This is a genomic window from Streptomyces sp. NPDC002076, from assembly GCF_053593835.1.
In genome coordinates this window covers 1-341,992 of the sequence record NZ_JBSFDI010000010.1, presented here as the reverse complement: position 1 = coordinate 341,992, position 341,992 = coordinate 1, and the positions used below count along the sequence as shown (strand labels likewise).

General features: G+C 71.9%; 296 protein-coding genes, 16 pseudogenes and 1 riboswitch. Of the genes and pseudogenes, 157 read left to right on the top strand and 155 right to left on the bottom strand.

The features are described 5' to 3' along the window. Positions 1-394: 394 nt before the first annotated feature. Both ACWCQS_RS23180 and ACWCQS_RS23175 read left to right on the top strand, forming a co-directional pair. Positions 395-1,117 carry an ABC transporter ATP-binding protein gene (locus tag ACWCQS_RS23180; RefSeq protein WP_451006192.1) on the top strand — a complete coding sequence of 241 codons (723 nt, stop codon included), beginning with the start codon at positions 395-397 and terminating at the stop codon, positions 1,115-1,117. A 423-nt stretch (positions 1,118-1,540) separates the two neighbouring features. Next, positions 1,541-1,879, top strand: a pseudogene (locus ACWCQS_RS23175) (FtsX-like permease family protein); the annotation flags it as partial. Positions 1,880-2,222: 343 nt separating this feature from the next. Here ACWCQS_RS23175 and katG read toward each other — a convergent pair. Continuing rightward, positions 2,223-4,415 carry a catalase/peroxidase HPI gene (gene katG, locus ACWCQS_RS23170; RefSeq protein ID WP_451006202.1) on the bottom strand — a complete coding sequence of 731 codons (2,193 nt, stop codon included), beginning with the start codon at positions 4,413-4,415 and terminating at the stop codon, positions 2,223-2,225. Positions 4,416-4,910: 495 nt separating this feature from the next. Then, on the bottom strand, positions 4,911-5,396 hold the full coding sequence (locus ACWCQS_RS23165) for a hypothetical protein (protein WP_451006191.1): 486 nt from the start codon (positions 5,394-5,396) through the stop codon (positions 4,911-4,913). A 1,566-nt stretch (positions 5,397-6,962) separates the two neighbouring features. On the opposite strand from ACWCQS_RS23165, the gene ACWCQS_RS23160 reads away from it, so the two are divergent. Further along, the gene (locus ACWCQS_RS23160; protein WP_451006190.1) at positions 6,963-7,676 is read left to right on the top strand and encodes a FadR/GntR family transcriptional regulator; all 714 of its coding nucleotides are present in this window, start codon (positions 6,963-6,965) and stop codon (positions 7,674-7,676) included. Between the two features lie 13 nt (positions 7,677-7,689). Beyond that, positions 7,690-8,511, top strand: a complete 822-nt coding sequence (locus ACWCQS_RS23155; RefSeq protein WP_451006189.1) for a sterol desaturase family protein — start codon at positions 7,690-7,692, stop codon at positions 8,509-8,511. A 282-nt stretch (positions 8,512-8,793) separates the two neighbouring features. Here ACWCQS_RS23155 and ACWCQS_RS23150 read toward each other — a convergent pair whose 3' ends face one another. Together ACWCQS_RS23150 and ACWCQS_RS23145 are read right to left on the bottom strand one after the other, a co-directional pair. Next, positions 8,794-10,500, bottom strand: coding sequence for an alpha-keto acid decarboxylase family protein (locus ACWCQS_RS23150; RefSeq protein WP_451006188.1), 1,707 nt, complete (start codon positions 10,498-10,500; stop codon positions 8,794-8,796). A 507-nt stretch (positions 10,501-11,007) separates the two neighbouring features. Further along, positions 11,008-12,135, bottom strand: coding sequence for a YeiH family protein (locus ACWCQS_RS23145; protein ID WP_451006187.1), 1,128 nt, complete (start codon positions 12,133-12,135; stop codon positions 11,008-11,010). 71 nt (positions 12,136-12,206) lie between these two features. Between ACWCQS_RS23145 and ACWCQS_RS23140 the strand changes: the two genes are divergently transcribed. Then, positions 12,207-13,196, top strand: coding sequence for a LysR substrate-binding domain-containing protein (locus ACWCQS_RS23140; RefSeq protein ID WP_451006186.1), 990 nt, complete (start codon positions 12,207-12,209; stop codon positions 13,194-13,196). Positions 13,197-13,452: 256 nt separating this feature from the next. On the opposite strand, the pseudogene ACWCQS_RS23135 reads toward ACWCQS_RS23140, so the two are convergent. The 4 genes and pseudogenes from ACWCQS_RS23135 to ACWCQS_RS23120 form a co-directional block, all read right to left on the bottom strand. Next, positions 13,453-13,725, bottom strand: a pseudogene (locus ACWCQS_RS23135) (ATP-binding protein); the annotation flags it as partial. A gap of 160 nt (positions 13,726-13,885) precedes the next feature. Then, positions 13,886-14,875, bottom strand: a pseudogene (locus tag ACWCQS_RS23130) (AMP-binding protein); the annotation flags it as partial. Further along, positions 14,872-15,153, bottom strand: coding sequence for an AMP-binding protein (locus tag ACWCQS_RS23125; RefSeq protein WP_451006185.1), 282 nt, complete (start codon positions 15,151-15,153; stop codon positions 14,872-14,874). The gene ACWCQS_RS23125 and the pseudogene ACWCQS_RS23130, both read right to left, overlap by 4 nt. Before the next feature lie 46 nt (positions 15,154-15,199). Beyond that, a complete protein-coding gene (locus tag ACWCQS_RS23120; protein ID WP_451006184.1) occupies positions 15,200-16,309 on the bottom strand; it encodes a TauD/TfdA family dioxygenase in 1,110 nt (369 codons plus the stop codon). A 187-nt stretch (positions 16,310-16,496) separates the two neighbouring features. Between ACWCQS_RS23120 and ACWCQS_RS23115 the strand changes: the two genes are divergently transcribed. The 7 genes from ACWCQS_RS23115 (at position 16,497) to ACWCQS_RS23085 (ending at position 24,934) form a co-directional block, all read left to right on the top strand. Continuing rightward, on the top strand, positions 16,497-17,519 hold the full coding sequence (locus tag ACWCQS_RS23115; protein ID WP_451006183.1) for an AraC family transcriptional regulator: 1,023 nt from the start codon (positions 16,497-16,499) through the stop codon (positions 17,517-17,519). A 301-nt stretch (positions 17,520-17,820) separates the two neighbouring features. Further along, positions 17,821-18,879, top strand: a complete 1,059-nt coding sequence (locus ACWCQS_RS23110; RefSeq protein ID WP_451006182.1) for a 3-keto-5-aminohexanoate cleavage protein — start codon at positions 17,821-17,823, stop codon at positions 18,877-18,879. A 72-nt stretch (positions 18,880-18,951) separates the two neighbouring features. Next, on the top strand, positions 18,952-19,926 hold the full coding sequence (locus ACWCQS_RS23105; protein WP_451006181.1) for a quinone oxidoreductase family protein: 975 nt from the start codon (positions 18,952-18,954) through the stop codon (positions 19,924-19,926). A gap of 38 nt (positions 19,927-19,964) precedes the next feature. Further along, entirely contained in the window at positions 19,965-20,882 is a 918-nt protein-coding gene (locus ACWCQS_RS23100; RefSeq protein WP_451006180.1) for a TauD/TfdA dioxygenase family protein, read from the top strand. A 31-nt stretch (positions 20,883-20,913) separates the two neighbouring features. Beyond that, a complete protein-coding gene (locus ACWCQS_RS23095; protein WP_451006179.1) occupies positions 20,914-22,260 on the top strand; it encodes an MFS transporter in 1,347 nt (448 codons plus the stop codon). Further along, a complete protein-coding gene (locus tag ACWCQS_RS23090; protein ID WP_451006178.1) occupies positions 22,257-22,880 on the top strand; it encodes an RBBP9/YdeN family alpha/beta hydrolase in 624 nt (207 codons plus the stop codon). The genes ACWCQS_RS23095 and ACWCQS_RS23090 overlap by 4 nt, the downstream gene beginning before the upstream one ends. Next, positions 22,877-24,934: an acetoacetate--CoA ligase gene (locus ACWCQS_RS23085; RefSeq protein WP_451006177.1), complete on the top strand. Its 2,058-nt coding sequence runs from the start codon at positions 22,877-22,879 to the stop codon at positions 24,932-24,934. The genes ACWCQS_RS23090 and ACWCQS_RS23085 overlap by 4 nt, the downstream gene beginning before the upstream one ends. Before the next feature lie 256 nt (positions 24,935-25,190). Here the strand turns inward: ACWCQS_RS23085 and ACWCQS_RS23080 are convergent. Together ACWCQS_RS23080 and ACWCQS_RS23075 are read right to left on the bottom strand one after the other, a co-directional pair. Continuing rightward, positions 25,191-25,301: pseudogene (locus ACWCQS_RS23080) on the bottom strand (IS5/IS1182 family transposase); the annotation flags it as partial. A gap of 115 nt (positions 25,302-25,416) precedes the next feature. Next, entirely contained in the window at positions 25,417-27,108 is a 1,692-nt protein-coding gene (locus ACWCQS_RS23075; protein ID WP_451006176.1) for an acetolactate synthase large subunit, read from the bottom strand. Between the two features lie 176 nt (positions 27,109-27,284). Between ACWCQS_RS23075 and ACWCQS_RS23070 the strand changes: the two genes are divergently transcribed. Both ACWCQS_RS23070 and putP read left to right on the top strand, forming a co-directional pair. Continuing rightward, positions 27,285-28,022 (top strand): flavodoxin family protein, encoded by a 738-nt coding sequence (locus ACWCQS_RS23070; RefSeq protein ID WP_451006175.1) that lies wholly within the window; start codon positions 27,285-27,287, stop codon positions 28,020-28,022. A gap of 517 nt (positions 28,023-28,539) precedes the next feature. Beyond that, positions 28,540-32,124 (top strand): sodium/proline symporter PutP, encoded by a 3,585-nt coding sequence (gene putP / locus ACWCQS_RS23065; RefSeq protein WP_451006174.1) that lies wholly within the window; start codon positions 28,540-28,542, stop codon positions 32,122-32,124. Positions 32,125-32,251: 127 nt separating this feature from the next. On the opposite strand, the gene ACWCQS_RS23060 is transcribed toward putP, so the two are convergent. Both ACWCQS_RS23060 and ACWCQS_RS23055 read right to left on the bottom strand, forming a co-directional pair. Next, positions 32,252-32,524: a DUF5994 family protein gene (locus tag ACWCQS_RS23060; protein WP_451006173.1), complete on the bottom strand. Its 273-nt coding sequence runs from the start codon at positions 32,522-32,524 to the stop codon at positions 32,252-32,254. A gap of 193 nt (positions 32,525-32,717) precedes the next feature. Next, complete coding sequence (locus ACWCQS_RS23055) at positions 32,718-33,032, bottom strand: hypothetical protein (RefSeq protein WP_451006172.1); 315 nt, start codon at positions 33,030-33,032, stop codon at positions 32,718-32,720. A 772-nt stretch (positions 33,033-33,804) separates the two neighbouring features. On the opposite strand from ACWCQS_RS23055, the gene ACWCQS_RS23050 reads away from it, so the two are divergent. After that, positions 33,805-34,392, top strand: a complete 588-nt coding sequence (locus ACWCQS_RS23050; RefSeq protein ID WP_451006171.1) for a hypothetical protein — start codon at positions 33,805-33,807, stop codon at positions 34,390-34,392. Positions 34,393-34,498: 106 nt separating this feature from the next. Here ACWCQS_RS23050 and ACWCQS_RS23045 read toward each other — a convergent pair. Continuing rightward, positions 34,499-34,759 (bottom strand): annotated as a pseudogene (locus ACWCQS_RS23045) (SpoIIE family protein phosphatase); the annotation flags it as partial. Then, positions 34,689-35,207 (bottom strand): PP2C family protein-serine/threonine phosphatase, encoded by a 519-nt coding sequence (locus tag ACWCQS_RS23040; RefSeq protein WP_451006170.1) that lies wholly within the window; start codon positions 35,205-35,207, stop codon positions 34,689-34,691. The gene ACWCQS_RS23040 and the pseudogene ACWCQS_RS23045, both read right to left, overlap by 71 nt. Before the next feature lie 428 nt (positions 35,208-35,635). On the opposite strand from ACWCQS_RS23040, the gene ACWCQS_RS23035 reads away from it, so the two are divergent. Next, the gene (locus tag ACWCQS_RS23035; protein WP_451006169.1) at positions 35,636-36,124 is read left to right on the top strand and encodes a GNAT family N-acetyltransferase; all 489 of its coding nucleotides are present in this window, start codon (positions 35,636-35,638) and stop codon (positions 36,122-36,124) included. A 107-nt stretch (positions 36,125-36,231) separates the two neighbouring features. On the opposite strand, the gene ACWCQS_RS23030 is transcribed toward ACWCQS_RS23035, so the two are convergent. Continuing rightward, a complete protein-coding gene (locus tag ACWCQS_RS23030) occupies positions 36,232-36,456 on the bottom strand; it encodes an STAS domain-containing protein (RefSeq protein WP_451006201.1) in 225 nt (74 codons plus the stop codon). Between ACWCQS_RS23030 and ACWCQS_RS23025 the strand changes: the two genes are divergently transcribed. Both ACWCQS_RS23025 and ACWCQS_RS23020 read left to right on the top strand, forming a co-directional pair. Beyond that, the gene (locus tag ACWCQS_RS23025; RefSeq protein WP_451006168.1) at positions 36,409-36,645 is read left to right on the top strand and encodes a hypothetical protein; all 237 of its coding nucleotides are present in this window, start codon (positions 36,409-36,411) and stop codon (positions 36,643-36,645) included. The two genes, ACWCQS_RS23030 and ACWCQS_RS23025, sit on opposite strands and share 48 nt — an antisense overlap. A gap of 1,050 nt (positions 36,646-37,695) precedes the next feature. Next, positions 37,696-38,040: a MerR family transcriptional regulator gene (locus ACWCQS_RS23020; RefSeq protein ID WP_392192541.1), complete on the top strand. Its 345-nt coding sequence runs from the start codon at positions 37,696-37,698 to the stop codon at positions 38,038-38,040. Between the two features lie 199 nt (positions 38,041-38,239). Here ACWCQS_RS23020 and ACWCQS_RS23015 read toward each other — a convergent pair whose 3' ends face one another. Further along, positions 38,240-39,925 (bottom strand): ribonuclease J, encoded by a 1,686-nt coding sequence (locus tag ACWCQS_RS23015; protein WP_450982022.1) that lies wholly within the window; start codon positions 39,923-39,925, stop codon positions 38,240-38,242. A 346-nt stretch (positions 39,926-40,271) separates the two neighbouring features. Beyond that, positions 40,272-41,047 (bottom strand): annotated as a pseudogene (locus ACWCQS_RS23010) (IS701 family transposase); the annotation flags it as partial. Here ACWCQS_RS23010 and ACWCQS_RS23005 point away from each other — a divergent pair. Further along, positions 41,048-41,467 (top strand): annotated as a pseudogene (locus tag ACWCQS_RS23005) (IS701 family transposase); the annotation flags it as partial. 341 nt (positions 41,468-41,808) lie between these two features. Next, positions 41,809-42,228: an aspartate 1-decarboxylase gene (gene panD, locus ACWCQS_RS23000; RefSeq protein ID WP_451006167.1), complete on the top strand. Its 420-nt coding sequence runs from the start codon at positions 41,809-41,811 to the stop codon at positions 42,226-42,228. Between the two features lie 499 nt (positions 42,229-42,727). On the opposite strand, the gene gndA is transcribed toward panD, so the two are convergent. Further along, entirely contained in the window at positions 42,728-44,167 is a 1,440-nt protein-coding gene (gene gndA, locus ACWCQS_RS22995; protein ID WP_451006166.1) for an NADP-dependent phosphogluconate dehydrogenase, read from the bottom strand. A gap of 272 nt (positions 44,168-44,439) precedes the next feature. On the opposite strand from gndA, the gene ACWCQS_RS22990 reads away from it, so the two are divergent. Beyond that, positions 44,440-45,573, top strand: coding sequence for a transglycosylase family protein (locus ACWCQS_RS22990; protein WP_451006165.1), 1,134 nt, complete (start codon positions 44,440-44,442; stop codon positions 45,571-45,573). Here ACWCQS_RS22990 and ACWCQS_RS22985 read toward each other — a convergent pair. After that, positions 45,563-46,723 (bottom strand): DMT family transporter, encoded by a 1,161-nt coding sequence (locus tag ACWCQS_RS22985; RefSeq protein ID WP_451006164.1) that lies wholly within the window; start codon positions 46,721-46,723, stop codon positions 45,563-45,565. The two genes, ACWCQS_RS22990 and ACWCQS_RS22985, sit on opposite strands and share 11 nt — an antisense overlap. Positions 46,724-46,951: 228 nt before the next feature. On the opposite strand from ACWCQS_RS22985, the gene ACWCQS_RS22980 reads away from it, so the two are divergent. The 6 genes from ACWCQS_RS22980 (at position 46,952) to ACWCQS_RS22955 (ending at position 56,241) form a co-directional block, all read left to right on the top strand. Further along, on the top strand, positions 46,952-47,701 hold the full coding sequence (locus ACWCQS_RS22980) for a (2Fe-2S)-binding protein (RefSeq protein WP_451006163.1): 750 nt from the start codon (positions 46,952-46,954) through the stop codon (positions 47,699-47,701). A 40-nt stretch (positions 47,702-47,741) separates the two neighbouring features. Beyond that, a complete protein-coding gene (gene glgA / locus ACWCQS_RS22975; protein ID WP_451006162.1) occupies positions 47,742-48,893 on the top strand; it encodes a glycogen synthase in 1,152 nt (383 codons plus the stop codon). A gap of 50 nt (positions 48,894-48,943) precedes the next feature. Further along, a complete protein-coding gene (gene glgC, locus ACWCQS_RS22970; protein WP_451006161.1) occupies positions 48,944-50,164 on the top strand; it encodes a glucose-1-phosphate adenylyltransferase in 1,221 nt (406 codons plus the stop codon). A gap of 307 nt (positions 50,165-50,471) precedes the next feature. Continuing rightward, positions 50,472-52,793 carry a GH92 family glycosyl hydrolase gene (locus tag ACWCQS_RS22965; protein ID WP_451006160.1) on the top strand — a complete coding sequence of 774 codons (2,322 nt, stop codon included), beginning with the start codon at positions 50,472-50,474 and terminating at the stop codon, positions 52,791-52,793. Positions 52,794-52,948: 155 nt separating this feature from the next. Continuing rightward, positions 52,949-54,280, top strand: a complete 1,332-nt coding sequence (locus ACWCQS_RS22960; protein WP_451006159.1) for a wax ester/triacylglycerol synthase family O-acyltransferase — start codon at positions 52,949-52,951, stop codon at positions 54,278-54,280. A gap of 458 nt (positions 54,281-54,738) precedes the next feature. Then, entirely contained in the window at positions 54,739-56,241 is a 1,503-nt protein-coding gene (locus ACWCQS_RS22955; RefSeq protein ID WP_450981885.1) for an SDR family NAD(P)-dependent oxidoreductase, read from the top strand. Between the two features lie 228 nt (positions 56,242-56,469). On the opposite strand, the gene ACWCQS_RS22950 is transcribed toward ACWCQS_RS22955, so the two are convergent. Then, positions 56,470-56,865 (bottom strand): hypothetical protein, encoded by a 396-nt coding sequence (locus tag ACWCQS_RS22950; RefSeq protein ID WP_451006158.1) that lies wholly within the window; start codon positions 56,863-56,865, stop codon positions 56,470-56,472. Positions 56,866-57,274: 409 nt separating this feature from the next. Between ACWCQS_RS22950 and ACWCQS_RS22945 the strand changes: the two genes are divergently transcribed. Both ACWCQS_RS22945 and ACWCQS_RS22940 read left to right on the top strand, forming a co-directional pair. After that, complete coding sequence (locus ACWCQS_RS22945; protein WP_323375219.1) at positions 57,275-57,448, top strand: hypothetical protein; 174 nt, start codon at positions 57,275-57,277, stop codon at positions 57,446-57,448. Positions 57,449-57,510: 62 nt separating this feature from the next. Next, positions 57,511-57,996, top strand: coding sequence for an N-acetyltransferase family protein (locus ACWCQS_RS22940; RefSeq protein WP_451006157.1), 486 nt, complete (start codon positions 57,511-57,513; stop codon positions 57,994-57,996). 6 nt (positions 57,997-58,002) lie between these two features. On the opposite strand, the gene ACWCQS_RS22935 is transcribed toward ACWCQS_RS22940, so the two are convergent. The 3 genes from ACWCQS_RS22935 to ACWCQS_RS22925 form a co-directional block, all read right to left on the bottom strand. Further along, a complete protein-coding gene (locus tag ACWCQS_RS22935; protein ID WP_451006156.1) occupies positions 58,003-59,352 on the bottom strand; it encodes an amidase in 1,350 nt (449 codons plus the stop codon). 24 nt (positions 59,353-59,376) lie between these two features. Continuing rightward, positions 59,377-60,093, bottom strand: a complete 717-nt coding sequence (locus ACWCQS_RS22930) for a hypothetical protein (RefSeq protein ID WP_451006155.1) — start codon at positions 60,091-60,093, stop codon at positions 59,377-59,379. Between the two features lie 67 nt (positions 60,094-60,160). Next, positions 60,161-61,210 carry a LacI family DNA-binding transcriptional regulator gene (locus tag ACWCQS_RS22925; RefSeq protein ID WP_451006154.1) on the bottom strand — a complete coding sequence of 350 codons (1,050 nt, stop codon included), beginning with the start codon at positions 61,208-61,210 and terminating at the stop codon, positions 60,161-60,163. Between the two features lie 220 nt (positions 61,211-61,430). Here ACWCQS_RS22925 and ACWCQS_RS22920 point away from each other — a divergent pair, with 220 nt between their 5' ends. From ACWCQS_RS22920 to ACWCQS_RS22895, 6 genes are read left to right on the top strand one after another with little or no spacing between them, the layout of a single operon-like run. Next, complete coding sequence (locus ACWCQS_RS22920) at positions 61,431-62,717, top strand: ABC transporter substrate-binding protein (RefSeq protein ID WP_451006153.1); 1,287 nt, start codon at positions 61,431-61,433, stop codon at positions 62,715-62,717. A gap of 5 nt (positions 62,718-62,722) precedes the next feature. Beyond that, complete coding sequence (locus ACWCQS_RS22915) at positions 62,723-63,610, top strand: carbohydrate ABC transporter permease (RefSeq protein WP_451006152.1); 888 nt, start codon at positions 62,723-62,725, stop codon at positions 63,608-63,610. Next, the gene (locus ACWCQS_RS22910) at positions 63,607-64,512 is read left to right on the top strand and encodes a carbohydrate ABC transporter permease (RefSeq protein ID WP_451006151.1); all 906 of its coding nucleotides are present in this window, start codon (positions 63,607-63,609) and stop codon (positions 64,510-64,512) included. Before ACWCQS_RS22915 ends, ACWCQS_RS22910 begins: the two co-directional genes overlap by 4 nt. Positions 64,513-64,538: 26 nt before the next feature. Beyond that, entirely contained in the window at positions 64,539-65,795 is a 1,257-nt protein-coding gene (locus ACWCQS_RS22905) for a glycoside hydrolase 5 family protein (protein WP_451006150.1), read from the top strand. Then, positions 65,792-67,819: an endo-beta-N-acetylglucosaminidase gene (locus ACWCQS_RS22900; protein ID WP_451006149.1), complete on the top strand. Its 2,028-nt coding sequence runs from the start codon at positions 65,792-65,794 to the stop codon at positions 67,817-67,819. Before ACWCQS_RS22905 ends, ACWCQS_RS22900 begins: the two co-directional genes overlap by 4 nt. Positions 67,820-67,857: 38 nt before the next feature. Beyond that, complete coding sequence (locus ACWCQS_RS22895) at positions 67,858-70,875, top strand: alpha-mannosidase (RefSeq protein ID WP_451006148.1); 3,018 nt, start codon at positions 67,858-67,860, stop codon at positions 70,873-70,875. Positions 70,876-70,898: 23 nt separating this feature from the next. Here ACWCQS_RS22895 and ACWCQS_RS22890 read toward each other — a convergent pair whose 3' ends face one another. Next, entirely contained in the window at positions 70,899-71,267 is a 369-nt protein-coding gene (locus tag ACWCQS_RS22890) for a hypothetical protein (RefSeq protein WP_451006147.1), read from the bottom strand. Between the two features lie 264 nt (positions 71,268-71,531). Next, positions 71,532-72,248 (bottom strand): FadR/GntR family transcriptional regulator, encoded by a 717-nt coding sequence (locus ACWCQS_RS22885; RefSeq protein WP_451006146.1) that lies wholly within the window; start codon positions 72,246-72,248, stop codon positions 71,532-71,534. A 163-nt stretch (positions 72,249-72,411) separates the two neighbouring features. On the opposite strand from ACWCQS_RS22885, the gene ACWCQS_RS22880 reads away from it, so the two are divergent. Genes ACWCQS_RS22880 through ACWCQS_RS22840 form a run of 9 tightly spaced genes read left to right on the top strand, consistent with a single transcriptional unit; the run spans position 72,412 to position 80,815 of the window. Beyond that, positions 72,412-73,476, top strand: a complete 1,065-nt coding sequence (locus tag ACWCQS_RS22880; RefSeq protein ID WP_451006145.1) for a sugar ABC transporter substrate-binding protein — start codon at positions 72,412-72,414, stop codon at positions 73,474-73,476. Then, positions 73,473-74,963, top strand: coding sequence for a sugar ABC transporter ATP-binding protein (locus tag ACWCQS_RS22875; protein WP_451006144.1), 1,491 nt, complete (start codon positions 73,473-73,475; stop codon positions 74,961-74,963). The genes ACWCQS_RS22880 and ACWCQS_RS22875 overlap by 4 nt, the downstream gene beginning before the upstream one ends. Continuing rightward, positions 74,956-75,984, top strand: coding sequence for an ABC transporter permease (locus ACWCQS_RS22870; RefSeq protein WP_451006143.1), 1,029 nt, complete (start codon positions 74,956-74,958; stop codon positions 75,982-75,984). Before ACWCQS_RS22875 ends, ACWCQS_RS22870 begins: the two co-directional genes overlap by 8 nt. A 37-nt stretch (positions 75,985-76,021) precedes the next feature. After that, complete coding sequence (locus ACWCQS_RS22865; protein ID WP_451006142.1) at positions 76,022-77,362, top strand: L-fuconate dehydratase; 1,341 nt, start codon at positions 76,022-76,024, stop codon at positions 77,360-77,362. After that, on the top strand, positions 77,359-78,114 hold the full coding sequence (locus ACWCQS_RS22860; protein ID WP_451006141.1) for an SDR family NAD(P)-dependent oxidoreductase: 756 nt from the start codon (positions 77,359-77,361) through the stop codon (positions 78,112-78,114). The genes ACWCQS_RS22865 and ACWCQS_RS22860 overlap by 4 nt, the downstream gene beginning before the upstream one ends. Next, on the top strand, positions 78,111-79,082 hold the full coding sequence (locus ACWCQS_RS22855) for an aldo/keto reductase (protein WP_451006140.1): 972 nt from the start codon (positions 78,111-78,113) through the stop codon (positions 79,080-79,082). The genes ACWCQS_RS22860 and ACWCQS_RS22855 overlap by 4 nt, the downstream gene beginning before the upstream one ends. Further along, positions 79,079-79,429 (top strand): L-rhamnose mutarotase, encoded by a 351-nt coding sequence (locus tag ACWCQS_RS22850; RefSeq protein WP_451006139.1) that lies wholly within the window; start codon positions 79,079-79,081, stop codon positions 79,427-79,429. The genes ACWCQS_RS22855 and ACWCQS_RS22850 overlap by 4 nt, the downstream gene beginning before the upstream one ends. Continuing rightward, positions 79,426-80,259: an amidohydrolase family protein gene (locus ACWCQS_RS22845; protein WP_451006138.1), complete on the top strand. Its 834-nt coding sequence runs from the start codon at positions 79,426-79,428 to the stop codon at positions 80,257-80,259. The genes ACWCQS_RS22850 and ACWCQS_RS22845 overlap by 4 nt, the downstream gene beginning before the upstream one ends. A gap of 52 nt (positions 80,260-80,311) precedes the next feature. Next, positions 80,312-80,815, top strand: coding sequence for a cupin domain-containing protein (locus ACWCQS_RS22840; protein WP_451006137.1), 504 nt, complete (start codon positions 80,312-80,314; stop codon positions 80,813-80,815). Positions 80,816-80,896: 81 nt separating this feature from the next. Here ACWCQS_RS22840 and ACWCQS_RS22835 read toward each other — a convergent pair whose 3' ends face one another. Continuing rightward, the gene (locus ACWCQS_RS22835; RefSeq protein ID WP_451006136.1) at positions 80,897-82,318 is read right to left on the bottom strand and encodes a lipase maturation factor family protein; all 1,422 of its coding nucleotides are present in this window, start codon (positions 82,316-82,318) and stop codon (positions 80,897-80,899) included. Positions 82,319-82,448: 130 nt separating this feature from the next. Between ACWCQS_RS22835 and ACWCQS_RS22830 the strand changes: the two genes are divergently transcribed. The 3 genes from ACWCQS_RS22830 (at position 82,449) to ACWCQS_RS22820 (ending at position 86,826) form a co-directional block, all read left to right on the top strand. Continuing rightward, a complete protein-coding gene (locus tag ACWCQS_RS22830) occupies positions 82,449-83,762 on the top strand; it encodes a DUF6777 domain-containing protein (RefSeq protein ID WP_451006135.1) in 1,314 nt (437 codons plus the stop codon). A gap of 85 nt (positions 83,763-83,847) precedes the next feature. Beyond that, entirely contained in the window at positions 83,848-85,926 is a 2,079-nt protein-coding gene (locus ACWCQS_RS22825; protein ID WP_451006134.1) for a SpoIIE family protein phosphatase, read from the top strand. Between the two features lie 36 nt (positions 85,927-85,962). Continuing rightward, positions 85,963-86,826, top strand: a complete 864-nt coding sequence (locus ACWCQS_RS22820) for an Fpg/Nei family DNA glycosylase (protein WP_451006133.1) — start codon at positions 85,963-85,965, stop codon at positions 86,824-86,826. Between the two features lie 3 nt (positions 86,827-86,829). Here ACWCQS_RS22820 and ACWCQS_RS22815 read toward each other — a convergent pair whose 3' ends face one another. The 5 genes from ACWCQS_RS22815 to ACWCQS_RS22795 all read right to left on the bottom strand — a co-directional run bounded on the left by ACWCQS_RS22815 (position 86,830) and on the right by ACWCQS_RS22795 (position 91,506). Next, on the bottom strand, positions 86,830-87,483 hold the full coding sequence (locus ACWCQS_RS22815) for a zf-HC2 domain-containing protein (RefSeq protein WP_451006132.1): 654 nt from the start codon (positions 87,481-87,483) through the stop codon (positions 86,830-86,832). Positions 87,484-87,671: 188 nt separating this feature from the next. Next, positions 87,672-88,187, bottom strand: coding sequence for a hypothetical protein (locus ACWCQS_RS22810; protein ID WP_451006131.1), 516 nt, complete (start codon positions 88,185-88,187; stop codon positions 87,672-87,674). 153 nt (positions 88,188-88,340) lie between these two features. After that, positions 88,341-88,910: a sigma-70 family RNA polymerase sigma factor gene (locus ACWCQS_RS22805; protein WP_451006130.1), complete on the bottom strand. Its 570-nt coding sequence runs from the start codon at positions 88,908-88,910 to the stop codon at positions 88,341-88,343. A 173-nt stretch (positions 88,911-89,083) separates the two neighbouring features. Further along, the gene (locus ACWCQS_RS22800) at positions 89,084-90,508 is read right to left on the bottom strand and encodes an amino acid permease (protein WP_451006129.1); all 1,425 of its coding nucleotides are present in this window, start codon (positions 90,506-90,508) and stop codon (positions 89,084-89,086) included. 50 nt (positions 90,509-90,558) lie between these two features. Then, positions 90,559-91,506 carry a LysR family transcriptional regulator gene (locus ACWCQS_RS22795; protein ID WP_451006128.1) on the bottom strand — a complete coding sequence of 316 codons (948 nt, stop codon included), beginning with the start codon at positions 91,504-91,506 and terminating at the stop codon, positions 90,559-90,561. A gap of 82 nt (positions 91,507-91,588) precedes the next feature. Here ACWCQS_RS22795 and ACWCQS_RS22790 point away from each other — a divergent pair, with 82 nt between their 5' ends. Next, positions 91,589-92,875 (top strand): MFS transporter, encoded by a 1,287-nt coding sequence (locus ACWCQS_RS22790; RefSeq protein ID WP_451006127.1) that lies wholly within the window; start codon positions 91,589-91,591, stop codon positions 92,873-92,875. On the opposite strand, the gene ACWCQS_RS22785 is transcribed toward ACWCQS_RS22790, so the two are convergent. After that, on the bottom strand, positions 92,811-93,290 hold the full coding sequence (locus tag ACWCQS_RS22785; protein WP_388633320.1) for a universal stress protein: 480 nt from the start codon (positions 93,288-93,290) through the stop codon (positions 92,811-92,813). The two genes, ACWCQS_RS22790 and ACWCQS_RS22785, sit on opposite strands and share 65 nt — an antisense overlap. Positions 93,291-93,412: 122 nt before the next feature. On the opposite strand from ACWCQS_RS22785, the gene lysX reads away from it, so the two are divergent. Further along, a complete protein-coding gene (lysX, locus tag ACWCQS_RS22780) occupies positions 93,413-96,691 on the top strand; it encodes a bifunctional lysylphosphatidylglycerol synthetase/lysine--tRNA ligase LysX (RefSeq protein WP_451006126.1) in 3,279 nt (1,092 codons plus the stop codon). Here lysX and ACWCQS_RS22775 read toward each other — a convergent pair. Next, positions 96,636-98,069: an MFS transporter gene (locus tag ACWCQS_RS22775; RefSeq protein WP_451006125.1), complete on the bottom strand. Its 1,434-nt coding sequence runs from the start codon at positions 98,067-98,069 to the stop codon at positions 96,636-96,638. The genes lysX and ACWCQS_RS22775 overlap by 56 nt on opposite strands. 216 nt (positions 98,070-98,285) lie before the next feature. Here ACWCQS_RS22775 and ACWCQS_RS22770 point away from each other — a divergent pair, with 216 nt between their 5' ends. After that, complete coding sequence (locus ACWCQS_RS22770) at positions 98,286-99,122, top strand: polysaccharide deacetylase family protein (RefSeq protein ID WP_451006124.1); 837 nt, start codon at positions 98,286-98,288, stop codon at positions 99,120-99,122. A 38-nt stretch (positions 99,123-99,160) separates the two neighbouring features. Here the strand turns inward: ACWCQS_RS22770 and ACWCQS_RS22765 are convergent, their stop codons facing one another. Continuing rightward, the gene (locus tag ACWCQS_RS22765; protein WP_451006123.1) at positions 99,161-99,856 is read right to left on the bottom strand and encodes a class F sortase; all 696 of its coding nucleotides are present in this window, start codon (positions 99,854-99,856) and stop codon (positions 99,161-99,163) included. A 332-nt stretch (positions 99,857-100,188) separates the two neighbouring features. Here ACWCQS_RS22765 and ACWCQS_RS22760 point away from each other — a divergent pair, with 332 nt between their 5' ends. Further along, a complete protein-coding gene (locus ACWCQS_RS22760; protein WP_451006122.1) occupies positions 100,189-101,040 on the top strand; it encodes a hypothetical protein in 852 nt (283 codons plus the stop codon). A 133-nt stretch (positions 101,041-101,173) separates the two neighbouring features. Here the strand turns inward: ACWCQS_RS22760 and ACWCQS_RS22755 are convergent, their stop codons facing one another. After that, complete coding sequence (locus tag ACWCQS_RS22755; protein ID WP_451006121.1) at positions 101,174-101,935, bottom strand: bestrophin-like domain; 762 nt, start codon at positions 101,933-101,935, stop codon at positions 101,174-101,176. A 93-nt stretch (positions 101,936-102,028) separates the two neighbouring features. On the opposite strand from ACWCQS_RS22755, the gene ACWCQS_RS22750 reads away from it, so the two are divergent. The 4 genes from ACWCQS_RS22750 (at position 102,029) to ACWCQS_RS22735 (ending at position 107,044) form a co-directional block, all read left to right on the top strand. Continuing rightward, a complete protein-coding gene (locus tag ACWCQS_RS22750; protein ID WP_451006120.1) occupies positions 102,029-102,385 on the top strand; it encodes a hypothetical protein in 357 nt (118 codons plus the stop codon). Positions 102,386-102,841: 456 nt separating this feature from the next. Continuing rightward, positions 102,842-103,798: an SCO0930 family lipoprotein gene (locus ACWCQS_RS22745; RefSeq protein ID WP_451006119.1), complete on the top strand. Its 957-nt coding sequence runs from the start codon at positions 102,842-102,844 to the stop codon at positions 103,796-103,798. A gap of 292 nt (positions 103,799-104,090) precedes the next feature. Beyond that, complete coding sequence (locus ACWCQS_RS22740) at positions 104,091-104,903, top strand: SAM-dependent methyltransferase (RefSeq protein WP_451006118.1); 813 nt, start codon at positions 104,091-104,093, stop codon at positions 104,901-104,903. Beyond that, the gene (locus ACWCQS_RS22735) at positions 104,900-107,044 is read left to right on the top strand and encodes a putative bifunctional diguanylate cyclase/phosphodiesterase (protein WP_451006117.1); all 2,145 of its coding nucleotides are present in this window, start codon (positions 104,900-104,902) and stop codon (positions 107,042-107,044) included. Before ACWCQS_RS22740 ends, ACWCQS_RS22735 begins: the two co-directional genes overlap by 4 nt. A gap of 40 nt (positions 107,045-107,084) precedes the next feature. Here the strand turns inward: ACWCQS_RS22735 and ACWCQS_RS22730 are convergent, their stop codons facing one another. Continuing rightward, the gene (locus tag ACWCQS_RS22730) at positions 107,085-107,969 is read right to left on the bottom strand and encodes a LysR family transcriptional regulator (protein ID WP_451006116.1); all 885 of its coding nucleotides are present in this window, start codon (positions 107,967-107,969) and stop codon (positions 107,085-107,087) included. Positions 107,970-108,088: 119 nt separating this feature from the next. Here ACWCQS_RS22730 and ACWCQS_RS22725 point away from each other — a divergent pair, with 119 nt between their 5' ends. The 5 genes from ACWCQS_RS22725 (at position 108,089) to ACWCQS_RS22705 (ending at position 113,308) form a co-directional block, all read left to right on the top strand. Then, complete coding sequence (locus ACWCQS_RS22725) at positions 108,089-108,760, top strand: succinate dehydrogenase (RefSeq protein ID WP_451006200.1); 672 nt, start codon at positions 108,089-108,091, stop codon at positions 108,758-108,760. A 1-nt stretch (position 108,761) separates the two neighbouring features. After that, entirely contained in the window at positions 108,762-110,711 is a 1,950-nt protein-coding gene (locus tag ACWCQS_RS22720; protein ID WP_451006115.1) for a fumarate reductase/succinate dehydrogenase flavoprotein subunit, read from the top strand. After that, complete coding sequence (locus ACWCQS_RS22715) at positions 110,708-111,457, top strand: succinate dehydrogenase/fumarate reductase iron-sulfur subunit (protein WP_450981930.1); 750 nt, start codon at positions 110,708-110,710, stop codon at positions 111,455-111,457. The genes ACWCQS_RS22720 and ACWCQS_RS22715 overlap by 4 nt, the downstream gene beginning before the upstream one ends. A 235-nt stretch (positions 111,458-111,692) precedes the next feature. Next, positions 111,693-112,463, top strand: a complete 771-nt coding sequence (locus ACWCQS_RS22710) for a GNAT family N-acetyltransferase (protein WP_451006114.1) — start codon at positions 111,693-111,695, stop codon at positions 112,461-112,463. Continuing rightward, entirely contained in the window at positions 112,463-113,308 is an 846-nt protein-coding gene (locus tag ACWCQS_RS22705; protein WP_451006113.1) for a lysophospholipid acyltransferase family protein, read from the top strand. The genes ACWCQS_RS22710 and ACWCQS_RS22705 overlap by 1 nt, the downstream gene beginning before the upstream one ends. 4 nt (positions 113,309-113,312) lie before the next feature. Here the strand turns inward: ACWCQS_RS22705 and ACWCQS_RS22700 are convergent, their stop codons facing one another. The 7 genes from ACWCQS_RS22700 to ACWCQS_RS22670 all read right to left on the bottom strand — a co-directional run bounded on the left by ACWCQS_RS22700 (position 113,313) and on the right by ACWCQS_RS22670 (position 123,889). After that, positions 113,313-116,648 carry an SAV_2336 N-terminal domain-related protein gene (locus ACWCQS_RS22700; RefSeq protein ID WP_451006112.1) on the bottom strand — a complete coding sequence of 1,112 codons (3,336 nt, stop codon included), beginning with the start codon at positions 116,646-116,648 and terminating at the stop codon, positions 113,313-113,315. 2 nt (positions 116,649-116,650) lie between these two features. After that, positions 116,651-117,601, bottom strand: coding sequence for an AAA family ATPase (locus ACWCQS_RS22695; protein WP_451006111.1), 951 nt, complete (start codon positions 117,599-117,601; stop codon positions 116,651-116,653). Then, positions 117,598-119,742: a VMAP-C domain-containing protein gene (locus tag ACWCQS_RS22690; RefSeq protein ID WP_451006110.1), complete on the bottom strand. Its 2,145-nt coding sequence runs from the start codon at positions 119,740-119,742 to the stop codon at positions 117,598-117,600. The genes ACWCQS_RS22695 and ACWCQS_RS22690 overlap by 4 nt, the downstream gene beginning before the upstream one ends. A gap of 3 nt (positions 119,743-119,745) precedes the next feature. After that, positions 119,746-120,138, bottom strand: coding sequence for a CU044_2847 family protein (locus tag ACWCQS_RS22685; RefSeq protein WP_451006109.1), 393 nt, complete (start codon positions 120,136-120,138; stop codon positions 119,746-119,748). Between the two features lie 96 nt (positions 120,139-120,234). After that, complete coding sequence (locus tag ACWCQS_RS22680; RefSeq protein ID WP_451006108.1) at positions 120,235-122,565, bottom strand: ATP-binding cassette domain-containing protein; 2,331 nt, start codon at positions 122,563-122,565, stop codon at positions 120,235-120,237. A 32-nt stretch (positions 122,566-122,597) separates the two neighbouring features. Further along, positions 122,598-122,786 (bottom strand): antitoxin, encoded by a 189-nt coding sequence (locus tag ACWCQS_RS22675; RefSeq protein WP_451006107.1) that lies wholly within the window; start codon positions 122,784-122,786, stop codon positions 122,598-122,600. Positions 122,787-122,881: 95 nt separating this feature from the next. Next, complete coding sequence (locus tag ACWCQS_RS22670; protein ID WP_451006106.1) at positions 122,882-123,889, bottom strand: LLM class flavin-dependent oxidoreductase; 1,008 nt, start codon at positions 123,887-123,889, stop codon at positions 122,882-122,884. Positions 123,890-123,954: 65 nt separating this feature from the next. On the opposite strand from ACWCQS_RS22670, the gene ACWCQS_RS22665 reads away from it, so the two are divergent. Next, on the top strand, positions 123,955-124,446 hold the full coding sequence (locus ACWCQS_RS22665; protein WP_451006105.1) for a phosphatase domain-containing protein: 492 nt from the start codon (positions 123,955-123,957) through the stop codon (positions 124,444-124,446). A gap of 13 nt (positions 124,447-124,459) precedes the next feature. Here ACWCQS_RS22665 and ACWCQS_RS22660 read toward each other — a convergent pair whose 3' ends face one another. After that, the gene (locus ACWCQS_RS22660) at positions 124,460-124,675 is read right to left on the bottom strand and encodes a dodecin (protein WP_388633379.1); all 216 of its coding nucleotides are present in this window, start codon (positions 124,673-124,675) and stop codon (positions 124,460-124,462) included. 216 nt (positions 124,676-124,891) lie between these two features. Between ACWCQS_RS22660 and ACWCQS_RS22655 the strand changes: the two genes are divergently transcribed. Both ACWCQS_RS22655 and ACWCQS_RS22650 read left to right on the top strand, forming a co-directional pair. Beyond that, the gene (locus ACWCQS_RS22655) at positions 124,892-126,145 is read left to right on the top strand and encodes an extracellular solute-binding protein (RefSeq protein WP_451006104.1); all 1,254 of its coding nucleotides are present in this window, start codon (positions 124,892-124,894) and stop codon (positions 126,143-126,145) included. 140 nt (positions 126,146-126,285) lie between these two features. Further along, entirely contained in the window at positions 126,286-127,338 is a 1,053-nt protein-coding gene (locus ACWCQS_RS22650) for an alpha/beta fold hydrolase (RefSeq protein WP_451006103.1), read from the top strand. A 44-nt stretch (positions 127,339-127,382) separates the two neighbouring features. Here the strand turns inward: ACWCQS_RS22650 and ACWCQS_RS22645 are convergent, their stop codons facing one another. Both ACWCQS_RS22645 and ACWCQS_RS22640 read right to left on the bottom strand, forming a co-directional pair. Further along, complete coding sequence (locus ACWCQS_RS22645; protein ID WP_451006102.1) at positions 127,383-128,147, bottom strand: SDR family NAD(P)-dependent oxidoreductase; 765 nt, start codon at positions 128,145-128,147, stop codon at positions 127,383-127,385. Between the two features lie 122 nt (positions 128,148-128,269). After that, positions 128,270-129,229 carry an SDR family NAD(P)-dependent oxidoreductase gene (locus ACWCQS_RS22640; protein WP_451006101.1) on the bottom strand — a complete coding sequence of 320 codons (960 nt, stop codon included), beginning with the start codon at positions 129,227-129,229 and terminating at the stop codon, positions 128,270-128,272. A gap of 162 nt (positions 129,230-129,391) precedes the next feature. On the opposite strand from ACWCQS_RS22640, the gene ACWCQS_RS22635 reads away from it, so the two are divergent. The 3 genes from ACWCQS_RS22635 to fumC all read left to right on the top strand — a co-directional run bounded on the left by ACWCQS_RS22635 (position 129,392) and on the right by fumC (position 133,728). After that, positions 129,392-129,976, top strand: a complete 585-nt coding sequence (locus ACWCQS_RS22635) for a TetR/AcrR family transcriptional regulator (RefSeq protein WP_450981943.1) — start codon at positions 129,392-129,394, stop codon at positions 129,974-129,976. 600 nt (positions 129,977-130,576) lie between these two features. After that, on the top strand, positions 130,577-132,250 hold the full coding sequence (locus ACWCQS_RS22630; RefSeq protein WP_451006100.1) for an NAD-dependent malic enzyme: 1,674 nt from the start codon (positions 130,577-130,579) through the stop codon (positions 132,248-132,250). Further along, entirely contained in the window at positions 132,247-133,728 is a 1,482-nt protein-coding gene (fumC, locus tag ACWCQS_RS22625) for a class II fumarate hydratase (protein WP_451006099.1), read from the top strand. The genes ACWCQS_RS22630 and fumC overlap by 4 nt, the downstream gene beginning before the upstream one ends. 77 nt (positions 133,729-133,805) lie before the next feature. Here fumC and egtD read toward each other — a convergent pair whose 3' ends face one another. The 4 genes from egtD to egtA are packed head-to-tail and all read right to left on the bottom strand — an operon-like array spanning position 133,806 to position 138,245. Then, positions 133,806-134,765, bottom strand: coding sequence for an L-histidine N(alpha)-methyltransferase (gene egtD, locus ACWCQS_RS22620; RefSeq protein ID WP_451006098.1), 960 nt, complete (start codon positions 134,763-134,765; stop codon positions 133,806-133,808). Beyond that, positions 134,762-135,577 (bottom strand): ergothioneine biosynthesis protein EgtC, encoded by an 816-nt coding sequence (gene egtC, locus ACWCQS_RS22615; RefSeq protein WP_451006097.1) that lies wholly within the window; start codon positions 135,575-135,577, stop codon positions 134,762-134,764. The genes egtD and egtC overlap by 4 nt, the downstream gene beginning before the upstream one ends. Next, a complete protein-coding gene (gene egtB, locus ACWCQS_RS22610; protein ID WP_451006096.1) occupies positions 135,577-136,914 on the bottom strand; it encodes an ergothioneine biosynthesis protein EgtB in 1,338 nt (445 codons plus the stop codon). The genes egtC and egtB overlap by 1 nt, the downstream gene beginning before the upstream one ends. After that, the gene (gene egtA, locus ACWCQS_RS22605; protein ID WP_451006095.1) at positions 136,911-138,245 is read right to left on the bottom strand and encodes an ergothioneine biosynthesis glutamate--cysteine ligase EgtA; all 1,335 of its coding nucleotides are present in this window, start codon (positions 138,243-138,245) and stop codon (positions 136,911-136,913) included. The genes egtB and egtA overlap by 4 nt, the downstream gene beginning before the upstream one ends. A gap of 278 nt (positions 138,246-138,523) precedes the next feature. Here egtA and ACWCQS_RS22600 point away from each other — a divergent pair, with 278 nt between their 5' ends. Further along, positions 138,524-139,399 (top strand): TIGR02452 family protein, encoded by an 876-nt coding sequence (locus ACWCQS_RS22600; RefSeq protein WP_451006094.1) that lies wholly within the window; start codon positions 138,524-138,526, stop codon positions 139,397-139,399. Here the strand turns inward: ACWCQS_RS22600 and ACWCQS_RS22595 are convergent. The 3 genes from ACWCQS_RS22595 to ACWCQS_RS22585 form a co-directional block, all read right to left on the bottom strand. Beyond that, positions 139,384-139,830, bottom strand: coding sequence for a type II toxin-antitoxin system PemK/MazF family toxin (locus tag ACWCQS_RS22595; protein ID WP_450981951.1), 447 nt, complete (start codon positions 139,828-139,830; stop codon positions 139,384-139,386). The two genes, ACWCQS_RS22600 and ACWCQS_RS22595, sit on opposite strands and share 16 nt — an antisense overlap. Positions 139,831-140,348: 518 nt before the next feature. Continuing rightward, positions 140,349-141,770, bottom strand: coding sequence for an amidase (locus ACWCQS_RS22590; RefSeq protein WP_451006093.1), 1,422 nt, complete (start codon positions 141,768-141,770; stop codon positions 140,349-140,351). Positions 141,771-141,820: 50 nt separating this feature from the next. Further along, positions 141,821-143,092, bottom strand: coding sequence for an MFS transporter (locus ACWCQS_RS22585; RefSeq protein WP_451006092.1), 1,272 nt, complete (start codon positions 143,090-143,092; stop codon positions 141,821-141,823). A gap of 56 nt (positions 143,093-143,148) precedes the next feature. On the opposite strand from ACWCQS_RS22585, the gene ACWCQS_RS22580 reads away from it, so the two are divergent. Continuing rightward, positions 143,149-144,144 carry a MarR family transcriptional regulator gene (locus tag ACWCQS_RS22580; RefSeq protein ID WP_451006091.1) on the top strand — a complete coding sequence of 332 codons (996 nt, stop codon included), beginning with the start codon at positions 143,149-143,151 and terminating at the stop codon, positions 144,142-144,144. Positions 144,145-144,295: 151 nt separating this feature from the next. Here ACWCQS_RS22580 and ACWCQS_RS22575 read toward each other — a convergent pair whose 3' ends face one another. After that, a complete protein-coding gene (locus ACWCQS_RS22575; protein ID WP_451006090.1) occupies positions 144,296-144,859 on the bottom strand; it encodes an NADPH-dependent FMN reductase in 564 nt (187 codons plus the stop codon). 103 nt (positions 144,860-144,962) lie between these two features. Between ACWCQS_RS22575 and ACWCQS_RS22570 the strand changes: the two genes are divergently transcribed. The 3 genes from ACWCQS_RS22570 to ACWCQS_RS22560 all read left to right on the top strand — a co-directional run bounded on the left by ACWCQS_RS22570 (position 144,963) and on the right by ACWCQS_RS22560 (position 148,358). Continuing rightward, positions 144,963-145,643, top strand: a complete 681-nt coding sequence (locus tag ACWCQS_RS22570; RefSeq protein WP_451006089.1) for a TetR/AcrR family transcriptional regulator — start codon at positions 144,963-144,965, stop codon at positions 145,641-145,643. Between the two features lie 158 nt (positions 145,644-145,801). Next, positions 145,802-146,803: a LacI family DNA-binding transcriptional regulator gene (locus tag ACWCQS_RS22565; protein WP_451006088.1), complete on the top strand. Its 1,002-nt coding sequence runs from the start codon at positions 145,802-145,804 to the stop codon at positions 146,801-146,803. A 118-nt stretch (positions 146,804-146,921) separates the two neighbouring features. Then, complete coding sequence (locus ACWCQS_RS22560) at positions 146,922-148,358, top strand: aldehyde dehydrogenase family protein (RefSeq protein WP_451006087.1); 1,437 nt, start codon at positions 146,922-146,924, stop codon at positions 148,356-148,358. A gap of 24 nt (positions 148,359-148,382) precedes the next feature. On the opposite strand, the gene trxA is transcribed toward ACWCQS_RS22560, so the two are convergent. Beyond that, entirely contained in the window at positions 148,383-148,766 is a 384-nt protein-coding gene (gene trxA / locus ACWCQS_RS22555; protein ID WP_451006086.1) for a thioredoxin, read from the bottom strand. Between the two features lie 142 nt (positions 148,767-148,908). On the opposite strand from trxA, the gene ACWCQS_RS22550 reads away from it, so the two are divergent. Further along, the gene (locus ACWCQS_RS22550) at positions 148,909-150,339 is read left to right on the top strand and encodes a dihydrolipoyl dehydrogenase family protein (RefSeq protein ID WP_451006085.1); all 1,431 of its coding nucleotides are present in this window, start codon (positions 148,909-148,911) and stop codon (positions 150,337-150,339) included. Between the two features lie 8 nt (positions 150,340-150,347). Here the strand turns inward: ACWCQS_RS22550 and ACWCQS_RS22545 are convergent, their stop codons facing one another. After that, positions 150,348-150,992: a peptide deformylase gene (locus tag ACWCQS_RS22545; protein ID WP_451006084.1), complete on the bottom strand. Its 645-nt coding sequence runs from the start codon at positions 150,990-150,992 to the stop codon at positions 150,348-150,350. Between the two features lie 138 nt (positions 150,993-151,130). Between ACWCQS_RS22545 and ACWCQS_RS22540 the strand changes: the two genes are divergently transcribed. The 3 genes from ACWCQS_RS22540 to ACWCQS_RS22530 are packed head-to-tail and all read left to right on the top strand — an operon-like array spanning position 151,131 to position 153,058. Further along, the gene (locus tag ACWCQS_RS22540) at positions 151,131-151,553 is read left to right on the top strand and encodes a BlaI/MecI/CopY family transcriptional regulator (RefSeq protein ID WP_451006083.1); all 423 of its coding nucleotides are present in this window, start codon (positions 151,131-151,133) and stop codon (positions 151,551-151,553) included. 6 nt (positions 151,554-151,559) lie between these two features. Then, a complete protein-coding gene (locus ACWCQS_RS22535) occupies positions 151,560-152,468 on the top strand; it encodes a M48 family metalloprotease (protein ID WP_451006082.1) in 909 nt (302 codons plus the stop codon). A 14-nt stretch (positions 152,469-152,482) separates the two neighbouring features. Continuing rightward, the gene (locus tag ACWCQS_RS22530; RefSeq protein WP_451006081.1) at positions 152,483-153,058 is read left to right on the top strand and encodes a GNAT family N-acetyltransferase; all 576 of its coding nucleotides are present in this window, start codon (positions 152,483-152,485) and stop codon (positions 153,056-153,058) included. Positions 153,059-153,123: 65 nt separating this feature from the next. Here ACWCQS_RS22530 and ACWCQS_RS22525 read toward each other — a convergent pair whose 3' ends face one another. The 3 genes from ACWCQS_RS22525 to ACWCQS_RS22515 form a co-directional block, all read right to left on the bottom strand. Next, positions 153,124-153,471, bottom strand: coding sequence for a tetratricopeptide repeat protein (locus ACWCQS_RS22525; RefSeq protein WP_388633565.1), 348 nt, complete (start codon positions 153,469-153,471; stop codon positions 153,124-153,126). 62 nt (positions 153,472-153,533) lie between these two features. Further along, the gene (locus ACWCQS_RS22520) at positions 153,534-153,989 is read right to left on the bottom strand and encodes a MarR family transcriptional regulator (protein ID WP_451006080.1); all 456 of its coding nucleotides are present in this window, start codon (positions 153,987-153,989) and stop codon (positions 153,534-153,536) included. Beyond that, positions 153,986-154,474, bottom strand: a complete 489-nt coding sequence (locus ACWCQS_RS22515) for a MarR family winged helix-turn-helix transcriptional regulator (RefSeq protein ID WP_451006079.1) — start codon at positions 154,472-154,474, stop codon at positions 153,986-153,988. Before ACWCQS_RS22515 ends, ACWCQS_RS22520 begins: the two co-directional genes overlap by 4 nt. 162 nt (positions 154,475-154,636) lie before the next feature. On the opposite strand from ACWCQS_RS22515, the gene ACWCQS_RS22510 reads away from it, so the two are divergent. Beyond that, the gene (locus ACWCQS_RS22510; RefSeq protein WP_451006078.1) at positions 154,637-155,071 is read left to right on the top strand and encodes a hypothetical protein; all 435 of its coding nucleotides are present in this window, start codon (positions 154,637-154,639) and stop codon (positions 155,069-155,071) included. Here the strand turns inward: ACWCQS_RS22510 and ACWCQS_RS22505 are convergent. Further along, positions 155,050-155,691 carry a GNAT family N-acetyltransferase gene (locus tag ACWCQS_RS22505; RefSeq protein ID WP_451006077.1) on the bottom strand — a complete coding sequence of 214 codons (642 nt, stop codon included), beginning with the start codon at positions 155,689-155,691 and terminating at the stop codon, positions 155,050-155,052. The genes ACWCQS_RS22510 and ACWCQS_RS22505 overlap by 22 nt on opposite strands. Positions 155,692-155,802: 111 nt before the next feature. Then, positions 155,803-156,618 carry an alpha/beta fold hydrolase gene (locus tag ACWCQS_RS22500; protein WP_451006076.1) on the bottom strand — a complete coding sequence of 272 codons (816 nt, stop codon included), beginning with the start codon at positions 156,616-156,618 and terminating at the stop codon, positions 155,803-155,805. A 172-nt stretch (positions 156,619-156,790) separates the two neighbouring features. Here ACWCQS_RS22500 and ACWCQS_RS22495 point away from each other — a divergent pair, with 172 nt between their 5' ends. The 3 genes from ACWCQS_RS22495 (at position 156,791) to ACWCQS_RS22485 (ending at position 159,790) form a co-directional block, all read left to right on the top strand. Then, the gene (locus ACWCQS_RS22495; protein WP_451006075.1) at positions 156,791-158,044 is read left to right on the top strand and encodes an MFS transporter; all 1,254 of its coding nucleotides are present in this window, start codon (positions 156,791-156,793) and stop codon (positions 158,042-158,044) included. Between the two features lie 62 nt (positions 158,045-158,106). Next, a riboswitch (Fluoride riboswitch) is annotated at positions 158,107-158,172 on the top strand. Between the two features lie 30 nt (positions 158,173-158,202). Next, positions 158,203-158,682 carry an inorganic diphosphatase gene (locus tag ACWCQS_RS22490; RefSeq protein ID WP_451006074.1) on the top strand — a complete coding sequence of 160 codons (480 nt, stop codon included), beginning with the start codon at positions 158,203-158,205 and terminating at the stop codon, positions 158,680-158,682. Positions 158,683-158,962: 280 nt separating this feature from the next. Beyond that, positions 158,963-159,790: a ZIP family metal transporter gene (locus ACWCQS_RS22485; RefSeq protein WP_451006073.1), complete on the top strand. Its 828-nt coding sequence runs from the start codon at positions 158,963-158,965 to the stop codon at positions 159,788-159,790. Between the two features lie 78 nt (positions 159,791-159,868). Here the strand turns inward: ACWCQS_RS22485 and ACWCQS_RS22480 are convergent, their stop codons facing one another. Then, positions 159,869-160,225 (bottom strand): metalloregulator ArsR/SmtB family transcription factor, encoded by a 357-nt coding sequence (locus tag ACWCQS_RS22480; protein WP_451006072.1) that lies wholly within the window; start codon positions 160,223-160,225, stop codon positions 159,869-159,871. A 70-nt stretch (positions 160,226-160,295) separates the two neighbouring features. Between ACWCQS_RS22480 and ACWCQS_RS22475 the strand changes: the two genes are divergently transcribed. Next, positions 160,296-161,426 carry a cation diffusion facilitator family transporter gene (locus ACWCQS_RS22475; RefSeq protein ID WP_451006071.1) on the top strand — a complete coding sequence of 377 codons (1,131 nt, stop codon included), beginning with the start codon at positions 160,296-160,298 and terminating at the stop codon, positions 161,424-161,426. 93 nt (positions 161,427-161,519) lie between these two features. On the opposite strand, the gene ACWCQS_RS22470 is transcribed toward ACWCQS_RS22475, so the two are convergent. Beyond that, entirely contained in the window at positions 161,520-161,738 is a 219-nt protein-coding gene (locus ACWCQS_RS22470) for a protoglobin domain-containing protein (RefSeq protein WP_451006070.1), read from the bottom strand. Positions 161,739-162,187: 449 nt separating this feature from the next. Here ACWCQS_RS22470 and ACWCQS_RS22465 point away from each other — a divergent pair, with 449 nt between their 5' ends. The 4 genes from ACWCQS_RS22465 to ACWCQS_RS22450 all read left to right on the top strand — a co-directional run bounded on the left by ACWCQS_RS22465 (position 162,188) and on the right by ACWCQS_RS22450 (position 165,021). Next, positions 162,188-162,523 carry a hypothetical protein gene (locus ACWCQS_RS22465; RefSeq protein WP_451006069.1) on the top strand — a complete coding sequence of 112 codons (336 nt, stop codon included), beginning with the start codon at positions 162,188-162,190 and terminating at the stop codon, positions 162,521-162,523. Between the two features lie 47 nt (positions 162,524-162,570). After that, positions 162,571-163,146 carry an AAA family ATPase gene (locus ACWCQS_RS22460; RefSeq protein WP_451006068.1) on the top strand — a complete coding sequence of 192 codons (576 nt, stop codon included), beginning with the start codon at positions 162,571-162,573 and terminating at the stop codon, positions 163,144-163,146. Between the two features lie 69 nt (positions 163,147-163,215). Next, a complete protein-coding gene (locus tag ACWCQS_RS22455) occupies positions 163,216-164,022 on the top strand; it encodes an esterase/lipase family protein (protein ID WP_451006067.1) in 807 nt (268 codons plus the stop codon). 144 nt (positions 164,023-164,166) lie between these two features. After that, a complete protein-coding gene (locus tag ACWCQS_RS22450; RefSeq protein WP_451006066.1) occupies positions 164,167-165,021 on the top strand; it encodes a GNAT family N-acetyltransferase in 855 nt (284 codons plus the stop codon). 53 nt (positions 165,022-165,074) lie between these two features. On the opposite strand, the gene ACWCQS_RS22445 is transcribed toward ACWCQS_RS22450, so the two are convergent. Both ACWCQS_RS22445 and ACWCQS_RS22440 read right to left on the bottom strand, forming a co-directional pair. Continuing rightward, complete coding sequence (locus ACWCQS_RS22445) at positions 165,075-166,070, bottom strand: hypothetical protein (protein WP_451006065.1); 996 nt, start codon at positions 166,068-166,070, stop codon at positions 165,075-165,077. Positions 166,071-166,314: 244 nt separating this feature from the next. Further along, positions 166,315-167,487 (bottom strand): site-2 protease family protein, encoded by a 1,173-nt coding sequence (locus ACWCQS_RS22440; RefSeq protein WP_451006064.1) that lies wholly within the window; start codon positions 167,485-167,487, stop codon positions 166,315-166,317. Between the two features lie 541 nt (positions 167,488-168,028). Between ACWCQS_RS22440 and ACWCQS_RS22435 the strand changes: the two genes are divergently transcribed. The 4 genes from ACWCQS_RS22435 (at position 168,029) to ACWCQS_RS22420 (ending at position 172,392) form a co-directional block, all read left to right on the top strand. After that, positions 168,029-168,712, top strand: coding sequence for a response regulator (locus tag ACWCQS_RS22435; protein ID WP_451006063.1), 684 nt, complete (start codon positions 168,029-168,031; stop codon positions 168,710-168,712). An 881-nt stretch (positions 168,713-169,593) separates the two neighbouring features. Then, positions 169,594-170,499, top strand: a complete 906-nt coding sequence (locus ACWCQS_RS22430) for a universal stress protein (protein WP_451006062.1) — start codon at positions 169,594-169,596, stop codon at positions 170,497-170,499. Positions 170,500-170,521: 22 nt separating this feature from the next. Continuing rightward, positions 170,522-171,544 (top strand): zinc-dependent alcohol dehydrogenase, encoded by a 1,023-nt coding sequence (locus ACWCQS_RS22425; RefSeq protein WP_451006061.1) that lies wholly within the window; start codon positions 170,522-170,524, stop codon positions 171,542-171,544. A gap of 5 nt (positions 171,545-171,549) precedes the next feature. Next, positions 171,550-172,392 (top strand): universal stress protein, encoded by an 843-nt coding sequence (locus tag ACWCQS_RS22420; RefSeq protein ID WP_451006060.1) that lies wholly within the window; start codon positions 171,550-171,552, stop codon positions 172,390-172,392. Positions 172,393-172,529: 137 nt separating this feature from the next. Here the strand turns inward: ACWCQS_RS22420 and ACWCQS_RS22415 are convergent, their stop codons facing one another. The 4 genes from ACWCQS_RS22415 to ACWCQS_RS22400 form a co-directional block, all read right to left on the bottom strand. Then, positions 172,530-173,357, bottom strand: a complete 828-nt coding sequence (locus tag ACWCQS_RS22415) for an alpha/beta fold hydrolase (RefSeq protein WP_451006199.1) — start codon at positions 173,355-173,357, stop codon at positions 172,530-172,532. Between the two features lie 220 nt (positions 173,358-173,577). Beyond that, positions 173,578-175,341 carry an MOSC domain-containing protein gene (locus tag ACWCQS_RS22410; protein ID WP_451006059.1) on the bottom strand — a complete coding sequence of 588 codons (1,764 nt, stop codon included), beginning with the start codon at positions 175,339-175,341 and terminating at the stop codon, positions 173,578-173,580. A 210-nt stretch (positions 175,342-175,551) separates the two neighbouring features. Then, positions 175,552-175,878 carry a hypothetical protein gene (locus ACWCQS_RS22405; protein WP_451006058.1) on the bottom strand — a complete coding sequence of 109 codons (327 nt, stop codon included), beginning with the start codon at positions 175,876-175,878 and terminating at the stop codon, positions 175,552-175,554. Positions 175,879-176,022: 144 nt separating this feature from the next. Continuing rightward, positions 176,023-176,805 carry a class I SAM-dependent methyltransferase gene (locus ACWCQS_RS22400; protein ID WP_451006057.1) on the bottom strand — a complete coding sequence of 261 codons (783 nt, stop codon included), beginning with the start codon at positions 176,803-176,805 and terminating at the stop codon, positions 176,023-176,025. A 403-nt stretch (positions 176,806-177,208) separates the two neighbouring features. Here ACWCQS_RS22400 and ACWCQS_RS22395 point away from each other — a divergent pair, with 403 nt between their 5' ends. Continuing rightward, positions 177,209-177,640: a hypothetical protein gene (locus ACWCQS_RS22395; protein WP_451006056.1), complete on the top strand. Its 432-nt coding sequence runs from the start codon at positions 177,209-177,211 to the stop codon at positions 177,638-177,640. Here ACWCQS_RS22395 and ACWCQS_RS22390 read toward each other — a convergent pair. From ACWCQS_RS22390 to ACWCQS_RS22365, 6 genes and pseudogenes are all read right to left on the bottom strand, one after another. Beyond that, positions 177,613-178,176: an aldo/keto reductase gene (locus tag ACWCQS_RS22390; protein WP_451006055.1), complete on the bottom strand. Its 564-nt coding sequence runs from the start codon at positions 178,174-178,176 to the stop codon at positions 177,613-177,615. The two genes, ACWCQS_RS22395 and ACWCQS_RS22390, sit on opposite strands and share 28 nt — an antisense overlap. A gap of 4 nt (positions 178,177-178,180) precedes the next feature. Then, the gene (locus tag ACWCQS_RS22385; RefSeq protein WP_451006054.1) at positions 178,181-178,996 is read right to left on the bottom strand and encodes a helix-turn-helix domain-containing protein; all 816 of its coding nucleotides are present in this window, start codon (positions 178,994-178,996) and stop codon (positions 178,181-178,183) included. A gap of 10 nt (positions 178,997-179,006) precedes the next feature. Next, on the bottom strand, positions 179,007-179,609 hold the full coding sequence (locus ACWCQS_RS22380) for an NAD-dependent epimerase/dehydratase family protein (RefSeq protein WP_451006053.1): 603 nt from the start codon (positions 179,607-179,609) through the stop codon (positions 179,007-179,009). Positions 179,610-180,033: 424 nt separating this feature from the next. Next, positions 180,034-180,687: a class I SAM-dependent methyltransferase gene (locus ACWCQS_RS22375; protein WP_451006198.1), complete on the bottom strand. Its 654-nt coding sequence runs from the start codon at positions 180,685-180,687 to the stop codon at positions 180,034-180,036. Positions 180,688-180,866: 179 nt separating this feature from the next. Then, positions 180,867-181,229, bottom strand: a complete 363-nt coding sequence (locus tag ACWCQS_RS22370; RefSeq protein ID WP_451006052.1) for a DUF4345 family protein — start codon at positions 181,227-181,229, stop codon at positions 180,867-180,869. 164 nt (positions 181,230-181,393) lie between these two features. Then, positions 181,394-181,612: pseudogene (locus ACWCQS_RS22365) on the bottom strand (hypothetical protein); the annotation flags it as partial. A gap of 442 nt (positions 181,613-182,054) precedes the next feature. Here ACWCQS_RS22365 and ACWCQS_RS22360 point away from each other — a divergent pair. Beyond that, entirely contained in the window at positions 182,055-183,311 is a 1,257-nt protein-coding gene (locus ACWCQS_RS22360) for an SLC13 family permease (RefSeq protein WP_451006051.1), read from the top strand. A gap of 5 nt (positions 183,312-183,316) precedes the next feature. Further along, a complete protein-coding gene (locus tag ACWCQS_RS22355) occupies positions 183,317-183,817 on the top strand; it encodes a universal stress protein (protein WP_451006050.1) in 501 nt (166 codons plus the stop codon). Positions 183,818-184,049: 232 nt separating this feature from the next. On the opposite strand, the gene ACWCQS_RS22350 is transcribed toward ACWCQS_RS22355, so the two are convergent. The 12 genes from ACWCQS_RS22350 to ACWCQS_RS22295 form a co-directional block, all read right to left on the bottom strand. Next, positions 184,050-184,808 carry a FadR/GntR family transcriptional regulator gene (locus ACWCQS_RS22350; RefSeq protein WP_451006049.1) on the bottom strand — a complete coding sequence of 253 codons (759 nt, stop codon included), beginning with the start codon at positions 184,806-184,808 and terminating at the stop codon, positions 184,050-184,052. Further along, positions 184,799-185,827 (bottom strand): aldo/keto reductase, encoded by a 1,029-nt coding sequence (locus ACWCQS_RS22345; protein WP_451006048.1) that lies wholly within the window; start codon positions 185,825-185,827, stop codon positions 184,799-184,801. Before ACWCQS_RS22345 ends, ACWCQS_RS22350 begins: the two co-directional genes overlap by 10 nt. Before the next feature lie 74 nt (positions 185,828-185,901). Continuing rightward, entirely contained in the window at positions 185,902-186,999 is a 1,098-nt protein-coding gene (locus ACWCQS_RS22340) for a PfkB family carbohydrate kinase (protein ID WP_451006047.1), read from the bottom strand. Continuing rightward, positions 186,996-187,625 (bottom strand): bifunctional 4-hydroxy-2-oxoglutarate aldolase/2-dehydro-3-deoxy-phosphogluconate aldolase, encoded by a 630-nt coding sequence (locus tag ACWCQS_RS22335; RefSeq protein WP_451006046.1) that lies wholly within the window; start codon positions 187,623-187,625, stop codon positions 186,996-186,998. The genes ACWCQS_RS22340 and ACWCQS_RS22335 overlap by 4 nt, the downstream gene beginning before the upstream one ends. Further along, complete coding sequence (locus ACWCQS_RS22330) at positions 187,622-188,383, bottom strand: SDR family oxidoreductase (RefSeq protein ID WP_451006045.1); 762 nt, start codon at positions 188,381-188,383, stop codon at positions 187,622-187,624. Before ACWCQS_RS22330 ends, ACWCQS_RS22335 begins: the two co-directional genes overlap by 4 nt. 1 nt (position 188,384) lies before the next feature. Further along, positions 188,385-189,422, bottom strand: coding sequence for a zinc-dependent alcohol dehydrogenase (locus ACWCQS_RS22325; protein ID WP_451006044.1), 1,038 nt, complete (start codon positions 189,420-189,422; stop codon positions 188,385-188,387). Beyond that, positions 189,419-189,856, bottom strand: a complete 438-nt coding sequence (locus ACWCQS_RS22320; protein WP_451006043.1) for an RbsD/FucU family protein — start codon at positions 189,854-189,856, stop codon at positions 189,419-189,421. The genes ACWCQS_RS22325 and ACWCQS_RS22320 overlap by 4 nt, the downstream gene beginning before the upstream one ends. Next, the gene (locus ACWCQS_RS22315; protein WP_451006042.1) at positions 189,847-190,749 is read right to left on the bottom strand and encodes an amidohydrolase family protein; all 903 of its coding nucleotides are present in this window, start codon (positions 190,747-190,749) and stop codon (positions 189,847-189,849) included. The genes ACWCQS_RS22320 and ACWCQS_RS22315 overlap by 10 nt, the downstream gene beginning before the upstream one ends. After that, positions 190,742-192,067: an L-fuconate dehydratase gene (locus tag ACWCQS_RS22310; protein WP_451006041.1), complete on the bottom strand. Its 1,326-nt coding sequence runs from the start codon at positions 192,065-192,067 to the stop codon at positions 190,742-190,744. Before ACWCQS_RS22310 ends, ACWCQS_RS22315 begins: the two co-directional genes overlap by 8 nt. A gap of 87 nt (positions 192,068-192,154) precedes the next feature. Further along, entirely contained in the window at positions 192,155-193,198 is a 1,044-nt protein-coding gene (locus ACWCQS_RS22305) for an ABC transporter permease (protein WP_451006040.1), read from the bottom strand. Further along, entirely contained in the window at positions 193,191-194,720 is a 1,530-nt protein-coding gene (locus ACWCQS_RS22300) for a sugar ABC transporter ATP-binding protein (RefSeq protein WP_451006039.1), read from the bottom strand. The genes ACWCQS_RS22305 and ACWCQS_RS22300 overlap by 8 nt, the downstream gene beginning before the upstream one ends. Positions 194,721-194,749: 29 nt before the next feature. After that, the gene (locus ACWCQS_RS22295; protein WP_451006038.1) at positions 194,750-195,808 is read right to left on the bottom strand and encodes a sugar ABC transporter substrate-binding protein; all 1,059 of its coding nucleotides are present in this window, start codon (positions 195,806-195,808) and stop codon (positions 194,750-194,752) included. 274 nt (positions 195,809-196,082) lie between these two features. Between ACWCQS_RS22295 and ACWCQS_RS22290 the strand changes: the two genes are divergently transcribed. Then, on the top strand, positions 196,083-198,314 hold the full coding sequence (locus tag ACWCQS_RS22290; RefSeq protein WP_451006037.1) for an alpha-L-fucosidase: 2,232 nt from the start codon (positions 196,083-196,085) through the stop codon (positions 198,312-198,314). 85 nt (positions 198,315-198,399) lie between these two features. Here the strand turns inward: ACWCQS_RS22290 and ACWCQS_RS22285 are convergent, their stop codons facing one another. Beyond that, a complete protein-coding gene (locus tag ACWCQS_RS22285) occupies positions 198,400-199,353 on the bottom strand; it encodes an expansin EXLX1 family cellulose-binding protein (protein WP_451006036.1) in 954 nt (317 codons plus the stop codon). A gap of 168 nt (positions 199,354-199,521) precedes the next feature. On the opposite strand from ACWCQS_RS22285, the pseudogene ACWCQS_RS22280 reads away from it, so the two are divergent. The 3 genes and pseudogenes from ACWCQS_RS22280 to ACWCQS_RS22270 all read left to right on the top strand — a co-directional run. Then, positions 199,522-200,317 (top strand): annotated as a pseudogene (locus ACWCQS_RS22280) (LacI family DNA-binding transcriptional regulator). A 79-nt stretch (positions 200,318-200,396) separates the two neighbouring features. Then, complete coding sequence (locus ACWCQS_RS22275; RefSeq protein WP_451006035.1) at positions 200,397-202,133, top strand: amylo-alpha-1,6-glucosidase; 1,737 nt, start codon at positions 200,397-200,399, stop codon at positions 202,131-202,133. A 249-nt stretch (positions 202,134-202,382) separates the two neighbouring features. Beyond that, positions 202,383-202,868 (top strand): annotated as a pseudogene (locus ACWCQS_RS22270) (glycoside hydrolase family 5 protein); the annotation flags it as partial. Positions 202,869-202,925: 57 nt separating this feature from the next. On the opposite strand, the pseudogene ACWCQS_RS22265 reads toward ACWCQS_RS22270, so the two are convergent. Further along, a pseudogene (locus tag ACWCQS_RS22265) lies at positions 202,926-203,072 on the bottom strand (expansin EXLX1 family cellulose-binding protein); the annotation flags it as partial. A 145-nt stretch (positions 203,073-203,217) separates the two neighbouring features. Continuing rightward, entirely contained in the window at positions 203,218-204,183 is a 966-nt protein-coding gene (locus ACWCQS_RS22260) for a pirin family protein (protein WP_451006034.1), read from the bottom strand. Positions 204,184-204,296: 113 nt separating this feature from the next. On the opposite strand from ACWCQS_RS22260, the gene ACWCQS_RS22255 reads away from it, so the two are divergent. Next, positions 204,297-204,953, top strand: coding sequence for an MFS transporter (locus ACWCQS_RS22255; RefSeq protein ID WP_451006033.1), 657 nt, complete (start codon positions 204,297-204,299; stop codon positions 204,951-204,953). A gap of 483 nt (positions 204,954-205,436) precedes the next feature. Here ACWCQS_RS22255 and ACWCQS_RS22250 read toward each other — a convergent pair whose 3' ends face one another. Beyond that, positions 205,437-206,117 carry a hypothetical protein gene (locus ACWCQS_RS22250; protein WP_451006032.1) on the bottom strand — a complete coding sequence of 227 codons (681 nt, stop codon included), beginning with the start codon at positions 206,115-206,117 and terminating at the stop codon, positions 205,437-205,439. Positions 206,118-206,261: 144 nt separating this feature from the next. On the opposite strand from ACWCQS_RS22250, the gene ACWCQS_RS22245 reads away from it, so the two are divergent. Continuing rightward, positions 206,262-206,963 (top strand): TetR/AcrR family transcriptional regulator C-terminal domain-containing protein, encoded by a 702-nt coding sequence (locus ACWCQS_RS22245; RefSeq protein WP_451006031.1) that lies wholly within the window; start codon positions 206,262-206,264, stop codon positions 206,961-206,963. A gap of 451 nt (positions 206,964-207,414) precedes the next feature. Here the strand turns inward: ACWCQS_RS22245 and ACWCQS_RS22240 are convergent, their stop codons facing one another. The 5 genes from ACWCQS_RS22240 to ACWCQS_RS22220 all read right to left on the bottom strand — a co-directional run bounded on the left by ACWCQS_RS22240 (position 207,415) and on the right by ACWCQS_RS22220 (position 212,044). Further along, positions 207,415-207,795, bottom strand: coding sequence for an oxidoreductase (locus ACWCQS_RS22240; protein ID WP_451006030.1), 381 nt, complete (start codon positions 207,793-207,795; stop codon positions 207,415-207,417). Between the two features lie 333 nt (positions 207,796-208,128). Next, entirely contained in the window at positions 208,129-208,695 is a 567-nt protein-coding gene (locus ACWCQS_RS22235) for a GNAT family N-acetyltransferase (protein WP_451006197.1), read from the bottom strand. A 121-nt stretch (positions 208,696-208,816) separates the two neighbouring features. Next, the gene (locus ACWCQS_RS22230) at positions 208,817-209,791 is read right to left on the bottom strand and encodes a pyridoxal-phosphate dependent enzyme (RefSeq protein ID WP_451006029.1); all 975 of its coding nucleotides are present in this window, start codon (positions 209,789-209,791) and stop codon (positions 208,817-208,819) included. A 46-nt stretch (positions 209,792-209,837) separates the two neighbouring features. Next, complete coding sequence (locus ACWCQS_RS22225; protein ID WP_451006028.1) at positions 209,838-211,190, bottom strand: vWA domain-containing protein; 1,353 nt, start codon at positions 211,188-211,190, stop codon at positions 209,838-209,840. Then, positions 211,187-212,044, bottom strand: a complete 858-nt coding sequence (locus ACWCQS_RS22220) for an AAA family ATPase (protein ID WP_450982025.1) — start codon at positions 212,042-212,044, stop codon at positions 211,187-211,189. The genes ACWCQS_RS22225 and ACWCQS_RS22220 overlap by 4 nt, the downstream gene beginning before the upstream one ends. A gap of 215 nt (positions 212,045-212,259) precedes the next feature. On the opposite strand from ACWCQS_RS22220, the gene ACWCQS_RS22215 reads away from it, so the two are divergent. Genes ACWCQS_RS22215 through ACWCQS_RS22205 form a run of 3 tightly spaced genes read left to right on the top strand, consistent with a single transcriptional unit; the run spans position 212,260 to position 214,606 of the window. Further along, on the top strand, positions 212,260-213,003 hold the full coding sequence (locus ACWCQS_RS22215) for an ABC transporter permease (RefSeq protein WP_451006027.1): 744 nt from the start codon (positions 212,260-212,262) through the stop codon (positions 213,001-213,003). Next, on the top strand, positions 213,000-213,671 hold the full coding sequence (locus tag ACWCQS_RS22210; protein ID WP_451006026.1) for an ABC transporter permease: 672 nt from the start codon (positions 213,000-213,002) through the stop codon (positions 213,669-213,671). The genes ACWCQS_RS22215 and ACWCQS_RS22210 overlap by 4 nt, the downstream gene beginning before the upstream one ends. Beyond that, entirely contained in the window at positions 213,668-214,606 is a 939-nt protein-coding gene (locus tag ACWCQS_RS22205) for an ABC transporter substrate-binding protein (RefSeq protein ID WP_451006025.1), read from the top strand. Before ACWCQS_RS22210 ends, ACWCQS_RS22205 begins: the two co-directional genes overlap by 4 nt. Before the next feature lie 6 nt (positions 214,607-214,612). On the opposite strand, the gene ACWCQS_RS22200 is transcribed toward ACWCQS_RS22205, so the two are convergent. From ACWCQS_RS22200 to ACWCQS_RS22170, 7 genes are all read right to left on the bottom strand, one after another. Then, on the bottom strand, positions 214,613-215,767 hold the full coding sequence (locus tag ACWCQS_RS22200; RefSeq protein WP_451006024.1) for a betaine/proline/choline family ABC transporter ATP-binding protein: 1,155 nt from the start codon (positions 215,765-215,767) through the stop codon (positions 214,613-214,615). Between the two features lie 368 nt (positions 215,768-216,135). Further along, positions 216,136-216,777 carry a LutC/YkgG family protein gene (locus ACWCQS_RS22195; protein ID WP_451006023.1) on the bottom strand — a complete coding sequence of 214 codons (642 nt, stop codon included), beginning with the start codon at positions 216,775-216,777 and terminating at the stop codon, positions 216,136-216,138. Further along, on the bottom strand, positions 216,774-218,252 hold the full coding sequence (locus tag ACWCQS_RS22190) for a LutB/LldF family L-lactate oxidation iron-sulfur protein (RefSeq protein ID WP_451006022.1): 1,479 nt from the start codon (positions 218,250-218,252) through the stop codon (positions 216,774-216,776). Before ACWCQS_RS22190 ends, ACWCQS_RS22195 begins: the two co-directional genes overlap by 4 nt. Next, positions 218,249-219,004: a (Fe-S)-binding protein gene (locus tag ACWCQS_RS22185; RefSeq protein WP_451006021.1), complete on the bottom strand. Its 756-nt coding sequence runs from the start codon at positions 219,002-219,004 to the stop codon at positions 218,249-218,251. The genes ACWCQS_RS22190 and ACWCQS_RS22185 overlap by 4 nt, the downstream gene beginning before the upstream one ends. 72 nt (positions 219,005-219,076) lie before the next feature. After that, the gene (locus tag ACWCQS_RS22180; RefSeq protein ID WP_451006020.1) at positions 219,077-220,525 is read right to left on the bottom strand and encodes a rhamnulokinase; all 1,449 of its coding nucleotides are present in this window, start codon (positions 220,523-220,525) and stop codon (positions 219,077-219,079) included. Beyond that, a complete protein-coding gene (locus tag ACWCQS_RS22175) occupies positions 220,522-222,561 on the bottom strand; it encodes a bifunctional aldolase/short-chain dehydrogenase (RefSeq protein WP_451006019.1) in 2,040 nt (679 codons plus the stop codon). The genes ACWCQS_RS22180 and ACWCQS_RS22175 overlap by 4 nt, the downstream gene beginning before the upstream one ends. A gap of 406 nt (positions 222,562-222,967) precedes the next feature. Next, a complete protein-coding gene (locus tag ACWCQS_RS22170) occupies positions 222,968-223,843 on the bottom strand; it encodes an NmrA family NAD(P)-binding protein (RefSeq protein ID WP_451006018.1) in 876 nt (291 codons plus the stop codon). A gap of 169 nt (positions 223,844-224,012) precedes the next feature. On the opposite strand from ACWCQS_RS22170, the gene ACWCQS_RS22165 reads away from it, so the two are divergent. Further along, entirely contained in the window at positions 224,013-224,873 is an 861-nt protein-coding gene (locus ACWCQS_RS22165) for a LysR family transcriptional regulator (protein ID WP_451006017.1), read from the top strand. Positions 224,874-225,257: 384 nt separating this feature from the next. Here the strand turns inward: ACWCQS_RS22165 and rhaI are convergent, their stop codons facing one another. Next, the gene (gene rhaI / locus ACWCQS_RS22160) at positions 225,258-226,418 is read right to left on the bottom strand and encodes an L-rhamnose isomerase (RefSeq protein WP_451006016.1); all 1,161 of its coding nucleotides are present in this window, start codon (positions 226,416-226,418) and stop codon (positions 225,258-225,260) included. A gap of 273 nt (positions 226,419-226,691) precedes the next feature. Here rhaI and ACWCQS_RS22155 point away from each other — a divergent pair, with 273 nt between their 5' ends. The 10 genes from ACWCQS_RS22155 to ACWCQS_RS22110 all read left to right on the top strand — a co-directional run bounded on the left by ACWCQS_RS22155 (position 226,692) and on the right by ACWCQS_RS22110 (position 237,435). Then, on the top strand, positions 226,692-228,209 hold the full coding sequence (locus ACWCQS_RS22155; protein WP_451006015.1) for a sugar ABC transporter ATP-binding protein: 1,518 nt from the start codon (positions 226,692-226,694) through the stop codon (positions 228,207-228,209). Continuing rightward, entirely contained in the window at positions 228,206-229,276 is a 1,071-nt protein-coding gene (locus tag ACWCQS_RS22150) for an ABC transporter permease (protein ID WP_451006014.1), read from the top strand. The genes ACWCQS_RS22155 and ACWCQS_RS22150 overlap by 4 nt, the downstream gene beginning before the upstream one ends. Next, a complete protein-coding gene (locus tag ACWCQS_RS22145) occupies positions 229,269-230,243 on the top strand; it encodes an ABC transporter permease (protein ID WP_451006013.1) in 975 nt (324 codons plus the stop codon). Before ACWCQS_RS22150 ends, ACWCQS_RS22145 begins: the two co-directional genes overlap by 8 nt. Before the next feature lie 163 nt (positions 230,244-230,406). Further along, on the top strand, positions 230,407-231,486 hold the full coding sequence (gene rhaS, locus ACWCQS_RS22140; protein ID WP_451006012.1) for a rhamnose ABC transporter substrate-binding protein: 1,080 nt from the start codon (positions 230,407-230,409) through the stop codon (positions 231,484-231,486). Positions 231,487-231,504: 18 nt separating this feature from the next. After that, positions 231,505-231,825: an L-rhamnose mutarotase gene (locus ACWCQS_RS22135; protein ID WP_451006011.1), complete on the top strand. Its 321-nt coding sequence runs from the start codon at positions 231,505-231,507 to the stop codon at positions 231,823-231,825. After that, positions 231,822-233,177, top strand: coding sequence for a BNR repeat-containing protein (locus ACWCQS_RS22130; protein WP_451006010.1), 1,356 nt, complete (start codon positions 231,822-231,824; stop codon positions 233,175-233,177). Before ACWCQS_RS22135 ends, ACWCQS_RS22130 begins: the two co-directional genes overlap by 4 nt. A 55-nt stretch (positions 233,178-233,232) precedes the next feature. Continuing rightward, a complete protein-coding gene (locus ACWCQS_RS22125; protein WP_451006009.1) occupies positions 233,233-234,258 on the top strand; it encodes a LacI family DNA-binding transcriptional regulator in 1,026 nt (341 codons plus the stop codon). A 110-nt stretch (positions 234,259-234,368) separates the two neighbouring features. Then, positions 234,369-235,670: an alpha/beta fold hydrolase gene (locus ACWCQS_RS22120; protein WP_451006008.1), complete on the top strand. Its 1,302-nt coding sequence runs from the start codon at positions 234,369-234,371 to the stop codon at positions 235,668-235,670. 117 nt (positions 235,671-235,787) lie between these two features. Continuing rightward, positions 235,788-236,531, top strand: coding sequence for a PIG-L deacetylase family protein (locus ACWCQS_RS22115; RefSeq protein ID WP_451006007.1), 744 nt, complete (start codon positions 235,788-235,790; stop codon positions 236,529-236,531). A gap of 46 nt (positions 236,532-236,577) precedes the next feature. Then, positions 236,578-237,435 (top strand): pentapeptide repeat-containing protein, encoded by an 858-nt coding sequence (locus ACWCQS_RS22110; RefSeq protein ID WP_451006006.1) that lies wholly within the window; start codon positions 236,578-236,580, stop codon positions 237,433-237,435. A 679-nt stretch (positions 237,436-238,114) separates the two neighbouring features. Here ACWCQS_RS22110 and ACWCQS_RS22105 read toward each other — a convergent pair. Continuing rightward, on the bottom strand, positions 238,115-239,794 hold the full coding sequence (locus tag ACWCQS_RS22105) for a cytochrome P450 (protein WP_451006005.1): 1,680 nt from the start codon (positions 239,792-239,794) through the stop codon (positions 238,115-238,117). A gap of 134 nt (positions 239,795-239,928) precedes the next feature. Between ACWCQS_RS22105 and ACWCQS_RS22100 the strand changes: the two genes are divergently transcribed. Together ACWCQS_RS22100 and ACWCQS_RS22095 are read left to right on the top strand one after the other, a co-directional pair. Beyond that, positions 239,929-240,534 carry a TetR/AcrR family transcriptional regulator gene (locus ACWCQS_RS22100; RefSeq protein ID WP_388625208.1) on the top strand — a complete coding sequence of 202 codons (606 nt, stop codon included), beginning with the start codon at positions 239,929-239,931 and terminating at the stop codon, positions 240,532-240,534. A gap of 112 nt (positions 240,535-240,646) precedes the next feature. Next, complete coding sequence (locus ACWCQS_RS22095) at positions 240,647-241,372, top strand: DUF2470 domain-containing protein (protein WP_451006004.1); 726 nt, start codon at positions 240,647-240,649, stop codon at positions 241,370-241,372. On the opposite strand, the gene ACWCQS_RS22090 is transcribed toward ACWCQS_RS22095, so the two are convergent. The 4 genes from ACWCQS_RS22090 to ACWCQS_RS22075 form a co-directional block, all read right to left on the bottom strand. After that, complete coding sequence (locus ACWCQS_RS22090) at positions 241,340-242,539, bottom strand: lactonase family protein (RefSeq protein WP_451006196.1); 1,200 nt, start codon at positions 242,537-242,539, stop codon at positions 241,340-241,342. The genes ACWCQS_RS22095 and ACWCQS_RS22090 overlap by 33 nt on opposite strands. 106 nt (positions 242,540-242,645) lie before the next feature. Further along, positions 242,646-243,701, bottom strand: coding sequence for a hypothetical protein (locus ACWCQS_RS22085; protein ID WP_451006003.1), 1,056 nt, complete (start codon positions 243,699-243,701; stop codon positions 242,646-242,648). 101 nt (positions 243,702-243,802) lie between these two features. After that, complete coding sequence (locus tag ACWCQS_RS22080; RefSeq protein WP_451006002.1) at positions 243,803-245,056, bottom strand: FUSC family protein; 1,254 nt, start codon at positions 245,054-245,056, stop codon at positions 243,803-243,805. Between the two features lie 276 nt (positions 245,057-245,332). After that, a complete protein-coding gene (locus ACWCQS_RS22075) occupies positions 245,333-245,827 on the bottom strand; it encodes an FBP domain-containing protein (protein ID WP_451006001.1) in 495 nt (164 codons plus the stop codon). Positions 245,828-245,929: 102 nt separating this feature from the next. Here ACWCQS_RS22075 and ACWCQS_RS22070 point away from each other — a divergent pair. The 3 genes and pseudogenes from ACWCQS_RS22070 to ACWCQS_RS22060 form a co-directional block, all read left to right on the top strand. Then, positions 245,930-246,646, top strand: a pseudogene (locus tag ACWCQS_RS22070) (DUF3626 domain-containing protein); the annotation flags it as partial. A 136-nt stretch (positions 246,647-246,782) separates the two neighbouring features. Beyond that, a pseudogene (locus ACWCQS_RS22065) lies at positions 246,783-247,061 on the top strand (hypothetical protein); the annotation flags it as partial. A 133-nt stretch (positions 247,062-247,194) separates the two neighbouring features. Then, positions 247,195-248,484 (top strand): ROK family protein, encoded by a 1,290-nt coding sequence (locus ACWCQS_RS22060; protein ID WP_451006000.1) that lies wholly within the window; start codon positions 247,195-247,197, stop codon positions 248,482-248,484. A gap of 117 nt (positions 248,485-248,601) precedes the next feature. Here the strand turns inward: ACWCQS_RS22060 and ACWCQS_RS22055 are convergent, their stop codons facing one another. Together ACWCQS_RS22055 and ACWCQS_RS22050 are read right to left on the bottom strand one after the other, a co-directional pair. After that, complete coding sequence (locus ACWCQS_RS22055) at positions 248,602-248,778, bottom strand: hypothetical protein (protein WP_451005999.1); 177 nt, start codon at positions 248,776-248,778, stop codon at positions 248,602-248,604. Between the two features lie 33 nt (positions 248,779-248,811). Further along, positions 248,812-249,843, bottom strand: a pseudogene (locus ACWCQS_RS22050) (SDR family oxidoreductase). 179 nt (positions 249,844-250,022) lie between these two features. On the opposite strand from ACWCQS_RS22050, the gene ACWCQS_RS22045 reads away from it, so the two are divergent. After that, positions 250,023-250,874, top strand: coding sequence for an alpha/beta fold hydrolase (locus ACWCQS_RS22045; protein ID WP_451005998.1), 852 nt, complete (start codon positions 250,023-250,025; stop codon positions 250,872-250,874). A 244-nt stretch (positions 250,875-251,118) separates the two neighbouring features. Here the strand turns inward: ACWCQS_RS22045 and ACWCQS_RS22040 are convergent, their stop codons facing one another. Both ACWCQS_RS22040 and ACWCQS_RS22035 read right to left on the bottom strand, forming a co-directional pair. Continuing rightward, positions 251,119-251,775 carry an HAD family hydrolase gene (locus tag ACWCQS_RS22040; protein ID WP_451005997.1) on the bottom strand — a complete coding sequence of 219 codons (657 nt, stop codon included), beginning with the start codon at positions 251,773-251,775 and terminating at the stop codon, positions 251,119-251,121. Between the two features lie 59 nt (positions 251,776-251,834). Further along, on the bottom strand, positions 251,835-252,878 hold the full coding sequence (locus ACWCQS_RS22035) for a PHP domain-containing protein (protein ID WP_451005996.1): 1,044 nt from the start codon (positions 252,876-252,878) through the stop codon (positions 251,835-251,837). A 161-nt stretch (positions 252,879-253,039) separates the two neighbouring features. Here ACWCQS_RS22035 and ACWCQS_RS22030 point away from each other — a divergent pair, with 161 nt between their 5' ends. The 3 genes from ACWCQS_RS22030 (at position 253,040) to ACWCQS_RS22020 (ending at position 254,981) form a co-directional block, all read left to right on the top strand. Next, on the top strand, positions 253,040-253,828 hold the full coding sequence (locus ACWCQS_RS22030) for an SDR family oxidoreductase (RefSeq protein ID WP_451005995.1): 789 nt from the start codon (positions 253,040-253,042) through the stop codon (positions 253,826-253,828). 89 nt (positions 253,829-253,917) lie between these two features. Then, complete coding sequence (locus ACWCQS_RS22025; RefSeq protein ID WP_451005994.1) at positions 253,918-254,586, top strand: hypothetical protein; 669 nt, start codon at positions 253,918-253,920, stop codon at positions 254,584-254,586. Positions 254,587-254,735: 149 nt separating this feature from the next. Next, positions 254,736-254,981 (top strand): hypothetical protein, encoded by a 246-nt coding sequence (locus ACWCQS_RS22020; RefSeq protein ID WP_388625243.1) that lies wholly within the window; start codon positions 254,736-254,738, stop codon positions 254,979-254,981. 12 nt (positions 254,982-254,993) lie between these two features. Here ACWCQS_RS22020 and ACWCQS_RS22015 read toward each other — a convergent pair whose 3' ends face one another. Continuing rightward, positions 254,994-256,229: an RICIN domain-containing protein gene (locus ACWCQS_RS22015; RefSeq protein ID WP_451005993.1), complete on the bottom strand. Its 1,236-nt coding sequence runs from the start codon at positions 256,227-256,229 to the stop codon at positions 254,994-254,996. A gap of 266 nt (positions 256,230-256,495) precedes the next feature. Here ACWCQS_RS22015 and ACWCQS_RS22010 point away from each other — a divergent pair, with 266 nt between their 5' ends. The 8 genes from ACWCQS_RS22010 (at position 256,496) to ACWCQS_RS21975 (ending at position 263,966) form a co-directional block, all read left to right on the top strand. Beyond that, positions 256,496-256,690 carry a hypothetical protein gene (locus ACWCQS_RS22010; protein WP_451005992.1) on the top strand — a complete coding sequence of 65 codons (195 nt, stop codon included), beginning with the start codon at positions 256,496-256,498 and terminating at the stop codon, positions 256,688-256,690. Further along, positions 256,687-257,139 carry an MrpF/PhaF family protein gene (locus ACWCQS_RS22005; RefSeq protein ID WP_451005991.1) on the top strand — a complete coding sequence of 151 codons (453 nt, stop codon included), beginning with the start codon at positions 256,687-256,689 and terminating at the stop codon, positions 257,137-257,139. Before ACWCQS_RS22010 ends, ACWCQS_RS22005 begins: the two co-directional genes overlap by 4 nt. A 302-nt stretch (positions 257,140-257,441) precedes the next feature. Then, positions 257,442-257,705 carry a Na(+)/H(+) antiporter subunit B gene (locus tag ACWCQS_RS22000; protein ID WP_388625254.1) on the top strand — a complete coding sequence of 88 codons (264 nt, stop codon included), beginning with the start codon at positions 257,442-257,444 and terminating at the stop codon, positions 257,703-257,705. Beyond that, positions 257,702-258,439: an MnhB domain-containing protein gene (locus tag ACWCQS_RS21995; RefSeq protein WP_451005990.1), complete on the top strand. Its 738-nt coding sequence runs from the start codon at positions 257,702-257,704 to the stop codon at positions 258,437-258,439. The genes ACWCQS_RS22000 and ACWCQS_RS21995 overlap by 4 nt, the downstream gene beginning before the upstream one ends. Positions 258,440-258,447: 8 nt before the next feature. Next, the gene (locus ACWCQS_RS21990; RefSeq protein ID WP_388625950.1) at positions 258,448-258,795 is read left to right on the top strand and encodes a sodium:proton antiporter; all 348 of its coding nucleotides are present in this window, start codon (positions 258,448-258,450) and stop codon (positions 258,793-258,795) included. Then, positions 258,795-260,567 (top strand): complex I subunit 5 family protein, encoded by a 1,773-nt coding sequence (locus tag ACWCQS_RS21985; RefSeq protein WP_451005989.1) that lies wholly within the window; start codon positions 258,795-258,797, stop codon positions 260,565-260,567. Before ACWCQS_RS21990 ends, ACWCQS_RS21985 begins: the two co-directional genes overlap by 1 nt. A 188-nt stretch (positions 260,568-260,755) precedes the next feature. Beyond that, positions 260,756-262,978 (top strand): ArnT family glycosyltransferase, encoded by a 2,223-nt coding sequence (locus tag ACWCQS_RS21980; RefSeq protein WP_451005988.1) that lies wholly within the window; start codon positions 260,756-260,758, stop codon positions 262,976-262,978. 40 nt (positions 262,979-263,018) lie between these two features. Next, positions 263,019-263,966 carry a ribose-phosphate diphosphokinase gene (locus tag ACWCQS_RS21975; protein WP_451005987.1) on the top strand — a complete coding sequence of 316 codons (948 nt, stop codon included), beginning with the start codon at positions 263,019-263,021 and terminating at the stop codon, positions 263,964-263,966. Here the strand turns inward: ACWCQS_RS21975 and ACWCQS_RS21970 are convergent. Both ACWCQS_RS21970 and ACWCQS_RS21965 read right to left on the bottom strand, forming a co-directional pair. Continuing rightward, positions 263,941-264,315, bottom strand: a complete 375-nt coding sequence (locus ACWCQS_RS21970) for an anti-sigma factor antagonist (RefSeq protein ID WP_451005986.1) — start codon at positions 264,313-264,315, stop codon at positions 263,941-263,943. The genes ACWCQS_RS21975 and ACWCQS_RS21970 overlap by 26 nt on opposite strands. A 153-nt stretch (positions 264,316-264,468) precedes the next feature. Then, a complete protein-coding gene (locus ACWCQS_RS21965; RefSeq protein ID WP_451005985.1) occupies positions 264,469-265,419 on the bottom strand; it encodes an NADP-dependent oxidoreductase in 951 nt (316 codons plus the stop codon). Positions 265,420-265,491: 72 nt separating this feature from the next. On the opposite strand from ACWCQS_RS21965, the gene ACWCQS_RS21960 reads away from it, so the two are divergent. Both ACWCQS_RS21960 and ACWCQS_RS21955 read left to right on the top strand, forming a co-directional pair. Then, a complete protein-coding gene (locus ACWCQS_RS21960; RefSeq protein WP_451005984.1) occupies positions 265,492-266,460 on the top strand; it encodes a GlxA family transcriptional regulator in 969 nt (322 codons plus the stop codon). Between the two features lie 61 nt (positions 266,461-266,521). After that, positions 266,522-267,358, top strand: coding sequence for a hypothetical protein (locus ACWCQS_RS21955; protein ID WP_451005983.1), 837 nt, complete (start codon positions 266,522-266,524; stop codon positions 267,356-267,358). 4 nt (positions 267,359-267,362) lie between these two features. Here the strand turns inward: ACWCQS_RS21955 and ACWCQS_RS21950 are convergent, their stop codons facing one another. Continuing rightward, positions 267,363-268,988 (bottom strand): amidohydrolase, encoded by a 1,626-nt coding sequence (locus ACWCQS_RS21950; RefSeq protein WP_451005982.1) that lies wholly within the window; start codon positions 268,986-268,988, stop codon positions 267,363-267,365. An 18-nt stretch (positions 268,989-269,006) separates the two neighbouring features. After that, positions 269,007-270,509: an APC family permease gene (locus ACWCQS_RS21945; protein WP_451005981.1), complete on the bottom strand. Its 1,503-nt coding sequence runs from the start codon at positions 270,507-270,509 to the stop codon at positions 269,007-269,009. Between the two features lie 123 nt (positions 270,510-270,632). On the opposite strand from ACWCQS_RS21945, the gene ACWCQS_RS21940 reads away from it, so the two are divergent. After that, positions 270,633-271,352: a TetR/AcrR family transcriptional regulator gene (locus tag ACWCQS_RS21940; RefSeq protein ID WP_451005980.1), complete on the top strand. Its 720-nt coding sequence runs from the start codon at positions 270,633-270,635 to the stop codon at positions 271,350-271,352. 44 nt (positions 271,353-271,396) lie between these two features. Then, on the top strand, positions 271,397-271,858 hold the full coding sequence (locus tag ACWCQS_RS21935; RefSeq protein WP_451005979.1) for a pyridoxamine 5'-phosphate oxidase family protein: 462 nt from the start codon (positions 271,397-271,399) through the stop codon (positions 271,856-271,858). Positions 271,859-271,887: 29 nt separating this feature from the next. Here the strand turns inward: ACWCQS_RS21935 and ACWCQS_RS21930 are convergent, their stop codons facing one another. Both ACWCQS_RS21930 and ACWCQS_RS21925 read right to left on the bottom strand, forming a co-directional pair. Continuing rightward, a complete protein-coding gene (locus ACWCQS_RS21930; protein ID WP_451005978.1) occupies positions 271,888-272,193 on the bottom strand; it encodes a DUF4235 domain-containing protein in 306 nt (101 codons plus the stop codon). Between the two features lie 28 nt (positions 272,194-272,221). Beyond that, positions 272,222-273,244, bottom strand: coding sequence for a glutathione S-transferase family protein (locus tag ACWCQS_RS21925; protein WP_451005977.1), 1,023 nt, complete (start codon positions 273,242-273,244; stop codon positions 272,222-272,224). 98 nt (positions 273,245-273,342) lie between these two features. Here ACWCQS_RS21925 and ACWCQS_RS21920 point away from each other — a divergent pair, with 98 nt between their 5' ends. Next, a complete protein-coding gene (locus ACWCQS_RS21920) occupies positions 273,343-274,362 on the top strand; it encodes a cation diffusion facilitator family transporter (RefSeq protein ID WP_451005976.1) in 1,020 nt (339 codons plus the stop codon). Positions 274,363-274,451: 89 nt separating this feature from the next. Here the strand turns inward: ACWCQS_RS21920 and ACWCQS_RS21915 are convergent, their stop codons facing one another. Further along, the gene (locus ACWCQS_RS21915; protein WP_451005975.1) at positions 274,452-274,901 is read right to left on the bottom strand and encodes a nitroreductase family deazaflavin-dependent oxidoreductase; all 450 of its coding nucleotides are present in this window, start codon (positions 274,899-274,901) and stop codon (positions 274,452-274,454) included. A gap of 553 nt (positions 274,902-275,454) precedes the next feature. Here ACWCQS_RS21915 and ACWCQS_RS21910 point away from each other — a divergent pair. The 3 genes from ACWCQS_RS21910 to ACWCQS_RS21900 all read left to right on the top strand — a co-directional run bounded on the left by ACWCQS_RS21910 (position 275,455) and on the right by ACWCQS_RS21900 (position 277,323). Beyond that, a complete protein-coding gene (locus ACWCQS_RS21910) occupies positions 275,455-275,733 on the top strand; it encodes a hypothetical protein (protein WP_451005974.1) in 279 nt (92 codons plus the stop codon). 159 nt (positions 275,734-275,892) lie between these two features. Next, positions 275,893-277,122 carry a cytochrome P450 gene (locus ACWCQS_RS21905; RefSeq protein WP_451005973.1) on the top strand — a complete coding sequence of 410 codons (1,230 nt, stop codon included), beginning with the start codon at positions 275,893-275,895 and terminating at the stop codon, positions 277,120-277,122. A gap of 12 nt (positions 277,123-277,134) precedes the next feature. Beyond that, positions 277,135-277,323, top strand: coding sequence for a ferredoxin (locus ACWCQS_RS21900; protein ID WP_451005972.1), 189 nt, complete (start codon positions 277,135-277,137; stop codon positions 277,321-277,323). Here ACWCQS_RS21900 and ACWCQS_RS21895 read toward each other — a convergent pair. Continuing rightward, the gene (locus ACWCQS_RS21895) at positions 277,320-277,898 is read right to left on the bottom strand and encodes a TetR/AcrR family transcriptional regulator (RefSeq protein ID WP_451005971.1); all 579 of its coding nucleotides are present in this window, start codon (positions 277,896-277,898) and stop codon (positions 277,320-277,322) included. The genes ACWCQS_RS21900 and ACWCQS_RS21895 overlap by 4 nt on opposite strands. Positions 277,899-278,028: 130 nt before the next feature. Between ACWCQS_RS21895 and ACWCQS_RS21890 the strand changes: the two genes are divergently transcribed. Continuing rightward, a complete protein-coding gene (locus ACWCQS_RS21890; protein ID WP_451005970.1) occupies positions 278,029-278,490 on the top strand; it encodes a nuclear transport factor 2 family protein in 462 nt (153 codons plus the stop codon). Between the two features lie 64 nt (positions 278,491-278,554). Here ACWCQS_RS21890 and tnpA read toward each other — a convergent pair. Further along, positions 278,555-278,785, bottom strand: a pseudogene (tnpA, locus tag ACWCQS_RS21885) (IS200/IS605 family transposase); the annotation flags it as partial. Positions 278,786-278,807: 22 nt separating this feature from the next. On the opposite strand from tnpA, the gene ACWCQS_RS21880 reads away from it, so the two are divergent. Together ACWCQS_RS21880 and ACWCQS_RS21875 are read left to right on the top strand one after the other, a co-directional pair. Next, positions 278,808-280,061, top strand: a complete 1,254-nt coding sequence (locus tag ACWCQS_RS21880; RefSeq protein WP_451005969.1) for an RNA-guided endonuclease InsQ/TnpB family protein — start codon at positions 278,808-278,810, stop codon at positions 280,059-280,061. 13 nt (positions 280,062-280,074) lie between these two features. Continuing rightward, complete coding sequence (locus ACWCQS_RS21875; protein ID WP_451005968.1) at positions 280,075-280,599, top strand: flavoprotein; 525 nt, start codon at positions 280,075-280,077, stop codon at positions 280,597-280,599. On the opposite strand, the gene ACWCQS_RS21870 is transcribed toward ACWCQS_RS21875, so the two are convergent. Both ACWCQS_RS21870 and ACWCQS_RS21865 read right to left on the bottom strand, forming a co-directional pair. After that, positions 280,596-281,465, bottom strand: coding sequence for a hypothetical protein (locus ACWCQS_RS21870; RefSeq protein ID WP_451005967.1), 870 nt, complete (start codon positions 281,463-281,465; stop codon positions 280,596-280,598). The genes ACWCQS_RS21875 and ACWCQS_RS21870 overlap by 4 nt on opposite strands. Before the next feature lie 277 nt (positions 281,466-281,742). Beyond that, a complete protein-coding gene (locus ACWCQS_RS21865) occupies positions 281,743-282,567 on the bottom strand; it encodes an endo alpha-1,4 polygalactosaminidase (RefSeq protein ID WP_451005966.1) in 825 nt (274 codons plus the stop codon). 192 nt (positions 282,568-282,759) lie between these two features. Here ACWCQS_RS21865 and ACWCQS_RS21860 point away from each other — a divergent pair, with 192 nt between their 5' ends. Further along, on the top strand, positions 282,760-283,728 hold the full coding sequence (locus ACWCQS_RS21860; RefSeq protein WP_451005965.1) for an aldo/keto reductase: 969 nt from the start codon (positions 282,760-282,762) through the stop codon (positions 283,726-283,728). A gap of 12 nt (positions 283,729-283,740) precedes the next feature. Here the strand turns inward: ACWCQS_RS21860 and ACWCQS_RS21855 are convergent, their stop codons facing one another. Then, entirely contained in the window at positions 283,741-284,550 is an 810-nt protein-coding gene (locus tag ACWCQS_RS21855; protein WP_451005964.1) for a phytanoyl-CoA dioxygenase family protein, read from the bottom strand. A gap of 74 nt (positions 284,551-284,624) precedes the next feature. Here ACWCQS_RS21855 and ACWCQS_RS21850 point away from each other — a divergent pair, with 74 nt between their 5' ends. Together ACWCQS_RS21850 and ACWCQS_RS21845 are read left to right on the top strand one after the other, a co-directional pair. After that, positions 284,625-285,539, top strand: a complete 915-nt coding sequence (locus tag ACWCQS_RS21850) for a helix-turn-helix domain-containing protein (protein WP_451005963.1) — start codon at positions 284,625-284,627, stop codon at positions 285,537-285,539. A gap of 284 nt (positions 285,540-285,823) precedes the next feature. After that, complete coding sequence (locus tag ACWCQS_RS21845; RefSeq protein WP_451005962.1) at positions 285,824-287,818, top strand: RICIN domain-containing protein; 1,995 nt, start codon at positions 285,824-285,826, stop codon at positions 287,816-287,818. Between the two features lie 6 nt (positions 287,819-287,824). Here ACWCQS_RS21845 and ACWCQS_RS21840 read toward each other — a convergent pair. The 4 genes and pseudogenes from ACWCQS_RS21840 to ACWCQS_RS21825 all read right to left on the bottom strand — a co-directional run. Next, positions 287,825-288,311 (bottom strand): annotated as a pseudogene (locus tag ACWCQS_RS21840) (universal stress protein); the annotation flags it as partial. Positions 288,312-288,357: 46 nt separating this feature from the next. Next, positions 288,358-289,596 carry a hypothetical protein gene (locus ACWCQS_RS21835; protein ID WP_451005961.1) on the bottom strand — a complete coding sequence of 413 codons (1,239 nt, stop codon included), beginning with the start codon at positions 289,594-289,596 and terminating at the stop codon, positions 288,358-288,360. Positions 289,597-289,794: 198 nt separating this feature from the next. Continuing rightward, complete coding sequence (locus ACWCQS_RS21830) at positions 289,795-290,487, bottom strand: DUF4232 domain-containing protein (protein WP_451005960.1); 693 nt, start codon at positions 290,485-290,487, stop codon at positions 289,795-289,797. Positions 290,488-290,640: 153 nt separating this feature from the next. Next, positions 290,641-292,032, bottom strand: coding sequence for a serine/threonine-protein kinase (locus tag ACWCQS_RS21825; protein WP_451005959.1), 1,392 nt, complete (start codon positions 292,030-292,032; stop codon positions 290,641-290,643). A 47-nt stretch (positions 292,033-292,079) separates the two neighbouring features. Here ACWCQS_RS21825 and ACWCQS_RS21820 point away from each other — a divergent pair, with 47 nt between their 5' ends. Beyond that, positions 292,080-292,628, top strand: a complete 549-nt coding sequence (locus ACWCQS_RS21820) for an RNA polymerase sigma factor (protein WP_451005958.1) — start codon at positions 292,080-292,082, stop codon at positions 292,626-292,628. Positions 292,629-292,986: 358 nt separating this feature from the next. On the opposite strand, the gene ACWCQS_RS21815 is transcribed toward ACWCQS_RS21820, so the two are convergent. Beyond that, positions 292,987-295,386 carry a SpoIIE family protein phosphatase gene (locus ACWCQS_RS21815; RefSeq protein WP_451005957.1) on the bottom strand — a complete coding sequence of 800 codons (2,400 nt, stop codon included), beginning with the start codon at positions 295,384-295,386 and terminating at the stop codon, positions 292,987-292,989. A gap of 265 nt (positions 295,387-295,651) precedes the next feature. Here ACWCQS_RS21815 and ACWCQS_RS21810 point away from each other — a divergent pair, with 265 nt between their 5' ends. Beyond that, on the top strand, positions 295,652-298,744 hold the full coding sequence (locus ACWCQS_RS21810) for a glycoside hydrolase family 2 TIM barrel-domain containing protein (RefSeq protein WP_451005956.1): 3,093 nt from the start codon (positions 295,652-295,654) through the stop codon (positions 298,742-298,744). Between the two features lie 222 nt (positions 298,745-298,966). On the opposite strand, the gene ACWCQS_RS21805 is transcribed toward ACWCQS_RS21810, so the two are convergent. Together ACWCQS_RS21805 and ACWCQS_RS21800 are read right to left on the bottom strand one after the other, a co-directional pair. Beyond that, positions 298,967-299,689 carry a 2OG-Fe(II) oxygenase gene (locus ACWCQS_RS21805; RefSeq protein ID WP_451005955.1) on the bottom strand — a complete coding sequence of 241 codons (723 nt, stop codon included), beginning with the start codon at positions 299,687-299,689 and terminating at the stop codon, positions 298,967-298,969. 11 nt (positions 299,690-299,700) lie between these two features. Beyond that, positions 299,701-300,210: a methylated-DNA--[protein]-cysteine S-methyltransferase gene (locus ACWCQS_RS21800; protein WP_451005954.1), complete on the bottom strand. Its 510-nt coding sequence runs from the start codon at positions 300,208-300,210 to the stop codon at positions 299,701-299,703. 176 nt (positions 300,211-300,386) lie between these two features. Between ACWCQS_RS21800 and ACWCQS_RS21795 the strand changes: the two genes are divergently transcribed. The 3 genes from ACWCQS_RS21795 to ACWCQS_RS21785 all read left to right on the top strand — a co-directional run bounded on the left by ACWCQS_RS21795 (position 300,387) and on the right by ACWCQS_RS21785 (position 303,256). Then, positions 300,387-300,626 carry a hypothetical protein gene (locus tag ACWCQS_RS21795; protein ID WP_388625325.1) on the top strand — a complete coding sequence of 80 codons (240 nt, stop codon included), beginning with the start codon at positions 300,387-300,389 and terminating at the stop codon, positions 300,624-300,626. Positions 300,627-300,629: 3 nt separating this feature from the next. Continuing rightward, positions 300,630-301,007, top strand: a complete 378-nt coding sequence (locus ACWCQS_RS21790; RefSeq protein WP_030739759.1) for a hypothetical protein — start codon at positions 300,630-300,632, stop codon at positions 301,005-301,007. 503 nt (positions 301,008-301,510) lie between these two features. Then, positions 301,511-303,256 (top strand): RICIN domain-containing protein, encoded by a 1,746-nt coding sequence (locus ACWCQS_RS21785; RefSeq protein WP_451005953.1) that lies wholly within the window; start codon positions 301,511-301,513, stop codon positions 303,254-303,256. A 64-nt stretch (positions 303,257-303,320) separates the two neighbouring features. Here the strand turns inward: ACWCQS_RS21785 and ACWCQS_RS21780 are convergent, their stop codons facing one another. From ACWCQS_RS21780 to ACWCQS_RS21760, 5 genes are all read right to left on the bottom strand, one after another. Then, a complete protein-coding gene (locus ACWCQS_RS21780; protein WP_451005952.1) occupies positions 303,321-304,490 on the bottom strand; it encodes a lactate 2-monooxygenase in 1,170 nt (389 codons plus the stop codon). 108 nt (positions 304,491-304,598) lie between these two features. Further along, positions 304,599-305,255, bottom strand: coding sequence for an alpha/beta fold hydrolase (locus ACWCQS_RS21775; protein WP_451005951.1), 657 nt, complete (start codon positions 305,253-305,255; stop codon positions 304,599-304,601). A gap of 126 nt (positions 305,256-305,381) precedes the next feature. After that, positions 305,382-306,053: a cyclase family protein gene (locus ACWCQS_RS21770; protein ID WP_451005950.1), complete on the bottom strand. Its 672-nt coding sequence runs from the start codon at positions 306,051-306,053 to the stop codon at positions 305,382-305,384. Continuing rightward, complete coding sequence (locus tag ACWCQS_RS21765) at positions 306,050-307,645, bottom strand: purine-cytosine permease family protein (protein ID WP_451005949.1); 1,596 nt, start codon at positions 307,643-307,645, stop codon at positions 306,050-306,052. Before ACWCQS_RS21765 ends, ACWCQS_RS21770 begins: the two co-directional genes overlap by 4 nt. 155 nt (positions 307,646-307,800) lie before the next feature. Further along, on the bottom strand, positions 307,801-308,364 hold the full coding sequence (locus ACWCQS_RS21760; RefSeq protein WP_451005948.1) for a hypothetical protein: 564 nt from the start codon (positions 308,362-308,364) through the stop codon (positions 307,801-307,803). Positions 308,365-308,699: 335 nt separating this feature from the next. Here ACWCQS_RS21760 and ACWCQS_RS21755 point away from each other — a divergent pair, with 335 nt between their 5' ends. Next, a complete protein-coding gene (locus ACWCQS_RS21755; protein ID WP_451005947.1) occupies positions 308,700-309,134 on the top strand; it encodes a protease inhibitor in 435 nt (144 codons plus the stop codon). 198 nt (positions 309,135-309,332) lie between these two features. On the opposite strand, the gene ACWCQS_RS21750 is transcribed toward ACWCQS_RS21755, so the two are convergent. The 6 genes from ACWCQS_RS21750 to ACWCQS_RS21725 form a co-directional block, all read right to left on the bottom strand. Then, positions 309,333-309,542, bottom strand: a complete 210-nt coding sequence (locus ACWCQS_RS21750) for a CDGSH iron-sulfur domain-containing protein (RefSeq protein WP_451005946.1) — start codon at positions 309,540-309,542, stop codon at positions 309,333-309,335. Next, complete coding sequence (locus ACWCQS_RS21745) at positions 309,523-310,197, bottom strand: HemK2/MTQ2 family protein methyltransferase (protein WP_451005945.1); 675 nt, start codon at positions 310,195-310,197, stop codon at positions 309,523-309,525. Before ACWCQS_RS21745 ends, ACWCQS_RS21750 begins: the two co-directional genes overlap by 20 nt. Continuing rightward, positions 310,198-311,211, bottom strand: a complete 1,014-nt coding sequence (locus ACWCQS_RS21740) for an iron-containing redox enzyme family protein (protein ID WP_451005944.1) — start codon at positions 311,209-311,211, stop codon at positions 310,198-310,200. A 243-nt stretch (positions 311,212-311,454) separates the two neighbouring features. Then, positions 311,455-311,631 carry a hypothetical protein gene (locus ACWCQS_RS21735; RefSeq protein ID WP_451005943.1) on the bottom strand — a complete coding sequence of 59 codons (177 nt, stop codon included), beginning with the start codon at positions 311,629-311,631 and terminating at the stop codon, positions 311,455-311,457. Positions 311,632-311,686: 55 nt separating this feature from the next. Then, entirely contained in the window at positions 311,687-312,184 is a 498-nt protein-coding gene (locus tag ACWCQS_RS21730) for a methyltransferase family protein (RefSeq protein ID WP_451005942.1), read from the bottom strand. 76 nt (positions 312,185-312,260) lie between these two features. Then, positions 312,261-313,769 (bottom strand): MFS transporter, encoded by a 1,509-nt coding sequence (locus ACWCQS_RS21725; RefSeq protein ID WP_451005941.1) that lies wholly within the window; start codon positions 313,767-313,769, stop codon positions 312,261-312,263. 165 nt (positions 313,770-313,934) lie between these two features. Here ACWCQS_RS21725 and ACWCQS_RS21720 point away from each other — a divergent pair, with 165 nt between their 5' ends. From ACWCQS_RS21720 to ACWCQS_RS21700, 5 genes are all read left to right on the top strand, one after another. Then, positions 313,935-314,255, top strand: a complete 321-nt coding sequence (locus ACWCQS_RS21720) for an ArsR/SmtB family transcription factor (RefSeq protein ID WP_450983613.1) — start codon at positions 313,935-313,937, stop codon at positions 314,253-314,255. Between the two features lie 30 nt (positions 314,256-314,285). Continuing rightward, positions 314,286-314,813, top strand: coding sequence for an SRPBCC family protein (locus ACWCQS_RS21715; protein ID WP_451005940.1), 528 nt, complete (start codon positions 314,286-314,288; stop codon positions 314,811-314,813). A 540-nt stretch (positions 314,814-315,353) separates the two neighbouring features. Beyond that, positions 315,354-316,208 carry an SDR family NAD(P)-dependent oxidoreductase gene (locus ACWCQS_RS21710; RefSeq protein ID WP_451005939.1) on the top strand — a complete coding sequence of 285 codons (855 nt, stop codon included), beginning with the start codon at positions 315,354-315,356 and terminating at the stop codon, positions 316,206-316,208. A 6-nt stretch (positions 316,209-316,214) separates the two neighbouring features. Then, the gene (locus ACWCQS_RS21705; RefSeq protein WP_451005938.1) at positions 316,215-317,150 is read left to right on the top strand and encodes a DMT family transporter; all 936 of its coding nucleotides are present in this window, start codon (positions 316,215-316,217) and stop codon (positions 317,148-317,150) included. Positions 317,151-317,177: 27 nt separating this feature from the next. Continuing rightward, complete coding sequence (locus ACWCQS_RS21700) at positions 317,178-317,915, top strand: polysaccharide deacetylase family protein (protein WP_451005937.1); 738 nt, start codon at positions 317,178-317,180, stop codon at positions 317,913-317,915. A 361-nt stretch (positions 317,916-318,276) separates the two neighbouring features. Here ACWCQS_RS21700 and ACWCQS_RS21695 read toward each other — a convergent pair whose 3' ends face one another. Continuing rightward, complete coding sequence (locus ACWCQS_RS21695; protein ID WP_451006195.1) at positions 318,277-319,323, bottom strand: MGDG synthase family glycosyltransferase; 1,047 nt, start codon at positions 319,321-319,323, stop codon at positions 318,277-318,279. 244 nt (positions 319,324-319,567) lie between these two features. Here ACWCQS_RS21695 and ACWCQS_RS21690 point away from each other — a divergent pair, with 244 nt between their 5' ends. Further along, positions 319,568-320,398 (top strand): ribonuclease BN, encoded by an 831-nt coding sequence (locus ACWCQS_RS21690; protein WP_451005936.1) that lies wholly within the window; start codon positions 319,568-319,570, stop codon positions 320,396-320,398. A 26-nt stretch (positions 320,399-320,424) separates the two neighbouring features. Here the strand turns inward: ACWCQS_RS21690 and ACWCQS_RS21685 are convergent, their stop codons facing one another. The 5 genes from ACWCQS_RS21685 to ACWCQS_RS21665 form a co-directional block, all read right to left on the bottom strand. After that, positions 320,425-323,241 carry an NHLP bacteriocin export ABC transporter permease/ATPase subunit gene (locus ACWCQS_RS21685; RefSeq protein WP_451005935.1) on the bottom strand — a complete coding sequence of 939 codons (2,817 nt, stop codon included), beginning with the start codon at positions 323,239-323,241 and terminating at the stop codon, positions 320,425-320,427. Between the two features lies 1 nt (position 323,242). Beyond that, on the bottom strand, positions 323,243-325,462 hold the full coding sequence (locus tag ACWCQS_RS21680; protein WP_450983620.1) for an NHLP family bacteriocin export ABC transporter peptidase/permease/ATPase subunit: 2,220 nt from the start codon (positions 325,460-325,462) through the stop codon (positions 323,243-323,245). Next, positions 325,459-326,265 carry an HlyD family efflux transporter periplasmic adaptor subunit gene (locus ACWCQS_RS21675; RefSeq protein WP_451005934.1) on the bottom strand — a complete coding sequence of 269 codons (807 nt, stop codon included), beginning with the start codon at positions 326,263-326,265 and terminating at the stop codon, positions 325,459-325,461. The genes ACWCQS_RS21680 and ACWCQS_RS21675 overlap by 4 nt, the downstream gene beginning before the upstream one ends. A gap of 101 nt (positions 326,266-326,366) precedes the next feature. Beyond that, complete coding sequence (locus tag ACWCQS_RS21670; protein ID WP_450983622.1) at positions 326,367-326,582, bottom strand: type A2 lantipeptide; 216 nt, start codon at positions 326,580-326,582, stop codon at positions 326,367-326,369. 452 nt (positions 326,583-327,034) lie between these two features. Then, on the bottom strand, positions 327,035-327,448 hold the full coding sequence (locus ACWCQS_RS21665) for a PaaI family thioesterase (RefSeq protein WP_451005933.1): 414 nt from the start codon (positions 327,446-327,448) through the stop codon (positions 327,035-327,037). Positions 327,449-327,646: 198 nt separating this feature from the next. Here ACWCQS_RS21665 and ACWCQS_RS21660 point away from each other — a divergent pair, with 198 nt between their 5' ends. Continuing rightward, positions 327,647-329,053 carry a S1 family peptidase gene (locus ACWCQS_RS21660; protein WP_451006194.1) on the top strand — a complete coding sequence of 469 codons (1,407 nt, stop codon included), beginning with the start codon at positions 327,647-327,649 and terminating at the stop codon, positions 329,051-329,053. 108 nt (positions 329,054-329,161) lie between these two features. Here the strand turns inward: ACWCQS_RS21660 and ACWCQS_RS21655 are convergent, their stop codons facing one another. After that, positions 329,162-331,306: a SpoIIE family protein phosphatase gene (locus ACWCQS_RS21655; protein ID WP_451005932.1), complete on the bottom strand. Its 2,145-nt coding sequence runs from the start codon at positions 331,304-331,306 to the stop codon at positions 329,162-329,164. Positions 331,307-331,682: 376 nt separating this feature from the next. Between ACWCQS_RS21655 and ACWCQS_RS21650 the strand changes: the two genes are divergently transcribed. Further along, the gene (locus ACWCQS_RS21650; protein ID WP_451005931.1) at positions 331,683-332,291 is read left to right on the top strand and encodes a LuxR C-terminal-related transcriptional regulator; all 609 of its coding nucleotides are present in this window, start codon (positions 331,683-331,685) and stop codon (positions 332,289-332,291) included. Here ACWCQS_RS21650 and ACWCQS_RS21645 read toward each other — a convergent pair. The 4 genes from ACWCQS_RS21645 to lanKC form a co-directional block, all read right to left on the bottom strand. Then, positions 332,221-334,053, bottom strand: coding sequence for an ATP-binding cassette domain-containing protein (locus tag ACWCQS_RS21645; RefSeq protein WP_451006193.1), 1,833 nt, complete (start codon positions 334,051-334,053; stop codon positions 332,221-332,223). The genes ACWCQS_RS21650 and ACWCQS_RS21645 overlap by 71 nt on opposite strands. 118 nt (positions 334,054-334,171) lie before the next feature. Further along, the gene (locus tag ACWCQS_RS21640) at positions 334,172-335,920 is read right to left on the bottom strand and encodes an ABC transporter ATP-binding protein (RefSeq protein WP_451005930.1); all 1,749 of its coding nucleotides are present in this window, start codon (positions 335,918-335,920) and stop codon (positions 334,172-334,174) included. A 115-nt stretch (positions 335,921-336,035) separates the two neighbouring features. Next, complete coding sequence (locus ACWCQS_RS21635; protein WP_055704589.1) at positions 336,036-336,149, bottom strand: SapB/AmfS family lanthipeptide; 114 nt, start codon at positions 336,147-336,149, stop codon at positions 336,036-336,038. 37 nt (positions 336,150-336,186) lie between these two features. After that, positions 336,187-338,790 (bottom strand): class III lanthionine synthetase LanKC, encoded by a 2,604-nt coding sequence (lanKC, locus tag ACWCQS_RS21630; RefSeq protein WP_451005929.1) that lies wholly within the window; start codon positions 338,788-338,790, stop codon positions 336,187-336,189. 194 nt (positions 338,791-338,984) lie between these two features. Here lanKC and ACWCQS_RS21625 point away from each other — a divergent pair, with 194 nt between their 5' ends. After that, positions 338,985-341,444 carry a SpoIIE family protein phosphatase gene (locus tag ACWCQS_RS21625; protein ID WP_451005928.1) on the top strand — a complete coding sequence of 820 codons (2,460 nt, stop codon included), beginning with the start codon at positions 338,985-338,987 and terminating at the stop codon, positions 341,442-341,444. The last annotated feature ends 548 nt before the right edge of the window (positions 341,445-341,992 follow it).

Here is a 341,992-nt window from a genome sequence, read left to right as displayed (position 1 = left end):
TGGCCATCACAGTCATTTCCTACGACCGGGTGCGGGCATCTGGCCAACTACCAGTCGACGTCCCAAGAGGCGAACGTTGCTTGATGCGGCACTAGCCAGGCAGGCGCGAAGCGCGCCTGGGGCGCAGGACCTACTCCCAGCGACCGATGAACGCCTCAGCTCTTGGCTCCGGGGCAGCCCGCTGCCAACTCGGGTCAGGGGTTCCTCAGGGGCGAGATCAGGGACAGTCCGGAGGCGTGGATGCCACGAACGGCCCTAGCGTCGGTGCAGCGGGTGACCGATGCCCCTATGGAAAGGCGAGCGAGTGTTCCGGAGCAAGGCTTTACCGGCACAGGCTTCGAGTCCGGCCTTCGTCGGTGCTGAGAGGCTGGGCCACATTGCCTGCCTGACCGCCGTGCACAAGACGTACGGCCGCGGCGACAACCGGGTGCGGGCGCTCGATGGGGTGGACGTCGACTTCGCGGCGGGTACCTTCACGGCCATCATGGGACCCTCGGGCTCGGGCAGGTCGACGCTGCTGCAGTGCGCGGCGGGCCTGGACCGGGTCGACACGGGCGAGATCCTGTTGGATGGTGCGCCGTTGCACCGGCTCTCCGAGCGGGCGCTGACCGAGTTGCGCCGCGAGGACATGGGCTTCATCTTCCAGTCCTTCAACCTGATGCGGGCACTGACGGCCCGGCAGAACGTCGAACTGCCACTCCGGTTGGCCGGGCGCCCCATCGATCCGGCGGCGATCGACAAGGGGCTGGCCGAGGTCGGCCTCGCCGAGCGGGGCGAGCACCGGCCTGCCGAACCGTCGGGTGGTCAGCAGCAGCGCGTCGCGATCGCGCGGGCGCTGGTGACCAGGCCCAAGGTGGTTTTCGCGGACGATCCGACCGGTGCGCTGGACTCGCGTACCGCGCGTGAAGTCCTGGCGCTGCTGCGTGGCGTCGTCGAGCAGCACGGACAGACGGTGATCATGGTCACGCACGACCCGGTGCCCGCCTCGTACTCGCAGCGCGTGGTCTTCCTCGCCGACGGCCGGGTGACCGGCGAGCCGGCCGAGCCGACGGCCGAGTCCGTGGCCCTGCGGATGGCCGCGCTGGAGCCCGGCGCGAGCGGGACGAAGCCGTGCTGAGTATCGCCGCAGCCACCCTCCGGCACCGTCCGATGGGCTTCGTGGGCGCCTTCCTCGCCCTCGCCCTCGGCACGACGATGATCGGCATGATGACGCTGACCCTGGCGGCCACCTTCGGCACGCCGCATCCGGGGCCGCAACGGTTCAGGGAAGCCTCGACCGTCATCGCGCCCCAGGCCTTCGAGGGGCGACCGATGAAGGCCCCCGCGGGGCTGCCCGCCGACGTCGTGACCAAGGTGACCGAGGCCGGGAAGGCCACGGCCGACCGCAGCTTCCCGGTACGGCTGAATCCCGGCCTTGGGAAGACGACCGGCCACCCCTGGACCTCGGCCGGCTTCGCGGGTTACCACCTGGTGGCCGGGCGTGCGCCGAAGGCCCCGGACGAGATCGTCGTTGCCGGTGGCGCCAAGTCGCTCATCGGGCATGAAGCCGAGGCCGTCACCTCCGACGGCGCCGGCCGCTACCGGGTGGTGGGCGCCGGAGCCGGCCGGCCAGCGCCGCACGCTGATCGCGGTCGCCAACACGCTGATCATGGCAATGGCCGGGCGGCGGCAGGAGTTCGCCCTGCTTGGCCTGGTCGGCGCGGTGCGCAGTCAGATCGTGAAGGTCGCCGCCGCCGAGGCCGCCGTGGCGGTGGTCGTCGGCACCGCGCTCGCCGCCGTGGCGACCGGACTCGCCGCGGTGACCCAGCACGTCTCGCTGAGCAAACTGGTGACCGGCACGCCGACGGTGGTCCCGTGGGCGCAGGTCCTGGGGACCGTCGCGCTCTGCGCCCTCGTCACCGTGGTCACCGCGTCGGGAGCGACCTGGCATGCGACCCGCCGACGCGCGATAGAAGCCGCGGGCATCCGCGAGGAGAGCCTGGCCGGGACCACGCGCGGGGCGCTGCAGGTGCTGGAGGTCCATCGACAGCGTCGCTGCTCTCCCCGACGGTCGCCTGGAGGTCGGCATCGTTCGCGCTCGCGGCCACTCCCGGCCCCCAGGGCACAGGAGCAGACAGCGACGTGGAGCCGACCCGCTCGCGCAGGCATATGGCTGAGGACCGCAGAGTGCCGCACTTCGCCACGTCCCGGTCGGCCGATGAGGGCCGCCCGGAACGTCGGGCTCAGGCGAGGTCGAATCGGTCGAGATTCATCACCTTGTTCCACGCTGCCACGAAGTCACGTACGAACTTCTCTCCCGCATCCTGGGACGCATAGACCTCCGAGAGGGCTCGGAGCTGGGAGTGCGCACCGAAGATCAGGTCGACGGCGGTGGCGGTCCACTTGACCTCGCCGGTGGCGCGATCCCGGCCTTCGAACACGTTCTCGTCCGTAGCCGACGCCTTCCACTCCGTGCCCATGTCGAGCAGGTTGACGAAGAAGTCGTTGGTCAAGATTCCTGGCCGGTGGGTGAAGACACCGTGGGTGGCCCCCTTGAAGCCGGTGTTCAGGGCCCGCATGCCGCCGATCAGCACCGTCATCTCGGGAGCGGTCAGCGTCAGCAGGTTGGCGCGGTCCAGCATGAGGGTCTCCGGCGACAGCTTCTCGCCCGCCGGAAGGTAGTTGCGGAAGGCATCCGCCTTGGGCTCCAGCACGGCGAACGACGCCGCGTCGGTCTGCTCCTGCGAGGCGTCCGTACGCCCCGGTGCGAACGGAACCGTGACGTCGTACCCGGCGTTCCTCGCGGCCTGCTCGACGGCCGCGCACCCGCCGAGGACGATCAGGTCGGCGAGGGAGACCCGCATTCCGCCGGTCTGCGAGAGGTTGAAGTCCTGCTGGATCCTCTCGAGCGTGCCCAGTACCTCGGTCACCTCGGGGAGGTTGTTGAGTTCCCAGTCCTTCTGTGGCGCGAGCCGGATGCGCGCTCCGTTCGCCCCGCCGCGCTTGTCGGTGCCGCGGAAGCTCGCTGCCGACGCCCAGGCGGTGGTGACCAGCTGGGAGACGGAAAGGCCCGAGGCGAGGATCCTGCCCTTGAGGGCAGCGATGTCCTCGTCCCCGACCAGTTCGTGATCGACGTCGGGAACGGGGTCCTGCCACAGCTGCGGCTCGGGAATCCACGGGCCGAGGTAACGCGAGACGGGTCCCATGTCGCGGTGCAGCAGCTTGTACCAGGCCTTGGCGAAGGCCACCGCGAGTTCGTCCGGGTTCTCGTGAAACCTCTTCGTGATCGGGCCGTAGATCGGGTCCACCTTCAGCGCGAGGTCCGTCGTCAGCATCATGGGGGCGTGCCGCTTCGACGGATCATGGGCGTCGCGTACGGTGTTCCTGGCCGAGGGGTCCGAGGGAGTCCACTGGTGAGCGCCGGCGGGGCTGCTCGTCAGCTCCCACTCGTACCCGTAAAGATTGTCCAGGTAGCCGTTGTCCCACTTGGTCGGCTCGGTGGTCCAAGCGCCCTCCAGACCACTGGTGAGCGTGTGGGGGCCCGTGCCGCTGTTGTATGTGTTCCGCCAGCCGAGGCCCTGCTGCTCAATGGGGGCCGCCTCGGGCTCCGGGCCGATATAGCTGGCCTCGACCGCGCCATGACACTTGCCGAAGGTGTGGCCGCCGACAATGAGTGCGACCGTCTCCTCGTCATTCATCGCCATGCGCCCGAACGTCTCCCGAACGTCCCGGGCGGCAGCCATCGGGTCCGGGTTTCCGTTGGGTCCCTCCGGATTGACGTAGATCAGTCCCATCTGTACGGCGGCGAAAGGACCGGCGAGTTCCCTGTCGCCGCTGTAGCGCTCATCTCCGAGCCATGTGTCCTCGGGCCCCCAGAAGATCTCCTCGGGTTCCCAAATGTCCTCTCGTCCGAAACCGAACCCGAACGTCTTGAATCCCATGGATTCCATGGCACAGTTTCCGGCGAAGATCAGAAGATCGGCCCAGGAGATTTTCCGGCCGTACTTCTGTTTGACCGGCCAAAGCAGACGGCGCGCCTTGTCCAGGCTCGCGTTGTCGGGCCAGCTGTTGAGGGGGGCGAAGCGCTGTGCGCCGCTGCCGCCACCGCCGCGGCCGTCCTCGATGCGGTACGTTCCCGCGGCATGCCAGCTCATCCGGATGAAGAGCGGCCCATAGTGACCGTAGTCGGCAGGCCACCAGTCCTGGGATGCCGTCATCACATCGAAGACGTCACGCTTCAGTGCGTCGACGTCGAGGGTCGCGAACTCTTTCGCGTAGTCGAAGTCCTCGTCCATCGGGTTGGCTCGGGGAGAGTGCTGGTGGAGAACCTGAAGGTCCAGCTGATTCGGCCACCAGTCCCGGTTCGTCCTGGGCCGCCGAGTCGGTGTGGGCGTCGGCGAAGGGATTGCCGGGTTCTCGCTTTCACTGCCGGACATGCCCGTCCTTCTTTCTGTCTCGGTGTTCCTTCTGCCGGCTGCCGCTCTTGACGTCGTCGGCTTTGCTGGTGTCGAGCGTCCGTATGGTCGCGCATCGCAGACCACATCTCTATGAAACACGCAGAACACCCCGCATAACAGACGTGAGAGAAGGGGCGACCTTTCTGCTCCCGTGCCGACTTCCGACGCAAGCCGAATCGAATACGAAAGCCCCCGGACGCGTCGGAGGGGCCCGTCCTGTGGCGGCCGTAAGGCGTGGCGCCGCGATCGGTAGGCGAGCGATCAGGAATGATGAACGGCCTGAGTGACCAGTCGTCCGTCTTGATCGTCATCTGTCGGACGACGCGTTGGACGCCCGCTGGACCTGAATCCGCGCCTCCTCGGGACTCAGCCCCGGGGTCGTGTCGCCACGTGAAGCAGCGGCAGTCCCGGCGGCGCCGGATGACGTGCAACAGCCATCGGCAGAGCGCGGGGTTCACTGCGGTGGTTGAGCCGTTATGCGCCCGTCGTCGAGCCGGGCCGGACGATCATCAGGACCACCACGATCAGCCAGGTGAGGGCGAACAGGCCGGTGATCATCGACAGGTGGGGCAGCCGGGCGATCAGGGACTCCGCGGCGGTCGACGTCCGGTCGGGCTTGTCGAGCTCGCTGACCACGTCGTCCTGGGTGCCGAGCACCGCGATGCCCAGCAGGACGGCGGCCACCGCCGTCAGAGCCATGGAGGCGATGAGCCGGGCGCTGCCCATCACGCCCATCACCTCAGCAGTGCCGATACCGAAGGCCGGGACGGAGGTGCCGGCCACGGCGTAGACCCGGCAGATCCGGTGCAGCGGCCGGACCGATCCCGTGGCCGACTGCTGGTCGGTCCCGTCGGCCAGTGCCTGGCGTGCAAAACGCGGGAACAAGCTCGCCGCAACGGTGACCGGTCCGATCAGCAGGATCGCCGCCAGCACGTGGATGCTGAGCAGGAATTTGGCCATGCCGGTGTCTTCCCTTCGCGCGCACGCTGACGCGGGGCGTGAGGCGCGCGCTATGGGTCTGGCTTGGAGTCGCCCGACGATTGATCAGGGTGTTGCCCGGGGCGTGGCCCTCTGTTTGACCGGTCTCGGTTCGCGGGCGGTGCCGGTGTTGCTGGTGTGCTCAGCGATCAACACCGGCTGTTCGGGGGGACGTTGTCCGGCCGAAGGTCCTGTGGCCGCCTCACACCGCCCCGTTGACGTGCCGTTTACTCTCCAGCGGATGTCCGGGGACTGTGAACCTTGTGGCGGACGAACAGCGCCGTAGGCACGGCCATGACGATCAGTACAACTCCGCCTATGACGTTGACCAAGCGCACGGCGTCGGTGAGCCCTCGGTACCGCGGTCCCCACCACGCGAGCGAGGGATACGGGAAGGTCTGTCGCGCTGCCGCCGTGTGACGCACCCTCCACGATCCTGTCCGCCTGCGCCGCGGGGATGCCTGCCTCGACGAGACGGTCGTGGAGGTTCCGGGGGAAGCGACTGGTGACGACAGTTCCGAGCACACTGGGGCCGAGCACCGTTCCCAACCGACGAGCCATGTTCACCGCTGCTGCCGCCATGCGCTCGTGGCGGGACGCTGTTGACCGCGGCAGCCGTCGAAGGCGCCGTCAGCAGGCCCGCGCCGACGCCCGCCACGAGCAGCCCGGGCCACATGGACGCTTCCTGAGCGCTGCTTGCTCGAGGGTCCCGCACTCCGCAGTACGGTCAGCGTTCTGCGGCGAATGACTAGACCTAGGCCAGGGCCCCGTACAGCGCGTCACGCAGGGGTATGGACTCGCCGGCCGCCTGGTCCAGCAGTGCTCCGCCCTGGAACGCAGCGGTGAGCAGGTGGGGGAGCGCGGCCTCCGCTTGACCGCTGCGCGGGACGCGGTCACAGTGCCGAAGGGCGGGATCTGTTGCGCGGCGAGCTCGTCGCGCGGCCGCAGGAAGCGGACAGGATGACGGTACCTAGCCTCGTCGACGGCGGTGTCGGCCTGGAACTCCGCCACCAGGTGCGGGCGGATGGGGTGGTACTCCAGCTCACCGCGGGTGCCCCAACTGTGCTGAACCGGCGCCCGTGCCAGGGATGGTCGGGGTCGGCCGGATGCAGTCGCTGTGCGAGGTTGCGAGGTTGCGTCGTTGGGCGGTGGTCAGGCGCCGATCGTCGTCGTACGCACCTCCTCCGGCCGACTGGTGATGTTGGCGTGCACCCCGGATTCGATGGCCTTTGCGTGGCCCGGTAGAGGTCGCCGCGGGTGTGGGAATGCGCGTCCGGCGATCGCCGGCGGGCGTCCGGCGCTGATCGCAGTGCGTTCGCCGGAGAGGTACGGCAGCATCAGCAGCTCGCCCGCGCCCGGTCCCGGCTCCCTCGCCAGACGCGTCGGTGCGGCGTGGCCGCCACCGGCGAACAGGTCGCACAGCCAGTTGGTGCCGTACCCGAGGGGCCACGGGCCGGTCCGCCGGTGGCGACCGGTGCGCGCGGAACGCCGCAGAAATACTGGTCCAACCAGTTGACCAGAGACCCGGTCGCGTTCACCCTGATCGCCATGAACCAGGGACTCATCCGGCGCGAGGCGGTCTCCGACCAGCTCTTCGCCCTGTTGCGTGACAGGATCCTCGGTGGGGAACTGCCGGCCGGTTCCGCGCTCACCGCCGAACGGGATTTGGCAGCCGAGTTCGGGGTGAACCGGCATGCCGTCCGAGAGGCCGTCAAGCGGCTTCAGCAGGCACGGCTGGTCGAGGTCAGCCACGGCGGCCGCACGCTCGTCCTGGACTGGCGGCATACCGCCGGCCTCGACCTCGCCATGGGCATCGCGGCGGCCGACGCCGGGCCCTCGGTGGAGGACCTCGCCCGCGACGCCCTGGAGATGCGGGCATGCATCGGCGCCGACGCGGCCCGGCTGTGCGCGATCCGGTGCTCCGAGGACACCGCCGGGCAGATCGTCGAGGCCGCGGGCCGGTACGCGCGCACCGGGCCCGATCTGACCGAGCTCGGCGATGCGGACGTCGCCTGGTGGCGGCTGATCGTGGAGGGTTCCGGGAACGTCGCCTACCTGCTGGCCTTCAACAGCCTGGTGGGCGGCACACTCCCGGTGGCCGACGTGCCGGACGACCTGCGGACCGCTGAACTCCTCGACGTCGCAGCACATCAGCGGCTGGCAGCGCACATCGCGGCACGCGAGGCCGAGGCGGCCGAACGGCTGGCGCGCGATCTGCTGTCGCGCAGTGTGCCCGCGACGCCGCGGAAGGCGGTGCGCTGACATGATCCCGGCCGTGGTCTATGCAATACCGGCGTTCGTGCTGCTGGTCGTCGTCGAGGCACTGTCCTACCGCTTCCTCCCGGACGACGACGAACGCGGCTACGAGCTGCGGGACACCGTCACCAGCATGTCCATGGGCGCCGGCAGCCAGGTCGTCGCGATGCCGTGGAAGGCAGTGACGATCGTGCTGTACGCGGCTGTCTTCGCCGTCGCCCCCTGGCACCTGTCGCCGTCCTCCGCGTGGACGTGGGTGCTGCTGTTCTTCGGCGACGACCTCGCGTACTACGCGTTCCACCGCGCCCACCACCGGGTGCGGGTGCTGTGGGCGAGCCATGTGGTCCACCACTCCAGCGTCCGTTTCAACCTCTCGACCGCACTGCGCCAGAGCTGGACGCCGATGACGGGGCTGCCCTTCTGGCTGCCGCTGGCACTGCTCGGCATTCCGCCGTGGATGATCCTGCTCCAGCAGGCCTTCAGCCTCGTCTACCAGTTCTTCCTGCACACCGAGCGGGTGGACAAGCTGTGGCGGCCGGTGGAGTGGTTCTTCAACACGCCCTCCCACCACCGCGTCCACCACGGTTCCAACAGGGAGTACCTGGACCGCAACTACGGCGGCATCCTGATCGTCTGGGACCGGCTCTTCGGTACGTTCGAGCCGGAAGGCGTGCGGGTGGTGTACGGCCTGACGAAGAACATCGACACCTACAACCCGGTGCGGGTGGCCTTCCACGAGTTCGCGGCCGCCTGGCGCGACGTCCGCGCGGCGCACCGCTGGCGCGACCGGGTCGGGTATCTGTTCGGGCCGCCCGGCTGGGCACCCAGGGCGGACGGATGACACGCCACCGCTGATCTTCGCATCAGCGTGCTCAGGCGCGTCCCGTGGGTTTCGTAACGCTGTGGCTTCGCGTGTCGTCCGTGCGATCCCGCGGGTCGTCACCGGTCAACGGACGGGCTGCTCGAGGACCCGCCGCCGTACCGCGCCAACGCCGTACTGCGCGGCCCCAGCCACCTTCCCGTGGCGATCGAGGGCTTCACGGCCTGAGCACCGCCGCAGGGGCTGGGGGAACCAGTCCAGCTGCGTCTCCTGGCCGCGCCGCTGTTTCGCGTTGGCGGGGAGTCAGGCCGGCCTGAGCTGTACGTTGTCGCGGTGCTGCGGGCCGCGAGGCCCGTAGTCGATGTCCGCGCCGGTGTTGCTGCTGGTCATGACCGCGGCGGGAGCATCGTAGGGATCCATGACCGCGTCGATGAAGATCAGCGTGTCGTTGGGGGCGCTGAGGGCCTCCGTCAGGTCCGCAGTGGTCTTGACGACGAACGATCGCGCCGTGGTGTCCGGGCGGAGCACCTTCGGTAGATCCGCGTAGGCCCAGGTCGCGATGTCGTTGTACTGCTCGGTCTTGCCGAGGTAACCGCGTTCGATGGTGTATCCGCCGTTGTTGATCAGGAAGATCACGGGTTTGTGGTCGTGCCGCAGGATGGTCGACAGCTCCTGCGCGGTCAGCTGGAACGAGCCGTCGCCCAGGAACAGCAGGTGGCGACGGTGTGGTGCTGCGGTCAGCGTGCCGAGCAGGGCTGCGACCGAGTAGCCGATCGAGCCCCAGTTGATCGATCCGACGAAGGTGCAGTCCGGTGGCAGTCGCAGGCCGAGGAGGGCGTACGACGTGCCGTTGTCGAGGAGGAGCACGTCCCCGGCCCGGAGGTAGCCCTGGATCGCCTGCCAGTACGCGGCCTGCGTCAGGTTGGTGGAGCCGACTGCGTGGGTCTCCGCCGCCGTAGCCCCCCGCTGTGGTGCAGCGCGGCTCGTGACGTGCGGGACGGCGTCCAGTACGCCGCGGATGACTTCCTTGAGCGTCACCGCCTGGTAGTTGTCATCGCCGATGTCCACCGAGTGGCTGCGGGCGCGGATCGTGTCGGCGGGCAGCGAAGCGGTGAAGTCGCCCGTGGTCACCTCGATCGGCCGGTAGCCGATGGAGAGCAGGCAGTCGCTCGTCTCGATCGCCGCGCGCACGTGCGGCTCGCTCGCCCGGCCGTTGTAGATGCCGACGTAATAGGGGAACGTCTCGTCGATGACCGCCTTGGCCGTGCTGATCACTGCCACGGGGAGTTGCATCTTCTCGGCCAGCCCCATGAGGTCGGCTGCCACGCCGAACCGGTCCGCGTCCAGATCCACCAGGACCGCCGGTGACGTGGCGGCAGACAGGTGGGCTGCGATCGCGGTGACGCACGACCGCAGCCGTTCCGGGTCGCTGGGCGGTTGCGCGAGCACCAGCGGGGCCTCGGGAACCTCGATGTCGAGATAGGCGATGTCGGAAGGCAACTCCATGTACACCGGGAGCTTTTCCCGCCACGCGGTGAGGATCAGCCGGTCGATCTCGGTGACCGCGTTGTGCGGGGTCAGTCGCGCCTGCGCGGCGGTCACCTGCGCGTAGGCGCCGAGGAAGCGGTCCCAGGTGCCGTCGGCCATCGTGTGGTGCATCCCCAGGCCGCGATCGATGGACTTGAGCGGTATCGACCCGCAGATACAGACCACCGGCACGTGCTCGCTGTAGGAGCCGGCGACCCCGTTGATCGCGCTCAGGGCGCCCACAGCGTTCGTCACGAGCAGCGCGCCCATGCCGTTCAGCCGGGCATAGCCGTCCGCTGCATAGGACGCGTTCAGCTCACTGCAGTTGCCGACCCATTTCAGAGTGCCCGCGTCCTGCAACTGCTGCAGCAGTTCGAGGTTGAAGTCACCAGGGACGCCGAAGAGGTGGCCGACGCCGGCCTCCTCCAGACGCCGAAGCAGGAAGTCGCCGATCGTCATCCATCGGCTCGGGCTGGTGGACATCGCCTGTGCCTCCGAATCGCCGGTATCGTCTCCGTGGGGAGCGGGAGCGGCTCATATCCATTCTGCGGTGAGAGATGGTTGCGCGCCTACGTGGGCATTCGTGCTCCCAACGTCCGCGAAAGGGTGGTCATCCCGTCCCTTACCTGGTGCACGAGCAGATCCACTCCAACATGCATAGGTGGGCGAAGCCGAAGCATCGCAGGGCGGGGGAGTTCCGGGAGGTTCCGCGGTCCGAGCGGCTCCTGCACGGAGCCGATGGAACGCCGCCGTGTGCAGAGGCTCTTCAGGGACCTGCCAGCGGAGGACGGTGTTGGCATGTACAGCTTCCGGCACTACGTCGCCTCGAACGCACTCGGGAACGCGATACCGATCACTCGGACCGACGCGGAAGCCTGCGGAGAGAAGCCGTCCGCAACAGACGCCGGCATGCCGATGCTGCTGCCCTGGCCGGGAACGGCGGTGTACGGCGGTGGTCGGGCGAGCTCCTCTGCTCGCTCGGTCCGACGGTCACAGGTACCGGGTCAGGAACTGGACGCCGAGGCTGGTGGCGGACACCACGAGCCACAGGCAGCCGCCGAGCAGCAGGGGTGCGGGGCCGGTTCGGCGCAGCCGGGAGGGTTCGGTGGACAGGCCGATCGCGGACAGGGCGACCGTGATCAGAAAGACGGCGAGTGCGCTGAGGGGGCCGTGGGCGGCGGCTGGGACGAGGCCGACGGTGTTCATGGCCGCCAGCGCGAGGAAGCCGGTGAGGAACCACGGCACCAGCCGGCCGATGCGCACCGGGTCGGGAACGTTTCGTCCGGAACCTGCCTCGGTGGCGTCGGCCGGCGCGTCCGCCGTCCGTGCGCGGCGGCGGGCGAGGGCGGCGAGGCCCAGGCAGATCGGGATGATGAGCAGTGTGCGGGCGAGCTTGACCACCACCGCGTAGTCGGCCGCGGGGCCGCCGTAGGTGGTGGCGGCGGCGACCACGGACGACATGTCGTTGACCGCGGTGCCGGCGAACAGGCCGAAGGTGTGCTGGCCCATGCCCAGCAGATGGCCGAGGGCGGGGAAGGTCAGTACCGCGGCGATGTTGAAGACGAAGATCGTGGAGACCGCGTAGGCCACCTCCGCCTCCGCCGCGCCGATGACGGGCGTGACCGCGGCGATCGCGGAGGCGCCGCAGATGCCGGTGCCCACACCGATCAGGGTGCGCAGGTCGCGGACGACACCCAGGCGGCGGCCGATCCCGTATGCCGCCGCCAGGCAGACGGTGAGGGTCACGATCATCACCGGCAGCGAGCCGACACCGACCCGCAGCACCTGGCCCAGTGACAGTTGGGCGCCCAGTACGACCACCGCTGCCTGGAGCACTCCGCGCCCGGCGAAGGCGATGCCGTGTCGCAACCGCTCCCCAGGCCGCACCGCGACCGCCACCAGCACGCCGAGCACGATTCCGCTCACCGGGGCGCCGACGACGGGGACCAGCCGGCCGAGCAGGGTCGCGACCAGGGCGACACCGACGGCGACGGCGAGCCCTGGCAGTCGGGAGGCGACGCCGGGAAACCGGGCTGCGAGAGCGGCGCCGGGCCTTCGGGCGGTGTCGAGGCGGGTCTGGTGGGTGGTCCCTGGCCGGGAGAGGCTGGCGTCCTTCATGATCACCACTTTGGTCAGCCCCGCGCTCGCCCTGTAGCCCCTGATCGAGCAGGAGGTCATAGCCCAGGCGTATGACGACCTCATACGCTGACGCTGTGACAGAGCCCTCCGTGCCGGATCCCCGAACCGTTTCCCTCCCCTTGCGCACGCCCGACCTGGAGTCGCTGCGGCTCCTCGTCCTCGTGGCCGACCTGGGCAGCCTGGGCCGGGCGGCCGAGCGGCTGGGTATCTCCCAGCCGTCCGCCAGCCGCCGGCTGTCCACGCTGGAACGCGGGCTGGGACTGGTGCTCGTTGACCGGACCCGCCGCGGCTCCCGGCTGACGGCGTCCGGGCAGGCCGTCGCCCAACACGCCCGGCGGGTCCTGGACGAGCTGGACGAACTCCTTGCCGGTGCCGGCCGGCTGCGCGACCGGCGAGAGGCCGAGCTGCGCGTTGCGGCGAGTCTGACCATCGCGGAGTACCTGTTGCCGGCCTGGATCAGCGAGCTGCGCGGCCGCCGGCCGGAGCTGTACATCGGGCTGCAGGTGACCAACAGCGAGCATGTACCCGAGCTGGTCGAGGCGGGCGAGGCCGACATCGGGTTCATCGAGGGCCCACGCCTGTCCCGTGTGATGTCCACGCGGCAGGTGGCCGAGGACCGGCTCGTCGTCGTGGTCGACCCCGCCCACCCGTGGGCGCGGCGACGGGAGCCGCTGTCGGCGCGGGAACTGTCCCGTGCGCCGCTGGTTCTGCGGGAGAGCGGTTCGGGTACGCGGCAGACCCTGGACCGCGCCCTGCACCTGGCCGGCTGTGAACGCGTCCGGCCCCTGGTGGAGCTCGGCTCGACGGCCGCCGTGCGCGGCGCGGTGATCGCAGGCACCGGGCCGTCCGTCCTGAGCGAGCTGGCCGTCCGCGGGGACATCGCCGAGGGCCGACTGATCGGCGTCGACGTCGCGGGAGTCGACCTGACGCGCGACCTGCGCGCGGTCTGGCCGACAGGGCGACGTCTGGTGGGACCGGCGTCGGAACTGGTCACGGTGGCCCGCCGGGCGGTCGCCGGCGAGAGGCCCGCCCACCCATAGGGCCCGACCGGACGGCGGTGCCTGCCTCGCCCGTGCCCGCCGCAGCGGGTGCGGGTGCCCGGGAGGTTAAGATCAACTGCTCAGTCACCGTTGGTGGCAGGACGACGAACGGGCACGTCTCCGATGGGCTCCGACATGTGTGACGCACAGTTGACTTACGGACTGTTGGGCAGATGGGCTGACGAAGCCGGCCGGACTTCGCCGGCATCAGCTCGACCCCGGCACTCACGGCACGGGGTCTCGGCTGGGCGAGGTGTCAGCGAGGCGCTCCTTCGAGCGTTTGCTCGGTCCAGATGGTCTTGCCGTCGCCCGAACAGCGGGCTCCTCAGGTCTGCGCCAACTGCGCGACGATGAAGAGTCCGCGCCCCCTCTCGTCGGTGGCGCGGGCATGCTGGAGGTGCGGTGCCGTGGCGCTCGAGTCGCTCACTTCGCACGTCAGCACGCGATCCAGAATCTGGCGCAACTCCAGTGGGGGGCTGCCGTGGCGGACCGCGTTGGTGACCGGTTCGGTGACGATGAGTTCGGTGTTGGAGGTGACCTCTTCCCCCACGTTCCAGTCGGAGTGCGGGTGACGACGCGCGGATACTTGTAGGCCGCAACGCGTTCCCTGACGTAGTCGCGGATCCCTTCGGCGTCGCCTCCTCGCCGGCCCTCAGCACTACGACCGCAGCGACTTCCTCGCCGTGCACCGGGTCCGGAACTCCCACGACCGCGGCCTCGGCGATCGCGGGGTGCAGGACCTCCTCGATCTCCCGCGGGTACACGTTGTAGCCGCCCCGGATGATCAGGTCGTTCTTCCGGTCGACGATGCAGTAGCAGCCGTCCGCGTCGACGCGTGCCAGGTCGCCGGTGTGGAACCAGCCGCCCCGGAGGGCGTGGGCGCCGGCGTCGGGGTTGTTGAAGTACCCCTTCATCACGTTCTCACCGCGGACGGCGCTCTCGCCGACCGTGCCGGGCTCCACGGTGGTCCCGTCGTCCGCCACGAGTTTCATCTCGACTCCCCGCACGGGTGTGCCGATCGAGCCGGCCTTACGCGGGCGGTCAGGATGGTTGAAGGCGGTCACCGGAGAGGTCTCCGACAGACCGTAGCCTTCCAGGACGGTCGCTCCGAAGGTCCGCTCGAAGCCGTGCAGCACCTCGACCGGCAGGGCGGCACCACCCGAGACCGCGAGCCGGAGCCGGGGCGTCTTGCATCCGTCCGGCCGCTCGGCGTGCAGGAGCGCGGAGTACATCGTCGGCACGCCGAGGAAGACGGTGACTCGGTCCCGGTGCATGACCTCCAGGGCCCTCCCCGCATCGAACCGGGGCAGCAGGGTCAGTGTCGCGCCTGCGGCCACGGAGGCATTCATGGCGCAGGTCTGCCCGAAGGCGTGGAACAGCGGCAGTCCGCCGAACAGGACGTCCTCCGGGCCGAGCAGAAGCAGGGTCTCCGCGGTGGTGGCCGTGTTGGTCAGCAGGTTGCGGTGGGTCAGCTCGGCCCCCCTGGGAGTGCCGGTGGTGCCCGAGGTGTAAAGGATCAGGGCGGTGTCGTCGTCGGCTCGCTCGACGACGCCTGCCATGGGCCTGGCATCGAGGAGCAGCGTCTGGACGGCGTCGGGATCCGTGACCAGACACTCCGCTCCGGTCTCGGCGGCCGCCTTCGCGACCTCGCCCGCGCACACCGGATGGACCAGCGTCATCCGGGCCCCGAGTCGCGCAGCACGAAGGCCGCCTCTCCGGCCTTGAGCAGCGGATTCACCGGCACCACCACGCCGCCGGCCCGCAGGATGCCGTAGTACACGACAGGGAAGAGCGGCACGTTGGGCATGATCATGGTGACCGTGTCGCCCGGCCGGACACCCCGGTCGCGAAGGACGGCGGCGAGAGGGGCACTCGCCTCGTCGAGCTGCTCGTACGTCAGGGTGGTGTCGTCGTGGCGTACGGCAACGTGCTGTCCGCGCACGGCGGCGGAGTTCACCAGCGCGTGGCGAGAATGGTCATGACCGTGGTGTCCTCGAATCGTCTCAGTGGGTGCGCAACGGCGTACAGTCGCAGCCGCGGTATGCCCTGCGCAGGGTGCGGGGACGGATGACGTCGCGTGGGGTGACCCCGGTGCGTGTATCGGGGCGGGAGTGCCGGCCGGCAGCACGTCCGGCCAGGTCGGTGTCGTCATGGCGGGCCAGCCACAGGCGCAGCAGGTGGCGTTTGCGCTCCGGGGCTTCGAAGTCCTCGTACGCGGAGCGAGCGTGCAGCACCACGTGGTTGTCGATGAGCAGCAGGTCACCGGGTTGGAGATCCAGTTCGAGGCGGACGGCGGGCGAAGCGGCCGTCGTCTCGACGAGGTCGTACAGCTCCCTGTCAGCAGCCGGGGTACCGTCCGGATCACCGTCGCGGGCCGTGCGTGCGGCGTTGTCCAGGCGGGCGCGGTCGTAGCGCATGCTGGGCCGGTCGCCGTGCCGGGTGACGAGCGGGGAGGTCAGGTAAGCCCCCTCGTCGGATGTCCGTTCCTCCTGACGGTCGAAGAGGTGGTTGCGGTACAGGCGCCCGGCGAGATCCGGGCGGGTGCCGAGCACGGCGTTGTGTACGGCAGCTGCACTGGCGAGCAGCGTACGGCCACCCGAGCGAGCCGGCCGCAGGCACAGCAGGCCGAGCACGTCCGCCTCGGCAGTGTGGAACGGCAACGCTGCCCGGGTCAGGTACGCGGGCGGCGCCGGGCCGTCCGGCGTCGGGCAGGCGTCCCCGATGTGGCAGAGCGTACGGCCGTCGGCGGTCTGTGGGACGGGCCTGCCCAGGTACTGGCCGATGCCGCGCAGCACGGTGCTCGCCTCCGCCTCCCCGAGCAGATCCGCCGGGATGCCCTTGACCAGAAGGAAGCCCCGCCCCTCGGACAGCGTTCTCGCGGCCCGCTCCAACTCGGCGGCGAGCGTGGACAGCGGGAAGTCGGCGACGGTCATCCGCAGCAGGGTGGCGGCGCGAGCGCGGGCGGTGTCCAGCGCTGTACGCAGTTCCTCACGGGTCTCGGCGGACAGAGTCAGGACCCAGTCGTCGCTGCCCGCCAGATCGGGTCCGTACCACAGGGCGGGGCCCATGAACGGTTCGGCCGGCGCCGTCGCCGCATCCGGGGTTTCGGCCATGGTCGCCTCCGCAAGGTCCTGGTGAGTCGGGCGGTCTTTTCCGGCGGTCCCGTGGCTGGGCGACGGCCGTCACGCCGCCGGATGGGCCGCGTTGCACGGGGATGCTACGAATCACACGCTCACCATGCTTGACGTGTGGGGACGGGAAACTTAACTTCTGGGGACCCGCTGCCCCTGGAGCGTGCCCATGAGGCCCCTTGCCCGCACCGCCGCGCTGAACGGCTACGTCGAGCTGAGCCGATCCCTGGGCCTCGACCCCCGTGCGCTGATGAAGGGCGTCGGCCTGGACACCGCGGACCTGGCCGTGCAGGACCGGTGGATCTCCGGCACGGCGGTGGTGGGACTGCTGGAGCTGTCGGCCGCCGCGTCCGGGCGCGAGGACTTCGGTCTGCTGCTGACCGAGCGGCGACGCTTCTCCAACCTCGGACCCATCAGCCTGCTCGTTCGTGAAGAGCCCGACGTCCGCAGTGCGTTGGCTCTGCTGATCCGCCACCAGCACACCTACAACGAGGTTCTGCACGCCCGGCTCACGGAAGGCAACGGGGTGGCCACGCTGAAGGTGGATCTCCGGCTCGGCGAGCCGCGGCCGGCCCGGCAGGGCACGGAACTCGCCGTGGGCGCCTTCCACCGCGTGCTGAGCGGCTTCCTCGGCCCGCACTGGCGCCCCTCGTCGGTCTGCTTCTCCCACCCGGCGCCGCGCGACACCGCAAGCCATCGTCGTCTGTTCGGGCCCTCGGTGGAGTTCGACCGCGACTTCAACGGCATCGTCTTCTACGCCGAGGACCTGAACGCCCCCAACGCCATGGCCGACGCCCAGTTGCGCAGCTACACCCGGCAGTACTTCGAGCCCATCGCGGTCCCCAGGGAAGCAACCGAGGCGGACCGGGTGCGCGACCTCATCGAGGCGCTGCTGCCGACCGGGCGCTGCTCCATCGAGCAGATTGCCCGCAGCCTCGGCGTCGACCGGCGCACTGTTCACCGTCATCTGGCCCGCTCCGGCGAGACGTTCTCCTCGCTGGTCCATTCGACCCGCACGGCACTCGCGGAGCAGTTCGTCGCCAACCCCAACCGTTCCCTGACCGAGGTCTCCACGCTGCTGGGGTTCTCGTCGCTGAGTGCGTTCTCCCGCTGGTTCCACGAGCACTTCGGCACCGGTCCGCGGGAGTGGCGCAAGAGCCGGGGCGGTCCGGCATTGCCCGGCGGAAGCTGAGCCCGCGGGGCGCACGCGGTCAGTGGCACGGGGTGGTCCCGGCCGTGTGTCCCCGATTGGCAAGTCACCTGTCACCACAGGCAAAGCGGCTGTGTGCCGCCCGCCCTACCTTGGCACCACCGCGCAGACGGTCGGCCTCCGGAGGGAGCGCTCTGCAGCTCCCCTGAGGGCACTCCCTCCGGACCGGCCCGCAACCACTGGGTGAGTTGTGGCCGGCCCGGACGTCCGCTGCCACTGGCCCTGTTGTCGCGTCCACTGTCTGCTCCGCAACGCGATCTTCCCTACGCCAAGGAGAAGCCCCGTGCATTTCCACGACGACTCACTCTTCCCGGAGAACCAGGAGAAGCTGGTGATCCAGGCAGCGCCGTACGGCCCCGAGTGGCTTCCCGGGGACGCGGACGACCTGCCCCTGACCATGGACGAGCACGTCCAGGCGGCCGTCGACTGCTACAACGCCGGCGCGACGGTGCTCCACATCCACGTCCGCGAGCTCGACGGCAAGGGCTCCAAGCGGATGTCCATGTTCAACGAACTGCTCGGGCGGCTGCGTGAGGCCGTGCCGGACATGGTGCTCCAGATCGGCGGGTCGATCTCCTTCGCCCCCGAGGGCGAGGGCGGCGACGCCAAGTGGCTCGCCTACGACACCCGCCACCTGCTGGCCGAACTCACCCCGGCGCCGGACCAGGTGACGATCGCGATCAACACCAGCCAGATGAACATCGTCGAGATCATGAACGACGACGACCTCCAGGGCACGTCGATCGCGAAGCCGGACTACTACCGGGCCTACCGCGACATGGTCGTCGAGGCCGGTCCGGAGTTCTACCTCGAGCACCTCAAGCGCCTGCACGCGAACGGCATTCAGCCCCACTTCCAGCTCGCTCACCTGGCCCAGTTGGAGACCGTTGAGCGGCTGATCCGCGCGGGCGTCTACACCGGACCGCTGATCCTCAACTACGTGGCCATCGGTGGTGGCTTCGCCGGCCGGCACCCCGCCGACCTGATCGAGTTCATCCGCCGCGTGCCGGACGGCGCCGTCCTGACCATCGAGAGCTCCATGCGCGCCGTGGCCCCCATGAACGCCGTCGCCATCGCCCTCGGCCAGCACGTGCGCGTCGGCAACGAGGACAACCTCTGGCGCGCCAAGGGCGAGCCGATGTCCTCCGTGGCCCAGGTCGAGCAGATGGTGAAGATCTCCGAGGCGCTCGGCCGCGAGATCGCCACCGGCATGGACGCCAAGCGGATCTACCAGCTCGGCGAGTACTACGCGGACGCCGACGAGACCCTCGCCCGGCTCGGCATGGTGCCCAACCGCCGCCCGGGACAGCGCGGCTTCATGCTGCGCGACGCCCCGGCCTGATCCACGTCCGGCGTGCAGGGCCGGTCCCGCACGCAGGCCACACCCACCCGCGCGAATCCTTCGGAGCACTCTGTGGCACACGCCGTCCGCTTCTACGAAACCGGTGGCCCCGACGTCCTGAAGTGGGAGGAGGTCACCGTCGGCGACCCCGGCCCCGGCGAGGTACGCATCCGGCACGAAGCCGTCGGACTCAACTTCGCCGACACCTACTTCCGCAGCGGGCTCTACCCGGTCCGGCTGCCCGACGGCATCGGCGTCGAGGCCGCCGGCGTGGTGGAGGCGCTGGGCGAAGGCGTCACCGACATCGCCGAGGGCGACCGGGTCACTTACACCGGAAGTCCGCTCGGTGCCTACAGCACGGAGCGGGTCATGCCCGCCTCCCACCTGATCAAGCTGCCCCCCGAGATCAGCTGCGAGACGGCGGCCGCGATGACCATGCGCGGCCTGACCGCGGCCTATCTGCTGCGCAGGATCCACCCCCTGAAGCGCGGCGACACCGTGCTGCTGCACGCCGCGGCGGGCGGGGTCGGCCTGATCGTGTGCCAGTGGGCCGCGCTGCTCGGCATCCGTGTGATCGGAACGGTGTCCAGTGAGGCGAAGGCTGACATCGCCCGGGCACACGGATGCGGGCACGTCATCCGCTACCGCAACGAGGACGTGTCCGACCGGGTCCGCGAGCTGACCGACGGCGCGGGCGTCCCGGTCGTGTTCGACAGCGTCGGCAAGGACACCTTCGCGGGCTCTCTGGCCTCACTGGCCCGCCGGGGGCTGCTCGTGTGCTTCGGCACCGCCTCGGGCCCCGTGCCGCCGATCGACGCGATGCAACTCGCCTTGCGGGGCTCGGTGTTCGTTACCCGTCCTGCCCTGGCCGACTACATCGCGGACCCCGCCGAGCGCGCCGCGCTGGCCGGCGAGCTGTTCGAGCACGTCGCCGCCGGGCGCATCGAGATCGAAATCAATCAGCGCTACGCCCTCGAGGACGCGGAGCAGGCACACCGCGACCTGGAAGCCGGCCGGACCACCGGGTCCTCCGTCTTCGTCCTGTGACAAGGCGCACCCCGTTCCACCCCAGGGAGTGAGCACTCATGCCAGACACCTTCTCGTCCTCGCGGCGGGCCCCGGCCCTGGTCCGCCCGAGCGCACGCCGCACCTCCGTCACGGCCGAGCCGCTGACCTGCACCATCGGAGCCGAGCTCCGTGGCGTGAGCCTCGCCGACGCGGCCCGTGACGACGATCTGTTCGCCGAGATCAAGAGCCTGCTGCTGGAGTACAAGGTCTTGTTCCTGCGGGACCAGGACCTCTCCCGTGCCGACCACGTCGCGTTCGCCTCGCGCTTCGGCCCGTTGGAGGATCACCCGGTCGCCGGCAGCGACCCCGACCACCCCGGACTGGTCCGGATCTACAAGGACCTGGACAGCCCCCCGGAGCACTACGAGAACGCCCTGCACACGGACGGCACCTGGCGGGTGAACCCTTCGATGGGCGCCGTGCTGCGCTGCGTCGAATCGCCCCCGGTCGGCGGCGACACCATCTGGGTCAACATGGTCGAGGCTTACCGTCGGCTGCCCGACCACATCAAGACGCGGATCCCGGGGTTGCGCGCCCGGCACAGCATCGAGGCCACCTTCGGTGCCGTCATGCCCGAGGAACAGCGTCACGCGCTGAAGGAGCGGTTCCCGGACGCCGAGCACCCGGTCGTGCGCACCCACCCCGAGACGGGCGAGCAGATCCTCTTCGTCAACGCGTTCACGACGCACTTCGTCAACTACCACACGCCCGAGAACGTGCGTTTCGGCCAGGACTTCGCTCCGGGCGCGAGTCAGCTGCTCACCTACCTGATCAGCCAGGCCGCGATCCCCGAGTACCAGGTGCGCTGGCGCTGGAGCCCGGGCAGCGTGGCCATCTGGGACAACCGCTCCACCCAGCACTACGCCGTCCAGGACTACTGGCCCGCCGTCCGCAAGATGGAGCGCGCCGGAATCGTCGGCGACAGACCGTTCTGACCTTCCCTTCCAAGCAGTCGAGGTGATGACAATGGAGTTTCACACCACTGCGCAGTCCACGGCCGGGGCCGCGTCCGCGTCGGCCTGGCCGGTGTCCAAAGGCTATGCCTGGACGGTCTTCGCACTTGGCTTCGGCCTGCTGCTGTCCGACTACATGTCCCGCCAGGTCCTCAACGCCGTCTTCCCGATGCTGAAGGCCGAATGGCTGCTGTCCGACGCCGCCCTGGGCTCGCTCAGCGGCATCGTCGCCCTGGCGGTCGGCGTGCTCACCTTCCCCATGTCCCTCATGGCCGACCGGTGGGGAAGGGTCCGCAGTCTGCTGGTCGCCGCCACCCTGTGGAGCCTGGCCACCCTGGGCTGCGCCGTATCGGCGAGCTACGGCGAGATGTTCGTCGGCCGTCTCTTCGTCGGCATCGGCGAGGCGGCGTACGGCAGTGTGGGCATCGCCGTGGTCCTCAGCATCTTCCCGGTCACCCTGCGGGCCACCCTCTCCGGCGCATTCATCGCCGGCGGCGCCTTCGGCTCGGTGCTCGGCGTCGCCGTCGGCGGCGCCGTGGCCCAGGCGGCCGGCTGGCGCTGGGCGTTCGCCGCGATGGGGATCTTCGGCCTGGCGCTCGCCACCGTGTACGCGGTCGTGGTCAAGGAGAGCAGACTGGCGCCACATGGACGCCCCTCCGGCGGCGAGAACGGCGCCGAAGCACGCGGGCGGCTGCGCACTCACCTGCCCCGCCTCTTCTCGTCCGTCTCCGTCATCAGCGCCTATGTCGGCAGTGGCCTGCAACTGTTCATCGCCGGCGCGCTGTTGTCCTGGCTGCCGAGCTTCTTCAACCGCTATTACCACATGGCACCGGCCAAGGCGGGCGGCGCTGCCGGCGCCTTCGCCATGATCATCGGAGTGGGGATGATTTTCGGGGGTGTGGCCTCCGACCGCATCAGCTCCACCGCCCCCATCCGCAAATGGGCCGTCGCGGCCGGCTGCAGCGTCGGCGCGCTCCTCCTGCTCACCCTCGCCTTCCAACTTGCCACCGGCCCGGCCCAGTTGCTTGCTCTGGCCATCGGCTGCCTGCTGTCGGCCGGCTCCGCCGGGCCCGCGGCGGCCATGGTGGCCAACCTGACCCCTGCCTCCATCGCGGCCACCGCGTTCGCCACCCTCACCCTGGCCAACAGCCTGCTCGGACTGGCCCCCGGCCCCGCGGTCACGGGCGCGCTCGCGGACCGCTTCGGCCTGCTGGGCGCCCTGCGCATCGTGCCCCTCGTCGCGGTCGCGGCCACGCTGGCCTTCCTGGTCGGCAGGCACTGGTACGAACGCGACCTGATCCGCCTCGCCGACCTCACCACGAAGGCCGAACCCAAGCAGCCCTCGGAGATTCCCTCATGACCGCCACCGCGGAACCCACCGTGGTCATCGTCCCCGGACTGCGCGACCACGTCACGGACCACTGGCAGACCGTGCTCGCCGGACGCCTCGCCGAGGCCGGCCGCGCCGTCCGCGCCGTTCCCCCGGTGGAGGGGAACCGACTCAGTCTGGACGCCCAAGTCGGCAACCTGGCCGCGACGCTGACGAGCCTGGACGGACCGGTCCTGCTGGTCGCCCACAGCGCCGGAGTCATCACCACGGTGCACTGGGCCCGCCGCCACCGAGCCGACGTACGCGGCGCGCTGCTCGCCACGCCGGCGGACCTCGAAACACCGCTGCCGGACGGCTACCCCACCCCCGCCGAACTGGCGGACCACGGCTGGACCCCGGTGCCCCGCGCGCCGCTGCCCTTCCCCAGCATCGTCGCCGCCAGCGCCGACGACCCGCTCGGTGCTCCGGAGCGCGTCGCCGAACTGGCCCGCAGCTGGGGCAGCCGCCTCCTGGAGCTGGGCGCGGTCGGCCACCTCAACCCGGCCTCGGGATACGGCGAGTGGCCGCAGGCGGAGGACCTGATCCGCACGCTGGAGTCCGGCACCGGAAGCGCACCGGTCGCGGCGACACCCACCGGAGGACACCCATGAGCCCGGACGCCGAACTGCTGTGGACACCGGGACGCCGGGAGCTGGACGACTCCAATGTCGCGGTGTTCATGGAATGGCTGGAGGAGACCCGCGGTCTGAGCTTCGCCGACTACGCCGAGCTGTGGCGGTGGAGCTCCACCGATCTGACCGGCTTCTGGTCGGCGGTGTGGGAGTACTACGGACTGGACGCCGTCACCGGGTACGACGAGGTGCTGGGTGATGCCACCATGCCGGGTGCCCGCTGGTTCACCGGCGCCCGGCTGAACTTCGCCGAACGGTGCCTGGCCCAGGCCACCGACGCGCGTCCGGCTCTGGTGAGCGTGACCGAGGGCGGGGAACCCGTCGAGACGTCGTGGGCCGAGCTGCGGCGGCAGGTCGCCGACGTGTCGGCCGCCCTCCGGCGCATGGGCGTGAAGCCCGGCGACTGCGTAGCCGGGTACCTCACCAACCTGCCGCAGGCGGTGGTGGCACTCCTGGCCTCCGCGGCGATCGGCGCCGTGTGGACGGCCTGCTCACCCGACTTCGGCACCCCCAGCGTGCTCGCCCGGCTGAGGCAGGCCCGGCCGACGGTCCTCGTCGCCGCGGACGGCTACCGCCACGGAGGCCGGGGACATGACCGACGCTCCACGGTCACCGAACTCCTGGACGGGCTGCCGACCGTCCGCCACGTCCTGGCCGTCTCCAACCTCTTCCCACCGCAGACGGACACATGGTTCGTACGGTCAGGCGTCACCGTGCACGCCTGGTCCGCACTGCCGCCCACCGACCGGGCACCGGAATTCGCCGACGTACCTTTCGACCACCCGCTGTGGATTCTCTGGTCGTCGGGCACCACCGGTGTCCCCAAAGGGATCGTGCAGGGCCATGGCGGCATCGTCGTGGAACTGCTGAAGGCTCTGGGGCTCGGTGCGGACCTGCGCCCTGAGGACCGGTACATGTTCGTCACCTCCACGAGCTGGATGGTGTGGAACTTCCTGGTCGCCGGCCTGTTGCACGGCAGCACGATCGTCCTCTACGACGGCAGCCCCACGTTTCCCGACGCCGCCGGCGCCTGGCGTGTCGCCGAACGGACCGGGGCGACGATGGTCGGGGTGGGTGCGGCCTATCTCGCGGCCGTGGAGAAGTCGGGTCTGCATCCGGCCGCCGAGCTTGAGCTCGGCGCCGTGCGCTCGGTGCTGCAGACAGGGTCGGCCATGGCGCCGAGCACCTGGCGGTGGGTCCACGACCGGCTCACCCCCGGTGTATGGCTGCAGTCGATCTGCGGTGGAACCGACCTCTGCTCCGTGCTCGCGGGCGGTTCCCCTCTACTCCCAGTGCGGGCAGACCGCATTCAGTGCCCTGCGCTGGGCGTGGCGCTGGCCGCGTGGGACGAGACGGGACGGCCTCTGACCAGCGAGCAGGGAGAGCTGGTCGTGACCGCTCCGCTGCCGTCCATGCCACTGCGCTTCGTCGACGACCCAGGTGAGGTGCGCTACCACGCCACCTACTTCGACACCTATCCGGGCGTGTGGCGGCACGGCGACTGGGTGACCATGGAGACGGACCTGTCGGTCGTCGTGTCCGGCCGCTCCGACTCCACGCTCAATCGCCTGGGGGTGCGGATGGGTTCGGCCGACATCTATGCGGTGGTGGAGCAACTGCCCGGTATCCGGGACAGCCTGGTCGTGGGTGTGGAACAGGCCGACGGCGGCTACTTCATGCCCATGTTCGTCGTGACGGAGGATGGCGAGGAAACCGACGTCCGTCTGATGGAGCGGATCACGGCGGCCATCAAACAGCAGTTGTCCCCGCGCCATGTGCCCGACGTGATCGTACGGGTGCCCGTGCTGCCCCGCACGCTGACCGGGAAGAAGCTCGAGGTGCCGGTCAAACGGATTCTGCAGGGCGCGCGCGTGTGCGACGTCACCGGTTCCGGCGCCGTTACCGATGGCCACATGCTGAACTGGTTCGCAGAATTCGGAGGCCGGACGAATGGGACCGGTAACGGCATGACCGCGGAAGGGCAGAGCGGCCATCCCCGTGAGGAAGCAGCACCGCTGCGACGAGCGCGCTGAGCTGCGTTCCGGCAGGGGATGGCTTGGGCGGGTGGAGGAGGGGCCTGTGGATCTCCGTTTGAGTCAGCAACGGGTCAGTGTGAGTCCTCGAACACCGATCTAGCGGTTGGGTGTTTCCGCAGGTCAGGGTTCTGATCGCCGCCTATGGGTCAGCAAAGGGTCAGCACCGGGTCGGACGGTGTCCGGCTTGCTGACCTGCACCCGTGGCAGGGGCCTGCTGCGCCGCCCGGCGCCCTGTTACGAAGGTCGTGTTCGAGTAGCGAAAGCGCCGCTCACGCTGCGCCAGCAGCGGCTCGAGGCTGTCCCACGGCTCATGACGCATCCACGGCGACGACGCATCAAACCGGATGCTCAACTCCCGCCTCAGACACGGCGATCAGCGTTCATCCGCCTCATTGCGCCAGCCGTTGTCACCTGCCTGCTGTGGCCTCTCGTGCTTCCAGCAGGTGGACGGCTCCAGTGCCGAGGACCTGGGTCGTGGGTCAGAACGGTCCGCTGAGGCTGCCGAGTCGGTCGGTCAGGCGCAGGTTCTCGGTGTAGTCGACGGGGCAGGCGATCACGGAGACGCCTTCGTCGTCGAGGGCGCGGCGCAGGGCGGGCAGCAGCTGGTCGGCGGACTCGACCTGGTAGCCGTGTGCGCCGAAGCTTTCGGCGTAGGCGACCAGGTCCGGGTTGGTGAAGCGGGTGTGGCTGTGGCGGCCGAGTTCGAGTTCCATCTTCCAGGTGATCAGCCCGTATTCCTCGTCCACCAGGACGAGGACGATCAGGGGGATGTGTTCGCGGACGGCGGTCTCGAGTTCCTGGGAGTTCATCAGGAAGGAGCCGTCGCCCATCATGGCCAGGACGCGCCGGTCGGGTCGGGCCAGTTTGGCGGCGATGGCGCCCGGCAGTGCGAAGCCCATGGTGGACAAGCCGTTGGAGACCAGGCAGGTGTCCGGTTCGTAGGTGGGGTAGAGGCGGGACATCCACATCTTCCCGGCGCCGGTGTCGGCGAGCACGATGTCGTGGCGGTCCAGGGCGGTCCGGACATCGCTCACCACACGCTGGGGCACCAGCGGGAACGCATCGTTGTCACGCCCGTACGCGAGTTCGTCGTCGAGCAGCGTACGGATCTTCACGCTGCTTTCCGAGTCGTAGGTGAACCGTTCGGGCAGTGCCGAAGCGAGTGCGTCCAGCGCCTGCGACAGGTCGCCCTCGATGCCCACTGCGACCGGGTAATGTGCGTCCACCTCGGAGGGGAAGCGGTGTACGTGCACGATGCGCTTGTCGCCGTTCGGGTTGATCTTGGTGGGGTCGAATTCCTGGATCTCGTAGCCGACGCAGATCACCACGTCGGCGGCGTCGAAGCCGAAGTTGCTGTAGTCGTGGCGCATGAAGCCGACCGCGCCGAGGGCGTTCGGATGGTCGTCGGGGAAGACGCCTTTGCCGTGGAAGGTGGTCGCGACCGGGATGTTCAGTCGTTCGGCGAACCGCACGAGAGCGTCCGAGGCCCGAGCTCTCGCGGCGCCGTGGCCTGCCAGCACGACAGGACGCCGTGCCGTGGTGAGCACCTCGACCGCCCGCGCGATCTGCGTGAGTGACGGCGCGTCGGCGTGCACTGTGTCGATCTGCAGGGGCGCCACATGCTCGGCGGGCCGCTCCGCCTCGATGTCCTCGGGCACGGCCAGGAACACGGCACCGGGGCGCTCGCTCTGCGCGATCTTGAAAGCCTTGCGTGTCATCTCCGGCACCGCGTCAGGGCAGTCCACGCGGGCTGCCCACTGAGTGACGGGGGCGAACATCGATACCAGATCGATGACTTGATGCGACTCCTTGTGGGTGCGGCGCAGCGAGCCCTGGGCGGCAAGGGCCACCATCGGTGCGCTGTTGGTCATGGCATCGGCGGTGCCGAGCAGCAGGTTGATCGCGCCGGGGCCCAGAGTCGCCGAACACACCCCGGCCCGGCCGGTCAGCCGTCCGTAGATCTCGGCCATGAACGAGGCGGCCTGCTCGTGGCGCACAAGGATGTACCGGATCCCGGAGCCACTCAGGGCGTCGACGAAGCGGATGTTCTCCTCGCCGGGGATCCCGAAGACGTACTCGACGCCTTCGGCTCGCAGACAGCGAACCAGCAGGTGTGCGACGTCGTCCGCTGCTGCCGTGGTCCGCGACTTGGTCGCGCCTTCGGTGCTCATGAGGCGAACGTAGGTACACCTGGCTGCCCGGGCCACTCGTCCGCCGCCGACCGGGCGCGGACCGCTGTGGCTATTTGGAGGCGTTGTGGTGGCGGCTGCCGCGGTCGGACCGCACGCTGGCGAAGTGACAACGAACCGCCATGCACAGAGCGGCGGCGGAACTCCGGGAGGACCGTGTGACCCCTTCGTCGCCCGACACCGACGCACCGCCGGCCCGGTACGACGACCTGCGTGCGCTGGTGATCAACTGCACCCTCAAACGCTCACCGGAGAAGAGCAACACCCAGGGACTGATCGACCGCAGCACCGCCATCATGGACGCGCAGGGAGTGCGCGTCGATGTCGTGCGGGCAGTGGACCACGACATCGCCACCGGGGTGTGGCCCGACATGCGGGAGCACGGCTGGAAGACGGACGCCTGGCCGGATATCTACCAGCAGGTCCTGGCGGCCGACATCCTCGTCCTGGCCGGACCCATCTGGCTCGGCGACAACAGCTCCGTGACGAAGCAGGTGATCGAACGCCTATACGCCTGCTCCAGCCTGCTCAACGAAGCAGGCCAGTACGCCTACTACGGCCGCGTCGGCGGCTGCCTGATCACCGGCAACGAGGACGGCGTCAAGCACTGCGCCATGAACGTCCTCTACAGCCTCCAGCACCTGGGCTACACCATCCCGCCCCAGGCGGACGCCGGCTGGATCGGCGAAGCGGGCCCGGGCCCCTCGTACCTCGATCCGGGCTCGGGCGGACCGGAGAACGACTTCACCAACCGCAACACCACCTTCATGACCTGGAACCTGCTGCACCTGGCCCGGGCGCTGAAGGACCTCGGCGGCATCCCCGCCTACGGCAACCAGCGCACCGCCTGGGACGCCGGCTGCCGCCGCGACTACGAGAACCCCGAGCACCGGTAACGTGATGCCGAGGGAAACTGGCGGGCGGGCGTCGGGGACGGCTGCGGCGGCGTGGGCGACCGTTCATGGCCGAGGGCTGTGCACCGCCTCGGGCTGCTGCCCCTGTCCCGGGCCGTTCCGGGCGGTGAGGGGGATCCTCGTAGCCTGCTGCACCGCAGATCGACACCCTCGCCCGCACGCTCGACTTGGCGCTGAAAGGAGTACCCCGCGGATCAGGAGAGCCTCGACAAGACCGCCGACCTGCTGATCATGACCCTCCTGCCAGACACGGCCACACATGACGATGACGTGACACTGCTCCTGATCGGGCTGCCCATGCCTGAGGGAGAAGACTTTCGTACCTGATCGCTGTGATGGCGGTCCTCTTCGACCTCGGCGTGACGGAGTCCCCGTGCCCGCACCGGCGCGGGCGCCACCGGCCGCCGACGGCGACCGGAATCTGTACATTTGCAGTAGGGATCACGACTGTAAGTCGTGCGGTTGTAGGCCCGTGCATGAACCTCGCAGGCGAGGCAGTATGTCCGACTTGAGTGCACCGATCGTGGCCACGTTCCTCGTGTATGTGGCCGTCATGATCGGAACAGGTGTCTGGGCCTACCGCCGTACGCACACCTTCGCCGACTTCGCCCTGGGCGGCCGCAGGCTCCCCGCGTTCGTCGCCGCCCTGTCCGCAGGGGCCAGCGACATGTCCGGCTGGCTGTTCCTCGCCTTCCCCGGAGCGGTGTACGCGGCCGGTGTCGGCGCCAGCTGGATCGCGGTCGGCCTGGTGCTCGGTACGTACCTCAACTGGTTGTTCGTCGCGCCGAGGCTGCGCACCTACACCGAGCGCGCAGGGAACGCGGTGAGCCTTTCGGCCTACCTGGAGGAACGGTTCGAGGACCGCACACGGATGCTCCGGATGGTCTCGGCGGCGGTGACCCTTGTGTTCTTCACCGTGTACGTGGCCAGTGGACTGGTGGCCGGCGGGCTGCTGTTCGGGCACATCTTCGGCGCCGGTTTCCGGCTCGGGGTGGCCCTGACCGCCCTGGTGATCGTCGTCTACTCATGCCTTGGCGGCTTCCTGGCCGTGAGCCTGACCCACGTCATGCAGGCCACGCTGATGTTCCTCGCCCTGCTCGTCCTCCCCGTCGTAGGTATCGCGACGCTCGGCGGCTTCGGTGCGCTTCGTGACTCCCTCGACAGCAAGACGCCCAGCCTGCTGGACATGGGTGCCAAAGTCGGCTTCACGGACGGCCGGTGGTCGGGAGGCGGCGGGTCGCTCGGCGCCGTCTCGATCATCTCGTTGCTCTCGTGGGGCCTCGGCTATTTCGGGCAGCCGCACATCCTGGCCCGCTTCATGGGCATCCGCAGCACCAGTGCCGTACCCGCGGCCCGTCGTATCGAGACCGGGTGGGTGGTCGTGGTGCTGGCCGGTGCCACAGTGGTCGGCCTGCTGGGCATCGCGCAGTTCGGCACACCGCTCCATGACCCGCAGACGGTGTACATCGCTCTGAGCCGGACCCTGTTCAGTCCGTGGGGCGCCGGTGTGATGCTGATCGCGGTGCTCGCCGCGATCATCTCGACCGCGGACAGCCAGCTCCTCGTGTCGTCCGTCGCACTCACGGAGGACTTCTACCACGCGTTCCTCAAGCGGCGCGTCTCGGACGAGGTACTGGTGTGGGTGGGTCGCTCCGCCGTCGTCGCCGTGACCCTCGTGGCCTCCGTGATCGCGCTGAGAGGCGGCGAGCTGCTGGGGATCGTGGGCTACGCCTGGGCGGGCTTCGGGGCCGCTTTCGGCCCGGTGGTCCTGCTCTCGCTGTACTGGCCGCGCATGACCTGGGCGGGGGCCATGGCCGGGATCGTGTCCGGCGCAGTCACGGTGCTCCTGTGGCGTGTGGTCAAGCCGCTGCACGGCCCCTTCTGGTCGGGTATCTACGAGATCATTCCGGGCGTCGTGGTCGCCACGGTCGCGGCCCTGATCTTCGGCAGGTTCGTCGGCCGGCCTCCGAAACGGGCCTTCTGGCGGATGCCAGGCGGCGGGGTGAGCCAGCTGATGCTCACCCCCTTCCTCAGCCACGCGCCGGTCGGCATCGCCGTTCTCGACACGGATCTGCGGTACGTCTGGGTGAACGAGCCGCTGGACCGCCAGATCTCGCTGAAGCGGCGGCTGGGGCGGCGGATGGCGGAGGTGTTGCCGCAGGCCGAGGCCGACGCCTTCGAGGAGAAGATGCGCGAGGTTCTTCGGACAGGTGCGCCGGTGATGGACTTCGAGTACCGCGGCGCCGGCCACACGGTGCACGACCGAGGCCGCGCGATCTCTGCCTCCTTCTTCGCGATGAAGGACCGTCACGACCGGAATGTCGGTGTCTGGTACATGATCATCGATGTCACTGAGCGGTGGCGGGCGCAGGAGCGCCTGGCCCTGCTCAATGACGCCGCTGCGCGCATCGGGAGCACCCTGGACGTGACGCGGACTGCGCAGGAACTGGCCGACGACGCGGTGCCGGCCGTCGCGGACTTCGTCGCCGTCGACCTGCTGGACTCGGTCACGAGGGGTGAGGAGCCGGCCCCCGGGCCGGTCGGTATGTCACCCGTCATCCGCCGTGCGGCCCAGCGGTCGGTCCGTGCGGGATGCCCGGAGGCGTCCCTTGCCGTGGGGGAAACAGTCCGACGTGCGCCCGCGTCGCCCGTGACCCGCTGTCTGCTGGAGAGCAGGACCCTGGTCGAACGGGTCCTTGACCGCACCAACAGTCCGTGGGTGACCGTGGACGAGACGCTGGGCGCCTCGTTCCTGGACTACGACTTCCGCTCGGTGATGGTGGTCCCCGTGCGGGCGCGCGGCGTCACCCTGGGGGTGGCGACGTTCGCCCGGTCCGGGCGGCTGGGCCCCTTCGAGGACGACGACGTCCGCCTCGCCGAGGAACTCGTCTCCCGTGCGGCGGTGTGCATCGACAACGCACGCCGTTTCACCCGTGAGCGCACGGCGGCCCGGTCCATGCAGCGCTACCTGTTGCCGCAGGACCTGACGGGAGGGTCCGCTCTCGCCGTGGCCTCGTGGTATCTCCCGGCGGATGCCCCCAGCGGTGTGGGCGGCGACTGGTTCGACGTGATCCCGCTCTCCGGAGCACGGGTCGCCCTGGTCGTCGGGGACGTGGCCGGGCACGGCATCAACGCGGCGGCGACCATGGGGCGCCTGCGCGTCGCGGTGCGCACGCTCGCCAACCTCGACCTGTCTCCGGACGAACTGCTGGCCCATCTGGACGATCTGGTCATCGGCCTCATGGGGGCGCACGACATCGATGTTCCGTTGGCGGCCGAGGGCGAGGCGACGGGCACCGCGTTCCTGGGCGCCACCTGCCTGTACGCCGTCTACGACCCGGTCAGCAGGCTGTGCACCATGGCCCGGGCCGGTCACCTCCCGCCGATGATCGTCGCTCCCGACGGCGCCGCCAGCATTCTGGACCTGCCCGCCGGACCGCCACTCGGCCTCGGCTACCTCCCGTTCGAGTCCATCGAGACCGAGCTGGAAGACGGCAGCCTCATCGCCCTCTACACCGACGGCCTCATCGAGTCCGTCGACCGGGACATCGACGTCGGGCTCTCCCGGCTGGGCGATGCCCTCGCGGCCCCCCTGCCGACCCTGGCGGAGACCGGCCGACGAGTGATCGACAGCCTGCTGACGGGTCCGCCTGCCGACGACGCGGCCCTGCTCCTCGCCCGTACCCGTGTCCTGGCTCCGGACCGCGTCGCCTCCTGGGACCTGCCCAGCGATCCGGCTGCCGTCGCGCATGCCCGCGACCTCGCGGCTCAGAAGCTGACGGAGTGGGGCATCCCCGATCTCACGTTCACCACGGAACTCATCGTCAGCGAACTGGTGACCAACGCGATCCGCCATGCGGCCGGACCGGTCTGCCTGCGCTTGATCCGGGATCGCGGCCTGATCTGCGAGGTCTCCGACGCCAGCAGCACCGCGCCACGGCTGCGTCACGCGCGGACCACCGACGAGGGGGGACGGGGCCTGCTGATCGTCGCCCAGATGGCCCGCCGGTGGGGCACTCGTTACACGAAGACCGGCAAGATCATCTGGACGGAGCAGGGCATTGCGGCTGACGTGATCGGCTAGGTCGGCGGGCGGATCCGCCATCGCCGCACAACGTGGATGGCTCCCGCAGACGGGGCAGCGGGGCGCTGACTGTCGCTGACGACGAGCTTCACACGTCTGCCCATGGACTGGCGCGCCGTCAGGCAAGTCAGCCGAACATCGCCCTTGACCTGCAGAAAGCAGGCAGGGAGGGGCTGGACGACTCCACGGCGATCACCCGGCCGGGCGCCATGACGGTGCGCGGGGTGTCGGACCATTCGGCGGGGTCCACGGTGACCCGAACCGTCGTGTCCGGGTCCGGCCCCAACGAGCCGACGAGCGAGGGAAGTTCGAGCTCCAGCGCATCGCAGTGCGGCCACCAGGCCCCGTCCAGCGGGCCGTGGCTGACGTCCGGGGTGAGGGCCAGGCGAGGCGTGGGCATGCGGTACGTGTGCGCGTCGGCCGAGGACGCGCCTTCGGCCGGCGTTCCGCCGGGTTCCATCGTGCGGTCCCGTCCCGGGAGCCATCGGACGACTGCCCGTTTCGTCACTCGCCGGGAACGGCACCGCCGGTCGCGCTGCGCGAAAAGCTCTCGGTGCGGTCAGGCTACCTCTGGACCAGGAGAAGAGGGCGGGTCAGTCGTCCGGCTGTGCCTCCTCTGGCTTCACCCGGTCCTCCTGTTCCTCCTCTTCCTCCTCCAGTTCCTCCATCAGACGGATGCCCTCGTGCGTCAGCGAGACGGTGGCGGGGGTGTGGTGTGATGTCCAGTCCACGCTGATCAGACCCTCGTCGGTCAGATAGGCGCAGGCGGCGGAGAGGTCCTCGTCGGGTATGGCCAGCTCGGCGCGCAGCGCCGATCCATTGACCTCGGGGCGGTTGCGCTCGACGGCCCCGTACAGGGATCGCAGGACCGCCTTCCGGTTGTTCTTGCGTTCGCGGAGTTTCGTCATGGCTGTCGTTCTCCGGTTTGACGGCCGCGCGGGGACGAGGCGACGGCGGATCCTCGGGCCGCTCGGATCCGCGCCACACCTCGTCGGCGTGTGTCTGTGTCTGCTCTGTCGAGGTGCTGGTCGTGAGCCAGGACTGTGCGGGTTCCGCCGCTTGTGCGGTGTCGAGGGTGATGTGGAGCCGGGTCCCTCCTGCGCGGCCCGCGGGATAGCTGCGCTGCTCGGGCGAGGCGAAGCAGCGCCGGAGCGCTTCGGCGACGCGCCGGGCGGCTTCCGGCGTCGCGGCCACGATGCGGACCTCGGCCTGACATTCGGAGGGAAAGGGCTCGTGCTTCATACGGACCTCCTGGCAGGTGAGGGTGCAACCTCGACCGAGGTCGCTGCCCGACGCCCGTCGTCGGTGCGGGCTGCGGCCCGTCACCACGGCCACCCCCCTTTTTTTGAAGGGTATGCCGGGAAAGGGAGCGTGCGTGCCAGGACCGACCCCTCGCGGAAGACCGGTGCTCTCCCGGAACGGGCTGTCGCAGTCGTCGGCCGCCGCCGCGCCACCATGGCGGGCCCGGCCGGGAGTACGGTGGACACACCCCGAGGGCATGCCGCGCACCGGCTCCGGCACCGGTGCCGCTCTCGGTGATCGGCGACGCCGGGTGGGCCTGGTCCGCGCCCGGGGCAGGGTTCGACCCATGAGCGCGCACATGCTCCTCCCGACGACCTCGAACCTTCCCGCGCCCAGCCGGCATCGGGCAGGTCGCACACGCGCAGGCCGGGCCGACCGATGCGGGAGCAGGGATCCTCGCCCGACGAGGGAGAACGCCTCCGCCCGCTGACGCGCGGCCAGGTCGAGGACCGCCTGCAGGAGCTGGGTGACCTGTACGCGGAGGTCTCCGGCGGCGGCCCCTGGGCGTGGAACGAGGCGCGTGCCACCTTTCTGCGACACCTCGCAGGCGACGCACGACGACCGGGGTTCTCCCTGCTGATCGCGGAGACCACGGTCCTGACCGGATGCGCCTACGGCTTTCCCGTGGGCGGCGCCGGTCCGTGGTGGGCGGGCTTCGACGGAGACGTTCGGGAGAGCCTGCTCCGCCGCGTCGCCCCCGGGCGGCTCTTCGTCGTCTCCGGGATCGTCGTCCCGTCCCGCGTGCGCCGGGAGAACCAGGGCCGTGCCTGGAACCTCGCCCGGCGCTTGCAGCGGCGACTGCTCGCCGACCACGGCGCCGCGCTCGGAGTCACGTTGGTGGAAGCCTGGGACGTCGGGATGGTTGAGACGTTGAGGTCGTGGGGGTGGCGGAGCGCCGGAGACGACACCCGCACGGCCGGACCGCCCGGCTCGTGCCGCGTGCTGGTGCTGACTGCGGGGGAGTGAGCAGCGCCGTCATCGATCGGGGCCCGCCCCGGTAGCGCTCGGGCAGGCGCCGGGCGAGGAGGGCGATGTCGTCGGTGTTGCCGGGTGGCATCCGGGCGGACAGCTGGTCGCACAGGGTGTGCAGCGGTTCGTGCGCGAGGGCGAGGGCATGGCGGCGCAGTCGGCCGAGCCCGCTGTCCAGGTCACTGCCCGGAGCCTCGATCAGGCCGTCGGTGTACAGCAGGAGCGCGGACCCCGGCGGCAGGGCGCGAGCGGCACTCGGACGATGACTGCCGACGCCCAGGTGGTTCCGAGAATCAGTCCCTCCCCGGCTTCGAGGTACTGCGTGTTCCCGCCGGGGCCAGCAGCAGGGGCCGGTGCCCGGCACTGGTCCAGCGAAGCGTCCAGGGCCCCGAGTCCCGACCTTCCCGCCGGGCGAGGACGAGGGTGGCCATCGGCATGGTCGTGATGGCGTGCATGGCGTCGTCGAGGCGGTCCACGACGGCACCGGTCGGCCCGGTGTGGTCCCAGGCGGGGGAGCGCAGGATGCCCTGCAGCTGAGCCATGCCGGCCGCGGCGGTCAGATCGTGGCCCACGACGTCGCCGATGACGAGGGCGAGCGTGCCGTCCCTCAGCGCGAACGCGTCGTACCAGTCGCCACCGACCTGCGATCCGGACGGAGCGGGCTGGTACCGGGCGGCCAGCTGGACCCGGCCGTGCTCGGGCAGCGGGGGAAGAAGATTGCGCTGCATGGCCTCGGCGACCTCGCGCTGGCGGCCGAACCGGCGGGCGTTGTCGACGACCGGACCGACCCGGCGGCCGATATCGCTCGCCACGTCGGATGAAAGGGCACTCGGTCAAGCGTAGAGCCATACGATGCGCTGCAGCGGGCGTTCGGGTGGGTGCGGCCGCCGGTGTCCTCGAAGGTGTCCAGCAGGGTCACGGGTAGCGCGCTGTTGTCGGCCATGAGTTGGGCCAGGTCCCAGGCGAGAAGCTGCGGGTAGAAGCTGAGGGTTTCCAGATCTGGCTCTGCCTCCAGGGGGTCGGCCGGACGGGAGCAGCCGGCGAGGGCACGGACGGACTGGCGCCGCTCGCGCAACGCCTTGATGAGCGCTCCGGCTCCCTGTCTGAGCGCGCTGCCGACGGTACCGGACAGGAGCAGGGCGGGGCCTGGACGAGTGGTTCCCGGAGCGGTGCAGGAACGCCTGCCCGCGCGGCAGACCCCTCCGAACGAAGGTACCCCCCGGTGCGAAATACTCTCCCGATGAGTTCACGCACTTCCCCGATCAGTCAGCCGATCACCATACGGAGGGCCGTCGCGCGGGATGCCAAAAGGCTCACACGGCTCGTGCGTGGCTCAGGCGCCTACGAGGGTAAGTACGCAGCCGCAGTCGCGGGCTACCGGGTCGGTCCTGATTACATCGAGGCCCACCGCGCCTACGTAGCCGTCGGCTCCGACGAGCATGGAGGCCGGATCCTCGGGTTCTACTCGCTCGTCCTCGCGCCACCGGAGCTCGACCTGCTGTTCGTCGCCGACGAAGCGCAAGGACGGGGTATTGGACGACTGCTCATCGCGCACATGCAATCCGAGGCCCGTGCCGCCGGGCTCGACCGTGTCATGGTCGTGTCGCACCTTCCCGCCGAGGACTTCTACCACCGCGTCGGTGCAGTACGGATCGGGACCGCCCTCGCGAACCCGCCCGCTGTCCTGTGGGACCGTCCCGAATTCGAGTTTCGCATTCCTTCGGAATGACGCGGTGTGCCGGTTCGCAGGGCACCGGCTTCGCCTGCATGGCGCGCTCCGTGTGTGCCGTCGTCTCTGCCCTGGCGAGGGGATCGCCTGCACCGGCGGCCTCTCCCTCACCCGAGGCCGACGATCTGGAAGAGGCGTGCGACGGAGGCACTGGGTGCTGCCAGTCGTAGTCGGCCCCCGGCGCTTCGCGCGGTTCGGTGGGTGGTGAGGAGAGTGTTGACGCCGCTGGAGTCCATGATCGTGACGCCGTCGAGGTCCAGCACCGTCCGGTACGAGGCGGCGCCGTGAGCAGCTGCGGCATCGAGAAGCTGAGGAGCACGGTCCCGGTCGATTTCGCCGCAGACCTCGCTACGCTGAGGCCCTCGAAGCAGGCGCGCGTGATCGACAAGCGGTTGCCTTCTGGCGGCCCGTCGATGCCTTCCACGTTCTCCTCAACAACCGTCACCGACGTCGGCATCCTTGCGCTTCCGGACGGAAAGCCGCCTGCGCGTGGTGCTGGTGATGCACCGCAATGGAGATGACGATCGCCTTGGCTGATGACGGAGCCAGCATCGCCGAAGCCCGCCACCGAGCCGCAGCTTTCCCCACCCGCGGCCACCCGGCTGGGGTCTCTGAGCTGATCGTGGGCCTGACCCAGCTGGTGATCAGCGAGCTGGTCACCAATCAAGTACGTGCCCGGCCCCGTCCTTGTGCAGCTGTGCTTGGTCGGCGGGGAGGCAAGGGGCACGCTCTGGGACGTTGATCCCCTGCTGCTGGCAGCCTGGCGAGCAGACCCGCAACGGGTGGGTCGGCACTGTCTGGAGATCGTGAGGCCATCGCACAGGAACTCACGGTCGATCGGGAAGCGGTCGGCAAACGCATCACGGCCCGGATCCTCCTGGATGTCTGAGCCCGTCCCCGGTGCCAGCCGAAGGACACTCTGAACGTGGCTCGTGCGCGGCCACGTCTCGCAGGATCTCCAGTCGGAGACCGGTCCTGATCTGGACCTCGGCGCGGGGTTGTGGCGGTGGGCGTACGCGGCTTGGCACGCCGTTCAGCGTGGGCGAGCACCGGGCCGGTCTCACCGAGGACTGCTGTACGGGAAGCGGGGACCGCCATTCGAGTGAGCACTCTTCCTGATGTACCTGCGGTAGAAGCAGCCGCACCTTCCATGGAGAAAAACTCTCATGGCGACAGTAGACATTCCGTCGCAGCAGGGTTAGCGTTGTCTCCGTACCCAAAAGTCGAAGTGGGCACAGCAGGCACGAACTGCTGTGCAGGTAGACCAGAAGGACACGGCCCCAGCGGGGCTGTGAGCAGCACCCGCGGTATCCGCGTAATCGAAAGGTAAGGAGCAGAACGCCATCAGGATCGCCCGGGCGAGGAAGCAGTCCGCCCGGGTACCGCAAGGCCCCGGATTGGAAGGTGGTCCCCGGTCACGCATTCGCGATCCCCGCAATCCCGCCCTCCCAGGCGGCACCTGCGGAAAACGAAGGCCGGCGCAGCGCGCCGGTAGATGGTGTTGAAAGCTCGGGGCCCGGGTGCCGTACTGGCACCCGGGCCCCCCGACGCGTCCCCGAAAGAAGAGGTCTATGCCGCCTGCCGGTTCCCGTCCTGTTGGCCCTCTCGACGATGACGACTACCCCGCCTACACCATGGGCCGGGCCGCCGAGATGCTCGGCACCACCCCTGCCTTCCTCCGTGCCCTCGGTGAACACCGCCTGATCACCCCGCTGCGCTCCGACGGCGGCCATCGCCGCTACTCCCGGTACCAGCTGCGCATCGCAGCCCGCGCCCGCGAACTCGTCGACCAAGGCACCGCCATAGAGGCCGCCTGCCGCATTGTCATCCTCGAAGACCAGCTCGAAGAGGCGCAGCGCATCAACGAGCAACTGCGCGCCGAGGGCGGCAAACCGCAGCCGAAGACATCAACCTGATCAGAACGCCCGAACCCGAGGCAACCGATGCACTGCCGGCGGATGAGGCCGCCGAGGGACCGCACCGCCGTTCCGTAGCTCAGGCGGGCTCACCGCGTCAACCGGACTCCACGGAAGAGAGAACCGCGAGCGGGCGTGATGCATGTAGTGGGTGACGAGGGCCGCGGCCGGAACGGGGACCGTGCTGCCGGGCTATGGCTCAGGCGTCGATGATGACGGGGATGATGAGGGGCTTGCGGCGATAGGTGCGGAACGCCCAGTTCGCCACGGCGCGGGCGATGAGTTGTTCGAGTTGGCGCGCGTCCCCGACGCCTTCCTCGGCCGCAGTGGCCAGGGTCTTCTCGATGACGGGGATGACCGGCTCGAAGGTGGCGTCGTCGTGGACGAAGCCCCGGGCCAGGAAGTCGGGGGCCTCGGCGAGGGCGCCGGTGTCCGCGTCGACGATCGCCACCACCGTGACCACGCCTTCGGCGGCGAGGGTGAGGCGGTCCTTGAGGGACGCTTCGGTGGCGCCGCCGACTTCCATGCCGTCCACGTAGACGTTGCCGGCGGGGACCTTGCCGGTGATGGACGCGCGCCCGTCGACCAGGTCGACGACGACGCCGTCCTCGGCGATGACGACCCGGTCGGGGTCGACACCGGTACGGACGGCGAGGTCGGCGTTGGCCCGCAGGTGGCGCCATTCGCCGTGCACGGGCATGACGTTGCGGGGCTTGACGATGTTGTAGCAGTAGACGAGTTCGCCGGCGCTGGCGTGCCCGGAGACGTGCACCTTGGCGTTGCCCTTGTGGACCACGTGGGCGCCCCACCGGGTGAGTCCGTTGATCACCCGGTAGATGGCGTTCTCGTTGCCAGGGATGAGGGAGCTGGCGAGCAGGACGGTGTCGCCCTCGCCGATGCGGATCATGTGGTCGCGGTTGGCCATCCGTGACAGCGCGGCCATCGGTTCGCCCTGGGAGCCGGTGCACACCAGAGTGATCTTGTGGTCGGGGAGCTTCTCCAGCTCCTTCGTGGTCACGACCAGACCGGAGGGGACCTTCAGATAGCCCAGGTCACGGGCGATGCCCATGTTGCGGACCATCGACCGGCCGACGAAGGCGACCTTGCGGCCGTGCTGGTGGGCGGCGTCCAGGACCTGCTGGATGCGGTGCACGTGGCTGGCGAAGCTGGAGACGATGACCCGGCGCGGCGCGGTGCGCATCACCTGCTCGATCGCCGGGTTCAGCTCTCGCTCGGAGGTGGTGAAGCCGGGTACTTCGGCGTTGGTGGAGTCGGTGAGGAACAGGTCCACGCCCTCCTCGCCGAGGCGGGCGAAGGCGCGCAGATCCGTGATGCGGTCGTCGAGAGGGAACTGGTCCATCTTGAAGTCGCCGGTGTGCAGCACCATCCCGGCCCGGGTGCGGATCGCGACCGCGAGGCTGTCGGGGATGGAGTGGTTGACCGCCACGAACTCGCAGTCGAAGGGCCCGAAGCCACGCCGGTCGCCCTCCCGCACCCGCACCGTGCGCGGCCGGATGCCGTGTTCCTTGAGCTTGGCCTCCAGGAACGCCAGCGTCAGCTTGGAGCCGACGACGGGAATGTCGGACCGCTCGCGCAGCAGGTACGGCACGCCGCCGATGTGGTCCTCGTGGCCGTGGGTGAGGACCACGGCCACGATGTCGTCCAGCCGGTCCCGGATCGAGGTGAAGTCCGGCAGGATCACGTCCACACCGGGCTGGGTCTCCTCGGGGAACAGCACGCCGCAGTCGACGATGAGCAGCTTGCCCGCGTGCTCGAAGACGGTCATGTTGCGGCCGATCTCACCCAGGCCGCCCAGGGCGATGACCCGCAGCCCTCCTTCGGGAAGGGGCGGTGCGGCCTTCAGTTCGGGGTGCGGATGACTCATACCCTGACGGTACCCGGAGAGTGGGACAGGGTGATCCACTGCCTGTGTGATCCAACGAGCGCTCGACACGGCCCGACGCCGGAAACGTACTGGCGCTCACGTCGGTAACCGTCTCATCTGCCTCCTGCCCCGGCCCCAGGACAGGAGGGCATCCGCAGCCACAGCGACCGCCGCGGGTCCATGCGCTCACGGCCGCTGAAGTATCGAGGTCGAACGTGATGTCGAGCTTCGCGGTCCGTTGCGGTCGGCCCGAGTCGACTTCAGGGTGTTCCAGAGCTGGGATTGAGCATGTTGTGCGGGCTCGGGTCGGGGAGCTCTGAGTCTGGGAAAAATCGGCAGGTGCTGTCCTGCGGCGGGGTCTGACTCTTGAGATCACCGGGGTGCCTTGCTCACGCTGTGTCGACCGCCGGCCGGGGATGGTGCGTTTCCATTTCTGCCGGGCAAGACCGTTGAACAGGTCGTGGACGGGATGGTCGATCGCCCAGCGGGTGACCACGGTGTCGTGCCGGGTGGTGGCCATGACGTGGAAAACGTCCGCCCGTTCCAGCTCGGACCGCCCGCCCCTGGAGAAGCCGTAGGCGGCATCCGCAGTCACTCACCGAAACGGGATCTTGTCCGCGATGGCACGGCGGACCATCGCCTTCGACATGGCCACCTTGGTCTCGAAGCCGACCTCGTCGTCGATACCGGCCCGGCGGCACCTTTCGCGGTCATCGGTCCAGGAGGTGGGCAGATACAGGCGCCGGTCGATCAGTGTCCGCCCACGGCCGGTTGCATCGGCGAGGAACACGCCGACCTGGCAGTTCTCCGTCGACCCAGCGGTGCCGGAGTACTGCCGCTACACCCCTGCTGACCGCGTCCCCTTCTTCAGGAAGCCCGTGTCGTGCACGACCAGGACGGCGTCCCGGTCACCGAGGTTGTCGACCACGTACTGACGCACGTCGTCGAGCACCTCATCGGCGTCCACTCGATCCGGTTCAGCATCCGCTGGATGCGGTCCGGTCCCGCATGGCCGGCTTCCTCCGCCCGGGTCCAGCCGTTCTTCCTCTGCAGCGGAGCGATCAGGCCCCGCATATAGGCAAGTGCCGACTCCCGCGGCTCCGACCTGCTGAAACGGTGCACTGGAAGCGCCGTTCCTGCGTCAACGGGGCTCACGGCCTGCGGATCTACGACTGGGCCCGCGTCGAGGTGCGGCCCTGCCACCAACCCGACCGCCGACACTGGGTGATCGCCCGCCGCAGCGTCGCCCGCCCGAAAGAGATCTCCTACTACATCGCCTACTGCCCCGCCGAGACCACGCCGGATGACCCGATCCGCATCGCGGGCAGGCGATGAGCCATCGGGGAATGCTTCCAGAGCGCGAAACAGGAATGCGGCCTGGACGACTACCAGGTCCGCCGCTACCCCGGCCGGCATCGACACATGACCCTCGCCATGGCCGCCCACGCCTGCCTGACCGTGCTGCGAGCCCGCGAGTTGGATGCCGGGAACGCAGATCCTCCCAGCTCATCCACCTCAGCCTCGCCGAAATACGACGGTTGATCACCTGCCTCACCAACCGCCGACCCACGCCCGCCGACCACATCCTGAACTGGTCCACCTGGCGCCGACGACGACAACACCAAGCCCGCACCAGCCACTACAAATGCCGCGGACGCAGTCCCTGACCTGGCCATCAATCACAGCAAGCACTGTCCTCGCGCGTGCGCCTGGTCGGCGGCTTCACGACAGCTCACTGGCGCAGAAATGCGCGGGTGAGAAGGCTGGTCACAGTAACGCGCGATTTTCCTCAAGGTCTTCGAGCCGAAGGCATGCCGATGTACAGTGAAGACCGCCCTTGACCTGCACAAAGCAGGCAGGGAGCCGTCTTCCAGGAGTCCGAAGTGCTGCGCACCATGTTCAAGTCCAAGATCCACCGCGCCACCGTCACCCAGGCCGACCTGCACTACGTGGGATCGGTGACCATCGACGCCGAGCTGCTCGACGCCGCCGATCTGTTGCCGGGCGAGCTGGTGCACATCGTCGACATCACCAACGGCGCCCGGCTGGAGACCTACGTCATCGAGGGCGAGCGCGGGTCCGGGGTGATCGGGATCAACGGGGCGGCCGCCCATCTCGTGCATCCCGGAGACCTGGTGATCATCATCAGCTACGCACAGGTCCCCGACGCCGAGGCGCGGGAGCTGAAGCCTCGGGTCGTGCATGTCGACGCGGGCAACCGGATCGTCTCCCTCGGCGGCGACCCGTCCGAGCCGGTACCCGGCTCCGACCAGCAGCGCAGCCCGCAGGCCGTGCGGGCCTGACCCCGGGCCCTGAGCGGGCGGCGGCTCGGCCTGTCGGGTGAGTGGCCGCACGGGGGTCGGGTAGGCGGGGGAGTAGTCCAGAGGCGACGTTCAGCGACTGCCCGGAGGACGCCATGACGAACCCACTTCTCGAGCCGGTCCCCCCGTGGCCGGCACCGGGTCCGGGTCCCACCACACCGGACCCCTACCCGAGCCCCGTCCCGCCACCCGAGCCGGGCCCCCAGCCGACACCACCCCCACCGGGCCCCGAGCCCACACCACCTCCGCCGGGCCCCGCCCCGACGCCGCCCCCGGGCCCCCCGGCCCCCGGTCCCCCGGAGCCCTCACCGTCCCCCATCCCGCCGGGCCCGGAGCCGGTACCGAACCCCGAACCCGGTCCACCACTGACCTGAAGAACCAGGCGTGCAGCGCCGGTTCCTCAGGGGCGCGGGGAACTGCGCGACCAGCCACGGCGCACCCGCACATGCCGCAGGCCGCGCGTTCCCCGCCCGAGCAGACCTCAGGCCGAAACCTCCGACCGATCCCCGCCCCACAACGTGTGGAACGAACCCTCCCGGTCCACCCGCCGATACGTGTGCGCCCCGAAGAAGTCCCGCTGCCCCTGCGTCAGAGCCGCCGGCAGGCGCCGCGCCCGCAGCGCGTCGTAGTACGCCAGCGCCGCCGCGAACCCCGGCGTCGGCACGCCCTGCCGAGTCGCCGCGATCAGCACCTCACGCCAGTCGTCCTGCGCGTCGGCGATCTCGCGCGCGAAGGTCTCGTCCGACAGCAGGCTCGGCAGGTCGGCGCGGGCGTCGTACGCGGCGCGGATCCGGTCCAGGAACGCGGCCCGGATGATGCAGCCGCCCCGCCAGATCGAGGCCACCGCGCCGAGGTCGATGTCCCAGCCGTACTCCTCGCTGCCCGCGGTGATCTCGTGGAAACCCTGCGTGTACGACACGATCTTGGACGCGTACAGCGCCTGCTCCACCCGGTCCGCGAAGGCGGCCGCCTCCGCCTTGCTCAGCGGCGCCGCCTGCGGGCCCGCCAGCCCCTGCGAGGCCTCGCGGAGCTTCGCGTGACCGGACAGCGAGCGGGCGAAGACGGCCTCGGCGATGCCGGACACCGGAACGCCCAGGTCCAGCGCGATCTGGACGGTCCAGCGGCCGGTGCCCTTCTGCTCGGCCTGGTCCACCACCACGTCCACGAACGGCTTGCCCGTCGCCGCGTCCACGTGCGACAGCACCTCCGCCGTGATCTCGATCAGGTACGAGTCGAGACGGCCGGTGTTCCACGTGCGGAAGATCTCCGCGATCTCGGCCGGGGAGTACCCGGCGACATCGCGCAGCAGCTGGTACGCCTCGCCGATCAGCTGCATGTCGGCGTACTCGATGCCGTTGTGGACCATCTTCACGAAGTGCCCGGCGCCGTCGGGGCCGCAGTGCGTCACGCAGGGCGCGCCGTCCTTCGCCTTCGCGGAGATCTTCTCCAGCATCGGGCCCAGCGACGCGTACGACTCCACCGAACCGCCCGGCATGATGCTCGGCCCGTGCAGCGCGCCCTCCTCGCCGCCGGAGATGCCCGTGCCGACGAAGTGAATGCCGCGCTCGCGCAGCTCCCGCTCCCGGCGCCGGGTGTCCGCGAAGTGCGCGTTGCCGCCGTCGATGATCATGTCGCCGGGTTCCAGGAGCGGCGCGAACTCCTGGATCACCGCGTCCGTCGGCTCGCCCGCCTTCACCATGATCATCAGGCGGCGCGGGCGCTCCAGCGCCGCCACGAACTCCTCGGCGGTCTCGGCCCCGATGAAGTCGCCCTCCTGCCCGAACTCCTCCACCAGCGCCTTCATCCGCGACGCCGTACGGTTGTGCACCGCGACCGTGTAGCCGTTGCGGGCGAAGTTACGGGCGAGATTGCGGCCCATGACCGCGAGGCCCGTGACACCGATCTGCGCTGAAGTGCTCATACCGCCTGCTCCCTAGCTGCCTCGTGACTACGGCTCCGTCAGTACGGGTCCTCGCCCATCCTTACGTGCCGCCACGGCGAGCGCACATCCGACCCGCCATGCCTGTGTACGCACGCACGCCGCCCTCGGCCTCAGTCTCCGGTGATCCGGACCAAGCGGGGGCCGTTCCCGGCCACTTGGGCGGTGCGGGAGGCCGGTTTTCCGTCTTGTCATGGCCTGTTCGCGGCGCTTACTTTTGCCCCCTCCTGACGCATGCCGAGGGGAATTCGGACATGGCCGTACGCGGCCGGCATCGCCGGTACCAGCCGAACAGGATCAACCGCGCCTCACTCACCGTCACGGCGGGCGGCGCCGGCCTCGCGATCCCGCTGGTCGCCGCCGGCACGGCCGACGCGGCCGACGCCTCCACCTGGAACAAGGTCGCCGCCTGCGAGTCCAGTGGGAACTGGAGCATCAACACGGGCAACGGCTACTACGGCGGGCTGCAGTTCACCCAGTCCACCTGGGAGGCCTACGGCGGCGCCCGGTACGCCCCGCGCGCCGACCTCGCCACCAGGGACCAGCAGATCGCCGTCGCCGAGAAGGTACTCGACGGGCAGGGCCCGGGCGCCTGGCCGGTCTGCTCGGTGCGGGCCGGGCTGACCCGCGGGGACGCCGAGCCCGGAGTGCACACCGACAGCACCACCAGGCACCCCGCGAAGAGCGCCGCGCTGAAGGACGTACAGGCGCACACCACCCCGCAGTCGCGCGCGGGCCGGGCCGAGATGTACACGGTGGTGCACGGCGACACCCTGTCCGGCATCGCCGACGAGCACCACGTCCGCGGCGGCTGGCACGCGCTCTACGCCGGCAACCGGGGGACGATCGGCGCCGATCCCGACCTGATCCTGCCGGGCCAGCGGCTCAGCCTGCGCGGCGGGGCCGCCACCGACACCAAGTCCCCGAAGAAGAAGGATCCTTCGGAGCACCGGACCGCACCGCACCGGACCAAGAGCACCGGCCGGACCCTCGTCGCCCCGGTCGACGCGCCCATCGGCACCGGTTACCGCGTGTCCGGCTCGCACTGGTCGAAGGGCTACCACACCGGCGTCGACTTCCTGGTGCCGACCGGCACCTCCGTGCGGGCCGCCGAGGCCGGGCAGGTGGTGGCCGCGGGGTGGGGCGGCTCCTACGGCTACCAGGTGGTGATCCGGCACGCCGACGGCCGCTACACCCAGTACGGCCACCTGTCGGCCATCTCGGTGCGGATCGGGCAGAACGTGACCACGGGCCAGCGCATCGGCCGTTCCGGAGCCACCGGGAACGTCACCGGCCCGCATCTGCACTTCGAGGTGCGGACCGGACCGGACTTCGGTACGGACATCGACCCGCTCGCCTATCTGCGGGCCGGCGGCGTCAGGGTCTGACGCACGTACCCCGCCCGTCCAGGACCGGCAGCGGTACCCCGACGCCCGCGGGCAGCGCGAGGTACGACGCGGGGAGCGGCCGGACGTCCGGCGGTCCGCCGCCGTCGGTGCCCTCCCCGCGGGCGCCCGGAACACGGCTGCCGCCCGGGCCGGGCACGAGCAGGTCCCGCAGCACCGGCGCGTCGGGCGTGCCGTCGGCCTCGGGAAGCCCTCCCCGCCCCGGCTCGGCCCCCGCGGCCCCTCGCTGCGGGGGCACGGTGGGGAACGCCTCCGCGGCGGCGACCGGCTCCGGGCCGCCGTCCGGCAGGGCCGGCGTCCCGGCGCGCTCGATCCGCTCGGTCGTCAGCATGATCAGGCCGCCCGCCGCCACCACCCCGCAGGTCACGGCCAGCGCGCTGCCCGCGCCGCCATGGCGGAACGTCTCGCCGAACATCAGGATGCCGACGGCGGCCGCCAGCACCGGATTGACCACGGTGAGCGTGGCCAGCGGCGCGGCGAGGCCGCCGCCCCGGTAGGACGCCTGGGACACCAGGACACCGGCGACGGCGAACAGGGCGATCACGGCGAGGGACGGCAGGTCGTCCAGGTCGATGCCGTGCGTCCAGTCGACGGCCACGGTCTTGGTGAACACCGACGACATGCCGAATGCTATGCCGGAGGCGGTGGCGAGCAGCACGCTGCGCACCGCCGGGTGCCGGTGCGCGGCCCGGCCGGCGCACATCAGCGCCACGACCGCGCCGCCGCTGACCAGCGCGACCGCCACCCGCTGGGCAGTGTCCAGGGAGTGGCCGTCGGAGGAACCGACCAGGGCCAGCAGACCGGCGAGGCCCACGGTGGCCATGACCGCGCCGCGCCAGGCGGTCGCACCGGCCCGGCGGCCGACGAAGAGCGCCGCCATGGGCAGGGCGAAGACGATGGTCAGCGCGCCGAGCGGCTGGACCAGGCTGAGCGGGCCGTAGGCCAACGCCACCACATGGAGCACGCCGCCGAGGCCGTTGAGGGCCAGCGACCCCCACCAGCCGGGCCGCCGCAGCGGAAGGTACGCGCTGCCGGGGGAGGAGACCGCCACCTGCTCCTGCACGATCGCGCCGGCCGCGTAGGCGAGGGCGGACGCGAACGACAGGAGCACGGACAGCGCGAGGGCGCTCATCTGCGTCTCCTCTGCGGGCGGTGGGGGCTCTGGGCCCGGCACGACGTACGGTCGGCTTCCATGGCCAACACTCTGCCCGGCCGTGCTCTTCCCGTCGTCGTCCCTGAGCACGCAATGCCTCCTACTGCCGATGGAGTACACCGACCGCGCGATCATCCTCGCGACGGGTGACGCGAGGCGGAGACCCCGTGCGAGGACCGGGGAACTCACCTGGTAGCAGTACTCGTCGTGGACCTCGACCCCGATCTCGCCGCCCTCCGCCCGCTCGGCGGCTTCTTCGTCCTGCGTACGGTCCCGGTTCCGGACGCGGCCACCGGCGGACCGGATCCCCGGCAACTGCCGACCCTCGCCGAGACCTACGCACGGGTGGCGCCCGACGCGTTGGCGGTGCGGGTGGCCGTGGTCGGGGACCGGCTCCGCACCCCCGAGCCACGCGTGGCCGCCTCCATCGCCCAGCAGGGGCTGGCCGCCCGGCTGTGGTCGGCGGCCCTCGGCTGTGCCGTCCGGTACGGCCGGCTGCCCGACCTCGACCCGCGGCTGCTGCGCTGGGACCCGCTCGCCGCCGCCCCCGACGACCTGTACCTGACCGAGCTGCGCCCGCGGCCCGGCGACGCCGCCGGCCTCGCCGCAGCCGTCCTCCACGGACACCTGCAACCCCTGGCGGACGCCCTGAGCGTCGGCTACGGCAGCGCATCCGGACTGCTGTGGGGCAACGCGGGCTCCGCGCTCGCCGGAGCGGCCCGCGAACTGGACCGCTGGGCCCGCGCGCACGGCCGTACCGATCTGACCGACCGGACCCGCGCCCTGACGGACGAACTCTTCGCCCACCCCCTGCTCCGTGCCACCGGAATCCGCACCGGCACCGCCTTCCGCCGCCGCAGCTGCTGCCTCTACTACCGGGTGCCCGGCGGCGGGGTATGCGGCGACTGCTGCTTCACCCGGCCGCCGCGCTCTTCCCCAGGGGCCGCTTCTGGGTGACCATGAAAGGAACCTGCCGCCGATGCCAGGGGGTTGTCCGGTGCGAGTGGGACTGCTGACCCGGGAGTATCCCCCGGACGTGTACGGCGGCGCGGGCGTCCATGTGGAGTTCCTGTCCCGGGAGTTGAGCTCCCTGGTGGACCTGGAGGTGCACTGCTGGGGCGAGGGACGCGGCGTCGGTGTCGTACGCCACCGCCCCTGGTCCGTGCTGGACGGGGCCAACGACGCGCTGCGCACCTTCTCCGTGGACCTGTCCATCGCCGCCGCCCTCGAAGGCCGCGAACTCGTCCACTCCCACACCTGGTACGCGAACCTGGCCGGCCACTTCGCCAAGCTCCTGTACGGCGTCCCGCACGTGGTCACCGCGCATTCGCTGGAGCCGCTGCGGCCCTGGAAGGCCGAGCAACTGGGTGGCGGATACGCCCTGTCGAGCTGGGCCGAGCGCACCGCGGTCGAGGCCGCCGACGCGGTGATCGCCGTCTCCGGCGCCATGCGCGAGGACATCCTCGCCTGCTACCCGGCGCTCGACCCGGCCACCGTGCACATCGTGCACAACGGCATCGACACCCACCTCTACCGGCCCGACCACGGCACCGACGCCCTCACCCGCCACGGCATCGACCCCGCCCGCCCCTACGTCCTGTTCGTCGGCCGGATCACCCGCCAGAAGGGCGTGCCCCATCTGCTGCGCGCCGTACGGGACATCGACCCGGGCGTCCAGGTCGTGCTGTGCGCGGGTGCCCCCGACACCCCGGAGATAGACCGGGAGTTCCGGGAGCTGTTCGAGGAGCTGAGCCGGGTCCGCGCGGGTGTGTTCTGGATCCCGCAGATGCTGCCGCGTCCGGAAGTGATCCAACTCCTCACGCGCGCGGCCGTGTTCGCGTGCCCCTCGGTGTACGAACCCCTCGGCATCGTCAACCTGGAGGCGATGGCCTGCGGCACCCCGGTCGTGGCCTCCCGGGTCGGCGGGATCCCGGAGGTCGTGGACGACGGCCGTACGGGCCTCCTGGTCGATGTGGACGACGAGTTCGAGGCGGGTCTCGCCCGGGCGCTGGACACCGTCCTCGGCGACCCGGAGGCGGCCCGGCGGATGGGGGAGGCCGGACGGGCGCGCGCGGTCGGCGAGTTCGGCTGGGACGCGGTGGCCCGGCGCACGGCCGCGCTGTACGAGGAGATCCTCAAGCAGGCTTAGTCCCGTCTGCTCGGGGCAGCCATGGTTCAACCAGGGTGAGGGGAGCGGCCATGCGTCGTGGAGGGCCTTCCGTACTCGGGATCGTACTGGCGGGCGGTGAGGGAAAGCGTCTGATGCCGCTGACCGCCGACCGCGCCAAACCAGCCGTCACCTTCGGCGGCACCTATCGTCTCGTCGACTTCGTCCTGTCCAACCTCGTCAACGCCGACGTGCTGCGGATCTGTGTGCTGACCCAGTACAAGTCGCACTCGCTGGACCGGCACATCACCACCACCTGGCGGATGTCCAGCCTGCTCGGCAACTACGTCACACCGGTCCCGGCGCAGCAGCGGCTCGGTCCGCGCTGGTACCTGGGCAGCGCCGACGCGATCCTGCAGTCGCTGAACCTGATCCACGACGAACAGCCGGAGTACGTGGCCGTGTTCGGCGCGGACCACGTCTACCGCATGGACCCCCGGCAGATGCTCGCCCAGCACATCGAGGGCGGGGCCGGCGTGACGGTGGCCGGCATCCGGGTGCCGCGCGCGGAGTCCTCCTCCTTCGGGGTGATCACGCCGGGGCGGGACGGCCAGGTCGTCGAGCGCTTCCTGGAGAAGCCCGCTGATCCACCGGGCCTGCGGGACGACCCGGAGACCGTCTTCGCCTCGATGGGCAACTACATCTTCACCACCAAGGCCCTGATCGAGGCGCTGCAGCGGGACGCCGAGGACGAGCAGTCGGTGCACGACATGGGCGGCTCGATCCTGCCCCAGCTCACCGGGCGCGGCGATGCCCAGCTGTACGACTTCGCCGAGAACCACGTGCCCGGCGAGACCACCCGCGACCAGGGCTACTGGCGGGACGTGGGCACCCTGGACGCCTACTACGAGGCGCACATGGACCTCATCGCCGAGCGGCCGGCGTTCAACCTCTACAACCGCCAGTGGCCCATCTACACCCACTCGGGCCAGCTCTCCCCGGCCCGCTTCAACGCGGGCGGCATCGCAAGCGAGTCCATCATCAGCGCGGGCTGCCTGATCCGCGGTCAGGTCACCCGGTCGGTGCTCTCCCCGGGCGTACGGGTCGACCCGGGCGCGGTGGTGCAGGGCTCGGTGCTGCACGACAACGTCCGCATCGGCCGGGGTGCGGTGGTGCGCGGCGCCGTCCTGGACAAGAACGTCGAGGTCCCGCCGGGCGCGACGATCGGCGTCAACCCGGAGCGGGACGCGGAGCTGTACACGGTGTCCAAGGGCGGGGTGATCGCTCTGGGCAAGGGGCAGCGGGTGCCCTGAACCGTGTCAGCGCGTCGCAGGAAGTCCGGTGCCGGGTCGTCTCTCGTTCGCGGGTCCGTTGCGGCTGATCGCGCCGTTCCCCGCGCCCCTTCGGGACGCTCCCCGGCCGGGGGCAGGCGCGCGAGGCCGCGCACTCGTCCGGCTCACCGCAGTCACGAGGGCTTCGGCCCGGCGCTCTGACGTTCCGTCACCGTCCGGGCCCTGCCTGGCGCGACGCGTTCGCCCGATAACCGTACCTTGCCCGGATCTGAGTCGTTCGACCTTCAGGATTCAGACATCGATGTCGAACCTGCGGAGGTCATGCGACATGAGAGGGACCCGGCGCACACGGCTGTGCCTGGCCGGGGTGATGGCAGCGTCGGCGCTGATCGCCACCCCCGCCGCACGGGCCGCCGAGCGGACCGACGGCCACCTCGCCGATCTGGTCAACCCGTTCATCGGGAGCCAGGACGAGGGCAACACCTTCCCCGGCGCGGCCGTGCCCTTCGGCATGGTGCAGCTCTCCCCGGACACCGGGCACAGCACGGGCTACGACTACACGCAGAGCCGTATCCGCGGTTTCTCCCTGATCCATCTCTCGGGCGTCGGCTGCCGCATCGGCGGCGACCTGCCCGTGCTGCCCACCACCGGCGACGTCACGCAGACGGACTACACCCGGTACGCGGCCGGCTTCTCGCACCAGGACGAGACGGCGAGCCCCGGCTACTACCGGGTCGGCCTCTCCTCCGGCATCCGGGCCGAGCTGACCGCGACCGAGCGCACCGGCGTGCAGCGCTACACCTTCCCCGCCACCGGGAAGGCCAACGTCCTGCTGAACGCGGCCCAGTCGCTGCACAGGGCGGTCTCCAGCAGCGTCCAGATCCTCGACGACCACACCGTGCGCACCGAGATCACCGGGCACGGCTTCTGCCGGGACACCGGCCCCTACACCGTCTACACGATCACCCGGTTCAGCCGGCCGTTCACCGCGTACGGCACCTGGGACGGCGAGACGCTCGCCCCGGGCTCCCGCAGCGGAACCGGCGGCGCCTACGTCCGCTTCGACACCACCAAGAACCGGACGGTCGAGGCGACCACCGCCCTGTCATACGTCGACGCGGGCGGCGCGGCCGGCAACCTGGCCACCGAGGGCGGCCGGTCCTTCGACGCCGTGCGCGAACGGGCCCGCGAGGCGTGGGAGAGGCGGCTCGCTGCCGTCCGCGTCCAGGGCGGTACCGGCACGCTGCGCCGGACCTTCTACTCCTCGCTGTACCGGTCCTTCCTCGCGCCGAACGTCGGCAGCGACACCGACGGCCGCTACTTCGGCTGGGACCGCCGTGTCCACCGCGCCCAGGGCTTCACGTACTACCAGAACTGGTCGCTGTGGGACACCTACCGCACCCAGGCCCAGCTCCTCGCGCTCCTCGCGCCGCGCGAGACACGGGACATGGCCCGCTCGCTCGTCGCGGTCGACGAGGACGGCGGCTGGCTGCCCAAGTGGGGGTACGGCCCGGTCGAGACGAACGTCATGAGCGGCGACCCCGTCACCCCGTTCCTGACGACGGCCTATCAGACCGGCCTGCTCAAGGGCTTCGAGGAACGGGTCTACCGCGCGCTGAGGAAGAACGCCGACGGCGTCCCCCCGGCCGAGTACCCGGGCATCGGCCGGGAGGCCAACGCCGAGTACCTCGCGCACGGCTTCGCCCCGTACGTCAAGGACCGGCCGTACGCCAAGATGGGCGACTCCGACTACCACCACGGCGCCTCCGTCACCCTGGAGTACGCGCTCGCCGACGCCATGCTGGCCCAGATGGCGCGGGGCCTCGGCCACCAGGCCGACGCCGCCCGCTACGCGGCACGGGCGCGGAACTACCGGAACATCTTCGACCCCGCGACCCGCTTCTTCCGCGCCCGCGACGCCTCCGGCGCCTTCACCGGCTCGGCCGACCCGGCCCGCGGCACCGGCTTCCACGAGGGGACCGCCTGGCAGTACCAGTGGCTCGTGCCGCAGGACGTGCCCGGCATGGTGCGGCTCATCGGCGGCGAGCGCGCGGCCAACGGCCGGCTGGACTCCTTCTTCGCCTACGACCGGTTGCTGGCCGACCCCGCGAGCACGGCCCGCCAGGTGTGGGTGCACGGCGACGCGTACGCGTACTACAACGCCGACAAGTACAACCCGATGAACGAGCCCGACCTCATCGCGCCGTACACCTACCTGGCCACGGGTCAGCCGTGGAAGACCACCGACGTGGTGCACGCCGCCCTGACCCTCTTCACCGACGGTCCCGGCGGCATCACCGGCAACGACGACCTGGGCACGATGTCCGCCTGGAACGTGCTGTCGTCCATCGGGCTGTTCCCGATCCAGCCCGGCTACGGAACGTGGGGCCTGTCCACACCGGTCTTCGACCGGATCGACCTCACTCTGGACCGTCGGTACTGGCCGGGGGGCCGGCTCACGATCGCCGCGCCGGGTACCTCGGCCACCGACCGCTACATCCAGACCGTCCGCACCGACGGGACACCGCACGGGAAGACCTATCTGACGACGGGTGCGCTGCGCTCCCTGCGCACGCTCGCGTTCACGGTCGGCCCGCGCCCGTCTGAGTGGGGTACGTCACCCGGGGCGGCGCAACCGGTCCTGAAGTGATCTCGCGTATCCCTAGGTCCCGCCCCTGTTGGAGGGGCGGGACTTAATCTTCTGTTAACTGAGCGTAGCCTGATCGTACTTGACCGTAATCGGTTGACAGAGATTGACTGCGAGTGACTACAGATCCACCCGTCGTCGACGCGTGAGGCAAGCCCTTGACTTCCGACCTGCTCGCTCCACTCGACCTGGCGTTCTGGAACATCGAGTCCGACCGGCATCCGATGCACCTCGGCGCCCTCGGCGTCTTCGGCGCGCACTCGCCCACCGCGGGCGCCCATGCCGCCGACCTGCTCGCCGCCCGCGCCGCCGCCGTACCGGGGCTGCGCCTGCGCATCCGCGACGTGTGGCAGCCGCTGGCCTTCGGCGGCGCGGCCCGGGAACCCGACCCGGACTTCGACCCGCTGAACCATGTCCGGCTGCACGCTCCGACCTCCGACTTCCACGAGGTCGCCGGCCGGCTCATGGAGCGGCCGCTGGAGCGCGGCCGGCCGCCGTGGGAGGCGCATGTGCTGCCCGGCGAGGACGGGATGTCCTTCGCCGTGCTGTTCAAGTTCCACCATGCCCTCGCCGACGGGCTGCGCGCGCTGAAGCTCGCCGCCGGCGTCCTCGACCCGGTGGACCTGCCCGAGCGGGCGCCCCGGGCCATCGAGCCACCGCGCGGGCTGCTGCCGGACGTGCGCAAGCTGCCGGGGCTCGTCCCGGGGCTGGTCAAGGGCGCGCTGTCCGACGTGGGCCGGGCGCTGGACATCGGCGCCTCCCTCGCCCGGTCCACCCTCGGCATGCGGCCCGTCTCCGCGCTCACCTCCGCCCCGAGCGGCACCCGCCGTACCGCCGGGGTGGTCTTCGACATCGACGACGTGCACCGCGTGCGCAAGACCGCCGGCGGCACCGTCAACGACGTGCTGATCGCCGTCGTCGCCGGGGCCCTGCGCAGCTGGCTGGACGAGCGCGGCGACGGCAGCAAGGGGGTGGCGCCCCGTGCCCTCATCCCCGTCTCCCGGCGCCGTCCGCGCACCGCGCACCCACAGGGCAACCGGCTCTCCGGCTATCTGATACGGCTCCCCGTGTACGAGCCGGATCCGCTCGGCCGGCTGGACACCGTGCGCACCGCGATGGTCCGCAACAAGGACGCGGGGCCGAACCGGGGCGCGGGTGCCGTGGCGCTGCTCGCCGATCATGTCCCGGCCCTCGGCCACCGGCTCGGTGGGCCGCTCGTCGGGCAGGCGGCCCGGCTGTGGTTCGACATCCTGGTGACCAGTGTGCCGCTGCCGGGTCTGGGGCTGCGGCTCGGCGGTCACGAGCTGAGCGAGGTGTATCCGCTGGCCCCGCTCGCGCCGGGGCAGTCGCTGGCGGTGGCCATCTCGACGTATCGCGGCCGTGTGCACTACGGGCTGGTCGCCGACGCGCAGGCCGTGCCGGACCTGGACCGGTTCGCCCACGCGGTGTCGACCGAGGTGTCCACGCTGCTGGCGGCCTGCGACGCCTGACGCCCCAGGGCTCCCACCCGCCCCGCCGCGCGTCTTCCGCCGCCGGGTGCGGGTGGCCCCCGGTGGGGCGGGTTCGCCGTCGGCGGGTGCGGGGCCGTGGGGGGCGTCAGGCCTTCGGCCTGGTCCCGGGGTTCCCACCCGTGGCGGCCGTGCGGTTTTGGTCGTCGGGTGCGGGTGGCTCCACGTGGGGCGGGTGGTCCGGCGTTCGGTCTGGTCGGGGGTTCTCACGTCGCAGCGCCCGTGATGGTTTTGTCGTCGGGGGCGGATGGCCCCCCTGGGCCGGATTTGCCGTCAGTGGGCGCGGGTCGGCCGGGTTCGGGTGCCGGCGCCGGCGCTTCGTGGTTTCGGTGCTGGTGCGGGCGGGTTTGGCGGGAGGCCCGTGCGCTCCGTAAAATTCCCCGTTCGAAAGCGGGCGCGAGTCGGAGCGCTGCGCGGGTGATCAGGGAAGCGGCAGCGCGATGACGGTGACAGAGGACGGCTCCATGGCCTGCATGGCCACGGAGGAAGTGGTCTACGGCCCCGGTATCGACCCGGAGCGGCTGGCCGTCTGCCTCAGCGTGCTGGAGGAACTCGACCAGCTGGAGGTCGACCACCCGGACGCGATCAAGGTCCGCCGGGCCACCTCGCAGATCTACCGTACGGTCAAGCAGCGCCGCCGCCAGGAGCGCCGCGCCGCCAAGACCGCGCACGACCGCGCCGTCACCGAGGCCACCGCCACCGGCTCCGCCGAGCGCATCGACGACGAGACCGAGGGCATCCTGCCCACCTCCAAGGTCGAGGAGGGCAAGATCGCGGGCATACTCCAGCGCCCGCGTTCCTGCTACACCTGCAAGACCCGTTACGTCGAGGTCGACTACTTCTACCACCAGCTGTGTCCGGACTGCGCCCGCACGAACCGGACGAAGCGGGACGCGCGCGCCGACCTCACCGGCAAGCGCGCCCTGCTCACCGGCGGTCGCGCCAAGATCGGCATGTACATCGCGCTGCGGCTGCTGCGCGACGGCGCGCACACCACCATCACCACGCGCTTCCCCAAGGACGCCATCCGCCGCTTCAAGGCGATGGAGGACTCGGCGGACTGGATCCATCGGCTCGAGGTCGTCGGCATCGATCTGCGCGACCCCGCGCAGGCCGTCGCCCTGGCCGAGCAGCTCGCCGAGGCGGGTCCGCTCGACATCCTGATCAACAACGCGACGCAGACCGTGCGCCGCCTGCCCTCCGCGTACGCGGCCCTGGTCGAGGGCGAGACCGCCCCGCTGCCCGCCGGTGAACTCCCCGCCCACCACGTCATCGGCGCCTTCAACTCCGGCGCTGTCGACGGCATCGCCGCGCTCCCCGTCGGCACCAGCGGCCTGGACGCCCAGAAGGTCGCCGACCTCGCCCTCGTCGCGGGCAACGCCAGCGTCGCCCGGCACCTGGAGGGCACCGCCATCGACGCCGGCGGCCTGGTCCCGGACGTCGTCGACACCAACACCTGGGTGCAGACCATCGAGCAGATCTCCCCGGTGGAGCTGCTGGAGACCCAGCTGTGCAACTACACGGCGCCGTTCATCCTCATCAGCAAGCTGCGCCCGGCCATGGCCGACGCCGCGAAGAAGGCGGCCAGCGGACGCGCGTACGTCGTCAACGTCTCCGCGATGGAAGGCGTCTTCGGCCGCGGCTACAAGGGCGCCGGGCACCCCAACACCAACGCCGCGAAGGCCGCCATGAACATGGTCACGCGGACCAGCGCCCAGGAGATGTTCGACACCGACGGCATCCTCATGACCTCCGTCGACACCGGCTGGATCACCGACGAGCGCCCGCACTACGACAAGCTGCGCCTCGCCGAGGCCGGCTTCCACGCGCCCCTCGACCTGGTCGACGGCGCCGCCCGGGTCTACGACCCGATCGTGCGTGGCGAGGCGGGCGAGGACCTGTACGGCGTCTTCATGAAGGACTACGCGCCCGGCAAGTGGTGACCGGCACGCAATCCGGTGGCCGGCGCGACCGCCCCTGCCCTACGCTGACGGTCGTGCCGGGGTGCCCGGTGAACAGGTGACGCGTTCTTCATGGTTGTGATCCATCAGCAGACCCCAGCGGGGCTGCGGGCCCTTCGGGGCCGACGCGTGGCCGTCCGGATCTCGGGGACTCGGCGCGACCGCTTGTGTGACGGCCCGTCAGTCGGCTGAGATCCCGCGCCTGCGGCGTCAGTCGACGGCGCCGAGCCGGGAATGCCGCGCCGCCACCAGCTCCAGCACCGTCCGCCAGTCCTCCAGGACCCCCGCGTCGAACCCCGCCGTACGGCTCTCCTCGTCGGCCTGGCGCAGCCGCAGCACATCGTCGTCGGCCGGCCCCGCGTCCCCGCGCACCAGCCGGAACACTCGCTCCCCGAGCAGGGAGCGCACCGCCTCGGCCGCGCTGAGCGCCCCGCCCATGTCGTCGCCCGGGCACAGCACCGGCCCGATGCCGTGCACCAGCCCCGCCACCTGGAGCTCCTTGTCGGCGGGGCGGCGGCGGCGCAGCAGCGCGGCGGTTCTCAGTGCGTGCTGGTGCCGGCCGGCGTACAGCAGATCCATCAGCTCCTCGACGCTGCGCAGCTCCATGCGTCAGTCCTTCCGCGAGACAGCCGTGCCGTTCATCAGCAGATCATGGCGAGCTTGCGCCTCGGCCAACGGCACTTGAACTGCGCCACATGGCGGCCGAGGGGGTGATTCGCTCCGACAGCCGGAGGATGCGCTCCACGTTAAATAGCCGCATATTGAGAGACATTGAGGGGTGAAACGACTTCTGATAGTTACACCTTGTTTGCACTCCCGATCGAGCGCGAGCCCGCTCATTTGGGTACTCTGGTGGGGACGGACAGCAGGACCGGGTCCCACCCAGACCCAGACGTCCGTACCGGCGCCACCGCGTCCGAGCTGGCCTTCCATCCAGACCCGAGCGGGCGCCGAGAGCCGGAGCGCAGGCTGTCCGGCAGGACCCCGAGGGTGACCGACACATAAGGAGTGCGCGGTGACACCGGAGAAGACGAATCGCGATCAGCGCCCCAAGGAACGCACGGAGCGCACGGGCCGGCAGCCCGGAGAACTCGGCAGCCTCGACGTGTGGGCCCGGTCCGCCCCGATCCGCCTGGCGGGTTACGAGGACGACCTGGCCGAACCACATATCCTGCCCAGCGTGGACTGACCCCCGGGTCGTACTCTTCGCGATCGCCGTACGCATGGGCGTGACCTGACAGACTCACGCCCATGCTGATCAGAGAAGCCGTGGCCGACGACTGGCCGCGGATCTGGCCTTTCTGGCACCGGATCGTCGCCGCCGCCGAAACCTACGCCTGGGATCCGGAGACCTCCGAGGACGACGCCCGTGCGCTCTGGATGAGCGCCGCCAAGCGTGTCTACGTCGCCGAGGACGCGACCGGGACCGTGGTCGGCTCGGCCTACCTCACCCCCAATTACGGCGGGCCCGCGGCCCGCGTCGCCAACGCCGGCTTCATGGTCGACCCGCAGCGCACCGGCGAGGGCATCGGCCGCGCCCTCGCCGAACACGTCCTCGGCGAGGCCAGGGCGCACGGCTACCAGGCGATGGTCTTCAACGCCGTGGTCGAGACCAATCCCGCCGTCGCCCTGTGGACCTCCCTCGGCTTCACCGTCCTCGGCACGGTCCCGGGAGCCTTCGACCACCCCCGGCACGGCAGGGTCGGGCTGCACATCATGTACCGGGCGCTGGACTAGCCGGGCTCAGGAGCCGGCCACCGGTGCCGTCCGCCGCCACGGACGCAGCGTCTCCAGTTCCTCCGCCAGCTCCAGCAGCACGGACTCCGAGCCAGGGCGGCCCACGAGCTGTACGGCGCAGGGGGCGCCCGAGGGAAGGCTGCCGAACGGGACCGACATCGCGGGCCAGCCGGTCAGGTTCCAGGGCGGCGTGAACGGGGAGTACGCGGTGTTGACCAGCACATTGCGCAGCCAGCCGCGTTCGTGCCACGGGCCCGCCTCGGGGGAGCGCCGGGCCAGGGCCGGGGTGAGCAGGACGTCGTACTCGGTGAAGAAGGGGGTCAGCCGGGCGCGCAGGCGCTCGCGTTCGTCCCCGGTGCGCACCGAGCGGACGAAGCGCCGTCCGACCGCCGCGTGCACCCGGGTCCGCCGGGCCAGCAGCGCCCGGTCCAGGCCCTCGGCGTCCACCGCGGTCCCGGCCGTCCAGTGCCGCAGCGCGGTCACGCCCAGCGAGAGGGGATACGGCGGCTCGGCCCGCCGCACGCGGTGTCCGGCCCGCGCGAGCACTCCGGACGCCTCCCGGACCGCGGTCGTATACGGTCTGCTCACGCTCACCCCGGCGAGCGGGCTGCGTACGGCCGCGGCGATCCGCCGGCGCTCGGGCTCCTCCGCGCGGGGAACGCCGGTGCCCGCCAGCACGCCCAGCATCAGCCGCAGATCCTCGACCGTCGTGGCCAGCGGACCGTTTTCCGCCATGCCGAACCAGTCGCCGTCGCCGATCCCCGCCGGCACCACCCCGTGGCCCGGCTTCAGCGTGACCAGGCCGCAGTTCGCGGCCGGGATGCGCAGCGAGCCCATCCCGTCGTTGCCGAGCGCGATCGGGACCAGGCCCGCCGCGACCGCCGCCGCACTGCCGCCGGAGGAACCGCCCGCCGTGCGGGAGGTGTCCCATGGATTGCGGGCGGTGCCGAACACGCCCTCCGTGGTGCCGAAGACACACAGCTCCGGCACGTTCGTCAGGCCCACGACCACCGCGCCGGCCGCCCGCAGCCGGGCCACCGTCACATGATCCTCGGCGGCCGGAGTGTCGGAGGTGGCGGCGGAGCCGTCCCGGTGGGACTCGCCGCGCACCGCCAGGTTGTCCTTCACGGCCACGGGCACGCCCGCGAGCGGCAGTTCGGCCAGATCGGTGCGCGAGGCCACCTCGTCGGCCTCGGCGAGCGCCGCCTCGGTCCGCACCTTCCGGAACGCCCCGATCCGGCCGTCGAGCCGCTCGATCCGCGCGAGGTGCTCGGCCGCCACCTCCCGGGGTGTCACCCGCTTCTCGCGCACGGCGGCGGCAATGTCGGCGGCACTCCGCCCGGCCCAGTCACCCACGGGCACTCCTCGCTCGGTGGTCGGCTACTCGCTGGTACGCATCACGGCGCAGGCAGAACTGTGCCTGGTCCGGCGCGGTACGTCGAGAGGGCGGTACTCACAGCGGACGGACACTGATCGACCACGGCCCGTCCGCGCGGGCGCAGAGCACACAGGGCTCGGACAGCGGCACCTGTTCCTGCCAGGGGCCCACCTGTTGGCCAGTTCGTCCAGGAAGCGGGTGCCGTCGGGGGAGAACGTGTCCACGAGGAAGTAGCCGCCGTCGTCGCTGCCGGCATCGCCCTCGTACCGCAGAAGGGCCGTGGCTGGGCCGCCGGTGTGGTGGAGCACGTCGGAGGCGGGACGGTGTTCCTCGGCCGTGAGCACGGGGGCCGCGGCCAGCGGTGCCGTCTCGGCGGTCCAGGGGCCGTCCGCCCGGACGCGCAGCGCGCGAGCCCGGGCGTCGGGGCTGCCGAGGAGGAAACGGCCGGCGAATGGGACGTCGGCGTACACGAGGTGGCTGACGGTGTGCAGACGGTCCTCCAGCGCGTCCACCACGAAGTGCCCGGGCGCCTGATGGGTGAGCGTGAGGACGACCGGCTCGGGCTGCGCGGGCAGGTGTACCACCTTGGTGCCGCGGCCTGCCGCGCGGTGCAGGACGGGGGTGAGCGAGGGGAGTACGGGCGGGGTGAACGGCGTCGGCGGCTCAGGGGACTTGGCGACAGCCGTGTGTCCGTCCTGGTTCCTGCGCAGCCACTTCATCGCGAATCCCCCTCGGCCCGGCGCACGGATGCGCGGTCATCGTAGGCGGACGCGAACCTCCAAGGACTCATCGCGCGTCGGCCGCCGCCCCCGTACTGCCCCTCCCCGTCAGCCGGGGCACCGGCACCCCCACCGAGCGGGCCGGGTTCCCGTCCAGCAGGGCCAGCAGCTCGCGGGCGGCCGTGCGGCCGAACTCCGCGCTGTCCCGGGAGAGTGCGGACAGCCGGGGGGTGACCATGCGGCACAGGGCCGAGTCCTCCCAGGAGACCACCGACACGTCCTGCGGAACGCGGAAGCCCAGTTCGGCGGTGGTGGCCAGGCCGGCCACGGCCATCACGTCGTTGTCGTAGACGATCGCCGTCGGGACGGGCGAGTCGCCGAGGACGCGGCGGGTGACGGCGGCGCCCTGGGCGTCGGAGTAGTCGGTGGTGACCGAGCGGACCTCGGTGAGCCCGCGCCGCTCCGCCTCCGCGCGCAGCGTGGCGATACGGCGCTGGGTGTGGGCCAGTTCGGGCAGCCCGGCGATGTGCACGATCCGGCGATGGCCGAGCGCTGTCAGCTCGTCCACCACGGAGGCCATCGCCCCCGCGTCGTCCGCCCAGACCGTGGACAGGCCGGGGTGCCGCACGTCGGGCGCGCCGCCGATCACCACGGCGGGCAGCCCGAGTTCGTCCAGCAGGCCGGGGCGCGGGTCGTCGGCGCGCGGGTCGGCCACCAGGACGCCGTCGACCCGGTGCTCGGCCCACCAGCGCCGGTACACCGCGCACTCCTCGGTGACATCCTCCGCGACCTGGAAGAGCAGGCCCAAGTGCCGCTCGGCCAGCACCTCCTGGATGCCGGAGACGAGCTGGAGGAAGAAGGAGTCGACGCCCAGGGTGTGCGCGGGGCGGGCCAGGACGAAACCGACCGTGGCCACGCCCTCGCCGGACAGGGCGCGGGCGGCCGTGCTGGGACGCCAGCCGAGCTGCTCGGCGACCCGGCGGACCCGCGCCCGGGTGGCCTCGGAGACACCGGGGCGGTCGTTGAGCGCGAAGGAGACGGCGCTCTCGGAGACCCCGGCCCGCCGGGCGATGTCCTTCATCGTGGGCCGGCGTGCGGGTGACCGTTTGGTCGGCACGCTTCTCCCCCTTTCTGACAGTGCTCGCTAATGCGCTTGAGTGTCAAGACCCTAAAGCGCATTAGCAATTGACCGCAAGATCTCGGCCAAACGTCTCTGACCTGCACTAATGAACGACCTGTTTCTTTAGTCGGGTGGAATGCATTGACTTTCTCCGAACGGCGCGGGCAAGGTCTCTGGCGCCCCCCGACCCCCGCCGCAGCAAGGGAGCCGTGTCATCGTGCCCATGCCCCGCAGAGCCCTCGCCGCCACTGCCGTCGCCCTCGTCCTGCCGCTGAGCGCCTGCGGCTCGGGCGGCGACGCCGGCGGCTCGACCGACGCCTCCGGCAAGGTCGAGGGCGACATCACCTTCCAGACCTGGAACCTGCGCGCGAACTTCAAGTCGTACTTCGAGGGCCTCATAGCCGACTTCGAGAGGAAGTACCCCGGTACGCATGTGAAGTGGATCGACCAGCCCGCCGAGGGCTACCCCGACAAGCTCAGCGCCGACGCCGGCGGCGGCACCCTGCCCGACGTCGTCAACGTCTCCCCGGACCTGGTCGCCCCGCTCGCCAAGGCGGGCCTCGCGCTCGACCTCGACAAGGCGGCCGGAAAGTACAGGCCCGAGTATCTGGACGGTGCCTGGGCCAGTCACCAGGTGCCGGGCATGAGCGGCACGTACGCCTTCCCCTGGTATCTGAACACCGGCCCGCTCTTCTACAACAAGGCCCTGTTCACCCAGGCCGGACTCAACCCCGGCCAGCCGCCCAAGACGTACGACGAGCTCTTCGCCGACGCCCTCCAGATGGCGAAGGAGAGCGACGGCAAGGTCGCCACCCTGGCCAACGTGCCCACCATCGAGGACTTCGGCCGCTACGGCGTCACCCTGATGAACAAGCAGGGCACCGCGTTCGCCTTCAACGACGCCAAGGGAGTCGAACTCCTCACCAAGTACAAGGAGTTGTACGACGCCAAGGCCCTCGACCCGCAGGCCCTGACCGCGACCCCGGAGTCCTCCGGCAAGAAGTTCCTCACCGGCGCCGTCGCCATGAACCCCGGCAGCGCCCTCGACCTCGACAACTTCAAGAAGAACGCGCCCAGCCTCTACAGGAACATCGGCATCACCGACCAGATCACCAGCACCGGGCACGTCAACATGTACGTGATGGGCGTGATGGTCAACTCCCGCACCAGGCACACCCCGGCCGCCGTCGCCTTCGCCCACTTCGTCACCGACGCCCAGAACCAGATGTCCTTCGCCGAGAAGGTCGCCATCTTCCCCAGCACCGCGGGCTCCCTCAACGACCCCTACTTCAACAAGGAGGACGGCACCGACGAGACCCGGGTGCGCATCGCCGCCGCCAAGTCCCTGAAGAGCGCGGTCAATTACACACCCGTGTTGTTCAGCGACCAGATGAAGACCGCGCTGCGCAACGAGGTCGCCAAGGCTCTGCAGGGCAAGGAGAGCCCCAAGCAGGCTCTTGACAACGCTGTCAACGCCGCCAACCGGCTGCTCCAGCAGGGCTGACGGCCATGGCGACCCCGGTCCGCATCAGGCGCCAACTTCCTGTCAGCCCCTGGCTGTTCGCCGCACCGGGGCTGCTTGTCACCGGCGCCTTCGTGCTCTACCCGTTCGTCTCCACCCTGGTGAACTCCTTCACCGACCGCCGGACCCTGCTGCCGGGCCACTTCGTGGGCCTCGCCAACTTCCGTGAGCTGCTCCACGACGACATGTTCTGGACCGGCCTGCGCAACAGCACCCTGTACATCCTCGGGGTCGTACCCGCCCTGGTCGTCCTGCCGTTGCTGCTCGCGCTGCTGGTGCAGAAGAACATCCCCGGCATCACCTTCTTCCGCTCCGCCTTCTACACCCCGGTCGTCGCCTCGATCGTGGTGGTCGGGCTGATCTGGGTGTGGCTGCTGGACGAACGCGGCCTGGTCAACTCGCTGCTGGAGACGGTCGGGATCGGCCGGGTCGGCTTCCTCAGCGACCAGTGGCTGCTCCTGCTGAGCGCGATGGCCGTCACGGTGTGGAAGGGCCTCGGCTACTACATGATCATCTATCTGGCGGCGCTGGCCAACGTGCCGCGCGAGCTGCACGAGGCCGCCGCCGTGGACGGCGCGGGCCCGGTGCGCCGCTTCCTCTCGGTCACCGTCCCCGCCGTCCGCTCCACCATGGTGCTGGTCGCCGCGCTCTCCTCGGTCGCCGCCTTCAAGGTGTTCTCCGAGGTGTATCTGATGGCGGGCCCGAGCGGCGGCCCGGCCGGCGAGGACACCACCCTCGTCATGCTCGTCCAGCGCACCGGCACCGGCCTGACCGGCCGCGTCGGCTACGCCTCCGCGCTCTCGGTCGTCGTGTTCGTCGTCACCGTCGCGCTCATGCTGCTGGTGCTGCGCGCCGACCGGAGGGAGGAGCCATGAGCGTCCTGGAGAAGGTGCGGCCCGAGCCGCCGGTCACCGTGGGCAAGGAGCCGCGGGTCACCGACGAACACGGCTGCCGCATCCGCGTCGGCGAGCTGGTCTGGCGGTATCTGCTGCTGCTCGCCGTCCTCGCCCTGACCGTCGGCCCGTTCCTCTGGCAGCTGTCCACCTCCCTCAAGGGTCCCACAGAGGACATCTACAGCTCACCGCCGAGCTTCCTGCCCGCGCATCCCACCCTGCACAACTACACGCGGGTCGCCGACACCATCCCCGTCTGGGACTACGCACTGAACTCCCTGAAGGTCGCCACCGCCAACGTCGTCACCAACTGCGTCGGCTCGGCGCTCGCCGGGTACGCCCTGGCCCGGCTGCGCTTCCGCGGCCGGAAGGTGACCACGCTGGTGTTCGTGCTGGCGATGCTCGTGCCCGTCGAGGGAATCGTCATCGCCCAGTTCACCACCATGCGCGAACTCGGCCTGAACAACACGCTCATCGGGGTCGTGCTGCCCGGCGCGATCGGCGCGATGAACGTGCTGCTGATGCGGGGCGCCTTCCACAACCTGCCCTACGAGATCGAGGAGGCGGCCTACGTCGACGGCGCCGATGTCTGGCAGCGGTTCCTGCGCGTCGCACTGCCCTCGGTGAAGGGGACGGTCGCCGTCGTCGCGATCTTCGCCTTCATGGGCGCCTGGGACGACTTCCTGTGGCCCCTGATCGTGCTCAGCGACCCGTCCAAGTTCACCCTCACCATCGGCCTGAACTATCTGCACGGCACCTTCGCCAACGACGAACGCCTCGTCGCCGCCGGCACCGTGATCGCCGTGGCCCCGCTCATCGCGCTGTTCGCCTGCCTGCAGCGGTACTTCTTCCGCGGGGTCGGCGAGGGCGCAGTCAAGGGCTGAACACCCGTACGTCACAAGGACATTCCATGCCCCCTGCCGTGCGCTTCGGCGTCAACTACACCCCGAGCGAAGGGTGGTTCCACCACTGGCTCGACTTCGACCTCGACTCCGTGCGCGCCGACCTCGACGCGATCGCCGCGCTCGGCCTCGACCACGTCCGCGTCTTCCCGCTGTGGCCCTACTTCCAGCCCAACCGCACCCTGATCCGTCCCCACGCCGTCGAGCAGCTCGTGGTCCTCGCCGACGCCGCCGCGGAACGCGGCCTGGACGTCAACGTAGATGGGCTGCAAGGGCACTTGAGCAGCTTCGACTTCCTGCCCGCGTGGACGCGCACCTGGCACCGGCGCAACATCTTCACCGATCCGGACGTGGTCGAGGGCCAGGCAGCCTATCTGCGCACCCTGGCCGCCGCCCTCGCCGACCGGCCGAACTTCCTCGGCATGACCGTCGGCAACGAGGTCAACCAGTTCGCCGCCGGCCCCCATCCCGATCCCGACCGCGTCACGGTGGACGAGGCCGAGCGATGGATCGTACGGATGCTGGCCGCCTGCGCCGAGGGCGCCCCCGACCGGCTCCATCTGCACGCCTCCTACGACGCCGCCTGGTACCAGGACGACCAGCCCTTCACCCCCGGCCACTCCGCCCGGCTCGGCGACCTCACGGCCGTGCACTCCTGGGTGTTCAACGGCACCGCCCAGCGCCACGGCCGTACCTCCGTGCCGGCCGAGCACCACGCCGCCTATCTGGTGGAGCTGAGCAAGGCCTGGGCCGAGGAGCCGCACCGGCCCGTCTGGCTCCAGGAGGTCGGCGCGCCCGCGCCGCTCGTGCCCGCCGAGCACGCCGCCGCGTTCGCCGAGGCGACCATCGAGAACGCCCTGGACTGCCCGGACCTGTGGGGCATCACCTGGTGGTGCTCCTACGACGTCTCACGCGACCTCGCCGACTTCCCCGAACTCGAATACGGACTGGGCCTGTTCACCGACGACCGCGAGCCCAAGGACATCGCCCGCGTACTGGCCGAGGCGGCGCGCCGACCGCACCCGGCTCCCGCACCGCGCACCACGGCCCTCGTCGCACCCGGCGATCCGGGCCGCCGCTCCCGCTGTGCCCCCGGCGGGCCCGTCTTCGACGCCTTCTTCCGGCTCATCGCCGACGGCGCCCGCCCCACCACCGTCCTCGACACCCGCCGGGACGACAAGGACCACCTCGCCGCGCGCGGCATCACCGAGGTCGTCACTCCCGATCAGGTACTCCCCACCCCACACGGAGGCACCCGCTCGTGAACCCCAGCAGACGTACCGTCCTGATCGCCGGCGCCGCCGCCGGTCTGTTCCCGCTGCCCGCCTTCGCGGCCGCCCGTCCCAAAGCCGGGGCGACCCCGCCGTACGCGTCCTACTGGTACCCCGACTCGCTCCCCGCGGGCAGCCCGGCCCCCGGCGTCACCTGGCGCAGCCTGAAGGGCTGGCGTCCGGCCGACGACGCCGACCTCGCCTTCAACGCCGCGTCGGTGCCGCTCGCCGCCCGCTTCACCCCGACCCCGGCGAACACCACCGCCCGCTCCGGCCAGGCCCGCATCCAGGCCCTGGTCTCCTTCGGGCCGACGTCGAGCAACCCCTCCCAGGGCTCGGCCAGCGCCGACTACTACGCCCTCACCCACTGGGCCTACCTTGACGAGCTGGTCTTCTGGGGCGGCTCGGCCGGCGAGGGCCTGATCCTCGCGCCCAACGCGCCGATCGTGGACGCGGCCCACCGGCACGGCGTCCCGGTGCTCGGGAACATCTTCCTGCCGCCGGTGGCGTACGGCGGACAGCTCCAATGGACCCGGGACCTCGTACAGAAGGACGCCACCGGGCACTGTCCGCTCGCCGCGCAGCTCGTCGCGGTCGCGGCGGCCTACGGCTTCGACGGCTGGTTCGTGAACGCCGAGACGGGCGGCGGAAACACCGCGCTCGGCCGGGCCATGCTCGGTTTCGTCAAGGAGCTGAAGGGACTCGCGGCCGCACGCGGACAGCGGGTGACCTGGTACGACGCGATGACCGTGAACGGCACCGTCAGCTGGCAGGGCGCGCTGAACAGCCAGAACCAGGCCTTCTTCCAGGCCGCCGACGACATGTTCGTGGACTTCCGGTGGAGCGCGGCCACGCTCGCCTCCTCGGGTACGAAGGCGGAAGAACTGGGGCGCAGCCGCTACGAGTTGTGGGCCGGGATCGACGTCGAGTCGAACGGGTCCGACACATCGGCGGACTGGGACGCGATCGTGCCGACCGGCAGGCCGCACATCACCTCGATCGGCTTCTACCGGCCGGAGTGGACCCGCAACCACCTGCCCGGCGACCAGCGCGCCCCGGAGGACTTCCACGCCGCCGACGACCGGTTCTGGACCGGGCGGTCGCTGGACCCGTCCCGGCCGGACCCGAGCGATCCGTGGCGGGCACCGGCGGTGTCGGTCGCCGACCGGTCGACCGTGACCTCGCTGCCGTTCGCGACCGTGTTCAACACGGGGCACGGGCTGCGCTGGTACGAGGACGGGGCCGTCACCTCGGACGCCGCCTGGAACCACCTCGGGCTCCAGGACCGGCTGCCGGCGCGGCGGTGGGTGGTGCGCACGGCGGGGGAGCGGCCGGCGGTCTCCTTCGACTTCGCCGATGCCTGGCGGGGCGGGAGCAGTGTGCTGGTGGAGGGTGAACTCGATCAACCGGTCGTGGTGGATCTGTACGCGACCCGGCTGCCGGTCGGTGTGAACACCGTTGTCGAGCTCACGCATCGGACCGACGCCGGCGCCGTGAACGTCGAGCTGGCCGTGGCGACGGCCGAGCCGAGTGAGGCGGGGACGACCCCGCCGTACACCTATCTGGCTGTGAGCCCGGTCAACAGCAGCATGCGCGTGGACTCGGGAAACGGCTGGCAGACCGTGGCCTTGCCGCTCACCGGGTTTTCCGGCACCCTCCACGCCCTCGGCATCCGGCTCACCGCCGCCGAGGGCCCGGTGCGCTGGCGCCTCGGCGGCCTCGCCGTCCGGGACACCGGCACCGCCCCCGCGGCCCCCACGGGCGCCCGTGTCACCGCCGCGACCGGCGGCGACCTCCGGCTCGCCTGGAACGCCGCCCCCGGCGCCGTCCGCCACTACGAACTCCACCGCCTCCTGCCCGACGGCACCCGCCGTTTCCTCGGCGGCACCTGCCAGCGCGCCTACTTCCCCACCGGACTGCGACCCGAGCAGGGGGAGACCGCCGCACGATTCGAACTGCGTGCCGTGGGGGAGCTCTACAACGCCTCGACCCCCGTCACCGTCACCCACCCCTGGTAACCACCGCCATCACCCGGAACCCGCAGGGAGCACCCCGCATGCATGACGACCGCACTCTGGTGGAAGCCCGCCTCAGGCGCGTCCTCGACGAACGCATCCGCCCCGCCGTGTACCCCGAGTCCGTGCCGCTGCGGGTCGCGGTGTGGCACACGCCCGGCGAGCCCGTGCCCGTCGAGGAGGGACTCGCGGCCCAGGCCCAGCCGATCGAGGTCGGCGCACGCTGGGGTGCTCCCTGGGGCACCAGCTGGTTCCGGGTGACCGGGACCGTGCCCGAGGCGTGGGCCGGGAGGACCGTCGAGGCCCTGCTCGACCTGGGCTTCGACGAGAACATGCCCGGCTTCCAGTGCGAGGGCCTGGTCTACCGGCCCGACGGCACCCCGGTGAAGGGCCTCAACCCGCGCAACCAGTGGGTGCGCGTCGGCGCCCCGGTGGCGGGCGGCGAGGAGGTGGTTCTGCACATCGAGGCCGCCTCCAACCCCGTCATCCTCGACTACCACCCCTTCCGGCCGACCCGGCTCGGCGACAAGGACACCGCCGGGCACGAGCCGCAGTACACCCTCACCCGCATGGACCTCGCCGTCTTCGACGAGCCGGTGTGGCAGCTGGTCATGGACCTGGAGGTGCTGGGCGAGCTGATGGCCGAGCTGCCCGTGGACTCCGCGCGTCGGCACGACATCCTGCGCGCGGTCGAGCGGGCCCTGGACGCCGTCGACCTCCAGGACGTGAACGGCACCGCCGAGCGGGCCCGCGCCGAGCTCACCGGTGTGCTGGCGGCCCCGGCCGTACCGTCCGCGCACCGGATCAGCGCGGTCGGGCACGCGCACATCGACTCGGCCTGGCTGTGGCCGCTGCGCGAGACGGTACGCAAGGTGGCCCGTACGACCGCGAACATGACCGCGCTGATCGAGGACGAGCCGGAGTTCGTCTTCGCCATGTCCCAGGCCCAGCAGTGGGCCTGGGTGAAGGAGCACCGGCCCGAGGTGTGGGCGCGGGTGAAGAAGGCCGTGGCGGAGGGGCGGTTCGTGCCGGCCGGCGGGATGTGGGTGGAGTCGGACACCAACATGCCCGGTTCGGAGGCGATGGCCCGTCAGTTCGTGCACGGCAAGCGGTTCTTCCTCGACGAGTTCGGCATCGAGAACGAGGAGGCCTGGCTGCCCGACACCTTCGGGTTCGCCGCCGGACTCCCGCAGATCATCAAGGCGGCCGGGTCCAAGTGGCTGCTGACCCAGAAGATCTCCTGGTCCCAGACGAACAAGTTCCCGCACCACACCTTCCAGTGGGAGGGCATCGACGGCACCCGGATCTTCACCCACTTCCCGCCCGTCGACACCTACAACTGCTCCATGAAGGGCAGCGAGATCGCCCATGCCGCCCGGAACTTCAAGGACAAGGGCCGGGCCCGGCACTCCCTCGCGCCCACCGGCTGGGGCGACGGAGGCGGCGGCACCACCCGCGAGATGGTCGCCAAGGCGGCCCGGCTGCGCGACCTCGAAGGCTCGGCCACCGTCGTCTGGGAGACACCCCGCGCCTTCTTCGAGAAGGCCGAGGCCGAGTACCCCGAACCGCCCGTCTGGGTCGGCGAGCTGTACCTGGAACTGCACCGCGCCACCCTCACCAGCCAGGCGAGGACCAAGCAGGGCAACCGGCGCAGCGAGCACCTGCTGCGGGAGGCCGAGCTGTGGGCGGCCACCGCGGCCGTACGCAGCGGATTCGCCTACCCCTACGAGGAGTTGGACCGGATCTGGAAGACGGTGCTGCTGCACCAGTTCCACGACATCCTGCCCGGCTCGTCCATCGCCTGGGTGCACCGGGAGGCCCGGGCGACGTACGAGCGGATCGCCGGGGAGCTGGAGGGGATCATCGGGGCGGCGCAGCGGGCCCTGGCGGGGGAGGGGACCCGGCACCTGGTCTTCAACCCGGCACCGCACAGCCGTCACGGCGTTCCCGCCGGAGGAGCCGGGGCGCCGCGGTCGGCGCAGGGAACGCAGGTGTCACCCCGCCCCGCGGGCGGTCACGTCCTGGACAACGGCCTGCTCCGCATCGGGATCGATGCCCAAGGCCTCGTCGTCTCCGCGTACGACCTCGATGCCGACCGCGAGACCATCGCCCCCGGCCGGGCCGCCAACCTGTTGCAACTCCACCCGGACTTCCCGAACATGTGGGACGCCTGGGACGTCGACTCCTTCTACCGCAACACCGTCACCGACCTCACGGACGCAGAGTCGGTGGAGGCCGGCGGGGACGGCGCTTCGGTGCGGATCGTACGGAGCTTCGGCGCCTCCCGGGTCACCCAGGTGCTGACGCTGCCGCCCGGCGAGCGGAGGCTGCTCATCGACACCGAGGTCGACTGGCACGAGACGGAGAAGTTCCTCAAGCTGGCCTTCCCGCTCGACCTGCACGCCGAACGGTACGCGTCCGAGACCCAGTTCGGGCATGTCTTCCGCCCCACGCACACCAACACCTCCTGGGAGGCCGCCAAGTTCGAGGCGTGCAATCATCGCTTCGTCCATCTGGAGGAGCCCGGCTGGGGCGTGGCGGTCGTCAACGACTCGACGTACGGACACGACGTGACCCGCGCGGTGCGCACCGGCGCCGACCGCGGTTCGACGACCACGGTGCGCGTCTCCCTCCTGCGCGCCCCGCGCTTCCCCGACCCCGAGACCGACCAGGGCGTCCACCGCTTCCGGCACGCCCTGATCCCGGGCGCCTCGATCGCCGACGCGGTCCGCGAGGGCTGGCGGATCAACCTGCCGGAACGGCACCTGACCGGGGCCCACGAGGTCGCGCCGCTGGTCACGGTGGACAACGACGCGGTCGTGATCACCGCGGTCAAACTCGCCGACGACGGCAGCGGTGACGTCGTGGTCCGCTTCCACGAGGCCCACGGCGGCCGGGCCCGGGCGACGCTCACGGCGGGCTTCGAGATCGCGGACGTCACGGCGACGGACCTGCTGGAACGGCCGGGCGGCGACATCGAGCCGCCGATGCGCGACGGTGAGCGGATCACCGTACGGCTGAGGCCGTTCGAGCTGGTGACCTTGCGGCTGCGGCGTTGATCCGGGGACGGGTGCCGCCCGCGTCAGTCCCCCGGGGCTGACGCGGGCGCCACCGGCTCGCCGGACGGATGCTCGTAGCGCAGCGGTGGTCTCCCTGGCAGCCCCTGCCGCCACAGCATTCCGAGCGACTCGTTCGCCCGCTGCTCCTGCTCCCGGTCGGTGGGAAGCGGCAGGTGCAGCGCGCCGAGCAGATCGAAGCGGTGCAGGTCGAAGGCCGCCTCGACATACTGGCCGTAGCCGACGGCCGCGTGGACGGCGGCGAGGTAGGCAAGCCGGGAGACGAGCGCGAGCAGCACGGCGAGCAGCAGCCGCCAGCCGGACCGCCACAGCAGCCAGACCGTCGCCGGAACGCACAGCGCGGCGGTGACGCTCAGCCGTGCCGCCGCGTCCATCGCATCCCGCTGCTCGCCGACCGTCGTGGCGAGCTGCCCGGGTGCGCTCGTCCCGCAGGACCTCCGAGCGCTGTGCGGTGGTGCCGGCGTGGGCGAACAGCAGCAGACGGTCGAGCAAGTCCTGTTCGGCCGAAGGAAGCTCGGTCCAGGAGGGCGGCTCGAAGAGCAGCTCTTCGAGCCTTTTCCGTAAGCACGTGCCAGTCACGTCACATCATGTGACAAGGGCCGGGCGGGGGCGGCCGAAAGGACCGACGGAAGAAGGGACTACTCCCCGTCCTGCCCCCCGAGCTGTGCCCGCAGCCACTCCTCGACCTCGCCGACATGGGCCGCGGCAGCGGCTCTCGCCGCCTCCGGGTCGCGGGCGGTGAGGGCGCGGTGGATGGCGGCGTGTTCGCGGCGGGTGCGGGCGAAGGCGCCCTCCTCCTGGTAGCCGCGCCAGACGCGGGCGCGGAAGGTGCGGGAGGACAGGCCCTCCAGGATGGCGGCCATGGTCTCGTTCCCGGCGGCCGCGGCGATCTCGCGGTGGAAGGCGAGGTCGTGGGCGAGGATCTCCTCGGGGTCGTCGGTGGCGTTCATCGCCGCCAAGTGCTTTCCGACTGCGGCCAGTTGGTCGTCCGTGATGCGTGCCGCGGCCAGCGCGGTCGCCGTCGACTCCAGGATCCGGCGGACTTCGAGGAGTTCCACCAGGCGCGGGCCCCGGGACAGGTCCGCGACCACCCCGAAGGTCTCCAGCAGGTCGCCGGCCTCCAGCGCGGTGACGTAGATCCCGGAACCGTGCCGGGCCTCCAGGACGCCCATCACGGTCAGGGCGCGGATCGCCTCCCGCATCGAACTGCGGGAGATGCCCAGCCGGGCCGCAAGATCCCGCTCGGTGGGCAGCCGCTGGCCGGGCTCCAGCCGGCCCTCGGCGATCATCGCCTTGATCTCCTCGATGGCGCGCTGGGTCACCGTGCCCTTCTGCGGCACCTCTTCCTCGTCCACGCCGCTCCTCCTTCCCCCCGGTGCGCCGCAGTCTAACCAGCCGAGTGGTCCGACCACTACGCCCTGAATCCGTGAATTTTCCGTGCACGAGGGTGTTGACTCGGCTTATTGGTCTGATAAGTATGCGGCGTCTGCTCGAACACCCTCGACGAGGAGCCGCGAGATGCCCGCCAGCACTGTCAGGAAGCGCAGCAGGTCCCGGATCATCGGCGCGGTGGCTCTGGCCGCCGGTGCCTCACTCATGCTCGCCGCCTGCGGCAGCACCAAGGACACCGCGAGCGCGGGCAGCGGCGGCACCGGCAAGGTCGGCGTGATCCTGCCGCTGCTCACCTCGCCGTTCTGGCAGTCGTACAACGACTACGTGCCCAAGATGGCCAAGTCCGAGGGCGTCCAGGTGCTGAAGACGGTCAACTCCAACAGTGACCCCTCGCAGCAGATCACCGACATCGACAACGAACTCACCCAGGGCGTCAAGGGACTGGTGGTCGCCCCGCTGGACAGCGCCGCCATCCAGGCCGGACTCGACCAGGCCGAGCGCAAGGGCGTGCCCGTGGTCGCCGTGGACGTCGCGCCCGACAAGGGCAAGGTCGCCATGGTGGTGCGCGCCGACAACGTGGCCTACGGCGAGAAGGCCTGCGACTACCTCGGACAGCACGTGAGCAGCGGCAAGGTCGTGCAGATCATGGGCGACCTGGCCTCGGTCAACGGCCGCGACCGCTCAGCGGCGTTCCGGTCCTGCGTGAAGAAGAAGTACCCGAAGCTCACTGTGCTGGAGATCCCCGCCAAGTGGGAGTCCGACACCGCCGCCGCCAAGCTGGACACGCTGCTGGGCGCCAACCCGGACATCAAGGGCATCTACCTGCAGGCGGGGGGTGTCTACCTCGCGCCGACCCTGCAGACCCTGAAGTCCAAGGGCATGCTGAAACCGGCCGGGCAGCAGGGCCACATCGCGATCGTCTCCAACGACGGCATCCCCCAGGAGTACGACGCCATCCGCAAGGGCCAGATCGACGCCACGGTCTCCCAGCCCGCCGACGCCTACGCCAAGTACGGCCTGTACTACATCAAGGCGGCGATGGCCGGGAAGACGTTCAAGCCCGGGCCCACCGACCACGGCTCCATGATCGTCGAACTGCCCAGCGGGATCCTGGAGGACCAGCTGCCCGCACCGCTGGTCACCAAGGCCAACGTCGACGACCCCAAGCTGTGGGGCAACACGGTCAAATGAGCACACCGCTTGTTGAAGCCGAGGGGATCGTCAAACGGTACGGCCCCACCCTCGCCCTCGCCGACGGCCGGCTCACCGTCCTGCCCGGCGAGTCCCACGCCCTGGTCGGCCGCAACGGCGCCGGCAAGTCCACCCTGGTCAACGTCCTCACCGGCCTCCAGGCCCCGGACGCGGGCACCGTCCGCTTCGACGGCGAGCCCGCGCCCCCGCTCGCCGACCGGGACGCCTGGCGCCGCAAGGTCGCCTGCGTCTACCAGAAGCCCACGGTCGTCCCGGAGCTGACGGTCGCCGAGAACCTGTTCCTCAACCGGCAGCCGACCGGCCGCGGTGTCATCAGCTGGCGCCGGCTGCGCCGGCAGGCCGCCGAACTCCTCGACACCTGGGACGTGCGCGTCGACCCCGAGGCGCGCACCGCCGACCTCAGGGTCGAGGACCGCCAAATGATGGAGATCGCCCGGGCGTTGAGCTTCGGCGCCCGGTTCATCGTGCTGGACGAACCCACCGCCCAGCTCGACAACCGCGAGATCGAGCGGCTCTTCACCCGCATGCGCTCCCTGCAGGACTCCGGCGTCACCTTCCTGTTCATCTCGCACCACCTCCAGGAGGTGTACGAGGTCTGCCAGACGGTCACCGTGCTGCGTGACGCCCGCTGGATCACCACCGCACGCGTCGCCGACCTGCCCAAGGCGGCGCTGGTGGAGGCCATGGCGGGGGAGTCGGTCGCCGAACGGGCCGTACCGGGCAGGGGAGTGGAGGACGGCGCTCCCGTCCTGCTGGAGGCACAAGGGCTCACCTCACCGGCGTACGAGAACGTCGACCTCACCGTCCGCCGCGGCGAGGTCGTCGGACTCGCCGGCTCCAGCGGCAGCGGCAAGACGGAACTCGCCGAGTCCTTCGCCGGACTGCACACGCCGACCGGCGGCGCCGCCGAACTCGACGGCGAGCGGCTGCCGTTCGGGGACGTACGCGCCGCCCTGCGGGCCGGGGTCGGCTGTGTGCCGCGCGACCGGCACGAGCAGGGACTGGTGTCCGGCCTGAGCATCGGCGACAACGCCACGCTGAGCGTGCTGGACCGGCTGGGCCGGGCCGGATTCGTCGCCACCGACGCACGGCGCCGTTTCGCGGCCGAACTGATCGACCGCCTCGACATCCACGCCGAGGGACCCGACCAGCCGGTGTCCGACCTGTCCGGCGGCAACGCCCAGAAGGTCGTCATGGCCCGGGCCCTCGCCTCCGACCCGCGCCTGCTGGTGCTGATCAACCCCACCGCCGGCGTCGACGTGAAGTCCAAGGAGTCGCTGCTCGCCCGCATGGACAGCGCACGCGAGGACGGCACCGCGGTCCTCGTCGTCTCCGACGAACTCGACGACCTGCGCCGCTGCGACCGCGTCCTCGTCCTCTTCCACGGCCGTGTCGTCGCCGAGCACCCGGCCGGCTGGCGCGACCACGAGCTGATCGCCTCCATCGAAGGAGTTGACCATGGCTGACACCCGGGCCGCCCCACCGCTCGCGCCCCCGAAGTCCCCGGACGCCCGGTCGGCCAGGACCGTCCTGCTCCGCCGGGCCCGCGAACTCGCCCTCGTCCCCGCCCTGTTGCTGCTCATGGTGCTCGGCGCGATGGTCAACGACTCGTTCCTGACCGAGCGGAACCTGATCTCGATCCTCGGTGCCTCCGCCGCGCTCGCGATGGTCGTGCTCGCCGAGTCGCTCGTGCTGATCACCGGCAAGTTCGACCTGTCCCTGGAGTCGGTGGTCGGCATCGCGCCGGCCGTCGGGGCCCTGCTGGTGCTGCCCGCGAGCCAGTCCGGCTGGGGCACGGAATTCCCGGCCGGGCTCGCCCTGCTCGCGATCCCCGTGGTCGGTGCGGTGATCGGCGCCTTCAACGGCGTCCTCGTCGTGAAGTTCCGGCTCAACGCGTTCATCGTCACGCTCGCGATGCTCATCGTGCTGCGCGGACTGCTGGTCGGCGCCACCAAGGGCAAGACCCTGTTCGGCATGCCCGACAGCTTCTACTCCCTGGCCACCACCACCTTCCTCAACGTGCCGCTGTCGGTGTGGCTCGCCGCGGTCGCCTTCGCTGTCGCCGGGTTCGTGCTGAAGTACCACCGCGCCGGTCGCGCCCTGTACGCGATCGGCGGCAACGCGGACGCCGCCCGCGCGGCCGGTGTGCGCGTGGACCGGGTCATGCTCGGGGTGTACGTCGTCGCGGGCGTGCTCGCCTCGCTCGGTGGGCTGCTGCAGACGGGGTACGTCGGCGCGATCAGCGCCAACCAGGGCCAGAACATGATCTTCACGGTGTTCGCGGCCGCGGTGATCGGCGGCATCAGCCTGGACGGCGGCAAGGGCACCATGTTCGGCGCCCTGACCGGCGTCCTCCTCCTCGGCGTCGTACAGAACCTGCTCACCCTCGCCCAGGTCCCGTCGTTCTGGATCCAGGCCATCTACGGCGGGATCATCCTCGTCGCCCTCGTGATCGCGCGTGTGACGACGGGCCGGGCCCAGGACTGATCCAGCCGTCAAGTGTCCGACGACCGAAAGGACTTCAGTGTCCCAGGCCCCCGCCCGCGTCATCGCGGTCGACACCCACGACATCCGTTTCCCCACCTCGCGCGAGCTCGACGGCTCCGACGCGATGAACCCGGATCCCGACTACTCGGCGGCCTATGTCGTGCTGCGTACCGACGCCGCCGACGGGCACGAGGGGCAGGGGTTCGTCTTCACCATCGGGCGGGGCAACGACGTCCAGGTCGCCGCGATCGACGCGCTGCGGGACCATGTGCTCGGCCGTGACGTGGCCGAGCTGTGCGGCGACCCGGGCTCGCTCTTCCGGGACCTGATCGGCGACAGCCAGCTGCGCTGGCTCGGCCCCGAGAAGGGGGTGATGCACATGGCGGTCGGGGCCGTCGTCAACGCCGTCTGGGACCTCGCCGCCCGCAGGGCCGGCAAGCCGCTGTGGCAACTGCTCGTCGACGCCGAACCCGAGTGGCTGGTCGGGCAGATCGACTTCCGGTACATCGCGGACGCGCTCACCCCCGCCGAGGCCCTCGACCTTCTGAGGCGGGGCAGGGAGGGAGCGGGGGAGCGCCGGGCACGGCTGCTGGAGCGCGGCTACCCCGCCTACACCACCTCCCCGGGCTGGCTCGGCTACGACGACGACAAGCTCGGCCGGCTCGCCGCGCAGGCCGTCGCCGACGGCTTCACACAGATCAAGCTCAAGGTCGGCGCCGACCTCGACGACGACATCCGGCGCTGCCGGGTCGCCCGCGCGGTCGTCGGACCGGCCATCCGGCTCGCCGTCGACGCCAACCAGCGCTGGAACGTGGACGAGGCGATCCGCTGGACCAAGGCGCTCGCCGAGTTCGACCCGTACTGGATCGAGGAGCCCACCAGCCCCGACGACGTCCTCGGCCACGCCGCGATCCGCCGGGCGGTGGCCCCGGTGAAGGTCGCCACCGGCGAGCACGTGCACAACCGGATCATGTTCAAGCAGCTCCTCCAGGCGGGCGCCCTCGACATCGTCCAGATCGACGCGGCCCGCGTCGCGGGCGTCAACGAGAACCTCGCCGTCCTGCTGCTCGCCGCCAAGTTCGGCGTCCCGGTCTGCCCGCACGCGGGCGGCGTCGGCCTGTGCGAACTCGTCCAGCACCTCTCGATGTTCGACTACCTGGCCCTCTCCGGCACCACCGAGGACCGGGTCATCGAGTACGTCGACCACCTCCACGAACACTTCGTCACCCCCGTCGTCATCCGCGACGGCCACTACACCGCACCCACCGCGCCCGGCTTCTCCGCCGCCCTGCACCCGGAGTCCATCGCGCGGTACACCTTCCCCGGTGGCATCTACTGGGCCGCCGACCCCGAGACCCAGAAGGGAGCGGCCGCATGAGCGACTTCGAGGGCCTGAAGGCCCTGGTCACCGGTGGCGCCTCCGGCATCGGCCGGGCCACCGCCGACCTCCTCGCCGCCCGTGGCGCCCGGGTCGCCGTCCTCGACCGGGACCCGGCGGACGTCGACAAGCCGCTCCTCGCCTACCGCGCCGACGTCACCGACGACGCCTCCGTCCGCACGGCCGTCGAGCGGGCCGCCGAGGACCTCGGCGGGCTTGACGTCCTGGTCAACAACGCCGGGATCGGCGCCCAGGGCACGGTCGAGGACAACGACGACGCCGAGTGGCAACGCGTCTTCGACGTCAACGTCCTCGGCATGGTCCGCACCGCCCGCGCCGCCCTCCCGCACCTGCGCCGCTCGGACCGCGCCGCGATCGTCAACACCTGCTCCATCGCCGCCACCGCCGGACTGCCCCAGCGCGCTCTGTACAGCGCCACCAAGGGGGCCGTGTACTCCCTGACCCTCGCCATGGCCGCCGACCACGTCCGCGAGGGCATCCGGGTCAACTGCGTCAACCCCGGTACGGCCGACACCCCGTGGATCGGCCGGCTGCTGGACGCCGCCCCCGACCCGGCCGCCGAACGCGCCGCCCTGGAGGCCCGCCAGCCCACCGGTCGGCTGGTCTCCGCCGCCGAAGTCGCGGGCGCCATCGCCTACTTGGCCAGTCCGCTGTCCGGCGCCACCACCGGCACCGCCCTCGCCGTCGACGGCGGCATGCAGGGTCTCAGGCTGCGCCCGGTGGGCCGGTGACGAGGCTCGGCCGCAGCCGCGTCGAGGTCACCCCGCTCGGCTTCGGCGCCGCGACGCTCGGCAACCTCTACCGCCCGGTGGACGACGAGCAGGCGCGGGAGGCCGTACGGGCCGCCTGGCAGCGCGGCATCCGGTACTTCGACACCGCGCCGCACTACGGCCTCGGCCTGTCCGAACGCCGGCTCGGCGCCGTCCTGCGCGCCTACGACCGTGCGCACTTCACCGTCTCCACCAAGGTCGGCCGCCGCCTCGAACCCATCGACGGTACCGGCGACGACCTGGCCCACGGCTTCGCCGTACCCGCCACCCACCGCCGGGTGTGGGACTTCAGCGCCGACGGCGTCCGCCGCACTCTGGAGGCGAGCCTGGAGCGCCTCGGCCTGGACCGCGTCGACGTCGTCTATCTGCACGACCCCGACGACCACGCCGAGCAGGCCTTCCACGAGGGCTACCCGGCCCTGGAGAAGCTGCGCTCCGAGGGCGTCGTCGGCGCGATCGGCGCCGGTATGAACCAGTCCGCGATGCTCACCCGGTTCGTCCGCGACACCGACGTGGACGTGGTCCTGTGTGCCGGCCGCTACACCCTGCTCGACCAGAGCGCCGGCGCCGAACTGCTGCCCGCGGCGGCCGAGCACGGTGTGTCGGTCGTCCTCGGCGGCGTGTTCAACTCGGGTCTGCTGGCCGACCCGACGCCCGAGTCGACGTACGACTACAGCCGTGTGCCACCGGAGTTGCTGGACCGGGTCCTGCGCATGAAGGCGGTCGCGGAGCGGCACGGCACCACCCTGCGCGCCGCCGCGCTGGCCTTCGCCCTCGCCCACCCGGCCGTCGCCAGTGTCCTGCCCGGGCCCCGCTCGGCGTCCGAAGTCCATGACTGCGCCGACCAGTTCGCCTCCGTGGTTCCGGCGGAGTTCTGGCAGGAGCTGCGGGAGTCCGGTCTGCTGCCCCGAGAGGAAGGCCCGTCATGAGAGTGGCCCTGCACACCGAGGTCCGCGCCGACCGGATCGCCGAGTACGAGGCGGCCCACCGGGAGGTCCCGGAGGAACTGACCCGGGCCATCCGCGCCGCCGGTGCCACCTCCTGGACCATCTGGCGGTGGGGGTCCCCCCGCGCGAGCGAAGCCGAGCGTGGGGGAGGCACCGACCTGTTCCACCTGCTGGAGTGCGCGGACTACACCCGCCTGCTCGCCGAACTGGAGCAGCTGCCGGTCAATGTGGCCTGGCAGGCCCGCATGGCCGAGCTGCTCGACGTGGTGCACGACTACTCCCGCGAGGGTGCCGACGCCGGGCTGCCCGTCGTCCGGGAGCTGCCATGACCGTCGACGCCCACCACCACGTCTGGGACCTGTCCGTCCGCGACCAGGACTGGATCCCCGAAGGCAGCCCGCTCAGGCGTGACTTCACCCTGGCCGACCTCGAACCCGAGGCGAGGGCGGCCGGAGTCACCCGCACCGTCCTCGTCCAGACGGTCACCGTCGCGCAGGAGACGCCCGAGTTCCTGGCCCTGGCGGCCGAGCACGACCTGATCGCGGGCGTCGTGGGCTGGACCGACCTCACCCGTCCCGACATCGCGGAGGAACTGTCCCGGCTGCGCGAACTCCCCGGCGGTTGCTTCCTGAAGGGCGTCCGGCACCAGGTCCAGGGTGAGCCGGACCCGCAGTGGCTGCTGCGGAAGGACGTACGGCGCGGACTCGCGGCCGTGGCCGGGGCGGGCCTCGTCTACGACCTGGTCGTGCTGCCCCACCAGCTTCCGGCCTGCGCCGAGGCCGCCGCGAACCTGCCCCAACTCACCTTCGTACTCGACCACTTGGGCAAACCGCCGATCGCAACCGGAGAACGCGAGCCCTGGGCCTCCGCGCTGCGTGCGCTCGCCGCCCTCCCCAACACGGTCGCCAAACTCTCCGGCCTGGTCACCGAGGCCGACCCCGGCTCCTGGACGACGGCCGACCTGCGGCCGTACACGGACGTGGCCCTGGAGGCCTTCGGCCCCGGCCGGCTGATGTTCGGCTCCGACTGGCCGGTGTGCACGACGGCGGCCTCCTACACCGACGTGCACACCGTCATCACCGAGTTGACCGCAGACCTCGACGAGGCCGGCCGCCGGGCCCTCTTCGAGGGCACCGCCACAGCCGTCTACGGCCTGTGACCCACGGCGTGGCCGGCGTGCACCTCCCCACCCCGTATCGCACAATGCCGACATGACTGATCATCATCAGCCGCGCACTCCCTCCGCTCCGTTGCTGCGGGCTCCCGGGCACGGAGAACTCATCGACGTCGCCGGCGTCGCCCACTTCTTCCGGCTCACCGGAGAGCACACGGACGGGCGTTTCACCTTCGAGGAGTTCAGCCTCGCCCCCGGCACCATCGGGGCCAGGCCGCATGTGCACGACGGACACGACGAGTACTTCTACGTCCTCGAGGGGGAGCTGACGCTCCACACCGGCGACGGCGAGGTGACGGCCGGCCCCGGACACCTGCTCGCCGCCCCCCGTGGCACCCCGCACGGTTTCCGCAACGGCGGCCAGGTCCTGGCACGCGCGCTGTGCCTCTACACCCCGGCCGGCTACGAGAACTACTTCCGCGATGTGCACGCAGCCGTGAGCGCCGGGGCCGAGGCGACCGACGAGCTGCTGGCCGAGTTCCGCAGCCGTTACCGGACCTGGTCGTACCAGGTGCCCTCGGACAGTCGACAGGAGCCGTAGGCCGGCCCGCAGGCCGATCCCGTGGGCCGATGCCGCATGTCGGCCCGTGGGCCGGTGTCGCAGGCCGGAGGGGCCGGCCGCTCACGACCGCCCGGACACCGCCGCCAGCCGGGTCGGTGGCATGTACTCCCGGACGTACGTCCGCTCCCAGCACGCCCCGCTGTCCCGCAGCTCCCGCCAGGTGGTGTAGCGGTAACGGAAGAGGCGGGCGCGGACATACCTGGGCGGGGTGTCCGGTGGGAAGGGGGAGCGGCGCAGCAGGCGCAGGGTGTCGCGGTCGTTCTCCAGCAGGCGTTCCACCAGACCGCCGAACCATTCCCCCGCATAGCCCGGGGACAGCGCCGCGAACCACATCAACCAGTCCAGGCGCAGATGGTAGGGGGCGAACTGGCGCGGCCAGTGCCGGGTGTCACCGGGCTTGCCGCGGAACTCGTACTCGCGCCAGTCCGAGTCCTCGCGCGGCACGTCGTCCAGCGTGCCCTCGACCACCACCTCGTAGCGGACCCGGCTGATGCTGCCGAACGCGCCGTAGGTGTTCACCAGGTGCAGCGGGTCGAAGGAGCGGTTCATGATCTGCCGGCGGGAGATCATGTTGGCCACCGGGTGGTAGCTCAGGAAGAGCAGCAGCGCGGCCACCGCGAGCACCAGGACCTCGTACCACAGCGGCGCCGCCGGCACGGACGGCGCGGACCCGGGAATCCGCAGCGCGGACAGAGCCAGCACGATGGTGATCCAGTTCAGCCAGGAGAAGTTGCCGGACAGCACCAGCCACAGCTGGGTGACGATCATCAGGGCGGCGGCGGCCGAGGCGATCGGCTGCGGGGTGAACAGCAGCACCGGCACGACCAGTTGGGTGACATGGTTGGCGGCCACCTCCACCCGGTGCAGCGGCTTCGGCAGATGGTGGAAGAACCAGCTCAGCGGGCCCGGCATGGGCTGAGTCTCGTGGTGGTAGTCGAGGCAGGTCAGCTTCCGCCAGCACGCGTCGCCCCGCATCTTGATCAGCCCGGCGCCGAACTCCACCCGGAACAGGATCCAGCGCAGCAGGAACAGCACGACGATGGGCGGCGCCACCTTCTCGTTGCCGAGGAACGCGGCCAGGAAGCCCGTCTCCAGCAGCAGCGACTCCCAGCCGAACGCGTACCACGTCTGGCCCACGTTGACGACCGACAGATACAGCGCCCACGGCACCAGCCACAGCAGGATCCCGGCCCACAGCGGCAGCAGGGAGTCCGCGCCGGCGAGCAGCGCCGCCGACACCGCGCAGCCGGCCCACGCGCAGCCCGCGAAGAAGCGGTCGGAGTAGTGCAGATGGAACAGGCTCGGCGCCCGTTTGAAGGGGACCAGTGCCACGAACCGGGGGATCGGCAGCATGCCGCGCTCGCCCAGCAGCGCCCGGAACTGCATTGCCGCCGTCAGGAACGCCACCAGGTACACGGCGGCCAGAGCCCGCTGGAAGACCAGCCGGGTCAGCCAGTAGTCGGGAGCGGTGAACCAGTTCACGGCTGTGCGCGCCCTTCGTCGCGGCTAAACCGCCGGTGTCGTCCTCATCATCGCCTCCCTCGAGTTGCCAGCCAAACGGGCACGATGCAAACAATAGGGGGAAATCACCCAAAGTGATGGGGAGTGTACGGTGCGGATACACACCGGATCCATCGTCACGGCCTGCGCGCTCTCGGTGGCGCTGCTCGTCGCCGGCTGCGGCCGCCCCGGGGTCAAGGAAGCCCGGATGGGCGAGGAGGTCTATCTCCTGTCCGCCGCGGCCCAAGGGCCAGACCCCTTCACCGCTTCCACGGTCACCGTGCCGGTGAGAGCCGGCACGGGGAGCGTCGATCCCACCGCGCCGCCCCGTCGGGGCACGCCCGACCCCAGCGCCACACGGCCGCCCGTCGCCGGGTCCTCGCCGCCGGCGGTGCCCGCCGGGCTGGTCGCCGTACATCCGCGCGCCCTGCGCATCCTGTCCGGCGCGACGCCCGGCCTGTACGGCGGCACCGCACGCGTCGCCGGCTGTGACGTCGGACGGCAGGCCGGGTATCTGACCGCGGACCGCGCCAAGGGTGACGCGTTCGCCCGCGCGGCCGGTGTCTCCGCGAGCGGCCTGCGCGGCTTTCTGCGCGGCCTGACCCCCGTCGTGCTGCGCGCCGACACCCGGGTCACCGACCACGGCTACCGGGACGGGCAGGCGGTCGCCCACCAGGCCGTCCTCCAGGCCGGCACCGCGGTCCTGATCGACAACCGCGGACTGCCACGGGTGCGCTGTGCCTGCGGCAACCCGCTGGGGCCGCCGACGCCGACCCGCGTCCGCTTCGGCGCCCGTGGCGGTGCCTGGCCCGGCTACCGTCCGGGGCAGGTGATCGCGGTGACCCCGGCACCCCGGGCGGTCACCAGCATCACGATCGTCAACACCGAGACGCGCACCTGGATCGAACGCCGGCTCGGTCACGACGTACGCGACGACCAGGTCGTCCCCGCGCCCGCCTGGGCCACCGCCGCACCCGGCGGCGACCCCGACCCACCGGGCGCCGCCACCCCGGGCACCGCACCGCCGTACCCCACCCAGCCCGGTCCGCGGCAGAGCCGGCCGGAGACCTCTCCGGGCGCGACCGGCAAGGAGCCGCCCGTGGCCGCCACCCCGAGGGCGCCGGACATGCCCGCCGGGCGGAGCACCCCGGCGCCGGACCCGGCCGCACCACGGATCCGGCCGTCCGTCGGTCCCATTCCGCAGGCCTCCGGCACCCCGGACCCGCCCTACGCGATCGGACCGCCGGACGAGATCGGCCCGCCGGACGAGAACGGCCCATCCGGCCTGCCGGACGTTCCCGGCCTGCCCGACCCCCTCGGACCGATCCCGGCCGCCACGGCGGACGTCGGGTCGAGCCCGGTCCCCGACGCCACGGACGGCGATGCCGCGGACGGCGCCGCCGCCGCGGACCTCTCCGGTGGCTGAGAGCGTCCGGAGCCGGACGCTCCCGCCGGGGAGCCGACCAGGGCAAGAGGTCGAAGAATCGGATAAATCCTGGCAAGGTGGGCGCATGGCAGTTCGGGGAGCGAGTGCCGTGTCACTCCCGGAGGACTGGCCCGCCCACCCGGATCCGATCCTGGCGCTCAACCGCATGGGCACCTTCGACTGGGACCTGGACACGGGTCTGTTCCACATGGACGCCCAGGCACACGAGGTGCTCGACCTGCCGCCCGAGGAGTACGACGGACGGCTCGACTCGCTGGCCCTCAGGGTCCCGCGATCGGAGACGGCCCGGCTGGACGAGCTGGTGGCCCGGGCCATCAAGGACGGCAGCGAGAACTACGGGGCCTACTTCCGCATCCGCTGCCGCGACGGCACCCAGCGCTGGACCCACACCCAGGGCTACATCCGCCGGGACGCCACCGGCCGCCCGCGCCGGGTCGTCGGCATCGTCCGCGACGCCACCGAGGAACTCGCCGAGAGCGAGGTGCGCAGCCTGCGGGCCGCCCAGGACGAGGCGTTCCGCCAGCAGACCAACGTCGTGCAGGCCGTTGCCGCCTCCCTCGCCCACGCCCGCAGCGTCCAGGACGTCATCGACGCCCTCAAGGACACCCGTGGCATCCGCCATCTCGGCGCGGCCAGCCTGGTGATGGGGCTGGTGGAGGCCGGCCGCATCCGCCTGGTGGCCGAGGGACCCATCGACGCCTCGGTCCCCGGCACCCAGGTCACCCGGATCGACGAGCCGTACCCGATGAGCGAGGTCGTGCGCACCCTCGCGCCCCGGTTCATCGAGTCCCCGCAGGAGTTCGCCGAGCACTATCCCATCCTCTGGCCGCACCTCACCGACCTGCACGTCACCTCCGCGGCCTATCTGCCGCTGATCGCCGAGGCCCGCCCGATCGGCGCGATGGGACTGCTCTACAGCGACCGGTGCGGCTTCTCCACCGAGGAGCGCGCCGTCCTGGTCGCGCTCGGCAGCAGCATCGCGCAGAGCCTGCAACGGGCCATGCTCTACGAGCAGGACAAGGACCTCGCCCAGGGCCTGCAGCAGGCCATGCTGCCCCGCACCATCCCCAGCGTCCGCGGCGCCGACATCGCCGTCCGCTACCGGTCGGCCGCCCTCGGCCGGAACATCGGCGGCGACTGGTACGACCTGATCCCGCTGCCCGGCGGCCGGGTCGGGGCGGTCATCGGCGACGTCCAGGGCCACGACACCCACGCGGCGGCCGTCATGGGCCAGCTGCGGATCGTGCTGCGCGCCTACGCCGCCGAGGGACACACCCCGGCCGCCGTGATGGCCCGTGCCTCCGTCTTCCTGCACGAACTCGACACCGACCGCTTCGCCACCTGCCTGTACGCCGATGCCGACCTGTCCACCGGAGTCGTGCAGGCGGTCCGGGCCGGGCACATCGACCCGCTGATCCGGCACGGCGACGGCAGCTGCCGCCGGGCGCCGGTCGAGGGCGGGCTGCCGCTCGGGCTGTCCGCCGAGTTCGGCCGGCTGGAATACCCCGTCTCCACCCTCGAACTCGACCCCGGCCACACCCTGCTGCTGTGCACCGACGGGCTCGTCGAACAGCCCGGCGCCGACCTCGACGACGGCATGCGCCGCCTCTCGGCGCTCGTCGCGGACGGCCCCGAGGACGTGGGCTCGCTCGCCGACCGGCTGATCCAGATGGCCGAGGAGCGGGGCGGCGAGGACGACGTGGCGCTGCTCCTGCTGCGCCGGCGCACCCCGGAGGCCCCGCCCGCCGGCGGCCGGCTCCAGCAGCACGTGGCACCCGGCGACCCGGACGCCCTCAGCCAGGCCCGGCACCTGATCCGCGCCGCGGTCCGCTCCTGGGGCCACCGCGACCGCGCCGACGAGATCGAGCTGGTCGCCGACGAGCTGATCACCAACGCGCTGATGCACACCGAGGGCGCCGCGATCGTGACCCTGCGGGCCCTCGACGGCGGCCACCGCAGACTGCGGATCGAGGTCGAGGACTCCTCCAGCGCCCTGCCGCGCCGCCGCGAGGCGGGCGAGGACGGCGTCTCCGGCCGCGGCCTGCTGCTCGTGGAGATGCTCGCCGACGCGTGGGGCGTGGAGGCGCGGGGCGGCGGCAAGGCGGTGTGGTGCGAGTTCCGCCGGGGCGGCGGACGCGGCTGACCCCGCTTTGTCAGTGCCGGATGGCACTCTGGAGCCATGCCGGAACTGCCCGAGGTAGAAGCGCTGAAGGACTTCCTCACCGAGCACCTGGTCGGCCGCCGGGTGGCGCGGGTGCTGCCGGTCGCCGTCAGCGTCCTGAAGACGTACGACCCGCCGGTCACCGCCTTCGAGGGCGGCGAGGTGACGGCCGTGCACCGGCACGGCAAGTTCCTGGACCTGGCGGCGGACAGCGGGCTGCACCTGGTGACCCATCTGGCCCGGGCCGGCTGGCTGCAGTGGAAGGACCGGCTGCCGTCCGGCCCGCCGAAGCCGGGCAAGGGACCGCTCGCGCTGCGCGTGGCGCTGGAGACCGGCGAGGGCTTCGACCTCACCGAGGCCGGCACCCAGAAACGCCTCGCGGTGTACGTCGTGCGTGATCCGCGGCAGATCGAGGGCATCGCCCGGCTCGGCCCGGACCCGCTGGCCGCCGACTTCGACGAGGACCGCCTCGCCGCCCTGCTCAAGGACGAGAGACGTCAGCTGAAGGGCGCCCTGCGCGACCAGTCCCTGATCGCGGGGGTCGGCAACGCCTACAGCGACGAGATCCTGCACGCCGCGCAGATGTCCCCGTTCAAGCTCGCCGCCTCCCTGACCCCTCAGGAGACCCATCGGCTCCACGCGGCGCTGCGCTCGACGCTCACCGAGGCGGTCGACCGCTCCCGGGGCCTGGCCGCCGGGCGGCTGAAGGCGGAGAAGAAGAGCGGCCTGCGCGTCCACGGGCGGACCGGCGAACCCTGCCCGGTGTGCGGCGACACCATCCGCGAGGTCTCCTTCAGCGACTCCTCGCTGCAGTACTGCCCCACCTGCCAGACGGGCGGCAAGCCCCTGGCGGACCGCAGACTGTCCCGGCTGCTGAAGTAGGGGCTACGGCGCGTCGACGGACACCAGGTGCTGTCCGTCCATGGTGCGTACGTCGTAGCGGGCGATGTCGTCGGCGTGCATCGTGGAGGATCCGAGTGTGGTGAAGGTTCTGGTGGCGTGACCCGGTTCCATCCAGGTACCGGCGACCTCCTCGGAGCCGTCGCGGCCCACGACGACGAGTCGGCAGGCGTGCGGGCCGGTGCCGTCCTTCACCTTCAGCAGCAGCCGGCTGCCCGTGTCCCCGTCGTCGGCGGTGACCTCGGCCCACACCCCGGTCTTCGGATCGGTCGCAGCGGCGACCTGCGCGACCGGCTCCGCATGGCCGGCGAAGGCCACGATCCCCGGACCGGCCACGGCCAGCACCACGGAAGCGGCCAGGCCGTACAGAAAGCGCCGGCGGCGCGCCCGATGCCGGAGCGCGATCTCGCCGAGCAGCCGGTCCAGCAGCCGGGGACCGGGCTGAGCCATGGGGTGCACAAAGCGCGGCGTGGCCCGGCGGTACAGCATCAACTGCCGTGTGGCGGGACCGAATTCGGTCACCTGTGCCGCGCACTGGGGGCACTCCATGAGGTGGTCCTCGAAGCGGAAGGCCTCCGCCTCGTCCAGCACGCCGAGCGCGTACGCGCCGACGTCGCGATGCCTTTCCAGGGACCTCATGCCGAATCCTCGTGCCGATGGGTGCGGGTGGGGTTACTCCGTGCACCCATCCGTACGCAGCCGACAGCCGAATCACTCAAGCCACCCACAGAATCCCGGACGAGAGATTCGGAGCCGCGCGGCCCGCGGATTGGTCCGATTCCGGAAAACTTCAGAAAGCCCCGGAGCGACGGCTCAGAAGAGACGGCTCAGAAGAGATGGATCGCGAGGTGCCCGAGGGGCAGCCCGAGCCGCCAGGCCGGTGTCCACACCTTCGGCCCGTCGTCCTCGCCGGCCGGCCCGCCGCCGCCCGGCACCGCGTCCAGGTCCGGCGCGAGCAGCTCGGTCTCCTCCAGCCAGCGCCAGGCGACGGCGGCAAGGGCCAGGTCGGGCGAGCGGGTGCCGGACCGCTCGGCCCGTTCGGTCAGCTCCGCCATGCGCTCGCCCACCCAGTCCCGCCACGGCTGGTCGTAGGCGGTCAGGGAGAGCCAGTTCTCCAGCTGGGAGATCACCCGGATGCCGGACAGCTCCCCGTCGGTGTCGGACAGGAAGACGGTGAGCGCCAGCGCGTCCCGGCCGGCCCGGAACTCGAAGGAGGTCGGCGGCATCAGATCGCCGGTGCGCAGCAGCTCGTCGGCGATGTACTCGGCGTACAACCAGGCCATGGGGACGGCCAGTTCTCCGCCGTCGGTGCCGTCCGTGCTCTCGTGCCCTCTGTGCTGCATCCCTTCCTGCCCTTCCTCCGGTACGTGCGCGTCGCCCGAGCCTCGTCGGGGTCGCGGCCCCGACCGCTGCCCGGAACGCGGATGAGGACAGCCCATTGCCCGAACGGGGGCCACAGCAAGGCGCTTTACCGAGGTTTGACCCGGCCTCCGGTTTCAGTGCAGGTCGGCCGCATAATCCGGAAGGACCCGGCGCAGCGCGCGCAGCGCGTAATACGCGCGGGACTTCACGGTACCGGGTGGCACGCCCAGGGTCTGCGCCGCTTCCGCCACACTGGCCCCGAGGAAATACACGAGTACCAGCACGTCACGGTGCTCCGGCGTGAGTGTCTTCACAGCCTCCCGGACATCGAGCATCGCGGCGGCCCGTTCGGCGTGATCGGCGGTCACCCGTGCGCTCTCCGGGATGTCGGCGCCGGTCTCCGGCGGCCGGGCCTGCCGGGCCCGCCGGGCGTCGATCGCGAGCCGCCGGGCGACCGTCAGCAGCCAGGGCCGTACGGAGTCGAAGTCCTCGGCGTGCAGCGCCTCGGGATGCTGCCAGGCGCGCAGCAGGGTCTCCTGGACGAGGTCCTCGGCGCGCTGCCGGTCGCCGTCGCAGAGCCTGAGCAGCAGGGCGAAGAGCGGTCCGCCGTGCTCGCGCTGCAGCGCGGCCAGTTCGTGCTCGGCGGTCGTCGTCCCGCGGGTCCGTGTCGCCGCCTGGTGGATCACTGAGGTTCCGGCCGTCATGGCCGTATGGCAGCGCAGGGCACGGCCGGGGGACAGGGCGCGCGCACGGCTCTGCGACGGACGGTCGATCGCGTCGGCGAACGGTCGGACGAACGGTCCGGCCACTCCGTCGGGGATGTGGCGCTCGGCCGCGGCGCCGCCGAGGACGGCCTGGGAGAGCGCTCAGCCGGTGTTCATTCGGCAGGCCGCGCCTCGGCCAGCACCGAGTGCCGGTAGGAGTAGCCGAAGTAGATCACGCACCCGATCGCGAACCACGCCGCGAACCGCACCCAGGTCTGCCAGTGCAGGAACGTGATCAGCCAGATCGAGAACACGCAACCCAGGGCGGGCACGACCGGCATCCACGGCGTACGGAAGGCGCGCGGCAGCTCCGGGCGCCGGTAGCGCAGCACGATCACCGCCGCGCACACCACCACGAAGGCCAGCAGGATGCCGATGTTGGTCAGCTCGGCGGCCGAGCCGATCGGCACGAACCCGGCGATGGCGGCCGAGGCCACCCCGACGATCCAGGTCACCCGGGTCGGCACATGCCGCGTCGGGTGCGTCCTGGCGAACCACGTGGGCAGCAGACCGTCCCGGGACATGGAGAACCAGACCCGGGTCACGCCCAGCATGAACGTGAACATCACGGTGAGGATGCCGATGATCGCGCCCACCGCGATCACGTCCGCAAGCGCGTCCAGGCCCACCGACTTGAACGCGCTGGAGAACCCGCTCTCCGGGTTGATGTGCTTGTAGTCCTGCATCCCCGTCAGCACCAGGCAGGCCGCCACGTACAGCACCATCGAGATCACCAGGGAGTAGATGATCGCCTTCGGCATGTGCCGCTGGGCGTCCTTGGACTCCTCGGCGGCCGTCGACATGGCGTCGTAGCCGAACACCGCGAAGAACACGGTTGCCGCACCGGTGAAGGCACCGCCGATGCCGAACGGGAAGAACGGGTGGTAGTTCGCCGAGTCGATGTGGAACACGCCCACCCCGATCACCAGCAGCACCACCAGCACCTTCAGGGCGACGACGAACGTCTCGAAGCGGGCCGCGCTGCGCATGCCCAGGTTGAGCAGCCACGCGATCAGCAGGCACAGGACCGCCGCGAACAGGTCCACCCGGTGCCCGGCCCCGGTGCCCGGCGCCCCCAGCATCCACTGCGGCAGCTTCGCGCCCATCGCCTCGACCAGGAACCCGAAGTAGCCCGAGATGCCGATCGCCACCACCGCCACGATCGCGGTGTACTCCAGCAGCAGGTCCCAGCCGATGAACCAGCCCGCGAACTCGCCGAGCACCGCATAGCCGTAGGTGTACGCCGATCCCGCCTTCGGGATCAGTCCGGCGAACTCGGCGTACGACAGCGCCGCACAGGCGCTCGCCACACCGGCGACGAGGAAGGACACCACCACCGCCGGACCCGCCGTGCCGTTGGCCACCGTGCCCGCGAGCGTGAAGATGCCTGCGCCGATGATGCCGCCCACCCCGATCGCGGTGAGCTGCCACAGTCCGAGGGAGCGATCCAGCCGGGTGCCCTCGCCGACCTCGGTCTCCTCGATGTGTTCGATGGGTTTGCGGCGGAGAATCCCCTCACCCGCGCGGAGCCCGGCCATGCGTCTCACCTCTTCGCCGACGGCAACGGCTGACGGCGGATCATGATGGCTCAGGTGCCCCGCACAGGGAAGACGCCACGCACGGCCCAGGCGGGCGTCCAGGTGCGGGCCGCGGGCCGGGCCGGCGGCCGGGCGGTGAGATGGTCGCGCAGGGCGGCGAGCCCCGGGTGTGCGTTGGCCGCGGCCCAGACCAGGGAGTGCGGGTACACCGGCGTCGGGTCGACGAGCGGGATGCGCCGCAGGTCGTGCCCGGCGGGTCGGGAGAACCGGGTCAGCTCGCTGACGAAGGTGGCGAGCGAGTCGGAGCCGGCGACCGCGTCGAGCAGCGGCTCCCCGCCGGAGTCGGGGACGACCGAGTCGATGGTCAGCCCGAACTCGGCGGCGAGGGTCGTGTAGTACGCGGCCCACTCGGTGCCGTCCACGAGGCCCGGCATCCAGATCCGGTGCCCGGCCAGCTGCGCCGGCGTCACCGACCGGGCCCCGGCGAGCGGGTGCCGCGCCCCGGTGAGCAGCTGCACCGGCTCGTCCAGCACCCGGACGGACCGCAGCCCCTCGGGAAGCCGCGTGGTGACCGCGCGGATCGTCGCATCGATGCTGCCCGCACGCACGGCGGCGACGGCCGTGCTCGCGTCGAAGAGCGTCACCATGTCGAGGGCCGTGCCGGGCTGCGCCTCGTGGAACTCCCGCAGCAGGGCCGCCGGGGCGAGCCGGGCCCCGAGCACGTCGACGCGCAGCGCCCGCCCTCCCGGCCGCACCAAGGCCAGGGCCCGCTCCTCGGCCAGCAGCAGCTCCCGGGCGTGCGGCAGGAACGCCTGCCCGTCGATGGTCGGTTGCGCCCCGCGCGCGGTCCGGGTGAACAGCCGCACACCGAGGTCCTTCTCCAGCGCCGCGATCCGCTTGGAGACCGCCTGCTGGGTGATGCCGAGGAGAGCCGATGCCTCCTGGAACTGCCCGGTGTCCACCACGGTGACGAAGGTGCGTACGGCCTTGAGATCCACGCGGGACAGCGTACTTGCACAACCGATGGTTGTGGCTGCTGTCCTGCCGGTTGTTTGCTTCCGGCCCGGCCTGCTGGTTTTCATGTCCGGGGTCAACGGGAGGTTGTGCGTGAAGCTGGGTCGGCCGTTCGGATGGCTGTGGGCGGCGTACTCGGTGAGTGCGCTCGGCACCTATCTCGCCTTCGACGCGTTCTCGGTGATCGCTGTGATCGCCCTGCACGCCGGGCCGGCCGAGGTGGCGCTGCTCGCCGCGACCGGGCCCGCGGTGGGTGCCGTGCTGGCGGTGCCGCTCGGGCCGTGGGTGGAGTTCCGGCGCAAGCGGCCGGTGATGATGGCGATGGACCTGGTCAGGTTCGCCGCGTTGCTCACCATCCCCCTCGCCTACGCCCTCGGCGGCCTCGGCCTCGGCCAGCTGCTGCTCGTGTCCATGCTCGTCGCGGCGGCCGACATCACCTTCAACGCGGCATCCGGCGCCTTTCTCAAGACGCTCGTACCGGCCGACGGCCTGCTCAGCGCGAATGCCCGGTTCGAGTCCACGAACTGGACCGCCCTGGTCCTCGGACCGCCCCTCGGCGGCGCCGCGATCGGCCTGTTCGGCCCGGTCACCACGGTCGTGGCGAACGCGGTCAGCTTTCTGCTGTCGGCCCTGGGCATCCGGGCCGTCGGCGGCGGCGAGCCGCGCCCCGAGCGCACCGGCGGGGAGCGCCTGCGCGCCGCCGACCTGCTCGACGGCTGGCGGCACATCCTCACCAGCCCGGCCCTGCGGCCTCTCTTCTTCAACAACCTCGCGGGCAACGCCCTGATCATGGTCGCCATGCCGCCCCTGGCCGTCCTCATGCTCGGCCCGCTCGGCTTCGCCCCCTGGCAGTACGGCCTCGCCTTCGCCGTGCCCTGCCTCGGCGGCCTCCTCGGCTCCCGGCTGGCCCGGCCCCTGGTCGCCCGCTACGGACAGCGGCGGGTACTGCGCACCTCGGGCACCCTGCGCGCCGTCTGGCCCCTCGGCCTGGCCTTCGTCCAGCCCGGGCTGCCCGGACTGCTGCTGGTGATGGCCGTGGAGTTCGGGGTGATCACCAGCTCGGGCGTCTACAACCCCGTGTACGCCACCCGCCGCCTGGAGTGCACTCCGAACGACCGGGTCGCCCGCACCCTGTCCGCCTGGTCGATCACCGGCAAGGCCACCACGGCCGCCCTGACCGCCCTGTGGGGCCTGCTGGCGAGCCTCACCGGCCCGCGTACCGCCATCGCCCTCGCCGGCGTCCTGCTGCTCGCGACCCCGACGCTGCTGCTGCGGGAACCCCGGGAGGCTACGGCACGACCGTCACCGGCCAGCGCCCCGCCTTCACCAGCCGGATCGCCACCGAACCGATGATCCGGTGGCCGGCCTGCTCCGAGGCGCCCACGACCACCGCGTCCGCCTTGAGCTCGTCGGCCGCCTTCACCAGCCCGCCGTACGGGTCGCCGCGGAAGGTGTGGAACTCCCAGCGCACCTCGAATATCCCCTTGACCCGCTCGGTCGCCTCCCGGATGTAGCTGACCAGGTCCTCGGCGATCTCGTCGGTCGTCTCCGCCACCGGCGCCCCGAGCGCCGCCCCGGCGGCCAGCACCGGCTGCACGTACACCACGGCCAGCAGCGCGTGCTGCCGCCGGGCGAGCCCGCCCGCGTACGCCGCGGCACGCAGCGAGGAGTCGGAGCCGTCGACCCCGACCATGATGACCTTCGGCCCGTCCGTACCGCGCTCGAACCGGTGTGAGTCCGAGGGGGAGTGCGCATGCTGTTCCGCCACGGCTCGAGGCTATCGGAAGCGCGGTTTCCCGCGCAGGTGCGGGGCCGTGCTACCTGCGGAGCTGCGCCGCGGGCCGGCGCCTCGACGGGCGAGCCGCGCGACCCCTTCCTACAGTCGGAACCATGACCGCCAGCGCGGAGCCCGCCGCACGGAGGGACCCCACGGCCCCGATACCCCCGCCCGCCGGCGGGCGCCTCGGCTGGGTGCCCGAGGCCTTCGCGACGCTCTTCGCCGCGCTCGGCCTGCTGTGCGCCCTGCTTGCGCTCATCGAACCGCTGCGCGACCTGCTCCAGCCGGTCGTGCACGTCCTCGACCTGCTGCTCCTGCCCATCAGCGCCAACCTGGCCTACGCCGTCTTCCTGTTCCTGCTGGCCGCCGCCACCGCCGCGCGCAAAAAGGTCGCCTGGTGGCTGGTCGTCGTCTATCTCGGCCTGGTGGTCCTCACCGACGCGCTCGGCGTGGGCCTCGGCATGTACGCCGAGTCGCTGCCGTCCCTGGTGCTGTGCGGCCTGCTCCTGCTCCTGCTCGTCGTGGCCCGCGGGGAGTTCTACGCCGCCTCCCGCCACGGCGCCGTCTGGCGGGCGCTCGCCGTGCTGCTGGGCGGTCTCGTGGTGGCCATTCTGCTGGGCTGGGCGCTCGTCATGCTGTTCCCGGGCACGCTCCCGGCGAACGAGCACCTGGCCTGGGCCGCCGACCGGGTGTGCGGCGGACTGGTCTCGGGCAGCGCCTTCTCCGGCCGCCCGCCCCGCAAGGTCACCTTCGTGCTCGGTCTGCTCGGCGCCCTCGCCCTGCTCAACGCCGCCGCCACGCTGTTCCGTTCCCAGCGTCTGGAGGCCGCCCTGCACGGCGACGAGGAGGCCCGCATCCGCGCCCTCCTGGCCGTCTACGGCGAACGGGACTCCCTCGGCTACTTCGCCACCCGCCGCGACAAGGCCGTCGTCTTCTCGCCCAGCGGCAAGGCCGCCGTCACCTACCGTGTCGAGGCCGGCGTCTGCCTCGCCAGCGGCGACCCCGTCGGCGACCCCGAGGCCTGGCCGCACGCCATCGCCGCCTGGCTGGACGTGGCCCGCCGCTACGCCTGGGCGCCCGCCGTGATGGGCGCCTCCGAGGACGGCGCCCGCGCCTACGCCCGGGCCGGACTCGGCGCCCTCCAGCTCGGCGACGAGGCGATCGTGCACGTGGCCTCCTTCGACCTGGGCGGCCGGGACATGCGGGTGACTCGGCAGGCCGTGCACCGCGTCCGACGCACCGGCGCCACCTGCCGCATCCGCCGGCACGCCGCCCTCACCGAACACGAGATGGAGGCGGTCGTCGACAAGGCCGACGCCTGGCGCGACACCGAGACCGAGCGCGGCTTCTCTATGGCCCTGGACCGGCTCGGCGACCCCTCCGACGGCGACTGCCTGCTGGTGGAGGCCCTCGGCGAGGACGGCCGGCTCCTCGCCCTGCTGTCCTTCGTGCCCTGGGGCCGGGACGGAATCTCCCTGGACCTGATGCGCCGGGACCGCGCCGCGCCCAACGGGGTCATGGAGTTCATGGTGGCCGAACTGTGCGCCACCGCCCTCAAGCTGGGTGTCCGCAGGATCTCGCTGAACTTCGCGGTCTTCCGGTCGGTCTTCGAGGAGGGGGCCCGCATCGGCGCCGGACCCGTCCTCAGGCTCTGGCGCCGACTGCTGCTGTTCTTCTCCCGCTGGTGGCAACTGGAGGCCCTGTACCGCTCCAACGCCAAGTACCACCCGGAGTGGTACCCGCGCTTCATCTGCTACGGCGACGCCGCCTCCCTCGCCCGCATCGGCCTCGCCTCCGGCATCGCCGAGGGCTTCGTCTCCGTACCGTCTCTGCGCAAGCTCTGGGGAAAGGGGCACCCGAAGGCCGGGCAGCGGCCCGCCACCACCCACGGGCTGCCGCCCCTGACGGCGCTGGGCCTCGGCGGAGGGGAGCGGGCCGGACCCGCGGCTCCGGAGGCGGGCCTGCCCGACCAGGTCCGCGTACGGCACCGCAAACTCGACCGGCTGCGCGACGACGGCACCGACCCCTACCCGGTCGGCGTCCCCGTCCGCACCCACGCCCTCGCCGACGTGCCCCCCGGCGAGGACGTCACGGTGGCCGGACGGCTCATGCTGGTCCGCGACTTCGGCGGCATCGTCTTCGCCGTGCTGCGCGACTGGTCCGGCGACCACCAGATCGCCCTCACCCGCAGCGGCTCCGGCGCCGCCCTCGACCGCTTCACCGCCGCCACCGACATCGGCGACCACATCACCGCCACCGGCCGCACCGGCCTCAGCGACAAGGGCGAACCCACCGTCTTCGTCACCTCCTGGCAGCTCACCGGCAAGTGCCTGCGCCCGCTGCCCGACAAACGCCGCGGCCTCACCGACCCCGAGGCGAAAGTCCGCCGCCGCTATCTCGACCTCGCCACCAGCCCCGCCGCCCGCGCCGTGATCCGGGCCCGCTCCGCCGCCGTACAGGCCCTGCGCCAGGGTCTGCTGGACCGCGGCTTCGTCGAGGTGGAGACCCCGATGCTGCAGCAGATCCACGGCGGCGCCAACGCCCGCCCCTTCACCACCCACATCAACGCCTACGACCTCGACCTGTATCTGCGCATCGCCCCCGAGCTGTATCTGAAACGGCTGTGCGTGGGCGGCCTGGAGAAGGTCTTCGAACTGGGCCGCACCTTCCGCAACGAGGGCGTCTCCTACAAGCACAACCCCGAGTTCACGATGCTGGAGGCCTACCAGGCGTACGCCGACTACGGCGTCATGCTCGACCTCACCCGCGAGCTGATTCAGGGCGCCGCGACCGCCGCCTTCGGCTCCCCGGTGGCCCGCAAGGACGGGCAGGAGTACGACATCTCCGGGCGATGGCCGGTCAGGACGGTGTACGGCGCGATCTCCGAGGCGCTGGGGGAGGAGATCGGGCCCGGCACCGAGCTGCTGCGGCTGCACCGGCTGTGCGACCGGGCCGGGGTGCCGTACACCGCCGACGACGGGCCCGGGGACATCGTCCTGGAGATGTACGAGCGGCTCGTCGAGCAGTACACCCAACTCCCCACCTTCTACAAGGACTTCCCGACCGACGTCTCCCCGCTGACCCGGCAGCACCGTGCCGACCCGCGGCTGGCCGAGCGCTGGGACCTCGTCGCCTTCGGCATCGAACTCGGCACCGCCTATTCGGAGTTGACCGACCCCGTCGAGCAGCGCCGGCGGCTCACCCAGCAGTCGCTGCTGGCCGCCGGCGGCGATCCGGAGGCCATGGAACTCGACGAGGACTTCCTGGAGGCCCTCGAGTACGCGATGCCCCCGACCGGCGGCCTCGGCCTCGGCGTCGACCGGCTCGTGATGTTCCTCACCGGCCTGACGATCCGGGAGACCCTGCCGTTCCCGCTGGTGCGCCGCCGCTGAGCGCCGGGTCCCCGGCGGGAGCCGGGAAACGGTGCCGGGGCAGGGTGAGCAGCGCGATCACGGCGCCGGTCGCACACAGCGCCACGCCCAGCTCGAAGCAGTCCCGGACCGCGCCGGCCACGAAGGCCTGGTAGTCGAAGTGGCTCCCGTAGGGGGCGGACGCCGGTGCGCGCATCGCAACGGAGAAGACCCCGGCGAACAGCGACACGCCCAGGCCGGCGCCCAGTTGCCGGGAGGAGTTCAGGCCCTGGGGCAGTGCACCGCTCCCGGACCGGGCGAAACCGGCGGGCAGGGCCGGCACCGCGCAACCGAAGGCGACCAACAGCAGCGGCAGCAGCACATCGGCGAAGCGGAAGCCGTCCCCCAGGCTCAGCAGGACGAAGCCGACGGCCGCCACCGCGCAGGCCCCGGCGACCGCCGTACCGAGCCCGATGCGCGCGGCCAGCCGGGGCAGGACCAGGCAGCCCAGCAGCACCCCGGCGACGGCGGACAGCAGGGCCCAGCCGACCTGCATCACGGACAGCCCGCCGATCACCTGCAGGGCGAGCGTGAGGGCGTACAGGACACCGGCCAGACCGGCTGCCAGCAGCGCCACCACCGTGTACCCACCGAACGAGGCCTGCTCCCTGTGCAGCCGGGCGAACAGCTCCGGCATCCGCTCGCCCCGGCCGAGCAGGCCCAGCGCGGACGGCACCAGTGCGCCCGCCACCGCGATGACGACCACCGTCGTCGCGGACTCGCTGCCGTCACCGAGCCGGTCGGCGAACCACGCCAGGAAACCCAGCGGGACGACGCCCAGCGCCGCACGGCCCACCCGGGCCCCCGCCGCGGGCAGGGGCGCGGACTCGGTGAGCACCACCGGGGTCAGCACCAGCAGCCCCGCCCCGGCGACGGCCTGCACCCAGAACACCGTCTCGCCCCGCAGCGAGGCGTCCAGCAGCAGGGTGGTGGGCAGCAGCATGGCCGGTCCGGCGCAGGCGACGACAGCGAAGTGCACGCTCAGCGCCCGGTTCCGGCCGGGACCCTCCGGATGCGTGGAGTCGATCAGCGCCAGCGCGCCGGCCGTGATCACCGCCGCCGCGACGCCCTGCACCGCCCGCGAGGCGAGCAGCACCCCGGAGTCCACCGTCACGGCCGCCGCCACGGCGGCGAGGCTCGACAGGGCGAGGCCGCCCATCAGCACGCGTCGCCGCCCGAGCGCTTCACCCAGCGCCCCCGCGAGCACCGGCAGCGCGGCGAAGCACACGCTGTACACGCTCAGCAGCCAGGTCAGCCCCTGGAAGGACAGCTGCGACCGGACCGCGATCCACGGCAGCCCCACCGTGAAGACGGTGGTGTCGAAGACGACCAGCACCTGGGCCGCCGCCAGCAGCACCACCGCCGGCCCCCTGCGCCGCGCCCCGCTCTCTCCCCCGTGCGCCAACTCGACTCGCCCCCATATCCGTTGTCGGACCGTTGTCTGCGGACTGAATGACTGTCAAATCCCCATGACAGGTTCCGCGCCGGCCCCGGCACTGGTCCGTCCGGGTGCATTCCCGCTGCCGTACCGGTGTCGCTGTGGAGCGTCGGAGTCCGGTGGGGCGACTGATGGATCATGCAGAAGGATCACTTGCTCACACGGCGCCGGATGCTCCTGGCGGGCGCCGCGGCGCTGGGAGCCGCGGGTACCGCCGGAGCCATCGTGGCGGGCGGCGCCGAGGACGGCGCCGGGACGGCCGCCGTCCCCGCTCCCGGACCGCAGGCCCGTCAGGCGCTGAGACCCTCCGCCTTCCGGCTCCAGCCGCTCACCGGCGACGGACCGCCGCGTGCCGCGCCGCGCGGGCTGAAGGTCCGCAATGAGCCCATCCTTCAGATCTCCGGCCGCGGCCGGCGCATGATGCTGACCTTCGACGACGGTCCCAACCCCGAGTACACCCCGCACATCCTGGACACCCTCGCCCAGTACGGCGTGCAGGCCATGTTCTTCCTGTGCGGCGAGTGCGTCGTCGACAACAGGGAACTGGTGGCCCGGATGGCCGACGAAGGCCATGTCGTCGGCAACCACACCTGGACCCATCCGCTGCTCACGACCCTCAACCGCAACCAGATCCGCTCCGAGATGAAGCGCACGAGCGACGTCATCGAGGACGCCTACGGCGAGCGCCCGCAGTGGTTCCGCGCGCCCTACGGCGCCTGGAACCGGGCCACGTTCCAGCTGGGCGCCGAGATGGGCATGGAGCCGATGGGCTGGACCGTCGACACCACCGACTGGATGGAGCCGGGCACCGCCACCATCGTCGACCGGGTGGAGAGCGGTGCCGCCCCCGGCGTGGTGGTGCTCTCCCACGACGCCGGGGGCGACCGGTCCCAGACCGTCCACGCGATCCGCGAATGGCTGCCCCATCTCCTCGATTCCGGCTATCACATGACCGTGCCGCTCCGACGCGTGTAACCGTTTCCCGGGTCTTCGCCCGCCCGGCCGTGGTGGCTTCAGTTCACCGCGACCAGACGGGCGAAGACGACGACGTTTCCGTCGTAACCGTTCTGCTTGGAAAAGCCGCCGCCGCAGGTGATGACCCGCAGTTCCGGTGTTCCCTTCGAGCTGTACACGCGGTCGCCCGGAAAACCGCTCTTGGGGAAGACCTGGACGCCATAGGTCTCGAACACCGCGGTCTTTCCGTCCTTGCGCAGGACCTCGATCCGGTTGCCCTTCCTCAGTGCCCCGAGTCCGTAGAACACGGCCGGGCCCCGCTTGTTGTCGACGTGCCCCACGACGACGGCGGTGCCCTTCTCGCCGGGGGAGACCGCACCGGTGAACCAGCCCGCCAGATTCGGGTCGTCCGGCGGTGGCGCGGCGACCCAGCCGGCCGCGTCCAGACCGACCGGCATGACCGGCGCGTTCACCCGGATCGCGGGGATGCGGACCCGGTCGGCGGCGGAGAACCCGAGCGGGGTCGGAGCCGTGGAGTGCGTGCCCACGCCGCCGACTCGGCTGTCCGCCACGCCGACACGGCTGTCCGGGGCCGCCGCCGAGGCAGGCTGCGGCGGACCGGTGTCCAACTCCCCCGAACCATTCCGAATGAGCGCGAGACCGGTCAGCAGAACAAGCGCTATGACACCCCACGGGGCCCGCTTCCTCCGCCGCTCCTCCTCTTCGGCAAGCTCGGAAAGCTCGGACGCAGACATTCGCCATCCCCTCTCGACGCGGCCTCACCACGTCCATCGCGCATGGGAAAACGCTAAATCCCGCGCGCGCGGCGGATGACGGGGCGAGTGGCGAACGGGTGGCCCACGGCCTGTGCGGTGCGCCATCCGAGTTGCCATTTCCGGAGAACTTCTGACGGACCGTGACCTGCGGCAATATCCGATTGTGTGCTTTTCGTGCGGTGTGCCGGCTCACCAGGACGGACCATTCTCGACATGCGGGCGTGTTCCGCGCGCCCGAGGGTCTTTCCGGGAGGTGTTTTCTCGCCGATCAACCGGGGACGGTTCCCGGGCGCCTCCCGCGGAGGATTCAGATGCGAAACCAACGCGCCCTGGCGGCCGCGTGCGCCGCGGTCGCGGTGCTCGGCTTCGCTGCCCCTGTGGCCGTCGCGGACGGCATGGGAAACGGCGGCGGCCCGGACAGCGGCATCAGCGGCAACTTCGACAGCCACCGGCACTTCGACGACAACGGGCGACTCGACGACAACGGGCATTCCAACGACAACGATCACTTCAACGACAACGATCACTTCAACGACAACGGGGAGCACAGCCGCGAGGCGGGCCGCGGGGACGACGGCGGCCGGGGCGACGACCACAACTGGGAGAGCGATCGGGGCGGCGACGACCACAACTACGGTGGCCGGGGTGACGACTCCGGCGGCCGCGGCGACGAATCCGGCCGTGGCGACGAATCCGGCCGTGGCGACGAATCCGGTCGGGAAGACGACCTCGCCGACAACAATGACGACTTCGGCGGACGTGGCGACGACGGCCCGCGGAACATCGTCACCAGGCCGGGCGTGCTCCCGGCCGGCGGCCGGCTCGCCGTCACCGTGGACAGCTGCCGCGAGGGCACCATGTCCTCGCCCGCCTTCACCACCACCCAGCTCGACCGGCGGAGCGACGACAGCTCGCGCGGCACCATCCACGTCGACCGCAACGCCCCTCCCGGCCGGTACGACGTCACGGTCCACTGCGACGGCAGGACCCTGATCCGCCCGGCCGCGTTCACCGTGCTCGGCGGCGTCCAGGGCGGTTTCGGCGGCAGCAGATCCACCGGCGCCACGCCGGCCGACATGGCCGTCGGCACCGGACTGGTGACCCTGGCGGTCGTCGGGGGCGGCGCGTTCTGCGTGCGCCGCCGGCGCGAGAAGCGGAGCTGAGGCCCGCCGCCCGGCCTGCCACGGCCGCACCGGAACACCAGGAACGACCGCACACCCGCGCCGGCGCAGCAGCGCGAACCGGGCCCGGGTGTGTGATCGTTCAGAGGGAGACGCCCCCGTGGTCGGGGGACTGTCAGGTGACGCCCGGGAACAGGTTCATGAACGGTTCCGCGGTCACCGCGATGCCCCGGCTGAAGGGGGCGTCGAAGTCCCAGATGAGGAACAGCATGAAGGCGATGGTCGCGGAGAACAGCCCCGCCAGGACGAGTTCGCGTCTGGTACGCCGGATCTGCAGCGCGAACACCATGCCGATGGTGACCAGCGCCCCGGTGAGCAGGCCCCACCACACCACCGACGGCATCGTGGCCCCGGTGGAGTCGGCGCGGGCGTTGCGCGCCTGGTCGGCCGCGGTCATCTGGTCCAGCAGCGGCTGGTAGGCCTGCGCCTCGAAGTCGTTCTTCGGCTTGTAGTCGGTGACGTCCTGGCGGACCTTGCGCAGCAGCTGTCCGCCGCGGTCGGTGACGCGCTCGTCGTGGGACATCGTTCGCCACTCGTGGTGGACGACATAGGCGACATAGGTGTTGACATCGGTCCGGATCCGGTCACGGATGTCCGGCGGATAGACCCGGACCCGTTCCGAGATCTCGTGCAGCGCCTGGGCCTCGGACTGCACATGGTCCTGGGCGGAGCTGCGGGCCTCCCACACACCCGCGATGGCAAGGCCCAGGACGATGGCGTACACGACACCGATCCACATCGTCATGTACTCGATGACGTCCGGGGTCTCGCTGGGATCCTCGTCCGCGGGGGCCCGCTTGTGCCGTACGACGGTGACGACCACCACCACAGCACAGGCCGCCAGCATGGCGAGGACGAGAACAAGCCAATCCGGCAACGGATACCTCCAGAAGGTGAGCGGTCGGCGCGTCAGCGCGGACGCAGCGCCGCGACGGCGACGATCGCGGGAACGGTGATGAGCAGGACGTAGGTGACCGGCGTGGTGTGGCCCGGCGCGACATGTGCGGCGCGGTGCGGGTGGTACGCCGGATATCTCACCGGCGTCACCGAGGGCCGCGGAGCGGGCTTCGGCTTCGGCTTCGGCTTCGGCGTGGGGGAAGGGGCGGGCGGCGGTGTCGGCCGCGGTGCCGGTGGAGCCGGGGCGGGCCGGGCCGGCGGCCTCGGTCTCGGGGTGGGCTTCGGCGCCGGGCGCGGAGTCGGCTTCGGCTTCGGTTTCGGCGGTGGTGGCGGGGGTGGGGGCGAGGGCGTCGGTGTCGGTGTGGGCGGGCACGGGGGCGGGGTGGGCGTCGGACAGGGCGGCAGGGGCGGCCAGTGGTCGCCGGCGTAGGCCACCGCCACGGTGCCGTCCGGGCCCGTGGAGGCGTAGGCGCAGGCGTCGGCCGACGCCGTGCCGGCCGGGCAGCCCACCAGGGTCCAGGTCAGCGCCACCAGGGCCAACACCCGTGCGGCGGGCGCGCATCGGGTCACTTCGGGTCCATGCACGCGGAGATCATGGGCTGCGAAAACCGGTCGTACGCCGTGGGGCGCCTGTATTGATCCGAAGGGAGGACATGGCGTGATCAGTGGTTTGACACGAAGAAGGAGCGCAATTGGTGCGATACGCACGCCCGTACGAACCCCGCGGGCCGGCATGCAGGACGGCGCGGGTCACAGGAGGCGGAAAGATTTTCCCGAAGAACTTCCCCGTCCCGTTGAACGCTCCAGCCCCCTCTGTGCGTACCCATGGCCGTGCGGCGGCGCGGCAGAAGCGCTGCAACAACCAGGCGAATATGGGGAGTTGGAAATGAAGACCTCCTGGCGGACCGCCTCACTGGTGGCCACAGCCGCTGCTGTGCTGGCGCTGACGACGGCGTGCGGTCAGGACAACGGCACCAGCCCGGCATCGGCGGCCCAGAACGTCGGGGCCACCGCGCCCGCGGGCAGCCCGACCAGCGGTGCCGGCACCGGATCCGGAAACGGTTACGGCGCCGACGGCAACCAGAGCTCCAGCTCCCCGGCCCCGGCCGCCCCCGCGGGCAAGCTCACCGTGGCTGCCGACCCCAACCTGGGCAAGGTGCTGACCGACGGCTCCGGCCTCACCCTCTACCGGTTCGACAACGACACCGCCAACCCGCCCAAGTCGAACTGCGACGGCGACTGCGCCACCACCTGGCCGCCGGTGCCCGCCAATGACGCCACGGCCGGCGCCGGCGTCGACAAGTCGCTGCTAGGCGAGGTCACCCGGGCCGACGGCACCAAGCAGCTCACCATCGGCGGCTGGCCCGCCTACCGCTACGCCAAGGACGCCAAGGCCGGAGACGTCAACGGCCAGGGCGTGGGCGGCAAGTGGTTCGCGCTGGCCCCGAACGGCAAGAAGGCCTCCCTGGCCGCCCTGCCCGGTCTGTCCGTCCGCAAGGACCCCAAGCTCGGCGACATCATCGTCGACAAGAACGGCATGACGGTCTACCGCTTCCTCAAGGACAAGGCCTGGCCCAAGGTCATCTCGAACTGCACCGGGGCCTGCCTGCAGAAGTGGCCGGCCGTCGGCATCGTCAAGCCCGAGGACACCCAGGGTGTCAAGAAGAAGGGCCTGATGGGCTTCACCCGCCCCGACGGTGTGCAGCAGATGACGGTCAACTGCTGGCCGATCTACACCTTCTCCGGGGACAAGGCCCCCGGCGACACCAACGGTGAGGGCGTGGGCGGCACCTGGTACGCCGTCTCGCCCGACGGCAAGCCGGTCGGCGCACCGGGCAAATAGATCACCTCCCCAGGGTCGATCGCCCCGCCCGGCCCGGAGCGCCACCGAAGGTCCGCCCCCTCCGCACCGCACGGAGGGGGCGGACCGTCGTGCATGGAGGCCGCGTATGCGGGGCGGAGCCCGCCAAGTGGGCACAGCCGTCACACAGCGGGTCCATCCGGGCACTTGCCGCAGGCAGTGGCGGGGAACGGACGGTCAATTTCCGGTTTGGGTCGCTCCTTTGCCGGGCGATCAGTAGCCTCAGCTCGAACACCGGATCGCCTGTCCCTGTCCCCTACCGTTGGAGAGATACATGGAGCGCCCCGCCTGGGCCCCACGGAGCATCGACATCACGGTGCCGAGCGTCTCGCGGATCTACGACTACTACCTGGGCGGCTCGCACAACTTCGAGGTGGACCGGGAAGCGGCCCGCAAGGCGATGGAGTTCATGCCGGGCCTGCCGAAGATCATGCAGGCCAACCGGGCGTTCATGCGCCGAGCCGTGCGGGTCGCGGCCGGGGAGGGCATCACCCAGTTCCTCGACATCGGCTCCGGCATCCCGACCTTCGGCAATGTCCACGAGGTGGCCCAGGCGGCCGCACCGGGCGCCCGCGTGGTCTACGTCGACCACGACCCGGTCGCCGTCGCGCACAGCCAGGCGGTGCTGGCCGGAAACGACGACGCGGACGTGGTCGCGGCGGACCTGCGCAAGCCGCAGGAGATCCTCTCCAGTCCCCAGGTGGAGCGGCTGATCGAGCGGAACCGGCCAGTCGCCCTCCTCCTCGTTGCCATACTGCACTTCGTGGAAGACGCGGACGACCCCTACGGTGCGGTTGCCGAGCTGCGCGACGCGCTCGCGCCCGGCAGCCTGCTGATCCTCACCCATGCCTCGTACGAGGGAATCCCGCTGCCCGCCGAGCGGGCCGAGGGCGCGGTGGACGTATACAAGGACATTCGCAATCCGCTCATCATGCGCTCGCGCGACGAGATCGCGCGGTTCTTCGAGGGGTACGACATGGTGGAACCCGGACTGGTGCCGATGCCGCACTGGCGGCCGGAGTCGGCGCCGGAGGACGAGGATCCGTTCGCCTTCTCCGGATTCGCCGGCGTGGGGCGTACGGCGTGAGCGCCGAGCCGGACGGGCCGGAGGACAGACTGCGCAGGTTCACGACGATCTGGAGCCGGGCGGTCTACGCCGTGACCTCCACGTCGCTGACCCGAGCCGAGTTCGAGGAACAACTGCTTCCGCTCGCACGCCGGTTGAGCGAGCTGCTCCGGGCGCGCGGCTTCGACGCGGACGGCGCGAAGGCGGTCGGCGCCGCCCTGGTCGGCGCGCACTGCACCGACCCCGAGGCGCTCTCCCGGACCCTGGACTGCGTGGACGCCTATCTGGTGCTGTACTGCGCCGAGGACGGCCCCCAGGACGAACCGCGGCTGCGCTGCTCGCGGTTGCAGCACGCGATGGCCGCCGGATTCGCCGGCGCGCTGCGCGAACGCACCCTCGCCGAGCAGGAGTCCATCGCGCAGGCCGCGCTCAGGGCCCAGGGCGTGGTCGCGCAGGCGCTGCACGCCAGCGAGGCCCGCTTCCGCGCGGTCTTCGAGGGCGCGGCCATAGGGATCGGGATCGCCGACCTCGACGGCAACGTCCTGCAGGTCAACGAGGCGCTGCTGCGCATGTTCGGGCAGTCCGACCAGGCCCTGCGCGGCCGCCGCGTCCAGGACTGGGTGCACCCCGAGGACGCGCCGCAGACCTGGAAGCTCTACGACGAACTCGTCCGCGGCGAGCGCGAGCACTACCACCTCGAAAAGGCCTTCAACCGCCCCGACGGCACGGTGCTGTGGACCAACCTGACGGTCTCCCTGCTGCGCGACGCCGACGGCGATCCGCAGTACCAGCTGGCCCTCATGGAGGACACCACCGAGCGCCGGCTGCTCAACCTCCGGCTGCGCTACGAGGCCACCCACGACGCGCTCACCGGCCTGCCCAACCGCAGCCTGTTCTTCGAGCGCCTGGAGAAGGCCCTCAACGCGGGGGAAGGCCAGCGCTTCGGCCTGTGCTACCTCGATCTGGACGGCTTCAAGACCGTCAACGACAGCCTCGGGCACGCGGCCGGCGACCGGCTGCTGGTGGAGGTCGCCGACCGGCTGCAGTCCTGTGCGACCGCGCCCGGGGAGATGGTCGCCCGGCTAGGCGGCGACGAGTTCGTGGCCCTGACCACCGGCCCGGGCACCGAGCGCAAGGTCGACGAACTCGCCGAACGCATCATGAGCGCCCTCGTCACCCCTGTCAGCATCGACGGCCGTGACCTGCTCGTGCGCGGCAGCCTCGGCATCGTGGAGGGCCCGGCGGGCGAGCGCACGGCGGCGGAGGTCCTCCGCAGCGCGGACATCACCATGTACCGGGCCAAGTCCGCGGGCGGCAACCGCTCCGAACTCGCCGACCCGGAGGCCGACGCCCGCGCGATCACCCGCCACGGCCTGACAACGGCCCTGCCCACGGCCCTGGAACGCGGCGAGTTCTTCATCGAGTACCAGCCGCTGGTCCACCTCGGCGACGGCAGCGTGCGCGGCGCCGAGGCCCTCGTCCGCTGGCTGCACCCCCAGCACGGCGTCCTCGGCCCCGACCGCTTCATCCCGCTCGCCGAGCACACCGGTCTGATCGTCCCGCTGGGCCGCTGGGTCCTGGAGGAGTCCATCCGCCAGGCGCGCGCCTGGCGGGAACGCCACGGCGAGGAGACGGCCGCGGGTCCCCTGCGCATCAACGTCAACCTGTCGCCGTGCCAGCTCAGCCATCCAGGCCTCGTCCAGGACACGGTCGACATCCTCGAACGCGCGGGTGTCGCGCCGGAGGCGCTGTGCCTGGAGGTCACCGAGTCCGCGCTCATCGGCGCCGACGACGACCTGCTCAAACCACTGCACCGGCTCGCCGAGATGGGCGTCGACATCGCCCTGGACGACTTCGGCACCGGCTACTCCAACCTCGCCAACCTCCGCCGCCTCCCGGTACGCATCCTCAAGCTGGACCGCTCCTTCACCCAGGGCATGCAGCGGTTCCCCGCCGACCCGGTAGACCTGAAGATCGTCGAGGGCATCGTCTCCCTGGCCCACAGCCTCGACCTGGCGGTCACCGTCGAGGGAGTGGAAACCGGCGCCCAGGCGGAACAGCTCCGGATACTGGGCTGCGACACGGCCCAGGGCTGGTACTACGCGCGCCCGGGCCCACCGGAGAGACTCCACGACCTGGCCTTGGTGGACGCGACGGGCTGATGCCGGGGGGTGTGGGGGGCGCAGCCCCCCACCGACACCGTCACCGCTCGAGCAACATCCGCTGCAGCTCCCGCGCGGCCCGCGGCGGTGCCACGTCACTGCGGTGAGCCAGTGCGATGGCCCGCTGCAGCCCGGGCCGGGCCAGCGGAGTCACCCTGAGCCCCTGACCGGAGCGCGTGGCGACCATCCACGGCACCACGGCGATCCCCAGTCCCGCCCGGACGAACCCCAACACCGCGTCCATCTCACCGCCTTCGACCGCGAACTCCGGCTCGAACCCGGCGGAGCGACACGCCGCCACGGTCAGCTCCCGCAGGTCGTACCCGTGGCGGAACATCACCAGCCGCTCGCCCTCCAGATCGGCGATCTGCACGACCCGCCCGCCCCGCCCGGGGGCCGGCGCCTCGGGTGAGGACACCACCACCAACTCCTCCCGCAGCAGCTCCACCGTCGACAGCGCGGGCGCGGGCGTCGGCAGCGGCAGGACGACCAGCGCGAGATCGAGCGCGCCACGCGCCAGCTCCCGCACCAGGTCGTGCGAGCCGCCCTCCTCGATCAAGAGCTGGATGCCGGGATAGCGGTCGTGGAAGGCGCGCAGCACATCCGGCAGCAGACCCGTGCACAGACTCGGCGTCGCCCCCAGCCGTACCCGGCCCCGGCGCAGCTGCACCAGCTCCTGCACCTCGTACCGGGCGGTGTCCGCGTCCGCCAGGATCCGCCGGGCCAGCGGCAGCAGCGCCTCACCTGCGTCGGTGAGCGTGATGTTGCCCCGGGCGCGCAGGAACAGATCCGCGCCCAGCTCCCGCTCCAGCGCCTTGATCTGCTGTGACAGCGAGGGCTGGGCGACATGCACCAGCTCGGCGGCGCGGGTGAAGTGCCGGGTCTCGGCGACGGCGACGAAGTACTGGAGCTGCTGGAACTGCATCCTGCAAGGATAGCTTTGCCCTATGGAAACGAGCTGGACCATGTCTTGGACCGATCGGGTTCTTCGCCCCTAGCGTGCTGGTCATGGCTCTGGCAACGCGGACGGACCGACGGCCGTCCATGGCGCGCACGATGTGGGACTCCTCCGTCGGCAAGAAGACGGTGATGGCCGTCAGCGGCCTGATCATGCTGCTGTACCTGGTCGCGCACATGATCGGGAACCTGAAGATCTACTTCGGGGCCGGCGAGTTCAACCACTACGCTCACTGGCTGCGCACCATCGGCGAACCCTTCATGCACTACGAGTGGACGCTCTGGCTCATCCGGATCGTCCTCGTCGTCGCCGTGGTCGCCCACGCCACGTCCGCGTACCAGCTCAGCCGCCGCGACATCAGGGCGCGACCCAGCAAGTACGTGCACAGCAAGCCCCGGGCGAGCTACGCCACCCGCACCATGCGCTGGGGCGGCATCATCCTCGGCCTGTTCATCGTCTGGCACATCCTGGACCTGACCACCGGCACCGTGCACTCCGGCGGCTTCCAGCAGGGCCACCCGTACCAGAACGTGGTGGACACCTTCTCCACCTGGTACGGAAACGTCATCTACATCGTCGCGATGCTCGCGCTCGGCCTGCACATCCGGCACGGCTTCTGGAGCGCCGCGCAGACCCTCGGCGTCGGCAGCCGCGCCCGCGACCGCGCCCTGAAGACCGTCGCCAACGTCCTCGCGCTGCTGCTCACGGCCGGTTTCATCGCCGTACCCGTGGGCGTCATGACCGGAGTGGTGAGCTGACATGACCGAATACGTGAACTACGCGACGGGCGAGCCGGTCACCGACTCCAAGGCCCCGTCCGGCCCGATCCACGAGCGCTGGGACAAGCGCCGCTTCGAGGCCAAGCTGGTCAACCCCGCCAACCGGCGCAAGCACACGGTCATCGTGGTCGGCACCGGCCTCGCCGGCGGCTCCGCGGGCGCGACGCTGGCCGAACAGGGCTACCACGTCGTCCAGTTCTGCTACCAGGACTCCCCGCGCCGAGCCCACTCCATCGCCGCGCAGGGAGGCATCAACGCGGCGAAGAACTACCGCAACGACGGCGACTCGATCCACCGGCTGTTCTACGACACCGTCAAGGGCGGCGACTTCCGCGCCCGTGAGTCCAACGTCCACCGTCTCGCGCAGATCTCGGTCGAGATCATCGACCAGTGCGTAGCGCAGGGCGTGCCCTTCGCCCGCGAGTACGGCGGCCTGCTCGACACCCGCTCCTTCGGCGGCGTCCAGGTGTCCCGCACCTTCTACGCCCGCGGCCAGACGGGCCAGCAGTTGCTGCTGGGCGCGTACCAGGCCCTGAGCAGGCAGATCGCCGCGGGCAACGTGGAGATGCATCCGCGCACCGAGATGCTGGACCTGATCGTCGTGGACGGGCGGGCCCGCGGCATCGTGGCGCGGGATCTGATCACCGGGAAGATCGACACGTACTTCGCCGACGCCGTCGTCCTGGCCAGTGGCGGTTACGGAAACGTCTTCTACCTGTCGACCAACGCCATGAACTCCAACGCGACCGCCATCTGGCGGGCGCACCGTCGCGGCGCCTACTTCGCCAACCCCTGCTTCACACAGATCCACCCCACCTGCATCCCGCGCACCGGCGACCACCAGTCCAAGCTGACGCTGATGAGCGAGTCGCTGCGCAACGACGGCCGGATCTGGGTGCCCAGGGCCAAGGGCGACACCCGCCCGCCGAACCGGATCCCGGAGGACGAGCGCGACTACTACCTGGAGCGCATCTACCCGTCCTTCGGCAACCTGGTCCCGCGTGACATCGCCTCCCGCGCCGCGAAGAACGTCTGCGACGAGGGCAGGGGAGTCGGCCCCGGCGGCCAGGGCGTGTACCTGGACTTCGCGGACGCCATCCGGCGGATGGGCCGCAAGGCGGTCGAGGCCAAGTACGGCAACCTCTTCGACATGTACCAGCGGATCACCGACGAGGATCCGTACGAGGTGCCGATGCGGATCTACCCGGCGGTGCACTACACGATGGGCGGCCTGTGGGTCGACTACGACCTGCAGACGACGATCCCCGGCCTGTTCGCGATCGGTGAGGCCAACTTCTCCGACCACGGCGCCAACCGGCTCGGCGCCTCCGCGCTGATGCAGGGCCTGGCCGACGGCTACTTCGTGCTGCCGGCCACCATCAACGACTACCTGGCCCGCAACCCGCATCAGGAGACGGTGACGGCCGAACACCCCGCGGTCCAGGAGGTGTTGGCCGAGACCGAGGACCGGCTGCACCTGCTGCTGTCCGTGGACGGCGACCGCACTCCCGACTCCTTCCACCGTGAAGTCGGAGAACTCATGTGGGAGTTCTGCGGCATGGCCCGCACCGAGGCCGGACTGCGCAAGGCCCTGGAGCGCATCCCGCAGATACGCGAGGAGTTCTGGCGGCGCATCAAGGTGCCCGGCACCGGCGAGGAGTTCAACCAGTCGCTGGAGAAGGCCAACCGGATCGTCGACTACCTGGAGCTGGCCGAGCTGATGTGCCTCGACGCCCTGCACCGCGCCGAGTCCTGCGGCGGCCACTTCCGCGAGGAGTCGCAGACCCCCGACGGCGAGGCCGCCCGCAGGGACGACGAGTTCGGCTACGCGGCGGCCTGGGAGTTCACCGGCACCGGTGCGGCACCCGTCCTGCACAAGGAAGACCTGGTCTTCGAGTACGTCCACCCCACCCAGCGGAGCTACGCATGAAGCTCACCCTGCGCGTCTGGCGCCAGAAGAACGCCGACGCAGAAGGCGCCATGTCCACGTACGAGGTGGACGGCATCTCGTCCGACATGTCCTTCCTGGAGATGCTGGACGTCCTCAACGAACAGCTCATCCTGGCCGGTGAGGAGCCGGTCGCCTTCGACCACGACTGCCGCGAGGGCATCTGCGGCGCGTGCTCGCTCGTGATCAACGGCGATGCACACGGGCCGGAGCGCACCACCACCTGCCAGCTGCACATGCGGTCCTTCAAGGACGGCGACACGATCGACATCGAGCCGTGGCGGGCGGCGGCCTTCCCCGTGATCAAGGACCTGGTCGTGGACCGGTCGGCGTTCGACCGGATCATCCAGGCCGGCGGCTACGTCACCGCACCGACCGGGTCCGCTCCGGAGGCGCATGCCACGCCGGTGCCGAAGGCCGACGCCGACTTCGCCTTCGAGCACGCGGAGTGCATCGGCTGCGGGGCGTGTGTGGCGGCGTGCCCCAACGGCGCGGCGATGCTGTTCACCTCCGCCAAGGTCAACCACCTGAACGTGCTGCCCCAGGGTGCGCCCGAGCGGGAGACCCGGGTGCTGGACATGGTGGCGCAGATGGACGCGGAGGGCTTCGGCGGGTGCACGCTGACCGGGGAGTGCGCCACGGCCTGTCCGAAGGGGATCCCGCTGGTGTCCATCACGAACATGAACAAGGAGTGGCTGCGGGCCACCCGGAAGGTGGGGAAGCGGTAGCGTCCCACTGAGCAGGAAACGTTCGTCGCACAGACGAACGGGCGGGGCCGGCGATGGTGCTCACCGGCCCCGTCTCGTTTTCGTGATCGCCGGTATCCCGGCGTTCAGCATTCCCACATCCCCTCTCCGGGCGCAGGTCACGCGCACGCCAACCGGCGTCGGAAGAACTGGAGCGGCGGGCCGTACGCCCTCGCTCGCCGCCGTCGCCGAACCGGCCCGTGACCAGGAGAGAGCCATGACCGGCGTTTCCACCCTCGACCGCCCCCCACAGCCCGAGGCACCGACCCGCTACACCGTCACCCTCGCCCGTGACGAGGACGACGTGCGGGCCGCGCAGCGGCTGCGGCACGACGTCTTCGCCGGTGAGATGGGGGCCCTGCTGGCCACGCCGCAGCCGGGACTGGACGTCGACGCCTTCGACGCCTACTGCGACCACCTGCTCGTGCGCGACACCGGCACCGGGCAGGTCGTCGGCACCTACCGGCTGCTGCCGCCGGAGCGGGCCTCGGTCGCCGGCCGGCTCTACTCGGAGGGCGAGTTCGAGCTGGGCGCGCTGGACCCGATCCGGCCCGGACTGGTCGAGGTCGGCCGCTCCTGTGTGCACCCCGACCACCGCGACGGCGCGGTCATCGGCCTGATCTGGGCCGGGATAGCCCGCTACATGGTCGACCGCGGGCACGAGTGGCTGGCGGGCTGCTGCTCGGTGCCGCTCGCCGACGGCGGCACCCTCGCGACGGCCACCTGGGAGCGGGTGCGCGCCAAGCACCTGGCACCCGAGGAGTTCCGGGTACGGCCGCTGCTGCCCTGGATCCCGAACGCCGAGGCCCCGGCCGGGCACAGCGAGCTGCCCGCCCTGCTGCGCGGCTATCTGCGCCTCGGCGCCTGGGTGTGCGGCGAGCCCGCGCACGACCCGGACTTCGGGGTCGCCGACCTGTACGTGCTGCTGTCGATGCGCCGGGTGAACGCGCGCTATCTGCGGCACTTCCTCTCCCTCGTGCCGGCCTGATGAGCGTCTGGCTGCCCAGCGCGCCCTGCAGTCCGGGCGCCTGTGTGGAGCCGGCCCGGGCCGCCGCGGCCGTACCCCGGGCCGTGCTGCGGCTGACCGGGGTCGCGGCCCTGGTGCTGGCCGGGATCGCGCTGTCCCCACTCGGCGGGAGGATCCCCGCCGAGTGGGTCAGGCGGTGGTGCCGGGCGATCGTGCGGGCCATGGGGGTACGGGTCCGCTTCACCGGCGGCGCCGCACCGGCCGGTGGGCTGCTGCTGGTCGCCAACCATGTCTCGTGGCTGGACATCCCGCTGCTGACCGCCGTACGCCCCGCCCGGATGCTCGCCAAGACCGAGATCCGGCAGTGGCCGGTCGCGGGCGCGCTGGCCGCGCGCGGCGGGGCGCTGTTCATCGAGCGGGACCGGATCCGCGCCCTGCCCGAGACGGTCGCCCGGATCGCCGAGGCGCTGCGCGAGGGCGCGGCCGTCGCCGCATTCCCCGAGGGCAGCACCTGGTGCGGGCGGGCCCACGGCCGGTTCCACCGGGCCGTCTTCCAGGCCGCGCTCGACGCCGGCGTACCCGTGCAGCCGGTCGGCCTGCGCTACCGGCAGGAGACCGGCGGCGGGCCGAGCACGGCGGCGGCGTTCGTCGGCGAGGACACCCTGCTCGCCTCCCTGTGGCGGGTGGCCCGCACCCGGGGCCTGATCGCCGAGGTGGAGGTACGGCCGGTGATCCGGCCCGGCGCCCACCCCGACCGCCGCGCCCTCGCCCGGGCGGCCCAGCCGGTCACCTACGAGCCGGCCTGGACCCATGCGGCCCTGGTCGCGGGCCTGCCCGCGCACGCCGCCCCCGTCCGGACGGGATAGCCGTTCACAGCAGGGGGCGTACGGCCAGCTCCGCCACCCGCAGATATGCCTCCACCGTGCCGGCGCGCAGGTCCTTCAGCTCCCAGCGCGACGACTGCAGCGCGCTGTCGAAGGGCACGAGCACCACCTGGGCGGGCGGGACGGTCAGCTGCCGCACGAAGGTGTCGGGCAGGGTCCGGCGGTAGGAACCATCCGTCCGGGAGGCCACGACGACCGCCTCGTCCGCCAGTTCGGGGCGTCCGGCGTCCCGGATCCTGCCGAGAAGGCGCGCCGCGTCGTCGCGGAAGGAATCGGTGGTGCCGCAGCACACGATCAGCCGGTCCGTGTGGTCGAGGATCACCTCCAGCGTCGCGTCCACGCGCACCGGCGCCCAGTCGGTCAGCACGAAGGAGTAGTACGGCGCCGTGTGGGCCAGAACACGCATGTACTGGTGGGTGTGCGTGGAGTTGGGCCCATAGTGCCCCGGGCGGTGCGCGAGCACCTCCAGGCCCGAGGGAAGGCGCGTGGTGTGGGCGCGGACCTGCTCGTACGACGGGCCGCGCGAGAGGGCGGCCAGATCCCGGGGCACCGCTTGGTTGCGCTCGTGGGGCAGGAAGGCGTCGAGCGCTCCTTCGGTGGGGGCCCCGTCGACGGCGAGGACGGGTTCCGGCCGTACGGCGGCCAGCACCGAGCCCAGTGCCATCGTCGCGGTGGCCCGGCCGCTGTAGTGGTGGGCGCCGACCAGCGTCAGCCGCCTGCTGAACAGCAGCGGCTCGCGCAGCAGCGCGAGGCGTTCTCGGACGTGCCCGCGGGCCGCCTTGAAGCGGGACAGCGGCAGCTGCCGTCCGGCCTGCGGTGGCGTTGGGGGCGGGGTCAGCGGTACGGGCGCCGACAGCCTGCTGCCTGCCGGCATGACGGGGGACAGCGCGTCGTCGCCGGTCCGCAGCCGGGCCAGGGCTATGTACCGGGCCAGGGCGTCGGCGACCTCGCCGGCGGTGGGGCGGACGGCCGGGTCGTCGTCGAGGCAGCGCAGCACCAGGCGGCGCAGCTGCTCCCAGCCGTCCCCCTGCCACAGGTGCATGCCCTCCGGCAGACTCGGCACCTCGACGCCCGCCTTGCTGCTGATCAGCTGCAGCAGCGAGCCCAGCGCACGCATGCTGTCCGCGACGGTCGGCGCCGGGCCGGACCCCAGATACCGGTCGTCGACGGCGTAGTCGGACAGATCGGCGAGCGCCACGGTGCGGCGCAGCACGTACACGCTGTCCGTTCCGAAGTCGGCGGGCACCAGCCCGCCGGCGTGACACAGGGCGAGCGCATTGGCCAGATGCCAGGAGACCAGCAGGCCGCGCACGAGGTCGAACGGGGCGGTGCCGTCCGCCAGGGCCCCCGCGAACACCTCGGACAGGCGCGGCGGCGCGGCGTTTCCGGCGTCCTGGTCGCCGATCGGCGCCATCGCGAGCCAGGGCGGGGAGTCCTCCAGACCGGTGGCGAGCAGCGCGGGCGCGTACTGGCCCTGCAGCCGGGACAGCGCCTCCGCCTCCATCGCGATCAACTGGGCGTTGGCCGCCGGGAGATCGGGGCGCGGGGTGCGCAGCACCGCCTCGGTGCCGTGCGCGTCGGTGCCCCGGTACAGAATCGTCCGGCGGCCGCGGCGCCGGTCCCGCAGCGTGTAGGGGCCGAGCCGGACCGGGTCCGCGTCGGTCAGCGGAGCCCAGCCGTCGGCTCCCGTGGGCGTGCGCTCCGGCTCGCGGGAGGGCAGGCCGGGTACCCGCTCGAACGACACTCCGAAGCGGGCGAGCAGCCGGCGTTCGACACTGGTGAACGGCTGGTGGGAGCCCGGCAGATGGGCGGAGCCGTCCGGATGGGCCAGCCAGGCCGGGAAGTCGGGCGAGTTGCCCGCGAGTTCCTCCAGATGGCGGCCGATCCGGCGGCTGGTGCGCAGCAGTTCGGCCTGCGGGACGGAGTCCAGGAGCACCGACTTGGACTCCTCGGCGAAGTCGAACACCCGGTGCTTGGCGGGCAGCGGTCCGGGCACCGGGGCCGGGTGCGGCCGGACCAGGCCGCCCAGGAACACCTCCGCCAGATGCGAGGTCGTGGCCGGCCAGGGCACCGCCGACTGCACCAGCCTCATCACCGGCACCGACAGCGGGGAGACCGCGGCGAGATGGGCCGCCAGCCGGTACGCCTCGGGGGTGGCCGCGTCCCGGAAGTGCAGGGCGCTGGTCAGGTCCCGGGCGTCGGACACGCTGCCGTACGGGTCGGGGTGGGCCAGCAGGGGCAGCTCCACGGTGGTGCCGGGCGAGGCGAGCAGCCGGGCCCAGTCCCGCAGCGACTCGGGTGTCGGCTCGAGGACGGGCACGGGCACCCCGTCGAAGGCGGACAGCTCCGGTGGCAGCACCGGATCGCTCACCTCCCAGGCCGCGTTGGCGCCGCCGATCCGCCGAGTGGTGGCCTGCCAGCGCTCGGCGGCGATGCCGGAGGCCTCCCACATGTCCGGCGGCAGTGTCTGCAGGACCGCGGTCGGTCCGCGGGACGCCCAGCGGGCCAGCAGCCCGTGCAGGGCACCGGAGCGCCAGGCGGCGCCCATGCCGTCGCTGACGACGAGGACCAGGGTGCGGCCGGAGGGGTCGTTGACCGTGCTGAGCGGCAACGCACCGCTCTCGGGCCGGAACGGCCGCGTGTGCAGGCGGGGTTCGCGGGCGGCACGGGTGTCGAGGCCGAGGACACGGGTGGTGGCGAAGGCGCCCAACCGCTCCAGCAGGGTGCGCAGTTCGGAGCCGAGCCGATGCCACAGCAGCATCGACAGACCGTCGTCCACGAGCAGCGCCAGATTCAGCCAGCGCTCGCGCACCGGCCGTTCCACCACGTCGGGCAGCCCCGTCTCGGCCAGCTGGGCGGCGGTCCGCTCCTCGTCGATCTCCGTGCGGTAACGGCTGTCGCGGCGGTGGCGCAACGGCCGAAGCGCCCGGCCCAGGGCCAGTTCGTCGGCGAGGGCCTTGTCCTCGGGCACCCGCACCGGCATCGCCCGGCGCGGCTCCGGCGCGGACGGGGCGAGCCGCACCTCGGGCGCCGGACCGCGCCGGGCCGCCCCGTACAGGGCGGGGGCGGTGAGGTCGGGCAGGTCCGGGTCGTCGGGGTCCGGCGTGGGGGCCTGCGCGGCGGCCGGGCCGGGATCCGGGGCGGGGCCGGGCGCGGGGTGGCTCGGCACCGGCGGGGGTTCGCGCCGCAGCGGTGCCTCGGTGCCGGCGGGCAGGCGGCGGGCGAGCCAGAGCACGTCGAGGACCTGGTCCGCGTCCAGGTCGTGCCCGCAGGCCGCCAGCACCCGCAGTGCCTCGGCCAGTCGCCCGCCCCCGCCCGCCACGGTCACATCGCCCCGGTGAGCTGGTGCAGTACGGCGTCCAGCAGGCCCTCCGCGTCCAGGTCGACGCCCCCGGTGCGCAGGAACACGGCGTTCAGCAGCTGGTCGGTGGCTAGTTCGCCGAGGGCGCGGCGGCGCAGGAAGGCATCGATGAGGTCGTCCGCTTCCCGCAGCGCCTCCTCGCCCAGATGGGCGGCGACGATGGTGCGCAGCCGCTCCTCGTCGGGCACCGGCAGTTCGAGCCTGAGGCAGCGGCGCAGGAACGCGGGCGGGAAGTCCCGTTCACCGTTGCTGGTGATGATCACGACGGGAAACTCGGCGCACTGGACGAGACCCTGGTGCACCCTGACCGTGCCCCGGTGGTCCGAGGTCTGCACCTCCACGTCGGCGGTGTCCTCCGGCAGCCGGACCAGCTCCTTGATCTCGAAGTAGCCCTCCTCGAACACGGTGAGCAGATCGTTGGGCAGGTCGACGTCGCCCTTGTCCATCTCGTCGATGAGCAGACAGCGCGCTCCGGCCGAGGCCACCAGCGCGGTACCGAGCGGCCCGAGGCGGATGAACTGCCCGATGGACGGCTCGCGGTCGCCGCGGTCCCGGCTGAGCGTGGTCTCCCGCAGCCGGCCGATGGCGTCGTAGACGTAGAGGGCGTCCGGCACGGTGGAGCGGCTGGTGACGGACCAGCGCAGCAGATCGCCGAGGCGCAGTTCGAGCGCGACGGCACGGGCGAGCGACGACTTGCCGGTGCCCGCGGGACCGGTCACCAGCAGCGGACGACGCAGGTGCAGCGCCGCGTTGACGATGTCGGCGTGCCGTGGGTCGATCACGTACGGCAGCTTCGGGCGCGGCGCGCGCACCGGGGCGAAGCGCCGCCACGGCGGGGCGTCGGGCAGGGTGACCTCGCGGGGCACGCCGTCGCCTTGGAACAGTCGCCATGCGGCGTCGGCGGCGGATGTCATGGGCCCTCCTGGGGTTCGGACAGGTGCAGGCGTGGGACGGTGCGGTCGGCGTCGGCCCAGGCGAGGACCGGACGGCCGGGGAACTCGGGCGGATTGGCCCAGGCGCCCGCCCGGTAGCTGTGGACGCCGTCGGGCAGCTCCCGGGTGGCGACCCGTGCCATGTGCCGGACACTGTGCGAGGGCCCGTCCTCGCCGCGGTCCCACATCACCACAGGTATGCCCAGCGCCAGGCAGGTCTGCACGATGCGGTCCCGGGGAGGACCGGGCGGTACGTCCACGGAGACGCGTACCGTGTCGAGTTGGTTGACGAGCTGCGAGTAGAGCGTGTCCCGGTCGGCGGGGTCCGAGACGACGAGCGCCTTGCCGGAGTCCAGGCGGCTCCATCTGCTGCGCCAGCGGGAGACGAACCGCCCGTTGCGGCGCAGCAGTTCGGGGCAGTGCACGACCAGCGGGTACTCCACCCCGAGCACCCCGGGCACCAGCTCGGCACGGCTCTGGGCCGCCCACTCGTCGACGGGCAGGTTCAGGCCGCCGCGGTCCACGAGCACCTCCACCAGCGGCGGACGCTCGTCCTCGGGCGGGGGCGTGAGCGAGTCCAGGACCTGCAGCACCTCTCGTGCCGCTTCCGAGGCGGTGTACGTCCGCACGCTCTCGGTGGACACCTGCCGGGGCCCGGCGCCCTCGTCGCACCAGATCCGCAGCCGGTGCCGGCCCCGCCCGGCCTTCGTCACCTGGACCAGGACGCGCACCCTGGCGGCCCGTCCGCGCACGGAACGCGCCCATTCCTGGGCGTCGTAGCGCCGCTCGCCCAGTGCCGAGCGCCCGATTCCGAGCCGGCCGGCCACCCGGTCCGACCACATCCGGAGCCGGGCCCGCGGGGTGTCGGGGGCGAGGGCGGCGACGTACTCCACCACCCGCAGCAGCGCGGGCACCCGGCGCTCACCGTCGCTCGCGTGCCCGTCGCCGGGGAGGATCTCCAGGCGGTCGACGAGCGCGTCCACGCTGTCGCTGCCCGGCTGGGCCGCCAGATGCGGTAACGCGGCGCGGACCGCCTCGGGGAACCGCGCGCTCACGGCGGGGTCGAGGGCTCGCAGATGCCCGCGCAGGTCCGCGTACTCGGACGGGGACAGCAGCCGGGGAGTGCGGGACAGGGCGCCCGCGGCCAGCAGCCGGTCGGTGGACCTCGGGTCCTCCCGGCGCAACATCCCGGTCAGTGCCGCGAGCGCCCGCGGATGCGTCAGCAGGAACGCGGCGAAGTCCTCGGCGGACGGCGGCCGGACATCGCTGCCGTGCTCCACGCCGCACAGCTGGGCGAGCCGGCGGGCCCGGTCGCCCCGCCCGGTGGGGGACGGAAGGGCGTCCTCGATCGCCTGCAGCAGCAGCCCGAAGGCGTGCTCGTCGGTGTCGGGCGGCACGGGGCGGCATGCGTCCAGCACACCGAGGGGCCGCAGTTCGGCCTCGACGGCCTGCCAGGGGATGACCCAGCTGCGCCGGATGACGTTCTGGAAGTCGAGCGGGAGCGGATGCCCGGCGGCGTCGACCGGCAGGAAGTGCCCCGCGACGAGGCCGACCACGGCGTTCTCCTCCTTGCACCACAGGGGCCCGCCGCTGTAGCCGACGTCGACCGCCATGCCGGTGGGCGCGCCGTCGACATAGCCGTGCGGACCGTGCACGGCGGCGACGGTGAGCCGGGCCACGGTGGCATCGGCACCGCTGCCGTGCCAGGCGTGGAGTTTCTGGCCGACCGACAGGGCGGCCTGGCCGGGGCCGTCGGGCAGACCTGGGGCCGGGACGTCGACGCGGAGTACGGCGAGGTCGCCGAGCCACTCGCGGGCCCCCGGCCGCACCGGCCCGCCGTCGGGGGCCCGGGGCGGGATCCAGTGGGCGACCCGGGCGAGGTGGCGCTGGGAGGCGACGGCGGACCTGCTCACTTCCACTGGTACGTCCACGGCGATCGGTGCCCGGGTGTGGAACATGTCCCGGCCCAGCGCGGCATTCACGACATGCGCGCAGGTCAGCACGGTGTCATGGCCGAGGACCAGCCCCGCGCCCGCCGTCCTGCCGTCCTCGGTCCGCCGCACCGTCACGACGTACCGGGACGGGTCGCGGCCACCGGCCCCCGCGGTGTGGAACCAGCCCACGCGTCACTCCGCGGGGTTCGTGCCGGTGTCCGGGGCGGGCTTCCAGCTGGCGGTGACGGTGAGATGGGCCTGTCCGGCGGCGCCGACGATCCCGAACTTGAGGTCCTGGCCCACCTGCACGCCGAAGGTCACGCTCAGCTCGGTCGGCGGCTCGGGCACCGCCGTGGCGGCGTCGTGGACCTCCTGCAGCAGCGGACCGAGCGGACGCAGCGCGCCGCGCAGCGCGCCGGCCGTGAGGTTCGCGACGGCCCGGCCGCCCGCCCCGACCGGCACCACTGTGCCCATGCCCGCGGGGAGGTCGTCGTCCCGTGCGGCAGGGGGTGCGCCCGCCGCGGGGGCGAGGAAGAAGCGGACCGGCGTGCCGTCGTCGAGTTCGAGTTCCGGTGAAGTGGACACCGTCACATTATCGTCAAGGAGCGGGCAAGGGCCGACCCGATGGTCCAACTCGGTTACCACATCGATGCATTGGGCACAGATCGGTGAGGACGGAACTCAGGGCATGACCCGCGCCAGATACGGTGCCGTGGCGCTGCCCGCCGCCTGCGCCACCCGCTCCGGAGGGCCCGACGCCACGATCCGGCCGCCCCGGTCGCCGCCGCCGGGGCCCAGGTCGATGACCCAGTCGGCGCCCGCGACCACCGTCATGTCGTGCTCGACCACCACGACCGTGTGCCCGGCGTCGACCAGCCCGTGCAGCCGGTCCATCAGCACCTCCACATCGGCCGGGTGCAGCCCGGTGGTGGGCTCGTCCAGCAGGTAGAGGGTGTGGCCGCGCCGGCCGCGCTGCAGCTCGCTCGCCAGCTTGATCCGCTGTGCCTCCCCGCCGGACAGCTCGGTCGCCGGCTGCCCGAGACGCAGATAGCCGAGGCCCACGTCGAGCAGCGTGCCGAGGCTGCGGGCGGCGGCCGGAATGTCGGCGAAGAACTCCGCCGCGGCCTCCACCGTCAGATCGAGCACCTCGGCGATGTTCCGTTCCCGGTAGGTCACTTGGAGGGTCTCGGGGTTGTAGCGGGCGCCCTCGCAGTCCGGGCAGGGCGCGTAGGTGCTCGGCAGGAACAGCAGTTCGACGCTGACGAACCCCTCGCCCTGGCAGGTCTCGCAGCGCCCACCGGACACGTTGAAGGAGAACCGGCCGACGACGTACCCGCGCGCCCGGGCCTCCTCGGTGCCGGCGAACACCTTGCGTACGACGTCGAACAGGCCGGTGTAGGTGGCCAGGTTGGAGCGCGGGGTGCGCCCGATCGGCTTCTGGTCGACCCGGACCAGCCGGTCCACGCCCTGAAGCTCATCCGTCAACTCGCCGATGAGCGTGGACTTTCCGGAACCGGAGACCCCGGTGACGGCGGTGAACGCGCCGAGCGGGAACTCGGCCGTCACCGCGCGCAGGTTGTGCCTGGTCACCGGACCCACCGTCAACCAGCCGCGCGGGGAGCGGACCTCACGCGCCGGGCCGGGTGACTCGTCGAAGAGGAACACGGCCGTCGCCGACTCCGCCACACACGCCAGCTCGGCCGGCGGCCCGCTGTACAGCACGCGTCCGCCGTGCTCGCCCGCGCCGGGGCCCACGTCCACCAGCCAGTCGGCGCCGCGCACCACCTCCAGGTGATGCTCCACCACGAACACCGAGTTGCCCGCGGCCTTCAGCCGGTCCAGCACGGTCAGCAGCGCCTCGGTGTCCGCCGGGTGCAGTCCGGCGGACGGCTCGTCCAGGACGTAGACCACGCCGAACAGCCCGGAGCGCAACTGGGTGGCGAGCCGGAGCCGTTGGAGCTCGCCCGCCGACAGGGTGGGGGTGGAGCGGTCGAGACTGAGGTAGCCGAGGCCCAGTTCGACCACCGGCGCGATCCGGGACTTCAGGTCCTCGGTGAGGACCCGGGCGGTCTCGGTACGGCCGTCCAGCAGGGCCGCCAGATCGGTCAGCGGCAGCGCGGCCAGTTCGGCGATCGTCCGGCCGCCGAAGGTCACGGCCAGCGCCTCCGGCCGTAGCCGGCTGCCCCCGCACACCGGGCAGGGCGCGCTGGTCAGGAACCGTTCCGCCTTCGCCCGCAGCGACGCCGACCTGGTGTCCGAGAACGTCTTCAGCACATACCGGCGGGCGCTCATGTACGTGCCCTGGTACGGCCGTTGGATGCGGTCGGCGTCCCGGACCGGGTGGACGGTGACGACGGGCTGCTCGTCCGTGAACAGGATCCACTCCCGCGCCTGCGCGGGCAGCTCGTGCCAGGGCCGGTCCACGTCGTGGCCGAGGGCGTCGAGGATGTCGCGCAGATTCTTGCCCTGCCAGGCGCCGGGCCAGGCGGCGATGGCGCCCTCGCGGATGGACAGCGAGGGATCCGGGACCAGCAACTCCTCGGTGGTGTCGTGCACTTGGCCCAGGCCATGGCACTCCGGGCAGGCCCCGGCCGCAGTGTTCGGCGAAAACGCGTCCGAATCGAGTCGCTCAGCGCCCGGCGGATACTCCCCGGCCCGGGAGAACAGCATGCGCAGGGAGTTGGCGAGATTGGTGACCGTGCCCACCGAGGAGCGCGAGGTGGGGGCCGCGCGGCGCTGCTGCAGCGAGACCGCGGGCGGCAGCCCCGTGATCTCGCCGACCTTGGGTGCCCCGACCTGGTGGATCAGCCTGCGCGCATACGGCGCGACCGACTCGAAGTACCGCCGCTGCGCCTCGGCGTAGATCGTGCCGAACGCCAGCGACGACTTCCCCGATCCGGACACGCCGGTGAACACGGCCAGGACGTCGCGCGGGATGTCGACGTCGACGCCTTTGAGATTGTGCTCGCGGGCGCCGCGGACGCGGACGTACTGGTCATGTGGGCTGTGCATAGAGGCACAACCCTATCCACGCCCGGGCGCTGCTACTGCGGAGGGTTGTCGCGGCGATTCTGGTCGAGGTACTCGTCCGCCCGCTTCTGCGCGGCGTCGACCTGGGACCTGTACTTGTCCTGGGTCCTCTGGTCGATCATGTCGCCGGCCTTGTCGACGCCCGTCCTGGCCTGGTCCTCGTGGCCCTTGAGCATCTGCTTGATCTTGTCCATCATGGACATGGCGGCCCTCCCGGTCGCTTGAGGCTTCCCTCCCAGGGTCACCGGCGCCGACCGGGTCCGCATCTCGGGGTCGTGGGGCCCCGAGCGGCCCGGATTCAGCGGCCCGGCGTGAACAGCGCGGCGAGCCGCCGGTAGGAGTCCAGCAGGGCCGTACGGTCGTAGCCGCTGGTGGTGACCAGCACCTCATCGGCGCCCGTCTCCTTCAGCACCGTCTCCAGCTCGTGCGCGACCTCCTCCGCGGTGCCGGCGATGTGCCCGGCGAGACCGCCCTCGTAGAAGCCGCGCTCCTTCGCGGTCATCGGGCGGGCCTCGACCTCCTCGGCCGGGGCGAGCGGCGGGAAGGTGCCGTGGGTGCGCGAGTACGCCATCGACCAGGCCTCCGGGACCAGCAGCCGCCGCGCCGCCTCCTCGGTGCCGGCGACCGCGACCGTCCCGGAGATCACGACGTACGGCTCGGCCGCCCAGGGGGAGGGGCGGAACAGGGAGCGGTACTGGTCGATGCCGCGCAGCATCCTCTCCCGGCCGCGCAGATCGCCGATCACCATCGGCAGTCCGGCGCGGGCCGCTATCCGCGCGCCCTCGCCCATGGCCAGCACGAACGGCGGCACCCGCAGCCCTTCGGCGGGGCGCGCCCGCACCCCGCTCGGCGAGCCGCCCTCGAACCAGCCCAGCAGCTCGCCGAGCTGTGCGGCGAAGTCCTCGGCCACGTCCTTGTCCCGGCCGAGGGCCTTGCGCACCCCGTCGGTGAAGCCGACGGAACGCCCGAGCCCCATGTCGATCCGGCCGGGGAACAGGGCCTCCAGCACGCCGAACTGCTCGGCGACGACGAGCGGTTGGTGGTTGGGCAGCATCACCCCGCCGGTGCCGACCCGGATGGTGCGCGTGGCCGAGGCGACCGCGGCGGCCAGCACGGTCGGCGCGGAACCGGCGACCCCGGGCACACCGTGGTGCTCGGACACCCAGAAGCGGTGATAGCCGAGCCCCTCCGCCTCCCGCGCCAGTGCGACGGTGTCCCGCAGCGCCTCGGCGGGCGGGTGTCCCTCGCGGGTGCGCGAACGGTCGAGGACGGAGAACCGGGTCCGGGCGATCACTGTGCTGCTCACACAGGGTTCAACGCCCTGACGAACCGGGAATTCCTGGCCCGTCGGCGCCTGGCTAAGGTGGCCCCGTGACCGACAGCACCAGGCGTCCGCTCGCCGTGTACGACCTCGACAACACCCTTGCCGACACGGCGCACCGGCAGCATTTCCTGGAGACGCGGCCGAAGAACTGGGCCGCGTTCTTCGCCGCCGCGCCCGCGGACCCGCCCCTCGCCGAGGGCATCGCGCTCGCCCTGGAGAGCGCCCGCGAGTGCGAGGTCCTGTATCTCACCGGCCGTCCCGAGCGGTGCCGGCGCGACACGCTGGACTGGCTCGCCGCCCATGAGCTGCCCGAGGGGCGCGTGTACATGCGGGGCAACGCCGACCGCAGGCCCGCCCGGTTCACCAAGCTGGAGATCCTGCGCCGGCTCGCCCAGGACCGCGAGATCCGTGTCCTCGTGGACGACGACGAGATGGTCTGCGACGACGCCGAGCGCGCGGGGTTCACCGTCGTACGTGCCCGCTGGGCCGCGAAGTCCGCGGCGCTCGAGGAGGCTCAGGAGCGGGAAGGCCGCACCTGACGCCGGCCGGCGGTCAGCCCGCGTCCTCGATGCGGAAGCCGACCTTCAGCCCCACCTGGTAGTGCTCGATCCGTCCGTTCTCGATCTGGCCGCGGACCTCCGTGATCTCGAACCAGTCCAGATTACGCAGGGTCTGGTCGGCGCGGGCGATGCCGTTGCGGATGGCTTGGTCGATGCCCTCGTGCGACGTGCCGACGATCTCGGTGACCCGGTAGGTGTGATTCGTCATGAGGGTGCTCCTCTCGTGTCACGCCGTACTCCACCGTGCCCCATCCCCGCCCCGCCCGCACGGTGTCCGGGACCTGCGCGGGTAGCCCGTGCCCCCTTGACCCTCCGTATTGGTCCATACCAAAATCCAGCACACCCGTGCGAGCGGTGCCGCTCGTCCCCCCACGTCGGGCCCCCACGCCTGTCCGCATCCCCGCCAGACAGAACAGGACCCCTCGTGAGACGTCGTCTGCTCGCCCTCGTGTGTGTCACCGGTTCCCTCCTGAGCGCCTGCGGGATGCTCCCCGGCGAGCACGAGCGCAAGACCGTCACCGTGTGGCTGATGAAGGACAGCGCCTCGGACGCGTTCCTGCGGCGCTTCACGGCCGACTTCGAGCGCAGCCACAAGGACCTGCGCCTGGACATCCGCATCCAGCAATGGACCGGCATCGTCGACAAGGTCCGCGCGGCGCTCAAGGATGACTCCGGGGACGGGCCCGATGTCATCGAGGTCGGCAACACCCAGGTGCCGCTGTACGCCGACGGCGGCAGGCTCGCCGACCTCACGCTGGAGTCGATGCGCGACTGGGGCAAGGACCAGTGGCTGCCCGCCCTCGCCGAGCCCGGCAAGGACGCCAACGCGCAGTACGGCATCCCCTGGTACGCGGCCAACCGCGTCGTCATCTACCGCAAGGACCTGTTCGAGGCGGCCGGCATCACCCGCCCGCCGAGGACCCGCGAGGAGTGGCTCGCCGACACCGAGAAGCTCAACTCCTCGGGCAACCAGGGTATTTACCTGGCCGGACAGGACTGGTACACGCTCTCGGGGTTCATCTGGGACGAGGGCGGCGACCTCGCCCGGCAGAAGGACTACCGGTGGGAGGGCGTCCTCGGCACCCCGGCCGCGCTGCGCAGCATGGACTTCTACCGGCGGCTGCAGGCGCTGGGGCGGGGCCCCGCGGACGCGGACGAGGAACACCCGCCCCAGGCAGGGGTGTTGGCCGACGGCAGGGTGGCGCAGATCATCGCCGTACCGGGGCTCGCCCAGTCGATCGTGCGGCAGAACCCGGATCTGAAGAACAAGCTGGGCTTCTTCCCGGTGCCCGGGAAGACCGCCGCACGGCCCGGCACCGTCTTCACCGGCGGCTCCGACCTCGTCGTCCCCTCGGGCACCAAGGACCAGTTCGCGGCGACCGCCGTCGTCGGGGCGCTCGTCGGCGCCAAGTGGGACACGGAACTCGCCCGCACGATGAACTACGTGCCCAACAAGACCACGCTGGCGAGCGCGGTCGCGGGTGAGGAGGGGGTCGCCGCCATGGCCGCGGGCGCGGCACACGGCCGGGCGACCCCCACCACCCCTCAGTGGGCCGACGTCGAGGCCGACAACCCGATCAAGGAGTACATGACCCGGGTGCTCCAGGGCGCGGACCCGGCGACGGAGGCCCGCCGGGCCTCCGCGAAGATCACCGAGGAACTCGCGCCGGACGTGTGAGTCACCGTATTGCGTGCATTACTTTCCGCTGTTGCGTCGTCACTCAGATGGGTGTTGCATGGCGGAAGGGTGACGTAGTCCGAGGCCCTCACATAAAGGTCCTCCGGACGTATACGTGCCCTGCGTAAGGAGGTTCAGCGATGGCCATTCCTGGGTCGGCGCACAGCCGTCGTCACTTTCTCGGTGCCGCAGCCGCGGCTGCCATGGCGGCCCAGTTCGACATGAGTGGTGGTGCGCAGGCGCAGCCCGCATCGGGAGAACCTGTGGCTCATCCCGCGGATGGTCCTGCGACGCGGACGTCCTTCGGTCCGGTGAAGCAGATCAATGCCGGGCAGTTGAACGTGGGGTACGTCGAAGCCGGGCCCGCGAACGGCCAAGCGGTCGTGCTCATGCACGGTTGGCCCTACGACATTCACAGCTACGTCGAGGTCACGCCGTTGCTCGCCGCCAAGGGATACAGGGTCGTCGTCCCCTATCTGCGCGGCCACGGAACGACGCGGTTCCTTTCCGGCGCCACACCCAGGAAGGCCCAGCAGTCGGCATTCGCCGTCGACATCATCGCCCTCATGGACGCCCTCAGGATCGAGAAGGCCATCCTCGCCGGATACGACTGGGGATCGCGGACCGGTGACATCATCGCGGCCCTCTGGCCCGAGCGCTGCAAAGCACTGGTCTCTGTGACCGGCTATCTGATCGTGAACGTCGAAGCGAACAAGATGCCGTCGCCTCCGAAGAGTGAATGGGCGTGGTGGTATCAGTACTACTTCGCCACCGAAAGGGGTGTGCTCGGTCTCCAGGAATATCGGCGTGATCTGGCCAGACTGGTCTGGAAGTTCAACTCTCCGACCTGGAATTTCGACGAGGCCACCTTCGAACGAACGGCAGCCGCTTTCAACAACCCCGATTACGTCGATATCGTCATCGACAACTACCGCTGGCGGCTCGGTCTCGCGAAGGGCGAGCCGCGGTACGCCGGTCTGGAAAAACGCCTCGCCGCCGCGCCGGTCATCAAGGTGCCGACGATCACCATCGACGGAGCACACGATCCCTTCACTCCTCCGGGGAACGGATCGGCTTACCGCAAGAAGTTCGCAGGCGCATACGCACACCGGACACTGAACGCAGGGCACAACGTTCCTCAGGAGGCCCCGCAGGCCTTCGCGGCGGCTGTCGTGGAAGTCGACGGGTTCTGACCGCGCTACTGGGACCCGGCGCCCGCACGCAGGGCGGGTGGCGCTCACCAGGTCTGCTCGGAGGCGCGGACGAGGACCTCGTTGACGGAGACCCGGCGGTCGCGAGTGACGACGAACGCAACGGTGTCCGCGATGTCCTGGGGACGCAGCATCTCCATCCCGGCCAGCTGCTGGTCCAGGGACGCCCTGATCTCGTCCCGCGAGTGCGTGACGAACTCGGTGTCCACCGTGCCCGGTTCGACCACGCTCACGCGCAGTCGCTGCCGCATGACCTCCTGGCGCAGGGCCTCGGTGAACCCGTTCACGCCGAACTTCGTCATGCTGTAGACCGCCGTGCCCGGCCGGGCCACACGCCCCGCGGTGGAGCTGATGTTGACCAGGTCGGCGACTCGGCGGGGCGAGTCCTCCGCCGCCCTCAACAGGTGCGGCAGTGCCGCGTGGGTGACATGGAGCAGGCCGTGGAGGTTCACCGTCAGCATGCGCTCCCGTTCCTGAGCCGGCGCGTTCAGAACCGGTCCGGCCATGCCCACACCCGCGTTGTTGACGAGGATGTCCAGGCGACCGAGTTCAGCCACCACACGCTCCACGGCGGCCGTCGCCTGTTCCTGCTCCGTGATGTCGGCTTCCACCACGAACGCCGCCCCGCCCTCGGCGCGGATGCTGTCGGCCAGTTCCTCCAGTCGGTCACGGCGCCGGGCGACCACCGCGACGGCGGCGCCCTCGGCCGCCAGGCTCAGGGCGGTCGCCTCGCCGATGCCGCTGCTGGCGCCGGTCACCAGGGCCACGGTGTTCTGCAGACGTGCGGACATGACTGTCTCCTTGATACGGATCGAGATTGATCGAGTTCGAGATGGAACGGGATGGATCAGGGCCGGTGACTGCGCGGAACGGCAGCTTCGGGTCCGTGACGGCTCGGCGTGTGACGTCGTCGTCAGGCGGTCGTGGCGGAGTCGGCGAGCATGTCGAGGGAGACCTGCCACAAGCGGGCCGCGTGGTGCGGGTCCACGGCATGGGCGGCAACTCCGCGGCGCACACCCGGCCGGTGCGGGCCGGCCTCGTTGCAGTCCTCGAAGTACCGGCCGGTGACGCCCTCGGCCAGCGGGGAGGCGGCGAGCAGCACCGAGGTCGCGGCGCCCTGCTCGATGTTCTTCCAGGACACGTCGGTGCTGGTGGGGTCGAACGAGGTCGGGCTGTTCGAGATGTCCCCGATGTGGCGGCCGAGCCGGGTGCTGGTGATGCGTCCCGGGTTGAGGGCGTTGACGGCGATCAGGTCGGACGCCCAGCGGCGGCCCGCCTCGACCGCGAACAGGACGTTGGCGGTCTTGGACTGGCTGTAGGCCGCCCACGGGTCGTAGGGGCGCTGTTCGAAGTTGATGTCGTCGAACAGTACGTCGCCGTTGACGTGGCCGACCGAGCTGACGGCGACCACGCGTGCGCCGTGGGCCGCCGCCAGGGCGCTGTGCAGGCCGGTGGCGAGGGCGAAGTGGCCGAGGTGGTTGGTGGCGAACTGCATTTCCCAGCCCTCCCTCGTCCGCTCCAGCGGCGAGGCCATCACGCCGGCGTTGAGGACCAGGATGTGCAGGGGGCCCCGCCATGCCTCCACAAAGGCCCGCACCGAGGCCTGGTCGGCGAGGTCGAGCTGCGCGGCGCGCACCGTCCCCGGGCCGCTTGCCGGTGCGATCTCCTCGGCGACCTGTGCGCCCGTGGCCGGGGCACGGACGCCGATGGTCACCTCGGCGCCGGCAGCGGCCAGGACTCGCGCGGTCTCCCGTCCGATGCCGGAGGCTCCTCCGGTGACGATGACGCGCCGGCCGCCGAGGTCGACGCCGGCCAGCACCTCGGCGGCGGTCGTCTGCGCACCGAACGGGGTCGTGACGAGGTCGTGGATCATGAGGCTCTCCGAGAAGACGGTGGGATCGGGAGGCGAGCGCACGCGCGGTGGCGCGGAGACACGGGGCGTCGTACCCTCAAATCCGGAACTGGTTCCGGTTACGCCTTCGAGAGTAAGCGGAACCGGTTCCGCTTGCAAGTGTGGTGAGAAAGGGAGGCGGCAGTGACCGGCATCGAGGGGGGCTCGGCGGCGCAGCGCAGGCCGCTGCGCGCCGACGCGCAACGAAATGAGGACCGGCTGCTGGAGGCGGCCGCCGCCGCCTTCGCCCGTGACGGAGCGAGCGCCTCGGTCAAGGACATCGCCCGCGCCGCCGGAGTCGGCGTCGGCACTCTGTACCGCCGCTTCCCGTCCAAGGAGCTCCTGATCGAGGCGATCTACCGCCAGGAGGTGCAGCGGCTGTGCGAGGCGGCACAGCAGCTCACGGCCACGGAGCCGCCGGTGGACGCACTGCGGACCTGGATGGAGCGCTTCATCGACTTCATGATCGCCAAGGAGGGCATGGCCGACGCGCTGGCCGTGGTGCTCACCGACGACAGTGAGAAGCTGCACACCCGGGCCCTGCTCGCCGACGCCATCGCCCACCTGCTCTCCGCCGTGGAGGGGCAGTCGGCGGCACGGTCGGGGGTAGACGCCCGCGACGTGCTGATGGCCCTGGGCGGGATCAGTCTCATGGCCGCCGGTGAGGAACAGCGCGAACTGGCCACCAGACTCATCGACCTGCTCCTGTACGGCATCGTGAAGAACTGACGCGAGGTGCCGCGCCTCGTGACTCCGGACCCGTGTGCATGGAGCAGCGGCGGACGGTCGGCGCTCAGCCGCCGGCCACGCCGTTCCGGCCGGGGCGGTGACGAGCGGCGGCCTGCGGGCCCGGCAGGCACTCGAGCCGTATCAGGCAGTTGATCGCGAGCCGATGACCGTGCGCCGGCGTGGTCACCGGCGGCGTGGTCGAGGGCCCGGACTGCCGCTGGATGCCGGACCGGAACAAGCGGGACGGCCGGCCGCCCAGGCCCGCCAGGACGGCCTCGGCGCCGCGGCGACCGCGGACCGCGCGCCCGACGCCGCAGTCGTGAACTCGCGCGGCCCGGCGGCCGACCGTTAGCCTGAATGCGTACTCCGGCACCGACAAGGCAGTCACCGCGTCGTGCGTGGCCGGCCCGCCGAGCGAGCTTCGGCGAGTGACCGCGTCCACGGGGACGCCAGCCTCGGACCTCCACATTCCCGCCGGGCCCCGGGGCCGGTCCGGCCAGCACAGGTGCAGATCAAGGCCGTACTCCCGCGTGACATGAGGTGTCCGCGCAGTCTCCCCGGGCAGAGCCATCCCCGGCGTTCGCACAGAGGGAGATTTTCATGACCGAGAGCCACGCGCGGACCCCGGCCATCCCCGGCGTCCTCGTCGATCCGCTGCGCAATCGTGGCGTGGCCTTCACCCCCGAGGAACGCGACGCCCTCGGCCTCACCGGGCGCCTGCCGTCGGGAGTGCTCACGCTGGAGCGGCAGGCCCAGCGTGCCTACCAGCAGATGCAGGTTCAGGGCAGCGACCTCGCCAAGAACGTGTATCTGGAACAGCTGCACGACCGCAACGAGACCCTGTACTTCAAGCTCCTCACCGAGCACCTCGTCGAGCTGCTGCCGATCGTCTACGACCCCACCGTGGGAGAAGCGATCGAGAAGTACTCCCACGAGTACCGGCGCCCGCGCGGACTCTTTCTGTCCATCGACCGGCCCGACGACATGGAGAAGGCCTTCGCCACGCTCGAACTCGGGCCCGAGGACGTCGATCTGATCGTGTGCAGCGATGCGGAGCAGATCCTGGGCATCGGCGACTGGGGCGTGGGCGGGATCCAGATCGCGGTCGGCAAACTCGCGGTGTACACCGCGGCCGCCGGCATCGACCCGCGCCGGGTCGTACCAGTGTCGCTGGACGTGGGCACGGACCGCACATCGCTGCAGGAGGACCCGCTCTACCTGGGCAACCGGCACCCCCGCGTCCGCGGCGCCGACTACGACGCCTTCATCGAGAGATACCTGGAGACGGCATCGTCCGCCTTCCCCGGCGCGCTCCTGCACTTCGAGGACTTCGGGCCGAGCAACGCGCGGCGGATCCTGGAGCAGTACGGCGGCCGCTACCGGATCTTCAACGACGACATGCAGGGCACCGGAGCCATCACGCTGGCCGCCGCCCTGTCCGCCGTCAAAGTCAGCGGCGTGCGGATGCGGGACCAGAAGCTTGTCGTCTTCGGTGCCGGAACAGCCGGGGTGGGCATCGCCGACCAGCTGCGCGACGCGATGGTCCGCGACGGCGCGGATCCGGAGCGAGCCGCCGCTCAGGTATGGCTCGTCGACAAGCAGGGGCTGCTCACCCGGGACATGTCCGACCTACGCGACTTCCAGCAGCCCTACGCGCGGGATCCGGCCGAGGCCGCCGACTGGGCCAGGGACGGGGGCGCGATCTCACTGCTGGAAACGGTTCGGCGGGTCCAGCCGACGATCCTGCTGGGCACTTCGACCGCGCACGGCGCGTTCACCCGCGAGGTCGTCGAGGCCATGTCCGAGGGCACCGAGCGGCCGGTCGTCTTCCCGATCTCCAATCCCACCTCCCGGATCGAGGCCATGCCCGCCGACGTCATCGCCTGGTCCAGGGGCAAGGCGCTCGTCGCGACCGGCATTCCTGTCGAGCCCGTGGAATACGAGGGCGTGACGTATCGGATCGGACAGGCCAACAACGCGTTGTTGTACCCGGGCCTGGGCCTGGGCACGATCGTCTCGGGTGCGTCCCAGGTGACCGCCGGCATGCTGCTCGCGGCCGCACAGGCGGTGGCGGACCAGGTCGACCCGTCCGGGCCGGGCGCCTCCCTGCTGCCGCCCGTGGGCGATCTCAGGGAGTCCTCGGCCATCACCGCGACCGCGGTGGTCAAGGCGGCCCTCGACGACGGCGTGGCCACCTGCAAGCCGATCGACATCGCGGAGGCTGTCCGGGAGGCCATGTGGCAGCCGGTCTACACGGACGGAGCCGCAGCATGAACACGCCTCACTCCGCCGCCGGCCGGGCCGGGCCGGCGGGTCAGGAGGAAGCCCCGAAGATCCTCGACGTCCCCATCGGAGTGCACGCGACCGGCACCCGGCGGGAGACCGACTCCATGGGAGCCATCGACGTTCCCGCGGACCGCTACTGGGGCGCCCAGACCCAACGGTCCCTGATCCACTTCTCCATCGGGGACGACCGGATGCCGAAAGCCGTCTATCACGCCTACGGCTACGTCAAGAAGGCCGCCGCCGCCGTCAACGGGCGCGCCGGGCGGCTCCCCGCCTGGAAGGCCGGGCTGATCCAGCGGGTGGCCGACGAGGTCATCGCGGGTGAACTGGACGAGCACTTCCCGCTGTACGTGTGGCAGACAGGGTCCGGTACGCAGTCCAACATGAACACCAACGAGGTGATCAGCAACCGTGCGATCCAGCTGGTCGGCGGTGAACTGGGCAGCAAGTCCCCGGTTCACCCCAACGACCACGTCAACATGGGGCAGTCCTCCAACGACACCTTCCCCACCGCCATGCACATCGCCGCGGTCAAGGAGATCCACGAGCACCTGCTGCCCAGCGTCAAGGCGCTGCAGCACGCCATCGAGACCAAGGCGCGGCAGTGGCAGGACGTGGTGAAGATCGGCCGCACCCACCTGGAGGACGCCGTCCCCCTCACCGTGGGGCAGGAATGGTCCGGCTACGCCCACCAGCTGCAACAAGCCGTCGACCGGGTCACGACATCCGCCGAGGGCCTGTACGAGCTCGCCATGGGCGGCACCGCGGTGGGCACGGGGCTCAACGCGCCACCCGGATTCGGCGAGCAGGTCGCAGCCGAGATCGCCGACGCGACCGGTTACCCGTTCACCACCGCGCGGAACAAGTTCGCGGCCCAGGGCGGCCTGGACGCCATGGTCGCCGCCTCCGCCGGGCTGCGGGCCCTGGCCGTGCCACTGATGAAGATCGCCAACGACATCCGCTGGCTGGCCTCCGGACCCCGCTGCGGCCTCGACGAACTCGTCCTGCCGGCCAACGAGCCCGGTTCCTCGATCATGCCGGGCAAGGTCAACCCGACCCAGTGCGAGGCGATGGTCATGGTCTGCATCCAGGTGCTGTCCGAGGACGAGGCCGTCGCCTTGGCCGGCACACAGGGCAACTTCGAGCTCAACGCCATGCGCCCGGTCATCATCAACAACTTCCTGCACGCGGCCACCATCCTCGCCGATGCCTGCACCAAGATGCGCGAGTACTGCATCGAGGGCACCGAGCTCAACCGGGACCAGATCGACGCTTACGTCGACCGGTCCCTCATGCTGGTCACGGCCCTCTCGCCCGTGATCGGCTACGACAAGGCCTCCGCCATCGCCCACAAGGCCGACGACGAGGACACCACTCTGCGCGCGGCGGCACTGGCCTCCGGTTACATCAGCGCCGAGGACTTCGACCGCATCGTCAGGCCTGCCGCCATGGTCGGTCAGGCCTAGAAGAGTCTGCGGGGGCCGCCGCCGTGGCCGCGGGCGCGGCGCACGGGCAGGCGACCCCCGCACTCACCGGGCCACACTCATCGCACCACACTCAGCGACAGCGCGAAGCGGCCCTGCGCGTCCGTCCACCAGTGGGTCAACTCAAGTCCCGCAGACGCCAGTTCGGCGGCCACACCCTCCCTGCGGAACTTCGCGGACACCTCGGTGCGCAGTTCCTCGCCCGCCGCGAAGTCCACGGCCAGGTCCAGCGCGGGCACCTTCACGGTCTGCGCGGTACGGGAGCGCAGCCGCATCTCGATCCACTCGTGCTCGGCGTCCCAGAGGGCCACATGGTCGAAGGCGTCCGGATCGAAGTCGGCGCCCAGCTCCCGGTCGACCACGGACAGCACGTTCTTGTTGAACGCCGCCGTCACCCCGGCCGCGTCGTCGTACGCCCGGACCAGCACCCGTTCGTCCTTGACCAGGTCCGTGCCGAGCAGCAGCCCGTCGCCGGGGGCGAGCAGCGAGTGCACGGAGGCCAGGAACTTCGCGCGTTCGTCGGGCAGCAGGTTGCCGATCGTGCCGCCGAGGAAGGCCAGCAGCCGGGGACCAGGGGTCGCGGGCAGCGCCATCGGGGCGGTGAAGTCGGCGATCAGCGCGTGCACGTCGAGGTCCGGACGGTCCTCGACGAGCGCCTGTCCGGCCTGGGTGAGGGCGCTCTCGCTGACATCGACCGGGACGTACGCCGCGGGCGCGAGCGCGTCGAGGAGGAAGCGGGTCTTCTCCGAGGAGCCCGAGCCGAGTTCGATCAGCGTGCGGGCACCGCTCGCCGCGGCGATCTCGCCGGACCGGCCGGCGAGGATCTCCCGCTCGGCGCGGGTGGGGTAGTACTCGGGCAGTTCGGTGATCTGCTCGAACAGCTCGCTGCCGCGGGCGTCGTAGAACCACTTGGGCGGCAGCCATTTCGGCTGGACGGTGAGGCCGTGCAGGACGTCGGCGCGCAGCGCGGCGTCCGTCGCGTCCTCGGGGAGGGTGCGGGTGACGTGCAGGGGGCTCACGTACAGGGCTCCTTCGATGATGGGGGTCCCCCCGCTCGAGCGGAGTCGAGAGTGGGGGAGGACGCGGGATCCTCCAGTGGTGCGAGCAGCACGCCGGCGCGGCTCGCGGTGAGCACGGTGCGGTCGGGAACCTCCTGCCAGAGCGGGTCGTCGTCGTAGGGCTCGGAGGCGACGACCGTGCTCAGGCCGGGCTCCGTGCGGTACCAGAGGGTGTCGCCCCAGGCGGTGGCGGCGATCGTCGCGCCGTCCGTCAGCAGCAGGTTGAGCCGCGAGGCCGGGGCGGCCCCGGCCAGCTGGCGAACCGTTTCACCGAGGGCCTGGTCGGGCTCGTCACCCGAGCGCAGCCGGTGCAGTACCAGCGCCCAGACGAACGCCGAGTCGGTGCGGGCCTGCAGCGACAGCAGCTCGACCGGGGGCAGCGCGGAGACCAGCGGGGCGACCGAGTCGGGCCAGCCCGCGAGGGCGCCGTTGTGGCTGAAAAGCCACCGGCCCGAGGCGAAGGGCGCCGCGGCGGCCTCGGCGTCGGCGCCCGCGAGCGTCGCGTCCCGTACGGCGGCGAGGACGCAGCCGGAGCGCACCACCCGGGCCAGGTCGGCGAAGGACAGGTCCGCCCAGACCGGCCCGGCCCGCCGGTAACGCGCCGGAAGAGGGTCGTCCTGGGCGTACCAGCCGACCCCGAAGCCGTCCGCGTTGACCGTGCCGTAGCGCTGCCGCCGGGGCGCCCACGACTGGCGCACCAGGCTGTGCTCCGGCTCCAGGAGCAGCCGGCCGAGCGTTTCCTCGGGCCCCACATAGGCCAGATGACGGCACATCAGACGGCCTCCGAGCGCGCGGTGCGGAACCCGGAGAAGATCTGCCGCCGGATCGGGTAGTCCCAGTTGCGGAACGTGCCCCGGCAGGCCACCGGGTCCACGGCGAAGGAACCGCCGCGCAGCACCTTGTGGTCGGAGCCGAAGAACACCTCCGAGTACTCCTTGTACGGGAAGGCCCGGAAGCCCGGGTAGGGCAGGAAGTCGCTCGCCGTCCACTCCCACACGTCACCGATCAACTGGCGTACGCCGAGCGGTGATGCCCCGGCCGGGTAGCTGCCGGCGGGCGCGGGCCGAAGGTGCCGCTGGCCCAGGTTGGCGTGCTCCGGTGCCGGGTCCGCGTCGCCCCACGGATAGCGCATGGAGCGGCCGGTGGCCGGGTCGTGCCGGGCGGCCTTCTCCCACTCCGCCTCGGTGGGCAGCCGCCGCCCGGCCCAGCGGGCGTAGGCGTCGGCCTCGTACCAGCACACGTGCAGCACCGGCTCGTCGGGCGGGACCGCCTCGGTGAGGCCGAAGCGCCGCCGCAGCCAGCGGCCGCCGTCCCGGCGCCAGAACAGCGGCGCGGTGATCGCGTGCTGCTTGATGTGGGCCCAGCCCCCCGGGGTCCACCAGCGCTCGGTGTCGTAGCCGCCGTCCGCGATGAACGCCTGGTACGCCGCGTTCGTCACCGGGGTGGTGTCGATCCAGAACGGCGCCACCTCCCGGGCGTGCGCCGGGCGTTCGTTGTCCAGCGCCCATGGCTCGGCCGAGGTGCCCATCGTGAACGGGCCGCCGGGAACGAGGACTTCGGCCGGACCGGTGAACAGCGGGGCGGGTTCCGGGTCCGGGGCGGTGAGGACCTGCGGGCCCCTTCTGAGCTGATGGGTGATCAGCATCGTCTCGTCGTGCTGCTGTTCGTGCTGGGCGATCATTCCGAAGGCGAACCCCGCCTCGGTCAGCCGGGTGCCGTGGAAGTCCGCGCCCGCCAGCAGGTCCGTGACCCGGCCGCGCACCTCGGCCGCGTACCGGCGGGCCTCGGCGGGCGGCAGCAGCGGCAGCGAGGGCCGCTCGGCGCGCGGGTGCTCGAAGGCGTCGTACAGGCTGTCGATCTCGGGCCGCATGGCGTCCCGGCCGCCGACCGCCCGGAGCAGCCACAGCTCCTCCTGGTTGCCGATGTGCGCGAGGTCCCACACCAGCGGGGACATCAGCGGCGAGTGCTGGGCGGTGAGATCGGGTTCCTCGACGCAGGTGGTCAGCAGCGTGGTGCGGTCCCGTGCGGTGGTGAGGGAGGCCAGCACCCGCTCGCGCAGCGTCTCGGTGTCCACCTCGGTCGTCGAGGTGTCGGTCTCGGGGGCGGTCATGTGCGGATGTCCTTCCTCCCATGGGCGGTGCGGCCGGGCCGGGACGGGCGCAGGCGCCTGCCCGCCGGCCGGTCCAGCAGGTCGTCGGCCGGGCAGCGGCCTCGGGCGACATAGCGGTCCAGGTACGCGGCCACCGCGCCGGTGACCTCGGCGGTGGCGCCGATCCGGGGCAGGGCCTGCAGCGCCGCCGCGAAACACGCGGTGGCGACCTCGCGCAGCTCCGGGTCGGCGAGGCCGAGGCGGGCCGCGTCGGTCCACAGCGGGTTGTGCGGGGCGGGGAGGTTCAGGCCCCGCTCCGCGAGGCGCTTGACGCTGCGGTACGCCGTCTCGGCGGCCGCCGGGTCGTCGAACAGCGCCGCCGTCACCGCGAGGGGCACGATCCAGCCGTCGTCGCCGGGCTGCGCGTCCATCATCCGCAACTCCAGGTGGCCGCGCGGCCGGACCGGCGGGAACAGCGTGGTCAGGTGGTACTCCAGATCCGCCCGGGTGGGTGGCCGGGGCGACCGGGAACGGGTCCACTCCCGGAAGGTGAGCCCCTCGGGCACGTGCCACGGCCCGTTGTCCCGGCGCACACACATCACCGGTGAGTCGAGCACATGCCGGGCCCACGCGGCACGCGGCTCGCCCTCCAGCGGGGGAGCGCCCGCCCGCCCGGCACCGATCTCCATCCACATCAGCTGCCGGGTGGACATCCAGCCCGTGGGCTCGTGGCCGAGCAGCGGGGAGTTGGCGAACGCGGCCACCAGGACCGCCCCCAGCTGATGGGCCAGCCACCAGCGGCGCCGGTACCCGAGCGGGCCCGGCTCCTCGTGGCCGGCGTCCACGCAGACCTGCACGGAGGCGGAGGCGCACATCATGTGCCGGCCCGCCGGACCGGTGCGGTCCAGGCAGGTCTCCATAGCGTCGTAGCGCGGCTCGTGCAGGAACCGGCGGGGGGTGTGCCAGGGGTCGTGGCCGATACCGACCAGACCGAGCCCTTCCTCGGCGAGGACGGCGCGGACGGTGTCCAGATCGGCGGAGACGGTGCCGATGCACTCCATCAGGGAGGCGGCGGGCGGCGAGCTCAGCTCCAGCTGGCCGCCGGGTTCCACGGTGAGCGGCGACCGCAGGGGCAGGGCCCGCAGCGCGGCGTACACCGCTTCGAGTCGTTCGGGTGTCACGGGGAGCTGCGGCATCCGCAGCTCATGGATGAGCCACTCCAGCTCGACACCGAGCGAGCGGGGCGGCCCGGTCTTGAAGCAGATGCCCCGGACCAGGGCCTCCACCTCGGCTTCGGTGACGGCGGTGCGATGCTCCGTACAGTCGCCACCGTCACTCTGAGAATCGGACATGTCGGGATCCTCCTGAGATTCCACCATGCCTCCGGCCCGGTTCGATCGTCGGGCCGGGCAGGCACTCGTTCCACCCAAGACCCTCGCGCCGATTCGCACAAGGGTGCCCCTGGGGACGTTCCGGTTCGGTCATCTCCGTTTCCGTATGCGTTCTCCGGACCGTTCCTGGGACGGGAAACTCCGTTGCACCGCATCACCAGCATCACCCAGGATGCGTGCATGAGCACGACGGGGGAGACCGCGCAGGCCGCGGACACGGCGCCCACGGGGGTGGCGCCATGAGCGCGCGCCTGCGCGGTATCGCCGCGGAGACGGAGCAGATCGTGGCGGCGGGCCGGTATCGCGCCCCGGACGGTCGCGAGGTGTCGATCGCGGCGCAGACCGAGGCCGCGCGGGCCGGGACGCGGATGTTCGGTCCGGAGCCGGTTTCCCTACGGCAGCCGGGTGACGCCGGGACCGGCGCGCAACTCGCGGCGGACACCGTTGTCGAGGTCACCGGGGAGAGCAGTCTGGAGGCCGCGCACCGACTGGCCGGCGCCCCGGTCGCCGTCCTGAACTTCGCCTCCGCGCGCAATCCCGGCGGCGGCTATCTCAACGGCGCCCAGGCCCAGGAGGAAGCCCTGTGCCGCGCCTCCGCGCTGTACGCCTGCCTGCTGGAGGTCCGGGAGTTCTACGACCATCACCGCGCCCACCGCGACCCGTTCTACACGGACCGGGTGATCCACAGCCCCTCCGTCCCGGTGTTCCGTGACGACCGGGGCCGACTGCTGGCCGAGCCGTACCTCGCGGGCTTCCTGACCGCGGCCGCCCCGAACGCGGGCGTCGTACGGCGCACGGCGGCCGAGCGCGCCGGCGAACTGCAGACCGTCCTGGCGCGGCGGGCCGAGCGCGTACTGGAGACGGCCGCCGCCCACGGCTACGGCCGGCTGGTGCTCGGCGCCTGGGGCTGCGGCGTCTTCCGGAACGACCCGGTGCAGGTCGCGGGTGCGTTCCGCACCCTGCTCGGCCCCGGCGGCCGGTTCGCCCGCACGTTCGAGCACGTGGTCTTCGGGGTGCTGGACCGGACGCCGGGAACCGTGGTGCGCGAGGCGTTCGCCCGGGCGTTCCCGGAATCCCGGACCGACGCGCCGTACGCCGGTCAGGTCCAGCCGTAGCGCTCGTGCAGCCGCTGCCGGACCAGGTTGAAGCGCATCCGGTCCAGCGCGCACGCCTCCCGGCGCATGCCGTCCTCGTGGAGCCGCAGGACACGGTCCACGTCCACCCATGAGTCCCGGCCCGACCGGTCCCACGGCCCGCTGCCGATCGCGACCCATTCCCGGTCGCCGTCGTGCCGCTTGCTGGACAGCTGCACGGCGAGGAGGGTGCCGGCCGCCTCCCGGGCGACGACCAGCACCGGGCGGTCCTTGCCCCGGCCGTCGTTCTCCTCGAACGGCACCCAGGTCCACACGATTTCGCCGGGGTCCGGGTCGCCGTCGTGGGCGGGAGAGTACTCGGTGCGCACCCGGCCGACCTCGTGCGGGTCCGCCTCGGTGGTCGCGTGGGGGCCGTAGCGGCCGGGGACGTTCTCATCGGTAAACGTGGTCACGGAGGCACCCTAGTGGGAAGATCGCGCGGGGCAAGGGGCGGCTGCCACCGGCAGTGAGGGGCTTCCGCAGAGCAAGGGGCGCCTGCCGCCGGGTAGGGAGAAGGGTAGGGAGAAGCTTCCGCAGGACAAGGGGCGGCTGCTGTCGGGGAGTTGTGCGGCTGAGGAGCGAGAGCGAGGCCGGTCGCGCGCCGGTGGAGCGGACTTTGCCGCGCGGGGCCGGTGATGTGGTGGCGCTTGGGGGCTGTGGCGTGCGGGCGGTCAAGGTGCCGGTGGCCGAGGCTGTGGCGTGCGGACGGTCAGGGGTGCGGGTGGTTGGGCCGTGGCGCGTGCGGGCGGTCACGGGTGCGGGTGATCGAACCGCGGCTGGAACTCCTGAAGGTCATCGCGCTGATCGCCCTGGGAGTCGGCCTGTTCACAGTGTGACGGCACCGCGATTCCCGACAGTCGGCTCGCCGTGCCGGAAGCGCGTGGATGGCTGGGAAGCGATGCCGGAACCCCTGATACGCCCGAAGCGGCCGTCACGCGGCCCGCGTCGCCGAGGCGGCCTCCGGCGGCCACCGGTCGTGCCAGCGCAGCTCCGCCTCCAACTGGGCGGCGAGGGACACCAGCAGAGGTTCGCTGTACGCGGGCCCGAGCAGTTGTGCGCCCACCGGCAGGCCGTCACCGACGAACCCGGCGGGCACGTTCACGCCCGGCCAGCCCAGCACGTTCCACGGCCAGGCGTAGGGGCAGGCGGCGATCATCGCGCGGTCCGTGGCCAGCCCGCGCAGCCCGTACAGGGCGCCGATCCGGGGCGGGGGAGCGGCCGTCGTCGGCGCGAGGATCACGTCGTACGACGCGAAGAACCGGCCTATCCGCCGGTGCAGCACCGCCTCCGCACGCCGGGCCGCCCTGAGCGGGGCCCCGCCGAGCAGCCGGCCGAGTCGCGCCGCGTCCCGGGTGCGCGGGTCGAGCAGCGCCGGGTCGGGCGCCTCGCGGACATGCTCGGCGATACCGGCGGTGGCGCGCGGCACGAAGGTCAGCCCGATCTGCCCGTACGGTGGGTCGGCCTCCTCGACCTCGTGCCCCAACGCGGCGAGCTTCCCGGCGAGTTCGACGACCCGGGCACGGATCTCCGGATGCAGCCGTGTCGATACGGCGGTGAACGGCGGCTTCAGGGACAGCGCGATGCGCAGCCGGCCCGGGTCCCGGCCGACCGCGTCCGCCACGGTCAGCGCGGGCGGCCGGTGCGGGTCCCGGTCGTGGTTGCCGCTCGCCGCGTCCAGCAGCAGTGCCGCGTCGGCGACCGTCCGGGCGAGGGTGCCGTTGACCGTGATGCCCTGGAAGGACTCACCGCGCGGCCAGGTGGAGATCCGGCCGCGCTGCGGCTTGATGCCGATCAGACCGGTCCACGCGGCCGGGATGCGCACCGAGCCGGCGCCGTCGGAGCCGAGCGCGGCGGGGACGAGTCCGGCGGCGACGGCGGCGGCCGAGCCCCCCGACGACCCCCCGGGCGTGTGCGCGCTGTGCCATGGGTTGCGGGTGTCCCCGAACGCGGGTCCCTCGGTGAACGGCCACTGCCCCAGCTCGCACGTGTTGGTCTTGCCGACGATCACGGCACCGGCCGCACGCAGCCGCCGTACCGCCTCCCCGTCCTCGGCGACCGCGGGGAACTCGCCGGCGCAGCCGAACGCGGTCGGCTCACCGGCCACATCCATGTCGTCCTTGACCGCCACCGGCACCCCGAGCAGCGGACGCCGCGTCCCGGCGGCCAGCTCCCGGTCGGCGGCGTCCGCTTCGGCGAGCGCGGCCTCGGCCCGCACGATCCGGAAGGCGTTCAACGTCCCCTGCGTGGCCTCGATCCGGGCCAGTGCGCGTTCCACCAGCGCACGGGAGGTCACGTTCCCGTCGGCCAGCGCCCGCCGGGTCTCGGTGAGGCCGGCGGAACGGTCGTACGTCATGGGCGGGCACCTCCGGGTACCTCCGAACCGATGTCTACCGAACGGTAACGTCACGACCCGGCAACCGTACGGCTTTCGCCCGGACGAGTGCCACCCCCGCACACCTCCCCTCCTGATCCGCCGGCGCCCACCGTCCGCCCCCCGGCCCCTGCGCCCAGGTGCCGCACCAGGCCCAGCCCGGTCAGCAGCGCGACCAGAGCGCACACCCCGGACCAGCCGTACCCCGCGTACGCCCGGGAGCCGAGCCAGGAACCGAGGCTGCCGCCCAGATAGGCGCAGGTCATGTAGGCGGTGTTGAGGCGGCTGCGGACGTCCGCGGCGAGGGCGTAGACGCGCACCTGGTTGGCGACCATGCCGGACTGCATGCCGACGTCCAGCAGCAGCGTGCCCGCCACCAGGGACAGCAGGCCGGGGGTGCCGCCGAGGTCGCCGAGGGCGAGGACCGCCGCGGATGCGAGGACCAGCAGGAAGCAGACCAGGTTCACCGCATCGGCGCCGCGCCGGTCCACCAGCCGGCCCGCGACCGGCGTGACGAGCATGGTCACCGCGTTGACCAGCGCGAGCAGTCCGACCGCGTCCGCGCCGAGCCCGTACCTCGGGCCCGTCAGCAGCAGCGCCACCCCGGTCCACACGGCGGAGAAGCCGGCGAACACCGCCGCCTGGTAGAAGGAGGAGCGGCGCAGGGCCGGTTCGGTGAACAGGAGGCGGACGGGCTCGGCAAGCAGCCGCAGGTAGCGCTGCCGGGACGGCGCCGTCGTGCTCGGGAGGGCGCGGGCCAGGAGCAGCGCCACCGCGAGGGTGAGCAGGGCTGCCAGGACGTACGGCGCCCGCCAGCCCAGCCGGTCGCCGAGGGCGCCGCCGGCCGTGCGGGACAGCAGCATGCCCGCGAGGGCGCCGCTCAGCAGCGTGCCGCCGACCACGCCCCGCCGCTCCGGCGGGACCAGTCCGGCCGCCAGCGGACCGGCCAGCGGGGCGATCACCGTGCTCGCGCCGACCAGCACGCTCGCCACGAGCAGCGGCGGCAGCGCGGGCGCGGCGGCAGCGGCGCACAGGCCGAGGCCGGTCAGCGTGAGCAGGGTGACCAGCAAGGGGCGCGGCGGCAGCCGGTCGCCGAGCGGGACGAGCAGGAAGATGCCGGCCGCGTACCCGAACTGGGTCGCGGTCACCACCCCGGCCGCCGTGCCGGGGGAGACGCCGAGGCCCGCCGCCGCGAGCGGGGCCACGGCCTGCGGGAAGTACACGTTGCCGACCGCGACCCCGCAGGCCAGCGCCAGCAGCGCAACGAGCCGCGGAGTACGCTGCCCGGTGTGGAGTTCCGTCATGTGCCGAAGTCCACGCCCTGCGCGGACGGTTGGCGAAGGATGTAGCCGGGGGCTAAATGATCAGGTTCCGGCTCGGGGTCGACGACCTCGCCGACACCCGGTTCGCGATCTCACCGATCGGCCAGCTGATGGAGAGCCTGCGCGTCCTGCGCGCCCCCGCCCTGCACCCCCTCCACCGCGGCTGGCGCCGCACCGTGCTCGCCGCCCTCGACCCCGCCGATCTGCCCCTGCTGGCGGCCCTGGTCGGTCCGACCCTGGCCCTGCCCGACTTCCTGACGCCCCGGCCCACCGGCTACGCCCCCACGCTGGAGGAGGAACTGGCCGTCGTACGGGCCACGCCCCCGGAGGTCGTACGGCGCGACCTGCGCGCCGCGCACGCCCCGCGTCCGCTCCCCGGCGTACTGCGGCGGGCCGGCGCGCCCGGTGACGGCCCCGTCCTCGAACTCCTCGACGCCCTCTGCTCGTTGCTGCACCGCTACTGGCAGACGGCCCTGCAGCCCCACTGGCCCCGGATCCGGCTCCTCCTGGAGGCCGACATCACGCACCGGGCGGGCCGGCTGGCCACCGGCGGTGCGCGGTCACTGTTCTCCGGTCTGCATCCGAACCTCGGCTGGGGGGACGGCGTCCTGACCATCGACAAGATGATCGGCCGGCACGCGGTCGACGGCGCCGGGCGGGGCCTGCGGCTGGTCCCCTCGGCGTTCGCGCACAAGCCGGCGCCCCCGATCAGCGCCGACGCGCCGCCGATGCTCGCCTACCCGGGCCGGGGCACCGCCACCCTGTGGGAACCGGAACCCGCGCCCGACGCCTCCGGGCTCACCGCCCTGCTCGGCGCACCCCGCACCACCTTGCTGCGGCTGCTCGCGGAACCCCTGCCCACGGTGGAACTGGCCCGCCGGCTGGGCGTGACCCCGAGCGCCGTCTCCCAGCACCTGCGGGTACTGGACGCCACAGGCCTGGTGACCCGCGTCCGGGACGGCCGCCGGGTGCTGTACCGGCGCAGCGCGCTGGCCGAGCGGCTGGTGTCGGGCGGGTCTCCTGTCCGCCGTTGACTTCGAGCGCGCTCCAGCACCTGGTGTGGGGGCCTCCGTGTGGAGGGAGTGCTTCGCGGTCCCGGCGGTGGAGGGACCGGCCGGCCTCGACCCGGCCCCGCGGACGCGACAAGGGGCCGGACGGATCCGGCCCCTTGTCGGTGCGTGCGGCTCAGGCGGCCGTGACCTCGCCCACGTTGCCGTGCAGACGGGCGACGACCTCGGTCAGCTGGGCGGCGACCTCGGCGTCGTCGACCGGGTGGGTCTCGGCGAAGCGGGTCAGGGAGCCCGGGATGGACAGCTTGATGTCCTCGATCACCTTGCCGCCGGCGATGCCCACGGCCTTGCGGGCCTCGTCCTGCGCCCAGACGCCGCCGTACTGGCCGAAGGCGGTGCCGATCACGGCGACGGGCTTGCCGCCGAAGGCGCCGGCGCCGTACGGGCGGGACAGCCAGTCGATGGCGTTCTTGAGGACGGCCGGGATGGTGCCGTTGTACTCGGGGGAGAAGAGCAGGAAGGCGTCGGCGGCCTGCGCGGCCTCGCGCAGGTTGGCGGCCTGGGCCGGGACGCTGCCCTCGACGTCGATGTCCTCGTTGTAGAAGGGCACGTCGGCCAGGCCCTCGAACACCACGACCTCGGCGCCCTCCGGAGCGAGCTTGACAGCGGCCTCGGCGAGCTGGCGGTTGGTCGAACCGGCACGAAGGCTGCCGACGAGCGCGAGGATGCGAACAGACATGGGGAACACTCCAGGGGGCTGAAACATCGTCGTTACGATCCGGACCGAGGTCCGCTTATCTTTGATACCACTGTAACCGGACCGCGGTCCAGTTTTCTTCCCGATGCTTTACGCTGTCTTCATGCCCAGCCCTCTGCCGCCGTTCCCGCCACCTCAAGAGCCCCTTGACGTGCCTCAGTTGCTTGAGGTCGGCATGGGACCCGAGGAGCCGTGCCTGCGTGCCGACGCGGCGCGCAACCGGGCCCGGCTGCTGGAGGCCGCCGCGCGGCTGATCGCGGAACACGGAGTGGCCGGGGTCACCATGGAGGCGGTCGCGGCGGCGGCGCAGGTGGGCAAGGGGACGGTCTTCCGCCGCTTCGGCGACCGTACGGGACTGCTGATGGCCCTGCTCGACCACTCGGACCGGAAGCTGCAGGCCGACTTCCTGGGCGGGCCGCCGCCGCTGGGGCCCGGTGCGCTGCCCCTGGACCGCCTGCGGGCGTTCGGGGTGGCCGTGCTGTACCGCTCGGTCGAGCAGCTCGACCTGCAGCTGGCCGCCCAGACGGAACCGACCCGCCGGTTCTCCCACCCGGCGGTCACCGCGCTGCGTACGCACGTCACGATGCTGCTGCGGCAGATCGTGCCGGACGCCGACTGCGAACTGCTCTCCCAGACCCTGCTCAACTCGCTGGACCCGGCCCTGATCCACCACCAGACCAAGCAGTGCGGGATGCCCATGGAGCGCCTGGAGGCCGGCTGGATCGACCTGGTGGCCCGCGTCACGGGCACCCGCCCGCCCCGCTGAGCGCCGGTTCGGACGAACATGTTCGTTCATGTTCGTTGCGAACGAGATCGTGACGAACAGGTTCACCACGGCGCCGCACCACCTGATGTCGTCGAACGGTGAACCACGTCGCCCCGCCTCATCCCGGCCCCCGGCCCTCTGCCAAGATGCGGTCTGTCATGGTGCAGATACCGAACACGCCCACGAGTGCCGATGTGGCCCGCCTGGCGGGCGTCTCGCGCGCGACCGTGTCCTACGTCCTCAACAACACCAGCGCCGTACGCATCAGCGAACCGACGCGCCGCCGCGTGCGCGAGGCCGCGCGGGAGCTGGGGTACGTCCCCCATGCCGCCGCCCGCAGCCTGCGTGCCGGACACAGTCGTATGGTCCTCATACCCGCCCCGGCGATCCCGGTGGGCCCGCTCTACAGCGGATTCCTCAACGACCTGCAGTGGGAGCTCGGCCGGCTCGACTACACCGTCGTGCAGTACGGCACCGTCGGCCTCCAGAGTGACGAAGCCGCCCGCGCCTGGGCGGAGTTGCGGCCGGTCGCCGTCCTGGTGCCCGGCGCGGAACTCGGGCCGCAGGGCGTCGGGGTCCTCAAGCGCTCCGGTGCCCGGGCCGTGGTCACCCTCGGCCCCGGAAGCGTCGACGGCGCCCATGCCATGCTCATGGACTACGACACCGTCGGCGAGGGTGCGGGCGCCCATCTGTACGCCAGAGGCCGACGCCGGATCGGTGTCGTGGTGCCCGAGGAGTCCGGTCTGGAGGCCTACTCCCGGCCCCGGCTCGCCGGTGTGCGCCGGGCGCTGCGCGGCACGGACGCCGCCGTCACGGAGCTGCCGCTCGCCTACACGGAGGAATCGGCCGCACAACTGGCCGCGCGCTGGCGGGAGTCGGCGCTGGACGCGGTGTTCGCCTACAACGACGAGTACGCGATGCTCCTGATGCGTGCCCTGCAGGACACGGGTGTGCGCATCCCCGAGGACGTGGCCGTCATCGGCGCCGACGACCTGATGCTCGGCCGCCTGCTGCGGCCCCGCCTCAGCACGGTGCACATCGAACTGCCCTCGGGCCGCGACCTCGCCGAACTGGTCGACCGAGCGGTCCGCGACCCCGGCGGCGAACCTGAGGTGCACAAGGTCCTGGGCGCCACGGTGGTGCCGCGCGAGTCCAGCTGACCCGGACTCCGGCCGCAGCCCGCCTTCCGGATCTCCGTGTCGCGATGTAGTTTCGCGCTCAACCAAGTAGCGTCGAGGCAGGAGTTCCGTACCGCCCGGCGATCGATCGGAGAGCCGTATGCCGCTGCTCGACCCGAAGACCTGGCAGGACCGCAGCCTTGCCGGACCCGCCCACACCGTCACCGAGCCCGCCACCGGCGACGCGCTCGGCACCGTCACCCTCGCCGCCCCCGAGGACGTCGGCCGCGCGGCGCGGGACGCCCGCGCCGCCCAGGCGGGCTGGGCCCGCGCACCCCACTTCCAGCGGGCCCAGGTGCTGCGCAGGGCGGGGGACCTGTTCACCGAGCACGCCGACGACTTGCGCGAGTGGCTGGTGCGCGAGTCCGGATCCATTCCGGGCAAGGCGGACTTCGAACTCCATGTGGCCGCCCAGGAGTGCTACGAGGCCGCCGCCCTCGCGTCCCGCCCGACCGGCCAGGTGCTGCCCAGCGAGGCCCCCCGGCTGTCGTACACGCGCCGGGTCCCGGTTGGGGTGGTGGGTGTGATCTCCCCGTTCAACGCGCCGCTGATCCTGTCCATCCGCTCCGTCGCGCCGGCCCTCGCGCTCGGCAACGCGGTGGTCCTCAAGCCGGATCCGCGCACCGCGGTCTGCGGAGGCCTCGCGCTCGCCGCCGTCTTCGCGGCGGCCGGCCTGCCCGAGGACCTGCTGCAGGTGCTGCCCGGCGGTGCGGAGACGGGCCGGGCGCTGGTGGAGGACCCGCTCGTCCCCGTCATCTCCTTCACCGGATCCACGGCGGCGGGCCGCGCGGTCGGCGAGGCGGCCGGCCGCCACCTGAAGCGGGCCCACCTCGAACTCGGCGGAAACTCGGCCCTGATCGTGCTGGCGGACGCCGACCTCGACGCCGTGATCTCCACCGCGGCCTGGGGCTCGTTCTTCCATCAGGGCCAGATCTGCATGACGACAGGCCGCCATCTCGTGCACGCCTCGCTCTACGACGAGTACGTCGAACGGCTCGCCGCCAAGGCCGACTCGCTGACCGTCGGCGACCCGCACCGCGAGCAGGTCCACCTCGGTCCGGTCATCGACGCGGGACAGCTCGCCAAGATCGACGGCCTGGTGCGCGCGAGCACCGCCCGCGGCGCGAAACTCGCCGCGGGCGGCACCCATGAACAGCTCTTCTACCGGCCGACCGTGCTGGCCGACGCGGGGGACGACACCCCAGCCTACGCCGAGGAGGTCTTCGGCCCGGTCGCGCCGGTCCGCTCCTTCACCACCGCCGACGAGGCGGCGGCTCTCGCCGCGGACACCCCGTACGGGCTCTCCCTGGGCATCGTCACCCGGGACACCGCCCGGGCCCTCGACCTCGCCGAGCGGATCCCCACCGGCATCGTCCACGTCAACGACCAGACCGTGAACGACGAGGCGGTGGCCCCCTTCGGCGGCGTCGCCGCGTCCGGCACCGGCGCCCGCTTCGGCGGCGAGGCCAACCTGGACGCCTTCACCGAGCTGCGCTGGACGACCGTACGCGGCGACGTGGCGCCGTACCCCTTCTAGGGGCGGCCGTACGCGTTCCAGGGGCTACTGGGCGGCGCCCCCATGGGCCTCCTGGGCCGCGATGTCCTTGCGGACCTGGTCCATGTCCAGCTTCCGGGCCTGCCCGATGAGGTCGGTCAGGGCGGGCTCGGGCAGGGCGCCCGGCTGGGCGTAGACGGCGACCTTGTCCCGCACGATCATCAGCGTCGGGATCGACTGGATGCCGAAGGCCGCGGCCAGCTCCGGCTGGGCCTCGGTGTCCACCTTGCCGAAGACCAGGTCCGGGTTGTCCTCGGCGGCCTTCTCGTACACGGGTGCGAACTGGCGGCACGGCCCGCACCAGGCAGCCCAGAAGTCGATCAGAACGAAGTCGTTGTCGGTGACCGTCTGGTCGAAGTTGTCCTTGGTCAGCTCCACGGTGCTGCTCATGGCGTGAGTCCCTCATTCCTGGTGTGGGGGTGTGCCGACGGCGGAAACACGGCCGCCGGACCGCCTATTCCACACGTGCACGTCTGTGTTCCGCGCGCGTACCCATGTGGCCGTCGCGCACACCACCCACCAGACTGACCCCATGACGGAAACGGAATCCATCGCGTACGACGTCGTGGTGCTCGGGGCGGGGCCCGTGGGGGAGAACGTCGCCGACCGCACGCGCGCGGCCGGCCTCACCACCGCGGTCGTGGAGAGCGAGCTGGTCGGCGGAGAGTGCTCGTACTGGGCGTGCATGCCCAGCAAGGCCCTGCTCCGGCCGGTCATCGCCCAGGCGGACGCCCGCCGGCTGCCCGGCCTCGCCCAGTCGGTCCAAGGGCCGCTCGACACCCCGGCCGTCCTCGCCCGCCGGGACGAGTACACCTCCCACTGGAAGGACGACGGCCAGGTCGGCTGGCTCGACGGCATCGGCGCCGAGCTGTACCGCGGCCACGGGCGCCTCGCCGGCCCCCGCACGGTCACCGTGACGGCCCCCGACGGCACGGTCACCACCCTCACCGCCCGGCACGCCGTCGCCGTCGCCACCGGCACCCGGGCCCAGCTGCCCGATCTGCCCAGCCTCGACGAGGTGAAGCCCTGGACCAGCCGCGAAGCGACCAGCGGCAAGGCGGCCCCCGCCCGGCTGATCGTCGTCGGCGGCGGTGTCGTCGCCACCGAGATGGCCACCGCCTGGCAAGCCCTCGGCTCCCAGGTCACCCTGCTGGTGCGCGGCAAAGGGCTGCTGAACCGGATGGAGCCGTTCGCCGGGGAACTGGTCGCCGAGGCACTCACCCAGGCGGGCGCCGACATCCGCACCGGCACCTCCGTGGAGTCCGTCACCCGGAAGAACGGCACCGTCGTGGCCGTGACCGCCGCCGGCGACCGGATCGAGGCCGACGAGATCCTCTTCGCCACCGGCCGGATCCCGCACACCGACGACATCGGCCTCGACACCGTCGGCCTGGAACCCGGCTCCTGGCTGGACGTCGACGACACCCTCCGCGTCACCGGCACCGACTGGCTCTACGCGGTCGGCGACGTCAACCACCGCGCCCTCCTCACCCACCAGGGCAAGTACCAGGCCCGCATCGCCGGCGCCGCCATCGCCGCCCGCGCGGCCGGCGACCCCGTGCAGGACGAGTCCTGGGGCGCGCACATGGCCACCGCCGACCACCACGCCGTACCCCAGGTGGTGTTCACCGACCCCGAGGCCGCCGCGGTCGGTCTCTCCCTCGCCGAGGCGGAACAGGCCGGCCACCGCGTCCGTGCCGTCGACGTCGAGTTCTCCGCCGTAGCGGGCGCGGGTCTGTACGGCGACGGCTACAAGGGCCGCGCCCGCATGGTGGTCGACCTGGAGGACGAGATCCTGCGCGGCGTGACCTTCGTCGGCCCCGGCGTCGGCGAGCTCATCCACTCGGCGACCGTCGCCGTCGCCGGCCGCGTCCCGGTCGGCCGCCTGTGGCACGCGGTCCCGTCGTACCCGACGCTGAGCGAGGTGTGGCTGCGGCTGCTGGAGGCCTATCGCGACAAATGACCGGCGGATTACGGCAGTTCGAAGCCGAGGGCGTCGGCCGCGGTCTGCGGGGTCGGCCCGCTCCACAGCGCGGCGACGGCCTCGTTGGTCGACAGCGAGCGCAGTTCGGCGCGGTCCAGGTAGAGGGTGCCGTCCAGGTGGTCCGTCTCGTGCTGGACGATCCGGGCGGGCCACCCGGTGAACACCTCGTCCAGCGCGCGCCCGTGCTCGTCCTCGCCGCGCAGCCGCACCTCGGCGTGCCGGGCCACCACCGCCTGCCAGCCCGGCACGCTCAGGCAGCCCTCGAAGAACGCGGCACGAGCGGTGCCGACGGGCTCGTAGACCGGGTTGACCAGGACACGGAAGGGCTGCGGCACCCGGCCCCGGGCCACCGCGACCTCCTCGGGCACCGGCGCCGGATCCTCGATGACCGCGATCCGCAGGGGCACGCCGACCTGCGGTGCCGCAAGGCCCACGCCGGGCGCGGCGTGCATGGTCACGCGCATGGCCTCGATGAAACGGGCCAGCAGGGCGGGGCCGAGCTGACCGTCGTACGGCTCGGTGCCGCGCCGCAGCACCGGCTGCCCGGCGGCGACGATGGGCAAGGGGCCGCCGGCGGCGAGGAGTTCCTCGACCCGCTCGGCGAGCGGCGCGTGATCACGGAGAGGGGCCATCGCGTCAGCATGCCATGCCACCCGGCTGCCCACGGGTGCACCCTGGTCGTGGTGACGTGAAGTAGCGTGGTCCGACCCGCCGGCGCCGACTCAGGCGTCCAGAAGGTGAACAGGGCTACTCAAGAGGGAGAACGGGGCATGGCGCGGGAAGGCGGCCGGGCCCGGCGGCGCGGCCAGGGCGAGCTGGAGGGCCAGGTCCTCGGCGCGCTGCGCGAGGCGGACGGGCCGGTCACCGCGGCCTGGGTGCAGCAGCGCCTGGGCGGCGACCTCGCCTACACCACCGTCGTCACCATCCTGACCCGGCTGCTGGCCAAGGAGGTCGTCGCCCGCGAACGCCAGGGCCGCTCCTTCACATGGACGCCGACCGCCGACGTGGCCCGCCTCGCCGCCCTGCGCATGCGCCGCCTGCTGGACGGCGAACGGGACCGCGAGGCGGTCCTCGCCAGCTTCGTCACCGCCCTGCCGCCCGGCGACGAGCAGGTGCTGCGCGCCCTGCTCGACGCGTCGGACACCGGTCTGCAGCAGTCCACGGACACGGGGGAGGGCCGTACGGAAGACTGACCCTCCATGGGGGTCTTCGTCTTCCTGCCACTGGTGCTGCCGCTGTCCGCCTGGCCGGTCGCCCGGCTGGCCGAGACACGTCTGCATCCGCGCACCGCGACCAGGCTGCTGACGGCGGTCGCGGTCGTCATGGCCGGGTGCAGCACGCTCTGCCTGGCCCTGCTCATGGTCGTCGGCACCGCCAGGGTGCCCGGCAACCCCCTCCCGGACAACTGGTCCGACCCGCAGGTACGGGCCGCCGTACCGCACGACGAGGTCGCCGGCCGGGCCGCCGTCCTCGCGCTCGCCCTGATCGCCGTCGGCTGCGCCCGTACCCTCCTGCGGCACCGCCGGGTCACCCGCCGCGCCCGCCGGGCCCTCGCCCCGCTGACCGGCCGCACGGTCGCGGTCCTGCCCGACAGCACGCCGTACGCCTACGCCCTCCCCGGCGGCCGGGGCCGGATCGTCGTCAGCACCGCGCTGCTGGCCGGGCTCGCCCCGGCCGAGCGGCGTGCCCTGTTCGCCCATGAACGCGCCCATCTGGCTGCCCGCCACCACCGCCATCTGCTCGCCGCGCACCTCGCCGCGCGCGCCAACCCGTTCCTGCGGCCGCTGCGCACCGCCGTCGTCTACACGGCCGAGCGCTGGGCGGACGAGGAGGCGGCCCGTGCGGTCGGCGACCGGCGCACCGTCGCCCGCGCCATCGGCAGGGCGGCGCTGTTGTCCGCCGGCACGCCGGCGGCCACCCTGGCCGCGCTCGCGGCCGCGGGGCCCGTGCCGCGCCGGGTGGCGGCGTTGCTGGCACCCGCACCCGTGGCCCGGACCTGGCCGCCGGCCTTCACCTCGGCCGGACTCGCGGTCTGGGCGGCCGCCGCCGGGGCGCTGGTGTCCGCGATGTCGTCGGCGAACTCCGCCGTCACCCTGTTCCTGCTCTGACCCGGAGGACATGGATGGCGTTCTCGGTACGGTCCCTGACCGCGGACACCTGGCCCGACTTCGCCCGACTGGTGGCGGAGCACGACGGGGTCTGGGGCGGCTGCTGGTGCATGGCCTTCCACGAGGAGGGCGTCGGCCGCACCAGGACGCCCGAGCAGAACCGGACGGATAAGGAGGCGCGGGTCCGTGAGGGCAGGGCGCACGCGGCCCTGGTGTACGACGGCCCGGACTGCGTCGGCTGGTGCCAGTTCGGCCCGCCCGCCGAGCTGCCCCGGATCAAACACCGCCGCGCCTACGAGGCGGCCGCCCCGACCCCGCCCGACTGGCGCATCACCTGCTTCTTCGTGCACCGCGCCCGGCGCCGCACGGGAGTGGCCTCGGCCGCGCTCGACGGCGCTCTGCGCGAGATCGCCCGGCTCGGCGGCGGCAGGGTGGAGAGCTACCCGCAGGACACCGAGGGCACCCGGGTGTCCGCGTCCTTCCTGCACAACGGCACCCTCGCCCTGTTCGAGAGCCGGGGCTTCACCCGTACCCGACGCCTGGGCAAGAGCCACTGGGTGGTGACACACACGGTACGGCCGTCTTCCTGAGGCAGGCCGAGGGCCCGGCTCCCTGCCGGGAACCGGGCCCTCGTGCCGCGGCTCACCGCCGCGGCTCAGTCCTGCGGGAAGTCGCCCGCGAGCGCCGAGGCGATCCGCAGATGCCGCTCCGCCTCCTCGTGCCGGGCCTGCCGCTGGAGCGTCCGGCCCAGCATCAGCCGGGCGTAGTGCTCCACCGGGTCACGCTCGACGACGATCCGCAACTCGGCTTCCGCGCGGCGCAGTTGGGCCGAGTGGTAGTAGGCACGGGCCAGCAGCAGCCGGGGTCCGGTCTGCTCCGGCACCTCCTCGACCAGCCCGGTCAGCACCCGCGCCGCGCCCGCGTAGTCCTCGGCGTCGAAGAACTGCTGCGCGCGCTCCCAGCGCTCGGCCGGTGTGCCGTGGTCGTAGTACGTGGTCTCCACTTGCGTCTCCACTCGTGACCTCCTTCGACGGCCACAACGGAACTCATTTGTTCAATATTCCACTAACCCCGTCGGGTCTCCAGGGCGGCCAGCTCGGCGTTGGCGCGCTCGGTGATCAGGGTCAGCACCCGGCCGGTCACGGCGCGGTCCTCCTCGGAGATGCCGGCGTAGATCCGGGCCGACACCGGTGCCGTCTCGGCCGAGGTCCTGGCGTACAACTCCCGACCGCTCTCGGAGATTTCCACCCGGGACGCCTCCGCCGCGACGAGCAGCCCGGCGGCGATCAGCTCGTCGATCGTCTCGAGCGCGTCCGCCGCGTCGACCTTCAACGCGTCGGTCACGCCGTCGACCAGCGCGGCGCGCTCGACCGGCCGGTCCGCGACGGCGGCGAGCCGCAGGGTGACGTTCTGCTGGAAGGTGGTGCCGTAGGAGGCCAGCACGCGCTCCAGGACGGCTCGAGCGGCGTAGTGGGCGAGGGCGATGGTGCGCGGGTCGACCAGGGGTGCGGTGGTGGTCATGACTGCTCCGTCTCGGGATCGGTGGTGCCGAACGGGTCAAGCGGTGCGTCGAGCAGGATCTTCAGCTCCCGGCTGAACTCCCGTGCGCGCGGGCTGTCGAGGCCGCCGAGCGGCGCCAGCAGCTGCCGCAGCAGCCCCTCGACGACATCGATCGCCTTGCGGGTGACCTCGCGTCCCTGCTCGGTGAGTTCGAGCTGTACGGCGCGCGGATCGCCGGGGTGCCGGGTGCGCTCCAGGAGGCCGGCCGACTCCAGGCCGCGGGCCAGCTTGGAGACGTACAGCGCCTCCAGGCCGGTGTGATCCGCGAGGCGCCGCTGGCTGGGCCGCAGACCGGCGCGGTGCATGCCGTACAGCGACGCCACCAGTGCGTACTGCGCGTGGGTCAGCCCCAGCGGGGCCACGGCGCGATCCACCGCGACCCGCCACTTCATGGACAGCCGCCACACCAGGAAACCGGGCGTGGCTCCTTCGGAAGCCTTGCTCATGGCAGATACAGTACATGGCTACTATGTACATGGCTACTATTCGGGACGGCTGCCAGGGGCTGTCCGGCCGATCGGCGATTCCCTGCGGGGAATTGTCGTACGGCACCCGGCGCAGCATGGTCGTCGTCGTACGCCGACCATGCCCGACCGAGGGGAACGATCGTGCCTGACATCGCCATCGACATGGACATCCACCAGCTGACCGACCGCTACGTCGCCGTGTGGAACGAACCCGACGCCGAGCGCCGCCGCGCCGCGATCCGCGAACTGTGGTCCGCCGACGGGGTGCATATGCTGCAGTCCCCCAAGGAGTTGCTGCAGGCCGCCGAAGGACTCGGCTTCGACCGACTCGTTCTGGAGGCGCGCGGGCACAGCGCACTGGACTTCCGTGTGACGCGCGCCTACGAGGAGTTCGTGGCGCCGGGCACCTTTGTCTTCCGGTCGCGCGGCAACACCGACCGGCTCCGTGATGTCGTCAAGTTCCAGTGGGAGATGGTGTCCCGGGACGGCGGTGAGGTCGCGGCCGTCGGGCTGGAGATCCTCGTGCTCGGCCCCGACGGCCGTATCCTGAGCGACTACCAGTTCATCGAGGGATGACCGCGCCTGTGCGCCAGTCGCTGTTCCAGCTTCGAGCGGCGGTCGGGCCACTCCGTCGCGGTGATCGAGAAGATCGCAGAGTCACGGAGCAGGCCGTCCTCACCCGGTACCCACGACCGGGACCAGTTCCTCAGCACTCCCTCGAACCGGGCCCCCACGCCCTCGATCGCCGCCCGGGAACGGGCGTTGCGCGCGTCCGTCTTCAGGTCGACGCGCGCGACGCCCCAGTTCTCGAAAGCGTGCCGGAACAACAGGAACTTGGCCTCGGTGTTCAGTCCCGTGCCCTGGGCCGAGGCCGCCAGCCAGGTGAAGCCGACCTCGATCGCACAGAGACCGTCACCGCTCGGCCAGGGCCGCGGATCCCAGTAGGCGGTGGCCCCCACGGCCCGTCCCGACGACTTCTCCACCTGTGCGTACGGTGCCAGCTTCCGGGCGGCGGCACGGGCGAGCTGCATGTCGATGTACCCCTCGACCTCGTCCGCCCGCGGCACCCAGGTGAACCCATAGGCGCTCCGGTCCTCCTCGGCCGACGCGGCCAGGTCGGCGGCATGGCGGTGCGCCAAGGGCTCCAGGCGCACAAGGGCTCCATCGAGAACCGGGCCGTCAAGCGCGAAACTCACCGATCACCACTCCATGCCTGTGCAGACCGTCCGCATCGGGGTGCAAGCGTTCCAGTGCCGTCGTACTCGTGTCGCGTGGATTTCCGCACGTCATGTGGCGACGGGTGCGGCTCAGTGATGGTCGGCCACCTGCGTGGCGAGGAAGTCCAGCAGAGCGGCGTTGAAGGCCTCGGGCTGCTCCGTGCCGGGCAGGTGCCCTGCCTTCTCGATGACTTCCATGGTCGCGTGGGGGACGAGACGGTGGATCGCCTCGGCGTCCGCGACGGGCGTGTAGACGTCGTCCGCGCCGACGACGATCAGCACCGGCTCCCGCACGGCGGCCAACGTGTCCCGGTAGTCGGGGCGTTCGGCCCGTCCACGCAGTGCCGCCGCCGCGCCACGGGGGTCGGTGGCGCGCATCATGCCCAGGACTCGTTCCGCGACATCGGGCATCGCGGTGACGTTGTACGGGGCGAGCATCTTGTCGATCACCTCACCTGCGTAGCCGGCCATTCCCTCGGCGAGGAGCCGGTCGGCCAGCCGGTTGCGGAACTCCTTGCCCTCGCCGGTCTCGGCAGGTGCGGAGGCGTCGGACAGGACCAGGGCGTGCACCCGCTGCGGGTGACGGCGCCGGAACTCCATGGTGATCTGACCGCCCATGGACACGCCGCCGACCACCGCCCGCCCGATGCCCAGATGGTCGAGGAGCGCGGCGAGGTCGTCGGCGAAGTCGGAGAGGAAGACCTTCCCGGGGGTCACGCTGCTGCGGCCGTACCCGCGCAGATCGGGTGTGATGACCCGGTATCCGGCTTCGGCCAGTGCCTTGGCCTGGGGCGCCCACAGGGTGCGGTTGAAGGGGTGCCCGTGGATCAGAAGGACCGGCAGTCCGGCCGAGGGCCCGAGGTCGTCGTAGTGGATGGTGGCGCCACGCAGGGCTACGGCGTTCATGTCAGGCAGCGTAATCCTTGCCCCTGGGGGCAAGGTCAACACGCCGTCCTGGTGGGCCTTGTGCGCGTGACGATCGTCATCGGTGACGAACACGTGAACCGGCTGTGCGAAACGTTCTCGCACGAGATGCTTCGACCGGGGAGGATGGGGCGAGGTCGGAGGCGCTGTGGGCATGAATCAGCCGGTGTTCGAAGAGCGGGAGGCGGACCGCCCGTCGGCGCGGATGGGGCCGTGGCGGTTCGTGGTCTGGTTCGGCACGGTCAGCCTGCTCGCGGACTTTGTGTACGAGGGCGCCCGTTCGATCACCGGCCCGCTGCTCGCCTCGCTGGGTGCGTCCGCCCTCGTCGTCGGCGTGGTCACCGGCGCCGGTGAGGCGGCGGCACTGGGGTTGCGGCTGGTCTCCGGCCCGCTGGCCGACCGCACTCGCCGCTTCTGGGGCCTGGCGATCGCCGGGTACGCCCTGACGGTCGCCTCGGTGCCGCTGCTCGGCGTCGTCGGGGTGCTGTGGGCGGCGTGCGCGCTGGTGATCGCCGAGCGGGTCGGCAAGGCGGTGCGCTCGCCCGCGAAGGACACGCTGCTCTCGCATGCCACCGCCGCCACCGGGCGGGGTCGCGGCTTCGCCGTCCACGAGGCGCTGGACCAGATCGGCGCCCTCGTCGGCCCGCTGCTGGTGGCGGGCGTGCTAGCGCTGACCGGGAACGACTACGGGCCCGCGCTCGGCGTGCTCGCCCTCCCCGGCATCGCCGTACTGCTGCTTCTGTTCTGGCTGCGGGCCCGGGTGCCGGACCCGGAAGCCTACGAACGCGAGGTGACCGCCGCCGCACCCACGACACCGGGCGGGCGGGACGGGCGGGACGGCCGGGACGGGCGGCTGCCGAGGGCGTTCTGGACCTACGCCGGGTTCACGGCGGCCACCACGACCGGCTTCGCCACCTTCGGCGTGCTCTCCTACCACCTGGTCCAGCGCCATCTGCTGTCCGCCGCGTGGGTGCCGGTGCTGTACGCGGCGGCGATGGCCGTGGACGCCGTCGCCGCCCTGGCCACGGGCTGGCTGTACGACCGGCACGGCCCGCGCGTGCTGATCGCCCTGCCCGTCCTCACGGCGGGTGTGGTGGCCCTGGCGTTCACCGACACGGTCGCCGTCGCGGTGGTCGGGTCGCTGGTGTGGGGCGCCGCCATGGGCATCCAGGAGTCCACCCTGCGGGCCATGGTCGCGGACCTGGTGCCCAGCGGACGGCGCGCGACCGCGTACGGCCTGTTCGCAGGCGTGGTCGGCGCGGCGAGCCTGGCCGGCGGCGCGTTGACGGGCGGCCTGTACGGCTACTCCATCCCCGTGCTCATCACGGTGGTCGTCGTCATCCAGGTGCTGGCCGTGGTGTTGCTGCTGGTCACCAGGGTACGAACCGCATCCGGACCCCCGGAGTAGACCTGCCGACGCCGGCCCAGCCACGTGGCTGGTTGCCGCCCCGGCCGTCCGGCAGGAGACTGCTGGTATCCGGCGATCGGGCTCGCCGCCAACCGCACCGACGCGGTGCTGATGGCCTCTCCCCGCTGACCACGCTCACGTCTGAGGAGGTCAGGGCCATGCCCCGGATCACCGTCGACATCGACGCCACCGCTTCCTCCACCATCCGCACGTCCGACGACGGCGCCTCCGGCCGCCTCACGTCGACGGGCTGGCCGGTCGGACACGGACGCATCCCCGACACCCTGGACGACGACGGGTTGCCCCTGGACGCCCTGGTGCTGATGCCCGAACCCGCCCTGGCCGGCACCACCGTGCCCGCCTGGCCGCTGGGCGTCCTGCACCGCACCGGTGCACCGGCCGCACCCGCCGCCCCGGTGCTGCTGTGCGTGGCCGAGGACCCTTCCTTCATCGACCTCGTCGACACCGACGACCTGCCCCGCTGGCACGCCGAAGGCGACGCCTGGGCCGCCGTTCTGGCACGCCTGCAGCACCAGGCCGTCGGCGAGGTCACAGGCTGCGGCACCCGCGCCGAGGCCGAGCACCTGATCAGCGACGCCCATCATGCCTACGAGCGGCTCACGGGCTGCCTGGATTGACGGATCATTCGAACGACCACCGGGCAACGGCTCGCCGAACCCGCGCGGCCGCGCCTACGGAATTCAGCCACCGCGGCCCATCCCGGCATACCGGTTAGACCGCCGCAGACCGGCACCGGCTCGTTGTCGGGGGACACCGACCGGCAACGGATCAGTCAAGATTCACCCAAGCGCTGCACAGGAAACCCTTAGGTAAGGCTCACCTAACCTATGCTGACGTCGTCCCCAGGCAGCCCGCCCCCACCCGGCCGCCATCAGAGCACGACCCGGAGTTTTCCCCATGTCCAGCGCCAACATCGCCCTGCTCGGCGCCATCGCGGGCCTCACCATCTACCTCGGCCTCCCGCTCGGCCGGCTGCGCACACCGACGCCCCGCCTGAGGGCCGGGCTGAACGCCGTGGCCATCGGCATCCTCGTCTTCCTGGTCTGGGACGTCCTCACCCACGCCTGGGAACCGGTCGACGAAGCGCTGAGCGACCACCACTGGGCGACGGTCGCCTCCGGCGGACTCGTCCTCGCCGCCGGACTCGCCGCCGGGCTCGCCGGGCTGGTGTACTACGACGCCTGGATCGCCCGCCGCCGGGCGGCCGCCAGGCGTCCCGCCGGTCCCGGCGCCGCCGTGGCGACGGAGCTGGCGCCGAAGACGCGCAGCCAGGCGGCCTCCCTCGCCCTGATGATCGCGACCGGCATCGGCCTGCACAACTTCGCCGAGGGCCTGGCCATCGGCAACTCCGCCGCCAAGGGCGAACTCTCCCTCGCCGTGCTGCTCATCGTCGGCTTCGGCCTGCACAACGCCACCGAGGGCTTCGGCATCGTCGCCCCGCTCGCCGCCGAGGGTGAACGCCCCTCCTGGGCCACCCTCTTCTGGCTGGGGCTCATCGGCGGCGGCCCCACCTTCCTCGGCACCCTCGTCGGCCAGCACCTCGTCAACGACACCCTCTCCATCGCGTTCCTGGGCCTGGCCGCCGGCTCCATCCTCTATGTCGTCATCGAGCTGCTGGCCGTAGCCCGCAAGGCCAACCTCAAGACGCTCACCACCTGGTGCATCCTGCTCGGCCTGCTCCTCGGCTTCGCCACGGACGCGGTGGTGACCGCCGCCGGAGCCTGACCGTTCCCATGCACGGCGGGGACCTGCCCACTTCAACGGCGTTCCGGGTGTCCGGGACGCCGTTTTCCTGCCGGGTCGTCAGTCGTGCGGCGGCAGGTGGCCGATCTGGTGGTCGGCGACGTTCAGCGCTTCGTCGACCAGGCGGCGCAGATGTCCGTGCCGCAGCGCGTACACGACCCGGCGCCCCTCCTTCCGCGTGGTCACGAGCCCGGCCAGGCGCAGCCGGGCCAGGTGCTGGCTGACCGATGTCCGTGTGGTATCGGTCGTCCCGGTGAGTGTCGTGACGTCGGCCTCCCCCTCGCCGAGCCGCCGCAGCAGAGCCAGACGGGTGCGGTCGGCGAGCAGGCCGAGGACCTCCACCGCGACCGCGAGCCGTTCGCCCTCGTCCACTTGTTGCGAGGGGTGCGCACCTGATAGATGCATGCGTGCGTTCATGTGCACATAATGGGGGAGCAGCAGCACCGGCGTCCAGCCACGACCAGCCCGCCGTCGCGAAAGGCGCACCTTGAACGAGCAGACCCACACCCACGAGCCGCACGGGCACCGGCACGCGTACGCCGACGCCCACCACGATCACGGGCACCACCACAGCGGCCACGATCACGGGCACGGGCACGACCCTGACCACCCGCACGGAGCCGGATGGTGGTCGAAGGCCCGGCACCAGCTCGCTCACCTGGTCACGCCGCACAGCCACGAGGCCCTGGACAAGGTCGACTCCGCGATGGAGACCTCCCGCGAGGGGATGCGCACGCTGTGGCTGTCGCTCGCCATCCTCGGGGCGACCACCGTGGTCCAGGCGATGATCGTGGCGGTGTCCGGGTCGATCGCGCTGCTGGGCGACACCATCCACAACGCGGCCGATGCGCTCACTGCCGTACCTCTCGGCATCGCGTTCGTCCTGGGGCGGCGGGCGGCCAATCGCCGCTACACCTACGGGTACGGCCGCGCCGAGGACCTGGCCGGCATCGCCATCGTGCTGACCATCACCGCCTCCTCCGCGCTGGCCGCCTACGAGGCCGTCGACCGACTGCTGCACCCTCGCGACGTCAGCCACCTGGGGGCCGTCGCCGTCGCCGCCGTGGTCGGCTTCGTCGGCAACGAGTGGGTGGCCCGCTACCGCATCCGCACCGGCCGCAGGATCGGCTCCGCCGCGCTGGTCGCCGACGGCCTGCACGCCCGCACCGACGGCTTCACCTCCCTGGCCGTCCTCCTCGGCGCAGGCGGCGCCGCCCTCGGCCGGCACTGGGCCGACCCGGTTGTCGGACTGCTGATCACCGGTGCGATCCTCATGGTGGTCAAGGACGCCACCCGCGAGGTGTACCGGCGCCTGATGGACTCCGTCGACCCCGCGCTGGTCGACAGCGCCGAGCGGGCCCTGCGCACCGTCGAGGGCGTCGAGCATGTCGGCTCGGTGCGGATGCGCTGGATCGGCCACTCCCTGCGCGCCGAGACCGACATCGTCGTCGACCCGCAGCTGAGCGTCGCCCGGGCCCACGCCATCGCCGTCGAAGCCGAACACGCCCTGATCCACGCGGTGCCCCGGCTGACCGCCGCCACCGTACACACCGATCCGCACCCCACTCCCGACTCCGGTGACCCCCACGCGGCTCTCGTCCACCACGCCACCCGATGACGCCGACAGGGCCGGCGCGGTCACTTCTCCCTGTCCTCCCCTCCCGCCGTTTTCCACACCTGCCGGTGGGGGCCCCGCGATCACCGTCGCGTGTCACCGGTCATCGGGTCCGGTGTAGGCGCGAGCCCACAGGGTGACGTGCAGGACGACCGCCTTCGTCCATGCGGCGTACATGCGCTCGGCCTCGTCCTGACTGTGGCCGTGCCCTTGAAGGAACGGCTTGGTACTGAGGACGACCGGGGCGGTGAAGGCCAGCAGATGGCGCAGGGGGGATGTGGCGCGGCGGGGCACCCGCACGCCGATGCTCCGCACCGGCCGGCACCACCAGCGCGGGCAGCGCCAGGACGCACCGGTAGAACGAAGCCGTTCCGGGCGTGGTGTGCGCCAGATCGAGCAGGACGGCCGAGGCCGACACGCACAGCGCTCCGATCGCCATTTCCCAGCCCGGACGCCGGACCTCCGTCCGCCACGATCGCGGCAGACGCAACGGCATCCGCCCCGTCGGCGGCCGTTTCCGCAGCTGTCCGTCCGGCAGGCGCCGATCGCCGGCCGGACGGTGCATGGCGGTCCGCTCCCCTCGTACGAGTCCGCCAGGGCGGTTCGGCTCGGACCCACGACGCGTACCCCGGCGGCACCCGGAACACCGTGAGCGCCTTTGTAAAGCGCGTTTGCACAGATCCCAGACCCCGGTGCCCGGCCCAGGCCGGAACCGATCCGGCGGGAGCGTTTCAGGCGCCGGGCCTGCGGCCACCCGGCTGCGGATGCAGGCCGTGGTGGCCGTGCACGGCCGGCCGGACGACATCCACTGCTGCGAGGCGGTGCTCCGCGCCTGCACCGGCTGGCTGCCGGGTGTACCGGCCATACCTGCGCGGCTTCGTCCCGACCCGGTTCCGTTCCCCCGACCGCCCCCGCAGCGGACAGATCGGTGTGCTCGGCCGGGACGGATCCGCGCACTGATCGCGATCTCGGCGGGCTACTCGGCCAACCGCCCGGACAGCGCGGTGCCGTATCCGCTGGGGCATGCCTACTGGTACGACCGCCGCGGCTTCTGCCGGTACCTGTCGATTCCGCGCCTGACCCCCACCACCGGCGCCTGAGACACGTGGGCTGTCGGGCGCTGGTCTCACATGTCATCGTGGGGGTCATGGCGAGCGACGCAGATGTGGCCGTGCTGGTCGGGCTGCAGGCTTCCGGAAAGTCCACCTTCTACGCGCGGTGCCTGTCCAGCCGGTACGCGCTGGTCAGCAAGGACCTGTTTCCGCGGGGCGCCAAGAACAAGCAGCAGCGGCAGATGCGGCTCGTGGCGGAGCATCTGGCGGCGGGGCGGCCGGTGGCGGTGGACAACACCAACCCCTCGCCACAGGAATGGGGACCGCTGGTGGAGCTGGCCCGCACGCACGGGGCGACGGTCACGGCCTACTGGTTTCCGCCGGACGTGGCCGGCTCGCTGCGCCGCAACGCCGCACGTGCGGGCCGTGAGCGGGTCCCGGATGTCGGCGTTCTCGCCACGCTGAAGCGACTGCGCAAGCCGTCACCGGCGGACGGATTCGACGAGGTCCGGGAGGTACGTTTCGACGGGCGGGGCGGCTTCGACGTACGGGGACGAGGTCGGGACCTGCTCCACGACACCACCCTCCGGACCGGCATCGACGGCGCGGCCAGGGTGGCGGGAGGGAATCAGAGGGACGCGTGCAGCGTTTTGGGGGAACACGGGGAATAGATAGAGCACCTCGGGGCGTGAGTCGGGAGGTGAGTGGGTACGGGCACTCCCTTCAGTACGCAACTGTCGGTGCCGGGCCTGTCACCGGTGCGCGGTCTCGGTGCCGAGGTCGGCCGGGCGGCGGTACGCCTGGTCAGGCTGCCGGTCGACATCGCCGTGGAGGGCGTGGGGCAGCTGACCGGATGGATCGGTCACCCCCAGCCCGCGGGGTCGGCGCAGAGCAGGCCAGGGGCGGCCGACGCGACGATCCCGGTGCTGCTGATCCACGGTCTTGCCGACCGGGAGTGGGTCACCTCCTCTCTGCGGCGTGGCCTGGACGGCTGCGGTGCGGGCCCCTTCGTCACGGTCAGCTACAACGCGCTCAGCCCGGACATCCGCACGGCGGCCCGGGTTCTGGGTGAGCAGGTGGAGATGGTCCATGCCGGCGGTGCGGCCGGACCTGTGATCCTGATCGGATACAGCCTGGGTGGCCTGATCGCCCGCTACTACGTACAGCGCCTCGGCGGGGACCGCCATGTGCCCCTGCTCGTCACACTGGCGACCCCGCACGCCGGGACGGCGACGGCCCTGCTGGCTCCGCCCCATCCGCTGCTGCGCCAGCTGCGGCCGGGCAGCGATGTGCTGACCGAGCTCGCCGAGCCCGCCACCGGATGCCGTACCCGGTTCGTGGCCTTCTACAGCGACCTGGACGAGGCCGTCGTACCGGCTGCCAGGGGCCGTATCGACCATCCCCACCTCAAGGCCCGCAACGTACTCGTACCGGGTGTCGGACATCTGACCCTGCCTCTGCACCAGCCGGTCATCGATCAACTGCGCTCCCTGCTGACCGCCGCCGGCCAGGCCGTGGCCCCCGGATCGGCTGCGCACCGCTCGTGACATCGGCGCTGCCCGTGACATCGGCGACGAATCGGAGGACGCTGAGACGTAGGGGGGTAGGAACGAACGTAGCCGGTAAGAACGTCAGCACCTGTGCGGACCGACACCATGGCCTCTTCACCCAGCCCCGACAGTAGCGCGACCATGCGTCCGTATCGCCCCGAGGACGAGCCAGGGGTGCAAGAGCTGATCGATGCGGACCGGCTGCCCGGGCAGCAGCGTTGCACTCCGGAGCAGTTGGCCGCCGCGCGGCGCGGTCCGTTCGCCCTGGCCGGCTGGGCCATGTCGGCCCGGCCCGGGATCGGCGTCCTGGCCGACGCCGAGGAGCGCCCCCGCGGCGTCGTCGCGTACGCGTCCTGGACGGATGTCCGCACGGGCGTGATCTGCTGGGCTTACGGCCGCGAGGATCCACCCGTGCTGCGGGCCCTCCTGGGGCATGCATGCGCCGAACTCGCCCACTGCCCGAAGATCGACGCGTTCGTCGGCGCCCCGCCGGGTCCCCTGGGGCCGGGTGGCCTGCCCCGCGCCCGCCGGGCCGCAACCCATGACGCTCTGGTGGAGGCCGGATTCACCGGCCGTTGCCAGGGTGCCTACCTGTACTGCGCGCTACCGGGCGAGCCGTCGCCCGCCAAGCTGGTCGCCGACGTCTTTCCCTGCGAAGTCCCGCCCGGGCACCGGCTGATCGTCCGCGACGGGGCCGAGCCGGTCGCGGAGGCGGTGGTCGGTGCCGGACCCGGCCGCACCGCGACCGTGTACTGGATCGAGACCCGTCACACCCACCGTGGCCGGGGCCTCGGCCGCAAGCTGCTCGGCCAGGCCCTGGCCCTGCTGGCCGAACAGGGTGCCTGCGAGGTCGCCCTCGTCATCGACGACGTCCCGGCCCGTCCCCCGGAGAGCGAGGCCGCCGCCCGGCTCTTCGGCTCCTTCGGCTTCACCCTTGTCGACCGGTTGTGGACCTACCGGCGGCAGCACCCTTCGAGCCCGCGGCCGACCGCGTGATTCCGGCGATGTGACCGCGGCGCCGTCCGGTATGACGGCGGGAGCCGCACCGGTCAGGCGGGCACTCGCTCGACGGCCTTCTCCGCGGCCTTGAGAACGGTGGAACGTGCCTGATGGCGCCGCTCGTACTCCAGCACCCGCCGGCAGTGCCTGGGTTCGGCGTCATTGAGCCGCTTGACGACCTCCTCCGCGGTCATGCCGTCGTAACCGGGCCAGGGCACCGGCCCGAGCAGGGTGGCGATCCGGCTCAGGACAGCCGGGCGGCCCGCGTGGGAACGCTCGTAGGCGCCGACCATGGCCAGGTCCGTCTGCGTGAGGTGCGGCAGCCGGTCGATGATCATCCTGGTGCTGAGCCTGCGGTAGTCGGGGATCGGCAGCTCGTCCTCGCTGATGAGGGCTCCCCGCGGGGCGCCCTGGAGCCGGTCCGCACCCGGCATGCGCTCAGCCGTCTCCCGCAGCCAGCTGCTCCACTCGCGCACCGCCAGGGCAGCACCGCCGACACCCGCTCCGTCCGTGGTCTCGCTGGCCGCCACCGCGGCTTCGGCGTGCTGTTCGAGAGCGTCGGCGAGCTCCTCCAGCGCCTCTTCGTCGTCATGGCGGATGGAGCCGAGCAGCTCGGTGGTGACGGCGTCCCCGGACTCCTGGGCGATGCGTTCGGCGGCCCGGCAGACGGCCAGGGCCAGCGCGGTGACCGCGTACTCATCCTCGGCGTTCTTCAGCAGCCGCAGCTGGGTGGCCGTTCCCCGGCCGCGGAAGACGGCGGCCGGAACCGACATCGCCATGCCGAGAGGCAGCCGGGCCGCATGCCCGGTGAGCTGCCAGGCGCCCCCGAGGACGCTCTGCATCAGCCCGCGGGGCTGCAACGTATCCAGCCGTTCGTCGATGCGGTAGACGTGGCCGCGGGCGTCGCCGAGGCGGCGCTCCAGGACATCCCGGTGTTCACCGGGGGGCGTGACGGCGAGGTGGGCCTTGAAGCGGTCGGCGAGCGCCGCCTTGGTCTCACGGACCTCGCGCAGCGCCGGAACGAGCAAATCTGTGGCTACGGACATCAAGGTTCCTTCGGATGCTCGGTGCTCGGGAGGAATCGGCCGGAAGCCGGCCCCGCCCCCACCGTGCCCCGAACCGGCCACTCCCGCATCCTCCGCTCCGGCGTACGGGAGTGGGCGCAAGTGCGGGCGGGCGCCCTGACTTGGCGCCGAGGCCCCGCTCCGGGCGCTGCTGCGCTGCGGGAACGCGGTGGACCGCGTGCCGTATGTCAGTGTCGGTGCACTGAGCCATCCGGGGCTCGGTCCGCTATGTGGCGATCCCCTGGCGGCCCGCTCCTCCTCCCGGCGCCGCCGTCCCGTCGCTCTTGCGTGCCGTGTTGCGCTGGTAGAGCCGCTGGATGTCGTGTGCGGTGATGATGCCGTCGAGGCGAGAGCTGTCCATGACCAGGACCGGCAGCCCGCCGCCGGTGCCGAGCCGTGCCAGGACCGCGGTGAGTTGCTCGTCGGGCGCGGCGATCGTGCACTGGGAGACAGGTGTCGCGAAGTCCCGTACGGGATGCGCCTGCTGCTCGCCGGACGGACCGAGGGCCAGTCGGCGCAGCTCTACGACCCCGCTGGGCCGGCCTTCGAAGTCCAGCAGCGGCAGCACCGAATGCCGTGTCCGGGCGGCCACGTCGGAAAGGAAACGGTCCACGGTCAGCCAGTCGGGGCCGGTGTCCACCGGGCTGGTCATCGCATCGGCGACCCGCACCCCGCGCAGGGCCAGGGCCAGCTGCGCCCACCGGCGTTCGGCCGCGGCGGCGCCCGCCACGAACAGCGCGACGACCATCAGCCACAGTCCGCCTGTCATACCCCTGGCGAACGCGAGCCACCCCACCAGGGCCAGCGCCATGCCGATGATCTGTCCGGTGCGCCCGGCCGCGCGCTGGGCCCGTTCGCGGTCGCCGGTACGCCACCAGAGCGCGGCCTGGAGCACGCGGCCTCCGTCGAGCGGAGCGGCAGGCAGCAGGTTGAAGACGCCCAGCAGCAGGTTGATACCGCCGAGCCAGCCCAGTACGGCGACGGGGAGTCGCCAGTCGAGCGTCGCGTGGACCCCTGCCGCGGCGCCGACGGCGGCCCCGCCGAGCAGCAGGCTGGCGAGCGGCCCGCTGACGGCGACCGCGAACGCCGTCCGCGCCGTGGCCGGCCGGTCCATCCGGGTCACTCCGCCCAGTGCCCACAGCGTCATGTCCTGCACCGGCACACCGGCCCGGCGGGCCACGAGCGCGTGCGCAGCCTCATGCATCACCAGGCCGGCGAGCAACAGGAGAGCGCCGGCGACCCCGGCCGTCGCGTACGCGAGAGGGGCCAGACCGGGCACGTACGAGGGCAGCGTCCGGTCGGCCAGACCGTACGCGAAGAACAGCATGATCAACGGCACGCTCCAGTGCGCGCGCACCGTCACGCCCCGCACACTTCCGATCCTGATCGAACCCTTCATCGCCAATCTCACCACCGAGGGAGCGACGCGTATGGCCCCACGGCCGTGGTTCGCCCCCTCCATGGTCCATCGGCACCCCTGCGAACGGAACGCCTCACCTGGCGTTGTTCCACGTCTCCCGGTCGTCCATCAGAGTGTGCAGCACGCCGTGGCCATGGTCAGCTCGTCATGTGCCCCACCGCGGGCCGACCGCGCGACATGATCGATCCGGATCCTGACCGTGGACCCCGACACCGTCGTCGTCCAGGACGTGGTTGACCGGGCGGACAGTGGGCGGTGCCTGGCCGGGCGACTTGGCGCGGGCAGGATCCGGCGCGCCGAGCGCTGCAGAGCGGGCAACGCAAGCCGGCGGCGCACAGGGTTGCGGGTGTCCCGACGGCGGCGCCGGGCGTCCCCTGCCCGGTGAGTCTGTCAGGTCACGGTGAAATCAGGGCCGACCGGCCCTGTTCCGTGGGCCCGGAAACCAGAAAGATCTCGGTGGGCAGGGTCGGTCCTGTCCGCCGGCGGACATCGCTGCGGCACGCGGAACAAGGAGTTTTCGATGGCGGACGGCGAGCAGGACAGCACGATCCGGGTCTTCCTGCTGGACGACCACGAGGTGGTGCGGCGCGGTGTGCGCGACCTGCTGAACGACGAGCCGGACATCAGTGTGATCGGCGAGGCCGGCACGGTGGAACAGGCCCTGGTGCGCGTCCCCGCGCTGCGCCCGCAGGTGGCCGTGCTCGACGTACGCCTGCCCGACGGTGACGGCGTGACCGTGTGCCGGGAACTGCGCTCCCGGATGCCCGAGTTGGCCTGCCTGATGCTGACCTCCTTCGACGACGAGGAGGCCCTGCTCGACTCCATCATGGCGGGCGCGTCCGGCTACGTCCTGAAGCAAATCCAGGGCTCGGACCTCGTGTCCGCCGTGCGCACCGTCGCCGGCGGCCAGTCTCTGCTCGATCCGAGCGCCACCACCAGGTTGATGGCCCGGCTGCGCGGCGGTGAGCAGCAGCAGGAGGAGCCGGACGAACTGCGGGGCCTGACGGAACGTGAGCGGGAGATCCTGACCCTGATCGGGGAGGGGCTGACCAACCGCCAGATCGGCCGGCGGCTCTACCTTGCCGAGAAGACGGTGAAGAACCACATCTCCCGTCTGCTCGCCAAGCTCGGCGTCGAACGGCGCATCCAGGCCGCCGTCATGGCCACTCAGGTCCACGACCGGCAGCGGCCGGAACGATCCTGAAGTCCGGGGGCCGGCGCCTGCCGGAGGCGCCCGGTCCCCCCTGTTCCCGGCCGTCCCACCTCGCATATCCACTGGCGGAGTTGCAGGCGCGCCTGGACGCGGCCCGCGGCACTCGGGACCGGGTGCACAGCCTGCTGGAGGCCGTCCTCTCGGTGGGCCGGGAGTGGGAATGCCTCCCGAGGGCCGCCGCAGCGGTCTGCGCTACATGGCCGAGTTGGCGGCGCGCGCCTCGTCGTCGCGCGAACAGCCAGGCCGGCCGACGAGTTCGACCGACGACAACGGCCGTCGCCCGCGTGCCCACGAGGGCGACGGCCGTCGTGCGAGCGTCGTGCCTCCCCCGACACGAGACCCGCGCGGACGTCCTTGCCACTCGTGGGGCACCGCGGGAAGGACCGCCCCACCTCTTCGGAGTCGCAAGGACATGGCACCGCAGCCTGGTTGACGTCGTGTCCCGGGAGACTGCGGCGGTTCCTGCCTACGAGAGTCGGACCGCGACGGGTTGCCGGGAAGAGGGCCGACCGGCCCTCGGGCCAGGGTCTGAAGGCCCCGCTCTGACACACCCACACCGTCGTCCGGGCCGACGACCCGGCCTTCGCAGAGCCCGCCAACGAGACCGACACCATCCATGACCTTTCGTCGGGGCACCCTGATCCGCCCGGACCTCACTGCGGGCTGAGCAGGGTGCGGTGGCTGAGTCCGGCTCCCGCCCCAACCGGTCCGCCGGGCAGGGACGTTCAGCCCATCCGATGGAGACCTTCGGCATCGGGCGGGACGCCGCGCGACGGACGAGAGTGAGTGAGGGACGAGGGGCAGTGGCCCCTGCCCGCGCAACCCTGAACACGACGCTGGAATCGGGTTCCCCGATTCAGGAGGTGGAGATCATGCCCCGCACCATCACCGTGGGTCTCGACGGCTCGCCCGAGAGCCGCGCCGCCGCGGAGTGGGCGGCCCGCGAGGCGGAGCTGCGTGGACTGCCCGTGAAACTCGTCCAGGTCCGGGAGCCGGCACCGGCCCCGACGGCGCACGCCCCGTTCCTGGGCGGCGAGACCTACCAGCACTGGAGCGAGCGGATTCCCCGGGAGTCCGCCGAGGGCCTGCGGCTGCGCCACCCCGGTGTCGAGGTGAGCACGGAGCAGCTCAGCGGTTCGCCCGCCGAGGCCCTGGTCGGCGCGGCGAAGGACGCCGAACTGCTGGTCCTCGGCTCGCGCGGCCTGGGCGGGATCGCGGGTTTCCTGGTCGGCTCGGTCGGACTCGCCGTCGTGGCGCACGCCGAGCGGCCCGTCGTCCTGGTCCGGGCCGGCCGGCAGACCGCGGACGAGCACGAGACGGACCCGGCCGGTGGCCCGTCCGCCGCCACCTCCGTCCGCCCGGTCGTCCTCGGAATCGACCTCGGCTGCCCCGACGACACCGTGATCCGGTTCGCCCTCGACGCCGCCGTCCGCCAGAACGCGCCGCTGCGCGTCGTGCACGGCTGGAACCCGACGCCGTACTACGCCTACGGCATGGCCCCCGACCCCGGAGTCCAGCAGTTGCTGGCGGACAGCGACGCCGGCGCCCTGACCGAGGTGCTGGCCCCCTGGCGGCAGAAGTACCCGGACGTCGAGGTCGTCGCGCAGTCGCGCTTCGGCAGCCCGTCCAACGTCCTGATCGACGCCTCCCGCGAGGCCTCGCTGGTGGTCGTCGGCCGGCGTGTCCGCCGGGCTCCCGCCGGTGCCCACATCGGGCCCGTCACCCATGCCGTCCTGCACCACGCCACTGCCCCCGTCGCCGTCGTCCCGCACGACTGACCCACTCCGAGGAGCAGACATCATGAAGGCAGCGGTCGTACGAGCCTTCGGTCAACCCCTGGTCATCGAGGAGCGTCCTGATCCCGAGCCCGGCCCCGGCCAGGTCCGCATCCGCGTCGAGGCCTCCGGCCTGTGCCACACCGACATCCACGCCGCGCACGGCGACTGGCCGGTCAAGCCGGACCCGCCGTTCGTCCCCGGCCATGAGGGCGTCGGCCTGGTCGAGGCCCTCGGCGACGGGGTCACCCACCTGGCCGTCGGCCGGCGGGTCGCCGTGCCGTGGCTGGGCAGGGCCTGCGGGCGGTGCGAGCACTGCCTGTCCGGCTGGGAGACACTGTGCGAGCAGCAGATCAACACCGGGTACGGCTGCGACGGCGGCCACGCCGAGAAGATGCTCGCCTGGGCCGACTTCGTCCAGCCGGTGCCCGAGGGCATCAGCCCGTTCGACGCCGCCCCGCTGACCTGCGCCGGCGTGACGACGTACAAGGCCCTGAAGGTCGCCGAGGTCCGGCCCGCCCAGCTCGTGGCGATCTCCGGTGTCGGAGGCCTCGGCCATCTCGCCGTGCAGTACGCGAAGATCGCCGGTGCTACCGTCGCCGCCATCGACGTCACCGACGACAAGCTCGAACTCGCCGAGAAACTCGGCGCCGACCTCGTCATCGACGCCCGCAAGCAGAATGTCGGCCAGGTACTCAAGCAGCACGGCGGCGCCCACGCCGCGATCGCGCTCGCGGTGCACGACGCCGCGTTCGAGGCGGTCAACTCCGGGCTGCGACGCGGCGGCAAGCTGGTCATGGTGGCCCTGCCCGCACACGGCACCGTCCGCGTCCCGATCTTCGACACCGTCCTGAACGGCACCTCGGTGATCGGCTCCATCGTCGGCACCCGGCAGGACCTCGCGGAGGTCTTCCAGCTGCACGCGGCCGGCCGGACCGAGGTCATCCACGAGACCCGGCCCCTCACCTGCGTCAACGAGTCCATCGACGACGTCCTGCGCGGCCAGGTCAAGGCCCGCATCGTCTTCGACCTCGGAACGGGGGGCTGACAGCGATGGACCTCCCCATCGTGGTAGGCGTCGACGGCTCCGAGCCGAGCCTGCGGGCCGTCGACTGGGCGGCCGACGAGGCCGCCGTGCGCGGGGTGCCGCTCCGGCTGGTGTACGCCTCGCTGTGGGAGCGGTACGAGGGTGTCTCCCTCGCCGCAGACCTCGGCAGGCCCTCCGATCAGCTGATGGCCGAGGAGATCGTGGCGACCGCCGAGCGGCGGGCCCGGCGCCGGCAGACCGACGTGAAGATCTCCACCGACGTACTGCCCGAGGAGCCCGAATACGCCCTCGTGCGGGAGAGCCGTATGGCCTCGGCGGTCGTCCTGGGCTCCCGCGGGCGAAGCGGAATGGCCGAGGCGCTCGTCGGCTCCGTCAGCGTGACGGTGGCCGGTCACGCGCACTGCCCGGTCATCGTGCTGCGCGGCAGCCACGACAACCGGGCACCGTCCGGGGTGCACGGCCGGATCGCCGTCGGTGTCGGCGAGAACGCGGAGAGCGCCGCGGCCGTGCGCTTCGCCTTGGACGAGGCGCGGCTGCGCGGGGTGCCGCTGGACGCCGTACGAGCCTGGCGGTGCCCTGCTCACGAGAGCATCGACCATGGCAGGCTGTCGGGTGAAGCGGCCCTGGAAGCGGCCTTGCAGGACCTCCCGGCCGATGTCCAGGTGCACCGGCGTACCCTCGAGGGCTCCGCCCGCCAGGTGCTGTCGGCCGTCTCGGCGGAGGCGGACCTGCTGGTCGTCGGAGCCCGGCGGCGAGAGGGCCACTACGGCCTCCAGCTCGGCCGTGTCGCCCATGCCGTGCTGCACGACTGCGCCTGTCCGGTCGCCGTCGTACCCCAGCGGGCGTGACAGCCGGTGACCGGCTGCTGAGTGAATCGCGAGGTCACGGCGGCAGCCTCGCCAGGGTTCAGGTCAGGGCCGACCGGTCCGGGCGGCGTCGCGGTGCCTGGCACATGACACACTGCGACGCGCCGACTGCGAACTATTTACCGCAGCACCGGCAGCCAGGAACGTACTCGCGATGCCGTCGAGCTCGGCGGCGTGCCGGCCGTACCCGTCGGAACCGGTGTCCGCGAGCCGGGGCGCGCCTGGCCGGCAGCCGTCGCGCCCTGCAGGATCAAGGCGGCGACAGCGTCGGGATGAGCGATGAGTGACACATGGCAGGAGTTGATCTCCACGGTGTGGGACTTGGCGCGTCTGGCCTCGAAGCGTTCCTGGTCCGGGTTGATGGTCTTGTCCTGGCGGCCCACGAGAGCCCAGGACGGGATGGTCTTCCAGGCGGCGACCTTGGCGGTCTGCGAGAACGCGGTCGTCGCGGCCGGGCGCTGGGTCACCCCGAGCAGGTTCGCCTGGCTCATGGGCAGGCAGGCAGCGAAGAGCGGGTACACCTTGTCCCGCTTGAGGTACAGGTCAATCCCGTTGGTCCGACCCGTTCGATAGGGCACGGAGGTCGTGGCGGTGGCGAGGGCACTCGGGAACCGGGCGGCCAGCGACGTACCGCTCTCCCCGACGTCGGGCATCTGAGCGGATATGTAGACCAGGGACTTGACCTCCGGGTTGCCCGCGGCGGCCGTGCTGATGACGGCGCCGCCGTAGGAGTGGCCGACCAGGACGATCGGACCTTTGATCGACTTGAGGACCGAGGCAATGTACGCGGAGTCGCTGTACAGGCCGCGCAGTGGATTGGCCGGGGCCATGACCGTGTAACCGCGGCGTTCGAGTCGTTCGATCACTCCGTTCCAGCTGGAGGCGTCCGCGAACGCGCCGTGCACCAGGACGATGGTCGGCTTCCGGCCGCTCGCTGCGGCGTCCACCGTCAAGGCAGGGGCGGTGGTCGGCGCGCACAGAACGGCAACGGCGCATCCCGCTGTCGCGAAGCGGAGGGGCAGTACGCGGCGCAGTGAGCTTCGGATCGTCACCGTCATGCCGTTCTCGCTTTCGCTGGGACTCCTGTGGCCCACCTCAGCGTTCACCCATGGGTGGGAGCAGGCACGGCAGCACCGTCCAACCGGGTGAATTCCAGCGCGGCTTGCGCTACAGGTCCAGGACGACGGCGCTGGTCGGCTTGGAGCAGCAGATGAGGACGTTGCCTTCCGCCGGAGGCTCGACGGGGTCCGGGGAGTAGTCGACGGTGCCGGCCATCAGCGCGAGTTCGCAGGTGTGGCACACGCCGGTGCGGCAGGACCACTGGACGGGAACGTCACACGCTTCCGCCAGTTCGAGAAGGGACTCCTGGGCGTCGTTCCACGGAACGTTGAGGCCGCTGCGGGCGAAGGAGACCTCCGGTCCTGTGCCTGCAGGACCCGGCGGTTGATGGGGTGCGGGGGTGGCCGTGGAGCCCTTGATGCCAGGAGTGAGAGCCGCCCCCGCACCGAAGATCTCTGTGTGGACCCTGGTGGCGTCCAGGCCCCAGTCGATGAGCGCGGTGGTGAGGCTGTCCATGAAGCCCACCGGGCCGCAGAGGTAGGCGTCGGCGTCGGTCGGCAGACCGAGTTCCGGAACGCGATCGGCCGTCAGGCGCCCTGCTTCGCCGTAGTCGACGCCGCGGCGGTCCGTGGCCCGTGGAGCGCTGTAGAAGACGGTCGACCGCGCGTTGGGGAGGGCGGCGATCAGATCTTGGCATTCCTGGGCGAAGGGATGCTCCGTGCCGTTCCGCGCTCCGTGCAGCCACCGCACCTGTCGAGTGGAGTGATCCCGCGCGAGCGCGTGCAGCATCGCCAGTACCGGCGTCACCCCCACTCCCGCCGACAGCAGGATCACCGGACCGTCGCCCTGGGCGAGGCAGAAGGTGCCACGGGGCGCTGCGGCTTCCAACCGGTCGCCGACTCGGGTGTGAGCGCGCAGTTCGTTGCCGGCAGCGCCGTGGGGTTCGACCTTGACACTGATGCGGTATGTGCCCGTGCCCGGCTCGCCCGAGAGCGAGTAACTGCGGATCAGCGGCGGTTTCACCCCTCCGGCGGGCTGGACCTTGACCGTGAGGAACTGGCCGGGCTGTGCCGTCGGCAGTTCGGAGCCGTCCGGGGCTGCCAGGTGCAGGGAGAACACGCTGCTGCTCTCGGGTTGGATGTGCGTGACGGTCAGCGGGCGGAAGCCCTGCCAGGCAGGTGGCGGGGCGGTGGCAGCCGTGTTCAGACCGGCGCTCCCGGTGGAAGCGCCTGCCCGGCTGTCGGCCTGTTCCAGAAGAGTCCGCATCGAGACCTGCCAGCCCGGGCTGAGGGCCGGGATGTGAAGTGCGCGTTCCACCTGCTCACGCGTGTGGCCAGGCAGGTAGAGGATCCCGTCGATCTCCTCGACCGTCATCGCCTCGGGTCCGGTGGAGACCTTGACGATCTCCTGCCCCGCCTCGACCTCCCCCTCCTCGATCACCCGCAGATAGAACCCGGGACGATGGTGGGCCACAAGCAAGGCGGCCATCTGAGGTTCCCGCATGCGCAGCCCCACCCGGTAACACGTCACCCGGGGCTGGGTGACCTCGAAGAGCGCCCCTCCGATGCGGTAGCGGTCCCCGATGCAGACCTCGTCGTCGGGCAGACCCTCGACCGTGAAGTTCTCACCGAACTGCCCGGGTGCGAGGTCGTCTCGTCCCAGTTCCTTCTGCCAAAAGCGATACGAGTCCAGCTGGTATACCAAGACGGCTCGCTGTTCACCGCCGTGTCCGCCCAGATCCCCTTGTCCGTCCCCGTCGATGTTCAGCCGCCGCACCATCCGCGGCCCGGAAACCGTGTGCTTGTAGACGCCGGTGAACACGGTCCTGCCGTGCCAGGGGACATCTTTCGGCAGGCCGACATTCACTGCCATCAACGTGGCCACCATAGCCGCCCCTCTCCCAGCATGGCTTCCTGCCGCCCCGTCTGAAGATCCGTCCCCCTGGCCCCATACCGCGATGTCGGTGGGTTGGTTGCGGAACAGGGCCAGCCGGATCCGGTCACTGCCAGGCCGGTCCAGAAGGGCCTGATCGAGGATCCGATCGACCGGCCCGGGCGCCGGACTGCCCCCACGCCCGGACGCCTATGTCTGGGCGCCTGCGGTCTGCTTCTCCTTCTTCTCCTTCCGCCCGCTGCGTACCAGCCAGGTGGCTCCGCCGACGGCGAGGGCGACGGGCCATTCCAGAGCTCCCGCCACGGTCAGTGCGCCGAGGCCGCCGTAGAAGGCGAGATCCTTGACTGTGGGCGTACCGGGCATGCGGGCCGTCGCCGCCCGGGCCGTGCTCGTCATCTCCTCCATGCTGAGGTACGGAATCGGCACCGAAGGATGCAGCGTGCGCATGTGCAGGTGCAGACCCGCGCCGTCCCCCTCATGGGTTTGCTGTTGCGATGTCTCCGCCGTCTTGGCCATCCCTCCTCCTCCCTTCATCGGAGTCGGTGTGGTGTGCCTCTTCAATTCTCGCGCGTTTCCGGTGGCGTGTGGCGAGGCAAAGCGTTGCCACGGAAACACACGGAAAGCGATCACAGCGGGAGATCGACAGGTGTCGCTGAACCACTACGCCGCCACCGCGTGCGTGACCCGGATCTTCGACTGGCCGTGCGGGCGCCGCTCCCAGTCGTCCATGAAGCGGGCTGTCAGGCCATGCCGTTCGGCCAGCGAGAGGAGGGTCTCGGTGCGGTAGTAGAAGTCCTCGCGGAGCACCTGGTGCTCGGTGCCCTCCGTGCGATCGTAGGTGAAGTCGAAGAAGCCGCCCGGGGCCAGCACCCGCCCGACGTTGGCCAGGCACTCGTCGATCACCTCCAGCGGCGAGTGCGAGAAGACGCTGTGGGCGTGCACCACGGTGAACCAGCCCGACGGCAGGAAGTCGAGCGTCAGGTTCTCGACGAGGGCCAAGTGGGGGAGGCGGCCCTGCAGGCCCCGGCGGACGAGGGTGCGCTGTGCCTCGAGGAGGATGTCCGGCGAGATGTCGATCCCGTAGTAGTGACCGGGGTCGAGGTGGTCGATGAACCGCCACCCCGCGCGCAGGTTCCCGCAGCCGATCTCCAGCATCCGGTCCTGCGTCTTCAGCCCGTGTTCGACCAGGTAGTCGAACTGCATCTGCCCGAGCGCCAGCCAGCTGGCCTCCGAGCCGCTCCCGACGGCACGCTCGGGGCTGCGCGCGGTGTCGGAGGCCATGACGGCGCGGTAGTACCCGACGTGGTCGCGGTGACGGAAGCCCAGCCAGGTGTCCCGTGCGGCGCGGCGTAGATAGGCAGGGATCCGCCCGGGGTGCCGTACGGCATATCGGACCTTGTGCTTCAGAGACGACCGGTTCCTCGACAGCTCGGGCTTCGGCATGGCTGACTCCGTGATCCACGACGGCCCCCGCCTGGCAGCGTAGCCCGGGGCGAGCGGCACGGCCTCTCCGCCGGAGCGTCCCCGCCCGGTCGGCAGTACGCCGCTGTGCTGCCGTCAGCCCTCGGCGGGTCAGGCAGCGGATCCCCGTCGTACCCCTTCACCTCTCCGAATGTCGACAGGTTGTCGAGGTGTCCGCGGGCCGTGGACACCTCGATGGGCCGACATCCCGCGCGCAGGTGGTCGATGAACGCCTCGACCTCGGCGGCGGTCCACTGCCACGGATACTGACCGGAGAACTTCGCCAACCGCTGGACCAGTTCCAGTCCGCGGTCGATCGTATCCTCCTTCAAGAGGGTGTCCAGTTGGTGGGGTACGGAGTGTCGTCTGAGACACGTTGAGCCAGTTGATGCAGGCGCTGCCACCTTCGAGGCGCGTCTGCCTCGGTGAGCTGTGGCAGGACCTGCTCAAGCTCGCGGATGCGCCGGTTCAGGGTCCTGAGGCGCCGTGCGTCGAGGTGACCACCGTTGTTCAACCACGTGTGCACGCACCCGGCGAGGTCGGCATCGAGCATCACAAGGTCGATGCCGGCCAACTCAGCGCCGTTCAGCCGGGCGGGCCACGGCTCACTCCTGAATTCCTGCCACAAGCGGGCCACCACGACTTCGGACTCATCAGCTGCGTTCACGGCACTGATCATCGTGCAGCCGTCTCGGGGGTGTCACGCGGTTTGGGGCAGCGTCGACAGCAGATCAGCGCTGCTGGCGATGCCGACGAAGGCGAGGAAGTGCTCGGCCTTGCGCGGTCGGGTCAGGCTTCGGGGATGGCGCGGCCGTAGGCGGCGAGGGCGACGGCTTCGGGTTCGGGGCCGCCGCGTCGTCCGGTCTCGAGTGCGTCGATGGCGGTGAGCTCGTCGGCGGTGAGTTCGACGTCGAAGACGTCGATGTTCTCGGTGATGCGTGCGGGCTTGGTCGACTTGGGGATGACCGAGCGGCCCTGCTGGAGGCCCCAGCGCAGCAGCACCTGGGCGGGGCTCTTGCCGTGCGCCTCGGCGATGCGGGTGACGGCGGGGTCCTGGAGGACGCTCTTGCGGTCCTCCCCGTATCCCGGGTAGAAGGTGATCCCTCCGATGGGGGACCACGCCTGGTTGAGGATGCCGTGCTGGTCGTCGAAGTCGAGGACGATGCGCTGCTGGAAGTAGGGGTGGATCTCCAGCTGGTTGACCGCGGGGACGACGGAGGTCGCGTCGAGCAGTGTCGTCAAGTGGTCGACCATGAAGTTGCTGACGCCGACGGCGCGGACCTTGCCGTCGGACAGGAGCTTCTCCAGGGCGCGGTAGGCCGCAATGGTCCGTCGGGTTCGCCGTCCTCGCACGTGGTCAGAGGCTGCCGAGCAGTGCCAGGCGCTCGGCGCTGGTGGAGCCCTGGTCGGCGTAGTAGACGACGATCAGCTGGCGGGCCTGCGGGCGCACCATCTTCTCGTAGTGCAGGTCGAGTTCGCCGACGAGCGGGTGGTTCAGCCGGGTGAGGCCGGTGTCGCGGCGGCGGACCTCCCGGCGGGTCCACAGGGTGCTGAACCGCTCGCTGGCGACGGTGAGTTCGCCGATGGTCTCCAGTAGCTCCGGGTCGGCCTCGTCGATGTTGAGCATGGCGCGCAGGCCGGAGACGGCCTTGGCGGTCATGTCGTCCCACTGCGGGTAGAGGCTGCGCATCTCGGGTTCGAGGAAGGCGGCCCGCAGCGGATTGCGGCCCACGGCGAAGAAGGGGCACAGCAGCACGGCCAGCCGGTTCGCGGCGACGACCCGTCCGCCGGCCCCCTGGGCGTAGGCGGGGGTCTGCGGCCAGCTGTCCAGGAGCGGCTGGAGATCGCCCTGGTTCGTACGGGCCCGGCTGCGCGGCCTGCGGGTGGGCGGAGCGGGGTGGGCGAGTCGGTGCAGGTAGGCGACGGTATCCTCGTCGAGCTGGAGGGCGCCGGCGAGGGCGGCCAGGATCTGGTCGGAGGGGTTGAGGTTGCGGCCCTGTTCCAGGCGCAGGTAGTACTCGGGACTGATGCCGGCGAGCTGGGCGACCTCCTCGCGCCGCAGTCCGGGTACCCGGCGCCGCTCACCGGCGGGCAGCCCGACCTGTTGCGGGCTGATCTGCCCGCGCCGGGCCCGCAGGAACTCGCCCAGGGTTTCGGCCGTTTCGTGCACCATGCTCTCGACGCTAATGGCTCAGCAGTCCGAGGCGGACCAGGCTCTCCGCGGTGGCCACGACGGCGTCCTCGTTGGAACGCGGAGACCAGCCCAGCTCCTTGCGAGCCTTCGCGTTGGAGGCGCGGCGCACGACGCCCAGCTGCACGTACGCGGACACCCCCGGCCCTTCGGTCTCCGTCCAGTCGGCCTCGCTGAACGTCCGTGCGGTCCGCCGGTGACCGTAACCCACCGCTGCGAAGGAGGAGGTCAGCACCGTGCGCCGGACGCCCGCGTCCCGGGCGGCGCGCAGGACCCGCAGGGCCCCGTCACGGGCCGGGACGATCACCTCGTCCGCACTCTTCGGCCGCGCTCCGGGAAACGGCGAGGCCACGTGCAGGACGTGGTCGGCTCCCGCCACGGCCCGGTCCCAGCCCCGGTCAGAGGTCAGATCCGTCTCCACAAAGGAGACGCCGTCCGCGTGCGGGGATCCGGCCACGACGAGCATCCGCTCGACGTCGGACCGCCGTGCCAGGGAGCGCACCGTGGTCGTGACGGTGTGCCCGGCGGTCAGGAGCTGCGCGATCGTGTGGGAACCCAGAAACCCGGTTCCGCCCGTGACGAGTACATGTGCCATGCCCTTATGGTCGGCAGCCGGATCGTCGCGTTCCAGATCTCACCGATACCAGTACTCCGAGGGACAGTCTCAGCGCGACGCCGGCCCCTCCCTATTTCGTACGGCTCCGTCGGTATCGTCCCGCCCGACTTCTGGTCGGAGCCGGAGATGTGACTCACACGGTGCCCCGAGCTGCCGACTGCTCCACGTTCGTCAGGGCCCAGCGTGCCTACGGCCATGTCGCGCTGGAAGCGCCAACAGGGCGAGGGATTTGACCCGATGGGGTATGGCAGCACGGCGGACAGCACCTGCGGCGACGAGGTGGTCGCCCTGGAGGCCCGTAAGGCCACCCGGATGGCCGGCCGGGCCGCCACCGTCTCTGCCACGCCGCTGCCATCGGACCCGCCCGAGCCGCTGGACCCACAACTGCCGCAGCGCAGTCTCCTCAGCCAGCGGTGGTCGGCGGTTCTGCAATGCCGATGAAGTTTCCGGCTCTGGTCTGGATGTGGACTGACCACCCCAGCGCGGTGAGGTCGTCCCTGAGGGTCTGGGCATCGTGGAACACCTTCACGATGCGGTACTGGCTGCCGTCATCCAGTCGACGCAGCGCTGCTGGGATCGGCTGGTTCGCGAGGACTTCCTCGTATGCGGCTGCGCCTGGGCCGTCGTCGATGAAGATCGCTTTGCCGCCCGGCGCGAGTGCGGCCGAGACGGTGCTCCAGAAGTCGGGCAACCGCGTCGGTGGGACATGGGAGAGCCAGAAGGCGAAGAACACGGTGTCGTAGCGTCGTGGCGGCTGCCACTCGAACAGGTCGGCCTCGATGAACTGGACGGTGGGGGACGTGGTGCGCGCCCGAGCGAGGGCCAACACTTCGGTTGCCGCGTCGACGGCCGTCACCGAACGTGCCCGTGCGGCAAGTCTCGGGGTCCACTGGCCCGTTCCGCAGGCCAGCTCCAGCACATCCCCGGCGATCGGGAGGTCATCGACGACAGCCAGCAATTGCTGCAGGGCTTCATATTCTGCGTATTGCCGGTCGTATTCGGCCGCGGCGGCCCTGTAGTAGGCCCTCTGCTCTGCCAGGAGAGCGGCGTCATCCATGCGGGTTCCTCTCATCCGGGCTCGGACAAAGCCGATCAGGCTCAGCTCGCCGACCTGGTTGCCGTAGACACCGTCGGCCTTCACCTTTGGGGAAGGTCAAGAGTCAGAGGGTCCCCACGGCGGAGCCGTGTGTCGAGTTGCCGTACGTGGACGTGCCCTGCCCGCCCGGCATCGGTGCTTCAGGCGGAGGTCGGCGCTCGTCTGGATCTGAGCGCAGTGGACTGTGCCCGGACGATGACGATCGCGAGGAGGAAATCCAGGAGGGCGGAGGCGAGGAAGACTCTCGCTGGGCTGGGAATGCCGTACTGGGAGAAGGAGACCAGCCGACCGACGCCCCCGAGGAAGATCGGGGCTGCCAGGAAGTAGACGAGCGCTCCCTGCCGACGGATCGTTGCCGCCGCCCAGAAGAACAGGGGAGCCCAGCCGATGTAGACGACGGCCATGAAGCGTTGCAGTCTGTCCGCGTCCGCCGGGCCTCCCCGCGACAATTGCTGCAGGGACGTCTCCGAGCGCCATGGCGGTGGCCGCCAGCAGGTAGACACGGACGATGGTGTTGGCTGCTGCGACAGCGGAGGGTCTTTCTGGCTTGGCGGTCGAGCTCGCCGACTCCTTGATGTCCTGGCGGTACCTTCGAACCTGTCGCAGCTGTCGGCGGCGGCTGAAACTCTGGTCCTGGATCAACTTTCAATGCCAGGGCCACGGAGGGTCACCGAAACCGCGATCGTGACCGGCCTCGCGCGGCGAGGAGGACCCGTTTGCGGGACAGGTCGAAGTTGGCGCGGCCGAACATCTGGCGCTTCAGCATCTTGATCTTGTTGTTGTGGTCTTCGCCGGCGCCGGAGCTGTATCGCAGGCTGAGGCCGGCGATGACGGCGTCGAGGCGCTCGCCGAGGCCGGTCACGAAGGTGTGCAGGGCAGGCAGCTCACCGCGGCCGTCAGGGCCTGGGACAAGCGGGCGCCGGCCCAGCCGGCCGGCATCACCGCGACGTGCTCAAGTACTGCCTGCGGGCCGGCGCTTCGCCGCCCGTGCCGGAAGGTCGGCCCGTCGGCCTGCTCAGCGAACGTCGCCTGCGCACTGGCACGTTCGCCGCAGCAGAACCGCCGCATCTGTAACTCGATCAACACCGGACGCCGGCCCGGGACTCGTCCGGAACTTGACAGAGATCGCTTCGGAGGGGCGGCCCTGGCCGGGGGACAGGTGCGGCCTCGCAGTTGTTCGGCTGCCGCAATCACCCCGCGGTCACGCACCGCTCCATGACACTGCGACAGCAGCGATTCGCACTGGGCTCCCGTCTTGTCGCTGCCCGGCAGGCGGGCCCGCCCTCGCCAGGTCGCGCGGGCGGTCGCGGGCGGGGGAAGATCAAGTGGTGAACTCATCTGTGGCGGAGGCCGTCTCCGTCGTTCTGCTGCTGGCGGTGCTGGCGTGCGCTGTCATTCGCCCGTTCGGGTGGCCGGAGGCGGTGGTCGCCGTCCCGGCTGCGGGTGTGGTGATCGCCACCGGTGCGCTCTCGCTGGCGCACGCCCGTGCGGAGGCAGAGCGGCTCGGGCCGGTGATCGGGTTCCTTGCGGCCGTCCTGGTCCTCGCTCAACTGTGTGACGACGAGGGGCTGTTCCACGCGTGCGGGGCGTGGATGGCCCGTAGTGCGGCGGGGCGCCCGCGCCGCCTGCTGGTGCAGGTGTTCGCCGCCGCGTCCGTGATCACCGCGGTGCTCAGTCTGGATGCCACGATCGTGCTGCTGACGCCGGTGGTGTTCGCCACCGCCGCCCGGCTCGGTGCCCGGCCGAAACCGCACGTCTACGCCTGCACCCACCTGTCGAACACCGCGTCGCTGCTGCTGCCGGTCTCCAACCTCACCAACCTGCTCGCGTTCGCCGCCAGCGGGCTGAGCTTCACGCGCTTCGCCGCCCTGATGGCCTTGCCCTGGCTGGCGGCCATCGCCACCGAGTACGTGGTCTTCCGCCGGTTCTTTGCCACCGACCTGGACGCAGGGGCTCAGGCCCCACGCACCGCCGGGCAACGCGAACTGCCGGTGTTTGCCCTCATCACAGTGGCCTGCACGCTGGCCGGGTTCGTCCTCACGTCCGTGGTGGACGTCAATCCCGCGTGGGCGGCCTTCGCCGGCGCCCTCGTGCTCGCCGGGCGGGCTCTGGCCCAGCGCCGTACCACGCCCACCGCCATCGTGCGGGCCGCCGCGGTGCCGTTCCTCGCCTTCGTCCTGGCCCTGGGACTGGTGGTCCGCGCGGTCGTCGACAACGGGCTGGCGGCGGGGCTGGGACACCTGATCCCGGGCGGTACCGGGCTGGCGGCGTTGTGCGGTATCGCGGCCCTGGCCGCGGTGCTGGCCAACGTCATCAACAATCTGCCCGCCGTGCTGGTGCTGCTGCCGCTGACCGCCCCGTCCGGGCCGGCCGCTGTCCTGGCAGTCCTGCTGGGGGTGAACATCGGCCCGAACCTCACCTACGCCGGCTCCCTGGCCACGCTGCTGTGGCGGCGCATCGTGCACGAACACGACAGTAACGTCGAACTCGGTGAGTTCACCCGGCTCGGTGTCTTCACCGTGCCTGCCGCCCTGGGGCTGTCGGTGGTGGCACTGTGGACCTCGCTCACCCTCATCGGAGGCTGACCGTCATGAAAGTCATCGCCTGGATCACCGAGGGCACCTGGCCAGCCGGCATCGACGCCGCCCGCGCCCACGCGCCCGACGACGCCGACATCGTGCTGCTCCACGTCACCCCGGCCGACGTCCCGGGCGCGGCGCACGGCGCCTTCGCCGGTCTGCTCGGCCGAGGCCATGGCGAACGCGACCCCGGCACGCAGGTGGAGCACCTCGCCGCTGCCTCCGCCGAGACGTTCCTGGCCGAGGCCGCGCAGCGTCTGGGCCGCCCGTGCGCCCGTGTCGAGCGGACCGGCCGGGTCGAGCGGGAGGTCGTCGCAGCTGCCGAGGGTGCCGACCTGCTCATCCTCACCCGCGACGGTGACCGGACCCATCTCGGGCCGCGCAGCCTGGGGCATGCCGGCCGTTTCATCGTCGACCACGCCCCGTGCCCCGTCCTGCTGGTGTGGCCCGAGCCCGCGCCAGGCATCGACACCATCCCGCCCCCGCCACCCCACCCGCCGCACCACCGATAGCGGCAGGCACCCGGCATCGGACCGTCTTCCGCGGCCAGGAACATGGGCGACGGTGAAGCAGATCGAATTCTTGGTGCGATGCGAGCAGTCGATGTCCAGCAGACCTCGGTGGCGGGGATCCCGGCAGCTGAGCCCGGCTCTTCCCGCTCGCGGCGCCGGTGGGCGCCGACAGCGAGCCGACGCCCCGTCGACATGCCTGTAGGGCGTCCACCGGCAGGTCCCCGGGAGCTCCTCACGCCTCCTGGCGGGGAGGCTTCGCCGGAGCACCCCGGCGACGCCCCGCTGTACCGGTGACGGGTGACTCCGAGGAGCGCAGGTGTTCCCTCAGCCACTGCTCGGTGTTGTTGACGTGCAGGAGGGCGGCGGCCTGGCTCAGGAAGGCGTCGCGGGAGGAGAGGGCCGTGAAGATCGACTCGTGTTCGGCGAGGGTGCGGCCCGCGGCCTGGTCGTCGACAAGGCCGCGCCAGATCCGGGCGCGCAGCGTGCGGCCCGATATGCCTTCCAGGAGCGTGAGGAGCGAGTCGTTGCCCGTCGCGGAGATCACGGCCCGGTGGAAGGCCGCGTCGTGGGCGTTGAGCTGCTCGACATCGTCGCGGGCCTCGCGCATGGCGTCCAGATGGCGCTTGACCTCGGCCAGTTGGTCGTCGGAGATCCGGGTGGCGGCCAGGGCGGTGGCCGCCGGCTCCAGCAGCCGGCGGACCTCCATCAGGTCCAGCAGCGCGGCCGAGTCGCTCTGGAGGAGTTCCACGGCTCCCCCCAGGCCCTCGAACAGCAGGCTGGGCTCCAGACTGGTCACGTACGTTCCGTCGCCTCGCCGGACGTCCAGCACGCGTGCGACGGCCAGTGCCTTGACGGCCTCGCGGGCGAGGTTGCGGGACAGGCCCAGCTGGGCGGCGAGGTCCGCCTCCGGCGGCAGCTTCGAACCCGGAGGCAGCGCGCCGCTGCGGATCAGCTCACGGATGTGCTCGATGGCCTTGTCGGTCAAAGACACCGCGCACTCCTCCCGCGACCGGCCCGCGCCGGCACGTCCGCCCTGATCAGGCCCCGAGCGCGAAGGTCGGCCCACAGACCGTCGGGAACGGGCCGGTGGTGAAGTTCCGCGTTCCGCTCGACCTGTTCGCGGTTTCGCATGCCCAGGGTGACGTTGATGATACTGGGATGCGTGCGGGGGAAGGCCATGGCCGCGGCGGGCAGGCTCGTCCCGTGCTCCGCGCAGACCTGGGCGATCTCGCGGGCGCGCGCGACCAGCTCCGGCGGAGCCTCCCGGTAGTCGTACATCATTCCCTCGGCAGGCCGGTCGTGGGAGAGCAGCCCGGAGTTGAACACGCCGACGGCGACCACACTTTTGCCCAGTTCCCGCGCGGCGGGCAGGACGTCGTCCAGCGCCGACTGGTCGAGGAGCGTGTAGCGCCCGGCCAGCATCACCACGTCGGCGGCGGTCTCGCGCAGGAAGCGGGCGAGCATCGCCGACTGGTTCATGCCCGCGCCGATCGCGCCGATCACTCCCTGGTCGCGCAGCTCCTCCAGCACGGGCATGGCCTCCTCGGCGGCCTGCCGCCAGTGGTCGTCCGGATCGTGCAGGTAGACCACGTCCAGGCGGTCCAGCCCCGTGCGCTCCAGGGTCTCCTCGATCGAGCGCAGCACTCCGTCCCGGCTGAAGTCCCACCGCCTGCGCAGATCGTCCCGTACGACGAAGCCCTCGCTGTCGACTCCGCGCGGCCGCTCGTTGGGCACGAGAAGCCGACCCACCTTGGAGGACACGACGTACTCGGCGCGCGGCAGGTGCCGCAGTGCCGCGCCCAGCCGGCGCTCGGACAGGCCGAGACCGTAGTGCGGCGCGGTGTCGAAGTACCGGATGCCGGCCCTCCAGGCCGCCGCCACCGCGGCAGCCGCGTCCTTCGCCGGGGTGGCCTCGTAGAGGTTGCCGATGACGGAGGCTCCGAAGCCGAGTTCGGTCAGCTCGACCGTGGTGTTCCTGATCTTCCGGCGTCCGATGGGCCGATGTCTCATGTGTGCTCGCTCCCTGCGCTGTGTTCCGGGCGACGTTCTGAATGGCCAGGGCAATGACCGAGCCCAAGGCCGGCTCAGCGGCTGACGTGGGCGGATCCGCCGGCGATCAGGGACTCCACCTCGGCGAGCGATGCCATGGAGACGTCGCCGGGGGTGGTCATGACGAGGGCGCCGTGGGCCGATCCATAGGCGAGGGCGCGCTGGAGCCCGGGGACATCCGGGGACGGCGGACGCCCGTCGGAAGGCCGTCCGCCCCCGCCCGCGGTCAGCAGCCCGTAGATCAGGCCCGCCGCGAAGCCGTCGCCGGAGCCGATACGGTCCAGCACGTGCAGACCGCGCATGACCGGTCCGGCGATGAAACCGGTCTGTGGCGACCAGGCGGCCGTGGACCAGTCGTTCACCCCGGCGGAGGGGACCTCCCGCAGGGTCGTCGCCAGCACTGTGGCACCTGGCGCCCGGTCGGCCGCCTCGGCGAGTGCGTCCGCGACCTCATCGGCCGTGATCCGCACGGCACCCGGGCGAGGGCCGACCAGACCGAGCGCGCCCACCACCACGTCGGCGTGCCGGACGAGCCGCAGGTCCACCTCGCGGGCCCGTTCCGCGCCGCCGCGGTCGGCCCAGAGGCTGGGGCGGTAGTTGGGGTCGTAGGAAACCGTGACGCCATGCCGCCGTGCCGCGGCCATCGCCTCGTCCGCCACGTCCACCGTGGTGTCGGACAGACCAGCGAAGATGCCGCCCGTGTGGAACCAGCGCGGGCCGGAACCGAACACCGTCTCCCAGTCCACGTCTCCCTTGCGCAGCTGGGACACCGCTGTGTTCGCGCGGTCGCTCACGCCCAGCGCGCCGCGGACGCCGAAGCCCCGTTCCACGAAGTTCAGTCCGTTGCGGGCGGTGCGGCCGATGCCGTCGCCGGGCACCCAGCGGATCAGTGATGTGCCGACACCGCCCTGGAGGATCAGGTCCTCGGCCAGTCTCCCCACCTCGTTGTCGACCAGGGCGGTCACAACGGCCGTGCTCAGGCCGAAACAGCGGCGCAGTCCCCGTACGACGTTGTACTCGCCGCCGCCCTCCCAGATTTGGAAGGTGCGGGCGGTGCGGATGCGGCCCTCGCCGGGGTCGAAGCGGAGCATCACCTCGCCGAGTGCGATGACGTCAGGACCGCCGCCGGTCATGTCATGCCCCTCTCCACGGCCTCCGCGGTCAGCCGGCGGACCTCGTCGTAGTCGCCGCGCTCCAGGTGGCCGGCGGTTGCCATCCAGCTGCCGCCGACGGTGAGGACCGCAGAGTGGGAGAGATAGCCGGGGAGATGCACCGGGCCGATTCCGCCCGCGGGCAGGAAGCGCGCTCGGGGGAACGGAGCCGCGAGCGCCTTGAGGAACCCCAGGCCGCCGAGCGGCTCGGCGGGGAACAGTTTGACCGTGTTCAAGCCCGCGCGCAGGGCCCGCATCAGCTCCGTGGCAGTGGCGATGCCCGGCACGACGGGGACTGCCAACTCCCGGCAGGTGGCGACGACGTCCGCGTCGAAGCCGGGTGACACCACGAAGCGGGCACCGGCCGCCACGGCCCGCTCCGCCTGCTCAGGCGTGAGCACGGTGCCGGCGCCGACCGTCAGCCCGCCGTGCGCCGCCATCGTCTTCACCACCTGATCGGCGTCGGGGGTACGGAAGGTGACCTCGGCACACCGGGCTCCGCCCGCCGCGAGAGCGTCGGCCAGCGGAGCGGCGGCGGCCGCCGAGGGCACGGTCAGCACGGGCAGGATGCGCGATCCGGCCAGCACGGAGGCGAGATCGATGGTCATCGGCCCAGCCATCCGCCGTCGACGGGCAGGAGGGTGCCGTGGACGTAGGCGGCGGCGTCCGAGGCCAGGAACACGGTGGCGCCCGCGAGATCGTCGGCCTCGCCCCAGCGCCCGGCGGGGATGCGGTCCAGGATCGCCCGGCTGCGCACCGGATCGTCCCGCAGCGCCTGGGTGTTGTCGGTGGCGATGTAGCCCGGGGCGATGGCGTTGACGTTGACGCCGTGCGGTGCCCACTCGTTCGCCAGTGCCTTGGTCAGTCCGGCGATGCCGTGCTTGGCGGCCGTGTAGCCCGGGACGGTGATGCCGCCCTGAAGGCTGAGCAGCGACGCCGTGAAGACGATCTTCCCCTGGCCCCTGGCGACCATCGTCGCGCCGATCGCCCGCGTGAGCGCGAACTGGGCGCTGAGATTGACCTGGAGGACCAACTCCCAGTCTGCATCAGAGTGTTGGGTCACAGGGGTACGGCGGATCGTGCCCGCGTTGTTGATCAGGATGTCCACCGGTCGCTCGCGGCTCGCGAGGTCCGCGCCCAGGGCGCGTACGGCGTCGGAATCGGCGAAGTCGGCGCGGATCGCCTCGAAGGAGCGCCCCGCGGCTCGTACGTCCTTCTCCACCTCGCTGCCCGATTCCTCCAGTTGGGCGCTGACGCCGATGACGTCGGCGCCGGCTTCGGCGAGGGCTCGGGCCATGGCCCGGCCGATGCCGCGCCGGGCGCCGGTGACGACGGCGAGTCGGCCGGTCAGGTCGAAGAGGGGCATCTCAGGCTCCCGTCGTGTCGTTGCCGCAGTCCACGAGGATCTTCATCACGTCGCCGCGCGCCTCCAGGGCCTCGAAAGCCGCGGGCGCCTCGGTGAGCGGTACGACCTTGCTGATCAGCCGTTCGGCGGGAACCGTGCCGTCCGCGACCAGTTTCACGGCTCGTTCGAAGTCGCAGCGGTCGTACAACCGGGCCCCGACGAGGGTGAGTTCGCGCCAGAAGAAGCGATGCAGATCCACCTCGCGAGGCCGGGGGTGGATCGCCACCAGACACAGCCGACCGCGTACGCCCAGCACCTCCACGGCCGTTTCGACACCGCTCGCCGCACCGGAGACCTCGAAGGCGACGTCCGCGCCCGAGGCTCCGGTCCACCGCCAGACCTGCTCGGGCACGTCCTCGGTGGCCGGGTTCCACACGGAAAGACCCAACTGCTCGGCCAACAGGCGCCGGTGGGCGCTCGGCTCCACCACGCGGACTTCGGCGCCGGCGGCCCGCGCGACCAGCGCGATGAGCACCCCGACCGGTCCGCCGCCGACCACGACGACCCGCTCGCCCTCCCGGACCCGGGCCCGGCCGACGTCGTGCACGGCCACGGCCGTGGGCTCCACGAGGGCGGCCCGGTCCAGGGCGAGGGATCCGGGCAGCCGGACGAGGGTGTCGGCGGGCACCGTCCAGCGCTGCTGCATCGCGCCGGGCGAGTCGATGCCGATGAAGTCGAGGTGCTGGCAGACGTGCCGGTGCCCGACGACGCATGCCGGGCAGGTGTTGTCCCAGCGCAGCGGCATCACGGTCACCGGGTCACCGGGCCGCCAGCCCTCCACGTCCGGCCCGACACGCACGATCCGGCCGGACATCTCGTGGCCGAGTACGGCGGGTGTGTCGACCCGGGCGTCCATGTCGCCGTGGAAGATGTGCAGGTCGGTGCCGCAGATGCCGACGTAGGCGGGGGCCAGTTCCACCTCGCCGGGGCCCGGGGAACGGGGCTCTGCGGGTGCCGTGTCGAGGGTGCGGGCGGACGTGTAGCGGACGGCGAGTGTCATCGCGGGGTCAGGGTCCCTTCAGCGCGGACGCCGATGGTCAGCAGCAGGTTGGCGTAGGTACGGATGTCGGCGGTGACGACCGCCAGCGCGAGGTCGGGGGAGCGGGCGGCGTCGTAGAACTCGAACCGGCCGAGCGCCTCCACCGGGAGAGGTGCCAGCCGGGACCGGTACTCGGCGATGGCCGCCGGCTCCGGTTCACCCTCGGGCGGCACCATCACCTGCGCCGACTCCACGGGAATCGCCCGCAGGAGGACGTCGAGCACACTCGTGACGTCCAGCAGGCCCGGCCTGAGGTTGAGGTGGACGGTTGTGGCCCGCTCGCCGGTGGCCGTACTGGCGGGGTAGTGGCCGTCGGCGAGCAGGACCCGGGAGCCGTGCCCGGCTCCGGCCAGCGCTTGGAGGATTCCGGGGTGCAGCAGTTCCGTCAGGAGCATGGTGTCTCCTCCTTCGCCGGGGCAGGCGTCAACTGGTAGAAGGCCGTCGCGGTGCCCGTGAGCACCGCGTCGATCTCTGTGCCGGAGCAGTCGCGCAGGAGTTCGTCCACGGCGGCCGCCCAGCGGTTCCAACCGCCGGCGAGCACGCAGACCGGCCAGTCGGAGCCGAACATGAGCCGCTCGGGGCCGAAGGCGGAGAGCAGGACGTCCCACACCGGGCGGATGTCGTCGACCGTCCACGTCTCGTGGTCGGCCTCGGTGACGAGTCCCGACATCTTGCAGCGGACCTGGGGGTGTCTGGCCAGCGTCCGCACCTGCCGGGCCCAGTCGGTCAGTTCCCGTCGTGCGACAGGCGGCTTGCCCGCGTGGTCCAGGACGAGGGACAGCTCCGGGAGCCTTTCCGCGAGCCGGATCGCCTGCGGGAACTGGTGGCTGCGGATCAGTACGTCGTATCCGAGTCCGCGCTGTCCGACCGCGCGTAACCCCCGCTCGACGTCCGGCCGCCCGAGCCAGTGCGGCTCGGACTCGTCCTGCACGAGGTGGCGTACCGCCCGCAGGTAGCGGCCTCCCGGGCCGGTCCGCAGGTCGTCGAGCACGTCGCCGATCGCGGAGGACGTCAGGTCCGCCCAGCCGACGACGGCGCCGATGAGCGGGTCGCTGTCGGCGAGGGCGAGGAGGTCGCGTGTCTCCGGGACGGACGGGACGCACTGGACGACCACCGTGCTCGTCAGCCGCCGTCCGGCGATCGGCCGGGTGGCGGCCGAGCGCAGGGCGTGCGAGCTGAAACTGCGCCGGATCGGCTCGTGTCCGGGTTCCTCCAGCCAGGGCTGCGGCCGGAGCGTCAGGTCCCACACATGGTGGTGGGCGTCGACGAGGGCTTTGGTGTCAGACACGGGTGCTCCAGACGGGGCCGTCGGGGTAGGCGTATTCCTTGAGGGACTCCGGATGCATCTGCGCGCCCAGCCCGGGAAGCTCCGGCGCCAGGTAGCGGCCGCCGGCGATGCGCACCGGGTCGACGAAGTGCTCGTGCAGATGGTCGACGTACTCGATGACCCGGTCCTCGACGGTGCCGGAGACCGCGACGTAGTCGAACATCGACAGGTGCTGCACCATCTCGCACAGACCCACACCGCCCGCGTGCGGGCACACCGGCACGCCGAACTTCGCGGCGAGCAGCAGGATCGCGATGTTCTCGTTGACCCCGCCGACCCGCGCGGAGTCGATCTGCACGATGTCCACCGCGCCGGCCTGGAGAAGCTGCTTGAAGACGACCCGGTTGGCGACGTGCTCGCCGGTGGCGACCTTGACGGGGCCGACGGCCTCGCGGACCGCCGCGTGGCCGAGGACGTCGTCCGGGGAGGTGGGTTCCTCGATCCAGTACGGCTGGTACGGCGCCAGGGCGCGTATCCAGTCGATGGCTTGACCGACGTCCCATCTCTGGTTGGCGTCGACGGCTATGCGGATGCCGTCGCCGACCGTCGCGCGGGCGGTGCGCATGCGGCGGACGTCGTCCTCCAGCGACGCGCCGACCTTCAGCTTGATCTGGGTGAAGCCGTCGGCGACGGCCTCGCGGGCCAGGCGGGCCAGTTTCTCGTCGGAGTAGCCGAGCCAGCCGGGGGTGGTGGTGTAGGCGGGGTAGCCGTGCTCCAGCAGGCGGGTGATCCGCTCCGCTCGGCCCGGTTCGGCACGGCGCAGGATGTCCAGGGCCTCCTCGGGAGTGAGGGCGTCGCTGAGCCAGCGAAAGTCGACCTGCCTCACCAGTTCCTCGGGTGTCATCTCGCCGAGGAAGCGCCAGACGGGCTTGCCCGCGCGCTTGGCCGCCAGGTCCCAGGCGGCATTGACCACAGCGCCCGTGGCCATGTGGATGGCGCCCTTCTCCGGTCCCAGCCAGCGCAGTTGGGGATCATGCACGAGGGAGCGGGAGAACGCTCCGAGGTCGGCGCAGACCTCCTGGACGGACCGGCCGACCACGTGCGGGGCCAGGGCCGCGATGGCGGCGGCCTGTACGTCGTTGCCGCGTCCGGTGGTGAAGGCCAGGGCGTGGCCCTCCAGTCCGTCGCCGGCGTCGGTGCGCAGGATCACGTAGGCGGCCGAGTAGTCGGGTTCGGGGTTCATCGCGTCCGACCCGTCCAGATGCTCGGAGGTCGGGAACCGCACGTCCAGGACGTCCAGGGCGGTGATACGGGCGGATGAGGGCGCAGCGGTGGACATGGCAGCAACTCCTGTGAGAGCAGGTGGGACACGGCCCCGCGACGGAACGGGGCGGCGAGCGGTGTTCGGCGGCGCCGGCCGCCCGGTTCACTCCTGGACCTTGCCGCCGGTGATACGCGAGATGGTCAGGGCGACCAGGATGATCAGGCCGTTGAGTGCGCCGATCCACTGCGCGGGGACACCCGCGAGGGTCAGCACGTTCTGGATCATGAACAGCAGGAGGATGCCGCTGAAGGCCCCGAACATGGTCCCCTTGCCGCCGTTGAGGCTGATCCCGCCGATGACGGCGGCGGCGAAGACCGTGAAGATGTAGCCGTTGCCCTGCGCCGAGGCGACGGATGCCAGGCGCCCGGACAGCAGGAGTCCGGCGAGGGCGGCGAGCAGGCTGCCGGTGACGATGACGATCCACAGCACCCGGTCGGTACGGATGCCGGCCGCCCTCGCCGCGTCGACGTTGCCGCCGATGGCGTACAGCGAGCGCCCGAAGCTGGTCCAGCCGAGCACCACGATGGCGACGGCGAACAGGGCCAGACAGATCCAGATCGACGCCGGCATCCCGAACCATTCGGCGGTGCCCAGATAGAGCATCGACGGCGGGAGCTGGAAGAAGGTCTGGCCGCCGGAGATGCCGGTGAGGACGCCGCGCAGCACGATCAGCATGCCCAGGGTGACGATGAAGCCGTTGAGACCGAAGCGGATGATCAGCAAGGCGTTGACGACGCCGACGAGCGCACCCACGGCGAGGGTGACGGGGACGGCCCAGGCGCCGGGCAGCAGTCCGAGTCCGTGCCCCGCGCCGGCGGGGACGACGAGCCAGGCGGCGACGCCGGGGGCGAGGCCCATGGTGGACTCCAGCGACAGGTCCATCTTCTTGACGATCAGGATCATCGTCTGGGCGAGGACCAGCAGGGCCATCTCGGACATGGTCTGCAGGACGTTGACGAGGTTGTCCGTCTGCAGGAAGACCGGGTTGACGATCTGGCCGACGATCGCGATGACCACGATGGCCGGGACGAGGGCCAGGTCACGCAGCCGGGCCACGGGTATCCGGCCGCCGAGCAGACCGCTGCGCCCGGCCTTCGGCCCCGTGGCGCCGGGGGTGGGGGAGTCCGCGAGGGCGGTCTCAGGCATGGAGGTCCACTCCTTCCATCGCGGCGACGAGGTCGTGGTCGTGCCAGCCGCGGGCGATCTCCGTGGTCACCCGGCCCTGGAACATCACCAGGACCCGGTCGCACATGCGCAGGTCGTCGAGTTCGTCGGAGGCGACGAGCACGCCGGTGCCGGTCTGCGCGGTCTCCTCGACCTTGCCGAGGAGGAACTCCTTGGAGCGCACGTCCACGCCCGCGGTCGGGTTGATGAGAACCAGCAGGCGGGGATCGTCGGCGAGGGCGCGGGCCATGACGACCTTCTGCTGGTTGCCTCCGGACAGCGAGGACACGGGCAGGCCGGGCCCAGGGGTCTTGATCGCCAGCTTCTCGATCATGGTCTCGGCCAGTCGGTCCCGGCGGCGGGCGCTGATGAAGCCGTTCCGGCCGAGCCTGCCGGGCACGGAGAGCGTGGCGTTGTCCGCGATGGACATGTCCGGTACGAAGCCCTGGTGGTGCCGGTCCTGCGGGACGAAGCCCGCGCCGGCGGCGAGGGCGGCGGGCACGCTGCCCGGCCGTGGCCGCCTGCCGGCGATCTCCACCGCGCCGCTGCCGGCGGCCCGCAGTCCCACGACGGTCTCGGCGACCTCGGTGCGCCCGCTGCCCGCAGCCCCCGCGAGTCCCACGATCTCCCCGGCCAGGACGCGAAAGGAGACGTCGCTGTAGGTCTCGCCGCTCAGGCCGAGGACGCTCAGCGCGGCCGCGGCCATGGAGTCGGCGGTGCTTGCCCGCTCTTCGCCCCGGTCGGCCGCCGCCTCGCCGGTCATGGCGGCGACGAGTTCGCTGCGGGGCAGCTCGGTGACCGGCGAGGTCAGGATGTGCCTGGCGTCGCGGAACACCGTCACCATGTCGCAGATGTCGTAGATCTCCTGAAGGTGATGGCTGATGAACAGGAAGGTGACGCCCTGGCGTTGCAGGTCGCGGATGCGGTCGAAGAGCCGGTTGATCGCGGCGCCGTCGAGCTGGGCGGTCGGCTCGTCGAGGATGATGAAGCGGGCCCCGAAGGACAGCGCGCGGGCGATCTCGACGAACTGCCGCTGTTCCACGCTGAGTTCGCTCGCGAGGGTCTGCGGGTCGACGTCCACGGACCAGGCCGAGAGCAGGTCCCGGGCGTGGCGGCGCAGACCCTGCCAGCTGATGAGCCGGTGACGGCCGCGGTCGTGCCGGTTCAGGAAGAGGTTCTCGGCGACGGTCAGCGTGGGGATGATCGTCGACTTCTGGTAGACACACGCCACGCGTCGCCGCCAGGCGTCGCGGTCCGTGAGCCGTGGTGCCGGGCTGCCGCCGAAGCTGACCGTTCCCTCGTCCGGTGCCTGCAGGCCGGTGAGGACGGACACCAGGGTCGACTTGCCGGCGCCGTTACGGCCGACGAGCGCATGTGTCTCGCCGGGCCTGATGGTGATCCGCGCGCCGCTCAGGGCGACCGTCGGACCGAATCGTTTGACAATACCCGTCGCCTCGACGACAGGCGGGTCGCAGGTGCGGCTAGCACGCTCCCCGTCGTTCATCTCAACCACCTTGTATGCGCCGCGAGTTGTCAGCCGAGGTTGTTGCCCCAAAGCGACTTGTCGCCGCTCTTCAAGCTGGGGACGCCGCCGTAGGTGCCGCCGTCGGCGGTGACGAGCGGGGCCGCGAGCTGGTCCTCGAGCAGCCCGTCGCGGACCTTGACGATGGTGCTGTCGTGGTCGGTCCTGCCGGGCTGGAACGTCTTTCCGTCGATCGCGGCCTTCAGGTAGTACAGGGCGTACTTGGCGTAGAGGTCGGCAGGCTGGGACACGGTGGCGTCGATGTGCCCGGCGGCGATGTCCTTCAGTTCCTCGGGGATGCCGTCGTTGGAGACCACGAACACGTGCTTCGGGTCCTTCGGGCCGACCAACAGGCCCTTCTGCTTGAGTACCTGGAGGGTGCCGGACAGGGCGAAGCTGGACTGCATGTAGACGCCCTTGACATCCGGGTTGGCGGTCAGGTCCGTCTGGAGCTTCTGCGCGGCGACGGCCCCGTCCCAGTTCGTGGCCTCGCCGAGCACCCTGATCCCCGGATAGTCCGCCTTCATGCACGCGTTGAACGCCTCGGTGCGGTCCCGCCCGTTGACGGAGGACAGGTCGCCCTGGAGCATGACGACCTTGCCCTTTCCGCCGAGCCTGGTGCCGAGGTACTTGCACGCCTTCTCGCCGTAGGCGCGGTTGTCGGCGCGGACGACCATGTAGACCTTGCCGGTGTCGGGGCGGGTGTCGACGGTGACGACCGGGATCTTCTTTGCCTCCAGCTGCGCCAGGGTCGGAGCGATGGCGGCTGTGTCCTGCGGGGCCATCGCGATGCCTTTGACCCCCTGGCTGATGAACGTCTGTGCGTCGGCGGTGAGTTTGGCGACGTCGTTCTGCGAGTTGGTGGTCTTGAGCGAGAGACCGAGCCGCTTGGCGGACTCGGGCGTGTACTTGATGTACGAATTCCAGAAGTCGGTGTCGGACCGCGGGTAGTCGACGCCGACCAGTGGCGCGCCGCCGGACGCGGTGCCGGAGCCGCTGTCGCACGCGGTGAGCAGCGCCAGGGCGGACACGGCCGAGGCGGCGGAGCAGAGGGCTGTTCTGAGTCTCATCGGTGATTCCTCGCGCTGGTCCCGGAGCAGGAGAGATGGGATGTATGTATAGGGCGGCCGCCGTGACGCTGTCCAGCCCTCGGGGGAATTTGCTGCAAGAGAGGCTCTCTTGGCCATGCATGGCGACGACTGGCTTGAATCCATCCCATCAATGATGCTGCAAGCCCGTTGACATCAGCGCGTCACATGGTCGAACTTCGTGCGTGGCGACCGGCGTTCCACAGCCGTGAGCGTCGTGCTCTTCCCTCTGTCCCCCCACTTCAGGGATGTCCTCATGTCGAGCTCGTTCAACAGACGCCGGTTCCTGGCCGGTGCCACAGGTGTCGCGGCGGCAGCCGTCGGGGGCGGTGCCCTCGGGGCGGGTGTCGCCCAGGCGGCGCCGAGCACGTACACCCCCGCATGGCCCTCGGTCGACCAGCACCCCGCCGCCCCAGAGTGGTTCCGGGACGCCAAGTTCGGCATCTACTTCCACTGGGGCGTCTTCAGCGTTCCCGCCTACGACAACGAGTGGTACCCGCGCAACATGTACATAGCCGGCAGCGCGGCCAACCAGCACCACATCGCGACCTACGGCGACCCCTCCGTGTGGCCGTACCACAACTTCATCGACGGGGCGAAGGACAAGGCCGGGAACACCGTGCAGTTCGCACCCAGGCTGAAGTCGGCGGGCGGGAACTTCGACCCCGACGCGTGGGCGCAGCTGTTCCTCGACGCGGGCGCGAGGTTCGCCGGACCGGTCGCCGAACACCACGACGGCTTCTCCATGTGGAACAGCCGGGCCAACGAGTGGAACTCCGTCGCCAAGGGCCCGAAGCTCGACCTGCTGCACCTGTTCGCGACGGCGATCCGGGCCAAGGGCCTGAAGCTGCTGGTCGCCATGCATCACGCGTACCACTTCAACGGCTTCTACGACCACGTGCCCGCGCAGACGGATCCGAGTCTGCAGAAGCTCTACGCGCAGCTGGGAACCACGAAGGAGAACCAGCTCTGGTACGACAAGCTCAAAGAGGTCGTCGACCAGGCCCAACCGGACATCGTCTGGCAGGACTTCAAACTCGACGCGGTCGACGAGACCCAGCGCCTGAACTTCCTCTCTTACTACTACAACCAGGCGGACGCCTGGGGCCGCGAGGTCGTCGCCACCTACAAGGACGGCTTCGACGCCGAGGGCGAGGTCTTCGACTACGAACGCGGCGGCCCGGCCGACATCACCACCCCGTACTGGCTCACCGACGACAGCATCTCCAGCTCGAGCTGGTGCTACACCCAGGGCATCGGCTACTACACCGTCCAGCAGATGCTGCACTCGTTCATCGACCGGGTCAGCAAGAACGGCAACATGCTGCTGAACATCGCGCCGATGGCCGACGGCACCATCCCCCAGGCGCAGAAGGACATCCTGCTCGGTATCGGCGACCACCTGAAGCGCTTCGGCGAGTCGGTGTACGCGACCCGTGCCTGGACGGCGTACGGCGAGGGCCCGACGAAAATGGGCGGCGGCGCCTTCACCACCCCGCACGCCGGCACGGCGCAGGACATCCGCTTCACCCGCAACAAGGCCGGCAACGTCCTGTACGCCACCGCGCTGGGCTGGCCCGGCAGCTCGCTGACGATCAAGACCCTCAGCTCGGACCGGATCAACCTGTCGTCGCTCACCTCGGTGAAGCTCCTCGGCTCCGCCGCCGGCACCTACATCGACCTGCCCACGCCGGCCCAGAACTCCTCGGGCCTCACGGTCTCCCTGCCGTCCTCCGCGCCGTACAGCGCCAACGCCTACGTCCTGAAGCTCGCCTTCTCCGGCACGATCCCGGGCCTGCGGCCGCTCGCCGGCGCCGTCGCCTTCAAGGACGTCAACTACACGGGCGACGCCGCCGTGCTCACCGTCGGCGACTACACCGCGGCCGACCTGACCGCGGCCGGACTGGGCGCGCGCACGCTCTCCTCCCTCCGGCCGGCCCCCGGTTACCAGGTGGTCGGCTACTCCGGAGACAACTTCACCGGCACCTCCTGGACCTTCACCGACGAAAACCCCGACCTGCGGGTCACCGGCAACAACGACCAGATCACCTCGCTGAGCGTCCAGTTCAACCCGGCGGCATATTTCCGGATCACCAACGCCACCGACGGACTCGCCCTGGACAGCGGTGGCGGCGTGGCTTCCGGGTCCGACCTCAAGCAGTGGACCTGGAACGGCAGTTCCAACCTGCAGTGGCAGGCGGTGGCGGTCGGAGGCGGCTACTACAAGCTGGTCAACCGCACGAACGGCATGGTCGCCGACGGCTGGGGCGCCACGGCCAACGGCTCCGCGGCCAGACAGGCCGCCTGGAACGGCGGCACCAACCAGCAGTGGGCGATCACCCACCGGGGCGACGGCTGCTATTCGATCGCCAACCGCACCACCGGCCTGGTCCTCGACGGCGGCGGCAATGTCGACTCGGGTTCCGTCACCAAGCAGTGGACGTACGGAAGCAGCACCAACCTGCTGTGGACCTTCACATCGCTCTGATCGCAGGTCCGGCATGACAAGTGGCTGCGGCGGTGCCATGGCGATCCGCTGCGCCGGGGCGGCGGACCGGACGTGGGTGGCCGGATCAGTGCCGGGTGAACTGGACCTGGGTCGGCTGCACCACGTTCGGCCGTAGCGCGATCCCGCTGATGGTCAGCTGCTCTCCATAGATATCCGTGAGCCTGATCGCGCTGCCGCATCCGCGGCCGTCGGCGGAAATGAAGTAGTTGTAGTCGGTGCGGGGCAGTTGCCGCCAGCCGTCGCCCGCGCGGACCTCCAGCCGCGCGACCGGATTGCGGTGGCCGATCGCCTGGATACCGCACCAGTAGGGGCTGGAGCCGCTCTTGTACCGGATGGAGATCGTGCCGGGGGTGCTGGGGCTCAGCAGGCTCCAGGTGATCGGTATCCGGCCGACTGCGAGCGGGGCGAGCTTGGCGAACGCCTGCTGGCTGAGGTCGAGTTGACCAGGTGCACAGGGAGCCGGGCATTCGTTGGTGATCCGGACCGTGATGGAGGCGCCGTCGGCCGCGCGGACGCGCACGTACGCGCCGCACGCCCGGGACGTCTCGTAGTCGGTGGTGTTCATCGCGGCGATCATGAGGTCGCTGCTCGGGCCGAACAGACAGGCGCCGTTTCCGTCGCCGGCCTCGTAGGCGGTGGCGACCCCTCGGTACGTGGCCCCGGGCCGGATTCGTCCCGTCGACGGTGCCGCGGTCGACGCCGTCCGCGGGGGCCGCGGGGTGGTTGTTGCCGACCGTCGTGCTGCCGCGGTGCTCGCACCGGCCGTCGGTGCCGAGGTGCTGTTCTTCTCGGGGGGTGCCGACGCGGTCGGGGTGTCCTTGTCGGTCGTGGCGCCGGCTCCTACCTGGGCGCTGGCGGCGGGTGTGGCCGCGGCAGTTGCCGCATCCACCTTGCGGTCGGGAAGCAGCCCCATGACCAGGTAGGCGAGGACGCCTGCGGCGGTCAGCCCCACCGTGGTGCCCAGCATCAGCCTCTGTCTGCGCCGGCGCTGCCGTGCGGCCTGCCTCGGTGTCTTCATGTCCGTCCCTTCGGAAGATCTAATCGATGGTGCACTGTTCCAGTGGCCGCCGGCAGCGAAAAGGTTGCCGCCCAGGCCGCCGGTCTCTCCCAACGCACGGGACGTTCACGTGTGGGCCGGCTGTCCCGGCGACCTCAGGCCAGGGGATCGAGGAAAGTCAGGAGGTCCATGGCAGCGAACCGCCGCCCTACCCTGGCCGACGTCGCCCGCGAGGTCGGCGTCAGCGCGAAGACGGTCTCCCGTGTCCTCAATGAGGACGGACCCGCCTCGGCGCACACCAGGGAACAGTTACTCGCCGCAGTGGCCAAGCTCGGCTTCCAGCCGAACCTCGTGGCCCGCAACATCCGCGTCGGTGGTCCCGACACCACCATCGGCCTGGTCAGCCCCCACCTCGCAAACCCCCCTTTCGGAGCCGCGGCCCGCGCCATCGAGGACACCGTCCGCGAACGCGGACTGACTCTGCTCATGAGGTCGTCCGCGGACGACCCCGACCGTGAAGGTGCCCCGACCGACAGGTTTCTGGCCCGGCGCGTCAGCATCCTGATGATCGTGCCGTCCGTCCGCGCCGACCACTTCCACCTCAAGAGCCACCGCGCAGCGGGACTGCCCGTTGGTGTTCCTCGACCGGCGGGGAGTCGGCCTGTCCACGGACAGCATCGTCAGCCCCAGCCGCGCGGGCGCCCATACCGTGGTGCTGCCGATGAGCCGCAACGCCGTAGTCACGGTCTCCCTGTTCACCTTCCTGTGGGCCTGGTCCGACTTCGTCTTCGCCAGCACCCTGGCCGGCGGCGGCGCCCACGAGCCGATCACCTTCGGCATCTACCACTACATCGGCAACAACAACCAGCAGTGGAACGCCATCATGGCGACCGCCGTCGTGGCCTCGCTGCCGACCGCCGTGATCCTCGTCCTCGCCCAGCGCTACGTCGCCGCCGGCGTGACCGCCGGCGCCGTCAAGGACTGAGTCCTTCCCTCCCGTCACGACCGCTCCGGCTGCATGCCGGCCGGCCGGTGCCCCCTGCCCGAGAAACGAGTGACGCTTCATGACGGCCGCCCCGTCCCGCCCAGCCTTCTCCGTCCACGACATTCCGTTCAGCACGTACGGATCCTGGTTCGACATCTCGCCCGTGGTGGCGGAGAAGACGTACGCCGAGGACCTCCACCTCGTCTCGCATCAGAACGGCATGCACGGCGTGCTGCGCCTGGTCCCGCTGGACCCGGCGACGGGCGAGCGGGCCGCGGCCCGCGTCGAGGCGACACCGGGCCTGCTCAGCTGGATCGGCGAGGGCGGGCGCATCGACCTCGCCTACGAGTCGCCGGACACCGTGCGGCTACGGGGGAGCGGCCTGGGCATCAGCGTCTTCGCCGCCGCGCAGGCCCTGACCCCGTTCAGCGGAACGTATTTCTTCCACGACCCGGCAACGAACGGGCACGTGTTCACGTCGTACGAGACCGGACGCCGTTACCGCGTCACCACGCTGTCCGGCACCCTCGCCGACCCGGTCGGAGCCCAGGCCCTGGGCAGCGGCGACCGCGGTCTCGCCATGACCGCTGCGGCGGACGGGACCTGGGAGATGGCGATCGAGGAACTCGACACCTCTCGTCCGCCCTACGCGTCCTCGGCGCCCTTCGACGAGATCGTGGAGGCCGCGAAGAGAGGCTTCAGGGACTTCCTCGACGCCGTGGCCCCCTGGCGCTCGTCCGCCACCCCGGCCGCCGAGCTTGCCGCCTACGTCGTCTGGTCGGCGACCGTACGACCGACCGGCCTGGTCACCCGGCCCGCCGTGCTGATGTCCAAGCACTGGATGGACAAGGTCTGGAGCTGGGACCACTGCTTCAACGCCCTCGCTCTGGCACCCGGTTGCCCCGAACTGGCCCTGGACCAGTTCGCCCTGCCCTTCGACCACCAGGACGACAGCGGCGCCCTGCCCGACTCGGTCACCCACTCCGAGGTGCTCTACAACTTCGTCAAGCCACCCATCCACGGCTGGGCCTTCGGCCACCTGCGACGCCGCCTGCCGACACCTCCCGGTGACTCCGAACTGACAGAGGTGTACGACCGGTTGGAGCGCTGGACCGACTTCTGGCTCACCGCACGACGGGCCCCCGGCGCCGACCTGGCCCACTATCAGCACGGAAACGACAGCGGCTGGGACAACGCCACCACCTTCGACCCCGAGCGGGTGGTCGTCACCGCCGACCTGGCCGCTTTCCTCGTCCTCCAACTGCGTGAACTCGCCGATTTGGCAGCCGAGTTGGGAAGGAGGGACGAGGCGTGCCGCTGGACGCGGGCGGCCGAGGAGACTCAGACGGCACTGCTGGAGCAGCTCTGGAGCGGGGACAGATTCGTCGCCCGAGGCGTCGCCGGCGGGGACACCTGGAGCAGCTCAAGCCTCCTCGACCTGATGCCCATCGTGCTGGGCGAGCACCTGCCCGGCGAGGTCGCCGGCGCGCTGGCCGACCACATCAAGGCCCATCTGACCCCGTACGGCCTCGCCACCGAACTGACCACCTCACCGCACTACGTCGCCGACGGCTACTGGCGCGGTCCGATCTGGGCCCCGGCCACGGTCCTCGTCGAGGACGGCCTGCGCCGTGCCGGCCACCACCGGCTGGCGGACGACATCAGTGCCCGCTTCCGTGCCCTGTGCGAGACCCACGGTTTCGCCGAGAACTTCGACGCCCTCACCGGCACGGGTCTGCGCGATCGCGCCTACACCTGGACCGCCAGCAGCTATCTCCTGCTGGCCGGAGCACACGCACACCGAGTCGGCCGCTGACCGGCTGCGTCCCCCAATAGACCCCGGGACCGTCCGGGCCCGCCACACTAACCGCGTGTCGTCGCGCTGCCCAGATGCCCCGCGCCCTCCACCAGATGACCGCGTCCTCCCAGGCACACCAGTCGGCCGTGGCCTTCTCCCGCACGGCGCCGTCGAAGAAAGGAATTTCACAGAATCCGGCAACCTCTGCTCCGTCGGCGGCCACTGAAGGGAGCACCATCGGTGCGACTTTTTCCGAACGGATGAGGAATGAAGGCACAGCAGCAGGGTCCACGGCACCGCAGACGCAGCCTCGGCCTGGTGATCGGTACGCCGCTGGCGTTGGTCTCGGCAGGCGTTCTGGCCTACGGCGCGGTCTTCGGGACCTTCGGCGACGATTCCCGGCCCCAGGCGTCCGCTGCGCCCCGGGTGCCCGACGACGCGACGGCGGCCGTGGCGGCGATGCAGCCGGGCTGGAACCTCGGCAACAGCCTGGACGCCGTCCCCGACGAGACCTCGTGGGACATGCCCCGCGTGACCAAGTCCCTGATGGACAAGATCCGCGCTCAGGGCTTCCACAGCGTCCGTATCCCGGTGACCTGGAGTGATCACCAGGGGGCGGCCCCGGACTACACGATCGACCCGGCGTACGTGAGCAGGGTCAGGCAGGTCGTCGACTGGGCCCTCGACGACGGCCTCTACGTCATGCCCGACGTTCATCACGACTCGTGGCAGTGGGTCAAGAAGATGTCCACCGAGCACGACCAGGTGCTGGCCCGTTACCGCGCGACATGGTCCCAGATCGCCAAGGCGTTGCCGTCGGCCATCCGCGGTGCGGCCCTCGAGCGCGGCCACCGGATTCCGGTGGCCGATCGCCTGGATGCCGCACCAGTAGGGGCTGGAGCCGGTCTTGTACCAGATGGAGATGGTGCTGGCCGTACCGGGGCTCAGCAGGCTCCAGGCGGCTCCGCAGTGGGGGTCACGCGGCAAGTCTGAGGAGGTCGTGGGCGATGGGCTGGCGGCGGCGAGTGGCGCATCCTCCAGGCGTGCTGACTGTCCGTCACTCAAGTCGGCAATGGGTCAGCATGGCTCGGAAAATACCAGTTCAGCGCACCCGACCTCGTGCCTTCAGCGGTACCGGCGGCAGCTCCGGCGCAGGCAACGGATCCCCGTCGTACCCCTTCACTTCCCCAAATCTCGACCGGTTCATCCAGTCCTCACGGGCCTGCTCGATCTCGTCCTGCGTGCGCCCCACAAAGTTCCACCACATGATCAGCTCTTCCGCGAACGGCTCGCCGCCCAGCAGCATGATTCCGGCGTCCGACTCGGCGCGCAGCGGGAGTTCGGAGCGTCCGCAGCCGAGGTAGAGCAGCGAACCAGGGAGCACCGGTACGCCGTCCACGTGGACCTCGCCGGACATGGCCAGCACGCCGTACTCGAAGTCGGGCTCCAGGGGCAGCCGTACGTCGGCGCCCCGGGTGAGGGCGACATCGGCGCCGATGATCGGGGTGTACGTCGTACCGGGCGAGGCGGAGCCGTCGAGGTCGCCGAGGATCACCGTGGCGGTCAGGCCGGGCGCGGTGACCGTGGGCAGGTCCGGGTGGTGCTCGAACCGCGGGTCGGTGTGGCGGTGTTCGTCGGGCAGCGCGACCCACAGCTGGGCGCCGTGCAGGAAGCGGGCGTGGGGGCGCGGGCTCTCCTCGGAGTGGCTGATCCCGCGGCCCGAGGTCATCAGGCCCAGCTGTCCGGGCCGGATCGTCTGCAGGCTGCCCGTCGAGTCGCGGTGCAGCACCTCGCCCTCGTGCAGCCAGCTGACCGTCTGCAGCCCGATGTGCGGATGCGGCGGGACCTGCATGCCGGGCTCGTCGGCGATGTCGTCCGGGCCGTAGTGGTCGACGAAGGCCCACGCGCCGATCATGCGACGGCCGAGGTTCGGCAGCAGCCGGCGCACCTCGGTCGACTCACCCAGCCTCACCTGACGGGGGCTCAGCAGTTCGCGGACGGGCTCGGCCACGACGAATCCGCGGCCGCCGCACACGCTGGGCACGGGCGCGCGGTCAAGGTTGCTCATGGCGGACAACTTAGCGGTGCGGGCGGCGTACCGGTGAGCGCGGCAACCCGCATTTTCCTTGGTTAAGTCAGTCAACTGACTTACATTCGGGGTGCGCAGAGCCAGTCGTCCCCTTGGAGGCCCGATCGTGTCCGAGCTGCTCCTCCGCCTCCGACGCGGACTGGGCGGCCACTTCGGCCGTGCTCGCGGCGGCCGTCGCCACGCCCGTGACGGGCCGGCTCGGTGACATGTACGGCAAGCGGCTGATGCTGCTGACCAGCCTGCTGATGCTGGTCGCTGGCTTGATGACGGCGGCGCTCAGCGACGGCCTCGGACCGGTGATCGTCGGCCGGGCGCTGCAGGGCCTGGCCCCGCTCGGCGACGCCCGGGTGACCCTGCTGGACGCCGCGGGCGACGTCGTCGCGACGACGACCACCGGCGACGACGGGGCGTACGCCTTCTCCGACCTGGACGGCGGCCCGTACACGTTCATCGTGGCCGGCTGTCCGTCCGCCCCGGGCCGCCGGGGTGACAGTCGCCGGAGCGGATGTCGAGAACCACGACGTCCAACTGGCACATCCGTCGGTCTTGTGGGGCTTGAGCTCGCTCACAACGACCAGCCCAGCACGCCCATGGCCGCCGACCGGCCGGGATACCGTGCTGCCACACGTTCAGGTCACGATAAGTCACCTGTGCACATACCGCCCTCTCACAGTCTCTCCGCTGCCGGAGTGGTGTTCTGCCGGCAGGGAGAGGATCCGCTGACAGTCGGGTGCGAGTGCGTCCGCTGACAGCGCAGGCCGCCACACCGGCACGATCGAAACCGCCCGCGCGGCAGGCGGCCCAGGCGCTCCTGCCGGCGCCGCGGAGCCAGATTCCGGCTCGGACGTGGAGGACTTCACCTCAACCGGGACCGGAGCGACAGCACCAGTCTCCCCTGGCCGCGGCGCGGACAGGACCTCGCCCACACATTGCCGGGCGATCAGCCACTTCTGCCAGTCCGCCTCCGCATCGGTGAGCTCGGCCAGCAGCCGATCTGCCTGCTCCCGCAGTCCCTCCACGCGCTCGCTCGCGGCCAGCTCCGCTCCTCCAGCAGGCCCACGACCGACGCCATCCCGGCACCTCCACCAGCGAGACAACCCGACGGCCGCAGCCTGCCTCGCCAACACCGACATCATGCCTGACCTGCGGAGACAAGCACATCAAGTTCGCTACGACATTGGCTCCTCTGGGCGTTCCACTGGGCGCGGAGCTGGACCCTCAACTGCTGGTGGTCAGCGCGCGGCGGCGTATTCGACGCGGGCAGCCGTTGGGTTGTCGCGGACGGTGGTCCGCTGGTCGCGCCAGAGCGAGATGCCCAAGCCGATCAAGGCCACTCCGGTCGGAACGGCCAGCGGCCGGTTGAACGACTCCGGAAGTACCGCGAGCGCGACGGTGGCGACGGTACCTGCGGCGAGGAGGGCCGCAGCCCAGCGGGCGAGGATGCGCGCCCGGAACAGCGCGATACCGAACAGGCATCCGCCCGCGAGGTAACCGACGGAGCTGAGGACGAAGACCGTCTGCATGGCGCCGATGCCGTGCGTGGCGGTGCCGCCGAATGCGACGGCAAGGACGTCTTTGACGTAGTCGGGCGCGGTGTGCGCCAGCGAGGGGAGAACCGCAGCCGCGACGATCTCGATGCTCAGCATGAGCAGATAGCCGCCGGCGAACAACGCGTAGCCGACGAGGCCGAGTATCCCTGCCTGCCGGACCTGTCGCAGGTACATGCCGGTGATGCCGGCAAGCGCCAGCGCGGCCATGAGCGCCTTTGCGACGCTGCGGACGGCCCAGTCTGCGGTGGTGACCGACGAGACGTCCATGGGTGGGTGGTTGACCTGGACACCGATGAACAACAGTCCGGCGATCGCGGCAGAGATTGCCGCGGCCCGCATGAGCTTCGTGGCGGTGATGGTCATGAGGGGCTCCTTGTCCCGTTCTGACGCCGAGGTCGTGCTGCACACCTCCTGCAGGTGTACGACGTACACCTTTTCCGTGCCAGACACTAGGTGTACTGTGTACACCTGTCAAGGCTGGACACCAGTCAGGCCGTGGAGGGCCCGATGCAGGACACCGCTTCAACCGCCGGCCGGGAACGGCTCAACCGCGCCAAGGTGTTGCGCGCGGCCGTCGAGTTGGCGGACGAGGGCGGCTTTGACGCGCTCACCATGCGCAGGCTGGCGGCGCAACTCGGCGTCGTGCCCATGGCTCTCTACAAGCACGTGGCGGACAAGCATGAGCTTCTCGACGGCATGGTCGACCTGGTCTTCGCCGAGGTGGAGATGCCCGTGGACGTCGACTGGCGTACGGCCCTGCGCACACGTGCGTCGTCGATGCGGCAGGCGCTGCTCCGGCACCCGTGGGCAGTTGGCCGGATGGAGACAGGCACTCCGGGGCCGGCGAACCTGTCCCACCACAACGCCGTGTTGCGGTGCCTCCGCCACGACGCAGGCTTCCCGTTCCACATGGCCGTGCACGCGTACAACCTGATGGACGCCTACATCTACGGGTTCGCCCTCCAGGAGAAGACCCTCGCCGGCGACATCCCGGCTGAGGCGGCGCGGCGACGCGAAGCCGTCGCCGACCGACAGTCGTCGGAAATCGACGACTACCCCTTCCTCGCCGAGGTGGTCACGGAACTGGCGAAGACGGGGTTCGACTTCGCCGACGAGTTCCAGTTCGGACTCGACCTCATCCTCGACGGCCTCGGGCGAATCCGCGAGCAGCCCGGCGGTGACGAAGTGCCGCGTCCGCTCGGTCGGTGACCAGCCCTCCGCCGTGCGCAAGATCCACTGGATCTGCGCGGCGTGAGGTCGGGCTCTCCCGCTTCTGCGCGGCGGCCGGTTCCAGTTCCTCCGCCGGCGTCCTCGGGCCACCTTGCGCGGCTCGGCCACCAGCGCGGCGAATCCGCCGCGGCGGTAGTCGGGGTCCATCGCCCCCCGGCGACGCCGGTTTCGAAGGCCGGCCGAACCTCCTTGGGCGGGTCAGGCAGCACGGAACACCTGCCGCACAGCGGAGCGACGTTCGCGGAACGGTCACTGTGACCGTTCCGCGAACGGAAGTGCCGAGGCACCGTGCCCAAGCCCACCGGACGACGCCCATCGTCGTATCGAGCAGCCGGTGCCGGGGGGTTCAGGGAAGCAAGGCCAGGGTGTCACCCAGCCAGCTCCAGGGGTATCACAGCTGGGTCGCGATGCGTCGCGCCGGACGGCGTGCTCACTCGGTCGCGGTCGCGAGGCCGCGCGTCTGGGCTCCGTCACCTCGGTAGAACGGATAGTCCGTGTATCCGGCCTCCCCTCCGACGTAGAACGTGGCCGGCTCGGCTTCGATCAAAGGCAGGTTCTCCTGGTAGCGGCGGACCAGGTCCGGGTTGGCCAGGAACGGCGTGCCGAACGCGATCAGGTCGGCGTGCCCGGTGCTCACTGCCGCCTGGGCGCGCGCGAGGTCGTAGCCGTTATTGGCGATGAACACGCCAGTGAACCTGGTCCGCAGCGCGCGGTAGGCGTCGAACGCGGAATGCTGGCCGAGACCGAGCAGGGTTTGTTCACCCAGCCGCGGCCGTAAGCCACCCGGCGCCGCCGCAACCTTCCCACTCACTCTCAACGAAGCGGCAAATTAGCCATCATCCCTCATACCGCCCTCTGAGAGAGATCGCGCCCCTCGTCGCGGCTGCGTGACCGCACCAGCAGGACCGCGCCCCGCGCGACCGCCCCTCGCTGGTGTCCGTCGAGGGCCGCCCCCGTGATCGCCCTGGGACCGCCCCGCCTCCTAGCCCCTGCGGACCCCGCGCCCTGTCGCCCTTGCGGGATCCTGGCTGCTGCGGCCCTTGGGACCGCGCCCGCTGGTGCCCTGAATGAAGTGGCCCCGGCGCCATTTCGAGGGGCGCCCGCTCTCGCCGCTCCAAGGGACCGCCGCTGGTGACGGGGCCCGTCACACGCCGTCAGCCCGCGTAACCTCCGTCCAGTCCGGTGCCAGCACCGACCAGATCTCCTCGTCGTGTCGCTCGCCCCGGTACAGGTAACTCTCCCGCAGGACGGCCTCCTTGCGCATGCCCAGCCGCCTGGCGACCGCGATGCTGGGCGCGTTCCCCGCCGACACCCACCACTCCACGCGGTGGATGCCCCGCTCCCGGATCGCCCAGTCGATGAGCAGACGTGCGGCCCGGGTCACCAACCCCCGGCCCACCGCCGCCGGTTCCAGCCAGCAGCCCGCTTCCGCCGTGCCCCGAGGGACGTCCATCCGGCGCAGGATCACCGCTCCGACCAGCGTGCCGTCGAGCCGGATCCCCCGGATGAGGCCCGCGTCGGCCGCCTCCTTCCCGGCGTACGTCGTCAGGAACTCCCGGGCGGCCACCAAGTCCGTGACCACGTCCGGGAGACCGTTGAACCGTCCGATGAACTTCCGGCCGCGGTCCACATGGGCGAGGAACTCCTCGGCCTGCCAGGGCTGGAGGGGACACAGCTCGGCGCCGTCGGCACCGAGGGAGGTCGCGTACATGGTCACCTTCGGATGATCGGTGGGGCATCTGTACGCCAGCCTACGGTCGGCCCCCTCGCCGAGGGCCGTCCGGACTCGTCGCGAGGCTCACGCATGTCGAGGGCTGTACGGTCCGCCGGCGTCACCCGTCGAAGGCCGCCACCCCCTCCTCCGCGAACGCGACCGCGTCCGCGTGCCCGAACAGGCCGGGCAGGCCGCCGGTGTGTACGAACACCGTCTTCTCGCCCGGCCGGACGTCACCGTCCCGGACTGCCGCCCGGAGCCCTGCCAGGGCCCGGCCCGTGTAGATGGGGTCGAGGACCAGGCCCTCGGTGCGGGCTGCGATCCGGAGCGCCTCTTTCACCGGCTCGGTCAGCGTCGCGTACCCGCCGCCCACCTGGTCCCGGCGCACCCGCAGCCCCTGCGGCGTGATCTCCTCGGTCGAGAGCGGTGCCGCGAACTCGGCGACGGCGGCGGCCGGGTCGGCCAGCGCGCCCACGTCGACGCCGAGGACCGAGCCGGCGCCCAGGGCCGCGACCAGGCCGGCCATGGTGCCGCCCGAGCCGAGCGCGACCACCACCGTGCGCAGCTGGCGCACCTGCTGGTCCAGTTCCTCGCCGCAGCGCACATAGCCCCGGGCGCCCGGCACCCCCGACCCGCCGAACGGGATCAGCGCGGGCCGGGCACCGCCCGCCCGCACCCGTGCGCACACCTCGGCCGCCGCCGCGTCCAGCCCGGCCTGGTCGACCTCACCCGCCCAGGCGATCCGCGCCCCGAACAGCCCGTCCAGCGCGAGGTTTCCGGACCGGGTGACGCCCGGCGCGCCGCGCAGGACGAGGACGGCGGACAGGCCCAGCCGGGCGGCCGCGGCGGCGGTGAGCCGGGCGTGGTTGCTCTGCGGGGCGCCCGTGGTCACGAGCGTGTCCGCGCCTTCGGCGAGCGCCGCACCCACGGTCCACTCCAGTTTGCGGATCTTGTTGCCGCCGCCGCCCAGACCGGTCAGGTCGTCCCGCTTGATCCACAGGTCCTCGGGACCGAGCCCCAGCGCCTCGGCGAGCCGGGGCGCCGGTTCGACGGGGGTGGGGAAGGTGCCGAGCGCTACGGGGGAGTGGCTCATCGCGTACGTCCTTCGATGCCGGTCGTGGTCGTTCGGCACCAGTCGATCACACCGGCAACAGGAGGGCGATCAGCGCACTGAGCTGACGGGCCGTACGGCACTCGTGCATCTCGACCAGCTCGGCGTACGCGGGCGCGGCCGAGTCGCCGGTGCCCCAGCGGTCCCGCGGCTCGGGGTTCAGCCAGTACACGCGGCGGGCCCGCCCGGCGACCTCGCGTACGGCGGCCAGGTTAGGGTCGCTCATGTTCGTCCGGGCGTCCCCGAGGACGAACACGGTGGTGCGCGGGCCCACCGCGTCGCGGTACCGCGCGGCGAACTCGCCCAGTGCCACGCCGTAGTCGCTGCTGCCGTGCCAGCCGGTGAGCGTGGCCTCGGCGTGGATGCGGGCGCCGAGCCCGTCGAGGTCGGCGCGGCCGTGGTCGAGCAGGCCGGTCACCTCGTCGAGCCGGTTGACGAAGGCGAACACGCGGACCTTGCTGAACTGGTCGTGCAGCGCCTGCACCAGCAGCATCGTGAAGTCGGAGAAGCCGGACACCGAGCCGGACACGTCGCACAGCAGCACCAGTTCGGGGCGCACGGGACGGCGCCTGCGCAGCACCGGCCGCATCGGCACCCCGCCCGTGGACAGCGAGGAGCGCAGGGTGCGGCGCAGGTCGACGGTGCCGCGCGCGGCCCGGCGTCGGCGCGCGGCGAGCCGGGTGGCCAGCTTGCGCGCGAGCGGCTGAACCGCCCTGCGCAGCTCGGCCAGTTGGTTCCGGTTCGCGTACAGGAAGTCCACCCGGTCCGCGGTCGGTACGACGCCGCGCCGGGCGATCTCGTCCCGCCCGCGCCGCTCGGCGACCCTGCGCCGCGCCTCCGCTCCGACCATCCGCCGGAACTCCTCGATACGGCGCCGGATCTCGTCGTCCAGCAGCCGGTCCGCGAAACCGGCCCCGCTCCCGTCCCGGCCCCGGACGTCCGCCCGCACCCGGGCCAGCAGGGTCTGCGGGCGCAGCCGGTCCAGCGTCTGGTACGCCGACCAGCCGTCCGAGCCGGGTGAACTGCCGTAGCCGCCGAGGGCGTCGACCGCGTCCACCGCCAACCGGGCCATCAGGGCACGGTCGTCCGCCGCAAGGGCTTCCGCCAGCCGGTCGCGCAGCGCCTCGCGGTCCCTGGATTCTGCGTCCGGGCTGCCCACCCCGCGTGGGAAGTACAGGTCGAAGACCGGGTCGAACACCGCTCGCTGACCGGGGCCGTGCAGCAGCGTCGCGGCCAGCCCCTCGCGCAGCCGCTCCCGGTCGGCGAGCCCCAGCGCCTCCGCGGCACGGGCCGCGTCCACGGTCTCGCCGGTGCCGATCCGCACGCCGTGTGCGCGCAGCGCCCCGACCAGCCCGGTGATCCGCTCGGCGACCGCGGTCACAGCGCGTCCAGGTCGAGCTTCGCCGCCGCCTTCTGGATGTCGTCCTGATGCTTGAGGATCACCCCGAGACTGTCCCGTACGACCGTCTCGTCCAGGGTGTCGGCGCCCAGCGCCAGCAGGGTGCGCGCCCAGTCGATGGTCTCCGCGACGGACGGCGCCTTGCGCAGGTCCATCGCGCGCAGGGCCCCGACCACCCGGACCACCGACTCGGCCAGCGCCGCGTCGAGGCCCGGCACCTTCAGCCGTACGATCCGCCGCTCCAGCTCCTCCTCGGGGAAGCCGATGTGCAGGAACAGACAGCGGCGGCGCAGCGCCTCGGACAGCTCCCGGCCGGCGTTGGAGGTGAGGACGACGAACGGGCGCCGGGTCGCGGTGACCGTGCCCAGCTCCGGAACCGTGATCTGGAAGTCGCTGAGCACCTCCAGCAGCAGCCCCTCCATCTCGATGTCGGCCTTGTCGGTCTCGTCGATCAGCAACACGGTCGGCTCGTCACCGCGGATCGCGGTCAGCAGCGGGCGGGGGAGCAGGAACTCCTCGCTGAAGATGTCGGTGCGGGTCTCGTCCCAGCTCTCGTCGCGGCCCGCGCTGATCCGCAGCAGCTGCTTGGCGTGGTTCCACTCGTACAGCGCGCGGGATTCGTCCACGCCCTCGTAGCACTGCAGCCGGACCAGCCGGGCTCCGGCCACCTGGGCGACGGCCTTGGCCAGCTCGGTCTTGCCGACCCCGGCGGGGCCCTCCACCAGCAGCGGCTTGCCGAGCCGGTCGGCGAGGAACACGGTCGTGGCGACGGCGGGCGAGGCGAGGTAGCCGGTCTCGGCGAGGCGGGCGGAGACGTCGTCGACGGACGTGAACAACGGGGCCTCCGGCGGGTCGGGAGCGGTGTGCGGACTACTATCTAAGCGCTTGTTCAGCGTAAGTGTCACGCGGATTCGGCGGAGACGGCCGGCACACCGGCCGTGGTGCGAGGTGCGGCCACCGCCGCGTGGGCGCGACCAGCCACTTCCGGGGGGCGCCCCGTACGGGCCAGCCCAACGCGCCGACCGGCTCGCCCGCCCGGTCCAATGAAACCGTGACCGCGCCCCCGGACGACTGCCTCGCGCGCAACGAATGGATCTGCGGCGCCTATCTGAGCACCCGCCGCCGGATCCTCCTCGACGCGGTCGTGCAGCACCTCCAGCTGACCGTGCTGTCGGTCCTCATCGGCCTGGCCGTCGCGCTGCCGCTCGCGGTGCTGGCGCGCCGCTGGCGCTGGACCGCCGGGCCGGTGCTCGCCATGACGACGATCCTCTACACGATCCCGTCGCTCGCCATGTTCTCCCTGCTCCTGCCCCTGTACGGCCTCTCGCCCACGCTCGTCGTCGCCGGCCTCGTGCTGTACTCGCTGACCCTGCTCGTCCGGAACATCCTCGCGGGGCTGCGCGCCGTCCCCGCGGAGACCCGGCAGGCCGCCCGCGGCCTCGGCTACGGCCCGATCCGGCTGCTGCTCACCGTGGAACTGCCCCTCGCCCTGCCCGCCGCGATGGCCGGCCTGCGCATCGCCACCGTCTCGGCGGTCTCCCTGGTCACGGTCGGCGCGATCGTCGGCTTCGGCGGGCTCGGCAACCTGATCTACGCGGGCATGAACACCTACTTCAAGGCCCAGGTGCTCACCGCGTCCGTGCTCTGCGTGCTGATCGCCGTCGCCGCCGACCTGCTTCTGCTGGGCGTGCAGCGGCTGATCACGCCGTGGACCAGGGCGGGCCGCGCACGGGCGCCCGCTGGACGAGGCAGGCCGCGCACGAGGGTCCTCGGGGCGAAGGCGGACCGCGCATGAGCACGCTCACCGCGACCTGGCAGTGGCTCACCGACCCCGCGCACTGGTCGGGCGACGACGGCGTCCGGCACCGGATGCTCCAGCATCTGGTGCTGACCGCCGTCTGCCTGTTCCTCAGCTGTCTGCTAGCGCTGCCCGTCGCCCTGGTCCTCGGCCACCTGGGCAAGGGCGGCGCGCTCGCCGTGAACATCTCCAACGTCGGCCGGGCCGTGCCCACGTTCGCCGTCCTGGTCCTGCTGCTTCTCACCCCGGTCGGCCAGTGGGCCGAGGGTCCCACGGTGGTGGCCCTGGTGCTGTTCGCCGTACCGCCGCTGCTCACCAACGCCTACGTCGGCATGCGCGAGGTCGACCGCGGCGTCGTACAGGCGGCCCGTGGCATGGGGATGACCGGAGGGCAGATGCTGCTGCGGGTGGAGCTGCCCCTAGCGCTGCCGATGGTCCTGAACGGGGTGCGGATCGCCGCCGTCCAGCTCGTCGCCACCGCCACCATCGCCGCGCTCGCCGGCGGCGGAGGGCTCGGCCGGATCATCACCGCCGGCTTCAATCTCGCCAGTACGCCCCAGGTGGTCGCGGGCGCCGTGCTCGTCGCCGGGTTCGCGCTCGTCGTCGAGGGTGTCTTCGAGATCGCCGAGCGACTGGCACCGGGGTGGGCGAGGAGCGGCCGATGAGAAGAAGAGCGCTCACAGCCGTCACGCTCCTCACGCTCACGGCCTGCACCACCGGCCCCTCCCTGGAGAACCGCGGCCAGGTCACCGCATCGCCCGGCGACAGCCACCACCTCACCATCGGCTCGGCCGGCTTCACCGAGAGCGATCTGCTCGCCCAGCTGTACGCCCAGTTGCTGGACCGGGCCGGCTACAAGACCTCCCTGCTCACCGTCAACAACCGGGAGCTGTACGAACCGGCCCTGGAATCCGGCCAGATCGACGTCGTCCCCGAGTACGCGGCCACCTTCGCCGACTGGCTGAACGCCAAGACCCACGGCGCCGACGCCGAGCCCGTCGGCTCACCCGACCTCGGCAGGACGATGACCGCCCTGCGCCGGCTCGCCGCGCCCCGCGGCCTCACCGTCCTCCCACCCGGCCGCGCGGTCGACCAGAACGCCTTCGCCGTGCGCGCGGACTACGCCCGCCGGCACGGCCTCAAGACCCTCAGCGACCTCGGCGCGGCGAAGCTGAGCGTGCGCCTCGCGGCCGGCGACGAGTGCGTCCAACGGCCGTACTGCGCGCCCGGTTTGAAGAAGGTGTACGGCATCGACGTCACCGGCGTCGACCCCAAGGGTGTCGGCACCACGCAGGCCAAGCGGGCCGTGCAGGAGGGCCGGGACCAGATGGTGCTGACCACCACCACGGACGCCACCCTCGACTCCTTCGGCCTGGTCCTGCTGGCCGACGACAGACATCTGCAGAACGCCGACTACGTGGTCCCGGTGCTCAACCGCTCGCGTGCGGGCAGCGCGGGCGTGGCCAAGGCGCTGGGCAGGCTCAACGACGTCCTCACCACCCAGGACCTGGCCGACATGAACCAGCAGGTGGACAGCTGGCGCCGGCTGCCCGCCGACGTGGCCCGCGCCTACCTGGAGGACAAGGGCCTGCTGACGTGACCGGGTTCAGGCATTCGCCACCGAGTCGAACGGCACCTGCCCCCGCGCCACGCCCCGCGCGTCCGCGTCCACCGAGCGGCGCAGCGCCTCGTGCAGCTTCGCCGGGGTGAGCACGCCGAGGAAGCGTGCGCCGTCCAGCACCGCGACCCACCCGGCGTCGTACTGGAGCATCATCCCGAACGCCTGCTTGAGCGGTGCGCCGACCGGCACCCACGCGGTCATCCGGCGGGTGTGGTCCCCGACCGTGCCGCCGCGCACCAGCTCGTCGATGCCGGCCCAGCCGTGCAGATCGCCGTGCGCGTCGAGGACGACGGCCCACCGGGCACCCTCGCCCCGCAGCCGCTCGACGGCACGTTCGGCCGGCTCGTCCACGCGGGCCACGGGCGGCTGCTGAAGGTCGTCCGGCTCGATCGCGGTCACCGACAGCCGCTTCAGCCCCCGGTCGGCGCCCACGAAGGAGGCGACGTACGGGGTCGCGGGCGCCCCGAGCACCGCGCCGGGCGTGTCGAACTGCTCGATCCGGCCCTGCCCGTACACGGCGATCCGGTCACCGAGCCGCACCGCCTCCTCGATGTCGTGCGTCACCAGCAGCACGGTCTTGCGCACCGCGGCCTGCATCCGCAGGAACTCGTCCTGCAACTGCTCGCGCACCACCGGGTCGACCGCGCCGAACGGCTCGTCCATCAGCAGCACCGGAGGATCCGCCGCGAGCGCCCGCGCCACCCCGACCCGCTGCCGCTGTCCGCCGGACAGCTGCTCCGGATAGCGCGGCCCGTACGTCTTCGGGTCGAGCCCCACCAGGTCCAGCAGCTCGGCGGCCCGCGCCCGCGCCTTCGCCCGCTTCCAGCCGAGCAGCGCGGGCACGGCCGCGGTGTTGTCCAGAACGGTGCGATGCGGAAAGAGGCCCACCTGCTGGATGACGTACCCGATGCGACGGCGCAGCCGCACCGGGTCGACCGAGGCGATGTCCTCGCCGTCGACGAAGATCCGGCCGGAGGTCGGCTCGATGAGCCGGTTGACCATCTTCATGGTCGTCGTCTTGCCGCACCCGGAAGGCCCGACGAGCGTGACGAGTTCGCCCTCGGCCACCTCGAAGGAGAGGTCGTCCACCGCCGTCGTACCGTCCGGATACCGCTTGGTGACCTGCTCGAACCGGATCATGTCCGCACGCTAGCGGGACCGTGCGCGCGGCGCGCGGCGGTGGGGTCCACCGGGTGGCGCAGGCCGGACCCGTTCGGGGGTTGCGGCACCCCGATCGGACCACACCGGCGCGCCGCCCGCCGAAGCAGGTGATCAGCTGATCGCGGCACACCTGTCACCGGCGCCGGGCCGGGACAGCGCCGCCACCGGTTCCCCGCCGCCTGAGCGGGCGGACCCGCCAACGCGACCGCGGCCGCGGACACGCTCCGCCTGACGCGCGGGTGCGCCTACCCGCTGACGGCCCCCGACCCGAGCAGCCCCGCCAACGGTCTGCAACCAAGCCTTCCCCGGTCGGCTCGACGCGGTCACTCAGCGGAAGTGACGCCAAGTCAGCTCAGCAGGATCACTTCCAGTGTGCGTGGACCGTGCACGCCCTCCACCCGGTCCAGTTCGATGTCGCTGGTGGCCGAGGGGCCGGAGATCCAGGTCAACGGGCGGGCCGGATCGAGGCGTTCGAGGGCCTGCGGGACCGAGGAGACCACTTGTTCCGGGACCTGGACGACACAGATGTGGTGGTCCGGGATCAGAGAGATACGGCGCCGGCCCTGGTCGGGGGAGCCGTCCAGGACGATCGTGCCGGTCTCGGCGATCGCCACCGCACACCCCGTCACCACGCTGCCCACCCGGTCCAGCCGCTGCGGCGTGCTCACTGCCCGGTCGTGGATCCGCACCGGGTCCGCGGCGGACAGCCACGCGGGTGGCAGCCCCGGCGGTACCAGCACCTCCTGCGAGCCGCGCCGGGCCAGCAGCCGCATCACGAGATACGGCATCTCCTCGTCGGTGGCACGGTGCACGACCGACCGGTAGTCCGCCAGGTTCTCGGCCAGCAGTTCCACCGTCTGCTCGGTCGTGCGCGTCCCGTGCTCCCGCAGATAGTCCCGGCTCACGGCCTGCTCGTACGGCCTCTCGTCCGGTGTCACATCGGCGAGCGCCCGCCGCACCCGGCCCAGGATCCTGTCCCTGCTGCTCACTTGGCGCCGTCCTTTCCACCCTGCGTGCGCTGCCACCAGTCCCGGAAGGGTTCCGCCGGTACGGCGGGCAGGTCCCGGGTGTCGCTCCACGCCTTGCCCGGGCCCGGCAGGGTACGGGGGTGCAGCCGGCGGGTGCGGGAGGCGAGGCGCTGGCCGGAGCGCAGGGCCCCGGGGTGGGTGAACGCCCAGCGCGCCGCCCGCATGGCCGCCCGCTCGGCCGCATGGCCCTTGGCCGGCTTCAGCACCACCCTGTTGCCCTGCCGTACCGCCGGACCGCCCTCCACGACCCGCTCGCGCAGATGCACCAGCACCTCGGGGATGTCGATGGCGACCGGGCAGACCTCGTAGCAGGCGCCGCACAGACTCGACGCGTACGGCAGTGAGGCGTCGATCTCGCTTGCCGTGCCGCGGAGTTGGGGGCTCAGGATGGCGCCGATCGGGCCCGGATACACCGAGCCGTAGGCGTGGCCGCCCGCCCGCTCGTACACCGGGCACACATTCAGGCAGGCCGAGCAGCGGATGCAGCGCAGGGCCTGGCGGCCGACCTGGTCGGCGAGGGTGTCGGTGCGGCCGTTGTCGAGCAGGACGAGGTGGAAGGTCCGCGGGCCGTCGCTGTCCGTGGTGCCGGTCCACATCGACGTGTACGGGTTCATGCGCTCGGCGGTGGAGGAGCGGGGGAGGGTCTGCAGGAAGACCTCCAGGTCCCGCCAGGTCGGCACGATCTTCTCGATGCCGACGACCGAGATCAGCGTCTCCGGCAGGGTCAGGCACATCCGGCCGTTGCCCTCGGACTCGACGACGACCAGGGTGCCGGTCTCGGCGACCATGAAGTTGGCGCCGGAGATGCCGACCTTCGCGCGCAGGAACTTCTCCCGCAGGTGCAGCCGGGCGGCCTCGGCGAGTTCGGCCGGGGTGTCGGTCAGACCCTCGGGAGCCGGCCGGCCCCACTCGCCCATCTCCGAGCGGAAGATGTCCCGGATCTCCCCCCGGTTGCGGTGGATGGCGGGCACGAGGATGTGCGAGGGCCGGTCCTTGCCCAACTGCACGATGAGCTCGGCGAGATCGGTCTCATAGGCGTGGATGCCTTCTTCGAGAAGGGCCTCGTTGAGCCCGATCTCCTGCGTGGCCATCGATTTGACCTTGACGACCTCCGATTCGCCGGTCTCCTTGACGAGTTCGGCGACGATCCGGTTGGCCTCGTCCGCGTCGGCGGCCCAGTGGACCGTACCGCCCGCCGCCGTGACCGACTCCTCCAACTGCACCAGATAGCGGTCGAGATGGCGCAGGGTGTGGTCCTTGATCCGGCGACCCGCCTCCCGCAGCGCTGCCCAGTCCTCCAACTCGGCCACCGCGCGGGCCCGTTTGGCGCGGATGGTGTGGGTCGCGTGCCGCAGATTGCCGCGCAGGGTGGGGTTGTGCACGGCATCGTGCGCGGCCTTCGGAAAGGCCGGCATGCCGACGAACGTTCCGCTCATGCCCCCGGTTCCTCCTCCGTGCTCGCCAGGATCTCCGCGATGTGGACGGGCCGCATGCCGACCCGCAGTCGGCTCATGGTGCCGCCGATGTGCATCAGACAGGAGTTGTCGGCCGCGCACAGCACCTCCGCGCCCGTCGACTCGGCGTTGCGGACCTTGTCCGTGCCCATGGCCGCCGAGACCTCGGCGTTCTTCAGCGCGAACGTGCCGCCGAACCCGCAGCATTCCTCGGCACCCGGCAGCTCGACCAGCTCCAGGCCCTTGACCGCCTGGAGCAGTCGGCGCGGCCGGTCACCGAGCCCGAGGGAGCGCAGGCCATGACAGGTGGGGTGGTAGGTGACCGTGTGCGGGTAGTAGGCGCCGACGTCCGTCACCCCGAGCACGTCCACCAGGAACTCGGTCAGCTCGTACGTCTTCGACACCACCGGCGCCAGCGTCCGCGCCAGCGAGTCCCCCCGCCCCTCGGCGCGCGCCCGCTCGCCCATCCGCGGATACAGCTCCCGCACCATCGCCCCGCAGGAACCGGAGGGAGTGACGACCGCCTCGTACTCGCGGAAGACATCGGAGAAGTGCCGGGCCAGCGGCTCGGCCTCATGCCGGTAACCGGTGTTGTAGTGCGCCTGCCCGCAGCAGCCCTGACCCATCGGGAAGTCCACGTCGACACCCAGTCTGGTCAGCAGCTTCACCACGGCACGGCCGGTGTCCGGATAGAGCGTGTCGTTGACACAGGTCAGGAACAGGGCGACACGCATCGCGGCTCCTCGGGATCGGTCATCGGACGAGTGCAGGGTAGTAGGCGAACGACGCCGAAGGGAGACTGCCGCTCACCGTGCGGCGAGCCGCGCCTCGGCCTCCCGCCAGCGCGCGCAGTCGCCACGCGGCGCGTACCGGGTCAGCGGCTGGGTACGGCTGAGCAGCCCGCGCATCGCGGCCAGGTCGCCGACGAGTCCCTGGGCACGGGCCTGGACCAGGACGTTGCCGAGGGCCGCCGCCTCCGTCGCACCGGCGACCACGGGCAGCCCGCAGGCGTCGGCGGTCAGCTGGCACAGCAGTCCGTTGCGGGTGCCGCCGCCGACGAGGTACACCACGTCCACCGGATGGTCGGCCAGCCGCTGCGCGTCCTCGACGGCCCGCCGGTGGGCGAGGGCCAGCGAGTCCAGGATGCACCGGGTGATCTCGGCCCGGGTGACCGGCACCGGCTGCCCCGACGCCCGGCAGGCCTCGGCGATCCGCTCCGGCATCCGCCCCGGCGCCAGGAACGTCTCGTCCCCGGCGTCCACCACCGAGCGCAGCGCCGGCACGGCGCCGGCCTCGCGCAACAGCAGGCCCAAGTCGGGCTCGCCCCAGGCGCGTTGGCACTCCTGGAGCAGCCACAGTCCCATGATGTTGCGCAGATACCGGACCGTGCCGTCGAGCCCCAGCTCGTTGGTGAAGTTCGCGGCCCGGCTCTCCTCGGTGAGCACCGGAGCGGTCAGCTCCAGTCCCGCCAGGGACCAGGTGCCGGTGCAGATGTAGGCGAAGGGCTCGCCGGTGGCGGGGACGGCGGCCACCGCGGAGGCGGTGTCGTGCGAGCCGACGGCCGTCACCGGCACGGGACCGGTCAGCCCCGTGTCCTCCAGCACCTCCGGCCGCAGCAGCCCGGCCGGATCGCCCGGTTGCCGCAGCGGCGCGAACAGGCCGAGGTCGATTCCGAGCCGCTCGGCGATGCCGTACGACCACGTCCGCGTCCGGGGATCGACGAGCTGGGTGGTGGAGGCGTTGGTCAGCTCGGTTCCCTGCTCGCCGGTCAGCCAGTACGACACCAGGTCCGGGATGAGCAACAGCCGCTCGGCATAGGTGAGTTGACGCTCCTCGCGGGCCGCCGTCAGCTGGTACAGGGTGTTGAAGGGGGCGTACTGGATGCCCGTCGCCGCGTACAGCTCCCCGGCCGGTACGGTCGCCCACACCTTCTCCGCGACGCCCTCGGTGCGGGCGTCGCGATAGTGCACCGGGTTGCCCAGCAGGGCCCCGTCGGCGTCCAGCAGGCCGTAGTCCACGGCCCAGCTGTCGATGCCGACCGAGTGAACCGGGCCGGCCGCCCGCAACCCGTCCAGGACACCGCCGTACAGCGCGAGGATGTCCCAGCGCAGGCCCTCGGGGGTGCGCACCGGGCGGTTGGGAAACCGGTGTGCCTCGCTCAGCTCCAGCGCGTCCGGGCTCACCCGGCCGACCATCACCCGCCCGCTGGAGGCGCCCAGGTCGACGGCGGCGTACGACTTCACGGGCCCGCTCATCGCAGGAACGCGGCAGCCACACCCGCGTCGACCGGGACGTGCAGCCCGGTGGTGTGGGTCAGCTCGCCGCCGGTCAGCGCGAAGACGGCGTTCGCGACGTGCTCCGGCAGCACCTCCCGCTTGAGGATGGTCCGTCCGGCGTAGAACTCGCCCAGCTTCTCCTCCGGCACCCCGTACACCGCGGCCCGCTGGGCGCCCCAGCCGCCCGCGAAGATCCCGGAGCCGCGCACCACGCCGTCCGGGTTGACCCCGTTGACCCGGATGCCGTGCTCGCCCAACTCGGCGGCCAGGAGCCGCACTTGGTGGGCCTGGTCGGCCTTGGTGGCGGAGTAGGCGATGTTGTTGGGCCCGGCGAAGACCGCGTTCTTGGAGGCGATGTAGACGATGTCACCGCCCATCCCCTGCGCGATCATCACCCGCGCCGCCTCCCGCGAGACGAGGAAGGAACCGCGGGCCATGATGTTGTGCTGCAGGTCCCAGTCGCGTGCCGAAGTCTCCAGCAGCGGCTTGGAGATGGAGATCCCGGCGTTGTTGACGACCAGGTCGACTCCGCCGAAGGCGAGCACCGCCGCCTTGAAGGCGTCCGCGATCTGCTCCTCGGACGTGACGTCGACGGTGACGGCGACCGCCTTGTCCGGCCCGCCCAGCTCCTCCGCCACGGCTTGGGCGCTCTCGTCGTTCAGATCGGCGACGACGACACACGCGCCCTCGGCCGCCAGCCGGTGCGCGATGGCCCTGCCGATCCCGCTGCCTGCGCCGGTCACCAGCGCCACCCGGGTCGCCAGGGGCTTCGGCCGCGGCATCCGCTGGAGCTTGGCCTCCTCCAGCGCCCAGTACTCGATGCGGAACTTCTCCGACTCCTCGATGGGTGCGTACGTCGACACCGCTTCTGCCCCGCGCATCACGTTGATGGCGTTGACGTAGAACTCGCCGGCCACGCGAGCGGTCTGCTTGTCCTTGCCGAAGCTGAACATGCCGACGCCGGGCACGAGCACGATCGCCGGGTCGGCGCCGCGCATCGCGGGGGAGTCGGGCAGGGCGTGCCGCTCGTAGTAGGCGGCGTACTCCTCCCGGTACTCGGCGTGCAGCTCCTTCAGCCGGGCCACGGCCTCCTCCAGCGGCGCGGACGGCGGCACGTCCAGAACCAGGGGGCGCACCTTGGTCCGCAGGAAGTGGTCCGGGCACGACGTGCCCAGGGCCGCGAGCCGCGGATGCTCGGCGCGGGCGAGGAACTCCAGCACGTCGGCGGAGTCGTCGAAGTGCCCGACCTGAGCCTTGTCCCGCGAGGCGACGGCCCGGACGTACGGAGCCAGCGCCGCCGCCCGATCCCGCCGCGCGGCCTCGGGGAGGGCCTCGTACCCCTCGATCACCGGCCCGAAAGGCTCCGGCTTCCCGCGCTCGGCGAGAAACGCCTCCGCGGTACGGATGATGTGCAGCGAGTTCCGCTCGCACTCCTCGGACGTCTCACCCCACGCCGTGATGCCGTGCCCGCCCAGAATGCAGCCGATCGCCTGCGGGTTGGCCTCCTTGACCGCCGCGATGTCCAGCCCGAGCTGGAACCCGGGCCGCCGCCACGGCACCCACACCACCGTGTCCCCGAAACACTCGGCGGTCAGCTTCTCCCCGTCGGCCGCGCAGGCGAGCGCGATCCCCGAGTCCGGATGCAGATGATCGACGTGCGCGGCTTCGACGAGCCCGTGCATGGCGGTGTCGATGGAGGGAGCCGCCCCGCCCTTGCCGTGCAGACAGAAGTCGAAGGCGCCGACCATCTCGTCCTCGCGCTCGAGGCCCGGGTACACGCCCTTCAGCGCCCGTAGCCGGTCGATCCGCAGCACGGCGAGCCCGGCCTCGGTGAGCGTCCCGAGGTCACCACCGGACCCCTTGACCCACATCAGCTCGACATCACCGCCGGTCACGGGATCGGTGGCGGTGCCCTTGGCGGACGCGTTTCCGCCGGCGTAGTTGGTGTTGCGGGGATCGGAGCCGAGCCGATGGGACCGTGCCAGAAGGGCGGCGGCTTCGGGGTGGGGTGCCATGATCGGTTCTCTTTCTTGCGTGGTCGGAGCGGGGCGGCGCTGCGGTCGCGCGGGCATTTTTGAATCGTTTCAGGAACCTAGCCGCATGGGTGCGCGGCGTCAAGATGTCGGCGCAGGGACCCCCCGGTCGATTCAGGGAAGCGCGGGAATTCATTCTGCTCCTCGGCCTGCGGGTGTGAAACGATTCATGACATTTCATGGTCGTCGACGGCACGTATGGGCGGGGCCGCGGTCGCCGACGAGTTGGTCACGCGGGGCGCGAGGCGGGTTGGCGGAGCGAGGACGGGACGCTCGTGGTCGACGTCCTCGCCCCGCCGCACCTTCCCGCGGCCGTACCTCGCGTCCGCCTGGCCGCCGGCCACGATCCGGCATCCGCTGGCCGGCCTCGAATGCCCGCGGGGGTTGCTCAGGCCAGGAAGGCGGGCCTGAGCACCTCCTCGCACCACTGGCGGAAGCCGGTGGGGCCGGGCGGTGTGGCGCGGTGCTCCTCGTCGTAGGCGCCGTTGTTCTGGGCCACGGCCATGTCGGCCAGACCCTGCGCCCAGGCCTTGCTCGCCCCGTGCTCCAGCATCGTCGCGCGGTAGGCCTCGACCGGCACCTGCTGGAAGCGGACGGGCCGCTCCAGCACCTCGGAGACGATCCGGGCCACGCCGGCGGGGGACAGGGAGTCGGGGCTGACCACGGGCACGGCGCCCTGACCGCTCCACGAGTCGTCGAGCAGGAGCTCGGCGGCCTTCGCGGCGATGTCGCGGGTGGCGACGAGAGCGAAGGTGTGATCCGCGGGGTGGGGCCAGAAGAAGGCGCCCTGGTTTCTGATCGTGTCGAGCTGCCAGAGCAGGTTCTCCATGAAGCCCGGGGGACGCAGCGCCCGGAACTTCACGCCCGTGCCCGCGAGCAGTTCCTCGCCTGCCCGGGCCGCCGAGAGGTGGCCGGCGTTCCGCTCGATCCCGGTGCCCATGGTCGAGACGGCGACGATCCGCTGGACGCCGTGGCTGCCGATCGCCTCGCACGCAGACCGGGTGGGGTCCAGGACGTGGTCCTCCACGCTCTCGGCGCGCGGGTCCGGGGGTACCAGCCAGAACACGGCATCCGCGCCGGTGAACGCCTTCATGACCACATCGCGGTCACGGTGTGAGCCCTGCACGACTTCGACCCGCTCGCGCACATCCGGGGCGAGCCGGCCGGGATCGCGCACGATCACACGGACCGGCTCCGCTGTGCCGAGGACACGGTCGACGACCTGCCGGCCGATCTGGCCGGTGGGAGTGGTGACGACAAGCATCAGGAAGCTCCAAGAGAGTTCGCGGGAAAGGCGGTTGACGCCGCGTGGCGCGGGCCGGCGTACCGGGAGACCGCCTGCGTCGATCCTGCGCCGAAGCCGCACCGCACGGAAGGACCGGTCGGATCCCGCTTGTTACCCTCAGGGACATACCGAACGGAGGTGCCAGATCGTGGAGTCCCGGTCACTGCGCTACTTCGTCGCCGTCGCGGAGGAACTCAACTTCTCCCGAGCCGCCGAACGGCTGGGCATCTCCGCCCCGCCCCTGTCCCGTGCCATCCGCCGACTGGAGACGGACCTCGGCGTCCCCCTCTTCGAGCGCACCACCCACAGCGTCACCCTCACCCCGCCCGGCCGTGTCCTGCTGGCCGAGGCCCGGATCGCCCTCGACGCGCTGCACGCCGCCGGCCGCCGGGCCCAGCGCGCCGCCGACCCCGAGCCCAAGCTGGTCCTGGCCGTGAAGGCCGACGGCGACGCGGGCCTGCTGGAGCCCATCCTGGCCCGCTACGCCACCGAGCCCGGAGCCCGGCCCGTCACCGTCCGGCTCTCCGGCTGGCGCGAGCAGGTACGGTTGCTGCGCGAGGGCGAGGCCGACGCGGCCCTGATCTACGAGCCGTTCGACCGGACCGGTCTGGACGCCGAGCCGCTGGCCATCGAGGCCCGCCTCGCCGCTCTCCCGGCCGCCCATCCCCTGGCCGCCCGCGACCACCTCACCCTCGCCGACCTGGCCCTCCCGGGCGTCGAACCCGGCCGCCTCGACGGCCTGGACCGCTACCTGGACACCGTCGTCGAGCGCCACAGGATCGCCGACCTGCCACAACTGCTCACCCTTGTCGAACTGGGGGAGGTGGTGACGCTCCTGCCCGAGTCGGTCACGACCCGCTACCCGCGCCCGGGCGTCGTCTACCGCGAGCTGCCGGACACACCCCCGGTCACCCTGTCCATCGCCTGGCCCCAGCAGTCCCGCTCGACGGCCACGGCGGCACTGATCCGCGCGGCCACCGCGGTGGCCCCCGTCGGCGTGGCTCCCTGATACCGCTGTCAGGCCACGAGGTGAAGAGGCGGCCGGGCCGGGTGGGGCCGGCGGTCGCACGGGACGGTGTGGAGGACGTTGACCCGTCGTCGAGCCAGGCCGAGCCGGGGACCGCTCCACGATGTACGACCTGACCAGCCGCCGGAGTTGCGGACCACTGGAGCCCGCCGAGCGGGCCGCCCGACCGCAGCCGCGGGACGAAGACCCGGCGCGGACTGATCACGGTCACCGTGATGTCGTCGCGCTTCGTCATACGATCGGCCGCCATCACGCCGGCGTATCCGCCGCGGCCTGATCAGGCCGTACCCCGCCTCAGGCCCCAACTCCGCCTCAGGCCCCAACTCCGCCTCAGGCCCCAACTCCGCCTCAGGCCCCAACTCCGCCTCAGGCCCCCCACCCCGCCTGCTGCCCGCCGACGCGCTGCGCGACGATGCTCTCGGCCCAGCCGGAGCGGCGGTAGGCGGCCATCGGGTCGGGGTCCAGCCCCAGCTCCTGCCGCACCTCGGCCAGCAGCGGCCGTACATCGGTGTTGTACGCGTCCATGAGCACGGCGTTCGCCCCGAGCACATCACCCTCGCGCTGGGCGAGCGCGAGCGCTTCCCGGTCGACCAGCAGGGCCTTGGCGGTGGCTTCCTGGACGTTCATGACCGAGCGGATGATCGCCGGGATCTTGGGCTCGATGTTGTGGCACTGGTCGAGCATGAACGCGACGTCCGGCCCGAACCCGCCCCCACGCACCACCTCGTACATGATGCGGAAGAGCTGGAAGGGGTCGGCGGCGCCCACCATCAGGTCGTCGTCGGCGTAGAAGCGGGAGTTGAAGTCGAACCCGCCCAGCTTCCCCTCACGCAGCAGCGTGGCGACGATGAACTCGATGTTGGTGCCGGGCGCGTGGTGGCCGGTGTCGACGACGACCTGGGCCCTGTCGCCGAGCTTGAGACAGTGGGCGTAGGCGGTGCCCCAGTCCGGGACGTCCGTGGCGTAGAAGGCCGGCTCGAAGAACTTGTACTCCAGCAGCAGGCGCTGTCCGTCCCCGAGTCGCTCGTACACCTCGGCCAGCCCGTCGGCCAGCCGCTCCTGCCGCGCCCGGATGTCGTCCTGGCCGGGGTAGTTCGTGCCGTCGGCGAACCACAGCTTCAGGTCCCTGGACCCCGTGGCGTCCATGATGTCGACGCACTCCAGCAGATGATCGAGCGCCTTGCGCCGTACCGCCGGGTCCGCGTGGCAGATGCTGCCGAGCTTGTAGTCGTCGTCCTGGAAGGTGTTGGAGTTGATCGCCCCCAGTGCCAGCCCGCGGTCCTCGGCGTACTTGGCCAGCGCCGCGTAGTCCTCGACCTTGTCCCACGGGATGTGCAGGGCGACGGTGGGGGCCACGCCGGTGAACTCGTGCACCTTCGCCGCGTCCTGCAGCTTCTCCCAGGGGTCGCGCGGCACGCCCGGCTGGGCGAACACCTTGAAACGGGTTCCCGAGTTCCCGTACGCCCACGACGGCGTCTCGACGGCCTGGGTCCTGAGCGCGGCCTTCACCGCGGCGAGGTCGGTCACTGCGCGACTCCTGGTGATTTCGGTCGTAACGATGAAGCGTCGTGAAACGATTCAGAACGGCAAGCTAGGACCCCTTCGGAAGGGTGTCAAGCGCTCCGACCGACCCCGTTGCCCGTGATCCGGCCGTGACCTTTGGCTATCGAAACTTTTTCGACCCTGACCCATTGACGCGCCCCGGCCGCCGTGCCTACGGTCCCGGCAATCCAGTTGAAACCTTTCACGACGCGGTGGAGGCCCTCGGGTTCTCCCGCCGGTGTCGTCGAGGAGCCTCACATGACCCACCCGCCTGACACGGGGCCGACGCCGGTGCTGGCGCTGAAGGGCGTCTCCAAGTCCTTCGGCGCCGTACGCGCCCTCAGGGACGTCTCCCTGGAGCTGTTGCCCGGCGAGGTGCACGCCCTTGCCGGCGAGAACGGCGCGGGCAAGTCGACGCTGATCAAAACCCTCGCCGGGGTGCACCGGCCGGACGCCGGCCAGGTGCTGTTCGACGGTCGGCCCGTCGTGTTCCACGGCCCCGGCGACGCCCGCGACGCCGGCATCGCCGTGATCTACCAGGAACCCACCCTTTTTCCCGACCTGTCGATCGCCGAGAACATCTTCATGGGCCGCCGGCCCAAGCGGGCCCTCGGCCGGATCGACCACAATGCCACGCATGCCGCGACCCTGGCCCTGATGAAGCGCCTCGGCGTGGAACTCGACCCGGACCGGCCGGCCCGTGGTCTGTCGATCGCCGACCAGCAGATCGTCGAGATCGCCAAGGCCCTCTCCTTCGAGGCACGGGTACTGATCATGGACGAGCCGACGGCCGCCCTGACCGGCAGCGAGGTGGCGCGGCTCTTCGGGGTCGTGCGTACCCTCCGGGAACAGGGCGCGGCGGTGCTGTTCATCTCGCACCGGCTGGAGGAGATCTTCGCGATCTGCCAGAAGGTCACCACACTGCGGGACGGCGCCTGGATCTCCAGCGAGCCGATCGACGGCATGACCGAGGACGACCTCGTACGGCGCATGGTCGGCCGCGAGCTCGACGAGCTGTATCCCAAGCAGGACGTGGCGCCGGGCGAGGTGGCGTTGAGCGTGCGGCGTCTGACCCGTGAGGGGGTCTTCACCGACGTCTCCTTCGAGGTGCGGCGCGGCGAGATCGTCGGCCTCGCCGGACTCGTCGGCGCCGGCCGGACCGAGGTCGCGCGGGCCGTCTTCGGCATCGACCGGTGGGACGCCGGCGAGGTCGAGGTCGCCGGGCGCAGGCTCACCAACGGCGCCCCGTCCACGGCGATGGCGGCCGGGCTGGCCCTCGTCCCGGAGGACCGGCGCGCCCAGGGCCTGGTGATGGGCATGTCCATCGACCGCAACATCGGCCTCACCGGTCTCCGTACGACCGTCAGGGCGGGGCTGATGGACCGCGGCGCGGAACGCAGCCGCTCCCTCGACTGGGCCGTCAGGCTCCAGGTGAAGTACGCCAGGATCGCCGACGCCGTCTCCACCCTGTCCGGCGGCAACCAGCAGAAGGTGGTCCTCGCCAAGTGGCTGGCCACCGACCCGAAGGTGCTGATCGTCGACGAGCCGACGCGCGGGATCGACGTCGGTACGAAGGCGGAGGTGCACCGGCTGCTGTCCCAGCTCGCCGCCGACGGGGTGGCGGTGCTGATGATCTCCTCCGACCTGCCCGAGATCCTCGGCATGGCCGACCGCGTGCTCGTCATGCACGAGGGCCGGCTCACCGCCGAGATCCCCCGCGCCGAAGCCACCGAGGAAACCGTGATGGCCGCAGCCACCGGGAGGGCCGCCGCATGACGGTGACCACCCAGGATCAGTCCCCCGCCGTCGAGGTGCCCCACTCCGCCGGCACCCGGCTGGTCGACCGCGTGTTCAAGATGCGCGAACTCGCCATTCTGGCCGTCTTCCTGGTGATGATCGCCGTCGCCCAGGCGGGCAACAGCGAGTTCCTGTCCGAGCAGGGCGTCAAGGACCTGCTGCTCAACGCGACCATCCTGGTGCTGGTCGCCACCGGCCAGTCCCTGGTGGTGATCACGAGGAACGTCGATCTGTCGGTCGGCTCGACCCTGGGCATCAGCGCCTTCGCGGCCGGTGCCTGTCTGCACGGCGGCGGCAACGCCGTCGTCGCGATTGTCCTGGCCGTCCTGCTGGGAGTCGGTTTCGGCCTGCTCAACGGCCTGTTGGCCAGCCTCGGTCAGGTGCCCGCCCTCGTCGTCACCCTGGGCACGCTGTACATCATCCGCGGCGTCGACTCCATCTGGGTCGGCTCCCGCCAGATCACCGCGGCCGACCTCCCGGGCGGTTTCGTGGACTTCGGCTCCGGGGGCGTCTCGGCGGTGCCATGGCTGGCCCTGATCGCGCTGGTGGTGCTGGTGGCGACCGCGTACTACCTCAAACACTTCGGCAGCGGACGGGAGTTGTACGCCCTCGGCTCCAACCCCGAGGCCGCGCGCCTGGCCGGTATTCCGGTCCGCAAGCGGATCCTGGCCGCCTACACCTTCTGCGGCGGCCTCACCGGGCTCGCGGGCGCGATGTATCTGGCCCGCTTCGGAAACGTCGACTCCGGCACCGGAAACGGTTACGAACTCACCGTCGTCAGCGCGGTCGTGGTCGGCGGTGTCGTCTTCACCGGCGGCTCGGGAAGCGTGTACGGAGCCGCTCTCGGCGCCCTGTTGCTCACCTCGATCAACAGCGTGCTGCCCGCTCTCGGCGTCAGCTCCGTCTGGGTGCTCGCCATCAACGGCGTCCTGCTGCTGCTCGCCATCGCCGTCGACCGGATCGTCGCGCTGCGCGTTGCCGCCGCCCTGAAGAAGAAGTCGGACCGGAGGAACACCCCCATGGCGAAGGAGAACACCGGTGCCTGATTCGCTGAGCCGCGCCGTTCGCTGGGACACCGTCGTCGGCGCACTCCTGGCGGTACTCCTGCTGGTCTCCTTCGGCACGGTCGACGGCTTCGGCAACGCCCTCAACCTGTCCTTCCTGATCGGCAACACCCTGCCGATCGCCCTGATCGCCCTGCCGATGACCCTCCTCGTCGTCTCCGGGGAGATCGATCTGTCCGTCGCCTCGACCGCCGGCCTGTCCGGTGCGGTGATGGGCAAGCTGTGGAACGACGGTATGGCCATCGAGACGATCATTCCGCTGTGCCTGCTGCTGGGCGTGGTGTGCGGGCTGGTCAACGGGCTCCTCGTGACCCGCCTCGGGCTGCCCTCCCTCGCCGTCACCATCGGCACCCTCGCCGCCTACCGGGGCATCGCCCAGATCGTGCTCGGCTCCGACGCGGTGACCGACTTTCCCACGCAGTACCTGGACTTCGCGGCCGGCCGGGTCGGGAACTCCTTCCTGCCCCAGGCGTTCCTGCCCTTCCTGGTGCTGCTCGCCATCGCCGTGGTCGTCCTGCACGCCACCCCGTTCGGCCGGTCGCTGTTCGCGATCGGCGCGAGCGAGGAGGCCGCGCGGTTCGCCGGCATCCGGGTGAAGCGGACCAAGCTGCTGCTGTTCGTGGCCACCGGGTTCATGTCGGCGCTCACGGGTGTGTTCTGGGCGCTGCACTACGCCAGCGCGCGGTACGACAACGCCACGGGTCTCGAACTCTCCGTCGTGGCGGCCGTACTGCTCGGCGGCATCGACTTCGACGGGGGCAGGGGGACGCTGGGCGGCGCCATCGCCGGGGTGTTCCTGCTCGGGGCGCTGCAGAACGTGATGAGTCTGCTGAACGTCTCCGCGCAGTCGCAGATCGTCGTCACCGGTGTGCTGCTTGTCGTCTCCGTGCTGGGCCCTCGGGTCGCCCGGCAGATCTCGATGGCCCGGGCGGCCGGTTCCGCCGGTTAGGCCGTTCGTCGGCTGCGGGCCCGTCGTGGCCGGTCGCTCCCAACAGGTTCTCGGATTCGCTCGAACCCGGGGGACCCCCATCGTGGCGGTGTCCGCACATCAAACACAGCCCCGCGCCCCTGTCAGGCGCTACACCACTCCTCCTTGCAAAGGACCGCTCGTTATGCGCAAGCCCTCGCTCCGCCGCACCTGCGCCGCCCTCGCCGTCGGTACGTCCCTCGCCCTGGCGCTCACCGCCTGCGGCGGCACCACCAAGAAGGACGTCAAGGCCGACAACGCCTCCGCCGCCTCCGGCGGCACGGCCGACCCGAACGCCGCCACCAAGAAGGGCCTGACCGTCGGCTTCCTGCCCAAGCAGGTCAACAACCCCTACTTCACCACCGCCGACAAGGGCGGGGAGAAGGCGCTCACCGAACTCGGCTCGAAGTACAAGGAGGTGGGCCCCTCCAGCGCCACGGACACCTCCGGGCAGGTCAGTTACGTCAACACGCTCACCCAGCAGCAGGTGAACGCGATGGCGGTCTCCGCGCAGGACCCGGGTGCCCTGTGCACCGCCCTCAAGCAGGCCATGAGCAACGGCATCAAGGTCGTCACCTACGACTCCGACACCACCCCCGGCTGCCGCAACGCCTTCGTCTCGCAGGCGTCCGCCGAGGACCTCGGCCGTACCGAGGTGCAACTGCTCGCGCAGCAGATCGGGTACAAGGGCGAGATCGCCGTCCTGTCGGCCGCCCAGACGGCCACGAACCAGAACACCTGGATCGGGTACATGGAGGACGAGCTGAAGGACCCGAAGTACAAGAACATCAAGCTGGTCAAGATCGCGTACGGCAACGACGACGCCCAGCAGTCCTTCCAGCAGACCCAGGGCCTGCTCCAGCAGTACCCGGACCTGAAGGGGATCATCTCCCCGACCACCGTCGGCATCAAGGCGGCCGCCCAGTACCTGTCGGGCTCGAAGTACAAGGGCAAGGTCAGGCTGACCGGCCTCGGCACCCCGAACGACATGCGCAAGTACGTCAAGAACGGCACCGTGAACGCCTTCGAGCTGTGGGACCCGGCCAGGCTCGGCGACCTGGCCGCCCGTACCGCCGTCGCGCTGGCCTCGGGGCAGATCAGCGGCAAGGAGGGCGAGACGTTCAAGGCCGGCGGTACGACGTACACCATCGGCAAGGACGGCGTGATCACGCTGGGCAAGCCGACCGTGTTCGACGCCAAGAACATCGACCGGTTCAACTTCTGAGTAGTCGGAGGGTAGTTGATGCAGCGCGTGTGTTTCCTGCTGAAGGTCAGGGCGGACCGTCTCGACGAGTACCGTGAGCGGCACACCGCCGTGTGGCCGGAGATGCTCGACGCCCTGAAGGCGACCGGCTGGCACAACTACTCGCTGTTCCTGCGCGAGGACGGCCTGCTCGTCGGCTATCTGGAGACCGAGGACTTCGCCGCGGCCCGGGCCGGCATGGAGGCGGCCGAGGTCAACGCGCGCTGGCAGGCGGACATGGCGCCGTTCTTCGAGTCGCTGGACGGCGCCCGGCCCGACGAGGCCATGAAACCGCTCACGGAGGTGTTCCACCTGTCATGACCGCCGCCGGAAGCGGGCTCGCGACCCCCGGTGTCACCCGGCTCGGCCGCACCCTCCTCGATGCCCGGGCCCTGTACTTCGTGTCGTACGACGGCCTCGTCAACAACAACTCCTTCCAGAAGAACGGGCTGTTCACGCACGGGGGCCGGCAGTACGCGGCCTGGTACTCCGCGGACCGCAGCGCGGCCGTCGCCCGCCGCAGCCCGGGTGCGGGGGACTGGGCGAGGGTGACCCTGGACCATCGGCTCAAGAGCGACGACTCACACAACGTGATCTCGATGGGCGTCTCACGGACCGACTGCCGGCTGCACATCGTCATGGACGCGCACAGCGACGGCTTCTTCTACGTGAAGTCCGCCGCCGGACTCCTCGACGGCCAACTGCCATGGACCCGGGCCGCCTTCGGGCCCGTAGACACCACGCTGGACGGACTCGCGCTCACCCCGCGGTTCACCTATCCGCAGTTCGTCTCCACCCCCGAGGGCAGGCTCCAGCTCGGCTACCGTGCCGGGATCTCCGGCGACGGCCGCAACGCCCTTGCCGAGTACGACGGTTCGACATGGACGGCGCTGGGGGAGTGGAGCAGTTCGACGGGCACCTACTCCAGCTCGCACGGCACCAGCACCGCCCGCAACATGTACCTGCACGGCCTCGACTACGACGTCCACGGCCGGCTGCACTCCTTCTTCACCTGGCGGGAGCAGGACGCCTCCGTGATGTGCAGCGGCGGCGGCCTGACCAACCACGACACCGGCTATGTCTTCTCCGCCGACCGGGGGCGGACCTGGCGCAACGACGCCGGTGCGGTCGTGGGCACCACCGGCGGCCCGGACCAGGTCGCGGTCGACCGCCCGGGGCTGGTGGTGGACCCCCTCGCCCCCGACCACTGCCTGATGAACCAGGAGAGCCAGGCCGTCGACTCGGCCGGCCGGCCGCACGCGATCATCAGTCACGTACCCGGCCGCTTCCGGCAGTGCACCATGGACTACGTCGCCGACCGCATCGCCCACGGGCGCGCCTTCCACCTCCGCAAGAACGCCTCCGGTGCCTGGCAGAAGACCGAGATTCCGGTTCCGCTGAACTCCAGCCAGCGCACCAAGCTCGTCCTGGACCGGTACGACAACGCTTACGCGGTCTTCCCGTTCGGCCGGATCGCCGCCGCGTCGAAGGCCGCCGGGCACACCGACTGGACACTGCTGTACGACGGCGGTGACCTGAAGGCCTTCGGCGAGGTGGTGATCGACGAGACGCGGATCCGGGCGGACAACGTCCTGTCCTTCATGTACCAGGAGAAGTCCACCGGTACGACGCCCTCGCCCCTGTACGTGGCCGACTTCGCGCTGCCGGCATGACGGTAATGTGAAGGTCGTCCCGCCGCCCCTAGTCTCCTCTGGAGGTCTTCGCCCGATGACCCAGTCGGTGGGTATCAAGGACGTCGCCCGTGTCGCCGGAGTATCGGTCGGCACGGTGTCGAACGTCATCAACCGCCCGGACACCGTCGCGAGTGAGACCCGGGCGCGGGTGCTGTCCGCGATCGACCGGCTCGGCTATGTCCGCAGCGAGTCCGCGCGGCAGCTGCGCGCGGGCCGCAGCCGGATCATGGGCCTGCTCGTGCTCGACATGGGCAACCCGTTCTTCGTGGACGTGGCGCGGGGCGCCGAGCGGGCGGCCCGCGAGGCCGGGCTCGGCGTGATGGTGTGCAACAGCGCCCAGAACGCCGCTGAGGAGGCCGACTACCTGGGGCTCTTCGCCGAGCAGCGGGTGCGGGGCGTGCTGCTGACCCCGGCGGACGCCACCGGCCGGAACATCGAGACCTTCCGCCGGCACGGCATCCCGTTCGTGCTGGTCGACCGGGTCGCCGAGGGCGCCACCGAGTGCTCGGTGTCCGTGGACGACGTGGCCGGCGGCGCGCTCGCGGTGCGGCACCTGGTGGATGCGGGCCACCGCTCCATCGCCTACGTCAGCGGACCCCCCGGCCTCAACCAGGTCCGCGACCGCCGTACCGGCGCCCTGAACGCTCTCGCGGAGGCCGGGCTCGGCCCCGAGGCGCTGCGCGAGCTGCCCACCGAACGCCTCGACGTCGCCGCCGGCCGCGACGCCGGCGCCCGTCTGCTGGGCCTCGCCGACCGTCCCACCGCCGTCTTCTGCGCCAACGACCTGCTCGCCCTCGGCGTCCTGCAGGCCATGTACGCAGCCGGTGTCACCGTCCCCGACGACCTCGCCATCGTCGGCTACGACGACATCGAGTTCGCGGCGGCCGCCGCCGTACCGCTGACCTCCGTACGGCAGCCCGCCGTCACCATGGGCGCCCTCGCCGCCGAGCTGCTGCTGGAGGAGACCGAGCAGGCCGAGGGCACGCGCACGCACGAGCACCGCCGGGTGGTGCTCCAGCCTGAGCTGGTGGTGCGCCGTTCCAGCCTCGTGGCACGCTGAGCCGGGCGCTGACCGGAAGTTCAGTAAGAAACCATGATCCCCGGGCTCCGTGCGGGCCCGGTCATGTGCTGAACTGGGACCCGTCCATACCGTCCGTCCCGGGAGACCCGTTGAGCCTCAGCTACCGCCAGCCCGGCGTCATCCTCACCGACCGCCGCTTCACCGTGCCCCTCGACCACGCCGCCCCGGACGGCGAGACGATCGAGCTGTACGCCCGTGAGACGGTCGCGAGCGACAAGGCCGGGCAGGAGCTGCCGTGGCTGCTGTATCTCCAGGGCGGCCCCGGCTTCGGGGCGAATCGTTTCGTCGGACGTCAGGCCTGGCTCGACCGGGCCCTGAAGGACTACCGCGTCCTGCTGCTCGACCAGCGCGGCACCGGCAGCTCCACCCCGGCCACCCGGCAGACCCTCCCGCTCCGCGGCGGCCCCGCCGAGCAGGCCGACTACCTCACCCGTTTCCGCGCCGACGCCATCGTCCGGGACTGCGAGGCCATCCGCGCCCAGGTCACCGGCGGCGCCCCGTGGACCGTGCTCGGCCAGAGCTTCGGCGGCTTCTGCGCGGTGGCGTACCTCTCCCTCGCCCCCGAGGGCCTGGAAACCGCCGTGATCACCGGTGGCCTGCCCTCCCTGCACGCCCACGCAGACGACGTCTACCGTGCGGCCTACCCGCGCATCGAACGCAAGGTCGGCGCGCACTACGCCCGCTACCCCCAGGACGTCGAGCGGGCCCGCCGGATCGCCGACCACCTCCTCACCCATGACGTGACCCTCCCGAACGGCTACCGCTTCACGGTCGAGGCCTTCCAGTCCCTCGGCCTGATGCTCGGCGCGAGCGACGGCAGCCACCGGCTGCACCACCTGCTGGAGGACGCCTTCGTCCGCACACCGTTCGGCCTGGAGCTGTCCGACGCCTTCCAGGAACAGGCCCAGTCCCTGCTGTCGTACGCCGCCCACCCCCTCTACGCGCTCGTCCATGAGTCGATCTACGGCCAGGACGCCCGCCCCACCGCCTGGGCCGCCGAACGGATCCGCGCCGAGTTCCCGCAGTTCGACGCGGCCAAGGCACTCGCCGGCGACGCCCCCGTCCTGTTCACCGGCGAGACGGTCCACCCCTGGATGTTCGAGGCGGACCCCGCCCTGCGCCCGCTGCGTGAGACGGCCGACCTGCTCGCCGCCCGCACCGACTGGCAGCCCCTCTACGACCCCGCCCGCCTCGCCGCCAACGAGGTCCCGGTCGTGGCGGCCGTCTACCACGACGACATGTACGTCGACACCGCCCACTCCCTGGAGACCGCCCGCGCCATCCGCGGCCTGCGTACCTGGGTCACCGACGAGTTCGAACACGACGGCCTGCGCACGGGAGCGCCGCGCGTACTGGACCGACTGCTGGCGATGGCACGCGGCGACGTGTGAGAGTCCCCCCGGGTTCGAGCGAAGCCGAGAACGGGGGAGAGCGACCAGCCACAACGGCGCCGCGGACACCGGATGACCCTTCGCGGCACCCCCGGCGGAGCGCATAGTGTGCAGCCCATGACCGAGCCGAAGACCACTCAACTCCAGCCCATGCCCGAGGACTGGCAGCGCGCCCTGGCGGTGGTGGCGCACCCCGACGACCTGGAATACGGGTGCTCTGCGGCGGTCGCCGCCTGGACCGACGCCGGCCGCGAGGTCGCCTATGTCCTGGCCACCCGCGGCGAGGCGGGCATCGACACCCTCGACCCCGCCGTCTGCGGCCGGCTGCGCGAGCGCGAGCAGCGGGCCGGCGCGGCGGTCGTGGGTGTCACCTCGGTCGAGTTCCTCGACCACCGGGACGGGGTGATCGAGTACGGGCTCGCGCTGCGCCGCGACATCGCCGCCGCGATCCGCCGCCACCGCCCCGAACTGGTCATCGCCCTCAACCACCGGGACACCTGGGGCGAGGTCGCCTGGAACACCCCCGACCACGTCGCCGTGGGCCGCGCCACCCTGGACGCGGCCGCCGACGCCGGGAACCGCTGGATCTTCCCGGAACTCACCGAGCAGGGACTCGAACCCTGGAACGGGGTCCGCTGGGTCGCCATCGCCGGCTCCAGCCGGCCCACCCACGCGGTGGACGCGGGGCCCGGGCTGGAACGGGCGGTGCGCTCGCTGCTCGAACACCGCACCTACATCGAGGCGTTGACCGACCAGGACCCCGAGACGTACGTCCGCGACTTCCTCAGCACGCAGACCACCGCCGTCGCCGAGCGCTTCGGCGGCATACCGGCGGTGGCCTTCGAGGTGTTCGGCCGCTGAAGGCTCCCGGCACAGGGCGGTTGTGCAGGTCAGTAGGCTGGAGGGCATGCCGGAACAGACAGCCGACCCCTCCGACCTGCGGGGCGAGTGCGCACAGTGCTTCGGGCTGTGCTGTGTCGCCCTGCCCTTCGCCGCGTCCGCCGACTTCGCGCTGGACAAGCCCGCCGGGAAGCCGTGCCCGAACCTCCAGGGCGACCACCGCTGCGGCATCCACGCCGACCTGCGGACGAAGGGTTTCACCGGCTGCACGGTCTACGACTGCTTCGGCGCCGGACAGAAGGTCTCGCAGGTCACCTTCGGGGGGCAGGACTGGCGGACGGGGTCCAAGGAGCGCGCCCGCCAGATGTTCGACGTGTTCCCGGTCGTACGGCAGTTGCACGAGCTGCTGTGGTACCTCACCGAGGCGCTCGGCCTGCCCGCAGCCCGTCCGGTCCACCCGGAGCTGCGGCGGGCGCTGGCGGAGACCGAGCGGCTCACCCGGCAGACCCCGGAGGAACTGGCCGCGCTGGACGTGGCCGCGCACCGGCAGCAGGTCAATGTGCTGCTGCTGCGAACCAGCGAGCTGGCCCGGGCCGGTGCCGCTAGCGGGAAGGGCGGCAAGAAGGGCAAGGGCAAGGGGAAGGACCGCCGGGGCGCCGATCTCATCGGGGCCCGGCTCCGGGGCGCCGACCTGCGCGGGGCGAGCCTGCGCGGCGCGTATCTCATCGCCGCCGACCTCACCGGCGCCGATCTGCGCGACGCGGACATGATCGGCGCCGATCTGCGCGACGCCGACCTGACCGACGCGGACCTCACCGGCGCCTTCTTCCTCACCCAGCCCCAACTCAACGCGGCCCGCGGCAGCACCGGCACCAGACTCCCGGAGTCGGTGACCCGCCCCGCGCACTGGACAGCGGCCGGCTGATCCGCGACGCCGACCGAGCAAGGCTGTCTCGGTGTGGGGTGGGGACCGCGGCGGTGCCCTGGGTCGGGCGGTGTCGAGGGGATGGGTTTGGCGGGGTGTTGGGGTTCGGTGTGCGGGCGGTGTCCGGGAGGGCCGCCGGTCGGGGTGGTGAGGGCGGCGGTGGGCTGGGCCGGGGGGGCCGGGTCGGGCGGTGTCGAGGGGATGGGTTTGGCGGGGTGTTCGGGTTCGGTGTGCGGGCTGGTGTCCAGGAGGGGCGGCGCCGGTCGGGTTGGTGATGGCGGCGGTGACCCCGGCGGGGGACCGGGTTGGCGTGCGGAGCGGAAGGCCCCTGTGCTGCCCGGGCTGGTGACCTCAGTGGTGCCCGGGCCGGGCGGTGTCGAGAGGGTGGGTCTGGCGTGCTGTGCAGGTTCGGTGTGCGGGCTGGTGCACGGGAGAGCCGCCGGTCGGGATGGTAAGGGCGGCGGTGGGCAGGGCCGGGGGCCGGGTCGGCCGTGCCGAGCGGAAGGCCCCGGAGCTGCCCGCGCTGGTGACCTCGGTGGTACCCCGGGACAGGGGACGAGTCGGGCGATGGCCCCAGGGTGCCTTCCGGTGCCAGCGTGCTGATTGGTGCGTCGGACAGCCGCCGGTCGGGCCGGTGACGCCGGCGGTGTTCTGACTGGGCCCGACGGGCTGTCGGGCTTCAGTGCGCCGGCTGGTGTACCGGACAGCCGCCGGTCGGGCCGGTGGCCGGTGTGCCCTCGGTGGGCCTGTCCGTGGCATGGGCGGCGTTCGGCTCCGGGGCGCTTCCCGGCTCGCTCACCCCGTGCGCCGGGCAGGCCCCCGCCGGGTCGGGCCCGTGCCCCGGGCACGCCTGCGGCACGCTCAGCCCAGGTGTCGGGCCGGCCTCCGGTGCCTGTGCCGGCGCCGGCCGGCGTTCCAGGCTCAGCCGCAACCCCTCCGGCATCACCGTCAGCCGCTCGGTCACGGTCAGCCGGTAGGCGGGGTCGGGCAGCAGGTCGTAGCGGCGCAGCAGGAGGCCGAGGACCAGCGTCGCCTCGTGCAGGGCGAACTGGCGGCCGATGCAGGCCCGCGCGCCGGTGCCGAAGGGCTTGAAGGTGTGCGGAAGACGAGACCGTACGGCCGCCGCCTCGAAGCGGTCCGGGTCGAAGCGCTCGGCGTCCTCGCCCCAGACCTCCGGGTCGCGATGCAGCATCGGCGTCAGCACCAGGGCCCACGCGCCCCGCAGCATCGGGTGGTCGTCGGCGAGCACGGTGTCCTGCCGGGCCTCCCGGGCGAAGGCCGGGGCGGTCGGCCACAGCCGCAGGGACTCGTCCAGCACCCGGCGGACATGGCGCAGCTTGGCCACCTGGTCGTAGCCGGGCTGTGCGGTGTCGCCCCAGACGCGGTCCACCTCGGCCCGGGCCCGGGCGGCGATCTCGGGGTGCCGGGCGAGGTAGTACAGGGCGAAGGAGAGCGCGCCCGAGGTGGTCTCGTGGCCCGCGACCAGGAAGGTGATCACCTGCCTGCGGACGTTCTCCGCCGACAGCTTCTCGCCGGTCTCCGGATGCGCCGTCTCCAGCATCCGGTCCAGCAGGTCGCCCTCCCCGCGGCCCGTCCGGCGCCGCTCCGCGACCAGGTCGTCGACCGTCCTGTCCAGGTACGCCATGTCGGCCGCGTTGCGCCTGACGGCGGTGCGCAGCAGCAGCGGGGCCAGCGGCCCGGGCACGCTGTTCAGGCGCTGGGCGTAGGTGAGCGTGCCGACCATCGCGGTGACGAAGGGATGCGGGCGGTCCCGCTCGAAGGAGCCGAAATCGTGCCCGAAGCCGGTCCGTGCGATCGTCTCCAGGGTCAGCTTGGTCATGGCCCCGGGCACGTCCACCGTGCGCCCGGCCGCCGCCTCCCGGTCCCAGTGATCGGTCAGGCGCCCCGCGACCGACAGCATCATCCCGTGGTAGGCCTCCATGGCCTCCCGGCTGAAGCCGGGGGCCAGGACGTCGTGCGCGAGCTGCCAGTTGGGCTCGTCGTTGTAGGCGGTGAACAGGCCGTCCCCGGCGAGCGGCCGCAGATTGGCCACGCCGAGACCGACGTGTTTGGCGAACCGGGACTCGTCGGCCAGGTCCGCGGCCGGCCGGGCGCCCCACACGAACACGAACTCCTTGCCGAAGGCCCGCCGCCGGAAGATCGGCCCCAGCTCGCGCGCGAAACGCATGGAGTCCTGGATCGGCTTGCGCCGGTCGACGCCGAGCACATCGCCGAGCAGCGGCACCCGACGCGGCGGATGCGGGATGCGGTGCAGCTCGGGCCAGCCCAGTTCGGCGCTGCGGAATCCCTTCGGCAGCTCCGTCTCCGTCGTCTGCGTCCTTCGCGTCGTCTCCGCCATGACGCCGATCTCCCTTGATCCAGCGGACCGTTGAACCTGCGAGGTGAAGCTGTGGCGCGGTATGTTGTACGTGGGTTCAATAACTGGTTTCAGTCTGGTCCGCTTGTTGAACCCGCGTCAAGTAAAGTGACGTCATGCCCGCGAACCAGGGGGAGCGCGCCCGGCGCAGACTCAGCACCGCGGAACGCCGTGAGCAGCTGCTGTCGGTCGGCGCGAAGCTGTTCTCGGAGAGCCCCTACGACGACGTGTGGATCGAGCAGGTCGCCGAGATCGCCGGGGTCTCCCGCGGGCTGCTGTACCACTACTTCCCGACCAAGCGGGACTTCTTCGCGGCGGTCGTCGAGCGTGAGAGCGAGCGGATGCTGCGCATGACGGCGGCCGTGCCCGGTGTGCCGGTGCGCGAGCAGCTCACCGCCGGGCTCGACACCTACCTCGGTTACGTCCAGGCCCACGCCCACGGCTTCCGCGCCTTCCATCGCGCCGACGCGGCCGGCGATCAGGCCGTACGCCGCGTCTACCAGCGGGCGCTGGCCGCCCAGGAGCAGCAGATCCTCGCCGCGCTTGCCGCCGACCCCGAGTTCGGGCCCGTCTTCGAGAACGCCCCGCATGTCCGCCTGGCCGTGCGCGGCTGGCTCGCCTTCACCACCGCCGTGTGCCTGGAATGGCTGCGCGACGGCGAGTTGACCCGCGAGCAGGTGCGCGACCTGTGCGCGCGGGCGCTGTTGGGTGTCATCGCCTGACCACCGCCCACCGCCGTCCGCCCCCTGCCTGATCCTTTCCGCCGGTGGGGTGTGGTTGGCGTGCGCCCCGATCTCCGATAGGTTAGGCAAGGCTTGCCTAAGGAGGTCGAGGATGGGTGACACGCAGGACTGGACGGCCGCACCCGGCGCGGCGGAGCGGGCACGGTCGGTGCTGGCCGCCGCCTGGTCGTGCGCGGTGACCGCGGACGGCGCCCGCGAGGAGTACGTCGGCGCGCACACCGTGACCGACGGCGGCGCCGTGCGGCTGGCGGTGCCCGAGGACAGCGCCCTGCTGACCGCGGCCATCTGCGCACCGCGCCAGGAACCCTCCGCCGTACTGGAGTTCGCCGACGTGGCCCCCGTACCGATGCGGGGCCGGATCCGGGCGCGGCTGAACCTCGCCGGCTGGTTCGCCCCGGACCGCGGCACCCTGCTGTTCCGGCCCACGCGGGTGGTGCTGCGGCGGTCCTCCGGGGCCGTGGTGGTCGACCTCGGCGAATACGCCGCCGCCCGGCCCGACCCGCTCGCCGAGGCCGAGGCCCGGCTCCTGACCCACCTCGCCGACGCCCACCCGGACGCCGTCGAGCGGCTGACCCGCCTGGTGCGCCCGGAGAGCCTGCACGCCGCGACCCGCGTGCTGCCCCTCGCCGTGGACCGGCACGGACTGACCCTGCGCATCGAGCGCACCCGCGCCCATGGAGACGTACGGCTGCCCTTCCACACGCCCGCCGACGACGTCGCCCAGCTCACCGAGCGCATGCACGCCCTGCTGGCCCAGGCCGCTGCCGCCGCCTGCCCGCGCGCGCTACAGCGGCAGCGCGCAGACGGCGACGGCTGAGGCGAACGGTTCGCCGGCCGACCGGAGTTCACCGCTGTCCGTGTCGACGTGGAAGACGGTGACCGTCCCCGAGCGCTGGTTCGCCGCGAACAGCAGCCCGCCGTCCGGCGAGAGAGCGATCTGCCGCGGGAATTCCCCGCCGACCGGCACCGTGCCGAGCAGCCGCAGCCGGGCGCCGTCGGCCTCGATCGCGTACCGCGCGAGGCTGTTGTGGCCCCGGTTGGCCAGGAACGCGTACCCGCCGTTCGCCGTCACGACGAACTGCGCCGGGTAGTTGGTGCCGCCGCCGGAGCCCGTGGGCTGCGGCTCGGCGATGGTCAGGCTGCCGGAGGCCGGGTCGTAGCCGCAGACGGTGACCGTGTCGTCCACCTCGTTGGCCAGATAGGCGTACCGGCCGCCCGGATGGAAGGTCAGATGGCGCGGTCCGGCTCCGGGCCGGGCGTGCGCCTGCGCCACCTCCGTCAGCGTGCCCTTCGACTGGTCCAGGCGGTAGCTGTAGACGGTGTCGGTGCCGAGGTCGACCGCGAGGACATGGCCGCCGTCCGGGCTGGTGAGGAACTGGTGTGCGTGCGGCCCCTGTTGGCCCGGGCCGGGAGGCGGGGTGGTGTGCGTGACGACGTCGGTGCGCTCGCCGAGGGCGCCCGAGGCGTCGATGGGATGCACGGCGACACTGCCCGAACCGTAGTCGGCGCTCAGCAGCCAGCGTCCGGAGGGGTGCACCGACAGATGACAGGGTCCCGCGCCGCCCGCGCCGCGGGTGCCGAGGACCCGCCGGTCGGCGAGGCGCACGGCCGTCACACCGCCGTCCTGGCGCTCGTCCACCGCGTACAGCGTGCGGCCGTCCGGATGCACGGCGAGGTACGACGGGTCGGGGACGCCGGTGAGCGTGCCGGAGCCGGTGATCCGGCCGGTCGCCGGGTCGTAGGAGGCCAGTCCGATGCCGGCGCCGCCGCCGTCGACCGAGGTGTAGGTGCCCACGTACAGCGGACGCGGACCGGAGGGCCTGCGGAGTGGTGCGGCGGACCTGGGCTCGTCGGCCGCGGCCGGGGCGCCGGCCGGCGGGGCCGCCGGGGAGGGCACCGCAACCACGGCCGCCGTCCCCGCCACGGCTCCGACGAACCGGCGCCGGCTCCAGCCTCCGTTCACCGGCTCGTCGTCCGTGTCCATGCAGCACCTCAGGTCGTCGGTGGGCCCGGTCGTGAATGCCACCTTGGCCTCCGCCGCCCGCAAAGGGCAAGTACGGCAACGGGTGTTGCACTCCATGCAACGGCGCTTACCACTCGCCGTCCTCCACCGGCTTGCCCGGCGTGTCCTTCAGCGGGGCCACCTGGCCGGCGGACGGCGCCTGCCACGGGTCCAGGTCGTCCCCGAGCCACTCGCCGACCGGCTTGACGGAGCCCAGGGTGTCCGTCGGGGCCAGATCCTGGGCATCGGTGTCGTAGTAGTCGTACCAGGGCAGGCCCGCCCGGGTGTACGCCGCCCGGTCCACCGGCGACGGCGGGGGTGCCTCGCCGGTGATGCGCCGCCACTCCGGCGGCGTGACCAGGTGCACGAACACGCGGCCTGCGGGCTCCTCGGACCAGTCGGTCAGCGGCCGGTCGTCCCGGTACACCTCCTGGCGCATCGAGCCGCCGACGCCGAGACCCATGGCGGCGGCGCGGGGTGCCCCACCCGGAGCCGCGGGGGGCGGCATCGCCCCGGGCGCGGGGGCCGCCATCGGCATCGCCGCGCCGTACCCACCCGTCGGCCCGGCCGCCAGGGCCCTGCGCCGCGCCTCCTCCTGCTCCCGCTCGCGGCGCCGCCACTCGGTCAGGAGCGGCTCCCGCAGCGGGAACGACTGGAGTTGCACGCCGCCCCACACCTCCTCACCGGTGACCTGTCCCTCCACCGTCGCCCCCAGACCCAGCGGCACGGCGACGAACTGGCGGACGGTCCCCTTGCCGGAGTTGATGCCGTCCAGCCAGGGCTGGCGGGGCAGCGCCACATAGTTCTGCGGATCCCGGGCGAGCCGGTCGCTCCAGGGCCTGCCGGACACCGCGCACACCTTGCCGACCCCGACCTGGAGCGCCGCCGGCTCCCGCGTGCCGGAGAAGCTCAGCCACATCGCCTCGCGCAGATACACCGGCAGCATCACGCCACCGCGCGCCCGCCACTCGGCCGGGACCGTGTCCGGGTAGTCCGAGACGCGCCGGACCGGGAACTCGCCCAGGCCCGGTGGCAGCGGATGCGTGCCCGTCTCCGGCAGCCGCAGCGTGCGGATGAACCGCACCGCTACCTCGCCCGGCAACCGCAGTGTGTTCCCGTCGATCCGCACCCCGGAACCGGCCATCCCGTCGCCCCCTCGCATCCGTGCCGGTCGCCCCGGCAGCCCTCGCACTCCGTGCCGGCCGTCCCGGCACCCTGCGCGCCGAGCCCTGCCCGGCGCCTTCCTCACCAAAAACGCTCACCGAACCCCGCACGGTTCCGCCACAGCTCCTCCTGCACCCCGAGCCGTTCACGCAGCCGGGTGATCCGGGGCAGCTTCGCCCGTTGCCTGCTGGAGACCTTGTCCAGCTCCTCGAACAGGCGCCGGGTGCGGTGCTCGGTGTTCAGCTCGTCGATGATCCGGGTCGTCTCGGTCAGCACGGCCCCGTACAGCTGCCAGTTCGCCGAGTCCTTGCCGATCTCCTCCTGGAGCAGCTCGGCCAGCCGGTCCCGGGTGCCGGCCGCCGTGTGCAGTTCGGCGGACAGCCGGGCCTCCGCCGACTCGGCGTTCTCGCTCAGATGCGTGGTGACCAGGACCGCGAAACTGACCACCGCGTCGGCGATCTCCGACAGCAGCTGTTCCACGGTCGCCCCGACCCGAGGCGGGAACAGCTCCTCGGCCCCCCGGGCCTTGGCCAGGTCCGTGAAGGTACGGGCCAGCACCCGCAGGACCACCGTGCAGATCTCCAGCGTGTCCAGACCGGTGCGCAGCACCACCCGGTGCAGCAGCCCCTCCTTGACCCGCGGATTGAGCCGCAGGCTGTCCTCGGCCTGCCGGAGCGAGGCGTCCACCCGGGAGATGTGCTGGTCCAGCCCCCGCGCCTCGTGCAGCCGCTCGGCCGCCCGCTCCCAGGAGATCCGGCCGGCGGCCTCCTCACCCATCCGCAGCATCAGCTGCCGCACCCGGCGCGCCTGGTCCTCGATCGAGCGCCCCGCCTCGTCCACCCACACCGGGGGCGGCAGCAGCAGATTGCAGGCCGTGCCGACGACCGCGCCGATCAGCGTCTCCACGATGCGCGCCCAGGCGGTGAAGCCGACGGTGGTGACCCCGAGGACCAGCATGGCGCTGATCGCCACCTCGGCCACGTACTCGTCGACCCGCACCAGGTGCCCGACGGCCAGCGAGGCCACGATCAGCAGGGCGAGGCTCCACCAGGTCAGCCCCACCAGCACGCTGAAGGCGATCGCGACCAGTACCCCGGCGACCACCGAGTTCACCCGGCGGATGCCGTTGGTGAGGGTGGCGTAGAAGGTCACCTGGACGACCAGCAGCGCGGTCAGCGGCGCGGTGAGCGGGGCCGGCTCGGGGCTCAGCCGGAGGGCGATGACGTAGGCGATCGTGGCAGCCATCGCCGACCGCAGCGTCTGGACGACCACCGGCTGCCGGCGTCGCTCCACCAGGCGCCGCAGTCCCGTGGCCCACTTCCGTACGTCGTGCATCCCTTGGCCTGTTCCCGTTCCTGGGGTGGGTCGAACGTCCCGCGATTGCGGGCTGCTCCTGTCCGCAAGGGTTCGTACGGTGATCCCGGCGGTTGAGCGGCACGACCAGCAGGCCTGTGGCCTCGCGCTCACCGCCGGCCGTCCGTTCCAGCCGGCGGCTGCCCTCTCCGGTGAGCAGGTGGCCGAGCCGGACAAGGTCCTGGACGCCGTCGCCACCGATCAGAACCGGCCACTCGCACCGACGCCGGTGGTGGCCCTGCGCAGCTCTCGGTGTCGTCAGACGTACAGTTTGTCGATGAACGCGGACAGATTGCCCGTCGTACGGGCGATCTGCTCCTCCGTCGTCAGGGTCTCCTCGAACCGGGCGCCGGACTCCGGTACCTTCTTGCCTCGCACATACAGCGAGCACGCAAGGTCGGTGCACATGTAGAGACCGACCGAGTTGCCCTCGCGGCCCGCCGCCCCCGCCTTGCGTGCGGCCATCAGCGTCACCCCGCCGCCGGGATGTGTGGTCAGACACACCGAGCACATGCTGCGGTGCAGAAACCCGCGCTGCGAGGCCTGGAAGCGCAGGGCGACGCCGACGAGCCGGTCGTCCCTTTCGGTCACCAGATAGCTGCGGTCGGGCGCCCCCGGATCCCGCCAGCCGAGGAAGTCCAGGTCGTCCCACGGGCGTTCGGCGAGATCGCGTGGCACCGTCAGTCGCTTGGCCTCCCCCTTGGAGCAGTTGACAAATGAGTTGCGGATGTCCTGCTCGGTGAGCGATCTCATGGGGGGAGTCCTTCCGGATTCGTCGCCGTGAACCACGTGGTCCATGAACCTAATGGGTCTAGGTTCACGGCTAGCCTAAGTAGCCAAGGGGAGGGCGGGCCAATGGATTTCCGGCAGGGGCTGCCGCCGCGCGCCCGACGGGCGCTGGACCATGTCGCCGCCGGGGTGAGCGGCCCACCGCTCGTCACCGGCCTGCGCATCACGCTCAACTTCCATCCTGACCGGGTCTCCGGCGGACTGCCGATCCTGGAGGCACTGGCCCGGGACGGCGCCTACCACTCGCAGTTCGTCACCGGCACCAGCAACGGCGGTCTCACCGCGCATCCGGGCGGCGACCGGACACGCTGGGAGAGCCGGATCTTCGGCGGCGTGTACGACGACGCGGCCCCGGCCGAGCGCCCGCTGTACGGCGGGCTGAACTTCCGGCGCCAGGTCGTCGGCGCCGCCCCGCGCTTCGGCTCCTCGCATCTCAGGCTGGCCGCAGCGGTGCTGCACCGGGCCACCTTCTGCTACCCGGACAGCGCGGCCGAGCCCGCAGACTTCGGCGTGGCCTCGGCGATGCCGCTGATCGCGCTCGCGGACGCGGACGAGCAGGACCCCCTCAACGACTACATCGAGAGCCATGTGCACGCCGGAGTGCTGCTCGCCCGGGACGTGGAGGCGCTGGTGCTCGACGCGAGCTACCGCGGCACCCCGGTGGAAACGACGGCCCGGAACCTGCCCTTCCCGCTGGAGTGGCACCCCGGCTACCGGCTCACCGTCACCGCACTCCGCCACCACGCCGACTACCGGGGGCCGCAGTACGCAGACCTCGCCACCCTGCCACGCCTCTCCAAGTCCGGTCACTGCCGAGCCGGACGCCCCGCGCTCCTGCCCCGTCTCCCCCTCCGTCCTCGCCTCCGGTGGCCACACCTCCGGTCTCAGGACGGCCAACGCGTAGGCATGGGCGACCAGTTCGCCGCGCCAGGCCTTCAGCGCGGCCCCCGAGAACGGCGCGATGTTCGTCCAGCACCGCATCGCCGCCGAGGTCGACGAGGTCTGGCAACTGCTGGCATCCGGTGCGAGGGTGTACGTCTGCGGCGACGGTGCCCGGATGGCCCCCGGCGTCCGCGAGGCGTTCCGCACGCTGTACCGGGAGCACGCTCCCGGTGCCGATGCGGCCGCGGCCGGGAAGTGGCTCGACTCGTCGATCGCGGAAGGGTGTTACGTGGAGGACGTGTACACGGCGGGGTGATCCGCGCCCCGGAGAGACGCTTCCCGCACCTCCTGCTTAGCTCAGGCCGTGAACTAAGGGTTGGTAGAATCTCGCCTTCCGCCTGCCCGAAGGGGTATGTTGCAGGTCGGGCAGGGTTTGTGAAGGGAGCGGCATGGCGGGGCGTAATGGGCGCACGGTGCGCGACCTCAGGCGGGGCAACCGTACGGCGGTGCTGCAGAAGCTGTACTTCGACGGCCCCCTCAGCCGTTTCGAACTGGGCCCGGCCACCGGCCTGAGCTCCGGCTCGGTCAGCAACGTGGTCGCCGATCTGATCGCGGACGGTCTGGTCGAGGAGGCCGGCAGCGTCGACTCCGACGGCGGCCGGCCCCGCACCCTGCTGCGCGTCGCCCCGGACAGCGGACAGATGATCGGCGTCGATGTCGGCGAGACCCGGGTCCGCGTCGAGCTGTTCGACCTGGCCCTGACCGAACTCGCCCGCACCGAACGCCGGTTGGCCCCGCAGGGCTATGACGTCGAGGTGATCGCCGGCCACATCCGGGACGGCATCGCAGAGGTCCTGGGCGCCGAACAGGCCGTGCCCGAGCGGCTGCTCGGCGTCGGAGTCGGCGTCCCCGGCATCGTCGAGCACACCACGGAGCGGGGCGCCGTCGTCCACGGGCAGACCATCGGCTGGGACGGCGTCCCGCTGGAGCAGTTGCTCCGCTCGGCCTCCCGACTCCCGGACGAGACCCCGTACTTCATCGACAACGGCGCCAAGACGCTGGGCCAGGCGGAGATGTGGTTCGGTGCGGGACAGGGCGCCCGCAACGCCGTGGTGGTGCTCTTCGGCTCCGGCGTCGGCGCCTGCGTGGTCACCCCCGAGGTGGAGCACGGGCGGGCGGTGGAGTGGGGGCACCTGACCGTGCGGGTGCGCGGACGCCGCTGCCGCTGTGGTGCGCCCGGCTGCCTGGAGGCCTACGCGGGCGCCGAGTCGCTGCTGGCCCGCTGGCGCGAGGAGGGCGGACGGCCGCCCGCGGACACCGACGAGGAGACCGCGCTCACCGCGATGCTCGCCGCCGCGTATCCGGCCGACGGCGCCGAGCCCGACGCGGTCGCGCTGGCCGTCCTGGAGGAGACCGCCGAGTACCTCGGGGCCGGCCTGTCGGACCTGATCAACCTCTTCCAGCCCGAGCGGATCCTCATCGGCGGCTGGGCCGGACTCCAGCTGGGCGCCCGCTTCCTGCCGGCCGTACGGCGGCACGCGACGACCTACGCCCTGCGTCATCCGGCCGACAAGGTCACCATCGACCTCGGCCGGCTCGGCCCGGACGCGGTCACCGTCGGCGCGGCGATCCTGCCCCTGGCCGAGTTCTTCGCCAGCGGCGGCCGCCGCCCGGAACCGGTCACCGAGGACCGCCTGCCGGCATGGCGAGCCGCGCTGCGACAGAGGGCCCCGCGCTGACCGACCGTCGCCCGAGGGGGCGCGGGCTGCGTTCGACATGCGGCCACCGTCGTGTGCGCAGCCGCAGTGGCGCCGCGCACCACCGACGGCCTCCCCCGGCACGGCGCCACCCGCCGCTCAGGCCGGCGGTTCGTCCGCGTCCGGCGCGTCGTCCGCCGGAGTCACTTCCTGCTCGCGCGGCTTGGCCGGTGGGACCTCCCACGGGTCCTCGCCGGCGCCCGCCTGCTGGTCGGGCATGTCCCTCGGGACCGGGTCCGCTTCGCGTCCCTGCTCCGGCTCTCGATGTGCGCCCATGGCGTTCTCCCCTCGGCCCGGGCGCGCGGCGGGTCAGCCCGCCTTGCGCCCGCGCATCGGCTCGGTGTCCATCCCCGCTCCCTTGTGCAGGCCGTCGAGGAACTCCTGCACCACCTCGGTCGCCGTGCGCCGCGGCTGCCAGCCCAGCTCGGTGCGGGCCCGGCCGCAGTCCATCAGCGGCAACCGCAGCACGGCGTCGAAGAGGTGCGGTGAGGCCGGCAGCAGATGCAGCCCCCAGGCCGCGGCGATCGCCGACCGGGCCGCCGTACGCGGCAGTCGTACCGGGCGGCTGCCCAGGAGCTCGCCGAGCACGCCGGCGTCGAGCGGCGGGTCCGCGGCGAGGTTGAAGGCGCCCCGCGCGCCGTCCGGGTACACGGCGAGCCGGTAGGCCTCGGCGGCGTCGTCCGTGTGCAGCGCCTGCACCCTGAGCCCCGGGACGTCCGGCAGGATCGGAAGCAGCTCCGGCCGGGCCAGCGGACCGGGCAGGAAACGCCCGCCGAAGATCCGCCGCTGCTCGCTCGCCGACTGCCACTTGAACAGGAACGCAGGGCGCATCCGCACCACCCGCACCTCGGGATGGTCCCGCTCGAACACGTCCAGCGTGCGCTCCAGATAGGCCTTCTCCCGGCAGTAGGCGGCGTCCGGCCAGCCGTGCGTCGGCCAGGACTCGTCCACCGCGCGGTCCTTCGGGCCCGGCGAGTACGCGCCCACCGACGAGGCGTGCACCAGAACCGGCACCCGCGCCGCGGCGACCGCCTCGAACACCCGGATGCCGCCGAGCACATTGGTCCGTCAGGTGACCGCCGGATCGTGCGTCGGCTGGAACGCCCAGGCCAGATGGGCCACCGCGTCGGCGCCCTCGAACCGCTCGGCGAGGTTCGCCTGCTCGGAGCCGATGTCGACCGCGGACCACTCGGTCTTCGGCGGCGACCACCCCGGCGTACGGCGGGCCAGTCCGCGCACCGACTTGATCCCCGGGTCCGCCGAGAGCAACCGCACCACACTCGTGCCGACATTTCCGGTGGCACCCGTGACGACGACCCTGATGCCGGCTGCGCTGCTCACCTTCGGCTCCTCTCCGCCCACCCTCCGCGGGACCGGCCGGGTACCCGGGCCCGGGCGCGCGCACACCCGGCCATGACCTGGCAGGTAATCGACCCGTGCCCGGGTGCCCGGGAGCATCGGGGACGTCGGTGCGGCCGAGCAGCGTCGCACCCGGTCCGCACCGCCCGAGGAGGCACCGCATGCCGTACTACGACAGCCCGGTCGACGGCACCCGACTGCACTACGTCGACCACGGTCCGGCCACCGGCCCCGTGGCCGTGTTCGTCGCGAGCGCCTACATCGGCCATGAGATGTGGGAGTACCAGATGCTGCCGCTCGCCGAGGCCGGATTCCGCTGCGTGGCGCTGGACCGGCGGGGCCACGGACGCTCCGACGACGCCTGGAACGGCTACGACCTCGACACCCTCGCCGACGACCTGCACGGTCTGCTCGACCACCTGGACCTGCGCGAGGCCACCCTGATCGGGCACTCCATCGGCGCCGGGGAGGCGGTGCGCTGCCTGAGCCGCCACGGCTCCGACCGGATCTCCCGGCTCGCGCTCGTCGCCTCGATCAGCCCGGGCGTCGTCCGCTCACCGGGCACCCCGGACGGTGTCGACCCGGCGGTGGTGCAGGCCGACCTCGAGGTGTTCCGGCGCGACCGGGCGGCCTGGTTCGCCGCCGGGGTGGACAGCTTCTTCGCCGTGCACCTGCCCGAGAACGAGGTGTCCCCCCAGTACGTCCGCTATGTGACCGACCGCAGTATGAACACCGGCCCGCGCGCGGCGACGGGCATCCGGGCCGTCATCGCCGCTCTCGATCTCGCCGCCGAGCTCCCGTCGGTGGACGTGCCGGTGCTGGTCGTGCACGGCACCGACGACACCTCCGCGCCCCTGGCCCGCACCGGTGAGCGCACGGCCAAGCTGGTGCCGGACGGCACGCTGAAGGTGTACGAGCACGGCGGCCACGGCCTGTTCGTGACCCACGCGCAGCAGCTCACGGCGGACCTGCGGGAGTTCGTCGAGGCGGGCCGGGCCGCGGCGGCCGGGTGAGGACACCGGCATGCAAGAGCCCCGGCCGTGACGGGGGATTCACGACCGGGGCGGTCCGGTGGTGGGCACGGACGGCGGTCGCCTCTCGGCGAAGGGCTCCACAGGGCTTCAGCCGAACGATCGTCCCTGTGGGCAGAAGGTGAGGCCCGGGGACACTGTCCCATCCGTACCCACGGATGGTTCAACGGGCAACAACCCTCTGGTGTTCCAGCCACCCATGTGACCTGCGCCACTCCCATGATGCTCAGGCCAGCGGGCTCCCGTCCAGCCGTGCGAGCAGGTCGGCGGGGTCCGCGTACACGATCTCCGCCCCGGCCTCCTCCAGATCGGCCCGGGGAATCCCGCCGCACAGCACCCCCACACAGCGCACCCCGGCCTTGCCGCCCGCCCGCATGTCCCACACGGTGTCCCCGACGAACACCGCCCGCGAGGCCGGAACCCCGGCCAGCTCCAGGGCGTGCCGCACGGGCTCCGGGGCCGGCTTGCCCTCCTGCACGTCCTCTGAGCTCGCCGTGTCCGCGATCGCGTCGTCGGCGTCGATGGCCCGGCGCAGCGCGCCCAGCTCGGCGCCGCTCGCCGACGTGGCGAGGACGACCGTCCAGCCGTCCCGGTGCAGCCGGCGCAGCAGCTCCCCGGCCTTCGGCAGGGCGGGCAGCCGGTCGAAGTACTGGCCGTACAGCGCCCTGTGCGCCGTGCTCAGCTCACCGTCCCGGTCCTTGTCGCGGCCGTGGCCCAGCAGGTGGGCGATCAGATCCGCGGAGCCGAGGCCGACGGCCCGGTGCACCGCGTGCATGGGCACGTCGTGTCCGGCCTGCCGGAACGCCTCCCACCAGGTGACGACGTGCAGGTGGTTGGTGTCGACGAGAGTCCCGTCGACATCGAAGACGGCGGCGCGCTCCATCCGGGTCCTCTCGTGGTTCTCGCTGCTCCCGCGGCACGCCGGGTACCACGCCGCCCGGATCAGGAACCCGCCGCGCGGGCCGGGATCCGGCCCTCCCGGGTCCAGGCCAGCAGCTCGTCGGCGGACCAGGTGGTCACCACCCGCTCGGCGGGCACGCCGCACTCCTCGGCCCGGGCGCAGCCGAGGATCTGCCAGTCGAGCTGGCCGGGTGCGTGCGCATCGGTGTCGACGGAGAACAGCACCCCCGCGTCCACGGCCCGGCGCAGCAGCCGGCGGGGCGGGTCCAGCCGCTCGGGACGGCTGTTGATCTCCACGGCCGTACCGGACTCGGCACAGGCGGCGAACACCGCGTCCGCGTCGAACTCCGACTCCGGCCGACCCCGGCCCGTCACCAGCCGCCCCGTGCAGTGCCCGAGCACATCGGCGTGCGGATTGCGCACGGCGGCCACCATCCGGCGGGTCATCGACCGGGCGTCCATCCGCAGCTTGGAGTGCACCGACACCACGACCACGTCGAGCCGCTGAAGCAGCTCCGGCTCCTGGTCCAGCGAGCCGTCCTCGAGGATGTCGCACTCGATGCCGGTGAGCAGCCGGAACGGCGCCCAGCGGGCGTTCAGCTCCGCCACCACCGCCAGCTGCTCGCGCAACCGCTCCGGCGACAGTCCGCGGGCCACGGTCAGCCGGGGGGAGTGATCGGTGAGAGCGGTCCACTCGTGCCCGAGCCCGGACGCCGCCCGCCCCATCTCCTCGATCGGGCTGCCCCCGTCGGACCAGTCCGAATGGGTGTGACAGTCCCCGCGCACCAGCGCCCGCAACTCCGCCCCGGCGCCGTCCGCCCCGACCGACACCCCGGCCTCCTCCTCCAGCTTCCGCAGATACCCGGGCACCTCCCCGGCCAACGCCTCCCGCACCACCTGCGCGGTCTTGGGCCCGACCCCTTTGAGCGCCTCCAGGGTCCCGGCCTCGGCCCGCTCGGAAACCTCGTCCGCGGGCAGCGCGGCCAGCGTCCGGGAGGCAGTCCGAAAGGCCTTCACCCGATAGGTGGGAGCCAAGGCCCGCTCCAGCAGAAACGCGATCCGGTCGAGGGCGGCCACGGGTTCCATGCAACCCAGGGTGCGACGGATGCCGGTCAGTGGCGCGGGGAACTGCGCGACAAGCGACAACGCACCGCAGACCGCGACGGCGTCCCACCACGCAGCCGAAACCCGTTTGCCCACCCGACGCACGGGTACTGCGATGCCCACGCAAGCCGAGGAGGCCGCCCATGCCCCGCGCAGCGATCGTCACCGGCGCGGACTCCGGAATCGGCCGAGCCACCGCCGTACGCCTGGCCGAGGCGGGCCTGGACATCGGCATCACCTGGCACACCGACGAGCAGGGCGCCGAGGGCACGGCGGAGGAGGTCCGCGGCAAGGGCCGCCGCGCCGCCGTCGCCCGGCTGGACCTCACCCGGCTGCCCGAGGCCGCCGACACCGTGGACGAGCTGTGCGCCGAACTGGGCCGTCTGGACGTCCTGGTCAACAACGCCGGGACAGGTGTCATGACCCCGTTCCTCGACCTGACCCTCGCGGACGTGCGCCGGGTCCTGGACGTCGACCTCGTCGGCCCGTTCCTGTGCGGGCAGCACGCGGCCCGGCACATGATCCGGCAGGGCGACGGCGGCCGGATCGTCAATGTCACCTCCGTCCACGAACACCAGCCCCGGGTCGGCGCGGCACCGTACTGCGCGGCCAAGGGCGGGCTCGGGCTGCTCACGCAGGTCATGGCGCTGGAGCTCGCCGAGTACGGCATCACCGTGAACGCGGTCGCGCCGGGCGAGATCGCCACCCCGATGACCGGCCAGGAGGACACCGATGTGCACACCGAGCGGCGGCCCGGCGTGCCGCCCGGGCGGCGCGGCGACGCCCGGGAGGTCGCCGCCGTCATCGCCTTCCTGGCGAGCCCGGACGCCTCGTACGTCACCGGCGCCTCCTGGAGCGTCGACGGCGGCATGCTCCGGATGGGCCCGCAGGCCGGCTCCCATCTGACCGGCGACGAATGGTGCCGGTCCTGAGACCATGCGCCTGCGGGCCGGCCCCTCACCGATCCCGGAGAGCTCGCCGGGATCCGGGCCCTGACCATCCCTCCCGCCTGGCATGACGTGTGGATCCGTCCCTGGCCGGGCGGCCACCTCCAGCCGTCGGCACCGACGACGCCGGGCGACGCCAGTACCTGTACCACGAGCAGTTCCGCGCCGAAGAGCAGAAGGCCAAGCACGAGCACGTGCGACAGGTCGCGCGGGCCCTGCCCGAGCTGCGGGGCAAGGTCAGCGACCCGGGTCACCGCCTGCGCGGTCCGCCTGCTGGACCTCGGCTTCTTCCGCATCGGCAGCGACCGGCACACCCGCTTCAGCGAGACGTAGGCGAGATCACCTTGAGCTGTCCGGCCAAGGGCGGCGTGGAGACCGTCCGCGCCCTCGTCGACGAGCAGGTCCGCACCGTCGCGCGGGCGCTGCTGCGGCGCCCGCGCGAAGGCGACCGCTTCCTGGCCTACTACGCGCGCGGTTTCTGGCACGACCTGCACAACGACGACCTCAGCGCGGCGCTGCTCCGGCTGAGCGGCACCGATGTCACCGCCAAGGACCTCCGTACCTGGCACGCCGCCGTGGCGGTCGCCGTGGCCGCCGAGAGCGGCCGGGCGACCCGCACCGCCCGGCGCCGGCAGATCACCCGTGCGGTCCGCGAGGTCAGCCACTACCTGGGCAACACCCCGGCGGTGTGCCGGTCCTCCGCCATCGCCCCGGCCGTCTTCGACTGTTCGAGGACAACGTGACCATCGCCCCCCGTGCTCACCCGGCTGGGGGAGCGCGGGGACTTCGGGCGCCCGGCCACCCAAGGGGCGGTCGAGGCGGCGGTTCTCGATCTTCTGGACGGCTGCGGCGGATGACTCGTCGGCGCGCGAAGCGTTCTACGCTGAATTGCATGACCGAACAAGGAGCCCCCTACATCTCCCATCCACGGGTCCTGGTGCACGGAGTGTGCCCGGGCAAGCCCGGCGAGCCGCCTTTCAGGATCATGGAGATCGACGGTCAGGTCATCGGTGAGGCCAGGACCGTCACCGACGTACTGGAGGCCGCCGCCTCGTACGGCATCACCATCCACGACCTGGACGACCCCGATGTGGTCCGCTGGGTCGGTGGTGGCAAGTACACCTGGACGCTGCACTGAGCGGCGCGCGGCTCAGCCGACCGTCCACTTCTGGTTGGCTCCGCCCGTGCACGTCCAGATCTGCAGGCGGGTGCCGTTGGCCGAGTTGTTCCCGGTCACGTCGAGGCATTTGTTCGCCTGCGGGTTGACGATGTCGTGCGCTCCGGTGACGGTCCACTCCTGGTTCGGGCCGCCGGTGCAGTCCCACAGCTGGACGGTCGAGCCGTCCGCGGTGCCGTTGCCCGTGACGTCCAGGCACTTGCCGAGCGCCCGGATCGTGCCGTCCGAGCCGACCGTCCACTGTTGCGCGGCCGTGCCGTTGCAGTCGTAGAGCCGCACCGGTGTGCCGTTCGCCGAGTTCGCGCCCGCCACGTCCACGCACTTGCCGGCCAGACCGCGTATCGGCACCCCGGCCGCGCTGTCACTCGTCGTCACCGACACCGAGTCCACCACCAGTTGCTGCGGGAACTGGGTGCTCGAGTCCGGGTCGCCGGGCCAGTAGCCGCCGACGGCCAGGTTCAGAATCAGGAAGAACGGCTTGTTGTCGAACACCCAGGTCTTTCGGCCCAGGTCGGCCGGCGTGCGGCGTTCGTAGACATTGCCGTCCACGGACCAGGTGATCGAGCCGGGTGACCAGTCGACGGCGAAGGTGTGGAAGGCGTCCGCGAAGGCCTGTCCGTTCGGCAGGCTGTAGGCCGCGCCGATGCCGCCGGAGCCGGAGTAGCCGGGGCCGTGGATGGTGCCGTGCACGGTCGAGGGTTCGAAGCCGACGTTCTCCATCACGTCGATCTCGCCCGAGTCCGGCCAGTTCACGGGCGTGCCGAGCATCCAGAACGCCGGCCACATGCCCTGCCCGCGGGGGATCTTCATCCGTGCCTCGACGTGCCCGTACCGGGCGTTGAACTTACCGGCGGTGTTCAGCCGGGCCGAGGTGTACTGGCACGTGCCGTACCAGCACTGGTAACCGGCCGGGTTCTCCTTGCGGGCCGTGATGACCAGGTGGCCCTGGCCGTCCAGGGCCGCGTTGTTCGTCCCCGAGGTGTAGTACTCCCGTTCGTGGTTGTTGACGTTGTCGCCGGTCTCCAGATTCCACTTCGAGGAGTCGACCGCGGAGCCCGCGGGCCCGTCGAAGTTGTCGGAGAAGGTGGTAACGGTCGCCGCCGCCGGTGCCGCGGCCTGGGCCCGTGCCGGACCGACGGCGGCGGAACCGACCAGCGCGGCGGACAGCGCGGCGAGGAGACATCTGCGGAGCATGCGTGAGGAGGCCATGGCTCTCCGTTCTGCGTGGGGGGTGAGGCGCCTCTTGATTTAAGGAGTGAGAAAAGAGGTCGTCAATACCTTGGTGCAGACCTGTTCTTGACGAGTCATCAGGCGCTCTGGGTGCACAGCGGGTTTCCGTTCACGCACCCGGGGCACTCCGGCTGCGGACCCGCGTGCCGCCGCCCCTGTAGGGGCCCGGCGGTGCTTGGATGCCCCGAGCGGCACACCGGACACTTCGCCGCGCATGCGCGCAGAGCGGACCGAGGAGGTGGTCGATGACCCGGCGTACGGCCCCCCGCACGGTCCTCCTCGCCCTCGGTGAACTCGCCGCCTGGTGGGGAGCGCTGACACTGCTGTGGCTCGTGCTCATCACACCGGTCTACCCCCTGGAATGGGTCGTCGGCGGGAGCTCGGCGGCCGTCGGGGCACTGCTGGCACGGGCCGGCCGGCGGGCGGTGACCTGGCGGTGAACGGCTGGATCCTCGCGGCGACCGTCGAACTGGGCGGGGGAGGGGCGGCCGCCCTGTGGGGCGTCACCACCGGAGGGCCGGCCCGCCGGGTCGTCGCGCAGAACATGACCACCTCGGCCCTGTGCCCGGCTCTGTTGCTGCTCTCCCAGGGCTACGGCCGCCCGGCCTACGTCGACCTCGCCCTGCTGCTCGCCCTGCTCGGCCCGGTCGGCACGCTCGTCTTCGCCCGCCTCCTCTCCGACGACCTGGCAGCGGAGCGGCCGAGCGCCTGGGGACTGACCTGGACCGCCGCCGCACTGAGCGCGGTGGTCGTGGCCGCCGTCTGCGCCGCCACCGGGCCCGGCCGCGCCATGGCGAAGCTCCTGGTCATCGGCGCCCTCCTGATCGCCGGCAACGTGATCGCCTCACGCGCGCTGTCCGGCGGGTTCCGGGGGGTGCGAGGTGGCTGACACAAGCCCGCCCGGCGTTCGGGCGACCGCGCCACCCACACCCCGTCCGCACCGATGGGAGGCGGCGGACCAGCGCTCGGCAGGCGCTCGGCGCTGCGCGGCCGATGCGCTCGCGGGCCGTCCATGGGGATGCCCTACGGCCGGGGCGCGCGCGGGGCGGTCGCGGGAGCGTGCGAAGGAGCGCGTGGCGGCTGCTGTGTGGGGCGGTCGCCGGAGGGGGTGGCGGTCCGGGTGTCCGCGCGCCGGCCGACGGGATGCGCGGCGGCTGACGAACCGTCGGCGGGCCCGAGCGGAGGTGCGGCATGGATGATGCCGTGATCGTCGTCGCGCTGCTGCTGATGGCCGCCTCCGCCACCGCCGCCGTCGTCCAGCGCGACCCCGCACGCCAGGCGCTGGTGCTGTCCGTGCTCGGGTCCGTGCTGGCCGCCTTGTTCACCGTGCTCCAGGCCCCGGATGTCGGCCTGTCCCAGCTGGCCGTCGGCTCCGCGCTCACCCCGCTGCTGATCATGCTGAGCGTGCGCAAGGTCAGGCGCCGTGGTCGCGCGGAGGACGGTGGTGCGAAGTGAACCGGCTGCGGCTCGCCCTGCTGGCCCTCGGCGGCGCCGGCCTGGCCGCCCTGCTCGTCGCCGCCTGCCTCGACCTGCCCGGCTTCGGCGGCCGGAGCCATCCGTACGGCACCCGGGCCGTACACGCCTCCCTCACCCGGCGCACCGCCAACACGATCGCCTCCGTCAACTTCGACCAGCGCGCCTACGACACCCTCGGCGAGATGAGCATCCTGTTCGCCGCCGTCCTCGGCTGCGTGGTGCTGCTGCGTCAGGCCCGCGACGAGCACCGGGCCCAGCCGCAACCCGCCGAGGTGGCCCGCCCGGTCCGCCGTTACGCGCTGATCGTGCTGCCCGTCGCCCTGGTCACCGGCCTCTACGTCATCGCCCACGGCCAGCTCAGCCCCGGCGGCGGCTTCCAGGGCGGAGTCGTCGCCGCGACCGCCCTGCACCTGCTGTACCTCGGCGCCGACTACCACGCGCTGGAACGCATCCGCCCGCTCGCCGTCTTCGAGGCCTCCGACTCGCTTGCGGTCTCCTCCTACGTCGTGCTGGGCGTCGCCGGTGTCCTGGCCGGCACCGCGTTCCTGGCCAACACGCTGCTGCCGTACGGCACCTTCAACACCCTGTCGTCCGGCGGCACCGTTCCCCTGCTGAACGCGGCCATCGGCATGGAGGTGGCGAGCGCGATCATCGTGCTGCTCGCGAACTTCCTGGAACAGGCCGTCGAGATCGAGGAAGGGCAAGGGAGTTGACCGCCGTGATGCACGTCCTTCCCTACCTGGTCGCCGCCTACGTCTTCCTGACCGGCTGCTACGGCCTCGCCACCAGCCGCAACCTCATCCACGCCGTCGGCTGTCTCGCGGTCTGCCAGTCCGCCACCTATGTGCTGCTGCTGGCGGTCGGTTACCGGGACGGCGGCACCGCACCCGTCTTCTCCGACATCAAGCCCGGCTCCCGGCCGGTGGTCGACCCGGTCGTCCAGGCGCTCACGCTCACCGACATCGTCGTCGGCGCCACCGCCACCGCGCTGCTGCTCGCCCTCGTCCTGCAGATCGCCAAGCGGCACGGCACGGTCGACCCCGACGAACTCCGGGAGTTGCGCGGCTGATGCACCATCTGCTCCCGCTGCTCGTCGCGATCCCGCTGCTCGGCGCCGCGCTGCTGGTGGCCGTCGGCCGCCATCTGCCCCGGATCGCCGCCGACGTCACCGGCTTCGTGGTCGCCGGCGGTACGGCCGCCCTCGCGCTGGTGCTGCTGCTGAACTCCTCGCCGCCGATGGTCGAGTGGGTCGGCGCATGGCTGCCCGTCGACGGCGAGAGCGTCGGCATCGCCGTGGTCGGCGACGGGCCCTCGCTCGGCATGGCCGCGCTGGTCTCCCTGCTGACGCTGGCCGCGCTCGCCTACTCCTGGCGCTATTTCGACGAACCGCCGCGCGGCCACCCGGGCGCGTTCACCGCGCTGATGCTGGTCTTCCAGGGCGCCATGTGCGGGTTCGCCATCGCCGGCGACCTGTTCAACGCGTTCGTCTTCTTCGAGCTGATGAGCGTCACCGCGTACGCGCTCACCGGCTACCGCATCGACGACGCGAAGGCCGTACAGGGCGCGCTGACCTTCGGTGTCGTCAACTCGCTCGGCGCCTACGCCATGTTGATGGGCATCGCACTGCTGTACGCGCGCACCGGCGAGCTGGCCATGGCGAAGATCGGGCGCGGTCTCGACACGGCGGCGGGGCACGGGGGAGCGGACCCGCTGGTCCTCGCCTCCTTCGTGCTCGTGCTGACCGGACTGCTGGTGAAGGCGGCCGCCGTGCCCTTCCACTTCTGGCTCTCGGACGCACACGCCGTCGCCCCCACCCCGGTGTGCATGCTGCTGTCCGGGGTCATGGTCGAACTCGGCGCCTACGGCGTCTGGCGGGTGTACGGCACCGTCTTCGCCGGCCCCGGCGGCATCCCCGCCGCCGACCTGACCCGGGCCCTGGTGACCCTCGGCGTGCTCACCGCCGCGACCGGTGCCGTCATGTGCTGGTACCAGCGGCACATCAAGCGGCTCCTTGCCTACTCCACCGTCGCCCACACGGGCCTGTTCCTCGTGGGCCTCGGCATCCTCACCCCGCAGGGCGACGACGGGGTCGCCCTCTACATCCTCGGGCACGCCGGAGTGAAGGCCGCGCTGTTCGCCTGCGCGGGCGTCCTCCTCGACCGGTACGGCTCCGTCGACGAGCACGCGCTGCACGGCCGGGCCCGCGAACTGCACGCCACCGCGGTGATGTTCGCCGTGGGCGCCCTCGGCCTCGCGGGCCTGTTCCCGTTCGGTACGGGTCTCGGCAAGGCGGTCACCGAGGAGGCGGTCGGCGGGCCGCTCACCGTGGTGTACGTGGCCGCCTCGGCCATCACCGCCGGCGCCGTCCTGCGCGTCACCGCACGGGTGTTCCTCGGCCTCGGACCGCGCCCCGAGGAAGCCCACACCGAGCTGGAGACCAGCGGATCCGAGGAGGAGCCCGAGACGACCGGACCGCTGAGCCGGATCCCGGACACCATGACGACGGTCCCCGCCGTGCTGCTCGCCGCCGCCCTCGCCGTAGGAGCGGTCCCCGGATTCGGCGACATGGTGGCCCGCTCCGTCAATGAGGCCGGATCGGGCGGCGCCCAGGCCTCGGCGCAGTGGACGGCGCACGGCATCCTGCTGAGCCTCGCCTCCACCGCGCTGGCCGTCGGCCTCGCCGGCCTCGCGGTGACCCGCCCGCGCTGGACCGCCGCCCCCGACTGGGCACGGCCCCTGCGCCGGCTGCAGTCCGGCCACGTCGGTGACTACGTGGCCTGGCTGCTGGTCGGCGCCACGGCACTGGGGGCACTGGCCCTGCCGGCGGTGCTCGGCGGCTGACCGGGAGACTGTGCGTACGCTGTCGGATTCCTGTGCATGACGGAATCAAGCCTCGGGTAAGGAACCCTCTTTTCCGGTGCAAATTCCATGTCGTGTGATTAAAGAAATACCCTCGGTGAGGTGAGAGTTTCCTTGAAGGGCGTTGTTACGGGGTGGTCGAGGCGCGCGGTTGACGAAGACTGCTGCGCATGGCCACGAACGTCCTCGACGCAACGGCGCCCACCGGCGCCGTCCGCCGCGCGCCCTGGCGATCCCCGGCGGACGAGCCCGCGTACGCGCGCCCGGCGCTGCTGCTCCTCACCGCCCTCGCCGCCGTTCTCTACAGCTGGGGCATCGACCACAGCCAGTACCACACGTTCTATGCGAGCGCCGCCCGCAGCATGACGGAGAGCTGGAAGGCGTTCTTCTACGGTTCTTTCGACCCCGGGAATTCCATCACGCTCGACAAATTGCCGGGATTCCTGTGGCCGCAGGCGCTCTCCGCGAGGCTTTTCGGATTCCATCCCTGGGCGCTGGTCCTGCCTCAGGTCCTGGAAGGAGTGGCCAGTCTGCTGCTCCTCCACCGCCTGGTGCGCCGCTGGGCCGGGGTGAACGCGGCGCTGATCGCCTGCGCGGCCTTCCTGGCGACCCCCGTGGCGGTGGGGTTGTTCCGCACCGCGGTCGAGGACCCCGCGTTCACGCTGTGCCTGCTGCTGGCGGCCGAGGCCACCCAGCGCGCCGCCCGTGACGGCCGGCTGCGCCCGCTGCTGGCGGCCGGCGTCTGGGTCGGCCTCGGCTTCCAGGCCAAGATGCTGGAGGCGTGGGCCGTACTGCCGGCGCTCGCCCTGGTGTACCTGCTGTCGGCACCCCTCACGCTGAGCCGCCGCCTGTGGCACCTCGCAGTGACCGCCCTGGTGGTGACCGCCGTGTCGGCGTCGTGGATGCTCGCCGTCACCCTCACCCCGGCCAAGGACCGGCCGTATGTGGATGGCACCACCAACAACTCCGCGTTCAGCATGGTGGTCGGCTACAACTTCCTGAACCGCTTCTCCGCCCTCGGCATCAGCGCGGCCTCCACGGGCAGCGTGAGCGCGACCCAGGGCGGCGGAGGCGGGCATACCCGCGCCGGACTTGCCTTCGGCGGCGCGGGTGGCACGGATGCCGGGCTCCTCCGGGACGCTCGCGGACCGGCGCTCACGGCCGCGGCCGGGGCGCGCGCCGGCCGGCCGGACACCGGCGGCTTCGGCGGTGGCCAGAACGGCTGGTCGAAGATGTTCGGTACGGCGCTCGCCTCCCAGACCGGCTGGTTCTACCCGATCGCCGCGGTGGCCGCGATCTGCGGACTGCTGTGGCGACGGGGACGGCCGCGCACCGACCGGCTGCGCGCCGGATACGTCCTGTGGACCACCTGGCTCGCTCTGTACTTCCTGGTCTTCAGCGCGGGAAGCGTCGCCGGCCACACGTACTACATGGGCGTGATCGCGGTACCGCTCGCCGCGCTCACCGGCGCCGGGACCGTGCTGATGTGGCGCGCCCTGCGAGCCGGCGGGCCCCGCGCCTGGGCCCTGCCCGGCGCGGTGGCGGCGACGGCCGCCTGGAGCGTGTATCTCGCCGGCCGGTTCCCGTCGTTCCTGCCCTGGCTGGCCCCCGCGGTCGCCGTGCTCGGCATCGCCGCCGTGCCGCTGCTGCTCCTCGCCCGGCCCGGACGGCCGAGCGCCGCGGGCCGGATCGTCCTCGCCGGGCCGGCCGCCGCCCTGGCCGCCGTGCTCCTCGCGCCGAGTGCATGGGCCGTACAGGTCTTCAACCCGAGTTACCGCACCTCCATCATGGGCACCGTCGGCCCGTCCGCCATGAGCCGTGGCTTCGGAGCGGGGCGACCGGGGCCGGGGCGGTTCGGCCAGGCCGCCTGGGCCGGCGGCCCGATGCCTGGGCGGCCGGCCCGCGGCGGCGCGCGCGGCCCGGGCCGGACCGGGTTCGGCGACTGGGGCGGCTCCCCCGGCCGCGGCGGCGACGGCGGCAGCTCACTGACCGCCGACCAGCGCCGGGTGCTCGACTACACCCGAGCGCACCAGGGCTCCGCCACCTACGCGTTCGCCACCAGCAGCTGGAGCACCGCGTCGCCGTACATCCTGGCGACCGGCGCCCGCGTCCTGCCGCTCGGCGGGTTCAGCGGCCGTGTGCCGTTTCCCACCCAGGCGCAGTTCCGGCGGCTGGTCGACGCCGGCGAGGTGCACTACGTGCTGCTGGGCGGAGGCCGCGGCATCGGGCCCGCTTCCCCACGCACCGGGAAGACGGCCGTCGCGCAGATCACCACCTGGGTTCGGTCCGCCTGCACCGAGGTGCCGGCCGCGGCCTACGGCGGGACGACGCCTCTGAGCGACGCGCGGACGGCCACCGTCCAGACCCTCTACCGGTGCGGCCCCGGTCGGTAGCATGATCCCGGTCCTGCAGTGATCGGGCGAGGAGCGGATCATGCGAGACATCGCCGTCTTCAGCGGCAGTGCCCATCCCGACCTGGCCCACGAGGTCTGCGCGCACCTCGGCGTGCCGCTCAGCCCCACCCGGATCAGCCGGTTCGCCAACGACTGTCTGGGGGTGCAGCTCCAGGCCAACTGCCGGGAGCGGGACGTCTTCCTGATCCAGCCGCTGGTCCGGCCGGTGCAGGAGCACCTGGTGGAGCTGCTGCTGATGTGCGACGCCGCCCGGGGCGCCTCCGCGGCCCGGATCACCGTCGTCATGCCGCACTACTCCTACGCCCGCTCCGACAAGAAGGACGCGCCGCGCATCTCGATCGGCGGCCGGCTGGTCGCCGATCTGCTGGTGGCGGCCGGCGCGGGCCGGGTGCTCGCCATGACCCTGCACTCCCCGCAGGTGCACGGCTTCTTCTCGGTGCCGGTCGACCATCTGAACGCGCTGCGCGAACTCGCCGCGCACTTCCGGCGGTACGACCTGACCCGCACCACGGTCGTCTCGCCGGATCTCGGCAACGCCAAGGAGGCCGCCGCCTTCGCCCGGCTGATCGGGGCTCCGGTGGCGGCCGGCGCCAAACAGCGGTTCGCGGACGACCGGGTGAGCATCAGCTCCGTCATCGGGGATGTCACCGACCGGGACGTCATCGTGCTGGACGACGAGATCGCCAAGGGCAGCACCGTGGTGGAACTCCTGTCCCGGCTGCGGGAGTTGGGCGCGCGGACGATCCGGGTGGCATGCACGCACGGGCTGTTCGCGGCGGGTGCGCTGAAACGGCTCAGCGATCAGCCGGACGTGCTGGAGATCGTCTGCACCAACACCGTGCCGCTCCCTGAGGAGGAGGAGCACACCGACAAGCTGCGCGTGCTCTCCATCGCCCCGGCCCTCGCCGAGGCGGTACGGCGCATCCACAACGGTGAATCGGTCAGCGCCCTGTTCGAGCAGTCGTAGCCAGCGCCGCGTCCAGCGTCGGGTGCGGTGGCAGCAGCCGGGACAGACCCGTGACCCGGAAGACGCGCAGGGTCAGCGGATGCGTGCACACCAGGTGGACCTGCCCGCCGCCGTCCAGCACCCGGGCGCGCGCCCGGTACAGCAGCCGCAGCCCCGAGCAGTCGAAGAACTCCACCGACCGCAGGTCGATGACGACCCGTGCCCCGGGCCGGCCGGTGACCCGGTCCAGCGCGGGGCCGATCTCGGTCGCCGAGAGCAGGTCGATCTCGCCCCGCAACTCCAGCACCGTGTGCGCCCGGTGTTCGTACACACGGAGGTGACCGGTGAGTGGTACAGGCTCGTCTCCCACGACGGCATCACCTCCCACCCGCGCCCGGACGACGGTCTCCCGATCGTCAAGTTACCCTCGATGGAAGGAATTTGAGCATGTTCGGTTGACATATGTCTTCGAGTTTGAAGCGTGTCGCCCGGTAACCCTGGTCGGTCCGACCGGTGTTGCCGCTCAGTCGACCAGAAGGACCAGCTTCCCCGCCGTCCGTCCGGTGTCGCCCACTTCGTGCGCCTTCGCCGCCTCGGCCAGCGGGAACGTCCCGGCGATCGTCGCCTTGAGCTTTCCGGACTCCACCAGCTCCGCGATCGTCTCCATCCCGGTCCGGTCGGCGTCCACCAGCATGCGCACCGCCCGTACGCCGAGCCGCTCGGCCTCGTCGTAGAACTCCCGCGAACCCACCGGCAGGATCGACACCACGACACCGCCCGGCCGCAGCACCTTCAGCGACTCGACGGAGGTGTCCCCGCCGAGCGTGTCCAGGACCACGTCGACGTCCCGTACCGCCTCGGTGACATCGGTCGTCCGGTAGTCGACCGGCTCGTCCACGCCGATCTCCCGCAGGAAGTCGTGCTTGCCGGCGCTGGCCGTGCCGATCACGTACGCACCGCGCGCCTTCGCGATCTGCACCGCCACATGCCCGACCCCGCCGGCCGCAGCGTGGATCAGCACCCGCTGCCCGGGTCGTACGTCCGCGTGTTCGGTCAGCGCCTGCCAGGCGGTCAGGGACACCAGCGGCAGGGCGCCCGCCTGGGTGTGGTCGATCGAGGCCGGCTTGGGTGCCAGGGCACGGACCGGGGCGATCACATACTCGGCGTGCGCGCCATGGCCGTAGGGGTAGGGCAGCATGCCGAAGACCTCGTCGCCGGGCGCGAAGGCGGCCACGCCGATCCCGGTCTCGGCGACCTCGCCGGAGACGTCCCAGCCGAGGACGAACGGCGGCTCGCCCAGGAAGCCGCCCGTCGCCCGGTGCTTCCAGTCGGTCGGGTTGACCCCCGCCGCCCGGACCCGGACCAGCACCTGGTTGGGGCCCGGCTTCGGCCGTTCCACCTGTACTTCCCTCAGGACCTCGGGACCGCCGAGGACGTCCTGGCCGATGGCTCGCATCGTGTTCACATCGCTCATGGTCACCCAGCCTGCCGGGCCCCTGCCCGCCCGGGAAATGGCATGATTGCCAAGCTTCGATAGGATCGTGCCATGCCCGACATGCAGTTGCGCACCCGGCGCCCGGAGCGCGTGGTCGTCCTCGCCCTCGACGGCGTCTACCCCTTCGAGCTGGGCATCCCCAGCCGCATCTTCGGTGCCGCCGACGGTCACTACGAGGTGCTGACGTGCACGGTCGACGGCCGTCCGGTGCGCACCAACGCCGACTTCACGATCGGTGTGGCACACGGCCCGGAGATCCTCGGGACGGCGGACACCGTGGTGATCACCTCGATGCCGCCCGCGTACATCCCCACCGAACTGCCGGACGAGGTCGCCGCCGCCCTCGGCCGCATCCGGCCGGACGCCCGGATCGTCTCGATCTGCACGGCCGCGTTCGTGCTCGCCGAGGCCGGCCTGCTCGACGGCCGGCGGGCGACCACGCACTGGCAGGTGGCCGACGTGTTCCGCCGCCGCTTCCCGAAGGTCGACGTCGACCCGGACGTCCTCTTCGTCGACGACGGCCGCATCCTCACCTCCGCCGGGGCCGCCTCCGGCGTCGACGTCTGCCTGCACATCGTCCGCACCGACCACGGCAGCGAGCTGGCCAACTCCGTCGCCCGCCGCTGTGTCGTCCCGCCGTTCCGGGACGGCGGGCAGGCCCAGTACATCGAGCAGCCGGTCCCCGTCAGCGGCGCGGCGAGCACGGCCGCGACCCGCGCCTGGGCCCTGGAGCGCCTGGACGAGCCGCTGGCTCTCGCCGATCTCGCCGGCCACGCCCGGATGAGCCTGCGCACCTTCGCCCGCCGCTTCAACGACGAGGTCGGCCTGAGCCCGGGCCGCTGGCTGATCCAGCAGCGGGTCGCCCGCGCCCGGCAGCTGCTGGAGTCCAGCGACCTGCCGGTGGACCGGATCGCCGCCGAGGTCGGCTTCGCCACCGGCGCTTCGCTGCGCCAGCACCTGCACGCCGCGATCGGGGTGTCCCCGCAGGCGTACCGGCGGACGTTCCAGCAGGCCCGCTGAACGTTTCGGCCCGGCCCGGCGTCGAAGAACCGGATCATGGCACCGACGTAGAGGGGCGGGCATGCGCAGAGGGCTGGTGGCGGTGACGGTACTGGCGGCCGTGGCGACGGCGGGGTGCGGCGACGGCAGCGGTCCGGACCGGGTGGTGAAGGGAACCCCTCCGGCCCACCCGTACCACGGTCCGCTGGACGTGCCCACCAAGGAGCTCGACGGCAGCGGCCCGCGCGCCCTGCGCGTGGCCTCCGGCGCCGCCGGCCGGGCGCTGGAGTGCGACGGGGAGATCCACGAGGGCTCCGGACCCGACGGATGGGCCGCGTCCGAGGGCGGCGACACACCCGAGGCGGGGCTCGATCTGTACTTCGACATGGTCCGGCCGGACCTGCCCGACCACGGCTACCGGGTGGAGCGCAGGGAGAAGGACCGGGTGCTGTACTCCTTCGACGTGGGCGGCCGGACCAAGGTGGCGGTCGTGGTGGCCAGGGACCAGCAGGGCCGGCCGGGCTGGGGCCCGGAGACGAGCGCCGCCTGCGACCCGGCCGAACTCCCGGCGAGTTTCACGCGCGGCCGGGAGATCTGGACGGACCGCGCGGGCAGGAGGGTGCCGGTGAGCAGACTCACCAGCTCGCCCGGCCCCGAACACTGCGGCTGGCGGTCCGCCCACTTCCTCGACCTGCACGGCGCGACCTACGTCCGCGACCCCGAGGGCGTGCTCGGCGCCGGCCTGCTCACCGCGCCGTACCGCGCCCACGTCCGGGTCCCCGCCGCCGCCCACGACACCGGCTACCGCTACCGCCACTGGCGGCTGTGGCTCACGGACGACGAGGCGACCGCCTACGTCCGCACCCCCGGCGGAGCCGAGGCCTGGCCCCGGCTGAAGCAGGGCGTGGGCTGCAAGTGAGCCGTCACCCAGCCGCGTACACCCGCTCCCCGCCCACATAGGTGAGCGCCACGGCCGTCTCCGTGATCGCCTCCGGCGGCCCGGCGAACGGATCGCGGTCCAGCACCACCAGATCGGCGAGCGCGCCGACGGCCACCCGGCCGGTGTCGTCCAGATGGTTCACATGGGCGGACCCGGCCGTGTACGCCGTCAGCGCGTCCGCGAGGCCGAGCCGTTCCTGAGGCAGGAACACCGGGCCGGTGCCGCCCGGTTCGACCCGGTTGACCGCCACATGGATGCCCTGGAGCGGATCGGGGCTGCTCACCGGCCAGTCGCTGCCCGCCGCGAGCCGCGCTCCCGAGCGTAGCAGCGCGCCGAACGGGTACTGCCAGGCGGCCCGTTCGGGCCCGAGGAAGGGGATCGTCAGCTCGTCCATCTGCGGCTCGTGCGCGGCCCACAGCGGCTGGATGTTCGCGGTGGCGCCGAGCCGGGCGAAGCGGGGCACGTCGTCCGGATGCACGACCTGGAGGTGCGCGAGATGCGGCCGGGTGTCGCTCGGCCCGTTCGCGGTGCGGGCCGCCTCGATCGCGTCCAGCGCGTCGCGAACGGCCCGGTCGCCCAGCGCGTGGAAGTGGCACTGAAAGCCCAGGGCATCCAACTCCGTGACGAACTTGGGAAGTTGCTCCGGGTCGAGGAAGCTCTTGCCGCGGTTGGCGGTCGCGCACCCGCACCGGTCCAGATAGGGGTCGAGCAGCGCGGCCGTGCCGTTCTCGGCGACCCCGTCCAGCATCAGCTTCACCGAGCCCGCCCGGAACCGGCCGTGGCTCAACGCGGCACGTTTCTCGACGAGTTCGGGGATCTGCTCGGCCCCGCGGTCCCGGTCCCACCACAGCGCGCCCCGCACCCGCGCGGTGAGCGAGCCGTCCCGCGCCGCCGCGCGATACGCCTCGGCCGGGTCGTCCATGCCGAGGAAGTCACCGACCAGCGCGTCCTGCCAGGCGGTGATGCCGAGCGCGTGCAGATGCCGCTGGGCGTGCAGCAGGGCGGCCAGCCGGTCGGCCGGAGTGGCGGGCGGGGTGAGCCGGCCGACGAGCTGCATGGCACCCTCCTGGAGCGTGCCGCTGGGCGCTCCGGAGGCGTCCCGCTCGATCCGCCCGTCGGCCGGGTCGGGCGTGTGCCAGTCGACCCCGGCCAGCTCCAGCGCCCGGCTGTTGACCCAGGCACCGTGGTGGTCCCGGTTGGGCAGATACACCGGCCGGTCCGGTACCACCGCGTCCAGCAGCTCCTTCGTCGGCGTTCCGCCCGCGAACGCCTCCATCGACCAGCCGCCGCCGAGGATCCACTCCCGCTCGGGATGGGCCTCGGCGTACGCCCGTACGGCGGCCACGGTCTCCTCGGCCGTCGCCCGGCCCGACAGATCGCACTGGGCCAGCTCCAGTCCCGCCGGCACCGGATGGACATGCGCGTCCTGGAAGCCGGGGAGCAGCAGCCGTCCGGCGAGGTCGACCACTTCCGTGCGCGGCCCGGTGAGGTCGCGCAGCTCGTCGTCCCCGACGGCGGTGATCCGGTCCCCGGTGACGGCCACGGCGGTTGCCGTACGGCCGTCCGGGGTGAGGACGGGGCCGCCGGTGAAGAGGAGGTCAGCGTGCATGATGCCCTTCCTGACAGGTCAGTTGGAGGTGGTGAGCAGCTCGGGCGCGTCGGCGTCGGTGCCGGCCCCGGTACGGAAGTACGGTGATCTGCGCACCCACTTGGCCCACGCGGCCACCGCGAACCCGGACACGATCATCGCGACCGGCATCAGCAGCAGGAACCAGCCGTTGTCCGCGCGGAGTTCGAGATGGTCGGCGGAGGTGTAGAAGGACCAGCCCAGATAGCCGCCGAGGCCCAGCAGGGCCAGCGCGCTGAGCGCGGGCAGCAGCACCGCTCGCACGCCCTGCCGCCAGTCCTCGCGCAGCATGGCGCGGAAGCGTACGGCGGCTGCCAGCGCGGTGAGCGCGTAGGACAGGGCGACGACGATGCCGACGGCGTTCACGATCGCGTCGATCATGTCGGCGAGGCGGGGGATCACCAGCGCGGCCGCCGCCACGACGACGGCCAGCGCCCCGATCAGCAGTGTCCCGGCCGCCGGAGTCCCGTACCGGGCGCTGACCTTGGACCACACCGGACCGAGGGTACGGTCCCGGCTCATCGCGAACGTCCCGCGCGCGGTCGGGATGACCCCCGCCTGCAGCGAGGCCACCGCCGAGAACATCAGGGCGACGAGCGGCAGCGCGGCCAGCGGCTGGTCGGCCAGCCGGTCCCCGTAGTACGCGAGCCCCTGCGCGCCATGACCAGCCAACTGGCCCTGTGACAGCACCCGTTGGAAGGCGACCGAACCCAGCAGGAACAGCCCGAGCATCGTCACCAGGGTGATGGTCCCGGCCCGGGAGGCGTCCCCGGGGTCCCGTACCTCCTCGTTGACGGTGAACGCCGCCTCGAACCCCCAGTAGCAGAACACCGACAGCAGCAGGCCCTGCGCCAGCGCGGTCGCCGAGGGGATCGCGAAGGGGTCGAACCAGGAGAGGCTGAAGGAGTGCGGCCCGGTGACGACGCCGTAGCCGCAGAAGCCCAGCAGGACCAGGTACTCGAAGACCAGCAGCCCGGTCTGCAGCCGCGCCGCCGTGCGGACACCGGTCACGGCGGTCAGGGTGACGGCGACCAGGACGACGATCCCCAGCGCCGTCGTCTGCGCGGTCGAGCCCGGATCGAGACCGAGGGACCCGATCCGGTGCAGCCCGGCCTCACCGGCGAGCTGCAGCAGCGCCGAACCGGTCACCGCCGTCGTGTAGGCGAGGAACGCCACGCTCGCCACGACGTTCACCCAGCCCACCATGAATCCGAGCCAGGGGCTGAGCGAACGGCCCACCCACACATAGCCGTTGCCCGCGTTCGGCTCCACCCGGTTCAGCCGCGAATAGGCCCCGGCGATACCGAGGACGGGCAGGAAAGCCAGCAGCATGATGGCCGGCAGATGCGGGCCGACCACGCCCGCGGTCACCCCGAGCCCGATGCCGATGCTGGTCGTGGCGGCCGTACTGGACGCGGCGACGGCGACACCGTCCACCACGCTCAGGGACCTGCGCAGCTCGGGCCGCGCGGGGGGATCCACTCCGAAGGGTCTGTCGCTCATGGCCGGTTCTCCGCTCGCACCGCGGGGCCCCGGACGGCCCCGGTGACCGGAAATGAAACTGCCGGGGCACTTAACAGGTCAACGGTGTTGTCATAAGGTGCCGACACACCCCAGGGAGGGCCCATGACCGACCGCGTTGTCCCGGCCGCCGCCCGGCAGCGACGCCGCCCCACCAAACAGGGCGTGATGCTCTCCGAGGAGCTGATCGTGGAGACCGCCCTCCGGCTCATCGAGGAGCACGGCGCCGACGCGCTCTCCGTACGCCGCCTAGGCCGGGCCCTCGGTGCCGACCCCAGCTCCCTCTACCGGTACTTCCGGCACACCGACGACCTGATGCTGGCCATCGCCGACGAGCTGATCGGCCGCACCCTGCGGACCTGGCGGCCGACCGGCGACTGGGCGGCCGACCTGCGCGATCTGGGCCTGCGCATGCACGCCGGGGCGCTCGCGCACCCCCGGGCGGCGATGCTCAGCGCCCACCGCGTCACCGGGCGCGCCCAGGAGATCCAGGCCGTGGAGAGCATCCTCGGCGTACTGCGCCGGGCGGGCTTCCCGGACCCGGAGGCGGTGCGGATCTACCACGCGTTCGTCGACCAGGCCCTCGCCTTCGGCGCCCTGGACTCCGCGGGCACCGCCCTGCCGAGGGCCGCGCGCGAGGCCGAGGCGGACGTATGGCGCAGCACCTACGGCCGGCTGCCCGCGGACACCCATCCGCACATCGCGGCCACCGCGCCCCATCTCGTCGCCACCATGCGGTCCAGCTCCTACCCGGCCGCCCTCGAACTGCTCCTCACTGCGGCGCAGACACGCCTCGATCACATTCGTGCGGGGAACCGGGGCTGACGGCCACACTGGACGGGATCCGGATCCCGAGGAGGCCGTACGCCATGACCCCACCGCCCGCCCGCACCGCCGCAGAGCGCAAGAAGGACACCCTCCACCGGCTGGAGAACGACGTCGACGTATGGGTCGCCACCGCCGGCCCCGACGGCGCCGCCCCCTATCTCGTGCCGTTGTCCTTCGTGTGGGACGGCGCCACCGTGCTGATCGCCACCCCGGCCGAGAGCCCCACCGGCCGCAACCTCGTCGCCACGGGCCGCGCCCGGCTCGGCCTCGGCCCGACACGGGACGTTGTCATGATCGATGGCACCGTCCAGTCGTGGACCCCGGAGGACTTCCCCGAGGAGGACGCTGAGGTCTTCGCCGGCAAGACGGGCTTCGACCCCCGCCAACTCCCCACTCGCTACCTGTACTTCAGGGTCCTCCCGCAGCGTGTGCAGGCGTGGCGCGAAGCGAACGAGCTGAGGGGCCGGGAGTTGATGAGAGACGGGGAGTGGATCGCCCCGTAAGCGGCGCGGGGCTGTGTTCGGTGCGCGGCTCAGCCCCGGCTCCCCTCCTTGGAGGCCACAGGCCAAACCCCCGTGGACCGGGCGATCGCCTTCGCGCCGGTACGATTCACCGCACTGCGCACCACCGCGAAGATCGCCCCCTGCACCGCCGCCGCCAGCAGAATCTCCCCCCAACCCCGGTCCTCGTCCAACGCGTCCGGCGCGTCCTCCTCGTGCCGGAGCGCCATCCACGCCTTCCGGAAGGCCACACCGGCCAGCGCGCCGCCCGCCCAGCTGAGCATGAAACCGATCGGCTGGTAGACGAGGGGAAGCTTCTTCTTCTTTGTCTTGGCCATGTGTCACTTCTTCCTCGCCGGACGGCCCTCATGCGGGCCTTCCGCCGGGGGCCACCCGTTCGCCGGGCGGCACCGGGCCCGGTGGCGTACCGTCCCCGAAGGGCCGTCCACCCAGCTCCTGGCGGTGGTGCGGAGTCAGCCAGCCGGCGAGATCGGGGCCGAGCGGCACGATGCCGGTCGGGTTGATGCCGGTGTGCACCTGGTGGTAATGCCGCTTGATGTCGTCGAAGTCGACCGTGTCGCCGAACCCGGGCGTCTGGAACAGATCCCGGGCGTACGCCCACAGCACCGGGTTCTCCGTCAGCTTCCAGCGGTTGCACTTGAAGTGGCCGTGGTAGACGGCGTCGAACCGGACCAGCGTCGTGAACAGCCGGATGTCCGCTTCCGTGAGGGTGTCGCCGACCAGATACCGCTGTCCGGCCAGCCGCTCGGCGAGCAGTTCCAGCCGCCGGAAGACGCCCGCGCACGCCTCCTCGTACTCCTTCTGGTGCGTGGCGAACCCGGCCCGGTACACGCCGTTGTTCACGTCCTCGTACACCTCGGCCATCACCCGGTCGATCTCCTCGCGCCGGCCGGCCGGGTACAGATCGGGCGCGCCGGGCCGGTGCAGGGCCGTCCACTCGGTGGCCAGGTCGAGGGTGAGCCGCTGGTAGTGGTTGGTGACCAGCCGTCCGCTGGGGACGTCCACGACCGCGGGCACGCTGACCCCGCCCGGGTAACCGGTCTCGCGCCGGTCGTAGGCCTCGCTCAGGAACCGGATGCCGAGCACCGGGTCGCGGCCGTCCGGGTCCAGGGTGAACCGCCGGCTGCGGTCGTCCTGGACGGGATCGGCGACCGCCATCGACAGCGCGCCCTCCAGGCCCAGCAGCCGGCGTGAGATCACCACCCGGCTCGCCCACGGACAGGCGCGCGAGACCGCCAGCCGGTAACGGCCCGCCTCGACCGGCCGGCCGTCCCGGCCGCCGGCGGTGGTCCGGTCCGTGAAGTGGCTCCTGGACCGGGTGAACGTCTTGTGCTCGTAGGCGCGGTTGCCGTCGCCGTCGCCTTCCATGTCTCCTCCTCGCCGGCCGGGGCTCCTCGGGCACCGCGTTCCCCGTTTTCCGGTGCCCGCACGGTGTGATCCGCCCGCTCGCGGGCAGTCGGCGTTAGGTGAGCGGGACATCCTCAGAGAGGGAGAAGGCCGCACGCACGGCCGAGGACCACGCGCCCGGCACGGGCTCGAAGACAGACCGGCAGACCAAGGTCACCGTCCTGGTGGCGCTCGCCGCCAACCTGGTGATCGCCGTCGCCAAGGCCGTCGGCGGTGTCCTCGCCGGCTCGCCCGCGCTGCTGTCCGAGGCCGCGCACTCCGTCGCCGACAGCTTCAACGAGGTGTTCCTGCTGGCCGCGCTGCGCCGCAGCCGCCGCCCCGCGGACGCACAGCACCCCTTCGGCTACGGCAAGGAACGCTTCTTCTGGTCCCTCCTCGCCGCGGTCGGCATCTTCGTCATGGGCGGCTGTTTCTCCTTCTTCCAGGGCTTCGAGGCCCTGCGCCAGGGCACGCAGGAGAAGTTCAGCGGCTATGTGGCAGGCCTGATCGTGCTGGGCGTGGCCCTCGTCGCCGAGGGCGTCTCGCTGCTGCGGGCCCTGCACCAGGTACGCCGGCAGGGCGCGGGCCTCGGCTCGGTGGCCGACCCGGCGCTGCGGACGGTGGTCGCCGAGGACGGCACGGCGGTGCTCGGCGTGACGCTCGCTCTCGCCGGGATGGGCCTGCACATGGTGACCGGGCAGGTCGCCTGGGAGGCGTCCGCCTCGCTGGCCATCGGCGTCCTGCTGGTGTACGTCGCCTACCGGCTCGGCCGTGACGCCCGCGACCGGCTCATCGGGGAGGCCGCCGACCCGGAGCTGAGCGGCAGGATCCGCTCGCTGCTGCGGGCACAGCCGGAGATCGACAGCGTCGAGGCGCTGTTCACGATGCAGACGGGCCTGGACTCCACCCTGGTGGCCGCGCGCATCGACCTGGTGCCGGGTCTGGACAGCGAGCGGGTGGAGGAGGTCGCCGTACGCATCAAGCGGTCGCTGGCCCGGACGTTCCCCGAAGCGGGGCAGATCTTCCTCGACGTGACCGACCGGCCGGCCGGCGAGGCACGAGAGAGCCCCGCCGCGACGGGGGAACGCGGCGGGGCCTGACGCACGAGTGCCCGCCCCGGGACGGGTTCACACCTGCCCGGCGCAGATTCTTCCGAATCCCGCCGGTGCCCGGCGCGAATCAGCTCTCGTCAGCTCTCGTCGAGGGGTTCCAGTACGAAGACCGGGATCTCCCGCGCCGTCTTCTTCTGGTAGTCGGCGTACGGCGGGTACGCGGCGACGGCCCGCTCCCACCACCTGGCCCTCTCCTCGCCGGTGACCTCACGGGCCCTCATGTCCCGCTTGACCGGCCCGTCCTGCAGCTCGACATGCGGATCGGAGGTGATGTTGAAATACCACACCGGGTGCTTGGGCGCACCGCCCTGGGAGGCGACCACCGCGTACGTCCCCTCGTGCTCCACCCGCATCAACGGCGTCTTGCGGATCTTTCCGCTCTTCGCGCCCCGGCTGGTCAGCAGGACGACCGGCAGCCCGGTGTCCATCAGCGTCGTGCCCTTCGTCCCGCCGGAGCTCTCGTACAGCTCGACCTGCTCGCGCACCCACTGCGCCGGGCTGGGTTCGTACTCGCCCTCAAGAGGCATGGGATCCGTCCCCTTCGTCGGTCCAACAGCTCTCTGCCACCGGCATTCAACACCGGCGGGCCCGTGAATCATCCGTACCGCGGATCACTTGCGCCGACCGGGCGACGACCTCCGGCCAATCGCGCAGCGCGGCGGCGCCCACGGCACGGCGACCCCGGGTCCCGTCGGCCAATCGCGCAGCGCGGCGGCGCCCACGGCACGGCGACCCCGGGTCCCGACCGCCCGCCCGGCGCTCACCCGTGTCGGGCGGATCCTGGCCGACGGCGAGGACGCGCTCGGGCTCGGCGCCATCCGGCGGACGCCCGCACCGACCGCACCGACCGGACGGCCGCACCGACCGCACCGACCGGACGGCCGCACCGACCGCACCGACCGGACGGCCGCACCGACCGCACCGACCGGACGGCCGCACCGACTGGATGACCGGACGCCCGCATGGGCCTGGCGTCGGCATGGGCCTGACGCCCGCACCGGTCTGACGGCCGCACCGACCGGACGACTGGACGACCGGACGCCCGCACCGGCCTGACGGCCGCATGGGCCTGGCGTCCGCATGGGCCTGACGGCCGCACCGACCGGACGACTGGACGACCGGACGCCCGCATCGGCCTGGCGTCCGCATGGGCCTGACGGCCGCACCGACCGGACGACTGGACGACCGGACGCCCGCACCGGCCTGACGCCCGCACCGGTCGGCCGTGTCTGTGCCGCCCGGTGCGCACCGCACCTGGCCTCCCGGGACAGCCTCGTCGTACAGCAGTACGTGGACGAGGACGGCCTGGCCGTGGCGCGCGCCTTCGCCGCCTTCGGCGAGAGCCGTCGGTTACCGTGAAACGTGGACGGACTCCGGCCGGTTTCCGTCCCTGTGACCCCTGTTCTTCGGCCAGATCACCCACATCGCCGAACTGGCCGAACTTGCAGTCGACCCATAGATGCCCGGGGCATCTAATGAAGATCGGCACGACGCACTACTTCGTCTGCGAGGTCTTCCATGACGGAACTGACGGACCCCACCGGCCCGGCGAACCCGGCCGACCCCGTCGCCTTCCCGCAGGACCGCACCTGCCCCTACCACCCGCCCACCGGATACGAGCCGCTGCGCGACGGGCGAGCCCTGTCCCGCGTCACCCTGTTCGACGGCCGCGAGGTCTGGGCGGTCACCGCCCACGCCACCGCCCGCGCGCTGCTCGCCGACCCCCGCCTGTCCACCGATCGCCGCCGTCCCGGCTTCCCCATGCCCACCGAGCGCTTCGCGGGCATCCGTGACCGCCGCGTGGCCCTGCTCGGGGTGGACGATCCCGAACACCAGCGCCAGCGGCGGATGATGATCCCGTCGTTCACCGTCAAACGCGCCGCCGAACTGCGGCCGTGGATCCAGCGGACCGTGGACGGTCTGCTGGATGCGATGATCGCGCAGGGGCCGCCCGCCGACCTGGTCCCCGCCTTCGCACTGCCCGTGCCGTCGATGGTGATCTGCGGGCTGCTGGGCGTGCCGTACTCCGACCACGAGTTCTTCGAGGAGCAGTCCCGCAGGCTGCTGCGCGGCCCGCGGGCGGCCGACTCCGTGCAGGCCCGCGCCCGTCTGGAGGAGTACCTCGGCGGGCTCATCGACGCCAAGGCGAAGCAGGTGGAGCCCGGCGACGGCATTCTCGACGACCTGGTCCACCACCAGCTGCGCGACGGCACGGTGGACCGCGCCGAACTCGTGTCGCTGGCCGTCATCCTGCTGGTCGCCGGCCATGAGACGACCGCCAACATGATCTCCCTCGGCACCTTCACCCTGCTCCAGCACCCCGACCGGCTGGCCGAGTTGCGCGCCGACCCGGCGCTGCTGCCCGCCGCCGTGGAGGAGCTGATGCGGATGCTGTCCATCGCGGACGGGCTGCTGCGCGTGGCGCTGGAGGACATCGAGATCGCCGGCACCACCATCCGGGCCGGTGAGGGCGTGCTCTTCTCGACCTCGGTGATCAACCGCGATCCGACCCTGTACGACGACCCCGACGCGCTGGACTTCCACCGCCCCACCCGCCACCACGTGGCGTTCGGCTTCGGGATCCACCAGTGCCTGGGCCAGAACCTCGCCCGCGCGGAGCTGGAGATCGCCCTGCGCAGCCTGCTGGCCCGGCTGCCGGGGCTGCGGCTCGCCGTGCCGGCCGAGGAGATTCCCTTCAAGGGCGGCGACACGATCCAGGGGATGCTGGAACTCCCCGTGACCTGGTAAGAGGCTCTGCTCATGCACATCGAGATCGACAAGGACATCTGTATCGGCGCCGGCCAGTGCGCGCTGACGGCACCGCGCGTCTTCACCCAGGACGACGACGGCTACAGCACCCTGGTGCCCGGGCGAGAGGACGGCGCGGGCGACCCGATGGTCCGGGAGGCGGCCCGCGCCTGCCCGGTGAGCGCGATCAGGGTGTCCTAGGATCGCCGGCCGAGCCCGCCCGGACCGGCGGTCGCCACCAGGGCCCGCGCCGCCTCGCGGGCCTCGGCCGCAGGCCGGGTGCTGCCCGTGATGCCCGCCGTCACCATCGCGCCCTCCGCGAGCAGGAACAGGGGCCCGGTGAGCGCGGCGGGCAGTCCGGCGTCCGCCACGAGCGAGGCCAGATGGTCCCGGAACGCCTCCTTGTGAGCCCGCACCTGCTCGGCGACCAGCGCGGAGGTCGCGCCCAGCTCACCGTAGGCGTTGATCCAGGCGCAGCCGCGGAAGCCGTCCTCGCCGAACCACCCCTCCAGCCAGTCGAACACGGCCGGGATCCGCTCCCGCGGGTCCCGCTGCCGTGCCACGTGCTCGGCGAGGCGTCCGCGCCAGCGCTCGTCCCGCCGGGCCAGGTACGCCGCGACGAGCTGCTCTTTGGCGGGGAACAGCTGATAGAGGCGCTTGAGCGACACGCCCGACGCGCCGCGCAGTTCGTCCATGCCCACGGACTGCACACCCCGGGCGTAGAACAGCTCCTCGGCGGCGTCGAGCGCCCTGTCCCGGGCGGCCGTGCTGTCCATCGGCGACACCATGACTCCTCGAAGTCCTTGACCTCACGCCCTCCTTGACTGGAGAACGACCGTTCTCCTATCGTAGCAGCCACCTGGAGAACGCTCGTTCTCCGGTGCCGCCGAGCCCAGGAGGAGACCCATGGCCGACGACCGTCCGCCCTTGCCGCCGTTCACCCACGAGACCGCCGCGCAGAAGGTCCAGGCCGCCGAGGACGCCTGGAACACCCGCGACCCGCAGAAGGTGGCGCTCGCCTACTCAGAGGACTCCGTCTGGCGCAACCGCAGCACCTTCGTCACCGGCCGCGCCGGGATCGTCGCGTTCCTGACCGCCAAATGGGAGCGCGAGCTGGACTACGCGCTGCGCAAGGACCTGTGGGCCTTCGACGGCAACCGCATCGCCGTCCGCTTCCAGTACGAGTGCCACGATGCCGACGGCCAGTGGTGGCGCTCCTACGGCAACGAACTGTGGGAGTTCGACGAGCACGGCCTGATGACCCGGCGGGAGGCCAGCATCAACGACGTACCGATCGAGGAGAAGGAGCGCCGCATCCACGGCCCGCGCCCGGAGGCCGAGCGAGGGCGGTCCTTCCCGCTTCAGTAGCGCGCCCGTTCAGCGGGATCTAGCGAGGATCCCCGGGCCTTCGGGCCCGGGAGGGATTGCTTCTCAAGGCGGCCTTCGGCGGGTAGTGCACCAAGAGGTGGACGTGATCGCGTTCGTTGTTGAACTTGCGCAGTTCCGCTCCGAAGTCGGTACACACGTCGTGCATGACCTCTTCGCAGCGCTTGAGGATGTCGTCGGTGAATGGGCTGCGCTGGTACTTCGGGGTGAAGAGCAAGTGTGCGTGCAGGCTGTAGACGACCGTAGGACCCCTGCGGATATCGGGGGTTTGGCTCATCGTGGTGACGTAGAGCACTGTTATGATCACGCTCGTGAAGGTCGTGACGCAGGTGAAGCTGATACCGGAGGCCGACCAGGCCGCCGCGCTGTCGGCGACCCTGCGCACGCTCAACGACCTGGCCACCTGGGTTTCTGAGGTGGCGTTCGTCAACGACGTTCCGCGTGAGTACGAGCTGCGCAAGCACACGTACCCGCACCTGAAGGCCGAAGGGCTCGGGGCGCAGGCTGCACAACATGTGATCAAGAAAGTGCGTGACGCGTACACCACGCTGCACGCCAACCTCAAGGCCGGGAACTACGGCAAGCCCGGCAGTACGCGCCGCATCAAGGTCGAGTCCAAGCCGATCATGTTCCGGCCCGATGCCGCGCAGCCCTATGACGATCGGTGTCTGAGCTGGCAGTACGACACGCAGACGGTCTCCATCTGGACCACCGCGGGCCGGGTCAAGGGTGTGCGGTTCGCGTGTTCGACCAACGCGCTCATGGTGCTCCAGCAGTACCGCAAGGGCGAGAGTGACCTGATCGAGCGTGACGGCGTCTTCTACCTGATCGCCACCTGCGATGTCCCCGAGGCCGCCCGGTTCGAGCCGGACTCGTTCATCGGCGTCGACCTCGGCATCGCCAACATCGCCACCACGTCCACCGGCTACCAGGCTGCCGGGCGCGGCCTGAACCGGTACCGCAAGCGGCAGCTTGCCTTGCGGACCAAGCTCCAGAAAAAGCGCACCAAGAGCGCCAAGCGCCGGTTGAAGGAGCGCTCCCGCCGCGAACAGCCGCACGTCAAGAACACCAACCACATCATCGCCAAGACGATCGTGACCGAGGCTGAACGCACCTTTGCCGGGATCTGCCTGGAAGAACTCAAGGGAATCCGGCAGAGGGTACGGCTCCGCAAGCCCCAACGGGTCACCCTCCACTCCTGGGCCTTCGCCCAGCTCGGAGACTTCATCGTCTACAAGGCCAAGCGGGCCGGTGTGCCCCTGGTCCTCGTCGATCCCGGGTACACGTCGCAGACATGCGCCGAGTGCGGCCACGTCGACAAGCGCAACCGTGTCGACCAGGGGCTTTTCATCTGCCGGGGGTGCGGGGTCGTTGCCCACGCCGACCGGAATGCTTCCCACAACATCGCCCAACGCGGCGAGAGGGTGTGGAATGCGGGGCGTGAGTCACGCGTCCCCTGCCACCCCGTAAGGGGTGTCTGGACGGAGGAGCCAACCCAGCAGCCAGTTGGGCACTACCTCCAAACCCGGCCCTTTAAGGCCGGGTCAAGTTGACTAGGGTTCCGGGATGACCGAACAGGCCGAGAAGCCCTTCCTCTACGTCGTCGTCTGCGCGGCCGGGATCGCCGCCGGCGTCAGCAAGCTGATCAGCGCAGCCCAGGAACGGGACTGGGAGGTCGGCGTCATCGCCACACCGGTCGCCATGGCCGGCTTCTTCGACAGCGCGGCCGTGGCGGCGCAGACCGGCCGGCCCGTCAGATCGGCCTGGCGCACGCCGGCCGACCCCCGGCCCTTCCCGCCGCCGGACGCCGTCGTGGTGGCACCCGCCACCTTCAACACCGTCAACAAGTGGGCGGCCGGCATCGCCGATACCCTCGCGCTCGGCACCCTGTGCGAGGCCGCGGGCCTTGGCATACCGATCGCCGTCCTGCCCTGTGTCGCCGACGCACTGGCCGCCCATCCCGCCTATCGGGCCGGCCTGGAACGGCTGCGCGGGATGGGCGTCCGCTTCGGCGCCCCGTACACCGGCGAGGCCGGGCCGGACGGCGGCCGGCCGGACTTCGCCTGGGAACGGGCGCTGGATCTGCTCTAGCGGCAGGTCAGTGTCGGTCCCGCCAGCATGTTCCCGGTGAACATGTCCTGGCCCTTCGGCACCCAGTAGCCGAGCTTCGACACCACCGTGGAGCACTTGGCGCCGACCGTGAAGCGGACCTGCAGCGTCTCCGGGTGGCCGGGCTGCAGCTCGGTCACCGTGCAGTCCAGGGAGTGCGCCACCCGGGTCTTCGACGGGTACCGCCCCACCAGCGGGTTCACACAGCGCTTGTCGGCCGTGCTGATGCGCAGACCGGTGCCCTCCTCGCCGATCATCCCCAGCCGCGCGTTGCCGTCGCCCACGTCGGCGTCCCGGTGGATCGTGTACGTCACGGTGGTCGTGGCGTTGCGGCGCAGCACGTTCTTGTCGACGGTGACGGAGTGCGTCGCCTTCGCCTTGGGCGCGGTCAGCGACACGGTGGCCTGCACCGTGCCCTTCAGATCGACTCCCTCGGGCGCCGACCGGACCCGCACGGTGGCGCTGAGGCCGTAGGTGCCCGGACCCGGGTACAGGCCCGAGCCGGGCAGCAATCCGGTGCCGAGGGTCTTGCCGGACCGGGTGGCCTTCCAGGTGCCCTCGGTGCGACAGGCGTAGCGGACCCGGGAGCCGGCGATCCGGCAGCTGGCCGGGGCGGTGATGTTGAACCTCGGGACGCCGGTGTCCGCGCACAGGCTGACCTCGGCCTGCTCACCGTGCGCGCCGCGCAGCGTGCCGGCCGCCGAGCACAGGGTCGCCGGGGCCTCGGGCGCGGCCGCGGCCGCCGGCGCGGCGGCGGGCCGGGACTGTGCGCAGGCGGGGGTGACCAGGGCCAGCGGCAGCAGCGCGGCTCCGGCCAGGGTTCTGAAAGAGGTGGGACGAGTCGGCACCGCGTTTCCTCCGGAGCGGCCGAGACCGGCCGGATGCCGGTCGTCTGCGCCGAGGATGAGCCGACAGTACGACGATCGTTCCGCTCCCACGCCGGACGGGTCACCTGGGGGCAGCAACGGAATCGTCCGTCTGCGGCTCCGTCCCGATCGCTCCGGCCGGGGACGACGACGCGGCCCCCCGGACAGGCCTCACCCCGCCTCGCGCACGTACCCCTTGCTCCCCGGAGTGGACACGTCCCGGGGGCCGGGGACGACGACGCGGCCCCCCGGACAGGCCTCACCCCGCCTCGCGCACGTACCCCTTGCTCCCCGGAGTGGACACGTCCCGGTCCCGCCGCACGATGCTCAGCCGGTCCCCCCAGTGGGCGACCGCCGACCGCAGACCGGCGTCGGCGTACTCGATGTCCACCACCCGGTCGTCGAACGCCTTGGCGAACACCCCGCACTCGTCGTACTGCCCGCACTCCTCCGTGACCGCGAAGTCCAGCCCGGCCCGCTCCCGCACACCGGCCAGCTCGGCGGAGTTCTTCTGCGCGACGGCCAGGTGCCGGGCGTGCGCGTGCCGGGACAGCAGGGTCATGAAGGCGGTCGCGTCGGCCGCGGTGAGCAGGCGGTGGGAGCGGGTGTAGCTGCCGTAGTTGTCCGGCTCGACCGCGTCGAAGCCCTTCTTCGCGCAGCCGTCGATCCACTGGTCCACCCGCTCGGCCACCCGCTCCCGCTTGGCCGGCGTGCGGATGTCGAGCAGGGCCTCGTGCCAGTCCTCGTCGATGACGGCCCTGCCGTGCGCATCGCGCAGCAGCAGGCCGGCAGGCCAGGAGGAGCGCTCTTCGGGCTGGGCCTGGAAGGCGTTGACGTAGCAGATGTTGTACAGGCCGGGCGCGGCGGCGTCGGAGCGGTCGCGGCTGACGATCCGTACGCCCTTCGGCGGGGGACAGGCGCCGCCGATTTGGTAGTCGAACCCGGCGTGGCGCGCCGGCAGCCGTACCGCCACGGGCTTCGGCGAGCTCCGCCGCTCCTCGCCGCCGGAGCCGCCCGCGGCGCCGGAACCGCCGGAATCGCAGCCGGCCAGCACCGGCAGGGTGACGATCAGGGCCGCTGCCAAGGCGCCTGCGGTCCTTCGGAGGCCGCGGCGCGGAGAACACCCGTGGGGGGCACGTCCGCTCCATCCTGCCCACACCGGGCGGCGCGGCGCGTGGCAGGATCAAATCGCCCGCCCGCTTCGGTCGTCAAGCCGGTGCCGGGCCACGCCGTAGGCTCGTGGGTGACCATCGTCCCGAAGGCAGGAGCAGCAACGATGCAGTACGTGAAGCTCGGTTCGACGGGCCTGGACGTCTCGCGGATCTGTCTGGGCTGCATGACCTACGGCCTGCCCGACCGCGGCGTCCACGAGTGGACCCTCGACGAGGAGGCGTCCCGCCCGCTCGTCCGGCAGGCACTGGAGGCGGGCGTCAACTTCTTCGACACCGCCAACGTCTACTCCGACGGCACCAGCGAGGAGATCGTCGGCAAGGCCCTGCGCGAGTTCGCGAACCGCGACGAGATCGTGCTGGCCACCAAGGTGCACGGCCGGATGCGGCCGGGCCCCAACGGCGCCGGGCTGTCCCGCAAGAACATCATGACGGAGATCGACCACAGCCTGCGCCGCCTGGGCACCGACTACGTCGACCTCTACCAGATCCACCGCTACGACCACGCGACCCCCGTCGAGGAGACGATGGAGGCGCTGCACGACGTGGTCAAGGCGGGCAAGGTCCGTTACCTCGGGGCGAGTTCGATGTACGCCTGGGAGTTCTCCAAGCTGCAGTACACGGCGGAGCGGCACGGCTGGACCAAGTTCGTGTCCATGCAGAACCACTACAACCTGCTCTACCGCGAGGAGGAGCGGGAGATGCTGCCGCTCTGCGCGGACCAGGGCGTCGGTGTGCTGCCGTGGAGCCCGCTCGCCCGGGGCCGGCTCACCCGCGACTGGGGCACGGTCACCGAGCGCAGCGCCAACGACAACTTCGGCAGTCGTCTGTACCTGGAGAGCGACCGCTCGATCGTCGAGGCCGTCACCCGGATCGCGAACGACCGCGGTGTGCCCCGCGCCCAGGTGGCTCTCGCCTGGCTGCTGCACCAGGACACGGTGGCGGCCCCGATCGTCGGCGCCGCCAAGCCGCACCACATCGAGGACGCGGTGGCCGCCGTGGAACTGGAGCTGACCGAGAAGGAGATCAAGGAGCTGGAGCAGCCCTACACGCCGCGGGCGATCAGCGGCCACTGAGGTCCTGGTGGCTCAGTGAGGTCCGTGTGGTGTGAACTCCGTGCCACACGGACCCGCACCCTCGCTCCGAGGCAACGGCACCCGCTCGCCGGACATCGTGAGCGTCCGGTAGTACGCCCCTATCCGTTCCGCCGAGCGGCCCACGTAGTGCCCGATGAACGAGCGCCGGAACCGGTCGGCCGTGTGATTGGGCCCGGAGCCGTGCACGAGGCTGCCGTTGAAGAACAGCACGTCACCCGCAGCCAGATCCACGGGGACCGGTACGAGACCGGGCGGCGGCGGAACGTACTCGCGGGCGAACGACACCCGCTCGTCGGCGAGTTCGGGGCAGAACAGCTCCATCCGGTGGGTGCCCGGGACGACCTCGAGACCGCCGTTGTCCCGGTCGATCGGCTCGCAGGCCACCCAGGCCGCCACACAGGTCCCCGGTTCGACCCGCAGATAGAAGTTGTCCTGGTGCAGCGCCTGCCCGCGCGCACCCGGCGGCTTGAAGTAGAACATGCTCTGCGCGGCCAGCACCTCCTCGCCGAACAGCACCTCCAGCACGGCCCGCAGCCGGGCGTCCAGCAGGAACTGACGTGCCGGCGCGCTGAATTCGTGCGGCTGCATCACCCGGGGATACCGGTGCAGCGGGTCGGGGTCCGCCGGGCGGGGCTCGAAGCGGCCCGGTACCGGACCGGCCGCGTGCAGCGCGGCGAACGCGGCGCACAGCCGCTCGGTCTCGTCCCGGCCGAACAGCCCTCGCACGACGGTGAATCCGTCCTCCTCGAACCGCTGCCGCAGCGCCTGAGCGAGGATGGCGCTGTTGTCCGTGGCTGTCATGTGCCCCCTCCTGTGAGTCCGGTGGTCAGGTGGTCACTCACTCGGCACGCTAGGCCGACGCGCCCGACGGGAGGATGCCCGTGCATGCTGAGGACCTGCCCGTGACGGCTGCCGCCGCCGACCCGTCCCCGCCGCCCGGACTCGTCGTGACCGGCCGCTACGACCAGCGGCCGGGCTATGGCGTCAACCGGCCCCGAGGATCGGACAGTTGGCTGTTCACCTTCACCCTCGACGGCTGCGGACTGCTCCGCCAGGGCGCCGCCCGCGCCCGCGCCGGCACCGGGGATCTCGTGGTGCTCGCCCCGGGCACCGGCCACCACTACGCCGTCGCGCCCGGCGCCGGGAGCTGGCGGTTCTGGTGGACGCACTGCCAGGCCCGTCCGTCCTGGACGGCCTGGCTCGCCCCGTACGCCCTGTCCGACGGCCTGTACGCCGTGACGTCCGTGCCCGGCGCCCTGCACGGCCGGATCGAGGCGGCGTTCGGCCGGATGCTCACCGACGCCCGCGGACCGGCCGAGGGCATCCCGGCCGAGGCCACCCCGCGCGAGCCGGACCCGGTGGCCGTGGCGCACGGCAGCCTGGCGCGGGAACTGGCCCTGTGCGCACTGGAGGAGATCGTCCTGCTCGCCGCCGGCGGCGCCCGGACGCCGCTGCACGCAGCGGACACCGACGCCCGGGTGCGCCGGGCCGAGGAGCTGATCGCCGTCGACCCCGGCGGCCCGCACACCGTCCGCTCGCTCGCCGAGAGCGTCGCGCTGTCCCCGTCCCGATTCGCCCACCTGTTCACCCTGCGCACCGGCCGGTCGCCGATGCGGGCGCTGCGCGAGGCCCGGCTGCGGCACGCGGCCCGGCTGCTGGAGGCCACCGACCTCACGGTGGAACGGGTGGCGGCGGCCTCCGGATTCAGCAGTCCCTTCCACTTCAGCCGGGTTTTCCGGGAACGCTACGGAGTGCCGCCCGGCGCCTACCGGGCGGGCGAACGGCCGTAATAGGTGGAGAAAGGGATTGCCTTGAATCCGCGTCAATAAGGATCCCCGTCAACAGGTGATTGTCGATAATCGAGAGATCCCTTGTTCGCGCCTGTGTCGCTGTGCAAAAGTGTGCGCTGTCGGCGCGCAGGCTCATCGCATTTCCCGCTGTATGCGCCAGGCCGCTCCCCGTACACCCCCCACGCTTCAAAAGAGCCGCCTCAGGTGGACGTTCGAGCAGCCCACCACCTTCCCATACTGTTTGGTATGGACTAATTCCGTATCACGTCTGGAGGAATGCAGTCGTGAATGAGGCAGGCCGGTCGGACGAGCAACTCAGTGCCGAGCTGAAGAAGTGGACGGGAGGGACACCCGCGCTCCATCCCGTCGGTGAACTCCTCGACCGGCACTGGGAAGCGGCCTTCGCCTACGCGCGGTTGTGCACGGACGGGGCGCGTGCCGCCGGCATGCTCACCACCGCCGCCTTCACCCGGCTGTTCGGGGAATCGCTGCGTCAGTCCGGCCCGACCGCCGCCTGGCGGCCCCATGTGCTGGTCGCCGTCCGGCGGATCGCGGCCGAGTGGGACAACGACGGCCGCCAGGAACTCCTCCACCCCGCGCTGCGGTCCGGCGCCACCGGTGAGCGCGCCGCCGCCCGGCTGCTGCCGCCGCCCGGCCGGCGACTGCTGTCCCGCGCGTTCCAGCGGGTGCCTCAGGCCTCCCGCGCCGTGCTGTGGCACACCGAGGTCGAGGCCGAACCCCTCGCCGTCCCGGCGTCGCTGCTCGGCCTGGACGAGGAGGACGCCCGCGCCGAGCTCCGCCGGGCCCGCGAGCGGCTGCGCGAGGAGTGTCTCCAGGCCCACCGCGAACTCGCCCCCGAGAACGAGTGCCGGCGCTATCTGCGCATGCTCGACGTGACCTTCCGGCGCGGCGACGTCGACATCGACCCCGATCTGCGCGAGCACCTGGGCCGGTGCGGCCACTGCAGCCGCACCGCCGACCAACTCGTCGCGTTCAACACGGGACTCGGCCTCGCCCTCGCCGAAGCGGTCCTCGGCTGGGGCGCCCACGCCTATGTGAACTCCCGCGCGAGCCACGCCGGGGAGCCTGCCGCACCGGCCCCGCGGCCCGAGACCGTCGCACCCTCGTCCGGCGAGCCCTTCCTGCCCACCGAGCCGCCGCACCGGGCCGGTTCCGCCCAGTCCGTGGGCCGGGGTGGTTCCGGCGGCGGTAAGCGTCGGGGTGCTTCCGGCGGGTCCGCGCGGCGGGGTGCTTCCGCCGCCTCGGCCTCCGCCTCCGCCGATGCCACCGCGTCCGCCTCCGCCGGCTCGGCCTCCACCTTCGCTGATGGCGCCGACTTTGTCGCCGGTGCCGGTGCCCCCGGCGCCCCCGGAGACACCGTCCCCTCCCGCCGGTCGGCTCATCGGGCCGCCCGTGCTCGCCGTGCGCGGCGGCGGAATCTCGCCCTGGCCGTCGTCACCGTCAGCGGGCTGGTCGTGCTGCCCCTGGTGCTGTGGTCGGTGCTCGGGTCGGGTGACGGAGGGTCCCCGGACGGCAAGGACGCGTCCTCCCCGGCGCCGGGCAAGGACACGGCGAATCCCGGTGCGTCCCGGGCCGGTGCGCACGCGGCCGGCGACGGCACCCTGCACGGTCGGCTGCACAACCTCGCCTCAGGACTGTGTGTCGGCGTCGTCGGAAAGAAGGCCGTCAAAGGCGCCGAGACCGAACTCGCCCCCTGCTCCACGACCCCGAGCCAGCAGTGGACGTACGAGACCGACGGACTGCTGCGCAACTCCTCCGCGCCCGGCCTGTGCCTGGACTCCCATCTCGGTTACTCGGTCCGCCTCGCCCCCTGCTCGGCCACCGGCGAGGCCGCCAGGAACATCCGCTACGACTTCACCCTCCAGGGCGCCCTGATACCCCGCTGGAACCAGGACCTGGCGCTCACCCCGGCGGCCACCGACGGCTCCGGCGCCCTCGTCCTCAAGAACCGCGCCCCCGGCGCCGACCAGCGGTGGTCCGTCGACACCACCGAGCCCGAACTGCAGATGCAGAACGTCGACTGGGACAGCGACACCACCCCGGCGCCGGCCGCCACCCCGCATCCCACGGCCCCGGCGCCCGCGCCCGCACCGAGGAAGAGCACCGCAGCCCCGGCCCCCACGGCCACGAGGTCGAGTCCGCCACCGACGCCGTCCGCCACGCCCGACCCGTGCTCCGCGTACCCGTACTACTGCGGGTGGGGCAGCGGGGGATACGGGGACGGCGGGGGCTACGGCGGTGGGGGCCACCGCCGCTGACTCAGGGTGGTGCGGCGGTGGCGGCGGGATGGTGCCGAGCCCCGGGGCCCGTTCCGGCCACACCGGGCACGGCGCGTGGTCGACCGGCGCGTGGTCGACCGCGAACCGGACCGCCGGACCGAGCTTCTGGCCTGAGCGGGGACCGGTCGCCGGCCCGGGTCGGCACCAGCAGATCGGCGCCCTCGGCGGCGGCCACCACCTCCCGCTCGACCCGGCCCGACTGCTCCTCGCGCGTACAGCGCCGGCCGAGCTCGGCGGCCGCGGCCAGCAGCTCGGCCGCCGAACTTCCGCCGAGTGCCGCCATCCGGTCGCCCGGATGCCGCTCCGGATGCCCCCGGCCGAGCAGCCCCGCGAACGCGCCGTGCCCGAGCCCCGGCACCTCGGGCCCGCTGACGCGCAGCAGCACCACCTCGGCGGGGTCCGGCGCGTGGCTGCGCACCGTGTCCACGCAGGCGGGCCAGGTGCCCTCGACGAGCCAGGCCATCACACGCATCCGGTCGGCCTCCCTCGGCGCACGTACCCCGTCAGGGGTTCAGCGGTTACGAGCTGTGGCTGCCCGCCGCGCCCAGGAACTCCTCCCAGCCGCCCGCCGGGGCCTGTCCCGGCACCAGCGTGCGCAGCTTGCGCAGCATCGCCGGGTCCTGCGCCTCCAGCCAGGCCACGAGCTGCTTGAACGACACGAACCGCACATCGTCGCCGTACGCGGCCATCTTCCCGATGGCCTCTTCGACGGCGTCCATGTAGATGCCGCCGTTCCAGCGCTCGAAGTGGTTGCCGATGAAGAAGGGGGCGCGGTTGGTCGTGTACGCCCGCTGGAAACCGGCGACATAGGCGTCGCGCGCCTGGGCGCGCCAGGCGTCGAACTGGGCGCGGTCGCCGTTCGGATTGCCGCCGGACTGGTTGAACATCATGTTGTAGTCCATCGACAGGACCTGGAAGTTGTGCCCGGGGAACGGTATGGACTGCAGCGGGAAGTCCCAGATCTTCCCGCCCTGCACCTTGCCCGGCCAGATCTGCAGCCCGCCGGGGGAGCTGGCGTCGTACTTCCAGCCCAGCGCGGCTGCCGTGGGCAGCAGGTTGGCCTGGCCCTCCAGGCAGGGCGTACGGCCGCCGATCAGCTCCTTGCGGTAGTCGAAGGGCAGCGGCTCCAGGTCGGTGAAGCCGGTGTTGGTCTTCCACTTGGTCACGAAGTCGACCGCCTGGTCTATCTCGCTGCGCCACTCTGCGGAGGACCAGTTGCGCACGCCGGTCGCGCCGCAGAAGTGACCGTTGAAGTGGGTGCCGATCTCGTGGCCCTCCAGCCAGGCCGCGCGGACCTGCTGGAGGGTGGCGTGGATGTGCCGGTCGGCGAGGTAGCCGATGGCGGAGGCGCCGACCGGGTGCTGCGGCGGACGGTACAGGTGCTTCTTGGACTCGGGCAGCGTGTAGATGCCGCTGAGGAAGAAGGTCATCTTGGCGCCGTGGTCGGCGGCGACCTTGCGGAACCGGGAGAAGAGCTGGTTGCTCAACTCGCCCGCGCCGTCCCAGGAGAACACCACGAACTGCGGGGGCTTCTGGCCGGGCCTCAGCCGCTCGGGCTTCGGCTGGTGCGGCTGGGCCCCGGTGTCGGCCGTGGAGCCGTCGCCGATCGGCTTCACCGGACGGCCCTGGGCGGTGCCCTTGCCGTCCGCAGGGCCGTCGACCCGGAGGCCGGTGCCGGAGGAGCACGCGGCCAGCGTGCCCAGGGCGCCCGCGGCCGCGCCCGCCGTCAGCACCCGCCTGCGTGAGATCCCGCTCATCTTGTCCCCGAATTCCTCGTCATGGCCCCTGCGGGGGCCTGCTCGCCGGTGTTGGTCGACGGGTTCGATGACGGGAGCCGGGGGAAAGATCGTGGCTTTGGGAGCCTGTTGCCGTCCTGTGACAGTTGTGACGTGGGCATGATGAACCCCGCTGCCCAGGGAGCGGAACAGCGGGGTCCTCGGGGGTGTCCGGGCCGGTCAGGGAGCCGTGCCGGGGCTGAACACCGACAGGAAGACGGAGGACGAGTTCCCGGAGACGGGCACCGCTCCACCCGTCCACGCGACCTTGAGCGAGTCCCGCTCGTCCGGCGGCGTCACCAGCAGCGCGGCCGGGGTGGCCGTCTTGGCGCCGCTGATGCCGGGGTTGGAGAAGGTCAGACCGGCCCAGGCGCTCTGCCCGGGCTTCAGGGTGATGGTCGCGGGAGAGCCCGACTCACGCTTGGGATCCGGGCCGAGCTGGCTGCCGGAGCCGTTCACGAACGCCGCGCCCGGAAAGCCGCGCACGGTGCAGGTCCGGCCGGACCTGTTGGTGAGGACCACCGGGAAGTTCTCCTGGCCGGCGCCCGGGCTGTTGCGGCCCACCGAGGCGCTCAGCTCGGAGGTGTGGCAGCGGGTGCCCGCCGCGGTCGTGCCCGCAGCGCCGCCACTCGCGGAGGGGGCCGCGTTCGAGGCGGAGGACGTCGTGGCACCGGTGGGGGTGCCGGCCGGGGCGGACGTGGCGGAGGCCGGGCTCTTCGTGGTGCCCGTCGCCGGCGCCGCCGTACCGGAGGCCGTGACCGGCGAGTTGCTGTGGCCGTCCTTGCCGTTGCCACAGGCGGTCAGCAGGCCCAGCACGGCGACCGTGCCCACGAGCAGGGCCCCGCGCCGCGCGGACCGGGGGGTGTACACCATGTCGCTCAACACTCCTGGAGGGTCATGGCACGCGCCGGAACGCGTGCCTGGAGGCGCTGGGTGCGCCGTCCGCACGCTCCGATGCTCGCAGCGCCGGAGAAGTTCGGCACACGCAGGAATCTTTTCCCCGCCATGACGTTTTGCAGGCGCCCGTCAGGTCACGCTCAGCGAACGGAGTATCTCCTCGGTCGCGTCCTTGTCGCCCCGCTCCCGCACCTGCACATACACCTGGGGCTGCGCGGCGCCGTCCGCCGGGGCCAGGGCGGACTCGGTGACCGAGCCGCCGTCCGGGCAGCCGCTCCAGGCCCGCACCAGACCGTGCCAGTCGGCGTCGGTGAAGGTGCGGCTGCCGGAGAAGCGGCAGCCGGAGTGGGCGAGGGTCTTCACCCGCGCGGTGACGTCACCGTGCTCGCTCACCCCGACGAAGGCGCCGTCCACCGCCGCCCCCAGGTCGGGCCACCGGCTCAGGTCGTCGGCGACCACCAGCCCCGGTTCGTGGCCCTTGGCGAGCCCCAGCGCGCCCGGGTCCCAGCCGGAGTCGCGCAGCTCGCGGCCGAAGCCCGCCGGAACCTTGACGGCCACCCGCCCCGTCGAGTCCGTCACCCGCACCTGGTCCGAGGAGCCGCCGTGGTGGATCACCAGGGTCACCGTGGCCGCGGCCGCCACCGCCGCGAGGACCGCGGCCACGGCCAGCGTCACCGTGTTCAGCCGGCCGCGCACACCGTCCAGCCGCCGGGTGGGCCGCAGGACGGGCGGCCCCGCGGCCAGCCGGTCCAGCTCGTCAGCGAAGGCCTGGGCGCCCGGCCAGCGGCGCGCCCGGTCCGGCTCCAGCGCGCGCAGCAGCGCCCGCTCCACGTCCTCGCCGAGGTCCGGCCGCAGCCGCCGGGGCGGTACGACCCGGCCCGGCGGGCCCGGCACGCTCCCGGTGACCAGTTCGTAGCCGACCGCGCCCAGGCTGTAGACGTCGGCCCGCTCGTCGATGCCCGCGCCGGGCTCGGCCTGCTCCGGCGGCTGATAGCCCGCCGAGCCCGCGGCCAGCGTGAGCACCGAGGCCTGCGCGAGGCTCTTGGCGAGTCCCAGATCGGCCAGCAGCACCCGCCGGGTGCCGTCCGGGGCGGTGTGCAGCAGCACGTTGGTCGGCTTGATGTCCCGGTGCACGATGCCCGCCTCGTGCAGCGCGGCGGCGGCCCGGGCGGCCTCGGCCGTCAGCGCGAGGGCGTGCCCCACCGGCAGCGGCCCGTGCGCCAGCAGATCGGCGAGGGTGCCGCCAGCGGCGTACTCCATCACGAAGTACGGCCTGCCGTCGGGGAGTTCACCGATGTCGTAGACCTGCACCACGCGGCTGGACCCGGCCCGGCGCAGCAGCCGGGCCTCGGACAGGAAGCGGTCCCGGATGTCCAGCCGGTGCGACCAGTTCTCCGCGAGGACCTTCACCGCGACCGGGGCCTGGAGCTCGTCGTCGTGAGCGAGCCAGACTGTGGCGAAGGCGCCGGTGCCCAGCGGCCGTTCGAGACGGTAGCGGCCGATCCGATCCAGGGAGTGCATACGACTATCATGCCTGGCCTGAGATCGACTCGAGGGGGGACCCGTACGTGCAGGACCAGGCGCCGGTGGAAGACCTCGCCCGGTGGGCCGCCGCCGGCGACAGCGCGGCCCTGGACCGGCTGCTCACCGAGATCCGGCCGGAGGTCCTGCGCCGCTGCGGGCGCTTCCTGCCGTGCCGGGAGGACGCCGAGGAGGCCGCGCAGGACGTGCTGCTCCAGGTGGCCCGGCACATCTCCCGTTTCGAGGGCCGCAGCCGCTTCAGCACCTGGCTGTACACCGTGGTCGCCAACTGTTCCCGGCAGAAGTACCGCGAGCTGAAGCGGCGGGCCGCCGAGCAGCCGGCCGCCATCGAGCCCTCGCACGCCGTCGACCCGCGCACCACCAGCGTCATCGCCGGATCCCGGGTGGACCTGCTGGAAGCGCTGGAGCGGCTGGACCGGACGCATCCGCACCTGGTGGCGCCGCTGGTGTACCGGGACATCTGCCAGCTGGACTACGCGGAGGTCGCCGAGCGCGTCGGCATTCCCCTCGGCACCCTGAAGTCCCGTCTGCACGAGGCCCGCAAACTGGTACGGCCCTGGCTGGCGGGCGGCTGAGCCGCTGCGCGCCGGACCGGTCCCCGCGCCCTGGGATTCGGCCCGGGCCAGATGGTCTTTCCCGATGGCTGGTCGCCGGCCGTGGGCGCCGCGCTCGCCGCCCCCCCCGCCTCGGCCCTCGCGCCAGACGCCTGTGTGGGACACGCCCGTGGCGGCACGTTCGCCGTGACGACGGACTCGGGCAAGAACCAGTTCACCTGTTTCCCGGTCCGACACCGATGGCCCGGTCACCGCCGACGGAGGCCGGCGGCCCGGCCGTGTGCCGCCGCCGTGACGGTGGACGACCGTCACGGCGGCGGGGGGTTGTGGCCGGGGCCCGGTGCCGTCCGGCCGGCCGGAACCGCGCCGCCGGGACGCTCTACTGCGCCACCTCGTACAGCGGCAGTTCCGCCCAGATCGTCTTGCCCTCCGGGGTGTGCCGGCTGCCCCAGCGCTGGGTGAGCTGGGCGACCAGCAGCAGGCCGCGGCCGCCCTCGTCGAAGATCTTGGCCCGGCGCAGGTGCGGGGCGGTGTGGCTGGTGTCGGACACCTCGCAGATCAGCGTGCTCGTGTCGTGGATCAGCCGCAGCCGGATGGGGTGCGAGCCGTACCGGATGGCGTTGGTGACCAGTTCGCTGACCACCAGTTCCGTCGTGAACGCGGTCTCGCTCAGCCCCCAGGTGTCCAGCTGCTCCACCGCCTGCTTGCGGATCGGCGCCACCAGTGCCGGGTCGGCCGGGATGTCCCAGGTCGCGACCTGCGTGGCCGGCAGGCCCTGGGTGCGGGCGAGCAGCAGTGCCACGTCGTCCAGGGAGCCGCCCGGCGGCAGCACGGTGTGCAGGATCCGGTCGCAGGTCCCGTCCAGGGAATCCGCGTACGTCCCGAGCGCCTCGTAGAGCATCGCCCGGTTCGTCTCCGGATCCCGGTCCGGGGACCACACCAGACCGTCCGTGTACAGGGCGAGGACGGTGCCCTCGGGCAGTTCCACCTCCGTGGCTTCGAAGGGCAGCCCGCCCAGGCCGAGCGGGGGACCGGCGGGCACGTCCAGTGCCCGGGGCATGCCGCCCGGCGGCAGCACCACGGGCGGCGGATGCCCGGCGCGGGCCACCGTGCAGCGCCGGGACACCGGGTCGTAGACGGCGTACACACAGGTCGCGCCGACCTCGCCGGGGCTGCCCGCCTCACCGGGGCTGGTGACGACGCCGGACTCCTCCGACAGCCTGACCACCAGGTCGTCCAGATGCGTGAGCAGCTCGTCCGGGGCGAGATCGATGTCGGCGAGGGTGCGCACGGCGGTCCGTAGCCGGCCCATGGTGGCCGAGGCCTCGACGCCGTGCCCGACGACGTCCCCGACGACCATCGCGACCCGCATCCCGGACAGCGGGATCACATCGAACCAGTCGCCGCCCACCCCGGCCCGCGCGGCCGGCAGATAGCGCGAGGAGGCCTCCAGCGCGGCCGTGCGCGGCAGCGTGCGGGGCAGCAGGCTGCGCTGGAGCGCGAGCGCGGTCTCCCGCTCGCGGGAGTAGCGGCGGGCGTTGTCGATGCAGACGGCGGCCCGGGTGGTGATCTCCTCGGCGAGCAGCCGGTCGTCCGCGGTGAACGGGTCCGGCCGCCGGTGGCGGGTGAACACCGCGACACCGAGAGTGAGCCCACGGGCCTGGATGGGCACCGCCATCGAGCAGTGGACGCCGAATCTGCGCACCCGTTCGCCTCGCTCGGTGCTCCAGGTCAGCCACGGCTGCGTCTCGCCCGCCGCCACCGAGCCGAGGATCGTGTGGCCCGCTGTCAGCGAGTCGGCCTGGGGCGAGCCCGCCGGGTACTCCTCGTTCTGCCCGGGCCTCATCACCGCCTCCGGCACTCCCTCCAGGACCGACCGATGGGCGGCCCGGCGCAGGGTGACCGGCGCGGTGAGGCGGGCCGGTGGCTCGCCGCCGTAGTCCTGCGGGTCCAGCAGGTCGATGGTGACGAAGTCGGCGAGCGCGGGCACACAGACCTCCGCCAGTTCCTGGGCGGTACGGGCGACGTCCAGCGTGCTGCCGATGCGCACGCTCGCCTCGTTGACCAGCTGCAGCCGCTGCCGGGCCCGGTGGTTGTCGGTGATGTCGTGCGCGGCCAGACTCACCCCGCGCACCCGGCCCTGATCGTCCCTGACCGGGGCCATCCGGGCGAGCCAGGCGTGGGTGCGGTCCTCGCCGCCGGTGCGCATGAAGGTCTGCATGTCCAGCGGGCTGCCGGTGGTCAGCACCTCGAGCATGCCCCGCTCCAGGTCCTCGCTCTGCTGCTTGCCGCCGATCTCCGAGAGCCGCAGGCCCCGCACGCGCTCCTCCGGCAGACCGATGACCTCGGCCATCGCGTCGTTCATCCGGCGCAGCCGCAGCTGTGCGTCGTACACGGCCACGGCGCACGGCGACTGGATCAGGCCCGCCGAGGCGAGCGGGTCGTCCTCGGCGGGCGGTGCCATGCCGGTCAGCGGGGTGACCACGAGCCAGCTGCCGCCGTCTCCGTCGTGCGCCGACCGGCGGTGGGCGAGCAGCCAGACGGGGACGGTACGGCCGTCACGGTGGCGCAATCCGACCGTTCCCTGCCAGCGGGGGCCCGTGGGCAGGGACGGGATGTCGTCCTCCGCCAGGAGCCGGGCGGCGGGGCGGCCCAGTACGTCGTCCGGCTGGTGGCCGAGCAGACGCCTCGCGCCCTCGTTCCACTCGACCAGCCGTCCGTCGTCGTCGATGACGGCCCGGGCCGTCGCCGCGTCGTCGAACGGATAGCCCCGGCTCATCCTCGCCGCTCCCAAGCGCACACTCACAGTGAACAGGTGGCACCTCTCGTGTTCCAGCGTAGTGCTTCGGGGCCTGCCGTGAACCGCCACCACCGCCGACCTGGCCGGTCGGTCGAACAGGGGCAAAGGGGTAATCCGGCCGATGTGCCGACGGAGGCGGTCGCGGGGCTCCGGACCCTTGACGATCGCATGTGGCAACCCGTCAGAATCTGTTTGTTCACGATCAGTTGTGAGTACTTCTGGGCCCTGATGAGGGAGAGCCGCCATGACGGTCACTCGCCGATCGGTTCTGGTCGCCGCCACCGCGACACCCGCGGCCGGAGCACTGCTGAGCATCCCCGCACCACCGGCCGCCGCCGCGGCGACCGCCGGTGCCGGCGGACGCCACACCGTGCCCCTGCGGGACGGCTGGCGTTTCGCCCTGGTCGATCCGGGCGGCATCACCGATCCCACCGGCGCCTACGCGCAGGCCGCCGACCCCGGCTACGACGACTCGGCCTGGCGCGAGGTCGCCGTGCCCCACGACTGGTCGATCGAGCAGACCCCCACCACTGACCACGGCACCACCAGCGGCACCGGCTTCCTGCCCGGCGGCCTCGGCTGGTACCGGCTCGCCTTCACCCTGCCGCCCGCGTACGCCGGCAAGCGCGTCTCCGTGGAGTTCGACGGCGTCTACATGGACTCGTACGTCTACTGCAACGGCACGGAGGCCGGCCGCCACCCCTACGGCTACACCGGCTTCGCCCTCGACCTGACCGGCCTCGTGCACACCGACGGCAGCACGCCGAACGTGCTCGCGGTCAAGGTGCAGAACCAACTGCCGAGCAGCCGCTGGTACTCCGGCAGCGGCATCTACCGCGAAGCCCGGCTCGTGATCACCGAACCGGTGCACGTGGCACGCTGGGGCACCCGGGTCACGACCCCGGAGGTCTCCGCGGGCAGCGCCCTGGTCCGGGTGGCCACGACGGTGCTGAACGAGTCCGGCACCGGAACGGACGTCCAGGTCCTGTCCCGGATCACCGGCCCCGACGGCCGCACGGTCGCCCGCACGTCCACCACGGCCGCCGTCTCCGACCGGGCCACCGAGACCCATGAACTGACCGTCGCCAAGCCCCTGCTGTGGGACTTCGCGACCCCGGAGCACCGCTACACCCTGCACACCGAACTGCGCGTCGCGGGCCGCACCACCGACACCTACAGCACCCCCTTCGGCATCCGCAGCTACCGCTTCGACCCCGATGAGGGCTTCTCCCTCAACGGCACGGACACCAAGATCAAGGGCGTCGACCTGCACCACGACCAGGGCGCGCTCGGCGCCGCGATCAGCATCGACGCGGTCCGCAGACAGATGCGGATCATGAAGTCGATGGGCGTCAACGCCTTCCGCACCTCCCACAACCCGCCCTCGCCGCAGATGATCCAGGTCTGCGAGGAGCTGGGCATCGTGATGATGGTGGAGGCCTTCGACTGCTGGCGCACCGGCAAGACCAGGTACGACTACGGCCGCTTCTTCGACGAGTGGTGCGAGAAGGACGCCACCGAGATGGTCCTGGCCGCCCGGAACTCACCCGCCGTCGTCCTGTGGTCCATCGGCAACGAGATCCCCGACTCCACCTCGACGGCCGGACTCGCGATGGCCGACCGGATCATCGGCGCGATCAAGGCCGCGGACGACAGCCGGCCGGTGGTGATCGGCTCGAACAAGTACCACGGCGTACCCGCCCAGGGCTCGGCGGCCGACCTGATGCTCGCCAAGCTGGACGGCCTGGGCCTCAACTACAACACGGCCAAGTCGGTCGACGCGCTGCACGCGCGCTACCCCCACCTGTTCCTCTTCGAGTCCGAGTCCTCCTCGGAGACCTCGACCCGGGGCGCGTACCAGGAGCCGGAACACCTGAACACCGGTGAGAACCACACCCCGGGCAGGCGGGAGACCTCCTCCTACGACAACAACCTCGCCTCCTGGACGATGAGCGGCGAGTACGGGCACAAGAAGGACCGGGACCGGAAGTGGTTCGCGGGACAGTTCCTGTGGTCCGGCATCGACTATATCGGCGAGCCCACGCCGTACGACGTCTTCCCGGTCAAGACGTCCTTCTTCGGCGCGGTCGACACGGCCGGGTTCCCGAAGGACATGTACCACCTGTTCAGGAGCCAGTGGACGACCGAGCCGATGGTCCATCTGCTGCCGATGACCTGGAACCACGAGGAGGGCGACACGGTCGAGGTCTGGGCGTACGCGAACGTGCCGCAGGTCGAGCTGTTCCTCAACGGAAGGTCCCTCGGCGTACGGCAGTTCGACGTCAAGCGGACCACCGACGGCCGCGGCTACCTGGAGACCACCGAGGCGACGGGCGACGACAAGACCTTCACCGACGGCCCCTACCCGGGCAGTTACACCAGTCCCAACGGCAGCGCGGGCAAGCTGCACCTGACCTGGAAAGTACCGTTCCAGCCCGGCGAGTTGAAGGCGGTGGCCCGGCGGGACGGCAAGGTGGTCGCCACCGATGTGCTGCGCACGGCGGGTGCCGCGCATGCCGTACGGCTGACTGCGGACCGCAACTCCGTTGCTGCCGACGGCCGTTCGCTGATCTTCGTCACCGCCGAGATCGTCGACGCGCACGGCGTGGTGGTGCCCGACGCGGCGCACCTCATCACCTTCGACGTCACCGGCGGCTCCCTGGCCGGGGTCGACAACGGCCGCGAGGAGAGCGCCGAACGCTACCAGGCGAGCACCCGCAGCGCGTTCCACGGCAAGGCCCTCGCCATCGTCCGTTCCGGTACCAAGCCCGGCCCGCTGACGGTCACCGCCCGGGCGGACGGCCTGCGCACCGGCACGGCGAGCGCGCCCACCACCCCCGCGCGCGACACCGCCCGCACTCCGGCAGCCGACTTCCGGCCCGACCGCCCGTCGCCCGCGAACTACCCCTACGCGGACGCCGGCTACTCCGGCCGCCCGGACACCCTGCCCGCCGCGATGCTCGACGGCGACCCCGCCACCGGCTGGTCCAACGCCTTCGCCAAGTCGGCCACCGCGCTGCTGCCCGCGTTCAACGGCGCCCGCGCCGAGGACTGGGTCTCGGTCGACTTCGGGCGCACCCGGACCTTCGACCGGGTGGCGGTCTCCTTCACCGTGGACGCCGCGCACACCCTGCCCGCGAAGGCCGATGTGACGGTGTGGGACGGGCGAGCCTTCGTCCCGGTCACGGGCGCGAAGGTGGACTGGGCCACCGCGTCGGACAGTCCGACGGTGATCGCCTTCGATGCGATACGAGGCTCCCGGTTGCGGTTGACGCTCACGAGCGCCTACCCGGGGGAGGCGAAGGGGGCGGTGCGGATCAGCAGGCTGGATGTGTGAGGAGAACGCCGGATACGGGAGCGTCGCCCACCTTCCGGAGCACCACACCTTCCTCCCGCGAGGCCAGACAAGGGCGTCCTGCTCACGGCCCGGCGTGCCGGGGGACCGCGCTCCGCGGCTGGGTTGCGGATGTGCCCGTGACCGGCGGCCACCGCCGGGCCGGGACGGGCCGCCGGAGCGGCGGTGCCGGGTGGGCCCGGTTGTCGGATCCGCGCGGTGCGCTTAGGCCGCGTCGTGGAACACCAGCCCCAGCGTTCGCCGCCGGCCCGACCGTACGGTGCTCACCCCGTGCCGCATCGCCCCGGCCGACCAGCCTCGGCGGGTGCGCACGGGGTGGTCCCTGGTGGTGAACACCAGGCCGTGGCCCTGGCGCAGGATGCTCGCCGTGCCCCGGGACTGGGCGCGCGGGCGCTGTTCGACCATGAGGAACTCGCCGCCGGTGTAGTCGGTGCCGTACGCGTCCAGCGCGACCACCACCTGGAGCGGGAAGACCAGCTCGCCGAACACGTCCCGGTGCAGGGCGTTCCAGTCGCCCGGACCATAGCTGAGCAGGATCTGCGCCGAGCGGTCCTGGCCGGCGGCGTGACAGCGCTCCAGCCACTCGGAGAGGGAGTCGGGCCAGGGCGCCGGGCGGCCCAGACGGGCCGCCCAGTCCCGGGCGACCGGCAGCAACCGCGGGTAGAGCGCGGCGCGCAGCGCGGCCACCGGGGCGGGCAGGTCATGGGTGAAGTAGCGGTACTCGCCGGCGCCGAACCGGTGCCGGGCCAGATCGACCGTCGTCCGGAACAGTTCCGGCTTGTCGTAGAGCGCGGCCAGGTCGGCGCACTCCGCGGGGGAGAGCAGCGGGCCCGTGGGCGCGTTGCCGTGCTCGTCCAGCTCGGCCGCGAGCGCGGCCCAGTCGGTGCGGGCCACTCGGCGGCGAGCCTCGGCCGGGGTGAACGTCATGAGGTCCTCCTTCACAGCAGGGCCGGCTGCAGCGCGCCCTCGTGTGTGAGCAGCCACAGCTTGCGTTCGACTCCGCCCGCGTAACCGCGCATCGAGCCGTCCGCGCCGATGACCCGGTGGCAGGGGCGGACGAGCAGAAGGGGGTTGGCGCCGAGCGCCCGGCCCACCGCGCGCAGGTCGGCGCGCGGCACGCCCAGCCGGGCGGCCAGTTCGCCGTACGTGGTCGTCGTGCCGTAGGGGATGTCGTCGAGGGCCTGCCACACCGCCCGCTGGAACGGGGTGCCGGTGGCAGCGAGCGGCAGCTCGAAACGGGTCCGGCGGCCCGCGAAGTAGGCGTCCAGCTGCCGGTGAGCCTCGGTGAACGGTCCGTCGTCGCGGCCCTCGGCGCGGACGACGGGCGCGCCGCGCTGCCCCGGCATGCCGAGCGAGCCGAGTGTCAGGCCGGCCGCGGAGACCGTGCCGGTCAGCAGGAGGTCGCCCAGCGGGCTCGGGTGGAGGGTGTGGACGGTACGTGTGCTCATGGCAGGGCTCCTGGGTTCGCGCTGTCGGCTTCTTCCTCGCTGCCGAGTCTGCTGCAGTGCGGGCCGCGTGACCGGCGGGAATCGGACATGGCCCTGCGATCCCGCAGGTACCGGTGGGAAGGGCATCTGACCTGCCGATATTTACGGCTAAGTACCCGCGCGGTACCGTGAGGGGCATGCCAGCTCTGAATGTGGAGTTCAGCGAACGGGAACTAGAGGACCTGCGGCAGATCGCCAAGGAGCGCGGTACGTCGATGAAGGCCCTCGTGCGCGAGGCCGCCGCCGCCGACATCGCCCGGCACCGGGCGCTGCAGGAGGGCGCCGAGGCCTTCCGCACGTTCTTCGCCGCGCACGCCGAGGAGTTCGCCGCGGCCTTCCCCGATGACGAGTCCCCCACGAAGGACGAGGCCGCCTGACGCATGCCTTCCGTCATCCATATCGACGTCCCCTGGCTGCTCCAGCGCCACGAGGAGGTCCTGCCCGACCAGCCCGCGGTCGACGACTTCTCCGCGCTGGTCGCCGCCGTCGCCCGGCACCGCGTGGATCCGCCCCGGCTCGGTGTGGACTCCGACCCCGCCTGGCGGGCCGCCGCCCTGCTGCACACCCTCGCCGTGCTCAAGCCGCTGCCCGCGGCCAACGCCCGCTTCGCCTGCGCGACCGCCGTGGCCTACATGTTCGTCAGCGGCGTGGGCATCGACCCGCCCTACGGCGCCCTCGTCGACCTCGCCCGCGATCTGATCTCCGGCAAGACGGACGTGTACGGCGCGGCCGACCGGCTGCGGTCCTGGCAGATATGAGCGGGCGGCCCACAGAACCCGTCCCGCCCCGGCCGGCGGGGGAAGCCGCCGGGGCCGCCGTCCGGGGCAGGGTGGGCAGGGCCGCCGGCCGAGGGCGGGAGGAGCGGGGCCGGCGGCCGGTTTCGCGCGGGAGAGCCGCCATCCCGCGCGGGGCCTTTCCGAGGAGGCCGGCCCCAGTCCACTACCGGACCGCACACCCAGGAAGCGTGCGCGGCCCCGCCGCCGTGTGCGCGTGCTTCACACGGGGCGCACGAAAAACCGAAAGCCGCTGCACGGGAGCCCGGCGGAGGGCGGTTTCTGACTTTCTTTCAAGACCGCCGATGTCTGCGGGCGCCTTGTTGCTCGTGTGGAAGTTGTGCAAGGGTTGAAACGACCGTGCGGGGGGAAATATCCGGGGTTCTCCCGGCAGTTGCAGAACTTAACCGGCCGAGCGCCGGCCAATTCCTTCCGCGCGCGTCGCAGAGCTACGCATCAACGCACGTCGCACCAAAGGAATCCGCTCAGTGCCCACCCCCCACCCTCCTCGTCCTCCCTATCCGCCGCCGGGCGGCGACCCCGGGGAGTCCGACGAGTCGCTCGCCGGTCCGCTGCGGGCCGGTTCCGATGCGGAGGCCTCCCGCTCCGCAGCCCTGCTGATGTCCCGGCACTGGCAGCCGGCGCAGGACTACGCGGTCGTCTGCCTGGCCCTGACCGGGCCGCTCGCCCACATGGTCACCGCGACCGCCTTCCACCAGGTGCTCGGCCGGCTCGCGCTCGGCGAACCAGCGGAGGCGCTGCGGCCCCGGCTGCTCGTGGCGGTCCGGGACACGGTCGTCAACTGGTCCGGCACCGACCGGATCACCGCCGTACTGCCCGGACTCGGGAAACCCGCCGGGGGCCGCGGTATGCGCGCCGCGAAGACCCTGATACCGGAAAACCGCGCCCTCTCGGACCGCTCATTCCACGCCCTTCCCCGGCTGGAGCAGGCGCTGCTCTGGCACATCGAGGTCGAGGCCGAGCCGATAACCGTTCCCGCCGGACTGCTCGGCGTGGACATCGAGAGTGCGGCGGTCGCGCTGGAACAGGCGCGCGAGAAATTCCGGGAGGGCCTGGTACGCGCCCACCGGGAACTCGCGCCCGGCAAGGAATGCCGCTACTACAACCGTCTGCTCGACGTTCCGATCCGCCGCGGCGGCGCCGGCGCCCTGCTGCCCGACGTCCAGGAGCATCTGTCCGCCTGCTCCTACTGCCGGCACGCCGCCGAGCAACTGGGTCACGCCGACGCGGCGTTGGGAGTGCTGCTCGCCGAGGCCGTGCTCGGCTGGGGCGCCCGCCGCTATCTCGACTCGCGTCCCGGCCGCCGCCCCGGTACCGCCCGCACCCGCGGCGGCTCCCGGCGATCCGGCGGGCGCCGGCGGGGCGGCGGCAAGCCCGGTCTGCTGAATCGTGTCGCCCTGCCCGGCACCGGGCGGCGCGCCGACGGCGAACCCGGGACCCGGGTCTCCGGGTCCCGCGGCCGGCGGCACGGCGGCGAGCCCGGACCGCCGGCCCGGGTCCCCGGCACCGCCTGGTCGTCCAGGACGCTGCTGACCGGAGTCGGCGTGGCCTCGGCCGGACTGCTCGCGACCGTCCTCGCGATCAGTGTGTGGCCGGAGGGCGGCGACGGCACCGACCCGGTCGCCTCCACCAGCGCCGTCCCCGGCAGCGCCGGCGGCCAGTCCCCGCCCGCCTCGGCCACCGCGTCCGGCACCGCGGGACTGCCCGCCACCGGCCGCCCCGCCCGGCTGCGCAACGCCGCCGCCGACCTGTGCCTGGACATCAAGGGCACGCCGAAGGCCGGTGCGGGCGCGGTCCTCGCCGTCTGCTCCTCGGCACCGACCCAGCAGTGGACGTACGAGGCCGACGGGCGCTTGCGCAGCGAGGCCGCCCCGGGGCTGTGCCTGGACTCGCACGCCGACGCCGGAGTGGTGATCCTCGGCACCTGCGCGGACGCCGGGACCAAGCGAGGTGACGACGTGCGCTACGACCTCACCGCGGCGGGCGAGTTGCTGCCCCGCTGGGACCGGACGCTCGCGCTGGCGACATCCGCCGACGCTGTGGGCGCCGATCTCGTGGTCAAGGTGCGGGACGGGTCGGCCGGCCAGCGCTGGGTGACCGATGTGGCCTCTGCGAGCCCCGGCTCCCTCTCGATCGCCGGCACGGGTGGCCCAGCGACCCGAAGGGGCGCGGGGAACCGCGCGACCGGCCGAGACGGCGCCGCGGACGCCTGACGGCCTGCCGCGGCACCCTGCGGAGCGCTGCGTGGCACCCCGCGGAGCGCTCGGCGGGCCGGGGTCAGGCCGGGTCCTCGACCAGGTCCGCCGACGTCACCGTCCCCGGACCGGTGTGCCCGGACAGAGCCAGCGTCAGATCCAGCTCCGCCAGCACGCACCGGATGACATGCTCCACGCCGGACTGCCCGTCCAGTCCGAGCCCGTAGACGTACGGCCGGCCGAGGAGCACGGCCCGCGCGCCGAGGGCCAGTGCCTTGAACACGTCGTCGCCGGTGCGCACCCCACTGTCGAACAGCACCGTCAGCCGGTCGCCGACCGCGTCCGCGACCCGGGGCAGCGCATCGGCCGCGGCGACCGAGCCGGCCACCTGCCGGCCGCCGTGGTTGGAGACCACCACGCCGTCCACCCCGGCGTCGGCGGCGAGTCGGGCGTCGTCCGGGTGCAGGATGCCCTTGAGCACGATCGGGCCGTCCCAGTGTTCCCGCAGGAACGCCAGGTCCGGCCAGGTGTGGCCGGCGTCCCCGAACAGGCCGAGGAAGTGCAGCACCGCCGCGTTCGGATCCTCGTGCACGGGCTTGGCGAGTCCCGCCCGGAACGCCGGGTCGGTGAAGTAGTTCGCGGTGCCCACGCCGTGCAGGAACGGCAGATACGCCTGGTCCAGGTCGCGCGGCCGCCACGCCAGCAGCGGGGTGTCCAGGGTGACCACGAGCACCGAGAACCCGGCGGCCTTCGCCCGGCTCAGAAAACTCCGCGTCACCTCACGGTCCTTGCCCCAGTACAGCTGGAACCACCGCTCGGCGTCCCCCATCGCTTCCGCCACCTGCTCCATCGGCGTGCTCGACGCCGAGGACAGGAGGTACGGCACGCCCTGCGCGGCGGCGGCCCGGGCGGCGGCGGACTCGGCGTCCGGATGCATGATCGACAGCACGCCGACGGGTGCCAGCGCCAGCGGCGCCGGGAGTGCCCGGCCGAGCACCTCGACCGACAGATCGCGCTCGGCCACGTCGCGCAGCATGCGCGGCACGATCCGGCGCCGGGCGAGCGCGGCCCGGTTGGCGCGGGCCGTGCTGCCGTCGCCCGCGCTTCCCGCCACATAGCCCACCGGGCCCGGACCGAGCCGGTGTTCGGCCAGTTCCTCCAGCCGGGTCAGGTCGGTGGGGAGCCGGGGCACGGCGCCCGACATCCCGTTCAGATAGATCTCGTACTGGAAATCAGCCCAGTGCTTCGCCATCCGGCCGTCCCGCCTCTCGTCGCTGAGTACGCGTGCAGCCCGACGATACTGGCGGGTAGTCGGGGGCTTCAGCGACGGGTGGCTGCTGTGTCCAGGATGCGGGCCAGCTCACGGGGCGTGGAGAACATCGGCCAGTGGCCGGTGTCGAGCTCGACCAGCTCCCAGCGTCCGCCGCGCAGCGCCTCGGTCACGGCGGGCAGTGGATCGCGGCCGTCCAGGAGGCACTTGATGTACGTCGCCGGCAGCTCGGCAAGTGGGCGCTTCAGCACGGCCGGTTCGGTCAGCGTGGCGGCCGGGTGCGGGGTGCCCTCGTCGATGAGACGGGCGATCTGTTCGTCGGTGAGGTCCTGGTTCGCGTAGGCCGCCGGAGGCAGGAGCGGCCACACGCCGTCGTGCTCGGCGAGAGCGGCACGGATGTGGTCGCTGGGGGAAGTCGTCGAGGAACGACACGCCGTCCGCCGGCACGTTGGAGTCGACGAACACCACGCGGCGCAGCCGGTCGCCGATCCGCTCGGCCGCCTGTCCGACCGGCACGCCCGAGTAGCTGTGCCCGACCAGGACGACGTCCCGCAGGTCCAGCCGCTCGACCTCGTCGACGATGTCCTGGACGTGGATCCGCTGCCCGGCGGGCAACTCCTTCTTCTCGGCCAGCCCGGACAGCGTGAGGGCGTGCACCTCATGGCCGGCGGCGCGCAGGTCGGCCGCCACCTCGTCCCACGCCCATGCGCCCAGCCATGCGCCCGCCACCAGCACCAAGTCGGTCATGGCCGCCAACGTACCGCATGGATCCGGCAACTACGCCTGGAGGCGGCGGAGTTGACGATTCCGGTCGCGGCCGTGCCGGACCTGCGGGCAGGCGCGCGCTCCACCACCGGGCAGCCCGCGAGGCGTTCAGCCGGTCCGGGCCATCGCCCGCACCGGCGCGCCGTCCGCCCCCGGAAGCAGCAGCGGGAAGAGGAACACCTCGACCGCCTCCGCCCCGACCAGGCGGTCCAGGCCGGTGAGGTTCTCCGCGATGACGCCGCCCGCGCCGCACAGCACCCGATGGGCCGGCAGACCGTGGCCCGCGTCCAGATCGCCGGGCCGGGGGGTCGGGTCCACGCTGAGCGCGTCCACGGCCACGGTACGGGCGCCGGTCTCGACCACGGCCCGGGCGGCCCCGGGGGTCAGCCAGGGGTGGTCGAGGCAGGCGTCGCTGCCCCAGTGCTCCGACCAGCCCGTGGCGAGGAGCAGCAGTGCGCCGGGTGTGGCCGTGAGGGCGTCGAGCGCGGGGGCTAGCAGGGCCTCGGTGATCGGCGAGCGGGCGGGCAGTCCCCGCACGTCGGCCACGACCGCGGGCCCGGCGAACCGGTCCGGCGGCAGCTCGTCCAGGCGCGGCCAGGCGTCGTCGACGTGGTACGGCGCGTCGACGTGGGTGCCGGACTGCGAACCCAGGTGCAGCGCCAGGACGTTGACGCCGTCGGCCGGGGCCCGCAGCGCGGGGGAGACCGTGACCTGAGGGTCACCGGGATACACGGGCATCCCGGTGACGATCGGCACCGACAGGTCGATCCAGGCGGTCATCGGCCGCCCTCGGCCGCGAGCGCGGGAGACGCCTCGTCCGCCGGGGTGCCGGGACCGGTGATCGGGGGCACCGGGGCCTCGACGGTACGGGCCAGCCGCGGGCCCTCGGGGCCGTACGCCGCCCGGGGCTCGGGGAACAGCCGCAGCAGCGTCAGGAAGAGGATCGCGGCCACCGCGAGCGACAGCGGCAGGCTGATGTCGACGCCGTTCGCCAGGTCGCCCAGCGGGCCGACGAACTGACCCGGGATGTTCGTGAACAGCACGCCGATCACCGCGGCCACCCACCAGGCCGTCATGCCACGCCAGTTCCAGCCGTGCGCGAACCAGTAGCGGCCGCCGCGCTGACGGCGGTTGAAGACCTGCAGCGCGTCGGGGTCGTACCAGCCGCGCCGGGTGTAGAAGCCGAGCATCATCACGACCATCCACGGCGTGGTGCAGGTGATGATCATCGTGGCGAACGTCGAGATGGACTGCACGAGGTCCAGGCCGAACCGGCCGGTGAAGATGAACGCGATGGACAACACGCCGACCAGCAGCGTCGCCTGCACGCGGGAGAGCTTCGGGAACACCGACGAGAAGTCCAGGCCGGTGCCGTAGAGCGAGGTGGTGCCCGTCGACATGCCGCCGATCAGGGCGAGCAGACACACCGGCAGGAAGAACCAGCTCGGCGAGATCGCCAGCAGCCCGCCCACGAAGTCGGGCGCGGCCGGGTCGACGTACTTCGGCGCCTTCGTCGCGATGATGCTCGCGGTCGCCAGGCCGAAGACGAACGGCAGCAGGGTCGCGATCTGGGAGAGGAACGCGGCGCCGACCACCTTGCGCCGCGGGGTGCCGGCCGGGATGTAGCGCGACCAGTCGCCGAGGAACGCGCCGAACGACACCGGGTTGGACAGCACGATCAGAGCTGCCCCGATGAACGACGGCCAGAACATCGACCTGGTCGCCGCGTCCGCCGAGGCCGTGAACACACCGGCGTACGACGGGTCGAAGTCACCGGCGAAGGCGATCGCGCCGAGCAGGAACAGCACGGTCGCCGAGGTCACCGCGATCTTGTTGACGAACAGCATGAGCCGGAAGCCGTACACGCACACCGCGAGGACCAGCCCGGCGAACAGGGCGTACGCGACGACGTACGACGGCGTGCCGCGCTCCAGGCCGAACAGCCGGTGGGCGCCGCCGACCAGGGCGTCGCCGGAGCTCCACACCGAGATGGAGAAGAACGCGACGGCCGTCAGCAGCGACAGGAACGAACCGACCACGCGGCCGTGCACGCCCAGGTGAGCGGAGGACGAGACCGCGTTGTTGGTGCCGTTGACCGGGCCGAACACGGCCATGGGGCAGAGGATCAGCGCACCCGCGACGACACCGAGGACGGTGGCCGCGAGGCCCTGCCAGAAGGAGAGTCCGAACAGGATCGGGAACGCGCCGAGTACGCAGGTGGAGAAGGTGTTGGCGCCGCCGAAGGCGACCCGGAACAGGTCCAGCGGGGTCGCGGTGCGGTCCGCGTCGGGGATGCGCTCGACGCCGTAGGGCTCGACCTCGGTGAGGGCCGGCGGCGGCGCGGTCGGCGAGTCGGGGGACTGAGGGGTCACGGAGGGCTCCAGCGAGGTCGCGGCGATGGAGCGCTGGGTCGCGCGGCGGTGGCGGACGACCGCCGGGCCGCAGGGGTGGTGCGGCGCCGGCAGGGGTCGCCCGGAGCGGTCTGCAGACGGTAAGACCGCGGTGAAGACCCCTGCCAGAGGGCGATTCATCCATCTTCGCCGTCGTCAGTGGAGGAATCGGCCACCTCCTCCGCGTCGGGTCCCTGCGCCCGTACCCGCTGGACGTGTTCCAGCGACTCGCGCAGCTCGGTGAGCCAGTCCTCGGTGTGGCGCTGGACCAGGCGCACGCACCAGGCGAGGGCGTCACTGCGGCTGCGGGCGACGCCCCCGGCGATGAGGGTGTCCAGCACCTGACGCTCCGGCTGGCGCAGCCGGGTCATGACCGGCGCGGCGACATGGGTGAACAGGGCACGCTCCGGACCGCACACCACGCCCCAGGAGACCTTGCGGCGGAACAGGTGCTCGGCCTCACGGGCCACCTCCATCCGGTCCTCGCGGGTGCGCTCGCGGAACTCCTGGATCCGGGCGCGCAGTGCCTCCTCCCGCTCGGCGTCCGAGGCGCCCTCGGCGAGCCGGGGCTCGGGGACGCGGCCGATCACGGTGATCTCCTCGCGGTCGGCGGTGACCTCGACCAGTTCCTCGAAGAGATCGTCCGGCAGACGGCCGGCGAACCAGCCGCGCAGCTTCTCTTTCTGCTCTGCTGTAATCATGTAATCAGCGTTACGCGGACGCCTTCATGAACGCAAGGAGTCGTGAAGGCGTCGTGAAAGCTTTCACTCGCGGCGAACCCGGAATGTTTCAGGCCGATTAACGAGCCGGTGATTTTCGGCCATGTGACCGCTCTCTATGATCAAGAACCGCTCAGTTGCGCGGTCAGGGTCTTCTATTTCCGTAACTTCACGCCACTGTTTCAACACGCAAGGTTACTGAAACCGGTGGGTTCGATGTGTGTTTCGGCGGCGGACTCGGCAGAGTGGCGCTCGCCGCTCCGGCGCCCACCGGGTCGGAGCCGGCAACCGTCTATCCGAGCGGAAGGATGCATACAATGCGGAACACCGCGCGCTGGGCAGCGGCCCTCGGCCTCACGGCCGCCGCCGTTTGCGGACCCCTGACCGGGGCCGCCGTCGCTGCACCGGACGCCGCCCCGTCGTCGCTCTACGCCCCCTCGGCGCTGGTCCTCACCACCGGCCACGGCAACGACGCGGCCACGGCCACCCCGGAGCGCGCCGTCACCCTGACCTGCGCCCCCACGGCCTCCGGCACCCACCCGGCAGCGGCCTCGGCCTGCGCCGAACTGCGCGGCACGGACGGCGACTTCGACGCCCTGAAGCCTGCCAGCGACGTGTGGTGCAACAAGCTGTACGACCCGGTCGTCGTCACCGTCCAGGGCGTCTGGCAGGGCAAGCGCGTCTCCTACGAGCGCACCTTCGGCAACACCTGCGTGCGGGACTCCGTGGGCGGCGGCGTCTTCGCCTTCTAGGACCGGGATCGCAGCGGACCCCGCACACGCCGGAACAGGTCCGCAACCGGGGAGTGCGGCCCCTGGAGCGGGGAACCTGCGATCTCGCACCGGAACCGACGGGCGGAGTGGGGCCGCCCGCCGGCTTCCGGGCACACAGCCGCTCCCCGGGCGGGCCCGTGGGGGGCCTTCCCGGGGAGCGGCGAAAAACAGCCGGTTTCAACCGCTGTCCTTGGTCTTGCGCCGGTGACTCGTGTCGCACCAGGGGTAACGGCGACTGTGCCGGCAGGTACACAGAGCGACCAGGAAACGGTCCGAGGACACCGCGGTGCCGTCCTCCAACTCGACCTCCACCGGCCCCTCGACGAGCAGCGGCCCCTGCCGCCGCACCGTGATCCGGCGGGCCCGGTCAGCGCGTTCGTTCGGCACGGACGACCACCAACTCCTCCTCCTGAGCGGCCGGTGCGAGCAGACCGCACCGGCGCAGCCAGTCCTCCCGCGAGCGCAGCACGGGACCCAAGGGGATCCAGCGACGCCGGACCACCGAGGCCTTCAGACTTGCGGCGCGCAGCAGTCGCAGGGTGCGCTCGGGATCGCTGAGCGCGGACTGCACGACCAGCAGCACACCTCCGGGGCGCAGCAGTACGGGCGCGTCCCGGCAGATCCGCTCCAGCACCCGCCTGCCGTCCCGGCCCGCGTCCCAGGCCCGGGCCCGGCCACGCGGCCCGCGTCCGGCCTCGGGTGCGGGGACGTACGGCGGGTTCGCGAGGATGAGGTCGTACGTACGGCCCCGGACCGGTCCGAAGAGGTTGCCGCGCCGGATCCGCACCGGCAGCCGGGTCAGCCAGGCGTTCATCCGCACCGTCCACACCGCCAGCCGGGACACGTCCACGGCGGTCACCTCGGCGCCGTGCCGGGCCGCCTCCAGGGCCAGCGCCCCGCTGCCGGTGCCGACGTCGAGCACCTGGGCGCCGGGCGCCGGGGCCTCCTCGCGGAGGGACTCGGCCAGCAACTCCGTGTCGTCCTGCGGGGCGTACACGCCCGGAAGCACCACAGCGATCACACCGCGCGAGTACCCCGACATTCAGGATGTATGGGACACCTCCGGCACCAGGGGTGTACGCAGGGACGAGCGCCCGGCGCGCCAGTCGGCGAGCAACCGCCGCGCCAGCCGGTCCTCCAGATACTCGGTGGCGTCGATCCCGAAGGTCACGTCCGCCGCGAGTTCCGGCTCCTCGGCGAGCAGCCCGCCGATCACCTGAAGGCGTACGACCTGTTCGTGGACGGCGTCCGCCTCGACATGCTCGTCGTAGAAGAACTCCGCCGCGGGGCCGGCGCCGGTGCGGCGCATGGCCTCGGCGAGCCGGCGGGAGGCCGGAGAGGAGGTGATCTCCACGTCGGCGAAGTGGCCCACCAGCGCGCCGCGCAACCCGCGGTGCAGGCCGAACAGGGACATCAGGTTGACGACGGCGAGCATCTCCGCGCGGGCCGCGTCCAGATACCGGCCGTAGGCGCTGTCCAGGCCCAGGTCCGTCATCAGCGCGGCGAACAGGCGCGCGTGGATCCGGTCGGCCCGGCCGCCGCCGAACTCGTCGAACTCCACCGCCGCCATCCCCGCCTTGGCCCGGCCCCACAGCCGCGGCAGCACCCAGGCGTGCGGGTCGGCCTCCTTCAGGTGGTACAGCGAGCGCTGGGCGGCGTACTCGCGCAGCTGCCACAACTCGCCCTCGGCGCAAAGGAAATGGCTGACGCCGCTGCCCTCGACCGGTTCGACCAGCAGCGTGGCGAGGGCGTCGTCGAGGCTGTCGTGGCCCGGCGTGTCGGCGCGCAGCCCGGACAGGAAGCGGCGCTCCAGCGCGGCGCGGACACGCAGCAGGTCCGGATCCCATTCGGCCTCGGGGCCGACGCCGGCGAAGCCCCGGTAGTGCAGTTCGTAGCAGAGGTACAGGGCGAGTTGCGGGTCGTCGCCGTAGGGATCCGCCTCCTCGGCCTCGGCGGGGCGGGGGAGCGGTCCTGCGCCGCGCAGACGGGCGGCGACCGCGGCGGAGAGGGGGCCTCGGGGCGGGGGCAGCCGGGGCCCGCGCTCATGGCTGTTCATGGGAACCGGGTACCCAGGCCCCGGGAGGGCACGGCTAGTGCCCTCCCGGGGACGGCTGCGGGTGGTGCCTCGGTCGCGGGACGGCTGCCGGTGGTGGCCGGGCGTCGGGAAGGACACCGGCGGTCGTTCGGCCCGGGAAGATCTCCGGTGTGGCTCAGCGGTCGGCGCGCACAAGCCGTGGCCACGGCTGGGGCGCATGTGTGCTGCCCCCCGGAGCTCACGGCCGGCCCCCGGCCGGTCTCCTCACTCCTCGTCCGCCTGCTCCTGCGCCTCGGTGTTCGGCGTGATGGCGTCCCCGGCCTCGCCGCCGGCGGCCCTGTCCTCGTCGCGCTTCTCGGCCTCCTCCACCTCCCGGAGCACTTCCTGCAGGGCGGTGTCGAACTGTTCCTTGCGCTCCTGCTCGTCTTCCTCGCTGGTCATGGCCTCTCCTTCCGCCGCCGTACCCCTGATCGCTGAGTTACCCGCCGACGGCGTCTCAAGCGCTCTGCCAGGGAGTGCGCCGGGGCCGCCAGGCCGGCACCGCCCGACAGTAGCGCTCGTACTCGGCGCCGAACCGTCGCACCAGTCCCGGTTCCTCGTACCAGCGGACGAACGCCCAGGTCAGCACCCAGGCGCCGGCGGCATAACCGAAGAGCACCGGGCGGGCGAGCAGCAGACCCTGCCCGATGAGTACGGCGACCACCGCGACGTAGATCGGATTGCGCACGTACCGGTAGGGGCCGCTCACCACCAGCCGCACGGGCGGCGCGACCGGCGCCGGAGTGCCGAGCCCCTCCAGGGCGAACCGGGTGAAGGCCGCCAGTATGACGACGGCACCGGCCGCCAGGGGCAGCAGACCGAGCAGCCGCAGCAGCGGCCACCAGTGGCCGGCCCGCCAGCCACCGGTCAGCCACCACGGCACCAGCACGGCCGCGCTGCCCGAGACGAGGACGAGGAACAGGGCGCTGCCGAGCGCCGCCGACGCCTTGCGCACAAGCCCACCATGCCAGGACGAGGGGCCGCCGTCTCCCTGCTGACGGCGGCCCCTCGGGCCGGATGGCGCGTGGCTGTCACATGTGGACGACCGGTGCGGCTCCCGCCTCCTGCCGCGGCACTCCGCGCCGGTAGAACAGGGAGGCGAGCACCGTGCCCGCGGCGAAGAAGCCCGCCGACCACCAGAAGGCGGTCGTGTAGCTCTCGATCGTCGCCTGTGCCCGCACCAGCTTACTGGTGGCGTCCCGGCCGGAGAGGTAGTCGGTGGCGGCGCTCGCGGCGAGGGTGTTCAGCAGTGCCGTGCCGATCGAACCGCCCACCTGCTGCATGGCGTTGACGGTCGCGGAGGCCACACCCGCGTCCTCGGCCGCGACCCCGCCGGTGGCCAGCTGCATGGCCGTCGGCATGACCAGGCCCAGGCCCACGCCGATCACGATCAGCTGGGGGAGCACGGCGCTCAGGTAGTGCGAGCCGAGTCCGATGCCGGTCAGCCAGGCCATGCCGGCCGTGGCGACGGCGAAGCCCAGCGGGATGACCGCCTTCGGGCCGATCCGGGGCAGCAGGACCGTGGTGCCCAGCTGGGCCGTGACCATCAGCGCGCCGACCATGGGCAGGAAGGCCACACCGGTCTTCGTCGGGCTGAAGCCGAGGTTGAGCTGGAGGTAGTAGGTCAGGAAGAGGAACACGCCGAACATGCCCCCGCCGGTGATCAGCACCGCGACGAAGGAGGCCGCGCGGTCGCGGTCGAGCAGGATGCGCAGCGGCAGCAGCGGATGCGCGGCCCGGGTCTGCCACCAGGTGAAGGCCGCCAGCAGCAGACCGCCCGCGATCAGGAAGCCCCAGGTCAGCGGCGAACCCCAGTGGTGGGTCTCGGCGTTGGAGAAGCCGTAGACGAGGGAGAACAGACCGGCGGCCACGAGGACCGTGCCCGGCACGTCCAGCTTGGCGTTCGCCGCGTCGCGGTGGTTGCCCAGCAGGATCCAGCCGCCCGCGAAGGCGACGACCGCGATGGCCACGTTCACGTACAGGGTCCAGCGCCAGTCGAGCGCGTCGGTCAGCACACCGCCGAGCAGCAGGCCCACGGCACCGCCGGCGCCGGCGATCGCGCCGTACACGCTGAAGGCGCGGGCCCGTTCCCGTGCGTCGGTGAACGTGGTGTTCAGCAGCGACAGCGCGGCGGGCGCGAGCAGCGCGCCGAAGGCCCCCTGCAGGGCGCGGGCGACGACCAGCATGGTGAAGCCGTTCGCGGCGCCGCCGAGCGCGGAGGCCGCGGCGAAGCCGACGACGCCGACGAGGAAGGCGGGCTTGCGGCCGAACAGGTCGGCGATCCGGCCGCCGAGCAGCAGCAGGGAGGCGAAGGCGAGGGCGTACGCCGTCACGATCCACTGCCGGTTGCCGTCGGAGAAGCCGAGGTCCGTCTGGGCGGAGGGCAGGGCGATGTTCACGATCGTGGCGTCGAGGACGACCATCAGCTGGGCGAGGGCGATGACCGCGAGGATCCACCACCGCTTGGGCGAGGCAACGCCGCCGTGTTCGATCGCGGCGGCTCCTGCTCGGGAGCCCTCGGCCAGGGTCTTCTGGGGCATGGGGAACCACTCCAGGGCAAGTCGTTCGGGTACGGGAAGGCGGACAGCTCCTAAACGAAACTGTTTCGTACACATCGTGCCTTACGGCACGCCTAGCGAAACGGCAACGTTTCTCTTCACTTCATTCCTTGACGGGCATATAACTGCCGAGGCATATTAAGGCTCGTGTCCGACACAGCGCTCTGGTCCGCCCTCGCCGACCCGCACCGGCGGGCCATCGTCGCGCTCCTGCTGGAGCGTCCCCGGTCCGTCGGGGAGATCGTCGAGGCCTGTGGGCTGAGCCAGCCGAGCACCTCCAAGCATCTGAAGGTGCTCCGGGAGGCGGGCCTGGTCCGGGTCCGGCAGGACGCGCAGCGCCGCGTCTACGCCCTCGACCCGGCACCGATCGCCGCCCTCGACGCCTGGCTGGCGCCCTACCGTCGGCTGTGGAACCGCAGCCTGGACGCCCTGGGCCGGCGCCTCGACGAGACGTCGGACGACACGTGACCCCCCCCACAGCGAAGGACTTGACGCACCATGCCCGTCGACCTCACCGGCACCTATCTGACCCTTCCGGACGGCCGCCCCGCCGTCCGCTTCAGCCGCACCTACGACCACCCGGCGGACCGCGTCTGGCGCTTCGTCACCGATCCCGACGAACTGGCCCAGTGGTTCCCCTCCCGCGCCGAGATGGAGCTGCGCCCCGGTGGCACCATCCGCTTCAGCGGCGACCCGAACATGCCCGAGTCCACCGGCCGTGTGCTCGCCGTCGACCCGCCCCGGCACCTGTCCTTCGCATGGGGCGGCGACGAACTCCACTTCGACCTGGAGGCCGTCGGTGAAGGGCGCACCCGGTTCACGCTCACCAACGTCCTCAGTGAGGCGAACACCGCCGCCCGTAACGGCGCCGGCTGGGAGGTGTGCCTCGCCGCGCTCGACGCCAAGGCGCGCAGCGAGCGCTTCGAGGGCGCGCACGCGGGGGTGAGCCCGGCCTGGAAGGAGTTCTACGACGCCTACCTCGGCGCCGGCGTGCCCTCCGGCGCGCCCGTGCCGGGCCTGGACTGACCGGCGCCCGCCGGCCGGCTCGCGAACACCCGGCGCAGGTCCGCGGACGACGCGCAGGGCCTGGGCTGCCTGGCCGAGCACACCCGTGCGCCCGAATGGCCGTCCGGGCGCACGAGGAACGCGGGCTCCCGGCGCTCGCTTACGCGCACCGGGCCCGGAACTCACCCGCCTGTCCCTCGGTACCCGAGAACTCCTCGGACTCATCGCGCAGGTGACCGTGGCCCGGGGCGCGCTCGCCCGCTGCCGGGCGGCGCCGGAGGGCGGGCCGGGCTCCACGACTGGGCTGTCGGGGACGTCTCGGCGTACGGTCGTGACGTCGGCCCCATGCCCCCGGTCCTGCTCCCCTTCCGTTCCCCGCAACCCGTGATCGTCCCGGACGCACCACCCGGCGACCCGGACCCCGTCCGTACACCGGCGGCACGCGTTCGGCGGGACTCCGCCGTGCGCGGTGTTTCAGTGTGTGGCGCCCTGGATACACCGCGAAGGTTCGGCCCCGGAGTTCGCGAGCCCGTGCCCACATGTCGCAGTGAGGTCGTCACCATGTCCCACGCCCCGCCCCCCGCAGGACCGTCGAAACGCGCCGGGCCGGTCGCGACCACCGTCCCGGACGCGGGCTCCGTCCTGGGATCCGCCGGGAACCGGGCCGCCCGTGGCGGTACCGCCCTGGTGACGGGCGCCTCCTCGGGCATCGGTGCCGTCGTCGCCCGCCGGCTCGCCGCCGAGGGAGGCTGGCGGCTGGTGCTGAACGGGCGGGACGCCACCCGCCTGGAGCAGGTGGCCGCCCCGCTCGACGCCCTGGCCGTACCGGCGGACCTGACCCGGCCGGGCGCCGACCGTCTGCTCACCGATCTGGTCCTGGACCACGCCGGCCGCCTCGACCTGCTGGTGGCGTGCGCCGGCCTGGGCTGGGCAGGCGACTTCACCGGCATGCCGCACACGCGCATCGACGAGATCGTCGGCGTCGACCTGCTGGCCACCCTGCACCTCGTGCGCGCCCTGCTGCCCCACATGGTCGCGGCCGGCTCGGGACGCATCGTGCTCATCGGGTCCGTGGCGGGCAGCGTGGGCGTGCGCGGCGAGGCCGTGTACTCCGCCGCGAAGGCCGCCCTCGCCGCCTTCGCCGACGCCCTGCGCTACGAGCTGCGCCGCACCGGCGTGGGCGTGACCCTGGTGATCCCCGGCGCGGTCGACACGCCGTTCTTCGAGCGTCGGGGCGCCCCCTACACGCGGGCATGGCCGCGCCCGGTGCCGGCCGAGCGGGTGGCGGACGCCGTCTGGGCCGCCGTCCGGCACGGCAGAGACGAGGTGTACGTCCCCGGCTGGCTGCGGTACCCCGCCCAGGTGCGCGGCGTCGCGCCCGGGCTCTACCGGTGGCTCGCCGCCCGCTTCGGGTGACCTGCCGTGCTCACCGTCACGGTGCTGCTCGCGCTGCTCGCGGCCCTGACCAACGCGTCCGCGTCCGTGCTGCAGCGCCGGGCCGCAGTGCAGGAGCGGTCCGAGGACGACGGGGCCGACGGGGGCCGCGGGGCGAGGCGGGCCGTGCGCCGGCTCGGACGGCTGCTGCGGCGCCCGTACTGGCTCGCGGGCGCCGCGCTGCTGGCGGTCTCGGGGCTGCTGCAGGCCGGGGCGCTGGCCGTGGGCAGCCTCTCCCTGGTCCAGCCGCTGCTCGCCACCGAGCTGCTGTGCACTCTCCTGGTGGGCGGTGTCGTCTTCCGGCGCCGCCCCGCCCTGTGGACCTGGCTCGCCTTCGTCGCCCTCGCCGCCGGGCTGGCCCTTTTCCTGCTGGCGGCCGCCCCGGGCGCGGGCCGGCCGACCGCGCCGCCCCAGGCCTGGCTGCTGGGCGGCGGCGGCGCGCTCGGCCTGGTCGTGCTCCTCGTGGCCGCCGCCCGTCCGACGAAGGGCGCGCTCCGGGCCGCGCTGTTCGGCCTCGCCTCCGCCGTGTGCTTCGCCGCCACCGCCGCGCTGCTCAAGGAGGCCGTGGGGCGGCTCGGACACGGGCCCGCGGCGATGTTCACCCACTGGTCGCCGTACGCCACGGCCGGTGCCGGACTCGTCGCCTTCCTGCTGCTGCAGAGCGCGCTGGGCGCCGGATCGCTCACCGCCTCCCAGCCCGCCCTCACCCTGGGCGACGCGCTCACCAGCGTCGTCCTCGGCTGGGTCCTGTTCGCCGAGGCGATCCACCTCGGGCTGCGGATGCTGCCGGAGGCGCTCGGCGTCGCGCTGATCGGGGCGGGCAGCATCGGACTGGCCCGGGCTCCGGCCGTGGGGCGGGAGTGGGACACGCGGTCACGGGACGGGAAGGAGAGCGGGAGGCGTCTGCACCGGACGCACCGGTGAGGACACGAACGGGAAGGCGGGTGGGCGATGTCCCCCATGTCCGGCCGTCCATGGCGGACCGCGGCCGTCCTGCTGCCGGCCGCCGTCGCCGCCGCGCACATCGGACCGGCGGCCACCTGGCTGCCCGGGGTGCGGCTGCTGCTGTTCCCGCGGCTCTCCGGCACCGGCCGCCGTCGGCACGTCGCGCTGACCTTCGACGACGGCCCCGACCCGCGGTCGACGCCCCGCTTCCTCGACGTGCTGGACGACCTCGGCGTGCGGGCCACGTTCTTCGTGCTCGGCGAGAACGTGGTGCGCCATCCCGCGCTGGTCCGGGAGACCGCCCGGCGCGGACACGAACTGGCCGTGCACGGCTGGACGCACGACCGTCCCTGGCTCCCCGCCCCCGCCCGGGACGCGGCCGAGGTCGCCCGGACCGTCCACGCCCTGCACGAGCTCTCCGGCCACCGCCCGCAGTGGTACCGCCCGCCGTACGGGATCCTCACCTCCGGACGCTGGCTGGCCGCACGGCGGGCCGGGCTGCGGCCGGTGCTCTGGTCGGCGTGGGGCAAGGACTGGACGGCCGAGGCCACCCCCGCGTCGGTGCGGGCCCTGGTGGCGGCGGACCTGCGCGGCGGCGGCACCGTCCTGCTGCACGACTGCGACCGGCTCGCGGCCCCCGGCTGCTGGCGCTCGGCCCTCGGCGCGCTGCCGGACCTGGTCGCGGACTGCCAGGAGGCCGGCCTCTCGGTCGGCCCCTTGCGCGACCACGAGGCACGCTGCTGAGCAGGCCGACTCGCTGCCGCGCCCCGCGCCGGGACCGGGCGACCAGCAACCCGATCCACCGGGCCCGGCAGTGACACGAGCGCCGCGCGGCGGCTCAGCTAAGGCCGAGGAACCGCCGAAGCGCCGGTCGCCGTGTCCCGGAGCCCAGGGCGAGCAGCCGCCTTGCGTGTCCGGCTTCGAGTCGCTGAGTTCAGGTGGGACGGGCGACGCACGGGGCCGGTTGTCCGGCGGTCGTCAGTGCGCCGTGTTGGCGCGTCACAGTCGCCGGAGGGACGGACTCCAGCCGGCGAGTCGCCGAGTGCAGGTCGGGCGGCCGACGCGCCGGGCCGGTTGCCCGGCGGCTGTCGGCGCCCCCGCCCCGTCACAACCCCGCCACGTGGGCCATCGGATCGCCCCGGAACAGTGCCCGTCCCCGGGCCAGCCGTTGCGTTCGCTCGGGGCTGCCTTCCCAGAGCCGGGCGAGGGCCGTCAGCAATGCGGGGCCGTCCGGGGCCAGTTCCGAGACGCCGAGGCCGGCCATCCGGCGGACGCCGTCCACCCCGTGGCCGGGCAGCGGCCGGTAGCCGATCACGGGCAGCCCGGCGGCCAGGGCCTGTACGGCGGTCTGGCCGGCCGCGTTGTCCACCAGGGCGTACGCGGCGGACAGCAGCCCGGGCATGTCGTCCACCCAGTCCAGGGCGAGCACTCCCGGCACCCGGGACACCCGCGCCCGCAGCCGCGCGTTGCGCCCGCACAGCACCACCGGCAGATAGCCGGCCCCCGCCAGCAGCCGGGCGGTGGCGTCCGGGCGGTACGCCGCGCCCCAGGCGCCCGCCGAGAGCAGGACCGCCGGCCGGCCGGGCGCCTCGCCGGCGAAACGCTCCCGCCACCGCGCCGCCCCGGGCGCCGGTGCGCGGAACCCCGGCGCGACCGCCGGGCCGGTCGTCACGGCGGGCGTGCCCAGGGCCCGGCGCACCTCGGTCGCCGCCCCGTCCGTCAGGCACAGATAACGGTCGTTGCCGGGATGCAGCCACTGCCGGTGCACGGCGAAGTCGACCAGGAACACCGCGCTCGGCACCCGCAGCCGCCCCCGGGCCCGGAGATGACCGGTGAGCTGAGCGGCCAGATGGAAGACGGACACCACCACATCGGCGTCCAGCCGCTCCACGAGCTCCGTCAGCCCGGCGGCGGCGAGCCGGGCCAGCGGCACCCCGCTCGGGCGTGGCCTCCCGCCGCCGCGCAGGAACGCGCCGTAGACGCCGGCGTACGCCCACGGGAAGTGCCGTACCGACGCCTGGTAGGAGCGGCGCAGCCCGCCGCCCAGGCCGTACGGCAGCAGGCTCAGGACGTCGGCCACCTGCGGCTCGTGTCCGTGCGCCGCGGCCCGCCGCGCCAGTTCAGCGGCCACGGTGTCGTGACCCGCGCCCATGCTCGCGCTCAGGATCAGCGGTCGCCGCCGGCCGCCCGGCGGGGCCGGTGGCGGGGAGGGCACCTCGGCAGGAGTACGCACGGGGTCCGATTCTCCGGTGGAGGCTGCCCGCAAACCGGTCACTCCGCCGCCGTGTCGCCGGACCGCGGACCCACGACACGGCATCACCGTGAGTTGCCCCGAACCCGCCGGGGTGGATGAATCGGCTCAGGACAGCGTGTGCGCGGCGAGCACGGGAGGAGCCGTGAGGTGGTGGCGGCGCGGCCTGCACCGCGCTTGGGAGTGGCTCAGGGTCGGGGCCCTGGTCGAGCGCGGCCGCGAGCTGGAACTGATGCACCGGGCCATGGGGTTCGCCACCCTGGCGCTGGTGACGCTGGCGCCGCTGCTGATCGTGGTCGCCGCCGCCGATCCCCTGGTACGGGGTGGATTCGCCTCGTGGCTCACCGACGGCATGGGCCTGTCCGGCCGGTCCGCCCGAGTGGTCACCGACGTCATCAGCCCGCCCCGCAACGTCATCGGCACCACCAGCGTCTGGGGTGGTGTCCTGCTGGCCGTCTTCGGCGTGTCCTTCGGCGGCAGCGTGCAGAACGCCTACGAACGGATCTGGACCGTGCCTCCCGGCCCCTGGCACCGGGTCTGGCGGCAGGCGACCTGGCTGGTGGTGCTCACCGCCTACCTCTACCAGGAGGTGGCGACCAAGGACGCGCTGCACGGGGGCCAGCGGATCGCGCTGTCCGCGGTGAGCGGCATCGCCTTCTTCTGGTGGGGGCAGCGCTTCCTGCTGGGCGGCCAGGTCAACTGGCGCTCCCTGCTGCCCGGTGCGCTCGCCACCGTCCTCGGCCTGGCCGGCCTACGGGCCTTCTCCTACCTCGTCTTCACCCCGCTCATCGTCACCAACGCGCTCAGCTACGGCGCCGTCGGCACCGTCCTCGTGCTCGAGTCCTGGCTGATCGGCGTCGGGTTCGTCATCTACGGCGGCGCCCTGTTCGGCCGCTGGTTCACCGAACACCACTGGACGCCGCACCACGACGACCGGGGAGACGAGGAGCGGGAACCGCGCCGGGGGAAGTACTGAACCCTCCCCGCGGCCAGGCGGCAGAATCACGTCATCTGCCGGCGCACCAGCTCGTGCAGCCGGCCGGTGGTGTCGGCGAGCAGGTCCGCCGGTGCGCCCTGCTGGACGACCTTGCCGTCCTCCATCACGACCACCCGGTCGGCGTCCAGGACCGTCGACAGCCGGTGCGCGATGACGACACGGGTGGCGTTCAGCTTGCGGGTGCTGTCGATGACGATGCGCTGCGTGTCGTTGTCCAGGGCACTGGTGGCCTCGTCGAAGAACAGGATGCGCGGGCGCCGGATCAGGGCCTGCGCGATCATCAGCCGCTGCCGCTGACCGCCCGAGATCGCGCCGTTGCCGGCCACGATCGTGTGCAGGCCCATCGGCATCCGCTTGATGTCCTCCGCGAGCCCCGCCATCTCGGCCGCCGCCATCGCCTCCTCCGGCGTGTACGGCTCGGCGCCGCAGATGACGTCCAGGATGGAACCGGTGAACGGCTGCGCGTGCTGGAGCACCACCCCGCACTGGCGGCGCACGGCCGACTGGTCGAGCGCCGCGAGGTCCTGGCCGTCGTACAGGACGCTGCCGGAGACCGGCTTGTCGAAGCCGATGAGGAGGCGGAGCAGGGTGGACTTGCCACAGCCGCTCGGGCCGACGATCGCCACGAACTCGCCCGGCCGTACGGCGAAGGAGACGTCGTCCAGGACCAGCGGGCCGTCGTCGGCGTACCGGAAGGACAGCCGCCGGGCCTCGATCGCCCCGGACAGCGGACCCGGACGGGTGCTCGACGTGCGCACCTCGGGGGTCGCCTCGAAGACCGGCTTGATCTCCTCGAACAGCGGCAGTGCCGCCACCGCCGACACGAAGGAGCCGGTCAGCTGGGTGACCGAGGTCAGCACCATCGTCACCGAGGTGTTGAAGGTGAGGAAGTCCGCCGCCGACATCGCGCCCTTCGCCGGACCCGCCAGCAGCATGAACATCAGCAGCGTGCACACCGGCAGATAGATCCCGCCGAGCACCGTGGTGAGGTTCTTGATCCGGCCGACCTTCTGCTGCAGCTCCCGGCTGCGCGCGAACTCCCGCGCCCAGGCGGCGTACGCGTAGTTCTCGGCCGCCGCCACCCGCAGCTTCGGCAGGCCGCGCAGGGTCTGGAAGGCCTGGTTGTTGAGCTTGTTGCCGAGGACCGTCAGCTTCCGCTGCCAGCGCACCTGCCACAGCCCCAGCCCCAGGAACACGGCCCCGATGACGACGAGCATGCCGAGCGCCGCCAGGGCCATCGACGAGCTGTACCAGAACAGCAGGCCCAGGTTCATCCCGCCGACGGTCACCGACTGGGCGACCACCGGGCCGACGCCCGCCAGCAGCCGGCGGATCGCGCTGATGCCCATCGCGGCACTGGCGAGTTCGCCGGTGGAGCGCTGGGTGAAGAAGCGGGTCGGCAGGCGCAGCAGCCGGTCCCAGACGGCGGGCTGGAGCGCGGCCTCGATCCGGCCCTCCAGGCGCAGGATGGAGAGGTTCTCCAGCAGCGTGAACGCCGCCGCGACCACCCCGCTCACCATCACGGCCAGACACACCTGGACGATCAGGCCCGTCTGCGCCCTCGGCACGAACTCGCCGAGCACCTTGCCGGTAGCGACCGGCACCAGCGCACCGATCGCCACCGTCACCAGACCCGCGAGGAGCAGACCCATCAGGTCGCCGCGGGTGCCCTGGAGGCTGAACCGCAGCAGGCCGAACGGCGAGAGCCCCTTGTCGGGCAGCGGCCGGTAGAACATCACGGCGCGCGGCTCGAACTCCTCCGCGTTCGCCTTCTCGATCGGCGTCTCGCGTCCGGTGCCGGGGTGCACGGCCACATACCCGCCGCGCCGCCACAGCAGCGCGACCGGCGCCCCCGACAGCGCCCGGTGCCCGACCAGCGGGCCCACGTTCTCCCGCCACCAGCGCCCCTGCAGCCGTACGGCCCGCGTACGCACCCGGGAGGCGAGCGCCACCCGTTCGACCGGGTCGAGGCGTTCGCTCTCGGTGCCGCTCTGCGCGGGCTCGGCGAGGGTGATCCCGGCCGCCTCGGCGACCAGCTTGCAGGCCGCGTAGCCGGCGTCGGCGTCGGCGGCCGTCGTCCGGCGGGCCGAGCGCTTGCCGATGGAGGCCAGCAGGGTCCGGTCGGCCTGGGCGCGCACCGCCTCACCGGCCTTGATCCCGGCGGCCGTACGGGTCTCGTGGGTGCGCTCCAGCTGCTCGATCCACCGGTCCAGCGCGGTCAGCAGCCGGTACTGCTGGTCGACCATGGTCTGCCACAGCGCCGGGTCCATCAGCAGGTCGGCGACGGCCTCCGCGCCGTACAACGAGCCGTACTGGACGCTCCCCGGCGGCACCTGCATCCAGAACACGTCGTCGTCGGTCGGTGCGGCCGCCCGGTCCTCCGCCATGGGCGCCTGGAACAGCACGGACAGGCCGCGGCCGACGCCGAGCGCGACCGCGTACTCCAGCGGGCTGGTGGCGGGCGGCACGTACTGGGGGTTGCCGTACTCGTCGTACGACCAGGTCTGGGTGTTCGCCGGCTGGTACAGCTCGCGCAGATTGATCCGGTGCACCACGCAGTCCCGGACCGGGCGGGCCACCAGGGTGTGCTGGGGGCCCGCAACCGGGCCGAGCAGCAGCGCGCCCGCCTCCAGCCGGCCCAGGTGGTGCCAGTGGCCCTGCTGGACGGCGTCCACCGCGAACAGGTCCAGGGCACCGGCCGCGACCAGCCACAGCACCTGCGGGCCTTCCAGGTCCAGCCGGTTGAACCCGGCGCAGTCGATGCGGGTGCCCATGGACCCCAGCGCACCGAGAACGAGGTCGCCTTCGCCGACGGTCGTCATCTCATCGCTCCCTGACCAGCGCGGCGTACGCGCCACCGTGCGCCACCAGCTCCTCGTGCCGCCCGCGCTCCACGACCGTGCCGTGCTGGAGCACCACGATCTCGTCGCTGTCGCGGACCGTGCTCAGCCGGTGCGCGATCACCACACAGGCGCAGCCGCGCCGGCGCAGGTTGTCCATCACGATCAGCTCGGTCTCCGCGTCCAGCGCGCTGGTCACCTCGTCCAGGACGAGGATGCTCGGCCTGCGCACCAGGGCCCGGGCGATTTCGAGCCGTTGCCGCTGGCCGCCGGAGAAGTTGTGGCCGTCCTGCTCGACCTTGCTGTGGATGCCGCCGGGCCGGCGCATCACCACGTCGTACAGGGCCGCGTCCTTCAGCGCCTCCACCACGGCCTCGTCCGGGATCGACGGGTCCCACAGCGCCACGTTGTCGCGGACCGAGCCCTCGAAGAGGAACACGTCCTGGTCGACGAAGGAGACGGAGGCGGCGAGCGCGCCGCGCGGGATGTCCTCCAGGCGGCGGCCGTCGATGCGGATCACCCCGTCCCACGGGGCGTACAGGCCCGAGATCAGCCGGGACACCGTGGACTTGCCGCTGCCGGAACCGCCGACCAGTGCCACCTGCTCACCCGGTCCCACGGTGAGGTCGAAGCCGCTCAGCAGGGGCTTGTCCAGCGGGCTGTAGCCGAAGGTGACGTTCTCCAGCTCGACGTGCCCCTGCAGCCGGCGCGTGGAGTCGCCGCTGCCCCGGCGGGCGTAGAGCGGGTCGGCCTGGAAGTTCTCCACGTCCTTCAGCCGGGCCACGTCGGCCGCGAAGTCCTGGATGCGACCCGCGACACCGTTGAGCCGGGTGAGGGGCGCGGTGAAGCGGGTGACCAGCGCCTGGAAGGCGACCAGCAGACCCACCGAGATGTGCCCCTCGACCGCGCGCAGTCCGCCGATCCACAGGATCAGCGCGCTGTTGAACGTGGCGAGCGTCGGCGCGACCACCCCGAGCCAGGCGCTCGGCACCCCGAGCCGCTGCTGCTCCTCCAGGGTGGTGGCGTGCTGACCGGCCCACTTGCGGAAGAAGCCGTCCTCGCCACCGGTCGCCTTCATCGTCTCGATCAGCTGAAGACCGGTGTACGACGTGTTGGTGAGCCGTGCCGTGTCCGCGCGCAGCTTCGCCGTACGGGTCGCGCGCAGCCGAACGACCAGCCGCATCGCCACCACGTTGAACAGGGCCACGCCGATGCCGACGAACGTCAGCTGCGGGTCGTAGGTGTAGAGCAGGACGGCGTACAGGACGACGACGATCGCGTCCACGCCGGCCGCCGCCAGGTCGCGGGCCAGGGTCTCGGCCACCTGGTCGTTGGACTGCAGGCGCTGCACCAGGTCGGCGGGGGAGCGCTGGGCGAAGAACGTCACCGGCAGCCGCAGCAGATGGCGCAGGAAGCGGGCACTGGAGAGGGTGGAGGAGATGATCCGGCCGTGCAGCAGATTGGCCTGCTGGAGCCAGGTCAGCACCAGGGTGAGCAGCACACAGGTGCCCATCGAGGCGAACAGCACGCCCAGCAGGGAGGTCTGGCCGCCGATGAGGAAGGTGTCGATGTAGGTGCGGCTGAGCGCGGGCACCGCGGCGCCGACCGCGACCAGCAGCAGGCTCGCCAGGACGGCGGCGGGCAGGGTGCCGGCGGTGCCGCGCAGCCGGGCCGGCATCGCACCGAGCACGCCGGGCTTGCGCCCGCCCTTGCTGAAGCCGTCGCCCGGCTCCATCACCAGCACCACGCCGGTGAAACTGCCGTCGAACTCCTCCATGGGCACGAAACGGCGGCCCTTGGCGGGATCGTTGATGTACACGCCGCGCCGGCCGAAGCGGCGGCCCATGCCGTCGAAGACGACGTAGTGATTGAACTCCCAGAACAGGACGGCCGGTGCCTGCACCTCGGCGAGGGCGGCCAGGTCCATCTGCATGCCCTTGGCCGTCAGGCCGTAACTGCGGGCCGCCTTCAGCAGGTTGGAGGCGCGCGAGCCGTCGCGGGAGACACCGCAGGCGATGCGCAGCTCCTCCAGCGGGACGTGCCGGCCGTAGTGGCCGAGGACCATGGCGAGGGAGGCGGCGCCGCACTCGACGGCCTCCATCTGGAGGACGGTGGGCGTACGGACCGTGCCGCCACGGGGCTTGGGGACCGGCCGCTTGGCCGGGGCGGCGCGTCGGCGGCCGCGTTCCTGGGTGGCAGTCACGGGAGCAGCCAATCGACGGGGTGCTGGTCGGCCAGCCTGATCGAACCGGAGGCGAGCGTCATGGAGTCGAGCCGGAACGGCGGCCCGTCGGTGGTGGACCAGCGGTAACCGCTCTTGGTGGACTGCGACTTGTCCAAGGCCACCAGTACGGCCACCGGGCGGCCCTTGCCGGTGAACTGCTGCCCGAGCTGGCTGTCGCCGAGGAACGCGGAGATCGACTGCGCGGACTGCGCCGTGCGGTCCACCGACTTCACCTGGCCGCGCAGCACGCCGTAGGTCTGCGTGGGCACCGAGGAGACCGTGAGGTCGACGGAGGCGTGTGCCGGGATGGCGGCGGCGTTCTCGGCGGGCACGTACACGGTGGCGTACAGCGGGTCGGAGGCGTGGGCGACCTTCTCCACCGCGGCGACATTGGTGCCGGTCTGGATGATCTGCCCGATGGTGGCGGCGAGCGCGGTGACGCGGCCCGCGGCGACCGTACGGACCACCGAGTCGCCCTGGCTCGTACGGACCTTGAGGACCGGGGCGTTCGCGGGCAATCGCTCGCCCTGCTGGGCGAGGACGGCCGTGACCTGGCCGGAGACCGGGCTCTGCAGCAGATAACTGCCCTGTCCGTGGGTGAGGATGGCCGGTGCGCTCACCGTGGAGGCGACCGAACCGGTCACCGCCCAGACGGAGGCCGCCGCCATGACGACGACGGTGACACCGAGGGCGAGCCAGCCCTGGGGACGGGCCAGCCGCACCGGAAGGTCCAGCTCTTCCGGCGACTGGAGCTTGGCGAGGGCCTGTTGGCGGAACTGCACGGAACTTCCCTCACCTGTGGGAGAGACGCGGGTGTTTCAGGGCATCGATGAGCCCCGGAGCCGGGGGGCGGCTCCGGGACCTTCGATGCGACGAGGTGCGATCAGAGACCGGCGACCAGGTCGGTGACCGGCTGAACGTTCAGACCGGTGACACCCTCGACGGTGCCGACGGCGGTGGTGACCGCACCGGAGACCGGGGCGATGCCGTTCACGGCGCCGGTCACGCTGTTGAGGGTGTTCACGGACAGACCGCCGGAGACGTTGTCCAGCTCGGCGTCCGAGATCTCGACGGTCTCGACCTGGGGGGTGGAGTTCATGATGGAACTTCCCTTCGTATGGATATTTCACAAGGGGGAGCGGCCCCCTCTGGGGACAGACGGACGGCCGCGACCGCGGGCGCCGGGCCCCCGTCGCCGGGAGCCCGCCGCGACCCCCGCGGTGCGATGGATCAAAGCACGCAGGCAGGGGGCGCTTCCAATCAACCAGGGCTCTCACCAGGGGACTTGGCTGGGGAAGGGGGCCATCCGTGCAGGCGTGCGCACGGCATGTCGGCGACTCCTTCACATGCCACACGGCATCGTCGCGGGCGAAGGCTTGCCCGCCGGACCGCGAATCCGGCACTCCGCGCCAAAGGAGTGCCGGGGGGCGCGCGGATGTGCAGATCCCCGGTCGGCAGTGACTTGGTTGAGTATTCAATGTGCAGATTCCCTGAAGCAGGGATTCCGCATCGAGTACGGAACGGACCGTTACTGATCGGTAGCGGAACGTGTCAGTCCAAAATCGCGTACACCGTGCTCGCCCGGGCCGCGAGCGCGCCCGAATCCGTGTCGCTCAGGGTGATGTCCGCGAACGCCATCCGGCGGCCCAGCTTCGTCAGGACCGCTTCGATCCGGACATCCGAACCGGTCACCGCCCGTTGGAACGACGTCGACTGCTGAACCGTCGTCATCGGCACGAAACCGCCCCGCGCGGCGGACACCGCGATCACCGTCGCCGTGTCGGCGGCCGCCATCAGCGCCTGCCCCGACAGGCCGCCCCCCTCCCGGGCCAGCCGCTCCGACCAGGGCAGTCGCAGCACGGCCCGGTCCTCGCCCACCGCCTCGACGGCGAGCCCGAGATCGAGCACCCAGGGGGCGAAGTTGGCGGAGAGGATCTTGTCGGCTTCGGCGGGGGTCATCGTCATACGGGGGTTGTTCCCGGCTCTTCGCGACGGCACGCGGAGCGTGGCCGATTCGCCCGTCCGACACGGCCGTTGGGAAACGGAATTGAACACACCGCACGGCCGGTGCGTACGTACGGCCATCCAGGCGCCCCGATACGAACTGCCCGCAAGCGGCAGGCCCCCGTCCCCAGGAGGTCGAGAAGTTTGAGTCACAAGCGAATGCCCAAGCGCAAGGCGGCGATAGCGGTGGGCGGTGTCGCGGCGCTCGGAGCGGCGGCCCTTCTGCTGCCCAACGCCAACGCGTCCCAGGACAAGAACCAGGCGTCAGGAGCCAACGGCACGGCGAAGACGCTGAAGGCCACACAGGCGTCCAACCTCGCCGCCCAACTGCAGAAGATCCTCGGTGACGCCGTCGCCGGGTCGTACTTCGACAGCGGCAAGCAGCAACTCGTGGTCAACGTGGTCAGCGGCGACAACAACGTGATCGCGCAGGTGAAGAAGGCGGGCGCGGTCGCGCGCCAGGTGAACAACAGCACCCGCGAGCTCAAGGCCGCCGCCACGACGCTGAAGACCAAGGCGACCATCCCCGGCACCTCCTGGGCCGTGGACCCGCGCACGAACAAGATCCTCGTCACCGCCGACTCCACCGTCACCGGCGCCAAGTGGAACAGACTGCAGTCGACCGTGCAGAGCCTCGGCTCCGGCATGGCGACGCTGCAGAAGTCCGCCGGCACCTTCAAGACCTTCGTCTCGGGCGGCGACGCCATCTTCGCCCAGACCCAGCAGGGCGGCGTCCGGTGCTCCCTCGGCTTCAACGTCACCGCCTCCGACGGCAGCCCCGCCTTCCTGACGGCCGGTCACTGCGGCGTCGCCGCCAAGGACTGGTCCGACTCACAGAACGGCCAGCCCGTCGCCACCGTGGACCAGGCCAAGTTCCCCGGCAACGACTTCTCGCTCGTCAAGTACAACGACCCGAAGACCCAGGCGCCCAGCGAGGTCAACACCGGAAACGGCCAGACCGTCCAGATCACCCAGGCCGCCGATGCCACCGTCGGCGAGACCGTGTTCCGCATGGGCTCCACCACCGGGCTGCACGACGGCCAGGTCACCGGGCTGGACGCCACCGTGAACTTCGCGAGCGAGACCGTCCCGGGCGGCACCGACACCGTCAACGGCCTCATCCAGACCAACGTCTGCGCCGAGCCCGGCGACAGCGGCGGTTCCCTGTTCACGCAGGACGGCGGCGCCGTCGGCCTCACCTCCGGCGGCAGCGGCGACTGCACCAGCGGCGGCGAGACCTTCTTCCAGCCGGTCACCGCAGCCCTGCAGGCCACCGGCGCGACCCTCGGTAACGGCGCAGGCGCCGCCGGCGGCGCGGGCGACCAGTCCGGTTCCGCCGCCCCGTCGGCCTCGGCGGGCGACCAGTCCGGCGCGGGTGACCAGTCCGGCTCCGCGGACCCGTCGGCCTCGGCGAGTGACCCGGCCGGCGCGGGCGGCGACCAGAGCGGCGGCTCGGCCGACCCGTCCGCTTCGGCCGGCGACCAGTCCGGGAACGGCGCCGGCTCCGGCGACCAGTCCGGCAACGGCTCTGCGAACGACGGCTCGTCTTTGACCAGCACGCGCTGAGCGCTCCGCCCATTGGGGGCGCTGCCCACCCCCATCGCCCCGTCGGCCTCACCCGCGGTTCCGGCCGGCGGGGGAACGGTCCGGCCCTCCGGCGGGAGGGCCGGACCGTCATGCGCCGCCGCACGCGCGCAGCAGCAGCACCGCCACGTCGTCCGCCCGCTCCCGCGTGGCCACGCCGTGCCGGACCACCTCGTCCGCCAGCTTCTCCAGCGGCTGGTCGCCGGCCTGCGACAGCAGTTCGCCGAGGACGACCAGCGCGTCCTCGATGTCGGTATCGGGCGTCTCCACCAGGCCGTCGGTGTACAGGACGAGCACCGAGCCGGGCGCGAGGGACACCTCGGTCGTCGGATACACCGCGTCCGGGTCGATCCCGAGCAGCGGGCCCCCGGCCAGATCCAGCACCCGCACCCGTCCGTCCGGCCGTCTCAGCAGTGGCGGCGGATGCCCGGCCCGCGCCATGACGGCCTGCCCGCGTGCCGGGTCCAGCCGCAGATACAGGCAGCTGGCGAACAGCTCCGTGCCGAGGTCGACCAGCAGCCGGTTCGTGCTGCTCATGACCTCGTGCGGGGCCTGCCCGACCGTGGTGTACGCCCGCACCCCGGTGCGGATCTGCCCCATCAGGCCCGCCGCGGTCACGTTGTGCCCCTGGACGTCCCCGATCACCGCGGCCGTGAGCGGCAGCGTCGGTACCAGGTCGTAGAAGTCGCCGCCGATCTCCATGCCGTGGGTGGCCGGCAGATAGCGGGCGGCCGCCTCGATGCCGGGCGGAGGCGCCAGCGAGTTCGGCAGGAGGGCCTGCTGCAGCCCGTGCGCGAGCCGGTGCTTGGCGTCGTAGAGCCGGGCCCGCTCCAGCGCCTGCGCGATCAGGCCGCCCAGGGAGGTCAGTACGGCCCGCTCGTCGGCCGGGAAGACATGCGGCTCGGCATACGCGAGCACACATGTGCCCACCGGCCGCCCTGACGCGATCAGTGGCAGATACGCCCAGGCCGCGAAGCCGTCCGGGGTCTCGTGCCGGCCCGGATACAGCCGCTCCAGCTCCTCCTGGGATTCGAAGAACGCGGGCACCCCGCTGTTCAGCGCCTGGGTGCCCGGGGTCCGCTCGGTCAGCGGCAGCCCGTGGAACCGCTCCACGGTGTGCGGGTCCGGGTACCCGCGATGTCCCAGCACGTGCAGCCGCCCGCCCTGCGAGCCGAGGATCACCGTCGCCTGGCAGCCGGCCGCCGGCGCCACCTCGTCCCAGACCAGTTGCACCACGTCCTGCACTCCGACCGCCTCGGTCAGCGCGCCCGCGAAGCTCAGTACCTGGGAGATCGTCACCAGACGGGGCGGGGGCGGCTCCGCCCGCGCCGGCCCGCGCGCCATCTCCGCCACCGCCCTGGCCCGGCTGATCCGCACGCTCAGCCCGGTCGTGCTCGGATACATCCGGAACGACAGCCACTCGCCCGGCGGGCGCATCGCCACGAAGGACGTCGCCTGCTGGCTCATCAGCGCCCCCCGGTAACGGTCCTCGTACATCGGGTCGTTGAGCCAGGGCACCGATGCCCACAGCGGCGTGCCCAGGATCTCCCCGGCCGGTCTGCCGAGCAGCTCGGCCGCGGCCGTGTTGACGAACCCGATCCGGCCGTGCAGATCCAGCGACACCAGCCCGTACGGCAGCCGGGACACCATGCGTGTCGCCTCCACCGAGCCCAGCGTGTCCGCCACGGCCGACACCGGCTCCGTCAGCACGTCCGCCCCGCGGTCGAGCGCCCCGTCGTCCCCCGCGGCCCGCTCCAGCCGCAGCGCCAGCCGCTCGCAGGCCGCCCGCAGATGGTCCCGCTCCCAGTCGGACAGCTCCGGCGGGTGCGCCCCCGGAAAGGTCACGAACACCGCGCCGTACACCTGCCGCTCGGTCGCCACGGGCAGCGCGGCCAGCGCGAACGGGTACGGCAGCACCACCGCGATCCGCGGATAGCGGCGGACCATCTCCTCCTCGCCGCCCACCCACACCAGCCGCCGCTCGCGCACCGCGTCGGCGACCGGGATCGGCGCGGACCGTCCGACCCGCTCCCACGGCGCCGCGAACACCCGGGGCATCCCCGCGTGCACCGTCAGCTCCAGGACCGGCTCGTCGGGCCTGAGCAGGTAGAGCCCGCCGGAGTGCGCGTGCACCTCCTGCATCATCGACACCAGCGCAAGCGACAGAACCGGCTCGACGGCCGGCGTCCCCTCGGCCGCCGGTGGCGGTACCGGCCCATCGGACACGCCGACCACCTCCTCGTACGGCCGCGTCGCGCATCCTGGGCACAACATTCCCTCGCGAGGGCGCGGCGCGCACTCCGGCCGCGCCCCGGGGACCACCGGACAACGGCGCCGCGAGTACCCCGTCCGGCCGCAGCCATGCCCCTGCAGCGGAAGCGCGGGCGGCGTACGGGCGCCTCGCGTGCGCCCCCGCGCACCCTGATGGCCAGATCTCCGCGCCCGCGAACGGTACCGGCGCCCAAGAATGGGCACGCGCCTTCCGCACCCGGGCCACGGCACGGATCGTGGCGGACCGCGAAGGGCACGAGGCGGCGGACCCCGACGGCACGGGCGGCGGCGACGAGGAACGGAAGAACGGGCCTACGACGACGATCCGAGAGGGCGGACAGTGATCCGGGTGCTTCTGGTGCAGGACGCGTGTCTGGTGCGATCGGTGCTGGCCGAATGGCTGCGGCGGGAACCTGGTCTCGACGTGGACGACACGCCGTGGCGGGGTGCCGTCGCGCGGGCGCGGTCCTTGGCGCCGGACGTGTGCGCGGCGGACCTCGACTGTGCCGACGGCCACGGGGTGCCGCCGCTCGGCGAGCTGTGCCCGCCCGGCACGGGTGGCAGGCCGCCGGCGCTGGTGGTGCTGGCCCAGGCGGACCGGCCGGGCCTGCTGAAGCGGGCCGCCGAGGCGGGCGCGCTCGGCTTCGTGGACAAGGCGGGCTCACCGGACCGGCTGGTGCGCGCGATCCGGTCCGGCGCCCAGAGGGAACGTTTCGTCGATGACTCGCTGGGCTTCGGTTTCCTCAAGGCGGCCCAGATGCCGCTGACCCGACGCGAACTGAGCGTGCTGTCCCTGGCGGCCGGAGGCGCGTCCATCGTGGAGATCGCCGGCAGCCTGCATCTGTCCCACGGCACGGTCCGCAACTACATGGCGTCGATCACCCGTAAGACCGGGGCGCGGAACCGGGTCGACGCCATTCGCATATCCCGTGGGGAGGGGTGGGTGTGAGGGCCGGGTCGGACCGGCGGGGCAGCGGCGGCGGGCCCGCCCAGCGGCCGGCCAGGTCCCGGTACAGCGCAGAGGTGCGCAACAGCTCGGCGTGGGTGCCGCAGGCGGTGCGCGTACCGTCCATGACGAGGATCCGGTCGGCGCGGCGGGCGGAGCTGATCCGGTGGGCGACGACGACCAGCGTGCCGCCGGGGCGTGCCGCGAAGGCCCGCTCGGCGCGTGCCTCGGCCGCCGGGTCGAGATGACAGGTCGCCTCGTCCAGCAGGGCCAGCGGGGCGGGCGAGAGATAGGCGCGGGCGAGGGCGATGAGCTGGCGCTCCCCAGCGGAGAGCTCCGCTGGTTCGACGGGGGTTTCGGGTCCGCCCAGTCTTCTCAGCAGGGGGGTCAGACCGACTGCGTCGGCGGCGGCGAGGAGTTCGGGCTCGGGCACCCGGTCGGCGCGGTGGAGGGTCAGGTTCTCGGCGAGGGTGCCGGTGTGGACATAGGCCTCCTGCGGGATGAGGACGGGTGAGGAGGACCGGATGGTTCCGTGCTGCGGGGTGAGCAGGCCGGCGATGAGTGCGGTGAGCGTTGACTTGCCGATGCCGCTGGGGCCTACGACGGCCAGGTGGGCGCCGGTGGGGAGGATGAGGTCGAGGTCGTCGAGGACGGGTTCGCCGGCTTGGCCGTAGGCGAAGGTGACGGAGCTCAGGGACAGCGCGGTGCCGTGTGCGCCTGTTGAAGGGGGGAGTGCGGGCGTCGGGCGGGGGCACGTTGCGTGGGTCTGGGCGCGCCCCGCGGCGGAGCCGCTGATGAACACAGCCCCGCGCCCCTGAGGGCGTTGGACGGTCAGCCGGCGAAGGACCACTGTGAGCCGTGAACCGCTGGTGCCCAGGCCGTGGATCAGGTTGTGCAGGGCCGGGAGCAGGGACTGGGTGACATAGGCGAGCGCGCCCACCAGGGCGCCTTGGGTGACACCGTGGTCGAGCAACCAGGGGGCCGTGAGCAGGAGCAGTACCGCGGGCAGCTCGCCGCCCACCGTCAGGGCGGCCACGCGAGCCACGCTCCAGCGGGACAGGGCGCGGGCGGCTCGGAGTTCCGCGTCGGTGCGCTCGGCGATGGTGGCGGCGACCCGTTCCTCGGCGCCGGCCGCCGTGACGTCCCGCAGTCCCGGGCAGACCGCGCCCAGCGCCTGCGCCAGCGCCTCGTCGGCGGCGAGGAAGGCCTCCTGACGGCGGGCCAGCGGGCCGAGCGTCACGGCGAACAGGGCCACCCCGGCGAGCAACGGGGGCAGGACCACCGCCAGCAGCAGCGGGGCCAGCGAGAACAGGCCGATCAGGGCGCCGGCGGCGGTGAACAGGAACGAACGCGACACCATCACCACCCCGGCGAGCGTGTCCCGGGCCAGTTCCACCTGCTGGGTGAGCCCGGACAGCGCTCCCGGGTCCGCCTCCCGCACCCCGCGCGCGACCACCGCCGTGACCAGCCGGTCCCGGGCCGGCTCGACCAGCGCCGCGACCACGCCGTACACCCGCCCGGTCCCGTACGCCCCGGCGCACACGGCGAGCCCCGCGGCCCCCAGCCACAGCAGGCCGGCCCGCGCGTTCCCGGCCAGGAACCCGGCGTCCAGCGCCCGGGCGAGGGCGTAGCCGACGACGAAGGTCTGCCCGGCCTCCAGCACGGACCACGCGCCGAGCCGGACCAGCACCGGCCATCGTGCCCGCAGAAACCGGGATGCCTGGCTGCGCACACGCGCCCGGTCGGCTTCGGTCGGCCCGCGCATCCGGTTGCCGTGCACCCCAGGGGGGCGGTCCTCCTCACGCACGCCCGTCACCTCCCGTTCCCGGCAGTCACCGGATTGCCGCCCGTCGGGTACGACCGTCGGTCCGCCCCGGCCTTCATCAGCCCCGTGCCTCCGTCCCGGTCTCGTCCCGGATCTCGCCCTCACCGTCCCCGAACACCGCCCGGTACTCCGCCTCCCGCCACAGCTCCCGGTGTGTCCCGATCGCCCTGACCCGGCCGGCGTCCAGCCAGGCGACCCGGTCCGCGCGGGCCGCCGTCGACGCGCGGTGGGCGATCAGCAGACGGGTGCGATCCGGGTCGGGGGCCAGCAGAGTCCGGGAGATGCGGTGTTCGGTGACCGTGTCGAGGCTGGACAGGGCGTCGTCCAGGATGAGCAGGCGGCCGCCGCGGGCGAAGGCGCGGGCGAGGCCCAGGCGCTGGGACTCGCCGCCCGAGTGCGGCGCGTCGGCGAGGCGGGTGGCGTAGCCGTCGGGGAGGCGCCGTACGAAGTCGTCGGCGTGCGCGCGCCGGGCGGCGCAGCGGACGGCGGCCGGGGTGGCGGCCGTGAGCCCGAAGGCGATCGTGTCCTCGACGGTCGAGCCCAGCAGGGCGGGGCGCTCGAAGGCGTAGGCGACGGCGCGGCGCAGCTCGCCGTGGGCGAGGCCGGACAGCGGGACGCCGTCGAGCAGGACCTCGCCCGTGTCGGGGTCGGCCAGCCGGCCGGCCACCTCGGCGAGCAGGGACTTGCCGGCGCCGGAGCGGCCGACGACCGCCAGGGTGCTGCCGCCCGGGACGGTCAGGTCGACGCCGTCCAGGACCGTTCGTCCGCCCCGGCGTGCGGTCACCGCCCGCAGCTCCAGCCTCCCGTTGCCCGGCGGCAGGCGGCGGGTGCCATGTCCGGGCGCGGGCTCGGCGCGCACCTCGGCGAGCCGGGCGGTCGCCGCGCGGGCCCGCGCGAGCGCGGCCAGTCGACCGACCAGCGCGCCGAAGCCGGTGGCGAGCACGGCGTACCGGGAGGCGGCCAGCAGCTCGCCCACCGACAGGCGGTGCCGGGCCAGCAGCAGCCCGGCCACCGTCAGCACGCCCAGGTTCAGCAGCGGTGCCACGGTGACGGCCCGGGCGGCGGCCCGCCCCTGTACCCGCCACATGCGGTGTCCGGCGCACGACAGTTCCGGCAGGGGCGCCAGGACCCGGGCCGTCTCGCGCTCCTCGGCGCCCGCGGCCCGGATCGTACGGAAACCGCCGACCGCCTCCGCCAGCGCGACGGCGATCCGGCTCTGCACCCGCTGGTAGTCGGCCACGCACGCCGATGTGTCCCGCGCGAAGGCGCGCAGCAGCAGGGCCAGGACCGGTGCCCCGGCGAGGAACACGGCGGCCGGCCACGGGTCGATGAGGCCGAGCGCCACCACGCCCCCGACGGGCCCGGCGAGCGCGGCGAGCAGCGCGGCCAGCGCGCCCGGCGCGGTCCCGGCCTGCGCGGCGTTGCCGACCAGCCGCGCCACCAGATCCCCGGCACCGAACCGGGCCGTCGCGCGCGGGCCGAGCGCCAGGACATGCCCGGTCAGCTGCCGGCGCAGCCATGCGGTGGCGTGCGCGTCGGCGGTGCCGGTGAGCACCCCCGCGCAGCCGTCCAGCAGGGCGAGCAGCAGGACGACACCGGCGCAGCAGCCGAGCCAGCGGGCGGCCGGGGCGTGGGCCAGCAGCAGGTCCAGGGTGTGGCCGAGCAGGGCGGGCAGCAGCAGGCCCGCCGCGGTGGCGGTGGTACTCATGGCACACAGCACGGCACAGCGCGCGCCGCCCTGCCGCAGCACCGCGCGTGACAGGGCACGGCCGGCCGCGGAAGTGGCGCTGCGGGAGCGGGTGTTCATGGGCTGCGGCCTCGCTGGGATCGGACGGAAACGGGAGGGCTCCCGGACGGAGAGGCGCCGGACGGCCCCTCCCGCGGGGAGGGCGCTGTCCGGAGCCGTGGGCTCACCGGCCCGGTCAGAGGCAGAGCAGAACGCTCGCCGCGGAGACACAGGAGAGCAGGCTCGCGGTGCTCGCGCCGGTGTGGGTGTGCTCCTCGGACTCGAGGGTCTGCAGGTCGAGCAGTGCCATGGCGTTGTCCTTTCCCTGAATCGGGGACGGGGTTGTGTCACGGCTCCGTCGGTGCGGAGCCGCGTGTGCGGGCCGCCGGTGGCGGCGGAAGGAAGGGCAGGTGCGCGGTGCCGGCGTCGTCGCGGGCCGCGGCGAGTGCGAGAAGGCAGCCCGCCGTGCCGGTGGCGAGGTCCATGGAGAGGCGCATCATCTGGTGCCCGGGGAAGGCCAGTTGGCCCTGGTAGTCCATCGCGAACCAGCCCAGCCCCGCGACCTGCTGCTCCAGCCGCTCGCGGCCGGCGCCCGGCGCGGTGCTGCGGGCCAGATGCAGGATCATTCCGGCACGGCCCTGGAAGAGGCCGGGCTGGGCGTAGAAGCGGGAGGTGGCGGCGGTGAGGATGCCGGACCGGGCGCGCTCGAACTCCGCGCTGTCCGCGTGGGCCAGGAAGTCGTCCAGGACCAGGCCGATCCCCGCGCTGCCGTCGCCGAGGTAGGGCAGCGTCCGCCAGCCCTCGTCCACCTCCAGACCGCCGCCCGCCGCCTGGGTCACACAGCAGTCCAGGTCGCGGCGGAGCGCCTCGCCCGCCGCGCCCAGGTAGCCCTCCTCGCCGGTCTCCTCGTACCGTCTGAGGAGGAACAGCGCGGGCCCGCTCGCACCGCGCAACAGCCCGGCGCGCCGGCGCGGGCCGTGCGGGACCGGTTCGGCGAGGCGTCGTACGAGGATCTCGGCGGCCTCCGCGGCGTGTTGCCGTAAGGCCGGCTCGCCCGTCGTGTCCGCGAGCCGGCCGAGGACCAGACCGAGCCCGGCGAGTCCGCCGTGCAGATCGGAGGCGAGGCTGCGCCAGTTCTCCCGCAGGATGCCGTCCAGCAGGTCCAACGCCCGCTGCCGATGGCCGAGTTCGTCGAGGACGAGGGCGACGCCCGCGAGGCCGTCGTACAGGCCGAGCGGGGTGCCGGGCGGCGGCGGGGCGGTGTGGTGCAGCAGCCAGCGCTCGCCCTCGTCGTACCGGCCGGCCCCGGATGCCCGCAGGGCGTACAGCACCCCGGCCGCCCCGTGGGCGAGGCCCAGCCCGCCGCCGTCCGCGAACTGGGCGATGTCGCCGGGGAAGAGCCGGTCGTCGCGTTTCGGGGTGGCGGAGGCGAGGATCGCCTTCACCATCGAGTCCCGGCTGTAGGGCCAGTCGCCGGGCACCACCGGGGGCCGGGACGTACCGTGCGCCGTACTCCGGGTGATCTCCGCGACCGCCTCGTCCAGGAAGGTGCGCGGCACGTCCGGGAACTGCTCGGCGATCACCTCCGCAAGATGCGCCGCCTTGCCGCGGTCCACCACGAACAGCGTGGTCACCGGCAGGAACAGGGCCAGCCGCAGACACGCCAGCGCATAGCGGTCGACGTCCGTGCCGCGGCGGTCCGGCGGGGCGAAGAAACCGGGATGGGCGACGGTCTGCCGGGCGTTCTCCTCGGCCGGGGCGGCGGCCTCGAAGTCGATGAGACACACCGACTGTTCGTCGTCGGCCACCATGATGTTGAAGACATGCAGGTCGTTGAAGACCAGCCCGCGCGCGTGCACGGCCGTCACCACCCGCTCCACCGCCGCGTTGATCCGCAGCGCCCACGCCGTGTACGCGGCGACCGCGGCCGGGTCGGGGTCGGGCGTGAGCAGCGGATGCCGCTCGGCGAAGAAGGAGTTGAGCGTGCGGCCCGCCAGCTGGTCCATGACCAGGAACCGGTGCTCGCCGAGCGTGAACCAGTCCCGCACCTCGGGCACCACACCGGTCCCGGCGACCCGCTCCAGCGCCGCCTTCTCCCGCTCCAGCCGGGCCACCGCGTCCGCGCCGTCGGCGGCGAGACCCGCGTGCGGCCGGGCCTCCTTCAGCACCACCCGGCGCCCGTCCCGCGTGTCGGTGCCGGCGTACACCCCGCCGCCGTTGGAGAAGTGCAGCGCCTTCTCGATGCGGTACGGAAGCTCGCCGACCGTCGTGGTGTTGCGGGCGTCGAGATGCGGCCGCAGGAACTCCGGCAGGCTCACCCACTCGGGCACCTGGAAGGACGGTGCCCGCCGGTCCGGCACCAGCCGGCCCGTGCCGTCGGTCACCGCCGGGACCAGCGAGCCGCGCTCGTCGACGACGTAGCGGCGGGCGAAGGCGCCGTAGCGGACGTAGAGCGGACCGTCGTACCAGCGCAGGTCGGTGAGGATGTACGGCCCCTCGAAACCCTCCAGCAGCGCGCCCAGCTCCTCCAGCGTCCGGTGCAGCTGCTCCTCGTCCGCCGGGTAGACGGTGACGAACTTGCCGCTGGTGTCGCGGCCCGCGTACTTGGCGTTGCGCAGGTGCAGCAGGTGCGGGCCCGGCACGAACTTGAACGGGATGCGGCGCGGCACGCAGTAGTCCCACACCAGGGCCGCGATCCGCTCCGCGTTGGCGGCCGTCGCCGATGAGTGGATCTTCCAGCCCTGCGCCGGAGACGGCAGCGGCGCGCCGTCCGCGCCGAGCGGGGTCAGCGTCAGCCAGTCGCCGGAGCACGCCGCGTGCCAGCCCTCCGGGACGGTGCGACGCGCCGTCGCGAACAGCGGCGCCGGCCCACCGGCCGCTCCTGGGAGCCGGTCGGGCGTGTCGTAGAAATGCCCGTCGGCGAGCGCGTACACCTCGTACCGCTTGTCCATGCGCCTCCCGCCCCTCGTCGTGCGACCGGAACCGACACTCGCAGGAGCCGGCTGATCGCGGACAGTCACGTCTGTCACGAGGTCACCATGCGGAACTCATGGGTCAAGATGTGTTCGGCGGCTTTCGAGCGAACGGGCCCGTCATGGCACCCGAGCCTTCACAGGGGCTGCGCGGAAGCCCCACACGCGCTGTAATGGCGAACGTGGTGAGGAGCGAGGGCGCTGCGATCAGCAGAACGAGAACGGAGCGTGCCGAAGCCGCCCTGGACACGCTCACCGCGGCACCCGCCACGCCCGACCGGCTCCGGAGGGTCCTCGAACAGGCGCTGGTGTTCGCCGGGGCGGCCTTCGTCGGGGTCTACACGCCCGGCGACGACCCTGCCCAGCTGCTCCTCGTCGAGTCGGCGGGCCTGCCGCGCACTCTGTACGGGCTCCGCGACGGCTATGCGGCCGCCGGCGGCTCCCCGGTCGCCGAGGCCCACCGCGCCGGACACCCGCTCTGGCTCGGCCCCGAGCAGCTCGCCGGCTGCCCCGAGGCACGACGCACCCCGTCCGCGGACTTCTCCGTGGCCGTACTGCCGCTGGGCCCGGCGGGCGGCGGCTGTCTGCTGGCCGTCAGCGAACACGTCGGCGGCTTCGGCACCGACGACCGCGCCTGCCTGGAACTGGTCGCCCGCGCGATCGCCCCACCCAGCCCGTCCGCGCCCGCAGAGGAGGGCGGCGAGCTGCCGCCGGACTCCTTCAGCCTCGCCATGGACAGCGGCCGGATCGAGGTCGGCGACGAGATCCTGCGGCTGTTCGGGCTCACCAGGGACGCCTTCGACGGCCGCGTCGAGACCCTGCTGGCGCTCACCGTCCCCGAGGACCTGCCCGCGCTGATGTCCGTGGTCGAGGCCGACCACATGTCCATCGGCGACCGCGAGCTGGAGTTCCGCATCCTGCAGCCCTCCGGCCCGCCCAAGTGGCTGCGGCTGCGCGGCCGGCAGCTGCCCGCCGGCGAGGGCCGCTCCGCGCGGCTCGTCGGCACCGTCGCCGACGCCTCCACCCTGCGCTCCGACGTCACCGACGTGGCCCGGGTCCAGCGGCTGGCCGCCTCCCTCGCCACCGCCACCACCGTCAAGGACGTCGGCAACGCCGTCGTCGCCGCGCTGCGCGGGCCGCTGCAGGCCGACCGGCTCGCGCTCGCCGAACTGGAGAACGACCGGCTCGTCGTCACCGTCCTCGACCCGCCCGAGCCCGAGTCCTGGCCCGAGGTGTGGCGCACCGAATGGCGCACCGAGTGGCCCGACGCGCCGGTGCGCGCCATGCCCACCCTGGCCGCCGCGCTGCGCGAGGGCCGCTCCCGGATCTGGCCCGCCGGCAGTCCGCTGGAGCCCGCGCTCGCCGAGGTCGGCCCCGGGGGCCTCGCGGTGCTGCCGCTGCCCGCCGGCGGCCGCATGGCCGGCGCCTGTCTGATCGGCTGGGACCGCCCGCACGACTTCAGCCCCGACGAACGGGCCCTGCTCACCGCCTGCGCGGGCCTCGCCGGCCAGGCCCTGCTGCGCGCCCACGCCTTCGACGCCGAGCACGAACTTGTGGGCATGCTCCAGCGCACCCTGCTGCCGCGCCGGCTGCCCCGGTTGCCCGGCGCGGTCGCCGTCGCCCGGTATCTGCCCACCACCGCCGGGCTGGAGGTCGGCGGAGACTGGTACGACGTGATCCCGCTGGCGGACAACCACGTGGCCCTCGTCATCGGTGACGTCCAGGGCCACAACGCGGGCGCCGCCACGCTGATGGGCCAGATGCGCACCGCGCTGCGCGCCTACGCGGCCGAGGGGCACACGCCCGACGTGGTCGTCGCGCACGCCAACCGCCTCCTCCTGGACATGGAGACCGACCTGTTCGCCACCTGCGCCTACGTCGACGTCGACATGGAGCAGGGCACCGCCTGGTGCGTACGCGCCGGGCATCTCCAGCCCGTGCTGCGGTACCCGGACGGCACCGCCGAGATCATGCGGGCCGAGGGCGGGCCGCCGCTGGGCGTGCTGGGGCAGGCCGACTTCCCGTTGACCCCGCTGCGGTTGCTGCCCGGCACGGTGATCGCGCTGACCACGGACGGCCTGGTGGAGGCGCCGGGCACCGACATCGACGCCGGCATGGACCGGCTCGCCGTCCAGCTGGCCGCCGCGGACCCCGAGCACCTCGGGCTGGTCGCCGACGCTCTGCTCGGCGGCGCCCACCGCGGCGACGACGTCGCCCTGCTGCTGATGCGCTACGACGGGCTGGCCGTGCGCCCGCTGCGGGAGAGCTGGACGGTGTGGCGGGTGCCGGAGGCGGTCCGGCACGCCCGCCGCTTCACCCGGCGCACCCTGCGTACCTGGGGCGTATCGCAGGACACGCTGGACACGGCCTTGCTGGTGGTCTCCGAACTCGTCACCAACGCCCTCGTGCACACCGACGGGCAGGTCCGCCTCGACATGAGCCTGATCAACCACCGGCTGCGGCTCGCCGTCGCCGACGCCTCCCCGCGCAGCCCCGTCAAGCCCACCAGCATCGGCTGGGAGGCCACCGGCGGCCGGGGCATCCTCCTGGTGGAGGCGGTGTCGGTGGCCTGGGGCACGGTTCCGGTCAGCGGCGGCAAACAGGTGTGGGCGGACCTGGTCCCCAGGGACTGATCGCCACAGCGGGGGCTCGGTGCCGGGTGACCGCCGTTTCCCTGAGTCCTGGGCGTGTGGCTCGGCCATGGCCGTGTGCCACCAGTTCCTGCCGGTTGGCCTCGCTCGTCGGCTGCGTGTTGCCGTGGGCTGGCCGGTGTCTCTTGGCGCCGTTTCCGTCGGTTGGCCGCGGTCGTCGGCTGCCTGTTGCCGTGGGCTGACCGCGAGCGTCCGCCGTCGGTACCCGCGGCTGACCGCCGACCGTCGGCTCCCGTCCCCGCCGTCTCCCGTGCCCGCCCCGTGGGCTGACCGCGAGCGTCCGCCGTCGGTACCCGCGGCTGACCGCCGACCGTCGGCTCCCGTCCCCGCCGTCTCCCGTGCCCGCCCCGTGGGCTGACCGCGAGCGTCCGCCGTCGGTACCCGCGGCTGACCGCCGACCGTCGGCTCCCGTCCCCGCCGTCTCCCGTGCCCGCCCCGTGGGCTGACCGCGAGCGTCCGCCGTCGGTACCCGCGGCTGACCGCCGACCGTTGGCTCCCGTCCCCGCCGTCTCCCGTGCCCGCCCCGTGGG

What these genes read in the sequence shown, in the direction of transcription:
- katG (WP_451006202.1), bottom strand. Translation starts at nt 4,415, where the DNA reads ATGTCCGGCAGTGAAAGCGAGAACCCGGCAATCCCTTCGCCGACGCCC.
- ACWCQS_RS23165 (WP_451006191.1), bottom strand. Translation starts at nt 5,396, where the DNA reads ATGGCCAAATTCCTGCTCAGCATCCACGTGCTGGCGGCGATCCTGCTG.
- ACWCQS_RS23160 (WP_451006190.1), top strand. Translation starts at nt 6,963, where the DNA reads ATGAACCAGGGACTCATCCGGCGCGAGGCGGTCTCCGACCAGCTCTTC.
- ACWCQS_RS23150 (WP_451006188.1), bottom strand. Translation starts at nt 10,500, where the DNA reads ATGTCCACCAGCCCGAGCCGATGGATGACGATCGGCGACTTCCTGCTT.
- ACWCQS_RS23145 (WP_451006187.1), bottom strand. Translation starts at nt 12,135, where the DNA reads ATGAAGGACGCCAGCCTCTCCCGGCCAGGGACCACCCACCAGACCCGC.
- ACWCQS_RS23140 (WP_451006186.1), top strand. Translation starts at nt 12,207, where the DNA reads ATGACGACCTCATACGCTGACGCTGTGACAGAGCCCTCCGTGCCGGAT.
- ACWCQS_RS23120 (WP_451006184.1), bottom strand. Translation starts at nt 16,309, where the DNA reads ATGGCCGAAACCCCGGATGCGGCGACGGCGCCGGCCGAACCGTTCATG.
- ACWCQS_RS23115 (WP_451006183.1), top strand. Translation starts at nt 16,497, where the DNA reads ATGAGGCCCCTTGCCCGCACCGCCGCGCTGAACGGCTACGTCGAGCTG.
- ACWCQS_RS23100 (WP_451006180.1), top strand. Translation starts at nt 19,965, where the DNA reads ATGCCAGACACCTTCTCGTCCTCGCGGCGGGCCCCGGCCCTGGTCCGC.
- ACWCQS_RS23095 (WP_451006179.1), top strand. Translation starts at nt 20,914, where the DNA reads ATGGAGTTTCACACCACTGCGCAGTCCACGGCCGGGGCCGCGTCCGCG.
- ACWCQS_RS23090 (WP_451006178.1), top strand. Translation starts at nt 22,257, where the DNA reads ATGACCGCCACCGCGGAACCCACCGTGGTCATCGTCCCCGGACTGCGC.
- ACWCQS_RS23085 (WP_451006177.1), top strand. Translation starts at nt 22,877, where the DNA reads ATGAGCCCGGACGCCGAACTGCTGTGGACACCGGGACGCCGGGAGCTG.
- ACWCQS_RS23075 (WP_451006176.1), bottom strand. Translation starts at nt 27,108, where the DNA reads ATGAGCACCGAAGGCGCGACCAAGTCGCGGACCACGGCAGCAGCGGAC.
- putP (WP_451006174.1), top strand. Translation starts at nt 28,540, where the DNA reads ATGTCCGACTTGAGTGCACCGATCGTGGCCACGTTCCTCGTGTATGTG.
- ACWCQS_RS23060 (WP_451006173.1), bottom strand. Translation starts at nt 32,524, where the DNA reads ATGCCCACGCCTCGCCTGGCCCTCACCCCGGACGTCAGCCACGGCCCG.
- ACWCQS_RS23055 (WP_451006172.1), bottom strand. Translation starts at nt 33,032, where the DNA reads ATGACGAAACTCCGCGAACGCAAGAACAACCGGAAGGCGGTCCTGCGA.
- ACWCQS_RS23050 (WP_451006171.1), top strand. Translation starts at nt 33,805, where the DNA reads ATGCGGGAGCAGGGATCCTCGCCCGACGAGGGAGAACGCCTCCGCCCG.
- ACWCQS_RS23035 (WP_451006169.1), top strand. Translation starts at nt 35,636, where the DNA reads ATGAGTTCACGCACTTCCCCGATCAGTCAGCCGATCACCATACGGAGG.
- ACWCQS_RS23020 (WP_392192541.1), top strand. Translation starts at nt 37,696, where the DNA reads ATGCCGCCTGCCGGTTCCCGTCCTGTTGGCCCTCTCGACGATGACGAC.
- ACWCQS_RS23015 (WP_450982022.1), bottom strand. Translation starts at nt 39,925, where the DNA reads ATGAGTCATCCGCACCCCGAACTGAAGGCCGCACCGCCCCTTCCCGAA.
- gndA (WP_451006166.1), bottom strand. Translation starts at nt 44,167, where the DNA reads ATGAGCACTTCAGCGCAGATCGGTGTCACGGGCCTCGCGGTCATGGGC.
- ACWCQS_RS22990 (WP_451006165.1), top strand. Translation starts at nt 44,440, where the DNA reads ATGGCCGTACGCGGCCGGCATCGCCGGTACCAGCCGAACAGGATCAAC.
- ACWCQS_RS22985 (WP_451006164.1), bottom strand. Translation starts at nt 46,723, where the DNA reads ATGAGCGCCCTCGCGCTGTCCGTGCTCCTGTCGTTCGCGTCCGCCCTC.
- glgC (WP_451006161.1), top strand. Translation starts at nt 48,944, where the DNA reads ATGCGTCGTGGAGGGCCTTCCGTACTCGGGATCGTACTGGCGGGCGGT.
- ACWCQS_RS22965 (WP_451006160.1), top strand. Translation starts at nt 50,472, where the DNA reads ATGAGAGGGACCCGGCGCACACGGCTGTGCCTGGCCGGGGTGATGGCA.
- ACWCQS_RS22955 (WP_450981885.1), top strand. Translation starts at nt 54,739, where the DNA reads ATGACGGTGACAGAGGACGGCTCCATGGCCTGCATGGCCACGGAGGAA.
- ACWCQS_RS22950 (WP_451006158.1), bottom strand. Translation starts at nt 56,865, where the DNA reads ATGGAGCTGCGCAGCGTCGAGGAGCTGATGGATCTGCTGTACGCCGGC.
- ACWCQS_RS22940 (WP_451006157.1), top strand. Translation starts at nt 57,511, where the DNA reads ATGCTGATCAGAGAAGCCGTGGCCGACGACTGGCCGCGGATCTGGCCT.
- ACWCQS_RS22930 (WP_451006155.1), bottom strand. Translation starts at nt 60,093, where the DNA reads ATGAAGTGGCTGCGCAGGAACCAGGACGGACACACGGCTGTCGCCAAG.
- ACWCQS_RS22915 (WP_451006152.1), top strand. Translation starts at nt 62,723, where the DNA reads ATGGCGACCCCGGTCCGCATCAGGCGCCAACTTCCTGTCAGCCCCTGG.
- ACWCQS_RS22910 (WP_451006151.1), top strand. Translation starts at nt 63,607, where the DNA reads ATGAGCGTCCTGGAGAAGGTGCGGCCCGAGCCGCCGGTCACCGTGGGC.
- ACWCQS_RS22905 (WP_451006150.1), top strand. Translation starts at nt 64,539, where the DNA reads ATGCCCCCTGCCGTGCGCTTCGGCGTCAACTACACCCCGAGCGAAGGG.
- ACWCQS_RS22895 (WP_451006148.1), top strand. Translation starts at nt 67,858, where the DNA reads ATGCATGACGACCGCACTCTGGTGGAAGCCCGCCTCAGGCGCGTCCTC.
- ACWCQS_RS22890 (WP_451006147.1), bottom strand. Translation starts at nt 71,267, where the DNA reads ATGGACGCGGCGGCACGGCTGAGCGTCACCGCCGCGCTGTGCGTTCCG.
- ACWCQS_RS22880 (WP_451006145.1), top strand. Translation starts at nt 72,412, where the DNA reads ATGCCCGCCAGCACTGTCAGGAAGCGCAGCAGGTCCCGGATCATCGGC.
- ACWCQS_RS22875 (WP_451006144.1), top strand. Translation starts at nt 73,473, where the DNA reads ATGAGCACACCGCTTGTTGAAGCCGAGGGGATCGTCAAACGGTACGGC.
- ACWCQS_RS22870 (WP_451006143.1), top strand. Translation starts at nt 74,956, where the DNA reads ATGGCTGACACCCGGGCCGCCCCACCGCTCGCGCCCCCGAAGTCCCCG.
- ACWCQS_RS22860 (WP_451006141.1), top strand. Translation starts at nt 77,359, where the DNA reads ATGAGCGACTTCGAGGGCCTGAAGGCCCTGGTCACCGGTGGCGCCTCC.
- ACWCQS_RS22850 (WP_451006139.1), top strand. Translation starts at nt 79,079, where the DNA reads ATGAGAGTGGCCCTGCACACCGAGGTCCGCGCCGACCGGATCGCCGAG.
- ACWCQS_RS22845 (WP_451006138.1), top strand. Translation starts at nt 79,426, where the DNA reads ATGACCGTCGACGCCCACCACCACGTCTGGGACCTGTCCGTCCGCGAC.
- ACWCQS_RS22840 (WP_451006137.1), top strand. Translation starts at nt 80,312, where the DNA reads ATGACTGATCATCATCAGCCGCGCACTCCCTCCGCTCCGTTGCTGCGG.
- ACWCQS_RS22825 (WP_451006134.1), top strand. Translation starts at nt 83,848, where the DNA reads ATGGCAGTTCGGGGAGCGAGTGCCGTGTCACTCCCGGAGGACTGGCCC.
- ACWCQS_RS22820 (WP_451006133.1), top strand. Translation starts at nt 85,963, where the DNA reads ATGCCGGAACTGCCCGAGGTAGAAGCGCTGAAGGACTTCCTCACCGAG.
- ACWCQS_RS22815 (WP_451006132.1), bottom strand. Translation starts at nt 87,483, where the DNA reads ATGAGGTCCCTGGAAAGGCATCGCGACGTCGGCGCGTACGCGCTCGGC.
- ACWCQS_RS22810 (WP_451006131.1), bottom strand. Translation starts at nt 88,187, where the DNA reads ATGCAGCACAGAGGGCACGAGAGCACGGACGGCACCGACGGCGGAGAA.
- ACWCQS_RS22805 (WP_451006130.1), bottom strand. Translation starts at nt 88,910, where the DNA reads ATGACGGCCGGAACCTCAGTGATCCACCAGGCGGCGACACGGACCCGC.
- ACWCQS_RS22800 (WP_451006129.1), bottom strand. Translation starts at nt 90,508, where the DNA reads ATGGCCGGGCTCCGCGCGGGTGAGGGGATTCTCCGCCGCAAACCCATC.
- ACWCQS_RS22790 (WP_451006127.1), top strand. Translation starts at nt 91,589, where the DNA reads ATGTCCGGGGTCAACGGGAGGTTGTGCGTGAAGCTGGGTCGGCCGTTC.
- lysX (WP_451006126.1), top strand. Translation starts at nt 93,413, where the DNA reads ATGACCGCCAGCGCGGAGCCCGCCGCACGGAGGGACCCCACGGCCCCG.
- ACWCQS_RS22770 (WP_451006124.1), top strand. Translation starts at nt 98,286, where the DNA reads ATGCAGAAGGATCACTTGCTCACACGGCGCCGGATGCTCCTGGCGGGC.
- ACWCQS_RS22765 (WP_451006123.1), bottom strand. Translation starts at nt 99,856, where the DNA reads ATGTCTGCGTCCGAGCTTTCCGAGCTTGCCGAAGAGGAGGAGCGGCGG.
- ACWCQS_RS22760 (WP_451006122.1), top strand. Translation starts at nt 100,189, where the DNA reads ATGCGAAACCAACGCGCCCTGGCGGCCGCGTGCGCCGCGGTCGCGGTG.
- ACWCQS_RS22745 (WP_451006119.1), top strand. Translation starts at nt 102,842, where the DNA reads ATGAAGACCTCCTGGCGGACCGCCTCACTGGTGGCCACAGCCGCTGCT.
- ACWCQS_RS22740 (WP_451006118.1), top strand. Translation starts at nt 104,091, where the DNA reads ATGGAGCGCCCCGCCTGGGCCCCACGGAGCATCGACATCACGGTGCCG.
- ACWCQS_RS22730 (WP_451006116.1), bottom strand. Translation starts at nt 107,969, where the DNA reads ATGCAGTTCCAGCAGCTCCAGTACTTCGTCGCCGTCGCCGAGACCCGG.
- ACWCQS_RS22725 (WP_451006200.1), top strand. Translation starts at nt 108,089, where the DNA reads ATGGCGCGCACGATGTGGGACTCCTCCGTCGGCAAGAAGACGGTGATG.
- ACWCQS_RS22720 (WP_451006115.1), top strand. Translation starts at nt 108,762, where the DNA reads ATGACCGAATACGTGAACTACGCGACGGGCGAGCCGGTCACCGACTCC.
- ACWCQS_RS22715 (WP_450981930.1), top strand. Translation starts at nt 110,708, where the DNA reads ATGAAGCTCACCCTGCGCGTCTGGCGCCAGAAGAACGCCGACGCAGAA.
- ACWCQS_RS22710 (WP_451006114.1), top strand. Translation starts at nt 111,693, where the DNA reads ATGACCGGCGTTTCCACCCTCGACCGCCCCCCACAGCCCGAGGCACCG.
- ACWCQS_RS22705 (WP_451006113.1), top strand. Translation starts at nt 112,463, where the DNA reads ATGAGCGTCTGGCTGCCCAGCGCGCCCTGCAGTCCGGGCGCCTGTGTG.
- ACWCQS_RS22695 (WP_451006111.1), bottom strand. Translation starts at nt 117,601, where the DNA reads ATGACATCCGCCGCCGACGCCGCATGGCGACTGTTCCAAGGCGACGGC.
- ACWCQS_RS22680 (WP_451006108.1), bottom strand. Translation starts at nt 122,565, where the DNA reads ATGCACAGCCCACATGACCAGTACGTCCGCGTCCGCGGCGCCCGCGAG.
- ACWCQS_RS22675 (WP_451006107.1), bottom strand. Translation starts at nt 122,786, where the DNA reads ATGTCCATGATGGACAAGATCAAGCAGATGCTCAAGGGCCACGAGGAC.
- ACWCQS_RS22660 (WP_388633379.1), bottom strand. Translation starts at nt 124,675, where the DNA reads ATGACGAATCACACCTACCGGGTCACCGAGATCGTCGGCACGTCGCAC.
- ACWCQS_RS22650 (WP_451006103.1), top strand. Translation starts at nt 126,286, where the DNA reads ATGGCCATTCCTGGGTCGGCGCACAGCCGTCGTCACTTTCTCGGTGCC.
- ACWCQS_RS22645 (WP_451006102.1), bottom strand. Translation starts at nt 128,147, where the DNA reads ATGTCCGCACGTCTGCAGAACACCGTGGCCCTGGTGACCGGCGCCAGC.
- ACWCQS_RS22640 (WP_451006101.1), bottom strand. Translation starts at nt 129,229, where the DNA reads ATGATCCACGACCTCGTCACGACCCCGTTCGGTGCGCAGACGACCGCC.
- ACWCQS_RS22630 (WP_451006100.1), top strand. Translation starts at nt 130,577, where the DNA reads ATGACCGAGAGCCACGCGCGGACCCCGGCCATCCCCGGCGTCCTCGTC.
- fumC (WP_451006099.1), top strand. Translation starts at nt 132,247, where the DNA reads ATGAACACGCCTCACTCCGCCGCCGGCCGGGCCGGGCCGGCGGGTCAG.
- egtC (WP_451006097.1), bottom strand. Translation starts at nt 135,577, where the DNA reads ATGTGCCGTCATCTGGCCTATGTGGGGCCCGAGGAAACGCTCGGCCGG.
- egtB (WP_451006096.1), bottom strand. Translation starts at nt 136,914, where the DNA reads ATGACCGCCCCCGAGACCGACACCTCGACGACCGAGGTGGACACCGAG.
- egtA (WP_451006095.1), bottom strand. Translation starts at nt 138,245, where the DNA reads ATGTCCGATTCTCAGAGTGACGGTGGCGACTGTACGGAGCATCGCACC.
- ACWCQS_RS22600 (WP_451006094.1), top strand. Translation starts at nt 138,524, where the DNA reads ATGAGCGCGCGCCTGCGCGGTATCGCCGCGGAGACGGAGCAGATCGTG.
- ACWCQS_RS22590 (WP_451006093.1), bottom strand. Translation starts at nt 141,770, where the DNA reads ATGACGTACGACCGTTCCGCCGGCCTCACCGAGACCCGGCGGGCGCTG.
- ACWCQS_RS22585 (WP_451006092.1), bottom strand. Translation starts at nt 143,092, where the DNA reads ATGACGGAACTCCACACCGGGCAGCGTACTCCGCGGCTCGTTGCGCTG.
- ACWCQS_RS22580 (WP_451006091.1), top strand. Translation starts at nt 143,149, where the DNA reads ATGATCAGGTTCCGGCTCGGGGTCGACGACCTCGCCGACACCCGGTTC.
- ACWCQS_RS22575 (WP_451006090.1), bottom strand. Translation starts at nt 144,859, where the DNA reads ATGTCTGTTCGCATCCTCGCGCTCGTCGGCAGCCTTCGTGCCGGTTCG.
- ACWCQS_RS22570 (WP_451006089.1), top strand. Translation starts at nt 144,963, where the DNA reads ATGCTTTACGCTGTCTTCATGCCCAGCCCTCTGCCGCCGTTCCCGCCA.
- ACWCQS_RS22565 (WP_451006088.1), top strand. Translation starts at nt 145,802, where the DNA reads ATGGTGCAGATACCGAACACGCCCACGAGTGCCGATGTGGCCCGCCTG.
- ACWCQS_RS22560 (WP_451006087.1), top strand. Translation starts at nt 146,922, where the DNA reads ATGCCGCTGCTCGACCCGAAGACCTGGCAGGACCGCAGCCTTGCCGGA.
- trxA (WP_451006086.1), bottom strand. Translation starts at nt 148,766, where the DNA reads ATGAGCAGCACCGTGGAGCTGACCAAGGACAACTTCGACCAGACGGTC.
- ACWCQS_RS22550 (WP_451006085.1), top strand. Translation starts at nt 148,909, where the DNA reads ATGACGGAAACGGAATCCATCGCGTACGACGTCGTGGTGCTCGGGGCG.
- ACWCQS_RS22545 (WP_451006084.1), bottom strand. Translation starts at nt 150,992, where the DNA reads ATGGCCCCTCTCCGTGATCACGCGCCGCTCGCCGAGCGGGTCGAGGAA.
- ACWCQS_RS22540 (WP_451006083.1), top strand. Translation starts at nt 151,131, where the DNA reads ATGGCGCGGGAAGGCGGCCGGGCCCGGCGGCGCGGCCAGGGCGAGCTG.
- ACWCQS_RS22535 (WP_451006082.1), top strand. Translation starts at nt 151,560, where the DNA reads ATGGGGGTCTTCGTCTTCCTGCCACTGGTGCTGCCGCTGTCCGCCTGG.
- ACWCQS_RS22530 (WP_451006081.1), top strand. Translation starts at nt 152,483, where the DNA reads ATGGCGTTCTCGGTACGGTCCCTGACCGCGGACACCTGGCCCGACTTC.
- ACWCQS_RS22520 (WP_451006080.1), bottom strand. Translation starts at nt 153,989, where the DNA reads ATGACCACCACCGCACCCCTGGTCGACCCGCGCACCATCGCCCTCGCC.
- ACWCQS_RS22515 (WP_451006079.1), bottom strand. Translation starts at nt 154,474, where the DNA reads ATGAGCAAGGCTTCCGAAGGAGCCACGCCCGGTTTCCTGGTGTGGCGG.
- ACWCQS_RS22500 (WP_451006076.1), bottom strand. Translation starts at nt 156,618, where the DNA reads ATGAACGCCGTAGCCCTGCGTGGCGCCACCATCCACTACGACGACCTC.
- ACWCQS_RS22495 (WP_451006075.1), top strand. Translation starts at nt 156,791, where the DNA reads ATGAATCAGCCGGTGTTCGAAGAGCGGGAGGCGGACCGCCCGTCGGCG.
- ACWCQS_RS22490 (WP_451006074.1), top strand. Translation starts at nt 158,203, where the DNA reads ATGCCCCGGATCACCGTCGACATCGACGCCACCGCTTCCTCCACCATC.
- ACWCQS_RS22485 (WP_451006073.1), top strand. Translation starts at nt 158,963, where the DNA reads ATGTCCAGCGCCAACATCGCCCTGCTCGGCGCCATCGCGGGCCTCACC.
- ACWCQS_RS22480 (WP_451006072.1), bottom strand. Translation starts at nt 160,225, where the DNA reads ATGAACGCACGCATGCATCTATCAGGTGCGCACCCCTCGCAACAAGTG.
- ACWCQS_RS22465 (WP_451006069.1), top strand. Translation starts at nt 162,188, where the DNA reads ATGCAGGCCGTGGTGGCCGTGCACGGCCGGCCGGACGACATCCACTGC.
- ACWCQS_RS22460 (WP_451006068.1), top strand. Translation starts at nt 162,571, where the DNA reads ATGGCGAGCGACGCAGATGTGGCCGTGCTGGTCGGGCTGCAGGCTTCC.
- ACWCQS_RS22450 (WP_451006066.1), top strand. Translation starts at nt 164,167, where the DNA reads ATGCGTCCGTATCGCCCCGAGGACGAGCCAGGGGTGCAAGAGCTGATC.
- ACWCQS_RS22445 (WP_451006065.1), bottom strand. Translation starts at nt 166,070, where the DNA reads ATGTCCGTAGCCACAGATTTGCTCGTTCCGGCGCTGCGCGAGGTCCGT.
- ACWCQS_RS22440 (WP_451006064.1), bottom strand. Translation starts at nt 167,487, where the DNA reads ATGAAGGGTTCGATCAGGATCGGAAGTGTGCGGGGCGTGACGGTGCGC.
- ACWCQS_RS22435 (WP_451006063.1), top strand. Translation starts at nt 168,029, where the DNA reads ATGGCGGACGGCGAGCAGGACAGCACGATCCGGGTCTTCCTGCTGGAC.
- ACWCQS_RS22430 (WP_451006062.1), top strand. Translation starts at nt 169,594, where the DNA reads ATGCCCCGCACCATCACCGTGGGTCTCGACGGCTCGCCCGAGAGCCGC.
- ACWCQS_RS22425 (WP_451006061.1), top strand. Translation starts at nt 170,522, where the DNA reads ATGAAGGCAGCGGTCGTACGAGCCTTCGGTCAACCCCTGGTCATCGAG.
- ACWCQS_RS22420 (WP_451006060.1), top strand. Translation starts at nt 171,550, where the DNA reads ATGGACCTCCCCATCGTGGTAGGCGTCGACGGCTCCGAGCCGAGCCTG.
- ACWCQS_RS22410 (WP_451006059.1), bottom strand. Translation starts at nt 175,341, where the DNA reads ATGGCAGTGAATGTCGGCCTGCCGAAAGATGTCCCCTGGCACGGCAGG.
- ACWCQS_RS22405 (WP_451006058.1), bottom strand. Translation starts at nt 175,878, where the DNA reads ATGGCCAAGACGGCGGAGACATCGCAACAGCAAACCCATGAGGGGGAC.
- ACWCQS_RS22400 (WP_451006057.1), bottom strand. Translation starts at nt 176,805, where the DNA reads ATGCCGAAGCCCGAGCTGTCGAGGAACCGGTCGTCTCTGAAGCACAAG.
- ACWCQS_RS22385 (WP_451006054.1), bottom strand. Translation starts at nt 178,996, where the DNA reads ATGGTGCACGAAACGGCCGAAACCCTGGGCGAGTTCCTGCGGGCCCGG.
- ACWCQS_RS22380 (WP_451006053.1), bottom strand. Translation starts at nt 179,609, where the DNA reads ATGGCACATGTACTCGTCACGGGCGGAACCGGGTTTCTGGGTTCCCAC.
- ACWCQS_RS22375 (WP_451006198.1), bottom strand. Translation starts at nt 180,687, where the DNA reads ATGGATGACGCCGCTCTCCTGGCAGAGCAGAGGGCCTACTACAGGGCC.
- ACWCQS_RS22355 (WP_451006050.1), top strand. Translation starts at nt 183,317, where the DNA reads ATGAAAGTCATCGCCTGGATCACCGAGGGCACCTGGCCAGCCGGCATC.
- ACWCQS_RS22345 (WP_451006048.1), bottom strand. Translation starts at nt 185,827, where the DNA reads ATGAGACATCGGCCCATCGGACGCCGGAAGATCAGGAACACCACGGTC.
- ACWCQS_RS22340 (WP_451006047.1), bottom strand. Translation starts at nt 186,999, where the DNA reads ATGACCGGCGGCGGTCCTGACGTCATCGCACTCGGCGAGGTGATGCTC.
- ACWCQS_RS22335 (WP_451006046.1), bottom strand. Translation starts at nt 187,625, where the DNA reads ATGACCATCGATCTCGCCTCCGTGCTGGCCGGATCGCGCATCCTGCCC.
- ACWCQS_RS22330 (WP_451006045.1), bottom strand. Translation starts at nt 188,383, where the DNA reads ATGCCCCTCTTCGACCTGACCGGCCGACTCGCCGTCGTCACCGGCGCC.
- ACWCQS_RS22325 (WP_451006044.1), bottom strand. Translation starts at nt 189,422, where the DNA reads ATGACACTCGCCGTCCGCTACACGTCCGCCCGCACCCTCGACACGGCA.
- ACWCQS_RS22320 (WP_451006043.1), bottom strand. Translation starts at nt 189,856, where the DNA reads ATGCTCCTGACGGAACTGCTGCACCCCGGAATCCTCCAAGCGCTGGCC.
- ACWCQS_RS22310 (WP_451006041.1), bottom strand. Translation starts at nt 192,067, where the DNA reads ATGTCCACCGCTGCGCCCTCATCCGCCCGTATCACCGCCCTGGACGTC.
- ACWCQS_RS22305 (WP_451006040.1), bottom strand. Translation starts at nt 193,198, where the DNA reads ATGCCTGAGACCGCCCTCGCGGACTCCCCCACCCCCGGCGCCACGGGG.
- ACWCQS_RS22300 (WP_451006039.1), bottom strand. Translation starts at nt 194,720, where the DNA reads ATGAACGACGGGGAGCGTGCTAGCCGCACCTGCGACCCGCCTGTCGTC.
- ACWCQS_RS22295 (WP_451006038.1), bottom strand. Translation starts at nt 195,808, where the DNA reads ATGAGACTCAGAACAGCCCTCTGCTCCGCCGCCTCGGCCGTGTCCGCC.
- ACWCQS_RS22290 (WP_451006037.1), top strand. Translation starts at nt 196,083, where the DNA reads ATGTCGAGCTCGTTCAACAGACGCCGGTTCCTGGCCGGTGCCACAGGT.
- ACWCQS_RS22285 (WP_451006036.1), bottom strand. Translation starts at nt 199,353, where the DNA reads ATGAAGACACCGAGGCAGGCCGCACGGCAGCGCCGGCGCAGACAGAGG.
- ACWCQS_RS22275 (WP_451006035.1), top strand. Translation starts at nt 200,397, where the DNA reads ATGACGGCCGCCCCGTCCCGCCCAGCCTTCTCCGTCCACGACATTCCG.
- ACWCQS_RS22260 (WP_451006034.1), bottom strand. Translation starts at nt 204,183, where the DNA reads ATGAGCAACCTTGACCGCGCGCCCGTGCCCAGCGTGTGCGGCGGCCGC.
- ACWCQS_RS22250 (WP_451006032.1), bottom strand. Translation starts at nt 206,117, where the DNA reads ATGACCATCACCGCCACGAAGCTCATGCGGGCCGCGGCAATCTCTGCC.
- ACWCQS_RS22245 (WP_451006031.1), top strand. Translation starts at nt 206,262, where the DNA reads ATGCAGGACACCGCTTCAACCGCCGGCCGGGAACGGCTCAACCGCGCC.
- ACWCQS_RS22235 (WP_451006197.1), bottom strand. Translation starts at nt 208,695, where the DNA reads ATGTACGCGACCTCCCTCGGTGCCGACGGCGCCGAGCTGTGTCCCCTC.
- ACWCQS_RS22230 (WP_451006029.1), bottom strand. Translation starts at nt 209,791, where the DNA reads ATGAGCCACTCCCCCGTAGCGCTCGGCACCTTCCCCACCCCCGTCGAA.
- ACWCQS_RS22210 (WP_451006026.1), top strand. Translation starts at nt 213,000, where the DNA reads ATGAGCACGCTCACCGCGACCTGGCAGTGGCTCACCGACCCCGCGCAC.
- ACWCQS_RS22205 (WP_451006025.1), top strand. Translation starts at nt 213,668, where the DNA reads ATGAGAAGAAGAGCGCTCACAGCCGTCACGCTCCTCACGCTCACGGCC.
- ACWCQS_RS22200 (WP_451006024.1), bottom strand. Translation starts at nt 215,767, where the DNA reads ATGATCCGGTTCGAGCAGGTCACCAAGCGGTATCCGGACGGTACGACG.
- ACWCQS_RS22190 (WP_451006022.1), bottom strand. Translation starts at nt 218,252, where the DNA reads ATGAGCGGAACGTTCGTCGGCATGCCGGCCTTTCCGAAGGCCGCGCAC.
- ACWCQS_RS22185 (WP_451006021.1), bottom strand. Translation starts at nt 219,004, where the DNA reads ATGCGTGTCGCCCTGTTCCTGACCTGTGTCAACGACACGCTCTATCCG.
- ACWCQS_RS22180 (WP_451006020.1), bottom strand. Translation starts at nt 220,525, where the DNA reads ATGAGCGGGCCCGTGAAGTCGTACGCCGCCGTCGACCTGGGCGCCTCC.
- ACWCQS_RS22175 (WP_451006019.1), bottom strand. Translation starts at nt 222,561, where the DNA reads ATGGCACCCCACCCCGAAGCCGCCGCCCTTCTGGCACGGTCCCATCGG.
- ACWCQS_RS22170 (WP_451006018.1), bottom strand. Translation starts at nt 223,843, where the DNA reads ATGCTTGTCGTCACCACTCCCACCGGCCAGATCGGCCGGCAGGTCGTC.
- ACWCQS_RS22155 (WP_451006015.1), top strand. Translation starts at nt 226,692, where the DNA reads ATGACCCACCCGCCTGACACGGGGCCGACGCCGGTGCTGGCGCTGAAG.
- ACWCQS_RS22150 (WP_451006014.1), top strand. Translation starts at nt 228,206, where the DNA reads ATGACGGTGACCACCCAGGATCAGTCCCCCGCCGTCGAGGTGCCCCAC.
- rhaS (WP_451006012.1), top strand. Translation starts at nt 230,407, where the DNA reads ATGCGCAAGCCCTCGCTCCGCCGCACCTGCGCCGCCCTCGCCGTCGGT.
- ACWCQS_RS22135 (WP_451006011.1), top strand. Translation starts at nt 231,505, where the DNA reads ATGCAGCGCGTGTGTTTCCTGCTGAAGGTCAGGGCGGACCGTCTCGAC.
- ACWCQS_RS22130 (WP_451006010.1), top strand. Translation starts at nt 231,822, where the DNA reads ATGACCGCCGCCGGAAGCGGGCTCGCGACCCCCGGTGTCACCCGGCTC.
- ACWCQS_RS22125 (WP_451006009.1), top strand. Translation starts at nt 233,233, where the DNA reads ATGACCCAGTCGGTGGGTATCAAGGACGTCGCCCGTGTCGCCGGAGTA.
- ACWCQS_RS22115 (WP_451006007.1), top strand. Translation starts at nt 235,788, where the DNA reads ATGACCGAGCCGAAGACCACTCAACTCCAGCCCATGCCCGAGGACTGG.
- ACWCQS_RS22110 (WP_451006006.1), top strand. Translation starts at nt 236,578, where the DNA reads ATGCCGGAACAGACAGCCGACCCCTCCGACCTGCGGGGCGAGTGCGCA.
- ACWCQS_RS22105 (WP_451006005.1), bottom strand. Translation starts at nt 239,794, where the DNA reads ATGGCGGAGACGACGCGAAGGACGCAGACGACGGAGACGGAGCTGCCG.
- ACWCQS_RS22100 (WP_388625208.1), top strand. Translation starts at nt 239,929, where the DNA reads ATGCCCGCGAACCAGGGGGAGCGCGCCCGGCGCAGACTCAGCACCGCG.
- ACWCQS_RS22095 (WP_451006004.1), top strand. Translation starts at nt 240,647, where the DNA reads ATGGGTGACACGCAGGACTGGACGGCCGCACCCGGCGCGGCGGAGCGG.
- ACWCQS_RS22090 (WP_451006196.1), bottom strand. Translation starts at nt 242,539, where the DNA reads ATGGACACGGACGACGAGCCGGTGAACGGAGGCTGGAGCCGGCGCCGG.
- ACWCQS_RS22085 (WP_451006003.1), bottom strand. Translation starts at nt 243,701, where the DNA reads ATGGCCGGTTCCGGGGTGCGGATCGACGGGAACACACTGCGGTTGCCG.
- ACWCQS_RS22080 (WP_451006002.1), bottom strand. Translation starts at nt 245,056, where the DNA reads ATGCACGACGTACGGAAGTGGGCCACGGGACTGCGGCGCCTGGTGGAG.
- ACWCQS_RS22075 (WP_451006001.1), bottom strand. Translation starts at nt 245,827, where the DNA reads ATGAGATCGCTCACCGAGCAGGACATCCGCAACTCATTTGTCAACTGC.
- ACWCQS_RS22060 (WP_451006000.1), top strand. Translation starts at nt 247,195, where the DNA reads ATGGCGGGGCGTAATGGGCGCACGGTGCGCGACCTCAGGCGGGGCAAC.
- ACWCQS_RS22055 (WP_451005999.1), bottom strand. Translation starts at nt 248,778, where the DNA reads ATGGGCGCACATCGAGAGCCGGAGCAGGGACGCGAAGCGGACCCGGTC.
- ACWCQS_RS22045 (WP_451005998.1), top strand. Translation starts at nt 250,023, where the DNA reads ATGCCGTACTACGACAGCCCGGTCGACGGCACCCGACTGCACTACGTC.
- ACWCQS_RS22040 (WP_451005997.1), bottom strand. Translation starts at nt 251,775, where the DNA reads ATGGAGCGCGCCGCCGTCTTCGATGTCGACGGGACTCTCGTCGACACC.
- ACWCQS_RS22035 (WP_451005996.1), bottom strand. Translation starts at nt 252,878, where the DNA reads ATGGAACCCGTGGCCGCCCTCGACCGGATCGCGTTTCTGCTGGAGCGG.
- ACWCQS_RS22030 (WP_451005995.1), top strand. Translation starts at nt 253,040, where the DNA reads ATGCCCCGCGCAGCGATCGTCACCGGCGCGGACTCCGGAATCGGCCGA.
- ACWCQS_RS22020 (WP_388625243.1), top strand. Translation starts at nt 254,736, where the DNA reads ATGACCGAACAAGGAGCCCCCTACATCTCCCATCCACGGGTCCTGGTG.
- ACWCQS_RS22015 (WP_451005993.1), bottom strand. Translation starts at nt 256,229, where the DNA reads ATGGCCTCCTCACGCATGCTCCGCAGATGTCTCCTCGCCGCGCTGTCC.
- ACWCQS_RS22010 (WP_451005992.1), top strand. Translation starts at nt 256,496, where the DNA reads ATGACCCGGCGTACGGCCCCCCGCACGGTCCTCCTCGCCCTCGGTGAA.
- ACWCQS_RS22000 (WP_388625254.1), top strand. Translation starts at nt 257,442, where the DNA reads ATGGATGATGCCGTGATCGTCGTCGCGCTGCTGCTGATGGCCGCCTCC.
- ACWCQS_RS21990 (WP_388625950.1), top strand. Translation starts at nt 258,448, where the DNA reads ATGCACGTCCTTCCCTACCTGGTCGCCGCCTACGTCTTCCTGACCGGC.
- ACWCQS_RS21985 (WP_451005989.1), top strand. Translation starts at nt 258,795, where the DNA reads ATGCACCATCTGCTCCCGCTGCTCGTCGCGATCCCGCTGCTCGGCGCC.
- ACWCQS_RS21980 (WP_451005988.1), top strand. Translation starts at nt 260,756, where the DNA reads ATGGCCACGAACGTCCTCGACGCAACGGCGCCCACCGGCGCCGTCCGC.
- ACWCQS_RS21975 (WP_451005987.1), top strand. Translation starts at nt 263,019, where the DNA reads ATGCGAGACATCGCCGTCTTCAGCGGCAGTGCCCATCCCGACCTGGCC.
- ACWCQS_RS21965 (WP_451005985.1), bottom strand. Translation starts at nt 265,419, where the DNA reads ATGAGCGATGTGAACACGATGCGAGCCATCGGCCAGGACGTCCTCGGC.
- ACWCQS_RS21960 (WP_451005984.1), top strand. Translation starts at nt 265,492, where the DNA reads ATGCCCGACATGCAGTTGCGCACCCGGCGCCCGGAGCGCGTGGTCGTC.
- ACWCQS_RS21955 (WP_451005983.1), top strand. Translation starts at nt 266,522, where the DNA reads ATGCGCAGAGGGCTGGTGGCGGTGACGGTACTGGCGGCCGTGGCGACG.
- ACWCQS_RS21950 (WP_451005982.1), bottom strand. Translation starts at nt 268,988, where the DNA reads ATGCACGCTGACCTCCTCTTCACCGGCGGCCCCGTCCTCACCCCGGAC.
- ACWCQS_RS21945 (WP_451005981.1), bottom strand. Translation starts at nt 270,509, where the DNA reads ATGAGCGACAGACCCTTCGGAGTGGATCCCCCCGCGCGGCCCGAGCTG.
- ACWCQS_RS21940 (WP_451005980.1), top strand. Translation starts at nt 270,633, where the DNA reads ATGACCGACCGCGTTGTCCCGGCCGCCGCCCGGCAGCGACGCCGCCCC.
- ACWCQS_RS21935 (WP_451005979.1), top strand. Translation starts at nt 271,397, where the DNA reads ATGACCCCACCGCCCGCCCGCACCGCCGCAGAGCGCAAGAAGGACACC.
- ACWCQS_RS21930 (WP_451005978.1), bottom strand. Translation starts at nt 272,193, where the DNA reads ATGGCCAAGACAAAGAAGAAGAAGCTTCCCCTCGTCTACCAGCCGATC.
- ACWCQS_RS21925 (WP_451005977.1), bottom strand. Translation starts at nt 273,244, where the DNA reads ATGGAAGGCGACGGCGACGGCAACCGCGCCTACGAGCACAAGACGTTC.
- ACWCQS_RS21915 (WP_451005975.1), bottom strand. Translation starts at nt 274,901, where the DNA reads ATGCCTCTTGAGGGCGAGTACGAACCCAGCCCGGCGCAGTGGGTGCGC.
- ACWCQS_RS21910 (WP_451005974.1), top strand. Translation starts at nt 275,455, where the DNA reads ATGGGCCTGACGGCCGCACCGACCGGACGACTGGACGACCGGACGCCC.
- ACWCQS_RS21905 (WP_451005973.1), top strand. Translation starts at nt 275,893, where the DNA reads ATGACGGAACTGACGGACCCCACCGGCCCGGCGAACCCGGCCGACCCC.
- ACWCQS_RS21900 (WP_451005972.1), top strand. Translation starts at nt 277,135, where the DNA reads ATGCACATCGAGATCGACAAGGACATCTGTATCGGCGCCGGCCAGTGC.
- ACWCQS_RS21895 (WP_451005971.1), bottom strand. Translation starts at nt 277,898, where the DNA reads ATGGACAGCACGGCCGCCCGGGACAGGGCGCTCGACGCCGCCGAGGAG.
- ACWCQS_RS21890 (WP_451005970.1), top strand. Translation starts at nt 278,029, where the DNA reads ATGGCCGACGACCGTCCGCCCTTGCCGCCGTTCACCCACGAGACCGCC.
- ACWCQS_RS21880 (WP_451005969.1), top strand. Translation starts at nt 278,808, where the DNA reads ATGATCACGCTCGTGAAGGTCGTGACGCAGGTGAAGCTGATACCGGAG.
- ACWCQS_RS21875 (WP_451005968.1), top strand. Translation starts at nt 280,075, where the DNA reads ATGACCGAACAGGCCGAGAAGCCCTTCCTCTACGTCGTCGTCTGCGCG.
- ACWCQS_RS21860 (WP_451005965.1), top strand. Translation starts at nt 282,760, where the DNA reads ATGCAGTACGTGAAGCTCGGTTCGACGGGCCTGGACGTCTCGCGGATC.
- ACWCQS_RS21855 (WP_451005964.1), bottom strand. Translation starts at nt 284,550, where the DNA reads ATGACAGCCACGGACAACAGCGCCATCCTCGCTCAGGCGCTGCGGCAG.
- ACWCQS_RS21850 (WP_451005963.1), top strand. Translation starts at nt 284,625, where the DNA reads ATGCCCGTGCATGCTGAGGACCTGCCCGTGACGGCTGCCGCCGCCGAC.
- ACWCQS_RS21835 (WP_451005961.1), bottom strand. Translation starts at nt 289,596, where the DNA reads ATGAGCGGGATCTCACGCAGGCGGGTGCTGACGGCGGGCGCGGCCGCG.
- ACWCQS_RS21830 (WP_451005960.1), bottom strand. Translation starts at nt 290,487, where the DNA reads ATGGTGTACACCCCCCGGTCCGCGCGGCGCGGGGCCCTGCTCGTGGGC.
- ACWCQS_RS21825 (WP_451005959.1), bottom strand. Translation starts at nt 292,032, where the DNA reads ATGCACTCCCTGGATCGGATCGGCCGCTACCGTCTCGAACGGCCGCTG.
- ACWCQS_RS21815 (WP_451005957.1), bottom strand. Translation starts at nt 295,386, where the DNA reads ATGAGCCGGGGCTATCCGTTCGACGACGCGGCGACGGCCCGGGCCGTC.
- ACWCQS_RS21810 (WP_451005956.1), top strand. Translation starts at nt 295,652, where the DNA reads ATGACGGTCACTCGCCGATCGGTTCTGGTCGCCGCCACCGCGACACCC.
- ACWCQS_RS21805 (WP_451005955.1), bottom strand. Translation starts at nt 299,689, where the DNA reads ATGACGTTCACCCCGGCCGAGGCTCGCCGCCGAGTGGCCCGCACCGAC.
- ACWCQS_RS21800 (WP_451005954.1), bottom strand. Translation starts at nt 300,210, where the DNA reads ATGAGCACACGTACCGTCCACACCCTCCACCCGAGCCCGCTGGGCGAC.
- ACWCQS_RS21795 (WP_388625325.1), top strand. Translation starts at nt 300,387, where the DNA reads ATGCCAGCTCTGAATGTGGAGTTCAGCGAACGGGAACTAGAGGACCTG.
- ACWCQS_RS21790 (WP_030739759.1), top strand. Translation starts at nt 300,630, where the DNA reads ATGCCTTCCGTCATCCATATCGACGTCCCCTGGCTGCTCCAGCGCCAC.
- ACWCQS_RS21780 (WP_451005952.1), bottom strand. Translation starts at nt 304,490, where the DNA reads ATGGCGAAGCACTGGGCTGATTTCCAGTACGAGATCTATCTGAACGGG.
- ACWCQS_RS21775 (WP_451005951.1), bottom strand. Translation starts at nt 305,255, where the DNA reads ATGACCGACTTGGTGCTGGTGGCGGGCGCATGGCTGGGCGCATGGGCG.
- ACWCQS_RS21770 (WP_451005950.1), bottom strand. Translation starts at nt 306,053, where the DNA reads ATGACCGCCTGGATCGACCTGTCGGTGCCGATCGTCACCGGGATGCCC.
- ACWCQS_RS21760 (WP_451005948.1), bottom strand. Translation starts at nt 308,364, where the DNA reads ATGATTACAGCAGAGCAGAAAGAGAAGCTGCGCGGCTGGTTCGCCGGC.
- ACWCQS_RS21755 (WP_451005947.1), top strand. Translation starts at nt 308,700, where the DNA reads ATGCGGAACACCGCGCGCTGGGCAGCGGCCCTCGGCCTCACGGCCGCC.
- ACWCQS_RS21745 (WP_451005945.1), bottom strand. Translation starts at nt 310,197, where the DNA reads ATGTCGGGGTACTCGCGCGGTGTGATCGCTGTGGTGCTTCCGGGCGTG.
- ACWCQS_RS21740 (WP_451005944.1), bottom strand. Translation starts at nt 311,211, where the DNA reads ATGAACAGCCATGAGCGCGGGCCCCGGCTGCCCCCGCCCCGAGGCCCC.
- ACWCQS_RS21735 (WP_451005943.1), bottom strand. Translation starts at nt 311,631, where the DNA reads ATGACCAGCGAGGAAGACGAGCAGGAGCGCAAGGAACAGTTCGACACC.
- ACWCQS_RS21725 (WP_451005941.1), bottom strand. Translation starts at nt 313,769, where the DNA reads ATGCCCCAGAAGACCCTGGCCGAGGGCTCCCGAGCAGGAGCCGCCGCG.
- ACWCQS_RS21715 (WP_451005940.1), top strand. Translation starts at nt 314,286, where the DNA reads ATGCCCGTCGACCTCACCGGCACCTATCTGACCCTTCCGGACGGCCGC.
- ACWCQS_RS21710 (WP_451005939.1), top strand. Translation starts at nt 315,354, where the DNA reads ATGTCCCACGCCCCGCCCCCCGCAGGACCGTCGAAACGCGCCGGGCCG.
- ACWCQS_RS21700 (WP_451005937.1), top strand. Translation starts at nt 317,178, where the DNA reads ATGTCCCCCATGTCCGGCCGTCCATGGCGGACCGCGGCCGTCCTGCTG.
- ACWCQS_RS21695 (WP_451006195.1), bottom strand. Translation starts at nt 319,323, where the DNA reads ATGGGCGCGGGTCACGACACCGTGGCCGCTGAACTGGCGCGGCGGGCC.
- ACWCQS_RS21685 (WP_451005935.1), bottom strand. Translation starts at nt 323,241, where the DNA reads ATGACGACCGTCGGCGAAGGCGACCTCGTTCTCGGTGCGCTGGGGTCC.
- ACWCQS_RS21670 (WP_450983622.1), bottom strand. Translation starts at nt 326,582, where the DNA reads ATGAACTCCACCCCCCAGGTCGAGACCGTCGAGATCTCGGACGCCGAG.
- ACWCQS_RS21665 (WP_451005933.1), bottom strand. Translation starts at nt 327,448, where the DNA reads ATGACGATGACCCCCGCCGAAGCCGACAAGATCCTCTCCGCCAACTTC.
- ACWCQS_RS21660 (WP_451006194.1), top strand. Translation starts at nt 327,647, where the DNA reads ATGCCCAAGCGCAAGGCGGCGATAGCGGTGGGCGGTGTCGCGGCGCTC.
- ACWCQS_RS21645 (WP_451006193.1), bottom strand. Translation starts at nt 334,053, where the DNA reads ATGCGCGGGCCGACCGAAGCCGACCGGGCGCGTGTGCGCAGCCAGGCA.
- ACWCQS_RS21640 (WP_451005930.1), bottom strand. Translation starts at nt 335,920, where the DNA reads ATGAACACCCGCTCCCGCAGCGCCACTTCCGCGGCCGGCCGTGCCCTG.
- ACWCQS_RS21635 (WP_055704589.1), bottom strand. Translation starts at nt 336,149, where the DNA reads ATGGCACTGCTCGACCTGCAGACCCTCGAGTCCGAGGAGCACACCCAC.
- lanKC (WP_451005929.1), bottom strand. Translation starts at nt 338,790, where the DNA reads ATGGACAAGCGGTACGAGGTGTACGCGCTCGCCGACGGGCATTTCTAC.
- ACWCQS_RS21625 (WP_451005928.1), top strand. Translation starts at nt 338,985, where the DNA reads ATGGCGAACGTGGTGAGGAGCGAGGGCGCTGCGATCAGCAGAACGAGA.